General features: G+C 39.9%; 440 protein-coding genes, 1 tRNA gene, 1 pseudogene, 2 riboswitches and 6 other annotated features (2 of these 450 only partly in view). Of the genes and pseudogenes, 375 read left to right on the top strand and 67 right to left on the bottom strand.

Annotated features, from left to right (window positions below):
* The 4 genes from ACYH0O_RS09730 to coaD all read left to right on the top strand — a co-directional run.
* On the top strand, positions 1-269 hold the 3' portion of the coding sequence (locus ACYH0O_RS09730) for a hypothetical protein (RefSeq protein WP_482632087.1). 46 nt of this gene lie to the left of the window's left edge; 269 of the gene's 315 nt are visible here — the last part of the coding sequence; the start codon falls outside the window, past its left edge; it ends in the stop codon at positions 267-269.
* 87 nt (positions 270-356) lie between these two features.
* The gene (locus ACYH0O_RS09735) at positions 357-1,766 is read left to right on the top strand and encodes a hypothetical protein (protein WP_482632088.1); all 1,410 of its coding nucleotides are present in this window, start codon (positions 357-359) and stop codon (positions 1,764-1,766) included.
* Positions 1,767-2,029: 263 nt separating this feature from the next.
* Complete coding sequence (rsmD, locus tag ACYH0O_RS09740; RefSeq protein ID WP_482632089.1) at positions 2,030-2,617, top strand: 16S rRNA (guanine(966)-N(2))-methyltransferase RsmD; 588 nt, start codon at positions 2,030-2,032, stop codon at positions 2,615-2,617.
* Positions 2,617-3,114: a pantetheine-phosphate adenylyltransferase gene (gene coaD, locus ACYH0O_RS09745; protein ID WP_482632090.1), complete on the top strand. Its 498-nt coding sequence runs from the start codon at positions 2,617-2,619 to the stop codon at positions 3,112-3,114. The genes rsmD and coaD overlap by 1 nt, the downstream gene beginning before the upstream one ends.
* Before the next feature lie 95 nt (positions 3,115-3,209).
* Here coaD and ylbJ read toward each other — a convergent pair whose 3' ends face one another.
* Positions 3,210-4,424: a sporulation integral membrane protein YlbJ gene (gene ylbJ, locus ACYH0O_RS09750; RefSeq protein ID WP_482632091.1), complete on the bottom strand. Its 1,215-nt coding sequence runs from the start codon at positions 4,422-4,424 to the stop codon at positions 3,210-3,212.
* 177 nt (positions 4,425-4,601) lie between these two features.
* Between ylbJ and ACYH0O_RS09755 the strand changes: the two genes are divergently transcribed.
* Entirely contained in the window at positions 4,602-5,381 is a 780-nt protein-coding gene (locus ACYH0O_RS09755; protein ID WP_149155419.1) for a patatin-like phospholipase family protein, read from the top strand.
* A gap of 5 nt (positions 5,382-5,386) precedes the next feature.
* Positions 5,387-6,430, top strand: coding sequence for a SepM family pheromone-processing serine protease (locus ACYH0O_RS09760; RefSeq protein WP_482632092.1), 1,044 nt, complete (start codon positions 5,387-5,389; stop codon positions 6,428-6,430).
* Between the two features lie 36 nt (positions 6,431-6,466).
* Here the strand turns inward: ACYH0O_RS09760 and ACYH0O_RS09765 are convergent, their stop codons facing one another.
* Positions 6,467-7,678 carry a nucleotidyltransferase gene (locus tag ACYH0O_RS09765; protein WP_482632093.1) on the bottom strand — a complete coding sequence of 404 codons (1,212 nt, stop codon included), beginning with the start codon at positions 7,676-7,678 and terminating at the stop codon, positions 6,467-6,469.
* Between the two features lie 240 nt (positions 7,679-7,918).
* On the opposite strand from ACYH0O_RS09765, the gene ACYH0O_RS09770 reads away from it, so the two are divergent.
* The 4 genes from ACYH0O_RS09770 (at position 7,919) to ACYH0O_RS09785 (ending at position 10,349) form a co-directional block, all read left to right on the top strand.
* The gene (locus tag ACYH0O_RS09770) at positions 7,919-8,461 is read left to right on the top strand and encodes a YceD family protein (protein WP_482632094.1); all 543 of its coding nucleotides are present in this window, start codon (positions 7,919-7,921) and stop codon (positions 8,459-8,461) included.
* A 64-nt stretch (positions 8,462-8,525) separates the two neighbouring features.
* A complete protein-coding gene (rpmF, locus tag ACYH0O_RS09775; protein ID WP_044337494.1) occupies positions 8,526-8,699 on the top strand; it encodes a 50S ribosomal protein L32 in 174 nt (57 codons plus the stop codon).
* A 133-nt stretch (positions 8,700-8,832) separates the two neighbouring features.
* Positions 8,833-9,591, top strand: coding sequence for an enoyl-CoA hydratase/isomerase family protein (locus ACYH0O_RS09780; protein ID WP_482632095.1), 759 nt, complete (start codon positions 8,833-8,835; stop codon positions 9,589-9,591).
* A 134-nt stretch (positions 9,592-9,725) separates the two neighbouring features.
* Entirely contained in the window at positions 9,726-10,349 is a 624-nt protein-coding gene (locus ACYH0O_RS09785) for an RsfA family transcriptional regulator (RefSeq protein WP_482632096.1), read from the top strand.
* A gap of 235 nt (positions 10,350-10,584) precedes the next feature.
* Here the strand turns inward: ACYH0O_RS09785 and ACYH0O_RS09790 are convergent, their stop codons facing one another.
* Positions 10,585-11,061, bottom strand: coding sequence for an N-acetyltransferase (locus tag ACYH0O_RS09790; RefSeq protein ID WP_149155424.1), 477 nt, complete (start codon positions 11,059-11,061; stop codon positions 10,585-10,587).
* Positions 11,062-11,292: 231 nt separating this feature from the next.
* On the opposite strand from ACYH0O_RS09790, the gene ACYH0O_RS09795 reads away from it, so the two are divergent.
* The 46 genes from ACYH0O_RS09795 to pyrE all read left to right on the top strand — a co-directional run bounded on the left by ACYH0O_RS09795 (position 11,293) and on the right by pyrE (position 60,283).
* Complete coding sequence (locus ACYH0O_RS09795; protein ID WP_482632097.1) at positions 11,293-12,642, top strand: acetyl-CoA carboxylase biotin carboxylase subunit; 1,350 nt, start codon at positions 11,293-11,295, stop codon at positions 12,640-12,642.
* 76 nt (positions 12,643-12,718) lie between these two features.
* Complete coding sequence (locus ACYH0O_RS09800; RefSeq protein WP_113968315.1) at positions 12,719-12,934, top strand: biotin/lipoyl-binding carrier protein; 216 nt, start codon at positions 12,719-12,721, stop codon at positions 12,932-12,934.
* Positions 12,935-13,019: 85 nt separating this feature from the next.
* The gene (locus tag ACYH0O_RS09805) at positions 13,020-14,561 is read left to right on the top strand and encodes an acyl-CoA carboxylase subunit beta (RefSeq protein ID WP_149155426.1); all 1,542 of its coding nucleotides are present in this window, start codon (positions 13,020-13,022) and stop codon (positions 14,559-14,561) included.
* Positions 14,562-14,698: 137 nt separating this feature from the next.
* Positions 14,699-15,595 carry a 2-dehydropantoate 2-reductase gene (locus ACYH0O_RS09810; protein WP_482632098.1) on the top strand — a complete coding sequence of 299 codons (897 nt, stop codon included), beginning with the start codon at positions 14,699-14,701 and terminating at the stop codon, positions 15,593-15,595.
* Position 15,596: 1 nt separating this feature from the next.
* Positions 15,597-15,983, top strand: coding sequence for a DUF3397 domain-containing protein (locus tag ACYH0O_RS09815; RefSeq protein WP_482632099.1), 387 nt, complete (start codon positions 15,597-15,599; stop codon positions 15,981-15,983).
* 89 nt (positions 15,984-16,072) lie between these two features.
* Positions 16,073-17,692 (top strand): bacillithiol biosynthesis cysteine-adding enzyme BshC, encoded by a 1,620-nt coding sequence (bshC, locus tag ACYH0O_RS09820; RefSeq protein WP_482632100.1) that lies wholly within the window; start codon positions 16,073-16,075, stop codon positions 17,690-17,692.
* A 250-nt stretch (positions 17,693-17,942) separates the two neighbouring features.
* Complete coding sequence (gene mraZ / locus ACYH0O_RS09825; RefSeq protein WP_482632101.1) at positions 17,943-18,374, top strand: division/cell wall cluster transcriptional repressor MraZ; 432 nt, start codon at positions 17,943-17,945, stop codon at positions 18,372-18,374.
* Positions 18,375-18,411: 37 nt separating this feature from the next.
* Positions 18,412-19,347: a 16S rRNA (cytosine(1402)-N(4))-methyltransferase RsmH gene (rsmH, locus tag ACYH0O_RS09830; RefSeq protein WP_482632102.1), complete on the top strand. Its 936-nt coding sequence runs from the start codon at positions 18,412-18,414 to the stop codon at positions 19,345-19,347.
* A 25-nt stretch (positions 19,348-19,372) separates the two neighbouring features.
* Positions 19,373-19,741, top strand: coding sequence for a cell division protein FtsL (ftsL, locus tag ACYH0O_RS09835; RefSeq protein ID WP_149155430.1), 369 nt, complete (start codon positions 19,373-19,375; stop codon positions 19,739-19,741).
* Positions 19,741-21,942, top strand: a complete 2,202-nt coding sequence (locus tag ACYH0O_RS09840; protein WP_482632103.1) for a penicillin-binding protein — start codon at positions 19,741-19,743, stop codon at positions 21,940-21,942. Before ftsL ends, ACYH0O_RS09840 begins: the two co-directional genes overlap by 1 nt.
* Positions 21,943-22,173: 231 nt before the next feature.
* The gene (locus tag ACYH0O_RS09845) at positions 22,174-24,090 is read left to right on the top strand and encodes a stage V sporulation protein D (RefSeq protein ID WP_482632104.1); all 1,917 of its coding nucleotides are present in this window, start codon (positions 22,174-22,176) and stop codon (positions 24,088-24,090) included.
* A gap of 223 nt (positions 24,091-24,313) precedes the next feature.
* Complete coding sequence (locus ACYH0O_RS09850; protein ID WP_482632105.1) at positions 24,314-25,774, top strand: UDP-N-acetylmuramoyl-L-alanyl-D-glutamate--2,6-diaminopimelate ligase; 1,461 nt, start codon at positions 24,314-24,316, stop codon at positions 25,772-25,774.
* A gap of 2 nt (positions 25,775-25,776) precedes the next feature.
* On the top strand, positions 25,777-26,187 hold the full coding sequence (locus ACYH0O_RS09855) for a hypothetical protein (protein WP_482632106.1): 411 nt from the start codon (positions 25,777-25,779) through the stop codon (positions 26,185-26,187).
* Between the two features lie 2 nt (positions 26,188-26,189).
* Positions 26,190-27,164 (top strand): phospho-N-acetylmuramoyl-pentapeptide-transferase, encoded by a 975-nt coding sequence (gene mraY, locus ACYH0O_RS09860; RefSeq protein WP_482632107.1) that lies wholly within the window; start codon positions 26,190-26,192, stop codon positions 27,162-27,164.
* Positions 27,165-28,517, top strand: a complete 1,353-nt coding sequence (gene murD, locus ACYH0O_RS09865) for a UDP-N-acetylmuramoyl-L-alanine--D-glutamate ligase (protein ID WP_482632108.1) — start codon at positions 27,165-27,167, stop codon at positions 28,515-28,517.
* Positions 28,518-28,627: 110 nt separating this feature from the next.
* Complete coding sequence (spoVE, locus tag ACYH0O_RS09870) at positions 28,628-29,728, top strand: stage V sporulation protein E (RefSeq protein WP_149155437.1); 1,101 nt, start codon at positions 28,628-28,630, stop codon at positions 29,726-29,728.
* 667 nt (positions 29,729-30,395) lie between these two features.
* Positions 30,396-31,181 (top strand): cell division protein FtsQ/DivIB, encoded by a 786-nt coding sequence (locus ACYH0O_RS09875; protein ID WP_482632109.1) that lies wholly within the window; start codon positions 30,396-30,398, stop codon positions 31,179-31,181.
* Positions 31,165-31,866: a DUF881 domain-containing protein gene (locus ACYH0O_RS09880; protein ID WP_262481677.1), complete on the top strand. Its 702-nt coding sequence runs from the start codon at positions 31,165-31,167 to the stop codon at positions 31,864-31,866. The genes ACYH0O_RS09875 and ACYH0O_RS09880 overlap by 17 nt, the downstream gene beginning before the upstream one ends.
* Before the next feature lie 71 nt (positions 31,867-31,937).
* On the top strand, positions 31,938-32,666 hold the full coding sequence (locus tag ACYH0O_RS09885; protein ID WP_149155440.1) for a DUF881 domain-containing protein: 729 nt from the start codon (positions 31,938-31,940) through the stop codon (positions 32,664-32,666).
* 1 nt (position 32,667) lies between these two features.
* On the top strand, positions 32,668-33,030 hold the full coding sequence (locus ACYH0O_RS09890; protein ID WP_113968298.1) for a small basic family protein: 363 nt from the start codon (positions 32,668-32,670) through the stop codon (positions 33,028-33,030).
* A 116-nt stretch (positions 33,031-33,146) separates the two neighbouring features.
* Positions 33,147-34,445: a cell division protein FtsA gene (gene ftsA, locus ACYH0O_RS09895; protein WP_148968668.1), complete on the top strand. Its 1,299-nt coding sequence runs from the start codon at positions 33,147-33,149 to the stop codon at positions 34,443-34,445.
* 41 nt (positions 34,446-34,486) lie between these two features.
* On the top strand, positions 34,487-35,659 hold the full coding sequence (gene ftsZ, locus ACYH0O_RS09900; protein ID WP_482632110.1) for a cell division protein FtsZ: 1,173 nt from the start codon (positions 34,487-34,489) through the stop codon (positions 35,657-35,659).
* A gap of 449 nt (positions 35,660-36,108) precedes the next feature.
* Positions 36,109-37,035: a sigma-E processing peptidase SpoIIGA gene (gene spoIIGA / locus ACYH0O_RS09905; protein ID WP_482632111.1), complete on the top strand. Its 927-nt coding sequence runs from the start codon at positions 36,109-36,111 to the stop codon at positions 37,033-37,035.
* 53 nt (positions 37,036-37,088) lie between these two features.
* Positions 37,089-37,808 (top strand): RNA polymerase sporulation sigma factor SigE, encoded by a 720-nt coding sequence (sigE, locus tag ACYH0O_RS09910; RefSeq protein ID WP_113968294.1) that lies wholly within the window; start codon positions 37,089-37,091, stop codon positions 37,806-37,808.
* A gap of 198 nt (positions 37,809-38,006) precedes the next feature.
* The gene (sigG, locus tag ACYH0O_RS09915; RefSeq protein WP_113968293.1) at positions 38,007-38,783 is read left to right on the top strand and encodes an RNA polymerase sporulation sigma factor SigG; all 777 of its coding nucleotides are present in this window, start codon (positions 38,007-38,009) and stop codon (positions 38,781-38,783) included.
* A 521-nt stretch (positions 38,784-39,304) separates the two neighbouring features.
* Entirely contained in the window at positions 39,305-39,592 is a 288-nt protein-coding gene (locus ACYH0O_RS09920) for a YlmC/YmxH family sporulation protein (RefSeq protein WP_148968672.1), read from the top strand.
* Between the two features lie 50 nt (positions 39,593-39,642).
* Positions 39,643-40,470, top strand: a complete 828-nt coding sequence (gene pgeF, locus ACYH0O_RS09925; protein ID WP_482632112.1) for a peptidoglycan editing factor PgeF — start codon at positions 39,643-39,645, stop codon at positions 40,468-40,470.
* Positions 40,467-41,141, top strand: a complete 675-nt coding sequence (locus ACYH0O_RS09930) for a YggS family pyridoxal phosphate-dependent enzyme (RefSeq protein WP_149155444.1) — start codon at positions 40,467-40,469, stop codon at positions 41,139-41,141. The genes pgeF and ACYH0O_RS09930 overlap by 4 nt, the downstream gene beginning before the upstream one ends.
* A gap of 16 nt (positions 41,142-41,157) precedes the next feature.
* Complete coding sequence (locus ACYH0O_RS09935) at positions 41,158-41,604, top strand: cell division protein SepF (protein ID WP_149155445.1); 447 nt, start codon at positions 41,158-41,160, stop codon at positions 41,602-41,604.
* Between the two features lie 8 nt (positions 41,605-41,612).
* Positions 41,613-41,876: a YggT family protein gene (locus ACYH0O_RS09940; RefSeq protein WP_149155446.1), complete on the top strand. Its 264-nt coding sequence runs from the start codon at positions 41,613-41,615 to the stop codon at positions 41,874-41,876.
* 96 nt (positions 41,877-41,972) lie between these two features.
* On the top strand, positions 41,973-42,743 hold the full coding sequence (locus ACYH0O_RS09945) for a YlmH family RNA-binding protein (RefSeq protein ID WP_482632113.1): 771 nt from the start codon (positions 41,973-41,975) through the stop codon (positions 42,741-42,743).
* A gap of 89 nt (positions 42,744-42,832) precedes the next feature.
* Complete coding sequence (locus tag ACYH0O_RS09950; protein WP_098350955.1) at positions 42,833-43,348, top strand: DivIVA domain-containing protein; 516 nt, start codon at positions 42,833-42,835, stop codon at positions 43,346-43,348.
* A 50-nt stretch (positions 43,349-43,398) separates the two neighbouring features.
* Positions 43,399-43,636 (top strand) — a binding site (T-box leader).
* A gap of 106 nt (positions 43,637-43,742) precedes the next feature.
* The gene (gene ileS, locus ACYH0O_RS09955; RefSeq protein ID WP_482632114.1) at positions 43,743-46,514 is read left to right on the top strand and encodes an isoleucine--tRNA ligase; all 2,772 of its coding nucleotides are present in this window, start codon (positions 43,743-43,745) and stop codon (positions 46,512-46,514) included.
* 134 nt (positions 46,515-46,648) lie between these two features.
* On the top strand, positions 46,649-46,930 hold the full coding sequence (locus ACYH0O_RS09960) for a hypothetical protein (protein ID WP_149155449.1): 282 nt from the start codon (positions 46,649-46,651) through the stop codon (positions 46,928-46,930).
* Between the two features lie 106 nt (positions 46,931-47,036).
* Positions 47,037-47,555, top strand: a complete 519-nt coding sequence (gene lspA, locus ACYH0O_RS09965) for a signal peptidase II (RefSeq protein ID WP_482632115.1) — start codon at positions 47,037-47,039, stop codon at positions 47,553-47,555.
* Positions 47,503-48,414, top strand: coding sequence for an RluA family pseudouridine synthase (locus ACYH0O_RS09970; protein ID WP_482632116.1), 912 nt, complete (start codon positions 47,503-47,505; stop codon positions 48,412-48,414). Before lspA ends, ACYH0O_RS09970 begins: the two co-directional genes overlap by 53 nt.
* A 196-nt stretch (positions 48,415-48,610) precedes the next feature.
* Positions 48,611-49,156 carry a bifunctional pyr operon transcriptional regulator/uracil phosphoribosyltransferase PyrR gene (gene pyrR, locus ACYH0O_RS09975; RefSeq protein WP_113968281.1) on the top strand — a complete coding sequence of 182 codons (546 nt, stop codon included), beginning with the start codon at positions 48,611-48,613 and terminating at the stop codon, positions 49,154-49,156.
* 147 nt (positions 49,157-49,303) lie between these two features.
* A complete protein-coding gene (locus ACYH0O_RS09980; RefSeq protein ID WP_482632117.1) occupies positions 49,304-50,635 on the top strand; it encodes a uracil-xanthine permease family protein in 1,332 nt (443 codons plus the stop codon).
* 162 nt (positions 50,636-50,797) lie between these two features.
* Positions 50,798-51,676: an aspartate carbamoyltransferase catalytic subunit gene (locus tag ACYH0O_RS09985; RefSeq protein WP_482632538.1), complete on the top strand. Its 879-nt coding sequence runs from the start codon at positions 50,798-50,800 to the stop codon at positions 51,674-51,676.
* 16 nt (positions 51,677-51,692) lie between these two features.
* The gene (locus tag ACYH0O_RS09990; protein WP_482632118.1) at positions 51,693-52,979 is read left to right on the top strand and encodes a dihydroorotase; all 1,287 of its coding nucleotides are present in this window, start codon (positions 51,693-51,695) and stop codon (positions 52,977-52,979) included.
* Positions 52,976-54,067 (top strand): carbamoyl phosphate synthase small subunit, encoded by a 1,092-nt coding sequence (locus tag ACYH0O_RS09995; RefSeq protein ID WP_149155455.1) that lies wholly within the window; start codon positions 52,976-52,978, stop codon positions 54,065-54,067. The genes ACYH0O_RS09990 and ACYH0O_RS09995 overlap by 4 nt, the downstream gene beginning before the upstream one ends.
* Complete coding sequence (gene carB, locus ACYH0O_RS10000) at positions 54,060-57,272, top strand: carbamoyl-phosphate synthase large subunit (RefSeq protein ID WP_482632119.1); 3,213 nt, start codon at positions 54,060-54,062, stop codon at positions 57,270-57,272. The genes ACYH0O_RS09995 and carB overlap by 8 nt, the downstream gene beginning before the upstream one ends.
* The gene (locus ACYH0O_RS10005; protein WP_482632120.1) at positions 57,269-58,042 is read left to right on the top strand and encodes a dihydroorotate dehydrogenase electron transfer subunit; all 774 of its coding nucleotides are present in this window, start codon (positions 57,269-57,271) and stop codon (positions 58,040-58,042) included. Before carB ends, ACYH0O_RS10005 begins: the two co-directional genes overlap by 4 nt.
* Complete coding sequence (locus tag ACYH0O_RS10010; protein ID WP_482632121.1) at positions 58,039-58,980, top strand: dihydroorotate dehydrogenase; 942 nt, start codon at positions 58,039-58,041, stop codon at positions 58,978-58,980. Before ACYH0O_RS10005 ends, ACYH0O_RS10010 begins: the two co-directional genes overlap by 4 nt.
* Complete coding sequence (pyrF, locus tag ACYH0O_RS10015; protein WP_482632122.1) at positions 58,952-59,659, top strand: orotidine-5'-phosphate decarboxylase; 708 nt, start codon at positions 58,952-58,954, stop codon at positions 59,657-59,659. The genes ACYH0O_RS10010 and pyrF overlap by 29 nt, the downstream gene beginning before the upstream one ends.
* Positions 59,660-60,283: an orotate phosphoribosyltransferase gene (gene pyrE, locus ACYH0O_RS10020; RefSeq protein ID WP_482632123.1), complete on the top strand. Its 624-nt coding sequence runs from the start codon at positions 59,660-59,662 to the stop codon at positions 60,281-60,283.
* A gap of 108 nt (positions 60,284-60,391) precedes the next feature.
* On the opposite strand, the gene ACYH0O_RS10025 is transcribed toward pyrE, so the two are convergent.
* Positions 60,392-62,095: an Rqc2 family fibronectin-binding protein gene (locus ACYH0O_RS10025; RefSeq protein ID WP_482632124.1), complete on the bottom strand. Its 1,704-nt coding sequence runs from the start codon at positions 62,093-62,095 to the stop codon at positions 60,392-60,394.
* 212 nt (positions 62,096-62,307) lie between these two features.
* Between ACYH0O_RS10025 and ACYH0O_RS10030 the strand changes: the two genes are divergently transcribed.
* The 138 genes from ACYH0O_RS10030 to ACYH0O_RS10715 all read left to right on the top strand — a co-directional run bounded on the left by ACYH0O_RS10030 (position 62,308) and on the right by ACYH0O_RS10715 (position 204,916).
* Complete coding sequence (locus ACYH0O_RS10030; RefSeq protein ID WP_482632125.1) at positions 62,308-64,989, top strand: cation-translocating P-type ATPase; 2,682 nt, start codon at positions 62,308-62,310, stop codon at positions 64,987-64,989.
* A gap of 124 nt (positions 64,990-65,113) precedes the next feature.
* Entirely contained in the window at positions 65,114-65,989 is an 876-nt protein-coding gene (locus ACYH0O_RS10035) for a YicC/YloC family endoribonuclease (protein ID WP_149156051.1), read from the top strand.
* Positions 65,990-66,045: 56 nt separating this feature from the next.
* On the top strand, positions 66,046-66,318 hold the full coding sequence (gene remA, locus ACYH0O_RS10040) for an extracellular matrix/biofilm regulator RemA (RefSeq protein ID WP_044337446.1): 273 nt from the start codon (positions 66,046-66,048) through the stop codon (positions 66,316-66,318).
* Positions 66,319-66,933 (top strand): guanylate kinase, encoded by a 615-nt coding sequence (gmk, locus tag ACYH0O_RS10045; protein WP_148968692.1) that lies wholly within the window; start codon positions 66,319-66,321, stop codon positions 66,931-66,933. It begins immediately after the preceding gene.
* Positions 66,934-67,155 (top strand): DNA-directed RNA polymerase subunit omega, encoded by a 222-nt coding sequence (gene rpoZ / locus ACYH0O_RS10050; RefSeq protein WP_482632126.1) that lies wholly within the window; start codon positions 66,934-66,936, stop codon positions 67,153-67,155.
* Between the two features lie 137 nt (positions 67,156-67,292).
* Positions 67,293-68,522, top strand: coding sequence for a bifunctional phosphopantothenoylcysteine decarboxylase/phosphopantothenate--cysteine ligase CoaBC (gene coaBC / locus ACYH0O_RS10055; RefSeq protein WP_482632127.1), 1,230 nt, complete (start codon positions 67,293-67,295; stop codon positions 68,520-68,522).
* Complete coding sequence (gene priA / locus ACYH0O_RS10060; protein ID WP_482632128.1) at positions 68,509-70,932, top strand: primosomal protein N'; 2,424 nt, start codon at positions 68,509-68,511, stop codon at positions 70,930-70,932. Before coaBC ends, priA begins: the two co-directional genes overlap by 14 nt.
* Before the next feature lie 32 nt (positions 70,933-70,964).
* Entirely contained in the window at positions 70,965-71,447 is a 483-nt protein-coding gene (gene def, locus ACYH0O_RS10065; RefSeq protein ID WP_149155466.1) for a peptide deformylase, read from the top strand.
* Positions 71,447-72,397: a methionyl-tRNA formyltransferase gene (gene fmt, locus ACYH0O_RS10070; RefSeq protein ID WP_482632129.1), complete on the top strand. Its 951-nt coding sequence runs from the start codon at positions 71,447-71,449 to the stop codon at positions 72,395-72,397. Before def ends, fmt begins: the two co-directional genes overlap by 1 nt.
* Entirely contained in the window at positions 72,390-73,724 is a 1,335-nt protein-coding gene (rsmB, locus tag ACYH0O_RS10075) for a 16S rRNA (cytosine(967)-C(5))-methyltransferase RsmB (RefSeq protein ID WP_482632130.1), read from the top strand. Before fmt ends, rsmB begins: the two co-directional genes overlap by 8 nt.
* Positions 73,725-74,042: 318 nt before the next feature.
* Positions 74,043-74,792 carry a Stp1/IreP family PP2C-type Ser/Thr phosphatase gene (locus ACYH0O_RS10080; protein WP_482632131.1) on the top strand — a complete coding sequence of 250 codons (750 nt, stop codon included), beginning with the start codon at positions 74,043-74,045 and terminating at the stop codon, positions 74,790-74,792.
* Between the two features lie 4 nt (positions 74,793-74,796).
* Entirely contained in the window at positions 74,797-76,821 is a 2,025-nt protein-coding gene (gene pknB, locus ACYH0O_RS10085; RefSeq protein WP_482632132.1) for a Stk1 family PASTA domain-containing Ser/Thr kinase, read from the top strand.
* A gap of 140 nt (positions 76,822-76,961) precedes the next feature.
* Positions 76,962-77,843, top strand: coding sequence for a ribosome small subunit-dependent GTPase A (gene rsgA / locus ACYH0O_RS10090; protein WP_482632133.1), 882 nt, complete (start codon positions 76,962-76,964; stop codon positions 77,841-77,843).
* A gap of 2 nt (positions 77,844-77,845) precedes the next feature.
* Positions 77,846-78,496, top strand: coding sequence for a ribulose-phosphate 3-epimerase (gene rpe / locus ACYH0O_RS10095; protein WP_482632134.1), 651 nt, complete (start codon positions 77,846-77,848; stop codon positions 78,494-78,496).
* A 60-nt stretch (positions 78,497-78,556) separates the two neighbouring features.
* Complete coding sequence (locus ACYH0O_RS10100; RefSeq protein WP_482632135.1) at positions 78,557-79,204, top strand: thiamine diphosphokinase; 648 nt, start codon at positions 78,557-78,559, stop codon at positions 79,202-79,204.
* A gap of 113 nt (positions 79,205-79,317) precedes the next feature.
* Entirely contained in the window at positions 79,318-79,398 is an 81-nt protein-coding gene (gene spoVM, locus ACYH0O_RS10105; RefSeq protein WP_032088878.1) for a stage V sporulation protein SpoVM, read from the top strand.
* Between the two features lie 428 nt (positions 79,399-79,826).
* Positions 79,827-80,015 (top strand): 50S ribosomal protein L28, encoded by a 189-nt coding sequence (gene rpmB, locus ACYH0O_RS10110; protein ID WP_034755741.1) that lies wholly within the window; start codon positions 79,827-79,829, stop codon positions 80,013-80,015.
* 322 nt (positions 80,016-80,337) lie between these two features.
* Positions 80,338-80,700: an Asp23/Gls24 family envelope stress response protein gene (locus ACYH0O_RS10115; protein ID WP_034755738.1), complete on the top strand. Its 363-nt coding sequence runs from the start codon at positions 80,338-80,340 to the stop codon at positions 80,698-80,700.
* Between the two features lie 15 nt (positions 80,701-80,715).
* Positions 80,716-82,380: a DAK2 domain-containing protein gene (locus tag ACYH0O_RS10120; protein ID WP_482632136.1), complete on the top strand. Its 1,665-nt coding sequence runs from the start codon at positions 80,716-80,718 to the stop codon at positions 82,378-82,380.
* A 97-nt stretch (positions 82,381-82,477) separates the two neighbouring features.
* Positions 82,478-83,140 (top strand): L-serine ammonia-lyase, iron-sulfur-dependent subunit beta, encoded by a 663-nt coding sequence (gene sdaAB / locus ACYH0O_RS10125; RefSeq protein WP_149155475.1) that lies wholly within the window; start codon positions 82,478-82,480, stop codon positions 83,138-83,140.
* A gap of 49 nt (positions 83,141-83,189) precedes the next feature.
* The gene (gene sdaAA, locus ACYH0O_RS10130) at positions 83,190-84,083 is read left to right on the top strand and encodes an L-serine ammonia-lyase, iron-sulfur-dependent, subunit alpha (protein WP_149155476.1); all 894 of its coding nucleotides are present in this window, start codon (positions 83,190-83,192) and stop codon (positions 84,081-84,083) included.
* On the top strand, positions 84,070-86,121 hold the full coding sequence (recG, locus tag ACYH0O_RS10135; protein ID WP_482632137.1) for an ATP-dependent DNA helicase RecG: 2,052 nt from the start codon (positions 84,070-84,072) through the stop codon (positions 86,119-86,121). Before sdaAA ends, recG begins: the two co-directional genes overlap by 14 nt.
* Positions 86,122-86,213: 92 nt before the next feature.
* Entirely contained in the window at positions 86,214-86,795 is a 582-nt protein-coding gene (gene fapR / locus ACYH0O_RS10140) for a transcription factor FapR (protein ID WP_149156052.1), read from the top strand.
* A complete protein-coding gene (gene plsX / locus ACYH0O_RS10145) occupies positions 86,796-87,785 on the top strand; it encodes a phosphate acyltransferase PlsX (protein ID WP_482632138.1) in 990 nt (329 codons plus the stop codon).
* Between the two features lies 1 nt (position 87,786).
* Positions 87,787-88,731 carry an ACP S-malonyltransferase gene (gene fabD, locus ACYH0O_RS10150; RefSeq protein ID WP_482632139.1) on the top strand — a complete coding sequence of 315 codons (945 nt, stop codon included), beginning with the start codon at positions 87,787-87,789 and terminating at the stop codon, positions 88,729-88,731.
* Positions 88,732-89,475, top strand: a complete 744-nt coding sequence (gene fabG, locus ACYH0O_RS10155; protein ID WP_149155480.1) for a 3-oxoacyl-[acyl-carrier-protein] reductase — start codon at positions 88,732-88,734, stop codon at positions 89,473-89,475.
* 92 nt (positions 89,476-89,567) lie between these two features.
* Positions 89,568-89,801 (top strand): acyl carrier protein, encoded by a 234-nt coding sequence (gene acpP, locus ACYH0O_RS10160; RefSeq protein ID WP_113968250.1) that lies wholly within the window; start codon positions 89,568-89,570, stop codon positions 89,799-89,801.
* Positions 89,802-89,994: 193 nt separating this feature from the next.
* Entirely contained in the window at positions 89,995-90,741 is a 747-nt protein-coding gene (gene rnc / locus ACYH0O_RS10165) for a ribonuclease III (protein ID WP_482632140.1), read from the top strand.
* 11 nt (positions 90,742-90,752) lie between these two features.
* Entirely contained in the window at positions 90,753-94,319 is a 3,567-nt protein-coding gene (gene smc, locus ACYH0O_RS10170) for a chromosome segregation protein SMC (protein ID WP_482632141.1), read from the top strand.
* 18 nt (positions 94,320-94,337) lie between these two features.
* Positions 94,338-95,327, top strand: a complete 990-nt coding sequence (gene ftsY / locus ACYH0O_RS10175; RefSeq protein ID WP_149155483.1) for a signal recognition particle-docking protein FtsY — start codon at positions 94,338-94,340, stop codon at positions 95,325-95,327.
* 184 nt (positions 95,328-95,511) lie between these two features.
* Complete coding sequence (locus ACYH0O_RS10180; RefSeq protein WP_427597562.1) at positions 95,512-95,844, top strand: putative DNA-binding protein; 333 nt, start codon at positions 95,512-95,514, stop codon at positions 95,842-95,844.
* A gap of 12 nt (positions 95,845-95,856) precedes the next feature.
* Positions 95,857-97,200, top strand: coding sequence for a signal recognition particle protein (gene ffh / locus ACYH0O_RS10185; protein WP_482632142.1), 1,344 nt, complete (start codon positions 95,857-95,859; stop codon positions 97,198-97,200).
* A 118-nt stretch (positions 97,201-97,318) separates the two neighbouring features.
* A complete protein-coding gene (gene rpsP, locus ACYH0O_RS10190; protein ID WP_032088859.1) occupies positions 97,319-97,591 on the top strand; it encodes a 30S ribosomal protein S16 in 273 nt (90 codons plus the stop codon).
* Between the two features lie 12 nt (positions 97,592-97,603).
* Positions 97,604-97,837, top strand: coding sequence for a KH domain-containing protein (locus ACYH0O_RS10195; protein ID WP_149155486.1), 234 nt, complete (start codon positions 97,604-97,606; stop codon positions 97,835-97,837).
* Positions 97,838-98,077: 240 nt separating this feature from the next.
* Positions 98,078-98,464, top strand: a complete 387-nt coding sequence (locus ACYH0O_RS10200; RefSeq protein ID WP_149155487.1) for a YlqD family protein — start codon at positions 98,078-98,080, stop codon at positions 98,462-98,464.
* Positions 98,465-98,481: 17 nt separating this feature from the next.
* Entirely contained in the window at positions 98,482-99,000 is a 519-nt protein-coding gene (gene rimM, locus ACYH0O_RS10205) for a ribosome maturation factor RimM (protein WP_482632143.1), read from the top strand.
* Entirely contained in the window at positions 99,000-99,734 is a 735-nt protein-coding gene (gene trmD / locus ACYH0O_RS10210) for a tRNA (guanosine(37)-N1)-methyltransferase TrmD (RefSeq protein WP_482632539.1), read from the top strand. Before rimM ends, trmD begins: the two co-directional genes overlap by 1 nt.
* 136 nt (positions 99,735-99,870) lie before the next feature.
* Positions 99,871-100,215, top strand: a complete 345-nt coding sequence (rplS, locus tag ACYH0O_RS10215; RefSeq protein ID WP_032088854.1) for a 50S ribosomal protein L19 — start codon at positions 99,871-99,873, stop codon at positions 100,213-100,215.
* Between the two features lie 189 nt (positions 100,216-100,404).
* On the top strand, positions 100,405-100,944 hold the full coding sequence (gene lepB, locus ACYH0O_RS10220; protein ID WP_149155490.1) for a signal peptidase I: 540 nt from the start codon (positions 100,405-100,407) through the stop codon (positions 100,942-100,944).
* Positions 100,945-100,972: 28 nt separating this feature from the next.
* Entirely contained in the window at positions 100,973-101,839 is an 867-nt protein-coding gene (ylqF, locus tag ACYH0O_RS10225; protein WP_149155491.1) for a ribosome biogenesis GTPase YlqF, read from the top strand.
* A 100-nt stretch (positions 101,840-101,939) separates the two neighbouring features.
* Positions 101,940-102,695: a ribonuclease HII gene (locus ACYH0O_RS10230; protein ID WP_482632540.1), complete on the top strand. Its 756-nt coding sequence runs from the start codon at positions 101,940-101,942 to the stop codon at positions 102,693-102,695.
* 68 nt (positions 102,696-102,763) lie between these two features.
* Entirely contained in the window at positions 102,764-104,581 is a 1,818-nt protein-coding gene (locus tag ACYH0O_RS10235) for a hypothetical protein (RefSeq protein ID WP_482632144.1), read from the top strand.
* Positions 104,578-104,859: an EscU/YscU/HrcU family type III secretion system export apparatus switch protein gene (locus ACYH0O_RS10240; RefSeq protein ID WP_482632145.1), complete on the top strand. Its 282-nt coding sequence runs from the start codon at positions 104,578-104,580 to the stop codon at positions 104,857-104,859. Before ACYH0O_RS10235 ends, ACYH0O_RS10240 begins: the two co-directional genes overlap by 4 nt.
* Positions 104,860-105,121: 262 nt before the next feature.
* Entirely contained in the window at positions 105,122-106,282 is a 1,161-nt protein-coding gene (gene sucC, locus ACYH0O_RS10245; RefSeq protein WP_482632146.1) for an ADP-forming succinate--CoA ligase subunit beta, read from the top strand.
* A 16-nt stretch (positions 106,283-106,298) separates the two neighbouring features.
* Positions 106,299-107,201: a succinate--CoA ligase subunit alpha gene (sucD, locus tag ACYH0O_RS10250; protein WP_149155495.1), complete on the top strand. Its 903-nt coding sequence runs from the start codon at positions 106,299-106,301 to the stop codon at positions 107,199-107,201.
* Positions 107,202-107,278: 77 nt separating this feature from the next.
* On the top strand, positions 107,279-108,154 hold the full coding sequence (gene dprA, locus ACYH0O_RS10255; RefSeq protein WP_482632147.1) for a DNA-processing protein DprA: 876 nt from the start codon (positions 107,279-107,281) through the stop codon (positions 108,152-108,154).
* A gap of 301 nt (positions 108,155-108,455) precedes the next feature.
* Positions 108,456-110,531 carry a type I DNA topoisomerase gene (gene topA, locus ACYH0O_RS10260; protein ID WP_482632148.1) on the top strand — a complete coding sequence of 692 codons (2,076 nt, stop codon included), beginning with the start codon at positions 108,456-108,458 and terminating at the stop codon, positions 110,529-110,531.
* 242 nt (positions 110,532-110,773) lie between these two features.
* Positions 110,774-112,072 (top strand): FADH(2)-oxidizing methylenetetrahydrofolate--tRNA-(uracil(54)-C(5))-methyltransferase TrmFO, encoded by a 1,299-nt coding sequence (gene trmFO, locus ACYH0O_RS10265; RefSeq protein ID WP_426891308.1) that lies wholly within the window; start codon positions 110,774-110,776, stop codon positions 112,070-112,072.
* Between the two features lie 61 nt (positions 112,073-112,133).
* Entirely contained in the window at positions 112,134-113,033 is a 900-nt protein-coding gene (xerC, locus tag ACYH0O_RS10270) for a tyrosine recombinase XerC (protein WP_482632149.1), read from the top strand.
* A 19-nt stretch (positions 113,034-113,052) separates the two neighbouring features.
* Positions 113,053-113,595, top strand: coding sequence for an ATP-dependent protease subunit HslV (hslV, locus tag ACYH0O_RS10275; protein ID WP_426891306.1), 543 nt, complete (start codon positions 113,053-113,055; stop codon positions 113,593-113,595).
* 70 nt (positions 113,596-113,665) lie between these two features.
* Positions 113,666-115,078 (top strand): HslU--HslV peptidase ATPase subunit, encoded by a 1,413-nt coding sequence (gene hslU, locus ACYH0O_RS10280; protein ID WP_426891353.1) that lies wholly within the window; start codon positions 113,666-113,668, stop codon positions 115,076-115,078.
* A gap of 96 nt (positions 115,079-115,174) precedes the next feature.
* Positions 115,175-115,954 carry a GTP-sensing pleiotropic transcriptional regulator CodY gene (codY, locus tag ACYH0O_RS10285; RefSeq protein ID WP_149155501.1) on the top strand — a complete coding sequence of 260 codons (780 nt, stop codon included), beginning with the start codon at positions 115,175-115,177 and terminating at the stop codon, positions 115,952-115,954.
* 752 nt (positions 115,955-116,706) lie between these two features.
* On the top strand, positions 116,707-117,096 hold the full coding sequence (flgB, locus tag ACYH0O_RS10290; protein ID WP_482632150.1) for a flagellar basal body rod protein FlgB: 390 nt from the start codon (positions 116,707-116,709) through the stop codon (positions 117,094-117,096).
* Positions 117,097-117,098: 2 nt separating this feature from the next.
* A complete protein-coding gene (gene flgC, locus ACYH0O_RS10295; protein WP_482632151.1) occupies positions 117,099-117,560 on the top strand; it encodes a flagellar basal body rod protein FlgC in 462 nt (153 codons plus the stop codon).
* A gap of 17 nt (positions 117,561-117,577) precedes the next feature.
* A complete protein-coding gene (gene fliE / locus ACYH0O_RS10300) occupies positions 117,578-117,883 on the top strand; it encodes a flagellar hook-basal body complex protein FliE (RefSeq protein WP_482632152.1) in 306 nt (101 codons plus the stop codon).
* Positions 117,884-117,916: 33 nt separating this feature from the next.
* Positions 117,917-119,515 carry a flagellar basal-body MS-ring/collar protein FliF gene (gene fliF, locus ACYH0O_RS10305; protein ID WP_482632153.1) on the top strand — a complete coding sequence of 533 codons (1,599 nt, stop codon included), beginning with the start codon at positions 117,917-117,919 and terminating at the stop codon, positions 119,513-119,515.
* A gap of 11 nt (positions 119,516-119,526) precedes the next feature.
* Complete coding sequence (gene fliG / locus ACYH0O_RS10310; RefSeq protein ID WP_482632154.1) at positions 119,527-120,540, top strand: flagellar motor switch protein FliG; 1,014 nt, start codon at positions 119,527-119,529, stop codon at positions 120,538-120,540.
* Positions 120,533-121,309, top strand: coding sequence for a flagellar assembly protein FliH (gene fliH, locus ACYH0O_RS10315; protein WP_482632155.1), 777 nt, complete (start codon positions 120,533-120,535; stop codon positions 121,307-121,309). Before fliG ends, fliH begins: the two co-directional genes overlap by 8 nt.
* Positions 121,306-122,625, top strand: a complete 1,320-nt coding sequence (gene fliI, locus ACYH0O_RS10320) for a flagellar protein export ATPase FliI (protein ID WP_482632156.1) — start codon at positions 121,306-121,308, stop codon at positions 122,623-122,625. The genes fliH and fliI overlap by 4 nt, the downstream gene beginning before the upstream one ends.
* A gap of 5 nt (positions 122,626-122,630) precedes the next feature.
* Positions 122,631-123,077, top strand: coding sequence for a flagellar export protein FliJ (fliJ, locus tag ACYH0O_RS10325; protein WP_482632157.1), 447 nt, complete (start codon positions 122,631-122,633; stop codon positions 123,075-123,077).
* 4 nt (positions 123,078-123,081) lie between these two features.
* Positions 123,082-123,672, top strand: a complete 591-nt coding sequence (locus tag ACYH0O_RS10330) for a MotE family protein (protein WP_482632158.1) — start codon at positions 123,082-123,084, stop codon at positions 123,670-123,672.
* Between the two features lie 29 nt (positions 123,673-123,701).
* Entirely contained in the window at positions 123,702-124,949 is a 1,248-nt protein-coding gene (locus ACYH0O_RS10335) for a flagellar hook-length control protein FliK (RefSeq protein ID WP_482632159.1), read from the top strand.
* Positions 124,950-124,957: 8 nt separating this feature from the next.
* A complete protein-coding gene (gene flgD, locus ACYH0O_RS10340) occupies positions 124,958-125,590 on the top strand; it encodes a flagellar hook assembly protein FlgD (protein ID WP_482632160.1) in 633 nt (210 codons plus the stop codon).
* A 12-nt stretch (positions 125,591-125,602) separates the two neighbouring features.
* A complete protein-coding gene (locus ACYH0O_RS10345; protein ID WP_482632161.1) occupies positions 125,603-125,989 on the top strand; it encodes a TIGR02530 family flagellar biosynthesis protein in 387 nt (128 codons plus the stop codon).
* A gap of 69 nt (positions 125,990-126,058) precedes the next feature.
* Positions 126,059-127,282: a flagellar hook protein FlgE gene (locus ACYH0O_RS10350; protein WP_482632162.1), complete on the top strand. Its 1,224-nt coding sequence runs from the start codon at positions 126,059-126,061 to the stop codon at positions 127,280-127,282.
* 83 nt (positions 127,283-127,365) lie between these two features.
* Positions 127,366-127,581 (top strand): flagellar FlbD family protein, encoded by a 216-nt coding sequence (locus ACYH0O_RS10355; RefSeq protein ID WP_482632541.1) that lies wholly within the window; start codon positions 127,366-127,368, stop codon positions 127,579-127,581.
* Positions 127,578-128,003: a flagellar basal body-associated protein FliL gene (fliL, locus tag ACYH0O_RS10360; protein ID WP_149155514.1), complete on the top strand. Its 426-nt coding sequence runs from the start codon at positions 127,578-127,580 to the stop codon at positions 128,001-128,003. Before ACYH0O_RS10355 ends, fliL begins: the two co-directional genes overlap by 4 nt.
* 32 nt (positions 128,004-128,035) lie before the next feature.
* Positions 128,036-129,034, top strand: a complete 999-nt coding sequence (fliM, locus tag ACYH0O_RS10365; protein WP_482632163.1) for a flagellar motor switch protein FliM — start codon at positions 128,036-128,038, stop codon at positions 129,032-129,034.
* Positions 129,024-130,196: a flagellar motor switch phosphatase FliY gene (gene fliY, locus ACYH0O_RS10370; protein WP_482632164.1), complete on the top strand. Its 1,173-nt coding sequence runs from the start codon at positions 129,024-129,026 to the stop codon at positions 130,194-130,196. Before fliM ends, fliY begins: the two co-directional genes overlap by 11 nt.
* A gap of 27 nt (positions 130,197-130,223) precedes the next feature.
* On the top strand, positions 130,224-130,586 hold the full coding sequence (locus tag ACYH0O_RS10375; protein ID WP_113968213.1) for a response regulator: 363 nt from the start codon (positions 130,224-130,226) through the stop codon (positions 130,584-130,586).
* A gap of 24 nt (positions 130,587-130,610) precedes the next feature.
* Complete coding sequence (locus ACYH0O_RS10380) at positions 130,611-131,243, top strand: flagellar biosynthetic protein FliO (RefSeq protein ID WP_482632165.1); 633 nt, start codon at positions 130,611-130,613, stop codon at positions 131,241-131,243.
* Positions 131,236-131,901 (top strand): flagellar type III secretion system pore protein FliP, encoded by a 666-nt coding sequence (fliP, locus tag ACYH0O_RS10385; RefSeq protein ID WP_482632166.1) that lies wholly within the window; start codon positions 131,236-131,238, stop codon positions 131,899-131,901. Before ACYH0O_RS10380 ends, fliP begins: the two co-directional genes overlap by 8 nt.
* A 14-nt stretch (positions 131,902-131,915) precedes the next feature.
* Positions 131,916-132,185, top strand: a complete 270-nt coding sequence (gene fliQ / locus ACYH0O_RS10390) for a flagellar biosynthesis protein FliQ (protein WP_044337389.1) — start codon at positions 131,916-131,918, stop codon at positions 132,183-132,185.
* Between the two features lie 4 nt (positions 132,186-132,189).
* A complete protein-coding gene (gene fliR, locus ACYH0O_RS10395; protein ID WP_149155520.1) occupies positions 132,190-132,966 on the top strand; it encodes a flagellar biosynthetic protein FliR in 777 nt (258 codons plus the stop codon).
* 1 nt (position 132,967) lies between these two features.
* Positions 132,968-134,050, top strand: coding sequence for a flagellar biosynthesis protein FlhB (flhB, locus tag ACYH0O_RS10400; protein ID WP_482632167.1), 1,083 nt, complete (start codon positions 132,968-132,970; stop codon positions 134,048-134,050).
* A gap of 18 nt (positions 134,051-134,068) precedes the next feature.
* On the top strand, positions 134,069-136,105 hold the full coding sequence (flhA, locus tag ACYH0O_RS10405) for a flagellar biosynthesis protein FlhA (RefSeq protein ID WP_482632168.1): 2,037 nt from the start codon (positions 134,069-134,071) through the stop codon (positions 136,103-136,105).
* The gene (gene flhF / locus ACYH0O_RS10410) at positions 136,102-137,259 is read left to right on the top strand and encodes a flagellar biosynthesis GTPase FlhF (protein ID WP_482632169.1); all 1,158 of its coding nucleotides are present in this window, start codon (positions 136,102-136,104) and stop codon (positions 137,257-137,259) included. The genes flhA and flhF overlap by 4 nt, the downstream gene beginning before the upstream one ends.
* Positions 137,240-138,100, top strand: coding sequence for a MinD/ParA family protein (locus tag ACYH0O_RS10415; protein WP_482632170.1), 861 nt, complete (start codon positions 137,240-137,242; stop codon positions 138,098-138,100). Before flhF ends, ACYH0O_RS10415 begins: the two co-directional genes overlap by 20 nt.
* 9 nt (positions 138,101-138,109) lie before the next feature.
* Positions 138,110-139,183 (top strand): protein-glutamate methylesterase/protein-glutamine glutaminase, encoded by a 1,074-nt coding sequence (locus ACYH0O_RS10420; RefSeq protein ID WP_482632171.1) that lies wholly within the window; start codon positions 138,110-138,112, stop codon positions 139,181-139,183.
* Between the two features lie 15 nt (positions 139,184-139,198).
* Complete coding sequence (locus ACYH0O_RS10425) at positions 139,199-141,223, top strand: chemotaxis protein CheW (RefSeq protein ID WP_482632172.1); 2,025 nt, start codon at positions 139,199-139,201, stop codon at positions 141,221-141,223.
* A gap of 12 nt (positions 141,224-141,235) precedes the next feature.
* Complete coding sequence (locus tag ACYH0O_RS10430; RefSeq protein ID WP_482632173.1) at positions 141,236-141,682, top strand: chemotaxis protein CheW; 447 nt, start codon at positions 141,236-141,238, stop codon at positions 141,680-141,682.
* 15 nt (positions 141,683-141,697) lie between these two features.
* Positions 141,698-142,333, top strand: a complete 636-nt coding sequence (locus ACYH0O_RS10435; RefSeq protein WP_482632174.1) for a chemotaxis protein CheC — start codon at positions 141,698-141,700, stop codon at positions 142,331-142,333.
* Entirely contained in the window at positions 142,330-142,827 is a 498-nt protein-coding gene (locus ACYH0O_RS10440) for a chemotaxis protein CheD (RefSeq protein WP_482632175.1), read from the top strand. Before ACYH0O_RS10435 ends, ACYH0O_RS10440 begins: the two co-directional genes overlap by 4 nt.
* A gap of 120 nt (positions 142,828-142,947) precedes the next feature.
* Positions 142,948-143,706, top strand: coding sequence for a FliA/WhiG family RNA polymerase sigma factor (locus ACYH0O_RS10445; protein ID WP_482632176.1), 759 nt, complete (start codon positions 142,948-142,950; stop codon positions 143,704-143,706).
* Positions 143,707-143,847: 141 nt separating this feature from the next.
* Positions 143,848-144,372 (top strand): DUF6115 domain-containing protein, encoded by a 525-nt coding sequence (locus ACYH0O_RS10450; RefSeq protein ID WP_482632177.1) that lies wholly within the window; start codon positions 143,848-143,850, stop codon positions 144,370-144,372.
* Positions 144,373-144,530: 158 nt separating this feature from the next.
* A complete protein-coding gene (rpsB, locus tag ACYH0O_RS10455; protein WP_034760179.1) occupies positions 144,531-145,238 on the top strand; it encodes a 30S ribosomal protein S2 in 708 nt (235 codons plus the stop codon).
* Positions 145,239-145,387: 149 nt separating this feature from the next.
* Entirely contained in the window at positions 145,388-146,269 is an 882-nt protein-coding gene (gene tsf / locus ACYH0O_RS10460) for a translation elongation factor Ts (RefSeq protein ID WP_149155532.1), read from the top strand.
* Positions 146,270-146,351: 82 nt separating this feature from the next.
* Positions 146,352-147,077 (top strand): UMP kinase, encoded by a 726-nt coding sequence (gene pyrH, locus ACYH0O_RS10465; RefSeq protein WP_148968763.1) that lies wholly within the window; start codon positions 146,352-146,354, stop codon positions 147,075-147,077.
* Positions 147,077-147,634: a ribosome recycling factor gene (frr, locus tag ACYH0O_RS10470; RefSeq protein WP_149155533.1), complete on the top strand. Its 558-nt coding sequence runs from the start codon at positions 147,077-147,079 to the stop codon at positions 147,632-147,634. The genes pyrH (ACYH0O_RS10465) and frr overlap by 1 nt, the downstream gene beginning before the upstream one ends.
* Positions 147,635-147,909: 275 nt before the next feature.
* A complete protein-coding gene (locus ACYH0O_RS10475; RefSeq protein ID WP_482632178.1) occupies positions 147,910-148,701 on the top strand; it encodes an isoprenyl transferase in 792 nt (263 codons plus the stop codon).
* Complete coding sequence (locus tag ACYH0O_RS10480; protein WP_482632179.1) at positions 148,701-149,486, top strand: phosphatidate cytidylyltransferase; 786 nt, start codon at positions 148,701-148,703, stop codon at positions 149,484-149,486. Before ACYH0O_RS10475 ends, ACYH0O_RS10480 begins: the two co-directional genes overlap by 1 nt.
* A 34-nt stretch (positions 149,487-149,520) precedes the next feature.
* Entirely contained in the window at positions 149,521-150,663 is a 1,143-nt protein-coding gene (dxr, locus tag ACYH0O_RS10485; RefSeq protein WP_482632542.1) for a 1-deoxy-D-xylulose-5-phosphate reductoisomerase, read from the top strand.
* A 117-nt stretch (positions 150,664-150,780) separates the two neighbouring features.
* A complete protein-coding gene (rseP, locus tag ACYH0O_RS10490; RefSeq protein ID WP_149155536.1) occupies positions 150,781-152,037 on the top strand; it encodes an RIP metalloprotease RseP in 1,257 nt (418 codons plus the stop codon).
* A 147-nt stretch (positions 152,038-152,184) separates the two neighbouring features.
* The gene (locus ACYH0O_RS10495) at positions 152,185-153,894 is read left to right on the top strand and encodes a proline--tRNA ligase (protein WP_482632180.1); all 1,710 of its coding nucleotides are present in this window, start codon (positions 152,185-152,187) and stop codon (positions 153,892-153,894) included.
* A 93-nt stretch (positions 153,895-153,987) separates the two neighbouring features.
* Positions 153,988-158,307, top strand: coding sequence for a PolC-type DNA polymerase III (locus ACYH0O_RS10500; protein WP_482632181.1), 4,320 nt, complete (start codon positions 153,988-153,990; stop codon positions 158,305-158,307).
* A 186-nt stretch (positions 158,308-158,493) separates the two neighbouring features.
* Positions 158,494-158,964, top strand: coding sequence for a ribosome maturation factor RimP (gene rimP, locus ACYH0O_RS10505; RefSeq protein ID WP_482632182.1), 471 nt, complete (start codon positions 158,494-158,496; stop codon positions 158,962-158,964).
* A gap of 35 nt (positions 158,965-158,999) precedes the next feature.
* A complete protein-coding gene (nusA, locus tag ACYH0O_RS10510) occupies positions 159,000-160,133 on the top strand; it encodes a transcription termination factor NusA (RefSeq protein ID WP_044337366.1) in 1,134 nt (377 codons plus the stop codon).
* Between the two features lie 12 nt (positions 160,134-160,145).
* Complete coding sequence (gene rnpM / locus ACYH0O_RS10515; protein WP_113968187.1) at positions 160,146-160,415, top strand: RNase P modulator RnpM; 270 nt, start codon at positions 160,146-160,148, stop codon at positions 160,413-160,415.
* 10 nt (positions 160,416-160,425) lie between these two features.
* Positions 160,426-160,743, top strand: coding sequence for a YlxQ family RNA-binding protein (locus ACYH0O_RS10520; protein ID WP_149155540.1), 318 nt, complete (start codon positions 160,426-160,428; stop codon positions 160,741-160,743).
* Between the two features lie 4 nt (positions 160,744-160,747).
* The gene (gene infB, locus ACYH0O_RS10525) at positions 160,748-162,919 is read left to right on the top strand and encodes a translation initiation factor IF-2 (RefSeq protein ID WP_482632183.1); all 2,172 of its coding nucleotides are present in this window, start codon (positions 160,748-160,750) and stop codon (positions 162,917-162,919) included.
* Entirely contained in the window at positions 162,916-163,194 is a 279-nt protein-coding gene (locus ACYH0O_RS10530; protein ID WP_482632184.1) for a DUF503 domain-containing protein, read from the top strand. Before infB ends, ACYH0O_RS10530 begins: the two co-directional genes overlap by 4 nt.
* A gap of 55 nt (positions 163,195-163,249) precedes the next feature.
* A complete protein-coding gene (gene rbfA / locus ACYH0O_RS10535) occupies positions 163,250-163,618 on the top strand; it encodes a 30S ribosome-binding factor RbfA (protein ID WP_148968773.1) in 369 nt (122 codons plus the stop codon).
* 98 nt (positions 163,619-163,716) lie between these two features.
* Positions 163,717-164,625, top strand: a complete 909-nt coding sequence (truB, locus tag ACYH0O_RS10540) for a tRNA pseudouridine(55) synthase TruB (protein WP_482632185.1) — start codon at positions 163,717-163,719, stop codon at positions 164,623-164,625.
* 19 nt (positions 164,626-164,644) lie between these two features.
* Entirely contained in the window at positions 164,645-165,589 is a 945-nt protein-coding gene (gene ribF / locus ACYH0O_RS10545) for a bifunctional riboflavin kinase/FAD synthetase (RefSeq protein WP_482632186.1), read from the top strand.
* 135 nt (positions 165,590-165,724) lie between these two features.
* Positions 165,725-165,994, top strand: coding sequence for a 30S ribosomal protein S15 (gene rpsO / locus ACYH0O_RS10550; RefSeq protein WP_034760125.1), 270 nt, complete (start codon positions 165,725-165,727; stop codon positions 165,992-165,994).
* Between the two features lie 352 nt (positions 165,995-166,346).
* Entirely contained in the window at positions 166,347-168,470 is a 2,124-nt protein-coding gene (gene pnp / locus ACYH0O_RS10555) for a polyribonucleotide nucleotidyltransferase (RefSeq protein WP_482632187.1), read from the top strand.
* 457 nt (positions 168,471-168,927) lie between these two features.
* The gene (locus ACYH0O_RS10560) at positions 168,928-169,932 is read left to right on the top strand and encodes a polysaccharide deacetylase family protein (protein ID WP_482632188.1); all 1,005 of its coding nucleotides are present in this window, start codon (positions 168,928-168,930) and stop codon (positions 169,930-169,932) included.
* 28 nt (positions 169,933-169,960) lie between these two features.
* Positions 169,961-171,202: a M16 family metallopeptidase gene (locus tag ACYH0O_RS10565; RefSeq protein ID WP_482632189.1), complete on the top strand. Its 1,242-nt coding sequence runs from the start codon at positions 169,961-169,963 to the stop codon at positions 171,200-171,202.
* A 138-nt stretch (positions 171,203-171,340) separates the two neighbouring features.
* Positions 171,341-171,574 carry a YlmC/YmxH family sporulation protein gene (locus ACYH0O_RS10570; protein WP_149155547.1) on the top strand — a complete coding sequence of 78 codons (234 nt, stop codon included), beginning with the start codon at positions 171,341-171,343 and terminating at the stop codon, positions 171,572-171,574.
* 316 nt (positions 171,575-171,890) lie between these two features.
* Positions 171,891-172,793 carry a dipicolinic acid synthetase subunit A gene (dpaA, locus tag ACYH0O_RS10575; RefSeq protein ID WP_149155548.1) on the top strand — a complete coding sequence of 301 codons (903 nt, stop codon included), beginning with the start codon at positions 171,891-171,893 and terminating at the stop codon, positions 172,791-172,793.
* Entirely contained in the window at positions 172,790-173,383 is a 594-nt protein-coding gene (locus ACYH0O_RS10580; protein ID WP_113968175.1) for a dipicolinate synthase subunit B, read from the top strand. The genes dpaA and ACYH0O_RS10580 overlap by 4 nt, the downstream gene beginning before the upstream one ends.
* Positions 173,384-173,596: 213 nt before the next feature.
* Entirely contained in the window at positions 173,597-174,643 is a 1,047-nt protein-coding gene (gene asd, locus ACYH0O_RS10585) for an aspartate-semialdehyde dehydrogenase (RefSeq protein WP_482632190.1), read from the top strand.
* A gap of 88 nt (positions 174,644-174,731) precedes the next feature.
* Entirely contained in the window at positions 174,732-175,970 is a 1,239-nt protein-coding gene (gene dapG / locus ACYH0O_RS10590; protein ID WP_149155550.1) for an aspartate kinase, read from the top strand.
* 22 nt (positions 175,971-175,992) lie between these two features.
* A complete protein-coding gene (dapA, locus tag ACYH0O_RS10595) occupies positions 175,993-176,865 on the top strand; it encodes a 4-hydroxy-tetrahydrodipicolinate synthase (protein WP_482632191.1) in 873 nt (290 codons plus the stop codon).
* A gap of 262 nt (positions 176,866-177,127) precedes the next feature.
* On the top strand, positions 177,128-178,792 hold the full coding sequence (locus ACYH0O_RS10600) for a ribonuclease J (RefSeq protein ID WP_482632192.1): 1,665 nt from the start codon (positions 177,128-177,130) through the stop codon (positions 178,790-178,792).
* A gap of 125 nt (positions 178,793-178,917) precedes the next feature.
* A complete protein-coding gene (locus tag ACYH0O_RS10605; protein WP_426891287.1) occupies positions 178,918-179,673 on the top strand; it encodes a ClpP family protease in 756 nt (251 codons plus the stop codon).
* Complete coding sequence (locus tag ACYH0O_RS10610; RefSeq protein WP_482632193.1) at positions 179,670-179,876, top strand: YlzJ-like family protein; 207 nt, start codon at positions 179,670-179,672, stop codon at positions 179,874-179,876. Before ACYH0O_RS10605 ends, ACYH0O_RS10610 begins: the two co-directional genes overlap by 4 nt.
* A 183-nt stretch (positions 179,877-180,059) precedes the next feature.
* Complete coding sequence (locus ACYH0O_RS10615; protein WP_482632194.1) at positions 180,060-182,429, top strand: DNA translocase FtsK; 2,370 nt, start codon at positions 180,060-180,062, stop codon at positions 182,427-182,429.
* 424 nt (positions 182,430-182,853) lie between these two features.
* Positions 182,854-183,579 (top strand): GntR family transcriptional regulator, encoded by a 726-nt coding sequence (locus ACYH0O_RS10620; protein WP_149155554.1) that lies wholly within the window; start codon positions 182,854-182,856, stop codon positions 183,577-183,579.
* A 50-nt stretch (positions 183,580-183,629) separates the two neighbouring features.
* Complete coding sequence (locus tag ACYH0O_RS10625; protein ID WP_149155555.1) at positions 183,630-184,727, top strand: BMP family lipoprotein; 1,098 nt, start codon at positions 183,630-183,632, stop codon at positions 184,725-184,727.
* A 215-nt stretch (positions 184,728-184,942) separates the two neighbouring features.
* Positions 184,943-186,478 (top strand): ABC transporter ATP-binding protein, encoded by a 1,536-nt coding sequence (locus tag ACYH0O_RS10630; RefSeq protein ID WP_482632195.1) that lies wholly within the window; start codon positions 184,943-184,945, stop codon positions 186,476-186,478.
* Positions 186,471-187,520 (top strand): ABC transporter permease, encoded by a 1,050-nt coding sequence (locus ACYH0O_RS10635; RefSeq protein WP_482632196.1) that lies wholly within the window; start codon positions 186,471-186,473, stop codon positions 187,518-187,520. Before ACYH0O_RS10630 ends, ACYH0O_RS10635 begins: the two co-directional genes overlap by 8 nt.
* Positions 187,521-188,480 (top strand): ABC transporter permease, encoded by a 960-nt coding sequence (locus ACYH0O_RS10640; RefSeq protein ID WP_482632197.1) that lies wholly within the window; start codon positions 187,521-187,523, stop codon positions 188,478-188,480.
* 296 nt (positions 188,481-188,776) lie between these two features.
* Positions 188,777-190,051, top strand: coding sequence for an EF-P 5-aminopentanol modification-associated protein YfmF (yfmF, locus tag ACYH0O_RS10645; protein WP_482632198.1), 1,275 nt, complete (start codon positions 188,777-188,779; stop codon positions 190,049-190,051).
* A gap of 2 nt (positions 190,052-190,053) precedes the next feature.
* Positions 190,054-191,343 (top strand): EF-P 5-aminopentanol modification-associated protein YfmH, encoded by a 1,290-nt coding sequence (gene yfmH / locus ACYH0O_RS10650; protein ID WP_482632199.1) that lies wholly within the window; start codon positions 190,054-190,056, stop codon positions 191,341-191,343.
* Positions 191,344-191,401: 58 nt separating this feature from the next.
* Positions 191,402-192,121 (top strand): elongation factor P 5-aminopentanone reductase, encoded by a 720-nt coding sequence (gene ymfI / locus ACYH0O_RS10655; RefSeq protein WP_482632200.1) that lies wholly within the window; start codon positions 191,402-191,404, stop codon positions 192,119-192,121.
* A gap of 89 nt (positions 192,122-192,210) precedes the next feature.
* Positions 192,211-192,468 (top strand): DUF3243 domain-containing protein, encoded by a 258-nt coding sequence (locus ACYH0O_RS10660; RefSeq protein ID WP_149155562.1) that lies wholly within the window; start codon positions 192,211-192,213, stop codon positions 192,466-192,468.
* A 268-nt stretch (positions 192,469-192,736) separates the two neighbouring features.
* A complete protein-coding gene (locus ACYH0O_RS10665) occupies positions 192,737-193,528 on the top strand; it encodes a DUF3388 domain-containing protein (RefSeq protein WP_149155563.1) in 792 nt (263 codons plus the stop codon).
* 19 nt (positions 193,529-193,547) lie between these two features.
* On the top strand, positions 193,548-194,450 hold the full coding sequence (locus ACYH0O_RS10670) for a helix-turn-helix domain-containing protein (RefSeq protein WP_482632201.1): 903 nt from the start codon (positions 193,548-193,550) through the stop codon (positions 194,448-194,450).
* Positions 194,451-194,530: 80 nt separating this feature from the next.
* The gene (gene pgsA / locus ACYH0O_RS10675; RefSeq protein WP_482632202.1) at positions 194,531-195,109 is read left to right on the top strand and encodes a CDP-diacylglycerol--glycerol-3-phosphate 3-phosphatidyltransferase; all 579 of its coding nucleotides are present in this window, start codon (positions 194,531-194,533) and stop codon (positions 195,107-195,109) included.
* A gap of 65 nt (positions 195,110-195,174) precedes the next feature.
* Entirely contained in the window at positions 195,175-196,413 is a 1,239-nt protein-coding gene (locus ACYH0O_RS10680; RefSeq protein ID WP_482632203.1) for a competence/damage-inducible protein A, read from the top strand.
* Positions 196,414-196,625: 212 nt separating this feature from the next.
* Positions 196,626-197,663 carry a recombinase RecA gene (gene recA, locus ACYH0O_RS10685; protein WP_148969298.1) on the top strand — a complete coding sequence of 346 codons (1,038 nt, stop codon included), beginning with the start codon at positions 196,626-196,628 and terminating at the stop codon, positions 197,661-197,663.
* 441 nt (positions 197,664-198,104) lie between these two features.
* Positions 198,105-199,664, top strand: a complete 1,560-nt coding sequence (gene rny, locus ACYH0O_RS10690) for a ribonuclease Y (RefSeq protein WP_113968155.1) — start codon at positions 198,105-198,107, stop codon at positions 199,662-199,664.
* A 167-nt stretch (positions 199,665-199,831) separates the two neighbouring features.
* Positions 199,832-200,635, top strand: a complete 804-nt coding sequence (locus tag ACYH0O_RS10695) for a TIGR00282 family metallophosphoesterase (protein ID WP_482632204.1) — start codon at positions 199,832-199,834, stop codon at positions 200,633-200,635.
* 137 nt (positions 200,636-200,772) lie between these two features.
* Entirely contained in the window at positions 200,773-201,033 is a 261-nt protein-coding gene (spoVS, locus tag ACYH0O_RS10700; protein WP_034760060.1) for a stage V sporulation protein SpoVS, read from the top strand.
* 107 nt (positions 201,034-201,140) lie between these two features.
* Positions 201,141-202,064, top strand: coding sequence for a dipeptidase (locus ACYH0O_RS10705; protein WP_149155569.1), 924 nt, complete (start codon positions 201,141-201,143; stop codon positions 202,062-202,064).
* Positions 202,065-202,303: 239 nt separating this feature from the next.
* Positions 202,304-204,046 (top strand): 2-oxoacid:acceptor oxidoreductase subunit alpha, encoded by a 1,743-nt coding sequence (locus tag ACYH0O_RS10710; RefSeq protein WP_482632205.1) that lies wholly within the window; start codon positions 202,304-202,306, stop codon positions 204,044-204,046.
* 3 nt (positions 204,047-204,049) lie between these two features.
* Positions 204,050-204,916 (top strand): 2-oxoacid:ferredoxin oxidoreductase subunit beta, encoded by an 867-nt coding sequence (locus ACYH0O_RS10715; protein ID WP_149155571.1) that lies wholly within the window; start codon positions 204,050-204,052, stop codon positions 204,914-204,916.
* An 18-nt stretch (positions 204,917-204,934) separates the two neighbouring features.
* Here ACYH0O_RS10715 and ACYH0O_RS10720 read toward each other — a convergent pair whose 3' ends face one another.
* Positions 204,935-206,101: a hypothetical protein gene (locus ACYH0O_RS10720; protein WP_482632206.1), complete on the bottom strand. Its 1,167-nt coding sequence runs from the start codon at positions 206,099-206,101 to the stop codon at positions 204,935-204,937.
* Between the two features lie 509 nt (positions 206,102-206,610).
* On the opposite strand from ACYH0O_RS10720, the gene ACYH0O_RS10725 reads away from it, so the two are divergent.
* From ACYH0O_RS10725 to ACYH0O_RS10740, 4 genes are all read left to right on the top strand, one after another.
* Complete coding sequence (locus tag ACYH0O_RS10725; protein WP_149155573.1) at positions 206,611-207,783, top strand: BMQ_0737 family morphogenetic spore coat protein; 1,173 nt, start codon at positions 206,611-206,613, stop codon at positions 207,781-207,783.
* A 95-nt stretch (positions 207,784-207,878) separates the two neighbouring features.
* Positions 207,879-209,066 (top strand): hypothetical protein, encoded by a 1,188-nt coding sequence (locus tag ACYH0O_RS10730; RefSeq protein ID WP_482632207.1) that lies wholly within the window; start codon positions 207,879-207,881, stop codon positions 209,064-209,066.
* 71 nt (positions 209,067-209,137) lie between these two features.
* Positions 209,138-209,620 (top strand): M67 family metallopeptidase, encoded by a 483-nt coding sequence (locus tag ACYH0O_RS10735; protein ID WP_482632208.1) that lies wholly within the window; start codon positions 209,138-209,140, stop codon positions 209,618-209,620.
* Between the two features lie 112 nt (positions 209,621-209,732).
* The gene (locus ACYH0O_RS10740; protein WP_482632209.1) at positions 209,733-210,431 is read left to right on the top strand and encodes a glycosyltransferase family 2 protein; all 699 of its coding nucleotides are present in this window, start codon (positions 209,733-209,735) and stop codon (positions 210,429-210,431) included.
* Between the two features lie 72 nt (positions 210,432-210,503).
* On the opposite strand, the gene ACYH0O_RS10745 is transcribed toward ACYH0O_RS10740, so the two are convergent.
* Together ACYH0O_RS10745 and ACYH0O_RS10750 are read right to left on the bottom strand one after the other, a co-directional pair.
* The gene (locus ACYH0O_RS10745; protein WP_149155577.1) at positions 210,504-211,415 is read right to left on the bottom strand and encodes an NAD-dependent epimerase/dehydratase family protein; all 912 of its coding nucleotides are present in this window, start codon (positions 211,413-211,415) and stop codon (positions 210,504-210,506) included.
* A gap of 86 nt (positions 211,416-211,501) precedes the next feature.
* Positions 211,502-212,569, bottom strand: a complete 1,068-nt coding sequence (locus tag ACYH0O_RS10750) for a glycosyltransferase family 4 protein (RefSeq protein ID WP_482632210.1) — start codon at positions 212,567-212,569, stop codon at positions 211,502-211,504.
* 261 nt (positions 212,570-212,830) lie between these two features.
* On the opposite strand from ACYH0O_RS10750, the gene ACYH0O_RS10755 reads away from it, so the two are divergent.
* The 6 genes from ACYH0O_RS10755 to ACYH0O_RS10780 all read left to right on the top strand — a co-directional run bounded on the left by ACYH0O_RS10755 (position 212,831) and on the right by ACYH0O_RS10780 (position 219,275).
* Positions 212,831-213,790: a YncE family protein gene (locus ACYH0O_RS10755; RefSeq protein ID WP_482632211.1), complete on the top strand. Its 960-nt coding sequence runs from the start codon at positions 212,831-212,833 to the stop codon at positions 213,788-213,790.
* Positions 213,791-214,027: 237 nt separating this feature from the next.
* Positions 214,028-215,248 (top strand): glycosyltransferase family 4 protein, encoded by a 1,221-nt coding sequence (locus ACYH0O_RS10760; RefSeq protein ID WP_482632212.1) that lies wholly within the window; start codon positions 214,028-214,030, stop codon positions 215,246-215,248.
* 254 nt (positions 215,249-215,502) lie between these two features.
* Positions 215,503-216,597, top strand: coding sequence for a non-hydrolyzing UDP-N-acetylglucosamine 2-epimerase (gene wecB, locus ACYH0O_RS10765; protein WP_482632213.1), 1,095 nt, complete (start codon positions 215,503-215,505; stop codon positions 216,595-216,597).
* Positions 216,587-217,579, top strand: a complete 993-nt coding sequence (locus ACYH0O_RS10770; RefSeq protein ID WP_149155582.1) for an SDR family NAD(P)-dependent oxidoreductase — start codon at positions 216,587-216,589, stop codon at positions 217,577-217,579. The genes wecB and ACYH0O_RS10770 overlap by 11 nt, the downstream gene beginning before the upstream one ends.
* Positions 217,576-218,397, top strand: a complete 822-nt coding sequence (locus ACYH0O_RS10775) for a dTDP-4-dehydrorhamnose reductase family protein (RefSeq protein ID WP_149155583.1) — start codon at positions 217,576-217,578, stop codon at positions 218,395-218,397. Before ACYH0O_RS10770 ends, ACYH0O_RS10775 begins: the two co-directional genes overlap by 4 nt.
* On the top strand, positions 218,394-219,275 hold the full coding sequence (locus ACYH0O_RS10780) for an NAD-dependent epimerase/dehydratase family protein (RefSeq protein WP_482632214.1): 882 nt from the start codon (positions 218,394-218,396) through the stop codon (positions 219,273-219,275). Before ACYH0O_RS10775 ends, ACYH0O_RS10780 begins: the two co-directional genes overlap by 4 nt.
* Before the next feature lie 55 nt (positions 219,276-219,330).
* Here the strand turns inward: ACYH0O_RS10780 and ACYH0O_RS10785 are convergent, their stop codons facing one another.
* The 5 genes from ACYH0O_RS10785 to sat all read right to left on the bottom strand — a co-directional run bounded on the left by ACYH0O_RS10785 (position 219,331) and on the right by sat (position 224,688).
* The gene (locus ACYH0O_RS10785; RefSeq protein ID WP_482632215.1) at positions 219,331-220,212 is read right to left on the bottom strand and encodes a glycosyltransferase family 2 protein; all 882 of its coding nucleotides are present in this window, start codon (positions 220,210-220,212) and stop codon (positions 219,331-219,333) included.
* A gap of 103 nt (positions 220,213-220,315) precedes the next feature.
* Positions 220,316-221,083 (bottom strand): 3'(2'),5'-bisphosphate nucleotidase CysQ, encoded by a 768-nt coding sequence (gene cysQ, locus ACYH0O_RS10790; protein ID WP_482632216.1) that lies wholly within the window; start codon positions 221,081-221,083, stop codon positions 220,316-220,318.
* Between the two features lie 46 nt (positions 221,084-221,129).
* Complete coding sequence (gene cysC / locus ACYH0O_RS10795) at positions 221,130-221,726, bottom strand: adenylyl-sulfate kinase (protein WP_482632217.1); 597 nt, start codon at positions 221,724-221,726, stop codon at positions 221,130-221,132.
* Between the two features lie 26 nt (positions 221,727-221,752).
* Entirely contained in the window at positions 221,753-223,510 is a 1,758-nt protein-coding gene (locus ACYH0O_RS10800) for an SLC13 family permease (protein WP_482632218.1), read from the bottom strand.
* A 29-nt stretch (positions 223,511-223,539) separates the two neighbouring features.
* Positions 223,540-224,688 (bottom strand): sulfate adenylyltransferase, encoded by a 1,149-nt coding sequence (sat, locus tag ACYH0O_RS10805; protein ID WP_482632219.1) that lies wholly within the window; start codon positions 224,686-224,688, stop codon positions 223,540-223,542.
* A gap of 400 nt (positions 224,689-225,088) precedes the next feature.
* Between sat and ACYH0O_RS10810 the strand changes: the two genes are divergently transcribed.
* The gene (locus tag ACYH0O_RS10810; protein WP_482632220.1) at positions 225,089-226,294 is read left to right on the top strand and encodes a hypothetical protein; all 1,206 of its coding nucleotides are present in this window, start codon (positions 225,089-225,091) and stop codon (positions 226,292-226,294) included.
* A gap of 52 nt (positions 226,295-226,346) precedes the next feature.
* Here ACYH0O_RS10810 and ACYH0O_RS10815 read toward each other — a convergent pair whose 3' ends face one another.
* Positions 226,347-227,702 carry a hypothetical protein gene (locus ACYH0O_RS10815; protein WP_482632221.1) on the bottom strand — a complete coding sequence of 452 codons (1,356 nt, stop codon included), beginning with the start codon at positions 227,700-227,702 and terminating at the stop codon, positions 226,347-226,349.
* A 276-nt stretch (positions 227,703-227,978) separates the two neighbouring features.
* Here ACYH0O_RS10815 and miaB point away from each other — a divergent pair, with 276 nt between their 5' ends.
* The 3 genes from miaB (at position 227,979) to ACYH0O_RS10830 (ending at position 230,971) form a co-directional block, all read left to right on the top strand.
* Positions 227,979-229,544 (top strand): tRNA (N6-isopentenyl adenosine(37)-C2)-methylthiotransferase MiaB, encoded by a 1,566-nt coding sequence (gene miaB, locus ACYH0O_RS10820; protein ID WP_482632222.1) that lies wholly within the window; start codon positions 227,979-227,981, stop codon positions 229,542-229,544.
* A gap of 1 nt (position 229,545) precedes the next feature.
* Positions 229,546-229,977, top strand: coding sequence for a YlbF/YmcA family competence regulator (locus ACYH0O_RS10825; protein ID WP_149155593.1), 432 nt, complete (start codon positions 229,546-229,548; stop codon positions 229,975-229,977).
* 457 nt (positions 229,978-230,434) lie between these two features.
* A complete protein-coding gene (locus ACYH0O_RS10830; protein WP_113968133.1) occupies positions 230,435-230,971 on the top strand; it encodes an outer spore coat protein CotE in 537 nt (178 codons plus the stop codon).
* Positions 230,972-231,089: 118 nt separating this feature from the next.
* Here the strand turns inward: ACYH0O_RS10830 and ACYH0O_RS10835 are convergent, their stop codons facing one another.
* Positions 231,090-232,079 (bottom strand): YeiH family protein, encoded by a 990-nt coding sequence (locus ACYH0O_RS10835; protein WP_482632223.1) that lies wholly within the window; start codon positions 232,077-232,079, stop codon positions 231,090-231,092.
* 150 nt (positions 232,080-232,229) lie between these two features.
* Here ACYH0O_RS10835 and ACYH0O_RS10840 point away from each other — a divergent pair, with 150 nt between their 5' ends.
* From ACYH0O_RS10840 to ACYH0O_RS10905, 14 genes are all read left to right on the top strand, one after another.
* Positions 232,230-234,398, top strand: a complete 2,169-nt coding sequence (locus ACYH0O_RS10840; protein ID WP_482632224.1) for a DNA topoisomerase III — start codon at positions 232,230-232,232, stop codon at positions 234,396-234,398.
* Between the two features lie 101 nt (positions 234,399-234,499).
* A complete protein-coding gene (locus ACYH0O_RS10845) occupies positions 234,500-235,018 on the top strand; it encodes an ankyrin repeat domain-containing protein (RefSeq protein WP_482632543.1) in 519 nt (172 codons plus the stop codon).
* Between the two features lie 287 nt (positions 235,019-235,305).
* Positions 235,306-236,754, top strand: coding sequence for a carbon starvation CstA family protein (locus ACYH0O_RS10850; RefSeq protein ID WP_482632225.1), 1,449 nt, complete (start codon positions 235,306-235,308; stop codon positions 236,752-236,754).
* A gap of 432 nt (positions 236,755-237,186) precedes the next feature.
* Positions 237,187-238,077, top strand: coding sequence for a nitrilase-related carbon-nitrogen hydrolase (locus tag ACYH0O_RS10855; RefSeq protein WP_482632226.1), 891 nt, complete (start codon positions 237,187-237,189; stop codon positions 238,075-238,077).
* Positions 238,078-238,169: 92 nt separating this feature from the next.
* Complete coding sequence (locus ACYH0O_RS10860; RefSeq protein ID WP_482632227.1) at positions 238,170-239,525, top strand: NAD(P)-dependent oxidoreductase; 1,356 nt, start codon at positions 238,170-238,172, stop codon at positions 239,523-239,525.
* A gap of 23 nt (positions 239,526-239,548) precedes the next feature.
* Positions 239,549-240,835, top strand: a complete 1,287-nt coding sequence (preA, locus tag ACYH0O_RS10865; RefSeq protein WP_482632228.1) for an NAD-dependent dihydropyrimidine dehydrogenase subunit PreA — start codon at positions 239,549-239,551, stop codon at positions 240,833-240,835.
* A 16-nt stretch (positions 240,836-240,851) separates the two neighbouring features.
* Positions 240,852-242,279, top strand: coding sequence for a dihydropyrimidinase (hydA, locus tag ACYH0O_RS10870; RefSeq protein ID WP_482632229.1), 1,428 nt, complete (start codon positions 240,852-240,854; stop codon positions 242,277-242,279).
* A 131-nt stretch (positions 242,280-242,410) separates the two neighbouring features.
* On the top strand, positions 242,411-243,880 hold the full coding sequence (locus tag ACYH0O_RS10875) for an NCS1 family transporter (protein ID WP_482632230.1): 1,470 nt from the start codon (positions 242,411-242,413) through the stop codon (positions 243,878-243,880).
* A 71-nt stretch (positions 243,881-243,951) separates the two neighbouring features.
* Positions 243,952-244,155: a hypothetical protein gene (locus tag ACYH0O_RS10880; protein WP_113968125.1), complete on the top strand. Its 204-nt coding sequence runs from the start codon at positions 243,952-243,954 to the stop codon at positions 244,153-244,155.
* A gap of 21 nt (positions 244,156-244,176) precedes the next feature.
* A complete protein-coding gene (locus tag ACYH0O_RS10885; protein WP_482632231.1) occupies positions 244,177-244,362 on the top strand; it encodes a hypothetical protein in 186 nt (61 codons plus the stop codon).
* 72 nt (positions 244,363-244,434) lie between these two features.
* Positions 244,435-246,036 (top strand): PucR family transcriptional regulator, encoded by a 1,602-nt coding sequence (locus tag ACYH0O_RS10890; protein ID WP_482632232.1) that lies wholly within the window; start codon positions 244,435-244,437, stop codon positions 246,034-246,036.
* Positions 246,037-246,184: 148 nt separating this feature from the next.
* Entirely contained in the window at positions 246,185-247,651 is a 1,467-nt protein-coding gene (locus ACYH0O_RS10895; RefSeq protein ID WP_482632233.1) for a CoA-acylating methylmalonate-semialdehyde dehydrogenase, read from the top strand.
* A gap of 21 nt (positions 247,652-247,672) precedes the next feature.
* The gene (locus ACYH0O_RS10900; RefSeq protein ID WP_482632234.1) at positions 247,673-249,025 is read left to right on the top strand and encodes an aminotransferase; all 1,353 of its coding nucleotides are present in this window, start codon (positions 247,673-247,675) and stop codon (positions 249,023-249,025) included.
* A 106-nt stretch (positions 249,026-249,131) separates the two neighbouring features.
* A complete protein-coding gene (locus ACYH0O_RS10905; protein WP_482632235.1) occupies positions 249,132-249,500 on the top strand; it encodes a VOC family protein in 369 nt (122 codons plus the stop codon).
* Between the two features lie 49 nt (positions 249,501-249,549).
* On the opposite strand, the gene ACYH0O_RS10910 is transcribed toward ACYH0O_RS10905, so the two are convergent.
* Positions 249,550-250,476, bottom strand: coding sequence for a VanW family protein (locus ACYH0O_RS10910; RefSeq protein WP_482632236.1), 927 nt, complete (start codon positions 250,474-250,476; stop codon positions 249,550-249,552).
* A gap of 129 nt (positions 250,477-250,605) precedes the next feature.
* On the opposite strand from ACYH0O_RS10910, the gene ACYH0O_RS10915 reads away from it, so the two are divergent.
* The 4 genes from ACYH0O_RS10915 (at position 250,606) to mutL (ending at position 256,880) form a co-directional block, all read left to right on the top strand.
* Positions 250,606-251,424: a hypothetical protein gene (locus ACYH0O_RS10915; RefSeq protein ID WP_482632237.1), complete on the top strand. Its 819-nt coding sequence runs from the start codon at positions 250,606-250,608 to the stop codon at positions 251,422-251,424.
* Positions 251,425-251,551: 127 nt separating this feature from the next.
* A complete protein-coding gene (locus ACYH0O_RS10920) occupies positions 251,552-252,172 on the top strand; it encodes a DedA family protein (protein WP_482632238.1) in 621 nt (206 codons plus the stop codon).
* Between the two features lie 183 nt (positions 252,173-252,355).
* On the top strand, positions 252,356-254,977 hold the full coding sequence (gene mutS / locus ACYH0O_RS10925; RefSeq protein ID WP_482632239.1) for a DNA mismatch repair protein MutS: 2,622 nt from the start codon (positions 252,356-252,358) through the stop codon (positions 254,975-254,977).
* A gap of 13 nt (positions 254,978-254,990) precedes the next feature.
* Positions 254,991-256,880, top strand: a complete 1,890-nt coding sequence (gene mutL, locus ACYH0O_RS10930) for a DNA mismatch repair endonuclease MutL (protein WP_482632240.1) — start codon at positions 254,991-254,993, stop codon at positions 256,878-256,880.
* A gap of 466 nt (positions 256,881-257,346) precedes the next feature.
* On the opposite strand, the gene ACYH0O_RS10935 is transcribed toward mutL, so the two are convergent.
* Complete coding sequence (locus ACYH0O_RS10935; protein WP_149155612.1) at positions 257,347-257,784, bottom strand: hypothetical protein; 438 nt, start codon at positions 257,782-257,784, stop codon at positions 257,347-257,349.
* 439 nt (positions 257,785-258,223) lie between these two features.
* Here ACYH0O_RS10935 and ACYH0O_RS10940 point away from each other — a divergent pair, with 439 nt between their 5' ends.
* From ACYH0O_RS10940 to spoVK, 5 genes are all read left to right on the top strand, one after another.
* The gene (locus tag ACYH0O_RS10940) at positions 258,224-259,261 is read left to right on the top strand and encodes a class I SAM-dependent methyltransferase (protein WP_482632241.1); all 1,038 of its coding nucleotides are present in this window, start codon (positions 258,224-258,226) and stop codon (positions 259,259-259,261) included.
* Between the two features lie 176 nt (positions 259,262-259,437).
* Positions 259,438-261,822 carry a penicillin acylase family protein gene (locus ACYH0O_RS10945; RefSeq protein WP_482632242.1) on the top strand — a complete coding sequence of 795 codons (2,385 nt, stop codon included), beginning with the start codon at positions 259,438-259,440 and terminating at the stop codon, positions 261,820-261,822.
* A 287-nt stretch (positions 261,823-262,109) separates the two neighbouring features.
* Positions 262,110-263,069, top strand: a complete 960-nt coding sequence (miaA, locus tag ACYH0O_RS10950) for a tRNA (adenosine(37)-N6)-dimethylallyltransferase MiaA (protein ID WP_482632243.1) — start codon at positions 262,110-262,112, stop codon at positions 263,067-263,069.
* A gap of 27 nt (positions 263,070-263,096) precedes the next feature.
* On the top strand, positions 263,097-263,333 hold the full coding sequence (hfq, locus tag ACYH0O_RS10955; protein ID WP_113968114.1) for an RNA chaperone Hfq: 237 nt from the start codon (positions 263,097-263,099) through the stop codon (positions 263,331-263,333).
* Positions 263,334-263,720: 387 nt separating this feature from the next.
* Positions 263,721-264,674 carry a stage V sporulation protein K gene (spoVK, locus tag ACYH0O_RS10960; protein ID WP_149155615.1) on the top strand — a complete coding sequence of 318 codons (954 nt, stop codon included), beginning with the start codon at positions 263,721-263,723 and terminating at the stop codon, positions 264,672-264,674.
* A 72-nt stretch (positions 264,675-264,746) separates the two neighbouring features.
* Here the strand turns inward: spoVK and ACYH0O_RS10965 are convergent, their stop codons facing one another.
* A complete protein-coding gene (locus ACYH0O_RS10965) occupies positions 264,747-265,355 on the bottom strand; it encodes a trimeric intracellular cation channel family protein (RefSeq protein WP_149155616.1) in 609 nt (202 codons plus the stop codon).
* A gap of 205 nt (positions 265,356-265,560) precedes the next feature.
* Here ACYH0O_RS10965 and hflX point away from each other — a divergent pair, with 205 nt between their 5' ends.
* The 4 genes from hflX to glnA all read left to right on the top strand — a co-directional run bounded on the left by hflX (position 265,561) and on the right by glnA (position 270,039).
* Positions 265,561-266,814 (top strand): GTPase HflX, encoded by a 1,254-nt coding sequence (gene hflX, locus ACYH0O_RS10970; protein ID WP_482632244.1) that lies wholly within the window; start codon positions 265,561-265,563, stop codon positions 266,812-266,814.
* Positions 266,815-266,832: 18 nt separating this feature from the next.
* Positions 266,833-268,110 (top strand): methionine gamma-lyase family protein, encoded by a 1,278-nt coding sequence (locus tag ACYH0O_RS10975; protein ID WP_482632245.1) that lies wholly within the window; start codon positions 266,833-266,835, stop codon positions 268,108-268,110.
* Positions 268,111-268,249: 139 nt separating this feature from the next.
* Positions 268,250-268,666 carry a MerR family transcriptional regulator gene (locus ACYH0O_RS10980; RefSeq protein ID WP_113968110.1) on the top strand — a complete coding sequence of 139 codons (417 nt, stop codon included), beginning with the start codon at positions 268,250-268,252 and terminating at the stop codon, positions 268,664-268,666.
* 38 nt (positions 268,667-268,704) lie between these two features.
* Positions 268,705-270,039: a type I glutamate--ammonia ligase gene (gene glnA, locus ACYH0O_RS10985; protein ID WP_149155619.1), complete on the top strand. Its 1,335-nt coding sequence runs from the start codon at positions 268,705-268,707 to the stop codon at positions 270,037-270,039.
* A 128-nt stretch (positions 270,040-270,167) separates the two neighbouring features.
* On the opposite strand, the gene lexA is transcribed toward glnA, so the two are convergent.
* Positions 270,168-270,788, bottom strand: coding sequence for a transcriptional repressor LexA (lexA, locus tag ACYH0O_RS10990; RefSeq protein ID WP_148969243.1), 621 nt, complete (start codon positions 270,786-270,788; stop codon positions 270,168-270,170).
* 157 nt (positions 270,789-270,945) lie between these two features.
* Here lexA and yneA point away from each other — a divergent pair, with 157 nt between their 5' ends.
* The 9 genes from yneA to ACYH0O_RS11035 all read left to right on the top strand — a co-directional run bounded on the left by yneA (position 270,946) and on the right by ACYH0O_RS11035 (position 280,533).
* Positions 270,946-271,272, top strand: a complete 327-nt coding sequence (gene yneA / locus ACYH0O_RS10995; RefSeq protein WP_149155620.1) for a cell division suppressor protein YneA — start codon at positions 270,946-270,948, stop codon at positions 271,270-271,272.
* Positions 271,273-271,283: 11 nt separating this feature from the next.
* On the top strand, positions 271,284-271,934 hold the full coding sequence (locus ACYH0O_RS11000; protein WP_482632246.1) for a YneB family resolvase-like protein: 651 nt from the start codon (positions 271,284-271,286) through the stop codon (positions 271,932-271,934).
* Positions 271,935-272,039: 105 nt separating this feature from the next.
* The gene (locus ACYH0O_RS11005; protein WP_113968105.1) at positions 272,040-272,273 is read left to right on the top strand and encodes a DUF896 domain-containing protein; all 234 of its coding nucleotides are present in this window, start codon (positions 272,040-272,042) and stop codon (positions 272,271-272,273) included.
* 185 nt (positions 272,274-272,458) lie between these two features.
* Positions 272,459-274,462 carry a transketolase gene (gene tkt, locus ACYH0O_RS11010; RefSeq protein ID WP_482632247.1) on the top strand — a complete coding sequence of 668 codons (2,004 nt, stop codon included), beginning with the start codon at positions 272,459-272,461 and terminating at the stop codon, positions 274,460-274,462.
* Positions 274,463-274,728: 266 nt separating this feature from the next.
* The gene (gene sirA, locus ACYH0O_RS11015; RefSeq protein WP_149155623.1) at positions 274,729-275,166 is read left to right on the top strand and encodes a sporulation inhibitor of replication protein SirA; all 438 of its coding nucleotides are present in this window, start codon (positions 274,729-274,731) and stop codon (positions 275,164-275,166) included.
* Between the two features lie 84 nt (positions 275,167-275,250).
* Entirely contained in the window at positions 275,251-275,472 is a 222-nt protein-coding gene (locus tag ACYH0O_RS11020) for a YneF family protein (RefSeq protein WP_044337285.1), read from the top strand.
* Positions 275,473-275,660: 188 nt separating this feature from the next.
* Positions 275,661-276,782 (top strand): CamS family sex pheromone protein, encoded by a 1,122-nt coding sequence (locus tag ACYH0O_RS11025; RefSeq protein ID WP_149155624.1) that lies wholly within the window; start codon positions 275,661-275,663, stop codon positions 276,780-276,782.
* Between the two features lie 193 nt (positions 276,783-276,975).
* Complete coding sequence (locus ACYH0O_RS11030; RefSeq protein ID WP_482632248.1) at positions 276,976-278,724, top strand: ABC transporter transmembrane domain-containing protein; 1,749 nt, start codon at positions 276,976-276,978, stop codon at positions 278,722-278,724.
* Positions 278,725-278,727: 3 nt separating this feature from the next.
* Entirely contained in the window at positions 278,728-280,533 is a 1,806-nt protein-coding gene (locus tag ACYH0O_RS11035; RefSeq protein ID WP_482632249.1) for an ABC transporter ATP-binding protein, read from the top strand.
* A gap of 90 nt (positions 280,534-280,623) precedes the next feature.
* Here the strand turns inward: ACYH0O_RS11035 and ACYH0O_RS11040 are convergent, their stop codons facing one another.
* Entirely contained in the window at positions 280,624-280,800 is a 177-nt protein-coding gene (locus ACYH0O_RS11040; protein WP_149155627.1) for an aspartyl-phosphate phosphatase Spo0E family protein, read from the bottom strand.
* A gap of 266 nt (positions 280,801-281,066) precedes the next feature.
* On the opposite strand from ACYH0O_RS11040, the gene ACYH0O_RS11045 reads away from it, so the two are divergent.
* From ACYH0O_RS11045 to ACYH0O_RS11060, 4 genes are all read left to right on the top strand, one after another.
* The gene (locus ACYH0O_RS11045) at positions 281,067-281,774 is read left to right on the top strand and encodes a cytochrome c biogenesis protein CcdA (RefSeq protein ID WP_426892155.1); all 708 of its coding nucleotides are present in this window, start codon (positions 281,067-281,069) and stop codon (positions 281,772-281,774) included.
* A 123-nt stretch (positions 281,775-281,897) separates the two neighbouring features.
* Positions 281,898-282,257: a response regulator gene (locus ACYH0O_RS11050; RefSeq protein WP_482632250.1), complete on the top strand. Its 360-nt coding sequence runs from the start codon at positions 281,898-281,900 to the stop codon at positions 282,255-282,257.
* Positions 282,258-282,379: 122 nt separating this feature from the next.
* Positions 282,380-282,859 (top strand): CcdC family protein, encoded by a 480-nt coding sequence (locus ACYH0O_RS11055; protein ID WP_482632251.1) that lies wholly within the window; start codon positions 282,380-282,382, stop codon positions 282,857-282,859.
* Positions 282,860-283,027: 168 nt separating this feature from the next.
* Positions 283,028-283,507 (top strand): site-2 protease family protein, encoded by a 480-nt coding sequence (locus tag ACYH0O_RS11060; RefSeq protein ID WP_482632252.1) that lies wholly within the window; start codon positions 283,028-283,030, stop codon positions 283,505-283,507.
* 144 nt (positions 283,508-283,651) lie between these two features.
* On the opposite strand, the gene ACYH0O_RS11065 is transcribed toward ACYH0O_RS11060, so the two are convergent.
* On the bottom strand, positions 283,652-284,077 hold the full coding sequence (locus ACYH0O_RS11065; RefSeq protein ID WP_149155632.1) for a DUF2621 domain-containing protein: 426 nt from the start codon (positions 284,075-284,077) through the stop codon (positions 283,652-283,654).
* 199 nt (positions 284,078-284,276) lie between these two features.
* On the opposite strand from ACYH0O_RS11065, the gene ACYH0O_RS11070 reads away from it, so the two are divergent.
* Entirely contained in the window at positions 284,277-285,602 is a 1,326-nt protein-coding gene (locus ACYH0O_RS11070) for an ATP-binding protein (RefSeq protein ID WP_482632253.1), read from the top strand.
* A gap of 51 nt (positions 285,603-285,653) precedes the next feature.
* On the opposite strand, the gene ACYH0O_RS11075 is transcribed toward ACYH0O_RS11070, so the two are convergent.
* Positions 285,654-285,750, bottom strand: a tRNA-Sec gene (locus ACYH0O_RS11075).
* A 303-nt stretch (positions 285,751-286,053) separates the two neighbouring features.
* Here ACYH0O_RS11075 and ACYH0O_RS11080 point away from each other — a divergent pair.
* From ACYH0O_RS11080 to metH, 20 genes are all read left to right on the top strand, one after another.
* Positions 286,054-286,581: a hypothetical protein gene (locus tag ACYH0O_RS11080; protein ID WP_482632254.1), complete on the top strand. Its 528-nt coding sequence runs from the start codon at positions 286,054-286,056 to the stop codon at positions 286,579-286,581.
* Between the two features lie 107 nt (positions 286,582-286,688).
* Entirely contained in the window at positions 286,689-286,826 is a 138-nt protein-coding gene (locus tag ACYH0O_RS11085) for a YvrJ family protein (protein ID WP_482632255.1), read from the top strand.
* A gap of 455 nt (positions 286,827-287,281) precedes the next feature.
* Positions 287,282-288,427, top strand: a complete 1,146-nt coding sequence (locus ACYH0O_RS11090) for an exonuclease SbcCD subunit D (RefSeq protein WP_149155635.1) — start codon at positions 287,282-287,284, stop codon at positions 288,425-288,427.
* The gene (locus tag ACYH0O_RS11095; RefSeq protein ID WP_482632256.1) at positions 288,424-291,558 is read left to right on the top strand and encodes an AAA family ATPase; all 3,135 of its coding nucleotides are present in this window, start codon (positions 288,424-288,426) and stop codon (positions 291,556-291,558) included. Before ACYH0O_RS11090 ends, ACYH0O_RS11095 begins: the two co-directional genes overlap by 4 nt.
* 145 nt (positions 291,559-291,703) lie before the next feature.
* Positions 291,704-292,027 carry a Ger(x)C family spore germination C-terminal domain-containing protein gene (locus tag ACYH0O_RS11100; protein WP_482632257.1) on the top strand — a complete coding sequence of 108 codons (324 nt, stop codon included), beginning with the start codon at positions 291,704-291,706 and terminating at the stop codon, positions 292,025-292,027.
* Positions 292,028-292,140: 113 nt separating this feature from the next.
* Positions 292,141-292,437, top strand: coding sequence for a hypothetical protein (locus tag ACYH0O_RS11105; RefSeq protein WP_149155638.1), 297 nt, complete (start codon positions 292,141-292,143; stop codon positions 292,435-292,437).
* On the top strand, positions 292,434-293,264 hold the full coding sequence (coaW, locus tag ACYH0O_RS11110) for a type II pantothenate kinase (RefSeq protein ID WP_482632258.1): 831 nt from the start codon (positions 292,434-292,436) through the stop codon (positions 293,262-293,264). Before ACYH0O_RS11105 ends, coaW begins: the two co-directional genes overlap by 4 nt.
* A gap of 81 nt (positions 293,265-293,345) precedes the next feature.
* Positions 293,346-293,942 (top strand): SCO family protein, encoded by a 597-nt coding sequence (locus tag ACYH0O_RS11115; RefSeq protein ID WP_482632259.1) that lies wholly within the window; start codon positions 293,346-293,348, stop codon positions 293,940-293,942.
* 402 nt (positions 293,943-294,344) lie between these two features.
* Positions 294,345-296,231, top strand: coding sequence for a selenocysteine-specific translation elongation factor (gene selB, locus ACYH0O_RS11120; RefSeq protein ID WP_482632260.1), 1,887 nt, complete (start codon positions 294,345-294,347; stop codon positions 296,229-296,231).
* Positions 296,232-296,238: 7 nt separating this feature from the next.
* Entirely contained in the window at positions 296,239-296,712 is a 474-nt protein-coding gene (locus tag ACYH0O_RS11125; RefSeq protein ID WP_482632261.1) for an NUDIX domain-containing protein, read from the top strand.
* Positions 296,713-296,790: 78 nt separating this feature from the next.
* Positions 296,791-297,348 carry a VanZ family protein gene (locus tag ACYH0O_RS11130; RefSeq protein WP_482632262.1) on the top strand — a complete coding sequence of 186 codons (558 nt, stop codon included), beginning with the start codon at positions 296,791-296,793 and terminating at the stop codon, positions 297,346-297,348.
* 145 nt (positions 297,349-297,493) lie between these two features.
* The gene (locus ACYH0O_RS11135) at positions 297,494-298,708 is read left to right on the top strand and encodes a phospholipase D-like domain-containing protein (protein WP_482632263.1); all 1,215 of its coding nucleotides are present in this window, start codon (positions 297,494-297,496) and stop codon (positions 298,706-298,708) included.
* 520 nt (positions 298,709-299,228) lie between these two features.
* Entirely contained in the window at positions 299,229-299,885 is a 657-nt protein-coding gene (locus tag ACYH0O_RS11140; protein ID WP_482632264.1) for an HAD hydrolase-like protein, read from the top strand.
* Between the two features lie 13 nt (positions 299,886-299,898).
* On the top strand, positions 299,899-300,525 hold the full coding sequence (locus ACYH0O_RS11145; protein WP_482632265.1) for an NUDIX hydrolase: 627 nt from the start codon (positions 299,899-299,901) through the stop codon (positions 300,523-300,525).
* A 96-nt stretch (positions 300,526-300,621) separates the two neighbouring features.
* On the top strand, positions 300,622-301,248 hold the full coding sequence (locus ACYH0O_RS11150; RefSeq protein ID WP_482632266.1) for a metal-dependent hydrolase: 627 nt from the start codon (positions 300,622-300,624) through the stop codon (positions 301,246-301,248).
* A gap of 66 nt (positions 301,249-301,314) precedes the next feature.
* Positions 301,315-301,557: a binding site (T-box leader), on the top strand.
* A 60-nt stretch (positions 301,558-301,617) separates the two neighbouring features.
* The gene (locus ACYH0O_RS11155) at positions 301,618-302,616 is read left to right on the top strand and encodes a tryptophan--tRNA ligase (RefSeq protein WP_482632267.1); all 999 of its coding nucleotides are present in this window, start codon (positions 301,618-301,620) and stop codon (positions 302,614-302,616) included.
* Positions 302,617-302,739: 123 nt separating this feature from the next.
* Positions 302,740-302,849: riboswitch (SAM riboswitch) on the top strand.
* 92 nt (positions 302,850-302,941) lie between these two features.
* Positions 302,942-304,066: a methionine biosynthesis PLP-dependent protein gene (locus ACYH0O_RS11160; RefSeq protein ID WP_482632268.1), complete on the top strand. Its 1,125-nt coding sequence runs from the start codon at positions 302,942-302,944 to the stop codon at positions 304,064-304,066.
* Positions 304,059-305,243, top strand: coding sequence for a cystathionine beta-lyase (metC, locus tag ACYH0O_RS11165; protein WP_482632269.1), 1,185 nt, complete (start codon positions 304,059-304,061; stop codon positions 305,241-305,243). The genes ACYH0O_RS11160 and metC overlap by 8 nt, the downstream gene beginning before the upstream one ends.
* Before the next feature lie 388 nt (positions 305,244-305,631).
* Positions 305,632-307,482: a bifunctional homocysteine S-methyltransferase/methylenetetrahydrofolate reductase gene (locus tag ACYH0O_RS11170; protein WP_482632270.1), complete on the top strand. Its 1,851-nt coding sequence runs from the start codon at positions 305,632-305,634 to the stop codon at positions 307,480-307,482.
* On the top strand, positions 307,463-310,909 hold the full coding sequence (metH, locus tag ACYH0O_RS11175) for a methionine synthase (protein WP_482632271.1): 3,447 nt from the start codon (positions 307,463-307,465) through the stop codon (positions 310,907-310,909). Before ACYH0O_RS11170 ends, metH begins: the two co-directional genes overlap by 20 nt.
* Before the next feature lie 209 nt (positions 310,910-311,118).
* On the opposite strand, the gene ACYH0O_RS11180 is transcribed toward metH, so the two are convergent.
* Positions 311,119-311,316, bottom strand: coding sequence for a hypothetical protein (locus ACYH0O_RS11180; RefSeq protein WP_482632272.1), 198 nt, complete (start codon positions 311,314-311,316; stop codon positions 311,119-311,121).
* A gap of 420 nt (positions 311,317-311,736) precedes the next feature.
* On the opposite strand from ACYH0O_RS11180, the gene ACYH0O_RS11185 reads away from it, so the two are divergent.
* The 4 genes from ACYH0O_RS11185 to ACYH0O_RS11200 all read left to right on the top strand — a co-directional run bounded on the left by ACYH0O_RS11185 (position 311,737) and on the right by ACYH0O_RS11200 (position 314,530).
* Positions 311,737-311,919, top strand: coding sequence for a hypothetical protein (locus ACYH0O_RS11185; protein ID WP_482632273.1), 183 nt, complete (start codon positions 311,737-311,739; stop codon positions 311,917-311,919).
* Positions 311,912-312,757, top strand: a complete 846-nt coding sequence (locus tag ACYH0O_RS11190; RefSeq protein WP_482632274.1) for an STAS domain-containing protein — start codon at positions 311,912-311,914, stop codon at positions 312,755-312,757. The genes ACYH0O_RS11185 and ACYH0O_RS11190 overlap by 8 nt, the downstream gene beginning before the upstream one ends.
* A 172-nt stretch (positions 312,758-312,929) precedes the next feature.
* Complete coding sequence (locus tag ACYH0O_RS11195; RefSeq protein WP_482632275.1) at positions 312,930-313,910, top strand: ring-cleaving dioxygenase; 981 nt, start codon at positions 312,930-312,932, stop codon at positions 313,908-313,910.
* 14 nt (positions 313,911-313,924) lie between these two features.
* Complete coding sequence (locus tag ACYH0O_RS11200) at positions 313,925-314,530, top strand: alpha/beta hydrolase (protein ID WP_482632276.1); 606 nt, start codon at positions 313,925-313,927, stop codon at positions 314,528-314,530.
* A 44-nt stretch (positions 314,531-314,574) separates the two neighbouring features.
* Here the strand turns inward: ACYH0O_RS11200 and ACYH0O_RS11205 are convergent, their stop codons facing one another.
* The gene (locus tag ACYH0O_RS11205) at positions 314,575-315,492 is read right to left on the bottom strand and encodes a hypothetical protein (protein WP_482632277.1); all 918 of its coding nucleotides are present in this window, start codon (positions 315,490-315,492) and stop codon (positions 314,575-314,577) included.
* Between the two features lie 244 nt (positions 315,493-315,736).
* Here ACYH0O_RS11205 and ACYH0O_RS11210 point away from each other — a divergent pair, with 244 nt between their 5' ends.
* The 3 genes from ACYH0O_RS11210 (at position 315,737) to ACYH0O_RS11220 (ending at position 318,388) form a co-directional block, all read left to right on the top strand.
* Positions 315,737-316,810 carry a bifunctional transcriptional activator/DNA repair enzyme AdaA gene (locus ACYH0O_RS11210; protein WP_482632278.1) on the top strand — a complete coding sequence of 358 codons (1,074 nt, stop codon included), beginning with the start codon at positions 315,737-315,739 and terminating at the stop codon, positions 316,808-316,810.
* A 51-nt stretch (positions 316,811-316,861) separates the two neighbouring features.
* Complete coding sequence (locus ACYH0O_RS11215) at positions 316,862-317,569, top strand: DNA alkylation repair protein (RefSeq protein WP_482632279.1); 708 nt, start codon at positions 316,862-316,864, stop codon at positions 317,567-317,569.
* Positions 317,570-317,782: 213 nt separating this feature from the next.
* Positions 317,783-318,388: a YitT family protein gene (locus ACYH0O_RS11220; protein WP_482632280.1), complete on the top strand. Its 606-nt coding sequence runs from the start codon at positions 317,783-317,785 to the stop codon at positions 318,386-318,388.
* A gap of 38 nt (positions 318,389-318,426) precedes the next feature.
* Here ACYH0O_RS11220 and ACYH0O_RS11225 read toward each other — a convergent pair whose 3' ends face one another.
* Complete coding sequence (locus tag ACYH0O_RS11225; RefSeq protein ID WP_482632281.1) at positions 318,427-319,203, bottom strand: MBL fold metallo-hydrolase; 777 nt, start codon at positions 319,201-319,203, stop codon at positions 318,427-318,429.
* Between the two features lie 176 nt (positions 319,204-319,379).
* Between ACYH0O_RS11225 and ACYH0O_RS11230 the strand changes: the two genes are divergently transcribed.
* From ACYH0O_RS11230 to ACYH0O_RS11265, 8 genes are all read left to right on the top strand, one after another.
* Positions 319,380-319,556 carry a hypothetical protein gene (locus ACYH0O_RS11230; protein ID WP_188048463.1) on the top strand — a complete coding sequence of 59 codons (177 nt, stop codon included), beginning with the start codon at positions 319,380-319,382 and terminating at the stop codon, positions 319,554-319,556.
* Between the two features lie 161 nt (positions 319,557-319,717).
* Positions 319,718-320,014 carry a TIGR04104 family putative zinc finger protein gene (locus ACYH0O_RS11235; protein ID WP_188048464.1) on the top strand — a complete coding sequence of 99 codons (297 nt, stop codon included), beginning with the start codon at positions 319,718-319,720 and terminating at the stop codon, positions 320,012-320,014.
* Positions 320,015-320,121: 107 nt separating this feature from the next.
* Positions 320,122-321,123 (top strand): DUF3231 family protein, encoded by a 1,002-nt coding sequence (locus tag ACYH0O_RS11240; protein ID WP_482632282.1) that lies wholly within the window; start codon positions 320,122-320,124, stop codon positions 321,121-321,123.
* Positions 321,124-321,968: 845 nt separating this feature from the next.
* Positions 321,969-322,766 (top strand): alpha/beta fold hydrolase, encoded by a 798-nt coding sequence (locus tag ACYH0O_RS11245; RefSeq protein WP_482632283.1) that lies wholly within the window; start codon positions 321,969-321,971, stop codon positions 322,764-322,766.
* 294 nt (positions 322,767-323,060) lie between these two features.
* Positions 323,061-323,786, top strand: a complete 726-nt coding sequence (locus ACYH0O_RS11250; protein WP_482632544.1) for a YwaF family protein — start codon at positions 323,061-323,063, stop codon at positions 323,784-323,786.
* A 55-nt stretch (positions 323,787-323,841) separates the two neighbouring features.
* A complete protein-coding gene (locus tag ACYH0O_RS11255; RefSeq protein WP_482632284.1) occupies positions 323,842-324,396 on the top strand; it encodes a glycerol-3-phosphate acyltransferase in 555 nt (184 codons plus the stop codon).
* Positions 324,397-324,430: 34 nt separating this feature from the next.
* Positions 324,431-326,041 carry an aminotransferase class V-fold PLP-dependent enzyme gene (locus ACYH0O_RS11260; RefSeq protein WP_482632285.1) on the top strand — a complete coding sequence of 537 codons (1,611 nt, stop codon included), beginning with the start codon at positions 324,431-324,433 and terminating at the stop codon, positions 326,039-326,041.
* Positions 326,038-327,897: an LTA synthase family protein gene (locus ACYH0O_RS11265; RefSeq protein WP_482632286.1), complete on the top strand. Its 1,860-nt coding sequence runs from the start codon at positions 326,038-326,040 to the stop codon at positions 327,895-327,897. The genes ACYH0O_RS11260 and ACYH0O_RS11265 overlap by 4 nt, the downstream gene beginning before the upstream one ends.
* Before the next feature lie 283 nt (positions 327,898-328,180).
* Here the strand turns inward: ACYH0O_RS11265 and ACYH0O_RS11270 are convergent, their stop codons facing one another.
* A complete protein-coding gene (locus ACYH0O_RS11270; protein WP_482632287.1) occupies positions 328,181-329,434 on the bottom strand; it encodes an ATP-binding protein in 1,254 nt (417 codons plus the stop codon).
* A 400-nt stretch (positions 329,435-329,834) separates the two neighbouring features.
* On the opposite strand from ACYH0O_RS11270, the gene ACYH0O_RS11275 reads away from it, so the two are divergent.
* From ACYH0O_RS11275 to ACYH0O_RS11305, 7 genes are all read left to right on the top strand, one after another.
* Complete coding sequence (locus tag ACYH0O_RS11275) at positions 329,835-330,737, top strand: YitT family protein (protein ID WP_482632288.1); 903 nt, start codon at positions 329,835-329,837, stop codon at positions 330,735-330,737.
* A gap of 200 nt (positions 330,738-330,937) precedes the next feature.
* Entirely contained in the window at positions 330,938-331,249 is a 312-nt protein-coding gene (locus ACYH0O_RS11280) for a hypothetical protein (RefSeq protein ID WP_482632289.1), read from the top strand.
* A 45-nt stretch (positions 331,250-331,294) separates the two neighbouring features.
* Positions 331,295-332,116, top strand: a complete 822-nt coding sequence (locus ACYH0O_RS11285) for an undecaprenyl-diphosphate phosphatase (RefSeq protein WP_482632290.1) — start codon at positions 331,295-331,297, stop codon at positions 332,114-332,116.
* Positions 332,117-332,187: 71 nt separating this feature from the next.
* Positions 332,188-332,409, top strand: a binding site (T-box leader).
* 35 nt (positions 332,410-332,444) lie between these two features.
* Positions 332,445-332,668 (top strand) — a binding site (T-box leader).
* A 50-nt stretch (positions 332,669-332,718) separates the two neighbouring features.
* Positions 332,719-333,942, top strand: coding sequence for a threonine--tRNA ligase (thrS, locus tag ACYH0O_RS11290; RefSeq protein WP_482632291.1), 1,224 nt, complete (start codon positions 332,719-332,721; stop codon positions 333,940-333,942).
* A gap of 195 nt (positions 333,943-334,137) precedes the next feature.
* Positions 334,138-334,866 carry a UMP kinase gene (gene pyrH, locus ACYH0O_RS11295; RefSeq protein WP_482632292.1) on the top strand — a complete coding sequence of 243 codons (729 nt, stop codon included), beginning with the start codon at positions 334,138-334,140 and terminating at the stop codon, positions 334,864-334,866.
* Positions 334,867-334,911: 45 nt separating this feature from the next.
* Positions 334,912-335,400, top strand: coding sequence for a GNAT family N-acetyltransferase (locus tag ACYH0O_RS11300; RefSeq protein ID WP_482632293.1), 489 nt, complete (start codon positions 334,912-334,914; stop codon positions 335,398-335,400).
* Positions 335,400-335,819 (top strand): GNAT family N-acetyltransferase, encoded by a 420-nt coding sequence (locus ACYH0O_RS11305; RefSeq protein ID WP_482632294.1) that lies wholly within the window; start codon positions 335,400-335,402, stop codon positions 335,817-335,819. Before ACYH0O_RS11300 ends, ACYH0O_RS11305 begins: the two co-directional genes overlap by 1 nt.
* A gap of 46 nt (positions 335,820-335,865) precedes the next feature.
* On the opposite strand, the gene ACYH0O_RS11310 is transcribed toward ACYH0O_RS11305, so the two are convergent.
* The 4 genes from ACYH0O_RS11310 to ACYH0O_RS11325 all read right to left on the bottom strand — a co-directional run bounded on the left by ACYH0O_RS11310 (position 335,866) and on the right by ACYH0O_RS11325 (position 339,322).
* Positions 335,866-336,159 (bottom strand): 4a-hydroxytetrahydrobiopterin dehydratase, encoded by a 294-nt coding sequence (locus ACYH0O_RS11310; protein ID WP_482632295.1) that lies wholly within the window; start codon positions 336,157-336,159, stop codon positions 335,866-335,868.
* On the bottom strand, positions 336,156-337,883 hold the full coding sequence (locus tag ACYH0O_RS11315; RefSeq protein WP_482632296.1) for an aromatic amino acid hydroxylase: 1,728 nt from the start codon (positions 337,881-337,883) through the stop codon (positions 336,156-336,158). The genes ACYH0O_RS11310 and ACYH0O_RS11315 overlap by 4 nt, the downstream gene beginning before the upstream one ends.
* 93 nt (positions 337,884-337,976) lie before the next feature.
* Positions 337,977-338,186 (bottom strand) — a binding site (T-box leader).
* Positions 338,187-338,394: 208 nt separating this feature from the next.
* Complete coding sequence (locus ACYH0O_RS11320) at positions 338,395-338,619, bottom strand: hypothetical protein (RefSeq protein WP_148969181.1); 225 nt, start codon at positions 338,617-338,619, stop codon at positions 338,395-338,397.
* A gap of 235 nt (positions 338,620-338,854) precedes the next feature.
* Positions 338,855-339,322 carry a DUF2062 domain-containing protein gene (locus ACYH0O_RS11325; RefSeq protein WP_482632297.1) on the bottom strand — a complete coding sequence of 156 codons (468 nt, stop codon included), beginning with the start codon at positions 339,320-339,322 and terminating at the stop codon, positions 338,855-338,857.
* Positions 339,323-339,500: 178 nt separating this feature from the next.
* On the opposite strand from ACYH0O_RS11325, the gene pssA reads away from it, so the two are divergent.
* The gene (gene pssA, locus ACYH0O_RS11330) at positions 339,501-340,175 is read left to right on the top strand and encodes a CDP-diacylglycerol--serine O-phosphatidyltransferase (protein WP_149155681.1); all 675 of its coding nucleotides are present in this window, start codon (positions 339,501-339,503) and stop codon (positions 340,173-340,175) included.
* 102 nt (positions 340,176-340,277) lie between these two features.
* On the opposite strand, the gene ACYH0O_RS11335 is transcribed toward pssA, so the two are convergent.
* From ACYH0O_RS11335 to ACYH0O_RS11345, 3 genes are all read right to left on the bottom strand, one after another.
* Positions 340,278-341,462: a chromate transporter gene (locus ACYH0O_RS11335; RefSeq protein WP_482632298.1), complete on the bottom strand. Its 1,185-nt coding sequence runs from the start codon at positions 341,460-341,462 to the stop codon at positions 340,278-340,280.
* Positions 341,463-341,481: 19 nt separating this feature from the next.
* Complete coding sequence (locus tag ACYH0O_RS11340) at positions 341,482-341,790, bottom strand: PadR family transcriptional regulator (RefSeq protein ID WP_482632299.1); 309 nt, start codon at positions 341,788-341,790, stop codon at positions 341,482-341,484.
* A 199-nt stretch (positions 341,791-341,989) separates the two neighbouring features.
* The gene (locus ACYH0O_RS11345) at positions 341,990-343,768 is read right to left on the bottom strand and encodes a dihydroorotate dehydrogenase (protein ID WP_482632300.1); all 1,779 of its coding nucleotides are present in this window, start codon (positions 343,766-343,768) and stop codon (positions 341,990-341,992) included.
* 239 nt (positions 343,769-344,007) lie between these two features.
* Between ACYH0O_RS11345 and ACYH0O_RS11350 the strand changes: the two genes are divergently transcribed.
* Complete coding sequence (locus tag ACYH0O_RS11350) at positions 344,008-345,489, top strand: esterase/lipase family protein (RefSeq protein WP_482632301.1); 1,482 nt, start codon at positions 344,008-344,010, stop codon at positions 345,487-345,489.
* 357 nt (positions 345,490-345,846) lie between these two features.
* On the opposite strand, the gene ACYH0O_RS11355 is transcribed toward ACYH0O_RS11350, so the two are convergent.
* Complete coding sequence (locus ACYH0O_RS11355; protein ID WP_149155685.1) at positions 345,847-346,263, bottom strand: universal stress protein; 417 nt, start codon at positions 346,261-346,263, stop codon at positions 345,847-345,849.
* A gap of 268 nt (positions 346,264-346,531) precedes the next feature.
* On the opposite strand from ACYH0O_RS11355, the gene ACYH0O_RS11360 reads away from it, so the two are divergent.
* The 7 genes from ACYH0O_RS11360 to ACYH0O_RS11390 all read left to right on the top strand — a co-directional run bounded on the left by ACYH0O_RS11360 (position 346,532) and on the right by ACYH0O_RS11390 (position 352,956).
* Complete coding sequence (locus ACYH0O_RS11360; RefSeq protein ID WP_482632302.1) at positions 346,532-348,013, top strand: SulP family inorganic anion transporter; 1,482 nt, start codon at positions 346,532-346,534, stop codon at positions 348,011-348,013.
* A 237-nt stretch (positions 348,014-348,250) separates the two neighbouring features.
* A complete protein-coding gene (locus ACYH0O_RS11365) occupies positions 348,251-348,595 on the top strand; it encodes an ArsR/SmtB family transcription factor (protein ID WP_482632303.1) in 345 nt (114 codons plus the stop codon).
* Positions 348,596-348,609: 14 nt separating this feature from the next.
* Positions 348,610-349,908: an arsenic transporter gene (locus tag ACYH0O_RS11370; RefSeq protein WP_482632304.1), complete on the top strand. Its 1,299-nt coding sequence runs from the start codon at positions 348,610-348,612 to the stop codon at positions 349,906-349,908.
* A 28-nt stretch (positions 349,909-349,936) separates the two neighbouring features.
* Positions 349,937-350,356: an arsenate reductase (thioredoxin) gene (arsC, locus tag ACYH0O_RS11375; protein WP_482632305.1), complete on the top strand. Its 420-nt coding sequence runs from the start codon at positions 349,937-349,939 to the stop codon at positions 350,354-350,356.
* A 131-nt stretch (positions 350,357-350,487) separates the two neighbouring features.
* Positions 350,488-350,850 carry an arsenite efflux transporter metallochaperone ArsD gene (arsD, locus tag ACYH0O_RS11380; RefSeq protein ID WP_482632306.1) on the top strand — a complete coding sequence of 121 codons (363 nt, stop codon included), beginning with the start codon at positions 350,488-350,490 and terminating at the stop codon, positions 350,848-350,850.
* A gap of 15 nt (positions 350,851-350,865) precedes the next feature.
* The gene (arsA, locus tag ACYH0O_RS11385; RefSeq protein ID WP_482632307.1) at positions 350,866-352,638 is read left to right on the top strand and encodes an arsenical pump-driving ATPase; all 1,773 of its coding nucleotides are present in this window, start codon (positions 350,866-350,868) and stop codon (positions 352,636-352,638) included.
* A 12-nt stretch (positions 352,639-352,650) separates the two neighbouring features.
* Complete coding sequence (locus tag ACYH0O_RS11390) at positions 352,651-352,956, top strand: adhesin (protein ID WP_482632308.1); 306 nt, start codon at positions 352,651-352,653, stop codon at positions 352,954-352,956.
* A gap of 134 nt (positions 352,957-353,090) precedes the next feature.
* Here ACYH0O_RS11390 and ACYH0O_RS11395 read toward each other — a convergent pair whose 3' ends face one another.
* The 3 genes from ACYH0O_RS11395 to ACYH0O_RS11405 all read right to left on the bottom strand — a co-directional run bounded on the left by ACYH0O_RS11395 (position 353,091) and on the right by ACYH0O_RS11405 (position 357,696).
* On the bottom strand, positions 353,091-354,668 hold the full coding sequence (locus ACYH0O_RS11395; RefSeq protein WP_482632545.1) for a M4 family metallopeptidase: 1,578 nt from the start codon (positions 354,666-354,668) through the stop codon (positions 353,091-353,093).
* A gap of 371 nt (positions 354,669-355,039) precedes the next feature.
* On the bottom strand, positions 355,040-356,254 hold the full coding sequence (locus ACYH0O_RS11400; protein WP_149155693.1) for a S8 family serine peptidase: 1,215 nt from the start codon (positions 356,252-356,254) through the stop codon (positions 355,040-355,042).
* A gap of 611 nt (positions 356,255-356,865) precedes the next feature.
* Entirely contained in the window at positions 356,866-357,696 is an 831-nt protein-coding gene (locus ACYH0O_RS11405) for an STAS domain-containing protein (RefSeq protein WP_482632309.1), read from the bottom strand.
* Between the two features lie 138 nt (positions 357,697-357,834).
* On the opposite strand from ACYH0O_RS11405, the gene ACYH0O_RS11410 reads away from it, so the two are divergent.
* Positions 357,835-358,392, top strand: a complete 558-nt coding sequence (locus ACYH0O_RS11410; RefSeq protein ID WP_482632310.1) for a GNAT family N-acetyltransferase — start codon at positions 357,835-357,837, stop codon at positions 358,390-358,392.
* Positions 358,393-358,455: 63 nt separating this feature from the next.
* Here ACYH0O_RS11410 and ACYH0O_RS11415 read toward each other — a convergent pair whose 3' ends face one another.
* Both ACYH0O_RS11415 and ACYH0O_RS11420 read right to left on the bottom strand, forming a co-directional pair.
* The gene (locus ACYH0O_RS11415; RefSeq protein ID WP_482632311.1) at positions 358,456-360,024 is read right to left on the bottom strand and encodes a sodium/solute symporter; all 1,569 of its coding nucleotides are present in this window, start codon (positions 360,022-360,024) and stop codon (positions 358,456-358,458) included.
* The gene (locus tag ACYH0O_RS11420) at positions 360,021-360,389 is read right to left on the bottom strand and encodes a hypothetical protein (RefSeq protein ID WP_482632312.1); all 369 of its coding nucleotides are present in this window, start codon (positions 360,387-360,389) and stop codon (positions 360,021-360,023) included. Before ACYH0O_RS11420 ends, ACYH0O_RS11415 begins: the two co-directional genes overlap by 4 nt.
* A gap of 216 nt (positions 360,390-360,605) precedes the next feature.
* Here ACYH0O_RS11420 and ACYH0O_RS11425 point away from each other — a divergent pair, with 216 nt between their 5' ends.
* A complete protein-coding gene (locus ACYH0O_RS11425) occupies positions 360,606-361,856 on the top strand; it encodes a helix-turn-helix transcriptional regulator (protein ID WP_482632313.1) in 1,251 nt (416 codons plus the stop codon).
* Between the two features lie 138 nt (positions 361,857-361,994).
* On the opposite strand, the gene ACYH0O_RS11430 is transcribed toward ACYH0O_RS11425, so the two are convergent.
* The gene (locus ACYH0O_RS11430; RefSeq protein WP_482632314.1) at positions 361,995-362,540 is read right to left on the bottom strand and encodes a GNAT family N-acetyltransferase; all 546 of its coding nucleotides are present in this window, start codon (positions 362,538-362,540) and stop codon (positions 361,995-361,997) included.
* A gap of 342 nt (positions 362,541-362,882) precedes the next feature.
* Between ACYH0O_RS11430 and ACYH0O_RS11435 the strand changes: the two genes are divergently transcribed.
* The 12 genes from ACYH0O_RS11435 to ACYH0O_RS11490 all read left to right on the top strand — a co-directional run bounded on the left by ACYH0O_RS11435 (position 362,883) and on the right by ACYH0O_RS11490 (position 372,915).
* Positions 362,883-363,149, top strand: coding sequence for a CD3324 family protein (locus ACYH0O_RS11435; RefSeq protein WP_482632315.1), 267 nt, complete (start codon positions 362,883-362,885; stop codon positions 363,147-363,149).
* Positions 363,150-363,329: 180 nt separating this feature from the next.
* Positions 363,330-363,968 carry a FusB/FusC family EF-G-binding protein gene (locus ACYH0O_RS11440; protein ID WP_482632316.1) on the top strand — a complete coding sequence of 213 codons (639 nt, stop codon included), beginning with the start codon at positions 363,330-363,332 and terminating at the stop codon, positions 363,966-363,968.
* A 160-nt stretch (positions 363,969-364,128) separates the two neighbouring features.
* On the top strand, positions 364,129-365,199 hold the full coding sequence (gene rlmN, locus ACYH0O_RS11445; RefSeq protein ID WP_482632317.1) for a dual-specificity RNA methyltransferase RlmN: 1,071 nt from the start codon (positions 364,129-364,131) through the stop codon (positions 365,197-365,199).
* 167 nt (positions 365,200-365,366) lie between these two features.
* Positions 365,367-366,413, top strand: coding sequence for an ArsR/SmtB family transcription factor (locus tag ACYH0O_RS11450; protein ID WP_482632318.1), 1,047 nt, complete (start codon positions 365,367-365,369; stop codon positions 366,411-366,413).
* A gap of 14 nt (positions 366,414-366,427) precedes the next feature.
* Positions 366,428-367,654: an MFS transporter gene (locus ACYH0O_RS11455; protein WP_482632319.1), complete on the top strand. Its 1,227-nt coding sequence runs from the start codon at positions 366,428-366,430 to the stop codon at positions 367,652-367,654.
* Between the two features lie 180 nt (positions 367,655-367,834).
* Positions 367,835-369,184, top strand: a complete 1,350-nt coding sequence (locus ACYH0O_RS11460; protein ID WP_482632320.1) for an NAD(FAD)-utilizing dehydrogenase — start codon at positions 367,835-367,837, stop codon at positions 369,182-369,184.
* Positions 369,185-369,693: 509 nt separating this feature from the next.
* Complete coding sequence (locus ACYH0O_RS11465; protein WP_482632321.1) at positions 369,694-370,119, top strand: hypothetical protein; 426 nt, start codon at positions 369,694-369,696, stop codon at positions 370,117-370,119.
* 59 nt (positions 370,120-370,178) lie between these two features.
* The gene (locus ACYH0O_RS11470) at positions 370,179-370,913 is read left to right on the top strand and encodes a hypothetical protein (protein ID WP_482632322.1); all 735 of its coding nucleotides are present in this window, start codon (positions 370,179-370,181) and stop codon (positions 370,911-370,913) included.
* A 63-nt stretch (positions 370,914-370,976) separates the two neighbouring features.
* On the top strand, positions 370,977-371,168 hold the full coding sequence (locus ACYH0O_RS11475; protein WP_149155709.1) for a hypothetical protein: 192 nt from the start codon (positions 370,977-370,979) through the stop codon (positions 371,166-371,168).
* 302 nt (positions 371,169-371,470) lie between these two features.
* Positions 371,471-371,920: a MarR family winged helix-turn-helix transcriptional regulator gene (locus ACYH0O_RS11480; protein ID WP_482632546.1), complete on the top strand. Its 450-nt coding sequence runs from the start codon at positions 371,471-371,473 to the stop codon at positions 371,918-371,920.
* 38 nt (positions 371,921-371,958) lie between these two features.
* Positions 371,959-372,594, top strand: a complete 636-nt coding sequence (locus ACYH0O_RS11485) for a nitroreductase family protein (protein ID WP_482632323.1) — start codon at positions 371,959-371,961, stop codon at positions 372,592-372,594.
* Between the two features lie 24 nt (positions 372,595-372,618).
* On the top strand, positions 372,619-372,915 hold the full coding sequence (locus ACYH0O_RS11490) for a putative quinol monooxygenase (protein ID WP_149155711.1): 297 nt from the start codon (positions 372,619-372,621) through the stop codon (positions 372,913-372,915).
* 83 nt (positions 372,916-372,998) lie between these two features.
* Here the strand turns inward: ACYH0O_RS11490 and ACYH0O_RS11495 are convergent, their stop codons facing one another.
* A complete protein-coding gene (locus tag ACYH0O_RS11495; protein WP_482632324.1) occupies positions 372,999-374,672 on the bottom strand; it encodes a ribonuclease J in 1,674 nt (557 codons plus the stop codon).
* Between the two features lie 165 nt (positions 374,673-374,837).
* Between ACYH0O_RS11495 and ACYH0O_RS11500 the strand changes: the two genes are divergently transcribed.
* From ACYH0O_RS11500 to ACYH0O_RS11515, 4 genes are all read left to right on the top strand, one after another.
* Positions 374,838-375,497, top strand: a complete 660-nt coding sequence (locus ACYH0O_RS11500) for an O-methyltransferase (protein WP_482632547.1) — start codon at positions 374,838-374,840, stop codon at positions 375,495-375,497.
* A 57-nt stretch (positions 375,498-375,554) separates the two neighbouring features.
* Positions 375,555-375,762, top strand: a binding site (T-box leader).
* A gap of 246 nt (positions 375,763-376,008) precedes the next feature.
* On the top strand, positions 376,009-377,253 hold the full coding sequence (gene tyrS / locus ACYH0O_RS11505) for a tyrosine--tRNA ligase (RefSeq protein WP_482632325.1): 1,245 nt from the start codon (positions 376,009-376,011) through the stop codon (positions 377,251-377,253).
* Positions 377,254-377,406: 153 nt separating this feature from the next.
* Complete coding sequence (locus tag ACYH0O_RS11510; protein WP_482632326.1) at positions 377,407-377,727, top strand: ArsR/SmtB family transcription factor; 321 nt, start codon at positions 377,407-377,409, stop codon at positions 377,725-377,727.
* Between the two features lie 103 nt (positions 377,728-377,830).
* Complete coding sequence (locus ACYH0O_RS11515; RefSeq protein WP_482632327.1) at positions 377,831-378,691, top strand: permease; 861 nt, start codon at positions 377,831-377,833, stop codon at positions 378,689-378,691.
* Between the two features lie 626 nt (positions 378,692-379,317).
* Here the strand turns inward: ACYH0O_RS11515 and ACYH0O_RS11520 are convergent.
* Positions 379,318-379,635 (bottom strand): GAF domain-containing protein, encoded by a 318-nt coding sequence (locus ACYH0O_RS11520; protein WP_482632328.1) that lies wholly within the window; start codon positions 379,633-379,635, stop codon positions 379,318-379,320.
* A 78-nt stretch (positions 379,636-379,713) separates the two neighbouring features.
* On the opposite strand from ACYH0O_RS11520, the gene ACYH0O_RS11525 reads away from it, so the two are divergent.
* The 3 genes from ACYH0O_RS11525 to ACYH0O_RS11535 all read left to right on the top strand — a co-directional run bounded on the left by ACYH0O_RS11525 (position 379,714) and on the right by ACYH0O_RS11535 (position 380,988).
* A complete protein-coding gene (locus tag ACYH0O_RS11525) occupies positions 379,714-380,097 on the top strand; it encodes a pentapeptide repeat-containing protein (protein WP_482632548.1) in 384 nt (127 codons plus the stop codon).
* Positions 380,064-380,369 carry a pentapeptide repeat-containing protein gene (locus ACYH0O_RS11530; RefSeq protein WP_482632329.1) on the top strand — a complete coding sequence of 102 codons (306 nt, stop codon included), beginning with the start codon at positions 380,064-380,066 and terminating at the stop codon, positions 380,367-380,369. The genes ACYH0O_RS11525 and ACYH0O_RS11530 overlap by 34 nt, the downstream gene beginning before the upstream one ends.
* Before the next feature lie 130 nt (positions 380,370-380,499).
* Positions 380,500-380,988, top strand: coding sequence for a GyrI-like domain-containing protein (locus ACYH0O_RS11535; RefSeq protein ID WP_482632330.1), 489 nt, complete (start codon positions 380,500-380,502; stop codon positions 380,986-380,988).
* A gap of 46 nt (positions 380,989-381,034) precedes the next feature.
* Here the strand turns inward: ACYH0O_RS11535 and ACYH0O_RS11540 are convergent, their stop codons facing one another.
* Both ACYH0O_RS11540 and ACYH0O_RS11545 read right to left on the bottom strand, forming a co-directional pair.
* On the bottom strand, positions 381,035-381,652 hold the full coding sequence (locus tag ACYH0O_RS11540; RefSeq protein ID WP_482632331.1) for an acetate uptake transporter: 618 nt from the start codon (positions 381,650-381,652) through the stop codon (positions 381,035-381,037).
* Between the two features lie 196 nt (positions 381,653-381,848).
* Entirely contained in the window at positions 381,849-382,019 is a 171-nt protein-coding gene (locus tag ACYH0O_RS11545) for a hypothetical protein (protein ID WP_482632332.1), read from the bottom strand.
* A gap of 79 nt (positions 382,020-382,098) precedes the next feature.
* Here ACYH0O_RS11545 and ACYH0O_RS11550 point away from each other — a divergent pair, with 79 nt between their 5' ends.
* The 7 genes from ACYH0O_RS11550 to ACYH0O_RS11580 all read left to right on the top strand — a co-directional run bounded on the left by ACYH0O_RS11550 (position 382,099) and on the right by ACYH0O_RS11580 (position 390,868).
* On the top strand, positions 382,099-382,179 hold the full coding sequence (locus ACYH0O_RS11550; RefSeq protein WP_482632549.1) for a putative holin-like toxin: 81 nt from the start codon (positions 382,099-382,101) through the stop codon (positions 382,177-382,179).
* Between the two features lie 239 nt (positions 382,180-382,418).
* A complete protein-coding gene (locus ACYH0O_RS11555) occupies positions 382,419-385,583 on the top strand; it encodes an SNF2 helicase associated domain-containing protein (protein WP_482632333.1) in 3,165 nt (1,054 codons plus the stop codon).
* 489 nt (positions 385,584-386,072) lie between these two features.
* Entirely contained in the window at positions 386,073-387,431 is a 1,359-nt protein-coding gene (gene mgtE, locus ACYH0O_RS11560; protein WP_482632334.1) for a magnesium transporter, read from the top strand.
* A 296-nt stretch (positions 387,432-387,727) separates the two neighbouring features.
* Positions 387,728-388,348, top strand: a complete 621-nt coding sequence (locus ACYH0O_RS11565; RefSeq protein ID WP_482632335.1) for a TetR/AcrR family transcriptional regulator — start codon at positions 387,728-387,730, stop codon at positions 388,346-388,348.
* A gap of 27 nt (positions 388,349-388,375) precedes the next feature.
* Positions 388,376-389,260, top strand: a complete 885-nt coding sequence (locus ACYH0O_RS11570) for an ABC transporter ATP-binding protein (RefSeq protein WP_482632336.1) — start codon at positions 388,376-388,378, stop codon at positions 389,258-389,260.
* A 6-nt stretch (positions 389,261-389,266) separates the two neighbouring features.
* Positions 389,267-390,058, top strand: coding sequence for an ABC transporter permease subunit (locus ACYH0O_RS11575; protein WP_482632337.1), 792 nt, complete (start codon positions 389,267-389,269; stop codon positions 390,056-390,058).
* Between the two features lie 15 nt (positions 390,059-390,073).
* Positions 390,074-390,868 carry an ABC transporter permease subunit gene (locus ACYH0O_RS11580; protein ID WP_482632338.1) on the top strand — a complete coding sequence of 265 codons (795 nt, stop codon included), beginning with the start codon at positions 390,074-390,076 and terminating at the stop codon, positions 390,866-390,868.
* Between the two features lie 364 nt (positions 390,869-391,232).
* Here the strand turns inward: ACYH0O_RS11580 and ACYH0O_RS11585 are convergent, their stop codons facing one another.
* From ACYH0O_RS11585 to ACYH0O_RS11595, 3 genes are all read right to left on the bottom strand, one after another.
* Entirely contained in the window at positions 391,233-391,727 is a 495-nt protein-coding gene (locus ACYH0O_RS11585) for a DinB family protein (protein ID WP_482632339.1), read from the bottom strand.
* Positions 391,728-391,853: 126 nt separating this feature from the next.
* Positions 391,854-393,305 (bottom strand): MDR family MFS transporter, encoded by a 1,452-nt coding sequence (locus ACYH0O_RS11590; protein ID WP_482632340.1) that lies wholly within the window; start codon positions 393,303-393,305, stop codon positions 391,854-391,856.
* A 129-nt stretch (positions 393,306-393,434) separates the two neighbouring features.
* Positions 393,435-396,494: an efflux RND transporter permease subunit gene (locus ACYH0O_RS11595; RefSeq protein WP_482632341.1), complete on the bottom strand. Its 3,060-nt coding sequence runs from the start codon at positions 396,492-396,494 to the stop codon at positions 393,435-393,437.
* Between the two features lie 212 nt (positions 396,495-396,706).
* On the opposite strand from ACYH0O_RS11595, the gene ACYH0O_RS11600 reads away from it, so the two are divergent.
* The 3 genes from ACYH0O_RS11600 to ACYH0O_RS11610 all read left to right on the top strand — a co-directional run bounded on the left by ACYH0O_RS11600 (position 396,707) and on the right by ACYH0O_RS11610 (position 405,437).
* A complete protein-coding gene (locus ACYH0O_RS11600; RefSeq protein WP_482632342.1) occupies positions 396,707-397,588 on the top strand; it encodes a TetR/AcrR family transcriptional regulator in 882 nt (293 codons plus the stop codon).
* Between the two features lie 293 nt (positions 397,589-397,881).
* On the top strand, positions 397,882-400,608 hold the full coding sequence (locus ACYH0O_RS11605) for a carboxypeptidase regulatory-like domain-containing protein (protein WP_482632343.1): 2,727 nt from the start codon (positions 397,882-397,884) through the stop codon (positions 400,606-400,608).
* Between the two features lie 5 nt (positions 400,609-400,613).
* A complete protein-coding gene (locus ACYH0O_RS11610) occupies positions 400,614-405,437 on the top strand; it encodes an MSCRAMM family protein (RefSeq protein ID WP_482632344.1) in 4,824 nt (1,607 codons plus the stop codon).
* A 358-nt stretch (positions 405,438-405,795) separates the two neighbouring features.
* Here the strand turns inward: ACYH0O_RS11610 and ACYH0O_RS11615 are convergent, their stop codons facing one another.
* Positions 405,796-406,221, bottom strand: coding sequence for a VOC family protein (locus ACYH0O_RS11615; protein WP_482632345.1), 426 nt, complete (start codon positions 406,219-406,221; stop codon positions 405,796-405,798).
* Positions 406,222-406,313: 92 nt separating this feature from the next.
* Here ACYH0O_RS11615 and ACYH0O_RS11620 point away from each other — a divergent pair, with 92 nt between their 5' ends.
* From ACYH0O_RS11620 to ACYH0O_RS11675, 12 genes are all read left to right on the top strand, one after another.
* Positions 406,314-406,949 carry an RNA polymerase sigma factor gene (locus ACYH0O_RS11620; RefSeq protein ID WP_482632346.1) on the top strand — a complete coding sequence of 212 codons (636 nt, stop codon included), beginning with the start codon at positions 406,314-406,316 and terminating at the stop codon, positions 406,947-406,949.
* 9 nt (positions 406,950-406,958) lie between these two features.
* Positions 406,959-407,447 carry a GyrI-like domain-containing protein gene (locus ACYH0O_RS11625; RefSeq protein ID WP_482632347.1) on the top strand — a complete coding sequence of 163 codons (489 nt, stop codon included), beginning with the start codon at positions 406,959-406,961 and terminating at the stop codon, positions 407,445-407,447.
* Between the two features lie 218 nt (positions 407,448-407,665).
* Positions 407,666-408,316 carry an ABC transporter permease gene (locus tag ACYH0O_RS11630; protein ID WP_482632348.1) on the top strand — a complete coding sequence of 217 codons (651 nt, stop codon included), beginning with the start codon at positions 407,666-407,668 and terminating at the stop codon, positions 408,314-408,316.
* A gap of 18 nt (positions 408,317-408,334) precedes the next feature.
* Positions 408,335-409,327 (top strand): ABC transporter ATP-binding protein, encoded by a 993-nt coding sequence (locus tag ACYH0O_RS11635; RefSeq protein WP_482632349.1) that lies wholly within the window; start codon positions 408,335-408,337, stop codon positions 409,325-409,327.
* A 4-nt stretch (positions 409,328-409,331) separates the two neighbouring features.
* Positions 409,332-410,069, top strand: a complete 738-nt coding sequence (locus ACYH0O_RS11640) for an ABC transporter permease (RefSeq protein ID WP_482632350.1) — start codon at positions 409,332-409,334, stop codon at positions 410,067-410,069.
* Between the two features lie 23 nt (positions 410,070-410,092).
* Positions 410,093-410,998 carry a glycine betaine ABC transporter substrate-binding protein gene (locus ACYH0O_RS11645; protein ID WP_482632351.1) on the top strand — a complete coding sequence of 302 codons (906 nt, stop codon included), beginning with the start codon at positions 410,093-410,095 and terminating at the stop codon, positions 410,996-410,998.
* Between the two features lie 154 nt (positions 410,999-411,152).
* Positions 411,153-411,890 carry a glycosyltransferase gene (locus ACYH0O_RS11650; protein ID WP_482632352.1) on the top strand — a complete coding sequence of 246 codons (738 nt, stop codon included), beginning with the start codon at positions 411,153-411,155 and terminating at the stop codon, positions 411,888-411,890.
* Positions 411,891-412,128: 238 nt separating this feature from the next.
* The gene (locus ACYH0O_RS11655) at positions 412,129-412,524 is read left to right on the top strand and encodes a VOC family protein (protein ID WP_482632353.1); all 396 of its coding nucleotides are present in this window, start codon (positions 412,129-412,131) and stop codon (positions 412,522-412,524) included.
* A gap of 62 nt (positions 412,525-412,586) precedes the next feature.
* Positions 412,587-413,159: a sugar O-acetyltransferase gene (locus tag ACYH0O_RS11660; RefSeq protein ID WP_482632354.1), complete on the top strand. Its 573-nt coding sequence runs from the start codon at positions 412,587-412,589 to the stop codon at positions 413,157-413,159.
* A 129-nt stretch (positions 413,160-413,288) separates the two neighbouring features.
* The gene (locus tag ACYH0O_RS11665) at positions 413,289-413,786 is read left to right on the top strand and encodes a GNAT family N-acetyltransferase (protein ID WP_482632355.1); all 498 of its coding nucleotides are present in this window, start codon (positions 413,289-413,291) and stop codon (positions 413,784-413,786) included.
* Positions 413,787-414,651: 865 nt separating this feature from the next.
* Complete coding sequence (locus ACYH0O_RS11670; RefSeq protein ID WP_482632356.1) at positions 414,652-416,061, top strand: N-acetylmuramoyl-L-alanine amidase; 1,410 nt, start codon at positions 414,652-414,654, stop codon at positions 416,059-416,061.
* Positions 416,062-416,189: 128 nt separating this feature from the next.
* Positions 416,190-416,504, top strand: coding sequence for a DUF3892 domain-containing protein (locus tag ACYH0O_RS11675; RefSeq protein WP_482632357.1), 315 nt, complete (start codon positions 416,190-416,192; stop codon positions 416,502-416,504).
* A 97-nt stretch (positions 416,505-416,601) separates the two neighbouring features.
* Here ACYH0O_RS11675 and ACYH0O_RS11680 read toward each other — a convergent pair whose 3' ends face one another.
* Both ACYH0O_RS11680 and ACYH0O_RS11685 read right to left on the bottom strand, forming a co-directional pair.
* Complete coding sequence (locus ACYH0O_RS11680) at positions 416,602-417,363, bottom strand: AAA family ATPase (protein WP_482632358.1); 762 nt, start codon at positions 417,361-417,363, stop codon at positions 416,602-416,604.
* Positions 417,364-417,463: 100 nt separating this feature from the next.
* Positions 417,464-417,700, bottom strand: a complete 237-nt coding sequence (locus tag ACYH0O_RS11685) for a hypothetical protein (protein ID WP_149155742.1) — start codon at positions 417,698-417,700, stop codon at positions 417,464-417,466.
* Positions 417,701-417,904: 204 nt separating this feature from the next.
* Between ACYH0O_RS11685 and ACYH0O_RS11690 the strand changes: the two genes are divergently transcribed.
* The 3 genes from ACYH0O_RS11690 (at position 417,905) to spoIIP (ending at position 421,257) form a co-directional block, all read left to right on the top strand.
* The gene (locus ACYH0O_RS11690) at positions 417,905-419,380 is read left to right on the top strand and encodes a flavin monoamine oxidase family protein (protein ID WP_482632359.1); all 1,476 of its coding nucleotides are present in this window, start codon (positions 417,905-417,907) and stop codon (positions 419,378-419,380) included.
* A gap of 140 nt (positions 419,381-419,520) precedes the next feature.
* The gene (locus ACYH0O_RS11695) at positions 419,521-419,994 is read left to right on the top strand and encodes a DUF2975 domain-containing protein (RefSeq protein ID WP_426891444.1); all 474 of its coding nucleotides are present in this window, start codon (positions 419,521-419,523) and stop codon (positions 419,992-419,994) included.
* A gap of 96 nt (positions 419,995-420,090) precedes the next feature.
* Complete coding sequence (spoIIP, locus tag ACYH0O_RS11700) at positions 420,091-421,257, top strand: stage II sporulation protein P (protein WP_482632360.1); 1,167 nt, start codon at positions 420,091-420,093, stop codon at positions 421,255-421,257.
* 160 nt (positions 421,258-421,417) lie between these two features.
* Here spoIIP and ACYH0O_RS11705 read toward each other — a convergent pair whose 3' ends face one another.
* Entirely contained in the window at positions 421,418-421,633 is a 216-nt protein-coding gene (locus ACYH0O_RS11705; protein WP_149155745.1) for a Fur-regulated basic protein FbpA, read from the bottom strand.
* Between the two features lie 108 nt (positions 421,634-421,741).
* Positions 421,742-421,849: riboswitch (SAM riboswitch) on the bottom strand.
* A gap of 236 nt (positions 421,850-422,085) precedes the next feature.
* Here ACYH0O_RS11705 and ACYH0O_RS11710 point away from each other — a divergent pair.
* Positions 422,086-423,483 carry a protoporphyrinogen oxidase gene (locus ACYH0O_RS11710; protein WP_482632361.1) on the top strand — a complete coding sequence of 466 codons (1,398 nt, stop codon included), beginning with the start codon at positions 422,086-422,088 and terminating at the stop codon, positions 423,481-423,483.
* 102 nt (positions 423,484-423,585) lie between these two features.
* Here ACYH0O_RS11710 and ACYH0O_RS11715 read toward each other — a convergent pair whose 3' ends face one another.
* The 7 genes from ACYH0O_RS11715 to ACYH0O_RS11745 all read right to left on the bottom strand — a co-directional run bounded on the left by ACYH0O_RS11715 (position 423,586) and on the right by ACYH0O_RS11745 (position 432,097).
* Positions 423,586-424,512, bottom strand: coding sequence for an NAD-dependent epimerase/dehydratase family protein (locus tag ACYH0O_RS11715; RefSeq protein ID WP_482632362.1), 927 nt, complete (start codon positions 424,510-424,512; stop codon positions 423,586-423,588).
* Between the two features lie 48 nt (positions 424,513-424,560).
* Positions 424,561-425,832, bottom strand: a complete 1,272-nt coding sequence (locus ACYH0O_RS11720; protein ID WP_482632550.1) for a glycosyltransferase family 4 protein — start codon at positions 425,830-425,832, stop codon at positions 424,561-424,563.
* 29 nt (positions 425,833-425,861) lie between these two features.
* On the bottom strand, positions 425,862-426,923 hold the full coding sequence (locus tag ACYH0O_RS11725) for a phosphotransferase (protein WP_482632363.1): 1,062 nt from the start codon (positions 426,921-426,923) through the stop codon (positions 425,862-425,864).
* Between the two features lie 2 nt (positions 426,924-426,925).
* Positions 426,926-428,104 carry a carboxylate--amine ligase gene (locus ACYH0O_RS11730; protein WP_149155749.1) on the bottom strand — a complete coding sequence of 393 codons (1,179 nt, stop codon included), beginning with the start codon at positions 428,102-428,104 and terminating at the stop codon, positions 426,926-426,928.
* The gene (locus tag ACYH0O_RS11735) at positions 428,104-429,438 is read right to left on the bottom strand and encodes a glycosyltransferase family 4 protein (RefSeq protein WP_482632364.1); all 1,335 of its coding nucleotides are present in this window, start codon (positions 429,436-429,438) and stop codon (positions 428,104-428,106) included. Before ACYH0O_RS11735 ends, ACYH0O_RS11730 begins: the two co-directional genes overlap by 1 nt.
* Complete coding sequence (locus ACYH0O_RS11740) at positions 429,435-430,091, bottom strand: PIG-L deacetylase family protein (RefSeq protein WP_149155751.1); 657 nt, start codon at positions 430,089-430,091, stop codon at positions 429,435-429,437. The genes ACYH0O_RS11735 and ACYH0O_RS11740 overlap by 4 nt, the downstream gene beginning before the upstream one ends.
* A 92-nt stretch (positions 430,092-430,183) precedes the next feature.
* Positions 430,184-432,097, bottom strand: coding sequence for a hypothetical protein (locus ACYH0O_RS11745; protein WP_482632365.1), 1,914 nt, complete (start codon positions 432,095-432,097; stop codon positions 430,184-430,186).
* Between the two features lie 162 nt (positions 432,098-432,259).
* On the opposite strand from ACYH0O_RS11745, the gene ACYH0O_RS11750 reads away from it, so the two are divergent.
* From ACYH0O_RS11750 to ACYH0O_RS11760, 3 genes are all read left to right on the top strand, one after another.
* Entirely contained in the window at positions 432,260-433,345 is a 1,086-nt protein-coding gene (locus tag ACYH0O_RS11750; protein ID WP_482632366.1) for a hypothetical protein, read from the top strand.
* Between the two features lie 132 nt (positions 433,346-433,477).
* On the top strand, positions 433,478-433,684 hold the full coding sequence (locus ACYH0O_RS11755; RefSeq protein ID WP_149155754.1) for a hypothetical protein: 207 nt from the start codon (positions 433,478-433,480) through the stop codon (positions 433,682-433,684).
* 156 nt (positions 433,685-433,840) lie between these two features.
* Positions 433,841-434,029, top strand: coding sequence for a hypothetical protein (locus ACYH0O_RS11760; protein ID WP_149155755.1), 189 nt, complete (start codon positions 433,841-433,843; stop codon positions 434,027-434,029).
* Between the two features lie 172 nt (positions 434,030-434,201).
* Here ACYH0O_RS11760 and ACYH0O_RS11765 read toward each other — a convergent pair whose 3' ends face one another.
* Positions 434,202-434,750, bottom strand: coding sequence for a kinase (locus tag ACYH0O_RS11765; RefSeq protein ID WP_482632367.1), 549 nt, complete (start codon positions 434,748-434,750; stop codon positions 434,202-434,204).
* An 857-nt stretch (positions 434,751-435,607) separates the two neighbouring features.
* Between ACYH0O_RS11765 and ACYH0O_RS11770 the strand changes: the two genes are divergently transcribed.
* The 5 genes from ACYH0O_RS11770 to ACYH0O_RS11790 all read left to right on the top strand — a co-directional run bounded on the left by ACYH0O_RS11770 (position 435,608) and on the right by ACYH0O_RS11790 (position 438,433).
* Entirely contained in the window at positions 435,608-436,549 is a 942-nt protein-coding gene (locus ACYH0O_RS11770; RefSeq protein WP_482632368.1) for a hypothetical protein, read from the top strand.
* 62 nt (positions 436,550-436,611) lie between these two features.
* On the top strand, positions 436,612-436,956 hold the full coding sequence (locus ACYH0O_RS11775) for a hypothetical protein (protein ID WP_426891435.1): 345 nt from the start codon (positions 436,612-436,614) through the stop codon (positions 436,954-436,956).
* A 349-nt stretch (positions 436,957-437,305) separates the two neighbouring features.
* Positions 437,306-437,536: a hypothetical protein gene (locus ACYH0O_RS11780; protein WP_482632369.1), complete on the top strand. Its 231-nt coding sequence runs from the start codon at positions 437,306-437,308 to the stop codon at positions 437,534-437,536.
* A gap of 113 nt (positions 437,537-437,649) precedes the next feature.
* On the top strand, positions 437,650-437,814 hold the full coding sequence (locus ACYH0O_RS11785; RefSeq protein ID WP_482632370.1) for a hypothetical protein: 165 nt from the start codon (positions 437,650-437,652) through the stop codon (positions 437,812-437,814).
* A 244-nt stretch (positions 437,815-438,058) separates the two neighbouring features.
* Positions 438,059-438,433, top strand: a complete 375-nt coding sequence (locus ACYH0O_RS11790) for a nucleotide excision repair endonuclease (RefSeq protein ID WP_482632371.1) — start codon at positions 438,059-438,061, stop codon at positions 438,431-438,433.
* A 78-nt stretch (positions 438,434-438,511) separates the two neighbouring features.
* Here ACYH0O_RS11790 and ACYH0O_RS11795 read toward each other — a convergent pair whose 3' ends face one another.
* A complete protein-coding gene (locus tag ACYH0O_RS11795; RefSeq protein ID WP_482632372.1) occupies positions 438,512-438,949 on the bottom strand; it encodes a hypothetical protein in 438 nt (145 codons plus the stop codon).
* A 396-nt stretch (positions 438,950-439,345) separates the two neighbouring features.
* On the opposite strand from ACYH0O_RS11795, the gene ACYH0O_RS11800 reads away from it, so the two are divergent.
* The gene (locus ACYH0O_RS11800) at positions 439,346-439,879 is read left to right on the top strand and encodes a GNAT family N-acetyltransferase (protein WP_482632373.1); all 534 of its coding nucleotides are present in this window, start codon (positions 439,346-439,348) and stop codon (positions 439,877-439,879) included.
* Positions 439,880-440,242: 363 nt separating this feature from the next.
* Here ACYH0O_RS11800 and ACYH0O_RS11805 read toward each other — a convergent pair whose 3' ends face one another.
* A complete protein-coding gene (locus ACYH0O_RS11805; RefSeq protein WP_482632374.1) occupies positions 440,243-441,121 on the bottom strand; it encodes a LysR family transcriptional regulator in 879 nt (292 codons plus the stop codon).
* A 115-nt stretch (positions 441,122-441,236) separates the two neighbouring features.
* Here ACYH0O_RS11805 and ACYH0O_RS11810 point away from each other — a divergent pair, with 115 nt between their 5' ends.
* A complete protein-coding gene (locus tag ACYH0O_RS11810) occupies positions 441,237-442,313 on the top strand; it encodes a citrate synthase/methylcitrate synthase (RefSeq protein WP_482632375.1) in 1,077 nt (358 codons plus the stop codon).
* Positions 442,314-442,529: 216 nt separating this feature from the next.
* Here ACYH0O_RS11810 and ACYH0O_RS11815 read toward each other — a convergent pair whose 3' ends face one another.
* Both ACYH0O_RS11815 and ACYH0O_RS11820 read right to left on the bottom strand, forming a co-directional pair.
* Positions 442,530-443,084 (bottom strand): CBO0543 family protein, encoded by a 555-nt coding sequence (locus tag ACYH0O_RS11815; RefSeq protein WP_482632376.1) that lies wholly within the window; start codon positions 443,082-443,084, stop codon positions 442,530-442,532.
* A gap of 804 nt (positions 443,085-443,888) precedes the next feature.
* Complete coding sequence (locus ACYH0O_RS11820; protein ID WP_482632377.1) at positions 443,889-444,395, bottom strand: GNAT family N-acetyltransferase; 507 nt, start codon at positions 444,393-444,395, stop codon at positions 443,889-443,891.
* 265 nt (positions 444,396-444,660) lie between these two features.
* Between ACYH0O_RS11820 and ACYH0O_RS11825 the strand changes: the two genes are divergently transcribed.
* The 5 genes from ACYH0O_RS11825 (at position 444,661) to ACYH0O_RS11845 (ending at position 448,299) form a co-directional block, all read left to right on the top strand.
* On the top strand, positions 444,661-445,308 hold the full coding sequence (locus ACYH0O_RS11825) for a pentapeptide repeat-containing protein (protein ID WP_482632378.1): 648 nt from the start codon (positions 444,661-444,663) through the stop codon (positions 445,306-445,308).
* A gap of 153 nt (positions 445,309-445,461) precedes the next feature.
* Positions 445,462-445,806 (top strand): DoxX family protein, encoded by a 345-nt coding sequence (locus tag ACYH0O_RS11830; RefSeq protein WP_482632379.1) that lies wholly within the window; start codon positions 445,462-445,464, stop codon positions 445,804-445,806.
* Positions 445,807-445,976: 170 nt separating this feature from the next.
* Positions 445,977-446,888 (top strand): ABC transporter ATP-binding protein, encoded by a 912-nt coding sequence (locus ACYH0O_RS11835; RefSeq protein ID WP_482632380.1) that lies wholly within the window; start codon positions 445,977-445,979, stop codon positions 446,886-446,888.
* 15 nt (positions 446,889-446,903) lie between these two features.
* Positions 446,904-447,647: an ABC transporter permease gene (locus ACYH0O_RS11840; RefSeq protein WP_482632381.1), complete on the top strand. Its 744-nt coding sequence runs from the start codon at positions 446,904-446,906 to the stop codon at positions 447,645-447,647.
* 199 nt (positions 447,648-447,846) lie between these two features.
* Complete coding sequence (locus tag ACYH0O_RS11845) at positions 447,847-448,299, top strand: GNAT family N-acetyltransferase (RefSeq protein WP_482632382.1); 453 nt, start codon at positions 447,847-447,849, stop codon at positions 448,297-448,299.
* Between the two features lie 75 nt (positions 448,300-448,374).
* Here ACYH0O_RS11845 and ACYH0O_RS11850 read toward each other — a convergent pair whose 3' ends face one another.
* The gene (locus tag ACYH0O_RS11850; RefSeq protein ID WP_482632383.1) at positions 448,375-448,863 is read right to left on the bottom strand and encodes a sigma-70 family RNA polymerase sigma factor; all 489 of its coding nucleotides are present in this window, start codon (positions 448,861-448,863) and stop codon (positions 448,375-448,377) included.
* 318 nt (positions 448,864-449,181) lie between these two features.
* Here ACYH0O_RS11850 and ACYH0O_RS11855 point away from each other — a divergent pair, with 318 nt between their 5' ends.
* The 3 genes from ACYH0O_RS11855 to ACYH0O_RS11865 all read left to right on the top strand — a co-directional run bounded on the left by ACYH0O_RS11855 (position 449,182) and on the right by ACYH0O_RS11865 (position 450,300).
* Complete coding sequence (locus ACYH0O_RS11855) at positions 449,182-449,481, top strand: hypothetical protein (RefSeq protein WP_482632384.1); 300 nt, start codon at positions 449,182-449,184, stop codon at positions 449,479-449,481.
* Positions 449,482-449,807: 326 nt separating this feature from the next.
* Positions 449,808-450,131 (top strand): DUF4181 domain-containing protein, encoded by a 324-nt coding sequence (locus ACYH0O_RS11860; protein WP_482632385.1) that lies wholly within the window; start codon positions 449,808-449,810, stop codon positions 450,129-450,131.
* A gap of 13 nt (positions 450,132-450,144) precedes the next feature.
* On the top strand, positions 450,145-450,300 hold the full coding sequence (locus tag ACYH0O_RS11865; RefSeq protein WP_482632386.1) for a hypothetical protein: 156 nt from the start codon (positions 450,145-450,147) through the stop codon (positions 450,298-450,300).
* A gap of 92 nt (positions 450,301-450,392) precedes the next feature.
* Here the strand turns inward: ACYH0O_RS11865 and ACYH0O_RS11870 are convergent, their stop codons facing one another.
* Complete coding sequence (locus ACYH0O_RS11870; RefSeq protein WP_482632387.1) at positions 450,393-451,448, bottom strand: serine hydrolase domain-containing protein; 1,056 nt, start codon at positions 451,446-451,448, stop codon at positions 450,393-450,395.
* Between the two features lie 177 nt (positions 451,449-451,625).
* Here ACYH0O_RS11870 and ACYH0O_RS11875 point away from each other — a divergent pair, with 177 nt between their 5' ends.
* Both ACYH0O_RS11875 and ACYH0O_RS11880 read left to right on the top strand, forming a co-directional pair.
* The gene (locus tag ACYH0O_RS11875; RefSeq protein ID WP_482632388.1) at positions 451,626-451,991 is read left to right on the top strand and encodes a VOC family protein; all 366 of its coding nucleotides are present in this window, start codon (positions 451,626-451,628) and stop codon (positions 451,989-451,991) included.
* A gap of 85 nt (positions 451,992-452,076) precedes the next feature.
* Positions 452,077-452,532: an NUDIX domain-containing protein gene (locus ACYH0O_RS11880; RefSeq protein WP_482632389.1), complete on the top strand. Its 456-nt coding sequence runs from the start codon at positions 452,077-452,079 to the stop codon at positions 452,530-452,532.
* Between the two features lie 40 nt (positions 452,533-452,572).
* On the opposite strand, the gene ACYH0O_RS11885 is transcribed toward ACYH0O_RS11880, so the two are convergent.
* Both ACYH0O_RS11885 and ACYH0O_RS11890 read right to left on the bottom strand, forming a co-directional pair.
* Complete coding sequence (locus tag ACYH0O_RS11885) at positions 452,573-453,100, bottom strand: cysteine hydrolase family protein (protein ID WP_482632390.1); 528 nt, start codon at positions 453,098-453,100, stop codon at positions 452,573-452,575.
* A 12-nt stretch (positions 453,101-453,112) separates the two neighbouring features.
* Positions 453,113-453,299, bottom strand: a pseudogene (locus ACYH0O_RS11890) (DUF1272 domain-containing protein).
* A 108-nt stretch (positions 453,300-453,407) separates the two neighbouring features.
* Here ACYH0O_RS11890 and ACYH0O_RS11895 point away from each other — a divergent pair.
* The 4 genes from ACYH0O_RS11895 to ACYH0O_RS11910 all read left to right on the top strand — a co-directional run bounded on the left by ACYH0O_RS11895 (position 453,408) and on the right by ACYH0O_RS11910 (position 457,437).
* Positions 453,408-454,085, top strand: coding sequence for an HAD family hydrolase (locus tag ACYH0O_RS11895; protein WP_482632391.1), 678 nt, complete (start codon positions 453,408-453,410; stop codon positions 454,083-454,085).
* Between the two features lie 449 nt (positions 454,086-454,534).
* On the top strand, positions 454,535-455,215 hold the full coding sequence (locus ACYH0O_RS11900; RefSeq protein ID WP_482632392.1) for a serine/threonine protein kinase: 681 nt from the start codon (positions 454,535-454,537) through the stop codon (positions 455,213-455,215).
* Positions 455,216-455,493: 278 nt separating this feature from the next.
* Entirely contained in the window at positions 455,494-456,567 is a 1,074-nt protein-coding gene (locus tag ACYH0O_RS11905; protein WP_482632393.1) for an NAD(P)H-dependent flavin oxidoreductase, read from the top strand.
* Positions 456,568-456,747: 180 nt separating this feature from the next.
* Positions 456,748-457,437 carry a hypothetical protein gene (locus ACYH0O_RS11910; RefSeq protein ID WP_482632394.1) on the top strand — a complete coding sequence of 230 codons (690 nt, stop codon included), beginning with the start codon at positions 456,748-456,750 and terminating at the stop codon, positions 457,435-457,437.
* A gap of 35 nt (positions 457,438-457,472) precedes the next feature.
* Here the strand turns inward: ACYH0O_RS11910 and ACYH0O_RS11915 are convergent, their stop codons facing one another.
* Positions 457,473-457,640, bottom strand: a complete 168-nt coding sequence (locus ACYH0O_RS11915) for a hypothetical protein (protein WP_482632395.1) — start codon at positions 457,638-457,640, stop codon at positions 457,473-457,475.
* 652 nt (positions 457,641-458,292) lie between these two features.
* Here ACYH0O_RS11915 and ACYH0O_RS11920 point away from each other — a divergent pair.
* The 4 genes from ACYH0O_RS11920 to ACYH0O_RS11935 all read left to right on the top strand — a co-directional run.
* Entirely contained in the window at positions 458,293-459,471 is a 1,179-nt protein-coding gene (locus ACYH0O_RS11920) for a TraB/GumN family protein (protein WP_482632396.1), read from the top strand.
* 333 nt (positions 459,472-459,804) lie between these two features.
* Positions 459,805-460,116, top strand: a complete 312-nt coding sequence (locus ACYH0O_RS11925) for a hypothetical protein (protein ID WP_482632397.1) — start codon at positions 459,805-459,807, stop codon at positions 460,114-460,116.
* Positions 460,117-460,311: 195 nt separating this feature from the next.
* Positions 460,312-460,491: a hypothetical protein gene (locus tag ACYH0O_RS11930; protein ID WP_044337098.1), complete on the top strand. Its 180-nt coding sequence runs from the start codon at positions 460,312-460,314 to the stop codon at positions 460,489-460,491.
* 478 nt (positions 460,492-460,969) lie between these two features.
* A protein-coding gene (locus ACYH0O_RS11935; RefSeq protein WP_482632398.1) for a M55 family metallopeptidase crosses the window boundary here: on the top strand, positions 460,970-461,373 show its 5' portion. 421 nt of this gene lie beyond the right edge of the window; 404 of the gene's 825 nt are visible here — the first part of the coding sequence; its start codon is at positions 460,970-460,972; the stop codon falls past the right edge of the window.

Here is a 461,373-nt window from a genome sequence, read left to right on the forward strand (position 1 = left end):
ACGTTATTGGCGTGAGATATCAAACGAAAGAAATTGAAATAATGAATAGTGATTCTTTTATCGTTACAGCAATATTGTCTACACTGGCAGCACACGGAATTCTATCTCTGGTTGAGGAGGATGAATTGCAAAACTCTACTCTTCAAGATTTACAAGAAACTCTCATAAGTAATGGCTATGTGGATAAAAGTGAATGGGATCAAATGCTTGTAGATCATTTAAACCAAGCTTCTCATCCCGCAGACAGTAAAGATCTGGATTTTGGATAAATGATTGGAAATAATCTAAATATATTCCACCATCAGCTGCGTGAATCTGCTATTCTTTAAGTAACAGACGGAGTTAAGGAGTATAGTATGAAACGCATCCTATTTACATTTGGTCTACTTATGATTTTGATTAGTTCCAGCATTCTATTCTTTCAATGGATGGGATTTACAACAGAAAGTGCCGAAGAGTCTGGGGCTGCAAAGGTAAATCAATCTTATTCCATCACGCATGAAGAAAACACATTTTTTGTGACACAAACCATTCATTTCCTATCAACAATCCCTAAACAAATAACCATTCAATGGCCAAGTGATGCAAGGGATTTTTCATGTGTGAATGACAGAGGGGATAAGTGTTTAATGAAAGAAAATGGAGAATTCCAATTAAGTAATCTCTATAAAGAACTTAAGGAGATCACCATCACTTATTCATTCGATCAGCCGACTAAAACAGAAGGTATGTTGGTGAAAGATTGGCACCCTGCACTATCTTCTGTTGAAACATTAAATACAGATATTCACATAACAGAAAAGAGTTTGAGGACTGGAAAATGGGTAGCAGGATATAAATCTGCCAGCCATAAGAAAAAGAGTTATATCGATTATTATTCTTTCATTGGTCGGGGTGAGCCTTCCGCATTATATTGGACTGGAGATCCGTTGATGGAGAAAGCTTCATCTACAGTGAGAATGTTGTACGACAGGTCCGTCATAAACGAGGCTGAGACAGTCCAACCAGGCTCCTTTGAAGGGTTTGTGACCGTTATCATCACGGACAAAATAGGGCACTATGTATCTCCATATTTGATTGTGAGGAACACAGCTGAAAAGGAGTTGCTAAATGAACTGAAAGGGAGCTTACTGTATCAACAGTATTTTTCCACTGATGAAGATGCTTGGCTTAAAGAATTTATCGTTAGCATCCTTTTGAAAAAACAACCGAACACTTCAAAATCTGCATGGGCTTATAAAGAAGTGGTGGAAGGACTGAGCCCTTCCCAATTGGATACATTTAAACGGAGGATGGAAGAGGACAAGACCAAATCGGTTGATGCAACAAAATTAGATGTGATGTTAGGAAAAGTTACAGGTTTTGACTCTACATTTTTTACTGAAAGTGTAAAAGGAAAAGAGAATGTCCCTATGATTCTTAAAAGCAATAATCCTGTACTCATCAACAAAATAACACATAACCTTTCTTACATATCGTATAAACAGAAAGAACTTATTCAATTTCCAAAAGCAGTTAAGGCTTTAGGGCTGGACATTAAAGAGATAAAGCCAAATGTATTCTTTACATCGTTAAATGGAAATACATTCAGGTTTTATGTGAATGAAGATTATTTTATTTATAATGAAGAAAATTACGGCTTATTAACGAATCCCATCCAAACGGTTGGGGGTTCCATTTATATGGATGTTCAATGGTTCGAGAAATTGTTCAAGGTAGAAGTGATGAATAAGGAAGTTTCCACTAGAGATAATGAAAGAAAGTAAAAAGCCCTGCAGAACTTTCTGCAGGGTCCTTCTATATCCATTTCTGGAAAGAAGGCAAAGGGAGAGGAGAAACCGGAGGAAGAACTTATGGGGAATCGTAAGCCTTCTCCGCGGTTGGCAACAACATCAGTTAGGATGCTGTTACTTCCATTATCACCTATCAAAATGATTTTATACATGTTTTGAGACAATTTCAGTATGTAGCGATATCTGTCGAGATATGATAGGATAGTGAAGAAAAAATACATATATGGTGGATGATTATGAGAGTAATATCAGGTACGTTAAAAGGTAGAGCGTTGAAAGCTGTTCCTGGCAGCGGGACACGGCCGACAACAGATAAGGTAAAAGAGTCTATATTTAATATGTTAGGTCCCTATTTTGAAGGGGGTACAGGATTGGATTTGTTTGCAGGAAGCGGTGGGCTCGGAATAGAAGCCCTGAGTCGCGGACTTGATTCTGTGATTTTCGTGGACCGTGATGCAAAAGCATTTCAAACCATTAAGGCAAACCTCCTGGATTGTAACCTGGCGGAGCAAAGCGAAGTGTATAGGAACGAAGCAACGAGGGCGTTAAAGGCAATTTTAAAAAGAGAGATAACCTTTGATTATATATTCCTGGATCCTCCTTATAAACAGCAGAAGCTTCAACAACTCCTGGAATTCATCGACGAGCACGATCTTCTAAATGAAAGCGGTTTCGTCATGTGTGAACATGGCTCGGATATTACATTGGCAGACAGAGCCGGGGGCTTGGAGAAAGTAAGGGAAGAAACGTATGGAATCATAAGGATCTCCATTTTCTCAAGGAGATCGAAGGAAGAAACGATAAATAGCGAGGGGGTAATATAATGACAAGCATTGCAGTTTGTCCGGGTAGTTTTGATCCCATTACATATGGACATTTAGATATTATTACACGGGGTGCGAAAGTTTTTGATCAAATTTATGTGGTGGTCTTAAATAACTCTTCTAAAAAACCACTATTCTCTGTAGAGGAAAGAATTAAATTGATTCGCGAGGTTACGGGGGATATTCCAAATGTAGTTGTCGATTCTTTTCAAGGGCTCTTAGTTGATTACGCAAAGAAAGTGAATGCGAAAGCAATCATTAGAGGGTTGCGTGCTGTATCAGACTTCGAATATGAAATGCAGATTACGTCAATGAACAGGGTATTAGAGGATGATATCGAGACGTTCTTCATTATGACGAATAATCAATATTCTTTCTTGAGCTCGAGTATAGTAAAAGAAGTAGCTAAGTATGGAGGCAACATTTCTGAATTAGTGCCGAAACGAGTGGAAGAATCGTTAAAGGAAAAATATAGTGATTTAAATAAGCCTGAATAATTAATACAGGGTTGATCCAAGTGTGCAGACTTTACCATTCTCATGTTGTGAGAAGTATATTGTCGTAGGCAAAGGGATCAACCCATTCTTTATTTTTAAACTTGTCTTCTTGCATATAATACGATATAGAGAATCAAACTGAATATCGTGATCACTGGCCCTGCTGTCTTAAACCAATACAGCATTTCCGTCCAGAATGCATCATTTTTCATGGCGAATACAGGTATGGCATTGGAGAGCTGCTCATCGGAAAATCTCTCGTATATCGGTTTCCAAATGATGATGGTCATGACGGAGGCGGCTATTCCATGAATAAATCGGGCATAGAAAAAGGGCTTGAATCGAATATCGGTTTCTGCTAGTATGCTTGCAACTTGCGCTTGGACACTGAACCCACTGAACCCCAATATAAAACTTGTAATAATGGCTTGCTGAAGCAGAGTAGCTTCATTTACTCCACTTGTCAGCTTTGCGCCTAACGTGATTTCAAACAAGCCTGAAATAAAAGGAATGCTTAATTGCTCTGGTAATTGGAGCAGAATAAATAGAGTTGAAAAGCCTTCTGCAACAAAGGTCGTAATATGCAGATGATAAAGCATTTTATTAATGACCGAAAAAAGGATAATGAAACCACCGATCATCAGTAAGGTTTGAATGGAAGAGGTGACAGCATCTCCCAAGAGTTTCCCTATAGGGCGCTTATCTTGCAGTCTTGTGCGATGAAGAGCAGAAAAGGCTTCCCGAATGATAAAGCCTTTTTTCCCGGAAGACCGATTTCTCAATTCTTCCTTCTCTTTTCCACCATAGAATCTCATGACGACACCTACACAGATGTTTCCAATATAATGAGCGGTAGCTAAAACAATTCCGAGGGTAGCGTTTTGAAAGAACCCAACCGACACAGCTCCAAATATGAATAAAGGATTGGAAGAGTTCGTGAAAGAAACAAGGCGTTCCGCTTCTAATTTCGTGATCTGTTTTTCCTGTCTCAGACGGGCCGTCAGTTTGGCTCCCGATGGAAATCCTGATGCCATTCCCATTGCCCACACAAAACCGCCAACCCCGGGGACCCGGAATAATGGCCGCATCAAGGGTTCCAGCAAGACCCCGATAAATCTGACAACACCAAAACCAATCAACATTTCAGACACGATGAAAAATGGCAATAACGAGGGAAATACGATCTCCCACCACATATCTAATCCCCGTATGGAGGCCTCAAGAGATTCTCCCGGCATTATGATGAGAGATGCCGCAAATAAAGTCACGCTCATCGATAAAGCCAAGGTTTTGATTTTCGATTTGAACAACCGGACTTCCCCCTCTTATGAAATAAGTTCCTTCTATATCAATTCCTTGTGAATTGGGAAAAGAATGATAAAATGGGATTAATTCAACTTGTCCTCATATTATTCAATATACTCATACATAATTGAAATAGACCATATGATGAAATGTACCGATAACTCGGCAAAAGGGGGAAGGGCATGGACAGACCCAAGATTGGATTAGCCCTCGGCTCGGGTGGGGCAAGAGGATTTGCACATTTAGGGGTGTTAAAGGCATTTGATGATGCAAAGATCCCAATAGATATGATTGCAGGTAGCAGTATGGGGGCTCTTGTGGGCTGCTTTTATGGGGTAGGGCATAAGATGGAAGACCTTTACAAGCTTTCCACCACCTTCAGAAGAAAATATTATTTAGACTTTACCGTTCCGAAGATGGGCTTTATTTCGGGTAAAAGGATAAAAGAATTCATTCAGCTTTTTACACATAATAAAAATATCGAAGATTTAAAAATTCCCATAAGTGTCGTTGCCACAGATATTACAAATGGTGAAAAAGTGGTGTTTACGACCGGTCCTATCTCAAGTGCGGTCCGGGCAAGTATTGCGATCCCGGGTATATTTGTACCTGAAAGAATAAACGGCCGCTTACTCGTGGACGGAGGAGTCATTGACCGAGTACCCGTTTCGGTTGTTAAAGAGATGGGTGCTGACATCGTCATCGGAGTCGATGTATCTCATGTGAAAAGGAATGCTGAAATCACAACGATTTATGACGTGATTATGCAAAGCATCGATATCCTTCAATTAGAAATCGTCGCACACCGTGAATTTGCTTCTGACTTTATGATCAGACCCCATGTACAAATGTATAGCACCAGAGCCTTTAAGAATATTGATGAAATCATCGATATGGGGGAGGAAGAGGCAAAGAAGGTTATTCCTTCTATTCAGAAAGCTTTAGATAATTGGAAGGAGTAAAGAGCATGAAAACGAAAACATTAATCAGAACTTTAGTCATCATGACCATTATCATGGTTGCTACATCCTTTTATTATCTACCCTTTTATGTAACGAAGCCAGGGGGAGCCCATGAACTGGATCCGATCGTAGAGGTGAAGAATGGCTATGAGGACGAAGGTGAATTAATGCTTACAACCGTCAGGATGGGAAGAGCAAATATTTATGCCTATCTTATGGCAAGCTTAAAAAAATACGAATATATCTTTCCGGTTGAGGAAATTAGAAGCCCTCATGAAAGTGACGAGGAGTATAATCTTCGTCAACTTCACCTTATGGCTGACTCTCAAAACCATGCCATTGAAGTGGCCTTTAAAAAAGCGGGTAAATCCTATGAATATACCTACAAAGGTATATATGTCTTGAATATTTACCCATCAATGCCGGCAGAAGAAGTCTTAATGCCTGGTGATCGTATTACTGCCGTTGATGGGATTACATTTCAATCCTCAGAGGAATTCATTGAATATGTCAGTAAGAAAACTAGTGGGGATAAGGTGAAGATTACTTACGTTCGGGATAAGGAAGAAATGATGAAAACGATTTCCTTGGAGCCTTTCCCTGATATGCCGGATAAAGTTGGTCTTGGAATTACGCTAAGTGACGATAAAGAAATCAAAACCGACCCAGCGGTGGAACTGGATACTGAAGAGATTGGTGGCCCTTCCGCAGGATTGATGTTTAGCTTGGAGATTTATAATCAACTAACGAAGGATGACATTACGAAGGGTCATTCTATTGCGGGGACAGGGACGATTTCCGAAAATGGGGAAGTTGGACGCATTGGCGGTATAGAGCAGAAGGTCATTGCTGCTGACAAAGCAGGTGCAGAATATTTCCTTGCTCCACATGAAAACATTACAAAAGAAATGAAAGAAAAGTATCCTGAACTTGAATCGAACTATATTGCTGCCAAAAGAACTGCTGAAGACATTGGTACTGATATGAAGGTAATACCTGTGAAAACCTTTGATGAAGCATTAGCATTTTTACAAACATTAGCAAAATAGTCAAAGAGGCTGTCCTAGGTCAGCCTCTTTCTGTTTTTATACCATCACAGGCGGTTGGGACCATTCTTGATGAAGCAATTTTTTTCGGGCTGCCGCATTTTTTAATCCTAATGAAAATATTTCAGCGGCTCTGACATCTAATTCTATATCGCTTTGATTAGCACTTGAAAGCTTACTGATTAAAGGCAAGGGCATTTCTTTTTTCTTAGAATGGAGAAAATCCCTCCCCATTTTGTTCATTCCAAGCAGGCGGATATAGCTTGGAGAGATGTGTCTGCAACGCATTTCTTCCTTGCGAGTATTCGTCAGAATATGAAGGAGCATTCGTTGAAGCCGTGTCCATGTATAACGCTTTGTTTTAAGCTTCGTCATGAATTCTTCAAAGGAAGTCGAGATTTTAACATACTCCATCATCCGATTTTCTATCCCTTCTTCTATTTCATATATATTCTTCAATTCCTCTTTGGACGAAGAAAGAAGCTTATACTGCAAAATCGTCCAATAATTTTCCCAGCGATGGAATCCCCCATACTCGAGTTGGTACTGAGTTAACTGATCTACAGATGTCGACGGGAGATAAGAATCAATCTTATGACCACCCTCGTTGCTGAATATATTTTTCCTTATGCTTGTTGCACTTGCAATTGAAGGAGAAGAGAAGTGTTGATCATGGTACCCGGCAGCTTCCCTAGTAATGGTGTACGCTTTTAGTGACGAGTGAATCTGGTTTCTCGCTTCCATATAATGAAACCCAAGTATATTATTTGGCTTACTTAAATCGATAACGGAGTCTCCGTTCCCTAATGTTTGAAAGGCTTTAGCAAGAGCGGAAGGATAGCTCATGCCATCCCGGATAAAACCACTAATATATGTGTTGTAACGCTCCCGATTTGCTTCAATGAATACGACCGTTTTCTCGAAAGTATCAATATCCCCATCCTCGCTTCCGAAACAAAAACTCTCACAGCCTATGGAATCAAGGAGTGAAATGGCTCCCCTCGAAAAAATTTCAGCATGCTGAGTGGCAAAACAATAGGGAAGTTCAATCACGACGTCAACCCCTGCTTCTAAAGCCATTCTGGTTCGGGACCATTTAGAGACCAGCGCAGGCTCTCCACGCTGCAGGAAATGCCCACTCATAACTGCAACCACTACATCAGCTCCAGATACTATTCTCGTTTCCCTTAAATGATGTAAATGACCATTATGAAAGGGATTATACTCTACTACTACTCCTGTTGCTTTCATGAAATTCTCCACATCCTTTCTAAGTCAAAACTATCTGCTATATAGATTATTATATAAGGAAATGATATAGATTCTCTCCTTTTATGACATAACCATAACTAATATTATAAAATTATTTGAAAGTCCTTATATTTAAACGTTATAATTACAACACTATGGTTGTAAAGAGTGTAAAGAAAAAATATTGACAAACGGTATTATGAAAGCTATAATTACCTTTGTTGCCTTGAGGTGATTACATTGAAATGGTCAATAATACAATTACAAAAATTTAGAGACAAGGGACTTTCCATTGACGAAACGATTAATTTGGATGAATTGAAAGAAATCGATCCCCAAATTATAGAAGTCTCACCTATTCGAGTGTCCGGAAAGGCAGATATCGGTTCAAACCGCGTCACTTTCCATCTCCATATAGAAGGGAAGTTAGTATTACCTTGCTCAAGAACCCTTGTGGATGTTGATTTACCAGTTGACATTCAAACGATTGAAACGTATCTTCTAAATGAAGCTGATTATGATCAGTATGAGGAAGAGGAAGTACATCGTATTCAAGGTGATGTTATTGATTTAATACCTGCTATTAGAGAATTACTATTACTTGAGATTCCGATGCAAGTAATCAGTGATGAAGCGAGAGAACAAGATGAGATGCCTTCCGGTAAGAACTGGGAAGTACTAACGGAAGAACAAGCTTATCAAGTCGAGCAAGAGGAAGAGAAGAAAGTTGATCCTCGTCTCGCTGACTTAGCAAAACTTCTTGATCAAAACAAGAAATCTTAAAAGCGAAGTACCAGTTCGACTGGCTTCATAATGAGTATTAATCTCTTTTAAGGAGGTGGGAAGAATGGCAGTACCTTTTAGAAGAACATCTAAAACAGCAAAAAGACAACGTCGTACACACTTCAAACTACGTGTACCTGGTATGGTAGCATGCCCAAACTGTGGTGAAATGAAACTAGCACACCGTGTTTGTAAAGAGTGCGGAACGTATAAAGGTAAAGAAGTTGTAAACAAATAATATTGTTTACACCCGAAAAAAGCGTGAAAGAGGCCATGGCTCTTCACGCTTTTTTTATTGTCATTATTAAAGAATATCTGTTCATCCCATACAGAAAACCATACACTATAAGTAAGACAGGAGGGGTCTGAAAGTGGGAGAATACATAATACATATGAACAAAGAGGGAATACTCCAGTTTATCATCAACCGCCCGGAGAAACGGAATGCAGTCAGTTATGAAATTATGGATGGGCTTGAAAAAGCTTTGAACGAGTGTATTAATAATGATCACGTGAAAGCGCTCCTAATAACAGGAAGCGGTGATCGTGCTTTTTGTTCCGGAGGGGATTTAACTCAATTTCGTAACCTTAAGTCAGAGAGTGAAAGTTATGAAATGCTCAGTAAAATGGGGGGACTCATTACGAGGCTTGCCTTTCTGCCAAAGCCCACGATCGCCTTTATAAATGGAACGGCAATTGGCGGCGGATGTGAAATCGCAACGGCATGTGACTTTAGAATTGCTAAAAGAACTGCTAAAATAGGGTTCGTCCAAGGGAATCTTGCCATTACCACTGGTTGGGGAGGGGGAACCTTACTTCTTGAGAGGATTTCAGTGTCAAATGCGCTTTCACTCCTGATGACTGCGAGGGTAGAAGAAGCAGAATTCCTTCATGATATAGGGTTCGTAGATGAGTTAGTTGATGACATTATGCCAACCCATGAAATTCCCCTCATTAAAATGATCTCATTGAAATCAGAGGGGGTATTGAAGGCATATAAGCAGCAACTCCTTGAGAGATGGGATAAAAAAAGAGTAGAAGAGAATATCACGAAGGAAATAAGGCAATGTGCTAAGCTCTGGGCAAGTGATGAGCACCACGAAGCAGTGGAAAAATTTTTCGAAAAATAGGCGAAACATAACAAAAAGGAACAGGTGATACTTCCTGTTTCTTTTTGTGTGTTTAAAAAAATAGTGGTGCAGATTCTATCTTCTCTATTAAGAGCATATGTATGGATAAACTGGATCTTACAGGGGGGATGGAAATGTCTTCGAATAGACAGGATGCATGGAGTCAAGATGAAGATGTGTTGTTAGCGGAAGTGGTATTACGTCATATACGAGAGGGCGGTACCCAGCTTCAAGCATTTGAAGAGGTAGGAAGAAAACTATCAAGAACATCAGCAGCTTGTGGCTTTCGCTGGAACTCATTTGTTCGCAAACAATATAAATCTGGAATCGAACTGGCTAAAAAACAGAGAAAGCAGTCTAAGAAATATTCTCCAATTGTTAAGGCAAACGAGGAAAAGAAGGAAGTGCCGAAACAACAAGTTGAGAGTTCCCCGGAGCTTGAAGCTCCGGAAGTGTTTTCAATGGGAAGCATGATAAATTATCTTCAAAAAGCAGAGGAAGCCGTTCGAAATGGGGAAAAAGTAAAGAATGAAAATACTCAGCTGCATGGACAAATCACTCTATTGAAAGAGAAGCTTCAAGATGTTGAAGAGGAGTTGAAAGAATACGAAGCAAAATTTAATCTCCTCGAAGAAGATCATAAGTCATTATTAGCTATTTTTGAAAAAGCAAGGAAAATGGCTCTATTGCAAGGAAATGAAGACAAGGTGAAGTTTCAAATGGATAAAAACGGAAACCTTCAGCGGTTGAATAAATGAAGAGGAAAAAGGCTGACTAAAGAATATCTTTAGCCAGCCTATTTTAGTTTCTTGTGATTAGGGTGTAGTATGCTTGTCGCCTCTGGTCGAGCCGCCTTCGCTTTTGGTTTCATCCAGCTGCGGCGGCTAGAGGCTCGAGGTCATAAGTCAAACCTGCCAAAAAGGCAAAGAACGCCTTTCCAGCAGGTTCGTCTTATGCTTGTCGCCTCTGGTCGAGCCGCCTTCGCTTTTGGTATTAACTTATTTTTTGTTCTTTAACTCCTTCAGGGAACCATACGTATGGATTTTCGCCTAAATCTCTTTCCACTTCATATGTCACGGCTGCGAAGCCCATTTTCTCCCAGAATCCCTGTGATTTAATACGGGAATTTGTTTTAATGGGTAAGCCAAGGCTTTTTGCGAATTCTACCAGCATTTTTCCATAGCTTTTGTTTTGATATTTTGGTAATACTTCAAGCTTCCATAGCTCCAAGTAATTTTGGGGAGGATCGAAATACTGATCAAATCGGGCATTGCGCTGGTACAAACTCATTCTAGCAACCAGCGTGTCGCCAAAATAAATTCCATAAAATGGTGATTCGCTATCGTTTTCAATAATGTTTGCTTGTAAGTCTTCTAACATGGATAATTCCTGTACACCATATTCTTTAAATTTCTTAAACTCTTCGAGAGTTTTATAGTTTACTTTTAATTTCTCCACTTTCACTGCCATTGTATGACCTCCTAAAATGCTGAAAAATATATCTGGAAAACATGATGAATCATGTATCCGTTTGCAGCTGATCGTATGATCAAGCAAGTATTTATTATTATTATATAACAAATAAACAAAAAATTCTGCACTTAATTAAGAAAACGTTTACAATAAAGAAGAAGGAATTCGACGATTTTTGTAGAATTCGTAATATGAACAGGTGTGTTCTATAAAGAAAGGGGAGAGATTGTGCAGAAGATTCTAATTGCAAATAGGGGAGAAATTGCTTCAAGAATTATTAAAACCTGTAAACAATTAAACATTCAAACAGTCGCGGTTTATTCCGATGCAGATCAGGATATGCCCTTTGTTAAAGAAGCGGATATTGCTCACCGCATAGGTGAATCACAAGTGAACCGCTCATACTTGGTAGTGGACAATATACTCGAAGTTGCGAAAAAGGAAAAAGTGGATGGGATCCATCCTGGATATGGTCTCCTATCAGAAAATGCGGACTTTGCCAGAAGAGTTGCAGAAGAAGGCATCTCCTTTATTGGACCTGCTCATGATATCATCGAAAAGATGGGCGACAAGGTAGAGGCTAGAAGAGTGATGCAGGAAGCGTCCGTACCAGTCGTGCCTGGAAGTGATGGAGGAGTGGAATCCCTTGATGCTGCCAAGAGTGTAGCATATGAAATTGGTTATCCTGTTATGTTGAAAGCCAGTGGTGGAGGCGGGGGAATCGGTATGATTCGCTGTGAAAATGAGCAAGCGCTCGTTCAAAGCTTCGATTCTACTAAAAACCGGGCTAAAGCCTATTTCGGGAAAGAGGAAGTCTTTCTTGAGAAATGTATTGAAAATGCGAGACACGTTGAAGTGCAAATCTTTGGAGATCATCATGGGAATTTGGTGCATCTATTTGAGCGTAATTGCTCTGTGCAAAGACGAAACCAAAAAGTGATAGAAGAATCACCTTCTCCAGGCCTTTCTCGAGAAACGAAGGAGAAAATGTTCGCATCTGCTATCCAAGCTGGTAAAGCAGTCGACTATACGAATGCTGGAACAGTTGAGTTCATCGTTGATGATGAGGAAAATTTTTATTTTCTGGAAATGAATACACGACTTCAAGTGGAACATCCGGTCACTGAAACCATCACGGGATTAGATTTAGTGAAGTGGCAGATTTTGGTAGCTTCTGGAGAGCCTCTTCCTCTTTGCAAACAGGAGGAAATCCATATAAACGGTCATGCCATTGAGTTCAGGGTATATGCTGAGGACCCAAAGACTTTTTACCCGTCTCCAGGTCAGCTAACGACCTTACGATGGGGTATTGGGGATGATGTTCGAATAGATAGCGGTTATGAAGAAGGGAATAAAGTCACTCCTTTCTATGATCCGATGATTTCTAAATGCATCATCAAGGGAGATGATCGTGAAGACGCGTTACATAAAGCCAAGGTCTTCTTTAAAGGGGTAACCATTGAAGGAGTTAAAACAAATGTCACTCTATTCAAGGATATCATTGAAGATAGAGGCTTTATTGAAGGAACTTATACAACGAAATGGCTTCAGGACTTTTTAAAGGCCAACCAGATGTAAAAACAATAAATACAGGACAATATGCTAGTGTCTGTAAAGAAATCAACTAAAAGAGAACAAACTGGAGGAATCAATCATGAAGGAAATTACATCATCAATGGCAGGAACGGTTTTAAATGTACTGGTAGAACAAGGTGGAGAAGTGTCTGTTGGAGATACTGTCTTAATGCTTGAATCAATGAAAATGGAAATCCCTGTTGAAGCTGAAACGGGAGGGAAGGTTTCTGAAATTAAAGTGAGTGTAGGGGATTTTGTCAATGAAGGGGATGTATTACTCGTTATTGAAGGTTAACTCGAGTATGCAGACATTAAGTCAGAGATGATGTGTTCATCTCTGACTTGTTTACGCATTTACATAAAACGACGGAGGGGATATTATGTCGACATCTAAAACGATCATCAACACTCTCGAACAAACGAGAGAAAGGATTACTTCGGGTGGTCAGCCGAAATATCATGAGAAATTGAAAGAACAGAAAAAGATGTTTGTTCGTGATCGACTTCAACAATTATTTGATAATGGGGATTATCAAGAAGATGGTATGTTTGCAAACAATAAGGCCGACGATCTGCCTGCGGATGGAGTCGTAACGGCAATTGGAAAGGTTGGAGGCCAAACTGTTTGTGTAATGGCCAATGATTCCACAGTTAAAGCAGGATCATGGGGAGCGAGAACCGTTGAGAAAATCATTCGGATTCAAGAGACCGCTCTGAATTTAAAAGTGCCTATCTTTTATTTAGTAGATTCAGCCGGAGCTCGTATTACCGATCAGTTGGATATGTTCCCTAATCGACGTGGGGCAGGAAAGATCTTTCACAATCAAGTGAAAATGTCAGGAATGGTTCCGCAAATTTGTGTTCTTTTTGGTCCTTCAGCAGCTGGTGGAGCGTATATCCCTGCTTTTTGTGACATAGTGATCATGGTTGATGGGAATGCGTCTATGTACCTTGGTTCTCCTCGAATGGCAGAGAAAGTGATCGGTGAGAAAGTAACGCTTGAAGAAATGGGTGGTGCAAGAATGCACTGCACTGTCAGTGGATGTGGAGATCTTCTTGCAGCATCTGAAGAGGAAGCGATTGAAGAAGCGAAGAGATATATAAGTTATTTCCCAGCGAATTATCAGCACAAGCCTGACGTTAAGGAAGGCCTCGCTCCTAAGCATGAGAAGCTGTTAGAAGACATTATCCCGGAACACCAAAATGCACCTTTTAATATGTACGATTGCATCGATACATTAATTGATGAAGGAAGTTTCTTTGAAATGAAAAAACTTTTCGCTCCTGAATTAATCACAGGCTTCGGGCGCATGGATGGTAAAGTGGTCGGGATCATTGCCAACCAGCCAAAGGTAAAGGGAGGAGTCCTTTTCCATGATTCTGCGGACAAGGGGGCGAAATTCATCCAGCTATGTGATGCCTTCCATATTCCGTTGTTATTCCTGGCTGATGTGCCCGGGTTTATGATAGGAACAAAAGTGGAGAGAGCCGGGATCATTCGCCATGGAGCAAAGTTGATAGCTGCCATGAGCTCTGCAACGGTTACGAAGATATCTGTCATTGTAAGAAAAGCATACGGCGCCGGTTTATATGCAATGGCTGGTCCTGCTTTTGATCCGGATGTTTGTATTGCCCTCCCTACAGCCCAAATTGCTGTAATGGGACCGGAAGCAGCCGTAAATGCGGTTTATTCAAATAAGATACAAGCTATCGAAGATCCAAAAGAGAGAATTCAATATGTCCAAGAAAAGCAGAAGGAATATAAAGAGCATATAGATATTTATAAATTGGCATCGGAATTAATTGTAGATGAAATTACAGCACCGAATGAGTTGCGTTCTGTATTAATTCAACGTTATAAACTTTATGAAACCAAAGATGTTCAATTTAGTGAAAGAAAACATCCCGTATATCCTGTTTAAACAATGTTTGGTATGGCTCGTTCCTTTGGGACGGGTCTTTTCTTTCGAGTAAAGGATGATTCTTTTAGCCTATGGTTTTCTAGTTGCCGAAAATTTGGTAAACTATTCTTAAAAACATGTACGAGTAAGGAGTCATTATGAAAATAGGAATCGTTGGAGGAGGAGCAGTTGGGCTTTTATTTGCAGGGTATTTGAGCCAAAAGTTTGATGTCACACTTATAGTAAGGAGAGAGGCGCAGGTTCAGAGCCTGTTAATGAACGGTATAACTGTACATAAAGGAGGCTCTTCATTCACAACGCGAGTCCACTCAGATCTTATTACAGAAGTTCCCTTGAAGTTTGACTTCGTCATTGTGGCAGTGAAGGAATATGATTTGAAACCCCTGGAACATGTGTTGGAACTTATGGATAAGGATCAGCCACTATTATTTCTTCAGAATGGAATTGGGCATTTGGAATGGGTGAAATCTTTGCCCCACCACAATTTACTAGCGGGTTCCGTAGAGCATGGTGCTCTGAAAGAAAACGACCACGCGCTCCATCATTTAGGAGAAGGAAAGACAAATCTTGCTTTAATTAAAGGAGAATGGGGAGTTGTAGAAGAATTAGTATCACAGAGTATTCCTTCATTTCCATTCATATTAAAACAAGACTTTGAGGAAATGCTCCTAACTAAGTTATTCGTCAATGTACTAATTAACCCCCTCACGGCTTTGGCCCGGGTAAGGAACGGGAAGCTGGTTGAAAACCCACATCTTCATCAATTACAAAGGGACTTATTCCAAGAAATGCTTCTCCTATTTCCTCATATGGAAAGAATTGTTTCTTTTGAAGAGGTGGAGGATATTTGCATAAATACATACCAAAACAGGTCTTCCATGCTAAAAGACATTGAATCACAAAGGAAAACAGAAATAGAGTCTATCATAGGCGTTCTTCTGGAAAAAGCACAAAAAGAACACCATTTTGTACCCATCATGAATGTAATATACAGATTAGTTAAAGGAATTGAAAGAGAAGGTCTGGGGGGATAAAATGGCTTCGATTTTTTCGACCATCATTGCCATATTTGTGTTAATCCCGTTTTTGGGATATTTCATCAGTTTCATTCTAGCGAAAGAGATCATGAAGAACCATCGGAAAGCCGTTCATCTGGCCATCGATGTAACAACCTTTCTATTAATCGTCTCAGTTCACTTCATTGTCATCGCCATTTGGCAAACCTCTTACCTATGGCTGATCTTCCTTATCATTTGCTCCATTGGAGTTCTATTTGCCGTCATGTATTGGAAAACAAAGGGGGAGATTCACTACCCTAAGGTGCTGAGAGGTTTCTGGCGACTGAACTTTCTGTTATTCTTTACTGCTTACATAACACTGATGATCACAGGATTGATCCTTCGTATTCTTGATTTATATTAGAAATTCAACAGGCAAGTTTTTTCCTTTTCTTAATGGAGAATGATATACTCATCGTTAGGATATAAAGAGCTAGAAAAGGAGTCATTCAAATGGAAGTGGAAAGCTTAAACATTCCAGCAATAAATAAGTTCGCCTCTCAATATTTAAAACAAGAAGAGCCAGTCACTTCTTTTTTTCACTATAACGTAAACAGTTCTTCCGTCTTTTCTGATCGGATGAAAGATTTAGCTTCTCGTCAGTTTCAGAGAGAGGATCTTGCAGAATGTATATCTTCTTATATGAAGTTATTGCCGTCATCTGAAAAGGTAGAAGAATCATTGGGGAAATTGAGAAACGATGCCGTAACCGTCATCGCTGGGCAACAGGCCGGTCTAATGACTGGTCCACTCTACACAATACATAAAATCATTTCGGTCATTCAACTAGCCAGGCAACAGGAAGCCAAGTTAAAGCATCCTGTTGTACCTGTTTTTTGGATTGCGGGTGAAGATCATGATTATCAAGAAGTGAATCATATATACGTTGAAAAAGGATCAAAGCTTGAAAAGGTCGGATATCCGGAGAGAGTAGTAGAAAAGAAAATGACCTCTCATATTACGTATAATAAAACAGTAATGAAGAAATGGCTTGATGACATATTAGTGATGCTGGGAGAAACAGAACATACAAATCGGCTGTCATCTGACCTTACTAAGATGATTGAAGAAGAAGAAGATATTGTTCGATTCTTTGCCCATTTTGTGATGAGCTTATTCAAAGATTTCGGATTATTGGTCATCGATTCTGCTTATCCACTATTAAGGAAGCTTGAATCAAGACATTTTCACCATTTGATTGAAAACAGTCAATCCATCACAGATAAGGTGCTTGAGCAACAAGAAGAAATCCGGAAGAATGGGTATGGAACTCAATTGGACATTTCCCCTATAGCCGCCAATCTATTTATCCAACTTCAGGATGAACGTGCTTTGTTAGAGAGAGAAGGGAACAAGTTCTTTGAGAAGAATAGTGGTAAAGCATATTCCGGTCTTGAATTGCTATCCATTCTGGATGAAAGTCCAGAATCATTCAGCAATAATGTTGTCACTAGACCTATGATGCAAGAATGGTTATTTCCAACACTCGCATTTGTGGCCGGCCCTGGCGAAATTGCCTATTGGGGTGAATTGAAAAAAGCCTTTGAATATGTGGGCTTGAAAATGCCTCCGGTTGTCCCGAGGTTAAATATAACAATAGTGGAACGAGAAATAGATAAGAGAATCCAAGATCTTCAATTGACTCTGCATGGAGTGATTACAGAAGGGGTTTCTACAGCTCGTAATGCATTTTGGAAATCCCTCGAGCGCCCGGATTTAGAGTTTGAAATGATGGAAATCCAGGAAGAACTGCAGCGTAAATATAAAAAGATTCGCGAACAGGCAGTTAGTATTGATCAAGGGTTACATCCGATCATTGATAAGAATCTTGAATTCCACTTGAGTCAATTCGAATATCTGCGCAACAAAGTGGACAAAGCCCTGAAGGATAAGAATTCTTTAACCTTCAATCAATTCATGAAGGTGGAAAACAGCATCAGACCAAATGAAGGCCCACAGGAAAGAACGTGTAATGTCCTTTATTTCTTAAACAAATACGGACTTGATTTTGTAAAAGATCTGACACTTCTTGAATTCACATTTGATGGGACTCACAAAGTGGTATATATCTAATTGAAGGCACGTACGGTATTAAAAGTCTCGACAAGTAAAAAAATAAAAGGACCTAATTCGTTTTATATTGCGAATTAGGTCCTTTTTACGTTGTATAAAGACAAATTTCACTTGTGAAAAATTGTCTGGAAAAGAGAGAAAAACACTAATGAAAAATAGAGGGAATATTTTGCAAGTGAAGAATTTAGAAAAGAGTGGAGAAAAGTGGGGGGATGTGGTACATTTGTGTTAGAAAGTGGGGGCAGTGCATATGTTCATGGGCGAATATCAACATAACATTGATAATAAAGGCCGTTTAATCGTACCTGCCAAGTTCCGTGATCACCTCGGAGATTCATTTGTCATTACCCGAGGATTGGATCAATGTTTATTTGGTTATCCCATGGATGAGTGGCGAGCTCTTGAAGACAAGCTCAAAGCCCTACCACTGACAAAAAAAGATGCCCGTGCCTTCACTCGATTCTTCTTCTCGGGAGCAACTGAGAGCGAATTAGATAAGACGGGTAGGGTGAATATTCCTGCTACACTTGTGAAGTATGCACAATTAGATAAAGAATGCATTATTTTAGGAGTTTCCAATCGAATTGAGATTTGGAGTAAATCATTATGGGAAGACTATTTCACACAGTCTGAAGATTCATTTGCTGAGCTTGCAGAGAATATGGTAGGGTTTGATATTTAACCCCCACAAAACGTTCGATTGGAAAGGTGATTTCAACATGTTTAAACATACAACTGTATTATTAAAAGAAACGGTGGATGGCCTGAATATTAAAGAAGACGGAGTTTATGTAGATTGTACTCTTGGTGGAGCAGGGCATAGCGAGTATCTTGTGAACCAGATATCACCGGGGGGGCACCTGTATTGCTTCGACCAGGATGAAACAGCCATCAACCACGCAAAAGAAAAGCTTTCATCCTACCAGGATAGAGTTACATTCGTTCAATCTAATTTCCGTAATCTAAAGGAAGAACTTGAACAACTTGGAGTACATAGTGTGGATGGGATTTTATACGACCTTGGTGTGTCATCGCCTCAATTGGATACTCCGGAAAGAGGGTTCAGTTATCACCATGATGCTCCACTCGACATGAGAATGGACTTGCAAGGTGAAGTAACTGCTTATGATGTGGTTAATCATTGGTCGTTTGAAGATTTGGTTCGGATTTTTTATCGATATGGAGAAGAAAAGTTCTCTAAGCAAATCGCGAGGAAAATTGAAGCGGCCCGTGATTTGAAGGCGATTGAAACAACGGGTGAACTTGTCGAACTCATTAAGGATGGTATCCCTGCACCTGCAAGACGAAAAGGTGGTCATCCTGCTAAGAGAGTCTTTCAAGCCATACGAATTGCAGTGAATGATGAATTGGGAGCATTTGAAGATTCACTTGAACAAGCCATAGAGCTTCTTCATAAGGGAGGAAGGGTGAGCGTAATTACATTCCATTCCCTAGAAGACCGCATTTGCAAAACGATGTTCAAAGAGAAGGCATCAGGACCTGACCTGCCTCCGGGATTACCGATTATTCCTGAAGGTTATGAAGCAGAACTGAAGCTTGTAACGAGAAAACCGATCCTGCCTAGTGATGACGAATTGGAAGAAAATAATCGCGCTAGGTCAGCTAAATTAAGAATCGCAGAAAAAAATATATAAATAGAAGGAAACAGGAGGGAGAATTTTGAGTAACTTAGCCAGAAAGTACGAGCAGCAAAAAGTTGAGAAAACCCATCAATCCGTTCAAGCCAAGCCCAAGCGCCTTAGTGATGAGAGAAGATCCGTCATCACACCTGGGGAAAAAATCCTTGTTGCCATTTTCGCGGCAGTATTTTGCTTCTTAGCGGTTCAGATTGTAACAACACAAGCTGCCATCTATGATGTGAATAAAGAAGTCCAGCACGTTGAATCAACCATCGAAAAACAGGAAAAGGCAAATAATGATCTTAAACTTCAAGTTAGTGAGCTTAGTACTTATGAGCGTATTCTTGAAAAAGCAAAAGAGCTTGGACTTAACTTGAAAGAAAAGAACGTTAAGGTTGTTGAACAGTAATGAAAAAAAGACCAAGTATGAACATAGGGGCAGCCATCCTTTTCGGGATTTTCGGCTTGCTCTTTTTTGTATTAATGGTTCGCTTTGTCACGATTCAGGTCACCGGGGAAGCTGAAGGTAAAGTCCTGGCATCACAAGCGGCAAAAAAATATATAAAAAGTCACATTTTAGAAGCTCACAGGGGAACGATCTTTGACGGGAAAGGTGAAGTTATTGCCGAGGATACTTCAGCCTATACACTCGTGGCCATTTTAGATCCGAGCATCACGAGTGATCCGAAAAAGCCCAAACATGTGACAGATCCGGAGAAAACAGCAAAGGCTCTGGCTCCATATCTTGATATGGAGGAGAGCAAAATATATGACCGCCTTAATCAGGATGGTCCGTATCAGGTGGAATTTGGATCTGCTGGTAGAGACCTGTCTCATCAAATGATGCTCGAGATTAAAGAAGAAAACATACCTGGAATCACATTCAGGAAGGAAGCAAAGCGATTTTATCCTAATGGTTCTTTCGCATCCCATCTAATCGGATTTGCCCAAAAATCCACTTCTGATAATGGTGAATCCGATACTGTCGGGAAAATGGGTGTTGAAGCAAGCTTCAATGACGTGTTAAGCGGCAAGGATGGTTCGGTTGAATATAAGAGTGATGTTTGGGGATATTTACTTCCTAATGCAGATGAGCATGTTACCGCTCCCCAGGATGGAGATGACATCTATTTAACGATTGATAAAAAAATTCAAACGTTTCTAGAAGAAGCAATGAATGAAGTCCAGAAAAAATATAAACCTAAGAAAATGTTTGCCATTGTATCTGACCCAAAAACCGGGAAAATTCTAGCAATGTCTCAGAGGCCAACATTTCATCCGGATTCGAGAGACGGTTTATTGGACAACTGGACTAATATCATCGTAGAGGATACATACGAACCTGGCTCAACGATGAAATCCTTTTCGCTTGCAGCGGCTGTTAATGAAGGAAAGTTCAATCCCAATGAATTGTATGAATCAGGTAAATTTTATGTTGAAAATGTCCCTAATCCTATCCGGGATCATAATGGTGGGGAAGGTTGGGGGACGATTTCCTATTTAGAAGGGGTTCAAAGATCTTCCAATGTAGCATTTGCGAACCTTTTAGATAAAATCGGTTTCAAGAAGTACGAAGATTACTTACATGAGTTTGGGTTCGGAAAAGCAACCGATGTCGGATTACCGAATGAGGCGTCTGGATCTATTCTCTATCATTATCCAATTGAAAAGTACACGACCATCTTTGGACAGGGTACGACGGTTACCCCGCTTCAAATGATTCAGGCAGAATCTGCGATTGCGAATAACGGTGAAATGATGAAACCTTATGTGATCTCTAAAATAGTCGACCCGAATTCAAAGAAAGTAATCAAAGAGACAAAACCCGAAGTTGCTGGGAAACCCATTTCTAAAGAAACAGCTGAAAAGACAAGGGAATATCTTGAAACAACAGTCTCTTCTGAAAATGGTACAGGCACGAGATTTGCCATCGAAGGTTATCGTGTTGGAGGGAAATCGGGCTCTGGCCAGATTCCTGATCCAGAATCGGGTCAGTACATGAGAGGAAAAGAAAACTATCTTTTTTCATTCATGGGCATGGCTCCAATCGAAGATCCTGAGTTAATTGTTTATGTTGGTGTTCAACAGCCTGAGTTAGAGCCGAGTGAAATAGGGTCTGACCCCGTTTCGGCTATTTTTAGGCCGGTTATGCAGAATAGCCTAAAGTACTTAAACATTAAGCCGCAGGAAAAAGTGAGCTTGAAGAAGTTGACGCTTCCCGATACGAAAGAAATGAGTATAGATGAAGCAAAAAAAGCTCTGGAGGCATCAGGTGCTTTACCTGTAGTGGTTGGTAATGGCTCTGAAGTAGTAAAGCAATTGCCTCAAGCAGGCAGCGATATTCTGCAAGGGGAAAGAGTTGTAATCAAAACCGATGGAGACACTACGATTCCGGATATGAAGGGGTGGTCTGTAAGGGATGTCTTTAAAGTGGCAAATCTTGCAGGTCTGAAGATCAATATGGTTGGAAATGGCTATGCCGTCAGTCAAAATATTCAACCGGGGGTTCCTGTGGAAAAAGAAGAGCCTCTAGTGGTTAATTTTAGTACTCCGGAAGAACAAGAACAGCAAGATGAAGATGAGAATACGGGAGAACCACCACTGAACTAAATAAACAGGGCTGACTTATGTATGTGACTCACTCGAGAGCACCTGGATCGATTTCTTTTGAACCGATTTAGGTATGAGTGCCATTCACACCGAAGTCGCCCTTTTCTTATGGAACCAATCGATTAAATTGCCGTGAATGATAAGCCTTCCTCATCCTTTAAAGGATTTCGAACATACCCAAATAAGTCCAAGCATATAATGGAACGAGCCATAGAAGGGGAGGTTCCATTAGTGAAAAGAGTATCCAATGTAACGGTAAGGAAAAGGTTAGCAGTAGCACTTATAGTAGGAGTCCTGATTTTCTCCATTATTGATATAAGGCTGGGGTATGTTCAGTTCTTTAAAGGGGACTGGCTTACTGGTTTAGCAAAGGACTCCTGGAGTCGAAATATCCCATTTCAACCGGAGAGAGGGAAGATTGTGGACCGTAATGGGGTGGAACTAGCTGGAAACCAAAGTGCCCCGACGATATTTGTCGTCCCGAGACAAATCACTGATCCTCAGGGAACAGCGGATAAACTGGCAGCTGTTCTTAATATTTCAGTAGAATCTGCATATAAATATGTTACACAGAGAGACAGTATGGTGTTGATTAAAGAGGCGAGAAAGATTTCCTATGAAAAAGCGAAAGAGGTCAGGGACCTAAATTTAAAAGGGGTTTACTTAGGCGAAGATTCTAAACGTTATTATCCATACGGCAGTTATTTATCCCATGTGCTTGGCTTCGCGGGAATTGATAATCAGGGGCTGATGGGACTTGAATTGTCATATGATGAGGAACTTAGTGGAGATAAAGGGTATGTCAAATTTTTTTCTGATGCTAAAGGGAAACGAATGCCTGATATGGCAGATGACTTTGAAAAACCGGAAAACGGACTTGATTTAAAGCTTACGATAGATACGAAAGTCCAAACTATCGTGGAACGTGAATTGGATATTGCTCAAGCAACTTACAATCCTGATGGAATGATCGCTATTGCCATGAACCCTAAGAGTGGTGAGATATTGGCGATGTCAAGCAGGCCGACTTTTGACCCGGCGAATTTTCAGAATGTCCCACAGGAGATATATAACCGGAATTTACCGATTTGGAGCACCTATGAACCCGGTTCGACGTTTAAAATCATTACTCTTGCCGCAGCGCTGGAGGAAAATAAGGTGGACCTTTATAAAGATAAATTCCATGATCCCGGTCATGTGGAAGTGGCCGGATCCACCCTTCATTGTTGGAAGCGGGGAGGACATGGAACCCAAACATTTTTGGAAGTAGTCCAAAATTCATGTAACCCGGGATTTGTAGAGTTAGGTGAGAGGTTAGGGAAAGAAAAACTATTCAGCTACATTCATGATTTTGGATTTGGACAAAAGACCGGCATTGATCTTCAAGGAGAGGGGAAGGGGATTCTCTTTAATCTTGATCGAGTCGGTCCAGTAGAACAAGCTACGACTGCCTTCGGTCAGGGGGTGGCCGTTACGCCGATTCAACAGGTAGCAGCTGTATCAGCAGCCGTCAATGGAGGAATCCTGTATCAACCGTATATAGCTAAGGAGTTGATTGACCCTTCAACTGGAGAAGTGGTGATGAGAAAGACACCTCAAATGAAGAAGAGGGTCATTTCAGAAGAAACATCAAAACAGATTCGTGAAGCATTGGAAAGTGTTGTAGCGAAAGGGAGCGGTAAGAAAGCTTTTGTAGATGGTTATCGGGTAGGAGGGAAAACGGGAACCGCTCAAAAAGCAAAGGATGGTAAATACTTAGAAAACAATCACATCGTTTCCTTTATGGGAATTGCGCCTGCAGATGACCCTGAAATTGTCGTGTACGTAGCTGTCGATAATCCGAAAGGTACCATTCAATTCGGTGGAGTCGTAGCAGCCCCTATTGGAGGTAGTATCATAGGCGATAGTTTAGAAGCAATGGGAGTACCTAAACGTAAAGGTCAAATTGAGAAAGAGATGACGTGGACCGATATTCCATTGATTGAAACCCCTGACTTAGTTGGATTAACGAAAAAAGAGCTACAGCAGCAGTTAGTAAACCTTGATCTGGATGTAAGTGGAAGTGGAGATAAAGTGGTTAGTCAATCTCCTGATCCGGGAGTGAAGATCAAGCAAGGCTCAAAAGTGAGGGTGTATCTTTCGGAATGATTTAAGGGAAGAAAGTCAACATGATTGATTATTTGTGATATACTTTTTAGTTATGCCGGGGGCTTTATATCCGTAAGGGGGAGCCCCGTTTTTCTTTAATTAGTGAGGCGGACTGTCATTTTTTCATAATGATAATGAACTAAGTTAAAAGGTTTATAGCTTTCATACGCATTTTTTTGTAAAATATAAAAAGGTTGCTTTCTACCTGTGAGGAGTTGAAAAGATGAGATTGCACACTTTGCTGGAAGTACTGCCGTTTTTCTCAGTAGAGGGTGAAGGGAATCCAGCTATTTCAAACATCGCTAACCACCATAAGAAAGTGAAAAAGGGTGATCTATTTATCTGTATTAACGGATTAGAGGTTGATAGCCATTCACTCGCCCCACTTGCAGAGAAGAACGGTGCAGCTGCGATACTCGCTGAGAGGAGCTTAGAAGCAAACGTGCCGGTTATTATCGTTCCGGATACGAAGAAAGCAATGGCCATTCTTGCCGACTACTTTTATAAGCAGCCCTCCCATCAGCTTTTGTTGGTAGGGGTGACTGGCACAAATGGAAAAACCACGACCACCCATCTGATTGACCAGGTGCTTACACACTGTGGAATGAAGACCGGTTTAATCGGTACAATGCACATAAAAGTGGGGGATGAGTTACAAGTAAGTCATAATACGACTCCTGACAGCTTAACGCTCCAACAAACGTTTAAACAATTTTGTGATAAAGGGGTACGAAGTGCAATCATGGAAGTCTCTTCACATGCGTTACATCAGGGCCGGGTTCACGGCTGTGACTATGATATTGCCGTATTTACAAACCTGACTCAGGATCATCTGGATTATCACAAGTCCATGGACGATTACCGAAATGCAAAAGGCTTATTGTTTTCACAATTAGGGAATACTTATTTTAAGAAATCTCCTAAATACGCCATCATTAATAAAGACGATGAAGCAGCTGATTTTTTTATCAGAGCAACGGCCGCACATGTATTTACATATGGTCTGTCTCCTTCTGCTGACTTCTATGCCAGAGATATTGTCCTGAAAGCAACAGAGTCCGCTTTTACACTCGTTTCACCATTTGGAGAAAGAGAGATGGTATTAAAATTAGCGGGGCGATTTAATGTATATAACGCTTTGGCTGCGATTGCAACAGCTAGTGCAGCAGGTATACCCATCGAGGGCAGCGTAAGAAGCCTGGAGAGAGCACATGGAGTCAGGGGCCGGTTTGAAACGATCTCTGAAGGTCAGCCCTACTCGGTTATCGTTGATTACGCACACACTCCTGATGGTCTGAAAAATGTATTAGAAACCATACAATCGATAACTAAGGGAAAAGTTATTGTGGTGGTGGGGTGTGGAGGGGACCGTGATAAGATTAAGCGGCCTATAATGGCAGAGATTGCCTGTGAATATGGGGACTTTGCTATCTTCACCTCTGATAACCCAAGAACAGAGGATCCTGATAGTATACTCGAGGATATGGAATCTGGAGTGGTCGGCAAACAGTATCAATTAATAGTTGATCGGAAAGAAGCAATTAAAAAGGCTTTAAGTCTTGCAAAAGCTGACGATATTGTCCTGATCGCTGGGAAAGGTCATGAAACCTATCAAATTATAGGAAACAACGTATATGATTTCGATGACCGCGAAGTGGCCAGACAAATCATAAAGGGGATGTAAAAATGCTCTTTTATGATGATGTAAAGAAATTATTTCCTGAAACATCAGGAATGCATCTACCAGGCTTTACGTTTCTAGTAGTTTCAAATTCAACTAGTATGGGAATGGAGAAGGGACTATATGTCCCTTTTGGTGATGAAATAAACCTTTTCGAAAGTATTGATTCAGGAGCGATTGCTTCACTTTGGCCAAAGAATAAAGAAGTACCTTCATTTGTTCCAAACCACTTTCCATTATTTATGGTTGAAGATGTTTATAAAGCTTACATTGACTTACTAGAGGATTACAAACAAAATTACAATCAAGAAAAGTGGGAAATTATGACGAAGTTTATTTTTAACAACGAATCTGAACGAAATCAAACAACAGACGTATCATCGAACGAATCCGGTAATGGAAAGGGAGGGGAATAACGATGATGGAACAAGTGATCTTTTTTACAATCATTATGGCATTTCTCATAACAGTATTGCTTGCCCCCGTTTTTATCCCTTTCCTTAGAAGATTGAAGTTTGGGCAGAGTATCCGTGATGAAGGCCCTCAGTCTCACCAAAAAAAGACAGGCACACCTACAATGGGTGGAATTGTGTTCCTGATCTCCATCGTGATTACTACATTTGTAATGACTGGTAAATATTCAGAGCCTGGTCCTGAAACCTATTTAATGATTCTTGTGACGGTCGGTTTTGGGCTATTAGGCTTTCTTGATGACTTTATTAAAGTTGTAATGAAGAGGAACTTAGGACTCACATCAAAGCAAAAGCTTTTAGGTCAGATTGTCATTTCTGTCATTTTTTATCTCATCTTTAAGCAAAATGACTTTCCGACTACAGTTTCGATTCCGTTAACGGATTTTTCATTTGAATTAGGTTGGTTTTATTGTTTATTCATTATCTTTTGGCTTGTAGGATTTTCAAATGCTGTCAATTTAACAGATGGTTTAGATGGATTAGTATCAGGAACGAGCGCCATTGCTTTTGGTGCACTAGCCGTATTAGCCTGGAATCAATCCCAGTATGATGTCGCGATTTTCGGAGTGGCAGTAGTCGGGGCGGTACTCGGATTCTTAGTATTCAATGCCCACCCTGCTAAAGTATTTATGGGAGATACAGGATCTTTAGCATTAGGTGGAGCGATAGCGACGATTGCCATTTTAACCAAATTGGAAATCATCTTAATTCTTATTGGTGGAGTATTTGTCATTGAGACACTATCCGTTATCTTACAGGTCGCGTCATTTAAGACAACAGGAAAGAGAATATTCAAAATGAGCCCACTGCACCACCATTATGAGTTAGTCGGTTGGTCTGAGTGGCGTGTTGTTGTAACGTTTTGGACCGTCGGTTTGCTATTTGCCGTTTTAGGAATCTATATTGAGGTGTGGTTATAATTGAAGAAGATAACGAAGTTCAAACATAAAAAAGTTCTAGTATTAGGTTTAGCAAAAAGCGGGGTAAGTGCTGCCTCTCTTCTACATAAGTTAGAAGCATTTGTAACGGTAAACGATCAAAAGCCCTTGGCTGAAAACCCGGAAGCTCAGGGGCTTCTACAGGAAGGTATTAAAGTGATTTGCGGAAGTCATCCCATCGAACTTCTTGATGAAGGTTTTCAGTATGTGATTAAGAATCCAGGAATACCCTATCACAACCCATTGATTAAGAAAGCAATCGAAAAGAACATACCCGTTCTGACAGAAGTTGAGCTTGCCTATTTAATTTCTGAGGCAGAATTGATTGGAATTACAGGAACAAATGGAAAAACCACGACGACGACACTCCTGTTTGAAATGCTTGAAGAGGCCGATCAAAAGCCTCTTATTGCAGGAAACATCGGAACGGTCGCTTCTGAAGTAGCCCAGGAAGCGAAAGAAAATGAAAAAATGGTAGTTGAGCTTTCCTCTTTTCAACTGATGGGGATCGAAGAATTCGCTCCTCATATTGCCATCATTACGAATTTATATGATGCACATCTGGATTACCATGGAAACCTGGATGAATATTGGAAGGCGAAATCCAATATTACGAAAAATCAAACAGAACATGATTATCTCATCTTTAATGCTGATCAAGAGCATGTTATAGATTCAGTTGCCTTTACAAAAGCGCAATTAATTCCATTTTCAACGAAGAAAGTAGTAGCGGAAGGGGCCTGTATCAAAAACGGGGCAGTCTATTTCAAAGATGAGTTGATTGTCGAAGTTGATTCAATTGTATTACCGGGTGCACATAACCTGGAGAATATCCTTTGTGCGGTTGCCGCGTGTAAAATCTATGGAGTACCCAATGAAAGTATTAAGAAGGTCCTTGGCACCTTTACAGGGGTGAAACACCGAACGCAATTTGTCCGGGAAGTGAAGGGTGTAAAGTTTTATAATGATTCGAAAGCAACGAATAGCCTGGCAACGAAAAGTGCTCTTCATGCGTTCGAGGGTCCTACGATCCTGCTTGCTGGAGGCTTGGACCGTGGAAATGATTTCGATGACCTGATTCCATATTTGAAAAATGTAAAAATGTTAATCACCTTCGGGGAAACGTCTGAGAAGTTCATGAATACAGGAGAAAAGGCAGGGATACAATCCATTATTCCTGTCGATAATGTTGAAAAGGCAGTTCCTGTTGCTTTTGAACATGCCGAAGAGGGAGATGTTGTTTTACTATCCCCTGCATGCGCAAGTTGGGATCAATATCGAACTTTTGAAGAACGTGGTGACATTTTTATTGAAGCGGTGCATAAGCTTAAATAAGGGCTTGTCCATGAAGAGCATCCGTACTTTAACAGCCAGTATACCAATCCAAGATAAGTAGTTTTCTTTGCTCGAACGGCTCAAAATTTGTCTATTCGAGGTGTTTAAGATTGCCTTTAAAAAAATCGACTCCCGATTTTATCCTCATTATGGTTACACTCACTTTACTTGCGATTGGACTGATTATGGTATACAGCGCAAGCGCTGTATGGGCTGACTACAAATTCGATGACTCCTTTTTCTTTGCCAAAAGGCAAGTGCTCTTTGCGGGCGTAGGGTTATTCGCTATGTTTTTCATCATGAATGTAGAGTATTGGACCTGGAGAAATTGGGCGAAAATTATCATCATCATTTGCTTTGTCCTTCTTGTACTGGTATTAATTCCGGGTATCGGGGTTCTAAGGAATGGTTCCAGGAGCTGGATAGGAGTCGGGGCGTTTTCCATTCAGCCTTCAGAATTTATGAAACTTGCCATGATTGCGTTTCTCTCAAAGTATTTATCGGAAAACCAAAAGTATATTACTTCCTTTAGAAAAGGAGTCCTACCGGCGCTTCTGCTGGTGTTCGCTGCTTTTGGAATGATAATGCTACAGCCGGATCTGGGTACGGGCACTGTCATGGTTGGTACTTCAGTAGTGATGATCTTTATTGCAGGAGCGAGGGTCATGCATTTTGTCGGTCTCGGAATGATTGGATTAGTCGGCTTCATTGGACTTGTTATATCTGCACCTTATCGCATTGCACGGATAACGTCATTTTTAGACCCATGGCAGGATCCATTGAATAGCGGATTCCAAATCATTCAGTCACTATATGCAATCGGCCCGGGAGGCTTGTTTGGATTGGGACTGGGACAAAGCAGGCAGAAGTTCTTCTATTTGCCCGAACCTCAAAACGATTTTATTTTTGCAATTTTAGCAGAAGAGCTCGGTTTTATCGGGGGAACTCTAGTCCTGCTTCTGTTTTCTTTGATTTTATGGAGAGGGATCAGAATTGCTCTAGGGGCTCCTGACTTATTCGGAAGCTTTCTGGCGTTAGGGATCGTTTCAATGATTGCAATCCAAGTAATGATCAATGTTGGGGTTGTAACCGGCCTCATGCCGGTCACGGGCATCACACTCCCCTTTCTCAGCTACGGGGGATCCTCATTGACCCTCATGCTAATGGCTGTGGGAGTGCTGCTGAATATTAGCCGTTATACGAGACGGTAATGACTTAACAAAGAGATTGACTGTGAAACAGCTCGGATAAGAAGTGAATGGTAAAAGCCTGATAGTCAGGAACGCATCATTCATATCCTCCCCTGTTTTTATGGTCAGTCTCTTTTTGAATTAAAGAAAAAAACGCTGAAATTCCTCGTTTTTATTGAAATAACAATAGGATATTCATTGGTGAGATGTTACAATTAATTACATATACGTAATGCATTATAATCAGACCTTTTCAAAATAAAGGAGAGTTTATTACTTTTGTTAGCCAAATCTTTTACAATTCAATGACATACCTTCATTATGTGGAAATTGGTGTTTAAAATAGAGTACAAGAGTGTAATAAATAGGATGGCTTCTTTCTGAAAAGGAATGGACGTACATATACGAAAAGTTGTATGGACAATGTATCTTAGGAAATGCTGGATTATTTTGATCAGTGACATGAGAACTAACTCCTGAATATCAATCCTTCAACTCTACCATAATGGATTCCCGTTCAACATTATGTCATATGGCAGAAAATAACGTTCTGTTCCTCTTTTAACATTTGCTGCCTTCATATAGAATGGAAGGTATCCCAATGTAAAGAGTACTTTCATTATAAGACGTGGTGAGAATTTTCTTATTCATGACTTAATGATTACAAAGTGAAATTGAGGAGAACGAAATGAAAAAAGAAAATGTTGTTTCCCTTGAAGATCGTATTCCTAAATTAAAACAACACCGAAAAAAGAAAGCGAATCGCAGACTGTTATTTTTACTTTCTTTGTTCTTACTCATGATTCTATCGGTGGTTTACTTTCAATCACCTTTAAGTCATGTGAAAAAAGTGGTGGTTCATGGGAATGAGCTTGTTTCAAATGAGGCGGTTCTTCAGCAAAGTGGAATTGACAGCGGCATGAATTTGTGGAGTGTAAACAAAGATAAAACCGTGGAACAATTAAAGGAGCTTCCTGAAGTAAAAAATGCAACGGTAAAAATGTCCTTTCCGAATTCCTATGAAATACGCATCCAAGAATATGATAAAAAGGCATATCTATCGAAAGATAATAAATTCTTTGTCATATTAGAGAATGGGAATGTTCTGGATAAAGGTACTGAATCAATACCCGTTGATGCTCCTTTACTCAGAGGTTTCGAGGAAGATAAGGTCTTAGTGAAAATGGTAGAAGAATTAGGGGAGCTTCCGAAAGAAGTTCAGCACCTCATATCTGAGATTAACCTGGCTCCAAAGGAAACAGATCAATATCACTTGACCCTATTCATGAATGATGGATTTGAAGTCAGTGCCACCATCCGGACCTTTTCAGAGAAAATGGTGCATTATCCCTCTATTGTCAGTCAATTGGATCCTTCAGTAAAAGGTGTCATTGATTTAGAGGTAGGTTCTTATTTCAGAGCATATGAAACGGAAGGTGAACAAAGCGATGAAGAGGATGAGGGTGAGAGGTAAGCATGTAATCCTCTCTCTTGTATGTCTGGTGTTAGGTTTCATCCTTGCTTTTTCATTTAGTCTAGCTAACACAGAACAAGCGGAACGTGGGAATCGAACGAATGGTCAGTGGAAACAGGAAGAAGCATTGAGAGATCAAATCCTTGAGTATCAGCAGCAGAATAATAATCTGCAAGAGGAACTCTATGAGAAGCAGGAAAAGGTCGTCAACATGGAGAAGGAATTCTCTAAAGAGAAACAAATATATTTTAACCTGGCAGAAGATGCGGAGAAGTATCGTATGTATCTGGGCAAAACGAAAGTGAAAGGGCCTGGGATAAACGTGACGTTATCAGACGCTGACTACGATTCCAATGAGGAAAACGCCAATAATTATATTGTTCATGAACACCATGTATTTAAGGTGATCAATGAATTATACATTGCGGGGGCTTCTGTCGTTGCGATAAATGGACAAAGGCTAAAGCATGATTCATACATACTGTGTAACGGTCCCGTTATTCAAATTGATGGAATCGAATATCCTGCTCCGTTTGAAATTACCGCTATTGGAGATCCGGAAGTACTATCATCAGCCATGAATATCACGGGCGGGGTTAAAGACCAGCTTGTAAATGATAATATCATTTTTAAACTGGAAAAAAAGAATACGGTAATTTTAGAACCAAGCATTAGTGAATCATAAGAAATGAAATGTCCCAAGGGTTATTCGGACTGTTACCAAGTAAGGTCAGCTGTGAAAGTAAGGTGCAATGAATGGACAACAAGTTAAAAATAAGCTTTACCATTATTACGATAATTATTGGGTTTATGATTGCTATACAATTCCAAACAGTCAAAGAACCTGTTGTCCGGGATACACGAGATATATGGGAACTACGAAATGCATTATTAAAAGAAAAAGAAGTCAATTCCAATCTCTATGCAGAAATGCGTGCGGTTGAAGCAAAGTTGGAACAATATAAGACAGAACAGCAGTCTAGTCCAGAACGTGCTTTGAAACAAACGTTAGAGGAACTGAGAACAGAAGCAGGTTTGACTGAAAAAACAGGACCAGGTGTCATTTTAACGATTGAACCTGCCATGGAAGAAATCCTTCTTGGTGAAAAAGTTCAAACTATATCACCGGAACTGTTGGAAAGACTGGTAAATGAGCTGAATCGATATGATGCAATGGATATTTCCATTGATGGTCATCGCTTAATCAATACCTCGGTCATTCGGGATATTAATGGAGAAACCAAGGTAGATGGATATTCAATTAAAAAAATACCATTTGAAGTGAGAGTATTAACCAAAGACTTGGACTCTGCAAAAGGCTTGTATAACCGAATGCAGGTATCACAGTCTGTTGAGGACTTCTTTATCGATAATCTTCGAGTCTCAATTTCAAAGCCTTTAGAAAAAGTGGTGGTTCCACCATATGAAGATACCATCCGGGTCCGTTTAATGGAACCGGTGAAGGAAAGAGGAGGGAACGGGTAATATGTGGCTTCCCCTTTTAGGGTTGCTGGTAGGGGTCGTATTGGGGCTTCTTACAGATATTAGAATTCCAGATGAGTACTCGAATTATTTATCGATCGCCGTCCTGGCAGCATTGGATACATTATTTGGCGGCATACGTGCCCACCTCCAAAATATTTATGATGATAAGGTCTTTGTTTCTGGGTTCTTTTTTAATATTTTACTGGCAGCAAGTTTAGCTTTTCTAGGCGTACATCTTGGTGTAGACTTATATCTGGCGGCTGTATTTGCTTTTGGAGTAAGATTATTCCAGAACATTGCAGTGATTAGACGAATACTTATTAGCAATTGGTCAAATAATCAAGAAAAAAGAGAAAAAAATTAGAATTTTAAAAGGGAATCGTTTTTGTTACGACGAATATCTTAATTAAGATATACTTAGAATAATGTTTTTCTAGGGTTGTTGTTCCAAATAAACATTCTTTAAGGAGGTGCCATAGAGTGAACAGCAATGAAATTTACGTTAGCCTAGACATCGGTACATCCACAGTAAAAGTAATCATTGGTGAAATGACAAATGATTCCTTAAACATTATCGGTGTAGGAAATGTGAACTCAGAAGGAATCAGAAAAGGTTCCATCGTAGATATAGACGAAACTGTTCATACAATCAAGAAAGCAGTTGAACAAGCCGAAAGGATGGTTGGTTTATCTATAAGCCAGGTCATCGTAGGTATTACCGGCAACCATGTGTCGCTTCAATCGTGTCATGGTGTAGTGGCAGTATCAAGTGATAATCGGGAAATCGGCGATGAAGATGTTCTAAGAGTGATGGATGCAGCCCAGGTTGTTTCTATTCCTCCAGAAAGAGAAATCATCAATGTAATCCCAAGACAATTCATTGTTGATGGATTGGATGAGATTACAGATCCACGCGGTATGATTGGTGTTCGATTGGAAATGGAAGGCACCATCATTACGGGATCTAAGACGATTTTACATAATACTCTCCGTTGTGTAGAAAAGGCCGGCCTTGAAATTGTCGATATCGTTCTTCAACCTCTTGCGGCTGGCTCAGTTGCTTTGTCAAAGGATGAGAAGAACCTCGGTGCTGCGTTAATCGATATTGGCGGTGGCTCTACAACGATAGCGGTTTTCGAACAAGGCCACCTTAAAGCTACAACTGTACTTCCTGTAGGGGGAGAACATATTACTAAAGATTTATCGATTGGATTAAGAACCTCAACGGACGATGCAGAGAAAATCAAAACTAAATATGGACATGCTTATTATGACCATGCATCAGAAGATGAAGTGTTTAGCGTGCCAATTATTGGTAGCGATCAACACCAGCAATTTAATCAATTAGAAATTTCTGATATCATAGAAGCAAGGCTGGAAGAGATCTTAGACCTCATTAGCCATGAGCTGAAACGAATGGGAATCAGAGACCTGCCAGGTGGATATGTGTTAACTGGTGGTGTAGCAAATCTTCCAGGTGTGTTAGAATTAGCACAAATCGTTTTCCAAAATCGTGTACGGGTGGCAATTCCTGATTATATTGGAGTTAGGGAACCTCAGTATACGACTGCAGTAGGTTTGATAAAATACGCTCAAAAGAATGCTAGATTACAAGGAAGATCTGTTAGTGCAGAACCAGTGCCTGTAGAGGCTGCTGAGAAGCGACAATCGAAACCAGCTAATAAAAAGCCAAAGCCTGCGAAGGTAAAAGAAGAAGAGCATGAAGATGAGAAGGCCATGTCAAAAGTGAAAAAGTTCTTTGGATACTTCTTTGAATAAATAAAGGAATCCATAGATTCGACGAGTTAGGAGGATTTGTCATGTTGGAGTTTGATACAAATTTAGATTCTTTAGCGACAATAAAAGTTATCGGTGTCGGTGGTGGAGGTAACAACGCTGTAAACCGCATGATCGAGCATGGTGTACAGGGTGTTGAATTTATCGCTGTAAATACAGATGCACAAGCTTTGAATCTATCAAAAGCTGAAATAAAAATGCAAATCGGTGGTAAATTAACCAGAGGATTAGGAGCAGGTGCCAATCCGGAAGTGGGTAAAAAAGCTGCTGAAGAAAGTAAAGAACAGATCGAAGAAGCTCTAAGAGGAGCAGATATGGTCTTCGTTACGGCTGGAATGGGTGGAGGAACCGGAACTGGTGCAGCTCCGGTAATCGCTCAGATTGCTCGAGAAATCGGAGCATTAACGGTCGGTGTTGTGACACGACCTTTCACCTTTGAAGGCAGAAAGCGTTCAAATCAAGCGAGCGGTGGTATCGCTGCTATGAAAGAAGGAGTAGATACCCTTATCGTTATTCCAAACGATCGTCTGCTTGAGATCGTAGATAAGAGCACGCCAATGCTTGAAGCATTCCGAGAAGCAGATAACGTATTAAGACAAGGTGTTCAAGGTATCTCAGATCTAATCGCAACTCCAGGTCTTATTAACCTTGACTTTGCCGACGTAAAGACAATCATGTCTAACAAAGGTTCAGCACTCATGGGCATCGGTGCAGCTTCTGGTGAAAATCGTGCGACGGAAGCCGCAAAAAAAGCCGTTTCAAGTCCATTACTTGAGACATCCATTGATGGAGCTCAAGGTGTACTGATGAACATTACAGGTGGTACATCTTTAAGTCTATATGAAGTTCAAGAAGCTGCGGACATTGTAGCATCTGCTTCAGATCAAGAAGTGAACATGATTTTCGGTTCCGTGATTAATGAAGATTTAAAAGATGATATCGTCGTAACCGTTATTGCAACCGGGTTTAATGAAGAGGTCATTCAACCTCCTAAGCAAACTCGACCAACATTTGGTGGAATGAAACCAAATCAAAGTCCAAACCCAAGCCCAAACCAATCTATCAAGCGCGAACAACCTAAACGCGAAGAGCCTCAACACCAAGAGCCGGTGAGAACCTCTTCCAATCAAAATCAGGGAGCGGAAGAAACATTGGACATCCCAACCTTCCTTCGCAACCGTAATCGCCGTAGATAAATAGGAAAGCGGAGGGCCTTTGCCCAGAGGCGACAAGCATAAGTTGAGCCACCCGGAAAGGCGTCCTTTGCCTTTTTGGGTGGCTTAGCTTATGAGCTCGAGCCTCTAAGCCCCGTAGCTGGACAATAAAAGCGGGCTGCTTTCTCAGGCCCGACAAGCACAACAAGGAATCCCCAAAGGCATTTAATGCCTTTGGGGATTTTTTTGGACTGATATATTTTCCACGTATCCATCCAATCAAAATCCAATCAACAAAGCTATTTTTTATACCTCGAATCAGGAATAAATTTAGTGACATATTTCGTTCTTATCTCCGAAAAGTTTTCCTCTGAAGCATACAAAAAATGACAACCTTTTAAAGGGTATGTACGATATACTTCTGATAAGTCATTCCTATCTTGAAATTTAAATAGCTGTAACTGGGTGAAGTTTCAAAAGGAGGGTAGAGATTGACCTTATATCTGGATGTCATCTGGTTGTTAAATCTGTTGGTAGACTTTTTCTTATTATGGTTAACTGGAATCATCTTAAAAAGACAATATGCCCTGTGGAGAATTGGACTTGGCAGTTTGATAGGATCGATCATCATTCTCCTTGCCTTTTCACCTTATGCAACTCTTATAGGAAACCCTCTTATGAAATTATTATTTTCAATTATCATGGTGTACTCAGCTTTTGGGTATAGAAGATTGCGCTATTACTTATCTAATCTTCTTATGTTCTATTTTGTTACCTTTTTTACAGGTGGGATATTAATTGGGACTCATTATTTTATTAGTTTCGACCCTGGTACAGAATCCTCCATGTTGCTTGCAAGCATCCGTGGTTTTGGAGATCCGATAAGCTGGGTATTTGTTATGCTTGCCCTGCCTCTTGCCTGGTATTTTTCTAAGGGCAGAGTGGATAGCATTGAGCAAGTGAAAATTCAGTATGATCAGCTCCTGAAGGTAAGCATAAAAATTGAAGATTTTCAATGTACCGTAAACGGTCTTGTTGACAGCGGTAACCAACTTCAAGACCCTATATCCAAAAGTCCGGTCATGATACTCTCCATCGCTGAGATAGAGGGGGGAATTCCAGAAGAAGTGAGGGCACTATGCCACGAAGTTGATGAAATCTTCTCTGGAGAGAAAAACATCGACACACGCTGGTCTGACCGGATGAGAATTGTCCCCGCCCAATCAGTGGGAAGAAAAAGTCAACTTCTAGCCGCTATCAAGCCTGATTCTCTCATTCTAAAGGATCATGAATCAGAATGGACGATCCCGAATGGACTGATTGCCTTCAGAGAGGATCCGCTTTCAGCAGATGGGAATTTTCAAGCGATCGTTCATCCGAAAATGGCTTCGCGAAAGCCGGTACTTAATGTTTCTTAAGTCAATTATTACTACTATACTCACAATTTAAAGAAATAGAAGGGGGAGCAACAATGAAAAAATTCAAATTTAAATTTTTATACTATTGGTACAAACTGTTAATCAAACTTGGACTGAAGACAGATGAAATTTACTACATAGGTGGTAGTGAAGCACTTCCCCCTCCATTGACGAAAGAGGAGGAAGAAGTATTACTCAATAAATTGCCTAAAGGTGATAAAGCTGCCCGCTCTCTGTTGATTGAACGAAACTTAAGGTTAGTCGTATATATCGCCAGGAAGTTTGAAAATACAGGAATAAATATTGAAGACTTGATCAGCATCGGTACGATTGGCTTGATTAAGGCAGTTAACACATTCAATCCAGAAAAAAAAATCAAATTAGCTACATATGCTTCCAGGTGTATTGAAAATGAAATCCTTATGTACTTAAGAAGAAATAATAAAATCCGTTCTGAAGTTTCGTTTGATGAGCCACTCAATATTGATTGGGACGGAAATGAATTACTATTATCAGACGTACTTGGAACAGATGAAGATATTATTACAAAAGATCTTGAAGCGACCGTAGACAAAAAACTGCTCTTTAACGCTCTTCACCAGCTTTCTGATCGTGAAAAACAAATCATGGAGCTCCGGTTTGGTCTAATGGGAGAAGAAGAAAAAACCCAAAAGGATGTAGCGGATATGCTTGGAATCTCCCAGTCCTATATCTCCCGTTTAGAAAAGAGGATTATTAAGCGTCTAAAGAAGGAATTTAATAAAATGGTATAACCTGATAACTGACCTTTTCTATAGAGAAGGTCAGTTTTTTTGTGTTTAAACCCATTAAAATTTTTTTATATGAATTTATCCTGATATCTTAAGGGATTTGGAGAGTATGAACTGTTACTCGTCAGAATGAAATGCATATTTTTCCTCTTCAAGGAAATACTGAATTTTGTACAGCAGCTCCTACAAGGAGGGGAAAGAATGACACGTAATAAAGTCGAGATTTGTGGTGTAGATACTTCCAAATTACCAGTTCTCAAAAACGATGAAATGAGAGTACTATTCAAGCAAATGCAAGCGGGCGACATTACCGCAAGAGAAAAACTTGTAAATGGGAATTTGCGCCTCGTCTTAAGTGTAATTCAACGCTTTAATAACCGTGGTGAGTATGTTGATGATTTATTTCAAGTAGGGTGTATCGGATTAATGAAATCCATCGATAATTTTGATTTAGGTCAAAACGTTCGATTCTCTACATACGCGGTTCCGATGATCATTGGGGAAATCCGTCGATATTTAAGAGACAATAATCCAATAAGAGTGTCCCGTTCACTACGAGATATTGCGTACAAGGCTCTACAAGTAAGAGAGAAATTAATGGGGGAAACATCCAAAGAACCAACTGCAGAAGAAATTGCCAAAGTTCTTGATGTATCCCACGAGGAAATCGTATTTGCATTGGATGCTATACAAGATCCCGTCTCTTTGTTTGAACCCATTTATAATGATGGAGGAGACCCAATATTTGTGATGGATCAACTAAGCGACGAAAAAAATCGCGATTTCCATTGGATTGAAGAAATTGCTCTTCAAGAAGGAATGAGACGATTAAATGATCGTGAAAAATTGATTATCAGCAAACGCTTCTTTCAAGGGAAAACTCAAATGGAAGTGGCTGACGAGATCGGAATCTCACAAGCACAAGTATCAAGACTGGAAAAAGCAGCAATCAAACAAATGAACAAAAATATTCAATAAGTAAAGAAAAGCGTAGGCGGCTCGATCAGCCCCGAAGTAAAATGGGAAACCCCCATAAGGCGCTCTATGCCTTATGGGGGTTTCCCGTTGTGACCTCGAGCTTCTAAGCCCTGTAGCTGGACAAAAGAAAAGCGGAAGGGCTTTGCCCAGAAGCGAAAAGCATAAGGCGAACCATCCGGAAAGGCGTTCTTTGCCTTTTTGGATGGTTTGACTTATGACCTCGAGCTTCTAAGCCTTGTAGCTGGACAAAAGAAAAGCGGAAGGGCTTTGCCCAGAAGCGAAAAGCATAAGGCAAACCATCCGGAAAGGCGTTCTTTGCCTTTTTGGATGGTTTGACTTATGACCTCGAGCTTCTAAGCCTTGTAGCTGGACAAAAGAAAAGAAAGGCGGATCTCCTTCGGGTAGGTCTGCCTTTTTTTTTGTTGCATACACTAGTAATAACTACTTGAATTGGGTGAATGAACAGTCTTTGAACATATAGGTACAGAATGAGAAACAACAAGAAGAGAGGGTGAAAACAGATGGTACGTATATCTGAATTTCAGGTGAAAGATGTCGTGAGTATATCTGACGGAAGGAAATTAGGGAATATAGGGGATATAGAAATTAACCTGGATACTGGAAGAATTGAGGCCATTGTCATCGGAGGTGGAGGAAAGATATTGGGTTTCTTCGGAAAAGATGAAGATATTGTGATTCCTTGGAGCAGTATTGTAAAAATAGGGGAGGATGTTATTCTGGTCAGATATAAAGAAAGTCATTATATTCAAGGTCAACTGCAGGAACCGAAACAAGCCCCCGATACATGACGAATCTTCAGAGAATATGGTACACTTAATAAAAACGAGGGAGATTCAACGTGTCAAAGGATCCTTTTAATAGAGAAACAGAATCTTATTATTCTATAGGTACATGGACGAAAAATAATCCTGGGCTAGTTGCAGGGATCACTACAAGATGGGGTGGTGTCAGTACCGGACCATTTCACTCTTTCAATATGGGATTGCACGTAGGAGACGATGAATCTTCAGTGGTTCATAATCGTCAATTACTTGCTTCCAGTTTAATGATGCCTGTTGAATCGTGGGCAGCTGCTGAACAAACCCACGGAAACAACATTCATCAAGTAGGAGAAGTAGACAAGGGAAAAGGTGCAGAGCTTTATCACACCAGTATTCAGGATACGGATGGTTTTATTACTGGAGATGAGAATATTCTATTAACGATGTGCTATGCGGATTGTGTTCCTCTCTATTTTCTGGACAGAGATTCGGGTACAATCGGATTGGCACATGCCGGATGGAAAGGTACTGTTTTACAAATAGGGCCCAAAATGGTCGATGCATATATGGAGCAAGGGGCCTCCAAGTCTTCCCTGGAGGTTGTGATCGGGCCATCCATATGTAAGAATTGCTATGTAGTTGATGACTATGTGATCGATAAAGTGAAAAAAACACTAGAAGATGAAAACAACTTACCCTATAATTTAAAGGAAGAGGGACAATATTACCTCGATTTAAAGAAGTTGAATGAACAGCTTTTAGTGCAAACTGGTTTAAATGCTGAACAAATCCACACTTCTAGTTATTGTTCATCCTGTCACAATGAGTTTTTCTCATACAGAAGAGATGGTGGTAAAACAGGAAGAATCATGAGCTTCATTGGCTGGAAGGAGAATAAAAGATGAAGGTATCTGAAAAGTTTATAATCATCCAGAAAAATATTGAAAATGCATGTAAGAACAGTGGAAGAAACCCTGAAGACGTACATGTTGTAGCGGTCACTAAATACGTTTCAATCGAGAGAGCCGAAGAAGCGGTTGAAGCCGGCCTTATTCACTTAGGTGAGAACCGTGATGAAGAACTGCTCTCCAAGCAGGAAGTTCTACAAGACAAGCCCCTGTGGCATTTTATTGGATCTCTGCAATCTAGAAAAGTAAAAAACATCATTGATAAAGTATCATACATACATTCTCTGGATCGTCTGTCACTAGCCAAAGAAATTCATAAAAGAGCGGACAAGCCTGTGTCTTGTTTTGTTCAAGTGAATGTTTCTGGAGAAGATTCTAAACATGGGTTATCACCTCAAGAAGTAAAAGGATTTATTGTGAGTCTAAAAGACTTCACAAATATTAATGTCGTAGGATTAATGACAATGGCTCCACATACGGACGATGAACCATTCTTACGGACTTGTTTTAGACAGTTGAAAACAATCCAGGAAGAAATCAACGCATTAAACCTTCCTTATGCCCCTTGTACAGAATTATCAATGGGGATGAGCAATGATTACATGATTGCAATCGAAGAGGGAGCTACGTTTATTCGTATTGGAACTGCATTAGTTGGAAATGACTGAGAGGGGATGAATACAAATGGGTATCAAGTCAAAGTTTAAAACGTTCTTTTTGCTGGATGAAGATGAATATGATTATGAAGAAGAAAAGTTTGAAGAAGAATACGAGGAGAAAAAGCCCATGAAGTCGCAGTCGCTTTCAAATTCGAAACAAAATGTTGTAAGTCTTCAAAGTGTTCAAAAGTCTTCTAAGATGATACTGGTTGAGCCGAGAGTATACGCTGAAGCTCAAGAAATTGCTGATCACTTAAAGAATAGACGCTCTGTCCTTGTAAACTTACAGCGGATTCAACATGATCAAGCAAAACGCATTGTCGACTTCTTAAGTGGAACTGTGTACGCAATTGGCGGCGACATTCAGCGAGTTGGAGATAATATTTTTCTTTGTACGCCTGATAATGTGGAAGTGAGCGGGAATATCTCTGAGTTCCTTAAAGAGGAAGATCTATCAGATTCGAGGTGGTAATGTAAATTATGGTGATGCTTTATGAGATTTTATACAACCTTATTCGCATATACTCCTGGGCTTTAATCATTTATATATTAATGTCCTGGTTTCCAAATGCAAGGGAGACGTCGATTGGACAGTTCCTTGCAAGAATATGCGAACCGTACTTAGAACCATTCAGACGTTTTGTTCCATCGATCGGAATGATTGATATTTCACCAATCGTGGCATTCATTGTGTTGAACTTGGCACAATCTGGTTTATACCAATTATTTAGATGGCTGATTTAATCGGCGAGTATGCGATCAAATATCCTTTAAAGAACTGAAACCGGATGAACAGTTTCAGTTCTTTTATTTTGGGTAAATTACATAGGAGGTGAAGTTGTGTCTTCAATTTATCAACATTTCAGGCCGGATGAGAGAGAGTTTGTGGATGCTGTACTGGAGTGGAAACTGGCAGTGGAAAATCAATATACAGCGAAACGAACGGACTTTTTGGACCCAAGGCAGCAGCATATTGTTGAGTCCGTCATTGGAAATAACGATGATATCATCCTTTCCTTCTATCCGGAAAATACGGAACGGAAAAGAGCGTTATTGTATCCCCCTTATTTTCAGCCTGAAGAAGAAGATTTTGGTATTAAGTTATTTGAAATACAGTACCCGTCCAAGTTTGTTACAATAGAGCATAGACAGGTATTAGGGACTCTCATGTCATTAGGGTTGAAACGGGAAAAATTCGGGGATATTTTAGCTGAGGACGATACCATTCAACTCATGCTCGCAGGTGAGATTTCTGAATACGTCCGGATGGAACTCACTCAAATAGGCAAAGCAAAGATTTCCATGAAGGATATTCCAATGAAGGATCGAATCGAAAGTAAGGAAGAATGGTTGGAAAAAGTGACTACTGTAAGCTCCCTGCGGTTAGATGTCGTTCTCGCAGCAATCTATAATGATTCCCGCCAAAAAGCTCAAACATTGATTAAAAGCAATCATGTAAAAGTCAATTGGAAAACGGTCGAAAATGCCTCGTTTGAAGTAGAAGCCGGGGATGTAATTTCAGCAAGAGGGTATGGAAGAAGTAAGTTATTGTCCATTGAAGGAAGAACGAAACGGGATAAATGGCGAATTTCTGTGGGAATACTGAAATAATTTAAGAAAATTAAAGGGATTCTCCCACATACTGTCGAAATTTTAGTTATAATAAATATGTAATTCACCAAGTACTGGAGGTGGCTCCCATGCCTTTAACGCCATTAGACATACATAATAAAGAATTTAGTCGTGGCTTTCGTGGTTATGATGAGGACGAGGTTAATGAATTTTTAGATCAAATTATTAAGGATTATGAAATTCTTATCCGCGAGAAGAAGGAAACGGAAGAACGTTTAAACTCCTTGAATGAACGTTTAGGTCATTTTACAAACATCGAGGAAACGTTAAACAAGTCAATCGTCATTGCTCAAGAAGCAGGGGAAGAAGTTAAGCGTAATGCAATGAAAGAATCGAAGCTGATAATTAAGGAAGCCGAGAAGAATGCTGATCGCATCGTTAACGAATCATTATCCAAAGCCCGTAAGATTGCCATTGAGATTGAAGAGCTCAAGAAGCAGTCAAAGGTGTTCCGAACTCGTTTCAAAATGTTAATCGAAGCCCAGCTTGATTTACTTGATACCAATGACTGGGATCAATTAATGGAATTCGATCTGGACGCAACAGATTTAAAAACATTAAAAGAAGAAGAGACATTGTCTTGACGAAAAGCGCAATACTTTCATATAATTGAACAACAATCTAAATTGCCATAATGAAGGCTAAGACAGGGACAGTACGTTTCTTATGATATTTCCTTTCTAGCGAGTCGGGGACGGTGTAAGCCCGACAAGGAACAAAGGTACGGAAGATCACCCTCGAGCTCTACTCATGAAATTCACTTCTGGAGAGTAATGAATAGCGTCTTGTTCACGTTACGAATCAATACGAGTGAAGATCGATTTAGATCTTTATGAGGGTGGTACCGCGGGAAAAGCTTTCTCGTCCCTTTCCAGGGACGAGAAAGCTTTTTTTTGTTTCCAAAAGGGATAGCCTGATTAAGAATCGCGGGATTTAGAAAAGATGGCAATTAAGAGAAACGTTTAGGAGGAAGATTTCATGGAGTATAAAGATACATTATTGATGCCGAAGACGGAATTTCCCATGAGAGGAAATTTACCGAAACGCGAACCGGATACACAGACGAAGTGGGAAGAAATGAATATTTACCAAAAAGTGCAGGAGAGAACGAGTGATCGTCCTTTATTTGTTCTTCACGATGGGCCTCCATATGCCAATGGAAATATTCATATGGGTCACGCATTAAATAAAATTCTTAAAGATTTTATCGTCCGCTATAAATCCATGAGCGGATTCCATGCACCATATGTTCCAGGCTGGGACACTCATGGTTTACCAATTGAGCAGGCGTTAACGAATAAAGGCGTAAAGCGTAAGGAAATGACTATCGCAGAGTTCCGTAAATTGTGTGAAGAATATGCTTATAAGCAAGTTGATAACCAACGCACTCAGTTCAAACAATTAGGGGTACGTGGTGATTGGGATAATCCATATATTACCTTAAAGCCTGAGTACGAAGCTCAACAGATTAAAGTATTCGGTGATATGGCGAAGAAAGGCTATATCTATAAAGGTAAAAAGCCAGTGTACTGGTCTCCATCAAGTGAATCTGCTTTAGCAGAAGCAGAGATCGAGTATCAGGATAAGCGTTCTCCTTCCATCTACGTCGGCTTCGCCGTTACAGAAGGTAAGGGTGTTCTTGAAAAAGGGACTCAATTAGTCATCTGGACGACAACTCCTTGGACGATTCCTGCCAACCTGGGAATTGCCGTGCATGAAGATCTAAGCTATGTCGTTGTAAATGTGAATGAAAGCAGCTATGTTGTAGCAGAGGATTTACTGGAAGAAGTTGCGAAGAATCTGGAATGGGAAGATTACTCAGTATCCAAAAAGGTTAAAGGCGCGGAGCTTGAGTATATCGTGGCAAAACATCCATTATATGATCGGGATTCACTTGTTGTACTTGGTGAACATGTTACGACTGATTCAGGTACAGGGTGTGTTCATACCGCACCAGGACACGGGGAAGATGACTTCCTGGTAGGTAGGAAATATGGCTTGGATGTGTTATGTCCGGTAGACGATAAAGGAGTAATGACCTCAGAAGCACCTGGATTTGAAGGCTTATTCTACGATAAAGCCAACAAACCGATTACCGAAAAGCTACAGGAAACAGGAGCATTGTTAAAGCTTAACTTTATCACACACTCCTATCCACATGATTGGCGTACGAAAAAGCCTGTTATCTTTAGAGCGACGGCACAATGGTTTGCGTCAATCGATAAATTCCGTAAAGAACTGCTGGAAGCTGTAAATGAAACGAAATGGGTGCCTGCTTGGGGGGAAACACGCCTGTACAATATGGTCAGAGACCGTGGAGACTGGTGTATTTCAAGACAACGTGCATGGGGAGTGCCAATCCCGGTATTTTATGCTGAGAATGGCCAGGAAATCATTTCAGATGAAACCATTGAGCATGTATCAAAGCTTTTCCGTGAACACGGTTCAAACATCTGGTTTGAAAAAGAAGCGAAGGATCTTCTACCTGAAGGGTTTACCCATAAAGGAAGTCCGAATGGGAAGTTCACGAAAGAACAGGATATCATGGATGTCTGGTTTGACTCAGGTTCTTCACATCAAGCCGTACTTGAAGAAAGAAATGACCTTCAGCGTCCTGCAGACCTTTATTTAGAGGGATCTGACCAATATCGCGGATGGTTTAACTCTTCCTTGACTACAAGTGTAGCAGTGACAGGGAAAGCTCCATATAAAGGCGTGTTAAGTCATGGATTTGCTCTTGATGGTGACGGAAGAAAAATGAGTAAATCATTAGGGAACGTAGTCGTTCCTGAAAAAGTGATGAAGCAGCTTGGAGCCGATATCCTTCGCCTTTGGGTTGCATCGGTTGATTATCAAGCAGATGTTCGAGTATCAGATCCAATCTTGAAGCAAGTGGCTGAAGTGTATCGTAAAATCCGTAATACGTACCGTTTCTTATTAGGAAACCTTTCTGACTTTGACCCAAGTACCAATGCGGTATCCTTCGATCAATTAAGAGAAGTGGATCAATTCATGCTTGTGAAGTTGAATGATCTAGTGAAAAATGTGAGAAATTCATACGACAAATATGAATTTGCAAGCATCTATCACGCTGTAAATAATTTCTGTACGCTTGATTTAAGTTCATTCTATTTAGACTTTGCAAAGGATGTTCTTTATATCGAGTCAGAAAATCATGACGAGCGTCGAGCCATTCAAACTGTGTTATATGAATCCCTGGTTGCTCTAACGAAACTGATGTCTCCAATCCTTTCTCATACAGCTGATGAAGTGTGGGCTCATATCCCTGGAGTAGTGGGAGAAAGTGTTCAACTTACTGATATGCCTGAAGTGCAAGAGTTAAGAAATGCTGATGAGTTGAAGAAGAAATGGAATGCTTTCCTGGAGTTAAGAGATGATGTATTAAAAGGTCTTGAAGAAGCTCGTAATCAGAAGTTGATCGGGAAATCATTAACGGCTAAAGTGACTCTTTACGTGAATGATGAAACGCAAGCTTTACTCGGTTCCATTAAGGAAGACTTAAAACAATTGTTCATCGTCTCCGCCTTTGAAATCGGTGGAGCAGTGAACGCGGCACCAGAACATGCATTAAGTCTTGGTGAAAACAATATTGTCGTCGAAAAAGCCGAGGGTGAAACATGTGACCGCTGTTGGGTTGTTACAACCACAGTAGGCGAGGATCAGGATCATCCTACGCTTTGCACACGCTGTGCATCAGTAGTAAAAGAAAGCTATTCTCACCTGGCATAATAATATCGAAAGGCTGGCCGCATATTATGTGAGTCAGCCTTTTTTATTTGTCCTTTTCTAATTCCAAAATTGCTATATCTTGCAACGCAATTTTCAGGTGTGTTTCCCCCATACTATGAATGGAGGGATCAAAGATGACATATGACCGATACACATCCATTGTTCAAGAGCTTACAACATCCTTGAAAGAGCTAGAGGCAAGTCGATCTCAACATCCTTTAATTCAGCAGTATATTGATGATGAAATTACCGAAGTGAAACAAGCCCTAAATCGTGTTAGAGATAATCAATACGGCTACTGTGAAATGAGCGGAGAAGAAATACCCTTTGATTTCATTAAGATGAACCCTACCTGCACAACGCTTCACGGTGCATTGGAATGGAGACGATTTGGAAAAATCTCATCTTATTCCTGAAGACTTAAGCGGGTTTCATCGTCCACATTTAGTTTAAGTGTCTTTATTTCCCCTTTTATGCTAAAATGCAAAGGTAATCATTTTACGATGTTCGGAGGTTGCCTTTGTGTTTTATTATTTATTGGCTTTGGTTGTGATTGGACTCGATCAATTAACAAAATGGTTGGTTGTGAAACGAATGACAGAAGGAGCAAGTATAAAGATCATAGACAATTTTTTATATCTTACTTCTCATCGAAATCAAGGTGCAGCATGGGGAATACTCCAAGGGCAAATGTGGTTTTTTTACATTATTACAGTAGTAGTGATTGTAGGTATCGTGTATTATATGCAAGTCCATGCAAAAGGACATTCTTTATTCAGTTTAAGTTTAGCCTTTATGCTTGGTGGAGCTATTGGAAACTTTATTGACCGTGTCTTTCGAAAAGAAGTGGTTGATTTCTTAAATACATACATCTTTTCCTATGATTTTCCGATCTTTAATATTGCCGATGCAGCATTAACCATTGGAGTAGCATTGTTACTAATTTACATGTATTTAGACGAACGAAAAGCAAAGAAGGAGAACAAAAATGGAAGTAATTCAGCACAACATACAGCAGGAAAACCAGGGAGAACGAATTGATAAAGTCGTAAGTCAGTTGAACAAGGAATGGTCCCGTTCACAGGTTCAACAATGGATAAAAGAAGGTCATATTAAAGTGAATGGTGAGGCGGTAAAACCTAATTTCAAATGTCCAGCGGATGCATTAATCGAGGTTTCGATCCCGGAACCCGAAGAGTTGGATGTAGAACCGGAAGACCTCAATCTTGACATTGCCTATGAAGATGGGGATGTCATAGTTGTAAACAAGCCAAAGGGAATGGTCGTTCACCCTGCACCCGGGCATTATTCAGGGACAATGGTGAATGGTTTGATGTATCACTGTAAGGATTTATCCGGCATTAATGGAGTTCTAAGACCAGGAATCGTCCACCGTATAGATAAGGACACTTCAGGCTTACTGATGGTGGCGAAAAATGATATGGCTCACGAGCATTTGGTTAATCAGCTGGTAGAAAAATCCGTAACAAGAAAATATACAGCCATAGTTCATGGCCTTATTCCCCATGAATACGGCACCATTGATGCTCCGATCGGAAGAGACCCTAAAGATCGCCAAAGTATGGCTGTAGTGGATAACGGCAAACAAGCGGTGACACATTTCAGAGTGCTGGATCGCTATAAGGATTTCACATTAGTCGAATGTGAATTGGAGACGGGACGAACGCATCAAATCCGTGTGCACATGAAGTATATCGGCTTCCCGCTTGCGGGGGATCCAAAGTATGGACCACGAAAGACATTCAGCATAGAAGGACAGGCCCTTCATGCTGGAGTGTTAGGATTTGTCCATCCAAGAACAGAAGAATATATGGAATTCCACGCGGAGTTACCTCAGGAGTTCACTAAACTTGTGAAGCATCTTGAAAATAATCGTTGACAAATTTCGACTGGACCTTTATGATTTAGTTAATTGAATTAATTGAATAAGTAACCTTTAATACGGTCCCGTGAGGCTGAGAAGGAGCATGTACGACCAAATCATTTTGGCGTGCAATCAGATCATAACGATAAGTGTGCCCTCTCATCCCTACGGTGAGAGGGATTTTTTATTTTTAAGAAACGAGGTGGCGTAAATGACTAAAAAAGCTACGGTTCTGGATCAACCCGCCATTCGAAGGGCGTTGACAAGAATAGCCCATGAAATAATCGAGCGTAACAAAGGAATTGAAGATTGTATTTTGGTTGGTATCAAAACAAGAGGCATTTACATCGCTAATCGATTAGCTGAGCGAATTCATGATATTGAAGGTGAGCAAATTCCCGTAGGGGAAATAGACATCACCCTATACCGGGATGATTTATCTAAGAAAACAGAGGATCATGAACCAGAGGTCAAAGGTTCTGACCTGCCTGTTGATATTACGAACAAGAAAGTCATCCTGGTAGACGATGTATTATTCACAGGAAGAACGGTCCGGGCAGGTTTGGACGCATTAATGGATCTTGGACGACCAAGTCAAATTCAACTTGCAGTACTGGTTGACCGGGGACATAGAGAATTACCGATAAGGGCAGACTTTGTCGGAAAGAATATTCCAACATCAAGCTCAGAAAAAATCATGGTTGCCTTAACAGAGGTCGATCAGGAAGATATCGTTGCAATTCACGAAAAAGAATAACGTAAGTCCTTTTAAGAGTGGTCCCGTGAGGCTGACAAAGGATGGGAATGAAGGTAGATATAGGCCTTCTTGTACCCTCTTTGTGCCCTCTTTAGGACAAAGAGGGTTTTTTTATGGGGAATTTGGGTATTAGAGGAGGAAACATAAATGAATCAAAATCATCCGGTTGTGTTAGACGTTGAAGAAGTACCGAAATTAGGAAAATGGATCACATTGAGTATCCAGCATCTATTCGCCATGTTTGGGGCTACTGTGTTAGTTCCATTCCTGGTAGGGCTAAGCCCTGGGGTTGCCCTTATCTCAAGTGGATTAGGCACACTTGCCTATCTCTTGATCACAAGGGGAAGAATCCCTGCTTACTTAGGATCATCCTTTGCATTCATCGCACCTATCTTAGCTGCAAAGAGCTTTGGAGGTCCTGAGGCGGCCATGATGGGAAGCTTTCTCGCCGGGATAGTTTACGGAATCGTAGCATTGCTCATCTCAAAGCTGGGGCTGAAATGGCTTGTGCGGATTCTTCCACCGATAGTTGTAGGGCCTGTGATTATGGTTATAGGATTAGGACTGGCAGGAACGGCTGTTAATATGGCCATGTATGAAAATCCTGGAGCAGAAGAATTGGTATACAGCAACATACACTTCATGGTGGCTCTTGCCACTTTGGGCATTACCGTGATTTGCTCGATATACTTTAAAGGCTTTCTCGGAATGGTGCCGATTTTAGCCGGAATCGTTGGAGGGTATATCATAGCGGTTTTTGCGGGATTAGTGAACTTTCAACAAGTGTTGGATGCGCCACTCTTACAAATGCCGGACTTCTTTATCCCATTCGTTGACTACACGCCAAGCTTTTCTTGGGAAATCGTGTCCATCATGGTACCTATTGCCCTCGTAACCTTGGCAGAGCATACTGGAGACCAGATGGTTCTAAGTAAAGTAGTAGGACGAAACTTCATTGAAAAGCCAGGTCTTCACCGCTCCATTCTTGGGGATGGGGTAGCAACTGTAATTGCATCCTTCCTCGGTGGACCACCAAATACAACGTACGGTGAAAACATTGGAGTATTAGCCATAACAAGGGTATTCAGCGTTTTCGTCATCGGAGGAGCCGCGGTTCTTGCCATCATGTTCGGGTTTATCGGGAAGATAACAGCCTTGATTGGATCGATTCCATCAGCCGTCATGGGTGGAGTGTCCATCCTTCTGTTCGGAATCATCGCCTCTAGCGGACTGCGAATGCTGATTGATAACAAAGTAGACTTAGGAAACAAGCGAAACCTGGTGATTTCCTCAGTGATCCTGGTGATCGGGGTAGGAGGGGCATTCGTGAAGGTCAACGAGCAGGTATCCTTATCAGGGATGGCACTTGCAGCGATTGTCGGAGTTCTTCTAAACCTTGTCTTACCAGGTAGAGAAGAAAGCGAAGGGGAAAACAACTTATTCGAAGAAGAAAATACAAAGCAGCATGATGTTGCATAGATGCACCTTTTAACATGGTCCAGAGAGTCTAAGAAGGGTGAATTTGAACAAGACAGGCACGTGAGATTTTTCGCACTGTCCCTGTTGGAATGTTCAAAAACACCCTGTCAGAAAATTGACAGGGTGTTTTTTTGAAAGAAGAGAAGAAAGGGTTGTCCCATGATGAAGAACTTGTTGACAATGAATGATTTAACAAAAGAGGGAATCATAAAAATATTAGATGCAGCTGAACGCTTTAAAGAGGGAGAAACATGGAAGGAAGGCTCCAATAAATATGTAGCCAATCTTTTCTTCGAGGCAAGTACCCGGACGAAATGCAGTTTTGAAATGGCGGAAAGGAAGCTTGGACTCGAGGTCATTCCATTTGAAGCACAGACTTCAAGTGTACAAAAGGGAGAAAGCTTGTATGACACGGTAAAAACATTAGAAAGCATCGGTGTAGAAACCGTAGTCATCCGGCACTCACTTGAACGATATTTCGATGAACTTGCACCACTTAACATAAGCGTCATCAACGGAGGAGATGGATGTGGCAATCATCCTACTCAATGCCTACTGGACCTTCTGACCATTCGTCAGGAATTTGGAGGGTTTGAAGGACTTAAGGTATCGATCATTGGAGACATTGCCCATAGCCGAGTGGCAAGATCCAATGCAGAAGCGTTAACAAAGCTGGGAGCAGCAGTAATGTTCTCTGGACCAAAGGAATGGTTCCCATCACAGGATCGAGATCAATATATGCCGATAGATAAATGTATAGCAGATTCGGATGTGGTCATGTTACTGAGAATTCAACATGAGCGACACGATAGTACATCAAGCTTAACGAAAGAGGAATACCATGAAAGCTTTGGCTTGACGGAAAGTCGAAAATCGCGAATGAAACCAACCGGTATCATTCTTCATCCGGCACCGGTCAACCGTGGAGTTGAAATTGCAGATTCATTGGTGGAATGTGATCAATCAAGAATCTTTAAGCAGATGGAAAATGGAGTATACGTCAGAATGGCTGTTTTAAAGAGAGCACTTGAAATCAACTAACTAGGGGGAATTTGAAATGAATTGGTTAATCCGAAATGCACGTACTTTAGCAAAGAATGGTGATCTTGAGATAGTGGATGTGAAGGTGGAGAATCAGAAAATCATCGAGATGGGAACAGACCTCAAACGTACCAATCACCAGGTATTTCAAGCGGATGGATTATTGATTTCCCCAGGATTTGTTGACCTTCATGTCCATTTAAGAGAACCGGGGGGCGAGCACAAAGAAACAATCGAAACGGGAACAAAAGCTGCTGCGAAGGGTGGTTTCACGACCATCGCTGCAATGCCTAATACAAGACCCGTACCTGACTCAGTAGAAAATCTGCAAGCCCTTAACAAGAAAATCTCTGAAACAGCAAGTGTTCGCGTGTTACCTTATGCCGCCATCACAGAGAGACAAATTGGGAAAACGCTTAATGACTTACCTTCCTTAAAGGAAAATGGGGCATTTGCATTCACAGATGACGGGGTAGGGGTGCAATCAGCAGGCATGATGTTTGAAGCCATGAAGAAGGCAGCAGAAATCAATGCATCCATAGTCGCCCACTGTGAAGAGAATACCTTGATTTATGGAGGAGCGGTCCATGATGGAACATTCTCCAAAGAATATAACCTGAAAGGAATACCTTCAATCTGTGAAGCCGTACATATATCCCGGGATGTGCTGCTAGCAGAAGCAGCAGGCGTACATTATCACGTATGTCATATCTCAACGAAAGAGTCAGTAAGAGTGGTCCGCGATGCTAAAAATGCCGGGATCAATGTGACAGCTGAAGTAACACCACACCATCTTCTCCTATGCGAAGAAGATATTCCGGGACTTGATCCGAATTTCAAAATGAACCCGCCTCTTAGAAGCAAAGGAGATCAGCGAGCGTTAATAGAAGGGTTGCTGGATGGCACCATCGACTTTATCGCGACGGATCATGCACCTCATACAGAAGCAGAGAAATCTGAAGGGATGCAGCTCGCTCCTTTCGGAATTGTTGGATTGGAAACAGCCTTTCCGTTACTCTACACACGCTTTGTAGAAGAGGGAATCTTCACGTTAAAGCAGCTAATTGATTGGATGACGATTAAACCAAGCAAAGCCTTTAACCTTCCGTTTGGACTACTAGAAGTAGGAGGAGAAGCTGATTTTACGCTTATTGATTTAAATGAACAAAAAGTGATTGATCCAGCCGGATTTTTATCAAAAGGAAAAAATACTCCGTTTAAAGAATGGGAGTGCAGAGGCTTTCCGAAAGCTACTTTTTATCAGGGATCTCTTGTATGGAATGAAGGAGGAAACAAACAATGAAAAGACAACTCATTTTAGACGATGGAACAGTATTCGTAGGAGAAGGCTTTGGAGCGAACAAAGAAACGATTGGAGAAGTGGTTTTCAACACAAGTATGACAGGATATCAGGAAATTCTTTCAGACCCATCATACTGTGGACAGCTTGTCACTTTGACCTATCCCCTCGTAGGGAACTACGGAATCAATCGTGACGATTTTGAGTCCATCACACCTGCTATCAAAGCGTTCATCGTGAGAGAAGTTGCAGATTTCCCTTCAAATTGGAGAAATGAATCAACTTTGGATGAATTATTTAAAGTAAAAGGTATTCCAGGAATTTCAGATATCGATACAAGAAAGTTAACAAGGATCATCAGACAGCATGGGGCAATGAAAGGCATCATTTGTTCAGCAGAGTTGGATCCAAAAGAAATGCTTGAGAAATTGCATGATACTGCACTAAGATCCGATCAAGTCATGCAGGTTTCAACGAAAACAGCATATGCCAGTCCGGGAAGAGGATATCGTGTCGTGTTAATGGATTTTGGGATGAAGCACGGAATCCTGAGAGAATTAAACAAGCGTGATTGTGACGTGATTGTGGTTCCTTACCATACATCAGCGGAAGAGATTCGTCGTTTGCAGCCTGACGGGATCATGCTCTCAAATGGGCCGGGGGATCCGAAAGATGTACCTGAAGCAATAGAAACGGTTAAAGAGCTCCTGGGAGAAATTCCCCTATTCGGAATTTGTTTAGGGCATCAATTATTTGCTCTCGCGTGTGGAGGCGACTCCTTCAAAATGAAATTTGGTCACAGAGGAGGCAACCATCCAGTAAAAGACTTGAAAACTGGAAAAGTAGCACTGACTTCCCAGAACCACGGTTATGCTGTAGATGAAAAGTCATTGATAGGAACAAGACTTCAAGTTACTCACATGGCCATCAATGATGGAACAGTAGAAGGTTTAAAGCATTTAGATTACCCTGCCTTCACTGTTCAATATCACCCGGAAGCATCTCCAGGACCTGAGGATTCAAATTACTTATTCGATGATTTCTTACAACTTATGAAAGAAGAGAAAAGAAAGGAGATTCAACATGCCTAAACGTACAGAAATCAAAAGCATCTTAGTTATCGGGAGCGGACCCATCATCATAGGACAAGCGGCAGAATTCGATTATGCGGGGACTCAAGCATGTATCGCCTTAAAAGAGGAAGGGTACCGTGTCATCCTCGTAAATTCAAACCCTGCTACGATTATGACCGACGCTGAAATGGCAGATAAAGTGTATATCGAGCCACTGACGCTGGAGTTTGTCAGTAGAATCATTCGTAAAGAACGTCCGGATGCGGTTCTTCCTACATTAGGTGGTCAAACGGGATTAAACCTGGCTGTTGAACTTGCTAAATCAGGAGTTTTAGAAGAATGCGGAGTGGAAATTCTCGGAACGAAGCTTTCGGCAATAGAGAAGGCAGAAGATCGTGACTTATTTAGAAATTTAATGAATGAACTCGGGGAGCCGGTTCCTGAGAGCGAAATCATCCGAACGGTGGATGAAGCGTTTCATTTCGTAGAAAGCGTCGGCTTTCCAGTGATCGTAAGACCTGCCTACACACTGGGTGGGACCGGCGGAGGGATCTGTCACAATGAAGAAGAATTAATCGAAATTGTAACCTCAGGTCTGAAGTACAGCCCGGTAACTCAATGTCTACTGGAAAAAAGTATCGCAGGTTTTAAAGAGATTGAATACGAGGTTATGAGAGATGCAGCCGATAATGCCATCGTGGTGTGTAATATGGAGAACATCGACCCGGTGGGAATCCATACGGGAGATTCGATTGTCGTAGCTCCAAGTCAAACACTAAGTGACCGGGAGTATCAAATGCTCCGTAATACAAGCTTGAAGATCATCCGAGCATTAGGGATTGAAGGGGGCTGTAACGTCCAGCTTGCCCTTGATCCGGACAGCTTCCAGTATTACATCATCGAAGTGAATCCAAGGGTGAGCCGTTCCTCTGCACTAGCATCAAAAGCAACGGGATACCCAATTGCGAAGCTTGCAGCAAAAATTGCAGTAGGACTTACCCTGGATGAAATGATGAATCCTGTAACAGGTAAAACATATGCATCATTCGAACCTGCACTGGACTATGTGGTGACGAAAATTCCAAGATGGCCGTTTGATAAATTTGAAGCTGCCAAGCGTAACCTCGGTACGCAGATGAAAGCAACCGGTGAAGTAATGGCGATTGGCCGAACGTTCGAAGAGTCACTTCTTAAAGCGATTCGTTCCCTCGAAAGCAATACGTATCATATGGAGTTAAGTGATGCTGAACAATTTACAGACGAGTGGATCGAGAAGAGAATCCGCAAAGCAGGAGATGAACGACTCTTCTATATCGGAGAAGCACTTAGAAGAGGAGTGACGATTGAAACCATTCATGATTGGAGCAAAATCGATCTTTTCTTCCTGTATAAAATGAATAGAATCGTAGAATTCGAACAGGAATTAACCTTACATCCCTTCAATCTCGAGCTGGGACAAAAAGCAAAGCGAATGGGCTTTTCAGACATCACCATTGCCAAGCTATGGAATAGTACAGAAGCAGAATTGTATAGCTGGAGAAAAGAAAATGATTTAACACCTGTCTATAAAATGGTAGATACATGTGCGGCTGAGTTTGAATCAGAAACTCCTTACTTCTATGGAACATATGAGGATGAGAATGAATCCAAGGTCACTTCCCGGGAGAGTGTCATCGTTCTTGGGTCAGGACCGATCAGGATCGGTCAGGGAGTAGAATTTGATTACGCAACCGTTCACTCTGTCTGGGCCATTAAAGAAGCGGGGTATGAAGCGATCATCGTAAATAACAATCCAGAAACGGTTTCGACAGACTTCAGCATCTCGGATAAATTATACTTTGAACCTCTCACGGTAGAAGATGTCATGCACATCATCGATCTTGAAAAGCCTAAGGGAGTTGTCGTGCAATTTGGTGGGCAAACCGCGATCAATCTGGCAGATGAGCTGGTGAGAAGAGGAGTCACGATTCTCGGTACATCACTTGAAGATTTAGATCGTGCAGAAAACCGGGATAAATTCGAACACACTCTGAACGAACTTGGCATTCCTCAACCTGAAGGAAAGACAGCGGTATCTGTTGAAGGAGCCCTTAAGATCGCAGAAAACATCGGATACCCTGTGCTGGTCAGACCGTCTTACGTCCTTGGTGGAAGAGCGATGGAAATTGTTTACCGAGAAGAAGAGCTTCTTCAATACATGAAGAACGCAGTAAAGGTGAACCCGCAACATCCGGTTTTAATCGACCGTTACCTGATCGGAAAAGAAATTGAAGTGGATGCCATTTCTGACGGAGTAGACGTAGTAGTCCCTGGAATCATGGAGCATATCGAACGGGCTGGAGTTCATTCCGGAGATTCCATCGCGGTATATCCTCCACAGCAGCTGACAGGGGAACAGAAACAAACCATTGTCGAATACACAACACGACTCGCGAAAGGCCTAAACATTGTGGGGTTACTGAATATCCAATATGTCATCTCGAAAGGCGAAGTATTTGTTCTGGAAGTGAATCCACGCTCCAGTCGTACAGTGCCATTCATCAGTAAAATCACGAATGTACCGATGGCGAATATTGCAACCAAGTCCATTCTAGGAATCTCCCTTAAGGATCAAGGATATGAATCAGGATTAATACCTGAAAAACATGGTGTATATGTGAAGGTTCCTGTATTCTCCTTTGCCAAACTAAGACGGGTGGACATCACTTTAGGTCCTGAAATGAAATCAACAGGTGAAGTAATGGGGAAAGACCTTACTTTGGAAAAAGCCCTTTACAAAGGAATGGTTGCAGCAGGAATGCAAATGAAAGAATATGGATCTGTACTAATGACCGTAGCGGATAAAGACAAAGACGAAGCGGTTCTCCTGGCGCAACGCTTTATCGATATCGGGTATCAAATCCTTGCAACAAAAGGTACGGCCGAGCATCTGACAAAAGCAAATATTACCGTACGTGAAGTGGATAAGATCGGATCCAGTGGACCAACCCTGTTGGATATCATCCAAAGTGGAGAAACACAACTGGTCATCAATACCTTGACAAAAGGAAAACAGCCTGCCCGGGACGGATTTAGAATCCGTAGAGAATCAGTAGAAAACGGCATCCCATGTCTTACGTCATTGGACACAGCAGAAGCCATCCTGCGAGTGATTGAATCCATGACATTCTCTGCTGAGGCTCTTCCGTCACAACCGAAAACGAGAGAGGCGGTTTTTCAATGATCGTAAATGAAAAGATGGTGGTGCTTTCTCATAAAAGAATAGCTGAAAACATCTTTGAATTAGTTCTACAAGGAGAATTGGTGAGAGAGATCAAAGCTCCAGGACAATTTATCCATATTAAAGTGGGAACGGGAATCGACCCTTTACTGAGGAGACCGATTTCCATCGCCTCCCATAATCACGAAGAACTCACCATAACATTGATCTATCGTGCAGAAGGGAAGGGAACTAACCTTCTTTCGCAAGTGATAAGTAATGAAAGGATCGACGTATTAGGACCTTTGGGAAATGGATTCACAGTAGCAGGTAGGAGTATGACTGCTCTATTAGTAGGTGGAGGAATTGGAGTTCCTCCCCTCTACGGTCTTTCTAAAAAGCTAGTTGAAAATGGTTGGAAAGTGAAACACATCCTCGGTTTTCAAACTGAATCCGTGAGTTTTTATGTGAACAAGTTCAGAGAATTGGGTGAAACCTTTGTCGCTACAGTGGACGGAACCCTCGGAACTACCGGGTTTGTAACAGACGTTATTCGAGAAAAAGCACCGGCCTTTGATGTGTTCTATTCGTGTGGTCCGACACCGATGCTGAAAGCACTTCAATCACAATTGGGTGACCGACGCGGCTTCATTTCTTTAGAAGAGCGCATGGGATGCGGGATTGGTGCTTGCTTCGCTTGTGTTTGTCACAAACAGGATGATCCACAAGGGTCAAGCTACGTTAAGGTTTGCAGTGACGGACCTGTATTTCCAGTAGGGGTGGTGCAATTATGAAATCATTACAAATCGAATTACCAGGATTAACATTAAAAAACCCTGTCATGCCGGCTTCAGGCTGCTTTGGCTTTGGACGCGAATACAGTCAGTTCTATGATTTAAGCGAGCTTGGAGCGATTATGATCAAAGCTACTACGGAAGAAGCGCGCTTTGGAAATCCGACTCCCCGGGTTGCTGAGACGAATGCCGGTATGCTAAATGCGATCGGGTTACAAAATCCCGGGCTCACAGGTGTGATGAGAAACGAACTTCCTTGGCTTTCCAAGTACGATGTACCGATCATCGCTAATGTGGCGGGGTCTCAGATGGAGGATTACGTGGAGGTGGCAAGAGTCATCTCAACCGCAGAAAACGTTAAGGCCCTTGAATTGAATATCTCCTGTCCAAATGTAAAAACAGGGGGAATAGCCTTTGGCACCATCCCAGAAGTGGCAAAAGAATTGACCGAGAGAGTAAAAGAAGTCTCGCAGGTCCCACTATATGTAAAGTTATCACCGAATGTCTCCAATATTGTCGACATGGCCAAGGCAGTTGAAGCAGGGGGAGCAGACGGCCTGACAATGATCAATACACTCCTCGGGATGAGACTGGATATGAAGACAGGAAAGCCGATCCTGGCAAATAAAACAGGGGGGTTATCCGGACCAGCCATTAAACCGGTTGCGATTCGTATGATTTATGAAGTAAGTCAACAAGTGGATCTTCCGATTATCGGGATGGGTGGCATACAAACTGCTGAAGATGTGATTGAATACTTTTATGCTGGGGCAAGTGCCATAGCCGTCGGTACAGCAAACTTCGTGGATCCATTCGTGTGTCAGCGTATCATAAAAGATTTACCGCCATTACTTGACGAACTGGGAGTGGAGCATATATCCCAATTGACCGGAAGGAGCTGGGGGAAGCATGAATCAAAAGCCGTTTATTGCTCTTGATTTCCCATCATGGGAGAAAACATCAATCTTCTTAGATCAATTTTCAGAGAGTTTAAATGTAAAAGTCGGTATGGAGCTATACCTTCAAAATGGACCGGTTATCATCGAAAAGATTTTAAATAAAAATCATCGTATTTTCCTGGACTTGAAGCTACATGACATTCCCAATACAGTATATGGCGCCATGAAGGGACTTGCAGGGTTCGACCTTGACCTGATCAATGTGCATGCTGCAGGTGGCGGTATGATGATGGAGAAGGCGTTAGAGGGTTTACATGCCGGCACACCTGCTAATCATTCACGCACAAAATTGATTGCCGTCACTCAATTAACGTCAACAACGGAAGAACAAATGCAGGAAGAGCAACTAATACCTAAAACGATCAATGAATCTGTCTTACATTATGCAACACTCGCAAAAATGGCGGGCCTTGATGGAGTGGTATGTTCTCCTCACGAATCCTCTCTTATAAAAGAACATTGTGGTGTAGATTTTATTCGGGTCACTCCGGGGATCAGGTTGGCAGATGATCAAAAAGGAGACCAAAAAAGAGTCACCACACCACGTATGGCAAAAGAAATGGGTTCTTCCTATATTGTCGTGGGAAGAAGTATTACAGGAACGAGTAATCCGGTTGAAGCATATGAACGAATTGTACATGAATGGGAGGGCCTCTGAATGAAACAAGAAATCGCCAAAAAATTATTAGACATCGAAGCCGTATTTTTAAACCCGTCGGAGCCATTTATATGGTCATCGGGAATAAAGTCGCCAATCTATTGCGATAATCGACTGACCTTATCTTACCCTATAGTGCGGGATGAGATTTCTACGGGTCTTGTTGAGATTATTAAAGAGCAGTTTCCGGATGTGGAAGTCATTGCAGGGACTGCAACAGCTGGAATTCCACATGCTGCATGGGTAAGTGAAAAACTAAACCTGCCGATGTGTTATGTTCGCTCGAAAGCCAAAGCTCACGGAAAAGGAAAGCAGATTGAAGGGAAAGCTGCGCCTGGTCAAAAAGTGGTCGTGGTTGAAGACCTCATCTCGACAGGCGGCAGTTGTATTACAGCTGTGAACGCTTTAAGAGAAGCGGGCTGCGACGTATTAGGGGTGGCTGCTATTTTTACCTACGAGTTAGAAAAAGGGAAAAGGATGCTTGAAGAACACGACATTAAGGCATTTGCACTATCCGATTACTCAAGTTTATTGGCTGTAGCGCTTCAAAACTCGATCATTCGGGAAGAAGAACTGGAACAATTGAAGCTTTGGGGTGAAAATCCGGAGATATGGGGCAGTTAAGGTGGAAAGCAACTCTTTTGTGAGTTGCTTTTAGTTTTTTTGATAAGGGAAAAACAAAAGCACTCCCACCCTATTTCAGACTGAGTGAAAGTGCTTCATTAATAAATATCAATTCTTCAGCGAACGGACCAAATCCAAATCAGGTGTCACATATACCGTTTGCTGTCCTTCATAAATGACAAACCCCGGCTTGGCTCCTTTTGGTTTCTTTACCTGTTTGACTCCAGTGAAATCCACAGGCACCGAGCTTGATTCCCGTGCTTTACTAAAGTAGGCAGCAATTTTAGCTGCTTCCTTAATCGTCTCCTCCGAAGGATTCGAACTCTTGATTACAACGTGAGAGCCTGGAATATCTTTCGTATGAAGCCATACCTCTTCTTTCCCTGCGACTTTGTTGGTTAAATAATCATTTTGTTTATTGTTTTTTCCGACCAAGATTTGTGTGCCGTCGCTTGAAGTGTATGTTTCCAGAACAGGTTTCACGTTGGCCTTTTTCTTTTTAGTTTGTTTACGGACCCTCAGGTAGCCTTCTTCTTCCAGCTCTTCTCTGATTTCTTCAACGTCTTTTGTTGATGCCGATTCTAATTGTTGAAGTAATTGTTCTAAGTAGACAATCTCTTCGTCGGCTTTTTCAATTTGCTCATGAACGATTTTTATCGCATTCTTTGCTTTTTGATAGCGTGAAAAATAATTTTGGGCATTTTCTGATGGAGACTTTTGCGGGTTGAGGGGGATCATGATACTTTCCCCGTTTTCATCATAATAATTTACCACGCTAACCTCAGTCATTCCTCGTTCAACCGCATATAAATTCGAAGTAAGGAGTTCACCGAGCAATTGATATCGATCTGCCTGCTGGGCATCCTCCAACGTTTTCTTTAATTTTTCAATTTTATTTACATTTTTATCCCGTTCGTTTCGGATGAATCGTTCCAAGTCGTTTCCTTGTTGCTTCACCCGGTCTCGTGCAGCCTTCTGATAGAAGAATCGGTCCAATAGTTCACTTAACGAAGGAAAGGTTTGTTTCTCTCCTTGCAGATGTTCAAGATCCATCCAGTAAAACGTTTCTTTCTCTCCACTAATGAGGGTTGGTGTAGAGTCATTGGATTTTGCATACTGAATCAATTCTAAGAATGATTCGGAAATCGTAGACTGGTTACCGATTCCTGCAAGGTGAACAACTTCTTTTGCATAAAGAGGAGAAATGCCTGCAAAAGCTTGGACAATCTGCTTATCCAGTTTGCCGGAGTTAAAGTCCAGTGCTCTCAGAACATCCTCACTGGTAGCATTAAGTGGATTTTTTTTATCTTGTTGTGGTGGTAAAACATACGTATGACCAGGCAAAACAGTACGGTGTGTATTCATGCTTGGTGATATATGCTTGATACTATCCAGAATCATATTTCGTTCTTTATCAACTAGAATGATGTTACTATGGCGCCCCATTACTTCGATGATTAACTGTTTGTAGGAAATATCGCCGATTTCATTTCTGCCTTTCACTTCAATTATGATCATCCGGTCCAGTTCAACCTGTTTGATCCCCTCTACAATGTACCCTTCCAGATGCTTTCGTAGAAGCATACAGAACATGGGAGGGACAGAAGGATTTTCATAGTTTTCTTTTGTTATTTGTACCCTTGAATAACTGGGGTGGGCGGATAATAGAACTTTGTGATTTTTTCCATTCGCCCGGATAATCATGATGATTTCATTTTTATAAGGTTGATGTATTTTGTTGATGCGTCCGTGCAATAAGTTCTCGTTCAATTCTTTGGTCATGCTTCTAGTAAATAATCCATCAAATGACATATATAACATCCTTTGCTTTAAACGATTTCGGTGTATTTTATATCTGCCAAGCTTGATCTTGGTCTCTGTGTATCAAATGTAACCGATTTTACCCCTCTCACAGGTGAAATGCAAAACATACATAAATCATATCATTTTTTAGGACGAGTCTGAATAAGAATGCTATGAGAAGGACAACTTTTCGTATCGTAGGAGGAGAGTGACATGGTTGCATGAAATTTCATGAGATGAGACAAGAGGACATAGAGCAGTCATTAAATACCAATTATCTAGAGGGTCTTTCAACAGATGACGTAGCAAAGAGACGGGAACAGTTTGGGTACAATCAATTGGAGGAAGCTGAGAAGCAGTCGGCTTTGTTATTATTTTTCAGTCAATTTAAGGACTTTATGGTTCTTGTGTTATTGGCAGCCACACTCATTTCAGGATTACTGGGAGAATACATCGATGCGATTGCCATCATAGCCATTGTGTTAATAAACGGTTTTCTAGGTTTTTTTCAAGAGCGTAAAGCAGAAAGGTCCCTGCAGGCTTTAAAGGAACTTTCGGCACCTCAGGTTTCGGTGTTGAGAGATGGTAAGTGGGTGAAAGTTGTTTCTAAAGAGGTCATTATCGGTGATATCATCCGCTTTGGAAGCGGGGATCGGATCGGGGCAGATGTGCGGCTCATTGAAACGAACAATCTGGAAATAGAAGAGTCTGCTTTAACAGGGGAATCTGTACCTGTCACAAAATCGACGAACCCCGTCAATGGTGAAAACATGAGTCTCGGAGACTTAGAGAATATGGCATTTATGGGGACGATGGTAACTAGGGGTAATGGTATTGGTGTTGTGACATCAATCGGAATGAAGACAGCCATGGGACAAATCGCTGATATGATTCAAAAAGCTGAAACGATGATAACCCCACTTCAAAGAAAACTTGAAGAATTAGGGAAAATACTGATTTCCGTTGCTCTCGTGTTAACGGCATTGGTCGTAGGAATCGGTGTGATTCAGGGTCACGATATGTACACTATGTTCTTAGCTGGGGTTTCTTTGGCAGTTGCGGCCATACCAGAAGGACTACCTGCCATTGTAACCGTTGCCCTTTCCCTCGGCGTTCAGCGAATGATCAAGAAGAAAGCAATCGTCCGAAAGCTGCCGGCTGTTGAAACATTAGGCTGTGCATCGGTTATTTGCTCAGATAAAACAGGAACTCTGACTCAAAACAAAATGACGGTAACACATCTCTGGAGTGGAGGCAGAACGTGGACAGTAACGGGAACCGGATATGAACCGGATGGCCAATTTTACAGCGGAGATCAAAGGGTAACTCCTCACAGTGAAAATGCTCTTCAACAATTATTAACCTTTGGTATGCTGTGCAATCATGCGGAACTCGTAACACGTGAAGAAAACTTTGTAGTTGATGGGGATCCTACAGAAGGGGCTCTTCTTGTGGCGGGGTTGAAAGCTGGATTGAGCCGGGAATCTTTGCAGAAGAAATTTACGATTGTAAAAGAATTCCCCTTTGATTCTACAAGAAAAATGATGAGTATCATCGTTGTCGACCAAAACGGGAAACACTTCTCTGTAACGAAAGGTGCTCCCGACGTTTTAGTCGGCAAAAGCGAATCCATCTTGTGGGAAGGAAGACTTCAATATAAATCAGCTGAAATAGCCCAAAAAGTAGAAGTGGCAATCAGTGAAATGTCGTCCAATGCGCTTCGAAACATTGCGATTGCTTATAAACCCCTCAATGAAAGATCCATCGAAGGGATTAAGGAAAATGACATTGAAGAAGGGGTGACCTTCATTGGCTTACAAGGTATGATCGATCCTCCCAGACCTGAAGTGAAGCAGGCAGTGAAAGAGTGTCGGGCAGCCGGCATTAAGACGGTGATGATTACAGGTGATCATATTTTAACGGCTAAAGCGATTGCCAAACAGCTAGGAATCCTAAAAAACAAAGATCGCGTTCTGGATGGAAAAGCCCTGAATCATATGGAAGTACATGAACTGGAAGAAATCGTGGAAGAAGTTTCGGTTTTTGCACGTGTTTCTCCTGAGCATAAATTAAAAATCGTCAAAGCCCTGCAAAACCGGGGACATGTGGTGGCGATGACCGGGGATGGAGTAAATGACGCTCCGGCAATAAAATCTTCGGATATTGGAGTAGCCATGGGAATTACCGGAACAGATGTAGCCAAGGAATCTTCCTCACTTGTCCTGTTGGATGATAACTTTGCAACGATTAAATCGGCAATCCAGGAAGGCAGAAACATCTATGAAAATATCAGAAAGTTTATTCGGTACCTGCTGGCATCAAATGTAGGGGAAATTCTCGTCATGCTGTTTGCCATGATCCTGGCACTTCCACTTCCATTGGTGCCGATCCAGATTCTTTGGGTGAACCTTGTGACAGATGGACTTCCTGCCATGGCACTTGGTCTCGATAAGCCAGAAGATGATGTCATGAAGAGAAAACCAAGGCATCCAAAAGAAGGCGTCTTTGCCAGAGGATTAGGCTGGAAGGTAGTTTCAAGGGGCTTCTTAATCGGTGGTGTCACTCTACTTGCCTTCATGTTGTCGTATAAGACTCACCCCGATCACTTGGCGTATGCCCAAACCGTTGCCTTTGCTACATTGGTTATGGCACAGCTCATTCATGTGTTTGACTGTCGAAGTGATGTTTCTGTATTTTCAAGAAATCCCTTCGGAAACATGTATCTTGTATGGGCCGTGTTATCTTCACTCGTATTGATGCTTCTCGTGATATACATCCCATCCTTGCAGCCGATCTTCCATACAGTACCAATTGTGTTAAAGGACTGGTTCTTGATCATTGGTTTAAGCTCGGTTCCAACGTTTTTACTGGCAGGGTCATTTTTTGCAAGAAAAAAACAGTGAAATGTGGTATAATCCAAAAGGTAATAGAGAATAACCTCTATTACCTTTTTTATATAGTGAGAGTGCAAGCATGAAATCAGTTGATCTACATACGAATATCGTCAAAAGATTGGATGTGATCGTAATGGTTGTCAGTATGACAGGCTTTGGAAGAAGCAAAGTAGACTCTGAACAACATACTGTAACGGTTGAAATGAAATCCGTTAATCACAGGTTTAGTGAATGTTTCATAAGGATGCCCCGACAATTAATGAAACTTGAGGATAAAATTAAAAAACAAGTATCCCAGTCCGTTAAGAGAGGGAAAGTGGATATTTTCATCACCATAACCGGCGATGGCTTAGTACATAAGAATCTACATATTGACTGGAAGCTCATTCAAGATTATTATCAGTTAGTAAATAAAGTGAAAGAAACCTTCTCCCTAAAAGATGAACTGCAATTATCCCATCTCTTAAACAGAGAAGAATTTGTGATGATCGAAGAAATGGAAGAGGAAAACGAAGAGCTTGAGCAGTTGGTGTTAAAAGCTGTAGCACAAGCGGCGAATGACCTTAGACAAATGCGTGAAAAAGAAGGAGAGCTCCTCAAGAAAGATTTTCTCACTCATCTGAATCATTTTGAGACTAAAATTGGTGAACTTGCCGATCATGCTCCTAAACTGGTTGATCAGTATAGAGAACGGTTAAGAAAGAGGATTCTTGAATACAATGAAACTTCCTTCGATGAAAGCCGTTTGCTCACTGAGGTTGCCATTTTTGCTGATAAATCGGATATTACCGAGGAACTGACGAGGTTAGAAAGTCATATTCAGTACTTTCATTCCTCATTGACCGGTGAAGGACCTGTAGGCAGGAAGCTGGATTTCATGATCCAGGAAATGAATCGGGAAGTGAACACGATTGGTTCGAAAGCAAATGATTCCTTCATTGCCACGATTGTTGTGGAACTGAAATCAACACTGGAGAAGCTCAGGGAACAAGTGCAAAATGTAGAATAAGAAGTTTAGTTTACTGTCATTCCGGCGAAACTAAACTATTGATTAGGAGGAGCGTTATGTCGATTAAGCTCATCAATATAGGATTTGGAAATATTGTTTCAGCTAACCGGATCATCTCAATTGTAAGTCCCGAATCAGCACCGATCAAACGCCTGATTCAAGATGCAAGAGACCGGGGAACACTCGTTGATGCTACATACGGAAGAAGAACAAGGGCGGTAATTATTACGGATAGCGATCACGTTATTCTTTCAGCTGTTCAACCCGAAACCGTTGCTCATCGTTTAACTGATAAAGAGGATATAGTAGAAGAAGGGCAGGGTAAATAAATGAAAGAAAAAGGATTGCTGATCGTTCTTTCCGGACCTTCAGGTGTAGGAAAAGGAACCGTTCGTAAAGCGATTTTTTCCCAAGAAGATACAAAGTTTGAATATTCCATCTCCATGACCACTCGTAATCCCCGTGAAGGAGAAGTGGATGGTGTAGATTATTTCTTTAAATCAAGAGAAGAGTTCGAAGTACTTATAGAGCAAGGTAAACTGCTGGAGTATGCAGAATTCGTTGGAAACTATTATGGCACCCCTGTTGATTACGTTCGAGAAACACTTGATGCAGGAAGAGATGTTTTTCTTGAAATTGAAGTACAAGGTGCACAACAGGTCAGGGACAAATTCCCTGAGGGTTTATTTATCTTCCTGGCACCGCCTAGTCTTTCTGAACTTCAGAATCGCCTCGTGACAAGAGGAACCGAAACGGATGATTTAATCCAGGGGAGAATGAATACTGCAAGAAAAGAAATTGAAATGATGAATCTGTATGATTACATTGTTGAAAATGATCAAATTGAACATGCAGTTGGTAAGATTAAATCCATTGTTCAAGCAGAACACTGCAAACGGGAAAGAGTGCAACAACGATACTTAAATATGCTGGAGGTTGAATAAATGTTAAACCCATCCATTGATTCATTAATGAAGAAGATCGATTCTAAATATTCGTTAGTCAGTATTGCTGCTAAGAGAGCAAGAAACCTGCAAGATACCGGGGATTACCGTTTGAACCAATATGAGTCCCATAAGTTTGTAGGAAAAGCCCTTGAAGAAATTCAAGCCGGTCAATTATCTATGAGAGAAAGAGATGCCAAAGCGGTTTATTCTGATGAATAAGCGTCATCATGCTTAATGAAAAACTCTAGGGGGGTTGACTCGAAAGATTTCATGATCTTTCGGGACAACCCTATTTTCTTTTTCTATCAATATCCTTCATAATAATAGAAGGATAAAGTGTAATGGGGGAAAGCAGAATGATCAAGGGGAAAAAAATACTGTTATGTGTATCTGGTGGAATTGCTGTATATAAAGCGGCTGCTTTAACGAGCAAGCTGGTCCAAAGCGGTGCCGATGTGAAGGTCATCATGACAGAATCAGCGCGAAAATTTGTGGCTCCACTTACTTTTCAGGCATTATCCCGTCAAGATGTATACTGGGATACCTTTGATGAAAAGGATTCGTCAAAGATTGCTCATATCGACTTAGCTGACTGGGCAGATCTTGTACTGGTTGCACCAGCCACTGCCAACATCATTGGGAAGCTGGCGAACGGAATTGCAGATGACATGATTACAACAACCATTTTGGCAACGACAGCGAAAGTATGGATTGCCCCAGCCATGAATGTACATATGTATGATCACCCGGCGGTGAAGCGGAATATTGATACCCTTTTTGAGTTTGGATACCAATTTGTCGAACCAAGTGAAGGGTATTTAGCTTGTGGATATGTTGGAAAAGGAAGATTAGAAGAACCTGAGAAAGTAGTGGAACTGGTTGATCGCTATTTTTCTAATCGTGATAGTGAAAGGAAGATATTACAGGGGAAAAAAGTCGTCATAACTGCCGGACCGACAAGAGAAATGGTCGATCCCGTTCGTTTCTTCTCCAATCGCTCAACAGGGAAGATGGGCTACGCCCTTGCAGAGGCGGCCGTGTCTCTTGGGGCAGAGGTTGTCTTGATTTCCGGACCGTCTCAATTACCCGTTCCAAGTGGTATTGAATTTGTCTCCGTAACAAGTGCTGAAGATATGTACAATGCTGTTCATGAAGCGTTTTCAACAGCGGATATCGTTGTGAAGAGCGCTGCAGTCGCTGATTATCGTCCGAAAGAAATCTTCAAGGATAAGCTGAAGAAAAAAGATGGTAATCTTGTGATTGAATTTGAACGGACAAAGGATATATTAATGAGTCTTGGTGAGCGTAAGAAACATCAATATCTAATCGGATTTGCTGCCGAAACAACAAACGTTTACGAGTATGCGAAAGCAAAGCTTGAGAAAAAGCGGGCAAACATGATTGTTGCAAATAATGTAAAAGAAACTGGGGCAGGGTTTGGAACGGACACGAACAAAGTATCGATTGTAACAAGCGAAGGTACCATTCGAGAGCTGCCATTATTATCAAAGGTAGAGGTAGCGAAAGAAATCTATAAAGAAGCGATCCGGCAAATGAAGAAGGGCTCCTCACATGAACGTAGCTAGTGTCATCGTAGATGTTCCTGCCATGCAGACGGATCGAGCCTACGACTATAGTATTCCGGCTGAATGGAGAGGCAGCATCGTTCCCGGCATGAGAGTCATCGTTCCTTTTGGACCAAGAAAAATCCAAGGCTTTGTCATTGAATTAAAAGAAAAAGGCGAAGTCTCTAAACTGAAATCGATAGTTGAGCCGATGGACCTTGTACCGGTCCTGAATAAAGAACTACTAACATTGGGGAACTGGCTTACAGAGAAGACCCTCTGCTTTAAAATCTCAGCATTTCAAGCGATGCTTCCGGCAGCCATGAAAGCGAAATATGAAAAATTCTTCCAACTAGAGGAAAATAAGAGTCCGGGTGTACTTCATCTTTCGCTCCAGCACTTCTTTCAAAATGGAAGAGAAGTGTCCTGGAAAGCGATCGAAGAAAACGGCCTGCTCCCTCTCGTTCATAAAGAGGTAAAACAAGGTTCGGTTGAAGTAATTTACAGAGTGAAAGCGAAGGGGAATAAGAAAACGGTCCGAAAACTGTATCTTAATGTACCTGAAGATGATTTAGAAGAAGTGAAGAACAGTCTGCCTCCTCAAGCAAGTAAGCAGAAACAAATCATAGAATACATGAGTGACTCTGCACCTGGTGGGGACGGAATCCTTGCCACAACACTCCTTGAAGAGATGGCAACTACCTCATCAACTGTTAAATCCTTAGTCAATAAAGGGGTTCTGATTGAGAAAAATGTTGAAATGTATCGTGATCCCTTTGAAAACAGGACGTTCAAGAAGACCTCGCCGCTTTCGTTAACGGCTCAACAGGACCAGGCGATTTGTCCTATACTGAACACCATTGATGAAGAAAAACATCACACATTCCTTCTTTACGGAGTAACAGGAAGTGGTAAAACGGAAATTTATCTTCAATCCATTCAACGGGTCTTGCAAGAAGGGAAGGAAGCGATTGTATTAGTCCCTGAAATTTCGCTTACTCCCCAAATGGTTCACAGGTTCAAGGGCAGGTTCGGAAATGATGTAGCTGTTCTACATAGCGGTTTGTCAGTTGGTGAAAAGTACGATGAATGGAGAAAGATTCAGCGTAAGGAAGTAAAAGTGGTGGTCGGTGCCCGCTCAGCTGTTTTTGCTCCTTTTGAAAATATCGGAATCATCATTATTGATGAAGAGCATGAAACAAGTTACAAGCAAGAAGAAAATCCTCGTTATCATGCCAGGGACGTGGCCATTTATAGAGGGGAATACCATCAATGCCCTGTCATTTTGGGAAGCGCCACACCTTCTTTGGAAACCTTTGCTCGAGCATCAAAAGGTGTGTATGGGCTCCTCACGCTGGATAAACGGATGAATGATGGACCACTTCCTCAAGTAGAAATTGTGGATATGAGAGAGGAACTGAGGAAGGGGAACCGTTCCATGTTCTCAACTGAACTTTTCGAAAAGCTTCAGGACCGAATTGAGAAAGGAGAGCAAACCGTTCTATTCCTAAATAGAAGAGGGCATTCATCATTCATCATGTGCAGAGATTGCGGCTTTGTCCTTCAATGTCCAAACTGCGATATCTCTTTAACCTACCACCGCTTTTCAAACGGCATGAAATGTCATTACTGCGGCTACGAAGAAGGAGTTCCCACTACTTGCCCAGAGTGTACGAGTGAGCATATTCGTTATTTTGGGACAGGAACTCAAAAAGTAGAGGAAGAATTGACGAAACTTATCCCCGAGGCACGAATCATTCGTATGGATGTGGACACAACCTCCCGAAAAGGGTCACATGAAAAACTATTGACGGCCTTTGGAGAGGGAAAAGCAGATATACTTCTTGGTACACAAATGATTGCCAAGGGTCTGGATTTTCCGAATATCACTCTCGTCGGGGTCCTCAGTGCGGATACGATGCTTCATCTTCCAGACTTCAGAGCTGCAGAGAAGACGTTTCAATTACTTACACAAGTAAGCGGACGTGCAGGCAGGCACACTCTGCCGGGAGAAGTAGTGATTCAAACCTATACTCCGGAGCACTATTCAATCGAGTTAGCGTCTAATCATGATTACAACCGTTTTTATCAACAGGAAATGATGATGAGGAAAATGGGCTCTTATCCTCCCTTTTACTACATCACTCTCGTCACATTAAGTCATGAAGATTTAATGAAAGTTGTGGATATTGCAGAGAAGATGACGAAATATATCCGTTCAAAGCTATCTGAAACAACGATCATTCTTGGACCCGTGGCGTCACCGATCCCCAGGATAAAGAATAGATATCGGTATCAATGTTTGATAAAATACAAGCGGGAACCAAATCTTGGTACTACATTGAAAACAGTATTAGATCAGTACCAGCAGCAATATGCGTCTCAAGGGTTAACAATCTCTATAGATGTGAACCCTTATATGATGATGTAACTATATTTTTTACGGGAAAATGGAGGAGACTTATGGCAATACTTCCAATTGTAATGCACCCTGATCCAATCTTAGAAACAGAATGTGAGAAGGTAACGGCATTTGATAAGAAATTAAAAAAATTATTGGCAAATATGTATGACACAATGCTTGAAGCGGATGGTGTTGGCCTTGCAGCTCCTCAAGTAGGAGTCGACCTTCAGGTAGCGGTGGTGGATATCGGGGATGACTCCGGTACCATCGAGCTTATCAATCCGGAAATCGTCGAAGCGGACGGATCTCAAACCGACCTTGAAGGGTGCCTGAGCTTCCCGGGGTTATATGGGGAAGTGACGCGTCCTTATTCCATCAAGGTCCGAACGTTTGACCGAAAAGGAAGAATGATTGAATTTCAAGCCCAGGACTTTTTAGCCAGAGCTATTCAACACGAAATTGATCATCTTCACGGTGTTCTATTTACCTCAAAGGTAGAAAAATATGTGACAGAAGAAGAATTAGAAGGGTATGAAGCTTAATGACGAAAGTAATTTTCATGGGAACGCCTGACTTTTCCGTTCCTGTTCTTCAATCTCTATTAGACGAAAACTATGATGTAATTGCGGTCGTGACACAGCCCGATCGCCCAGTGGGTAGAAAGAGGATCCTTACGCCTCCACCTGTAAAGGTAGCAGCTGAAAAGAACGGGATACCAGTCTATCAACCAGAGAAAATTAAGGATGAAGATGAGTTAAACAAAGTGCTTGCATTAGAACCTGACCTTATCGTAACGGCCGCTTTCGGACAAATTCTTCCCAACGCATTATTGGAAGCCCCTCAGTATGGATGCATCAATGTTCACGCCTCTTTACTTCCTGAACTTAGAGGGGGAGCGCCCATTCATTATTCCATTCTCCAAGGAAAAGAGAAAACGGGCATCACCATCATGTATATGGTCGAAAAGCTTGATGCAGGTGACATTATTAGTCAAGTGGAAGTGGATATTGAAGAACGTGACCATGTCGGAACCCTACACGATAAATTAAGCGTTGCAGGTGCAGCGTTACTCATTGAAACGGTGCCCAAATTATTGGCAGGGGACATAGCCCCGGTCAAGCAGGATGATTCAAAAGCGACGTTTGCACGAAACATCAAACGCGAACAAGAAAAAATTGACTGGACGAAAGGTGGAGAAGAAATCTACAACCATATTAGAGGACTTCACCCTTGGCCAGTTGCGTACACCACATTAGAAAATTCAGTGATCAAAGTTTGGTGGGGAGAAAAAGTCAGCGGAACTTCTGCTGCTCCTGGAGAAATCATGAAGATTGAAGAGGATGGATTCGTTGTTTCTACAGGCACTTCAGTAGGAATAAAAATAACCGATTTACAGCCTTCGGGGAAAAAGAGAATGAGTGCAAAGGATTATCTGCGTGGAGCAGGTTCTCACCTGAAAGCAGGAATGATGTTAGGAGAGACTAATGAGTAAACGAAATAAGACCGTCCGTGAAGCAGCACTTGATGTCATTGAAGCAGTAGAAAAAAATCAATCGTACAGTAATTTATTACTCAATTCTGTGATTGAAAAAAATCAGCTGCCAAGAAAGGATATTGGGTTATTAACGGAGCTGACATATGGAACCATTCAACGGAAAATGACGCTGGATTTCTATTTAGCTCCATTTCTTAAAGGGAAGTTGGATGAGTGGGTTCGTCATCTATTGCGTTTATCCCTCTATCAGCTTGTGTACTTAGATCGAATTCCTGACCGTGCTGTTTTCTATGAAGCTGTAGAAATTGCTAAGAAGAGAGGGCATAAAGGCATTTCAGGGTTGGTGAATGGGGTCTTGCGTTCTGTGCAAAGGAAAGGGCTTCCTTCCCTTGACACTATTAAAGATCCAATCGAGCGTGTGGCCATCGAAACGAGTCATCCTTATTGGCTTGTGAAGAGATGGGGAGAGCAATTTGGCCTGGAGAAAACGAAAGAAATGTGTGAAACCAATTTAATCGCACCTAATCAAACGGCACGGGTGAATACAACCAAAATCACTCGAGAAGAGCTTATCCAACTCTTGACGGATAATGGAAATGAAGTGAAAGAAAGCCCGATTGTTCCGGAAGCGATCCAGTCACTTCGAGGGAATCTGGCAAAAACAGATGAATATCGTAACGGACAATTCACCATCCAAGATGAAAGTTCCATGCTTGTCTCCTATGCTTTAAAGCTTGAACAAGGGATGAAAGTGTTAGATGCATGCGCAGCACCAGGGGGGAAAACGACTCACATAGCCGAAAAACTATCAGGAACCGGAGAAGTCCATGCATTGGACTTACACAAGCATAAGGTCAAATTAATTGACGAAAATGCAACTCGTCTTGGATTAAATAATGTAAAGACTGCAACCCTTGATAGTCGAAAAGCAGGAGAGAAGTTTGAAAAAGGAAGCTTCGATCGCATTCTAGTGGATGCCCCATGTTCTGGACTAGGTGTATTAAGAAGAAAACCGGATATAAAATATGCTAAAAAAGAATCCGATCTTCTATCACTGCAAAAGATTCAGCTGTACATTCTTTCAGCCGTTGCACCATTGTTAAAAAAAGATGGACTGTTAGTTTATAGCACTTGTACTGTGGACCAAAATGAGAATGAAGGTACTGTATCGGCTTTCTTAAGTGATCATCCAGAATTTGTTCCTCAACCATTAGATGAACTTCCGGATTCCATCACACCATTTATTAAAGAAAATCAATTACAAGTATTTCCTCAGGATTTTGGCGGGGATGGATTCTTTATTTCATGCTTTAGAAAAAAATAAGTCGAAATTGCTCAAATGTCGAAAGTAAAGCAGGAAAATTCACCAGAAAAGTCGTAAAAGTACAATAGCCCTTAATGAATCTTTGATTATCCATTACTTTGTAATCATATGTTTATTTCATCAAAAGTGATAAAAGCTGAAAATATTCTCTCTTTTCATTATCAACCTATTCAGCTCCCATTCGGAACGAATGGCAAGCTGAATGTATTTAACGAAGATAATCAAAGTGAATTCATTTTTTTGAACTAAAGTTGCACCCTACTATGAGTATAAGGAGCTACTTTAAACAGGTGCAGAAGAAGAGACGAGGTGACATAAGTGAAAACTGTATATTTTACGGACAAAGGGAAAGTGCGTCAACTAAATGAAGATAGTGCCGGCGTATTCGTGAATCATCATGGCGATCATTTAGCTGTTGTAGCAGATGGAATGGGCGGCCACAGAGCCGGAGACGTTGCCAGCGAGCTTACCATCTCCATCTTAAAGGACTTATGGGAGAAAACAGAGAAGTTTCACACCGCTGATGAAGCCGAAAATTGGTTAAAATCAACTATTAACGAAGTAAACAAAGAAGTATATACTTATTCTCAGTCTAATCCAGAGTGTGAAGGAATGGGGACGACTCTCGTTGGAGCCATTTGCACCTCCTTGTTTGCAACTATTGTCAATATTGGTGACAGCAGAGGATATATACTGAATGAAAATGGTTTTCATCAGTTAACAGAAGACCATACACTTGTAAATGAATTAGTCAGAAGCGGCGAAATTTCAAAAGAAGATGCAGAGCATCATCCAAGAAAAAATGTGATACTTAGAGCGATAGGTACGGAAGCTTCAATTACGATGGATATTAAAACGATAATATTTGAAGAAGAAGACGTTATTTTATTGTGTTCAGACGGTCTTTCTAATAAAGTCTCCCAAAAAGAAATGAAAGAGATATTGGTTCAGGACCACTCCCTTGAGAGTAAAGGAGAGTCGCTTGTTCATTTAGCCAATGAATATGGCGGTGAAGATAATATTACCGTAGTAATTGTAGAGTTTGCCGCTGAAACGGAAAGCGGGTGATAACATGATGGAAGGAAAGCGCATCAGTGGGCGTTACAGAATCATTAAACTAATCGGCGGCGGAGGAATGGCCAACGTTTATTTAGCTCACGATGTGATTTTGGATCGTGAAGTGGCTATTAAAATGCTCCGGATCGATTTTGCCAATGAAGAGGAATTCATTAAACGATTCCAACGGGAAGCTCAATCTGCTACTAGCTTGACTCATCCGAACATTGTGAGTATATATGATGTAGGAGAAGAAGACGATCTATACTATATTGTCATGGAATATGTCCATGGTATGACCTTAAAGCAATACATACAGCAACATTCACCTGTTCATGTAGACAAAGCGCTGGATATTATGAAGCAGTTAACCTTAGCAATGTCTCATGCTCATCAGAATCATATTGTACACCGGGATATTAAACCCCATAATATCCTTCTTGATGAAGAAGGAAATGTGAAGATAACGGATTTCGGGATCGCGATGGCTCTTAGTGCCACTTCGATCACCCAGACCAATTCAGTCCTGGGATCGGTCCACTACCTTTCTCCTGAACAGGCAAGGGGCGGAATGGCTACGAAAAAATCTGATATTTATTCACTGGGAATCGTCATGTTTGAATTGTTAACGGGAAGACTGCCTTTCTCTGGAGAATCAGCGGTCTCGATTGCCTTAAAGCATTTGCAATCGGAAACACCATCATTAAAAAGGTGGAATCCTGATATTCCCCAGAGCGTTGAAAATATCGTATTAAAAGCAACGGCCAAGGATCCATTCAGACGGTACGAGAGCCTGGAGGAGATGGATGAAGATCTGTTTTCAGCGCTTGACCCTGGTCGGATAAATGAGCCTAAATTTGCCGTTCCCCTTGATGACGAAGCAACAAAAGCAATTCCTGTCATTACTGATCAGAAGGCGTATTCGAATCTAGATGATACGATTGTTCATCATCAAGCGGACACAGACAAACTTCAAACGAAGCCGACTCCTCCAGTCCAAGACGGTAAGAAGAAAGGCAAGAAGAAAAACAAGAAGGGTGATCCTAAGAAAAAGGGTAAAAAGAAGTGGCCGATATTCATTATTAGTTTGTTCTTTTTGTTGATTCTTTTAGGAGTTGCTGCTGTTACCTTTGTTCCTGAGCTGCTGGGGCCAAAGGAGGTCCAGGTACCGGACGTGGTTGAAAAAGATCAAACTGAAGCCATTTCCACCATCGTTTCAGAGGGGTTTGTCGTCGGAGAAACAAAAAAACAATCCCATGAATCGATTCCTGAAGGTTTTGTAATCAAGACAAACCCAAAGGCAGGACGGATGGCGAATGAAGGTACGGCTATCGATATCTATGTAAGTACAGGAAAAGAAAAAGTGGAAGTCGAGGACTATGTCGGAAAAGATTTTGAAGAAGTGTCCTCTGAACTTGGAGAAAAAGGTTTCACGATAGAAAAAGAAGAAGAATTCGATGAAGGAGAACCTGCAGGAACCATTCTCAATCAGGATCCGTCACCTGGAGTAGAGGTCGTGGCAGAAGAAACGACAATTACCTTTACAGTGAGTAAGGGAACTGAGAAGTTTGATTTGGAAAGCTTGGAAGGTTTTGATCAAACTGCACTTGATAAATATGAAGCTTCGAATGGAATAAATATCATTGTTCAGAGTGAAGAATTTTCAGATGAGGTTGAGGAAGGTAGGGTGATTTCTCATAAGCCGGTTGCGAGTACTCCGATTAGTAAAGGTGAGGATGTTTACGTTATCATGTCTAAGGGTCCTGAGCCGCCGAAGGAAGTACCGACCAAGGTAGAAACATTAAAGGTAACAGTTCCTTATACAAAAAATGATGGCACCCCTCAACCTGTGGAAATACTAATTAAGGACAAGGATAGTACTTTTGAGGATAGTGAACCGGATCAGATCGATGGTATTACGAAGGATACGGAGTTCACCCTTACCTTTACATTGGAAGAAGGTACAGTAGGGGAATATCGAATATTGAGAGACGGTCAAGAGTATAAAACAGGTACTGTCGAGTATCCTAAAGATGAATAAATGACAATTGACAAAGGGCTGTACCCGGGTTTAAATGAACCTAACGGGACAGTCCTCTTGTTTTCATTTATAATAGTAGTGATACATAACTCAGACGACTTAATTATTTTTTATAATATATTCTGAATAGGAGGTTTCGAATGCCTGAAGGAAAAATTGTTAAAGCATTAAGTGGATTTTACTATGTGCTTTCAGAAGGAAGCGTTACACAATGTCGGGGCAGAGGTAATTTCCGTATAAATAAAATAACACCCCTGGTGGGTGATTATGTTGAATTTCAAGCGGAGAACAAAACGGATGGATACATTCTGAAGGTCTGTGACCGTAAGAATGAGTTAGTACGTCCCCCGATTGCAAATGTCGATCAAGCGATATTGGTCTTCTCTGCAAGCGAACCGGATTTTAGCCCGGCTTTACTTGACCGCTTTCTTGTGTTGGTAGAGAGTAAAGAAATAGAACCGCTTATTTGTGTAACCAAGATGGACTTACTTACATCTGATCAAACAAACAAAATTGAACGATTTGTGAAGGATTACCGCTCATTCGGGTATGAAGTCCTGATGACGTCTTCGAAAACGGAGCATGGTGTAGAGGAATTGACTCCGTATTTACGTGATAAAATTTCTGTGTTTGCAGGGCAATCCGGAGTAGGGAAATCGTCCTTGCTTAATGCCTTAAAACCTGAACTTGAATTAAAGACGGCTATGATCTCATCCCACTTAGGCCGGGGGAAACACACGACTCGTCATGTTGAACTGATTGATATTGAAGATGGGTTAGTAGCGGATACCCCTGGGTTTAGTTCATTGGAGTTTTCAGAGCTTGAAATAGATGAGCTGCCACGATGCTTCCCTGAAATGGTTGAAGTGTCCGAGGACTGTAAATTTAGGGGCTGCCTCCATATCAATGAGCCGAAATGTGCCGTTAAAGCTGCCGTAGAAGCAGGAGAAATCCCTACTTACCGTTATGATCACTATTTAACGTTCCACAAAGAAATAAAAGATAGAAAGCCGAGGTACTAAATATGAAAATCGCACCTTCCATTCTGTCTGCTAATTTTGCAGAGTTAGGGAATGAAATTAAAGATGTTGAAAAAGGGGGAGCCGATTATATCCATGTGGATGTGATGGATGGTCACTTCGTTCCGAACATAACATTGGGTCCAATGATCGTGAAAGCCATTAGACCGTTAACAACGTTACCACTGGATGTTCATCTTATGATTGAAAATCCAGGTCAATATATTGAAGCTTTTGCAGATGCTGGAGCTGATTATCTTACCGTCCATGTAGAAGCAGATCCCCATTTGCATAGAACGATTCAGATGATCAAAAGCAAAGGCGTAAAAGCGGGAGTCGTCCTAAATCCTGCAACACCGGCAGAAATGATCAAGCCGATTTTGCAAGATGTCGATATGGTTCTGCTTATGACTGTGAACCCTGGATTTGGTGGACAATCGTTTATTCCGTCTGTCGTTCCGAAGATCAAACAAATTCGTGAATGGGCGAATGAAGTAAACCCAACACTTGAAATAGAAGTTGATGGAGGCATTAACCCTGAAACGGCAGCCATTTGTGCTGAAGCAGGAGCTGATGTGTTTGTAGCTGGTTCTGCCATCTACAACCGTAGCGATCGAGGGGCGGCAATCGAAGAATTAAAGAGATCTCTTGTATAAGAGACGACAGGGGCTGATCCTTTTGGGTCAGTCCATTTTTGTAGAAAAGGAGTGGAGATAATGATAATCAATATAGTCGCAAGTGGTCCAGGAAGATATATCCCTGAATTGAAGGTGTACGACGGGGAAGTAGTGAAGTGGATAGGGGTCGATCGGGGAGTATATACACTATTGGAACAGTCCATAGAACCATGGGTAGCATTTGGGGATTTTGATTCGGTTTCCGATGAGGAATGGATTCTGATTCAAGAAAAAGTCCAGGAAGTCAATCGCTATAAGCCTGAAAAGGATGAAACGGATCTTGAACTTGCCCTAAACTGGGCCATCGATCAGAACCCAGACAATATTAACATATTTGGTGCGACTGGAGGACGCCTTGATCACTTCATGGGAAATCTTCAATTACTCATGATGCCAAGCCTAGTGGAAAAGGATATTCAGGTGGAAATCATCGATGTACAAAATCGACTTTACCTCGCATCAGCAGGGGAACATTCCGTGGAGAAAAACAAGGATTTACACTATATTTCCTTTGTTCCCGTCACTGATTTTGTTGAGAATATCACCCTCTCAGGCTTTAAATATCCATTAAAAAAACGGAATATTTTCAGAGGTTCCACACTATGTATTAGTAATGAACTTATACAATCATCTGGTACTTTTTCCTTTTCAAATGGCATATTAATGGTGATAAGAAGCAGTGATTAAAGCTTCTAAAAACCAGGTAGAAAAGAAGACGTACTTAACTGAGACTGCTTGAATAGACTAAACTGTTGTCAAGCGAAACATTACGTTCTTTAGATTGTGGGGAGGGACTAAAAATGCGCTTTTATACAATCAAATTACCAAAATTCTTGGGTGGACTTGTGAGGGCGATGTTAGGAACGTTTAAAAAAGAATAAATGGTTTGTTGAAGGTGGCTTTTGCCATCTTCTTTTTTGTTTTTGAAGAAAGAGAAGTGGGTTTGAGATAAATGAGAGTATAATTGCTATATGGTAATAGGGAAATGATGATAAGGGCCTACAATAGTGCCCTGGACATGTTTTTTAGGCTGAGTTGAGTCCTCCAGGGGCTTGAGGCTCGAGGTTAAAAGTCAAACTAACCAAAAAGACAAAAAGCGCCTTTCCGTTTAGTTCGCCTTATGCTTGTCGCCTCAGGGCGAGCCCCTTCCGCTTTTCTTGGTGTAAAGTATTTTTTCTTGAAAGGTTTTAATTGTAGTATTGCATTATAGAAAGTTGTGTGATAAATTATTAAAGTATCTTTATGATAATAAGCGAAATGTGGAACTGAAATTAACTTCAGCTTCTTGTTAGTGAGGAGGGAATATATTATGGCAAAACAATGCGTAGTAACAGGCCGTAAAGCTAGCTCAGGTAACGCTCGCTCTCACGCAATGAATGCGAACAAGCGTACTTGGGGTGCAAACCTGCAAAAAGTTCGAATTCTTGTAGACGGAAAGCCTAAGAAAGTATGGGTTTCTGCAAGAGCGTTGAAATCTGGTAAAGTTGAACGCGTATAATACTTAAAACGAGAAGACGTCTAGTTTCTAGGCGTCTTTTTTCTATCTTCTTGAGGATTAGGGCAAAGTGATCTGCTAGACACAAAGAAAATCAGGGCATTTCTTGATTAAGTATCTGGAACATGACTAATCCTTTCTCTAAAACACGAGTATCAACACTCACTTCACCTGAAGTAAAAATGATTAATCTTTGCATATTAAGGAAAAAATAGTGGGCATGACCCGACAAATCATGTAGAGATAATAGTTTAGCTTTCAAAAACAGCATACTTATAGTAAAATGTTTTTAGCCAAGCATGTAATTAAAGGGGGAAAACATTCCATGTCCATCGAATTGAAAACGCAGTACGGACAAATTGATATTACGAATGATGTCATTGCAATGATTGCTGGAGGTGCAGCGGTGGATTGCTACGGAATTGTTGGAATGGCTTCAAAGAACCAAATTAAAGACGGTTTCACAGATATCTTACGTAAGGAAAATTTCACTCGCGGAGTGATTGTTCGTCAAGATGAAGAGGAAGTACATATTGATATGTATATTATTGTGAGTTATGGTACAAAAATTTCTGAGATTGCTCATAATGTACAATCCAAGGTTAAATATACTCTTGATAAGACCGTCGGCTTGGCGGTAGATTCAGTAAATATTTTTGTGCAGGGGGTTCGTGTCACGAACCCGTAGTGAGGAGGAAGATTCGTGTCGATTACATCTTTGGAAGGAAAACGTTTTGCTGAAATGGTGATACAAGGTGCCACTCAATTATCTGCCCATGCGCAGCTGGTTGACGCGCTGAACGTTTTTCCTGTTCCTGATGGTGATACTGGAACAAATATGAATTTATCCATGACTTCTGGTGCGAAGGAAGTTCAAAATCATATTCAAGGTCATATTGGAAATGTGGCTGCTGCTCTTTCAAAAGGGTTATTGATGGGAGCAAGAGGTAACTCAGGTGTTATCTTATCCCAATTGTTCAGAGGCTTTGGTAAAGCGATTGAAGGGAAAGAATCCTTATCAAGTGCAGAATTTGCCAATGCACTTCAAACAGGTGTAGAAACGGCTTATAAAGCAGTTATGAAACCTGTTGAAGGAACGATTCTAACGGTTGCGAAAGATGCTGCAAGAAAAGGTGTTTCTGTAGCTGAAACAGAAAATGATTTCGTAAAGCTAATGCAGGCAATCGTCGATGAGGCTCAGGCTTCGTTAAATCGTACACCTGATTTACTTCCTGTTCTAAAGGAAGTGGGAGTGGTTGATAGTGGTGGTCAAGGACTACTATTCGTATATGAAGGATTTTTAGCTGAGCTTAAGGGAGAAAAGGTTTCAAATCAAGCCTCATTACCTTCCATGAATGATCTCGTGAGTGCTGAGCATCATAAAACAGCTCAAGATTTCATGAGTACGGAGGATATTGAATTTGGCTATTGCACAGAATTCATGGTCAGATTTGAACAAGGCAAACAATCATTTGATGAAGAAGGTTTCCGTCAGGATTTAAGCGGATACGGTGATTCCCTGCTTGTCATAAGTGACGATGAATTAGCTAAAGTACATATCCATTCTGAACAACCTGGTGATGTATTGACATATGGTCATAAATACGGAAGTCTCATCAATATCAAGATTGAGAACATGAGACAACAGCACAGCAGCATCGTTGGTGAAACGAAGCCAGTGAAAGAACAAGCTCCTGCTGCACCAAAAGAAGTTGACTTTGCCATTGTTACGGTTGCGATGGGTGAAGGGATTTCCGAGTTGTTCAAAAGCATCGGCGCTACCGCTGTGATTGAAGGTGGTCAAACGATGAATCCAAGTACGGAGGATATCGTGAAAGCTGTAGAAGAAGTGAATGCGAAGAAAGTCATTATCATGCCGAATAATAAAAACATTATTATGGCAGCAGATCAAGCGGCAGAAGTTCTTGAAATGGAAGTAGCTGTTGTCCCAACGAAGACAGTACCTCAAGGAATGGCTGCATTACTTGCTTTTAATCCATCAGCCTCTGTTAAAGACAACAAGCAGTTAATGACTGAAGCTTCAAAGCAGGTCAAAACGGGTCAAATCACGTTTGCTGTAAGAGATACGAATATTGATGGTGTTGCCATTGCGAAAGATGACTTTATGGGAATCGCAGAAGGTAAGATTGTTATTTCTGATCATGACCGTCAAAAGTCGGCGCAAAGCTTATTAGAGGAAATGCTGGATGAAGACTCCGAAATTTTAACCATTCTATATGGTGAAGATGTAACAGAAGAGGACGTGCATTCATTAAAAGAGTATGTAGAAGAGCATTATGAAGATGTGGAAGTGGAAGTTCATAATGGTAAACAACCACTTTACTCCTATATATTCTCAGTTGAATAAGGAATAAAGGAAGGGGGGCAGCTCTATGTGGAGTTTGTCCCCTTCAATTATGTTAGAATGGTTGTATAGTTTGGATGTTAAGTGAGGGGGAAAAGTCATGAAATACAAAAGTGTATTTGATATTATCGGTCCTGTTATGATTGGTCCATCAAGCTCACATACGGCTGGTGCTGCCAGAATAGGAAGAGTGGCGAGAAACCTGTTTCGCAGGGAACCGAAATGGGCGAAGATATCCTTTTATGGATCATTTGCAAAAACGTACAAGGGTCATGGAACAGATGTAGCCATTGTAGGTGGAATCCTCGATTATGATACATATGATGAACGAATTATCGAATCAATCAATGTAGCAAAGCAAAAAGGGATAAAGATCAAGTTTCAAGAGGAAGATGCCATTACGGATCATCCGAATACCGCTCGTATCCGGATGGGTGATGACAAAGGAGAAATCGAATTAGTGGGTATCTCCATTGGTGGAGGGAAAGTTGAAATTATCGAACTTAACGGATTTGAACTCAAATTGTCAGGTCATCATCCTGCTATTCTGGTCGTTCATGACGACCGATTTGGGGCGATTGCATCTGTATCCAATATCATTGCCAAACATCAATTGAATATCGGTCATATGGATGTTTCGCGTAAAGAAAAGGGTCAGATGGCATTGATGACAATAGAAGTGGATCAACCGATTGATGAAGCTGTCATCAATGAATTAACGTCACTGCCCAATATTACTCAAGTAACCCGGATTTCCGATTAATCAATTACTATAATGATAGCGTTTACATTCAGGCGAGGAGGTCATTTTAATGTTTCGAAATGTAGCAGAGTTAGTAGAACTTGCTGAAAGTCAAAATAAGAAAATTTCTGATATTATGATTGAACAAGAAATAGAATTTACAGGCAAAACCTTTGATGAAGTATACAGTCAAATGGAGAGGAATCTTGAAGTGATGGAACAGGCTGTAGCCAGAGGGCTGGAAGGTGTGAAATCACATTCAGGTTTAACAGGCGGGGATGCTGTGCTTTTACAAAAATATATTGAAAAAGGCCGCTCTCTTTGCGGAGACACCATCCTGGATGCAGTAAGTAAAGCGGTAGCAACCAATGAAGTGAATGCTGCAATGGGGACGATTTGTGCGACGCCAACTGCAGGGTCTGCAGGAGTTGTTCCAGGAACATTGTTCGCTGTTAAAAATAAGCTGAATCCTACAAAGGATGAAATGATCCGCTTCTTGTTTGCGTCTGGAGCGTTTGGGTTTGTTGTAGCGAATAACGCTTCCATCTCAGGTGCAGCGGGTGGATGTCAGGCTGAGGTTGGATCTGCCAGTGGAATGGCAGCAGCAGCGATCGTTGAAATGGCAGGAGGAACCCCCAGCCAATCCGCTGAGGCCATGGCGATCACCTTAAAGAATATGTTAGGGCTTGTGTGTGACCCGGTTGCGGGACTCGTTGAGGTACCCTGTGTGAAGCGGAATGCAATGGGAGCGGCCAATGCGATGGTTGCTGCTGATATGGCACTTGCAGGCATAACGAGTCGTATTCCATGTGATGAAGTGATTGACGCCATGTACAAAATCGGTCAAACAATGCCTGTGGCTCTCCGTGAAACGGCTCAAGGAGGATTGGCTGCCACCCCTACAGGCAGGGAGCTTGAAGCGAAAATCTTTGGGGTTTCCCTGAATAAACGTGAAGACTCATAATGAAGGACTAACGATCCAGGACATCAAGGGGATTGGTGAAGAAACAGCTGTACAGCTGAATGCAATGGGGATTTTTTCTGTTCTGGATTTGTTAGAATACCTGCCTTACAGGTACGAGGATTTCAGGCTTCGAGACTTGGAAGAAGTGGCCCATGATGAGCGTGTCACAGTGGAAGGGAAGGTCCATTCAGAACCTGCATTAATGTATTATGGGAGAAAAAAATCCCGTTTAACCCTGCGAATATTGGTTGGAAGAAATTTAGTTCAGGCCGTATTTTTTAATCAGCCGTATTTAAAGAAGAAAATAAACCTTCACGATACGGTGACGGTTACAGGGAAATGGGATAAGAACAGGCAAATCATAACAGTTCAATATTTTCAGTCTGGCCCCCATGGGAAACAGGGGGATTTTGAACCTGTTTATTCATTAAAAGGCACAATAAAAAACAACACACTTAGAAAATTCATTAAAAAGGCTTTTCAGGACTACAGTTATTTGTTGACGGAGAACTTGCCTCATCATCTAATGGAGAAATATAAGCTGGCAAGTCGAAATGATGCTCTTTACCATCTGCATTTTCCAGATTCCACCGAAGACATGAAGCAGGCAAGAAGACGATTTGTGTATGAAGAGTTCTTGTTGTTTCAACTGAAAATGCAGGCGCTTAGAAAATTTGAAAGAGAACATTCGTCTGGAGTGCAACAGCATTATGATTTAGATAAGGTCAAAGAGTTTATTGACTCTTTGCCATTTCCTTTAACTGATGCACAAAAGCGCGTGGTAAATGAAATTTCAGCAGATATGAAGTCCCCTTATCGCATGAACCGCCTTTTACAGGGTGACGTTGGATCCGGGAAGACTGTCGTGTCGGCAATTGCATTATACTCCAGTGTAACCGCAGGATATCAAGGGGCTTTAATGGTTCCTACAGAAATTCTGGCTGAACAGCACGCAAACTCTCTGAGTGAATTGTTGGAACCTGTGGGTCTTTCTGTAGCCCTGTTAACAAGTTCGGTAAAAGGAAAAAGAAGAAGGCTTTTATTAGAAAAATTAAAAGACGGAGAAATTGATATTCTTATTGGAACGCATGCACTTATTCAGGAGGATGTTCAATTTAAGCATCTGGGACTGGTTGTAACCGATGAACAACATCGCTTTGGGGTAAATCAAAGACGTGTACTCAGGGAAAAAGGGGAAAGTCCTGATGTATTATTTATGACAGCGACTCCGATTCCACGGACTCTAGCCATAACGGTGTTTGGTGAAATGGATGTAAGTATAATCGACCAAATGCCAGCAGGAAGAAAGGTGATTGAAACTTATTGGGCTAAAGCGGATATGCTACCAAGGGTGCTTTCGTTTATGGACAAGGAGTTGGATCAAGGCAGGCAGGCCTATGTGATATGTCCGCTGATTGAAGAGTCGGACAAACTGGATGTTCAAAATGCGATAGATGTTTACAATCAATTGCTGCACTACTTTGAAGCACGTTACAACGTCGGCTTGATGCATGGAAGGCTTCACCCCGACGAAAAGGATGAAGTGATGAGGGAGTTTAGTACAAACCATCTACAAGTACTAGTATCCACCACGGTTGTCGAAGTTGGTGTGAATGTTCCGAACGCTACTTTCATGCTGATATATGATGCCGAGCGCTTTGGGTTGTCTCAGCTTCATCAGTTAAGGGGAAGGGTTGGACGCGGTGAACATCAATCCTATTGCATTCTTCTTGCCGAACCGAAAACCGAAGTTGGAAAAGAACGAATGAAGATCATGACAGAAACCAATGATGGATTTGTTTTGAGTGAAAAAGATCTTGAACTAAGGGGTCCAGGGGATTTCTTTGGAAGAAAACAGAGTGGGCTCCCTGAGTTTAAAGTGGCTGATATGGTGCATGACTATCGTGCGTTGGAAGTTGCGAGAGATGATGCTGCAGGCTTAATTCATTCCGATCATTTTTGGAAGGATCCCGAATATGAACCGCTCAGGGAGTATTTATCCGCAGCGGGGATATTAGAGGGTGAAAAGCTAGACTAGACAGGCAGATTGTGAGATTATTTCTTGCAATCTGCTTTTTTTGATTATATACTACTATTAGTACCTAGTACTAATACTGGACGGTGTTGATATTGAGACTTTCAAAGAAGGAAAGACAAGGAAACCTTACAGACACGATAAAGGAAAATCCTTTCATAACAGATGAAGAATTAGCTGAACGTTTTCGAGTGAGTGTACAGACAATCAGGTTGGATCGTATGGAACTATCAATCCCTGAACTTCGTGAACGGATTAAATATGTCGCAGAGAAATCATTTGAAGATGAAGTGAAATCATTACCTATTGAAGAGATTATTGGAGAAATTATTGATATAGAGTTAGATCAGAGTGCGATTTCTATTTTTGATGTGAAACACGAGCATGTTTTCGTACGAAATGGGATAGCGAGGGGGCATCATTTATTTGCTCAAGCGAACTCTCTTGCCGTTGCCGTAATTAATGATGATCTAGCGTTAACAGCCAAGTCAACGATCCGATTTACCCGACCTGTAAAGGAAGGTGAGCGTGTTGTTGCGAAAGCGAAAGTGATACATATGAAAGATCAAAAGGATCGAACAACCGTAGAAGTTCAAAGTGTAGTCGGTGGCGAACTGGTTTTCACAGGTGAATTTGAGATGTATCGCTCTAAAAAATCTGCAAAGGATGAAGCATAGATGAAGTTAGCCGTAGATGCAATGGGCGGAGATCATGCTCCTAAAGAAATAGTTCTTGGTGTAAAAAGGGCATTAAGTGAATTCAATGATATAGAAGTGATATTATACGGAGATGAAAATCAAATCAAACAGTACATCACACCAGATGAACGATTGACAATCGTTCATACGGATGAAGTGATCGAGGCAACAGACGAACCCGTAAGAGCCGTCAAACGCAAGAAGAATGCATCGATGGTCCTGATGGCACAAGCGGTCAATAATGGAGAAGCGGATGCTTGTATTTCAGCGGGGAATACAGGTGCCCTTATGACAGCTGGATTGTTCATTGTAGGCAGAATTGATGGAATTGAACGACCTGCCTTGGCACCTACACTTCCAACACTGGATGGTAAGGGATTTCTTATGCTCGATTTAGGTGCAAATGTCGATGCCAAGCCTGAGCATCTGTTGCAATATGCCATCATGGGGAGCATATATGCCGAGAGAGTAAGGGGTATTAACAATCCTCGCGTGGGTTTATTAAACATCGGGACTGAAGATAAAAAAGGGAATGAATTAACCAAGAGGACATTCCAATTATTAAAGGACGCTCCTATCCATTTTATTGGAAATGTAGAGTCCAGGGACTTACTTGAAGGCCCTGCGGATGTAGTCGTAACCGATGGGTTCACCGGGAATATGGTGTTGAAGACGATTGAGGGAACGGCTCTTTCTGTTTTCTCTATGCTTAAAAAGACGTTCACATCGTCAACAAAAAATAAATTGGCTGCAGGATTAGTGAAAAGTGATTTAAAGCAAATGAAAAATATGCTTGATTATACAGAGTATGGAGGCGCGGGCTTATTTGGTCTGAAGGCACCGGTGATTAAAGCCCATGGCTCATCAAATGAGGTTGCCCTATATAATGCCATGAGACAGGCAAGGGAAATGGTGAAACACAATGTCTCCAATACGATTAAAGATACTATCAAGGGGAGTGAAGAATAACATGAGTAAAATTGCGTTCATTTTTCCCGGACAAGGTTCTCAAACTGTAGGGATGGGAAAAGAATTAGCTGACAAATACCCTGAAGTACAAGCGTATTTCACTAAAGCGGATGGAAGATTGGAATCGGAATTAACAAGTGTTATATTTGATGGACCGCATGAAGAGCTTACTCAAACGACAAATGCTCAGCCAGCTTTATTAACAACGAGCATCGCGATTCTGGATCGTTTAAAAACAGAAGGTATTACAGCAGACTATACGGCCGGACATAGCTTAGGTGAATATTCCGCCCTGGTTGCTGCGGGTGCCCTCCGCTTTGAAGATGCGGTGTATGCTGTTCGTAAAAGAGGGGAATTCATGGAAGAAGCGGTTCCAAGTGGAGAAGGCACGATGGCTGCTGTTCTGGGTATGGCAAAAGAGCCACTAAAAGAGATTACCGATCTTGTAACTGAAGAGGGACATCCAGTAGGGCTGGCAAACTTAAATTGTCCTGGTCAAATTGTGATTTCAGGTACGGTGAAAGGAGTGGAACTTGCTTCAGAGAAAGCCAAAGATGCTGGAGCGAAGAGGGTCATTCCACTTCAAGTGAGTGGTCCCTTCCACTCTCAATTAATGAAACCTGCTGCAGATCAGTTTGTTTCAATTTTGGATTCAATTACGATTGAAGATGCAGCTGTACCGGTCATTGCCAATGTGACGGCAGAACCTGTGACCAATCGCGAAGAAATCAAGCGGTTATTAATCGAACAATTATACTCACCAGTGCAATGGGAAGATTCTGTTGAGAAATTGCTTGAATTAAATGTGGATACGTTCATTGAAGTTGGACCTGGTAAAGTACTTTCAGGTTTAGTGAAGAAAGTGAATAGACGGGTGAAAACGTATGCTGTTCAAGATGAAGCATCTTTGGAGCAAACCATCCAAGCGTTAAAGGAGGAAGCATAAATGAATTTAGAAGGTAAAGTTGCCCTTGTAACGGGAGCATCCCGGGGAATCGGAAGGGAGATTGCTCTTGAGCTTGCACGTGAAGGATGTAATGTAGCCGTCAACTATTCTGGTAGTGAAGCGAAGGCTAATGAAGTCGTCGATGAGATTAAAGGTTTAGGCCGCGAAGCTATTGCCGTACAATGTAATGTATCAGATAGTGATGCTGTTCAGGCGATGGTGAAGGAAACGATTGGCCAATTCGGTTCAGTGGATATTCTTGTTAATAATGCTGGAATCACGAAGGATAATTTATTAATGAGAATGAAAGAAGCAGAATGGGATGATGTCATCAACATCAATCTTAAAGGCGTTTTCCTTTGCACCAAGGCTGTTACACGCCAAATGATGAAGCAAAGAAGCGGCCGAATCATCAATATTTCTTCAATTGTCGGTGTAAGTGGAAACCCTGGACAAGCAAACTATGTGGCGGCTAAATCTGGTGTGATCGGATTAACAAAAACAACAGCCAGAGAATTGGCACCCCGAGGTATCACGGTAAATGCAATCGCTCCGGGTTTCATTTCCACGGATATGACGGATCAGCTTCCGGAAGATGTACGTAATGAAATGTTAAAGCAAATCCCTTTAAGCCGCTTTGGAGATCCTCAGGATATTGCGAAGGTGGTAACGTTCGTTGCATCTGAATCTGCTTCTTATATGACAGGGCAAACTCTTCATATCGATGGTGGAATGGTCATGTAACGGCAAAAAATAATAATTTATAAATTGTTTTCGTGGATACTCTTTTCATTAGAGGTCAAAATGTCTATAATACTTGAGGGGAGGTGACAAAAATGGCAGAAGTATTAGATCGTGTAACAAAAATTATCGTAGATCGTCTAGGTGTAGATGAATCTCAAGTAACTCTTGAAGCTTCTTTCAAAGAAGATCTAGGAGCTGACTCCCTTGATGTAGTTGAGCTGGTTATGGAACTTGAAGATGAATTTGACATGGAAATCTCTGACGATGATGCTGAAAAAATCGGCACAGTAGGTGATGCTGTGAACTACATAAAAGCAAAAGCTTAATCGTTAGATTGAATTAAAAGAGAAGCACATGCTGATCTTACATTCAAAACCATTTGAAACTTGGTAGAGGTCTCACCTCTACCAAGTTTATTTGTGTTCTGAGATGCGCAAGAAACTTTTGCGTAATTGCTTTTTTTAGCATAAACTTGATAAGTAGAAAAAAGAGAACATATAGAGCAAGGTGGAGTGCCTTATGCGGAAGCAAAGTAGAAACAAAGGAATATCCAGACATAAAAATGATAGTAAGTTTAAAACGTTTCAAGATGAAATCGGAATTCAATTTAATGATGAAAAACTACTTAAACAAGCTTTTACTCATTCATCCTATGTGAATGAGCATCGTCGTAAACCTTATGAAGACAACGAACGCTTAGAATTTCTTGGTGATGCCGTTTTGGAATTAACAGTTTCTCAATTTTTATTCAAGAAGTATCCAATGATGAGTGAGGGTGAACTTACGAAATTAAGGGCAGCCATAGTATGTGAGCCATCCCTGGTTAAGTTCTCGATTGAAATGAATTTCGGTGAACTCATCTTACTTGGTAAAGGTGAAGAAATGACAGGCGGTCGGGAAAGACCAGCATTACTCGCAGATGTCTTCGAGGCGTTTATCGGAGCGGTATATTTGGATCAAGGGTTAGAAACAGTGATTTCAATCCTTGAAAAAGTCGTCTATCCAAAAATTAACGTCGGTGCTTTTTCTCATGTGATGGATTATAAGAGTCAGTTACAAGAACTGGTCCAACGAGGCAGTGCAGGGATGATTGAATACAGCATCCTTGAAGAAAGCGGGCCTGCCCATAACCGGCAGTTTATTTCCCGGGTCAGTTTAAATGATGAAGAATTAGGCATTGGAAAAGGCCGATCTAAAAAGGAAGCTGAACAACAAGCCGCACAGAAGGCTCTTGGGAAGCTAAAACAAAAGCTAGACGCTAAATAGGGGGAAAGAAGATGTTCCTCAAACAACTAGAAGTAATGGGGTTTAAATCTTTTGCAGAAAGAATATCCGTGGAGTTTGTCCCGGGTGTTACAGCTGTTGTAGGACCAAACGGCAGTGGAAAAAGCAATATTATAGACGCGATTCGCTGGGTACTGGGTGAGCAATCAGCGAAAAGTCTGCGCGGATCAAAAATGGAAGATGTTATATTTGCCGGGAGTGATTCAAGGAAAGCCCTTAACATAGCAGAGGTAACCCTTGTCTTGGATAATGAAGACGGTACCCTTCCAATCGATTACAGTGAAATCAGTGTTACAAGACGTGTCTATCGCTCTGGAGATAGTGAGTATTTACTTAATAAGCAACCTTGTCGATTGAAAGACATCATTGAATTGTTTATGGATTCAGGTTTAGGGAAAGAAGCGTTCTCCATTATCAGTCAGGGGAAAGTAGAGGAAATTCTAAATAGTAAGCCTGAAGAACGTAGAACCATTTTTGAAGAGGCAGCCGGGGTTTTGAAGTATAAAACACGGAAGAAAAAGGCGGAGAATAAGTTATTCGAAACACAGGAAAATCTTAATCGTGTGAATGACATTCTTCATGAGTTAGAAGGGCAGGTAGAACCCCTTAAAATTCAAGCTTCGATGGCACGTGATTATTTGGAGAAAAAAGAAGAGCTGGAGAAGTTCGAGGTCGCATTGACGGTCTATGATATTGAGGATTTACATAAGCAGTGGGAAAAGCTAAGTGAAGAATTTGAACATCATGGAAAAGAAGAACTGGCACTTTCCACGCGTATACAAAAGAAAGAAGCCGTTCTGGCAAAGACCCGTGATAAAATTGCCGCTCTTGATGAGTCGATTTCAAATCTTCAGGAAGTGCTCCTGGCTACAAGTGAAGAATTGGAGAAACTTGAGGGTAGGAAGCAAGTATTAGTAGAACGTAAGAAAAATTCGTCTTCCAACGAAGCTCAATTAAAACAATCGATAGAAGAAGCAGAGGAACAAATTCAACAACTGACATCTGAAAAAGAAAAAGCAGAAATGGAATTCAAGTCTATCGATTCAGACGTTAAGGAACTAAAAGAGCTGCTCATAACGAAACAGAATCAATTTAAGCATTACAATGAAAATATTGAAGATGTAATTGAATCTTTCAAAAGTGATTACATTGAAAAGCTGAATCAGCAGGCGTCAGCCAAAAATGAAATTCAGTACCTTGAGCAGCAGCTGGAGCAGCAATCCAATCGAAGCGGCCGATTAGAAGCAGAAAATGAAAAGTATGTGATTCAACGTGATGAATTGCATCTGAGTCATAAAGAACTTTCGAAAAAGCTGCAGGAGCAAAAAGAGGTAATCGATGAGCACATATTCTTCTATCGTGAGGAACAGCAAAAGCTTGAATCGGTGAAGGCAAAATATGAAAAGCAAGAAAAAACCCTATATCAAGCTTTCCAATTCCTGCAACAGGCGAAATCCCGGAAAGAAATGCTCGAGGAAATGGAAGACGATTATACAGGTTTCTTCCAGGGGGTGAAAGAAGTCCTTAAGGAACGTGACGGAAAGTTAACTGGGGTTCAAGGAGCGGTTGCGGAACTGATAACCGTACCTAAATCATATGAAACGGCTATGGAGACAGCTCTTGCAGCCTCCATGCAGCATATCGTAGTTGATACAGAAGAAGATGGCCGAAAAGCCATTGCTTTCTTAAAGAAAAACCAATACGGCCGTGCTACTTTCTTACCGATGAGCGTGATCAAAGGGAAATCGATACCCGATAGTCAAAAAAATATGCTGAAGGGTCATTCTTCCTTTATAGGAGTTGGAACCGATCTCCTGAATTATGATCATCGCTTCCAAATGGTGATTTCGAACCTGGTTGGAAATGTGATCATCACGAAGGATTTAAAGGGAGCAAATGAAATCGCTAAGCTTATACAATATCGCTACCGTCTAGTTACCCTGGACGGAGATGTGGTGAATCCCGGTGGGTCCATGTCCGGCGGTACCGTGAAGCAGAAGAAAAATTCGCTTCTTTCCAGAAAAGGTGAGCTTGAAGAAATGAAAGAAAAGCTGGCAACGATGGAAAGCCAGACTGAAAAGCTTCAATCTCAAGTGAAATCATTAAAAGAAGAAAGCAGCTTCAGAGAGAAGAAGCTAGAAGAAATGAGAGTGAAAGGAGAGCATTTGCGTCTCAAGGAGCAAGAGCTTCTTTCCCAACTTCGTGAAAATGAATTATCCCAGCAGAATCTGGATGAAAGGCTTTCGCTATATGATTTGGAGAAAAAAGACTTTACGTCGGTTAAAGAGAAGCATGATTCTAGAACGAAAGAATTAAGAGCGTCTCTGGATGAAATAGGAGAAGATATTAGAAGGCTCGATCAAAAGATTAGCGAGCTTACTCTCCAAAAGAATAGTGAACGAACGTCCAAGGATGCTTTATTGAATGAAATCAGTGATATAAAAGCAAACCTGGCCGCACGAAACGAGCAATTGGTTAACGGTCGCAATCAATTAATTCGTCTGCAGGAAACGATTGTTGATACAAACAAGCGAAAGGCGACTTTACAAGATGATTTGGAGTGGCTGCAGACTCAAATGAAGGATAATTTTTCAGGAGAAGAGCAGATTGGGAAGAAGGCTGAAGAGTGTTCGGTTCAAAAATCAGAAACTTCAAATTTGATTTCTATACGACGGGAAGAGCGCTTAAATCTTCAACATGCGGTTGAAGACGAGGAGCTCGAGTTGAAAGAATTAAAGCGTCAGCACAAAGGGTTGGTAGGAGCTTTAAGGGACGAGGAAGTGAAAATCAATCGTCTGGATGTTGAACTGGAAAATCGACTTGATCATTTACGTGATGAGTATATGCTTTCGTTTGAAGCGGCTAAGTCAGACTACCCCTTAACGATTGAGGTCGAAGAAGCGAGAAAGAAAGTGAAACTTGTGAAATTGGCCCTGGAAGAACTGGGAACCGTTAATCTCGGTGCCATCGATGAATATGAAAGAGTGAAGGAAAGATATGAATTTTTAGTAGAGCAGAAGAATGATCTGACGGAAGCTAAGGACACTCTTTACCTGGTCATCAATGAGATGGACACAGAAATGATCAAACGCTTTGACCAAACCTTCACGGCGATCCAAGTTGAATTTGAAGGGGTATTTAGAGCATTGTTTGGAGGGGGAAGAGCGCAGTTGAAACTGACAGACCCATCTGATCTCCTTCATACGGGGGTTGATATAGTAGCTCAGCCTCCAGGGAAGAAGCTGCAGAACCTTGGGCTGATGTCCGGTGGAGAACGAGCCCTAACGGCCATTGCTCTGCTATTTTCAATCCTTAAGATCAGGCCTGTACCATTCTGTATACTGGATGAGGTAGAGGCAGCTCTTGATGAAGCAAATGTACAGAGGTTCAGTCAATATTTAAAGAAATTCAGTGACGAAACACAATTCATCGTCATTACCCATCGTAAAGGAACAATGGAAGAAGCACACGTGCTGTACGGTGTAACGATGCAGGAATCCGGTGTGTCCAAATTAGTATCAGTTAGACTGCAAGAAACAAAGGAATTGTTAGAAACTTAATGAGTGGGGTGTGAAAGGTTGAGTTTTTTTAAGAAGCTTAAAGATAAATTTACACAATCGAGTGACAACGTATCAGAGAAATTTAAAGATGGACTAAGTAAAACGAGAAATAACTTTACATCAAAGGTCAATGATCTGGTTGCGAGATACCGCAAAGTGGATGAAGAATTCTTTGAAGAGCTGGAAGAAATCCTGATCGGAGCGGATGTTGGGTTTGACACGGTCATGGAACTAATAGACGAACTGAAGCTTGAAGTGAAGCGAAAGAATATTCAAGACACTGAAGATGTTCAATCAGTCATTTCAGAGAAGCTTGTTGAAATCTACCAAGGAGATCGTTATGAAGACAGCAGCCTGAACATTCAAGATGATCAGCTGACGGTATTGCTGTTTGTCGGAGTGAATGGTGTAGGAAAGACGACGACCATTGGGAAGATGGCTCATATGTTCAAGGAAGAAGGAAAGAACGTGGTACTTGCAGCAGGTGATACATTCCGTGCAGGCGCAATCGAACAGCTTGAAGTATGGGGGGAGCGTGTAGGAGTTCCAGTCATTAAACAAGCTGCAGGAAGTGACCCGGCAGCGGTTATGTTCGATGCAGTTCAATCAGCGAAAGCAAAAAAAGCGGATATTCTTATTTGTGATACAGCAGGAAGATTACAAAATAAAGTGAATCTGATGAAAGAGCTTGAAAAAGTGAAGCGGGTGATTGAAAGAGAAGTTCCAGGCGCTCCTCATGAAGTTTTACTCGTTCTCGACGCGACCACAGGTCAAAATGCCATGGTGCAAGCGAAAACCTTTAAAGAAGCGACAAATGTCTCAGGAATCGTCCTGACGAAGCTGGATGGTACAGCAAAAGGGGGTATTGTCCTTGCGATCAGAAACGAGCTCGATATCCCTGTGAAATATGTAGGTCTGGGAGAAAAAATGGACGACCTCCAGCCGTTCGATGCTGAAAAGTATGTATACGGCTTATTCTCTAACCTGGTTGATAAAGAAGAAGAATAGATTCAAGAATCGATAGGGTAGCCTGATGGAAGACTTTAAGAAGTCGGCTTGCAGGTTACTCTTCTTTTGTGTGGAAAGTTTGGGATATTCTCTATGAAAAATCCATAAGTATCCTTGACAAACGCCCGTAAACACTGTATTCTTACATATGTAAAGGTTTTTCACTTAACAAGGAGGGATATCCGTGCTGGAGAAAACGACCAGAATGAATTATCTCTACGATTTTTATCAATCTTTGTTAACTCCTAAGCAGAGAAGCTATATGTCCCTTTATTATTTGGATGATTTCTCTTTAGGAGAAATTGCTGAAGAGTATAATGTTAGTCGACAAGCAGTGTATGATAACATTAAACGAACAGAGGCTATGATCGAGGAGTACGAAGAAAAGCTTTTATTATTTAAAAAATTTCAAGAACGCAACGAGATTCTTGATCAACTCAGACAAAAAATAGGAGAATCATCAATCGATTCTTCTCATTGTTTAAAACTCATTGATGATCTTGAAATATTGGATTAGGAGGCGGCATGAATGGCATTTGAAGGATTAGCCGACCGACTGCAAGGAACAATACAAAAAATCCGTGGAAAAGGAAAGATTTCAGAAGCGGATGTAAAAGAGATGATGCGTGAAGTTCGTCTTGCTCTTTTGGAAGCAGACGTTAATTTTAAAGTGGTGAAGCAATTCGTCAAGAAAGTAAGTGAACGGGCTGTCGGACAAGAAGTCATGAAGAGCCTTACACCAGGACAACAGGTCATTAAAGTTGTTCAGGAAGAGCTTACAAATTTGATGGGTGGCGAACAAAGTCAGATTGCTGTCGCTAAACGTCCTCCAACTGTCATTATGATGGTTGGTTTACAGGGTGCAGGTAAAACGACGACCACTGGAAAGCTTGCGAACCTGCTTCGAAAGAAACATAACCGCAAACCACTATTAGTGGCTGCTGATATTTACCGTCCCGCTGCCATCAAGCAGCTGGAAACCATCGGGAAGCAATTAAGCTTACCTGTGTTTTCACTGGGAGATCAGGTGAGTCCGGTTGAAATTGCGAAAAGAGCTAGCGAAAAGGCAAAAGAAGAACATCACGATTATGTTCTGATTGATACAGCAGGTCGACTTCACATTGATGAAAACCTGATGGGAGAGTTGAAAGAAATTAAAGAACTCTCAAACCCAGATGAGATATTCCTCGTAGTGGATGCCATGACAGGTCAAGATGCGGTTAATGTTGCCCAAAGCTTTAATGAAGATCTTGGCATTTCGGGTGTTGTGCTGACAAAACTTGATGGCGATACACGAGGCGGGGCTGCATTATCAATCCGTTCAGTCACTGAAAAACCAATTAAATTTGTTGGGATGGGTGAAAAGATGGATGCGTTAGAAGCATTCCATCCTGAACGTATGGCATCACGAATCCTTGGTATGGGAGATGTTCTTTCCCTTATTGAGAAAGCTCAGGCCAATGTTGATGAAGAGAAGGCAAAAGAACTTGAACAAAAAATGCGTACAATGTCTTTCACTTTTGATGATTTCCTGGAGCAATTAGGTCAAGTTAGGCAGATGGGCCCGCTTGATGAGTTACTCAAAATGATGCCTGGAGCAAACAAAATGAAGGGCTTGGATAAGATTCAAGTCGATGACAAGCAGATCAGTCATGTTGAGGCGATCATTCAATCGATGACGAAGGATGAGAAAATTCATCCGGAAACCATCAATGCTTCACGTCGTAAAAGAATTGCGAAAGGGAGCGGAACATCCATTCAAGAGGTAAACCGACTTCTCAAACAATTCGAGGACATGAAGAAAATGATGAAACAAATGAGCGGCATGCAAGGAAAAGGTAAGAAAAAAGGGATGAAATTCCCATTTATGTAAGCGATTCGTTCGATTTTCCAAAAGAAAAATTGAACTGTTAAGAAAAAACACTTTACAAACAAAATACACATTTGATATTATACTAACTTGTGTGAAACTATTCGGAGGTGCTTTAATTATGGCAGTAAAAATCAGATTAAAACGTATGGGAGCAAAAAAATCTCCTTTCTATCGTATCGTAGTTGCAGATTCTCGTTCACCACGTGATGGACGTCAAATCGAAACAGTTGGAACTTACAACCCGGTTGCAAAACCAGCTGAAGTAAAAATCGATGAAGAGTTGGCTCTTAAATGGTTATCTAATGGTGCTAAACCATCTGACACAGTTCGTAACCTATTCTCAAAACAAGGCATTATGGAAAAATTCCACAATGCTAAAAACAGCAAGTAATCGATTAGATCGATGAAAGATCTTATTCTAACGATTGTGAAACCCTTAGTTGACCATCCGGACTCGGTCCACATTGAAACTGATGAAGGATCGAACGGCATAACCTATAAATTAACTGTGCATCCTGAAGACATGGGGAAGGTCATTGGGAAACAAGGGAGAGTAGCTAAATCGATTCGAACTGTGGTATACGCTGCAGCAGGATCTTCACAACAGAAGAAAATCTTCTTAGAGATAGTGGAGTAAGGAAGCAAGCATTTGGCTCTTTACACGAAAGGGTCCTAAGACCTTGAACACCGACTCTATAGAATCAGGGGACTGACCCACAAAGGTTACTATATAGCCTTAAGACGTCAGTCCCCTTTTTCATAGGCTTATGCTGCTTTTTTATCTAAAGAAAGACATGCAAAATCCAAGACTCCCCAAGAGAACACCCTAAGATGTAGAACCACAGCGTGGGGTGAATAGAAGGAGGAGGAAGAACTTTTGAATGTGATACATACGATTACGATTAAACAGGTGTTAACCGAAAAGAGTAAGGATCTGTTAATGAAACGATATGAAAATCAAAAGTTTCATTTAGCCAAGGAAAGCGATCAGTTACAATTCGAAATGAAAAAGATTGAACGCAGCAAGAAATACCCGTCTCATAAATTAAATCAGCACTTCGAAAGAGAATTGAATGAGCGGGCTGAAAAGATCAAGCTCTTGGATTTCCAAATAGAGCAATTAAATATCCTTCCTATTGGAAGCGAGCTAAAGGAAAAGGAAGTCCAAGGTATGGTTGACATTCAAGTTGGTGACAATTGGGAAGAGGAAGCACTTTCTAAGACAATTATTATTGAAGATGGTATTGTGAAAGAAATTCGTTGATGCAAGAGGTGAAAGCGATGGAAAAGTGGTTTAAAGTAGGTAAGATTGTCAATACTCATGGAGTTAAAGGAGAATTAAAGATCGTTTCTACGACAGATTTTCCTGAGGAGCGATATCAAAAAGGGAACACACTTTATTTGTTTCAAGGTCAAAACCAAGAACCGATCAGTCTCGTGATTAAATCTCATAGAAATCATAAGAGCTTTGATTTATTGACCTTCGAAGGGTATGAAAATATCAATGAGGTTGAGAAGTTTAAAGAAGGTATCTTGAAGGTGCAGGAAGACCAATTGCAGGAACTTGAAGAAGGAGAATACTATTTCCACGAAATCGTAGGCTGTAAGGTCTTAACAACTGCAGGGGAAGAGCTTGGTACCATAGAAGAGATTCTAAGCCCGGGAGCGAACGACGTATGGGTTGTAAAGGGCCAAAGAGGGAAAGAATACCTTATCCCTTACATAGAGGACATCGTGAAGACGATCGACATAGAGGGACAGCTGGTTACGATTGAACCGATGGAAGGCTTGTTGTCATGATGAGAATTGATGTCCTGTCTTTATTCCCATCTATGTTCGAGGGGGTCTTTGGTGAATCGATTCTTAAGAAGGCTTACGAAAAAGAAGCCGTAAGCTACAATGTGATTAACTTCAGGGAATACGCTGATAATAAACATAATCAAGTTGATGATTATCCTTACGGTGGAGGAGCCGGAATGGTATTAAAGCCACAGCCTATCTTTGATGCAGTCGATGCATTAAAGAATGAACAACAATCAAAGCCAAGGGTCATCCTGATGTGTCCGCAAGGGGAACGCTATACACAGCAAAAGGCAGAGGAACTTGCCAAGGAAGAGCATCTCGTATTTATATGCGGTCATTATGAAGGCTACGATGAGCGAATCAGGGAGCATGTTGTAACGGACGAAATATCGATTGGAGACTATGTATTAACGGGTGGAGAACTTGGTGCCATGGTTGTCATCGATAGTGTAGTTCGCCTGCTTCCAGGAGTTCTTGGGAATGAGGATTCACCCATTCAGGATTCGTTCTCATCAGGACTCCTTGAGCATCCCCATTATACCCGGCCGTCGGACTTTAGGGGGATGAAGGTGCCAGATGAGCTGATCTCAGGGAATCATCGTCTGATAGATGAATGGAGAGAGAAAGAGAGTCTCAGAAGAACCTTTGAAAGAAGACCGGATCTATTAGAAAGCTATACACTCACAGATCGACAAAAAGCCTGGATAGAGGATTGGAGAAAGTCTAAATAAGCTATTGCATCCAGGTTGGCTGTGTGATATTATATTCTTTGTGGCTTGAGGGGATTTCCCCTGTTGCCATTGATCCCGATGTTCCGCTGCAATCTATCGCTTTTGTAAGAGCATCTGTTGGAAGGAGTTGAAAAAGATGCACAAATTAATCGAAGATATTACGAAAGAACAACTTCGCTCTGATCTACCATCTTTCCGTCCTGGTGATACAGTACGTGTACACGTTAACATCGTTGAGGGTACTCGTGAACGTATTCAGGTATACGAAGGAGTAGTAATCAAACGCCGCGGTGGCGGTATCAGCGAAACATTTACTGTTCGTAAAATTTCTTACGGTGTAGGTGTTGAACGTACTTTCCCAGTACACACACCAAAAATCGCTAAATTAGAAGTTATTCGTCGCGGTAAAGTCCGTCGTGCGAAACTTTATTACCTGCGTAACCTGCGTGGTAAAGCGGCACGTATTAAAGAAATTCGATAAGAACGTAAGAAAAGGAGCTTGGAGACAAGCTCCTTTTCCTTATTCTACAAGAGTTTTTATTTTATAATAAATGAAACGTCCGCGGAAGACGGCCTGCCTATTTTAATGACGCCACCTTTTTTTAATGAGAAATACAAGAATTTCTAGTAGAATAGAAAAAGATAGAAAAATACATTGGGTGGTGGAGATGTGGTTAAAGAGAAAAATGAGTGGTGGGAGTGGATGAAGGCACTGTTGATCGCAGTAGGTTTAGCTGCAATTATCAGATTCTTTTTATTTGCACCCATTGTTGTCGATGGATTATCAATGATGCCTACTTTACATAATGGAGATCGAATGATTGTAAGTAAATTAGGGGAGCCGGAGCGATTTGATATCGTCGTTTTCCATGCACCTGAACAAAAGGACTATATTAAACGCGTCATCGGGCTCCCGGGGGATGAAGTAGAGTACAAAAATGATACATTATATATTAATGGAAAAGCGTATACTGAACCATACTTACAAGAGTATAAAGATCAATTAAATGAAGGTGTGTTAACAGAAGATTTCACTTTAAATGATATCATTGAAAAAGGCACTGTTCCTGAAGGGGAAATCTTTGTGATGGGTGACAATCGCCGTTTCAGCAAAGATAGCCGTCACATCGGTACAGTTCCAATGGAAGAAGTGATTGGTGATACAAAAGTGATCTATTGGCCTGTTAAAGATATAGGTTTCGTGAAATAATAGAAAAAAGTTGTTTGGAGGTGGTCATATGACAATACAATGGTTTCCAGGGCATATGGCTAAAGCCCGTAGACAAGTTACTGAGAAGTTAAAACTTGTAGACATTGTGATTGAATTAGTAGATGCGAGAATACCGTTATCGTCAAGAAATCCGATGATAGAAGAAATTATTGGACAAAAGCCGCGACTTGTTTTGTTAAATAAAGCAGACATGGCAGATACAAATAGAACAAATCAGTGGATTTCTTATTTTAAAGAGCAAGGAATAACAGCTCTTGCTGTAAATGCACAGGCTGGTAAAGGACTTCAAGTCATAGTGCAAGCAGCTAAAGAAATATTAAAAGAAAAGTTTGACCGCATGAGATCAAGAGGAATGAGACCTCGTGCCATAAGAGCCATGATTGTCGGTATTCCTAACGTAGGAAAATCCACTTTAATCAATCGCCTGGCTAAAAAAAATATAGCGAAAACAGGAAATACTCCTGGAGTGACAAAAGCCCAACAATGGATCAAAGTAGGGAAAGAGCTTGAACTACTCGACACGCCGGGTATATTATGGCCAAAGTTTGAAGATCCGCAAGTTGGATATAAACTAGCATTGACCGGTGCCATTAAAGATACCATCCTGAATTTACAGGATATCGCCGTTTATGGTTTGCGATTTCTTGAAGAGCACTATCCAGAGCGATTAGAAGAGCGCTACGGCCTCGAAGAAATACCTGAAGAAGTAGTGGATAGCTTCGATAAAATTGGAGCTAAAAGAGGCTGTCTGATGGCTGGTGGAGAAGTGAATTATGACAAGACATCTGAAATTATCGTCCGTGACATTCGAAATGTTCAATTAGGACCCATGACGTTTGATATCATTGGTGAGACTGAGCGAGAGAACGATTAAAATAGAGGCTGTAAAAAGAGGGAAACTCTTTTGCGCAGCCTCTTTATTTATGTGAAGTACATCCGATATAGATAGGAGGAGCAATGTGAATAGAGTACATATGACAATTAAAGAAATAAGGGAAATCATCAAGTCTGCATCTGCACATGATCCGATTCTTGAAGAATTGAAGAAGGACGAAAGAATTGGTGTCCAAAAACTATTAAAACAGATTGAACGCGAGCAGTTGAAACGAGAGAAGGAAAGAGAAGAATTTTCCTTCCTTACTAAATATGAAAGTGAACTTCACCAGCAAGGATTCACCCTTATTGCAGGAATCGATGAAGTAGGTAGAGGTCCTTTAGCAGGTCCTGTGGTAGCGGCTGCCGTCATTCTGCCTCATGACTTCTATTTGGCGGGATTAAATGATAGCAAGAAGATAACAGAAGCAAGAAGAGAGGATTTCTATGAATATATCAGGGAACACGCAATATCAATTGGAGTAGGAATGGTACATGCGGATGAAATTGATTCCATAAATATTTATCAGGCTACAATAAAGGCTATGAGTGAAGCGATTGTCAGCCTGCCGGTTCAGCCTGAGTATTTACTGATCGATGCGATGAAAATTCAATCGCCCTTTCCGAGTCAGTCGATCATTAAAGGAGACTCGAAAAGTATATCCATTGCCGCAGCATCCATCATTGCCAAGGTGACACGTGATAGACTGATGAAGGAGTATGCCACCACCTATCCTGGATATGCGTTTGAGAAGAATGCAGGATATGGAACAAAGGATCACTTACGTGGGCTAAAGAAATTAGGAGTGACGCCCATTCATCGAAAGAGCTTTGCACCTGTGAAGGAGCTGCTATAGATTAGCAGCCGGTTGGACTGAATAAACAATGAAACGTGTATGATTCACAATGAACGGGAGACAGGGATATGACCCATATTCATGGTATTAACAGTAATCAGGCCCTCGACCAAAAGCCCTTTTCCATTCAAAGTGGAAAAGTTCTATTTATCAGCGTCCACAAGCTGTTAGGAGAGGGCAATGCAGTGGTGTCAGCAAATGGACAACGGTTTATTGCGAAAATTGAAGCACCAGTGGAAGCTGGAGATCGTTATTGGGTAGAAGTAAAACAATCTGAAAGTAGTGTAAGTCTACATCTAATCCCAAACCGTGGGCAAAATGGAGTAGAAAATGGAAAGCATGCAGCAGCAAATCTATTACAGCATTTTTCCATATCAACAAATAGGAAAGAAATGACTGAATTTGTTATGGAACTAATGAAAAAAAACATTCCCATTCATAAAGAACTGCTTTTATTCGGAGAGAAACATTTGAAAGGGAAAGATTCAGGAAATGTAAAAACCTTGGTTGAAATGGCAAAGAGGAACATGCCGCTTTCTGAAAGGGTCTTTCTCTCAATGAGATCTGGAACATCAACAGACAGCATTTTATCCATGTTAAATGAGCTGGCTTCAAAGTTAAGGGGAACTGAAAGGGACACGGCCACACTTCATTTACTTACTGGGATCCAAAAACCGTTGAATAGGCTGGCCACAGAAAAACTTGTGATAAATGCATTATCTAGTTTAATTGATTCATCCCAAACCTTATCTAATCGATTAGGCAATTTTGATCTATTGAAATCACTGGGAGTCATTCCGAAAGAAATTCCTATGAATCAATGGAGGAAAGGGTTAAAGACAACGGTTTTAGAAGAAATGAAACAGTCTTCACACGGGGAGTTGGAAAGAAAGATAGATCTTCTAAGAACTCAATTGGCAAATTATCCAGGTCCAGCTCCCGTAAAGCTTCGAAATGACCTGAATCAGCTACTATCAACGACTACCGGCAGGGGTCCGGGATTTCCTAAACTATCTGATACTCATATCGATAAATGGTTTAATATTATATTAAGTTCGGAGACTGTACTAAATGGAGAAAGGGACGAACCTTCCTTTGTGGCAGCTAAAGAGCTGATGGGAGTAGTTGGAGAGGGAAAGTGGCGGTCCTTTGAGATGAACTATATGAGGCTCTTGCAATCTTATGGAAGAAGCGCACCTGCATCGAACATGGGACAGCTATTTCAAAAACTACACCTACAGATAGAACAAGAACTCACTCAGACGATTCAGGGAGAAGAATTGGCAAGGGTGTTGAAAAAAGTAATTGGAACGTTTGGGATTAATTTTGAAGCTCAATTACAAAAAAACGGACAAGAACTTCAAAATCATCCTACAATTAAACAGCATCTCATTCGGTTAAGTCAAAATCACCCGCTCTCAGATATTCGAATGCTAGCCGATGATCTTGTTCTCAAGATGAACCACCAAGTGCTTCAATCACAGGAGAGTTCTCCTTTTCTAACAATCGTACAACAATTCCCATTTTCTCTATATGGACAGAGCACCGATATCACCCTTCAATGGACAGGGAAAGAGAAGGAAAAAGGTGTGATTGATGGAGACTACTGCCGGGTTTTATTTTATTTAGAGCTGGATATCATGAAAGAGACATTAATCGATATGCAGGTTCAAAACCGAGTGGTCTCCTTGACCGTTTGGAATGACCACCCAAACGCAGAGAGAATGTCCAGATCATTTATTCCTGGATTAAAAGTAGGTCTGGAAAAGCTGGACTATCAACTATCTATGGTAAAGGTGAAAGCTCCTGATAAACAGGTTGAGCTTTCTGATAAAATCATGGCAGAACGCTTTAAAACGTTTTCGGGAGTTGATTTAAAGATATGAAAAACACTCTTGAAAGAAAAGAAGCGATTGCTTTAGGCTATAATCAAAGTAGTGAATCAGCTCCAAAGGTCCTTGCTAAAGGGAAGGGAATCATTGCTGAAAACATTTTGACTCAAGCAAAAGACCATAAAATACCGGTACAAGAAGACAAGAGCTTACTCTCACTTCTTGGGAACCTGGATATAGGAGAAGCAATACCCGAAGAATTATATGGGGCTCTAGCGGAGGTTTTTGCTTTCATCTATCGATTAGATCGGGATATAGCGGGGAAGGGATAATTTGTTTGACAATCTAGTATACTCCATGTCCCTAAACGGAATGAGAACAAGAATTAGAATACTAAATTATATTTTTTAAGAATAATAATTTCAAGGATAATCCCTTCAAGAACAATGGAACATATGGAGTAATTCTACTGTTTTAAGTTCAGAATTTTAAAATTAATATAATATTTTTAGCATAATGGTAGACAGATATACTGTCATTTTATACAATGAAAGCGCAGTCTATTTTTTGAAGAGTTTGATAGGAGGATGGAAAATGAATATCCATGAATATCAAGGTAAAGAAATCCTCAGAAATTACGGGGTATCCGTACCAAATGGTAAAGTGGCTTTTACAGCTGAAGAAGCAGTTGAAGCGGCGAAGACATTAGATTCCAGCGTATATGTAGTGAAAGCCCAAATCCATGCAGGTGGTCGAGGTAAAGCCGGCGGAGTAAAAATCGCTAAAAGCCTGGACGAAGTGCGTACATATGCAGATGAGTTAATCGGTAAAACTTTAGTAACTCACCAAACAGGTCCTGAAGGTAAGGAAGTAAAGCGCTTACTTATTGAAGAAGGCTGTGATATTAAGAAAGAATATTACGTAGGTCTGGTATTGGACCGCGCGACTTCCCAAGTTGTCCTGATGGCTTCTGAAGAAGGCGGAACAGAAATCGAAGAAGTAGCAGAAAAAACACCAGAAAAAATCTTAAAAGAGTATATTGATCCAGTTGTTGGATTAACAGGTTTCCAAGCGAGACGTATTGCATTCAATATCAATATTCCTCAAAAACTTGTTGGAAAAGCAGCTAAGTTCATGATGGGTCTTTACAACGTGTACGTCCAAAAGGATGCTTCTATTGTCGAAATCAATCCTTTAGTTGTAACAGGTGATGGAGACGTAATGGCATTGGATGCGAAGTTCAACTTCGATTCAAATGCATTATACCGTCAGAAAGATGTGATTGAATTACGCGATCATGAAGAAGAAGATGCAAAAGAAATCGAAGCTTCTAAATATGACTTAAGCTATATTTCCCTGGACGGAAATATCGGTTGCATGGTTAACGGAGCCGGTCTTGCCATGGCAACGATGGACATCGTAAAGCATTACGGCGGAGATCCCGCTAACTTCCTTGATGTTGGGGGCGGTGCGACAGCGGAAAAGGTAACAGAAGCATTTAAAATCATTCTTTCTGATGAAAACGTTAAAGGTATTTTCGTCAATATCTTCGGTGGAATCATGAAATGTGATGTTATTGCAACAGGTGTTGTAGAAGCAGCTAAGCAAATCGGTCTTCAAGTTCCACTAGTGGTTCGTCTTGAAGGTACAAATGTTGACTTAGGGAAAGAAATCCTTAATAAATCAGGACTGAATATCATTGCAGCTGAATCTATGGCGGACGGCGCACAAAAAATCGTTGAGCAAGTAGGCTGAGAAAGGCGGGGGACTAATGAGCGTATTTATTAATAAAGATACCAAGGTTGTTGTACAAGGGATTACAGGATCAACAGCTCTTTTCCATACGAAGCAAATGCTTGAATACGGTACACAAATCGTAGCAGGTGTAACACCTGGAAAAGGCGGAACTGAGGTTGAAGGCGTACCTGTTTTCAATACAGTTGAAGAAGCAAAGAAAGCAACTGGCGTAAATGCATCCGTCATTTATGTTCCTGCTCCGTTTGCAGCAGATGCAATCATGGAAGCGGTAGATGCCGAGCTTGATTTGGCAATCTGTATTACTGAACATATCCCGGTATTGGATATGGTGAAGGTTAAGCGTTATATGGAAGGCAAGAAAACTCGACTTGTAGGACCGAACTGTCCAGGAGTCATCACTCCTGAAGAGTGTAAAATCGGGATCATGCCTGGATACATCCATACAAAAGGTCATGTAGGGGTTGTTTCACGCTCTGGTACTCTTACGTATGAAGCAGTTCACCAACTTTCACAAGCGGGAATCGGTCAGTCAACGGCAGTCGGAATCGGTGGAGACCCTGTGAACGGAACAGACTTTATCGATGTATTGAAAGCATTCAATGAAGATGAAGATACGTATGCTGTCATCATGATTGGAGAAATCGGCGGTACTGCAGAAGAAGAAGCTGCTGAATGGATTAAAGCCAACATGACTAAGCCTGTAGTAGGATTCATTGGAGGACGTACGGCACCTCCAGGCAAACGCATGGGCCATGCAGGTGCGATCATTTCAGGCGGTAAAGGAACAGCTGATGAGAAAATTCGCGTTATGAATGAATGCGGAATTCAAGTTGCTCCTACACCTTCAGATATGGGCGAAACGTTAATAAAGGTTCTTAAAGAAGAAGGAATCTTAGATAAATGTAAAACTCATTAATCAAGTATTGAGACTGATGGCATTTAAGCCATCAGTCTCAGTTTTATATTCTCTATTAAAAATTCAGGAGGTAATTAATGAAAGAACGTCGTCATATTCTATTTCATATTCACCATTGTCGGGGAATTGGATTGAAAGGAACAAAAAGAATACTAGAATCGCTCCAGAAATTACACTCTATCTTTGATTTATCCCCTTCCACGCTTCAACAGATAACCCTGTCTACCACTGTCAATTCAGAACTCTTCTATAGAGATCTTCATTCATTTGATTCAGAACGATACAAAAAGCTTTATTCGGAAAATGATATAGACTGGATCACAATTATGGACGAAGAATACCCTGCTCTGCTGAGAAACGTATATGATCCCCCCTTTCTTCTCTTTTTAAAAGGAAACAGGAATCTCCTTCAAAAGCAAAAGAAATTGGCGATTATCGGTTCAAGAAATGCCACCACTTATACTGATAAAATTCTTCGTGATATTATTCCTCAGCTGGTGAAGAAAGAGGTAGTCATTGTAAGTGGACTAGCGCAGGGTGCCGATACGGTGGCTCATAACCAAACGATTCAATCAGGTGGCCAAACGATAGGTGTCCTTGGTGGAGGTTTCAACCACATTTATCCGAAGCAAAATGAAGGGCTGGCCCATCATATGATGAAACATCAGCTTCTCCTCTCTGAATATCCCCCTTATATTAAACCTGAAAAATGGCAATTTCCTTTTAGAAATAGGATCATCAGCGGTCTTTCCGATGCAGTGCTCGTTACGGAAGCAAGAAAAAAGAGCGGAACATTCATCACGGCTGATTATGCATTAAATGAAGGAAGAGAAGTATTATGTATCCCAGGATCCATATATGAGCCGTTAGCAGAAGGAACCAACAGTTTAATCCAGGAAGGTGCAAGAATGGTCTTATCAATAGAAGATATTTTTTCAGAACTGGGAGTATAAATCAGGAAAATATGATATAGAATCTTTTAATAAAGTAGGGTTTTTTCCATGAATAATTGAATAATTACAAGTTATTTATACAAAATGGTTGCAATTATTGTGAAACTGTTATACATTTTGCAACAGGTATCTAAAACTATATATAAGAGAAATAAATCGTTAAAAGTAGTGATTATCTACACTGATATTAATTCCATACCTATGTGAATGAAAGTGTAAACGTTTTCCGTTTCACTTGGATCATAAACATTCCAAGGTGCTATAAACAGTGATTATTTCCCTCTTTAAGGAGGCTTATTGGATGGCAGATTATTTAGTAATAGTAGAGTCGCCGGCAAAGGCGAAAACAATTGAGCGTTATTTAGGAAAAAAATATAAGGTCAGGGCTTCAATGGGCCACGTCAGAGACTTACCGAAGAGTCAAATGGGTGTAGATGTAGAAAACGAATTTGAACCTAAGTATATAACGATACGTGGTAAAGGCCCTGTATTAAAAGAATTGAAAACCGCAGCAAAAAAGGTCAAAAAAATCTTCCTCGCGGCTGACCCCGACAGAGAAGGAGAAGCAATTGCCTGGCATTTGGCTCACAGCCTTGACATGGACACCACGTCCGACTGTCGTGTGGTATTTAATGAGATCACGAAGGATGCGATTAAAGAGTCTTTTAAGCATCCACGGGCGATCAATATGGATTTAGTCGATGCTCAGCAGGCACGGAGGATTTTAGACCGATTAGTGGGTTACAACATCAGCCCGCTCCTTTGGAAGAAAGTTAAAAAAGGTCTGAGTGCAGGGAGAGTGCAATCTGTCGCACTAAGATTAATTATTGACCGGGAAAATGAAATCAAAAGCTTTACTCCAGAAGAGTACTGGTCAATAGAAGCTGAATTCACAAAAGGGAACGATACATTCCAGGCATCGTTTTACGGAATGGACGGTAAGAAGGTTGAATTGAAGACCGAAGAAGATGTGAAAGAAGTGCTTGGTAAAGTAAAAGGGAAGTCCTTTGAAATTAACAAAGTAACAAAAAAGGAAAGAAAACGGAATCCTGCTCCGCCATTTACAACTTCTTCACTACAGCAGGAAGCAGCGAGAAAATTAAACTTCCGTGCAAAGAAAACCATGATGCTTGCCCAACAATTATATGAAGGAATTGAGATGGGGAAAGAAGGCACGGTTGGTTTTATTACTTATATGAGAACTGACTCGACTCGTATTTCTGAAGTGGCTCAAAAAGAAGCGAACGAATACATCGTTAATAAATATGGAAATGACTTCGTTAAGCAGACTGAGCGCAAAGAGAAAAAACAACAAAAATCTCAAGATGCCCACGAAGCTGTCCGTCCAACTAGTACATTAAGGGATCCTGCTTCAGTGAAAGAATACCTTTCAAGAGATCAATACAGACTTTATAAATTGATTTGGGAACGATTTGTCGCAAGTGAAATGTCCCCGGCAATTATGGATACGATGAGTGTTGATATTGTAAATGGTTCCGTCATGTTTAGAGCAACCGGCTCTAAAGTGAAGTTTCCAGGCTTTATGAAAGTGTATGTTGAAGGATCTGATGATCAGAAAGAAGAAAAAGACAATCTTCTACCAGCCTTGGAAGAAAACGATAAAGTGAAAAGTGAAAGTATTGATCCAAATCAGCATTTCACTCAACCACCACCAAGGTATACAGAAGCAAGGCTCGTCAAGACGTTGGAAGAACTGGGTATTGGACGGCCTTCCACATATGCTCCGACTCTTGATACGATTCAACGAAGAGGCTATGTAACACTGGATAATAAGCGTTTCATTCCGACTGAACTTGGGGAAATCGTCTTAGAACTGGTGAGAGAGTTCTTTCCGGATATCATTGACGTCGAGTTTACGGCAAACATGGAGCGCAGCCTGGATGATATTGAAGACGGCAATGTGAAGTGGGAAAGAATCATCGATCGCTTTTATCAGGATTTTGAAAAGCATTTAGAAAAAGCGGAAAATGAGATGGAAAAAATCGAAATCCGCGATGAACCTGCCGGTGAAGATTGTGAAGAATGCGGACATCCAATGGTATTCAAAATGGGGCGATATGGAAAGTTCATGGCTTGCAGTAATTTTCCTGACTGCAGAAATACTAAGCCGATCGTCAAGGAAATCGGTGTGAAATGTCCAAAATGTGATAAAGGCAATATCATCGAACGAAAAAGCAAGAAAAAGCGTATTTTCTTCGGTTGTGACCAATATCCTGAATGTGATTTCTTGTCATGGGATAAGCCAATCGAACGTAAATGTCCGAAGTGTTCAGAATTACTCGTAGAGAAAAAGCTTAAAAAAGGTAATCAAATTCAATGTACGAATTGTGATTATAAAGAAGAACCTCAGAAATAGTGTGAGCTCCTGTTCAACTGAACTATAAAAAAGATTGATTGTTGAACAATGAACTTATACAATGTAACAAGGGACTGTCCCAACAGGTGATTTCTCTATTACCTGATGGGTCAGCCCTTTTCTGTTTGCATTTAGTCAAAATGTCAAACTCTCAATATGCTTTTGTCTTTTTTATCTTTGTGCATTAGTGTACAATACAATTTGGTTAAGAAGAAGGATCGATTTACAGGAGGTTTATATAGATGCCAGTAAATGTTATCGGAGCAGGGTTAGCGGGAAGTGAAGCCGCTTGGCAGATTGCGAAGAGGGGAATAAAGGTTAACCTTTTTGAAATGAGACCGGTACGTCAAACACCTGCCCACCATACAGATAAATTTGCAGAGCTTGTTTGCAGTAATTCGCTTAGAGCGAATACATTAACCAATGCTGTTGGTGTATTAAAAGAGGAAATGCGGCATTTAGATTCCGTCATCATGTCAGCAGCCGACGCTTGTTCCGTTCCTGCAGGCGGAGCTTTGGCCGTGGATCGTCACGAATTTGCAGCCCATGTCACTGATAAAGTGAAGAATCATCCGAATGTCACGGTATATAATGAAGAGGTCACGGATTTACCTGAAGGGATCACCATTATAGCAACAGGACCACTTACAAGTGAAAGTCTTTCGGAGAAAATCAGAAAAGTAACGGGAGAAGAACATTTATATTTCTACGACGCAGCTGCACCAATCATTGAGAAAGATTCCATTGATATGGACAAAGTGTATTTGAAATCCCGGTATGACAAAGGGGAAGCGGCATACTTAAATTGCCCGATGACAGAAAGTGAGTTCAATCGTTTCTACGAAGCCCTTATTTCAGCTGAAACAGTGCCTTTAAAAGAATTTGAAAAAGAGATATTCTTTGAAGGCTGTATGCCGATAGAAGTGATGGCATCCAGAGGGAAGAAAACCATGTTATTTGGTCCTTTAAAACCGGTGGGATTAGAAGACCCTAAAACAGGTAAACGACCATTTGCTGTTGTTCAGTTAAGACAAGATGATGCAGCAGGAACACTTTACAATATTGTAGGCTTTCAAACACATTTAAAGTGGGGACCGCAAAAAGAAGTGCTTCAATTAATTCCTGGACTTGAGAATGCGGAAATTGTCCGTTTTGGGGTGATGCACAGAAATACCTTCATAAACTCTCCCAATGTCCTAAAGGATACCTATCAACTTAAAGAAAATGAGAACCTGTTTTTTGCCGGACAAATGACCGGAGTGGAAGGTTATGTGGAATCTGCTGCCAGCGGGCTGATCGCGGGGATCAATGCAGCGAAAATGGCTATAGGTGAATCACCAGTGGTGTTCCCTCATGAAACAGCGATTGGAAGTATGGCAAGATATATTACGACGGCCAACAAAAACAACTTCCAACCGATGAATGCTAATTTCGGTCTACTCCCTGATTTGCCCAAAAAAGTCAAAGGCAAAAAAGAGCGTAATGAGCAACATGCCAATCGAGCTTTAGAAACAATTCAGAACTTTGTGAAAAAAGTGTAAAATTCATTGCAAGGGCAGCTACGTTGTGTTACTATTTAGTAGCCCTTGTGAGGTGTTAAAAATGAAAAATCAATTATATGAACAATTACAATCTTTTACTGAATATATACAAATAGAAAAGCATTATTCTGCTCATACTTTTGAACAATATCGTCATGATATTGAAGAGTTCTACGTATTTATGAAAGAACAAGGTTTAAGTTCATTAAAAGATGTCGAGTATTCTGATGCGAGACTTTTTTTAACTAAGCTGCATGATCATGGTTTAATGAGATCTTCCATTTCAAGGAAGGTATCCAGTTTAAGAAGTTTCTATCGTTACTTAAACCGGGAAAAGCAGCTCACCGATAACCCATTTTCCTTTGTGAATCTTCCTAAAAAAGAACAGCGATTACCTAAATTTTTTTATGAGGAAGAAATACAAGCATTGTTAGAAGCGTGCGGAGGAGACAAGCCATTAGATATTCGCAACCGGGCCATCTTTGAACTTCTGTATGCTACGGGTATCCGCGTAAGTGAATGCACAAGCATACGATTGAAGGACGTAGATTTAGTGCTTTCTACAATACTTGTAAAAGGTAAGGGTAACAAAGAGAGATATGTACCATTTGGAAGCTTTGCTCACGATGCTATAGAACAATACATAACAGAGTCCCGGCCTAAGTTAATGAAGAATCAAACTCATTCCCAATTGTTGGTCAATCATCGTGGCGGAGCATTAACCCAAAGAGGGATACGTCTTATCTTAAATAGGATTATCGAGAAAGCTTCCTTGACCGGAAAAATCCATCCCCATATGTTAAGACATACGTTTGCCACGCATTTACTTAATAATGGTGCCGATTTAAGAACGGTTCAGGAACTTCTTGGACACTCACAGTTATCATCAACTCAAGTATATACTCATGTATCGAAGGATCAGTTGAGAAAAACATATTTGGCACATCATCCACGTGCTTAGAAGAGTTGGAGGTCAGGATATGGAACAATTCCACGCAACCACTATTTTTGCCGTACAGCATGAAGGCAAATGTGCGATGTCCGGGGACGGACAGGTGACATTTGGTAATACAGTTGTGATGAAGCATACAGCAAAAAAAGTCCGGAAGCTATTTAATGGCAAAGTATTAGCAGGTTTTGCCGGATCTGTTGCCGACGCATTCACATTATCAGAAAAATTCGAAGGGAAACTTCAGGAATTTAATGGGAATCTCCCGAGAGCAGCTGTTGAATTAGCTAAAGAATGGAGGAGCGACAAAGTCTTAAGAAAGCTTGAAGCCATGTTGATTGTAATGGATGAAAATCACTTATTGCTAATTTCCGGGACTGGTGAAGTCATTGAACCGGACGATGGGATTTTAGCCATTGGATCAGGTGGTAATTATGCATTATCAGCTGGAAGAGCTTTAAAACAATACGCAGGTGACCATTTATCTGCAAGGGAAATCGCTCAGTCTTCCTTACAAATTGCTGCTGATATATGTGTATATACAAATAACCAAATTATTGTTGAAGAGCTGTAAACATTAATCATCAGATTGAAATTTTTATATTCTTTTTACACTATAGGGAAAGTAAGGAGTGTGCCATTTGATGAAGAGTACTGATCACTTAACTCCAAGGCAAATTGTTGAACGTCTCGATCAATATATTGTAGGACAGAAAGATGCAAAGAGAGCGGTCGCTGTTGCATTACGAAATCGATATCGACGTAGCCTTCTTTCTGATATATTAAAGGATGAAGTGATTCCAAAGAACATTTTAATGATGGGACCAACCGGGGTCGGGAAAACAGAGATTGCCAGAAGGATTGCGAAGCTTGTCAGAGCTCCTTTTGTAAAAGTAGAGGCTACTAAGTTTACTGAAGTCGGTTATGTTGGACGCGATGTGGAATCAATGGTGAGAGATTTAGTCGAAACGTCTGTCCGCCTGGTGAAAGAGGAGAAAATGGTAGGGGTGCGTGAAAGAGCAGCTGAAAATGCCAACCGCCGCTTAGTGGAACTCGTTGTACCATCTAAGAAAAAGTCCACTTCTTACAAAAACCCATTTGAAATGATCTTTGGTGGTAATCAGACTCAGGACACTTCGGAAGAAGAGGAAGAAAAGCAAGAAGAGATTTCCCTTCGAGAGCAAAGGCGCAGAGTGGAAACAAGGCTTCAAAATGGTGAACTTGAAGAGGAGTTCATCACGATTGAAGTAGAAGAGCAGCAGCCCTCCATGTTCGATATGCTTCAAGGCTCCGGTATGGAACAAATGGGCATGAATATGCAGGATGCTATGAGCAACTTTATGCCAAAGAAAAAGAAAAAACGTAAATTAAAGGTGAAAGAAGCGAGAGTCGTTCTTACAAATGAGGAAGCTCAAAAGCTTATTGATATGGATGAAGTAACCCAGGAGGCAATTGTGCGTGCAGAACAATCAGGAATCATCTTTATCGATGAGATTGATAAGATAGCAAGCAAGAGCTCTGGCCAATCTTCTGCCGACGTTTCGAGAGAAGGGGTTCAGCGTGACATCCTTCCTGTTGTAGAAGGATCTACGATTGTCACAAAGCATGGTTCTGTAAAAACTGATCATGTGCTTTTCATTGCGGCAGGTGCTTTTCACATGAGTAAACCATCTGATCTTATACCGGAATTACAAGGACGTTTCCCAATCAGAGTGGAACTTCAGAAGCTATCTACAGAAGACTTTGTGCGTATACTCGTTGAACCTGATAACGCAATTATTAAACAATATATTGCGTTAATGGAAACAGAAGGTATACAAATTGAATTTTCTGACGATGCTATTCGTAGACTTGCTGAAATTGCCTATGATGTAAACCAGAACACGGATAATATAGGAGCGAGAAGACTTCATACCATTATGGAAAAACTTCTTGAGGACCTTTCCTTTGAAGCTCCGGATATTACATTGGAAACGATTAATATCACACCTAAGTACGTGGATGATAAGTTAGGCGCCATTGCAAAGAATAAGGATCTGAGTCAGTTTATTCTATAAGTTTTCACCTTCATTCTATTGGGTAAAGATAGATGAATCAATCAGAATACAAAATTTAATAATAGATACACTTAAGTTGTAGTAGGAGGAAATGTAATGAATTTATTAGGTAAAACAAGAACAATTAATGCTATGCTGCAAAAAGCAGCGGGTAAACCAGTAAACTTTAAAGAAATGTCAGAAACACTTAGCAAGGTCATTGAAGCAAATGTATTCGTTGTAAGTCGCCGAGGGAAATTACTTGGCTACGCCATTAATCAGCAAATTGAAAATGAGCGAATGAAACAAATGCTTGCTGATCGTCAATTCCCTGAGGAGTATACTCAAAACCTGTTTAATGTTCAAGAAACTTCTCCAAACCTGGATGTTAACAGTGAATATACTGCTTTCCCTGTTGAAAATAGAGAATTCTTCAAAAATGGGCTGACGACAATCGTTCCTATTATTGGTGGAGGTGAGAGACTGGGTACATTGATTCTTGCCCGTCTTGAAGCAAGCTTCGAAGATGATGATCTCATCCTTGGTGAATATGGTGCAACAGTAGTAGGAATGGAAATTCTTCGTGAAAAAGCGGAAGAAATTGAAGTGGAAGCTAGAAGCAAGGCTGTCGTGCAAATGGCGATCAGTTCTTTATCATACAGTGAGCTTGAAGCGATTGAGCATATCTTTGAAGAGTTAAATGGTAATGAAGGTCTTTTGGTTGCTTCTAAAATTGCCGATAGAGTGGGAATTACCCGTTCAGTAATCGTCAATGCTCTTCGTAAATTAGAAAGTGCGGGAGTAATTGAGTCTCGTTCCCTGGGAATGAAAGGTACTTACATTAAAGTATTAAACAATAAATTCCTAGTTGAGTTAGATAAGCTCCGTACAAATTAATCCAATGAAAAGCTGTTCCCTGTTAAATGGGGAACAGCTTTTTTATTTGGTTACCATAATGCTTGCTTCTGAAGCCGCCCCTCCGCTTTTGTGTCATCCAGCTCCGGGGCTTAGAGGCTCGAGGTCATAACCCAAGCCCACCAAAAAGGCAAAGTGCGCCTTTCCGGTGGGCTTGGGTTATGCTTGTCGCCTCTGGGCAAAGCCCCTCCGCTTTTGTAGTACAAATGGGCGAAAATGTCTGATTGTTTGGGGAAAATAAGTCTTATGGACTATTGGTAATCTTTCATAAGGTATTGTCATATATGGCACGAATAGTACAATAAGGTTACAACAATGTTACGACTATTTTCGACAATTTAATTAATTTAGATGACAGAGTGAGTAATATGATGATATTCACCTCTTGGAAGGTTTTCGTGTGCAAAAGAGTGAAATAAGGTGAAAAAACCATCTTGAACGCAATAACGATGGATTTCATTCATAAGAAAACGAATCGGGCAAATATATGCATGTGTAACATATATGTAATAAAACTAGAAAAATTCACATTAAATTGGTAAAATATCCTTGGTAATTTAAGGGTTAAATATAGATTAAAAGTCACGAATTCTTTGAATTTCGCCCTCATTCTTGAAAATTTACGGAATATTCATAGACACTAATCTTGCTAAACATTACAATAAATACTGTTGCATGCTAAATTTGTAAAAAATAGTAGTATCTTGTCAAAAAAACGGATAGAGGTGCCTAAAGTGAAATTATTTTCCAACACTTTCACAACTCTGGAAAGAGGACTGAATTACGCCTCGTTAAATCAAAAAGTGATCTCTCAAAATATCGCTAATGTCGACACTCCAAATTATAAAGCAAAAGAAGTAGAGTTTAAGACAATGCTAGACCATTCAGTTCAACAACTTGAGGCAAAAAAAACGGATCAACGACATTTCACCTTTCACTCAAGTAGTCAACATCCAGCAGTTAAAACAAAAACAGCTTATCAATATAATCACAATGGAAATGGTGTGGATTTAGATCAGGAAATGTCAGAAATGGCTTCGAATCAAATCTATTTTAATGCCTTAACAGATCGAATAAATGGTAAGTTTAACAGTCTTCAAACGGTTGTAAGGGGTGGTGAATAATCATGGCGATATTTACAAGTATGAACACTACAGCATCTGCCCTTACTGCCCAGCGCTTAAGAATGGATGTCATTTCATCAAACATGGCCAATGCAGACACAACAAGAGGAGAAATGGTTGGAGGAGAATGGCAGCCATATAAAAGAAAATCTGTTGTGATGGCACCTAAGGAAAATCAATTTTCATCATTTTTAAATAAAGCCATGAACACAAGAGACAATCACAATGTTGGAAGCGGAGTAAAGGTTTCCAGAATCGAAGAAGATGACGAAACACCATTTAAAATGGTGTACGATCCAGAACATCCTGATGCGAATGGCGAGGGGTATGTGCAGCTGCCCAATGTTGATCCATTAAGGGAAATGGTTGACCTCATTTCGGCCACTCGCTCATATGAAGCAAACGTAACCGTATTTAATGCGAATAAAGCGATGTTAATGAAATCATTGGAAATCGGTAAATAGAAAGAGGTTATAGATTTATGGCAATACATAATATAGGTTCGATTAATCCTGGAGTTTTTAGTCCGTCAATTGCAAAAAAAAATGTATCTCCTTCAGAAGCTACGGAGAATTTCAGTCAATTACTTAAACAGTCCATTGACGAAGTGAATTCTAAGCAAGTTCAATCAGATCAAATGACCGAGAAGCTAGTACGGGGAGAAAATGTTGATCTTCATCAAGTGATGATCGCTTCACAAAAAGCAAGCATCACATTGCAAACGACCATGGAAGTGCGTAACAAAGTAGTAGAAGCCTACCAAGAAATAATGAGAATGCCAATGTAGTAGACTCATTCAGTCATGTACCGGAGGATTGTAATGAATGAATCGTTTAAGAAATATATAGAACAGATAAAGTCTTATTGGGCAAGCAGAACAAAAAAACAGAAAATAAGTATGGGAGCAGCCTTTCTGATTACAGTCATTCTGATTAGTGCTTTGAGCTTCTTTGCAACAAGAACGACTCTTGTTCCCCTATACAGTAATTTATCACCTTCAGAAACGGGAACTATAAAAGAAAATCTCGATGGTAGAGGAATCCAATCGGAGATATCCGATGGTGGATCAACCATCATGGTTCCTAAAGAACAAGTAGATACATTGAAGGTTGAATTGGCTGCAGAAGGAATTCCTAACTCGGGGAGTATTGATTACTCCTTTTTCAGTCAAAATGCTGGATTTGGTATGACTGATAATGAATTTAATGTATTGAAGCTGGATGCGATGCAAACAGAACTTGCTCAACTCATGAAAGGAATCGAAGGGGTACAGGATGCTAAAGTCATGATCAATCTTCCAGAAAAGCAGGTTTTCTTAAATGATGACATTCAACAAGCATCAGCTTCGATTGTATTAAATACAAATCCTGGTTTCACATTGGATCAAAAGCAGATTAAATCACTTTACCATCTGGTTTCCAAAAGTGTTCCTGATCTCCCTACTGAGAATATCGTCATCATGAATCAATTTTTTGAGTATTTTGACTTGGAATCTCAAAATAATTCCATGGGTGGAGGCAACTTTGCTCAACAAATGGATGTCAAGAAAGAAATTGAACGTGATATACAACGTCAAGTTCAGAATATGTTAGGCACATTGATTGGATTTAAAAAAGTGGTTGTATCGGTTTCAACTGATATTGACTTTACCCAGGAAAACCGTGAAGAAAACCTTGTAACACCAGTGGATGAAGAAAATATGGAAGGAATAGCCGTAAGCGCACAGCGTATTACTGAAACCTTCTCAGGCGAAGGGGCAAACCCTGGTGGGACACCTGGAGCCGGTGATGCTAATGAGCCAACAAATACAGGGGATACTTATGGTTCCGGTTCAGAATCAAATGGTGATTATGAACGAATGGAGGAAACGATTAACAATGAAGTCAATCGTATCCGTAAAGAAGTAGTTGAGAGCCCATATAAAATAAGGGATCTTGGGATTCAGGTTATGGTGGAACCGCCAAATCCTGATGAGGTTAATTCCCTGCCACAAGACAGGGTGGATGATATCCGCCAAGTATTATCGACCATTGTAAGAACTTCCATTGATAAGGAAGCCAACCCTGAATTGACAGACGAAGCAATAGAAGACAAAGTGATCGTCTCGGTTCAACCATTTAATGGGAAAGTCGATATGGCATCTGAAGAGAAATCTGTTCTCCCATGGTGGACCTATGTGGTTGGTGGAATACTTCTTATTGTCATTGTACTGCTGCTATTTTTCCTGATTCGCTCTAGAAAGAAAGAAAAAATAGAAGAAATGACATTCGAAGAAACAAGGGAGCCAGTCCATATACCTGAAATTGAACCTAAAGAAGAAACAGAAGGAACGATTCGCCGGAAACAACTTGAGAAAATGGCCAAAGAAAAGCCTGAAAAATTTGCAAAATTATTACGGACCTGGTTATCAGAGGAATAGGAGGGATGAATATGGTTAGAAGAGAGAAAGGTTTAACGGGAAAACAGAAAGCAGCCATCCTCCTGATCTCACTTGGTCCTGATGTATCCGCATCAGTATACAAGCATTTATCAGAAGAAGAAATCGAGAAGTTAACGTTAGAGATATCCGGAGTCAAAAAGGTGGAGACTGAAGCGAAAGAGGATATCTTAGAAGAATTTCACCAAATCGCCATTGCTCAAGATTATATCTCCCAGGGCGGAATTGGCTATGCCAAAACAGTATTAGAAAAAGCACTCGGATCAGAACAAGCATTGGCGATCATTAACCGATTAACTTCATCTTTACAAGTAAAGCCTTTTGACTTTGCACGGAGAGCCGATGCTGCTCAAATTCTCAACTTTATACAAAACGAACACCCTCAAACGATTGCATTAATTCTATCTTATCTTGAACCACAGCAAGCTGGCCAAATACTTTCTGAACTTCCTCAAGAAGTTCAAGCAGATATTGCCAGGAGAATCGCAATCATGGATGGAACTTCCCCGGAAGTGATAAGTGAAGTGGAAGCCATCCTTGAAAGAAAGCTTTCGGCTACTGTGACCCAGGATTATACGCAGACGGGTGGAGTTGAAGCGGTAGTGGAAGTGCTGAATGGGGTAGATCGTTCTACGGAGAAAACCATTCTGGATGCATTAGAAATACAAGATCCTGAATTAGCTGAGGAAATTAAGAAGAGAATGTTTGTGTTTGAAGACATTGTCACCCTTGATGGGCGTTCCATTCAACGTGTCATTCGCGATTGTGATAACGAAGATCTGCTCCTGTCCCTTAAAGTATCAAGTGATGAGGTGAAAGAAGTGGTATTTAGAAACATGTCTAATCGCATGGTGGAAACCCTTAAAGAGGAAATGGAATTCATGGGGCCGGTTCGATTACGGGATGTAGAAGAAGCACAGTCACGGATTGTAGCGGTGATAAGAAGGTTAGAGGATTCCGGTGAAATCATCATAGCCCGTGGTGGTGGAGACGATATTATTGTCTAGAATCATTAAATCCTCAATTGCGCGAACCATTGATGAAAATAAAAAACTGATATCCCTTAAAAGGGTGAAAAAAATAGAAGAATTCAAGCAACATGAATACAATGACTTAGAAATGAACGGACAGGCCGAGGGAAATCACATTATAGATGAAGCGAATGATAAAGCGGCTCGAATAATCGAAGAAGCGAAAGAGATGACTTTCCATGCTCAAAGACAGATTGAACGTGAGAAAGAAAAGTGGTTGGTCGAACGCGAACAACTCATGCAGGAAGCCTATAATGCCGGATTTCTTCAAGGAGAAGAAGAGGGTAGAAACAAAGGTTATCAAGAATATCATCAGCGACTGACGGAAGCCAATGAGATGACTGAGAGAAATAAACAACAGTATCAAGACTATATTCAAAATGCAGAGAAAGTCATTGTCAGCTTAGGGATTACATGTGCTGAGAAGATCATGAATCGGAAACTCCAGGAAGAACCCGATCATTTCTTTTCGATCGTGGAACGCGGATTAAAGGAGGTAAGGAATCTGCCTCACATTCAAATTCATGTTCATCCGACTAAGCATAAGCTTTTAGTTGAAAATAAAAATGAGCTTGATGTCATGTTCCCCACGGAAGTTCAGTGCTTTATCTATGCAAATGATGATCTTCGACCTGAGGAATGTTATATAGAAACCAACCAGGGTCGTGTCATTGTGAGTGTGGACTCCCAATTAAGAGAGTTAAAGCAGAAGCTTCTTCATTTTCTGGAAGGTGATGTTGAATGAAAGCAGCAGATTTAATTCACCATATCCCCCAGATTCCAACTTTCAAAAGGTTTGGAAAGGTAAAGCGGGTTGTCGGGTTAATGATCGAATCTCAAGGACCTGAAAGTTCAGTAGGTGAAGTCTGTCATATTCATATTTTCTCCCGAGGCAAACAAAAAGTGATTCTAGCAGAAGTGGTAGGGTTTAATGATGATTTAGTGATCCTCATGCCCTATACCAATATGCAGGATATTTCTCCCGGCAGTTTAGTAGAAGGTACCGCAAAGTCTTTAGAAATCAAAATTGGTCCATCTTTAATAGGGAAGGTGATAGATTCCCTGGGACACCCTCTCGATGGAAGTCACTTACCGAATGGTTTAAGTACGACATATACAGAACAAGACCCTCCCAATCCTTTATCAAGACCGCCCATTAACGAAAAAATGGAGGTTGGTGTAAAAGCCATCGACAGCATGCTGACTGTAGGAAAAGGTCAAAGGGTTGGTATATTCGCTGGAAGTGGGGTAGGAAAAAGTACACTGCTTGGAATGATTGCCCGAAACACGAAAGCGGATTTAAATGTAATTGCGTTAATCGGTGAGAGGGGCAGGGAAGTAAGGGAATTTATTGAAAGAGATTTAGGAGAAGAAGGATTAAAGAGAACGATTGTTGTGGCAGCCACATCAGATCAACCTGCACTAATGAGGATTAAAGGAGCCTTTACGGCGACTGCCATTGCGGAATATTTTCGAGATAAAGGAATGAACGTCATGCTCATGATGGATTCCGCGACACGGGTAGCGATGGCTCAGAGGGAAATCGGATTGGCGGTCGGGGAACCACCGACCACTAAAGGTTACACGCCATCTGTATTTGCTATTTTACCGAAACTATTAGAAAGAACAGGTACTAATGTACTCGGGAGCATAACAGCATTTTACACCGTGTTGGTTGATGGTGATGATTTAAATGAGCCTATTTCAGACACTGTTAGGGGGATACTGGATGGTCACATTGTGCTTGACCGTCAAATCGCAAACAGAGGTCAATATCCGGCTATCAATATTTTAAAAAGTGTGAGCAGGTTAATGAATCATCTGGCATCTATGGAACATTTACATGCCGCAACGAGGATAAGAGAGTTATTAAGTACTTATATGAACTCTGAGGATCTTATCCAGATTGGTGCTTATAAAAAGGGTACTTCCCGTGAGGTAGATGAAGCCATCCAATACTATCCAGGTATCATCTCCTTCTTGAAACAGGGAGTATACGAACAGGTTTCTCTCCCTGCAAGTGTTGATGAACTTATTATGCTTTCGGAAAAAGGTGGATGAATCGAGTGAGTTATCAATACAGGTTTCAACGTATTTTAACGTTAAAGGAAAAAGAAAAAGATGAAGTGCAGGAAATGTACAGGGGTTCCATTGAAAAGTTTGAAAAAGTTGCCGAGAAGCTTTATGAGTTTCTGAAAAAGAAAGAAACTCTCGAAATGCATCAAGAAACCAAGTTGCAAAATGGTTTATCTGTACAACATATTCGTCATCATCAACAGTTCCTCACCAATCTTGAAAGAACTATTTCTTATTACCAGGACCTGGTGATGCAAGCAAGGAACCGGATGAACTGGTGTGAAGAAAAACTTGTAGATATGAACGTCGAAGTAAAGAAATACGAAAAGATGAAAGAGAACGATCTCCATCGCTTTTTACAAACTAATCAACAATTGGAAAATAAACAATTAGATGAAGTATCAGTCGTTCAATATATGAAACGGGGAGTTAGGTGATTTCATGGCAAAGGTGATCGAAGAGGAAAACAAAGATCAGTCCAGTCGTTTTCAAAGAGTTGTGTTTATCATCTTCATTCCTCTCTTGTTTACTATAACCTTCTCTCTCGTAATCATGACAGCTGCAGGCATCAATGTATTTGAAAAAGCGCAATCATTCAGCTCGGATATCCCTTTTCTAGCTAATATCCTTCCTTCAAATGAAGCCCGGGAAGCAGACGAATTACATGAGCGAATGGTTTCACTTCAAGCTTCAATCGAAGATCAAGAAGCGAAAATTGCCCAGCTTCAAAATGAAGTAGATAAAAGAGACAGTGATAATGAACAACTGCAAGCGACCATTCAACAGCAAAAAGAAGAGCTTGAAGAATTACGGCAGATTGGTGAAGAAAACAAACGTGCCTTTAAAGAGGTAGTCAATACATTTGAATCCATGTCAGCAAAGGGTGCTGCTCCAGTTCTGATGAACATGGATGATGATGAAGCAATGAAGATTCTATCAAATATCAAACCTGATACTCTAGCAGATATTTTAGAAAAAATGCCCCCGGAAGATGCTGCCAGATACACGGAGCTGCTCTCTACGGTGGAATGATAGGCTAGGTTTTGAGAGGAGGTGAAAAAGTGGAAATCGGAATAGGCACCCAGGCTCCCAACTCTCCCATGGAGATGAGAAAGGAAACAACGCTTTCCAAGAAAGAAATGGATGGGTTTTCGAAACTATTAGGATTTGTATCGAATCATGTTGTTGAAAGGGAAGAAGTAAAACATCCCGAGACACTATCTCTTCTTGTAAGTCTGACAGGCATCTTACGTGCAACAGAGCTTGATGAAGTTGGGCTATCAAGCGGACAATTAGAAGATTTATCCCGATTAAATGAACTTGACTTTGAACAAATCGCTGAAATAGTTGGTGTGGATCAAGAAACGGTCAAAACACTTTTTTCTGAGCTTCAATCCGCTCTTATTGGGACTGAGCAATCCTTGCATTCATCAGATGATATTGCAGAGGATCTTCATGAAATTCTGCTGGTAACGATGCAACTGCTGCAATCCGCATTAAAAAATGAGGTGGGGGTCTTAAGTGGAAAAGGACCAATAGAAGATGTAACCAGACTTGTAAAGGTCATTGAACTTTTGGCAGCTAACCGTGACCTACTTGTGGTGGAAGCATCAAAAACGTCCGAGCTAAAAGACATGATGAAGATGGTTCAAGAGGGTGTAGATGCATCCTTGGCCAGGGAGTTTAATCATAGTAAGGATTGGTCCCAGGTATTAAAAGATGCTTTTCACCGCCAGGCACCTGTGCAAACAATGGAAAAGCAGTCCTCAACAGAAGGGGTCACAGTGGAGAAGAAAAGTATTCAACAGATTCAGGCAAACCATATACACTTTGTTCTTCCGAAAACAGAATCCGTTTCCATGAGTCTCTCATTTGGAAATCGCTCCCTTCAATATGAACAATTTGTGAAAGAATTTCAGAATATCATAAGTAAATCTCAAATGCTGTCACAGCCGAGCATGAGTAAGCTGTTGATCAAGCTATACCCAGAGCAACTGGGCTCATTAAGGATCGAACTTCTACAACAAAACGGAGTGATGACCGCAAAAATATTAGCTTCGACGGCAACTGCGAAAGAAATGCTTGATTCTCAAATTCAAGGATTAAAGCATGCGTTTACATCGCAGAACCTTCAAGTAGAGAAGATAGAAATCTCACAGGCGTTAACAGATGCTGAGCGGCAATCTAAAGGGCAGTCACAACAACAGTCCTCACAACAGCAAAGGCAGAATCAACCCAACCAGGGAGGAAGCCAGGATGAAGAAAGAACTCAATCCTTTAAGGATTATCTCGTAAATACCGAAATATAGGTGATAATATGACGAAAATCGATCCGAGCTTACTATATTCCACCGTCCAAACAAAACAACGTGAAGGCGGTAAGGATATTTTGGGAAAAGATGACTTCCTAAAAATCCTGATGACTCAATTACAGAATCAAGACCCGTTAAATCCGATGCAGGACAAAGATTTCATCGCACAAATGGCTACCTTTTCATCATTAGAGCAGATGACGAACCTGACAAAAACAATGGAGAAATTTGTGGATAACCAAAGTCAATCACAATTGATCTCTTACAATCAGTTTGTTGGTAAACAAGTTACATGGCATAAAATCATAGAATCAGAAGCTGGCGATGCACCCGAAATACAAGAAGGACAGGGGTTCGTAAAAGGAGTCCGCTTTAAAGGTGACTCTGTTGAATTCATCATGGAGGACGGAACAATCCTGACTCCCGGGAATATTTCACAAATGAATACGACGGATACCCCGGAAGCTTCTCTCGTTAATGCATCTTTATTAATAGGAAAGAGCGTAACATGGAATAGTGAAGATGGAGAGATGAGCGGAATTGTTCAATCCGTTTCAAAGAAAGATTCACTCATTTGGTTTCATACAAAAGAAGGGGACAAAATTTCCAGTGATAAGTTAATTAAAATTGAATCTTAGGGAGTGGATTGTATGGAAAAGACATTCTTTCATCGTTCACCACAACCTATTGCACCAAATAATAATACGAAATCTATTTCTAAACCTTCAAGTGCATCATCATTTGCTGCCCAATTAGATAAGGCAATTCAACATGTACCTCACATACAGATTAGCAAACATGCAAAGGTAAGGATGGAGCAACGGGGGATTTCTATTTCTCCCCGAACATGGGAGAAGATAGGTGCGAAAATTAATGAAGCAAAAACCAAGGGTGTCGGGGATTCACTGGTGATTTTGAAAGACGCCGCGTTAATCGTAAGTGCTAAAAACAAAACGGTAATTACTGCTTTAGACCGTGAGGAAGCACATTCAAAGATTTTCACCAACATTAATGGAACGATATTAATAGATTCATAGGCTGGACCTTTTATGGAGGCCTGTAGCTGTGGACTGATTGAAGCAGCTAATAAGAAAGGGGAAAAATTCATGCTACGTTCAATGTATTCGGGTATCAGTGGAATGAAAAACTTTCAAACAAAACTGGATGTAATCGGAAATAATATTGCAAATGTAAATACTTACGGCTATAAAAAAGGGCGTGTCACATTCCAGGATTTAATGAACCAAACCGTTTCAGGTGCAAGTAGAGCAACCGAAAATCGTGGAGGTCAAAATGCAAAGCAAGTGGGACTTGGGGCATCTTTGTCGTCCATTGATACGATTCAAACTCAAGGAAGTCTGCAAACAACAGGCAGATCCTTGGATGTAGCCATCTCGGGTGACGGATTTTTTGTTGTAAGACAAGGAAATAACGAAATGTTCACCCGTGCTGGAAACTTTTATTTAGATTCAAATGGAAACCTTGTAACTGGTCAAGGAAATCTTGTACAGGGGTATCCGGTCAATGGTGACGGTGTAGTTAATCAGGGTGCTGCGACTGATATCAAAATTGATACTAATACCACAATGGCACCTCAGGCTACGAGCGAGGCTACTTACAATGGGAACTTAAAGTCTAGTGCAGTCGATGGTACTGTAGTGGAGCTTGAAGCGAAGGTGAAGGATTCACTGGGTAAAGATATTAGTATTAAGTTAGTGATGGAGAAATCAGGTCAAAATGAATGGGAAGTTACAATATCCAGTCTGACCGATGACGTTACAGTCAGCAATGGTCAAAATGCCGTTTTAAATTTTGACGAAGAAGGTAAATTAACTTCTCAAGTCCCTTTCCCAATAACATTAAATAATCAAACTGGTGCAAATCCTACCCAAATGATTGATATGGATTTCTCTAAGATCACACAGTTCGATAGCTCATCCTCCGCTAATGTAGATACTGTTGACGGAAACTCAGAAGGGTACCTTGAAAGCTTCAACATAGGTTCTTCTGGTGAAGTGAACGGAGTATTTTCCAATGGAGAAGTGAGAGTTTTAAGTCAACTGGCATTAGCTACTTTTTCTAATCCGGGTGGTTTGACGAAAGCTGGAAATAATCTGTTCCAGGCTTCAAATAACTCAGGTCTTCCAAACCAGGGATTGGCTGGAGACGGGAGAGGGGCACTTCAGTCCGGTGCCCTTGAAATGTCCAACGTGGACCTATCCGAAGAATTTACTGAAATGATCACGGCTCAGCGTGGATTCCAGGCAAATACACGTATCATCACAACGTCGGATGAAATCCTACAAGAGCTTGTAAACTTGAAACGTTAATTCGTTAAAAAGGAGGAAGGGACTGACACGTTAGAGGTTTTACATTAGGTTGAATCTGAGGATGAATGTCGGTCCTGAAGTTTATGATCACTTTAACCAGACTGAATGGAAAGCCGTTTACGTTGAATGCTTTATACATAGAAACAGTAGAAGCGTTTCCGGACACTACGATTCTATTAACAAATGGCAGACGATATGTTGTGAAAGAAACGGTGGACGAGGTTGACTCCCTTACCCTTACTTTCTTTCAAAAAACAAATTTACTCAGCCTGCCCCATGAGGGAGGGAGTATTAGTTGAAGAGTAAAGCCCTGACAATCATGATGATTTTGTTAGTTACGATTACACTTGTCGGTGTGATTGCGTTAGTTGTCATTCTGAAGTTTTCAGGAGATGAAGAAACGAAAGAGCCTTCCATTGAAGAAGTAATTGAAAATTCGGTGGACATACCGGAGACGACAACCAATTTAATGAGTAATGATTTCATTCGTATTTCCTTTAAGATTCAAACGGATAGTAAAAAAGCGAAAAGTGAGTTGGAAAAGAGAGATTTTCAAGTGAATAACATCATCATAGAAGAGCTTTCAGAATTGAAAGCAGAAGAACTGCAAGGGAAAAAAGGGAAAGAAATGATCGAAACGAAGGTTAAAGACAAGGTAAACTCCCTTATGCAAGAAGGAATGGTAGAAAAGGTCTATATCACCTCTATGATGATTCAATAAGAAAGCTATTACGAGTGTTTGGAGGTGAAGTGGTGGCGAGTGAAATTTTATCTCAAAGTGAAATCGATGCTCTTTTGTCAGCTCTCAATACAGGAGAGATGAGCGCAGATGATTTCAAAAAAGAAGAAGAAGAGAAAAAAGTGAAAGTGTATGATTTCAAGAGAGCTTTACGGTTTTCTAAAGATCAAATCCGAAGTTTAACGAGAATACATGAAAACTTCGCCCGGATCTTGACTACATATTTCTCTGCTCAATTAAGAACTTATGTTCAAATAAATGTTGCTTCTGCTGACCAAATCCCATACGAAGAATTTATCCGTTCCGTTCCGAAAATGACCATTTTAAACGTTTATGAATTACCTCCATTGGATGGAAGGATCCTAATGGAAATCAACCCGAATATTGCTTATTCGATGATGGATCGGGTGATGGGTGGAAGGGGAGTCAGCGTTAACAAAGTAGAGAATTTAACCGAAATTGAAACGAGAATTATGAGTCAGCTCTTTGAAAAGGCGTTTGAGAATTTAAGGGAAGCCTGGAGCACTGTGGTTGATGTAGATCCGCTTTTTGCGGAATTTGAAGTGAACCCGCAATTTCTTCAGATGGTGTCACCAAATGAAACGGTTGTGGTTATTTCATTAAACACAACGATTGGTGAAACAAGTGGAATGATTAACATCTGCATTCCACACGTTGTTCTGGAGCCGATCCTTCCGAAATTATCAGGAAGCTATTGGATGGAAAGCAAACGTAAAGAGAGTAAGCCGGAAGAAACGGCACATCTTGAAAGAAGAATCAAGAAAGCTCAAGTGCCAATTGTAGCTGAATTAGGACGATCTGATATTTCTATTGAAGAGTTCCTTATGCTGGATATTGGTGATGTAATCGAAATGAACACCCGAATCGATGATCCATTAACGATCAGAGTGGGTGATATTCCTAAATTTACAGCTCAGCCAGGGAAGTCAAACAAGAAACTGGCCGTACAAATTTTAGATTCGTTGAAGGGGGGAGACGACGATGATGAGTGATGATATGTTATCACAAGATGAAATTGATGCGTTGCTCCGTGGGTCTGCAGAGCCTGAAGAGGGAACAGAAGAGCGCAAAGAGATAAATTGTAATGATTACATTAGTTCTATGGAAGAGGATGCTTTAGGTGAAATAGGGAACATCTCCTTTGGGAGTTCTGCAACGGCTTTATCCACTTTGCTCAATCAGAAGGTTGAGATTACGACCCCTAAAGTAACGATTATTGATAAAAATTATTTAGAAGAGGAATTTCCTCATCCGTATGTCGCCATTCAAGTTCAATATACTGAGGGTTTTTCAGGAGTGAACCTGTTGGTGATCAAACAATCAGATGCATCCATCATCGCTGACTTGATGCTTGGAGGAGATGGAAGGAACCCATCGGGTGATTTGGGGGAAATTCAGCTTAGTGCCGTTCAGGAGGCTATGAATCAAATGATGGGGTCTGCTGCAACCTCCATGTCTACGGTATTTAGTAAGAAAGTGGATATTTCACCACCTTCCATCGATTTGATGTACATACCTCAAGGAGAAGGAGAAGAAAACCTTCCTGATCAAGATCTATTAGTAAAAGTATCTTTCTCATTGAAAATCGGAGATCTCATTGATTCGAGCATTATGCAGCTCTTGCCCTTGAATTTTGCCAAGAGTCTGGTGGATGAATTAATGAATGGTGGAGCCACTGAAGAAATTGCAGCAGCGGTTGCACCAAGCGTGGAATCTCCTAGTGCTCCACAACCAGAGCCTGCTTATAGCGGTATGTATGAGGAACCTGTCCGTACTTCCCACCAGCACGCCTCTCCTCAGCATCTCGGGGGACATGGGGTGCATGGAGAGACCGTAAATGTCCAACCGGCTACGTTTAGTAATTTTGAACCGACAACTTTGGGACAACAAGAAGCAAAAAACTTGAATATGCTACTTGATATTCCCTTGCAGGTTACGGTTGAGCTCGGAAGGACGAACCGATCTGTCAGGGACATACTTGAGTTATCGTCTGGTTCCATAATAGAGCTTGATAAATTAGCGGGAGAACCGGTTGATATCCTTGTAAACAGTCAATTGATGGCTAAAGGAGAAGTAGTAGTGATAGATGAGAACTTTGGTGTCAGAATTACGGACATTGTAAGTCAAAGTGATCGTATTAAAAAACTTAAATAACCTAGACGATGATGGAGGATGACGATAATGGCTAATAAAATTCTAATTGTAGATGATGCGGCTTTTATGAGAATGATGATTAAAGATATATTAACAAAAAACGGGTTTGATGTAGTAGGAGAGGCTGCCGATGGAAGTCAAGCTGTTGATAAATACAAGGAACTGAAACCTGACCTTGTCACTATGGATATTACGATGCCGGAAAAAGATGGTATTGCAGCTTTAAAGGAAATCAAAGCAGTAGACGCCGGTGCGAAAATTATTATGTGCTCTGCAATGGGTCAACAAGCAATGGTGATTGATGCCATACAAGCGGGTGCAAAGGATTTTATCGTTAAACCTTTCCAGGCCGATCGTGTAATCGAAGCCATTCAAAAAGCTCTAAGCTAACAGATTAGTAAGAAGGTGCATGTATTGAAGAAGATTCAAATTCTAGTGAGTCTTATTGTTTTTATCATTACTGCAAATGCTGTGAATTTAACAGCATTTGCAGAAGTGAATAATGTCAAGGACTGCATAGAACATCCAGAGAAATGCAATGAGCAGCAAAATAATGAGGCTGACACCTCAGGCGCTGCTACCTCGGTTACTTTTTTGGATTATCTTAAAATGATCGTTGCTCTTATCTTTGTAGTTGCGCTCATATATTTTTTATTGAAATTTATCAATCAAAAAGGAAGATCCTTTCAACAGACGAAATTAATCAATCATTTAGGTGGAACGCCACTCGGGGGCAATCGTTCTGTCCAAATTGTTAAGGTAGGCAAGCAAGTACTTGTATTGGGTGTGGGAGAAGATATTCAGCTTCTGAAAGAGATTCAGGATGAAAAAGAGAAAGAAGAGATACTATCCTATTATCAGGAAGCTCAATTTCCTGATGCCAAAACAGCCGTTTCCAGTTGGTTGACAAGGGTAAAAGGACCTTCTCCTGCGTCTTCTCCAAGTTCATTTCAATCACAGTTGAAATCACAGCTGGAGGAAATGAAAAAGGGAAGAAAGAAGATGTTCAAGGATTTAAAGAATAAGGAGAATCATTCTGATGAATGAATTCATGGAGTTTTTTAATAGTAGTTCTGCAGATAATGTATCGACAAGTGTTAAGCTGCTTTTACTATTTACCGTCCTTTCCCTGGCACCCAGTATTCTGATTTTAATGACATCTTTCACCCGGATCATGATTGTCCTATCCTTTGTCAGGACTTCTCTTGCCACACAGCAAATGCCACCGAATCAGGTATTGATTGGAATTTCTTTATTTCTTACGTTTTTTATCATGGCTCCAACTTTTCAAGAGGTAAACGATGAAGCATTGACTCCTCTTTTTAACGAAGAGATTAATCTTGAGGAGGCTTATGACAAGGCTTCGATCCCGTTTAAAGAATTTATGAGTAAGCACACAAGACAAAAGGATTTAGAGTTGTTTTTACAATATTCCGGGGCTGATCGACCCGAAGCTGTGGAAGACATTCCTCTTACATCCTTAGTGCCGGCATTTGCGTTAAGTGAAATTAAGACGGCTTTTCAAATAGGATTTATGATATTTATTCCTTTCTTAGTCATCGACATGGTGGTAGCGAGTGTCTTGATGTCCATGGGGATGATGATGCTCCCTCCTGTTATGATTTCATTGCCTTTCAAGATTTTACTGTTTGTGTTAGTGGATGGCTGGTATTTAGTAATAAAATCTCTTTTACAAAGTTTTTAAGTAGGTGAGTTTCAATGAATGCTGAATCTGTTATCGCGATAGCGGAGCGTGGAATATATGTAACTCTCATCGTTTCCGGTCCATTACTGCTGTTAGCCCTTGTAGTAGGATTGATCGTCAGTATTTTTCAAGCAACAACTCAAATACAGGAACAAACTCTTGCGTTTATTCCTAAAATCGTGGCGGTCTTGATTGGGATTGTTTTCTTTGGACCTTGGATGTTAACGAAGCTTGTGACGTATACCTCACAAATCTTCTCAGATTTAACAAGGTTCGTAGGGTAATAGAATGGAAGAGCTTGTACCCATTCTATCGGTATACTTACTAGTGTTTGTAAGGGTTTCGGCTTTTTTTGTTACGATGCCCCTGTTTTCATACCGTAACATACCTGCACAACATCGGATCGCGTTCTCGGTGGTACTCTCCTGGGTCATGTACTATACGATTGAATCTAAGGCATTTGAAATCAACGGCCACTATTTTTTGTTGATTATGAAAGAAGCCATGATTGGACTTCTCATCGGTTTTGTTGCCTATATGATTGTTACGGCCATTCAGATAGCCGGTGGGTTTATAGATTTTCAAATGGGGTTTGCCATTGCCAATGTGATCGATCCCCAAACGGGAGCACAAAGCCCCTTGATGGGTCAATATCTATATACATTTGCGCTTCTTTTATTGCTTGCTCTTAATGGTCATCATCTGCTCCTGGATGGAATTTTTTACAGTTATCAGCTGATCCCGATTGATAGTCCATGGATACCTTTTGGAGATGAGAGATTAATTGACTATGTTATGACATCTTTTAACTCCATGTTCATCATTGCTTTTCAAATGTCGATTCCTGTTGTCGCAACGCTGTTCCTTGTAGATGTGGCCTTGGGGATTGTGGCTCGTACTGTACCGCAGTTGAACGTTTTCGTCGTAGGGTTTCCTATCAAGATCGCCGTTGCATTTATCGTGTTGTTCATTGTAATGGGAGTGATGTTTGCTGTCATGCAGGAGCTTTTTGAAATGATGTTCGTGACCATGAGAGATTTAATGAAAATTATTGGAGGCACATAATTTGAAGTGGCTATCATTAGACCTACAGTTTTTCAGTGGGGAGAAAACGGAGAAAGCGACTCCGAAAAAAAGGGATGATGCACGGAAAAAAGGACAAACAGCCAAAAGCCAGGATGTGAATACAGCAATTATTCTCCTTGCCGTCTTTTTGTTCCTTACCTTCAGTGCTTCATATATTGGGAATATTGTGTTCGATCTCTTTAATCAAACCTTTCAGGAATACATGCTGATGGAACTGACAGAGAATACGGTTCAAGTCATAACCATGGACATTATGAAAGAGCTTGCATTACTCCTCGGGCCGATTATGTTAGTGGCCTTACTTGCCGGATTGTTTTCGAATTATATTCAAGTAGGAGTTATGTTTACAACTAAACCGCTGGAGCCGAAGCTTGAAAAAATTGATCCGATTAAAGGGTTCAAGCGCATCTTTTCTTTAAGAGCAATTGTTGAACTATTAAAATCCATTTTAAAAATTTCATTTGTTGGGGCAATCACCTTTGTCATTCTCTGGATGAATATTGATCAAGTGTTGAGCTTATCGTTTAAATCAGTGGGGGATTCATTAGCGACGATGGCGAGCTTAACTGTGCAAATGGGAATCGCTGCTTCACTAGCGTTATTATTCTTATCACTATTCGATTTTCTTTATCAGAAATATGATTTTGAAAAAAATATTCGAATGTCAAAGCAGGATCTAAAAGATGAACATAAAAACATCGAAGGTGATCCTCTGATTAAATCCAAAATTAAGCAGAGACAGCGTGAAATGGCCATGAGACGCATGATGCAGGAAGTTCCGGAAGCAGATGTGGTAATTACAAACCCTACTCACTTTGCCATTGTACTTAAATACGATGAGAATAAAATGGATGCGCCTTATGTAGTGGCGAAAGGCGTTGATTATCTAGCGCAGAAGATTAAATATATTGCCAATGAGAACGATGTGGTTATGGTGGAAAATCGTCCTTTAGCCCGGTCCCTGTATGACTCAGCTGAAATAGGCGATGCCGTTCCGGAAGAATTTTTCAAAGCAGTTGCAGAAATTTTAGCTTATGTTTACCGAATAAAAAATCAAATGTAAGCAGTTAGGAGAGAAACAATGTCAGCAAGAGATTTATCCGTACTAGCCAGTGTCATATTAATCGTTGCCATGCTTATCATCCCGTTCCCATCCTGGTTATTAAGCTTATTGATCATCGTTAATATTTCGCTTGCACTCCTTGTACTCCTAACCTCGATGAACATGAATGAACCATTGCAATTTTCTATATTTCCTTCCCTATTATTATTGTTAACACTTTTTCGATTAGGTCTAAATGTTTCCACAACGAGATCGATCCTTAGTAAAGGTGAAGCAGGGGACGTTGTGGAAACTTTTGGAACATTCGTTGTAGGAGGAAACATTCTCGTCGGTCTGGTAGTATTCATCATCCTCATCGTGATCCAATTTATTGTCATAACAAAAGGATCTGAGCGTGTGTCCGAGGTAGCGGCAAGGTTTACACTTGACGCAATGCCCGGTAAGCAGATGAGTATAGATGCCGATTTGAATGCCGGGATGATTTCAGAGCATGATGCCAGAAATCGTCGGGAAAAAGTAGGTCGGGAAGCAGATTTCTATGGTGCCATGGACGGGGCATCCAAATTTGTTAAGGGAGATGCCATAGCCGGGATTGTCATTGTCATGATCAATTTAATCTTCGGTATTATTATCGGCATGACACAACAAGGGCTGCCTATTGCCGAAGCGGCAACCCGTTATTCCTTACTTACAGTAGGAGACGGAATTGTCAGCCAGATTCCTGCCCTATTGATCTCAACCGCCACGGGCATCGTGGTAACAAGAGCTGCATCTGAAGGAAATCTGGGACAGGATATCATGAATCAGCTACTGGCTTATCCTGCGATGCTGTATGTAGCTGCCTTCACGATCTTCATGCTGGGTGTAGCAACTCCTATTAATGACATCTTAACTATTCCAGTGGCAGCTCTTTTGGGGATAGGGGCCTTCATGCTTTCAAGGTCACCTAAGGAAACTGAATCTGACCTGATGGAAATGGAAGAAGAAGTAGAGCAGGACGAAATGAAAAGTCCGGAGAGCGTCGTGAACTTACTGAATGTGGATCCGATTGAATTTGAGTTCGGCTATGGTCTGATTCCCCTTGCCGATACGAATCAGGGAGGAGATCTCCTTGACCGGATTGTAATGATACGACGTCAATTAGCGATAGAACTGGGCCTGGTCATACCTGTAGTAAGGATCCGGGACAATATACAACTTCAACCGAATGAATATCGCTTGAAAATTAAAGGCAATGAGATGGCCCGTGGAGAGCTTTTGCTTGATCATTATTTAGCCATGAGTCCAGGTGTGGAGGATGATTCCATTGAGGGAATTGATACGATCGAGCCATCATTCGGTCTTCCCGCTAAATGGATTTCAGAAGAAATGAGAGAGCAGGCAGAAATATTCGGATATACGGTTGTGGATCCGCCGTCAGTGGTGTCAACCCACATAACCGAAATGATCAAAACAAATGCTCATGAGCTACTGGGCAGGCAGGAGACGAAACAGCTCATTGATCACCTGCAGGAATCCTACCCAATATTAGTGGAAGAAGTGACGCCGAATCCTTTAACTGTAGGTGAAGTACAAAAAGTATTAGCCAAGTTGTTAAAGGAAAATGTGTCAATCAGAAACTTGCCGATTATTTTTGAAACACTTGCTGACTATGCCAAAATGAGTTCAGATACAGAACTTTTAGCTGAATATGTCAGGCAATCGTTGGCTAGACAAATTACCAGTCAATATGTTCAAGGAGATACTTCCTTAAAAGTTGTGACGATGTCAGGAAAGGTTGAAAAATTGATTGCCGACGCCATTCAACAAACGGAACATGGAAATTATTTATCCATGGATCCAAACGATTCTCAAGGAATCCTGGAGGCAGTCGCATCTCAAGTGGAACAGTTGTCTCTTATGGAGGAGCCACCGATTATTCTGTGTTCCCCTGCTGTGAGAATGTACGTAAGACAATTAACAGAAAGGTATTTTCCTCAAGTACCTATCATTTCATATAACGAATTAGAAGCAAATGTAGAAGTACAAAGTTTAGGGGTGGTGAATGTCGGATGAAAGTAAAGAAATATGCAGCACCTTCCATGCATGAGGCAATGAAGAAGGTCAGATCTGAATTAGGGGATGATGCCGTCATCCTAAACTCTAAAATAGCATATACGGGCGGTTTCATGGGGTTATTCAAAAAGAAAATGATTGAAGTCATTGCAGCCATCGATCCGGAGGTTGAGAGTGAAAAGGTAGAGATGAGTAGAATGAAAGCGACCTCTGCACCAATTACTCCTCCTTCCCCATCCGAAAAAAAATACGAAGTTCCTAATAAATTGGTAGAGTCAGAATTAAAAGAATTAAAACAAATGATTTCTACTATAAAATCAAAAAATCAATTCGAGAAATTTGCTGAAGATGTTCAAGAAATCTTGATATTTCTCAAAAATCATGACATGAGTGATACAACTCTCTTCCGATTGGGTGACTATCTTGAGGAGAGAATCAAGAGTGGATTTCTTCCAGGGAACAATCGAAATGAATGGGCTAAACAGGAAGTCAAACATTTTCTGGAAGGTCTTCTGGAAGGAATCGCTCTTGGTGGTATGAGTTACAAGAAGAAATACATTAACGTGATTGGCCCAACGGGTGTGGGGAAAACAACTACTTTAGCGAAAATGGCGGCTGAAGCAGTCATTGAAAAACGGATGAAAATAGCTTTCATCACGACAGATACGTATCGTATAGCAGCGATCGAGCAATTAAAGACGTATGCAGGTCTGTTGAATGTTCCAGTTGAAGTAGTCTATAAAATAGAAGACTTTAAAAAAGCAATCGACAAATTCCAGGACTACGACCATGTCTTCATTGATACTGCAGGCAGGAATTTTAGAGAAAAGAAATATGTAGAGGATTTGCGGGAAATTATTGATTTCGACCAACAAATGGAGACGTTCCTGGTTCTTTCCCTTACGAGCAAGGAGAGAGATATGAAGGAAATCATTTCACAGTTTTCTTCGATTGACATTGATCGATTTATTTTCACGAAACTAGATGAAACATCCAGTTACGGTTCTATGATCAATATGATGACAGAGGTGAAGATCGGTACATCTTATGTAACGACCGGTCAGGATGTACCGGAGGATATTACCGAGGTGGATGTTGAAGAAATAGGTCATTTACTAATGAAAGGATTTCGATATGAAAGATCAAGCATATAACCTAAGGAGGAAAATGCTCATTGGCGACTCTTCTCCCGCTAAAACGATTGCAGTAGTAAGCGGAAAGGGTGGGGTTGGAAAATCGAATATCTCCACTAACCTTTCCGTTTTGCTTGGTAAAGAAAATAAGAAAGTATTATTAGTTGACCTGGATATCGGCATGGGAAATATTCATATTTTACTAGGAAGTCATCATTCCTACTCAATCATGGATTATATTGAGGAAAAAGAACCGGATATCAGTACAATTATATGTGAAAATGTTCATGGTATCTCTTACATAAGTGGGGGGAATGGTCTGAAAAATATAGTGGAGTGGAAAGAGGAGCAGATAGAACGGTTCTTTGAAGTGATGGAGTATGCAGTTCAAAATTATGATTACATACTTTTTGATATGGGTGCAGGAGCTACGAAAGAGACGTTGGAATTTCTCTTGGCGATGGACGAAATCATTGTTGTCACGACACCTGAACCTACCTCGATTACAGATGCCTACTCGATGATGAAATATATATATTTGAGGGATCAAGAGAAACGGTTCTATATGATATGTAATCGGGCAGAATTCAAGAAGGAAGGTCTTGAAACGATTACGAGATTACAAGAAACGGTGAGGAAATTCCTCCATAAAGAGATAGATTCTTTAGGAGTCTTGCCTGAAGATTCAACAGTAAGGAAGGCGGTCATTCATCAAACACCAATAGTCGTCGGATACCCTGCTTCAGCCATGACTTTAAGTCTGCGTACGATGTTGCATCTTCTTGTCGGGGGAACGAATCGACCAGTGACGAAACAGGCAGGCTTTTTAAAGAGTATGAGAAATTTATTTTTTGGGAGGTAAAATTCCTGAATGAAAAAAGTTCTAGTTGTAGATGATTCAGCATTTATGAGAAAACTTATTGGTGATTTTCTTACAGCCTCCAAACAGCTAGAAGTGATAGGAATTGCAAGAAATGGTGAAGACGCGATCTCAAAAATTAAAAAACTCCGTCCTGACGTCGTGACCCTTGACGTGGAAATGCCAAAGATGAATGGAATAGAAGCCTTAAGGAGAATCATGGGGGAATGTCCGGTACCTGTCGTGATGCTCTCATCTACTACCAAAGAGGGGGCGGAGGAGACTGTCAAAGCAATGGAGCTTGGAGCTGTTGATTTTATCGCGAAACCTTCAGGAACCATTTCATTAGACCTTCATAAAGTTCAAGATGAAATGGTTGAAAAAGTAATATCGGCAAGCAAGGTGAACATGACGAAAATAACCAGCGCATTTCGAAAAAGGACAAAGTCAAGTGAATCTGCTAATAGAGGTGTACCAACAATACCTTCAGAACATAAATGGACCAGAGGTTCACCGAAATTGATCCTTATTGGAACATCAACAGGAGGTCCACGCGCTTTACAGCAGGTGCTCACAGAACTATCTCCTCAACTGGATGCACCAGTGGTCGTCGTGCAGCATATGCCACCCGGATTTACCAACTCACTGGCCAATCGGTTAGATGGTCAATCAGCCATTAAAGTGAAGGAAGCGGAGCATGAAGAAATCCTTCAAAAAGGAACAGCATATATAGCACCAGGTGGTTTTCATACGAAGGTGGTAGACCATGGAGCACATTTAGCCTTTGAACTATCAAAGGAAGAAGCACCACGAAATGGTCACAGACCTTCCGTAGACATATTGTTTGAATCCGCAAGCCTGCTTCGAAATTATGGCAAAATAGCTGTCATTATGACGGGGATGGGCTCCGATGGCTCCGAAGGATTGATCAAGCTTAAAGAAACAGGCGAAGTGAAAGCCATTGCAGAATCAAAAGAGACTTGTATTGTGTTTGGAATGCCGAAATCGGCTATCGCTACAAATTTAGTGGACAGCGTGGAACATATCGAGGATATTTCTCGAACTATTATGAAGTACATGCTGTAGAGAGGTGTGGAGCACATGGAATTGAGTCAATATTTAGAAGTTTTTATAGAAGAGAGTAAGGAAAATCTACAAACTTGTAATGAGCAACTACTGGAATTGGAGAAAAATCCTGAAAACCTGGCGATTGTTAATAAAATTTTTCGTTCAGCTCACACGTTAAAAGGAATGTCTGCAACGATGGGTTACGAAGATTTAGCAAACCTTACCCATAAAATGGAGAATGTTCTGGATGCTATACGTAATGAAAAAATAAAAGTGACACCCAAAATATTGGATGTAGTCTTTAAATCCGTTGACGACCTGGAAGCAATGGTGTTTTCTATCGCGGACGGCGGAGATGGAAAACGGAACGTGACGGAAGTAGTCACCCTTCTACAAGCAATTGAAAAGGGTGAAGATTTACAATCCGCAAGTAATGAAGCTGCCGCAACCATAGCCCCTGAAATATATACATTGTCCATGAAGTACGAAGCATTTGAACAAACCGTTATTCAGCAATCCTTTGAGCAGGGATTCCGTTGCTTTGAAATTACCGTTTCCTTGCGGGATGATTGTTTGTTAAAAGCAGCAAGAGTTTATATGGTTTTCGAAGTGCTGGAAAAACTCGGAGAAGTCATTAAGTCTTTCCCTACTGTAGATCAGCTGGAAGAAGAACAGTTCGACCATTCCTTTGTTATAGCAGTTGTGTCAAAAGAGGATGCAAGTGACATAGAAAAGAGTATACGTAACGTCTCTGAGGTTGAAGAAGTAACCTTAATGGAACTGACTCCACATCATATTCACAACAACGAAGTGAATGGATTGCAGGAACAGTCAGGAGAAGTTGTTGTAAAAGAAAAGGAAGACACGATACCTAAAGAAGCAAATTCAACATTAAGACAATCAAATCCTTCGAGCAAAACAATACGTGTAAACATTGAGCGCCTGGATGTACTGATGAACCTTTTTGAAGAACTTGTCATTGATAGAGGAAGATTGGAACAAATCTCAAATGATTTGAATAATCCGGAATTAAATGAAACGGTTGAAAGAATGACACGAATTTCCGGAGACTTACAAAGCATCATCCTCACTATGCGGATGGTTCCCGTAGAAACAGTATTTAACCGCTTTCCCCGCATGGTAAGACAGCTTGCAAGAGATTTAAATAAGAAAATTGAATTAGAAATCATAGGGGCAGAAACAGAACTTGACCGGACGGTGATTGATGAAATCGGAGATCCACTCGTCCATTTAATTAGAAATGCCCTGGATCACGGAATTGAAATGCCAGAGGTTCGCTCGAAAAATGGTAAGCCTGAGCAAGGGACGGTCAAGCTGAAGGCCTATCATAGCGGAAATCATGTATTTATTGAACTAGAAGATGATGGTGCAGGTATTAATAAGCAGCGAGTGATGGAGAAAGCGATTCAAAAAGGAATTGTATCAGAAGAAGTAGCGCAAACCTTATCCGATAGGCAAATCTATGAACTAATCCTGGCTTCAGGATTTTCAACTGCTGATCAAATCTCAGATATCTCTGGCAGAGGTGTTGGATTGGATGTAGTTAAAGCGACCATTGAGTCATTAGGTGGTGCCATTACAATTGACTCCAGTGCTGGTGAAGGATCATTGTTTTCTATCCAATTGCCATTAACCTTATCGATTATATCTGTCATGCTCGTCGAAATAGAAGATGAGAAATACGCAATCCCGCTTTCTTCCATTATCGAGACGGCCATAGTCAAAAAAGAAGAGATCATGAATGCACATAATCAAAGAGTGATAGATTTCAGAGGCAAGGTAGTTCCGTTGTTATTCCTGGAGGATGTATTCGAAGTTCCTAAAGGTTCAAAAGATGAAGAGTTTTATTCTGTCGTGGTTGTCCGCAAAGGAGAAAAAATGGCAGGGTTAGTAGTGGATTCATTTATTGGTCAACAGGAAATCGTACTAAAATCTTTAGGGAATTATCTTAATGATGTATTCGCCATTTCAGGTGCAACCATATTGGGGGATGGGCAGGTAGCGCTGATTATAGATTGCAATGCATTGATTAAATAGGAGGTAAGGGAAATGAGTATAGTGTCAGAGACGTTAGAAGACCTAAAGCTTATCGTATTTCAATTGGTGGATAAGGAGTATGCCATTCCTGTCGATCAGGTCCGATCAATTGAGAAGCTCGAGCATATTACAAGAGTGCCTAGAACGCCTTCCTATGTTAAAGGTGTAATAAATTTACGTGGTGTCGTAACCCCCATCATAGATTTAAGAAGTCGGTTCGATATATCCTCTTCTGAGCCAACCGAAAGCACCCGTGTGATTATCGTAGGTTTAGAGGATAAAGAGGTAGGATTGATCGTTGATGCGGCAAATGATGTGTTGGATGTAGAGAGAGAAATGATTGAACCTTCACCGGAAGTTGTCGGGGTAGTAGAAGCAGAGTACATTGGTGGGGTAGTAAAGCAAAATAAACGATTATTGATTCTACTTCATTTAGACAAAATACTGCAATCCATCTAAGGAGAACAGATACGAATGGGTTATGAGAAGAAAATATCGTCAATGCACTTAGATATTTTGAAAGAAATCGGAAATATAGGAGCGGGGCATGCGGCAACTGCCCTCTCTACTCTTCTGGATAAGAAAATTGACATGAAGGTACCCAGTGTCCAGGTTGTTACATTCGATGAAATGATGGACATGGCAGGAGGACCGGATAATGTGGTCGTAAGTGTGTTCTTAAGAATTGAAGGGGATGCACCGGGAAGTATGTTTTTTTTATTGCCTCTTGAACAAGCTTCTACTTATATTCGAACAATGATACAGGATCGTTCTTTTTCCTTTAGTGAACCACCGTATTCAGAATTAGGTTTATCAGCCATGCAAGAGTTAGGAAATATTCTCTCAGGTTCATATTTGTCCTCTTTATCCGACTTTACGAGTCTTAAGCTATTACCTTCTGTTCCCGCTTTATCAGTAGATATGGCTGGTGCCATTATCGGTTTCGGCTTACTGGAAATTTCTCAGGTAAGTGATTATGCCATCGTCATAGATACAGCACTAAAAGAAGAAGAGATAGATGAATCAGAAAGTGTGAAAGGTCACTTCTTCCTCTTACCGGATCCCGCTTCATTTGAAATCATCTTCCAATCCCTCGGTGTGAAGATATGATTGTAGTGGACACAGTGGTAAGGGTGGGTATTGCAGATATGAATATCGTTAGTAAGGGAAGTTCAATTCGTACATCGGGCTTAGGTTCTTGCATAGGGGTGGTATTATACGATGAGCTTATCAAACTGGCTGGTATGGTCCACGTCATGCTCCCTCATTCATCGTTAGGGAAAGAGCCTTCCATGAACTTAGCTAAATATGCAGACACTGGAATAGAGGAACTCATTCGACAACTGGGAGAACGGGGTGCGAAAGTTGAGAGTCTTAAGTGCAAAATGGCGGGCGGTGCACAAATGTTTCAATTCAAATCAAAAAGCGATGTGATGAGAATTGGACCAAGGAATGCTGAAGCGGTGAAAGAGGCTCTCCTGAAGCATCGAGTGCCAATTGTAGCAGAGGATTTGGGTGGTAATAAAGGGAGGACCATCGAATTCTTCACGTCGACTGGAATCCTTCATGTTCGCACGGTGAATGAAGGAACAAGAGAATTATGAGTTAATGAAAACTTTCAAGGAGTAAATGTAACAGGAAAGATCCACTCGTTTTCTCATACCATGGAGTTCTATACCTTAAAGCAGGTTTCAGGAAGAAAATAGTAAGCAAGGAGGATTCTTATGTCTCAGCAACCCCCTCGAACAGATGAACAACTATATTGGGAGAAATGGATTAACAGTCGTGATACCCAGGCAGGTGATATGTTAGTTAAGAAATACATGCCCCTTGTGTCGTATCATGTTCAGAGAATTTCCGTTGGGCTGCCAAGAAATGTCTCGAGAGAAGATATAAAGAGTCTTGGGTTGATGGGTTTACTGGATGCACTTCAGAAGTTTGATCCAACAAGAGATCTAAAGTTCGATACATATGCTTCGTTCAGAGTCCGGGGAGCCATTCTCGACGGACTGAGAAAAGAAGACTGGCTACCAAGATCAACAAGAGACAGAGCGAAAAAAATCGAAGCCAAAACAGTAGAGTTGGAACAAATTTTATTACGCCACGTGACCGCCGAGGAAGTAGCCGCCTCATTAGAGATGGCTCCTGAGGAAGTATATCAAACGACCAATGAACATTTCTTTGCCAATGTTCTTTCCATGGATGAGCAACTAACCGATGAAGATCATGAGTCTCAAAGCTATTCTATTAAAGATGATAAGACGATCACCCCTGAGGAAGAAGTGCTTAAAGGTGAAAAGATAACAGAGTTAGAGAAAACGATTTTAACGCTTTCTGCTAAAGAACAGCTTGTGTTAAGCTTATTTTATAAAGAGGAATTAACTTTGACGGAAATCGGGGAAGTCATGAAATTGTCAACGTCACGAATTTCACAAATTCATTCCAAGGCCATTTTTAAACTGCGCAATTTATTAGGCTCTTGAATCAACTCTATTGATTAACAGTGCACACTATAAGCCAAAACCATATATAATGATGGACTGTTCCGGGGAAATACGGTTTAAAGGAGCAGTCCTTTTATATGCTTTGGAGAAACAAAAATCAAACTAAACTAAGGTGATGACATGGTAACATTCCTGCTTTTTATATCTTTTCTACTTAATATTGCTTCCTTGCTTGCGATCGTCATTTTATACTCAAGGCAAAATCGTTTTCTTTACATGGAAAAAGAACAAGAGAAAATGATCATGGAATTGGAAGAAGTCATTTCTACTTATCTGATAGAAATGAAAGAAGAGAATGAAGAGTTTATTAGGAAATTTAATCATCATGCTAATAATGACACACGTATCACTGACATAACAGATGGTGAGAAAGTAAACAGTACCCCGCTTCAAACCAATCCCAATTGGTCAGGAGCAGGATATAAACAAGCTTCAAAGGCCTATCAGCAATCACCAAAACCTCAAATGGAAGCTGACGAAAAAAAGTTGGAAGTGAAACCTATAGTAAAAACTAATGAAGTTCCCCTTATCCAACAGGTTCTCTCACTAAAAAAAGAAGGGAAGGACATCGAGGAAATAGCTCAAACTGTCGGAAAAGGGAAAACGGAAATTGAGCTCATGCTAAAATTCCGTCAAATTATGTAGGAATGTCTTGATTGGTTGGAATAGGTGTGCTATAGTATTCATGGTGTGATTACACACGTTTCTCGATTGAGGTAGATGGTGCTATTCAAACGAATAGTTTCTACTACAAGATGACGGAAACGGAGGAGAAAACAAAAACCATTTAGGAGGAAACACACATGTCAGTAATTTCTATGAAACAATTGCTAGAAGCTGGTGTACATTTCGGACACCAAACTCGCCGTTGGAACCCAAAAATGAAGAGATACATCTTCACTGAGCGTAACGGTATCTACATCATCGACCTTCAAAAAACAGTAAAAAAGGTTGAAGAAGCGTACAACTTCGTGAAAGAATTAGCTGGTAACGGCGGTAAAGTTCTTTTCGTTGGTACGAAAAAACAAGCACAAGAGTCTGTTAAAGAAGAAGCAGAACGTGCAGGTATGTACTACATCAACCAACGTTGGTTAGGTGGAACACTTACGAACTTCGAAACGATCCAAAAACGTATTACACGTCTTAAAAACATCGAGAAGATGGAAGAAGACGGAACGTTTGAAGTACTACCTAAGAAAGAAGTAGTACAACTTAAAAAAGAACATGAGCGCTTAGTGAAATTCTTAGGCGGAATCAAAGATATGAACACGCTACCTGATGCATTATTCATCATCGACCCTCGTAAAGAGCGTATTGCTGTAGCTGAAGCTCGTAAACTTCATATCCCTATCGTGGGTATTGTTGATACTAACTGTGATCCGGATGAAATCGATGTTGTCATTCCTGCCAATGACGATGCAATCCGTGCGGTTAAGCTTCTTACAGGTAAAATGGCGGATGCTATTTTAGAAGCTAAGCAAGGTGAAGAAGCAGCTGTAGCAGCTGAGTAATGAATGGAAGGTGATAAGAGGGCTTACCCTTATCACCTTTTTTTAAAGAGTATTCACATCTACTGTTCTCAATTCGAGATACAGTACATTTTTGACTATCACCCATGAGTGATATAGTCTACATAGTTAAACTAAGGAGGAAACCCACTATGGCAATTACTGCACAAATGGTTAAAGAACTTCGTGAAAAAACTGGCGCTGGAATGATGGACTGTAAAAAAGCGTTAACTGAAACTGATGGAGATATGGACAAAGCAATTGACTTTTTACGTGAAAAAGGAATTGCAAAAGCAGCTAAAAAAGCTGACCGTATTGCAGCTGAAGGTACTACTTTCATCGCAAGCGAAGGGAATACTGCTATCATTTTCGAAGTGAATGCAGAAACTGATTTCGTTGCGAAAAACGAAAATTTCCAAAGTCTTGTTAAAGAATTAGCTGATCACTTATTAGCTAACAAACCGGCTACTGTTGAAGTTGCTTTGGAACAAAAAATGGCGAATGGTTCAACTGTAAGTGAATTCATCAACGCTGCTATCGCTAAAATCGGAGAAAAAATCACTCTACGTCGTTTTGAGATCCGTACTAAAGCTGATAACGCTGCTTTCGGTGAATACCTGCACATGGGTGGCCGTATCGCTGTTCTTACAGTGGTTGAAGGTACTACAGATGCTAATGTTGCGAAAGACGTTGCTATGCACGCTGCAGCATTAAATCCTAAATATGTTTCACGTGATCAAGTTTCTGCTGAAGAAGTAGAGCGTGAGCGTGAAGTACTTAAGCAACAAGCATTGAACGAAGGAAAACCAGAAAACATCGTTGAAAAAATGGTTGAAGGCCGCCTTGGAAAATACTTCGAGGATATCTGTATCCTGGATCAGACATTCGTTAAGAATCCAGATCAAAAGGTACGTCAATACCTTGAAGCGAATAAAGCTACTTTAACTGATTTCATCCGTTACGAAGTAGGGGAAGGTCTTGAAAAACGTCAAGATAACTTCGCTGAAGAGGTAATGAGTCAAGTTAAGAAATAATAAAAGCTAAACAATTCTTAGTAGGGAACACTTAGCGTGTTCCCTATTTTTCAAGAAAAATTCTATTTTTATGGAGGTTCCCATGAGCGTTCCTAAATACAAACGTGTCGTTCTGAAACTTAGTGGAGAAGCATTAGCAGGTGATGATGGCTTCGGAATAAACCCTTCTGTCATTAAAAATGTAGCAGAAGAAGTAAAAGAAATTGCTGAACTTGATGTTGAAGTTGCAGTTGTCGTTGGCGGAGGTAATATTTGGCGTGGTAAGATAGGTAGTGAGATGGGAATGGATCGTGCATCTGCTGACTATATGGGGATGCTGGCTACCGTTATGAATTCTTTGGCTCTTCAAGACAGCCTTGAGCAAATTGGCATCGAAACTAGAGTTCAAACTTCAATTGATATGCGTCAAGTGGCAGAACCTTATATCAGACGCAGAGCCATCCGTCACTTAGAGAAGAAACGTGTTGTGATTTTTGCAGCAGGTACGGGAAATCCATACTTCTCAACCGACACTACTGCGGCACTTCGAGCAGCTGAAATCGAAGCAGAAGTCATCCTGATGGCTAAAAACAACGTAGATGGTGTATATTCAGCAGATCCTAAGAAGGACGAGACGGCTGTTAAATATGAAGAACTTTCCTATTTAGATGTTCTGAAAGAAGGTTTGGCTGTAATGGATTCAACAGCTTCTTCTCTTTGTATGGACAATGATATCCCACTTATTGTATTCTCTATTATGGAGGATGGGAATATTAAGAGAGCCATCACAGGTGAGAATATAGGTACAATCGTTAGGGGGAAAGCATAATGCCAAATACGATCATCACAAACGCAAAAGAAAGAATGACAAAAGCTATTCAAACATTTTCTCGTGAGTTAGCAAGTATCCGTGCAGGAAGAGCAAACGCATCTCTACTTGATAAGATTACAGTTGATTACTATGGTGCACCAACACCTGTTAATCAATTAGCAGGTATTTCAATTCCTGAGGCCCGTATGTTAGTCATCCAGCCTTATGATAAATCAGCTTTAGGTGATATTGAAAAGGCGATATTGAAATCAGACTTGGGAATTACACCTACAAGTGACGGGAACATTATTCGAATCGTTGTTCCCGCATTAACGGAAGAACGACGTAAAGAACTTGTGAAGCTTGTGAAAAAAGAAGCTGAAGATGCAAAAGTGGCGATCCGTAATATTCGTCGTGATGCAAATGATGATCTTAAGAAGAAAGAGAAAAGCGGGGACATTACAGAAGATGACCTTCGTGGATATTCTGATGATGTTCAGAAAGCAACAGATGAAAGCATTGTCAAGATTGATGGCATTGCAAAAGATAAAGAACAAGAAATGTTAGAAGTATAATTAATCATATTCTAATCCTAAGGGGCTGACCTATAAGTGAACTCATATTCCTTATGGGCCGGTCCCTTTGTTTTATGCTTGTTTAGAGTGTCTATGATGATAGCCGGCTTCTCCATTTCTCTGATTGAATGATTTAATTCGTTTTGAGAGAAACATCGTTTAACGTTCAAAATACATATATGAATGTACATAATCTATTTTCTTAAAGATATCTTCCTTATTTTTTGATATGATAGTAAAGGTAAATATTTTTTGGATTGTTGGTGGAGGATTTTATGCTAAACAAGCTTAAGCAATGGAAAAGACAGCAAACTTCCGAAGAAGTGGATGTTCGATTTCAAGAATTAGTAAAACACCCGATTCCGGGTCATATAGCTATTATTATGGATGGTAATGGAAGGTGGGCAAAAAAAAGAGCCCTACCTAGAGTCGCTGGACATCATGAAGGCATGAAATGTGTTAGAAGAATAACGAAATTGGCAAACGAATTAGGTGTAGAAGCTTTAACTCTTTATGCTTTTTCGACCGAGAATTGGAAACGTCCAAAAATGGAAGTTGAGTTTCTTATGAAGTTGCCAGAAGAATTTTTAGGAACCTTTCTACCTGAATTAGTAGAAGAAAACGTTCAGGTGAAAATGATGGGTTCTCCTGATGCATTGCCGAGCCACACTAAGGGAGCCGTCACTAAGGCGATGGAAGCTACGGAGAATAATGACGGTCTGATATTAAACTTTGCTTTAAATTACGGCAGCCGCTCAGAAATTATTGATTCTATGAAGCATGTCTTAAAAGATGTTCAGAATGGAATACTAGATGAGAACCAATTGAATGAAGAAGTGTTTTCAAGTTACTTGATGACGAAAGATTTAAAAGATCCAGACCTGCTTATTCGAACGAGTGGAGAAATCCGCTTAAGTAACTTTATGCTTTGGCAATTAGCTTATACAGAGTTCTTTTTTACAGACGTACTGTGGCCGGATTTTGGCAAGGAACATTTAATTGAAGCAATTGAAGCATATCAAGGTCGTTCAAGAAGATTTGGTGGGTTACAAAGCGAGGAATCCTAATGAAACAAAGAATTATTACAGCAGTGATAGCTGCAGCGATATTTTTGCCAATCATCATCTTTGGTGAAACACCATTTATAATTTTAATGTATCTTATTGCTTCCATCAGTTTATATGAAGCATTAAAAATGAGAGGGCAATGGATTTTTACTGTTCCCGGGTTATTATCTTTGGCCCTGTTGTGGGTATTTTTGATCCCAACCGATGCTATCGGGATTTTAGCAGACTTTGGCTATTCCAAGATCGAAATGGCTTTTCTTGCCGTGCTGCTCTTCTTAACATATACAGTAGCAACTAAGAACCGTTATACATTCGATGATGTGTCTTTTGCTCTGTTAAGCATTTTATATATAGGAATTGGTTTCTATTACTTTATGGAGATCCGTTTGGATGAAGGAGTACAGTTTGTTTTCTACGCTTTATTTATCATATGGGCAACAGACTCAGGTGCTTATTTCATCGGAAGAGCAATGGGGAAAAAGAAGCTATGGCCTCAAATCAGTCCGAATAAAACTATCGAAGGTTTTGTTGGCGGGATTATTTGTGCCATCGTAGTTGGAGTTATCATGACGTTTTTCACTGATCTTGATATGTCCATTCCTAAACTTATTATCGTGACTGCAATTCTATCCGTCTTTGGACAAGTTGGAGACCTGGTCGAATCAGCTTTGAAAAGACATTACAAAGTAAAAGATTCCGGACATTTATTACCGGGACATGGTGGAATGCTGGATCGTTTTGATAGTTTATTATTTGTGTTTCCCCTTCTTCACTTTCTTTTATAAAGGTAGAAGGCTTCTAGTGGGAGGAGTGTAGTTGTTGAAAAAGATTAGCTTATTGGGAGCTACCGGTTCTATAGGGACACAAACCCTTGATGTAATCCGTGAGCACCCTGATGAATTCAAACTGACAGCTATGACTGTTGGCAGAAATATAGAAGAAGCTAGAAAAATGATTGTAGAATTCAATCCTCAAATGATTTCTGTTCAACGAAAAGAGGATGCTGAATTACTAAAGAATGAAATGCCATCTTCAGTAAAGGTTCTATATGGGGAAGAAGGCTTGGTGGAGGTGGCTTGCCATCAGGATGCGGACATACTCGTTAACGCAGTGTTGGGAAGCGTGGGGCTTCACCCCACATTACAAGCCATCGAAGCAGGGAAAATGATTGCGATTGCCAATAAGGAAACGCTTGTAACGGCTGGACATCTGGTGATGGAGGCTGCCCGGAAAAAGAATACTACTTTACTGCCGGTTGATAGTGAGCATTCTGCCATATTCCAAGCGCTGCAGGGGGAACAAGAAAAGAATATTGAAAAACTGATCATTACAGCATCCGGAGGCAGCTTCAGAGACCGGACGAGAAAAGAATTAGTGGGTGTCACAGTAACAGAAGCCTTGAATCACCCGAACTGGTCAATGGGAGCAAAGATTACCATTGACTCTGCTTCAATGATGAACAAAGGGTTAGAGGTCATAGAAGCACATTGGTTATTTGATATTCCATATGACCAAATTGAGGTGGTGCAACATAGAGAGAGCATTATCCACTCCATGATTCAATTCCACGATTCATCTGTGATGGCTCAATTAGGTACGCCTGATATGCGTGTTCCGATTCAATATGCTTTAACCTATCCCGACAGACTTAATAGACCAGGTAAGAGATTGGATTTAGTCGAAATGGGTAAGCTTCATTTTGAAGAGATGGATTTAAATCGTTTCCGCTGTCTTGCTTTTGCCTATGAAGCAGGACGGATCGGCGGCAGTATGACGACGGTACTTAATGCTGCAAATGAAGCGGCAGTTTCCATGTTCCTGGAAAATAAGATATCTTTCCTGGACATTGAAGCGTGTATTGAGAAGGCTATGTCTATTCATCAAGTGATACATAGACCAGATCTTGAAACCATACATGAGATTGATCAACAGACTCGACAACTTGTTTTAAGCTGGTTGTAGAGTACTTGGGCATTTTTACATGTTCTGTAACGTAGAATGATAGTGGACATGTTTCTTACCTATACTTCAAACATTTAGATCTGTTACCAACAGGTTATAAAAAAGGTGGTTTTTTATTTGCAAACGGTGATTGCCTTTGTTGTTATTTTTGGAGCTTTAGTATTTTTTCATGAGCTTGGACATTTAATTTTCGCGAAGCGTGCAGGCATTTTATGCCGTGAATTCGCAATAGGGTTTGGTCCTAAAGTGTTTTCATACAAAAAGGATGAAACAACCTATACGATTCGCTTATTGCCTCTTGGGGGCTTTGTCCGAATGGCCGGGGAAGATCCGGAAATGGTTGAGCTAAAGGCCGGACATCGGGTTGGTCTTGTACTCGATCAGGATGAAAAAATTAAAAAAATTGTCTTAAATAACAAAGATCGCTATCCGAACATTCGTGTCATTGAGGTAGAAGAAGCGGATTTAGAGCACAGACTGCATATTCGTGGATACGAAGAAGACGAGGAGGAACTGAAAACCTTTTTAATCTCCAGGGACGCCGTATTCATTGAAGATGGTGTCGAGACACAAATCGCTCCATGGGATCGACAATTTGCATCTAAGTCACTACCCCAACGGGCGATGGCCATTTTTGCGGGGCCGCTATTTAACTTTATTTTAGCCTTCTTCATTTTCATTCTTGTAGGCTTATTGCAAGGGGTTCCTACGAATGATCCTGTTCTTGGCGAACTCACAGAAGATGGGGCAGCAAAAGAAGCCGGCCTTCAGAAAAATGACGTGATTTTAAGTATAGACGGTAAAGAGATTTCCACATGGGATGATATTGTCACCATCATACAGAAACACCCAGGCGATGAACTGCGGTTTAATGTTGATCGTAACGGCTCAAACACAGAGATTTCAGTTACCCCAAAACCTCAAGAAATAGAAGGGGAAGAAATAGGGATTATTGGTGTTCATAGTCCTGTTGAAAAGTCGCCTCTCAAAGTGGTGACCAATAGTGCACAGCAAACCTATGAATGGACCAAAATGATTTTTGTTCTATTAGGAAAGCTTGTGTCCGGTGAGTTTTCAATCGATGCTTTATCAGGGCCGGTCGGAATCTATCAGTCAACGGATGTTGTTGCTAAATCGGGTATATTCTACTTAATGAGATGGGCTGCCATCCTTAGTATCAACCTGGGAATTATGAACCTTCTGCCAATTCCTGCCCTTGACGGAGGCAGACTCCTGTTCTTCGCAGTTGAAGCGGTAAGAGGGAAACCGGTGGATCGCCAAATGGAAGGAATGGTCCATTTTGTCGGGTTTGCCCTGCTCATGGTTCTCATGCTCGTTGTTACATGGAACGACATTCAAAGGTTTTTCTTATAAAATATGATACATGAAACATGAACAGGCAGTTTCTCCCTCCAGAATCAAAAAATGAGGGTGTCACTGCCTGTTGATTTAAGATAAAATAGTAACAAGGAAATTCCCACACTACATAAATAATATATATGGTAACTGAGGTGCTAATAGATGAAGCAACGTAATACATTCATCCCTACTTTAAGAGAAACACCAGCTGATGCAGAAATTAAGAGTCATCAGCTTCTCTTGAGAGCAGGATTCATAAGACAAAATGCAAGTGGTATTTATAGCTTTTTGCCATTAGGAAATAAAGTATTAAAAAAAGTGGAAGAGATTGTTCGTGAAGAATTAGATGCAGCCGGTGCTGTTGAAATGCTCATGCCTGCCCTGCAGCCTTCCGAGCTCTGGAAAGAATCGGGACGCTGGGGAACGTATGGCCCTGAATTAATGAGAATGCGTGATCGCCATGATCGTGAATTTGCCCTTGGAGCAACACATGAGGAAGTGATTACAAGTTTAGTAAGGGACGAAATTAAATCATATAAACGTCTACCCGTCACGATGTATCAAATTCAAACTAAATTCCGTGATGAAAAGCGTCCACGTTTTGGACTCCTTAGAGGAAGGGAATTCATTATGAAGGATGCCTATTCATTCCATTCTTCTTCTGAAAGCCTGGATCAAACATACGATGCATTATTTCAGGCGTATTCAAAAATATTCAGCCGATGCGGGCTGAATTTCAGAGCAGTTATCGCTGACTCTGGAGCGATGGGCGGTAAGGATACACATGAATTTATGGTGTTATCTGAAGTCGGCGAAGATACGATTGCATACTCCGATAAATCGGATTATGCAGCGAATATCGAAATGGCTGAAGTAGTGGATTCCTATACTCAATCGGATGATGAGATGCTTGAATTGGAAAAGGTATCAACACCAGAGAGTAAATCGATTGAAGAAGTTTCCTCTTTCCTGTCTATTGAGAAAGATCAATGTGTGAAGTCGCTCCTATTTAAGGTAGATGATGATTATGTACTGGTATTATCCCGTGGTGATCATGAAATTAATGATATCAAAGTGAAGAACCTTCTAAATGCAAGTGTAGTTGAATTGGCATCAGCCGAAGAAACGAAAGAGCTCATCGGATGTGAAATCGGATCAATTGGCCCTTGTTCATTAGATAAAGACGTGAAAATTGTTGCTGATCAAGCAGTTAAATACATTCGAAACGGTGTAGCAGGAGCAAACGAAGCAGGATACCATTTCACAAACGTGAACCCTGAACGTGATTTTGAGGTTTCTCAATACGCAGATCTTCGCTTCATTCAGGAAGGTGACCCTTCTCCTGACGGAAATGGTACGATTGTTTTCGCTAAAGGAATCGAAGTGGGACATGTATTTAAACTGGGGACAAGATATTCAGACGCATTAGGCAGCTCATTCTTAGATGAAAATGGCCGATCTCAGTCGATCATCATGGGTTGTTACGGAATAGGTGTCTCTCGTACCCTTGCAGCAGTTGCAGAGCAATTTAATGATGACAATGGTCTGGTTTGGCCTACGAATCTTTCACCATATGACCTTCATTTAATTCCGGTTAATATGAAGGATGAAGCACAGGCTATACTTGCAAACGAACTATATGACACATTTAAAGAAAATCGTTATGATGTATTAATGGATGACCGGGCCGAGCGTCCAGGTGTTAAATTCGCTGACTCTGACCTGATTGGACTTCCAATTCGCATAACGGTCGGGAAGAAGGCAGGAGAAGGCATTGTTGAAGTGAAAGTAAGAAGCACAGGTGAGATGCTGGAAGTGCATAGGGACGAGCTTCTGCCAAAACTGCAAGAACTATACAAGACTCTTTCTTAAAAAGAAAAGGGCTCGACTTTAAAGGAGTCAATCCTTAGCTGTCAGCCCTTTTTCTACTGTAAATAACACGATTAGAAATGGGGGAGAAGGATCATGGAAGAAAAGCCCCTGGGCAAAAGAGAGAGGTTTCAACTGTTACTAAAGCAATTAGGGTTAACAGAGGATGCCTTTGTGAAGTACTTTCAATACGCTGAAATTGAAAAACTAGCGGTGTTTCGCAAGGAGAAGAAATGGCATTTTTACTTTACATTCGAAGAAATCATCCCGTGTAACGTGTGGAATAAATTTTCAATCGCACTGCAAACATCCTTTAAACATATTGCAAACGTGGGATTTACGATAAAAGTGGTGAATACCCAAATATCAGATCAGCACATTTTAGATTATTGGCAGGAATGTGTGAAAGAAATCCAAGGTATTTCACCACCATTATTAAAATTATTAAATACTCAAAAGCCGAAAATCAACGGAAATAAAATTATTGTGTTTGCTTCCAATGATACAGAAGCTACACAGTTAAAGAGAAAATACGGTGAAATGATCACCTCTACTTTCGAGAACTTTGGCTTTCCTAAACTAGTATTGGATGCAGAGGTAAGTCAAGTAGAGGAACAAAGCAATGAGTATGAGAAGTTTTTAGAAGAAAAGCTTAAAGAAGATCAAGAGAGAGCCAAACAAGCTCTCATTGAAATGGAAAAGGCTGAAAAAGAGGAAGCAAGTGATGCACCCAGCGGTCCATTCATGCTTGGTCTTACGATTAAAGACGATGCTGACTTCCGAAAGATTGAAGAGATTTATGACGAAGAACGCCGAATCGCCATTGAAGGGTATGTTTTCCATTGTGAAACACGTGAATTACGTAGCGGTCGTACTTTATTAACATTTAAAGTAACAGACTACTCAAGTTCCATCCTGGTCAAAATGTTTTCGAGGGACAAAGAGGACGCTGCTATCATGAACAATATGAAAAAAGGTATGTGGGTCCGCTGTCGAGGAAGTATTCAAAATGATACATTCGTACGTGACCTGGTGATGATCGCCAACGATGTGAATGAAATCAAACCGGTTCTGAGATTGGATACTGCTCCTGCTGATGAAAAAAGGGTGGAGCTTCACATGCATACCCCAATGAGTCAGATGGATGCCGTTTCTTCAGTGGCAAGTCTTGTTGCCCAAGCAAAAAAATGGGGACATAAAGCGGTTGCGATAACGGATCATGCCGTTGCACAGTCGTTCCCTGAGGCATACAGCGCAAGCAAGAAAAATGATATTAAACTGCTGTATGGGGTTGAGGCGAATCTTGTAGATGATGGAGTGCCAATTGCCTATAACGACCGGGATCTTCCTTTAGAAGATAGTACCTATATTGTCTTTGACGTTGAAACGACTGGACTTTCGGCGGTTTACGACACCATCATTGAACTCGCCGCTGTGAAAATCAAAGATGGTGAGGTCATTGACAAATTTGAATCGTTTGCCAACCCTCATCATCCGTTATCCGCGACAACCATTGAATTAACGGGGATCACTGATGATATGGTGCAAACGGCTCCTGACATAAACGATGTTCTTCACGACTATCATAAATGGGCAGGAGAAGATATATTAGTTGCACATAATGCTTCCTTTGATATGGGTTTCTTGAATGCAGGGTATCAAAAAGCAGGACTGCCTAAAGCGACTAACCCTGTCATCGATACGCTGGAGCTTGCAAGACTCCTGTATCCTCAATTCAAGAATCATCGTTTAAATACGTTAGCAAAGAAATTTGATATTGAACTTACCCAGCATCACCGAGCGATCTATGATGCGGAAACAACTGGATACTTGTTATTGAAAATGCTGAAGGATGCCGTTGAAAAAGGTATCACCAATCATAATCAATTCAATGATTACATGGGGAAAGGTGATGCATACAAGCGGTCAAGACCCTATCACTGTACACTGATTGCCCAAACGGAAGAAGGCTTAAAGAACCTTTATAAACTAGTATCCATATCTCACATGAATTATTTTTACCGTGTTCCGCGAATTCCCCGCTCTCAGCTTCAAAAGTATCGAACGGGAATTCTCGTAGGTTCAGGCTGTGACAAAGGCGAAGTGTTTGAAGGGATGATGCAAAAAGGGAAAGAAGAAGTTGAGGATACTGCTCAATTTTATGATTACCTTGAAGTTCATCCAAGAGAAGTCTATCAACATTTAATCGAGTTGGATTTGGTGCAAAGTCAGAAAAACCTTGAAGATATCATTAAAAACATAGTGGATCTTGGTAAGAAGTTGGATAAGCCGGTAGTGGCTACCGGTAACGTTCATTACTTAAATGAAAACGACAAGATTTACCGGAAAATTCTTGTTGGCTCTCAAGGCGGAGCGAATCCGTTAAACCGACACGAACTTCCTGATGTTCATTTTAGAACAACGAATGAGATGCTGGATGCATTTTCTTTCTTAGGAAAAGAAACAGCGAAAGAAATTGTTGTGGATAACTCCAACAAAATAGCCGACCTTGTAGACGTAATTAAACCAATCAGAGATGATCTTTATACGCCTAAAATTGAAGGCGCTGATGAAGAAATGCGTCGCATGAGCTATGCCATGGCGAAAAGCATTTACGGAGAGAAGCTGCCTGAAATTGTAGAAGCAAGGCTCGAAAAGGAATTAAAGAGTATTATCGGGCATGGATTCGCAGTCATCTATTTAATCTCACATAAGCTCGTGAAAAAGTCATTGGATGATGGGTATCTGGTAGGATCCCGTGGATCAGTAGGTTCTTCTTTTGTTGCAACAATGACAGAAATAACGGAAGTAAATCCTTTACCTCCACACTATGTATGTCCATCTTGCAAGAAATCCGAGTTCTTTGATGACGGATCAGTAGGATCCGGGTTTGATTTGCCCAATAAAGATTGTCCTGATTGTGGAATTCCATACAAGAAGGATGGTCATGATATTCCGTTTGAAACATTCCTTGGATTCAAAGGAGACAAAGTTCCTGATATCGATTTGAACTTCTCGGGTGAGTATCAGCCTAACGCCCATAACTATACGAAGGTTCTGTTCGGTGAAGATAATGTATATCGGGCAGGTACAATCGGTACAGTGGCGGAAAAGACCGCCTACGGGTATGTAAAAGGATACGCCAATGATCATCAGCTGCAAATCCGCGGAGCAGAAATCGATCGATTGGTAAGTGGATGTACCGGAGTGAAAAGAACAACGGGACAGCATCCTGGAGGGATCATCGTAGTACCTGATTATATGGATATCTACGATTTCTCACCAATTCAATTCCCTGCTGATGATTCAAGCTCGGAATGGAAAACAACACACTTTGATTTCCATTCCATTCATGATAATCTTCTGAAGCTTGATATTCTTGGTCATGATGATCCAACCGTTATACGTATGCTTCAGGATTTATCAGGTGTCGATCCAAAGACGATTCCGACAGATGACCCTGAGGTGATGAAAATCTTCAGTGGAACGGAACCGCTCGGAGTGACAGCGGAACAAATCATGTGTAAGACCGGGACACTTGGGATCCCTGAATTCGGCACACGATTTGTTCGTCAAATGCTTGAGGATACAAAACCGACGACATTTTCTGAACTTGTTCAAATATCAGGACTTTCACATGGTACTGATGTATGGCTGGGCAATGCGCAAGAGCTTATTCATAATAATATTTGTAATCTGAGCGAAGTAATCGGATGTCGTGATGATATTATGGTTTATCTCATCTATCAAGGACTCGAGCCTTCACTTGCCTTTAAAATCATGGAGTTTGTACGTAAAGGGAAGGGACTGCAGGATGAATGGGTAGAAGAGATGAAAAAGAATGGGGTACCGGACTGGTATATTGATTCTTGTTTGAAGATCAAATATATGTTCCCGAAAGCCCATGCTGCTGCCTATGTATTAATGGCTGTTCGTATTGCTTACTTTAAAGTGCATCATGCTCTCTTGTACTATGCTGCTTATTTCACAGTTCGTGCAGAGGATTTCGATATTGAAGCCATGGTGAGAGGGTCACAAGCAGTCAGGGCTAAGATAGAAGACATCAACAGCAAAGGACTGGATGCATCTCCAAAAGAAAAGAACACGTTAACAGTACTGGAGTTGGCCCTTGAAATGTGTGAGCGGGGATACAAGTTCCAAAAGGTAGACCTGTATCGTTCACAAGCGGCTGAATTTGTAATAGATGGAGATTCATTGATTCCACCGTTCAACTCGATTCCCGGGCTTGGGACAAATGCGGCCATCAATATTGTGAATGCAAGACAGAATGGGGAGTTTCTCTCTAAAGAAGATCTTCAACAAAGAGGTCGAGTCTCCAAGACAATCATCGAGTACCTGGACAATCACGGCTGCTTGGAAGCCTTGCCGGATAAGAACCAATTATCCCTATTCTAAGCTGATACCATGGGAATTGTTTGCATAAAAATGTTGATTATGGTATATTTTTATTGGAAATACTAAAGATAGCTCTAAAGGTAGAAGAGTGGGGTCGCACCCCACTCTTTCGTTATTACATGGAGATTTTTTGAACTATCATTTCTAGTCTTGGTGCAAGATTTTCATATAGACCAGGAGGTAAGTATGAGCAAAATAACAACACTTGTAGAAGAACTTGTTACACCAATCTTAGACGACATGTCATTAGAACTCATTGACATGGAATATTTGAAAGAGGGATCCAATTGGTTTCTTCGCGTATTTATCGACAAAGATTCAGGTGTTGACATTGAAGAATGCGGAATAGTAAGTGAAAGACTTAGTGAGAAGTTAGATGAAATTGACCCAATTCCTCATAATTACTTTTTAGAAGTTTCTTCACCGGGAGCTGAACGTCCTTTAAAGAAAGAAAAGGACTTTGAGAAAGCCATCGGCAAAAACGTTTATGTGAAAACATATGAGCCAATGAACGGTGAAAAAGCCTTCGAAGGCACACTTCTTTCCTATACTTCAGACCAATTAGCATTAGAAGTAACCATTAAGACTCGAAAAAAGAAGGTTGAAATTCCAACAGATAAGATAGCGATCGCACGATTGGCTGTTACATTTTCATAGGAACTAACCGCACTATAAAGGGGGATGAAACCACCATGAGCACTCAGTTATTAGATGCTCTTACTGTTTTAGAGAAAGAGAAAGGCATTGCAAGAGATGTCATCATTGAAGCAATTGAAGCTGCACTTGTGTCAGCTTACAAACGAAATTTTAACCAAGCACAAAATGTCCGTGTAGACCTTAACCTTGAAACTGGTACGATGAGAGTTTTCGCTCGTAAAGAAGTTGTAGACGAAGTATTTGATTCCCGCCTTGAGATTTCTGTCGAAGACGCCGGGGAAATCAATCCTAGCTACGAGGTTGGAGACGTTGTTGAGTTGGAAGTTACACCAAAGGATTTTGGCCGAATCGCTGCCCAAACGGCTAAACAGGTTGTTACCCAACGAGTAAGAGAAGCTGAAAGAGGAATTATCTATTCCGAATTTGTGGATCGCGAAGAAGATATCATGACAGGTATCGTTCAACGTCAGGACAATCGCTTTATCTATGTGGCACTAGGCAAGATTGAGGCGCTTTTACCAGTGAGCGAGCAGATGCCAAATGAAACATATAAGCCTCATGATCGCATAAAAGTGTTTATTACAAAGGTTGAGAAGACTACAAAAGGTCCTCAAATCTTTGTTTCAAGAACACATCCCGGATTACTGAAGCGGTTATTTGAAATCGAAGTTCCTGAAATCTTTGATGGAACGGTAGAAATCAAATCTGTTGCACGTGAAGCCGGAGATCGCTCTAAAATCTCTGTTCATGCAGAAAATTCCGAGGTAGATCCCGTTGGAGCTTGTGTGGGAACCAAGGGTGCACGTGTACAGGCAATTGTAAACGAATTAAAAGGTGAAAAAATTGACATTGTTCAATGGTCAGAAGATCCTGTAACATTCGTAGCCAATGCATTAAGTCCATCGAAAGTTCTGGATGTACAGGTGAATGAAGATGATAAAGCGACAAGAGTAGTTGTTCCGGATTATCAACTTTCACTTGCAATCGGTAAACGTGGTCAAAATGCCCGTCTTGCAGCCAAATTGACAAATTGGAAGATTGATATCAAGAGTGAAACAGACGCTCGTGAACTGGGATTATATCCTCGCGAAGAGTCATTCCTTCCTCAAGATGAAGAGGAAGAATATGATAACGAGCCTTTAAATATTGATTTCGACAATCAAGATTAAGAGGTGAGTCAGATGAGTGTAAATAAGAAGATCCCATTGCGCAAATGTGTGGCAACGGGTGAAATGAAGCCGAAGAAAGAAATGATACGGATTGTCCGCTCGAAAGAAGGGGAGGTTTCCATCGATCCCACCGGTAAGAAATCAGGGCGTGGAGCTTATCTTTCCAAGGATAAAGACATCATTTTACAAGCTAAAAAGAAAAATACATTAGCCAATCAATTACAAGCGAAAATAGATGAATCTCTTTACGATGAATTGATTAGCCTTGTGGAGAAGGAGTAACGTTTAGCGTATGAATCAAAATCGTTGGATGTCACTTTTAGGATTGGCGAATCGGGCACGTAAGATTATTTCAGGTGAAGAGCTTGTTATTAAAGAAGTTCGTAGTGGACGAGCAAAACTTGTCATTCTTTCCAAAGATGCTTCTGCTAATACCTACAAGAAAATTACGGACAAATGTAAATCCTACAATGTCCCGGTTAGTTTGGTGGATAGCAGAAATGATTTAGGTCAGGCCATTGGAAAAGAAGCCAGGGTAGTGGTAGCTATAATGGAAGCAGGCTTTGCCGGGAAATTATCCGAACTGCTCGATGAATCTCAGTGGGGGTGAACATATGAGCAAGATGCGTGTTTATGAATATGCAAAAAAATACAATGTTTCAAGCAAAGATGTTATCGGAAAATTAAAGCAACTGAATATTGAGGTATCAAACCATATGGCAACTATAGAAGACGACGCAGTAACAAAATTAGACGCGATGTACAAAGGGAATTCAAGCAGTCAGAAACCAAGCCAAAAGGATTCCAAGACAAATGCATCAAAAGCAGAAGAAGCTCCGAACAAGGAAAAAGTAAAATCAGCACCGAAAAGTCGTGAAGGAAAAAAACACGAACAACAGCACCAATCAAAGGAGAAGAAGGTCTTCAATAATAATAATAACAACAACAAAAACAAAAATAACAAACAAAACAGGCAAAATAAAAATTTCAAACAGGCTCCACAGCAACAACAGCCTGCCAAGAAAAAAGAACTTCCTTCAAAAATTACGTTCTCAGAGTCATTGACAGTTTCAGAGCTTGCGAAAAAGCTTCACAAAGAGCCATCTGAAATCATTAAAAAGCTATTCATGCTTGGTGTCATGGCAACAATCAACCAAGAGTTAGATAAAGACTCAATTGAACTGATTGCAGGAGAATATGGAGTCGAAGTAGAGGAAGAGATCAAAGTAGATGCCACTGACCTTGAAGTATACTTCACTGAAGATACACAAGAGCAAGTAGAAGAGCGTCCTTCTGTTGTGACAATCATGGGTCACGTTGACCATGGTAAAACGACACTGCTTGATTCCATCCGTAACACAAAAGTAACGGCAGGAGAAGCAGGAGGAATCACTCAGCATATCGGTGCTTATCAAGTAGAAGTGGATGAAAAGAAGATCACCTTCCTTGATACTCCTGGACATGCTGCCTTCACAACGATGCGTGCCCGCGGTGCTCAAGTAACGGATATCGCGATCATTGTTGTTGCTGCTGATGATGGTGTAATGCCTCAAACAGTTGAAGCGATCAACCATGCGAAAGCGGCTGAAGTTCCAATTATTATTGCCGTTAATAAAATGGACAAAGAAGCTGCGAATCCAGATCGTGTAATGCAAGAACTGACGGAATACGAACTGGTTCCTGAAGCGTGGGGGGGAGACACAATCTTCGTACCACTATCTGCATTATCAGGAGAAGGGATCGATAATCTACTTGAAATGATCGTTCTTGTCAGTGAAGTGGAAGAGCTTAAAGCAAATCCGAATCGCCTTGCTCAAGGTACGGTGATTGAAGCACAATTAGACAAAGGCCGGGGATCTGTAGCGACTTTACTTGTTCAAAACGGGACATTAAAGGTTGGGGACCCTATTGTAGTAGGAAATACATTCGGTCGTGTTCGTGCAATGGTCAATGACCTTGGTCGCCGTGTGAAAGAGGCAGGTCCTTCTGCTCCTGTTGAAATCACAGGTTTAAATGATGTTCCTCAAGCTGGAGATCGTTTCGTTGTATTTGAAGACGAGAAAACGGCTCGTTCTGTTGGTGAAGCTCGTGCTTCTCAAGCTCTGCAAGCACAGAGGGGAGAGAAGTCTAAGGTAAGCCTTGAGAACCTGTTTGAACAAATGAAACAAGGTGAAATGAAGGACCTCAACCTCGTTCTTAAAGCTGACGTTCAAGGTTCAGTGGAAGCTCTTGCCGCTTCATTGCTGAAAATTGAAGTTGAAGGTGTAAATATACGTATCATCCATACTGGTGTCGGAGCGATTAACGAATCAGATATTACACTGGCAGCAGCGTCCAACGCTATTGTTATAGGCTTTAATGTTCGCCCTGATGTAAATGCGAAACGTACGGCTGATACTGAAGGAGTAGAAATTCGATTACACCGTATTATCTATAAGGTAATGGAGGAAATTGAAGCTGCTATGAAAGGGATGCTGGACCCTGAATTCGAAGAAAAAATCATTGGTCAAGCAGAAGTTCGTCAAACATTTAAAGTGTCTAAAGTTGGAACGATTGCGGGAAGCTATGTAACAGAAGGTAAAATTTCTCGCGACAGCGGCGTTCGTTTAATTCGTGATGGAATTGTTATCTTTGAAGGTGAACTGGATGCCCTTAAACGTTTTAAGGATGATGCCAAAGACGTAGCCAAAGGTTACGAATGTGGTATTACGATTAAGAACTTTAACGATGTGAAAGAGGGCGACGTAATCGAAGCCTTCATCATGGAGGAAATTACACGTAAATGATCACATATGTTGAATGTGAGTGCATGATTTATGATTCTCACTCTTTAAAAGAAAAGCGGGCTGTCCTGCAGAGGGTCTTGTCACGCCTCAAACAAAAATTTAATGTATCTGTCTCTGAAATCGGACATCAGGACGTATGGCAGCGAACCAGGATTGCCATCGTCAACGTCGCTTCTTCTAAAGGAGCCAGTGAAAGAGAAATTGAGCATGCATTGAAATTCATTGATTCTTTTCCGGAGTGGGAGAGACTGGAGACCCAAATCGAGTCATTATAGAGAGTTGCTTATGTTCCAACATATAACGATTAACGATATATAAGAGGTGATATTGATGAGCCATCGTGCGAATCGTGTTAGCGAGCAAATGAAGAAAGAGCTCAGCGATATTATCGGACGAAAAATAAAGGACCCACGCATTGGCTTTGTGACAGTTACAGATGTGCAGGTAACTGGTGATTTACAACAGGCAAAAGTGTATATTACCGTTCTGGGTGGAGAAGACCAAAGAGAAAACACGCTTAAAGGTCTGGCGAAGGCAAAAGGATTCATCCGTTCTGAAGTAGGACAGCGAATCCGTCTGCGCAAAACACCTGAAATTATTTTTGAGTTTGATGAATCGATTGATTATGGTAATCATATTGAAACTTTATTAAGAAAAGTTCAAGATGAACCAGAAGAGTCTAAAGACACAGAAGAGTAAGAAGAAAGGGCTGATCCGGAGGGAATTAATTCCAATGGATTAGTCCTTTTGTTTTCTAAATGTTGAATAAAAGAATGAACATTAGTGGAGGTATTAAGATGAATGGAATCCTGCCCCTATGGAAGCCCCGTGGCATGACGTCACATGATTGTGTATTTAAATTGAGGAAGCTCCTTAGAACGAAAAAGGTAGGCCATACAGGCACGCTTGACCCGGAAGTATCTGGTGTACTTCCAATTTGTATTGGAAGAGCTACGAAGATAGCTGAGTACATTACAGCATCGGGAAAAACCTATGAAGGGGAAGTCACTCTCGGTTTCTCGACAACGACAGAAGATGCTTGGGGTGAACCTGTTGTAGAGAAAACGGTGGACCGTACGATTACCAGAGCAGAGGTTGAGGAGATTCTCAGAAGTTTAACCGGCGATATTACGCAAACCCCTCCAATGTATTCAGCGATAAAGGTAAACGGTAAACGGTTATATGAGTATGCAAGACAAGGGATTGAAGTTGATAGACCATCAAGAACCGTTCGTATCCATAAGCTTAGTTTACTCGAGGAGTGGGATGAATTAGACAGCAAGGATCCGGCTTTCTCATTTGAAGTAGCTTGTGGCAAAGGTACTTATGTGAGGACCCTTGCTGTTGAAATTGGAAATAGACTTGGATATCCAGCTCATATGTCAGCCCTTACCCGTACACAATCAGCCAGTTTTAGGAAAGAGGACTGTTTTACTTTAGAAGATGTAAAAGAGTTCGTTGATAATGAAAACCCACAAGGACTTCTTCTCCCACTGGAAATGGGACTTTCTCATTTGCCGAAAATGGCAATTAATGATACATTAGCAGAGAAAGTGAAGAATGGAGCACGCTTGGAAGAGCCTGAGGATTGGCCGGAAACGAGAGAGGTAGTGATGGAGCATCATGGTAAGACTATTGCCATCTATCGCCGTCACCCGGACAAATCAGGTGTTATCAAGCCTGTCAAAGTGCTTTTCAACGACTAGTGAAAAAAGGTGAAATACTGTGAAAGTGATAACTGTACATCATCCACATTCAATTAGTAAGAATGATTTTCCACCCCTTGTTTTGGCTCTAGGGTACTTCGATGGAGTACATAGAGGACATCAGAGGGTGATCAGTGCAGCAGTAGAAAAAGCGAAACAGCTCAAAGCTTGTAGTGCGGTGATGACATTTGATCCTCATCCTTCAGTTGTATTAGGTCATAAGCACAAGAATATACACTACATAACCCCTCTGGAAGATAAGAAAGGAATAATAGAGGAACTGGGAGTGGATTATTTATTTATTGTCCGTTTTACATCAGAATTTGCAAGTCTGATTCCTCAGGACTTCGTTGATCAATACATCATAGGTCTCAATGCACTGCATGTAGTAGCAGGTTTCGATTACTCATATGGACGTTTAGGGAAAGGGACGATGGAAACACTTCCATTCCATTCACGTGATATGTTTACCTCTACTACAATTCCGAAGCTTACAGACGATGACTTGAAAGTAAGTTCAACGTTCATAAGAGAATGCCTTAAAGAAGGCGACGTAAAGAAAGCTCGTCAGCTCCTGGGCAGGCCGTTTAAAATGAAAGGGACAGTCATACATGGGGATAAGAGAGGCAGAAAAATTGGCTTTCCTACTGCCAATATTGAGTTGACCTACGACTATCTTACTCCTAAAGTGGGAGTCTATGCTGTTAGAATGAAAATTCATGATAAATGGTTCGATGGTGTATGTAATATTGGTTATAAGCCTACTTTTAAAAATCCAGATGAATACTCTCTATCAATCGAAGTTCACATTTTTGATTTTCATGCGTCAATATATGGCGAAGAAGTGTATATCGAATGGTATGAAAGAATTAGGGATGAACAGAAGTTTTCAGGGATAGAGGAATTAATCTCGCAAATTCAGAAAGATAAAGACAAAGCAATACACTACTTTTCGGAAATTTGAGGTTTATACTTGATTTTTGTTGAAAAGAGTAGTATTCTAAATAGCGTATGAAATGAACCTTTGCTTGGCATCACGATTCACCAACGGTTGCTCAGTAACAGGGGATTTGAAAGAAATTATTAGGAGGTGAAAAGGATGGCTATCACTAAAGAGCGTAAAAACGAACTTATCAGTGAATACAAAGTACATGAGAACGATACTGGATCTCCAGAAGTTCAAATTGCTGTCCTAACTGAAGAAATTAACAACCTGAACGATCACTTACGCGTTCACAAGAAAGACCACCACTCTCGTCGCGGTCTTCTGAAAATGGTAGGTCACCGTCGTAATCTATTATCTTACCTACGTAAGAAAGATGTACAACGCTACCGTGAGTTAATCAACAAATTAGGTTTACGTCGATAAACAGACAAAGGAAGCGGGATTATGTCCCGCTTTTTCTTTAGTTTTGATAAGTGGGAATCTTTGTATGATTCCCCACATATTTTTAAATATTTTTATCGCGAAAAGTATTCAATTATATAGTTTTTGTCTAAAATACATAATATGTACATAAGAGTTATTCGAGTCCTTAATGCGAGTAAATAGAACTTTCCATTGAGAGAACATACTATATTTACATAGTTCCTTATGTTATTCACCCAAACGAATATAACGGCACGAATGTGCATGATATAGATTAGTTTATTTACAATATTTATCCGGGTTAGGTACAGGCCGAACCTTTTAGTGATATATAAAGAGAGGGGCACACTTTATGGAACAAACTAAACAAACCTTTTCCATTGAATGGGCAGGAAGAGAATTAACGGTCGAAGTAGGCCAATTTGCCAAACAAGCCAATGGAGCGGTGATGGTACGCTACGGAGATACTGCGGTATTAAGTAGTGCAACAGCTTCAAAAGAGCCAAAACCACTGGATTTCTTCCCACTAACTGTGAATTATGAAGAAAGATTATATGCTGTTGGTAAAATTCCAGGAGGATTTATTAAACGTGAAGGACGTCCGAGCGAAAAAGCGATCCTGGCAAGCCGTTTGATTGACCGTCCTATCCGTCCATTGTTCGCAGATGGATTCCGTAATGAAGTACAAGTAATCAGTATAGTGATGAGTGTAGACCAAAACTGTTCATCTGAAATGGCAGCTATGTTCGGATCTTCACTAGCACTATCTGTTTCTGATATCCCATTTGAGGGTCCGATTGCAGGGGTAATTGTTGGTCTGATTGATGGTAAATTTATTATTAACCCTTCAGTGGAGCAGCTGGAGAAAAGTGAGATTCATTTATCTGTAGCCGGTACCAAAGATGCCATCAACATGGTTGAAGCAGGAGCAGATGAAGTACCTGAAGAGACAATGCTTGAGGCAATCATGTTTGGTCATGAAGAAATAAAGCGTTTAGTCGCTTTCCAAGAGGAAATTGTTGCTAAAGTCGGTAAAGAGAAATCAGAAATTCAACTTGTTGAACTAGATCAAGCCGTTGAAGCAGAGGTTCGTTCATTATGTGAAAGTGAACTAATCCCTGCGATTCAAGTTCAAGAAAAACATGCTCGTGAAGAAGCAATTAAAGCAGTAAAGAAAAAAGTGATGGCTGTTTATGAAGAAGAGAAAGAAGCCGATGAAGCTACACTGAAGCAAGTGAAAAAAGTATTAGACAAGCTTGTGAAAAATGAAGTTCGTCGCTTGATTACTGAAGATAAAGTCCGTCCCGATGGTCGTAAAGTCGACGAAATACGTCCACTTTCTTCCGAGGTTGGTTTATTACCAAGAACACACGGTTCAGGACTATTCACACGTGGACAAACCCAAGCACTAAGCATTTGTACATTAGGGGCATTAGGAGATGTTCAAGTTCTTGATGGTCTTGGGATTGAAGAATCAAAACGATTCATGCATCATTATAATTTCCCTCAATTCAGTGTAGGGGAAACGGGCCCGATTAGAGGACCGGGTCGTCGTGAAATCGGACATGGAGCACTAGGGGAAAAAGCCTTGGATCCCATTATTCCAAACGAGAAAGACTTCCCGTATACAATCCGTCTTGTTTCTGAAGTACTTGAATCAAATGGTTCAACTTCACAAGCAAGTATCTGTGCAAGCACCTTAGCGATGATGGATGCAGGTGTTCCAATTAAAGCACCAGTAGCAGGGATCGCCATGGGTCTGATCAAATCTGGTGAAAACTATTCCATCTTAACGGATATTCAAGGGATGGAAGATCACCTGGGTGACATGGACTTTAAAGTAGCTGGGACTTCTAAGGGTGTTACCGCTCTTCAAATGGATATCAAAATTGATGGGCTATCCAGGGAAATTCTTGAAGAAGCACTTCAACAAGCGAAAAAAGGAAGAATCCAGATTCTTGATAGCATGTTAGCAACAATCGGTGAAGCAAGAACCAGCCTTTCTCAATATGCACCTAAAATCTTAACCATGCATATTAACCCTGATAAAATCCGCGATGTTATTGGACCAAGTGGTAAACAAATCAATAAAATCATCGACGAAACAGGCGTTAAGATTGATATTGAGCAGGACGGAACGATCTTCATCTCTTCTACTGATGAAGAGATGAACAAAGTTGCTAAGAAAACAATTGAAGATATAGTAAGAGAAGTTGAAGCTGGACAAATGTACCTGGGGAAAGTAAAACGAATTGAAAAATTCGGTGCATTTGTTGAAATCTTCAGTGGTAAAGATGGACTGGTCCACATATCTGAACTTGCAGAAGAGCGTATTCGCAAAGTAGAAGACGTAGTAGCCTTAGGCGATGAGATCCTTGTTAAGGTTCTTGACATCGATAACCAGGGTAGAGTCAACTTGTCTAGAAAAGCAGTTCTTAAAGAACAGCGTGAAAAAGAAGAACAAAACCAAGCATAATCTTTTGAGATTGGCAGGCTGTCCTGTAAGGAGCAAACTCTCCTCCGGGGCGGCTTTTTTTATCTGTGGAGTTTTCATTCAGGGCTGATGGAGTAGCCATCGCTTTTCGTCTTATGCTTGTCGCCACCCGAGCAAAGCCCCTCCGCTTTTGTATCATCCAGCTCCGGGGCTTAGAGGCTCGAGGCCATAAGTCAAAGATATCCAAAAGGCAAAAAGCGCCTTTCCGATATCTTCGTCTTATGCTTGTCGCCTCTTGAGCAAAGCCCCTCCGCTTTTGTATCATCCAGCTCCGGGGCTTAGAGGCTCGAGGTCATAAGTCAAAGATATCAAAAAGGCAAAAAGCGCCTTTCCGATAACTTCGCCTTATGCTTGTCGCCTCTTGAGCAAAGCCCCTCCGCTTTTGTTCTACCAGGTCCTTTTTCTTCATATGTTTTTAGGAGAAGGAAGGTGGACGGGTATGGAAAGAAAATACTTGATTGGAATTAGTCTAATTGCTATTCTGACTTTAGTTATCGTTGAAAATCCGTTATCAGATCAATATGTGACAGGACTAAAACAAGAATCGTTAGTAGTGAATGGAGTTAGCCAACCCAATGATCTAACTCGAAGAATAAAAGAAGAAGCAAAATTGAGGGAAGTTCCGGCTCAAGACGCTGTAATAGATACAGTTTGGAAAGCTACTCCAGGATATAATGGTTTGAAAGTGGATGTAGAAGCGTCTCTTCAAAATATGAAAAAAGAAAAATCATTCGATGAAGATAAACTGATCTACAAGCAAATCCCTCCTGAAACGCACTTACCTGATTTGCCCGCTTCCCCTGTTTACCGAGGGAATCCGGATAAACCAATGGTCTCTTTTATTATCAATGTAGCATGGGGAAATGAATATATCCCGGATATGCTTGCAACTTTGAAAAAACACCAAGTATATGCTACGTTCTTTTTAGAGGGGAGATGGGTGAAAAATAACCCGGACTTAGCGAAGATGATTGTGGACGCAGGACATGAAGTGGGAAATCATTCATATTCTCACCCTGATATGAAAACATTGGAGTCAGCCAAAGTAAGAGAAGAATTGAAAAAGACGAATGAAATAATTGAAGTGACCACAGGGGAGAAAGCGAAGTGGTTTGCTCCACCAAGCGGTAGCTACCGGGAGGAAGTCATTAATATTGCAGACGAAATGCACATGAGAACGATTATGTGGAGTGTGGATACGATTGATTGGCAAAAACCACAACCAAGCGTGTTAATCGAGCGTGTAATGAGAAAGATGCACAAGGGAGCAATTGTACTTATGCACCCTACAGCTTCAACGGCTAATTCGTTAAACATGTTGATTCTTCAAATAAAAGAAAAAAATTTAAGGCTTGGTACGATCTCAAGCTTGGTTAAAGAAGAGAGAATCGTAGAAGACATCGATAATTCGTCAGAACAGGGAAATAGTAATAAGAAGCAGTAAGTTTGCATCATGAATAGGAGGAAATTTCTTGATAAAGAAATATACATGCCAAAATGGACTAAGAATCGTGCTGGAGGAAATACCTCACGTCCGTTCTGTAGCGATTGGGGTCTGGATTGGAACCGGCTCACGCAATGAATCGGAACAAAATAACGGGATATCCCACTTTTTGGAACATATGTTTTTCAAAGGAACAAAAACGAAAACGGCCCGTGAAATAGCAGAGTCCTTTGACAGCATCGGCGGACAGGTCAATGCATTTACTTCAAAGGAATACACCTGCTATTATGCAAAAGTATTGGACAATCATGCGGATTATGCCTTACATACACTTTCCGATATGTTCTTTAACTCTACCTATGTAGAAGAAGAATTGAATAAAGAAAAAAATGTAGTGTATGAAGAGATTAAAATGTATGAAGATACCCCTGACGATATCGTTCATGACTTACTAAGCAAGGCAATCTATGAAGAGCATCCACTTGGCTATCCGATTCTGGGAACGGAAGAAACACTGAACTCATTCAATCAAGCTAAATTGAAAGAGTACATGCATGACATGTACACCCCGGATCAAGTAGTGGTATCTGTAGCAGGAAATGTTGATGAAACATTCATCAAAGAAGTCGAGAACCTATTCGGATCTTATGAAGGTGGTAAAGGACCTGAGGACCGTGTGAAGCCTGCCTTTCATAACAATAAGCTTGCCCGGAAAAAAGATACAGAACAAGCCCATTTATGCTTAGGATTTGACGGCCTGCAAATTGGGCATCCGGACATCTATAACCTGATCGTATTAAACAACGTATTAGGTGGCAGTATGTCATCCCGTCTTTTTCAGGAGGTTCGCGAACAAAGAGGACTTGCGTATTCCGTTTTTTCTTATCACTCCGCATATGAAGATAGCGGAATGGTAACCATTTATGGAGGGACAGGGACCAATCAATTAGATCAATTATTTGATACGATCGACAGCACCCTGCAAGCCCTAAAAGATGATGGTATAACCTCTAAAGAATTACTAAACAGCAAAGAACAATTAAAGGGTAACCTTATGCTGAGTTTAGAAAGTACGAATAGCCGGATGAGTCGTAACGGGAAAAATGAGCTGCTTCTAAAACACCACCGTACGCTGGATGAGATTGTCGAAGAAATCGACGGCGTTACGATGGACAAGGTAAATCAGTTAGCCCTTGACATCTTTAAAGATGATTATGCAATATCCCTCATCAGTCCGGATGGGAATCTCCCTCAAAATATGAGGAAATAACAGGAAAAAGCAGACTGCTTAAGTCTGCTTTTTTTTGAATGAATCATCACATTGGATTGAAATAACGAAGAATTTCTTCTAAAAAAAGTGGACAGTGTATACATTGTAATACAAAGCTTTTTTAAGGAGGAAACCTTCATGAGATTAAGCGAGTTAAGCGGAAAAGAAATAGTCGATTATAAAAAAGCAGAACGACTTGGAATTCTAGGGCAAACTGATCTTGAATTCAATGATAAGTCAGGAAGTATTAATGCCCTTATCATTCCGACCGGTAAATGGCTGCGAAAACAAGGCGGGGAAATCCGGGTACCTTGGCATCAAATCAGAACAATCGGGTCTGATATGATCATTCTGGAAGTATCGAATGAATAACGAAATAGATAGTCTTTTGAAACGGGGCCAACCCCGTTTTTTTTATTTGGCCAATAATTTAAAAAGTATGCTTTCTCCAAAATGTTGGTAGGAGTCAGTGTAATATGAAGATACATATTGTACTATTTGAATGAAACTTGTCTACGATCATTATCCCCACCTAACCTTTTACAACCGCTCCTTTACAAAAATAATCCCACATTCTAAACGGTCTCTTCCTGCTTTTCTTCTCACCCATTAGATATGTGCAACATACACTGTTGAAGTGAAAAGGGATTTAGAATAGCGATTATGTAAAAAGTAGGTGAAATCAGTGATGCTGACCGGAATGCAGATCGCAGTTCTAGGCGGAGATGCTCGTCAACTTGAGATTATTCGGAAGCTTACTGAGTTGGATGCAAAGATCTCACTCGTAGGTTTTGAACAACTAGATCATGCCTTTACAGGGGCTACGAAAGAAAAGCTCGATGAAGTGGACTTTTCAATTATTGACGCCATAATCTTACCTGTACCAGGCACGAATCTACAAGGAGAAATTGATACGATTTTTTCCAATGAGAAAATTGTTTTAACAGAAGAAGTTGTGTCTCAGACGCCAGAGCACTGTACGATCTATTCAGGAATTAGTAATAAGTATTTGGATGAAATAATGTCTTCAACGAATCGGAAACTTGTTCAGTTGTTTGAGAGAGACGATGTTGCCATTTATAATTCTATTCCTACAGTAGAGGGAACGATTATGATGGCTATTCAACATACAGACTTTACGATTCATGGATCTACGATTGTCATATTGGGTCTGGGTAGGGTAGGTATGAGTGTAGCTAGAACGTTTCATCATTTAGGCGGAAAGGTGAAGGTTGGCGTTCGGAAAAGTGAGCATCTGGCCAGGGTGACTGAAATGGGCTTAGAGCCATTCCACTTAGATAACTTAGAAAAAGAGGTTGAGAATTGTGATATATGTATTAACACAATTCCAGTGCATATAGTGAAGGCTGCTGTAATAGCCAAAATGCCAGCTCATACATTAATCATCGATTTGGCTTCAAAGCCTGGAGGTACAGATTTTCGTTATGCAGAAAAACGGGGAATAAAGGCATTGTTAGCCCCGGGATTGCCTGGGATCGTTGCCCCAAAGACAGCTGGCCAGATACTGGCGAATGTCCTTTGTCAATTGTTAGAGGAAGATTTTGATTTAGGAAAGGAGAGTTCATCATGAGTGTGAAAGGGAAACGAATCGGGTTTGGTCTGACAGGTTCTCATTGTACGTATGATGCCGTATTCCCGGAAATCGAACGATTAGTGAATAACGGTGCAGAAGTGATGCCGATTGTAACGTCAACTGTTATGAATACGGAAACGAGATTCGGTAAAGGAGAAGACTGGATTAAGCGAATTGAGGACGTTACAGGTCATAGGGTAATCGATTCAATTGTAAAGGCAGAACCACTTGGTCCTAAAATTCCATTGGATTGTATGGTGATTGCTCCCCTTACAGGAAATTCAATGAGTAAATTCGCTAATGCAATGACAGATTCTCCAGTGTTAATGGCTGCTAAAGCGACTCTTCGTAATCACCGTCCTGTAGTACTGGGGATTTCGACAAATGATGCTCTTGGTTTAAACGGTGTAAACCTAATGAGATTAATATCAACCAAAGATATTTACTTTATCCCATTTGGGCAGGATGCACCTGAAAGCAAACCGAAATCAATGGTAGCCAGAATGACGCTGATTCAGGAAACCATAGAAGCGGCTATTGAAGGAAGACAGCTTCAGCCTGTCGTAATCGAAAGATATTTAGATTAATAGATTGAGAAGGCTATCAACTTGCACTGTTAAGATGGCCTTCTTTTCATGTATATATATTTAAAGTTATTAGTAAATAAAAATAATCAAGGCATAAAGATAAAATTCCCTATTGTCGAATAATTGTTTATGTTAAAATATTCTTTAATATAGTGATAGACTAAAAGGTATACCTACTATGAGTATACTCAATGGTTGGAAGGAGAGAAGATTTTGAATACAGCAGGATTACATGTAGCGGTTGTCGGTGCCACAGGTGCAGTTGGACAACAAATGCTACAAACATTAGAAAAAAGGGACTTTCCAATAAAACAATTGACATTATTGTCTTCAGCCCGTTCAGCCGGGTCCACCGTTACTTTCAAAGGTAAAGAATGGACGGTTGAAGAAGCTAAGCCTGAGAGTTTTGAAGGGGTAGACATTGCTTTATTTAGTGCAGGGGGTAGTGTATCCAAACTTCTTGCTCCTGAAGCCGTTAAACGTGGAGCTATCGTCGTCGACAATACAAGTGCATACCGAATGGATCCAGATGTTCCTCTTGTTGTTCCAGAGGTGAACGAAGAAGATATCAAACTTCATAATGGAATCATTGCGAATCCTAACTGTTCTACGATCCAGATGGTGGCAGCACTTGAACCGATCCGTAAACAATATGGTTTATCGAAAGTAATCGTCTCAACCTATCAAGCCGTTTCAGGGGCTGGAGCAGTGGCCATCGATGAGCTCCACGCGCAATCACAAGCCATATTGTCCGGTGAATCATTTGAGCCGAGTGTGCTACCTGTAAAAGGGGATAAAAAGCATTATCAGATAGCTTACAACGCGATTCCTCAAATTGATAAATTCCAGGAGAACGGCTTTACATTTGAAGAAATGAAAATGATCAATGAAACAAAAAAAATTATGCATATGCCGTCATTGAAGGTATCTGCAACATGCGTAAGATTACCAGTTGTAACAGGTCACTCAGAAAGTGTATATATTGAAATTGAGGAGGGTTCTGTAACAGTGAATGATATCCACTCACTGTTAAAAGATGCTCCTGGAGTAACTTTAGAAGACGTCCCGGAAGAACAGATTTATCCGATGCCTGCACATGCAGTAGGAAAACCGGATGTATTTGTTGGCAGGGTGCGTAAAGATCTTGATGAAGACAAGGGCTTCCATATGTGGGTTGTGTCTGACAACTTACTTAAGGGAGCGGCTTGGAACTCAGTTCAAATCGCAGAAAGTCTAATGAAACTTGGTATAATTAAATAACGAAGAGGGACCATTTTAGCTATAGATCTATTTATTTCCACTATTCGTTCTCACATACCTCTTGAACATATGACAATGAGGTGTAGTCATGAAACTGATCGTTCAAAAATTTGGTGGAACGTCTGTACGTGATGAGGCAAGTCGCTTAAAGGCACTTGCCCACACGAAGCAAGCGATTGAAAAGGGATATAAAGTGGTGGTAGTCGTTTCAGCTATGGGAAGAAAGGGTGAACCTTACGCTACTGACTCCCTATTATCACTTATCGGTGGCAGGAATACTTCAATAAGTAAGAGAGAGCAAGATTTATTATTATCTTGTGGAGAAATCATTTCCAGCCTGGTCTTCTCTAATATGCTTCTAGAACATGGAATCCGGTCAACCGCTTTGACTGGTGCTCAAGCCGGATTCCGAACAAATAATGATTTTAACAATGCTAAGATTTTGGAAATGAGATGCAGCCGTTTGGTCAAAGAGCTCGAAGATCACGATGCAGTGGTGGTAGCGGGCTTTCAAGGTGCAACGAAAGATGGTGATGTCACCACAATCGGCAGAGGGGGAAGTGATACTTCAGCTTCTGCTTTAGGAGTGGCATTAAAAGCTGAATTCATCGATATTTTCACCGATGTTGAAGGGGTTATGACTGCCGATCCCCGCATTTCATCGAAAGCAAGACCAATTACGGTTGTTTCTTATAATGAAGTATGTAATATGGCATATCAGGGGGCAAAGGTGATTCATCCAAGAGCTGTTGAAATTGCGATGAATTCAAATGTTCCAATCAGGATTCGTTCTACTTATTCAAATGGTGAAGGGACGCTTGTGACAACACTTGAAAATACGAAAGCACACAAAGAATTCCGGAGTCATCCCGTAACAGGAATCGCCCATGTATCCAACCTAACGCAAATAAAAGTATTCGCTAAGGAAGACCAATACAATCTTCAAGCTGAAGTCTTTAAAGCAATGGCTAAAGAAGGAATAAGTGTTGACTTCATTAACATCTCGCCACGGGGAGTTGTTTACACTGTTGCATCATCCCTTGCTGAAGGTGCGATTTCCGTTCTAAATAAAATAGGTCATAAACCTATTGTAGAGTCAGAGTGTGCTAAGATTTCAGTAGTGGGGGCCGGGATGACGGGTGTCCCAGGTGTGACTTCAGCCATCGTATCTTCTCTGTCCAATGAAGGAATTCGAATCCTCCAGTCAGCAGATAGTCATACGACTATTTGGGTCCTGGTGAAAGAGATGGACCTGATTAATGCGATTAATGCACTTCATGATACGTTTCAACTACAAGAGAGAACCGCAACATTCAGGGTAGGATGAACTTAAGAGGAGAGTGACTAGATTGAATTTTGGCCGCGTTTCTACGGCGATGGTTACCCCATTTGACCGTAAAGGAAATATCGATTTCACCAAGACGACCCAATTAATTCAGTATCTGATTGAAAATGGATCAGATTCGTTAGTAGTAGCCGGGACCACTGGTGAGTCTCCGACCTTAACAAAAGAAGAAAAGATTGCTTTATTTCGACATGTAGTAAAAGTAGTAAACGGAAGAGCACCTGTTATTGCCGGGACGGGAAGCAATAACACCCACGCGTCAATCGAACTTACCAAAAAGGCAATAGAGGCAGGTGTAGATGCCATCATGCTGGTGGCTCCATACTATAATAAGCCGAGTCAGGAAGGGTTGTTCCAGCATTTTAAGGCGATTGCTGAATCAACAACCTTACCTGTCATGCTATATAATATTCCTGGACGTTCAAGCGTCAATGTTTCTCCAGAAACAATCATTCGATTATCAGAGATTGAAAACATTGTAGCTGTTAAAGAAGCAAGCGGTGACTTGGATAGCATGACTGAAATCATTTCCCATACATCAAACGACTTTATGCTATACAGTGGAGATGACGGACTTACTCTCCCTGTATTGTCAATAGGTGGAACTGGAATCGTGTCTGTTGCCTCACATATCATCGGAAACGAAATGCAAGAGATGGTTGCTGCATTTACAGGTGGAAACCATTTAAAGGCAGCCGGTCTGCATCAAAAACTTCTTCCAGTCATGAAAGGGTTATTTACCAGCCCGAACCCAACTCCGGTTAAAACAGCCCTGCAAATGAAGGGTCTGGACGTTGGATCCGTCCGCTTACCATTAATTCCACTAACAGAAGTGGAAAGAGCAAAGCTGTCTCAATTATTACAGGTATTATCTTAAGTAAAAGACTGTGAAGGCCATCCTTCACAGTCTTTTATTATAGACAGGAAATGCCCATAAAATCAGTAAGTGATTAATTTATTTTGAAGAAGAAGGATTTAGTCACGCAGTATCGAAATAGTAATGTAGTAAAAATGAATGCAGTCTTTTTCCTAATCTTATTATAGGAAGGATAAAATTGGTTGTACTCCCAAAATATTATCAAGTATAATAAACGTAACTGATTGAAGATCGGGAAAGGCACAGCATAGGAGGACATAATGTGAGTAAGGCAAAGAATGAAAGTATAAAGATCATACCGCTCGGAGGAGTAGGAGAAATTGGTAAGAACATGTACGTGATCGAAGTGGATCATGAAATTTTCGTGGTTGACACAGGGCTGATGTTCCCTGAAAATGAAATGCTCGGAATTGATATCGTAATCCCTGACATTCAATACTTGATCGAAAATAAAGAACGGGTGAAAGGAATCTTTTTGACTCATGGACATGAGGATAGTATTGGAGGAATTTCATACGTACTCAATAAGATTAAAGCTCCTGTTTACGGCACCCGTTTAACGAATGCACTTGTAAAGGCACGATTGAAGGATGAAAATGTCAGGGAAGATGTGAAATTCTTTACGATTCACTCAGATAGCCATCTCTCTTTCGATGGAGTGAATGTAACGTTCTTTAAAACCACACATAGTATTCCGGATTCAGTTGGTGTATGTATACATACATCTGAAGGAGTCATCGTACATACCGGGGAATTCAAATTTGATCAATCTGCTAAACACCTTTATCGACCGGATTTAGGCAAAATGGCTCAAATCGGTGAAAAAGGAGTGCTATGTTTGTTGTCAGACAGCAAAGAAGCGGAGAGACCCGGCTACACAACATCCGAGGCCGTCATTGAACAACATATAACAGACGCCTTACGAATGGCATCCGGCAGAGTTATTGTAGCTTGCTTTGCATCTAATTTAATTCGACTACAGCAAGTTTTTGACGCTGCAGATCAAAATAATCGTAAAGTGATCGTAGTGGGTAAGAGTTTGAAGAGAGTATATGATGTAGCTTTGAAATTAGGCTATCTTCACGTCCGGGATGAGATGATCATCGGAATGGATGAGATTGGTGATTATCCTAAAGATGAAGTCGTCATCATCGCCACCGGAACACAAGGAGAGCCGTTTGAAGCCTTGCAGCGGATGTCAAAACGCTCCCATCGTCTTGTGAATATCGAAGAGGGAGATACTGTCCTAATTACGGCCTCACCTTCGCCTGGCATGGAAGTGATTGCAGGGAAGACAATTGACATGCTTTATAGAGCAGGAGCAAACGTCTTGACCGCTAATAAGGTTCATGTTTCAGGGCATGGGAGTCAGGAAGATCTAAAGTTTATGTTAAATATCATGAAGCCGAAGTACTTCATTCCTATTCAAGGTGAGTATAAAATGCTGGTGGCGCATACACAGATCGCTCACGACATCGGTCTTCCGTATAAGCAAATTTTCATTTTGGATAAAGGAGATGTGCTTCAATACAAGGACGGTAAGATGAGAATGAGCGGCCGGGTGCAGGCTGGGAATGTGTTAATCGATGGAATTGGTATAGGGGACGTGGGGAATATCGTCCTTCGCGACCGTAAACTATTATCAGAAGACGGTGTCTTTACGGTCGTTGTAACGATCAACCGCAGATCCAAATCAATTGTGTCAGGTCCTGAAATTATATCACGCGGCTTCGTTTATGTAAGGGAGTCAGAAGAATTGATTGAAGGAGCTGGGGGCATCGTAACGGATGTAGTACATTCCTATTTACAAAAGGGCTCTTTTGAATGGACAACCATTAAACAAGATATCAGAGATCAGCTCAATTACTATTTATTCAATAAAACACGAAGAAGACCAATGATATTACCGATCATCATGGAAGTTTAACGCGTGAGGCTATTTGTTTCTAACAGATAGCCTCCGTTTTTTATTTGATCCCAAAGTATAAAGTATGAAAACACTCCCTTATTAAAATAATAACAAGAGAATGGAAATGAAAAGGAGATGTTTTCATGGAAGATAATCATGAACGTATGCAGGATCAGCCAAATAAAGGTCAGGATGATAATAAAGATAAACCATCAGGATTAATGGAAAAGATACAGCAATTAGGGCAAACCAATGTCCCGCAACTCTCTCAGGATTCCAATATCCATTGCTTGACGATTGTAGGACAAATAGAAGGGCATATGCAGCTTCCTCCACAAAATAAAACAACGAAGTATGAACATGTTATTCCACAGCTAGTAGCCATTGAGCAAAATCCAAAGATAGAGGGTTTGGTGGTAATATTAAATACGGTAGGTGGAGACGTGGAAGCGGGACTCGCCATTTCTGAAATGATCGCTTCACTTTCTAAACCTACAGTATCTGTTGTGTTGGGTGGAGGACATAGTATTGGTGTACCGATTGCCGTATCATGCGATTTCTCTTATATTGCCAGCACTGCTACAATGACCATCCATCCGGTTCGGTTGACGGGATTGGTGATCGGCGTACCCCAGACATTCGAGTACTTGGATAAAATGCAGGATAGGGTAGTTAGTTTCGTTACGAAGCACAGCAATATATCGGAAGAAGATTTTAAAGACCTGATGTTTGCAAAAGGTAACCTCACACGGGATATCGGCACGAATGTGGTCGGTGACGATGCCGTCGAATACGGCCTGATAGATGGGATCGGGGGCATTGGGACAGCCATTAAAAAGATTAACGAGTTAATTGAGATGAAAAAGCAATCGGATCAACAAGAGGGATTAGTACAATGATCCTTTATACAGTCGTACCCAATGATCTTGTATTTCCGACAGATGCAAGTGAATTCAGTGGTCAAATGATGATGGAATATCAGGGTGTTCCTATCCTTGTTCAGCAGGAGGAGAACCGGTTTCGAATTGTCAGGGTCATGAGTAGCGACCCTGCCCATTATCTTGATAATCAGATTTGCCCGGGTGAATTTATCAACAATTAAGCGAGAAAGAGGATTTTCCCGAAATAGTGGTTATGCTATAATATTACTGGAAGAGATAATCATAATTAAGTTAACGGGAAGGGTCTGACACCTTAGGCACATAGATTGCCCCAAAGGATCAGCCCTTTCTTCATCTTTATGTACATATGAAGAAAGACTTCAATAGAATTTAGGTGAATTGGATTGGCAAAACGAAAAAGAAGAAAAAAACGATCTGCAACGAGTTCAACCTTAAAACAAACCATTAAATATGAAATTACAGGAATGATCCTTGCTGCCCTCAGTTTGATTTCAATCATAGAGCTTGGAGCTGTAGGGAAAGCAGTGGTATATTTCTATCGATTCTTTCTGGGTGAATGGTATATGGTTGCCCTCCTATGGATGATGTATGTGGCTGGATACCTCATGATTAAACGAGAGATTCCTATGTTATTTAGTCGTAGACTTATTGGGATATACATCATCATTGCGAGCTTCTTGCTGTTGAGTCATGTGAAATTATTTGATTTGCTCTCAAATGATGGTTCTTTCGATAATCCAAGTGTCATCATGAATACGTGGGATTTGTATTGGATGGATGTAAGCGGGGAAACGAGTACTTCGGATCTTGGTGGGGGAATGATAGGGAGCGTTTTATTTGCCGTTTCTTATTTTCTATTTGACTCGCAAGGAGCAAGGATTGTTAGTGCAACATTCATATTGATCGGAATCATACTAGTGACAGGTAAATCCATCGGGGATGTGCTTGGAAGAGCAGGAAAGCGATTTGGTGCATTCTTAAGCGGTCAGTGGTCGGCATTCAAACAAGATATGAGTGACTGGAGAGAAGATCAGTCAAAGAAAAAAGAAGTGAAAGAAAAGAAAAAGAAAGAAGTTTCTGTGAAGCAGGAGAAAGTGATTGAAACACCGCTGCCTCAGGAAGAGGAAACGAGAGAACCGATTATCTCTAACTTTGCGGAACGTGCATACGGAGGGGCCCAGACTAAAGAAGAACCATCCGCTACAGGGGCGGGAATAAATGATGAAAAAGATGAAGCTGTAGCTGCAGCTCAGAAAAAATCCGATTCAGAAGGAGAAGCGGATTCTGCACCACCGATTACGTTTACTGAAGTAGAAAATAAGGATTATAAATTACCTTCTATTTCGTTATTAAAGAGTCCTAAAAAAACAGATCAGAGTAATGAATATCAACTGATTCATGCCAATGCAGCCAAACTTGAAAGAACCTTCCAAAGCTTCGGAGTAAAAGCGAAAGTTACACAAGTTCACTTAGGTCCAGCCGTCACCAAGTATGAAGTACACCCGGATGTAGGTGTGAAAGTAAGCCGCATCGTGAACCTTAGTGATGATTTAGCCTTGGCTCTTGCGGCTAAAGATATCCGAATCGAAGCTCCTATTCCAGGGAAATCGGCTATCGGTATTGAAGTTCCTAACTCAGAAGTGGCCATGGTGTCTTTAAGAGAGGTGCTTGAAGCCAAGGAACATAATAAACCTGATGCCAAGCTCCAAATTGGTTTAGGGCGGGATATAACGGGAGAAGCCGTACTTGCAGAATTGAATAAAATGCCTCACTTACTTGTAGCCGGGGCCACAGGAAGCGGAAAGAGTGTCTGTATTAATGGAATCATTACGAGTATTCTAATGAGAGCTAAACCACATGAAGTTAAGCTCATGATGATAGATCCAAAAATGGTTGAATTGAATGTATATAATGGGGTTCCGCACCTATTAGCTCCCGTTGTAACGGATGCGAAGAAAGCTTCACAGGCATTAAAAAAGGTTGTAAGTGAAATGGAGCGGAGATATGAATTGTTCTCTCACACAGGAACAAGGAATATTGAAGGCTACAACGACTACGTTAAGAGACAGAATCTCGAGAACGAAGAAAAGCAGCCGCTGCTTCCATACATTGTGGTGATAGTGGATGAGCTCGCTGATTTAATGATGGTTGCTTCAAACGATGTAGAAGACGCCATCACAAGACTCGCACAGATGGCACGTGCCGCAGGGATCCATTTAATTATTGCGACTCAGCGTCCTTCTGTTGATGTTATTACAGGGGTCATCAAAGCGAATATTCCATCGAGGATTGCGTTTGCCGTATCATCACAAATAGATTCCAGAACCATCCTGGATTCCGGTGGCGCAGAAAAACTATTGGGTAGAGGAGACATGCTCTTTATGCCTGTAGGGGCTTCAAAGCCAACAAGGGTACAAGGCGCCTTTTTATCTGATGAAGAAGTTGAAGAAATCGTTGATTTTGTCATTTCTCAACAAAAGGCACAGTATCAGGAAGAAATGATTCCAGATGAGATACAAGAAGATGAGAAAACGGGCGAAGCAGAAGACGAACTCTATAATGATGCAGTTCAGTTAATTGCTGAAATGCAAACCGCTTCAGTATCCATGCTTCAAAGAAGATTTAGAGTGGGTTATACAAGAGCAGCACGATTGATTGATGAGATGGAAGTAAGAGGAGTCGTTGGGCCTTATGAAGGAAGTAAGCCGCGAACCGTCTTGATCGGTAAACCTTCAGAAGAGCAAAGCTCTTAACAAAAGGTGTGTTACCCTATCCAAAGTAAACGGGGTAACACACCTTTTTAGTAAGATATTCAAGGGAGAAATCTCAAAATGAATCCGTTTCAAATGATGTTATTCTAGTTTATCCACTAATGTGTTATACTATTAAAAGCGTTTACAATTGTAATGGCGTTGTTTTAATTTTGTAAAGATTGATAATCTATAACAACCTTATTGTAAAATATTTGTAAAAAAACTCCATGAAACCCTATTCATCCTTATATATTTACTATTTTTTTACAAATAAGGATTTTAAATTGTCATTCTAATCATTTTTTTCGACAAAATCACACAATGCTATTTATTTATGAAAAGAAAAGTGTTATAGTATTTTCGATTAGTAGGAAAGATATACATCAGAGGTCTGATGTCTTGAGAAAATTTGGTGGTGGTTCCAGTGACAATAAAGACAGACAATCGACATTTATACTTACAAGTGATAGACCGTTTGAAGAAAGATATCGAAGCGGGAGTATACAAAGAAAAAGAAAAACTCCCGTCTGAATTTGATCTCTCCAAACAACTAGGTGTGAGTAGGGCTACTCTCCGTGAAGCTCTCAGAATTCTTGAGGAAGAAAGTGTCATCGTACGACGTCATGGGGTAGGTACATTTGTAAACGCTAAACCGCTCTTTACTTCTGGTATCGAGCAGCTGAACAGTGTAACGAACATGATTAAGCAGGCCGGTATGGAGCCAGGGACCATTTTCTTAAGCTCAACAACTCAAGAAGCTACTGAGGATGATGTGAAGAGGTTTACTTGCAATGAAGAGGACGACGTGATCCTGATTGAACGGGTTCGTACTGCAAACGGGGAACCGGTTGTGTATTGTGTAGACAAAATTCCTGAAAAGATTATGCCTAGGAATTTCACCCATGAGGATAATTCGATTTTCACCGTTTTGGAGAAACGCGAGAATAAGAGAATCACTCATGCTGTTGCACAAATAGAACCTATGGGCTATCACGATAAAATCTCCCCTATTCTAAATTGTGAACCAGAAACGGCACTCCTCGTATTAAAGCAAATGCACTTTGATGAAAACGATGAGCCGATTCTGTACTCAGTAAATTATTTTCGGTCTGACAAATTTAGCTTCCAAGTATTAAGAAAGCGTGTATAACAACAATCCATCTTACTACTAATTTATTACAATATTAGGGGGTACTCTAGGTGAAAAAACGTAAAATTGGTTTAGCGTTGTCATTTGTTCTAGCTGCAGGTACATTATTAGGTGCTTGTGGAACAAGCGAGGACAAAGAAGGTGCATCTAGTGGTGAAGGTAACAAAAAAGAAGATCAATTTACAGTAGCAATGGTTACGGATGTTGGTGGAGTAGATGACAAATCTTTCAACCAATCTGCTTGGGAAGGTTTAAAAGCTTTCGGTGAAGAGCACGACTTAGAAAAAGGTAAGGAAGGTTTTGACTACTTACAATCACAATCTGATGCTGACTACGCTACTAACTTAAACACATTAGCTCGTCAAGACTTTGACTTAGTATATGGTATCGGCTTCCTTATGGAAGGTGCAATCAACGATATTGCACAACAACAAAAAGATTCTCACTTTGCTATCGTTGATGCTGTTGTAGACCAGCCAAACGTTGCAAGTATCACATTCAAAGAGCAAGAAGGTTCATTCCTTGCGGGAGTTGCTGCTGGGCTAGCAACGAAAACGAACAAAATCGGCTTCCTTGGTGGAATGGAAATTCCAGTAATCGAGCGTTTCCATTCCGGCTTCATTGCTGGTGTGAAAGCAGTTAATCCCGAAGCAGAAATCGTTGCAGATTATGCAGGAGCATTCGACAAAGCTGAACTTGGTCAAACAATCGCGTCTAAAATGTACTCTCAAGATGTAGACGTTATCTTCCATGCAGCAGGTGGTACTGGTAATGGATTGTTCAAAGAAGCACGTGACTTAAAAGAAAAAGATCCTTCCCGTGAGCTATGGGCAATCGGAGTTGACTCCGACCAATCAGCAGAGGGTAAAGTTGGGGATCATAATATCATCTTAACTTCTTCTTTAAAACGTGTAGATAACGCTGTTCTGGATCTTGCTAACAAAGCAAAAGAAGGGAATTTCCCTGGTGGAGAAGTTATCTCTTACGGTCTTAACGAAGAGGGTGTTGGATTAGCTGAACTTAACGAAGAGCTTTCTAACAAAGACGAGGTTATGACTAAAGTTGATGAATGGAAAGAAAAGATCAAGAGTGGGGAAATCACTGTTCCTGAATCTTTAGATGCAGCAAATTCATTCTCAGCTAACTAATTGAACGGGGATAAGGGGGCCAAGGATAGCCGGCCTCTTATCCCTTTTCTAAAATGAATATTCATAATAATTAAAAATTTAATTGAAGTATAGAAACTTCTTTCTATCTTTCATTTAGAGTTTTAATCGGGGAAACCCTTTTTTTTCTAGAGTCTTAAGGTCTGACCTCTAACTACTAGATAAATATCCCTAGCCTATGCAAGGAGTGATTAGCAATGGATTATGTAATTGAGATGCTGAATATTCGCAAAGAATTTCCTGGCATCGTAGCAAACGATAATATTACCCTCCAGCTCAAAAAAGGTGAAATTCATGCGCTTCTAGGTGAAAATGGAGCAGGTAAATCTACACTGATGAATGTTTTATTTGGACTTTATCAGCCTGAACAAGGAGAAATTCGTGTTAAGGGGCAGAAAGTAAACATCACCAATCCCAATATTGCCAATGACTTAGGGATCGGAATGGTTCATCAGCACTTTATGCTCGTTGATACCTTTACAGTAACAGAAAATATTATTCTCGGAAGAGAGCCGAAGTCCGGCGCAACAGTGGATATTAAAAAGGCAGAGAAGGATATTCTGGAAATCTCGGAAAGATACGGTTTAAAAGTGGATCCTTCCGCTGAAATTTCTGAAATTTCAGTAGGAATGCAGCAACGTGTTGAAATTTTGAAAACACTTTATCGTGGTGCAGAGATTCTGATCTTCGATGAGCCTACAGCGGTACTGACCCCTCAAGAAATCAAAGAGCTTATTCAAATCATGAAAACTCTTATTCAAGAAGGCAAGTCTATCATTCTTATCACTCATAAGCTAAAAGAGATTATGGAAGTGTGTGATAATGTAACCGTTATCAGAAAAGGAAAAGGGATCGGGACAGTGCAAGTATCAGAAACCGACCCGAACCATCTAGCCAGTCTGATGGTAGGACGTGAAGTAACTTTTAAGACTGAGAAGAAGGAAGCCACCCCTACTGACAATGTGCTCGAAATTCGGGATTTGAACGTAAAAGACCACCGCAATGTTTCCGTTTTAAAGGGGTTAAACCTGGAAGTGAAAGCCGGGGAAATCCTTGGAATTGCGGGAGTTGATGGGAACGGTCAAAGTGAACTGATTGAAGCGATTACAGGGTTATACAAAGTTAATAGTGGCTCGATTAAGCTGAATGGAAAAGAAATAGTCAATATGAAACCGCGCAAGATTTATGAAACAGGTGTAGGTCATATTCCTCAGGATCGTCACAAACATGGTTTAGTTCTAGATTTTCCGATCGGTGAAAATATGGTTCTACAAACCTATTATCAAAAGCCTTATTCAAATAAAGGCGTATTAAGCTATAAGAATATTTACAATCAAGCGAGAAAGCTAATTTCAGAGTTTGATGTAAGGACACCTTCTGAATATACCCTTGCCAGGGCACTATCCGGCGGTAATCAGCAAAAAGCGATCATCGGTAGGGAGGTCGACCGTGATCCGGATCTGTTGATTGCTGCCCAGCCAACCCGTGGTCTCGATGTAGGAGCGATCGAGTTTATTCACAAGCGTCTGATCGAGCAACGGGATAACGGGAAAGCCGTACTATTACTTTCATTTGAGTTGGATGAAATCATGAATGTAAGTGATCGGATTGCCGTCATTTATGAAGGGCAAATTGTAGCAATTGTAAATCCAAAAGAAACAACCGAACAAGAACTTGGACTACTTATGGCTGGTTCGAAGAGGAAGGAAGCGGGGGAGAACGAACATGTCTAATCGATTAACAAATATTTTAATCCCGGTTATTTCGGTCCTTTTAGGAATTATTGTCGGAACTATTATTATGCTTGTGAGTGGATATGATCCAATTGCAGGATACTCTGCACTTTGGCAAGGTATTTTCGGAGAAATCTACTATGTAGGGGAAACTGTTCGTCAAGTGACTCCATACATTCTGGCAGGATTGGCTGTTGCCTTTGCCTTCAGAACCGGATTATTCAATATCGGGGTCGAAGGACAACTGATAGTCGGGTGGCTTGCTGCAGTATGGGTAGGAGTTGCTTTCGATGAGTTACCTAAGATCATCCACTTACCGCTTGCTGTAATCGCAGCGGCAGTAGCCGGAGCATTCTGGGGCTTCATTCCAGGATTACTGAAAGCAAGATACCGTGTACACGAAGTAATTGTTACGATCATGATGAACTATATTGCACTTCATGTAACGAATGCGATTATCCGTGATGTATTGACGGAGCGCAAAGATCGTACGGACTATATCGCAGAGACGGCTTCATTAAAGTCTCCATTCTTTGAGGCCTTAACGGATTACTCAAGGCTGCATTGGGGGATCTTCATTGCCCTCGCCTGCGTATTTATCATGTGGTTCCTTTTAGAAAAAACGACTCGTGGATATGAACTGCGTTCGGTAGGCTTTAACCAGCACGCTTCTCAATACGCAGGAATGAACGTAAATGGAAACATCATTCTTTCTATGGTCATCTCTGGAGCATTTGCCGGACTTGCAGGTGCCATGGAAGGTTTAGGAACATTTGGGTACGCCTCGATAAAAGGAGGATTTACAGGGGTTGGATTTGATGGGATCGCTGTAGCTTTATTAGGAGGAAATGTAGCTATAGGTGTTGTGTTCGCAGCATTATTATTTGGAGGACTCAAAGTGGGGGCGTTAAATATGCCTCTTGAAGCTGGAATACCAAATGAGCTGGTAGATATCATCATTGCCCTAATTATTTTCTTTGTAGCATCTGGTTATATGATTCGTTATCTGATTCAACGATTTAGTAAGAAGGGGGTGAAATAAGTGGGCTTTATCGATATCTTAACAATCCTTATTCCATCAACATTATTGTGGGCATCACCACTTATTTTCACTGCGTTAGGAGGAGCGTTCTCTGAACGTTCTGGTGTGGTTAACATCGGGCTTGAAGGATTAATGGTCATTGGAGCTTTCTCAAGTATCGTTTTCAACTTGGCTTTTGCCGACACATTTGGTGCTGCAACACCTTGGGTAGCTTTGCTTATAGCAATGGTCATGGGGGCGTTACTTGCCGTACTCCATGCGGTTGCTTCTATTACATTCCGGGCCGATCAGGTAGTGTCAGGAGTGGCAATCAATCTGCTCGCCATCGGTTTAACTCTTTTCTTAGTCAAACGTATTTACGGAAAAGGTCAAACAGACATCATTTCTGAAGGCTTTGGAAAAGTAGATATACCATTACTTAACAAAATTCCGATGATTGGAGGTATTTTCTTCTCCAACACTTATTGGCCACCATTTGTAGCCATCCTTGTGTCCGTCATCGTTTGGTTCATTATGTTTAAGACTCCATTCGGTCTGAGATTGCGTTCCGTAGGTGAGCATCCAATGGCTGCCGACACAATGGGAATCAACGTAACGAAAATGCGCTATATCGGAGTCATCATTTCTGGGGCTTTTGCAGGAGTGGGCGGAGGGGTATATGCCCAGTCAATTTCTTCGGACTTTAGTCACGCAACGATAAGCGGACAGGGATTCATGGCCTTAGCCGCTTTGATCTTCGGTAAGTGGCATCCGCTTGGCGCAATGGGTGCGGCATTATTCTTTGGGTTTGCCCAAAGCTTAAGTATCATCGGATCGAGTATTCCGTTATTTGAAAACATTCCGAGTGTATATCTGTTAATCGCACCATATGTATTAACAATCCTTGCACTTACCGGGTTCATCGGCCGTGCAGATGCACCTAAAGCACTTGGTACACCGTATATTAAAGGAAATCGTTAATCATAATATAAGTAGCAATCATTTAAAGGTATCTCGACATCTCGAGGTACCTTTTTTTTGTGTGGTTCTTTCGAAGCTTGTTATTTTTCATATGAAGAAACGAAAGAATGAAACATATTGAATATTTTCCATACATATACTAGTTTACTCTATGGGTATTTTTCCAATAGAGGAAGATGCTTGAAATCAACAACTCACTACATGTATAGTTATACGTAAATACCGCACAATAAAGGTGTTTATAACTTTTTTGATTTCAAAAATGACGGAAGTGTGGAACTAAGGAGGACGGTACGATGACAGCCATAAATGAAGTAGTAAAGAAGAAACAAGGGTACACGCTACATATCGTTCAAACGGATAAGTATAAAACCAACAGTCTGATTTTGAAAATGAAAGCTCCTTTAGATCAAGAAACAGTTACTTTACGCGGATTACTCCCTCATGTGATGCAAAGCAGTACAAAGACCTATCCGAGTACAACGGAATTAAGATCCTACCTGGATGAATTATATGGTGCTAACTTTTTCACGGATTTAGGTAAAAAAGGTGAGTATCACGTGGTCAGCATGTCAGTTGAAATTGCCAACGAAAAGTTTTTAAGGGACTCAGATCCCTTACTTCAAAAAGGAATTGAGTTTTTAGCAGATGTCCTGCAAAATCCTCATATTGAAAATAACGAATTCGATAAGAAAACGGTCGAGAAAGAAAAACGAAATCAGAAGGTAAGAATACAGGCAGTATATGACGATAAAATGCGCTACGCTAATTCCCGTCTTGTAGAAGAAATGTGTAAAGGGGAGCGATTTGCCCTTCATGTTAATGGCATTAGTGAAGAGGTAGAGTCCATAACAGCCAAGAGTTTATATGAATATTATCAAAAAGTCATGAATGAAGATCAATTCGATCTTTATGTCATCGGCGATGTAGATGTTGCGGAAGTTGAAAATCTTTGTGATCAACTCCTCCAATTAAACGATCGTACCCCTCTCGAAGTCGATTCATCGGAAGTGGAACAAAAAGAAAGGGAAAACGTCGTGAAAGAAAAGCAGGATGTGAAGCAAGGTAAGCTTAATATGGGCTACCGGACACATACACAATATGGTGATGATGATTACTTTGCCCTTCAGGTGTTCAATGGCATATTCGGTGGATTTTCACATTCTAAATTGTTCATAAATGTGAGAGAAAAAGCGAGCTTAGCCTACTATGCAGCAAGTAGATTAGAAAGTCACAAAGGACTATTGATGGTTATGTCAGGCATAGAATTTGAGAAATATGATCAAGCAGTCGGAATAATTAATGATCAGCTGCAAGCCATGAAGGATGGAGACTTTACGGATAGTGAGATCGAACAAACAAAAGCGGTCATCCGCAATCAACTGCTTGAAACCATTGATACGTCCCGTGGGTTGGTAGAGGTCCTATATCATAATGCTATCGCCCATGATGAAATTGATTTAAGACATTGGCTTGAAGAAATAGAGAAGACGACGAAAGAAGACATCGTGAAAGCAGCAAATAAAGTTGAGCTTGATACCATCTACTTTTTAACAGGAATGGAGGGATAAAGATGAAGAAGATTTCTTTCGACCAACTACAGGAAAACTTATATTATGAAAAAATGTCTAATGGACTGGATGTTTATATTCTCCCGAAAAAAGGATTTAATAAGACATATGCCACGTTTACGACAAAGTACGGAAGCATTGACAATCATTTTGTCCCTCTGAACGAAGAAGAATTCGTTAAGGTTCCAGATGGAATCGCACACTTCTTGGAGCATAAACTGTTTGAAAAGGAAGACGGGGATGTATTCCAGCAATTCAGCCGCCAGGGAGCGTCGGCTAATGCTTTCACATCCTTTACACGAACGGCCTATCTATTCTCAAGTACTACCAATGTAGAACGAAATTTAGAAACGCTTATTGACTTTGTTCAAGACCCGTATTTTACAGAAAAGACAGTCGAAAAAGAAAAAGGTATCATCGGACAGGAAATCACCATGTATGATGATAACCCTGACTGGCGATTATACTTTGGCGTGATTCAGAATATGTACAAAAATCACCCTGTGAAGATTGATATAGCAGGAACGATTGAGTCTATCACACCAATTACGAAAGATATGTTGTATCAGTGCTATAACACATTCTACCATCCAAGCAATATGCTTCTCTTTGTAGTGGGATCTGTAGACCCGGATCAAATCATGAATCAGATCCGTTCGAATCAGGAAAAGAAGGATTATGAAAAAATGCCTGAGATCAAGCGGAAATTTGATGATGAACCAGGAACGGTTGCTGAGAAGAAGCAAGTACTTAAGATGAATGTGCAAAGTCCTAAGTGCCTGGTAGGTCTTAAAGCGCCTGAACCGCATCAGCAAGGCAAGGAAATGCTTAGACAAGAGCTTTCGATGAACGTTTTCCTGGATATGCTATTTGGTAAAAGTTCAACGTATTATTCTGAACTATACAATGATGGATTGATTGATGAAACATTTCACTATGACTATACACAAGAAAATGGCTTTGGATTCCTAACCGTCGGTGGAGATACGGAAAAGCCGGATGAGCTGGCCGAGAAAGTACAATCGCTGCTACTTAAAGCCAAACAACAATCTCTCTTTACAGAAGAGGGGTTAGAAAGAACGAAGAAAAAGAAAATTGGTGCGTTTTTACGTGCTATTAATTCTCCTGAGTATATTGCAAATCAATTCACACGCTATGCTTTTAACGAAATGGATCTTTTTGAAGTTGTACCTACACTTGAATCATTGAAGTATGATGATATTCAAGCCGTTGCCAGTACCATTATCAGTGAAGAGCGCTTTACGGTGTGTCAGGTAGTACCAAAATCTTAATAATGGAGGGAGCTGCTCTAGGGTAGTTCCTCTCTTTATGTGGACATTGAGGTGGAAATTGATGAAATATGCTTTAATAACAGGCGCTTCAGGGGGAATTGGAAGCAGTACGGCTTTAAGTTTGGCAGAAGAGGGATGGAATTTATATTTACATTATTATACGAATGAAAAAGCTATAACAGAGCTGCTACATAAGATTGAAAAGTATGGGGTGGAAGCAATCCCCATTCGGGCAAACCTTGCCCTTCCAAAAGAAGTGGCGAGTCTCGTGAACAGTATCTTCCAACTTGATGCCATTATTTATAGTAGTGGGAATTCAAGCTGGGGAATGTTTCAAGATCAGACTGAAGAAGAGGTGGACTATTTGATTAACGTTCATGTTAAAAGTCCTTTACTTCTCATTCAAAAGTTATTGCCTAAGCTGATAGAACGTAAGGGGAGTATTGTAATGGTAAGCTCTATTTGGGGACAGATAGGCGGAGCGTGTGAGGTCGTTTATTCAACTGTTAAGGGGGCGCAATTGGCATTTGTGAAATCATTGAGTAAGGAGCTTGCTCTAAGCGGGGTTAGGATCAATGCAATCGCTCCAGGGGCAGTTGATACCTCGATGATGGGGTCGTTTTCTGAAGGTGAACTAGAAGCTCTTAGGGAGGAGATTCCAATGGGGCGTCTTGCTCAGGCAGATGAAATTGCCGACTCGATTCAATTTCTCACTTCTGCCAAATCCTCTTATATTACTGGTCAAACCATCTCCATCAACGGTGGATGGCATACATGAAAAAGTTTTTTAGTCAAATGATTAAAGCGAATAATTTTTCCTCCTGGATACAAACTAAGGTTGTATTTCAATAAAGGAGGTCATGACAAATGTCTGTATTAGATAACTGGTCTGATTGGAAAAATTTCTTAGGTGACCGTCTTCACCAGGCTCAACATGGTGGAATGGAAAATGAAACAGTTTCTGACTTAGCTTACCAAATTGGGGACTACTTAGCGAATCAAGTCGAAGCTAAGAACGATCAAGAAAAAGTGTTAGCGGATTTATGGTCTGTCGCTTCTCCTGAAGAACAACATGCCATTGCAAACATGATGGTTAAACTTGTTAATAACAACAGTACTCGTTAAGGAGAGGGATTTTTTCCTCTCCTTTTTCTTATATATATGCTGCGATAAGAATCACTTGAGAAAGAAGTCATTCATTTCGGGTAAGTCTATACTTCTTTACTATAAACAGCTTATGAGGTTTAAATTGAGAAATTGTACATATTTATGTAGGTTTTGCTTTTCTATTACTGGAAAATCATTTATTATAATACCTAGATGTTTAAATAACTTTTCCGAAATATGTCGATTTTTATCGAATTGGAATGTCACAGTTTTCAGGAGGGAACCAATGGAACGCAAAGAATGGTATTTAGAATATGAAATTCAAAAAAATCGTCCAGGCCTCTTAGGTGATATTTCCTCGTTATTAGGAATGCTTTCTATAAATATAGTGACGATAAATGGTGTAGATGAAGGCAGGAGGGGAATGCTTCTTCTTGCAAACAATGATGAACAGATAATAAGGCTCGAGTCCATCTTACAAACGATGGATACAATTAATGTAACAAAGCTCCGAGAGCCGAAATTACGGGATCGCCTTGCCGTTCGTCACGGTCGTTATATTCAGCGTGATGCCGATGACAAGAAAACGTTTCGGTTTGTTCGTGATGAGCTGGGTTTATTAGTAGACTTTATGGCTGAGCTATTTAAGCAAGAAGGACATAAGCTTGTTGGGATCAGGGGAATGCCCCGAGTAGGGAAGACCGAATCCATCGTGGCATCAAGCGTATGTGCAAATAAGAAATGGCTCTTTGTCTCTTCTACATTATTAAAGCAGACAATAAGAAGCAAGCTGATTGAAGACGAGTATTCATCTGAAAATTTATTTATTATTGACGGTATCGTTTCAACTCGCCGTGCAAGTGAAAAACACTGGCAACTAGTAAGGGAAATCATGAGATTGCCTGCTGTGAAAGTAATCGAACATCCTGACGTATTCGTTCAAAACTCTGAATATTCACTTGAAGATTTTGATTATATCATTGAACTTAGAAACGATCCTGATGAAGAAATTACATATGAATTAGTAGAACAAAATAATCTATTTCAAAATTCCGATTTTGGAGGTTTTGATTTTTAATATTGGAAGGTGTTAAGTGGTGACGGAATTAGGAAATCGTTTAAAGGAAGCCCGTGAAGCTAAAGGTTATAGCCTCGATGATTTACAAAGGATAACAAAGATTCAAAAACGCTATTTGATTGGGATAGAAGAAGGTTCGTATGACGCGATGCCCGGGAAGTTCTATGTACGTGCATTTATTAAACAGTATTGTGAAGCGGTCGGTCTCCCTTCTGAAGTGATTTTTGAGGAACATAAGGATGAAATTCCGACAACCTATGAAGATGAGATACCGGTCTCCCTTTCCAGAGTTCAGTCAAGAAAGTCTGTATCAGAAAGCTCTACCAAGGTATTTGACTTCGTACCCAAACTGCTTATTGCCCTGTTCGTTATAGGTGCCTTGATTGCCGCATGGATATTTTTGCAAGGGAAAGTGGGGGATAAAGCCCCTGAGACACAAACCTCAGAAAATCAGGAGCAAGTCGCTGTAGATGAAAACCAACCGGCTGAAAGTGAAAAGCCTGAAGAAGAACCTAAAGATAAAGAAGAAACAGGGGAAAATAAATCTTCAGAAGATGAAAAAGCCGGGGAAGAAAAAGAACAAAAACCAGAACAAACATTAGAGGCTGTTAATACTACAGGATATAAAACAACCTATGAACTAAAAAATGCAGATGAATTCAAGCTGGAATTATCTGCTGAGGGTGATACTTGGGTCGGTGTATATAACACGAAGGATGAATTGTTATTTGAAGGGTTGCTAAAAGAAGGTAATAAAAAGGGCTTTGACTTTTCCTCCGATAAACTTGCTTATCTTGTAATCGGTAACGCTTCGAATACAAATATTTCAGTAAACGGCAATCAGCTTGAGTACAAGGTGTCTTCTACGGATGTTGTAAGACAGGATATTATCATTAACTATGAACCCAAAGCGACACAATAATCGAGGTGAAAGGAGTTTTAATAACTCCTTTTTCTTACATACTATAGCTAGACGTGTTTTTTAGTATTGGAGGTAGAAAGGTGAACTTACCTAATAAGATTACAGTTTCAAGGATATTTTTAATTCCATTATTTTTAATCATTATGCTTGCACCTTTAAACTGGGGTGATATGATGTTTTTTGGGGCAGAAATGCCGGTCAAGCATTTTGTGGGTGCTTTAATATTCATCATTGCGGCAACAACCGATTGGATTGACGGTTATTATGCTCGAAAGCTTGACCTCGTTACGAACCTGGGGAAATTCCTAGATCCATTAGCGGACAAATTGCTTGTATCCGCTGCCTTGATTGTACTGGTTGAGCTTGGTCTTGCCCCGTCCTGGATTGTCATTATCATCATCAGCCGAGAGTTTGCGGTAACTGGCCTTCGCCTTGTGTTAGCCGGAGAAGGGGAAGTGGTTGCTGCGGGTCAACTTGGGAAGATTAAAACATGGGCACAAATCATCGCTATTTCAGCGCTGCTTCTGCATAATGCCATTTTCGAACTGATCAATCTGCCATTTGCGACCATTGCCCTTTGGGTGGCTATGTTCTTTACTATTTGGTCTGGATGGGACTATTTCAAACATAACAAAAAAGCATTTGTAAATTCGAAATAATTAACAAGGGGATTGATTCTACTGGAATCATCCCCTTCTTTACATCAATGACAGGGGGAATAAGGATGAATGCAGAAATTATAGCGGTAGGATCAGAACTATTATTAGGGCAAATTGTCAATTCCAATGCTCAATTCATTTCAGAGCAACTGGCTGAAATGGGGGTGAATGTCTACTATCATACTAGTGTTGGAGACAACCCGGAACGATTGCATGATGCGATTTCAGTAGGTCAAGGGAGAGCAGACTTGTTGATTTTCACTGGTGGACTTGGACCGACGAAGGATGATTTGACGAAAGAAACCATTGCGAAGTCATTAGGTACATCTTTGAGCATGGACGAAGACGCCTTGGAATCAATAAAAGGCTATTTTAAAAAGGTCAATCGGGAGATGACTCCCAATAATGAGAAGCAGGCTCTCATTTTATCTGGATCACAAGTGTTGAATAATGATTACGGTATGGCTCCCGGCATGCTATTGAAAAAAGATGGTAAAGCATACATGCTTTTACCCGGTCCTCCATCTGAAATGAAACCGATGTTCAGTACTTACGGCAAACAGGCTATCCTTACACTATTAAAGAAGAAAGAAATCATCCATTCACGGGTCCTGCGCTTTTTTGGCATTGGGGAAGCTCAACTGGAAACAGAATTAGAAAATCTGATTGATCAACAAACCAATCCGACCATTGCCCCACTGGCTGGAGACGGAGAAGTAACACTGAGGCTGACGGCCAAACACGAATCGAAAGATGTGGCCATCACCCTTTTGGATGAATTAGAAATTGAGATTATGCATATTGCAGGAGAATACTTCTACGGCTATGATGAGGATTCTCTCGTCGAGGTGGGATTCAAATTATTAAAAGAGAAAGGTTTCACACTATCATGTGCAGAAAGTTTAACAGGGGGTCTCTTTCAAGCTCAATTAGCTTCATTACCAGGTGCATCTTCCATCCTGAATGGAGGGGTAATTTGTTACCAGGATGAGGTTAAGAAGAAGGTACTCTCCGTGAAAGAAAATACACTTAAACAGCATACCTCAGTAAGCGAAAAGTGTGCACAAGAGCTTGCAGAAAACGTCAGAGAACTATTATCATCCGATATCGGGATCAGCTTTACAGGTGCAGCAGGTCCCGGATCACACGGAGGTCAATCTGCAGGAACCGTTTGGATTGGGTTGTCCATGAAAGATCAACCAACTAAAACGTTTCTATTGAATCTTGGAGGCGGACGAAATGCTAACCGAATGAGAACGGCGAAGTATGGTTGGTATTATTTGATTAAAGAATTGAGTAAGTAATTGTACATGGGCTGTCTTCTGATATGGAAGGCAGTTTTTTTGTGTGAAACCGCTCTAAATTCAATCCAAAACACACATAGAAAAAAACCGAATGAATGTTCGATTTTTTTCTTGTTTTCTATTATAAAAACGTTTATAGTATAGATAGGTTGGATTTGAGACAAGCTTATAAGTTGTCTATTTCAAGTTCTATATTCAAAGGAGGAAGATTTGTGAGCGATCGTAAAGCAGCCTTAGATATGGCGTTAAAACAAATAGAAAAGCAATTCGGTAAAGGCTCTATCATGAAGCTGGGGGAGCAAACTGATAGAAAAATAGTAACATGCCCAAGTGGTTCACTGGCATTGGACGCAGCTCTTGGAGTTGGCGGATATCCCCGAGGGAGAATCATCGAGGTATATGGTCCGGAATCATCCGGTAAAACAACAGTAGCACTTCATGCCATTGCAGAAGTCCAGGCTCAAGGCGGACAGGCGGCATTCATTGATGCTGAGCACGCACTTGATCCTGAATATGCTCAAAAGCTTGGAGTAAACATAGATGAATTATTACTTTCTCAACCTGATACAGGTGAGCAGGCACTGGAAATTGCTGAAGCGTTAGTCCGTAGTGGAGCGGTAGACGCCATCGTTATCGACTCGGTTGCAGCACTTGTACCTAAAGCCGAAATCGAGGGAGAGATGGGAGATGCTCACGTAGGTCTTCAAGCCCGCTTAATGTCACAGGCTCTTCGTAAGCTTTCAGGTGCCATCAACAAATCTAAGACCATCGCGATTTTCATTAACCAAATTCGTGAAAAGGTTGGGGTCATGTTTGGAAATCCTGAGACGACTCCTGGTGGACGCGCACTTAAATTCTATTCTTCTGTACGCTTGGAAGTCCGTCGTGCTGAAACACTTAAGCAAGGAAATGAAATGGTAGGGAACAAAACGAAGATTAAAGTCGTAAAGAATAAAGTAGCTCCTCCTTTCCGTGTAGCGGAAGTAGATATCATGTACGGTGAGGGGATTTCTAAAGAAGGTGAAATCGTCGATCTTGGATCGGAGCTTGATATTGTTCAGAAGAGCGGTGCCTGGTACTCTTATAACGAAGAGCGCTTAGGTCAAGGGCGTGAGAACGCGAAGATTTTCCTTAAAGAAAATCCGGAAATCCGCAGCGAAATCATGCTGAAAATCCGTGATCATTACGGATTGGACACAGGTCGAGCTGAAACTGATGATCAAAGTGAGTTAAGCCTTTTAGAAGACTAACCATAATAAAGAGAAGCAGCCATTTTCGGTGTGCTTCTCTTTATTATGTATGATAAGCTATTGATTGGTAGAAAATAGTAATAGTATTTTGCTTATCGCTTATAGTTGAGAAGGTCATATAAAATAATCGTTTTCTGATGTTAACTTCCAATTTCAACAAAAAAATTTCAAATAGATGGATGGTGTCAAAAAATCATCCATAACCTGATAGTGACAGTGTCAATTTATGTCGATTGGAAAAAATCCCTTGAGAAATCTAGTGATAGAGGGCTCTACCCCTTGACAATAAATTTTCAGAGATTTAAAATTAACATGTATATTTTACAAATTTTTCGAATGAATATTTGAAAGCCTAGCGCTGTATATTTTGTTCTTTTGAGCAATGTACAAGCCGACATGTAAAAGACATGATGACAGTTCATAGCAAGAGGAGGTGAAATAATGCAACCTATAACAATCATCTCCATTTTGCTTGGCCTTATCGTCGGTGTAGTTGTTGGATACCTAATTCGTAAGTCCATTGCTGAAGCAAAGATTGCTGGTGCTAAAGGTTCAGCAGAGCATATATTAGAAGATGCTAAGCGCGAGGCAGATGCTCTGAAGAAAGAAGCACTTTTGGAAGCAAAGGATGAAAATCATAAACTTCGCACAGAAATGGAAAATGACCTTCGTGAACGAAGAAATGAATTGCAGAAACAAGAAAATCGTTTGATGCAAAAAGAGGAAAACCTCGATCGAAAGGATGAAACGCTTGATAAGCGTGAAGCCTTACTCGAGAGAAAAGAGGGGACTCTTAACGAGAGACAACAACATATTGAAGAGATGGAAAGCAAAGTGGACGAGATGGTACGATCACAGCAAACAGAGCTAGAGCGTATCTCGAGCTTAACTCGTGATGAAGCGAAAGGAATCATTCTAGACCGCGTTGAAAATGAACTCTCCCATGATATCGCCATTATGGTCAGAGAGCATGAAACACGTGCGAAGGAAGATGCAGATAAGAAGGCGAAAGAAGTCCTTTCACTGGCTATTCAACGTTGTGCTGCAGAACATGTGGCAGAAACAACTGTTAGTGTTGTGAACCTACCGAATGATGAGATGAAAGGTCGAATTATTGGGCGAGAAGGACGTAACATTCGTACGCTGGAAACTTTAACAGGAATTGATTTGATTATTGATGATACTCCTGAAGCAGTTATTCTTTCTGGTTTCGATCCGATTCGTAGAGAAACGGCTCGAATTGCATTAGAGAAGTTAGTTCAGGATGGGCGTATCCACCCTGCGCGAATTGAAGAGATGGTCGATAAATCCCGACGTGAAGTGGATGAATACATCCGAGAAATTGGTGAACAGACAACCTTTGAAGTTGGCGTTCATGGTCTTCACCCGGATTTAATTAAAATTTTGGGACGTTTAAAGTATCGTACAAGTTACGGTCAAAACGTTTTAAAACACTCAATGGAAGTAGCATATCTATCTGGTTTACTAGCAGCAGAGCTTGGTGAGGATGAAAGACTGGCTAAACGTGCTGGATTACTTCATGATATCGGAAAAGCGATCGACCATGAAGTAGAAGGAAGCCACGTAGAAATTGGTGTTGAACTGGCAACGAAGTACAAAGAACACCCTGTAGTCATTAACAGTATTGCTTCTCACCACGGAGATACAGAGCCTACGTCCATCATTGCCGTTCTGGTTGCTGCAGCTGATGCTTTATCTGCTGCGAGACCTGGCGCAAGAAGTGAGACGCTTGAGAACTATATCCGCCGATTAGAGAAGCTGGAAGAAATCTCAGAGTCATATGAAGGCGTTGAGAAATCTTTCGCGATACAGGCAGGACGTGAAGTTCGTATTATGGTTAGACCAGAAGCCATCGACGATTTGGAATCTCACCGATTAGCAAGGGATATCCGTAAACGGATCGAAGATGAACTCGATTACCCTGGCCATATTAAAGTAACGGTCATCCGTGAAACAAGGGCTGTCGAATACGCGAAATAAGAGGTTGACTCGAAAAGGGAAATTCCCCTTTCGAGTCAGCTTTTTTTATCGTTATGTTATCCATCCGGGGGATAAACCTATAATGGATCCTTTTCAGATGAATAGACCGTAAGATATTTGTGATACAATAACTACAAGACTTAATACATATAGAGAAGGGAAATTTCATGAAAATTTTATTTGTTGGAGACGTAGTCGGTTCAATGGGCAGGGAAATGATCACGGAATACCTGCCAAAGTTAAAAAAGAAGCACTCACCGGATTTCACCATCGTTAACGGGGAAAATGCTGCTTCAGGCAGAGGGATCACGGAGAAGATTTATAAACAATTTTTGCAAGATGGTGCCAATATGGTAACCCTCGGTAATCATACTTGGGATAATAAAGACATTTTTAATTTTATTGACTCATCGAAACAAATGGTGAGACCGGCGAATTTCCCGGAAGGAACCCCTGGAAGAGGCCTGGTCTTTGCTGAAGTGTATGGAAAAGAGGTTGCCGTTATCAATGCCCAAGGTAGAACTTTTATGCCTCCCCTTGATGACCCGTTTAAGGCACTGGATGAACTTGTTGAAGAAGCAAAGAAGAGAACGTCCATTATCTTCGTTGACTTTCATGCAGAAGCAACAAGTGAAAAGCAGGCTGTTGGCTGGTTTTTGGATGGCCGGGTATCTGCTGTAATAGGGACCCATACACATGTGCAAACAGCGGATAACCGCATCCTGCCCAATGGGACGGCATTTATGTGTGATGTAGGTATGACAGGCCCATACGATGAGGTATTAGGAATGAGTAAGGATTCTGTTCTGAAGAGATTTCAGACAAGTTTGCCTGTTCGCTTTGAAGTACCAAAGACAGGACGCAAAATTTTGAGTGCCTGCTTAATAGATGTTGATCAAAAAACGGGTAAAGCGAAAAAAATCGAGCGTATATTAATTAACGAAGACCATCCATTTATGGCAGAATATTAAATGTTTTCTTTCCTTTTTTCGGTGAGACCGGAATGATTTGTCCATTTCCTGAATATAGTATCAGTGGAATCATTTATACCAAGTTTGTTCTTTACCACGGACATACGGTATGGGGGAAATGACAAGGAGGAAAAGGAATGGAAATATTAAAAGTTTCAGCAAAATCTAATCCTAATTCTGTAGCTGGTGCACTCGCCGGTGTTCTTCGTGAAAGAGGAGGAGCTGAGATTCAAGCGATTGGTGCAGGGGCTTTAAATCAAGCCGTTAAAGCAGTTGCGATTGCAAGAGGCTTTGTGGCTCCTAGTGGTTTAGATTTGATATGTATCCCGGCATTTACAGATATTCTGATTGATGGGGAAGAGCGTACGGCGATAAAGTTAATCGTGGAACCAAGATAATAAACCATAGGCTGTTCATTAAAGAGAGGATTCTTTAGTGGACAGCCTTTCTATTATTCCATAGTATTAATTATAAGAAAGTCAGGCACTTGAAAGGATGAAAAAACATGTTATTTGATGCACACTGTGATGTATTGATGAAGTTATACTTAGAACCGGGAAAGAAAGCATTTCAAACGAAGCACACTTTACATATTACCTATCCACAACTGATCGAAAGCAGAAGTAAGATACAATTATTTGCTATTTATATCCCATCCAATTTGAAGCCAGGTCAACGATTTCAAGCTGCCTTGGAAATGGTGAACTTATTTCATAATCAAATCTTGAAACCCAACCCTAAACTAAAATTTATCACCTCCAAAAGTGATATAGAGAAATTAGCGCATGATGAAATCGGGGCAATGCTTACACTTGAAGGCATTGAAGCGATAGAAGAGGATCTCACCAAGCTTGAAATTCTTTACCGACTTGGGGTACGTTCTGCTGGATTAACGTGGAATTGGGCCAATGCTGCTGCAGATGGAGCACTGGAGCCAAGGGGTGGAGGATTAACTAATTTTGGCCATGAGGTCGTTTCATTCTTAAACGAGAACAAGTTGTGGACAGATGTTTCCCATTTATGTGAGAAAGCATTTTGGGATACAATCGAGATTGCTGATTATCCCATTGCTTCTCACTCGAATGCCTACTCCATTTGTCCAAATCCCCGAAATTTGAAAAACGAACAAATTGAAGCGTTAATCAAAAAGGACAGTGTCATGGGAATCACGTTTGTACCACCATTTCTAAACAAAAAAGGAACCGCGGTGATTTCAGATATCATCAGGCACATCGAACATGTTTGCAGTTTGGGTGGAGAGGATCATATTGGCTTTGGATCAGATTTCGACGGGATATCAGAAACCGTACAAGGATTATCATCATTTGATCAATATCAGAACTTGATCAATACACTCCAACGATATTATAGCGAGAAACAAGTGAAAAAGTTCTTGTTTGAAAACTTTGTTGGAAGAATACCAGATTGACTACAAAACCTGCCATTAAAGAGATACCTTTAATGGTTTTTTTGTACCAGGAATTAAGTCTGTACATTCATAATCTCTTTAATACAGTAGTGATTTAAATAGAAAAGTGATAAACTGATAGAGTGTATACAAAGATAAGAGTTACAACAATCCTTTGTAGTAATAGGTTGTTTGAACGAAAAGAAGAGTATATGCTTCTCTAATAGATGTTGCAAAAATTGATTGAAGGGGTGTAATAAATGAAGGAACAACTTTCATGGAAAGTTGGCGGCCAGCAAGGTGAAGGGATAGAGAGTACGGGTGAAATCTTTTCTATGGCCCTCAATCGTCTTGGGTACTTCCTATATGGTTACCGCCATTTCTCCTCTCGTATTAAGGGAGGACATACAAATAACAAGATTCGGGTAAGCACCACACAAGTGCGTGCAATTGCTGATGACTTAAATATTTTAGTAGCATTTGACCAGGAAACGATTGATGTGAATTATAAAGAATTACATAGCGATGGTGTGATTATTGCTGATGCGAAGTTCAAGCCTGAAAAGCCTGAAGATACGGATGCTTCTTTATATGTCATTCCTTTCACTCAGTTAGCAACAGAACTGGGAACTTCGTTAATGAAAAATATGGTAGCTGTAGGTGCGACCTGTGCCGTTCTCAACCTGGATCCAGACGTTTTCAAGGAGGTTGTGGAAGAAATTTTTGGCCGTAAAGGTGAGACTGTAGTTGAGAAAAACATGGAAGCCATCAAGCAAGGATTTCAATCGATGAAAGATGAGCTTGGAATCAAGGTTGGTTCATTACAACTGAAGGAAGCCGATGGAAATAAGCGGATGTTCATGATCGGGAACGATGCGATTGCTCTCGGTGCTCTGGCTGGTGGGGTTCGTCTCATGGCAGCATATCCAATCACTCCAGCTTCTGAAATCATGGAATACCTTATTAAGAAGCTTCCGATGGTCGGAGGAACGGTTATCCAGACAGAGGATGAGATTGCAGCTGCAACAATGGCAATCGGGGCGAACTACGGAGGAATCCGTTCATTCACTGCATCAGCTGGACCTGGTCTTTCACTTATGATGGAAGCAATCGGTTTATCCGGTATGACAGAGCAGCCTTTAGTAGTGGTGGATACTCAGCGAGGAGGGCCGTCCACGGGACTTCCAACGAAACAGGAGCAGTCCGATTTAATGGCCATGATTTACGGTACGCATGGAGAGATTCCTAAGATTGTCCTCGCTCCAAGTACTGTACAGGAAGCGTTCTATGATACTGTAGAGGCGTTTAATTTAGCCGAAGAGTATCAATGTCCAGTCATCATTCTTTCTGATCTTCAGCTTTCATTAGGGAAGCAAACAGTTGAACCTCTTGATTACAGCAAAGTGGAAATTCGTAGAGGGAAGCTTGTCGGTAATGAATCGGAATTAAATGAATTAGAGGCAAAGAAATACTTTAAACGTTTTGAAGTGACGGAAGATGGTGTATCACCACGTGTCATTCCTGGAATGAAAAACGGTATTCATCATGTAACAGGAGTCGAACATGATGAAACAGGGAAGCCGTCTGAATCTCCAGTAAACAGGCAGGCACAGATGGATAAACGTATGCGCAAAGTGGAAAGCATCCACTTTAACAATCCAATCCACACTCATGCACCACATGAAGAAGCCGATTTATTATTAGTCGGTTTCAACTCGACACGTGGAGTAATTGAAGAAGCAATGGAACGTCTTGAAGCTGATGGGCTGAAAGTGAATCATGCTCATGTCCGCTTAATCCATCCGTTTCCTGCAGATGAGCTGGAGCCATTGATGCAATCAGCGAAGAAAGTGGTCGTGATTGAAAATAATGCCACTGGACAATTAGCCAATATAATCAAAATGAACGTAGGGTATGGAAATAAAATCACAAAAATGACAAAGTATGATGGAACACCATACTTACCAAATGAAATTCATTCAAGATGTAAGGAGTTGATCTGATCCATGGCTACCTTTAAAGATTTTAGAAATAATGTTAAACCCAACTGGTGTCCTGGGTGTGGAGACTTCTCTGTTCAAGCCGCGATTCAACGGGCATCGGCAAACGTAGGGCTGGACCCTGAACAGTTAGCAGTCGTTTCCGGAATAGGTTGTTCCGGACGTATATCAGGTTACATTAACTCGTACGGTTTTCATGGCATTCACGGACGTTCCCTTCCTATCGCTCAAGGATTAAAAATGGCGAATAAGGATTTAACCGTCATCGCTTCAGGCGGGGATGGAGATGGATTTGCCATTGGCCTTGGCCATACAATCCATGCGATCCGTCGTAATGTAGATGTCACATACATCGTTATGGATAACCAGATATATGGGCTGACTAAAGGACAGACTTCTCCGCGGTCGTCATCAGGTTTTAAGACAAAGTCTACACCTCAAGGAAGCATTGAGCCAGCACTGGCACCGATGGAAATGGCACTGACAGCAGGTGCAACCTTCGTCGCCCAAAGTTTCTCTTCTGACTTGAAAGAGCTGACGGCGATCATTGAAGCAGGTCTAAATCATAAAGGCTTCTCATTGATCAACGTATTTAGCCCTTGCGTAACATATAATAAGATTAATACGTACGATTGGTTTAAAGAGAACCTGACAAAGCTCTCGGATCTTGAAGGCTATGATCCATCAAATCGTGAGCAAGCAATGAATACGCTCATGGAGAAGGATGGACTAGTAACTGGATTGATCTATCAAAACAAAGAACAGCCTTCATACCAGGATCTTGTTACCGGGTATTCTGAAGAGCCATTGAGTACACATGAATTAAAGTTAGATGAAGATAAATTTGATGAATTAGTCAAAGAATTTATGTAATAGAAGAAACCGGGCTCCTTATTTTGGTGCCCGGTTTTTTAATTTATTGATTTCTTCAATTAAGTGAGCATTTGTGAATTGCAGGTGCTGAATTGTGTTTTCATAGCTTTTTATTTTATTTTTCATTTCAGCTGAATCTTCCTCTTTGAAGCTGAATACGTCTTCCTTCATCCGTTTAATGTTCTTTCTTAGGGTATGAAGGGCAGTGGTATAGGCCTCTTTTTCTTCCAACAGTCTTTTCAGTGATGTTTCGATCTTTTGGATATGGGCTGTTTTTTCGATTTGCATTTTCGATGCGTGTTCAAGCTGATTCGCTTTGGTGGTAAGTAAGTCCTCGTAATGGGATGTAGATTCCGAAAAAGTTTGTTGGACTTCATACAATTCTATTTCTCTTAAGTAAAGTTGAGCCTTCAAAGATTCGTTTTGTTCCAAGAGATTGTAGTTATTATGTTCCCCAAAGCTTTTCCCCATAAGCAAATGTTGTACCTGTAATGTCCCCTCAATTTTTAATTCCTCAATTTGCTCCTTCAACTTAAGAAGTTCCATTTCTTTTTCGTAAAGCTCCATATTTAAGGATTCGTTCTGATTCGAGAGGTTATTGTTTTTATGCTTTTCAAAGCTATTCAGTCTGAGTATATGTTGTTTCTCTTCATTCCATTGAATATTCTGTTCCTCGATGAGTTCTTCCATCTCCAGTAATTCTAATTCTTTAATAAATAATTGCTTTTCCATTTGTTGTATATTTATCGTTAATAATTCTTTTTCTTTTATTAGATAACATTGGTCCACTTGTGATGAAATGATTTCCTTTTCAAGGGAAGTATTTGTTGAATAATAATGTTCGACCAATGTTTTTAATTCCGATGAATATAGATGGTTTATTTTACGCAGTTGATCCTTTAATTGATTTATGGTGTAACGAAGCTTTTTTATTTCCTTTTCCTGAGATTTATAGGTGGATTGATATTTTAAGGATAATTGTTCATTTTCTGCATCTTTTTTTTCAATCTGTACTCGAAAATCTTCGTTCGAGTTTTCTAAACGTCGATTTTCTTTTTTTATGGAGTTGTATTGTTGAGCAAGATAGTGCCTTTCCAAGGTTGAACATTTATGTTTGTATTTCTCCAATTCAGATCTATAATGGATGATTTGCTGTTGAAGTTGGATTGGTGAAAGGTATTTCACGTCTGAATACTCCTTTCTGTATGCTTTTACTATTATGTATATGTACCAACCGAGACGAACGCTATTTGTCCATAAAATAAGCCATGTAAACTTCCCAGCGTTTACATGACTTTTATATTTATAATTAATATCATTGCAATGATAAGAAAAGCGTTTACGTTCGTAATATTCATTTTAAAGAGTAAGCGTAACCAATCAGAAGCTTGTTTTTGAAGTATTATATATGAATGTCAGTTTATTGTAGTTTTGATCATTTAACATCACAAGTGGAGCAATTAGTTAAAGGTTATACATTCCCCCTTTCCTTATGTTATATGATATGAAGATCAGAGTTAGAAGTACAGTCAAATGTCTATAGAATTAGCCTATTTTTTAATAGTATTTGAAAAACTATTAATAAGCCTATTAATTTTTTTTGAATAAATAGGTATTTACTCTATACCAAATTCTTTATCGTCCATAGGATATAGTGTGATATAAATATTCATTTAAAGGAAGGAAGGATTTTTTTGAAGAAGCGTAAACAAATTAGGGGTTCCCAGACTCCTACACCATCTCCGTCTCCGATTCCATTGGATCCGAATGATTTAGCACCAGAATGTATTCGTGTAGACAAAGTATATGACTGGGTGTTCTTTGCGAACAAGTATGAGAACAAGAATTTCATTCCTGATGAAGCTTGTCGTGCAGCGGTAAGCGCAGCTCTTGCGGCAGGTCAAAGAGTAGAGGTGCAAACTGCTCCAGTAGACCCATCTGACGTCAGTGTATCAGGTTCTATCATTGAAAATGGTAATCCTGGTAAAGTTCTTATTGTCTGGACAGTACCTGTAGACGTTACGATTTTAATCGATGGGGTTGCAGAGTGTTCATTTACTATTCGCACTCAATTCACCGACGAAATTATGCTTTGCGTCCCGACAGGAATTACAAATGACAACTTAAACATCAGGGCGACTCAAGTAATTGCGACTTCTGGTGGAGTATTAATGGGGCCGGATCCATTTGGACCAATGATCCCATTGAAAGTCGTACTATGTAAAGATGTTCAAGTAGAGTTTCCGGTTAAACTTGAAGTATTGGCTAAATTCTGTTTCCCACGTCCAAATAATATTCCAGTACCTGAAGAAAGACTCAAATGTGACCTGAGCTTACTAGAATTCCCTCGTCAATGTCCAGGATTATTCCCGGTTGATAACTGTGAATGCCAGGCAACTGCTCTTGCAAGAAACGAAGATACTGAAGCAACATTCGGAACTGGAGCAACAGCTGATATAGTAACGGGTCTATCAACTTTAAGAGCTGAAATTTGTCAAGAGTGCTCACTTGCAGACAGTACATGGTCTTACTCTTTCACTGATACAGAAGTAGGTCCTACTCCTGCACCGACAGCAACAGGATTCCAACCTGATTTCACCTTTACTTTCGATCCATCATCTATCGATAGAGTAACCTGTGGTGACGATGCTCTTACTGCAGTTGGAGAAGGAATTCGTTACTTTGACGGTGCACCTGAACAACTATTCTATGAACTTCAAATTTTTGATGCACCTACAGAAGGCTTCCGCTTAATCTTAAGAAATACAGCTAATGTTGTAATCTTCGATAGTGGAGTAGTAGATGCGTTGGTTGAGTTTGGTGAGTGTGAAACATTTGCAGACTTACTTGGAGACTTAGATGACTAATTAAATGAGGGAGAGAGAGAACTCTCTCCTTTTTTTTTAACATGTAAACAAACCATACATAAGATAAAACAAAGGAATTATTGGAGGTGAAAAAGGTGACCGAGGAGGAGTATAAGCTTAACCATGCCACAGACCACCCTGAGTTAATGAATGATATTCATATGATATCTGAAGAAATTGAATCTCTCTATAATCATTATTCGAGAAGAATTAAAAATGTGTCAGAAGAATTGTCCAGAGAAAGATCCAAACATTTGGTGTATCAATTAGAAATTGCGGAAAATCATCATACCATCCTAATGTTGACAGAACAAATTGAATTTCTGCTTCAAAATATTGAAATGGAATTTGAGTTTGATCTACAACTGCAACAGGAATTAATGAAGAAATCCCTTTCCCATGAACATGAGTTGACCAATGACAATTACGCTCAGGTTGCATATAAGGAAGAAAGTATCCATGATAACTCAAAGGATGCCTATCTTGCACCTACACCAATCCCGGAAGTTAAAGTATTTTACGAAAGCGCTCAGAGTCACATGAGATCGCCACTCGAAAAAATTAAAAATGGAGCTATCTCTTTATTAATTGAAACGAATGAGTACTTTCTTTCAGAGAAAAAAAAATCCGCTGAAGTTGAAGTATATAAAAACGCTTTCGTTCCTCTGATTGATTGGTTACGAATGCACCGAAAACAATACATGCGTCCAATTAAAGAAAGGTGGTATACAATAGTGTGGAAATTTTTATGGGGTAAAGAAGAGAAAAACAATCATCCGGAAATACTGAAGAAACTCAATCTGATTGAAGAGCAATTGGTATCGTATTCAATGAAATTCAATGAAGTGGAGGAGACGTTGAAAAAGAACAATGAAAAAGAGGAAACAACCAAGAGTTATTTACAGAAAATAGGTGTATTGAACGATGAATTAAAGAAAGTTGAAGAATATTATGAGGATGAGCTTCATTTATTAAAGAATCAATTGGAAGATTATAAACAAAGAGAAAAAGACCTTGAAAAAGAAGTAAGTTTATTGAATGAAAAATATACAGGTAAGCAAAAGGAAAAAAGTAATCGTGAAGTTGAAATGGAAAAGGAGTTGGATAAACTAAGGAAAGACCTTCAATCTCATTCCAAAAAGAAAAACGAAATTTACAAAAATATGAAGCAGCAGAAAAAGCAAATTCCTCATGTTAATCCTCAATTCGATGAATACGGTAATATTCCTATGGCATCTGAATCAAAACGTACCATGTTTAATCCCAACAAGTATATAAGGTGAATTGAAAGGGGGGATAAAAATGCAATCCAAAGATCTCAACAATATTTATATGCGTAGAAAAAGAGTACCCATTGGAATTAAGAAAGAGGATCGAATCAAAATGGAAGTTAAGAGGACGAAATTTAAATTTAAGGGCTGCGGGTGCAACGCCTAAAGAAATCGTAAGAATGCCTAAGCGAGTGTACAAAAGGATGATGATTGAAGTTAAAAAGGGGCTTCCGAATGAAGCTTGCGGGTTAATTTCAGGTTCCATGAATCTTTGTCAGACGATTTGGCCAATGAGAAATACAGAACCTACACCATATTCTTTTGCCATCGATCCCGATGAACAGGATCACATTATGGGTGAAATGCTTCATAAAAGGGAAGCTTTTATGGGGATATATCATTCCCATCCGTATGGAAGTCCTGTCCCTTCAAAGGACGATGTTACTTTCTCACAATTTCCGGAGGTTTATTATTTTATAGCTGCTATCGGAGGAGGGAAAGAAGAATTAAGATGTTACAAGATCAATAATGGAAAGGTTAAACATATCGACATTATGATTGAATGAAAGAGTGCTGAATGCACTCTTTTTCTATGGACTGGGTAATGATACAAGCACCCTTCTGTTATTTACATAGATTGGTATTATCACTTATTTTGATGAAAGAGGGGAAAACTAAGTGAAGGTATCTATTATTATTCCATTTTACAATTGCGCATATATTGACCAAGCCATTCAGAGCGCTCTTCGTCAGACCTATAATGATATTGAAGTCATCGTTGTAGATGATGGTTCAACTCAATATGTTGAAAAAATTCAACCTTTCAAAAACAGGATAAAGTATATAAGGAAGTCAAATGGTGGAACGGCCTCCGCTTTAAATGAGGGTATAAGGCAAGCAACAGGGAAATATTTTGCCTGGTTGAGCTCAGATGATATGTTTCTAGCAAGCAAAATCGCCAGGCAACTTGCTTATATGAAGTCAATTGGCTCTAAAGTATCTTATACAGCATTTAAAACCATTGATATAAATAATAAAGTGATGAACGAGATCCACTCCAGGAAAATGAATAGAGATGCATTTCAGAACCTCCTATTAAAAGCATGCCCTGTGAATGGATGCACTGTAATGGCGGAAATCGATTTAATAAAGCAGGCAGGGTGGTTTGATGAGAGACTGAAATACACACAGGACTACGAGATGTGGTGCCGCTTGAGCCTTTATACTAAGATGCATTATCTGGATGAAGTGCTTCTGTTATATCGGGTCCATCCCAGAATGGGTTCTGCAAAACACGGGGGGGGGATGGTCAAAGAATCACAGTATATCCAAAGGAAATATCAGAATTTCTTTAATATTTCCCGCAAAAAGTACTAATTTTATCTATCAAAAAATCATCAATCAATTGGGTTTGTAAATTGATTGATGATTTTTTAATGTTCGAGGTATTTAGAAGGAGTAGGACAAATAGGTTTCCCTCATTCCATCTTGAATGGAATAGTAGGGTTTCCAGGATAATATACGTTTTGCAAGAGTGTTATCTAAACAACTATGCTTAATATCTCCCTGTCTATCCACTGTATGGAAGGCGTGAATTTCATTAGTATGATAATTCTTCAATAAGTCGATTAATTGAAGAATCGATGTTCTTTCCCCTGTACTTATTTGCATAATCATCTGATTACCTTTGTCGGTTGCTGCAATATTTGCTTCCACCACATCTTGTACAAAAACATAGTCCCGTGTTTGAAGCCCGTCCCCATTGATTTTTAACTGTTCATGCTTCTTAAGTTTCTCCAGAAATACAGCAATGACCCCTCCTTCTCCTTTAGACGTTTGCCTGGGCCCATAGACGTTTCCATACCGAAGGATGGTGAATGGAATCTGGAAGGTATCGTGGAATAGTTTTATATAGTTTTCAGCGGTAAGCTTTGATAAACCATAGAACGATATTGGGGAAGTCTTGTGTGATTCGTCAATCATTTGACTGGAGACATTCCCATAAACCGCTGATGTAGATGAAAAAACGAAATTCTTCAAAGGATACTGCCTGCACGCATTCAATAAATTGATGGTTCCTGCAACATTTGTGTCCATATCATCTAGTGGGGCAGAGGTGGATCGGGACACATCAGCCTGGGCAGCCATGTGAAAAATATAATCGGGTTTTTCCTTAAGGATGACTTTTTGTGCCGCAGGAGTAGAAATATCCAACTCATGAAAAATGGCTAAAGGATTTATATACTCCTTCTTACCACTGCTTAAATTATCGATAATATGAACACTATAGCCTTTGGAGATAAGTGTATCCACTAAATGGGAGCCTATAAACCCTGCTCCGCCAGTAACGAGTGCTTTCAAATGACATCTCACCTTTTGCTATTTTTAATAGCATATGCTATTGGACGAAGCTTTGATTGAACATGTGCCCTTAAATCAAAAGGAATCTATAAACCTATAGACTTTAGCATTTGTGTGAAATGTTTACAGTACTGTGCATGACTGAACTGAGATTTTAAGTGAAGCAGAGCATTTTCGATGATGTAATTACGGAGTTTGGAATTATGCATGAGTTCTTCCGCTTGTTGAACGGCATGCTGAATGTTTCCGATTTGATAATACTTACCGGATTGGTTATGCAAGATCGAACTCCTCACTCCATCTGAGTCTGTTGTTAGAACGGGACACCTGCAGCTCATAGCTTCTAACAAAGAATAGGGAGCCCCTTCCACTTTTGAGGTTGAGCAAAGAAATCCTCCGGAATCGCCGATTCTCGAGAAGTAACCAGGCATTTGATTATTCGGTACATTTTGTAGTACATGTACATATTTATCTAGGTTCAATCTGTTTTTCAATTGGATAAAATCATTTCGCTCCTTTGGGGTGGACAAGCTTGGGTCCTCAAACATGTATAAATCAATCATTTTATTCGTTTTAATCAATTGTTGACCAATGTGTAAAAATTCACGCCAATTTTTGTTGTCCTCTAATCTACCAATCCAGGCAACAATAGCTCTATCTTTTTTAGGATGCTTTTGGTAGGTGAAGGCTTTATGATCAAAGCAATTATTAAACTCAAAAATAGGAGTGGATTTGAAGAACTCTCTGAAAATCACCCCTATATGGGGAGTCTTGGGATACAGGAGTGCGTGACAATACTTCTGTACATATGGTATTGCATTTTGTAATTGTGCCCGAGCCACATTCTGAGGTCCAAACCCTTGAATCTCAAGAATGATTTTCCCTTTAAATCCTAGGTTTCTGAACCTTTCCATTGCCGCATAATCGGAAGTGATCACCATGGCATCATATTTTCCCTTTTGTAAAATGTTCTTGATCTCCTGATCATCATTCGTAATGAATACATTTGATTTCTCATGATTCAATAATTCTCGCCGTTTACTGTAATATAAAAAATCACACCGGATCCCCGCTTGTTTTAGGGCGATGGATCTTTGCCTGTTTAACGTTTCAACTCCTCCACTAGGTACATAAAAAACGAATAGTATTTTCATTTGATATCCTCCAATCATTTAATACGAGCAAATAAACAATCCTATTATTCTTATATGTAAGTTAACCCTGTTTGTAGAGGGCTAAGTGGCTAATATTTTGGAGAATGCCTTATTTTATTAGATTTTTATGTCAAAAGATACAAGCATTACATAGAATATCGGGAGAAGTTATTCGGAAAGCCTTAAAATATTCGTAGTTGTTAAAATCGGGACCTGCTATCCGATAGGTAGATTAATTTTAATTATAATGAGGTGATAGGGTTGAACGATTTATACCTTGTAGGGGCAGAGCAAAAATCAAAAGTGATGAAGGATTGGGAACAGTTTAAAAAAGCGGTAGTCTTAAAATTGAATGTGGCGACCAAAGAAGCAGAAAGAGTCATCGAATATATTTCTCCGCAGGAGGTCTGTCCTGCACATGAAGCTTCCATTTCATTTACAGCCGCTTCATTAAAAGATAATAGGCTGTTTGTATGTACCCAAACAGAAATCCTAGTCTACAATGCCATTACTCATAAGCTCATAGACTACTATAGTTTACCATTATTCAATGATGTTCATCATGTGACACCAAGGAAGAATGGAAACCTATTGGTCGCTAACACAGGATTGGATATGGTAGCTGAAATAAATCCAGCAGGTGGGATTGTGAATCTCTGGAATGTGATGGGCGAAGGGCCATGGAGCCGATTCGATCCAAATATTGATTATCGGAAAGTTCCTACTACAAAACCGCACTTGTCACATCCCAATTTTGTTTTTGAACTAAATGATGAAATTTGGGTGACCAGGTGCCTTCAAAAGGACGCCATTTGTTTAACCGACAGAATGAAGAGAATAAACATAGGTCGTCAGCTAATACATGATGGGGTCGTCTATAATGGGAAAATCTATTTTACACAAGTTGACGGAAGAATAGTCATCGTAAACGCTAACACACTTAAAATGGAGAGAGTAGTGAACCTTGTAGAAATCAGCAAACATCAAGAGAAAATCGGATGGTGCAGGGGAATTAAGCCTATATCAGAAGATTTGGTGTTGGTGGGATTTTCTAGAATACGTCCGACAAGTAAGAAAAATAAAGACGGCTCAACCGAATATGTTGGTGATTTTGGTGTCATGCCAACAAGGCTATCATGTTTCAATATTAAATCCAACATGCTTGTTTGGGAAAAAAATCTTGAGGAGTATAACTTCAATGTAATCTATTCAATTCATTGAAATGGCAGCTATTCGTTAATCAATCAAGCAGCATGATCGTAATACATCATTTTGTTAAATGGAGTGAAATACATGTTACCAAGAAAAAATTACCTTAGGCATGTGTATGGAAAACGTGGATCAGGCGTTAATAGTAACGGGAATAAAATCCACAATTCTTTTAATCACAAGAAACTCACCATACCAGATACACGATTAAAATCCATCCTAGAACAATTTCCAAAGGATTGATGATTGATGAATATATTAATTGCGACAGTGTTTCCTCTACCAGGGGGAGGTATCTGGTCTTTTGTCTCTAACTTGTCGGCTTATCTTGTCGGGCAAGGTCATAATGTAGATATTTTATGTACAAGGGATAATAACTCAAAAGTAGTTATATTGGGTAGTGAAACAGTGATTGATCTTAGCCAGTATCGTTCCTATGTTGAAAAGAAATTAATGAGGTCTGTTCCCCATTTGCCGAGAAATGCCTGGGTATATCATGCGGAATTAAATCGGTATATATTTGAGCAGGGTGTTTCCAATGTTGACATGACTAAGTACGATATCATTCATGCACAGGATGTCATTTCCGCAGTGGCACTTAGTCGTGTAAAGCCCCTTAGGGTCCCGCTGATTACCAGTGGTCATGGATATTTAACTGGTGCCATATTCCATCAGTATAAATCCTTGAATACTAGTATTGAGGATAAAGCGATATGGAACTCATTCATACTTCAGTATTATGCCCGCCTTGAACAAGTAGGATTTGAATCCAGTGATTTCATCCATACTTCAAGTCAATGGATGAGAGGAATCATCGAAAAAGAATTCAAAATTGATACATTCCATATTCATACTTATAAATATGGAGTAGAGCTTTCTCAATTTAATGGTGATTCCCCTTTCAAGCGCAAGGGTGCGAAGAAGATCATATTAGTCAATAGTCGCCTGGTCTATTTAAAAGGACTGCACAATTTAATAGAAGCTCTCTCATTCTTGAGATCCAGAGATAAGTGGGAATGTTGGATTTTGGGTGAGGGGGAACTTGAAACAACTTTAAAAGAAAGTTGCCGAAATCTAGGGGTCGAGAAGAATGTATTATTCTGGGGAAATACTTCAAAAGTGAAAGAGATATTATACCAATCGGACATGCTTGTTCTTCCGAGCCTGCAGGAAAATCAGCCTTTTGCAGTAATTGAAGCACAGTTACTGGGTGTTCCTACAATTGTTAGCAATGCTGGAGGACTTCCGGAGATGGTTGAAAACAACAAGAATGGTTTTATTATAGAAAAAGGGAATAGCAGGCAGTTGTCGGAGAAGATAGAATACCTTTTGAATAATCCTTCAATACGCGACCAAATGAGTAAATATGCTTCTCAAAAGGGGAAAGAAATGTGGGATGTAAATATATTAGGACGGAAAATGGTCCAGTTATACTCTAAAGCCATTCAATGGAAAAACAGGATCAGGTAATGTCTGAATTATATTTGATAGTAGAGCATTTATAACAGTTTAACTCTTGAGTTATGTAAACTTGTTAAATACTATAAAAATCTGTAAGCCCTTTTGGTTTTTAACACATGATAGCAGAAATATGGGGATACTTTCCTAAATGGTCTATGAAAAAATTTAGGGTATAAGCCTTTTTTGAAATTAGAGAGAGTAGTCTAGGACATGACCCCCTTCTAAACATAGATATATAAGAGAAAGAAAAAGGAGAGGTGATCATGAAAATTGTAACTGTTTTGGGAACGCGGCCAGAAATCATCAGATTGAGTTTAATCATGAAGAAGTTGGATTTGCTGGCGGATGAACATATTATTGTCCATTCAGGGCAGAATTTTACCCACTCCTTAAATGGGGTCTTCTTTAAAGAACTGGGACTACGAGAGCCGGATTATCTGTTGGCAGGTAAACAACAATCACTTGGAGAACAACTTTCATCTTTATTTAAAGAGCTGGAGAAAATCTTATTGAAAGAAAAGCCGGACAAAGTACTGGTGTTGGGTGATACAAATAGCGGATTGAGCGCAATCCTTGCAGAAAGAATGATGATTCCTGTCGTCCATATGGAAGCTGGAAATCGTTGTTTTGACTTGAATGTTCCTGAAGAAAAAAACCGGAAAATTATTGATGCAGTTTCTTCCTATAATCTTGTATACACACCATACAGCAAGACCAATTTACTCAATGAGGGCATGACATCCAGTAAAATCATCATTACAGGAAACCCGATCTTCGAAGTTCTCAGTCAATATGATGTACAGATTGAAGGTAGCTCCATCCTTCATGAGTTAAAATTGGAGAAGAAAGAATACTTCCTGGCGACCATCCACCGTGCCGAAAACGTTGACAACCCGACACATTTATCTACTATCGTGAATGCACTTAACCAACTGGGTGACACTTATAAAAAGAGGATCATCCTCAGTACTCATCCTAGAACTCGATCCAAACTACATTCATCTCCTCATTTACAATTACATCCATTAATCGAGCTTCACGAACCATTCGGTTTTTTTGACTTCATTAAACTTGAGAAAAACGCGTTTTGTGTGTTGACTGACAGCGGGACCGTTCAAGAGGAATGCTGTATATTTCATATTCCGACTGTAACGGTCAGAAAGACTACGGAGCGGCCAGAAACGGTGGATTGCGGCAGCAATTTCATTTCAGGGTTAAAGGAAACGGCCATTTTAAATGGTGTAAAGGTAATGTGCTCGAAACCATCACAATGGATTTGTCCAGCCGAGTATCTTGATACAAATGTTTCTGATAAAGTGATTAATATTCTACTAGGGGGTTCAGACATTGTTTACTAATAAAACAATTCTTGTGACGGGGGGTACTGGATCATGGGGAAATGAACTGGTATCTCAACTGCTCGAAAAAGATCCAAAGGAGATTCGTATATTTTCCAGGAATGAAACGAGTCAGGTATTAATGAAACAAAAATTTGAGAATCATCCAAAGTTGACGTTCATCATTGGGGATGTAAGAGACAAAGAAGCGGTTTCGGAAGCCACTCGACGGGTCGATTACATCTTTCACCTGGCTGCTCTTAAACACGTTCCTGTCTGTGAATTCCAGCCTTTGGAGGCATTGAAAACAAACGTAATGGGCACACAGAATATTATAGATGCAGCAATTGAAAATAATGTTGAAAAGGTCATTAATATCTCTACTGATAAAGCCGCGAATCCTTCCAATTTCTATGGATTTACAAAAGCGATGGGAGAGAAATTGATCATTAATGCAAATGTAATAACGGATAAAACAAAGTTCGTCTGTGTTCGTGGAGGGAATGTATTGGGTACAAATGGAAGTGTCATACATGTATTCAAGCATGGAATCAAGACCAAATCCAAAATCGGTATTACAGATAAAAAAATGACCCGTTTTTTTCTTACGATCAAGGATGCAATTAAACTGCTTTTCAAGGCAACATTTGAAAGTCATGGAGGAGAAATCTTTGTTATGAAGATGCCAACGTGTAAAATCATCGATCTTGCTCAAGTATTAATTGATCAGTACTCTCCTGACAAGGAAGTGATTGTTGAGGAATCAGGAATCCGTCCAGGAGAGAAACTCCACGAGCTTCTCTTAACTGAATTTGAAAGTCATAATACGATAGTGTATGATAGCGAGTATTTTGTCATCCTTCCAACCATACCTATCAAGGGGTTAATGGAATATTACGAGGACTTCCCCCAAGTAGATTTAGATACGTATTCTTCCAGTGACAATATCATACAGTATGAACAGATCAAAACAATGCTGAAAGACGGGGGTTTTCTAGAATGAACATACTTGTTCTGGGGGGCCACGGAATGGCAGGTCACGTCATCGTAGAACATTTGAAACGTTGTGGCCATCACGTTTTATATACGGTTAGAAAAGAAGATAAGAAAGGTATTTTATTAGATGTAAGGGACCTGGAAAATGTAAGAAAGGTTGTGTTGGAGCATAAGGCCGAAATCATCATCAACGCAACAGGTCTTCTTAACGATTACGCCGAAGCTCATGTGAAAGAAGCCATCCAAGTGAACAGTCTTTTACCTCACTCATTGAGGGACATGGTAAATGAATACGGAGGTAAGCTGGTCCACATCAGCACAGACTGTGTTTTTTCTGGAGACAAAGGAAAGTATACTGAAAAGGACCAAAAAGATGGTTGGAACGTTTATTCCCAATCAAAATCACTTGGCGAAATCGAATCTTCCCCTCATCTGACCGTCCGTACATCCATCATAGGCCCGGAATTAAAAAAGGACGGTATAGGTCTCCTCCATTGGTTCCTTCAACAGAGAGGAAGTATAAAAGGATATAAAAATGTCTTCTGGAATGGTGTAACGACCCTTGAATTGGCAAAGGCCATACAAGCATTGATAGTGGAGAATATTTCAGGGCTATATCATTTGAGTGTCGATCAAAAGATATCCAAATTTGAGCTCCTGCTTTTATTCAAGGAAATTTTCGAGCACGATGAAGTAGATATTCTCCCTGTAGAGGAGCCAAGGCATGATAAGACTCTTATTCATACTAGAAGGGATTACAAGTTTCCGGTTAAAAGCTACAGGGAGATGCTGAATGAACTTCGAGATTGGATGAAAGAGAAATGAGTAAAGTCTTTATTACGGGTGCATCTGGTTTTACAGGAAGGCATGCATGTGAGTATTACGTTAATAAAGGGTATGAGGTCTACGGTGCAGTTCGTCACCATCAACATCCCCAGAAAAAGGTTCGGCAGGTGAACTGTGATTTGATGAATGCAGATGCTTTAAGTGATATGCTTAAATCTATTCAACCACGTTTTATTCTTCACCTTGCTGCTCAGAATCATAGTGGTCGCTCGTGGGAAGATCCGATCTCGACCATAAACACAAATGTAATAGGAACGATGAATCTTCTTGAGGCTGTAAAAAAAGCTGTGCCCCAATCGACTATTCTCATCGTTGGCTCTGTTATCGAGTATAATCCTTGTCAATCACAACATCCCAATCATCCATATGGCTTATCTAAATATATGCAAATTCTCATATCATCCAGTTGGTCAACGTTCTATGACCTGGATATACGAATAGCAAAACCTTCCAATTTGATAGGTCCAGGAAATTCAAATGGCATATGCTCTCTACTTGCCCAAAAATGTTTACATTACCGGGAAGATAAATCGAAAACTTTTCACTTTCATAATATCCTCGATCATAGGGATTTTGTAGATGTAAGAGACGCCATTGCAGCCTACGATTTAATCTTGCTTAAAGGGGAAAGGAATCATAGCTATACAGTAGCCAGAGGTGAAACCTTCACCTTTTTAAAGATTGCAAAAATGCTGAAGGAGCTGTCACAAAGCGATCTTCCATTATTTACCGACCACTTTCACCACACATCTGACATTCATTTTGAAAATACCTCTCTACGTCAATTATTCTGGAAACCCACCTTATCACTACAAGAAAGTTTGAAAGATATCCTCGAGTACTTCGAAAACCAATGAGCAGGCATCTCATTGCGACGGAAACCTTTTTGTCGTAATGAGATATTGATGTTCACTAGAAGAAAATGTTGAACTTTTTGAACAAATCTTCGATGTCGATCTTTCTTCTGCCTACATATTGAGCTCTTTTAAGTAGTACACCATCTTTGATCACTTTTTTTTCTATGGCAGCAGGCGAACCATGTATAACAAGTGTTTTCGCTTTTTTTATTCTTTGATTATCAAAATGAAGGTAAGCCATTCTTAATAAGTTATAGTATATTCCTTCATAATTAACGTTGTAAGGATGAATGGTTCTAAATAAGTGAAGAGCTGTTACCTGTGGATCGCAGTGGCAGCGATATCCAAAAAGCCATAGTTTGAGCGATATTTCCACATCTTCATGTCCCCACGTTGAAAAACCTGTTTCGAATCCGCCTATATCGTTAAACACCTTCTGAGACGTAATGATACAAGCACCTGGTAAAACGGCTGTTTCAAACAATGACTTCCGTTTCTGATGCCATTTGATTTTGAGTGAAGGGGTCAAGGATTGGCCATATCCCTTGATGGATGGATCATCAAGGGATCCTATGGCAGGGCATACAGCGTCGCTTGTCCCCTTGACGATATGATAAACCAAACGGTCAATCCAAAAATTTTCGAACGTCATATGAGCATCACAAAATGCTAAATATGGATATTTAGCTCTTGAAGCCCCCAAGTTTCTGGCATTTGCCGGACCTAATGCATTTGCACGGACATACGTCACTTTGTGTCGGTGCAAGTAATTTTCCAGAAAGCTGCAGCATTTATCTGTGGAACCATCATCCACTATGATCGCTTCAATCTCAATATTTGTCTTAACCGTAAATAATGAGTCCAAAGTCATTTTCACATTCTTACCTTCATTACGTACTGGAAAAATGATTGAGACTTTTGGAGGCTCTTTTCCCATAGTATCGCTCCTTTGCTCTGATATAGCTTAAGGTAGTGTATGGGGAAAACGATTTTTTCGTGAATGCAGAAAAAGGCTGCTTCTTTTAGCAGCCGGCAATTTTTTAAGATATGGAACAGAGGAAAGAGGGGTTAGTGAGAATTTCCTTGTTGTAGACAAGAGGATTGCCTGTCTCATATTCTACCACTTGCCCGTTTGCTTCTTCTACAATTATTTGCCCCGCAGCTGTGTCCCATTCCATTGTAGGTGCTAAGCGGGGATAATAATGAGCACTGCCTTCTGCAATCATACAGAACTTCAAGGAACTTCCAATAGAAGCAAACTCAAGCTTCCCTTCCTGTACTTGTAGACGTTCAATATATTCCTGAGTGGCTTTGGATAGATGGGACCTGGATATGAGCACTTTTTTTCTCAAAGAGGATGAGGAAATAATCAATGTTGATTTTCTATCCGCTGAAGTACCCGCATGCAATATCTTGAAAGCGCCTCTGTTTTTTTCAGCGTAATAAAGAATATCAAGAGCGGGGGCGTATATTACCCCCAATACAGGTCGATTACCTTGGATGAGAGCGATATTGACGGTGAATTCATCATTCTTCTTGATAAACTCCTTCGTTCCGTCGAGAGGGTCAATCAACCAAAATGAAGACCAGTTCTTTCTCTCTTTAAAGGGGATTGTGTCACCTTCTTCACTGAGTATGGGGATATTTTTCGAGAGCTTACATAGTTCAGTTTTTATATATTCATGGGACAACTTGTCTGCAAGAGTTATGGGTGATAAATCTGCTTTTTGATGAATGTTATACGTATCGTAATATACTTCCAAAATTCTTTTTCCTGCTTGTATCGCAATTTCTATTATGTCCTTCACTAAATTGTTTTCAACTCCTTATGAAAGAATCCTTTAAATAAGGTTTCTAAATCAAATTCTTGTTCTTTAAATACTGGACGATTTGCTCGACGGATTCTTCAATGGACTGGCATTCTGTGTCAACGATGATCTCAGGTGATTCAGGAATTTCGTAGGGTGAATCAATCCCCGTAAAGTCTTTGATTTCACCCTTTACTACTCTTTCATAAAGACCTTTAGGATCTCTTTGTATGCAGGTCTTAACGCTTGCATGAACATAAATCTCAATGAATTCTTGATGTTGTAAAAGAGATCTCACGAATGCTCTATCCTCTTTAAAGGGGGAAATGAATGCAGCTAATGTTAATACTCCTGCATCGACAAACAGTTTTGACACTTCTCCAACTCTTCTGATGTTTTCTTTACGGTCTTCTATTGAAAATGATAAGTCTTGATTTAATCCATGTCGAATATTATCACCATCAAGTCGGTAAGTGTGAATCCCGTCTTCGTGCAATGATTTTTCAACCTCGACTGAAATGGTTGACTTTCCTGAGCCGGACAATCCAGTAAACCAAAGCAATGCACTATTATGTCCGTGTAGCTGGTGTCGATTTGCTTTCACTACTTTTCCCTCATGCCATTTAATATTCTTTTTCTTCATCTTTTTACCTCCTTCGTTTCCGAAATTCATAGCCAAAAGAAATATATAAGCACTACAGTTGTGAGCATCGTAATGATATTAAGGGGTATCCCCACCTTAAGGAAATCCTTAAACTGATATCCTCCAGGACCATATACAATCAGGTTTGTTTGGTAACCGATTGGCGTTGCAAAACTAGCTGAAGCAGCAATACTCACCGTCACAGCCAATGCAATCGGATCTAAATCCATTGTTCTTGAAACTTCCAGAATAATAGGAAACATCATGACTGCAGCGGCACTGTTCGTCATCATCTCAGTAAATAGATTGGTTAGAAGATAGATTGCCAGAATAATTGCGAAGACTCCCAGAGGTCTTGAAGCCTCCATTAATAAAGTAGCAATATAAGCGGCAACACCTGAGTTTATTAATGCATATCCAATGCCAAACGAACAGGAAACCAGTAACAATACATTCCATTGGATAGCATTTTTCACCTCTTGTGCAGATACAATCTTTAATAAATATAATACTAAGGCGGTACATGCCATTCCTGTCAGCATGGATATAAATCCTAATGTAACCAATAGGATCATTGTTCCTAATAATGCGATAGAGAACCATCCTTGCTTTGATTGTTTGCGGGTGTTGATTTTATTATCAATTGGAGTTGCGTAATAAAAGTCATTTGTATGGACCTTTTTATGAAAATCAGATCCAGTAACGAGCAGCAAAATATCTCCAGGCTTTAAAATAATATCCCCAATTTTGGCTTTTAAGCGCTGATTTTGTCTATGAACAGCGATGACGGCTGCATTGTGTCTACTCCTGAAATTCGTATCTTTGATCTTTTTATATAATAAGGTTGAATGATGTGATACGACAGCCTCCACCAATTGATGAAAGGGGAAATATGAACCGTTATTACTTTGTAATTCAAGACCCTTACTGAACTGAAGCTCCGTGATGGTCGTAATGTCCCCTATGAAAATTAAACGATCATTTTCTTTAAGAATGGTTGTATTGGTGACAGGGGTAATGATTTCGTCATCACGAATGATACTGACAAGAAATAGTCCTCTTAAACTCCTTAATCTGGCCTGTTCAACAGTTTTGTGGATATATGGGAATTCTTTAAGTACTAGGATTTCACCTGTAAACTCCCTTAAGGACTCAAGGTTTGTAATGGGGCTGCTTTGCCGGACTGGCAACAAGTAAGAACTGAAAAATACAAGGTAACATAAACCAACGAGGGTTATTGGAACCCCGATCTTACTAAGTTCGAAAAAAGTGAAGCCACGAAGGTTATGATCAAGAAGCAAACCATGCACGACAAGATTCGTCGATGTTCCAATGAGTGTAATAGTACCGCCAAGAATCGTCGCATAAGAAAGAGGGATCAGGAATTTTGAAGGGGAAAGTCGATGATCTTCACACCACTTCTTAACAAGAGGGGTGAATGCAATGACAATGGGAGTATTGTTAAGAAAAGCTGATAGGAAAGAGATTGGGAAGAGAATCTTGGCAAGAATGTTTTTTCTTGAAGTTGAATGATTCAGCAACATCTGAAAAACGTGATCTACAATCCCGCTATTTTGAATACTACCAGCTATTATAAACAATAAACCTATGGTGAGCATCCCTTCATTTGAAAAGCCCCTTGTAGCTTCTTGAGGCGTAATGACACCTGTTAATACGAATAGGAGAAGAGTTGCGGGTAGAATGATTTCGGGCCGTTCCAATTCAAAGACCAGGCATGAGAGCATAACAATCATTCCAAATATTACAATATAAAATTCAATCATGATGTCGTCTCCTTGTGGTATACCTTGATCTATGAATCAGGTTTCATTTCATTAATAAGTACGTCAATCACTTCTGGTCTTGAAAATTCCTTTGGCGGCATTATCCCATCCTTTAACATTTTCCGTACTTTGGTTCCGCTCAAATGAATGTGAAATTCATCGTCATGAGGGCATGTTTTTGTAGTCGCCATCGTAGCGCACTTAATGCAATAAAATGCATGTTCAAATTTTAAAATCTCTATTCCTATCTCTTCTTTTGTAAATTCGGAGAAGATTTTCTGAGCATCAAATGTTCCATAATAATTCCCAACTCCAGCATGATCTCTTCCCACAATGAAATGCGAACAGCCGAAATTTTTCCGTACTAAACTATGGAATACAGCCTCACGAGGCCCGGCATATCTCATTGCTGCTGGAAAAGTAGATAATAGGACCCGATCTTTAGGATAATATTCATCGAGTAGTTTTTTATAGCTTTTCATTCGAATCTCTGCAGGGATATCGTCTTGCTTTGTGTCTCCGACTAAAGGGTGAATCAATAATCCATCGACATTTTCCAAGGCTGTTTTTTGAAGGTATTCATGGGCCCGGTGTATGGGGTTTCTTGTCTGGAAGGCTACGATGGTGTCCCAACCTAATTCCATATATCGTTTCCTCAATTGTTTTGGTGTTAGAAAATCCCTTCTAAAGCTATCAGGGTATTGGAGAAGCTTAACGGGTCCAGCAACATACACATCCTCTTTTGTGAAAACCTTCTGAACTCCGGGGTGAAGTTTGTCCAATGTTTTAAATACGAAAAGAGCCTCTGCTTCTTTACAGTATTCATACATTTCTTGTATATCCATCATACCGTAGACCTCTCCATCCTCTCCTTTAAGAAAAACGGTATCACCAATTGAAAGACTATCCCTTAATTGTTTAGAAATAGGGAGCGTAATAGGTAAACTCCAAACCAGTCCATTTGCCAATCGCATTTCTTTCAGCACATTCAGATAGTCTTTTTGGTTCATGAATCCCTGTAAGGGGCTGAAGGCACCTGTGGCAATCAGAACTAAATCGGAAAGCCCCCATGAATCTAACGTGATGGATGGAAGGGAAGATATTCGGGTTAATAGCTCATCACGTTCTTTCCCTTTTACTACCTGGTCAATGAGTTTACCGCCATGAGGGGTAATCATAATGAATTCTCCTTTCATAAAACATCAATTTTATTAAATATAGCTGACCAATAACATGAGCATCAACGTCCAAATGATGAAGTGTAGATCGATCACCTGACTCTTACTAGTTTATGTTAAAAATAATGAGAGGAGAGGGCTGTAGTATAAAACAAACATCAGCCTACCCCTTATAACGAAAGCATCTTTATCAGTACTGCTAGGCGTAAAGCGATACTTTTAATATTAGGATGTTGGGCCAATAGTTTCTGATTGACTTCCTCTGAAAAAGGAGCTGGATGAACCATATAATCAAGCGAATCGATATCGGCGTTTGCTACATGCGAAAGAACTAAATCATATTTCATTCTTAATTTTCATAAGATACATAGACAACTTCAATAGGGTGGTGAGCATTTACATGAAATTAAAAATCAATAATCATGATTGGGGATCAATTCCAGCCTATTCTTTATCAGCTATCCAGTTTTTTTGTGCGGAGAATAATTATCATTTCAATTGGAACAAAGAAGAACAAATAGTGGAAGTGAAAAGTTCTTTACACAGAAAAAAAGTATGGCTATCAGTGAACACATCGAATGAAAAAATAAATCATGACATAAATGAAAAAGTGAAAGAGGTATTAACGCATTATGGAGTTGATATTTCAATAGTGGAAAATACTGAATGGCTTAGTGATGGGGACCTCTTTATTGAATTAGTGTCGAGTAAAGCCAAAAGCGATAAACGGTTTGTTTCATTAGGATATAACGAAAAACTGAATTCCATCAATTTGAAAAAAAATCTCTCGAACTATAAAGATGATCTGCATTTCAATGGGTATTATTTATTACCCGAACGCCACTCAATTCCGCACCTTAGATGTTCCTTACAGTGTAAAGATGAGGAATTTTTAATTAATGAAGGCCCTTCAATTTTAACGACTTGTGTGCTGAAAACACTACTTGGGAATCAAAAACCCACATTACTCGATTTGAATGTTCTACACTTTTTAAAAACGACAGATAAGCTAGTTGAGGATACCGGCATAAACAGGGGAGAGGTGAAGAAGCCGAATAGAAATACCGAGATTAATGATAAAGAATACGAAGAAATCAAAAAGCAAAAAGCGGATCGGAAAATTCGTGAAGCCCAGGTAAAAAAGCCATCCGCTGAAATATATTTTGATTATAATTTACTACCTAATCGAAAACTGGAACGATATTCTATTAAAGCTGATTTTTTTATAAAGAATACCGGAAACGTAGACTTATTGAATCCAAAAATCTGCTTTCGAATGAACCCTCCTGATAAAATTGAAATTGGAGGACAGATCATCCCCCCTGAAATGAGTGATATTTTTTCCATTCAAGGCCAAAACGGTGCACAAGGATGGAAATATATAGGGGAAGACTGGTTGGAAAAGGCATTTGCAACTGGAGATTATTGGATTGAATCTATACAGGAATCCGTTATTCCGCCGGGTGAAAAAATTGCGGTGGAGGGATTACAATTTACGTTAGAAAATCTCGAAGAACAGGAATCTTCTACAATTTTAGGGTTTGTGTTATTTGAAGAACAAGAGCTTCAGCTCAGTTCAAACAACAAAATCATGATTACCTTTTAATTATAAAAAGTTGCCGAGGGATTTCCCAGGGCAACTTTCTTTATTTCTCACTTTATTCTCTTGAACTGTCATCGTTTTGTGTGACCATCTTATCTGCTGATGGTTTCTGACGAGGTTTAATAATATGAGTCTGACTTCGTTTTTGGTTTTCAACCATACGTTTCAGCTCAAATAAATTGTGGGTAATACTGGAATTTTGGTTGCGGATGGAATCCACTTCTTCAATAAATTGTATAAATCGCTGCTCGACTTCTTCAAATTTGTCCTTTAGTACATCATTCTGATGAATGAAGTGGAGTTCCTGCTCCTGCTCAACCGCTTCAATCCGTTCGTTCTGATGTTTCGACCGTTGATCAATATCGGCAAATTGGGTGGAAAACCACCACTCATTCTCTTCAAATTGCTTTTGATATTCGCTGATAAATGTTTTAATATATTCCATTTTTTGTTTTTCTGCTTCAACTAACTGATCCTTTGCGAACTGCAAAGAATCAAGAGTATGTTTCCTCTCAGACATTAGCTTTTCTAACTCTTCTGTTTTAGAAATAAGGTTATAGAACATTTCTTTCTTCGTTTCTTCGGAATGAGCTAATGCAGCATTTAAATCCGAAATATGCTGTTGTTGACTATGGACCTTCGTAATTAAAGATTGATTTCGTTGCAGTAATGTTTGATTTTCTTTTAGTAATGTTTCGTTTTCAGTGGATGACTTGTTATGACTTTCTTCCAGCTTGGATAAGGAAAGTGAGAGGCTATTGAGTTCATTTTCGGATTGAAGGTGCTTTTTTTCTAGTTCATTAATGGTTATAGCCTTTTCTTGAAGCAGACTTTCCTTATGGTGAAGCTGTTGACGGAGTGAATCTCTTTCTTCATCTAGCCTGGACATGGAAATGGCCAGGTTTTTCCGTTCCATCTCAGTTTGAACCAGCTTTTGTTCCAACTCTTTTATCGTTTCACCTTTTTCCAAAAGGAATTCTTCCTTGCTGATAAGCTTATCCTGAAGTATTTTCACTTCTTCTTCTAATAAGGATAAAGATACTGATAGATTTTTTCGCTCCATCTCGATTTGAAGCAGCTTTTGCTCAAATTCATGAATCTTTTCAATCTTCTCTATAAGGATATTTTCCTTGATGTGTAGTTGATGAAGAAGATCATTTACTTGATACTCAAGCTTTTCTTTCCATTCTTTAAATCTATTTCGATCCTTCATAAGTTCTTCCTCAGAAACCCGGTTTACTTCTAACTCCTCGTTTAGATGCTCTAATTGGCGAAGTTTGGAATATAAAAGTTCTTTATAATGCTGAACCTCAGCATACAGATAGCTTTCTTGTAATCTTTCAATGGTATGGTTTAGTTCATCTATTTTGGAATGGAAGTATAATTTTTCTTGGTTTTCAATGTTATACATAGGTGTCTTTATTTCATTCTTTGCTATTTGAATCTCCTCCCTGGGTATTTGTCTTACTTTACGTTATGCGCCATTTGCAAGGGGAGTTACATGGATGAAAGCCCATTTATACTGGTAAGCGGGAAGTTTCGAACAAATTTCAACACTTAAGCGCCTCTATTGTATGTAGCCTCGAAAACCTTTATACTATTATAATGTGCAAGAATGTATATCTTCTTAGATTATTTATAATAGAAGATAAGCGGTTTGGTTATAGAGGTAGAAAGGGGATTTTTCATGAACGAAGAGCAAAGAAAACATGGACAACAATCGAATTCTGTTACTCCATCGGACCAAAAATCCGAAAAGGATTACAGTAAATACTTTGAAAGTGTCTATATCCCACCATCGTTAAAAGACGCCAAAAAGCGTGGGAAGGAAGAAATTAAATATCATAATGACTTTACGATTGATGATCAATATAGAGGTTTAGGGGAAGGCAAGAAATTCTATATTCGCACGTACGGTTGTCAAATGAATGAACATGATACAGAAGTGATGGCAGGGATTTTCATGGCATTAGGCTATGAAGCGACGAATTCGACAGATGATGCAGACGTTATCCTTTTAAATACATGTGCGATTCGTGAAAATGCCGAAAATAAGGTGTTTGGAGAATTAGGGCATCTGAAGCATTTGAAACGGGAAAAACCTGAGCTATTAATCGGTGTATGCGGGTGTATGTCCCAGGAAGAATCCGTTGTAAATAAAATCCTGAAAACATATCAGCAGGTTGATATGATTTTTGGAACTCATAATATTCATCGTCTTCCTAAAATCCTTTCCGATGCTTATATGTCCAAAGCAATGGTAGTTGAAGTTTGGTCTAAAGAAGGGGACGTCATCGAGAACCTTCCGAAGGTACGCCGCGGGAACATTAAAGCATGGGTGAACATCATGTACGGGTGTGACAAGTTCTGTACGTACTGTATCGTTCCATACACACGCGGTAAGGAACGGAGCCGCCGTCCTGAAGAAATCATTCAGGAGGTACGACACCTTGCCGCCCAGGGATATCAAGAAATCACTCTTCTTGGTCAGAACGTGAATGCCTATGGTAAAGATATCGAGGATCTTGAATATGGCCTGGGAGATTTAATGGATGACCTTCGAAAAGTGGATATTCCACGTATTCGATTTACGACCAGTCACCCGAGGGATTTCGATGATCATTTAATTGAAGTCCTTGCGAAAAAAGGGAATCTGGTTGAGCATATTCATTTACCGGTTCAATCAGGATCGACAGATGTTCTAAAAATCATGGCCCGTAAGTATACACGTGAGCAATTCCTGGAATTAGTAAGGAAAATTAAAACAGCGATGCCGGACGTTGCTCTTACAACTGACATCATCGTCGGATATCCGAATGAAACCGACGAGCAATTCGAAGAAACACTTTCTTTATATCGGGAAGTTGGATTTGAATCGGCTTTTACGTACATCTATTCTCCTAGGGAAGGTACCCCTGCGGCGAAAATGAATGACAATGTACCGATGGAAGTCAAAAAAGAGCGGCTTCAACGATTAAATGCCGTTGTGAAGGAATACTCTGCTGAAGCGATGAAGAACTATAAAGGACAGATCGTCGAGGTACTGGTGGATGGAGAGAGTAAGAAAAACCCTGACATCCTCGCCGGCTATACCCGACGCAGCAAGCTTGTCAACTTCAAGGCTCCTAAAACAGCCATTGGAAAAATTGTAAAGGTTAAGATCACAGATGCTAAATCGTGGTCACTGGATGGGGAAATGGTCGAAAAAGGCCTGATTGGATCAGAATTTCAAGAACCGGTAGAGGTGAATTAATATGGCAAAGTACACAAAAGACGATATTATGAAGCGGGCAGAAGAGCTTGCAACGATGATAGCTGAAACAGAAGAAGTGGATTTCTTTAAACGCGCTGAAGCTCAGATTCACGAAAATCAAAAAGTGCGTGAAATGATCGCGAGTATTAAGAGCTTACAAAAACAAGCGGTTAACTTCCAGCACTATGGTAAGACAGAAGCGTTAAAAATGGTTGAAGAAAAGATTGAAAACCTGGAAAGGGAAATCGATGCCATTCCAGTCGTACAACAATTTAAAGAGTCTCAAACGGACGTGAATGATTTACTGCAAATTGTTGCTTCCGTTATTTCTAATAATGTGACCGATCATATCATTGAAACCACCGGGGGAGACTTACTCCGTGGTGAAACCGGATCACAAGTGAAAAACTCAACGCCTGGAAGCTGTTCTTAATAGAAGAATAGTGTAAATAGGTGCATAGTGAAAATAAAAAACGATCGCCGCTTAAAGGAATATCCCTTTCATGCGGAGATCGTTTTTTGTGTTTTGTTTGATCTTTTGCTATTGTTTCCTTTTTCGTTTTAGTTGTGCGCTCCATTATCGAAAAGTCTGGTAGGGTACTTCGGAGCTTCGTCACATCCCGGCCCGTATTTCTAAGGATATGATCCCTCTTGCGTCTTGCTTTGCTTTTTGACATGAATACATCCTCCTCTTGAAATTGTCACTTCATTGCTGAATCTTAGTTTACCATTTTTCTATGATGGCGGGTAGTGCATTCCGGAACATTCAATGGGTATTCGCATACAATACATTATCTCGCAACAATCCCATTATGCAATTAAATTTACTCGCACAAACACCTAGATAGTCGCATAAGATGAATTGAAAATGAATGAGGAGGTTCGCTCGAATGGCAGAATATAGAGAGATTATTACTAAAGCGGTCGTAGCGAAGGGACGTAAATTCACACAGTCTCATCATACGATTAGCCCGCCGCATAATCCATCGAGCATTTTAGGCTGCTGGATCATTAATCATCAGTATGAAGCACACAAAGTAGGCAAGAAGGTTGAAATTCACGGTTCATACGATATTAACGTATGGTACTCCCACAGTGACAACACAAAGACATCTGTTGTAACGGAGAGAGTACAGTATACTGACTGCATTAAGCTGAAATACCGTGATCCTGATTGCTTAGATGATATTGAAGTATGTGCTCGCGTACTGCAACAGCCGAATTGCTGCGAAGCGGTTATTTCACCAAATGGTAACAAAATCATTGTTCACGTCGAACGTGAATTCCTAGTGGAAGTTATAGGAGAAACGAAAGTATGTGTCCTTGTAAATCCTGAAGGTTGTGACGATGAAGACTGGGATTGTGACTTAGATGATGAAGAATTTGAAGAGTTAGATCCAGACTTCTTAGAAGGAGACGAAGAATAGCATTTACTAGGAAGACGGCCTCTTCCTAGTTTTTTCTTCTTCAGAGTTTAAAGGAATTTATCGCATAAGGGATGGTAAACAGTACAGGGGGCATCTCTCTAGATGCTCTTTTTTTAGTCTATAGAATAAGGATTAAACTGATGAGTGCACATGTAATAGAAGCAATTAAGCCAGTGAGGAGGGGTTTATATCCTAATTGAGTAATGTCTTTTATTCTCACTTGAAGACCTACTGCTGCCATTACCATGATGATTATAAATTTTGAAGAAATCTTAAGGTAAGATTCGAGCGTTTCAGGAATGAAACCAAATGTATGTAGTACAGAGACGGCCAAAAATAAGAATACAAACCAGGGGAATGCATTCCTGTATCGAGATTTACCTTCATTTCTCTTTCTTAAGAAAAATGGTAAACAAAACATCACAGGAATCAAGAACAATGTACGGGCAAGCTTCACCGTCGTTGCCACCTCTCCTGCTTCATCCCCAAATGCATATCCAACGGCAATTGCTGAAGATGTATCATGTACGGCTGTACCTGCCCAAATGCCAAACGATAGATCAGACATGTGGAGGATATGGCCAATGATTGGATACATAATAAAAGCAATTAAATTAAAGAAAACAATCGTCGATAAAGCATAGGCTGTTTCATTTTCTTTCGCACCAATGATTCCCTTCACAGCTGAAATAGCCGTAGCCCCGCAATTACTGGTGCCGATTCCTATCAACAAGCTTAACCGTTTGTCTATACGAAGCCATTTCCCTACGAAATACGTCGCGGTAATACCGATGGAAACCGACAAAAATATCACCCATAAAGCTTTTTGTCCAATAAGAAGGATATCATACAGGCTCAAACCGACACCAAGAAATACGATGGCCACTTTCAACAGTGTTTTCAAGGTGAATTGTATACCTGGATCGAATGATGAAGGAAGTTTGGTTGTATTCTTAAAAATTGCCCCTATAATAATCGCAAATAACAAACTGCCGATCAAAGGGTAAAGGGCACCCAATCCTTTAGATAATAAAGTGATTAATATAATGATGATCATGCCCCAAGCTTCTTTAGGAAGAAAGGAACCTTTTTGTATGTCATGCTGCAAAGTCCTATAGCTCCTTTGTGAAAAATTAACTATCTCTTAGTATAGTACAACCTCTAATGGACCTGAACTCTAAAACACTATTCATTTTATTGTATGTTAAAATAGAAAAGATATAGAAACAAAACACCTAGTATTGAAAGGATTTTTAATATGAAAAAGATTTTAGTCCTGGCAGAAAAACCTTCTGTCGGTAGAGATATTGCCAAAGTACTTCAGTGTACGGAAAAAGGTAATGGATTCTTAGAAGGAAACGACTATATCGTCACTTGGGCCCTGGGACATTTAGTCACATTAGCAGAGCCTGAAAGCTATGATGACCGCTACAAAGCATGGAAGCTTGAGGATTTACCCATGCTCCCTTCATCCCTTAATCTTGTAGTCATTAAGAAAACAGGGAAACAGTTTAGCTCAGTGAAAGCACAAATGAACCGTCCGGATGTCAAAGAAATCGTCATTGCCACTGATGCCGGCCGGGAAGGGGAGCTTGTTGCCCGCTGGATCATTGAAAAAGCCCGGGTAAATAAACCGTTGAAACGATTATGGATTTCATCTGTCACCGATAAGGCAATAAAAGACGGATTCAATAAACTGAGAGATGCTAAAAAATACGAAAACCTATATGCAGCTGCCCAAGCGAGATCTGAAGCCGATTGGTATGTGGGAATGAATGCAACCAGGGCTTTGACTACCAAGCACAATGCACAGTTATCATGTGGACGTGTCCAAACTCCTACGTTAAGCATCATTGCTCAGAGGGAAGAAGAAATCAGGAACTTTAAACCACAAACTTATTATGGCATACAGGCTACAACGGATTGCGGTACGTTTATTTGGTCAAACCGTAAAAATAAAGATACGAAAACATTTTCGAAAGAAGAAATAACAAGCGTCATGAAATTATTGAAGGACAAAAAGGAAATCACTATTCAGTCAGTAAAAAAATCACAAAAGAAAAATCACGCTCCTTCTTTATATGATTTAACAGAATTGCAAAGAGATGCACATAAAATCTTTGGCTATTCTGCTAAAGAAACACTATCCATTATGCAGAAATTGTACGAGCAGCATAAATTAGTAACTTATCCAAGAACAGATAGTAAACATTTATCCAGCGATATGGTCTCTACATTGAAGGACAGATTGAAAGCAGTGAGCGTACAACCTTATCGTAAAATGGCTCATCTAGCGTTGCAGAGTTCAAAACAACTTTCAAAAGCATATGTTGATGACCAAAAGGTGACGGATCACCATGCCATTATACCGACGGAGGAGACACCTTTCCTCCAAAGGTTACAGGACCGTGAAAGAAAGATCTATGATCTAGTCGTGAAACGCTTCTTAGCTGTGTTCTATCCTCCATATCTGTATGAACAAACGACTGTAGAAGCCTCGATTGGTACTGAAACCTTTCAGACGAAAGGAAAGCGGATTGTAGAAATCGGTTGGAAAGAAGTATATGATTTTGATTCAGAAAAAGATCAATTGCTGTTAAAAATGGAAGAAGGGGGTATGTTTGCTGTTCTGGCAATAAAAGAAACAGAAGGGCAAACCAATCCTCCCGGCCGTTTTAATGAAGGAACACTTCTATCCGCAATGGAAAACCCAAAAAAATTCATGAAAGAAAGCAACAAAGATCTACTTGACACCATACATGAAGCCGGGGGACTGGGTACAGTTGCGACAAGGGCAGATATTATTGAAAAGCTTTTTAACTCAGGAGTGATTGAACCGAAAGGAAAAGAAATTGTTATTACGTCAAAAGGAAAGCAATTATTGGAATTGGCACCTCTTGAATTACAATCCCCGAGCCTTACAGCAGAGTGGGAGCAAAAGCTTGAAAAAATCGCAAATGGATCTCTAAATAAACAAGAATTTTTAAAAGAGATTAAAGATTATACAAATAAGTCGGTTAATGAAATTAAGAACTCTACTAAGAAATTCTCTCATGATAATCTAACTGGAACGAAATGTCCTGACTGTGGAAATCTGATGCTGGAAATAAAGAATAAGCATGGTAAGAAATTGGTCTGTCAAGATCGCGAGTGCGGTCACCGGAAAAATATTAGCAAAAAAACGAATGCGCGATGCCCTAATTGCCATAAACGCTTAGATCTAAGAGGAGAAGGGGAAGGGCAGATGTTCACATGTGTGTGCGGACATAGAGAGAAACTTTCAACCTTTAATGATCGCAGAAAAAAAGAAAAGAATAGCAAAGCAACCAAAAGGGATGTAAATAAGTATTTGAAAACACAGCAGAAAGATGAGCCGGTCAACACTGCATTAGCTGACGCATTGGCTAAATTAAAACTGGATCAGTAATTTTTTTATAGGGATGACTCCCTATTTTAGGAGTCATCCCTATCTTTTTTTGAATATAATTGATAGAATATTTGTAATTATGTAAAAATGAGGTGAGTGTGATGACATCAATAACCATTCAAGAATTTTTTGAAGCAATCGAAAAAGGTGACAAAGACACAGTAGAGCAGTCATTGAGAAATGATACAAATCTTTGCAACGCAGATAATGAACAAGGTTTAATAGCTTTAGGGGTGGCTGCACACTATGGTCATAGGGAGATCGTTGAGCTTCTGCTGAATTTTGGTGCGGATATCAATTCCTTCTCAGATTCGAAAGTTTCTTACATTCCTTCTAATACGGCTTTACATGCTGGAATTGCCGGGAAAGCCTCTATAGAACTGTTGGAGTTTTTACTAAAACAAGGAGCGAATGTAAATCAACCCGATTCATCAGGGCACACACCGTTACATATTGCTGCTTTCGACGGAAGTGAAGAAATTGTAGCCTTGTTACTGGCTCACGGAGATGGACAAGAAATACCAGGAAATGACCGTACTCCATTGGATATCGCAAGGGAAAGGAATAATAAAGAATTTTTAAAAGCTCATGAAGAATTTGTAAAAGGAAAAGTACAGTAGCTTCCAGTATGTTTCATGCACCTCTTTTAAGGGGTGTATTTTATTTTTGCTCTTTCTTTAAAAAAGAGTGTTGATTCAAGCAAAATGATTCACTACATATGTATTATGTTATAAAACTTTTTTCAAATAATGTAATCACTTACATCATTGAAATAACAGACTTAAGTACAAATTTTATTTAGTTATTTATTCGGAATTAATAATATTTTTAGAAAATTCTGTTGTTATTTGTCGTTTGTCGTATTAGAATAAACGATAAATTCATTTACTGAAGGGAGGACATCGTGATGCTAACATTTCTTGCATCCATCTGTATTCTAGTAGTAGGTTATTTCATTTATTCAAAGGTGGTAGAGAAGATTTTCGGTATTGATGATACTAATGTGACTCCTGCATACTCAAAGAAGGACGGCTTAGACTATATGCCCATGAGCTGGTGGAAAGCAAGCCTGGTTCAATTGTTAAACATTGCGGGGTTAGGTCCGATCTTCGGGGCAATTTTAGGTGCTTTGTATGGACCTGTAGCATTCCTATGGATTGTGATTGGCACCCTATTTGCTGGAGCGGTTCATGATTACTTTTCTGGAATGTTATCTCTAAGGCATAATGGAGCTCAGTTTCCTTCAATCGTAGGAAAATATTTAGGTAAACCTGTACAATCCGTTATGAACATTTTATCAATTGTACTGATGATTCTCGTAGCCGCCGCTTTTACGTCAGGCCCTGCACAACTAATGGCAGAGGTGACACCGCTTAATTTTATGACGTCTCTTGTCATTATTTTTACATACTTTCTCATTGCGACTGTCTTACCGATTAATAAGATTATTGGAAAGGTTTATCCGTTCTTTGGAGCCATCCTTATCTTTATGGCAGTGGCGATTGGAATTGGGTTGTTCTTTTTTGAACATCCAGTCCCAAATCTAACATTTGAAAACTTACATCCAAATGATTTACCTTTGTGGCCTTTGTTAATGGTTACCGTTTCATGCGGGGCAATCTCTGGATTCCATTCCACTCAAAGTCCCATCTTAGCCAGAACCTTAAAAAAAGAAAGTGAAGGACGAAAAGTATTCTATGGAGCGATGGTGGCTGAAGGAATCATTGCATTGATCTGGGCTGCAGCAGGTATGGCATTTTTTAATGGAACAGCTGGACTTCAAGGAGCATTGGCAGCTGGCGGACCTGCTGGAGTAGTAAATGAAATCAGCAAAACGACGTTAGGCACGTTAGGTGGAGTTCTAGCCGTCCTGGGTGTAATCATCCTTCCAATCACAACAGGGGATACTGCGTTAAGATCATCAAGAATGATGCTTGCTGATTTAATAAATGATATACGTAAGAAAGATGTTGAAGGGAAATGGCGGCCGGTCTTGTTAGTTATTCCGGTGGCAGTCCCTACGTTTTTACTTACTCAAATTGACTATACCTTCCTGTGGAGATATGTTGGATGGTCCAACCAGGTAGTAGCAACCGTTATGTTGTGGACTGCTGCCATTTATTTATTACAACAGGCAAGATTCCACTGGATTTGCAGTATTCCTGCATTGTTTATGACTGGAGTTGTAAGCTCGTATATTTTTTACGCTCCAGAAGGTTTTGGTCTTCCCTATTCAACAGCCATAATGATTGGTTCCGCCATTTGGTTGGCTGTCTTGATTTGGTTTGTGGGACAAGTAGTAAAATACAGACCTCTCAGGAAACAATTACTAGAGATGAAGTCAGTAAGTTCATAACGATTATCGACAAAAACAGCCTTTTCAGTAGAGAAGGCTGTTTTTTTTAGGATAAGTTCAAATGGTCTTGCACAGACCTTTAAGAATGAGAAGGAATGAATCATGAGGGAGGTCTGTATTATTTGTCGATTGAAAACTGAATTTATTAAAGATTAAAACAAATCATTCTACAAAATTCGTAATGGAAGTATGCTACGTTAAGAGAAACCATTCATTTTATTGAATGTACATAATGACAAATTAGGAACGTAGTTAGTGTTACAGAATGTATAGTGCATTCTGTAAATGTACGAGTTAAAATAAAGTGAAAATACTTAAAATTCAGATTTTTATTCCGGTTAGTGAAATCTAGTAAGTGTGGACCAATGGAGCAAAAAACAATGAAAGCGCTTACTATTTTATAAAATCTATTTTTGTGTAGGGGGTAATGAAATGTCAGACTTGGTTAAAATTGGACTTATTCAAGCTTCTCATGATGTAGATGGAAGTGAAGGGGTAGACGTCCATAAGGAGCAAGCGATCAAGAAACATGTGGAACTGGTAAGAGATGCAGCAAAAAAGGGAGCTCAAATCATTTGTTTACAGGAAATATTCTATGGTCCTTACTTTTGCTCCGAACAAAATCCAAAGTGGTATGACTCTGCTGAAGAAATACCAAATGGCCCTACAACAATACAGTTTCAGGCGTTAGCCAAAGAGCTGAGTGTCGTCATTGTTCTACCAATCTATGAGAGAGAAGGAATAGCTACTTACTATAATACGGCAGCGGTCATAGATGCAGATGGATCCTATCTCGGAAAATATCGAAAGCAGCATATTCCACATGTTGGGGTTGGTCAGGAAGGTTACGGATTCTGGGAGAAATATTACTTTAAACCAGGAAACCTCGGGTACCCGGTATTCGATACTGCTTACGCAAAAGTAGGGGTTTATATCTGTTATGACCGTCACTTCCCGGAAGGTGCCCGATTATTAGGTTTAAAAGGGGCAGAAATTGTGTTCAATCCCTCTGCAACCGTAGCTGGTTTATCTGAATACTTATGGAAGCTTGAGCAGCCAGCCCATGCGGTGGCAAACGGCTACTACTTAGGAGCTATTAATCGTGTTGGTTTTGAGGGTCCTTGGAATATGGGTGAATTTTACGGACAGTCCTATTTAGTCGATCCAAGAGGCAGCTTTGTTTCCATTGGAAGCAGAGATAGTGATGAGGTCATTATCGGTGAAATGAATAAGAAGCTATTACGTGAAGTCCGGGATACATGGCAGTTCTATCGAGATCGCAGGCCTGAAACTTATAACGATATGACGGCTTTACTTCCTTAATAAGTTGAGGCTGACGGTGAACCATCATTGTCGGCCATGGTGTGCTTAAAAGGTAATGGAAAATAAATGGAAATAAAGAGGGGGAAGTCAGTTTGTCTAACACACTTTCGTTACTCAATCTTGAGAATAATTTTCTCGAAGCCAATGAGGGTTTGACCAATAGGGAAGCAGTGGAGGAAGCAAACCGCTGCTTGTATTGTTATGATGCTCCGTGCATAATAGCTTGTCCCACTAGCATTGATATACCTTCATTTATTAAAAAGATTGCATCCGGGAACTTGAAAGGATCGGCAAAAACAATCATGTCTGCAAATCCAGTGGGTGCGAGCTGCTCACGTGTCTGTCCGACAGATGAGCTTTGTGAAGGGGCTTGTGTACTGAATCATTCTACAAAGCCAATCATGATTGGTGATCTGCAGCGATATGCAACAGATTGGGCAAGACATAACGAAACAGTGCTATTTGAAGCAGGGGAGCCAAACGGAATTAATGTAGGGATTATCGGAGGGGGACCAGCCGGCCTATCGGCTGCAAGGGAACTTGCACGCTTAGGATATGAAGTAACAATATATGAGGCGGAAAAGGAAGCTGGAGGCTTAAATACTTATGGAATCGTATCTTTCCGACTACCTCAGAGCATATCTTACTGGGAAGTGGAGCAGGTAAAGAAACTGAATGTCGATATTCGAACCAATGTAAAAGTTGGTCAAGACATATCTGCAGATGAAATCGTAGAGACCCATGATTTTGTCATCCTTGCAGCAGGAATGTCCCATGTCCCGGATTTGAAAATTGAAGGAGAAGACTTAAGAGGTGTTCATGACGCCATTGAATTTGTTAAGGCAACGAAAAGTGGCAGGCTGACGCAAGACTATGTAGGCAAAAAAGTGGTGGTGATTGGGGCGGGCAATACAGCCATCGATGGAGCCACCTGTTCCGTCCGCTTAGGAGCAGACAATGTAAAAATCTTATACCGACGTACTCAGGAAGAAATGACTGCTTATGATTTTGAATACGAGTTTGCAAAACAGGATGGCGTAGAATTCCGCTGGCTAACGGCACCTCAGCGAATTATAGGAAATGATGCGGGAGAAGTAACGGGAATCGAATGCATCAAGATGAAGTTAGGAGAGCCTGGTGAGGATGGAAGAAGACGTCCGATTCCTGTCAAAGATTCACAATTTGTGCTTCCTGTTGACGCTGTCATTAAGGCGATCGGCCAAACTCGTCATCTATCACTTATTGAACAATTTGGACTGGAGCATTCAGACGGTGTTGTACAGGTTAATCGAGACACCTTCCAAACCTCTAATCCAAAGATTTTCGCCTGTGGAGACGTTGTTTTTGGAAAGGGAGTAGGTGAGGCAATGGTCGTTACGGCTGCAGAGCAAGGAAAACTTGCCGCCTATCATTTACACGCACAATTGGCTAATGTCCACTTGAATTAAGATTGTCCTAGGGGGGGAAACTCATGGCAAATTTAAACATTGATTTAGCAGGAATAAAATCACCAAATCCATTTTGGCTGGCGTCCGCACCACCAACGAACTCAGGATACCAGGTACAAAGAGCATTCGAGGCAGGTTGGGGCGGTGCAGTATGGAAAACGTTAGGGGAGCCCATTATAAATGTATCTTCAAGGTTCGCAGCTGTAAGTTTTAATGGACAAAAAGTAGCAGGGTTCAATAATATCGAACTCATTACCGATCGACCATTAGAAGTGAATCTGAAGGAAATCTATGAAACAAAAAAACGGTTTCCGAATCATGCAATCATTGCATCCTTAATGGTAGAGCCTAAACAAGAAAAGTGGCATGAAATCGTAAAGAAGGTTGAAGACGTCGGAGTTGATGGGCTAGAGCTGAATTTTGGATGCCCACACGGAATGGCTGAACGGGGTATGGGATCTGCGTCCGGTCAGGTTCCAGAACTCGTCGAGAAACAAACTTTTTGGGCGAAAGAGGTGGCCAGGACACCTGTAATTGTAAAATTGACACCAAACATTACAGATATTACTGTCACAGCTGAAGCGGCTGTCCGGGGTGGAGCGGATGCAGTAAGTATGATCAATACAATCAACAGTTTAGCAGGTGTTGATCTGGATTCTTGGAATACCATTCCTCATGTAGCCGGAAAAGGTGCTCATGGAGGTTATTGCGGACCTGCAGTGAAGCCAATTTCATTGAACATGGTTGCAGAATGCGCCAGAAATCCACGGATCAACGTTCCGATTTCAGGAATGGGGGGAGTTTCCAATTGGCAGGATGCCGTCGAATTTATGCTTATGGGAGCATCGGGGGTTCAGGTATGCACTGCTGCTATGCATCACGGTTTTAGAATTGTCGAGGATATGCTTGATGGCTTAAATAATTATTTGGATGAAAAAGAGATTGCTTCAGTCCAGGATATCGTCGGGAAATCAGTGCCGAGATTTTCTGATTGGGGAAATCTTGATCTTAATTATAGTGTTGTGGCAAAAATCAACACGGATGTTTGTATTAACTGTAATAAGTGTCATATTGCCTGTGAGGATACTTCTCATCAATGCATTGACATGCTGAAAGACCCTAAAGGAAACAGCTATTTAAAAGTGCGGGAAGAAGATTGTGTCGGGTGTAATTTATGTTCGATTGTATGTCCGGTTGATGGAGCTATTGACATGATAGAGGTTCCAAGTGGCCATATGCCAATGACATGGAATGAACGTCAGGCAGTAGTAGGTAACCTATCCGAAGCTAAAGTAAACGCGGCGAAATAATTCTGGAGGTATGGAAATGAATAAAATTATTCAAAATGGAACCATTGTTACGGCAACAGACACATATAAAGCGGATGTGCTTTTACAAAATGGGAAAATCTCAGCTATAGGTAAAGGGTTTGATACTAGCAATGCGGAAATTATTGACGCGAAAGGAAAGTACATTTTTCCAGGTGGGATCGATCCCCATACTCATCTGGAAATGCCCTTCGGTGGGACGGTATCAAAGGATGATTTCGAGAGTGGAACCATTGCAGCAGCGTTTGGAGGAACGACGACACTCATTGATTTCTGTTTGACCAATAAGGGAGAACCACTTCAAAATGCAATTGATACATGGCATGCGAAGTCTAAGGATAAAGCGGTGATCGATTATAGTTTCCATTTAATGATAGGAGAAATCAATCAAGATGTTCTATCACAGCTTCCTGAGGTAATGGATAAAGAGGGGATTTCATCATTCAAAGTCTTTATGGCATATAAAAATGTATTCCAGGCAGACGATGAAACGCTATTTAGAACCTTAATAGCTGCGAAGGAATTAGGAGCACTCGTAATGGTACATGCAGAGAATGGCGACGTTATTGAGTATTTAACCGAAAAGGCTTTAGAGGAAGGGAAAACGGAACCAATTTATCACGCGCTTACAAGACCTCCTGAACTGGAGGGAGAAGCGACAGGCCGCGCAGCTAAACTAACCGGATTGGCAGATTCCCAATTATATGTTGTGCATGTTTCCTGCTCTGATGCCGTTGAGCAGATTTCAGCAGCAAGGAGTAAAGGATTGAATGTTTGGGGAGAAACATGTCCTCAGTATCTTGTGCTTGATCAAACCTATTTAGAACGTCCGAACTTTGAGGGAGCTAAATACGTTTGGTCTCCTCCCCTTCGTGAGAAGTGGCATCAAGATGTTCTCTGGAATGCCTTGAAAAGTGGTCAGCTGCAAACATTAGGGTCAGATCAATGCTCATTTGATTTCCAAGGGCAAAAAGATCTTGGGAAAGATGATTTCACTAAAATCCCGAATGGCGGACCGATTGTTGAGGACCGTGTTTCCATATTATTCTCAGAAGGAGTTGAAAAAGGGCGGATAAGCTTAAACCAGTTTGTTGATATCATGTCTACGCGTAGTGCAAAGCTGTTTGGTCTTTATCCTCAGAAAGGAACCATTGCTGTAGGTTCTGATGCAGATGTGGTCATTTTCGACCCGAATGCTGAGAGAGTAATCTCTGCTGAAACTCATCATATGGCAGCAGATTATAACCCGTTTGAAGGCATGAAGGTAAAAGGTGAACCTGTTTCTGTATTGTCAAGGGGTGAATATGTCATTAAAGACAAACAGTTCGTCGGTAAGCTGGGAACCGGAAAGTATATTAAGAGAGCAAAATACGGTGAGCTTCTTTCAAGTGAAGAGAGTGAAGCACTTCAACCCTCTAAGTCTTAAAAACTTTAGAAAATAATGCATCTTAACTGTAGAACAACTCCTGCTAAGAGGAGGGGAGACTTCCTTCCTCTGGCCTCTCTTGTCAAAGATTGGTTTTGCCATTCGAAGCAAACAAATAAGGGGTGTTCAATATGAAGAAAAGTTATTTAAAGTCACCGGATTTATTACCGATTAAAGAGAGCGAAAGAAAAATCACCAAGCTTGGCTATTCATTTATGTGGGTAGGAATGGTTGTTGTTCTTGCAACCTTTGCCATTGGGGGAGCCGGCGTCGTATCCCTACCTCTACCCCTTGTTGTGCTGGCCACCATTATTGGGTCTCTTGCGATCGGTCTATTTATTACATTAACCGGGGATATCGGGATTGAGCATGGGGTATCATTTCCAGTATATATGAGAGCACCTTTTGGAACGCTGGGAACCCATATTCCCTCTGTAGTTCGTGGTCTGGCTGCATCAATGTGGTTTGGAATAAACACTTACTTTGGTGCAACAGCGATGAACGGGATATTAAATATTTTATTTGGTTTTGATAACTGGTTTGTTTGTTTCGTGATTTTTGCGGTACTCCAATTAGTGAATACAGCACTTGGGATTAAAGCGGTGGAAAGATTTGCCGACCTTGCCGCACCGGTCATCATTCTTATTTCTGTATGGATGTATTCATCCTTATCTGAATCAGCTGCTTCTCAAGGAAGAGACATTTGGAGCTGGGTTGAAAGTCCGGTAACAGGTGCTGCCACGTTTACGGCATTTCTGGTAGTCATCTTTAGTAATATGGGATTTTGGGCCACACTATCTGCTGATATTCCGTCTATTTCCAGATTCATGAAAGCTCCAAAAAATGAGCGGAATTGGTTTAAGAGAAACAAAAGTTCGTTAATTGGTAACCTTGTAGCTCTCCCTATTACTCAATCATTTATGGTGTTAATTGGTGGGATTTCATATATTGCCGTTTTAAATTATGATCCCGTTGTCGCCCTTCAAGAAGCAGCGAGCGGATTCGTTTTAGGGGTCCTTCTTCTGATGATCGTCCTGGCTCAATGGTCAACAAATATTGCTGCGAATATCGTTCCTGCTGCAACAATATTCTCTAATGTCGGGGGACCAAAATTCCCGTTCTGGGCAGGGGTCATCACCGCTGGTATTGTGGGTACGATCGTACAACCATGGAACCTTTTTGGGGTAATCATTCCAGTTCTACTTTTCGTAGGAGGCATTTTGTCAGCCATCGTAGGAATTTTGATTTCAGACTATTATTTTATCAGGAAACGAAGAGTCAATGTACCTGCATTATATGAAGACAAAGGACAATTCAAGTATATGAATGGAGTGAATCTTGCAGGGTTCATCTCATGGATTATTGGAGGAGTTGCCTCCTATTACGTTCCAAACTTCTCATTTTTAGTCGGCTTCGGGGTAGGAGCTCTTAGCTATTATGTATTGGCTAAATTCTGGTGGTTTAAGAAATACGAGCAGGCAGAACTAATTGATCCGAGTGATGAGAAATATCTTGGATTGTCTGTCGGTCGCGATTGGGAAATTCAAGTCGAAGAAGTCATTGTCTCAGAAGAATCCCCAACAGGCACAAGTTTTTCTTAAATGGAATGGTTTTCAATAAATCATGAAGCAAGGTAGTTCTTATCCGAATATACGTTAGAAAGGGTGTCATCATGTCTGATTATCAAGAGTTTTTAAGTGAACGCGATAAGATTGATTTTCTCATTCAAAAAGGCTTTAAAATTGAGAAAATTACAGAGAACCTAAGTGGGGCATTTGTTCTGTTTAAGCATACTGAAAATAAAAGAAGTGCCACTCTTCATGTGAAAACGGCAAATGCACGAAAATATTTTTCGAATCTATTACTTCAAAACTAATAGTTGAAGGGGGAAACTTGGATGAGTGACGTTATGGGACCGCTTGAAGGAAAGGAACTGACACTTTTTCCGGGAAATATGCAAACGTCTGATGAGTTAATCGATTGGGTGTTAGCCGTCTTATCTTCACAACAGCTATCAGATGAAGAAATAATGAAATGGTGGAGTGAAGAAATCCAGTTTGCAATCCCCTCTATAGAAGAATAAAAGCAAAATGAAGGATTGGTTCTGCCAATCCTTTTTCTCCATTTTCCCAAGGCAGAACATAAGGAGAGAAAAATGAAAAGTAATTACTATTTCTCAGTAGAAGATATTCTAGTAAGAAAATACTTTGAACATGCTAAAGTGATTGCTGGGCATAATGGTCTCAGCCGTCAGGTGAAGTGGGTACATGTAGTCGAAGTAACATCAATAAAAAATCTTCTTAACGGAAATGAACTGATCCTTTCTACAGGAATCGCTTTACAGGAGGAAGAGACCTTTCTTTCACTCCTTCAACAGTTAATCGAGAGTGAAGCAGCAGCCATTTGCATTGAACTTGATACAAATATTTCCACGATTCCGATTTCTGTATTAAAGTGTGCAGATACATTTGATTTTCCTATTATCGTGTTCGAAAGGGAAGTTCCGTTCGTTAGTATTACTCAGGATATTCACTCCGTACTAATCAATCAGCAATACGACATGATAAAAAAACTGGATTCATATGCACAGGAGTTAAATAGAAGGCTGCTCGGCGTTAATCACTTCAGAGAGCTTCTTCAGGTTTTACATAAGGAGCTTACTGTACCTGTACTATTTCAGTTGAAAGAACAAGAGGTGGAAATCTATCCGCTCATGTGCTCACCTGATGAAGAGAGAATACGAAAATGTTATCACGGTCATAAAGATTCCCGTAATCCCCATTTTGCCTCCACTAAAGTTATTCTATTTGACCAGGAATACGCAGAGTTATGCATATACAGAAGCGATCATCCTTTCAGTGAATATGAGCTTCTCATATTGGACAGAACATCAACGGCGTTAGCCCAGTATTTAATGAGAGAATTGTATTTTAACGAGCAAAAACGGTTAGAAGACTCCAAATGGATTACCTGTTGGTTAAAAGGAGAACAGTCCTATGAGAAACTCTCGGCTTTTTTAGCCGGCTTAAAAGTACAGGTCAATGGTGGAGTCGTCTGTATTTGCCAGACGAATAGGCTGAATGAACAAGAGCCGATTGATTTTACCTTTTTTAACCTTGTAACCAGAAGTATTTTTGAACAACAGGGTTTTCGAGTGTTACCCGAAAGAGTAGGGAATGATATCATTTTCATTCTTCTGGACACAAGGAGCACAGGAGATTGGAAATCGAGAGTCACCACTGCCTACGAAAAGATTCTTCAGTCTGATTTCTTTAGAGATTCTTCACAAACAGTATTTGCAACTGGTAAATACCAAATGGAGACGATGGAAATTCACAAGAGCTATGAAACAGCTAAAGATAGTCTCATGTTTCAGTCAAAGGTGGATGCTTCAAGAGCCTACTTTTTCTTTGATGATTTGCATTTATACAGACTGATTTCAATCGTTAACAACAATGTTAATCTGTGGGAAATGATCGAAGAGTACCTCACACCGCTCCTGGACTATGATCGTAAGCATGATGGCAGTCTATTGAAGACGTTGAAGGTTTTCCTTGCATGTCAGGGATCAAAACAGGAAACATCCAAACAACTATTTATTGTAAGACAAACACTCTACCATCGCCTCAAAAAAATTGAAGATTTACTTGGAGATGATTTCATGACCTCTGATAAACGTGTGGCCATCGAGTTTCTCCTTGCTGCCCACGATTACTTGCAACCGCTTACATCTTTGAAAAAGTCGAAGATTAATTAATTGTAAAATGTAAAATTGAGAAGTCAGGTTCTTTTACACAATGTCTAATGAAACCACTAACAATTTCTTTCATAATAAAACTATAAACTATACGACAGGTTCTACACCACACAGAAAAATCAGATGAAAAAATAAGGAGGAACTGAATATGACAATCATTAAAAAAGACGTAGCTGTATTAAAGAATTACATTGGAGGTAAATGGGTTGATTCTCTTAGCTCACAGACGTTACAAGTAGTGAATCCTGCTACAAATGAAGAGATTGCAAGAGTCCCGGTTTCTACTAAAGAAGACGTCGCTAGAGCTGTGAAAGCTGCTAAACAAGCTTCACAAACCTGGAAGAAGACGCCAGTTCCAAAACGTGCCCGAATTCTTTATAAGTACCATTCTTTACTTTCTGACAATCATGAGGAATTGGCCAAACTGGTTGTACAGGAAAATGGTAAATCATTTAAAGAGGCGTATGGTGAAGTGCAGCGGGGGCTTGAGTGTGTGGAATTCGCTTGTGGTGCACCGACTTTAATGATGGGTGAAACGCTGAGTGGTATTGCAGAGGATATTGACTCAGAGATGTTCCGATATCCACTTGGTGTAGTGGGGGGGATAACTCCTTTTAACTTTCCTATGATGGTGCCCCTGTGGATGTTCCCGCTTGCAATTGCATGTGGAAATACTTTCGTGTTGAAGCCATCTGAAAGAACCCCGATTTTAGCCAATAGGCTCGCAGAGTTATTAACAGATGCAGGAATGCCCGATGGTGTATTAAATGTCGTGCATGGTGCACATGATGTCGTAAATGGGTTGCTCGAGCATAAAGATATCGCAGCTATATCCTTCGTCGGGTCTCAGCCGGTGGCTAAATATGTGTACCAACAGGCTGCCTCTCATGGGAAAAGGGTGCAGGCATTATCCGGGGCGAAGAATCATCATGTTGTCATGCCTGATGCAGATATGAATAAAGCGGCTGAGCATATTATCAGTTCAGCGTTTGGCAGTGCCGGCCAGCGGTGTATGGCGTGCAGTGCCGTAGTGGTTGTAGGGGATAATGAACCGTTTGTTAAAGCTTTAAGTAAAAAAGCAGATGAATTATGTATTGGTAACGGAATGGACGAAGAAGTGCTTCTCACTCCCGTCATTCGAAAAGAACATCGAGAGAAGACACTGGGTTATATTGACAAGGGACTGCAGGAAGGTGCATCCCTCATACGAGATGGGCGTAAAGAAATGGATGACTTCAAGGAAGGCAACTTCTTGGGGGCAACCATCTTTGACCATGTTTCACCGGATATGACCATTGCAAAAGAAGAAATGTTTGCCCCTATCCTCAGTTTACTAAGAGCCAAGGATTTGGATGAAGGACTTGATTATATTCGTCAATCAAGATATGGAAATGGTGCTACGATTTACACGAAAGATGCAAAGGCTGTCCGACAGTTCAGAGAAGAAGCAGACGCCGGAATGCTGGGTATTAACGTTGGTGTTCCTGCGACAATGGCGTTCTTCCCATTTTCAGGGTGGAAGGATTCTTTCTATGGGGATATGCATGTAAACGGTAAAGACGGAGTAAATTTCTATACTAGGAAGAAAATGATCACTTCTCGATTTGATTTTTAATCAGAGTTAGGGGGAACTTTCATGGTGAAAGCAGGTCAATCTCAAGATGTATGGTTAAGGAATGATGAAAAGCTCATTTGGCATTCCATGAAACCATACAATCCCGATGGAACAATGGTCGTAACAGAGTCTGGTGGGTCCTGGATTACAGATAAGGATGGGCAAAAATATCTGGATGGCATGGCAGGTCTATGGTGCGTAAACGTAGGATATGGTCGAGAGGAATTAGCAAACGCAGCCTATGAACAGCTTAAAAAAATGGCTTACTTTCCACTAACTCAAAGTCATCAGCCGGCTATTGAGCTTGCAGAGAAATTAAATCAATTACTTGGGGAGGAGTATGTCATTTTCTTTTCCAACAGCGGATCAGAAGCCAATGAAACCGCCTTTAAGATTGCCAGGCAGTATCACCAGCAAAAAGGGGAACACGGACGGTATAAAATTTTCTCCAGATATAGAGGGTATCACGGGAATTCCATGGGGGCCCTGGCCGCAACAGGTCAGGCTCAGCGGAAATATAAGTATGAGCCTTTAGCTCCTGGATTTATCCATATCGCTCCACCTGATAGCTATCGCGATGAAACATCGGGGGAATGTCCACATGATCTTCCTGGAGTAAGGGCAATTGATCAAGCAATGACCTGGGAATTAAGTGAAACAGTGGCTGCGTTGATCATGGAACCGATCATCACAGGAGGTGGGATACTCGTTCCACAAGATGAATATATGAAAGCAGCGAAAGAAGTTTGTGAGAAGCATGGAGCACTTATGATTGTCGATGAAGTGATTTGTGGCTTTGGACGTACAGGCAAGCCATTTGGTTTCATGAATTATGATGTGAAGCCGGATATCATCACAATGGCAAAAGGGATTACAAGTGCGTATCTTCCGCTATCAGCAACAGCAGTGAAGCGTGAGATTTATGAAGAGTTTAAAGGATCTGAGGAATATGATTACTTCCGTCATATTAATACATTCGGTGGAAACCCTGCAGCATGTGCCCTTGCTTTGAAAAACATTGAAATCATGGAGAGTGAGAAGCTTTTTGAACGCTCCGCTGATCTTGGTGAAAAGGCATTGAACACGTTGAAAAATCATTTACAAGATCATCAATATGTTGGAGATGTTCGAGGAAAGGGTCTGTTAATTGGAATTGAAATGGTAAGTGATAGGGAAACAAAAGAACCTTTAAACGTATCGAAGGTCAATGAGGTGATTGGATACTGTAAGCAAAAAGGTGTAATCATTGGGAAAAATGGGGCTACAGTCGCTGGCTATAATAATGTGCTTACCTTATCACCACCATTAAACATAGAAGAGGAAGATCTGGATCTGTTATTATCCACAGTGATGGATGGGATCAAGCAACTTTAATAATAATGACTGGGAAAACACCTGTTTGTTTGTGCAGGTGTTTTCCATTTTCTTATTAAATTGAATTTTATGGTAAAATTATTGAGTAAGATCATAGGGGGAGGGGATGAGCATCATTTTCAAAGGGATTGATCATATTCAGTTTGCTGCTCCAAAAGGCTGCGAAGAGGAAGCTAGAAAGTTCTTTGGTGAAGTTCTTGGTCTGAAGGAAATACCGAAACCTGAAAATCTTCAAAGGAGAGGCGGTTGCTGGTTTCAATATGGACCACAAGAAATTCATGTAGGTGTACAAAATGATTTTGTGCCAGCAACAAAAGCACACCCAGGATTACTTGTTACAGATTTAGAAGCACTTAGAAGTAGCCTAATTGAGAAAGGTATCAGGATAAAAGAAGATACACCGATAAACGGTAGAAATCGCTTCTTCGTCTCAGATCCATTTGGAAATCGAATTGAATTTCTAGAATACCATTAATAAAGAATGCACCTCATGAATTAGGAGGTGCATTTTCATTTTCAGAACACTATTCTTGAATGAATTTATCCACATCTTTCTCCGTAGATGATTTTTGTGAAGCGCTAGGCACCTTTCTCTTTTCCACATTGATTAGATCGGAAGAGTATATCGAAGTGATAACTTGCCCACCAATTACTTTTGCACGGATGAGCAGTGGCTGGTTATATGCGTTTCTAAAAGTGAAGTCGGGTCCATACCAGCTAACTGTAGCATCTCTGCCCATAGGCACGTAAGGAACCCTCTTTGAATGATGATACCGTTCTAATATTTTTACACCTGCCTGGTCAACCGCATTAAATAAAGTAGATGATACCTGACAAATCCCACCCCCTATATCTTCTGAAAGTTCCCCTTTTACAATCACGGGGGCTTTTTTATATCCCTTTTCTTTTGTTCTTCTTCCTACCACACCATTAAAGGAGAACACTTCTCCAGGGAACACAACCGTATTATTGATCTTTTCGGTAGCTAGAACTATATTTTGAGTCCGTTCCTCATTATGCTTATTGAAATATGTGACGTATCTTCCAATAAGCTGTGTTCGGATGTGCGCAAGGATCTCACTATCGACTTTGGGATGTAATGTCATAAGGGGTGCTTCCGTATTGATTGACCCTCTAGAAAAGAAGAAGGAATGAACCAGCTCACGAAATCTCCGTTCATTAAGTTTGTAACCGGCTCTTTCTGAAATAATTTGATTCTTCTCATTGATATAAGCATTCTGAGGAGGAGTATAAACCCGATTCTGCACTTCTGAAACTAATTCCTCATATTGCTTTTCGTCCATTATTGGTTCATCTACCAATGGTGTATTCAATGAATTTCGTTCTATAGAAATTGGTGCATGATTTTGAAATTGAATATGTAATTGATCCTGACCATTCATCACAGGAAACAGTAAAAGACCAATTGTACTAATTTTAATCAAGAGCATGTGAACCCTTCCTTTCATATTTAGTATCGGTGGAAAAGGCTTCTTTCATGTTAAATCCTAATTGCCAAAAATTGATGGTTATGTATTTACAGCTGTGATTAGAAACTAAGGAAAAAAAGAGGTCTTTACATGCTTTATTTATTCAGGTTCATGATGGTTGTGTTTTTACTTTTTGCCTGCAGTGCTAAACCTGCAGGGGCAATGCCTAGTTTTACTGTAGAAATACTTCCGTGGGATCAAGTGGAAGATATCATTCCTAAACAATCGTATTTTACGATCATTGATGTAGAAACCGGCCTTTCTTTCAAGGTACAAAGGAGAGCGGGAAGCAAGCATGCGGATGTACAACCAGTTACAGAAAAAGACACGAAAATCATGAAATCCATCTATGGAGGAAAATGGAGTTGGGACCGTCGTGCAATACTCGTATTGGTTGATGATCAATTAATATCTGCCTCAATGAACGGGATGCCGCACGGAGCAGGTGCTCTCCAAAATAATTTTCCGGGACATTTCTGCGTACATTTTTATGGAAGCACAACCCATAAAACGCCAACGCCTGATTTAGCCCATAAGATCATGATTTTAAAAGCAGGCGGTAAACTGGATGAGTTTCTATACAAATTAGAACCCCATGAGTTGATCAACGTTATGGAGATTGCTGTCAATCAGCATGATGAAAAGCTAATTTCACAAGTGATGTTTGGAAGTAATGGATCCTTGAAGGAAACCCTTAAGAGAGTGAAACATATAGATGTTATTCAAAGATCGAAACTTTCTTTAGAGGATTCGCCTGCACTTGTTGGGATGAAGCTCAAGGTTAGAGTGAAATGGATTCGTTCCAATCAATCTAAGGAAGAAAATAACGTTCATCTCATCATTCGGAAAAATTCGCTTGAAGATCAATGGAAAATAGACGGTCATGCATTTCTTGAGGATATGGAATAAGGGGCAATTCAGATACATTATTATACATTATTTCCCTCCAGTGGATGAATTCTTATTCTTTATGAGCGTTTTTAAAATGCAAAATAGGGAAAAGGGTATATAAATAAATCGTGGAGGGAACACACCGATGTTTGATTTTGTAATAAATTTAATTAAGGAGCTTGGCATATGGGGATTATTCGCTGGAAATGCAATTGAAGCGTCATCCTTGCCATTTCCGGGAGCCCTCGTGACGCTGACATATGGTTACCTTTTAGATCCATCTTGGACGAAGCTGATCATTTTAGCATTCACAAGCAGTTTGGTTTATACATTATGTAGTTATATCCCTTATGGAATAGGAAATAAATTAAAAGATAAAATCAAAGAAAAAACCAGCTCGAAGAAAATGGCTAAAGGTCAGAAATGGTTTCGGAAATGTGGATTGTGGAGTATTGCCATCACGAGACCGCTTGGCATTGGTAACTATATTTCTTATGTTGCAGGTATTAGTAAAGTGAACAAATGGACATTTGGCGGATTAACGTTCATCGGAATCTTTCCAATTACCCTCACGATGTTAATAGTCGGCAAGAATGGAAATCTCAAATATGTACAGTCTTTGATGAGTAACATACAAACCTACATTCTCATTGGAGGGGCTATACTGTTGATTGGTTTCTTATCATATAAATACTTTTTTAAGTTTAAGCAAAAAAACACCAGCTGTTTGGAGGATGAGTCAAGCATAGCAAAACAATCCGAATAAACAAGACATCGATTCGCTCCTCATTCGGGAAGCGGATTTTTTATGAGAAAAGGAGATGTACACACTAATCTTGAGTTGAGCAGATCCGGTTTCCTCAATCTACTACATGCTCTATCCCTTTCACGTGTGATATAATGAATAGTCGAGATTAGTAGATTTACTTGGAAAGGTTTGAATGAAACCATGACACAATATACTCCAATGATAAAACAATACTTACAAGTAAAGGCAGGATACCAAGATGCCTTTTTATTTTTTCGTTTAGGTGATTTTTATGAAATGTTTTTTGACGACGCCATTGCCGCATCGCAGGAACTTGAAATAACGTTAACAAGTCGAGATGGGGGAGGGAAGGAACGTATTCCAATGTGTGGTGTACCCTATCACTCTGCTCCTAACTACATAGAGCAGCTCATCGATAAAGGCTATAAAGTAGCGATTTGTGAACAAACCGAAGATCCGAAACAAGCTAAGGGAGTTGTGCGGAGAGAAGTTGTTCAGCTCATTACACCCGGTACGGTTATGGATGGAAAGGGCCTGAATGACAAAGAGAACAACTATATTGCTGCTGTTACTGATTTTAATGATGAAACATATGGACTTTCTTATAGTGACTTAACAACAGGGGAAACAAAAGTGACTTTGGTCACAGATGGTCTTCAAGCATTGTTGAATGAATTATCTACGATTGGTGCGAAGGAAGTCGTCATCCACCCCGATCTTAATGAAACGGTACAAGGAAAGATTAAAGAGCGAAACGACGTTACCTTGTCATATGAGAAAGGAGCTGACGGCGGAGGGGATTTTGCTCATCTCGTTGCCCCTTTGAAACAAGATAAACTAATAAAAGCTTCCTCCATCCTTTTTCACTACCTCTTCCGTACACAGAAGAGAAGTCTGGATCATTTACAAGTAGTTGAGACATATCAGCTGCATCAATTTATGAAAATGGATTACTATTCAAAGCGAAATCTGGAATTGACGGAAACAATCCGATCAAAAGGAAAGAAAGGTTCGCTTCTTTGGCTATTAGATGAAACGATGACGGCTATGGGAGCCCGGTTACTTAAGCAATGGATCGATCGACCACTTATTCATAAACAGGACATTGAAAGGCGTCAAACAGTTGTTGAAGTGCTATTGGAGCGCTTCTTTGAGAGGCAGGACCTTAGAGAAAGATTAAAGGAAGTGTATGACCTGGAGAGGCTGGCGGGGCGTGTTGCGTTCGGTAATGTGAATGCACGTGATTTGATTCAGCTGAAAAAATCACTTCAGCAAGTACCCGTGTTAAAACACCTGGTGGGATCACTGAAACATGAAGCAACCGATGATCTCGTAAAGAAACTTGATCCATGTGAAGAGCTGACAGAGCTTCTTGACCTAGCTTTAGTTGAAAACCCTCCTCTTACAATTAAAGAGGGAAGTCTGATTCGGGATGGGTATCATGATGAGCTTGATCAATACCGTGATGCAAGTAGAAACGGGAAGTCTTGGATTGCTCAGCTCGAACGTGATGAGAGGGAAAGGACTGGAATCAGGTCCCTTAAAGTTGGATTTAACCGGGTCTTTGGCTATTATATCGAAGTAACGAGAGCAAACCTTCAACACCTGGAAGAAGACCGCTATGAAAGAAAACAAACATTAACAAATGCGGAGCGATTCATCACCCCTGAGTTAAAGGAGAAAGAAGCGCTGATCCTTCAGGCTGATGAAAAAAGTGTGGATCTGGAATATGACCTGTTCCTTGGGATTCGTGAAAGCGTGAAAGAATTTATACCCCGCCTGCAGAAGCTCGCGAAACTCGTAAGTGAACTGGACGTTCTCCAATGCTTTGCAACGGTCAGTGAAAAGCGTCATTATACCCGCCCTGTCTTTAATGAAGAAAGAATAATCCAGTTGAGGGACGGACGTCATCCGGTTGTCGAAAAGGTGATGGGTGCTCAGGAATATGTTCCGAACGACTGCTATATGGATCAAGAAAAAGAAGTCTTTCTTATAACAGGACCGAATATGTCGGGGAAAAGTACCTATATGAGACAGGTGGCTTTAACGAGTATTCTTGCTCAAATTGGGTGTTATGTTCCTGCCAGTGAAGCAAACCTGCCAATCTTTGATCAAGTATTTACGCGAATTGGGGCAGCGGATGATCTGATTTCAGGTCAAAGTACTTTCATGGTGGAGATGTTAGAGGCGAAAAATGCGATCATCAACGCGACTCAGCAAAGTTTAATATTATTTGATGAAATTGGACGTGGTACTTCCACTTATGACGGCATGGCATTGGCCCAAGCGATAATTGAATACATTCATGAACATATAGGGGCAAAAACCTTATTCTCCACTCACTATCATGAGCTGACGGTTCTCGAAGAAGAATTACAAAAGGTGAAAAACGTGCATGTAAGTGCCATGGAACAAAACGGAAAGCTCGTTTTCCTTCATAAAATCAAGGATGGAGCAGCTGATAAAAGTTATGGAATTCATGTTGCCGAGCTTGCAGAGCTACCTGAAGCCCTGATTGAAAGAGCGAACGAAATCCTGCTTGAGCTTGAGCGTAAGGATGAGCCTTCTCACTATAGAGAAGTGGCTGTTACGAGGGAATCAGCTGTTGAGAAACACGAACCAAATGAAGAAGATCTTGCCCAGCTGTCCTTTTTTGCTGCTGAGAAAAAAGGGAAAAAAGAAAATTTTACTTCTAAAGAAAAGAAATGCTTAGATGAGCTTAAAAAGCTCGATATCCTGGAGATGACTCCATTGGATGCAATGAACACCCTCTACGGCATCCAAAAAAAGTTAAAAAATTAAAGGAGGTGAAACTGTGGTGAAAATATTTCAGCTTGATGATTCGCTTTCTAATAAAATTGCCGCAGGTGAAGTTGTGGAAAGACCGGCTTCTGTCGTGAAGGAGCTCCTTGAAAACAGCATAGATGCAGGCGGTTCCGTGATTGAAATTCATATTGAAGAAGCAGGCTTGCATTCGATACGTATCATTGATAATGGGGACGGAATCGAAGAGGATGATGTGATAACAGCTTTCAAACGGCATGCAACCAGTAAAATCAAAAACGAAAATGATCTATTCCGTATCCGGACATTGGGATTTAGGGGAGAAGCCCTGCCCAGTATTGCTTCCGTTTCCCATTTTGTGCTGAAAACGAGTACGGGAGATGGTCCGGGTACGTATATAGAACTTGAAGGTGGAGATATCAACTCATTTGAAAAAACGTCGTCAAGAAAAGGCACAGATATCACAGTTTCACAATTGTTCTTCAATACACCCGCACGATTAAAATACATGAAAACCATTCATACTGAGCTGGGAAACATTACTGATGTGGTGAACCGGATTGCACTGGCTCATCCTAACGTTTCAATCAAGCTTTTGCACAACGGTAAAGCTTTATTACACACCAATGGTAATGGAGATGTCCTGCAGGTACTGGCAGCTATCTATGGGGTCGGAATAGCCAAGAAGATGGTTCCGATTGAAGTGAGCTCACTTGATTTCGAGGTTAAGGGATTTATCTCTCTCCCTGAGGTTACACGCGCTTCCAGAAATTATATTTCAACGATGATCAATGGGCGCTTTATAAAAAACTATGCTTTGGCGAAAGCAATCGGCGAGGGGTATCACACCCTTCTTCCAATTGGTCGTCACCCCATCGTCCTTCTTAGCATAGAAATGGATCCCATCCTGGTAGATGTGAATGTACATCCTTCCAAGATGGAGGTCCGCATAAGTAAAGAAAGTGAATTAAATACATTAGTTACTGAAGGAATCAAAAGGGTGTTTAAAGGAAAAGAATTGATTCCTTCAGGATCCTTGGCACCGAAGATTGTACAGCCGAAATCAGAGCAAACGTTTATGAATCTGGACCATTCGGCTAAAACTCAGGAGAAAGAGGAAAAGGCGGGATTCGTAGATGCGGTTCGTGAACGGTTGCTTCCTAAAGAAGAGTTGGAAAAACTTTATGGGACAGAACCACAAAAAAGCGAATCCCACAAGGCAAAAATTCCCGTTTCAGATGAACCAACAGTTCCGGACTTAACGCACACACTTCAGGAAGAAGGGGAATTCCAGGATACAAATGTGGAAGAAGAATTCGATGAGAAAGGTCACTCTCCTAGAGTTCCTCCACTTTACCCTATTGGCCAAATGCACGGTACTTATATCTTTGCCCAAAATGATCGCGGCCTATATATCATTGATCAACATGCAGCTCAAGAACGAATAAAATATGAGTTCTTTAAAGAAAAAGTGGGAGAGGTTGCGAAAGAGCTCCAAGAACTCCTGGTCCCACTTACCCTTGCATTTTCTACAGACGAGTATATTAAAATTAATGAATACCGGCATCTTCTGGAAGAAGTCGGTGTGTTTCTGGAAGAGTTCGGCTACAATAGCTTTATTGTCCGGGCTCATCCTCAATGGTTTCCAAAAGGGGAAGAACAGCAAACCATCGAAGATATGATCGAACAGGTGTTGAAAATGAACCGGGTTGATATCAAAAAACTCCGGGAAGAAGCGGCTATTATGATGAGTTGCAAAGGTTCAATCAAGGCGAACCATCATTTGCGCAATGAAGACATGCAAGCTTTATTGGACGAACTGAGAAGAACCAGTGACCCATTTACCTGTCCACACGGGCGACCTATTATTATCCACTACTCAACATATGAAATGGAAAAGATGTTTAAACGAATAATGTAAAAAGGAGGCTGGGACAAAACTAAAAAACCACGATAAAAAGACGAACAATAGAAGTGTAGGTTCTTCATACCGCTAATGATTTCCGTGCAAGACTACGCTTTCCGCGGGTAGCCCGTGAGCCTCCTCGGCAAGCCTGCGGGGTCTCACATAAGCTACTCTTCCCGCAGAAGTCTTCGTCTTGCACTCCAATCAACCGCTGGAAACAGCTAAAATCAAATGATTTGAAAATAAATAATAAACCCGAACAAATCTGCACACTAAGAAGCAGGTTTGTTCGGGTTTGACTTAGGATAAAAAACTTTTGTCCCAGCCCCTCTTGTCTTTCATAAATAAATCACAGTACTTCCAATTGTTAGTGAATCATAACAGATAAAACTGAGGAGATAAAGCTGAAAAGATCATTTGTAGTATCATACTAATGCCTCATCCAATAAAGGTGAGGCACAGGTTGTCCGATTAATAATCATCATCCAGCTGTTGCAATAGCACTAAAGCTCTCAGGACCAACTCGGATTGTCCCTAAAACTGAGGCGCTTATAAATGCGCTATATACTAAAGGTCCACTTTCCGGCTTAGGGGCGTTAAAGTTTGCACCAGAAAATGTAACAAGCTGAGGACCCAATACTTCAAGACTCAATTGTTGTTCTGCACTATATACTGTTGTTAATCCTGATTGTTGTGTACCTCTAACCACAGTGATAGTTACACTAGTTGCAAGTGGAACTAACGGTAACTGCACAGCGACAGTTCCATTGAACTCGACTCTTATCTGTCCAACAGTTGCCTTTGTTACGTCCAATCCAACTATACCAAATAAAGAATCGGTACCTACAAGGATTGGCTCAGATATACTGTTAGCCAAACTAGCATTTTGACTTGTTCTCCCATCTAGAAAAATTCCCATCATCTCACCCCCTTTTTTCTTATCTAGTATATGTTATGTAACTCTACTATTTATGACTGTGCTGGTTGATTATAAATGAAAAACTACATCCAATAGTCGTGGGTTTTTAGTATGATTTGAGATCATGCCGATTTGTGACAACGCTAGCAACTTTTTCGCATCTTCATTTCTTAGAAAATAGTATATATTTTAATGGTATGAATAGTGTATTTATGAAAAATTCATTATTTTATTTGGAGAGGGAACAGGGTGCTAATAAGTGTGGTACACCTAATGAAATATAATTGCTAAAGGAAATGAGGGTAGCGATTTGTTTACAACAATAATATTATGGTAACTAATAAAATTTTCTGCTTTTAATGAAGGTGTTTTCAAACTTTTCGTTAATTATATAGTAATAGATTGTAAGCGCTTTATTCGGAAGGAGGAAGAGTGGAAAATGATCGAAATTGAAACGTCTGCAAATAATGAAGTGATTCATGAAGAAACATACCTCCAGCCATCTTATCGTGTAGATAAAAGACAGTTCACAGAAAGAGAATATAATAAATTTGTAAAATTAAGAGGGGTAAGGGATTGGTCGACACTTTCATGGAAAGATGTAGGAAAGCCTTACGAAGTAACGACTTTTGCTAAAGAAAAAAAGGAATGGGAAAAAGAAAACGGTAAAGTTCTTCCCGTTCATACTTCATGGGAAATGTTTAATCGCTCCTTTCATGAGTGGTTTGTGAAGGATGTTCCTGCGGAGTTGAATCAGAGTAGAAAACGATTTATAAGCAATGCCTTAAAATTGAATGTGAAAGAAACGGCGGCTGCATTGGGTGAGCACCTTCGTCTTCATTTATGGAATTATGTTCACCGGATACAGGACGGGGTGTGGGATCCAAGAGGGAAGCGAGCATTATTTGGTGACCTTGACGTAGTGAAGCCTAGAATCTTATTCCTCGGTGCTGCTGAAGGCTATGAAGCGATGCAGCTTGCAGCGATGTATCCGGGGAGTGAAATTGTTCTCGTCGATTATGACCCATTCTGTAAGGACACCCGTTACAAGGAATTTCCTGACACCTATCCTTTCTTGGGATTTAATCCGGCTACGGGGGCGGATAAAATCTACTATAAAAATGACTTTCCAACAACATATATTGTAGATGATATACGACAACTATCCTTTGGAAAAGAGTTTGACATTGTACTCAGTGTTGGGCTACTTGAACATTTCCCTGATGAGTATAAATCAGAAGTAGTCGAGTGGCATCGTAAATATTTGAAGCCAAATGGATACATGGTACTTACTACTCCAAGAGCTCAACTCAAATCCAAAATTTATTATGAAGTAATGTCAGATGTGATGAACCACACTTATAGGGAACTCATGACCATTGAACAAATGGGTCTATATTTATATGAAAATGGAGTGGATATTTTGCAGCATGGTTATATAAAAGTTCATAACGGAATTATTGCAAAAATCCGGTAAGGAAAGAAAGCTTTTGATTGTAATGATATTCAATCAAAGGCTTTTTATTTATGGCTTAAATTTCTATGAAAATATCTAAGATCACTAATTAGTAGAAGGAATTCCTCTCTTAAAAGGCTAATATTAAAGATATGAACATTTTCAGAAAATTCTTTATATAAACAGGGGGAAAAGGAATGAATGGAGGCATAGAGCTACAAAGGGAGAAAAAAAATAAACGACTGAGGATCACTTTGTGGACGGCAGGGTCTCTTCTGTTTATCTTGCTTGGAATTCTGATATTTGTAAACTATTACATTGACAGATCCCTACCCATTACATCGGGCACAATTTCATTAGAGGGGCTATCTGAGGATGTGGAAGTAACAAGAGACAAGGACGGTGTCCCTCATATTCTGGCCCAAAATGAAAAAGATTTATATAGGGCACAAGGATATGTACAAGCGCAAGATCGATTATTCCAAATGGACCTTAGCAGGAGACAGGCCTCAGGACGTTTGAGTGAAGTAGTTGGTGAGAAAGCGGTAGATCGGGACAAATTTTTCCGTACCTTTGGTTTGCAGAGGGCAGCCGAAGTATCTTATGCGGCATATCCTGATGATGCTAAGCAGCTTCTGGAGTGGTATGCAGATGGAGTCAACTCCTTTATAAATGAAGCGCAAGAAAAGGGGAAGTTGCCAATTGAATTTACTATCCTTGGTTATAAACCTGAAAAATGGACACCGATCGATTCATTGACCATCGGAAAATATATGGCATTTGATTTAGGAGGACACTGGCAAGGGCAGGCATTCAGATACTGGGCAATGGAGAATTTGCCAAAGGAAAAAGCGTATGATCTGTTCCCTTCATACCCTCAAGACGCTCCTTCCATTCTGTCGGATATTGGAGGAGTAAAGCTCGATATGGAGCAATCATTTGCGAGTGCAGTCATTCCCCCTGAGTTTAATGGAAGCAATAACTGGGTAGTAAGCGGTGAGAAAACAGCAAGTGGGAAACCTCTCCTAGCTGATGATCCGCATCTATCATTAGGAACTCCTTCCATTTGGTATCAGATGCATTTGGAATCACCACAAGTCAATGTCAGTGGTGTCATCTTTGCCGGCATACCGGGAATCATTCTTGGTCATAATGAACAAATTGCTTGGGGGGTTACGAACACAGGACCTGACGTCCAGGACTTATATGTGGAGAAACGAAATGAAGAAGATCCGACCTTATTTCTTTATGATGGTAAATGGGAAATGGCAACAATCATAGAGGAGCCTATTAAAGTGAAGGATGGTGATACTATCCCTTATGAAGTAACCATTACGAGACATGGTCCGGTGATTTCAGAATTTGCTCATCAAAATGAAAGTGGAAAAGTACTATCAATGAGATGGACAGCCCTTGATCCAAGTCTTGAACTTCTTGCAATCGTTAACATTAACAAGGCAAAGGATTGGGATGAATTTGAAGAAGCCTTAAAGGACTTTCACGTTCCTACGCAAAATTTCGTTTTTGCCTCAGCTGATGGAACGATTGCGTATAAGGCAAACGGGAAAATCCCTATTAGAAAAAAAGGGGACGGACTACTGCCTGTTCCCGGGTGGGATCCGGATTATGAGTGGGAAGGTTTTATACCATTCGAAGAACTTCCTAAGGTCATCAATCCTGAATCCGGTTTCTTGGCAACCGCAAATAATAAAGTAGTTTCAGATGACTATCCATATCACATTAGTCATCACTGGGCTCAGCCATATAGGTTCATGAGAATATCGGAGTATTTAGAAGGGGAAAAGGATCTCACTCTTTCCGATATGAAAGACCTTCAAATGGATCAGATGAATTTACATGCCCGTGAAATGGTTCCTATTCTTATTGAAGATTTGGAGAACGAGTCATTAACAGCTAAAGAAAAAGAAGCTGTTGAGCTGTTGAAGTCCTGGAACTATAAAGATGATAAAAAATTAGCTGCTCCACTCGTTTTTCATCAATGGATGAACGAAATTTCCACTGGCCTATTTAAAAAGGAAATTCCAAAAGGTATGATGAAACTGTTTGAAGGTCGTCAAAGTGTCGTGGATGAACTCGTTCGAAAGGCTCATAACGGAGAGGAGTCTCAGTGGTTTTTGGACAGGGGAGGATACAAGACATTTCTAACAACTTCACTTACCCAAGCATTAGACGAGCTGGAAGAAGCTTATGGCTCTCAAATAGACGTGTGGGAGTGGGGGATGTATCATAGAGTATATTTTGAACACCCACTATCCGGAGCTTCTTCCGTTTTGAAATGGTTCTTAAATGACAGGGATCCCGAGCCGGTTGGAGGAAGTAGAGTGACGGTTGGAGCTGCGAGTTACAATGAGAGTGGAATCGTCAATCATGGTGCTTCATGGAGATTTGTTATTGATACAGAGAACATGAACAATGGCTATCATATTGTAGGCCCTGGACAAGCGGGTCATTATAAAAGCAAATGGTATCAAAATCAAATGGACGCATGGAAAAACGGTGACTATCATCAAACATCCATTTCAAACCGAGAAGGTGATAGGTTAATTTTAAAAGCAGATTAAAGTCTAAAGCAGCTGGTCATCAAAGGTAAAAAAAGAAAGGTTATAAACATCTATAAACAGCCTGAAGACCCTCTCCAGGCTGTTTATAGTATGAGAGTTTAATATCGATGAGGTTTATCCCTTTTAGAAATGGGTACATTCACTTCTAAGAAGAAGGGAGGAAAACAGCTTCTAATATTGAATATTCATAAAAGAATTGGGTATACTGGCAAGATGTGATTTAACAACATCTATCATTATGGTACGATAATATGTAACGAAACATTTACATAGAAAGCAGTGAACGTATGACAAGAATTGAAAAAGAGAAAGTGATCGTTCTTATTGGTCCGACTGCTGTAGGTAAAACCAATACAAGTATAGAACTTGCCAAGAGGTATAATGGCGAAATCATAAGTGGTGACTCCATGCAGATTTATAAAAAAATGGATATCGGTACCGCAAAAATCACACCTGAAGAGATGGAAGGAGTCCCACATCATCTGCTTGATATTAAAGATCCCAGTGAATCCTTTTCTGTAGCAGACTTTCAGCAACTTGTCCGAAAGAAAATTTCAGAGATTCACTCACGTGGAAAAGTCCCTATTATAGTAGGGGGAACAGGGCTTTATATTCAGTCTGTATTATACGATTATCAATTCACTGAAACCCCAGGTGATGAAGACTATCGTGAGGATTTAGAAGCAAGCCTTGAGAAAAATGGTTCCGAGTGGCTTCATGATCGATTAGTATCTGTGGATCCCGTATCAGCAGGGAATATACACCGGAATAATACTCGACGAGTCATTCGTGCGTTGGAGATCTATCATTGTACTGGCAAGACAATGTCTGAGTATCAACAAGAGCAATCCCAGGAGCTGCAGTACGAAGTGGCTTTAATTGGGCTAACTATGGATCGGGAAAAACTTTATGAAAGAATAAATCTTCGTGTTGATCTGATGATGAAACAAGGTTTATTAGAAGAAGTTAAAGAATTATACGATGAAGGAATAAGAAATGTTCAGTCTGTTCAAGCCATTGGGTACAAAGAACTTTACGAATACTTTGATGGCACAGTCAGCTTGGAACGGGCAATAGAAAGCCTAAAGCAAAATTCAAGAAGATATGCAAAGCGCCAACTTACATGGTTCAGAAATAAAATGGATGTTACCTGGTTCGATATGACAAATGAGAGTCAGCGCACCAAAAATATTGAGGATATTTCAGAATTTATTGCAGGAAAGCTACAGTTAAAGTCGAATAAGTAATGTAGAGATAGAAGAGGAGGACTAACCATGAAACAATCCATTAATATCCAAGATCAATTCCTTAATCAATTGAGAAAAGAGAGTTCACTATGTACGGTATTTTTATTGAATGGATTCCAAATCCGTGGACAAGTGAAAGGTTTTGATAACTTTACAGTGCTGTTTGAATGCGAAGGAAAACAGCAGCTTGTATATAAGCATGCCATTTCAACATTCGCTCCACAGCGTAATGTCCAAATAAATTTTGAAGAACAAAGCAATTAATATTAAAAACTGCGAAAGCTGCCTCAATGGGCAGCTTTTTTTGTAGTCATTATCAGTATGATTTATCATACTGATAATGTATCTGATTCATGATTGCAAGAATTAATTAATGAAACGAAAAGTAATTGAATAGGATGATAAGAGAGGCTTTTTTTATGTCCCTCACTTATAATGTCCCAATTTAGTTTTCAATAGTTAATGAATATGCTGAACCGTTATGAAAAGTAAACGAAGCAAAACACTCCGTATTTCTTTTTATTTCTCGGGAAAGCGCAGGAATAGACGGAATTCTTCTAATTTGTCGAAAAAACCAGGTGAAATATAGGCGTTTGTCACCCTAAAATCTTCAGGAGCGTATACTGTCTTAAGAATGGTGAGGTGAATCCATTGGATCAACCAATGAGAATGAAAAATAATGGTCAAATCAGCATTGTATTGAATTCTCAAAAACGGAGTTCAGTAAAAGATACGTTAAGGCATGATTCCGTTCCTCAGTCGCTCCCTCAAGAGCATGTCGCGTTAAAAGAAATAGAAGAAGAACTTGGATCTCTAGTCGGAATGGAAGAAATGAAGAAAATGGTGAAAGAAATCTATGCTTGGATATATGTTAATAAGAAGCGGGAAACAATCGGGTTGAAAGCGGGAAAACAAGCCCTTCATATGATGTTCAAAGGAAATCCCGGTACAGGAAAGACTACTGTCGCAAGGATTATTGGAAAACTATTCTTGAAAATGAATGTACTTTCTAAAGGACATTTAATTGAAGCAGAGAGAGCTGATCTGGTTGGTGAATATATTGGTCACACAGCTCAGAAAACAAGAGACCTTGTCAAAAAGGCCTTAGGAGGAATTTTGTTTATCGATGAAGCGTATTCACTAGGCAGAGGAGGAGAGAAGGATTTCGGGAAAGAAGCAATTGATACACTTGTCAAACATATGGAAGATAAGCAGCATGAATTCATCTTGATCCTGGCTGGATACTCGAGGGAAATGGATCACTTTCTTACCTTGAATCCCGGCCTCCAATCACGATTTCCTCTCGTATTTCACTTTCCTGATTATTCAGTTGATCAGCTGATGGAAATCGGCAGAAGGATGTTAGAAGATAAAGAATATTTATTAAGTCATGATGCAGAAAGAAAAATTCGGGAACATCTTCATTCAGCAAAAAATAATCTATCTCCTATGGCATTTTCAAATGGCAGATATGTACGAAATGTTTTAGAGAAGTCAATTCGTGCTCAGGCCATGCGGCTGCTAATGGAAAATTGTTATGATCGACATGATTTATTAACCATCCGCAGCAATGATTTAGTGTTTAACAAAGGGTCATCTGAATGACTATACTTAGTAAACATCTAGTAATATAAAAATCTATGAAAAAATGCATTCATAAGTGAATGCATTTTTTCATTATACATGTGCTCGTAAACTCCTATTCGGTAACCTCCATTTATATAAATAGGATAGAACACGTAATGTTGTTGTGATCACGAATAAAGAGTAGAGTTCAAATGCTGAATGGACTATCCCGAGCCCGATTGCTGCTCCACAAAGGACTGCCCATACAGCATAAATTTCTGAACGAAGCACTAATGGTTTACGACCGGCAAGGAGATCACGAATGATTCCACCCCCGCTCCCTGTCAGCACAGCTGCTACAATAATAGCGCTTATTGGATGATTCATTTCAGAAGCATACAGTGCTCCTTGGATAGCAAAAGCTGAAAGACCTATGGCATCAAAGAAATTCCCCCATTTTCTCCAGTGTTTAAGGAGATTATTAGGGAAAAGAAAGACAGCTGTTATTGAAAGGAGGGCAATCTGAAACAACATGCCTTGCTCCCATAGAGCGGAAACAGGGACGCCAATCAGTAAATTCCGAATAGCCCCTCCACCGAATGCTGTGACGATTCCTAATATATATACACCGAGGATATCGTATTCCTCTTCCATGGCAATGATAGCTCCTGAAATAGCAAAAGCAATGGTACCTATAATACTCAATACTTCCCACGTCATACACATTCCTCCTAACCCTATTACAATATGCTACATGCCATTATGTAGATTCTTGAATGAGTGTGATTTCGTAAATTCAAACATACTGATTTTAACACGTCTGCACTTAATTGCAACCATTTTTCACTGCTTTTAACATAGAGTTTACGAGACGGATTTGTTATGATGAAGATGAAAATGAAATGTATAGAAAGAAGGATGTTTATTGAAGAGTGAAGTGAAGGAAAAAGTCATTCTGGTTGGGTGTCAACAGGAAGAAGATGACTTGCGTTTTCAATATAGTTTAGCGGAGCTTGAAGAACTGACTCAAACCGCTCATGGTCAAGTCGTGGGTACTCTCACTCAAAAAAGGGACCGAGTTCATCCCGGCACTTATATCGGGAAAGGAAAAGTAGAAGAGCTGGTCCTGTTGGAAGAACAATTTGAACCGGATATCATCATATTTAATGATGAACTATCTCCGAGTCAATTACGAAACTTATCGAAAGATTTACATGCAAGGGTGATCGATCGAACTCAACTGATCCTGGATATTTTCGCTGGGCGCGCACGTTCAAGAGAAGGGAAATTACAAGTAGAGCTTGCACAACTTCAATACTTACTTCCAAGATTAATCGGACAAGGAGCATCTCTCTCCAGATTGGGAGGAGGGATTGGTACAAGAGGACCTGGTGAGACAAAACTCGAAAGTGATCGTCGTCACATTCATCGCAGAATTGATGATATTAAGAAACAATTACAAACCATTGTTGAGCATAGAGAAAGGTATCGTGAACGAAGAAAGCGTAACAAAGCATTTCAAATTGCACTGGTAGGTTATACAAACGCTGGGAAATCGACTTTGTTTAATCGAATTTCATTAGCAGATTCTTATGAAGAGAATCAACTTTTCGCTACATTGGACCCGATGACAAGAAAAATGCCTTTGCCCAGTGGGTACTCAACATTACTTACGGATACTGTCGGATTTATTCAGGATCTCCCTACTACATTAGTAGCGGCATTTCGTTCTACCCTGGAAGAGGTGAAGGAAGCGGACCTGCTTCTACATGTAGTGGATAGTTCAAATCCAGATTACAGTCAGCATGAAAAGACCGTTCAGTCATTATTGGAAGACTTAGATATGAACGGACTTCCTCAGTTAACAGTATACAACAAGCGGGATGTGGTGGACCCTGACTTTGTTCCGGGAAGTGAATGGGATCATATCATGATCAGTGCCTTGAACGAAGAAGATCGAGGTCAGCTTTTATTAAGAATAGAAGAAATCGTGAAAAATTATATGACATCTTATCATGTGTACATCCCAGCAAGTGAAGGGAAGCACCTTTCACAATTAAAAAATGATACGATCTTAAGAAAATTAGAATTTTTAGAAGAAAGCCAGGTTTACGAATTGACGGGCTATCACCTGGAAGATCATCCAATCGCAGGCAGCATCAAGAAATTTCAAAGGTAGAAGGGAAACAAAAACCTCATGTTTGAACAATTAGTGCACGGAAACACTCTAAAGCCATTGGTAACAAAAGTTGAAGCAAGCATTAAAGATATACACAATCAAATTGAAGAACGAGCTGAAAATAACCAGTTCAGTGTGCTTAGATCTTTTCAAAAGCACCGTGTAAGCGATTCTCACTTCATACCTTCAACTGGTTATGGGTATGACGATACAGGAAGAGACACATTAGAAAGTATTTATGCCGATGTATTCGGAGGAGAAGCAGGACTAGTGCGACCTCAGATTATTTCAGGTACTCATGCGATCTCCATCGCCTTATTTGGTGTACTTAGACCTGGGGATGAACTAGTTTACATAACGGGAAAACCTTATGATACACTTGAAGAAATTGTTGGGATTCGCGGGGAAGGAACCGGGTCACTGAAAGACTTTCAAATTGGTTATCAAAGTGTAGATTTACTTGAGTCTGGAAAGGTCGATTTTGAAGGGGTTGCAAAAACGATTTCTTCCAAAACAAAAATGGTGGGGATTCAGCGATCTAAAGGATATGCCAATCGACCTTCTTTTACTATAGAAGAAATCAAAGAAATGATTGATTTTGTTAAAGAGATCAACCCTGAAATGGTCGTCTTCGTAGACAACTGCTACGGAGAATTTGTAGAAGAGAGTGAGCCTTGCCACGTCGGAGCAGACTTAATGGCAGGCTCCCTTATCAAAAATCCTGGTGGGGGCCTTGCTAAAACCGGGGGCTATATTGTAGGAAGGAAAGAACACGTTGACGCATGTTCATATCGAATGACCTCCCCTGGAATAGGGGCAGAGGCGGGTGCATCTCTTTATAGCTTGCAAGAAATGTATCAAGGCTTCTTTTTGGCACCCCATGTGGTGGCACAATCATTAAAGGGGGCCGTCTTCACATCGGCGTTCTTAACGGAACTTGGCATGAATACAAATCCAAGTCCCCATGCAAAGCGAACAGATTTAATCCAGTCTGTACAGTTCGATGACAGAGATAAGATGGTCGCATTTTGTCAGGCAATCCAGTTTGCATCACCTATAAATTCTCATTTTACTCCATATCCGGACTATATGCCCGGCTATGAGGATGATGTCATTATGGCGGCAGGAACATTCATTCAAGGTTCCAGCATTGAATTATCTGCAGACGGTCCGATAAGGCCACCTTATGTGGCATATGTCCAGGGGGGATTAACTTACGCCCACGTGAAAATTGCCGTTTGCTCAGCAGTAGATAATTTGATTGAAAAAGGTTTAATCACTGTGAATAAAGGATAATAAAGTAGTAAAAGGATAGTCTAAATCTGACTATCCTTTTCTTCTGAATTCATATGTAAGAAAATCTAACATTTAATTGACAGAACTCCTTACATTACATATAATAAGGTCAAGAAGGAAAACAAAAGGAGGAATCAAGATGAGTGGAAGTGAAATTCGTCGAACGATGGCATTATTCCCAATTAGTATTGTCATGCAGCTCACGGACCTAACAGCTCGTCAGATTCGATACTATGAAGAGCACCAATTGATCAGCCCTGCACGTACTGAGGGGAATCGTAGGCTCTTTTCCTTGAATGACATTGATAAGTTATTGGAAGTAAAGGATTTGTTAGATCAAGGCATCAACATGGCTGGGATTAAGAAGATTTTTGCGGTATCCAGTCATAATGAAAGTAAAGTAGTATCTGACGTAAGTAATGAAAAGGAAGAAAAAGCACGACAGGATTTATCCGATGACGAGCTGCGAAAATTACTTCGAAATGAATTGATGCATTCCGGTCGATTTACTAAAGCATCTTTGCGTCAAGGTGACATGTCTCGCTTTTTTCATTAAATAAAAACCTTTAATAAACTTGAGGAGGAAACACGTAAATGGCAAAGTATACTAGAGAAGATGTTTTAAGATTAGCGAATGAAGAAGGTGTAAAGTTCATCCGACTGCAATTCACTGACATTCTGGGCACGATTAAGAACGTAGAAATCCCTCTTAGTCAGCTTGAGAAGGCATTAGATAACAAGATGATGTTTGACGGATCTTCAATTGAAGGATTTGTTCGAATTGAAGAATCAGATATGTACCTATTCCCTGATATAGACACTTGGTTAGTATTCCCATGGACAGCTGAAAAAGGAAAAGTAGCCCGACTGATCTGTGATATCTACAATCCAGATGGCACTCCATTCGAAGGAGATCCGCGGAACAATTTAAAGCGCATCCTAAGTCAAATGGAAGAGCTAGGGTTTACTGACTTCAATCTTGGACCTGAGCCAGAATTCTTCCTCTTTAAATTAGACGTAAATGGTGAGCCGACATTAGAATTAAACGATAACGGTGGCTATTTCGATTTAGCTCCTACAGATTTAGGTGAGAACTGCCGTCGTGATATCGCATTAGAACTAGAAGAAATGGGCTTTGAAATCGAAGCATCTCACCACGAAGTTGCCCCTGGTCAACATGAGATCGACTTTAAATATGCAAGTGCATTAAGAGCATGTGATGATATCCAAACATTTAAACTAGTGGTTAAAACGATTGCACGTAAGCATGGATTACACGCAACATTCATGCCTAAGCCTTTATTTGGTGTAAATGGATCAGGAATGCATTGTAACATGTCCCTATTCAAAAATGGGGAAAACTCTTTCTTCGATGAAAAGGGAGATCTGCAATTAAGCGATACTGCTCGTCAATTCCTTGCAGGTATCATTAAACATGCAACTGACTTTACAGCGATCACGAATCCGACTGTAAACTCATACAAGCGTTTAGTACCAGGATATGAAGCACCTTGTTATGTTGCATGGTCTGCTCGTAACCGCAGCCCTTTAATCCGTATCCCTGCTTCTCGTGGATTAAGCACACGTGTTGAAGTCCGTAGTGTTGACCCGGCAGCTAACCCATACCTGGCGATGGCTGTATTACTGGCAGCTGGATTAGATGGAATCAAAAATAACCTTCCAGCTCCTAAGCCAATCGACCGTAACATTTATGTTATGGACAAAAAAGAGCGTGAAGAAGCGGGAATCGTAGATCTTCCAGCAACATTACACGCTGCATTAGAAAACCTTAAAACAAATGAAGTAATCGTTAAATCTCTTGGAGAACACATCTTCGAACATTTCGTAGAAGCGAAAGAGATCGAATGGGATATGTTCCGTACACAAGTTCATCCATGGGAGCGCGAGCAATACATTCAAATGTATTAATCCATGAAAATTGCTATTAATTAAAAGCAGTGGGTGGTAGCGAAAAATGCTACCACCCACTGCTTTTTTTGAGTCTTCAAAAGTATAGATAAAATTAAGCCGCTATTATACATAGCGGCTTAAACATATTAATGTACTTGACGATAAACTCCGACAACTTTTCCTAAAATGGATACATTTCGTAAAATGATCGGAGCCATAGTCGAATTCTCTGGTTGTAATCGAACATAATCCTTTTCTTTAAAGAAGCGTTTTACAGTCGCTTCATCTTCCTCTGTCATCGCTACGACGATGTCTCCATTATTTGCTGTTTGCTGCTGACGCACGATAACAAAATCCCCATCCAAGATCCCGGCTTCTATCATACTGTCACCCATGATTTCCAGCATGAAGACCTGTTCATCTGAAGGTGCCATACGCTCAGGCAGTGGGAAGAATTCCTCGACATTCTCCACAGCCGTAATGGGTTGACCGGCTGTAACCTTACCGATTAAAGGAACGTTCACAACCCGCTGACGCGGAATCGTATCCTCTTCAAGATTTAAGATTTCGATGGCTCTAGGTTTAGTGGGATCTCTGCGAATAAGACCTTTGCTCTCTAACCTGGCCAGATGTCCGTGTACGGTAGAACTAGAAGCAAGACCAACGGCTTCCCCGATTTCCCGTACGGAAGGTGGGTACCCTTTTTCTCTTACTGCAATTTTAATATATTCTAGTATGTCTTGCTGTCTTTTAGACAATTTTGTCATGTTCACGCACCTCTATTATAGATCTTATGTTCCCATTATAGCATGTCTTTCCAGCTGGTACAAACATAAGTTCGAATTCTTGTTGACACCAAACGAATGTTCGTATTACAATAAATATAACAAAAACAGAACAAACATTCGTATGGAGGTATTTTTTATGTTAACTCACATTTGGAATCGTTTCTCTTACATTATAATATTATTTGTTTTAGCGCTTTTATCTGCAGCCTATTTGCTATTATTTATGGCAAACCAGCCGTCATATCAAAGCATCACCGTTCAGGATGGGGACACACTTTGGACTATTGCCAAACAGTACAATGAAGAATATTCTATGACTGTGGAAGAATTTATCGCTTGGGTAGGAGAGGAAAACAATCTCACATCTTTCTCAATCAAACCCGGTGAATCACTTGTGTTACCTATAGAAAATCCAACATTATCCACCCATTCAGACTATGAATTGGTAATGAACGAAGAATAGAGGGATAGAAGATGAAGGCAGTAATTTACTGCAGAGTCAGTACAAAGAAAGATACACAGGAAACATCTTTGGATCGTCAAGAAGAGGAATTAGCAAAATTAGCAAAAGAACACCAATACGAAGTGGTTGCTATCATTAAAGATCAAGCGAGCGGTTTTGAATTAGATCGCCCGGGTGTTCTTGAACTTCTTGATTTGATTAAAGATGAGTCGATTGGGGCTGTTCTCATACAGGACGAAACAAGAATTGGCAGAGGGAATGCCAAAATTGCTCTCATTCATTGTTTATTAAAAGAGGAAGTCAAGATCATCAGTCAAACACATAGTGGGGAGCTTCACTTATCTGAATCAGATTCTATGGTGATTAATATCGTAAGCATGGTTGAGGAGTATCAAAGGAAACTCCATAATTTAAAAATCAGACGAGGGATGAAAAGGGCAGTGGAAAATGGTTTTCAACCTCATAAAAATCTGAAAAATAAAGGGAATGCAGATGGAAGGGAGCGGATTGAAGTACCCGTTGAGGAAATTGTCAGGTTAAGAAAGAACGAACTGACATTTGCTGAAATTGCAGCCACTTTAAGAGGGTTTGGGTATGATGTCTCCAAAGCTACCGTACATAGGCGTTTTAAAGAATATATGTCTTCGTTGGAAAATGCGTAACTCTTGTTTTATCTCCTTTAATCTAGTAACATGACGATAGTATTAAGCTTAACTATTAGTTGTATATTAGATTTTGCTGATTAGGCAATAAAGGAGTTTTTATAGATGCTTTCAAAAACAAAAATGAATCGAATCAATGAACTTGCCAAGAAGTCTAAGAGTAGCGGACTAACCGAACAAGAAGCAAAAGAGCAGTCCAAGTTGAGAAAAGAATACCTGGAAACTTTTCGTCAATCGATGAAAGGGACCATTGAAAATACAAGAATCTTTGATCCGGAAGGTAATGAAGTGACGCCTAAGAAGATTCAGGACATACAAACTAAAAAGAAAATGCATTAATTTAATGAACTGCCCGGTCCATTTTATTTGGACCGGGCAGTTTTTTTCATTTTCCCCCCTTATGTTTTCATAAGGGTTTTTATTTTCAAGGACTATAAAGTCATGTTATCATTCAAGATAGTTGTATAAACTATCAAAGAAGATTAATATTAATAAGGTACATTAAAAGGAAGGATGTCTGACATATGTTTGATAACACAGATCAATTAGCAATTAATACAATCCGTACATTATCCATCGATGCAATTGAAAAAGCAGGTTCTGGACACCCCGGAATGCCTATGGGAGCAGCTCCGATGGCGTATGCACTTTGGACAAGATTCATGAATCATAATCCGAAAAATCCTGAGTGGTTTAACCGGGATCGCTTCGTTTTATCCGCTGGTCATGGATCAATGCTATTATATAGCCTTCTTCATTTATCGGGTTATGACGTTTCAATGGAAGATCTTAAAGAATTCCGTCAATGGGAAAGTAAAACACCGGGTCACCCGGAATACAAACATACCCCAGGTGTTGAAGCCACGACTGGACCGCTTGGCCAAGGAATTGGTATGGCAGTCGGTATGGCATTAGCTGAAAGGCACTTAGCTTCTACATACAATAAGGATCAATACGATATAGTAGACCATTTTACATATTCTATTTGTGGAGATGGAGACTTAATGGAGGGGGTGGCCTCTGAAGCAGCATCATTAGCAGCTCACTTGAAATTAGGTCGACTTGTAGTTCTCTATGATTCAAATGATATTTCACTTGATGGAGAATTAGACAAATCTTTCTCTGAAAGTGTGAAAGGCCGCTTTGAATCCTATGGTTGGCAATATATTCGTGTTGAAGACGGGAATGACCTTGATGAAATTTCCAAAGCAATCGAAGTGGCTCAAGGTGATACTAGCCGTCCAACTATGATCGAAGTTAAGACGGTCATCGGATACGGAGCTCCAAATAAATCAGGGAAATCCGCTGTGCACGGTGCTCCACTTGGTGAAGATGAAATGAAGCTTACTAAAGAAGCTTATCAATGGACTTTTGAGCAGGATTTTCATGTGCCTGAGGAAGTTTACAGCAGATTCGAGGAAAAAATCCAACAAGAAGGTTCTGAAAAAGAAGAAGCTTGGGCTGACTTATTCATAAAATATAAAGAGGAGCATCCAGAGCTTGCTGTCCAATTAGAAGCAGCAATCAAAGGCGGTCTTCCAGAAGGATGGGATCAAGATATCCCGGTATATGAAGAAGGAAATGCACTAGCAAGCAGAGCTTCCTCCGGTGAAGTTTTAAATGCGATTGCAAAGAATCTTCCTTCATTCATTGGTGGATCAGCTGACTTAGCCGGATCTAACAAGACGATGATTAAAGATGAAGCAGACTTTACTCATGAATCGTATGAAGGTCGTAATATCTGGTTCGGTGTTCGTGAGTTCGGTATGGGTGCAGCTATGAATGGTATGGCTCTTCACGGCGGTCTGCACGTATTCGGAGGAACATTCTTCGTATTCAGTGACTATTTAAGACCCGCTATCCGCTTAGCAGCTCTAATGGGCTTACCTGTGACATATGTATTCACTCATGATAGTATCGCTGTCGGAGAAGATGGACCTACACATGAACCTGTAGAACAGCTCGCTTCGCTTCGTGCCATGCCTAACCTTTCTGTCATCCGCCCTGGTGACGGAAATGAAGTTGCTGCAGCCTGGAAATTATCCTTAGAGTCTAAGGATCAGCCTACGATGTTAGTTCTATCGCGTCAGGACCTCCCAACTCTTAAAGGTACTGCAGATAAAGCATATAACGGCGTTAACAGAGGTGCATATGTGGTATCTGCTTCAGGCAAGGAACAGCCTGATGCCTTACTGATTGCAACTGGTTCTGAAGTGCATTTAGCAGTAGACGCTCAAAATGCACTTGAAAAAGAGGGAATCAGCGTATCTGTCGTAAGTATGCCATCTTGGGATCGCTTTGAGAAACAATCAAAAGAATACAAAGAATCTATTCTGCCTAAGAGTGTGAAAAAACGTCTTGCTATCGAAATGGGATCTCCAATGGGTTGGGATCGCTATGTAGGAGACGAAGGCGACATTTTAGCTATTGATGGATATGGTGCATCTGCTCCTGGAGCAAGAGTCATGGAAGAGTACGGCTTTACATCAGACAATGTAGTTTCAAGAATCAAAGCATTGATTCAGTAATAAATTAAAGACATGAAAGGTCGACTCCTTAATACTCTTAAAGGAGTCGACCTTTTTTAAATGTAATTGTCGATGAAAAAGAGTATGTTTGGAAGAGAGTAGGTTAAATGAAGATAAGTCCCTAAATATTACAACTTGAGACAATCACCGATATTTTGAGTTAACTTGCCCTTCGACAAAACTAGTGTAGATTTTCAACAATTTCCGACAATGACTCCTTTCTAGTTGATTTATACTATATGAAAGAAAGGTAGGAGGGTGTAAAGGTGCGAAACTATCAAATCTATTGGATTGAAGAAATGTTTGTTCAGCACTATTATGGTCGGGAAAGAATATTCTATCAGCTGTTTTCCGAATGGGAAGCAAGTTCAGGGGAGCTTCACGATATCATCTCGAAACAAGTAAATTACATTACTAGGCCAATTCCATACCTTCCTACACAAAGACTCCTGCAGCACGAGATCATTAAAATTGAAGGAGCGACTTGGGTTGATTCTGTTGCAACGATTGAAAGGATTGATTCAGGTGCTACACTTGTTCTCAATGAAAAATGGATGACGCTCAATGCTTGGGGGCACGATGAATCTGAATATGTCTTTTTTGAAATCCTGCGCAGAAATATGGGCCAGCTGCTCGCCATTGATATCCAAAATGAACGTTTTGGGTGGTTAAAACCGATAAAACAAAGAAAATTTATATATTAATAAGAAATTATGACAGAAATATTGTATAATGTTTCATGGTTTAGTACACTTTTATAAGGACAACATGAAGGAGGAAGTAAGAGTATGTCAACGACTGGGTTACTTATTCTAGTTGGAGTTCTAGCATTACTTGCTGGAGTTGCACTAGGATTTTTCATTGCTCGTAAATATATGATGAGCTATCTTAAGAAAAATCCACCAATTAACGAGCAAATGTTACGCATGATGATGATGCAAATGGGTCAAAAACCTTCCCAAAAGAAAATCAATCAAATGATGAATGCAATGAATAAGAACATGAAGTAATAGATAGAAGCACTCAGGTGATGAGTGCTTTTTCTATTTGTGACTATACTACTTACGATAATGCGCTTATAACCCGTTCTTTCGTAATTTAGGCTAAAATGATTATTTTAGTCAATTCATAAAAACTTACTGATTATCATTCAGATTAAAATTGAATTTGTGATAGAATATAGTCCGGAGGGAGTTATATGAAAAAATGGATGATTGCTTCACTGTCTCTCATGATTATTGTTGCCGGTTGCAGCAATAAGCCTCAAGAAGTGATGGATGAAGAAACGCTTGAAATTCAAAATAGTGCAGCTGGAGAAGCGCGCGAATATTTAAATTATAAAGTGAACAAAGAGAAGAAGTCAATCAATCGTGGTCTCATAACGATGATGATTAACAACCGCAGTGATATGGATGAAATCGAAACAGGCCTCATGTCTTTATCCACCGAGCATTTTTCACCAGAGGATTTTGTGTACCAGGAAGGTCAATATCTTAAAGATCTAAATTCATGGTTGGGAAGAAAGTCTAAATCAAATAAATTAGGGCTTAATCCTACTCTGGAGATTACGGATGATATGGGCTGGGAAGAACGAATGGAGCTTGAAAAAAAGAATCCCATGTATCTCGCTTATATCCATGAACAGAACTACGTTGACTCAGAAGGGAAAATAAAAGGGATTTCCCTCGGTCTTTCTATGAATACCGTAGATTATATTCGTGTAGAAGATGAAAATAAACTCATGCATTTTGATGAGGTAAAGATCGATGACCAACAGTTAGAAGAATACGGAAAAAAGATAGCTAACACCGTTGTCAGTAGGGTGAAATCCAATAAGGAACTAAAAGATGTACCTATACTGATATCCCTATACAAACTTCAACCATTGAATAGCGTAGTGTCCGGCAACTATATTACTTCCAGTTATGTTGACGAAAATGATAAGACTGTAAAAAAATGGAATGATGTTACGGATAAATATTATTACTTCCCTAGTGATGAAGGGGAAGAGAAAGATCGAGATTTACATAATCGGATACGTGATTTAGAAGATTATGTTTCGAAATATTTTTCACACCAGGATATTGAATTTGTCGGAAAAGCCTTATACCAAAAGGACACCTTGAATAAACTCGTGATTGATGTACATACAGGTATGGTGAAAGAAACAGAACTAATTGGCTTTTCTCAGGCGATTGGCCCCGAGATCGTTGATTACTTCCCTCACACGCCGGTTTACCTATATGTGAAGACACCAAAGGGTTTGAAAGCAACCATTGTAAAAGAAGTGGACCAAGAACCATTTGTTCAAATCCATTAGTAAACTATAAGAACATCTCTTAAGACATTAAGAGGTGTTCTTTTTGTATATTAGGCTTATTAAGGCTCTTGTCGTAAAGCTCTATTAGCAAAGATTGTTGTGTTTATATAGCTTATTTCAAAAAAAGATTTCTCATTTTTTTGAAATTTGGTAAAATAAAGAGTCGATTTATTATAGATACGGGGGAGACAGAATGAAGGTCTTTTTAGATTTAAAGTGGTTTTTTCTACAAGAAAAAAAGTCATATATCACAGGAACCATCCTGCTTTTATTTGTTGCATTTCTTCAATTGATTCCACCAAAGATTGTAGGGATTATTGTGGACAGTATTAAAGCGGACTCATTGACCCGTGAAGACATGTTGAAGTGGATTTTCATACTCATCACCACGGCTCTATCAATGTATGGACTTCGGTTTGTATGGAGGATCATGATTTTTGGTTCGGCGACCAAACTTTCCCGCTTGCTCCGGAATCGTTTGTATCATCATTTTACCAAAATGTCGCCCTCCTTTTATCAAAAGAGAAGAGTCGGTGATTTGATGGCGCATGCCACAAATGATCTTCAAGCAATTCAACAAACCGCAGGAGTTGGAGTATTAACATTTGTAGATTCCATATCTACAGGAGGATTCGTAATTCTGGCCATGGCTTTTACAATCAGTTGGAAGCTTACCCTTATTGCTTTGATCCCAATGCCGTTCATGGCTATGCTGACGAGTTTTTATGGTACTCTTTTACATAAACGCTTTCATAAAGCACAAGAAGCATTCTCATCCTTAAATGATAAAACGCAGGAAAGTGTAACGGGGATCAAGGTTCTTAAGACGTTTGGACAAGAGAAAGAGGATATCGAATCATTTCGAAAGCAATCCGAAGATGTAGTGCAAAAGAATATATCTGTTGCAAAAGTGGATTCCCTTTTCGATCCGACCATTTCAATAATAGTAGGAATTTCTTTCTTTCTATCCATTGTATTTGGGTCAAGATTTGTCGTGAGTGGAGAACTGACAATAGGAGAATTAATCTCTTTTACTACCTACCTGGGACTTCTCATTTGGCCGATGCTCGCATTCGGTTGGTTATTCAATATTGTAGAAAGAGGACGTGCGTCTTACGACCGTGTATCTCTGGTGTTAAATGAAAGGGTAGACATTAAAGATCACGAAAGAGCACTGGATCGAGTTCCTTCTGGAAATATAGAATATAAGATTGAGTCCTTTTCTTATCCAAATGAAGATGCGCATGTTTTAGAGAATATTCACTTTTCCTTAAGGAAAGGTCAAACGTTAGGAATCGTAGGGAAAACGGGAGCAGGTAAAACAACCCTACTAAGATTATTACTAAGGGAATTTGAAGGGTATAACGGAGAAATAACTTTCGGCGGGGAGAAGATCCAGGAATATAAATTAACCCGTTTACGTGAAAGTATAGGATATGTGCCTCAAGATCATTTTCTTTTTTCAGCCACGATTCTTGAGAATATAGCTTTCACTCTTCCACTTACCCCGAAAGAAAAAGTGGAAGAGGCGGCTGCACTTGCACATATCCATGATGATATTATTCATTTCAGTGACGGATACGGTACTGTGGTCGGTGAAAGAGGCGTTTCCTTGTCTGGTGGACAAAAGCAAAGGATCTCGATTGCGAGAGCCCTGTTAATGAATCCAGAGGTACTCATTCTTGACGACTCGTTGTCTGCTGTTGATGCAAAGACAGAGGAATCCATTTTGACATCATTAAAGGAAAATAGAGCCGGAAAAACGACCATGATCACTTCTCATCGATTAAGTGCCATTCAACATGCAGACTTAATCATCGTTCTTGAAGAAGGAAAGGTTATGGAGAGAGGCACTCATAGTGAACTAATGAAGAAAAAAGGATGGTATCGGGAAATGTATCTGCGTCAACAGTTAGAAGAAATAGTGGAGTTTGGGGGATAAGATATGGATACTATACCGACTTTAACGGCGAAAGAGCATCGAAACATTTTTTTTCGCCTAATGAAATATACAAAGCCGCATAAGAAAACGATTTTATTTGCATTTTCGTTATTGTTGTTGACCACGATCGGCGATGTTTTTGGACCAATCATCATCAAGGTCTTTATAGACGATTATTTAACCCCAAGAGAGTTTCCGTACGGTCCACTTGTGGGATTGGGAGCGACCTATTTATTCATACAAATCGGAAATGTATTGATCTCTTACTTTCAATTATTGAAGTTCCAGGAAATAGCCCTGAAAATCATTCAGCAGCTTCGTGTGGATGTTTTTACGAAGGTACAGGGTTTAGGAATGAGGTATTTCGATGAAACCCCGGCAGGAAGTATTGTTTCCAGGGTGACCAATGATACGGAAGCAATTAAAGATATGTTTGTGAGTGTGTTGGTATCCTTCATTCAGGGAGCATTCCTATTAACAGGTATCTTTATCGCCATGTTTGCACTCAATACACGGCTTGCCTTCTTCTGTTTATTTATTTTGCCGCTCATTTTTATGATTATGAATCTTTACCGCAAATTTAGTGCCATCTTCTATCAGGATATGCGTGAGAGATTGAGTCAGCTTAATGCAAAGCTTAATGAGTCTCTTCAGGGAATGTCCATCATTCAAGTTTTCAGGCAGGAAAGAAGACTAAGAGAAGAATTCGGCGATATTAATGAAAAACATTATTTAGCAGGAATGAAAAATATTAAAGTGGATGGATTATTATTAAGACCCGCCATTGATCTGGTGTATGTGGCTGCCTTGATAGTTGTGTTAAGTTATTTTGGCGTGACATCATTCAATCAACCAATTGAGATAGGCGTATTATATGCATTTGTAAATTATCTGGACCGATTCTTTGAGCCTGTCAATCAAATCATGATGAGACTATCCATGTTTCAACAGGCTATCATTGCCTCTTCCCGTGTCTTTAAGCTGCTGGATGAAAATGAACTCTCTCCTGCACAGAATGTAGATATTCATTCGAAAGGCACAATCAGTGAAGGGGAAATAACATTTGACAATGTTTCGTTCTCTTACGATGGGCAGAGAGATGTACTTAAGAATATTTCATTTACTGCAAGCCCGGGAGAAACAGTTGCTCTAGTAGGGCACACAGGAAGTGGTAAGAGCTCAATCATCAATTTACTCATGAGGTTCTATGAATTTGAACGTGGGAATATTCTAATAGACGGTCAAAACATTAAGTCTTATCCAGTAGAAGAGCTCCGTGGGAAAATGGGGCTTGTCCTGCAGGATCCATTTCTCTTCTTCGGAACGATCAGAGATAATATCAAGCTTCATTCCGAAGAGTTGACGGATATAGAAGTGGAGGGAGCTGCCACATTCGTTCAAGCCAATACTTTTATAGAAAAACTACCTGATGCATATAGGCATCCAGTGGTTGAAAGGGGATCAACGTTTTCGAGTGGCCAAAGGCAATTAATCGCTTTTGCGCGAACCATCGCAACCCGACCGAAAATCCTTATCCTGGATGAAGCAACGGCCAACATCGATACGGAAACGGAAGAAGCTATTCAAGAGGCGTTATCAAGGATGAGAAAAGGAAGAACAACGATTGCCATTGCTCACAGGCTTTCTACCATTCAAGATGCTGACCTGATCCTGGTCCTTCATCAAGGAGAAATTGTAGAGAGAGGAAGTCATCAGGAATTACTTGTTCAAAAAGGCATTTATCATAAAATGTATCTTCTACAAAATGGTTTAGCAGATGGCATAGAAGATGCCATATCTGGTTCTTAAACGTATAAAAGGCAGACCATATAGAAGAAGGGTCTGCCTTTTGATCGTTAATATTTATATTAGAATAGTATAATTGTAATCAATAATGCTTTAGCTTATTTGAGGTGAGCATTTTTTTATGTATAGGGAGTTGTAGCTATTTAACAGACGATCAAGTTCCTGACTAAATTGAATAGCTTGAGGTGACGTGAGTCCATTTTCAGCAACAATATCAATTAATTGAGCACGCTTTTTTTCAATTCGTTCGAGAAGCTCTTTTTTAGACACGGCTGTTTCCTTTCTTTTGTATGTCCTTACAAAGGGAATACAAAACTAGTAATAACTGTAACTTTTTATTAGTATAACGAAAATCGAACTGTTTTTCAAAGCAAAATTATTGGTTTTTATAAAAAGAAAAGAGAGTTTAACACATTTGAAAAAGTAAAATGTGAATGTAATATAATGGTCACAAATCTTTCACACAAACATTCCTCATAGAAACCGGTTTTGTTTGATAGAATAGAGATATATACTGAAATGTAGGAGTTGTAAAAATGTCTGATATTAATATTTTCTTAGCATTTGGAGCTGGTTTCCTAAGCTTCATCTCTCCATGCTGCCTTCCATTATATCCCGCTTTTCTTTCTTATATAACAGGAATGAGTGTTAATGAGCTCAAAACGGATAATGCGATGCTTCAAAGAAGAAGTTTATTACATACGTTATTTTTCTTAGTCGGTTTCTCGGCAATCTTTATCGCAATCGGTTTCGGCACTTCCCTTATCGGAAACTTCTTTTTGGATTATAAAGATCTCATTCGTCAGCTTGGGGCTATCTTCATTGTCGTATTTGGATTGGTAGTCGTCGGAGTATTTACCCCTGAAACATTGATGAAGGACCGTCGCATTGAATTCAAGAATAGACCGGCAGGCTTTTTTGGCTCCGTATTAATCGGAATGGCATTCGCGGCCGGTTGGACACCATGTACCGGACCGATTCTTGCTTCCGTTCTGGCCCTTGCCGCCTCTAATCCAGGTTCGGGCGTTATGTATATGACAGCTTACGTATTAGGATTTGCAATTCCGTTTTTCATTCTGTCATTCTTTATCGGAAGAATGCAATGGATCAGAAAAAACAGTGGGAAGATTGTAAAGGTAGGAGGGTATGTGATGATTGTAGTAGGGATCATGCTGTTCTTTGATTGGATGACTGTCATTCTAGCTTACCTTACTTCTGTATTTGGAGGGTTCACTGGGTTTTAAACCAACAATGCAATAGAATTGAATATACAGTTCATTACGTTTTATGGTATAGTTAAAATGGATGAAACAGGAAATAATATTCAACAATAGACACCGGGTAGCGTATACGAGGAGGAAACATCTGTGGCAACGATACTTGTAGTGGATGATGCGAAATTTATGAGAATGACACTTGGAAGCATGCTTTCCTCTGGCGGTCACGAAGTCATAGGAGAAGCAGAGAATGGAATTATAGCCGTAGAACAGTTTCGTGAGCTTCAGCCCGACCTTGTGACAATGGATATCACGATGCCTGAGCTGGATGGAATAGAAGCGGTTAGGAGAATTTTATCCGAGTTCCCCAAAGCTAAAGTAATCATGTGTTCAGCTATGGGACAGCAAAAGGTAGTGGTGGAAGCCATTGAAGCGGGAGCAAAGGACTTTATTGTGAAACCCTTTGACGAAGTACGGGTAGAGGAAGCCATCAAAAGAGTATTAGGATGATAAAATCGAAAGAGAGGTTAAGGCACTATTTAATCTCTCTTTTTTGTGTTTTCGTTTTTCTCTCATTTGGGCTATAATAGGGAAAGGTATGAAAGTAGAAAATAAAAGGTTGATGATGGTTTATGATGATTGCTTCATCCATTGTTGCGATTTGCATGGGTTTTATGGTGATATTTATTAGAATGAAGGCTCAGAAAAAGCCTGTTAGCAGCAAGAAGATTATCTTACCTCCTTTGTTTATGAGTACAGGGGCGTTAATGTTCTTATTTCCTGTTTTTCGAGTCACTTTTGGACAATTTCTAGAATCGATTACCGTAGGAATGATCTTTTCTATATTGTTGATTAAGACTTCCAAATTCGAAATTCGTGATAATGATATTTATTTAAAACGGTCTAAAGCGTTCGCGTTTATTTTGATAGGACTCCTATTAATACGAATTCTCGCCAAGTCCATTCTTAGTGCATCGATTGATTATGGTGAACTTAGTGGAATGTTTTGGATTCTTGCCTTTGGTATGATTGTTCCATGGAGAATCACCATGTATCTTCAATATAGAAAGCTGCACCAGGAGCAACAAGACGTAACAACGAATTCAATTTAATTCCTAAGGAAAAAAAGCAGGGTGATTCCTATCACGCTGCTTTTTTTGTAAATTTCTTCACATAAGATTACGATTTCTTTACAAAGCAAACCAATATGCTTAGGGTTGAATCATTTAGGGCAAAGAGAGAGATGAAGAAAATCACAAGAGATATTGGTGGGATAAGTATTGTTTACGCTGGCAGATATTTGGACGTTCTTCCTTGCATTCTTTTTAACATTGCCATTGGTCACCATCGTCCACGAAGCAGGTCATATCTTCGTCGCTCGCATATTTGGTGCAAAGATAAAATTTTGCATTGGAACCGGAAAGCATTTAATGAGCATTGGTCCATTGGAAGTGAAGAGAATGTATTTTATGGAAGGTTGGTGTCAATATACAGAATTGAAGTATAACAAGGTGTGGGTTCATGTGCTTATTTATATGTCTGGAAGTTTATTTAACCTGTTTGCAATTTTAGCCATTAACTTCCTGATATTTGAAGGGGTCATTCCTGTTCACATCTTTTTCTATCAATTTGTGTATTTCTCCGTTTATTTTATATTCTTTTCATTGTTTCCGTTTCGGAATGGAGAGGGGAAACCAAGTGATGGACAAGCAATACTTGACGTCATTAGATACGGAAAGGCAGAAGATCCCATTGATTAATCATATAAAAAGGTAAACGACTATCGTTTACCTTTTTTTGCTTTCTTCCATTTGTAAAATAGAAATGCCGCACCTATGATAAAAATTAAATATAGCACAATCGGAATAATAAGTATCGATCCCATCCTTTTTCCTTCCTGTCACCTAGAATAAATGTTCGTAAGGGGTTACATCTATTTGCATTTCGTTTAGTTTTTTTCGAAGAAACTTATGATCCCGTTTCGGAGTCGCCAGGATATACCCTCTTATGACTAATTCCTGAGTAATGGAAGAGGCTCTGTCTTTTAAAGCCAATTCTCCAATTTTACCTGCAATTTTTTGCTTCGCTACGTCTCTAAATAATTCGGGTACGGGTGTGACCAACTCATTGAGCATTTTCTTTTCCTCATCACCCCATAAATGGATGGTTTCATTCACATAATGCTCTTCCCAGTCCAAATCGGATTTTCCATCCTCTTTAGGAAATCTCTTTAAGAATTTCCTGAACATAAAGAATCCACCAATAGCAAATGAAGCCACTAAAAATACGACCCAAAACAGTATGAAATATAAGAACCAACCTTCAAGCATGCTTTCACCTCAATTTTTCAAAAAGCGTATGTATCGTATTCATTATAGACAAGGGAAAAGCTTGTGACAAGAATATCGCTGTTTTTACAAAAGAAGTCTATACTGTTCTTAATTAGAAATGATATACTATTAAATAACAAATATCGCGAAAATTCTTTCTATTTCGATTCTCGTGCTGGATGGATAGGGGGCTCACAGGATGATATATAGAGGGAGAATAGTATCAGTGCTCATTGGACTTTTACTAGTCTTGACATGGGATTTTATTTATTACTTTGTTCTGCATTATCCAGTGGATTTGAAAGTGGATTTGGTGTTCACTCTATTAATTCTCTTCATTAGCTACTATATGGGGAAAAATTATGACACAAGCTATAAAACTTTGGCTGCCCTGCGAAAGAGTGAGGAGAGAGTGAAGCTTCTAAATGAAGAAATGCAGCATGTGCTTCAGAGCATCGATGAAGTTGTCTTTCATACCAATTCCAAAGGAGAGTTTCAATTTCTGAATCAATCCTGGGAAGACTTCACGGGATATACGGTTAAAGAAAGTTTACATAAGAATGCACTTCATTTTATATCCCTACATGAACGTCATGAAATCCTTCGAATGATAAGACAAAGTATAAGCATGAAAAAGGAGAAAATGAAAATGGACTTCTCTTATCAGAAGAGGGATGGTCAGTTTCGTTGGGGTGAAGTGAATGTTAAGTTAAACTACAATGAAAACGGTGAACTTCTAGGAACGGTAGGAACCATCTCAGACATTACCGAAAGAGTACATAATGAAGAAGAATTGATTGAAATGAATGAAACGTTAGCCATAGAATCTCAAAAACTATCTGTCGCCGGGCAATTAGCAGCCGGAATTGCACATGAGGTACGTAATCCCCTTACGTCGATCAACGGTTTCTTACAGTTATTAAGAGATGATGCCGATGAGAAGACGAAGGAATACTTAGGAATTGTCTTTTCTGAAATTAAGAGGATTGAACTTGTGCTGAGCGAATTATTGATTCTCGCAAAGCCGCAATCCGTTACATATAGACGAATCAATATTATTGAGACCCTTGATCATGTTGCGAAATTATTAAATACGAATGCCATTTTATATAATATTGAAATCCAAACCGATTTTCATGAAAGGGAGCTCCATATTCGTGGAGATGAAAATCAGCTAAAGCAAGTATTTATTAACTTACTTAAAAACGCCATAGAAGCGATGCCTCATGGAGGAACGATTACGATAAGTGCAGACTTGACCTCTTATAACAAGGTTCAATTAACCTTCAAAGATGAGGGAGTAGGCATGAAAAATGAAACGCTGGATAAACTCGGGGAGCCATTCTTCACAACGAAGACGAAGGGAACGGGCTTAGGCCTCACCATATGTTTGAGAATTCTTCGTGATCATGGAGCGGACATCAGGGTGCAAAGCGAGCAGGGAGAAGGAACTACCTTCCATATCATGTTTGAAGCTGTTCAAGCTTCAGAGAGAAAAAGGAGGGAAACCTTACAAAACCAATAAAATAAGAGCCCTTATGGAACGAACATAAGGGCTCTTTCGTGTGTGAAGATATGGCGGGACTGCCTGGGAATCGAACCCAGCGGAGACGGCACGCGCCTCCCAAGAGGTTTTGAAGACCTAGGCATGCACCAGCTCTACAACCAGCCCCGAAAATAAGTATATATATGTTATACCATGGAAGAAAAACTTGTTCAAATGTTTTTAGAGTCTATAGGTACCATTGGCCTGTGTGTAAAGTGTGGTAATCAGATAGTAAACAAGCTATATATTTGAAATATTTATAAGATTTAAACTTTGGAGAAATTAGAAAATTCTTCTTTACCAGTCGATTCTCTCCGTGATAAGATACTTTTTGCCGGCTTATCATAAATTGAAGTAAGCGATTTCCTATAGGAATTGCTTACCTTCTATACTTGAACATGTTGAATGAGACAGAGAGGGGAAAACAAGTATGAAAAAAGTATGGTTTTTAGGTCTGGGTCTATCTTTAGCACTAGTTGGATGCTCTGATTCAGGTTCTGATGAAGCTAAAAAAGAGGAAACAACAAATGCAACGGAAGAAAACGCAAATGTTGCTGGAGATTTAATGGATTATTATTTAAATTTAACAACAACCGTCAATGGTGTTGATATTGATCTTAATGGATATGAAGAAGCGATTGCAGGAGAAGAGCCTCCTGCAGGAGAAGAGTTGGAAAAAATGAAAGAGGCTGCTGCAGCATCTGCAACTGATTCTGCTAAAGCAATAGAAGGCATGGAGATTCCTGGAAGTCTTGGTGATCATAAAGAAGCGGTGGAATCATTCCAATCGACCTTGACAGAATCATATAATATGAAAGCTGAAGCACTCTCTAAAGAGGGCGAAACAGATTTAACGGCAGCCAATGAAAAATTAAACGAAGCAGAAATCCAAATCAAAGAAATTCTTGATGAAGCTGGGTTAGTAAGCTCAAGCTTAATCAGTGATTTAAACGGGTAATCAAAAAAAGCGAATCCAGAACCTTCTGGATTCGCTTTTTTTCGATAAACAATACGTAACCTTTTTCTTATAAATTTCCTATATTAAAGTCGAGAGGAGGGAAAAGGATGGAGACCATTATCGCTTTTGTGTCTGAGGTGGGGTTTCCGATAGTTGTCACAATGTATCTCCTGTATCGTATTGAGACGAGGCTGGATGCCGTGATTACATCGATCCAAACACTGCCACAGCAGTTAAAAGAATAATAGAAGAGGCTGGGACAAAAGTTTTTTATCCTAAGTCAAACCCGAACAAACCTGCCTCTTAGTGTGCAGATTTGTTCGGGTCTATTATTTATTTTCGAATCATTTGATTTTAGCTGTTTCCAGGGGTTGATTGGAGTGCAAGACGAAGACTCCTGCGGGAGAGTAGCTTATGTGAGACCCCGCAGGCTTGCCGAGGAGGCTCACGGGCTACCCGCGGAAAGCGTAGTCTTGCACGGAAATCATTAGCGGTATAAAGACCCTACACTTCTATTGTCTGTCTTTTTATCGTGGTTTTTTAGTTTTGTCCCAGCCACTTTCTTGTTTTGGGAAATCCATTAAGGTATAGGGTGAAGTGAGAACGAATGTTCCTTGGAAAGACATTTCCTTTCACGTATAACTTCTTAGTTTGATATAATTTATGGAGATACTCATTGACCGGAGAGGAGAAAACAGTGATGAAATTCATTCACACCGCCGATTGGCATTTAGGTAAATTGGTTCATGGCATATATATGACAGAAGAACAGCGATACATATTAGAGGAGTTTATTGAACTTGTGAAAAAGGAAGAACCTGATGCAGTTGTCATTGCAGGTGATCTTTATGACCGATCCGTTCCTCCTACAGAAGCTGTAGAGTTGTTGGACGAAGTTTTATACCGAATTAACGTAGAATTAAAGACACCGATTGTAGCTGTTTCTGGAAATCATGATAGTGCGGAACGACTATCATTCGGTTCATCATGGTACAAGCACAGTCAATTTCACTTAAAAGGAAAACTGACAAATGACTTTACTCCAATCACAATTAAAGGGGTTCATTTCCACTGCGTTCCTTATGCTGAACCTGGTAATGTCAGACAAATACTAGAAGACGATTCTATTAACTCCCATCATGCTGCGATGGAGGCCATTGTGAAGAGAATCGAAGAGAAAATGAAACCAGATGAGCCGCATGTTTTTGTAGGTCATGCGTTTGTGCTGGGAGGGAAAACCACAGATTCAGAGCGAACCCTTTCTGTTGGGGGATCTGGCTGTGTCGGTGCAGATGTGTTTAAGTCCTTCCATTATTCAGCACTGGGTCATCTTCATAGTCCAGATGCTATAAAGCATGAAACAATTCGATATTCAGGGTCTCTATTAAAATACTCATTTTCTGAAGCGAGTCAGCGAAAGTCAGTGAGCATCGTAGAGATGGATGGGGATGGATCCTTCCGTTTGCGGGAAGAAGTGCTAAAGCCGAAGCAAGATATGAGAGAACTCCAGGGACTGATGGAAGAGCTTCTGGACCCTGCATTCTATCAATCCCAGAAAGTCGATGACTATCTAAAGATCACGTTACATGATGAAGGTACGTTAATCGATCCCATAAATCAATTGCGACAAGTCTATCCGAACGTCTTACATCTGGAGAGGAAAATGGATCTCACTGATGCCAAAAAGAAAAATACTTTCAAAGTATTGGAGGATAAGAAAAGGTCGGAACTGGATATGTTTAAAGAATTCTACGGAGATATGACCACAGGTGAATTTACCAATGAAAAGGAAGAAATCCTTAAGAACGTTATTGATAAAGCCAGAAAGGAGGTCGATCAAGTATGAAGCCTCTTCAATTAGTGATGCAAGCCTTTGGACCCTATGCAGGCAGAGAAACGATTGATTTTCGTTCGTTGGGGAACCGCACAATGTTCGTGATATCAGGGAAGACAGGGTCAGGGAAGACGACTATCTTTGATGGAATTTCCTATGCCATTTACGGTAAAGCAAGCGGTGAAGATCGCAGTCCGACTGAACTGAGAAGTCAATTTGCAAGTAATGATGTTATTACGGAGGTAGAGCTTACATTCAGTTTAAGAGGCAGATTGTATCGTATTTGGCGCTCTCCTCAGCAGGACAAAAAGAAAGCAAGAGGAGAAGGCTACACAACCATCAATGCCCGGTCTGAATTATACGTATATGATAAAGATGGGAAAGAACAGCTACTAGCGGCTAACGTCAGAGACGTGGATGAGAAAATCAAAGGGTTAATTCAACTGGATGCCAATCAATTCAGGCAGATTCTTATGATTCCTCAAGGAGAGTTTCGAAAGCTCTTAACTTCAGACAGTAAAGATAAGGAGCTTATCCTGCAACGTCTTTTCCATACAGAGCTTTATAAGACCATCCAGGAAAAACTGAAATCTGAGGCAGACGATTTAAAAAAGTCGGTAGAATCCTCTATGGAAGAACGAATAAGGGAATTACTTAGAATTCATTTTGAAGAAAATGAAGAGCTTCATTCACTATTATTAGAAAATCCATTGAGAGACCACCATATTCTTCAACTTCTCCCTGCTCACGTAGAAAGCATGGAAATAAGGGAGAAAGAAGTGCAGCTTAACTATGAAAGTGTGCAGGAAAAAAGAGATGCCCTCAAAAAGCAGCTTCAAGAGGCAGAAGGATTGGTCAATCAGTACGAACTTCAAGAAAAACTAAGAGCTGAGAAAGAATCCCTTTTAAAATTAAAGCCTGAAATCGAATCAATCGATAGGGGCATTTTATTAGCCCAGCGAGCCTCCCGTTTAGTTCCACAAGATGAGTATTGCCATAAACTTAATCGAAACTTGAAGGAACTGAAGGGTCAATTAGCTCAACTTATAGAAGAAAAGAATGAAATTTCAGATAAGCTTATAGTAGCTAAAGAAACATTCAAGAAAGAAAAAAATAACGAAAATCTCAGAGACGACATTTCAAAGAAAATCACTCAACTTGAAGAAATGGAAAAAGATATAGATTCTCTGGATATGTTGATGAAAGATACCAAAGAAATGAGAGAAAGATATGAGCAACAGCAAGACATCGTCCAAAAACAGACAGAGCAGATTTCATTTTTACAAGAAGGTATAAAATCCAGGGAGAAACGACTTGAAGAAGGCGAAAATGGTCAAGCAGATTTATTTAAATTAGAAAAATCTTTGCAAGAGAATCAATCCTTTTTAGAACAGGTAAATGAAATAGAGAAGTTGGATCAAAAATTTCAAATTGTCTATATTCAAGAGCAAAAAATAAAAGAACAGTATCGTCACCTTCAGAGACAAAGATTGGATGCGTCAGAAACTCTGGCTCATTTGGAAGAAAAGTGGCACTCTGCTCAAGCTGCACACCTAGCAAAAGGGCTGGTTGACCACGCTCCTTGCCCCGTTTGTGGCTCAGAGCATCATCCTCACCCAGCCGCCAGTGTTGATTCGTTACCCTCACAGGAAGATTTGAAAGTGGCGAAGGAAAAGCAGGAGGAACTCAACCAGGAAGAGAAAAGGATGAGCCTTGTGATCGCTCAAGAGGAAACAAAAATGCAGGGTATTCAGGAACAGATAGACGATTTCGTTCGAAAAATTCGTGAAAAGAAAAGCGACTTTAATCGGAACGAAATAGATGATACTCTATCTCAAGTGAAATCAGAGATTGAAGCCTTGAAAAGTACAATGGTTGAAAAGAAAAGTGAAGTCGAACAAGCAAAGGTAATGAGGGAAGAAGTAAGAAAAGGAAGGGAAAAGCTAGAAGAACTGGACGGCTCAAGATTGAAAAACCTAGACAAGCTACAGGAGCTGAACACTCTGTTCCTTACGAAGGATACTACCCTTCAAAAAGTGAAGGAAGATATTCCTTATGAGCTCCGATCAAAAGTTCAATATAACAAAGTGTTAAAAGAGCAGAAGAAAAAAAGAGAAGAATTGAAGACTGCATACGAGCGTGCCCAGAAGCAATACTATGAGCTTGAGAACATGTATAGCGTAAAAGAGTCACAAGTGAGTGACAATGAAACCCATATTGAAAAAGTTAATGCAGAGTTGAAAACAGAACGTGAAGCATTTCTTACGCTTCTTACAGAACAAGGTTTTTCAAACTATAAAGCATTCCAGGAAGCTAAAAAGTCTGAAGCAGAAATCCTGGGTCTTCAAGAAAAAGTGAAGGCGTATGGTGAAGACCTGCGTTCCGTTTCCGATCGTCTACATGACATCGAAATGCATTTACAGGATAAACATAAGCCTGATGTTAAAAGCATTGAAGAAAACATATCTCGTGTTACCGAGGAACTTAAGATTGTAAATGATAAACTTAATAAAATCATGACAAATACGAAAGAGAATAAGCTTATTCTTTCAAGGGTGACATCCATTAATGAAGGAATAAAGCATTTAGAATCCAGATATCAAATGGTCGGGCATCTGGCAGAAGTGGCCCGGGGGCAAAATGCAAATCGCATAACATTTGAAAGATATGTGCTTGCATCATTCCTCGAAGATATTCTTCAAGTGGCAAATGAACGATTAATCAAAATGACGTCCGGGCGATATCAGCTGATTAGAAAAACGGATAGAAGCAAAGGAAACGTCCAGAGTGGTTTAGAGCTTCTCATATTTGATCAGTACACAGGTCAGGAACGACACGTTAAAACGTTATCCGGAGGGGAGAGCTTCAAGGCATCGTTAGCATTGGCCCTCGGACTTGCAGATGTCGTGCAGCAGTATGCAGGTGGCGTCTCACTTGAAACAATGTTTATTGATGAAGGATTTGGAACACTGGACCCGGAATCTCTGGACCATGCAATTGAAGCACTGATGGATATTCAAAGCAGTGGCCGACTAGTAGGGTTGATTTCACACGTTCCAGAGTTAAAAGAGAGAATCGACGCCAGATTAGAGGTCATATCCTCTCAAAGCGGAAGCATGACTGAATTTCAATTTCTTGCTTAGGCTTATAGTTTAATGCATTTCTTAAGGGAATACTATGAACCGATGGGCACAGCATTCATCCCAAATATAAGTTTTGATAAAAAATCCTGGACTACATTTAAACTTTTGACGAAGTAACCTAAAATAAAATATAAGAAAGAAAAAGGTGATTTTCCCATTTTCACTTGAAGTCAGTGTGAAAGCAGAGTTAATTGAAAAATTACAGGAGGCTCCATATAAAGAAGTGAAAAGTACACTGGAAAAGTCTTTGGAAAATGAAATTGAAAAAGTTTATAACATTGGGCTGGACAAACAAGTGGATTTACTGAATGTAGGTGAAAAATGGTATAGGTACCATCCACTAAAGTTTAGGAAGCTTGAAGAACAGCCTTCATTCTATTTAACAGGCAATTCATTAGACAAAGTGAAAGTAAGGGTGGATATCACTCATTTCAACGCATATCGTTACGATCACAAAAGCTTGGAATAAGATTAAGTCGGAAAAACACCAAAATAAATTGGTGTTTTTCCCATTTTCTCTTTCATTTTCCAGATCAATTGAATACCATGGAAATAGTAATAATTTGAATGGAGGCATCATTGATGAAAATAAGTATTTACATATTATTATTGTTAGTATCTGCCGTAGTTGCAATTGGATGGAGCTGGAAGAGACTGTTGGATTTCAATACCTATAAAAAACCATTCTTGGAGGGAGTCGCTCTTCAATTTTTATTTCTTCTTTTTGCATCGGTATGGTGGCTCATTACAGAGGATACTTCAGATGGTGTCATAGGTGTTTTCTATTATTTTCTTGCTTTCCTTACGATAATGGTCGTTCATGGTTTTACCCTGCACTATTTATTTTCAAAGAAAAAAATGCAGGAACGGGAAGAATGAGTGTGATCGGGGTCGATGCTGGTGGAACGTTAACCAAGATCGTGTATGAGGAAAATGGCGAGCTTCATTTTAAAACCTTCTCTAGTGAGCAGCAAGAGAGTGTGCTGCAGTGGCTTACAATCCTGGCCCAAAATCATAAGCTTTATATAACGGGAGGAAAAGCAGAGAAGTGGGGAGAAACCTTTCCACAAGCACGTATTGTTGGAGAATTCGAAGCGGTATGCAGTGGAGCTAAACTTCTCCTTAAAGAGGAAAAAAGAGACCTGAAACAGTTCATCCTCATAAATATAGGAACAGGGACGTCTTTTTTTAAGGTTGATGAAAACGGATGTGAAAGATTACTTGGTAGTGGATTAGGGGGAGGAACCTTTATGGGATTGGGAGGTTTACTAACTGGAGAATCTGACTATCACGAGCTGGTACGATTATCAAAAGAAGGTAAACGAGAACTAGTTGATTTATCAGTGAGAGACATTTATGAGGCAATGAATTCTCCAGTGCCTGAACATTTGACAGCTGCTAATTTTGCTAAAGGGGATTCTTCTTCTAAGAAAACAGACAAACTGCGGGCTCTATCGAATATGATAGCAGAAACCATTATTCTACTTGCATCTCAAGCATCTCAAGCGTCTCAAGCCCATAAGTTAAAGCATTTCGTGTTTATTGGAAGTACGTTGAAATCAAATCCTGCTTTAAAAGAGGACCTTTCACAATTTCAAGATATGTTATCCTACACCCCTATTTTTCCAGAGAAAGGTGCATACGCTGGAAGTCTGGGAGCCTTTAATGTTGGATGGGAAGCAGAGCATTCACAAAATAGACAATGAATATTGCCTCTGCTGATTGTTTTTTAATCCCCTTTTTACTAACATAGAATGGAGATATAGATAAAGTCGGAGGAGATAAAGATGTCAAAAACTAAACCATTCATTGTGGTGATGACCATCATCGGTATTCTCCTTGCAGGTTGCAGTAATAGTAACTTTCAAGCAGAAACAGATTATGAAGTGAAAGAGTTTTCTTATACGAATCAAAATAATCAAGAAGTCGGTTTGAATGATTTGAAAGGACAAGTCTGGATCGCAGATTTCATATTCACGAATTGTGAAACAGTTTGTCCACCAATGACATTTAATTTAACGAAGCTTCAAGAAAAGCTGAAAGAAGAAGGGGTAGAGGATTACAAAATCGTTTCCTTTAGCGTAGATCCTGACAATGATACACCGGACGCATTAAAAGAATATATTTCAAACTTTGAAGCAGATACAAGTAAATGGGAACTACTTACAGGCTATGAATTTGACGAGGTAAAGGACCTTGCGGAACATTCCTTCCGCTCGATTGTAGCCGACGATCCTAATTCCGATCAGATGATTCATGGTACCAGCTTCTACTTGGTGAATCAAAAAGGTACAGTTGTCAAAACGTATAGTGGCAATAGTGACGTCCCATACGATGAAATTGTCGGAGATATGAAAACATTGATTGATGAGGGATCTGAATAGACTTTTTCGAAGGAGAATCACAGCATGAATGGTGATTCTCTTTTTTCTATTGAATTCCCATTCCAAAATCAGGGTTTTAAGGACTATAATGATAGAATAAGAGCCGTTATGTTGTGTATTTTGTATTTCAAAGTTTAGACCTATTGGAATGGTGAAGCAGGATTGTGATAAAGTAAAAGAAACGCAACTAAATTAAAGGGCAGCAGGTGAAGTAACATTCGAAACTCAAAAGGTATGATGATGTTTGATATAGCCATAACGCTATTTATATTTATGTGGGTATTGAAATCTTTTTCAGATGGAGATGTATGGAAGGGAATCTTATTCACCATTTGTTTTGCCATAATGGCCGGCGTCCTATTTTTCCGGTTCAAAAAGAAACGATAGAAAGAAGGTGAGAGGATGGGGAAACAATATTATACGATTGGAATGGCCGGACATATTGATCATGGAAAAACCACTCTCACAAAGGCACTGACTTCTGTCGATACTGATCGATTAAAGGAGGAAAAGGAGCGCAACATCTCGATTGAACCCGGGTTTGCCCCATTATATCAAGATGAAGATATGGAAATTTCTGTAGTAGATGTGCCTGGTCATGAGCGGTTTATTCGCCAGATGATCGCAGGTGTGGCCGGCATCGATCTCGTTGTGTTAGTGGTAGCCGCAGACGAAGGTGTGATGCCGCAAACGAAGGAACACCTTGATATACTGGCGTTACTAGGAATCACTCAAGGCATTGTTGTGCTGACGAAAATATCGAAAGTTGAGGAAGAACTAAGGGATATGGCTCTTGAAGAAGTGATAGATGAGTTGAAGGGAACAGTATTTGAAGGTGCCCATGTCTTGATGGCAGATAGTATATCGGGAGAGGGTGTCCAAGAGCTAAAACAGAAAGTTGTTAATGTATTAAAGAGCATGACTTCAAGAAGTATCAGAGGCGATTTTCGTCTGCCGATTGATCAAGTTTTTACTGTAAAGGGTCAGGGAACAGTCGTAAGAGGGACTGTTTTTGAAGGAACCTTGGAAACTGGAGAGGGAATAACCATATTACCTCAAGGAATACATACGAAAGCGAAACAAATTCAAGCCCATCATAGGAAAGAGAGTAGTGCTTATGCTGGTCAGCGTGCAGCGATAAATCTTTCTGGAGTGGATTACAAAGAATTGAGAAGAGGAAATGTACTCGTCACATCCACACATTTTACCGTGACCAACACGATTGACGTGTGTCTCGAAGTATTACATACAGTAAACCATCCTATAAAACAAAGAATGCCAGTTGTGGTTCATGTAGGAACTTCCGAAGTGATGGGGAAGCTCGTTTTTTTCGATCGAAATAAAGTCGTTTCGGAAACCGACCCTATTCTATGTCAAATCCGGCTTAATGAATCGATTGTTGCCAAAAGAGGAGATCGTTTTATATTAAGAAGACCCTCTCCAATTGAAACTATCGGGGGAGGCTGGATTATTCAGCCGAATGGTGGGAAATACAAGTTCGGAAAGGAAACGATGGCCATTCTTCAGTCTGAACGGCACGGTACACCTCAGGAAAGAGTTCTAAGGCTGGTTGAACAATACAAATGTGTGGATGAAGATTTCATCGTTAGAGAAGCATCCATAACTCATAAAGACCTGCATGATATGCTGCAGGTTGATGATGAATGGATTGTATTTTCACAATCAAAGGTTACGCATATGAAAATAGTGGATGAATGCGTGAATTCGATCGACCAGATTCTTCGAGGATTCCATGAGGAGTTTCCTTTATTACAAGGGATCAATATTGGTGAGTTGAAGCAATCTTTAAAAAGGTACACAGGAGCTTTAGTGGACTATGCGATTGAGCAAAAATATTGGAAGCGAAACAGTGGTTTTCTTTGCTTAGAGGAATTCATTCCTCATTTACCACCTGAATGGGAGAAACGATGCAATCAGCTCATTACCTTATTAGAGGCTGATGGTACACAAGTAAAAGACAAGGAAGAGTATTTTCATCAAGTAGGTATCCCTCTAAAATGGCAGTCTGCTTTTTATCACTTTTTTATCCAGGAAAAGAAAATCGTGCCATTGGATGATAAAAAATCCTATTCTTATCAAGTTTTTATGAAAGCTGTTGAAGAATTAAAAGAAAAAACCGGCGATATATTCGATATAGCAGATGCCAAAGCCGCTCTTGGATTATCCAGAAAATACTTGATCCCCTTTTTAGAAAAGCTGGATAAGGATGGTCTGACTTTAAGGACCCAGGGGATTCGTAAATGGATTGGAAATAGTATAAAGGGATGAAGAATGAATGAAGGTAGAAACAGTGATGTATTCGTTAGTAATGATACAGCGTGGGGACAAAGTGCTGTTATTAAATAGGCCGGCGAAGAAAGAATATCCTGGTTACATTGCACCGGGAGGTAAAATTGACTTCCCCGAAAGTCCTGCAGCAGGTGCAATCCGAGAGGTAAGAGAAGAGACAGGTTTACAGGTAGAAAAATTAAGGTATAAAGGGTTAGATGAATACGTTGTACCAGAAAAGGGATTTCGATATATCGTGTATAATTACCTTGCCTATGAAACCACAGGTGAGCTCCTCGAAAACCCTCCTGAAGGTGAATTGGTTTGGGTCTCAAAGTCAGAAGCCTTAGATTTACCGATGCAGCATTTTTTTAAACGAAATTTCCCTTTGTTTTTCGAGACAGGGACTTTTGAAATCCACACCTCCTGGAATGGAATCGATAAAGAGACTGCTGAGGTGACGATTCGCCAATTGTCATAATGCTTCTCTTTCAAACATATATCATCGTAAATAAACTCAATCATCGTTGTAGCTTAGAGGAAAGTAGGAAAAGGAATCATGAAAGAATTATGGAGCGCATTTGGATGGGTTCTTCCAATTATTATGGTTGTGACGATTTCCCTTATCTTTGCGGTCTCCTTTTGGAAGAAAAGAAAGGGTAAGGGCAGATGGATGAATTTACTGCCTGTTCTGTTTACGTGTATAACGATTGGAGCGATCTGTTTAATCACCTTGACCCCTTTGACGGGTGGAAATGTTTCAGAGGGATCCGTGAATTTTGATCCATTTTCTAATTTGAAGTTGAATTTAATTTACCGGAATCATTTAGATGTGCCCATTCGAAACTTAATGGCCAATATATTATTGTTCATTCCATTAACCTTTTTTGTTGCTTGGTGGATGAGGCGGTCGAAGCAGATTATTCTGATGGTTACATTTATCGGAGCACTTTTCTCCTTTGGAATTGAGTTTGCTCAATACTATCTTCCATTAGGAAGAGCAACCGATATTGATGATTGGATAATGAATACATTTGGTTCATTTATTGGTGGCCTCCTTTTTGTGTTCGCACGCTTAATCTATAATCTATTGAGAATCAATAAGAAGATAAACTGAGAGTATTAACGTTATGTTAATGCTCTTTTTTTCGGTAAATACTATAAAGGCACAAAAGATGCCTGGAACTTAGATATATTTTGGGGGAAATGTATAGTCCTTCTCCTTAAACAAAAGCTAACACATATAAAGGAGGTGAGTTCTCTTGCTGAAAATAGGATTTAAAGCAATCGTGATCTCGGCTGCTTTTATCTCGATTCTGTTCTTCATCATGCACTGGGACGTGAAACAAGGTGTGAAAAACTATTCGAGAACTCACCCCATTACGGAAACCCTCTCTCATGAAGCTGCAATCAATGTCTACAATTCGGGGAAGGATTTATATGAAAAATTGTTTGAGGATATTAAAATAGCAAATGAGCTGGTTTGGATTCATTTTTTCATTATCAGGGACGATCAGATTTCCAACGAGTTTTTTGATTTGCTGATTGAAAAGGCTAAGGATGGGATAGATGTTCGATTGTCTGTTGACTTCCTTGGTTCAGATATTAAGAAGGAAAGTATAAAGAGGATGGAAGAAGGAGGGGTGAAGATTGTCAAAAGCAGGCCTCTATCCCCAAAGAACTTCTTTTATTCCCTTCATCATCGGAACCATCGCAGGCTCATTTCCATTGATCAAAGAATTGCCTATATTGGAGGCTTAAATATGGGTGATGAATATTTAGGGAAAGACCCTAAACTTGGGTACTGGAGGGACTATCATATACGGTTGGAGGGTGAGGCAGGAATTGAGGTGGCCCAGCAGTTTAAAAGGGACTGGATCGAGGATGGGGCAGAAAGTATGGAGAGCGTACACCTTTCTCTTCCTTCAAATGAAAATGAGGGGAGCAGCGTTCAATTCTTGTTCTCAACAGGAGACAGTATTGTAGATAAGACAGTAAACTGGATTAACAGTTCAAAAGAGAGTGTCACAATTACAACGCCATATTTTTTACCAAATGGGAAACTTATTTCAGCTTTAAAGAAAGCAGTGAAGCGTGGGGTGAAAGTGAAGATCCTTATTCCGAACGATACAGATGCATGGTTCACAAAGCCGCCAAGTTACAGAATAGAGAAAACCTTGATCGAGGGCGGAGTGGACTTTTATTTATATGAAAAAGGATTTTTCCACGGTAAAGTGCTTGTCATTGATCATCAATGGGCAGATATAGGTACAGCCAATTGGGATCCACGGAGCTTCTACTTAAATGATGAAAGCAACTGCATCATTAACGATGCAAGAGTTGCCGCCGAACTAGAATCACTCATCCTAAATGACATTAATGATAGTGAAAAATTGACCATTAAGGCTTTTAATGAACTACCTGCCTGGCAAAAAGCGCTCCGTAAAACGCCTGAATGGGTGTATTATTATTTCTAAGAATCAATAATTTTTATTGAATAAGAAAATATGGTAAAGTGATTTCATATCTTATAAAGAATACACCTTACTGAAGAAAGGGATTGTCCATGAGCGAGCTCTTGTTTGTATCTTTGTTTATTCTTTCGTTATTGGCTTTTAAGTTTTTTAACGTGTTAAAGAAGAAACATGTATCAAAGTCTCACAAGTCTGTAGCAGTTAGTATCGTGATCTTTTCTGTTATCGGCATGATGTTGACGGTCCTCTTTTATCTTCCAAATGCATCTTAGAAAGCAACCTCAATAAACTGATTTAAGGAATAATCACACGAGAGAAGCGTTCTCGTGTGTTTTTTTGTTAATAAAAGAATTGGTGCTTACTAAATGGACAGCTATAATCAGTAAGAAGTTGTTCGTCTTTGTAATAAACGTAGCTGCTTTCTTTCGGCCGTGAATTTGATATGATAGGAGAAGGTTTGTTTCATGTAAGTAAGATAGTGACTTAAGCATAAATGTACGAAAGGCAATAAAGGAGAATATAGATGAAAGCTGCAATGATTTTTGACATGGATGGAACGTTATTTCAAACGGATCGTATTCTTGAAGCTTCACTTCATGATACCTTTGAACGACTAAGAGATGAAGGAATGTGGAAAGGTGATACACCTCTTGCTGTATACAGAGAAATAATGGGTGTCCCTCTCTCTGTTGTGTGGAAATCACTTTTACCTCATCATCCCTTACATGTACATGGAAAAGTGAATGATGTATTTCATGAAAAACTGATTGATAATATTCAGAAAGGAAATGGAGCCCTCTATCCACATACGGTGGAACTATTAACTTATTTATCAGGGAGAGGGTTTCCGATCTTTGTGGCAAGCAATGGATATCCTCAGTATTTAAAGACAATCGTGGAGTACTTTCGTTTGGATCAATGGATCTTGGACTGCTACAGCATTCAGGAAATACATTCAGATGACAAAGGGGAGTTGATTCGAAAAATCAAGGAAGATCATAATCTGACACATGGGATTGTGATTGGAGATAGATTGTCTGACTTTAAAGGAGCAGAGGCAAATCACTTTCTTTCGATAGGTTGTGCTTTTGATTTTTCTCAGGAAAAAGAATTAAGTGAAGCGGATATTGTGGTTGAAGATCTCTTGGAGGTTAAAGAATATCTGGAGGAAATGAAATAAAGGAGGGATCCAGGTGGAGGATGAACAACTAGCCGTATATGATGAATACGGTAATAGAATTGGAATAGCCAGTCGTTCCGAGGTGCATATAAAGGGATATTGGCATGAAACCTTTCATTGCTGGCTTGCGCATATTGATGAAAGTAGTGGAGAGACCAATATTTATTTCCAACTGAGAAGTGATAAGAAAAAGGATTTCCCCCGCTTACTTGATATTACGGCCGCTGGACATATCTTGTCACAGGAGAATATTGAAGACGGTGTGAGAGAAGTTCATGAAGAGCTTGGACTTCTTATCACGATAAATGAACTGCAATCATTAGGAATTGTAAAAGGTCAGTTAATTCAACGGGGTATGATCGATCGGGAACTGACTCACGTATTCCTTTATTCCAAGCCAGTTGCATATGACGAGTTTCAACTTCAGTTAGAAGAAGTGTCCGGTATTTTCCATTCAAGTTTACAAGACTTTAAAGCGCTCCTTCAACAAACGAAAGAGGAAATCGACGTAGAAGGATTTCTTGTTAATGGTACAGGGGAAAAGGACTTCATGAAGCAAAGGGTGAGTTACCATCACTTTGTTCCACATGAAAGGTCCTACCTTCTTGAAATTATTGAGCGCATATCGGCTCATCTTTAGAAATTAATTCGTCCTTCCCATAGTCAATGTGGATAATAAAGGCTATTATAGTAATCTAGTACATACATAATGTGAAAAGAGAGTAGGAGGACACACTTGAACGGCACAGCACATATGGCAATTGGAGCAGCAACAGGATTTATTGTGGCCAACTCATTTGGATCTGGTCCTGACATAACGGCCGCACTTGTGGCAATAGGCGGAATATCCGGACTCATGCCTGATATGGATATTGACGGAAAGCTTAGTAACAAGGTTACTTTTTCACCTAAAATGATCAGAGCAGTGGCACCAATCATTGGGTTTCTAATGATGGTATACAGCTATCTGGAAGGAATCGGAAAAGAACGATGGCTTGGTATTGGATATGGTGCAGGAATGATGATTCTCGCAAGTTTCATTACCCAGAGAAGAATGCTGATGATTACGGGCATCGGTGTGACAGCATGCGGTTGGCAGTTGAATGAAACATGGTTATGGTTGTTAGGTATCTATATTTTCATTGCCTCATTCATTTCACATCGAAGTTATACTCACTCTGTACTTGGAATTGTGTATTATGGCATGATTGCTCATTATCTAGAGTCATCTTTAATGATTGATGGGGTATTTGAAGCATGTGTAATTGGATATGCCAGTCATCTGATCGCGGATATGAAATTTCTTCCTTTCAATAAGAGAGGCATAAAGCTTTTCCTTCCCCTTTCATCCAAAGAAATCTAAAATGTGTTTACACCCACTTGACCATTATTTCCCGATACATTAAAATAATGGAAACACATTAAATAGTTAAATGCGATGAGGAAGAAGAGTAGACGAACGAAACATTTCAGAGAGCTGATGGCTGGTGAGAATCAGTATGGTGAAATCGTTGAATGGGCTTTTGAGCATCCAGGCTGAAATTAAGTAGGTTATGGCGGAAGGTCTCACCGATAAAAGAGACGATGTATCGAAGGCGACTTCTGTACAGATGAGTGCGTTTACTAAAGTGTAAGCGAATAAAGGTGGCACCACGGGTTTCCCGTCCTTTTTTAGAGGATGGGAAGCCCTTTTTGTGTTTATATTTATTATTTTTCAGCGGAGGGAATTGTTATGAAAAAACAAGTTCTGACTGGTATTAAACCAACAGGCCGTATTCATTTGGGGAATTATATTGGTGCAATCAAACCGGCATTACAATTGGCAGAGAACCAATCCTACAACACAGCTTATTTTGTAGCGGATTATCATGGTTTAACGAAAATAAATGATCATAATGAAATGAAACAATTATCTTATGGAGTAGCAGCAGCTTGGTTAGCATTAGGCTTGGATCATGAGAGAGCGGTCTTTTACCGTCAATCCGATGTACCTGAAATCTTTGAATTGAGCTGGATCCTGTCTTGTTTTGCACCGAAAGGATTAATGAACAGGGCCCATGCATATAAATCATTGGTCGAAGAAAATGAAAAAAGCGGCAAAGATGTAGATGCTGGGGTCAACATGGGATTATTCACTTATCCAATTTTAATGGCAGCTGATATTTTACTCTTTCAAACCGAGATGGTCCCTGTTGGAAAAGATCAGATACAACATGTTGAAATCGCCCGTGACATAGCTGAAAGCTTTAACAAACAATATGGAGAAATATTTGTCATCCCTGAATATGTCATTCAAGAAGAAACGGCCGTACTCCCGGGACTCGACGGACGTAAGATGAGTAAAAGCTATAACAACACCATTCCATTATTTGAAGAACCAAAAAAGCTTCAAAAATTAATCAATAAAATCAAAACAGATTCTACCCCCCCTGAAGAGCCTAAGGATCCTGACTCCTCCATCATTTTTACGCTATATAATGAATTTGCAACCTCCGATCAAGTTGAAGAAATGAGAAGGAGATTTCAAGAAGGAATAGGGTGGGGAGAAGCGAAAAAAGAGCTATTCCAAGTAATGAATTCTTTTATCGAAGAACCAAGATCGAAATATGAAGAACTGATGGCGAGTCCCCATTTGCTGGATGCAATCTTACAAAATGGAGCAAAAGAAGCACGGGAAAAAACCATTCCATTCATGAAAGAGATTAAAAGGAAAATAGGAATTTATCATTGAAATAGAACAAGGTAGTGAAGCGCAATAGTCATTTTGTTTTTCAGATAATTCATAATTCTCATTGACATTTCTTCTTCTTTGTTATAAGTTATGGGAAAGTTATTTTTCGCAAAATCATATAGTTTCTTATCAAGAGAGGTAGAGGGACTGGCCCGAAGACACCTCAGCAACCAGCCAAAGTTATAGGTATGGTGCTAATTCCAGCAAGTTGATGTCAACTTGGACGATAAGAGGGAGAACGAACGTATAAAACCTTCTTATTTTCATTAAGAAGGTTTTTTTGTTTTTTTCCCTTTTCGTATTCAAGATAGAAAAGGAGAGAAGAATGTTGAAAAAACATATTGATACAATGCTTGTCCAGGCAGGAAATCGGAAAGATCCTGCAACGGGTGCTGTCAGCCTGCCCATCCATTTATCGACTGCCTATGAACATAAGGGGATTGGGCAATCGACAGGCTATGATTACACAAGAACAGGAAATCCAACCCGTGCCACCTTAGAAGACACTCTCACTCAATTGGAGGAAGGGCACAGAGGGTTTGCCTTCAGCTCGGGGATGGCAGCGATTCAGGCAATCCTTAGCTTATATTCCAGCGGGGATGAATTGATTGTTTCGAAAGACCTATACGGCGGGAGCTACCGTTTATTCGTGCAATATGAAGCACAATATAGCATCAAATTTCATTTCGTCGATACCAGTGATGCCGGCTCCATAGAAGAACAAATTTCTAAGAGAACAAAGGCCATTTTTCTTGAAACGCCAACCAATCCATTAATGAATGAAGCAAGTATTTCTGAGGTTGCTGGACTCGCTAAGCGTAACGGATTGCTTTTAATTGTAGATAATACCTTCTACACACCTATTCTGCAGAAGCCACTTACTGAAGGAGCAGACATTGTTATTCACAGCGCTACGAAATACTTAGGGGGACATAATGACGTGCTGGCAGGTGTTGTGATCGTAAACACAGAGGAGTTGGCGGAAAAGATCTACACCATTCAAAATTCAATCGGTGCTGTTCTCGCCCCTTTTGATTGCTGGCTCTTATTAAGAGGGATGAAAACCCTAAGTCTCAGAATGGCTCAGCACGAAAAAAATGCAAGAGAATTAGCGGAGTATCTTGATGTGCATGAATGTGTAACAGATGTTTTATATCCGGGAAAAGGCGGCATGCTTTCCTTTCGTATAGCAAAGGAAGAATGGGTTGCTCCCTTTCTCCAATACTTAAAAATTATTACGTTTGCTGAAAGTTTAGGAGGGGTCGAAAGTTTTATCACCTATCCAGCTACACAAACGCATGCAGACATTCCTGAAGAAGAACGAAATAAGTTGGGTATCTGCAACAGACTCCTGCGGTTTTCTGTAGGAATTGAATTTATTGATGACCTGATTGAAGACCTGGAGAATGTTTTTCAACAATTGGAAAAAGAGGTGCTTACGTATGAGTAAAAAACCATTTTCACTTCAGACGTCACTCATTCATTCTCACGGAGTTGATAAAGAAACAGGAGCGGTCTCTACGCCGATTCATCATGCTACAACCTTTCATCAACAGGATTTTGATCAGTATGGCACATATGACTACAGCCGTTCAGGGAATCCGACGAGGGAAACAGTCGAAGAAACGATTGCTGAATTAGAAGGCGGGGTAAGGGGCTTTGCCTTTTCATCTGGAATGGCGGCAATCTCAACAAGCTTCTTATTATTGTCGAGTGGAGATCATGTTCTCGTTTCAGAAGAAGTGTACGGTGGGACATACAGAATGATCACCGAGGTCCTTACTAAGTTTGGAATTGAATATTCATTTGTGAACATGAAGGATCTACATGAAGTGGCTTGTTCAATCAAGCATAATACGAAAGTGATTTATATGGAGACACCATCCAATCCGCTTCTGAATATCACCGATATTGAAGGAGTCGTAAAGCTTGCCAAGGCAAATGGATGTCTAACGTTTCTTGATAATACATTCATGACTCCCCTGCTGCAAAGACCGATCAGTCTAGGTGTGGATGTTGTTCTACACAGTGCCACAAAGTTTCTTGCCGGACATAGTGATGTCTTGGCAGGTCTTGCCGTAACGGGAAATGAAGAGATTGCCAGGAAACTTGCTTTCTTGCAGAATTCGTTTGGTTCTGTCCTCGGTGTTCAGGATTGCTGGCTGCTTTTAAGAGGACTGAAAACACTGCATGTACGATTGAAGGAATCATCAGAATCAGCGTATAAGATTGCGACCTTCTTAGAAAAGAGAAAGGAAGTAGAAGAAGTGTATTACCCAGGATTGAGCTATCATCCCGGTCGTGAAATTCAAGTTCGACAAGCAGAGGGTCCTGGAGCGGTTCTTTCCTTCCGGTTAAAAGGGGCAGAGGAAGTGAAGCAACTCATACAAAATGTAAACATTCCCGTATTCGCCGTCAGTTTAGGAGCTGTTGAATCAATTCTATCCTATCCATCAAGGATGTCACATGCTTCTATGCCAAAAGCAGAACGGGAAAGAAGAGGTATTACAGATGGTTTATTACGGTTATCAGTAGGACTTGAAAACGTGGATGAATTAATTATCGATCTTCAAAAAGGTTTAGATAGTATACAAAAGATCAATCGAAAAAACGTGATAAATTTATAAAGGCTGTTTGCGTAAACTTTGTTGCTTTTAAGGGAGAGTGGTGCTCGCTTTCCGCGGGGCGTGAGTTTCTGAAAATAGATAAATATAAATACATGCACGTTTTAACTTTAACAGCCTGCTTTTTTCGAAGTGTTGAGCGATTGATATTAGCCATAGCAGATATCCTTTCTGTCGAATGCTTTTGTCACTTTTGAGCACTGTCACGCAAATTTTGTTTAGATGGTGAGGGAACTGCGTAGACTCCTGCGGAAGAACGGCCGTACGCTAGCTGCAAGCGGAGCAGTTCCCCTCACCATCCAGCACACAACGGTTGACAGAGCCTAGGCAGACAAATTGTTCAAAACAACAATCTTTACGAAAAGAGCCTATATAAAAAGGAGGGAATGTCATGAAGCCGTTGCTGGAAGCACTGAAAGAGAGAATCTTAATTGCAGATGGGGCCATTGGAACGTTGTTGTATTCATATGGAGTGGACAGATGCTTTGAAGAACTGAATCTTTCTCACCCAAATGAAGTGTTGAAAGTCCATAAAGAGTATATTGATGCAGGAGCAGATATCATTCAGACCAATACGTATGGAGCCAATTATCAAAAGCTTTCCAGATACGGGTTGGAGGATTCGGTTAAGGAAATAAATACAGCTGCAGTGCGTCTAGCAAGAAAAGCCGCGGGTGAAAACACCTATATTCTTGGCACCATCGGTGGAATCAGGGGCATTAAACAAAATGTGTCGCTGGAAGAAATCAAAAGAAGCTTTCGGGAACAGCTATACTGTTTATTATTAGAGGGTGTAGATGGTATTCTGCTTGAAACCTATTATGATTTCGAAGAATTAACCACTGTATTAAACATCACTAAACGTGAAGCAGACATTCCTGTCATTGCTCAAGTTTCTCTTCATGAAACGGGAGTTCTACAAAATGGAATGGAGATAAAAGATGCTCTTCAAAAATTAGAATTATTGGGGGCCGATGTTGTCGGCATCAATTGCCGCATGGGGCCATTTCATATGGTGAACTCATTAGAGGTAGTTCCATTACCTAAAAGGGCATTTCTATCCGTCTATCCCAATGCCAGTCTGCCAAACTATGAAGAAGGTCGATTCTATTACTCTGCTGAGCCTGATTACTTTGGAGATATAAGCAACGAATTGCGACTGCAAGGTGCAAGAATCATTGGGGGATGCTGTGGAACTACACCTGATCACATCCGTTCTGTAGCAAGCAGGTTAAAAAGCCGGGAGCCTGTGAAAGAAAAAGTGGTGAAAGCAAAGAAGGTAGTTCAGTTATCGTCACCTTCTATCAGGGGAAACTTGCTGCATGAACAAGTAAGGGAAAAGAAAACGATCATTGTTGAACTCGATCCACCTAAGCATCTCGACACGAAGTTGTTCTTCCAAGGGGCTGAGGCATTAAAGGAAGTTGGAATTGACGCACTCACGCTTGCAGACAATCCGTTAGCATCGCCTCGTATTAGTAATGACGCCATTGGCAGCCTGGTCAAGTCCAAATTTGATCTTACGCCTTTAGTTCACATCACTTGTCGGGATCGAAACCTGATTGGACTTCAATCCCATTTAATGGGGTTACACACGTTAGGAATACACAATATATTAGCCATTACGGGAGATCCGGCCAAGATTGGAGATTTTCCTGGGGCAGCATCCGTTTATGATTTATCTTCACTTGAACTCATTGAATTGATTAAACAGAACAATGAGGGGATATCCTTCTCAGGTAAATCACTCCGGGAACGTACTCAATTTTCAGTTGGTTCAGCCTTTAATCCAAATTTCCGTCATTTAGACGCTTCTGTAAAAAGGCTTGAAAAGAAAAAGAAAGCCGGAGCTGACTATTTCATTTCTCAACCGATCTTTGGGAAAGAACAGCTGATTCAAGTACATGAAGCTACGAAGCATTTAGATGTTCCGATCTTTATCGGAATCATGCCATTAATCAGCCCAAGAAATGCAGAGTTTCTCCATCATGAAGTACCGGGAATCAATGTTCCAGAAGAAACAAGACAAAGAATGAAGGAAGCGGGAAGTGATCCCGTAGTTGCAAGAACAGTTGGAATGGAGATAGCAAAAGACTTACTTGACACAGCAATAGATCTTTTTAATGGGATATATCTTATCACGCCTTTTGTCAGGTACGATATGAGCATTGAACTGATTCATCATATACAAGCGAAAACCAACACAGAAAGAGAGGTTCCCTATGGCCATCACTTTGTTTGAAGAACAGCTTAGGAATAAAATACTCGTACTCGATGGAGCAATGGGAACGATGCTTCAACAAGCGAATTTAACCCCGGAGGATTTTGGAGGAGAGGAGCTTGAAGGGTGTAATGAAAATCTGGTTCTAACAGCACCGGAGGTAATCTATAAGATTCATCTGGAATATTTGAAAGCCGGAGCTGATGTGATTGAAACGAATACATTTGGTGCAACCCCCATCGTACTGGACGAGTATGATATAGGTTCTAAAGCATACGAAATCAATAAAGTAGCAGCTGAAATCGCCAAAAAAGCAGTTGAAGATGTTTCAACTCCCGAGTGGCCCAGATTTGTTGCAGGATCTCTAGGTCCCACTACCAAAACCTTATCTGTTACAGGAGGAGTAAGCTTCGATGCGTTAGTAGGAAACTATCGTGTTCAAGCGGAAGGTCTTCTCGATGGAGGAGTTGATGTATTGCTGCTTGAAACGAGCCAGGATGCTTTAAATGTAAAAGCAGCAAATCTCGGAATTCGAACTGCTTTTGAATCCAGAGGAAAAGAGATCCCCATTTTGTTATCTGGAACCATTGAGCCTATGGGCACTACACTCGCCGGGCAAACAATCGAAGCATTTTATTTATCCCTTGAACATTTAAACCCATTGGTAGTTGGTCTAAACTGCGCAACCGGACCTGAATTTATGCGCGATCATATTCGCACCTTATCAAGTCTGGCCACTACCTATGTCAGCTGTTATCCAAATGCAGGACTTCCTGATGAAGAGGGAAATTACAATGAGACCGCTGATTCACTCAGTGTAAAGATGAGAGGTTTTGCTGAGAAAGGATGGCTGAATCTTGTTGGAGGGTGCTGTGGAACGACACCGGAGCATATTCGTGCCCTTTCCGAAGTGGTGAAGGGATTACCTCCTCGTAAACCCAATGAGTCTCACCCTCATGCAGTGTCAGGAATTGAAGCGTTCGTCTATGAGGATACAGACAGTAGACCAATCCTGGTCGGAGAACGGACGAATGTCATCGGTTCGCGTAAATTTAAACGATTGATTGCAGAGAATAAAATAGAAGAAGCGTCAGAGATTGCGAGAGCACAGGTGAAAAATGGAGCTCAGGTAATCGATATCTGCCTTGCAGATCCCGATCGTGAAGAAGTAGATGATATGAATGTCTTTATCCAAGAAGTGGTGAAAAAAGTAAAAGTTCCACTTGTCATTGATTCGACGGATGAGAAAGTGCTTGAGACCGCCTTGAAATATTCTCAAGGGAAAGTGATTATAAACTCGATTAATCTCGAAGACGGAGAAGAGCGGTTTGAGAAGATAACAAAGCTTATGAAGGAATTCGGAGCGGCGGTTGTGGTAGGAACGATTGATGAAAAAGGAATGGGAGTGTCTGTAAAGCGTAAGGTAGACATTGCCATCCGCTCACATAAACTGTTAACAGAGAAATATGGGATAGCTTCAGAAGACATCATCTTTGACCCTCTCGTTTTCCCTGTGGGAACAGGGGATAAGCAATATATAGGATCAGCCAATGCAACCGTTGAAGGGATAAGGCAGATTAAGGAAGCCTTACCTGAATGTCCTCATATCTTAGGGGTTAGTAACGTTTCTTTTGGACTGCCCCCTGTCGGAAGGGAAGTCCTAAATGCGGTATATCTTTACCACTGTACCAAAGCGGGGCTGGATTACGCCATAGTCAATACGGAAAAATTAGAGCGTTTTGCCTCTATTCCTGAAGAAGAAGTTCGAATGGCGGAGAAACTCTTATTTGAGACGACTGATGAAACACTGGCTGAATTTACAGCGTTTTATAGGGGGAAAAAGAAAGAAGTAAAGGTACCAGTCAACACTATGAATCTAGAGGAAAGACTGGCTCATTATGTGGTAGAAGGGACGAAGGAAGGACTGATTGCCGATTTAAATAAAGCCTTGGAAAAATATGACGCTCCCCTTGAAATCATCAATGGCCCCCTTATGGCCGGAATGAGTGAAGTCGGAAGGTTATTTAATGATAACCAGCTGATTGTAGCGGAAGTATTACAAAGTGCCGAAGTCATGAAAGCATCCGTTGCTCATTTGGAACCACATATGGAACAAACGGAAAGTTCATCTTCGAAAGGCAAAGTGATCTTAGCTACGGTTAAGGGGGATGTTCATGATATTGGTAAGAATCTCGTTGATATAATCCTCAGTAATAACGGATATAAAGTAATTGATTTAGGCATTAAAGTAACACCTCAGGAATTGATCGAAGTCATACGGGAAGAGAAGCCCGATATCGTAGGTTTGTCCGGGCTCCTTGTGAAGTCTGCCCAACAAATGGTCATTACTGCTCAAGATTTGAAACAGTCTGATATATCAGTTCCTCTTGTAGTAGGAGGTGCGGCACTCACCCGAAAATTCACTACAAATAAAATTGGCCGGGAATACGATGGGCTGGTTCTTTATGCGAAGGATGCAATGGATGGCCTTGGCATCATGAATGGGATTCAACATGAAGAAACGAGGCTACAGCTGGAAGAAGAGAGTCGTGTAAAGTTAAGTAAGGTAGTTTCGACTGAAGACTCGTCGAATCTAAATACATCTTCTGTTGCGGTGAAAGTACGTTCTACTGTTGCGAAAGATGTAAAAGTTCATGTCCCTTCTGACTTGATTCCGCACACCATTAAAGAATTTTCACTTGATCAAATCCATCCCTACATTAATCAGCAAATGCTGCTTGGACATCATTTAGGGATCAAAGGGAAAATTTCAAGATTACTGGAAGAAGGAGACGAACGAACGGTCGGCCTAAAAGCAGTGACGGATGAATTATTCCAAAAAGCAAAAAGGGAAGGGATGATTCAAGCATCTGCACGATATCAATTTTTTCCTTCTCAATCAGATGGTGATAATGTTGTTATATATCACCCGGAGGATTCTTCCACAGAGATAGAACGATTTCATTTTCCAAGACAAGCAGGAAATCAGCATTTATGTTTAGCAGATTACTTGCGGCCTGTAGAAAGTGGAGAAATGGATTATGTCGGTTTCTTTGCCGTAACGGCCGGTGTGAAAATCAGACATTGGGCAAGAGAGATGAAGGAAGAAGGCAGATTCCTTGAAAGTCACGCCCTACAGGCTCTTGCCTTAGAAACAGCAGAAGGGCTGGCTGAAAGAGTGCATGAAATGATGAGAAGCAGGTGGGGTTTCCCTGATCCCGTTGATTTTACAATGCAGGACCGGTTCCGAACTCATTATCAAGGACAACGTTTTTCATTTGGGTATCCCGCCTGTCCCGAACTTGAAGATCAGAAGAAGCTGTTTAAGCTTATTCAACCTGAAAGAATCGGAATCCAATTAACAGACGGATGTATGATGGAACCGGAAGCATCGGTAACAGCGATGGTCTTCGCTCATCCGGAAGCAAGATATTTTAATGTATTATAAATACCATACTAAAAAGGCAACTTCCCAAAGTGGAGTTGCCTTTTTGCTTTTGTGGCGAAAGTTAGTAGTTTATTCTTATTGATTTTTTGGCAAGACCAACAGAGGTCCACTAATTCAATATAAAAATGAATATTTAGGTAATGAAAGAATTTAATGTTTAGGGGATGAAGGATAATCGGCTTGTAGAGTAATAAAGGGGAAACACAGAGTCAAAAAGAGTGATCTTCTGTTTTAACACTTTGATTACTAAACTTGGTTTCGAGAAATTCCAGTATTCTCTCTTCTGAGAATCCTGTGACCATCGATAGATTGAGTAAACTGGGCTTGATGCCTATTGACACACAGAAATGATAGGCACTTTGGATAGCCAGTGTTTCAATACACCTTCTTGTCAGATTATTTTTCATTCTCTCATCAGCTCCCAACTATTTTGACAAATGACTAAGTAGTAGGATTACGACATCATATTAAGATTTGCGGTTGGTTTCTAGTAGGAGATTCATATTCATCAAAATAGTATATCGAGGCATACCTGCTGTCTCTTTCTCTATTAATACCCTCATTATACACTTTATATTGTGAATTGTAGAGATGATTATACAAAAATATGTAATGTTTTCAGAATATATTTATAATTTTTTCGGATTTATATATATTTTTTATAGAGTGTAATAAATGGTATTACTTAGGGGAAACGTGATGAAATCTATAAGATTTAGCCTGATGTTGGTTTTGTTTCTTGCTGCGTCTGTTGACAGGGGGGACGGACCTGTAATGCTCATAAAGAAGTGTGTCTGAATGGAAATTTTGTATGAATGTGATATATAATGAAGAATGGTAATAGAAAAAGTCGAAAGCTGATTGATCGACTCAACTTTAAAGGCATAATCATTAATAAAGAAGATACTAGAGAAAAGGGTATGATTTCCCAACTACTCTTTGCATCAGACAGAGAAGAAGAAATTGATATAAATTTGTTGGATATCATAGGAGGAATCATACATGCATAGAAATCAGGAACTACATACATTTTTATTAAGTAAGGCTCGTCAATTAACGGAAGATTGGTATAAATCCCTGGATAAAAGTACAACAGGTGGTGTTTATTCTTCCTCAGATCCCAAGGTGATAGAAACTTTAAAAAATCAAAACTTTGAGTTTCACGGCATTCTTTGTAATGTGTTTGCTCAGGAAAAAGAAACGTTTAACAAGAAAATCGATGAATGGGTCTTGACCATTGCAGAGGATAAGGAGCATTTAGAAACCCCAAATCATTATATTCTTAGAGAATTTATGAGGGTTAGACATCAATACCTGGAATTCTTGAAAGAATATGCCGAAACTCATATGGAAGAAAACATCTTCGAACAATTTAGCCGTTGGAATCAAGTTATTATTGAAGCATTTGATCGGGTTATGTTGCGTTTTGTTGAGCTGCAAACAGAAGTGGTGGAGCTGCAGATCCAATCCCAGCAGGACGTGATCAATGAATTAAGTTCACCTGTCATATCCTTGAATGGACATACAGCGCTTTTACCCCTTGTAGGTAATATCGATCCTACACGTGCGGAATTAATATTAGAGAATGCTTTGGAACAATGTGTTCATAAGGAAGTTTCTCAATTGTTCATCGACTTATCAGGAGTTGTATTAATAGATACGATGGTAGCCCATCAAATCTTTCAGCTAATCGATGCACTTCAGTTGATCGGTGTTAAGCCAATTCTATCTGGGTTACGACCTGAGATCGCACAAACAGCTGTTCAGCTGGGATTGAATTTTGACAACCTGACGATTACTTCTACGTTGTCACAAGCCCTGACTATTAAAAATAATGAAATCGAATAATTAATCATATTAAAACATTCGTACATAGTGTACGGATGTTTTTTTGTGGGGATATTGGAGAGTGTAGAAAAGCAAAAAATATTTCGAAATAAAATATCTTGAATTAAAGATACTTTTCGTGTATGATAAAGATAGAAACTAAGAAAGAATAATACTAAGGAGTGAATCCATTATGAACTTAAAATCACTTAAAGGGCAGCATCACGTTTCTGCCATTACAGCAAATGCAAAGAAAAATTATGAATTTTACACAAAAACACTAGGACTTCGACTCGTGAAAAAATCAATTAACCAGGACGATACATCCGTCTACCATCTTTTCTATGCAGATGAAAGAGGAAATCCAGGGACGGACCTTACATTCTTTGAAATTCCACATGCGGGTAATACGTATAAAGGGACGAATAGTATTTCATTAACAGCACTGCGAGTGAACACGGATGAGTCGTTAGCTTATTGGAAAAAACGCTTTGAAGAGATGAGCGTTGAGCATGACGAAATTTCTCACCATAGTGGGCGGGCAACACTAAGCTTCCGTGATTTTGAAGGACAGCGACTCATGCTTGTGTCAGATGAAAAGAACGAAGGAGTTCCTGGTGGGAAGCCTTGGGACAAGAGCCCGGTACCCGCCCAGCATGGGATTGTTGGTCTTGGTCCGATTACGCTGACGGTTGCCCGTGGGGAAGATACGGCATTGGTACTGAAAGACGTATTAGGGTTTAGAGAAATAAGGACTTTTCCTTCAGATGTAGATGGACAACCGGATATCCGTGTGTTCGAAACAGGGGAAGGCGGTACTGGCGGAGAGGTTTATCTTGAAGAAAGAAATGATCTTCCACAAGAAAGACCGGGAAGAGGAAGTGTTCATCATGTAGCCTTCCGTGTGGAAGATGAAGATGAATTACGTAAATGGGTAGATTGGGTCACACAAAACCGCTTGCCGAATTCAGGTTTTGTTGAAAGATACTATTTCCGTTCCCTTTACTTCCGTGAACCAAATGGCATTCTTTTCGAACTGGCTACAGACGGACCAGGCTTTGAGACTGATGAAGATTTTGATAATTTAGGTGAAAATTTGTCACTTCCACCATATTTTGAAGCGCAAAGAGATTCCATAGAAGCGAAATTAAAACCATTAGATACAAAAGAATAAAGGAGGAAGTCAGCTTGAAACATATATTTAAACAAGGAAATATAGACTTACCCACACTTCTGCTTCTTCATGGAACAGGTGGAGATGAGCGTGACCTATTAACGCTTGCTGATATTATTGAGCCAGATGCTTCTGTATTAAGCGTAAAAGGGAATGTGGATGAAAATGGAATGGCCCGCTTTTTTGCACGCTTACGGGAAGGTGTCTTTGATGAAGAAGATTTAGTATTCCGAACGAAGGAATTGAATGAATTCATTGATGAGAGTGCTATAAACTACGGGTTCGATCGTCAAAATATTGTTGCGTTAGGATACTCCAATGGTGCGAATATTGCGGCAAGTTTAATGTATCATTACAAGGATGCATTAAAAGGTGGAATTCTGTTTCATGCTATGGTTCCTAGACGAAATGTCAAGCTTCCAGACTTAAGTGACTCACTTGTATTCATTGGTGCAGGAAAGCGAGATCCGCTCATCCCCATGCAAGAAACAATGGAACTCGTTAAGAATCTTCAAGATGCCCGAACACAGGTCAGAGAGTTCTGGACAGAAGGTGGACATGAGCTTCGTCGTGAAGAAGTAGATGAAGCGAAAAGATGGTTTGAAGAAAACTTTAAATAATTTTCAGAATCCGGAAGGGGAAATACTTCCGGATTTTTTTATATTCATTTATAATTAACGCCTTCATACGCATCGAACACTCTTAGCATTCCAAGGGTCAATATTCCCTTCCATTCTTCTTGGGCAATAGGCCAGGTCTCGTCATATTGACCGAACCAGGACCAATTCGGCTGCCAATAACCTTTCTGGTGTTGAGTTTCAGTTTCGACATTCAATTGCATATATACCTCCTCTTTTAAGGCTTCATAAAAAGGGGAAGCAGGATGACTGGCTATCTGTAATGGTTTCGCTACATATTCATTCCAGCGTGATGGATCGGTACAAACCGTCTTTCGAACGGAAGAAGAAAGAATCTTATAAAGAATGGATTCCGTTTCCCCTTTTACCTCAGAAAGGAGTCGATCATAACAGAGAAAATCATGCATCTCTATTGGGTGTGAAAGTTTGTTTAACTCTGTGGCCGCTCTCTCAGTCCATTCTTTTAATCGAGGGTGTTCTGGACAAAACAAATGGAAATAACCTACTATTTCAGCATTAGGGTTAGCCCAAGTCGTTTGAACGCCGCTATGTCCCTTTTCAGAATCAAAATGCCACCATGGAGCATGGGGAACCATATTAACCTCTTCAGGCACGGCATGCCAGCCGTTGATTTCCTCATCGTATGTGTCTTGTAGGTAGCTCATCGCTTTTTGAACGATAGGGTGTTCGGCTGAAAGCTTTAAATCCTTTGCATGCTGTAAACCAACGGTTGTTGCCAATGGAGATGAACAGTCCAGGCGGAAATCTGGCTCTAAAGAGCGGCCGAATCCTCCGTCACGATTTTGGAAACGAGATAATTCTTTGATTGCTTCCTCTTTACTACCTTCTTCAAAATAAAAGCTAAATAGCTTTTGTTCAATTGGTCTTGCATGGGTTTTGATATAGGTAGCTGCTGTATTCCATTGTTGTGTTGTCAGTTTCATAAGAGATGCTCCTTTATCGTAATTTAGATTTGAATGATAATTATTCGCTACCATATTACATTATCTATTGGGTGAGAGAATACCTGCTTGTTACGATAATTAGTTGGAATACAAAGGTCCGTCCCTCAAAAAGGGAGAAGAATAGAAACTTCTATTATTATAAAAATCGATGCCTGATTTTCGGCGGCATCGTTGTTTTATTGAGGTTATAATAAAGGAAGAATGAAATAGTGGAGGAATGAGGATGATTTCAGTCGAACTACAAAGGGAGTATTATCAAGCGTTAGTGGAAAAAAGATCGGAATACGAAGGTGTTTTTTATGTAGGTGTTAAAACGACTGGTGTGTTTTGTCGCCCGACTTGTCCGGCTAGAAAACCTAAATTTGAGAACTGTGAATTCTTTGAAACAGCTCAACAAGCCCTTCTGGCGTCGTTTCGACCATGTAAAAGATGTAAGCCCTTATCGCACCCCAATAGTATCTCAGATGTTGTAAAGATGCTGGTAGAGGCTGTGGAAGAAAATCCTGTAAAACGTTGGAAGGATAAGGATTTTCAGGAGCTATCCATAGATGCATCTACTGCACGGCGTCAATTTAAGAGGAGGTTCGGTATGACCTTTGTAGAATATGCAAGAGCCCGCAGGATGGGGATTGCCATGAAGTACATCAGAACAGGATCGATGGTGATGGATGCTCAACTTTCAACGGGATATGAATCAAGCAGCGGTTTCAGAGATGCATTTTCAAAAATTATGGGAACGCCACCAGCTTTGTCTCATCAACAGCACATACTAAAAGCAGCTTGGATTGATACGAAACTTGGACCGATGATTGGAATTTCCGACGAAGAGGCTTTATGCCTGCTGGAATTTGTTGACCGACGCGGTCTGGAGAAAGAAGTGGAGAGAATGAGGGAAAAAACAAAGGCGGCGATCGTTCCCGGATCTACCGAGCCACTTCGTTCCATCGAAAAGGAATTGAACGCCTATTTTGAGGGCACTTTATCAGCCTTCCAAACCAAGTTGAAAATCAACGGCACACCTTTTCAACAGAACGTTTGGAGCGAATTGCAAAGAATACCTTTTGGACAAACCAGATCCTACACTGAGATCGCTCAAAATATTTCCTGTCCGTCAGCTGTTCGAGCAGTCGCAAGGGCAAATGGATGTAATCAGCTTGCGATCATCATTCCTTGTCATCGAGTGATAAGAGCGAATGGAGATCTTGCCGGCTATGCAGGTGGTCTTAACAGGAAAAAATGGTTGATTGAACATGAAAGCAAGATGAATAAAGGAATGAAGGGATCATTCACCAACTAACTCCATAGAGAAGAATACAAATGAACAAATATGATGAAAAGGTGGTCAAACATGAAAATTGATGAAGTAATGGCAGCGCTTGAAGAGATGGGAAACGAACAGACCAAAAATACATATTTACGTCACGGCGCACATGAACCATTATTCGGAGTGAAAATTGGGGATATGAAAAAACTGGTGAAATATGTGAAAAAAGATCAAGGTCTTGCACTAAGCCTGTACGAATCGGGAAATTTCGATGCCATGTACCTGGCAGGATTATCTGTAAATCCTAAAAAAATGAATAAAGGAATTTTACAGGATTGGGTCAATAAAGCAGATTGGTATATGCTTGCTGAATACACTGTTGCTAATATAACCGCTGAGAGCGACTACGCTATTGAATTAGCGAATGAGTGGATCAAATCGGAAAATGAAATGACGGCAACGGCTGGCTGGAGTGCCTATGCAGGGTATATTAGTATTACCCCAGACCAAGAAATCAATATTGACGAAATTAAACAGTATCTGACACATATTGAAAAAACGATTCATGAAGAGAGAAATAGAGTACGTTACGTAATGAATGGATTTGTCATTTCTGTTGGAGCACATGTAGCTCCGTTGTTAGATGAGGCAAAACAAGTCGCGAAAAAAATTGGGAAAGTACATGTCGATGTTGGAAATACAGCATGTAAAGTACCTGTAGCCACCAGCTATATAAAGAAGATAGAAGATAAATACAGAGTCGGAGTGAAAAGAAAGACATGCATTTGTTAATTAGGTAAAGTGAGGTTGGAAAAGAGCTCATATTGAATTTATTTGGCCGGGCTTACGGTATTATTACCATATTTTCAATGAATTTATGCTTCTCATAATTGAAGAATTTTAATTACTCCAAAACAAGTCATTTTCATTTCTCTGTTGCAGAAGAGGTGTATAGCTACTAGACTATGAAATAGAGTCCTTTACAGAATCGGGAGCAATGTACAAATGAATGTTGTGAGAAAAGGTACTATTTTAGGTATAGCAGCTAGCATACAAGGATTGGCAATGGCTATGTTTTTGTTTCCCCATTTTATCCCTTCAGGTGGCGCTGCAAGTGTGAGTGTGCTATTAAACTATTTGTTGCATGTTCCATTTGCCATTACGCTATGGGTGTTAAATGCTGCTCTTTTACTAGCTGCGGTTAAATGGTTAGGAAAAGAGAATGCACTTTGGACCATGTATTGTGTGACAATCACGTCGCTTGTAGTTAATTTCTTGAATTCTCATTTAATCGGAACAGTTTCATTTGTTTTCGTCGATCTATTGATTGGCAGCATCCTTTTCGGAATCGGAATAGGGATCCTTTTCAGGATGGGAGCATCCTCTGGAGGGATGGACATTTTAGCACTTATTATTTCAAAGCTAAAAGGGTACACCCCAGGGAAGACTTTATTCGTCATTAATGGCAGTGTGTTACTTCTAACAGGAATCGTAGTAGATTTAAAAATCATTCTTTTTGCCTTAGCCTGCCAATTCATTGGAACAAGAATCCTGGATATTATTTGTCAGGTGGAATACAAACGAAGCCTCAACCGCCTTGAAAATCAGTAAACAGAAGGTCCGTCCCAATTGAGGGACGGACCTTCTGTTTACGAAATTTCTTTGATGATGGATTTGACTGTGTGTTCTGGTGAGTTTTCGAAAAGTGAAATATATTGAAAAAGTTTGTTCTTGGGAAGCAGGTGCTTTCTAATTTCTTTAGCCGTTTTTCCCTCCAGGTGTGCTTTCGTAACGGCTTCTTGAAGGTTTTGAAGATAGGCGAGTTTCTTCTCTAAAAGCTTTCTTCCTTGCTTCAAGTATCCTTGATGCGAACAATACACTTCTTGAAAGGAATACTGGAGGGTTCTGTCAATTGATCGAATGAGCTCAGGTACAGATTCAAATGAAAAATTAGAAGTAGGAGAATGGAATAAGTATAAATCACCTGAAAAGCAAATGCCCTTTTCTTCATCAATAAGAACGATGTGATCATCAGCGTGTCCTGGTGTATGAACAATTTGAAACGAATGCTCGGCCGTTTTAAATACGTCTTCTTTAAGTGGCGACGCGTGAAATGCCTGGCGGTTATGCCAGAACATAGCTCTGTAAAAAGGCAGTTTAGTGCTGTGAGAGCACTTTTGTACCCCTAACGGATGAATCCATTGAGGAATGGAGTAAAACCTTTCGATCCATGAACTGTTACCCGTGTGATCCTCATGATGATGAGTATGAATCACTCGTTGGATAGGTAGCTCTTTTACAATATTCCGCACTTCGCTTTTCATACTGTAAGGTCCTGTATCAATAAGGACATCGTCGACTCGAAAAATGTATACCGGCATTTTTTGACGCATTGTTTGAACGTTTAATTTAAATGATTGTATCAATTCAGTTACCCCTTATGATTTAGTGTTATAGTACATAGTTCGAATGAAAGTTGAGAAATCCTGCAAAAATTCATTTTTTTGAGGGGAATATCCTTAACCAAGATAACTAAATGGATGTACATGGTATAATTTACTATAATTGGTGTATCAAACGATTTTAAAGGGGTTTTTAATGTATGAAAGGGAAACAGAAGTCCTTGCTCTTAATCCTGACCATTATGATGGTGATCACCATTATATTGTTGGATAAAATGGGTTTGAAAAAAGCAATTGAGTCTTGTGAGAACCATGGCACTGTAGCAGAGGTGGAAGAGGGAATCCTGTCATGGAATGTATCATGTGAAGAAAAGTAATAATGATATTGAATTAAATAATGTTTAATTTTGTAAAAGGGGTATGGGTTTGCGGACCCTTCCATGAATACGAGGGACGGACCTCATTAACATCTACTCCTGAAAGAGTTATAATGGTAAACTAGAGAAAAAAGTAGATAATTTACATAGGGGGAAATGCTTTGCAGAAGTGTAATGTATGTAAGAATCAGTTTCAATGGAAAGAGTTATTATTCTCCATTTGGAGGTCTTATAAACCTATTGAATGCAGTCAATGTGGTAAAAAACATACGATTAATTTCACCTCGAAATTTATTGTTACTTTTCTCATCATTGTTCCAGCGGTTGTATTCGGATTATTGGTTGCGCCCGAACAGGGGTTATCAAAGCCGCTCACGTTTGGTTTAATCGTATTATTGGCCATTATTATTTCACTATTTCTTCCGTTATTTGTGAAATATGAATATAGGAACAGATAAGAAAGAGAGCTGCCGGTCACAGGCAGCTCTTTTCGTTTACCATAAATTATCCAGAATAATTTACAAGATTAGGAAAACACTAAGAAAAAAAGAAAAGGAGTCGTAAGATGGAGGACAAAGACATAAGATTGACTACCGCAGAAATCTCCGCTTTGTGGACGACTTATATTAAGTGCTCGGCTTTAAATTGCTTTTACACACATTTCCTTACATACCTGAAAGACGAAGGAATCAAATTCATCATCGAAGAAAGTCTACAGACAAACGTAGAGATAATGAGAAAGATTAAGTCTATTTTTATGTCCGAAGGATTTCCTGTACCAAAGGGCTTCACTGATAGGGACATAGATACAACCGCACCACCCTTATATACTGATTTGTTTGCTCTTAGTTTCGTTTACCGCGGAGGTCAGGTAACGAGCAGTCATTACACTACTATAGTGGGGGCCGTTGCCCGTAATGATGTATATGACCTTTTTGAAGAAGCGCTCACGAAATCATTATCACTATATAAACAATCATTACAATTAATGTTGGAAAAAGGGATTTATGATCGTCCACCAAAAATGAATTATCCCCATTCGATAGAATACATTTCAGAGCAGCCATCTTTATTGGAGAGCTGGTTAGGTGAAACAAGGCCACTTAATGCATTGGAATTGAGCGAATTATTCTTTGTTATTGAGAGAAATTGCATCGGAATCATTCTATTGAAAGGATTTATACAAGTTTCAAAAGATATCGAAGTGAAGAACTATCTCAAAAAAGGAAAAAAATTAAGTGAAAAGCAGATTACCACTTTTAATAATGTCCTGGTAAAAGATGATTCATTTCCCACTTATCCAGTATCCATGGAGGTAACAGATTCAAATGTGGCCCCATTTTCAGAAAAATTGATGCTTTTTTTTATCTCTTCTTCAAACTCAGTTGGACTGTCAACACTTTGTCACGCCATCACGATGTCTACAAGGAAGGATTTAGCCGTTCATTATACACTTTTTGTAACAGAAATCATGAAGTATGGTGCAGATGGTCTTAAACTGTTAGTTGAACGTGGATGGATGGAGCAGCCACCACAGCAGAAGAGTCGTGAGGACTTGAAGGATTGAATTCGATATGATTGGGAGGTATGTTGATATGGTTTCGAAGATTCTATTTATTTTTCTAGTTGGAATGATAACGCTGCTGAAGGTTGATTTAATAAAAAATCGGGTTATAAATGCAGTGCGTTATAAGCTTTCTAGTGCGGTATCGGCATTTTATATGGTGCGGTAGTAAGACATATGAAAGAAAATGTATCCAAATCTTATATTTAGGTTTGGATCTATTATTTTGTTTTAGTAAAATCTTGAGAGTGAAATTATTCAAAGTTACACTGTTAATATGGAAAGCGTGTGTAAAATAAAATCCAACTGAAAACGGGAGAAAAAATGTCCATTACATATAAATATTTTCAAGGTGAAAACGATATAGCTCTTCATTTTGGAGAAAAATAACATCTACACTTCCCTTTGCCTGGAAACGGACAATGTCTCCATTAATATTTAAAGAACAGAGGGAATTTGACCGGAGATCACGCTGCTTTGCTTATGATGGTGATATTCTTATTGGATACCATGATGGTGAAGGAAATTTAGGCTTCTTGTTACCGAGGTAAAAACCATGATAGATAGCAGGGTTACAAATGTAAGGGATCTCTAAAATTGTCAGTAATCTCCCATTCATCACAAAATGTTCGGAAATTCTTCAGCTATTATATGACAAAGCGACTTCAGATAGTATAGAATAAAAGATAATTAAGGTAAGGCTTCAAGAGCATAGAGTGCATCATGCAATTGTTTTGAAAATCGATTTTCACATTAATGATAGTTAATAAAAGTAAAACGGTTCTCAAATAATTGGCCTGATTCATTTCATTCTTTTGGTAGGTTGTGCTGTTTTAAGGAGAGAATTGATGCTAGAATACAACGTTCATCAAGGAGTCGGCAAAGAGTATGTGGTGTTTCTCCATGGAATTGGGGGAAACTCAAGAATTTTCAGCAAGCAGCTGGATATATTCAAGAAATCTTATAATGTAATAACGATTCATTTGCCAGGGCATGGAGAGTCCCCCAGTATTGAATCATATAATGAAAAATTCACAATTGATTTAAATGTGCGTGAAGTTCTTAAGGTACTTGATCATCTGAAAGTGGAACGGGCTCATTTTATCGGCATTTCCCTTGGCTCGGTTCTAATACACGCTTTGCTTCAAACTGCTCCAAATCGCGTAAAAAGTGCAGTTTTAGGAGGAGGGATAACAAGGTTTAATTTACTCTCCAATACACTTCTTAAAATTGGTGATGCAGTAAAAAATATGATTCCATTTATGTGGTTATATATAATTTTTGCCTATATTATGATGCCTAAAAGCAATCACAGAGTTTCACGAAAATTATTCATCCGCGAAGCAAAGAAAATGAACCGTAATGATTTTCTCGGGTGGTATCGGCTTACCCCTTATGTGAAATCAACATACGCTTCTGTACAAGAAAAGGCTTCTCATATTCCCAAGCTTTACATATCCGGGAAAGAAGATCACCTATTTGTACAGTCTCTTGATCAGGATACAAAAGGAGACCCATCTGCTACGAAAGTGTTCATTGAAGATTGCGGACATGTTTGTAATGTTGAGAAGCCAAGGGAATTTAATCGACTGGCACTTGATTTTATTTATAAGAACCAGGGTGTACAATTACGCAAGGTTCAATAAAAACAGATGTTTCCCATTTCCTTATCGAGATGGGACTTTTTTTTGTGAATGCCTGTATTCTCATGGAATGAAAATTAGAGTGTAGAGAAATCTCTGTTAAGTAATCTGATGGTTCTTAGCAGGGATTTTTTTGTCTATGGTTAAGGATTTAGAGAGAGGGAATAGGGAGTGATGGAGGGCAATGATTGGGTGATATTCTTTTGGGAGGTCCGTCCCTTAAAGGAATTGATGAAGCATTAAGAGAATATAGTACTTATGGGTGTGCTAAAGGCGGGTGAGGGTTTCGTGAAAGAGATGTTGAATTTCAGGTATGAGGAGTATCCTTTTGAGTTGTTTTCGGTATCCCATGTGGCAGCAATGATTGTCTCGTTCGGATGTATGATCGGTTTGTATGTGCTTAGAAATCGACTTAGCTGCAGAGGTAAGGGTGTGCTGAAATGGCTCCTCGTGGTGCTGCTGGTTTTGAGTGAAGCATTATTTCAGATTTGGTACTTTATTAATGATCATTGGGATGTAGCCATTAATTTACCGTTTCAATTATGTTCCATCTCATTGTATTTGTGCGCGGTCATGCTTATTACGAAAAACTATAGAATCTTTGAAATCAGTTTTTTTGCCAGTATGATAGGTGCTTTTATTGCCATCGTGACACCTGAGTTGTTTTTTGGATTTCCCCATTTTCGTTATTTTCAATTTTTCTTAGTCCATTTGGCGATTGTATTATCCTGTTTGTACATGGTATGGATCGAAGGCTTTACATTGACGTTCCGGTCTATGGTGAGGGCATTCATTGCTTTAAATCTGATCGCTGTCATCGTGTTCATGGTGAATAGATTGGTAGGAGCAAATTATATGTTTCTTTCTCATAAACCGTATAATGCAAGTCCCATAGACTATTTAGGCGAGTATCCCTTCTACCTCCTGGCTCTTGAAGGTGTCGCCCTTATATTATTCAGCCTTCTTTATTTACCGTTTTATCTCTTTAAAAATAGGAAAAGTGGAAGAAATGTAAATAAATGAAACTTTCCTGGGTTTCAATCCGTCTATTAACATATAAGAAAAGTCAGGTGTAGGAATGATGAGTAATAGTATTATCATAAGTATTATCATTTTGGTTTCTTACGGTTTAGGAATTATAACAGGTGCTTATTATATAGTGAAAATGTTTACCGGTGAAGATATTCGTAAATTGGGAAGCGGAAATGTCGGAGCGACGAATGCGGGTCGAGTTATAGGGAAAAAAGGTTTTCTTCTGACGCTTGTGATAGATGTCGGGAAAGTAATTCTTGCATTAATGATTACGGCACAACTGGCTGAAGGTGAGAGTTACTTTGTTCTCAGTTCTATATTTGTTATGATCGGACATCTGTTTCCAATCCAGCTTGGACTTCACGGTGGAAAGGGAGTAGTTGCTTATTTAGCATCTGCATTATTTCTTAATCCCCTTACCATTGGGGTTTTCGCCATCACTATGGGAATCTCATATATGATTCTGAGAAAATACACTATTTCCGGATTTCTTTCAATGGCAACCATTCCGATTACGGCATATGTGATTGAGGGTTCATTCACCATTTTTATCGGATTATTGTCACTTTTTGTGACCGTTCTGTTGGTCCATAAACGCTGAATGCAGTAATCTGTCGATCATAGGAGGTACGAGAATGGAAAACCTTTCTCTTCAGTATAAAATTGCAAGTGAATCAAATGAGTTTCAACAAATCTATACATTAAATTATCAGACCTTTGTAGAAGAAATACCTCAGCACGAAGGAAATTCAGAACGCAAACTGATTGATAAGTTTCATGATGAAAATACATATGTTATTGCTAAAAATGAAGATGAAGTCGTGGGCATGATCGCAGTTCGTGCCAAGCGTCCCTTCTCTTTGGATTTAAAACTGAAAAATCTTAATGAATATTTGCCGGCTGATGCCGTTCCTTGTGAAATTCGCTTATTATCTGTAAAAGAAGCATATAGAAGTACGAGGGTATTTTATCAATTATGTGAGCGATTAGTATCTTATTGTTTGGAAAAAGGATATACGATGGCTCTCATTTCAGGAACGGTTCGTCAGCTAAAGTTGTATAAACGAATCGGTTTTCAGCCTTTTGCCGATCTCGTGGGGGAGGAAGGGGCAAAATTTCAGCCAATGTATTTAACCCGTTGTAGCTTCGAAAATTCGACGAAAGCCTTTCAGCGACTAATGATTCGCAAAACAGAAAGTTCAGTTCCACTTTCTTTCCTTCCTGGGCCGGTTCCACGTCATGAAAAAGTAGAAAAAGCTTTCAAAGGAGAAGCCGTTTCTCATAGAAGCATCTCGTTTATTGATGAAATGGAAGAAGTAAGAAGATCATTATGCGAGATAACAAACGCAAATTATGCAGAAGTTGCAGTGGGAACGGGCACCCTATCTAATGATATGGTTGCAGCTCAGCTGAAATGTTTGTCTGGCAGTGGCCTAATTCTTTCAAACGGAGAATTTGGGTCCAGGTTGATTGATCATGCAAACAGATTTGGTTTACATTTTCATACGTTCGAAAAGGATTGGGATGAAGCAATTTCTTTAGGCGAAGTGGAAAGCTTACTCCAGGAAAAACAAAATATAAAATGGCTTTGGACGGTTCATTGTGAAACGTCGACAGGCTACCTGTATGACCTGAACGGGCTACTTTCTCTGTGTAAAAGGTATGGAGTGGAGCTATGCGTCGATGCCTGTAGTTCTGTAGGGACCATTCCAGTTGACTTTAAGGAAGTGTACTTTGCCACAACGGTCAGTGGGAAGGGATTAGGCTCTTATCCCGGTCTCGCCATTGTATTTCATCGAGATGAAATACAGCCCAGTCCATCAATTCCTAGGTACCTGGATATCGGAATGTACCGGGTGAATGGAAGCATCCCATATACCCATTCATCTAATCTAGTAAGGGCTCTAAGTAAGGCACTTCATTTTATTGAGTATGAAATTCATGAAAAATTAGCTCTGAGAGTAAGGTGTGTGTTAACTCAAGGAGGATTTCATATACTAGGGGATGAAAACTATTCTCCTGGAGTGATTACAATTGCCCTTGAGAGGGAACAGTGTAGTAGACTGTTTGGGGATGTTTGTAAAGATAGAGGCATTTTATTAAGCTACGAAAGTGACTATTTAGTTAAGAGAAATTGGGTGCAGGTAGCACTTATGGGAAGACAGGATGAACGAAAGGTTTTGGAAGCAATGAAGATACTCAACAAAGAATATCAAAGTAATGTCGATTCAAGGGTTATGAAATGAGTAGGATATCCCGTATTATATCTCGATTTAAGACTTACAAATTAATTGGTTTTGCACTCGTATCCTTATGGTTAAAGACCGTGTTAGTTTCTTTTATTGGGTTTAATTTACGTATCGAATCCTTATTGGACTTATTACTCATCATATTCAATCCTCTTGGCTCGTTAATGCTATTAATTGGATTCAGTTTTTACTTCTCAAAGAAGATAAAACCCGCTGTTGTAGTCCTTGTTATGGGGATTGCAACCGGGCTCTTATACGGCGATCTATTATATTTTCGATTTTACTCAGATTTTATTACCGTTCCGATTTTATTTCAGTTTAAAAATGTGGGGGGGATCGGACCAAGTACCATTGAACTGATGAGTCCCTGGGATCTCCTCTTAATTGTAGATTTCCTTCTTGTCGGGTGGTTATTAAAGAGAAAGTGGACGGCTACTTCTTCCATAAAGGTCTCAAGGAGATGGAAGCTTTCATATATCGGGTTGAGTCTAGTTTTACTGCTCGTAACTGTAGGATTGGGGCTGATGAAATCTCCATATTTATTTGCTGTATCCTATGACAGAGAGCAAATAGTCAAATCAGTGGGACCATACAATTATCACCTATATGATATTGGGGTTGAAGCTACGGTACCTTTCACCAAAATGCTTGCCAGTAAATCAGACACAGAAGCGTCCATTAAATATACACAATCCAAGAAGCACAACAACTCAGATTTGTTCGGTGTTGCTGACGGAAAAAATGTTGTATTGATCAGTATGGAATCTACCCAAAATTTTGTCATCAACCAAAAAGTCGACGGAGAAGAAATCACACCTTTTTTAAATTCTTTAATCAAGGATAGTTTTTATTTCAATCATATTTATGATCAGACTGCTCAAGGGAAAACCTCAGATTCTGAATTCATGATCGATACAGGTTTATACCCTCTAGCAAGCGGTTCAGCATTTGTTCGCAAACCGGATAACCGTTACAAAAGCATGCCCAATATTTTGGAAAAGAAAGAAGATTATTATGCTGCAGTTTTCCATGGCAATGATCGTACTTTTTGGAATCGTGAAATAATGTACGAATCGTTAGGCTACAACCGTTATTTTTCGAAGAAAGACTTCAATGTTACGGAAGAAAACTCTGTTAACTACGGATTAAAGGATATCCCGTTCTTTGAGCAATCTATTTCGTATCTTGAGAAATTACCTCAACCGTTTTACACACGTTTCATTACGCTGACCAATCACTTCCCTTTTTTATTAGAAGAAGAGGATAAACTTATTCCAGAGGCTACAACAAATGAGGATGTTGTGAACCGTTACGTAACAACCGTACGTTATGAGGATGAAGCGATTAAAACATTGTTTAACAGGCTTAAGAAAAACGGAATGTATAAAAATACGATTTTTGTACTATATGGAGACCATTATGGCATCTCCGAAAAATATGAAAATGGAGTGTTCGAGCTTTTAGGGCAGGAAGACACTCCAGTGAATCATGTGAAACTTCAACAAGTTCCACTCATTATCCATGTGCCTGGTGAAAAGGGAAAGACGATCGAAACGATAGGCGGAGAAATCGATATTCGTCCAACTATTCTCCATTTATTAGGGATTAAAACGAAGGATAATCTTTCATTTGGACATAATCTATTCACTCGAAAAGAAGATCATCCTGTTATTTTCAGGGATGGTGATTTTGTAACTGAAGAGTACGTCTATAAAGACAATATTTGCTATGATAAGAGCAGTGAAGCATCGACTTCTGAATCATTATGTGAGCCGTTTAAAGAAACTGTAAGAAAAGAGTTAGGCATGTCTGATGATATTATTTATGGAGATTTGTTGAGGTTCTTAGATTAGACGAAGAAAACCCGGCTCTACTATAGAGTCGGGTTTTGTATTGGATAATTAATCGTCTATAATATTATTATGTAAACTTAAGGTAATTCCTTTTTCGTTTACGATTTTCAAAAAGTCCTATTCGAAGTAGGAATGTCCATCTTTTGCTCATTGTATTTAGCCTCCCAGCAGGTTGCTGAGAACTGGGAAATCTTGATAAATTAAGTGTATCATAGATTAAGAGAGATGAGATTATTCCAATAAAAAAGCTCAGGATTAAAATTCCCTAAGCTTTTGGTGATGATTATTGTTTGGGTGTGAGAGGTAGACGAATTTTCACGACAGTACCCCTATTTAACTCACTTTCGTACTCGATCATTCCACCCATTTCACGAATGATTTTATTCGTCACCATGCTTCCGAGACCGGTGCCCTTTGTTTTCGTAGTGTAAAAAGGTAAACCGATCTTTTTCAACTCATCCCCAGTCATTCCTTTTCCCGTGTCTGAAATATTGATTACCACACTGTCCCTGGAAAAGTCTTCTTTTAAAAAGAGGGTGATTTCCCCATGTTCCTCAATGGATTCAATTCCGTTCTTTATGACGTTCATAATTGCTTGCTTCATATGATGCTCATCACCCTTAATATAATGGGTTTCATTTTGGTTAAATAGTATCGATGTATTCGAATAGGAGGCAAATGGTCTTAGTAAGTCGACACAGTCCTGAAGCACTCTTTCAAGGTTGAGTGTAGAAAGCTGAAATTCACTTGGTCTTGCTACGCTAAGGTAGTCTGTGATGATTTTATTCGTACGATCTAATTCATTCAGAATAAGAGGGGAGTACCTTTTAAACTGTTCATCATCAGAGTCCTCGCTTAGATGCTGTATGAATCCTCTTACAGTTGCAAGGGGATTGCGAATCTCATGGGCAATAGAAGCCGCCATCTGTCCCACCATATTCAATTTGTCGAGATACACCATTTCTTCGATCTGCCTGTTCGTGTGAATCAAATGTTCAATAATGAATACCAGAGCCACAAAAGTAAAATAGAAAACAGTGAAATAAATAAAATAAAACGGCAAATGGAGAATAGGAATATAGCTGTTGATAATCGTGATGTAAAACAATGAATGAAACAGGAAGATAATTGTACTGCCCAGTAATTTATATTGTGTCTTTAATAACATCTTACGAAAGAGAATACCAATTACAAACGCCAGGACGGAGACAGCAATTCCAACCATGACATATGGACCGCCTATTAAATAGCGGAAGATGATCACGCACCCTAAAACGATTGATCCTGATAATAATCCGGCGTATATCGTTGCTATTAAAATGGCGATCATGCGTAAGTCAAAATGAGTTTTTCCAAGGGTTTCAATCGGATAAAGCATACATAATAAAGCCCCAAAGGATGCAATCAGACCATAAGTGATTTTATGTTTAAAATGTGGAACTTGTTTTTCTTTAAATGGAAATAATACGTTAGCATTATACGTAAATGAAAACAAAATTGTAATATTGACCAACAAAGTTTTGATTAATGTAATCAAAGAAAAGCCTCCAAAACCTTATTTACCTGGAAACAGAAAACAGTTCCAGCCTATCCAAAATGTGAATATACAAGTATTAAAAATACTTCATTTTCCCCTTTGAGTCAAATTTAATTGGCTGAGGGACGGACCTTGAAATAATAAATAGAAAATGGCTGGATAACTTGATTAACATGATTAAAACAAGGTATTCGTGATGCCAATGAAAGTTAGATGAAGCTCATATAGAGGTCCGTCCCTCACTATAAGCAGGTATTTTGAAGCTGATAATAGAATATATAAGTTATACAAGCTGGTTTTAGTGCACTTTAGGGTATGTTTGTTACATAGATCATTTTGATTCCAGTGAGATGAGTTCAGTAGTTGTCGCGGGATGTTTATCTTTGGAGGAGGGATGAAGATGATTGAAGGGCAGGTAATAAATCAATTGCAGCAAGTGAAAATAAAGCATAAGAAGATTCCTCTTAAAGAGGTAGTAAAAAGAGCTGTCCTCATTACCATCGGGGCGATGATCATGGCGGTTGGCCTTGAAATATTTCTAGTCCCGAACCAGGTCATTGATGGAGGAATCGTTGGTGTCTCGATTATGCTCTCCCATATTACAGGCGTTAAGCTTGGTCTTTTCATCTTTATCCTTAATATCCCCTTTTTCTTCATCGGATATAAACAAATAGGAAAAACCTTCGCATTCTCTACACTATACGGAATTATTATACTATCGATTTCAACCACATTTCTTCACCCGGTAGCTGCCTTCACCCAAGACATTCTGCTGGCTTCTTTATTCGGCGGGATCGTTCTTGGAATAGGAGTGGGGATGGTCATTCGTTACGGCGGATCTCTTGATGGAACGGAAATCCTTGCTATTTTATCAAGTAAAAAGCTTCCCTTCTCTGTCGGTGAAATCATCATGTTCGTCAATCTGTTCATTTTGGCTTCCGCGGGATTTGTATTCAGCTGGGACAGAGCCATGTATTCACTTCTGGCTTATTACGTAGCTTTTAAAATGATAGATATTACCATTAAAGGACTGGATGAATCCAAATCGGTTTGGATTATTAGTGAAAATTACAAGGAGATCGGTGATGCCCTCTTACACCGACTGGGTAGAGGAGTGACCTATTTAAAGGGAGAAGGCGCATTTTCAGGAGATGATAAGAAAGTGATATTCTGCGTCATCACTCGTCTGGAGGAAGCGAAACTGAAAGACATCGTTGCAGAACATGATCCGTCCGCCTTTCTAGCCATCGCTGATATAGCAGAGGTAAAAGGTGGGAGGTTTAAGAAGAAAGATATTCATTAGACGTAAGAGAAAAGCGCGATAGAGGGAAGCCCTTTATTGTGCTTTTTGTTGATTTGAACCAGGAAATTGATCGATTAGGCTTTTTTAGTGAAAATTCGGATTTATTGGAAGTGCTCTGTTCAGAAGCGTATATTTCCTTATTGTCGTCCCCTGCCGGTTATAGTATGATAATCTAGATTATCACGAAAGGGGGGAAGAGAGTGAAGAAAATTATGTTGCTTGTGCTATTTTGCACTTTTGGATTTTTCCAGCAGATTAACGACATTCAGGCTCATAGGGGGGAAGAAGTCATTCAAGATCAAGCTCAGATTGCCTATCTTGACGATGATTCTTTCTCTTTAACTCCTTTTCTTGTGACGAAGAAAATAGAAGATAAAAGCAGAATTCCTTTTAAAAGAATACTGCCTCTACTTCCTCCCACTCTTTCCAGTGACGGATCATGTTCCCATTATCGTGGGGATTCAACCGGGTTTGGGGTCATCGTGAAATACCACTCCAACTATCTTTCATGACTGTCATATTCACAGTCTGATTAAACGATAGAGGAGAAATGATAAATGGACGTCATCATGTTAATAAAAGCATTCATATTGGGTATGGTCGAAGGGTTAACGGAGTTTGCTCCTGTATCTTCCACTGGCCATATGATTGTAGTAGACGATTTATGGATCCAATCGAAAGAAGTATTGGGTAAATATCCGGCAAATACGTTCAAAGTTGTGATCCAACTAGGCTCAATTTTAGCAGTTGTCATTGTATTTAGAGAGAGATTTAAAGATTTACTCGGATTGAATCAACGGACCGCGAGTAAATCATCCAATTTAAAATTAACCCACATACTGGCTGGATTAATTCCTGCAGTGATTCTAGGCTTGTTATTTGAGGATTATATCGATGAGCATCTTTTTTCGCTTAATACAGTTCTGGCTGGTTTAACGATCGGTGCTTTCCTCATGATTGCAGCAGATTTGTTTCGTCCCAAAAGCGCTACAGTGGAAAACGTGGATCAGATAACACATAAAAAAGCGCTGGTGATCGGTCTTATTCAATGCTTATCATTATGGCCAGGTTTTTCGCGGTCAGGATCCACCATTTCTGGAGGAGTGTTACTTGGATTAAGCTACCGGGCAGCATCAGATTTCACATTCATTATGGCGGTACCCATCATGCTGGGGGCAAGTTCGATTTCTCTTATGAAGAACTGGATGTATTTTACCCCTGAGTTTTTACCGTTTCTTTTGGTTGGGTTCTTAAGTGCATTTCTATTTGCTTATCTGTCGATACGCTTTTTCCTAAAGGTGATTAATAAAATCAAGCTAATTCCTTTTGCGATCTACCGACTTGTTCTAGTCGCGATTATTTTTCTTGTTTTTATCTAATCACTATTGACAGTTAGAAAATACTACCATATAATTTCAATAACAAATTTCTTCTATTTTGAATATACTATACGAAAGCAAAGATGAGGACATGATTCATTCCGTTTTTTCTTGATCAGAGAGCAGGGTCACCGGCTGAGAGCCCTGAAGAGAAAAGAATGATTTACCACCTCGGAGCTATTATGGTGAAATGTCAGTATCCATAATCGGGAAAACCGTTATCTTACTTAAGCGAAGAGTAATATTTTACACTTCTGAATTAGGGTGGAACCACGACCGCACTCGTCCCTTGGTTAGGGATGGGTGCGGTTTTTTTTATTAATTGAATAATAAAGTGTTGAAGAGGACACGAATCATTTGCTGTTTTTCTTACCAGAGAACAGGGTCACCATGGCTGAGAGCCCTGAAGAAAAGGAAATGATTTACCACCTCGGAGCTATTATGGTGAAATGTCAGTATCCATAATCGGGAAAACCGTTATCAACTTTGAGCGGAGAGCTATGTTTAGCACTTCGGAATTAGGGTGGTACCACGACCGCATTCGTCCCTTGTTAGGGATGAATGCGGTTTTTTATATAAAAAAATGATTAGGAGGAAACAAAATGTCAATTCAATCTGAAGTAGAAAAAAGAAATCACAGGAAACTAGGTCAGGAGCTGGAGTTATTTGTATCGATGGAGGAGGCACCCGGGATGCCCTTTTATTTACCGAAAGGGATGCTATTACGGAATGAGTTAGAAGACTTTTGGAAGAGGGAACATCGGAAAGCTGGATATCAGGAGATTAGGACTCCCATTATGATGAAGCAGGAGCTATGGGAAAAGTCAGGCCACTGGAATCATTACCATGAGAATATGTATTTCTCAGAAGTAGATGATCAGAAATATGCAATCAAGCCAATGAGTTGTCCAGGGGCAGTATTGATCTATAAAAACAAGAGAAGAAGTTATCGGGAATTACCCCTTCGTTACGGTGAACTGGGTTTAGTTCATCGACATGAGCTATCGGGTTCATTAAGTGGATTATTGAGAGTCCGTTCCTTCACTCAGGATGATGCTCATCTATTTGTAAGGGAAGATCAGATTCAGTCGGAGCTTCATAAAGTATTGGATCTTATTGATCTTTTCTATAGCAAATTTGGGTTTGACTATAAGGTTGAGCTTTCTACTCGTCCGGAAGATTTTATGGGCTCCGTTGCATTATGGGATAAAGCTGAAGGAGATTTGGAAGGTGTGTTGAAAGAGAGAGGAGTCAACTATCATGTTAATAAAGGAGACGGTGCGTTCTACGGACCAAAAATAGATTTTCATATATTAGACGTTATTGGTCGAAGCTGGCAATGTGGCACGGTTCAACTTGATTTCCAAATGCCTGAAAAATTCGAGTGTGAATATATTGATGAAGACAATGAAGCAGTCAGACCGATTATGATTCATCGAGCGATTTACGGTTCGATCGAACGTTTTATGGCAATCATCATTGAACATTTCGGAGGGGATTTTCCACTTTGGTTAGCTCCCCACCAGGTCAAAATCCTTCCTATCTCCGACGCACATTTCCAATATGCTCAAGGAGTGAAGTCAAAGTTAGAAAGAGAAGGCTTTAGGGTGGAAGTCGATGATCGTGTAGAAAAAGTCGGTCTGAAAATCAGGGAAGCAGAAATGCAAAAAGTTCCTTATATGATGGTAATAGGAGACAAGGAAATCAAGGGTGAAGTCATTTCATTACGTAAGAGAAGGGGAGGAAATGTTGGTATGTTAAGAATAAAAGAAGTTATATTGAAATTACAAGAAGAAGTAAACGGCTTAAATAGTAAGGCAAACTAAATTAAAAAGTCCACTTGACCATTTCCTGTATTTTCTATACAATTAGAGAAGGAAAATTCTGAATAGTGCGAGAGGGGGAGAAGGAATGTTTATTAATCATCAATTATATTTCGGCATTTCTTCTCCTATATAAAGAGCTAAAAGGGTATTTATAACCTTTTTAGTTCTTTTTTTATGTCCGGGGGAGGAATATAAATGAGATACAAGCGTGTGTTAATTAAATTAAGTGGTGGAGCGCTGGCGGATAAGGAAGGGAATAATTTTGGTACTGAAGAGCTTGATCACATTGCGGGCGAAATAATTTCGATCGTCAATATGGGGATTGAAGTTTCCTTAGTTGTGGGTGGCGGCAATATTTTTCGAGGAAGCTTGGCAGATACATGGGGAATAGAGCGGGTAGAAGCTGATAGTATTGGGACTCTCGGAACCATCATCAACAGTTTGATGCTTAGAGGAGTGTTGAAAAGTAAGACCGACAAAGAAGTTCGAGTGATGACTTCTATCCCTGTTTCAACGGTTGCCGAACCATATATTCGCCTTCGAGCCGTTCACCATCTTGCCAAAGGATACATTGTGATTTTCGGTGGAGGAAACGGTCAACCCTTCGTAACGACGGATTACCCCAGCGTTCAGCGAGCCATCGAAACAGATAGTGATGCCATCCTGGTAGCAAAGCAGGGGGTCGATGGTGTTTTCACGAGTGACCCTAAACGGGATAAAAAGGCGAAGATGTACCACAATTTAAATTATGATGACGTTGTAACGAATAATATTAAAGTCATGGATCAATCAGCTCTGCTGTTAGCAAGGGACTATAATATCCCTGTACACATATTTAACTTCGACCAGGTAGGAATCATGGAGAAAATATGCTCCGGTCAGAAGCAGGGAACGCTGATTAATCATGAAGAGACGAGACTTTGATCATGGCCATTTCATTTACAAAAACAAAGATGGGGGGAGCAAAAGATGGATTTTTCTTTTCAAATCATAACTCAGGAGCAAGCTGAGCATATTGCCTATAACTGGAAATATGATAGGGAATATGCATTTTATGATCTTACAGCGGATGAAGAGGATTTGGCGGAATTTTTAGATGGAGACCAACGCGGAAACTCAACCTATGCTGTGCTTCACCAAGGGGAAATGATTGGTTTTTTCACATATACTGAATTAAATGAGTCGACTATTGATATCGGTTTAGGCATGCATCCGAATCTTACAGGAAAGGGAAAAGGAGAGGAGTTCACCTGGGCTGGTGTAGATTTCTCAATCGCAAGGTATGCTCCGGAAACCTTGACTTTGTCAGTAGCTGCCTTCAACAATCGTGCGATCAAGGTGTATAAGAAAGTGGGCTTCGTTCCCATAGGAACATTCATTCAAGAAACAAATGGAAGTCGCTATGAATTTATGAAAATGAGTTATTCCCTTAATAAGCAAAGAATAGGGAGAGCATAATGGATATCAAGATTCATAACAGATTTGATCCGGATAAGCTAGATGAGATATGTGCAGTGTACCAGTCTGCTGGGTGGTTGAAGCATTCAAATGATGTAATCACCAAGGTGTTTCAAAGAAGTGATATCGTAACTTTCGCTATAAGTGAGGGTAGGATTATTGGAGTTGGAAGAGCTCTAACGGATGGAGTGTTCAATACCGCAATATATGATGTGGTCGTTCATCTAGAGTATCAACAAATTGGAATCGGCAGTCTCATCATGAGTGATCTTTTAGAGCAGTTAAAAGATGTTTCATGCGTTCAATTAATCTCCACAACCGGTAAAGAAGAGTTTTATAGAAAACATGGAATGAAGAAACTGAAAACGGGTATGGCTAGATATTTGAACTCAAGTTTGACGGATGAGTATTTGGAATAAGGTCTTATGGACAAAAGAGACAGCCGCTTGGGACTGTCTCTTTTGTTTACACCATTTCCTTATACAGTTTTTCATACTGATTGGCCACATCAAAGTCCAAATCCGTCAGGCCATTTTCACTCCAGGAAGTCAACTCTACAATAACCAATTTGTATTGAACCTTAATAAAAGGATGGTGATTCATTTCCTCGGCTGCCTCTGCCAGTTTGTTGACAAACCGTATTCCCTCAAGGTAATCCTTGAATCGATAGCGCCGTTCAATCCATTTCTCTTCTTTTAAGCGCCATTTCTCAAGAGTTTCAAGATTTTGTGAAATGGCAACATCATTTAACTTCTTCATACCGTAACTCCTTTCCTGCCAAAAATGACATCAAGGCCATTTTGAATGAGACGTGCAAACCGATCCTGCTTCCTTAAAACGAATAAGTCTTTCAGAAGATCTTCCTTTAACTGAGATTCTGGCTCGTGAATCTGTAGAAGTTCAATAATTTCAAGTCTAAGCAGCCACTCTTCAGGGAAATCCTCTTTCAGCCTGCCTACTATACTATGAATAAGATCTCTGGAAAAGGCTACTTCTCTCAGTTCTCTGACCTCACTGAAGAGGCTGTCCAATGGTGTAAGATCACGAGATACGCCATCCTCTTCTTCAATAAGTGGGGTATCCCCGAAGAAAGCATCATAATCTGCCGCATGTGGCCGTGCTGAAACGATTTCACTGCCTACTGCCAAATCGTATGTTCCCCATGAAGGGTGGAATAAAACAAGGTCACCCAGAGTCACCATACATTCATCAATTGATATGAGGACAAGATGCTGGTGGTGAAAGACGAGATTCGTCACATGTCCAGAGACTTCAATCCCACCATCAAATGTGATTTGCATCATTTTATTCATCTCAATGCCAAGCTTCCTTAAATCCGCTTCGGACTGGTTCTCAAGAATGGTACCGTCCTGAAGGATACCTATAGGAGCACCGAAGCCATCAGTATGATGATCTGTCCCGTGATGTTCCAGTTGCTCGTTTTGGATGGAAAGGGAAGTAGGTCCTACGGTTTTGACGTAGATAGCTTCACCTTGCTCATTTTTTATGACTTCTTTGAAGGTGCCAGTGACTTGTAAACCCGAATTGTATTCGATATGAGCAAGCTGATTCGAACGAATCGCTTTATCAATAGCTTCTGTTCCTCCTTTACGGAAAGCCATGGTCTCTCCGAATTTCACTACTTCTTCAATGAGTTGTTCGAAACTTTCACAAACAAATAATTGAGTTTGCATGGAGGTAACATCATAGCTGGTATGGATGGCGTCTTCGATTGAGAACGGCCTTTTGATCACTTCACTTGATAAACAGTGCTTGCTTTCTCCAACTGATGAAAGCAGTCCTGCACCGAAGATCTTCGGTTGATGAAAATCACCGATTAAACCGAATTCCACCGTCCACCAAAAGATTCGTGAAATTTGTTCTGCTTCTGAAAGACCGGAAACGGCCTCTTGCTTTTCAATTAACACCTGCTTTGCTTCTTCAATTTCTTTCTCAGTGGAGCTTGGATCCTCCATCACAATGGATAAATGCCTGGTTGCCTCAAATGCTTCGTGTTCTTCTTCAGTGGCAAAAGCGTTCGCTCCGATATTGCCGATAATCTTTACAAATCGGGAATAGGTTTCATCAAACAGAATGGGAGCGTGTCCGGCTGCTTCATGCAATATATCAGGAGCAGGGGTGTATTCAATATTCGATTTTTGTCGAATATCCGTCGCTATTGGGAGAATACCGTGAGCTTGGAAATCAAAGAACGCTGTACCAGGGATCAAACCGTCTACAATTGCAGCCCCCCAGCCAATTTTCGCTAAGTGTCGGTTCATATCACTTACCATAGGAATTTCGTGTATGTTAATTCCGGAGGCTTTTAATCCTTCAGTGAATGATTCATGCGCAGTATCTTCCAGGAAGTGATGATTCTGTCTCATCACATAACGCCACACGGCATGATCGATAGGGGTGTATGAATGATAGTGCTGTTCAGCTACAAATGGGCGTAAATGACTCGGAATGGTTTGGTTCATATTAAATTCTCCTTATTTTAAGATATCATTTAACACTTAAACGCTTTTATGCGCGAAAGCAGATACATACAAAAAATCCCTGCTGAATAAATCAGCAGGGACGAATAAGATCGCGGTACCACCCTTGTTGTAAGCAAATAGCTTACCACTCAAATTGATAACGGACAATAACCGTCTTGTTCCACTATAGAACAAGAAGCTCAAGAAACGTACTTCATGATTTTCCTATGTACTAGTTCCCAGCACCACTAGCTCTCTATCACAGGGAGGAGATCACTACTTCAAATCCATCACAGCTCTTCACAAATATGTATCAAGATGCTTTATATCTTAAACGCTTTTAAGCGTTAAAGTCAAGGAGATTTTTTACGAGGGATATGATGTTTATTTAAAAATGAATAAAGGTGTTGGTAATTTCACTTAAAGGAATATGTCAGAAATAAAACTGAAGTGAACGTGTATAATAATAACTCCACAGATAAAAAACGCCAGGAAATCCTGGCGCTATTCGTTATAAAATTTGTGTTTTTTCCTGGTGATCCTGAAGTTTCATCTGTTCTAATTCTAGTCTCATTTTCTGGGTTTCGATCACAAAATTTTCGTGTTTCAGTTTTTCCAGTTCGAGTTGGTCTTCTATCATTTTTTGTTTTAGCTTGGATTGTTTTTGGAAATGGTCCGTTATGATTCCGAGGATGGGTATTGAAAAGATCATGATAACAGCAATGGTTCCAGTCATGACAATCCTCCTTTTTCTCCAAATCGTATTCGTTACTTAATAGTTAAATTATAACAAAACACGCGGTGGATTAGTATATTGTGTGGTAATGTTAAGATAGAATCTTCATAGAAGAATATACGAATAAAAACATAAAAGAGTTTCATGTTTTCAAAAAAAGGGGAGTTACAGGATCAAGCATTTTTTTTCGCGGAGAATTCCACGACCTCCGATGTTAAAGACAGAATGGAATAGACTATAAGTTCCACTTCTTATGCACATACATAAGCATCGTCTCCCGATATTTTCTAACAATAGAATTCATGATGAAGTACGTGAGGATGCCGAATAAGGGGATATTGATGAACATCCCAATAAAGAATGCTTTTCCCAATTGCAGCCCTACATCTACTGCTTCACTGGTGTAGTACGTGGACGGATCGATTACATCAATGGGGTAGAAGAGATATCCTACAACAAGATTCAAGTAGAAGAAAAAAGGGAAAGCCCAAATCAAGGAGACGCCTCCTACTAATCCAGCAAAAGAGTTCCCTTTAAACACCTTTGCAATTGCTGTGGAAATGAATGGACCTATGCCAAAAGAGGGGACAAAGTTGATTAATAATCCAACTGTGAATCCTAATGAAATACTGTGGGAGTTATCTTTGAGACGCAATAGTTTTAGAGTAAGACATTTACATTCTCGAAGCTTTTTTCTAATCATGAGATCAACACCAATTATCGTTTAATTTCATACTCAGTAAATAGTATGGTCAAGTTTCAGTATTCTAAATAAAGTAATTTATAAGATTTTATGAAGTTTTTTCACAACATTTCTTTAAGAAAATCTGTAACATGGTATCCTAGTAGTAACAGAATTTTTGGTAGAGTGAGGATAAAAGATGAAACTAACGAAAAAAATACCCAATATGGTTACGTTGGGAAATCTGTATTGCGGTTTCTTATCAATTGGGTTTGCCGCTAGCGGACAATTTAAAAACGCAGCAATTCTAATTATTATTGGCATGATGCTTGATAGCATGGACGGCAGACTGGCAAGGATGCTTCAAGCGGATAGTGTATTAGGAAAGGAATTGGATTCATTAGCAGATATTGTTACGTTTGGGGTCGCACCTTCCTTTCTAGTGTATTATACATACTTCTTTCAATTTGGATTATTAGGGTTTATCGTTGCGGGGTTATTTCCTTTATTCGGAGCTTATCGCCTCGCGAGATTTAATACCAGTCCACCGAAATCATCCCTTCATTATTTCGTTGGCGTCCCGATTACGGCAGCAGGTGGGATCCTTGCGATTCTCACTCTGTTTGGAAACTTTATTCCAAACATCGTGACAACGGTCATCTTCACAGCAATGTGTTTTCTGATGGTGAGCCGTATACGAATCCCTAGCCTCAAGGAAGTGCCTTTACCGAAATATGGAACTATTGTGACGCTCTTCATTGGAGCATTACTATTTGTCATCTACAAAGGGACTTATGAGCAGTTTCCCTATTTGATTTACATTGCTACACCTATGTATATCGCATATCTGGCGTATCGATTTATAAAAAGATAAAATGTAAAAAGATCCAAGCATTCACTGCCTGGATCTTTATTATTTTTCGGCACTATGATTCATGGTTTACTGCCATTTATGATAACGTAAATAACAAATGAATTAAATGAAACCCATAACGAGTCCACCAACTGCTCCGGTGACCACGACGATCCAAGGTGGAAGTTTCCAGAAGACGAGCATGCTAAACAAAACCGCAGCAAAGGCAAAATCCAGTGGAGCAAGGATGGATGAAGTCCATATCGGGTGGTAGAACGCTGCAATCAGAATTCCAACCACAGCGGCATTGACTCCCATCAGCGCACCTTTTATTTTAGGATTCCGACGGAGGGACTCCCAGAATGGAAGCGTCCCGGAAAGGAGTAGAAAGGCTGGGAGGAAAATCGCGAAAGTCGCAAGCAATCCGCCTTGCCACCCATTAATCACAGCACCAATATATGCTGCAAAAGTGAAGAGAGGACCTGGAACCGCCTGAGCTGCACCATATCCTGCTAAAAAGGCTTCTTCTGTTAACCATCCTGTAGGAACAAACTCTCTTTCAAGGAGTGGTAGTACAACATGGCCACCACCAAAAACCAATGAACCAGAACGGTAGAAGCTATCGAATAACGCGACCCACTCGAGAGATGTCAATTCCCTCAAGAACGGAAGAAGAAACAGTAAACTGAAGAAAAGAACTAAACAGATCACTGCAAATCTCCGAGAAATCGGGAAGTCAATTGGGGCTTCATCGTCGGGATTATGGTGTTTAAAGAGCAAGAATCCGATGACAGCTGAAAGAAGAATGACCCCAACTTGTGAAAAGGCCGTTTGCCATAATAGAATGACCACTAAAGCCAACAGTGCAATCGCTTTTCGTGCTAAATCAGGCGTCAGCTTTTTGGCCATCCCTAAGATCGCATGGGCAACCACGGCGACAGCGACAATCTTTAACCCGTGTATCCACCCGGCATCTGCTACATCCAGTCCTTGCAGAATGATGGCGAAAAGTATCAATGCAATGACTGAAGGTAAGGTAAAGCCTATAAATGAGACAATTCCACCTAACACTCCAGCCCGCATTATTCCAATGCCCATTCCGACTTGGCTGCTGGCCGGCCCAGGAAGGAATTGACAAAGAGCTACGAGATCCGCGTAACTTTTCTCATCCATCCATTTTCTTCTCCGAATATATTCTTCATGAAAGTATCCCAAATGGGCAACTGGCCCACCAAACGATGTAAGACCCAGCCTTGTTGAAATAATCAATATTTCAATCAAGTACTTTAAACGGCTTGATGTTTTCATAATAATTTCCCCTTCTTTGTTACTCTTTGATTTCTTTAAATAGCTCATAAGCTTTATCGCGTGCTTCACTCAGAACTACACTACCTTTATCAGTGGTGGTATAATATTTTCTTATTTTGCCGTCTACGTTTATATCCTCTTTTGTCAGGAGACCATCCATCTCCATTGAGTGAAGAATAGGGTACAGTGTACCGGAGCTTATGCTATACCCATGCTCTCTTAATTCTTCTAACATCCACGTACCGTAAATGGGCTCTTCTTTGGCATGGTGCAGAATATGGATTTGAATAAACCCGAGAAAGAGTTTCCGTAATACTTTGTCTTCCAATGTAACCCCTCCTTATCTATAAATTGAAATCCGATATCGGAAGTCGATATCGGTATTTTATACAGAGACTATAACATGAAAAATGTACTGATTCAATGAGCTTATGGTAAATTTACAAACTCTTAACACGAGGGACTTACGGATGGTTTTCCTAGTAGATAAAGTCCCGTCAAAAAAGCCATATCCACTATGGATATAGCTAAATTTCATCATTATCCGTATCAATATGGAAAAAAGAATAGGTTTTGACTATACCAATCAAAAATAAGCCAATGGCAATGTAGGCAGGCAGAAGATGGCTAAACGAGGTGTACCCGATAGCAAAATGAATATATATCCCCGATATAAAGGCGGGAATGCCCCCGATCAATAACGTCCACCAAACCCACTTATTTCCTTGCTGAAAGCCCCAAAGTGAAAGGGTTAAGACTAGTAATCCTACACTTAATAAAGCGCTGCCGAACCCTGCTCGATCATGTGCAATAACGGGAATGAGGTTCTGATTGAACTCATGAAGAATCTCCGGTGGCATACAGAGGTATAGGAGATCCGTCGGAACAAAAACAGAAGTAACCCCAAGGTAAGAAATGACAAGACCTCCAATAACAAAAGAAAATCCAAGTACGACAAACGCAAGCTGACCATACAGGGATTGTAACCATATATTATGATTTCCACGATTTCCAGATGATGGAGTTCCTTTTATCCCCCTTGTATGAATCCAGCCATATACGTAAAAGGGTAGCAAAACGAGCCAAAATATAAGATGAAGCCAGTCAAAATAGCCATACCCAATAAATAAGAAAATTCCCAGAAATCCTGTAATGGCGGCAATGTCTATTGATTGTTTGGCCCATAGGAGACCTCTCCTGACACCATGGAAGGAGAGCTGCATATACACTATTCCACCAGAAATCATTGTACCTGCTAAAGTCATCCGATCATGAGACATAAATTTAACAATCCGGTCGTTAAATCCAGTAATCGATTCCCTTGTCATCCCCAAATAATGTTCATCATAGGGTAGAATCACCGACGTTAAACTAAAAACGAAGGCTAAGAGTCCTCCTATAAAAATAAATAATCCAAAATACCAGTAAGATTGCCATCCCTTTTGAGGGGGTAGCTGATCGTTCAAATCATCCAGTAAGGCTTCGTTAATGCGTTTAGTTAAACCAGGACCCGAAAAGACATACCCATCTGAAAGAAGAAGTAGGTCTGCACCCGCATTAAGTAGAGATAGTGCCTGACTTGGTTCACTAACTCCACCTGAAGTAATGATTGTTAGAGCAGGGATTGCTTTTTTGTATGAACGAACAATTGAAAGGAGAGTGTTGAATTCATCCCCTTCGACAACGATTCCTGAAATATTCTCAACGTTTAATTTATAGAGAAGTTCTAAAGTCGGATTTGAGATGAAAATCGGTTTATCACTATGTAACGTAGGATGTATTTCATCACCTTCGACAATATAACCATCTGCAAATAAATCTAATCTATTCATCATCATAGATAATTCTTGTGGTGTCCCCGACAGGCGTATGATGAAGGGCTGTTTTTTTCTAAACTTCTTTAATTTCCCTAGAGTCCTCTCTAACCCAACAGATTCAAGGGGATCCGGGAACTGTATACGCAGCTCATTGTGATCCGCATTAGGGTAATCGGAGTCTGATGAAGTCTGTAAAGTCACCGGACCAATTTCAATAAAGCCAAAGCCTAAATGAATAAAGGCAGATGTACCGGTTAGTAAGGGATCAATTTTACCAGAGAGACCAACAGGATTGGTAAATTCCATCCCTTTTATTTGTTGATACAGGAGAGGGGAACATTCTTCTCTTCCTAGGAAATGGATGATGTGAGGACCATGGGGGAGAGAAGCGATCGTACTCATTCCTCTATGGATAAACTCTCTCGACATGTAAGCCGGGAGTTTGGATAAAACAGGTTTGAATATTCCGTGATAGGACCAATCAGGCATAGCACATTCCTCGCAATTATTAGTAATACCATCATTTTAACAGGGATTTTATAAGATCGGGTGGTGAATTTTGAGCAGAAGTTAGTATGTGAAAATTTAAAAGGAAGTAAGAAATACAAAAATGGCACATTGTGAACTTTTTATAGTTCATTCCTCTCATATTCTGTTATGCCAGTTATATATCATAAAATAAGTCGATATACTTTACAGGTTTATTTCAACGGAAAAGGAGAGAGTGTATGATTAAAAAGATTTGCATGACCGTTTTTGCACTATTTCTATTACTGCCGTCCTGGAGCCAGGCCGGTTCATTTGGCAAGGATGATCCTTCTGGAGTTCCCGGCCAGTGGTATGTAGGTACAACTCCCTCATATGTAGCCCCTTCCAAGCATCCGATCCTCTTTGTTCATGGATTAAATAGCTCTTCTAATACATGGTGGAATGAAAATAATATGTATGACACAGCCTATCAAAATGGTTATGAAACCGCTTTTATCGATCTTTATCCAACAAAGAATATGTGGGATAACGGTGCCCTTCTGGCCCAGAAAATTCGCGACATACACAATTACTACGGTGAAAAGGTAGTGGTTGTGGCCCATAGTAAAGGTGGCATCGATACTCAATCAGCTCTTGTACACTATGGTGCTTTTCCATATGTGGAAAGGGTGATCACCCTTTCCACTCCTCATTATGGTTCTCAATTGGCAGATCTTGCTTATAGCAGCTGGGCAGGATGGTTGACAGGCATTCTCGGAAGTAAGAATGATGCCACCTATTCATTGCAAACAGGGTATATGAGTTATTTCCGCTCTGAAACGGATCATCATCAGAATGTTAATAGAAATCCAGTCTATACATTTGGCGGCACAACATGGGGAAGCTTTGGAAGCTCTCTTTATTGGGGTGGTTTGTATCTTAGTGCTTATAATAGCAACGATGGAGCCGTTACAGTCAATAGTTCGAGACTTCCCTATGGGACAGAACTGAGAGTGGGGGATTGGAATCATTCGACTATCAAAGAAGGTTCCTCTACCTTTAATTTGTTCGAAAATTATTTGAATGAAGCCACCAATACTTCGGCTTTTAATTCTCATAGTGTGGTCGAGTCAAAAGAAGCAGATCATGCTGCCTCTTTCATTAGAGGAGGAGAATATAGTGGAAAGAAACAAGAAGTGGTCTTAGTGGAACAGGGGGCTCAGTCCGTAACATTTGATTGGATGAGCAATAGCCCCTCGTCACAATTAACCTTAAAAGATCCTGGTCAGAAAGCAAATTCAATATTCAAGGTGGAAAAGGATGAAAGTGAATATTTTAACGGTGCGTATCACCATACGGTCACCGTCAAAGATCCGGCACCAGGGGAGTGGAAAGTTGAAGCATCGTCGCATTCAACAGAACAGTATCTCTTACATGTGTCTTTTGAAAGTGCGATGAATGATGCAATCAAAATTCATTTAGCACAGAATGGAATCAGCTTGAAAACCAACAGCAGTAACCTGAAATTCAAACAGAACATGACAATTGAATTTTACAAGGATGGTAAGTTGAAGAAGAGTAAAGTGAAAACAAAGAACGACTCATTAAAACTTCCAAAGCTTGGAGAAGGAGTCTACAACGTTACGGTTGACATAGAAGGAAGCAAGGACAAAAATGCGTTCAAAAGATCTTTCATTAAATCTGTTTATATTGATGATTCAGGGAAGGTTTATGGGCAGTAGGATAGATTGGAGTACATTGGGTGAGGAGCTAATGTTTTATTAGCTTCTAATTTTGGTAAATAAAAAGAATGAACATTTAAAAGCTACTGTAAAGCCATTACTGATGAGGAGGTAATGTACTTTTAGAATGTTTAGGTAATAATCTTTAAATGCATCATGATCTTTTGCAACTGGCCGGGACTGAACCTTTAACAGTTTGGAGTATACATCGTTTACGCCGATCCAGAGGAATGTAAGATTTGAGCTTCTAGAAGGTGCTGTTCATAATAAATTTGCTTGGAGAGAGAGGGTACTGATGATTTTTAAATACTTGTATAAGGATGAAATGGAGAAAGACTTCCAATTGGGAAGTCTTTCTTATTTCACGATCATCACGGGACATTTAGCCCTCTTTGCGACTTTATGGCTAACACTTCCTAAGACCATTTCTTGAAATGCATTTAATCCCCGGCTTCCAATGACTACTGCATCGAAGTTGTTTTTGTTCGCATGCTCAACAATCGTCGGCCCCGGTTCTCCGTGTAAAAAGATAATCTCATAGTCGATGCCTTCATGCCTGGCTTTTTGTTCTATCATTTGCAGTTTCTGCTTCCGTTTATCTGTTGCATCCAGTCCCCAATGATGCAGAACATCTTCCTTGGATTGCTTCCCATCTACTACATAAACAATATCTATTTTAGAGCCTTCATTGCATCTCGCGAGAGCGATCGCTTTTTCTCCTGCCCTTAGAGAGTGTTCAGATCCATCTGTTGCGAGAAGAATGTGTTTGAACATTGCTTTTCCTCCATCCGATGAAAGCGTTTAGTATTTAGTTCTATATTATTATTCAATATCCTCTAAAGAAATTTAAGATTTTTTTACATGTATTTGAAATGAAGTAGATTAGCAGTGAAATTAAGAGTAAATGAAAGATAATACGTTATGTTTGCGCTTTCATAACTGTTTCACAAATTGAATCATCCATTATATAATGTCCCTTGTGTTAAACGGCCCCGACTTTCATGAGAGTTGAAAGTCATAAATAAACAGGAAGAGGTGCATTATGAGTTTAAGTCAAAAAATTAAATATGAGTGGTTTGGTAATATTCGTGGAGATGTATTAGCCGGTTTAGTCGTGGCTATGGCATTGATCCCGGAAGCGATTGCGTTTTCTATTATCGCAGGTGTCGATCCAATGGTCGGGTTATATGCTTCCTTCTGTATTGCAGTAGTGATTGCATTTGTAGGCGGTCGTCCGGGGATGATTTCTGCCGCAACGGGTGCTACAGCCCTTGTCATGGTGACGTTAGTTGCGGATCATGGTTTACAGTATCTGTTAGCAGCGACCATCTTAACAGGTGTGATTCAAATTATCATGGGAGTCCTTAAACTAGGCCGCTTAATGAAATTTGTCCCACGTTCCGTTATGGTTGGATTTGTGAACGCACTTGCCATCTTGATTTTCACTTCACAGTTACCACACTTTGTTGGTGAATCGTGGATCATGTATGCTATGGTGACTGGTGCATTGGGGATCATATATATTTTACCCCGCTTTACAAAAGCAGTTCCATCACCATTAGTGGCAATTATCGCTGTGACTATTTTCGCGGTGCTGACAGGAAGTGGAGTACGTACAGTTGGAGATATGGGTGAGCTTACTCAAGCATTACCAATCTTCTTGATTCCTGATATTCCATTTAACTTCGAGACATTACAAATCATTTTCCCATATTCTTTATCAATTGCAATTGTAGGGTTAGTTGAGTCTCTATTAACTGCGTCTATTGTTGATGATATGACAGATACCACAAGTGATAAAAATAAAGAAGCAAAAGGGCAAGGGATTGCGAATATCGTATCTGGACTTTTCGGTGGAATGGCTGGTTGTGCGATGATCGGACAATCTGTTATTAATGTTAAGTCAGGTGGACGAGGACGTTTATCAGCTTTTGTGGCTGGTACATTCTTGATGATTTTGATCCTTTTGCTCAATGATTTCTTGGTTCAAATTCCAATGGCTGCCTTGGTTGGAGTTATGATCATGGTATCCGTTGGGACCTTTGATTGGTCTTCAGTGAAGAACTTACACAAAACGCCGATTACAGACTCTCTTGTTATGATAGCAACAGTTGTCACTGTATTGTTTACTCATGATTTATCTAAAGGTGTTCTTGTCGGGATTATCTTAAGCGCTATATTCTTCGCTTCCAAAATATCAAAAGTGAAGATTACCACGATGGCGTCTGAAGAAACTCATAAGAAGGTATACCGTGTGTCAGGTCAATTGTTCTTTGCTTCTGTTACGGAATTTGTTGAAAGCTTTAATTTCAATGAAGATGTAAAGGAAGTAACGCTGGATTTAACTCACACACATTTATGGGATGATTCTGCCGTGGGAGCGATTGATAAAATCGTTATTAAGTACCATCAGAATGGTGTGAAAGTTAATCTGATTGGTCTGAACACTGAAAGTAATAAATTAATTGACAAATTGGCTGTGCATAATAAGCCCGGTGGATTAGATAAAGCCGTTAACCATTAAGTAAGATCTGAAAAGTCCTTGGTCAAGTGATCAAGGACTTTTCTATATATACTTATTTGTACAATTTGCGCCAAAAAAACCAAAGAATTATGAAAAAAGGTTGAAATAAGCATATAAGTGTTTTATTATATAAGCAAGATCTTATATAAGAGCCTTTAGAAAGGTTCTTATTTTTTTTTTTTTTTTATAAGTAAATAATAATATGCTAATAATATAAGTGATTGATGAGGTGTTTACATGCTTAAATCAAATGTTGATATTGAAAGGGCGGCAACGATGTTAAAACTTCTAGGGGATAAAACCCGTCTTACCATGGTGAAACTATTAGAATCCAATGACTGCTGTGTGTGTGAATTTGTCGAAATTTTCAAAATGAGTCAGCCTGCCATCTCACAGCATGTTCGTAAATTGAAAGATGCAGGACTTGTGAGGGAATTAAGAAGGGGTCAATGGGTCTTTTACTCTCTTAACAAAGAAAGTGATGCGTATCCGTTTGTTCAAAGCTTGATGGAACACTTGCCTAATCAGGATGATCGATTAACAGCATTAGAAAAGCAAGGATTACGCATTTCTTGTAATTAGGAGGAGGGTTTCCCGTGTTATCAGTTATTTTAGCTACCATGATTTTTGTGGCCACATTGGTACTTGTGATTTGGCAGCCTAAAGGATTGTCCATTGGCTGGTCTGCTTGTGGAGGAGCGGTTCTTGCCCTAATTGTAGGGGTTGTAGACTTCCAGGATGTTGTGGCAGTGACAGGAATAGTATGGAATGCGACTTTAGCATTCATTGCTATTATCATTATCTCTTTAATCCTGGATGAAATTGGATTCTTTGAATGGTCTGCTCTACATATGGCGAGAGCAGCAAAGGGGAATGGCGTTAAAATGTTCGTTTACGTTTCCCTATTAGGAGCAGTTGTCGCAGCATTTTTTGCGAATGATGGAGCTGCGTTAATATTGACTCCGATTGTACTGGCAATGGTGAGAAACTTGAATTTTGAAGAAAAAATGGTTTTTCCATTTATCATGGCAAGTGGATTCATCGCCGACACGACTTCATTGCCGCTTGTCGTCAGTAACCTTGTAAACATCGTGTCAGCCGATTTCTTTGATATCGGGTTTGTGGAATATGCATCACGCATGATCATCCCAAACTTCTTTTCATTGTTTGCGAGTATCTTGGTACTGTATCTATTCTTTAGAAAAAGCATTCCAAAGAATTATGATGTAAGCCAGCTCAAGAAACCGGTTGTAGCGATTAAAGATCAGCGTATGTTTAAGCTATCCTGGATTGTACTTGGTATCTTACTTGTTGGTTACTTTATAAGTGAATCATTGCACATTCCTGTATCGATCATCGCGGGTATTGTGTCGATTTTCTTCTTATTAATGGCTAGGAGAAGCTCAGCTGTCAACACGAAAACTGTCATTAAGGGTGCTCCATGGGCGATTGTATTCTTCTCGATTGGAATGTACGTGGTAGTGTATGGTTTGCGTAATGTAGGGCTGACGAATGTGTTAACGGATGTTATCCAAGTGGCTGCTGATCAAGGACTGTTCGTCGCTACGATTTCCATGGGGTTCATTGCAGCGATACTTTCATCGGTCATGAACAATATGCCGACCGTTATGATCGATGCGATTGCGATAATGGATACGAACACTACTGGAGTTATTCGGGAGTCCCTTATTTATTCCAATGTCATTGGTTCTGATCTTGGTCCGAAAATCACCCCGATTGGTTCACTGGCAACCCTCTTATGGTTACACGTTTTATCATTAAAAGGCGTGAAGATCTCATGGGGACAATATTTTAAAACGGGAATCATTTTAACCGTACCAACATTACTCATTACCCTTATTGGTTTATATTTCTGGTTAATGATCATATCTTAAAACTTACAGCAAAAGGAGCTCGATTACTATGTCTAAAAAAACACTATACTTCTTATGTACAGGGAACTCATGCCGCAGCCAAATGGCAGAAGGTTGGGCGAAGCATCATCTGGGAGAAGATTGGGATGTGAAAAGTGCAGGTATTGAAGCGCATGGATTAAATCCTAACGCAGTAAAAGCAATGAAAGAAGCGGGAATTGATATTTCAGACCAAACTTCTGACATTATTGATCCTGACATTTTAAATAATGCGGATTTAGTTGTTACGCTTTGTGGGGATGCTGCAGATAAATGTCCAATGACCCCATCCCATGTCAAGCGTGAGCACTGGGGCTTTGATGACCCGGCAAAAGCCGAAGGAACGGATGAAGAGAAATGGGCATTCTTCCAACGTGTACGTGATGAAATCAGCGATCGCATCAAAACATTCGCTGAAACCGGGAAGTAAGTAGAAATAGAGGGACGGACCTCATAGCAATCCTTAAAGTCCTGTCCAAAATGTCCGTCCCTCTTTTATAAAGCCGAGAGAAGCTTCTCGGCTATTTTTTATATAAGTTTATGAATGGGAGTGGAATTTTGATGGCTAAGGTTGAAATTTTTGATCCGGCAATGTGTTGTTCGACGGGGGTTTGTGGTCCCAGTATCGATCCTGAGCTGACTCGCGTCGCGAATGCTGTATATTCACTTGAAAAACGAGGGTTTGATATTACCCGATACAATTTAGCGAATGATCCAGGGGCATTTGCTGACCATGAGGTGATCAACCGTATTTTACACGATGAAGGTCCGGATGCTTTACCTGTCACGCTTGTTGATGGGAAACAAGCCGCTGTTGGAAAATATCCTTCAAATGAAGAGTTTTCACAATGGTTTGAAGTACCAGCTGAGGAATTGAATGAGAAAAGAAAAGTACGACTGACATTGGATATTAATAAAAAATAAGAAAGTTGTGGTACAGTGTTCACATCGTTTCAATTAGATGCTGTCAATCATACACCATTCCTCTTTTTTACTGGAAAAGGCGGAGTGGGGAAAACGTCTACGGCGAGTTCAACAGCCATTGCCCTTGCAGATGAAGGAAAAAAGGTGTTGATCGTCAGTACGGATCCAGCTTCCAATTTACAGGATGTATTGGAAACCGAGCTTACCAATCAACCAAAACAAGTCCCGGGATTACCGACATTATCCGCTTGTAATCTTGACCCGGAAGAAGCAGCAGCTTCATACCGTGAAAAAGTGATTGGACCATATAGGGGGAAGCTTCCAGAAGCTGTAGTAAGTAATATGGAGGAACAGCTGTCTGGTGCTTGTACAGTTGAAATTGCTGCTTTTGATGAGTTTACATGTTTGCTTGCAGACCCTGCCATAGTAGATCAGTTTGATCATATTGTATTTGATACGGCACCGACAGGTCATACGCTCCGTTTGTTACAGCTTCCTACAGCTTGGACGGGGTTCTTGGAAGAGAGTACACATGGAGCGTCTTGTTTAGGACCTCTTTCAGGGCTTGGGGACAAGAAGGATCTGTATTCTTCAACTGTTAACGTTTTATCCAATAAGGAAAAAACGACACTTGTTCTTGTTGCACGACCGGATTCTTCCTCGTTAACGGAAGCCGACCGGGCATCAAAGGAACTCCAGGACATTGGAATAAAAAATCAAATGTTGATTGTAAATGGATTAATGGGTAACCATCAATGGGATGATCCGATTGCATCTGCCTTTTACAGCCGTCAGCAAGAAGCGTTACGTTCAATGCCGATTTCTCTTAAGGAAATTCAAACATACTCACTACCTTATGTAGCGTATTCCTTAACGGGAACGAATGCATTGAGACAATTATTCTCTCGTGTAGAGATTAACCCGAATGCTCAAACTGTAGTAGACGATGAATCCATTGGAATTCCCGGATTAAAAGAAGTGATAGACGACTTCTCCAAGAACAATTCCCGTGTCATTTTTACGATGGGAAAAGGTGGAGTAGGGAAAACGACAGTCGCTTCAGCTATTGCTGTTGGCTTGGTTGAGAGGGGACATAAGGTACATTTAACTACAACTGATCCCGCAGCCCACTTAACTCATATGTTTCAAGAAGAACCTGGGAAGGTCGACTTAAGAATCAGTAGGATCGACCCGAAAGAAACGGTTGAGTCGTATAAAAAGTCCGTTCTTTCTAAAGCTGCAGAGGGTCTCGATGAAGAAGGAATGGCGTACTTGAAGGAAGATTTAAACTCCCCTTGTACGGAAGAAATCGCCATCTTCCAATCTTTTGCGGAGATAGTAGGGAAAGCGGATGAAGAAATAGTCGTGATCGATACTGCTCCAACGGGACACACTCTGCTTTTACTGGATGCGACTGAATCTTATACGAAAGAAGTATCGCGTTCAAAAGGAGAGGTGGAAGACCACGTGAAAAATCTACTGCCACGTCTTCGTAATCCAAACGAAACGAGCGTAGTGATAGTGACATTGCCTGAGGCTACCCCTGTTTTCGAAGCAAAACGACTTCAGGAAGATTTGAATCGAGCGGAAATTCACCCAAAATGGTGGGTCATCAATCAAAGTTTATCGGTAACGAACACAACAGATCCCCTGTTAAGAGGCAGGTCTGTCTCAGAGCGGGAATGGATACAAAAAGTGCATAACGACTATGCAAACAAAACAGCTCTAATTCCATGGATGAGTGAAGAAAAGATAGGCTACAAAAAACTGATGGACTTCTCTAAGTAAAGGTGGATAACTATGAATTATAAGGAATGGGGATTGTATACAATGAATATTACGAATGAAGCAAAAGAAGTACTGTTGAATGCAATGGCAGAGAACAATTCGGAAGGTATCAGATTTTTTCTTAATCAAGGTGGATGCTGTGGACCACAAATTGGAGTTTCTTTAGATTCAGCTCAAGCAACGGATAAAGTGGAAGAAATTAATGGGGTTTCGGTTGCCTTTGATACGAATGTGATATCTATGACTGATGAAATTACACTAGATGTGCAAGATGGGGAATTAGTATTAGTGGGTGTCCCGGATAGCGGCTGCTGTTAAGGTCATTTTAAATAGAAAAAGCCTGTTCTGGGTACTTTCGACCTTAGAAACAGGCTTTTTTTGATGATGAATGAAGAAATTACTACGTAGAAAACCAGCAAAGGACAAAAATCCCTGCTGGTCTGGCAAACTCTTTAGTTAATTCCAACTGCATCAAATGATAGTTTGACAGCATTGACTTCTGCTGAAGTGCTTCCATATAAATCGGTTGCAGACTGTACAGCTGCAGCTCTTGCCTGACTGAAGGTTGAGGAAGCTGTCAGATACACTGTATTCATACGATAATAAATATCCCCAAGCTTTTCACGGCCAATTCCGGGAACGGTTATTCCATAATGACTACCGCCTTCACTTAAAAGGTAAGCCTGCTTGTTGATGATTCCACTGTTTGTATGAACACCTCCGTTATCTTCTGTACCAGTATAACGTTTAGAGAAGTGGTCTGGGTCACCGTATTTAGCAGGGTCGCTCATGGAGCGGAGGGCATCACCTGATGTGTCAGGTGTATATATATCTTCTCCAATCTCGAAATCTGGATTCGCTCCATTCTCATACTCTACTAATGTTCCAAAAATATCTGAAATCGCTTCGTTTAAGGCTCCCGATTCATTCTGATACACAAGATCAGAAGTAAAGTCTGTCACCGCATGAGTTAATTCATGGGCCACAACGTCAATGCCGCCTGAAAGTGGGGCGAAAGTCGTGCCATCTCCATCTCCATACACCATTTGAGATCCGTTCCAGAAGGCGTTATTGTACCCGCTGCTGTAGTGAACAGAAGAAACCAGGCGTGCGCCTTGATTATCATAAGAATTACGGTTGTAGTTATCCTTGTAGAAGTCATACGTGACACCTGCGAAATAATGAGCATCAACTGCAGGAGCATCATATGAAGCATTTAGTACATTATCGCTATCTGACCACAAAGTGCCCGGTAAGAAAAATTGAGGGAAGAAAGTACGATTGTTCATGTTGTATGTAAACACACCATTTCCCCGAGTATTATCCTGCAAATAGTACTTTCCACTTGAAAGGGTTGTGTTCAACGGTTTAGAGTCACCTAATACGCCTTTACCGGTTCCTACTTGATTCGTTCCTGTGACTTCATGCATGTCATTGTATTTATTTAAAATCTTTCCGGTTTTCGCATCAATAAAATAGTTCCAGTTACCAGGAGACGGTTCTAAATAATTCAGGTTTACAAAATATGCATATGAAGCAGAATCACCATCTGTATAGACGACTAATTCCGGTTTAGCCTCTTTTTCTAATTTTGGATCAAGTCCAAGATCTTTCTTAGAGATCTTTAAGGCTTTTTTCGCGTTCACTTTCTTATTTGATGAGGTTATCTTTTGATCCAAGTCAGCTACGACAGTGCCGGAAAATGCTTGAAGGGTGCCATCATCCTTTACAACTGCTGATTGTGTGGAACCCCAAACAGGTACTCCATGGTAGGTTTGCTGAATGCGAACGACTCTATTTCCAAGTTCATCTTTTTCAACAGACAGCACTTTGAACTGCTCATCTGATTTCTTATCAGAAAGCTTGAATTTCGCCTTGTTATTCTCTAAAAAGGAAAGAACGATTGTCTCCGCTTTTTTTCCGGATGGAGCAGATAATAGTCCTGAAACAAATTCCGGTGTTCCTTCTTTTTTATTCATTTGAAAGAGAGCGTTGTTCGATGGTGCAGCTAAACTCCCCGTAGCCATCATTCCAGACAGTAAACCAATGGATAACCCAACGCTAATGATTTTATTCTTTTTCAAAACAATTCCTCCTTTTTTTCTAAAAATTCCGTCAAAAACAGATTATCATAGGAAAGGAGAAGAAGGTATTGAGAAAATGCAGGACTTTTTGAGGGTATAGAGTTGACCATTAATGGTAGTATTCAGGAAAATTTTCATGAAAACGAATCTTTTTATAAGATATAATCTTTTGTTGGAATTTGTTATTTTTTTCTAGTATTTATATAAGCTCAGGTTGGGTTATAAAAGGCGAGTGGTTTTTCAAATTTTGTTGGAGAGATAGATTCAATAATTGTAAAACACCCCTTAACCATTGGTTAAGGGGTGTTTTACAATTATTAGTATCTTACAGCATCGTAAGAGTTAATTCTTCCATGTTGGAAGTAAGAGCCTGTACCGCTGATAGGATCAGCTGTTTGTTCGATCGCTTGACGGATTTGAACATTGTTTCGTCCTTGCCCTGCAAGTAATCCTGCTAAGCCTGCAACGTGAGGGGAAGCCATCGATGTACCTGACATGTATGAGTATCCATTGTTAGGTACGGTAGAAGCAATGTCAACTCCTGGAGCAGTTACATCCACCCATGTTCCATAGTTTGAGAAAGAAGCTTTACGGTCTCTGGAATCAACTGCTCCTACGGCAATCGCGTTAGGATAAGAAGCTGGCTCAAACGTTGTTGATACTCCGTCATTTCCAGCCGCGGCAATGACGACAGATCCTTTGTTCCACGCATAATCGACGGCACTTTTTAACGTTGTTGTATTACAGTCACAACCAAGGGAAAGGTTTAGAACTTCTGCGCCTTGATCTGCTGCGTAGCGTATACCTGCCGCGATATCATCAAGCGATCCACTTCCGTTGGCATCCAGTACACGAACGGCAAGAATCTTTGTATTAGGAGCCATACCTGCAATCCCGGTTCCATTGTTCGTTTCAGCCGCTGCCGTACCCGCAACATGTGTACCATGTCCATTTAAATCCATTGGATAATAATCATTGTCGACGAAATCATATCCACGAATCGTTTTGCCGTCTAAGTCAGGGTGGTTATAATCTACTCCTGTATCAAGAACGGCGATTTCCTGACCGCTGCTCCCACGTGCAAGATCCCATGCACTTGGTGTATACGTGTTCTGGGGTCCATATTGATATCCTTGGTAGTAATAATCATTTGGGGTCCAGGTGGCTGAGAAGGTATAGTTCGGTTCTACGTATTCCACATTCGGGTTTTTGCTTAAAGCTTTTACGGTTGCTTCTACATTTCCTACTTTTAGCACTTCGAAGGGCTTCTTTTTACTAGTTTTTTCTTTTACTGCAGAGGCATTCACTTTTTTGAGGGTGTTTCCTTTATCAGACTCTGCCACACCGTCTTTAAATTTGACTATAACCTCACCTTTTACATAACTGCCTTTTTCGAGGTTTTTACTGACAGTTGTTTTTTTCGGGGCTTTCTCTAGGGGGTTTTGATCTTGTGCAAAGGCACTTCCTCCGAAACTAGGTACGAGAGCAAGTGATGCAGCAAGAGATAAAGCAGCAATTTTTTTAAACTTCATAATAGCATTCCTCCGTTTTTCTTTTTTTGAATGATGTGGTTCAACGACAAATGAATTGAGTGGTAGATCGATTGGCTTGTGGAAATTACCCCCTCTTATGAAAATTCACAAGAATAATTAAGATTGTGTATGAGAAACTATGTATATGATTCTTGCTAACTAGGATTCTAGCAGACCCTTCTAAAAAACTGAATAGGGCAAGCATTTAGAATTTGTAAGTTTTTGGAAGGTGCAGCAAGCCAAATTCAAAAATTAGCGAGAATCAAGAAAACTTTCCTCCAAACGCCCTCAAAACCAAAAATAAACATAGGAAAACAGTCCCGTATTTTCCCAACATCATTTTGAAAATATTTAAGGGACGGACCTCCATTTTTAATGAAATAGAATGGTGATCAAGCTTAAATGCTATAATTTAGCATTATTAGAAGGGTGAATTGTGAGGTCCGTCCCTCTTGGGAAGTGGTGAAAATCATGGAAACATCAACAACCTTAATGATACAGAAAAGATCCCAGAGGATGTGATTTCCACTGGGATCTTAGCATTAGGAAGGTGAGAGAAGGGGCATCATCACTAATAAGAAAAAGGACTTCTGTCAGGGAGGTCTTTTCGGTTATGCTATATCATTTAAATGATTTTCTACTGCTTTATTTAAAGATTGATAGATTTTCATACTTGAAATGTTTATACCCATCTGTACAAATTCGATACTCATTTCAGGGCGCATACCTGATAAAATCGGTTCGATTCCTAATAATTTAAGGCTATCAATCAGTTTCATGATTCCTTGTTGGAACAATGGATTCACTTCATACACACCGGAAAGATCGATGATTAATTTATGAATGGATAGCTTTTTACACTCAAGAAGAACATGCTCAGCCATCATTTCTCCACGTACTTCATCCACTTGTCCAATCAGAGGCAATACAGCCAAGTCGGAGAATATTGGAACGACTGGAGTGGATAAGGACAAATACTTTTCTTCAGATAATTTCAGCTGTTCTCCTGCATGCTCACCATATGCTTCACAGAAAGCGGAAATCATAGTAGTGAATGTGTGATCGATATCGTTTGTGATTTGCAGTAGGATTTCTTTAGAAATGGTTGCTTCATTGTGCAAAACGATATCTTCTAGTATCACTTTTTTATATAAAGAGGATTTACTTATAGACATATGCAAAGTGACTCCTTGGCCTGATGCAAGCCTACCAACTTCTTTTCCCCACTGCCTTGATTTGTCTAAGTTATTTTCTCCTCTTAGCAAGCCTTCACCTATAAGTTCGATAAGCTGCTCAAAATAAGGGAGGCTTTCAATTCTTCGTGCTTCCACGTAAAGTGTTGGATAAGCAGCTAAAAGCGCTGAGAAAATGTTATTGGCGATTTCATGCTTTCTCTCAATCAGTTGGTCCCCAATAGAAGTAGTGATTGTGTGGTGAGTCATTTTTCTCCTCCAGATGTATGATTTTCCTTTATTATAAAGTATTATTAATTTTTAGTATAGGATGGAAAGACTAGAATAATAGTATACCAGGTATATTGACAATAGAGAGTTTTTATTTTAATAAAAGGAGTGTTTTGTATGAACCCTGTATTACTTGAAGTTCCAGCAGTGATAGAAACGGAAAGATTAGTATTAAGAATGCCTCAGCCAGGTGATGGCAGATCAGTGAATGCAGCCATTAAGGCATCTCTATCTGAATTAAAACCGTGGTTAGGATTTGCACAAAATGACCCTTCAGTAGAAGATACGGAAACGAACACCCGTGAAGCTTACGCAAAATTTCTAACAAGGGAAAGTTTGAGGTATCTCATCTTCCTAAAAGATACAAATGAATTCGTCGGTTCAACAGGCTTTCACAACATTGATTGGAGTGTTCCGAAATTTGAAATCGGTTATTGGATTGATACAAGAATGAGTAGGCATGGTTACATGGTGGAAGCTGTTGGGAAATTGACAGATTTTGCCTTAACTGAATTAAAAGGAAAAAGAGTGGAAATCAGGTGTGAATCCACAAATGGGAGGAGCAGGGCGATTCCTGAAAGGCTTGGCTATATATTGGAAGGAATTCTGCGCAATGAGGATCTTTCGGTTGATGGGGAGAGGTTAACGGATACGTGTGTGTATGGGAAAATATAAATAGATGAAGCAGGGTCTTAATAAAACCCTGCTTCATCTATTGTAACCGTCATTTTATTATTTTTAAGCTGCTTCTGATTCTTTCGAATGAACTTTTTTCATGAATTCGTTTACATCACCAGGGACTCTGCGGTCGATCTTTGAAACGATATATACAGAAAGGAATCCAATCGGAACCGTGATTAACCCAGGTACATTAAACTGTAAGAATTCAGGTAGGGTAGATTTAAAGAAAATCATGTACATAGAAGCAATTAGGCCGATAACAAGTCCGGCAATTGCACCTTTCTCTGTCATTCCCCTCCACCATATACCTAGGATGAAGATTGGTGTAAACGTACTCGCTGCAACCGTAAATGCCAGTGCTACCAGATGACCGATGGAAGCTTCTTTTACCATTAGACCAAGAACACCGTATAAAATACCAAGAATGATAATCGAAACCTTTCCTGCTAATACACGTTCTTTTTCTGTAATATTTCTCCGGAAGAATGTTGCATATAAATCATGAGCCAATGCACCGGAGCTTGCAATGAATAAACCGGATAGGTTTGAAAAGACGGCAGCAAATGCGCCCGCAATTACAAGACCAAGCAACCACTCCCCACCAAGGGCCTGTGCAGTAGAAGGAACAACCATATTGTTTCCTCCGGCTATCAGGTCTTTCATAACACCTGGATCTGTGTCCCCGCTTAGAAAAATCGAGCGCCCGACCACTCCAAGATATACGGCGAAGAAAAAGAATACACTTGCAATACCTATTGCCATAAGAGCGGACTTACGAGCTGCTTTAGCACTAGGATTTGTATAGAAACGAAGCAAAATATGCGGAAGTCCAATCGTACCGAGTGAAAGTCCGATTGTCATTGATATGGTTTGCCAGAATGATGGGAAGTAATTGCCGGTACCTGTCCAAGCTGCACCATCAAAAGGTAAATCCTTTCCATCAGTAGAAAAACCAGCAGTTCCTGAAATAACCCCTTTAAATTCATTAATCGAAGCCAGGATTTCCTGGTAATGGAGTCCACCATAGATAGCAGCACCAACCATAAGAAGAAAGGCACCTAGACGAATCCATAGTTCGAGAGCCTGGTTAAGTGTAGTACCCTTCATACCACCGATTCCAACGTAAAAAATCATTACAGAACAAGTGAAAATGATTCCAAATTCATAGCTTGTCCCGAAGAACATACTTAAAATTTGAGCAGCACCAAGTAACTGAGGGGCTGCATAGAAGCCGGAAATGGCTAAAACAACAGCAACAGCTGCGAGGCGTGCACGTTTGCTGTGAAAACGATACGCTAAAAAGTCCGCCACTGTATAGGCTCCGAATCGACGAAGTGGACCTGCTACGAAAATAGCTAAAAGAGTTAGACCTATAGAAAAGCAAAATGCATAATAAGCACCATCATAGCCAAGCTGATAGGTTAAACCGGCAATACCAAGAAAGGTTGCTGCGCTTAAATAGTCTCCTCCTATAGCTGAACCGTTAGTAAACCAGCTAAAGCTTCTACCTCCAACAAAATAATCAGAAGCAGTGGCATTTCTTTTTGATAAATAGGTGATATAAACGATCGTCCCCATTAAGAGGAGCGTTAATAGGAACTTTGGTTCTAGTAAAACACCCATCAATTGATTCTCCTTTCCTCAGAAGATGTACTGGAGTGGGTGGGAATGGGGCGATCATTCTTTAAACGTTTTTCATAAAGAGTAGTATGTACATAGGCAATGATGAAAGCCATCGCCATGGCAACGATACTTGTGAAAAACCAACTATACGTCATACCACCCCACATACGTGAGAACATAAAACCATCTGCATACCAATTCAATATCGGGATTGATAAGATAAAAACATAATAAAATAGCGTAAGTTTAATTCCAGTACTGAATTCACCCTTCATGATCTTTCTTGTTTCCGGATCGAGTGGCTCAAGTTCACTGACATCTATAGTTTCTGCAGCCACATAATCATATTCTGAATACTCTCCAGCCATAAAAGACCCCTCCTTAAGGTTTGAGCTTTTGCTGATTTTTGATTACTGTCCTCCTTTACCAATGCTAAGATAGTATAAAATTGATTTTACGATATATGAAGAAAATATACCTTACAATAAATTATCAGAAATATACAAATATTTAATATAATCTAATTTATATTCTATAATTTAGTTAAGAATTAGACATCATTATGTATATCATAGGAAGGCAGGATGGACGAAAAAGTGTATTCAATGAAGCTAGTCGTAAGAGATCAAATGGAATATGAAAAGCTGGAAGACTGGATTACAGAAGAATTTATGGGAAACATTGCTCTGGTGGAGGAGGAAGTGAAACCGACTTATATACATATAGCAATTTTTGAAGTAAGTACATGGCATGATTGGGTGAAAATTCATCGATTTCATAAACGCAATAAAGAATGCAAAATCATTCCTTTGCTGGAGCCAACATTATTATATACATCACCACTTGCAGTTGAGTTGAAATTAAGCAGTTTAATAGTCAAATCTGTAAAAAAACATAAATTTATTCGAATATTAAAACAGGTTATAGGGGGGATTTCAAGTGAGGGTCGTGTATTGACTAGTGACAATGTCATCGGGCTTCATCAGGAACCAAAGAAAGGAAACCACACGTTTCCTTTTCAAGAAGCATTTTTACGAAGATTACTTTCTGGGGAAATAAATTCTGAAGAGGAATTGATTCAATCCCGATCTCTCTTTCCAGTTGATGGGCTGCCAAGTGTGGTATGTTTTATACAGGGATTTATCAGATGCCCATCCTTTCAAGAAGAGCAAGAGTGGCATGCATCAATGATTATTCAGGATCACTTTAGAAAGCGCTTTCGTGCAGGTTGGGTTTCGTTTCTATCATATCGTAAACACTTACTAATGCTCATTAGGATTCCATCGAAGTATGGATCTTTAAAGCAATGGAAAGAAGGGGAAGAAAGTATTCTTGATGCGATTGAGGGATTAGAAAGGGAATATGGGATCCATCTTTATATTGGTGTAGGAACCATCTATCGAGAACCACTTCTCCTTCATCATTCATACCGGGAAGCATATAAAGCCAGGCGTACGTCACCATATGAGAGGTTATCCCTTCGTTATTACGAAGAAATCACAAAGGACCAGCAGATACAGAAATGTACGGACTATATAGCTCATTGTTGTACAGATAATCTTTCAATAAAACAAGTAGCTGAACAGATTAATTTTAGTGTACCGTATTTCAGTAGATTTTTTAAACAAGAAACGGGACGGAATTTTGTTGAATATGTCACCTTTGTTCGTCTTCAGCGTGCTGTGTGGCTCTTGCGTCATACCAACCATACAATTGAGTACATTGCTGAAGAGCTTGGGTTCAATACACCCAATTATTTTAGTGGTACCTTCAAAAAATATGTTGGCCTCCCTCCAAGAGAATACAGAAGGACGGAAGAAATTATTTTTATTTAATAATCCAGGGGACAAGACTATCTTTTCTGACTATGCAGATGGATTGGGAGTATTTCTGTCCCAACGCAATAGTACACCTTAAATGATCTCAAGAGGAGGCGGTTCTCAATGAGAATCGCCTTTGTAATGAGTGATACCTTATGAAAAAACCCAATCTTTCTTCAACAAACTATACGTTACAAGATCCTCATAATGATCATATAACCATTGACCATCTCTCGTTACGCCTTCCTTTGTAAATCCTAATCGCTCTGGTATGCCAATGCTTTTCGTGTTGTTAACTGCGCATTGAATTTCTACACGATTGAGCCCCATTTGTATAAATAAATAGTTTAATAGAGAAGAGATTGAAAGGCTTATAATTCCTTTACCTTGTGCATCTTGAGAAAGAAAATATCCGATACTAGTGCTTTTGGTTTTCCAGTCTACAAAATGAAGACCAATCATACCAACCAATTTGCCATGATAACGAATGCCTGCATCAAAACCGTTATTATCCGCGTAATTCCGGATCCAGATAGGAATGATCGGTTCAAAATCCTGTGGTGACTGGCGCTTGTCCACCCATAGCAACCATTGCCGAAGATGCTCCCGGTTGGAATCAATTAGTTCATATAGTTCATCTTTGTGGTGTTGCTGCAAGATCTCAATTGAAATATCATCATTAACATTGAAAGAAAACATGTAAACATCTCCTTGTAAATATTTTAGAAAATTATACCATGTTATAAAGTGGTTTGAATTTATTGTTTAGAAAAATGATAATAATATAATTTTTGTTAAATGATGTGAAAGAAAAGTGGAATTATTTTATAATAGAAGAAATTGAGTTTTTTCTTAGAGGAGGTGGTGACATGGTAAATAAAACAATCTTACCAGAGTCCCAAGCGTCTCATGCAAAGCCTGTTATTAGAAAGGCGATACTTTGCATGGGGCGGAATCAAACTTAATCGCCCTTAAAGTTCATTTCTAGTAAGTCGGCTTTGCACCTTATTTATTTAATTAGAAAATAAGGGGCTGACTGAAATGAAATATGTGAAAGCGGAGAGTGTTTTACCACAATCCCTTCTTGTTGAAATCCAGAAATATGTACAGGGGGAAACCCTTTATATACCTAAACCTAAGGTTAAATACCGAAAATGGGGAAGCCGTTCTGGAAGTAGAAAAGTAATTGATGAACGAAATGTTGAAATCAAAGAGGCTTTTTTGAATGGAAAGACAATTCAAGAATTAGCGAATCATCATTACCTATCAACAGAAACAATTAAGAAAATAGTGTATAGAAAGCGCTGATGTTTATGTCAGTGCTTTTTTTATGTATAGATTGATTCTTAACCAAACTCTACATATCTTTCTGACATGTACCGGTATATAGTAAAAATAGGGTTGCACGGAATACCTGTGCTCCTTGACTCATCTTGAAAAGCCCATTTAAGATGATGATAATGACAAATGTTTATAGGAGCGATTAACATGGAACCATTTATTCGGAATGATCAATATAATTTCATAACGTATCAGACTCAAGTGCTGATCAATGGATATTCAACAGTGAATGATCTAGGTGTCCTTCAAGCCTTGAAAGGACTTGTGAAAGATAAGGTCACAAATTTGTTCGATGAACTGTCTCAAGCTCAACAGAACATACTTGATCCAATCGGGAATATCAGGGATTCTGACCAGGCGGAGGATTATTTAATTGGATTAAAACCTTATGTATTTCCATTTCCATCTGTATCTGATGCCTCATTGAAAAAATTATTCCCGAAAGTGAAAAAACTAAAGTCTCCAGATTGGGAAAATGTCGATTTCAGGGATCTCTCCTATTTAGGTTGGAATGATTACGGACAGGAGCGAAAATATATCGTCGCTGAGTATGAGGGGAAATTGAAAGGATTTAAGGGTACTTTCAAAAACAGCAGCAAAAAAGGAATTTGCACGATTTGCAACACCTTTGGAAGCATAGGGTTTTACATGTCTGAATCGAAAACGTCATCTCAAGGAAACTTTGTGAAGAAAGGAAATTACATCTGCCAGGATAGTGATGAGTGTAATGAAAAGCTTAAAGACAAAGAGAAGTTGGATGATTTTATTCAAAGAATCAATCATTAAAGGATGCGCAAAGCAAGGGTTTCGGCGTATTTATATTCTATTTATACTTTATTACGGAATTCCAATTCTTCTCAACACTTATAAATCCCTTGAAACATTACCATACTTTAAGTAGTATAGATAAGTAGAAAATTGTAGAGTTTCGAAATGAGGGTTTTAAATGGAAAAGAAGTCCATATACGGATTAACATTAGATCAACTGACAACATGGCTGGTCGAGCATGGGCAAAAGAAGTTCCGTGCGGCTCAGGTGTGGGATTGGTTATATAAAAAGAGAGTGACAAACTTTGAGGATATGAAGAATCTAAACGCTGATTGTGTACAATTGCTGGACGATCACTTCTATCTTCATACACTCACTCAAGAGGTTAAACAGGAATCGAAGGACGGCACAATCAAATTCTTGTTCAAACTCGAGGATGGTAACCTGATAGAGACAGTTCTTATGCGTTTTAATTACGGTCTGAGTGTGTGTGTGACGACTCAGGTCGGATGCAACATCGGTTGTACATTCTGTGCGAGTGGACTACTCAAAAAGAACCGGGACCTATCGAGCGGTGAAATTGTCGAACAAATCATGAACGTCCAACATCACTTGGATGAAGCAGGAAATGGAGAACGAGTCAGTCATATCGTCGTAATGGGAATTGGTGAACCATTCGATAACTACGATAACATGATGGACTTCTTCCGAGTAGTGAATGACCAAAAAGGTCTTTCCATTGGTGCTCGTCACATCACTGTATCAACAAGTGGTCTGGCAGATAAGATTTACAAATTTGCCGACGAAAACATTCAAATCAACCTGGCTGTTTCCTTGCACGCACCAAACAACGAATTGCGTACGAAGATCATGAAGATCAACCGCGCGTATCCTTTAGAGAAGTTAATGCCCGCCATTGATTACTATTTAGAAAAAACCAATCGACGCATCACCTTTGAGTATATTTTATTGAGCGATGTGAACGATCATAAAGAAGAGGCTATACAGCTAGCCAAATTGTTAAAGAATAAGCGCCATCTTTCTTATGTGAATTTGATTCCTTATAATCCAGTTGACGAGCATAACCAATATCAAAGAAGTACGAAAGAAGCGATTGTTGAATTCTACGGTACATTACTTGAACATGGAATCAACTGTGGAGTCCGTGTGGAACAAGGGACGGACATTGATGCAGCATGCGGTCAATTGAGAAGTAAGCAGATCAAGAAGGATAAGGTTAAATCTTAATACTTTATTGATAGAGCACACGAATTCCTGAGTGGGATTTGTGTGCTTTTTTTGTTTGTAAAAGTTGCTTATACTTTAAAAGATTTTTCGAAAAATATTGAATAAACAATTCTAAAAGTATAGAATTGTTTGCAAGGATCAAGTTTTTGGAAATGAGGTGTCTCTATATGGATGTGCTCCATATGACCAGTCGGAAAAGAGAAACGTATGAGGTAAGAATCGAGGCTTCTCTTCTTTGGGAATGCGCTTTGGGGATTGCTGCAGTCACAAATACAAGGCTTATTGATACGTTAGAAAAACCAAAAGAGTCTTGGGACAGGTTAAAGAAATCTTTATCTGAACCATTGATAGAGGACTTGAAATTTGTTGAAAAGAATAATACGTGGAAATCCCTACTCCTTTTGCTGCATCAAAAAGAGTTTCAGGATTTGTCTGAATTTCTCACGTTTCTGGATGAGTTGGATGATGAAAAGCTCAGATTCAACAGCATTCCATACATAGGGTTTAAATTTGAAGATCTTCGAATGCTTGCTGCAGAAGGGGATCAGTCATCACGGAACAGATTGAAAAAGCAGACAGAATGTAACCGGTTTTTTCCTGATTATATTGAGTTTGTCTGCACAACCCAAGTAAATACCCTTAGGAATCACCTGGAGAGCGTCATGACCCGGTGGTATGAAGAAGTGATTGTTCCACAGAGAGAAACATTATCTCAAATACTGAGAAGAGATAAACAAGCCAAAGAAAAGATGAATGGAAATCTGAAGCCAGAGGCCATGGTAGAATGGGCAACCGGAGGAATTACCTATCTTCCGGAGCCAAGTGTTCATACAGTTCTGTTGATCCCTCAGTCGATTTATCGCCCTTGGAACGTAGAAGGGGATGTTGAAGGAGTAAAGGTGTTTTATTATCCCGTAGCCAATGAAAGCATCTATCCGGATGATAAGGATATGCCAAACTATTTTCTGGTCCAAAAGCATAAAGCCCTTGGGGATGAAGCGCGCCTCCGAATGGTGAAATTACTGAAGGGGTCAAATCGTACTCTCCAGGAAATCACGAATTTGCTGAACATGGGGAAATCGACGGTCCACCACCATTTGAAAATTCTCAGGTCCGCAAGGCTGGTCGAAACGCAGGATGGAAAGTATCGGCTGAAAGAGAATGCACTTCAATCTTTATCGAATGAATTGATGCAGTATTTAACTAAGGATTAAAAGGGGTGACCGGTATGGAAGAGCGTGCGTTCAGTCTAAATCAAGTGGAGGAATTCCCACCTTTAAAGAAAAACTATTCTGTTTTCAGATTTATGGGTGGTAATCTGATTTCATTTTTCGGTGATCAAATTTATTTAATCGCGATTCCACTAATGGTATTAACCATCACTGGATCACCGGTGAGTATGGGGATTGTGGCGGCGCTTGAACGGTTACCGATTCTATTGCAACCCTTCGCAGGTATCATGTCCGACAAATTCAACAGGAAGCACCTGCTCCTTTTATGCGATTTAGGACGATGTTTAATGGTTGGTATGATAGGGGTTCTATTTATCTTGGAGGTACTCGAGATGTGGATCGTATATCCAGTTGTGTTTGGCATCGGATTATTAAGCCAAATATACAATACTTCTCAATTTGCTTCAGTACCAAGCCTGGTGAGAAGAGAAGACCTACAGGCAGTGAATTCACTGAATTCCGGGGTATTTAACTTAGCGGTTTTTTTAGCACCCGGTTTAGGTGGGTTAATCATTTCCTTTTTTAATCCCGGATATGCCCTGATGGTGAACAGCGTCAGCTTCCTGGTCTCTTTTCTTGCCATTGCGAGTCTCCGGATGAAGATGAATGAGAGAGATTCATCAAGGTATTCCATATGGGGAGAGATCAGGGAGGGATTTGAATTCGTTGCAAAGACCAAGCCGATTTTGTATACCAATCTAGCCATGGTATCTTCTGTGTTCGGAACCACATTATTTCTCACATTATTGGTGTTTCACCTTAAGGATTCAATCAATGTAAATACGGTCATGATTGGTTGGTTATTATCGATGGGGGGAGTAGGTGCGATTGCAGGTGCGATTACTTCAAACCTTTTTCGGAAGCGGTTTTCTTATCGGAACATTTTATTTACTGCCTCTGTCATTGGAGGGCTTTCAATCCTGTGTTTTGGCTTGCTAGAAACCTATTTTTGGCTTGTGATCATGAATGCAGTCGGTACCTTCTGTGCTTCGATGATGAGCCCGTGCATCATTACTATCCGGCAAACGTTGACACCCGATCACTTATTAGGAAGGGTCCAGGCCACTAGCCGCCTCATGACATGGGTATTCATGCCCCTGGCCGCATTTCTTGCAGGAATATTGGCTGACTCTATTGGTACAGACCTAACCATCATGCTCGCTGGAGCTATCTCTACACTGGCCTCCATTCCTTATCTCCATCACAGTTTAAAAGATAAATAGAGGGACGGACCTCCCACAACTCTGTTTTATGGTAGGATGGAAATGGAAATCAAATTGGTGAGGAGAATTCAGATATGATCACTGAAAGTCAATTGAAAGAGAAATTAAAAAAGATCGATTTTAACCGTTTTAATATAAAGTGGCATAAGCACCATTACAACTAAGAAAGGGGAGCAGAGGATGCAATCGAATCATTATGACATCACGATCATCGGAGCAGGAGTGAGCAGTGTGTTTCTCGCTTACACCTTGATGAAGCACAATGAACATATCTCCATCCACATGATTGATCTCGGAAAAAAACTGAGTGAACGTACATGTGGTTTAGATGAGGGAGGAGTATGTACTTGTGAAGGCATGTGCAGTAAATACATTGGGTTTGCAGGTCTAGGTAAATCAGAGGGGAAATTTAATTATACGAATGATTTCGGAGGAGGGCTTGGTAGAAAAATTGGAGAACAAACGACAATTGATTTGATGAAGGTAGTAGACGACATTCTCTGCGAGTTTGGCGGTGATATCAGCCACTCCTATAGCACGAAAAATGAGTCACTTTCGAACAGAGCAGGGATGGTTGATTTAAAGGTGCTTTCAACAGAGGTCCGTCATTTAGGAACACGTTTAGCGAGTGATATTTTTCAAAGAATGTTTGATGTGCTGGAAAACCGTGTTACGTTTAGTTTTGAGACTCAAGTTGAAACGATTTCTAAGATTGAAGAGGGCTTTCATCTAAAATCCAATTGCGGTGATTTTACGACAGGAAAACTAGTGATTGGTACAGGAATGAGTGGGAGCACATGGCTGAAAGAACAAGCAGGATCACTTGGACTTTATCCAGGAGAAACCCGTCTGGATTTGGGGATGCGTGTGGAAATGAAAGGAGATCAGCTTCAGTCGATATTAAAAGATACATTTGAAACGAAGCTGAAGATCGAAAGGGAATCATTCAGTGCGACTACCTATTGTATGAATCCAAGAGGGAGGATCATAAGGAAGCACCAGCATGGCTTAGTGATGCCAGACGGACAAAATGCACGTGAAGAGGATACACCAAGTGCGAATCTAAACTTCAGCTTGTTCATTCCACGCTATTTTCTCTCCCATGATGAGGCAATGGAATATGCAATGAACATCATAGGTGGAATCAATCAAGGACGAGAGCGTATCGTCGTTCAGAAGTTGGAAGATTTCAAATTACATAGGAACACAGTAACATTGCAGGGGAATCTGGTAGGTCCGTCCCTCAAAGCGGATTATGGGAATCTTCGGGAAGAGGTTCCGGAATTGTATGTGATGGCGCTCGAGGAGTTTTTCGCTTCTTTGGAAAGGCTCATTGGTGAGACTATACATCCTGATACACTTTTGTACGGTTTGGATGCGAAGTTCTATGAACCTAAATTACCGACGGATCAGAACTTTGAAACAGGCGTGTCAAATTTGTATCTGATTGGTGACTGCTCGGGAGAAACCCATTCATTATCGCAGGCAGCTGCAAGTGGTATTTATTTAGGAAAACATCTGGGAATATAGGATGTACCATTTAATGATAAAAATGGAATATTTTGAAACCTTTCCGTTTGTTTTTTCGTATTAGTAGAAAAGAACAGGCAGAAAGGATTTTTTTATGGGATTAAGAGTAGAAAAAAACGAATTTGAATATGAAACGATTGTAGATTATCATCCAAAAAAGCAGATGAGTATGTACTCCTTCCTTGCCTGTTGGGGATTTTTATTTTCGCAGGGTGGGGATTCATGTTCTTCACTGTCCCGCTAGATCTCAATCATAAATTCGAATTGGTTCAAGTGAAGGGCATTCATGTAGATGTGCAAAAGACGAAAGAATTCTTTCTATGTCTGATCACTGTAGGATTTATATATTTTGGATTGCTATATTTATATTTTGAAAGAATGTGGGGAAGGACGTTTTTATTGATAACTTTATTAAGTCTGGGGGTAATCAATGGCATCTTATTTTTCCTTTCATTTTAATTCTTCTAATCTAAAATGATGGGAATAATCTATGAATGGAGGCACCCGAAATGAATTACTATCTTAATATTTTATTAACCATTGTCATCCTGATTGCAGGGACCGGCCTTGCACTCTTCATTGACCAATTCAGTAAACAATTAGAAAAGTTCATTCCTTCTAGGTACTTATCATCTACGATCATCATGATCCTCTTCACACTAATGACTGGCGCAACGGCAATGACGAGCTCTTTGGGAGGATGGAGCTTAATGGATACGGCTTTCATTTCCAGCCTCTGCTTTTTTGCCATTGGTTGGCTCACTAATATTTCAAAACGAGCTGGCATTAATCAGGCATCAACGGCTGCTACGTTCATCACGAATGATCAATTTAAATATGTATATGTACGGGAAGAATGGTTTGAATGGTGCAGGGAAATTGACCCGGTTGAACTGTTGATTGCTGCAGGGATTACTACTGAAAAGAAGAAATAGACTTAGCTTCCTATAACTTTCACAGTGTACTCATTACATTGAGAAAAGGAGGATTTTCAATGAATAAGCAACAAAAGCAACTCATCGAAAAAGTGAAAATCATTCAAGGTGATAATTATGCGACCATCGAGGATACGAGTGATTTGACCATTGAAGAACTGAAAGAACTCGTCAGATTTTTGGAACAGACCCCAGCCTATCATTCCTTGTCTACCTTGAAGATTCTTGTGAATCAAATATTCTCCCATGAATTAGATGAATATTTAGTGGGAAAAGGATATGAAATGGTTGATGAATTTGTTACTGTGTATAAAAAGCTTGAGAAGTCGGAAATCGAACACTCTTATACATTGAAGAATTTACATGTTATTTCAGAAAATGAGTTTGCTCATATCTGGATGCAATCGATGGAGGGTTCCCTTAATGTCCCATCTTCCTTAACAATGGAAGAACATATGAAAAGTGTCAAGGTTGAACTGGGTGACAGCTATACGGATTCTTGTATTGCGATTTATGAAGGAGATCAGCCTATCGGCGTCATAATGCCACATATAGAACCGGGCACGGTAGATGAGGGAAGGTTGTTTTATTTCGGATTGATTCCTGATGAAAGAAGCAAAGGAAAGAGTAAGATTCTTCATAAATTGGCACTTAATCTGTTAGAAAAAGAGTTTCATGCAAAAAATTATATTGGGGGGACAAGTAAGCATAACGCTCCGATGATCCGAACATTTATTGCAAATGGATGTGAAGTGAAGGATGTGAATAGGGTGTTCTATAAAAAATCCCTTTAGTACTGTGACCAGCAGTGTTATAATTGATGAATTGTTCAAGAAGAAAAGGGGAGTTAACACCTTATGAAATATATGAAATCACAAATGAAACTGTTAATCAGAGATAATAAAGAATTGCAAGCCCGTCTGAAAGTATTGATGGATGAGATGAATTTGGAGCGTACGTTTGCTCTTAAAGCATTGTATCATTCAGAGGTAGCAGAAGGTGGAAAATTTCAGGCTGCCTATCAAGCGTTAGACCAACCAAAGGAGTAAGTCTTTTTTCTGTGAAATCCCGTATACTAAACTCATACAAGTGACGAGCCCTGAGTTTAGTTTGTTTAAGAAATAATAGAGCATATAGAAGGCCAGGTAGGAGAGGACTTTCCTTATTACCTGGTTTTTTCTTTTTCACCCAGCAAAAATCTCCTGTTTTCACGCACTCTTCACTTTCCACATTTGTCAGAAAGATTCGTTTAAATCATTACGGTTTTCTCCCAAGAGCCAAATGTTTGACTTATAAAACGATATGTAATATATTAATTGACAGGTCAATGATTGACCCCTCAATTAATGAAATGGAGGAGGATGCTTTGTCCATCACGGGTCGTGAAGAAGAGAAGATAATCGTTCAACTAAATGATATATATAGGCAAATGAGTCCTAAGTTTGAGCGCTGTACCGGAATTAGTCAGTCTCGTTTGGATCTTTTGAACAAGTTGTTTAAAGTGGAAGAGATCAGTCAAACGGCTCTACAAAGAGAAGTGAATATTGATAGTGCAGCCGTGACGAGGCACTTAAAGCAGCTTGAAGGAAAAGGGATGGTCTTCCGCCGGAAAAATCCTGATGATAACAGGTTTACATTTGTCCGGTTAACAGAAGAAGGCCGTAAAAAAATAGAGGCTTATCATGAAGAGAAAGAGATCTTTATCTCAAAAGTCTTTAGAAGCTTTACAAAAGAAGAACGTTCGGTTTTATCGGAAATGCTAAATCGTATTCAGGATAATGTTTCGGAGATCGAATACTAAATAGTTTAGACTTATCTATATAAAAAGGAGAATGCACCATGAATCAAACAAAAATCAATAACTTTAAACAAATCATAACAGGCCGTCGTTCCATCCGTAATTATGACCCGTCTGTGAAAATCAGTAAAGAAGAAATGACAGAGATACTAACTGAAGCCACTCTTGCACCATCATCTGTAAACTTGCAGCCATGGCGTTTTGTTGTCATCGATAGTCCAGAAGGGAAAGAAAAACTTGCACCTCTTGCGAAATTCAATCAGACGCAAGTCAAAACTTCTTCTGCAGTGATTGCGGTATTTGTAGATATGAACAGCCTTGACTATGCGGATGAGATTTACAATAAAGCTGTAGAAGAAGGATATATGCCTGCAGAAGTAAGAGACAGACAGCTACCATCTATTAAAGGATTACTACAAATGATGACAACTGAACAGTTCAGGGAAATGAACCTCATCGATGCAGGGTTAGTATCCATGCAATTCATGCTTGCTGCACGTGCTCACGGATTTGATACAAATCCCATCGGGGGATATGAAAAGGATCAAATTGCTGAAGCATACGGTATGGAAAAAGACCGTTACTATCCAGTCATGCTGATTTCAATCGGAAAAGCGGCAGATGCAGGCTACAAATCTGTTCGCCTGCCAGTAGAATCCATCACAGAATGGAAATAAAAATAAGATAAGAGGAGAAATTATATGATTATTATACATGCAGAATTTCATATTAATCCAACCAAAGAACAAGCATTTTTAGAAGAGATTCGCCCACTTGTAGGAGCATCCAGAGCTGAAGAGGGAAACATCTCATATGACTTAATGAAAGATACTGAAAGAGAAAGTGTCTATACAATGGTAGAGGTGTGGAGAGATGCTGCTGCCGTTGAAAATCACAATGCGAGTGAGCATTTTGCTTCATTTGTTGGAAGAGCGCCTGAGTATTTAGCGGCTCCTTTAGATGTGAAGATTTATGAAGGAAACAAGGTAGAGAAATAATACATTTAATGGGCACCTGACTTTTGGTTAGGTGCTTTTTTCCATTAAAAAATGCCAGGCGCATAAGCACCCGACATTTCGAATTACACTTCAATAATGATCGGTAAAATCATAGGTTTCCTCTTTAAATGCTTAAATAGGTATTGACCTACGTCTTTTTTGATCGCCTGTTTCATTTCTTTCCAGTCCCTAATATTTTCTGCAGACAATTCATCTACGACTTTTTTAACGAGAAGGTTTACGTCCTTTAATAGGTCTTCTGAATTTCGTACAAAAACGAATCCCCGTGAAATGGTATCAGGTCCAGAAATGATCGAATGCTCCGACTTACTAAGGGTAATAACAATGATAAGCATCCCATCTTCAGAAAGTTGCTTTCGATCACGTAAAACAATTGATCCGATATCTCCGACGCTCAAGCCATCTACAAACGTATCTCCTGCAGGAATGGCACGCGTTTGCCGGGCAACGGAATTCTCAATATCGACGACTTCACCGTTTTTTATTATAAAAGTGTTTCCTGCTTCTACTCCTACCGATTCAGCCAAGATTCGGTGATGATGCAGCATTCGGTATTCACCATGTATAGGAATAAAATAAGTCGGCTTCATTAATGTTAGCATTAGTTTTAAGTCTTCTTGATACCCGTGTCCAGACACATGCATGCCTGTTGTACTTCCACTTCCATAAATCACGTGGGCACCAAGTTGAAATAAATTATCCAGAATTCGTGATACGTCCTTTTCGTTTCCTGGTATAGGTGAAGCAGCCAGAATGACAGTGTCACCTGGATAAACGTATACGTCACGGAAGCTTCCTGTCGAAAGGCGACCTAGTGCAGCCCTGGGTTCCCCTTGACTACCCGTACATAAAATCGCTACCTTTTCGGGAGGTAATGCATCGATTTCACGAGCATCAATCAGCATCCCGTCAGGCACGGTTAAATAACCCCGTTCAATGGCAACTGAAACCACATTGATCATGCTCCTTCCTAATAATGCCAGCCTCCTGTTTGTCTTGATGGAAGCATCGACTACCTGTTGTACCCGGTTGACATTGGAAGCAAAGGTTGAGACAAAGATCTTTCCAGTGGCTTTCAAGAACGCTTCATCCATATGATTCCCCACCATTTGTTCAGAAGGGGTCAAGCCGCCCCGTTCCGCATTCGTGCTTTCAGAAAGTAAGACCAATACCCCTTCATCACCGATCCTGGCCATTTTATGAATGTCTGAGTATTGATGATTGGCAGGGGTTAAGTCGAATTTAAAGTCTCCAGTATGTACGACATTTCCTTCCGGCGTATGAAATACGATACCTAAACAATCCGGAATGCTGTGACTTACCTTGAAGAATGAAACATCGATCGTTCCGAAATTCAGGTTGGAATTTGAGTCGATGGTTACAAGTTTTGTCTCTCTTATAAGCCTGTGCTCTTCTACTTTTAGTTCGATTAATCCTAAAGTGAAATGTGTAGCATAAATGGGCATGTTAATTTTTTTTAGAAGATAGGGAATGCCCCCTATGTGATCCTCGTGGCCATGAGTGACAATTAACCCCCGTATTTTATCCTTGTTTTTTTCCAAAAAAGTAACATCAGGAATGATTAAGTCGATTCCTAAAAGACTTTCATCAGGAAACTTACCTCCACAATCAATGATGACAATATCATCACGATGTTGAATGACATACATATTTTTTCCGATTTCGTTGATTCCGCCAAGTGCGAAAATGGATAATGCCTGTTCATTGGTATGCAAGAATGAACCCTCCAAAAGAAATTGTTTTGGTTATTATGCCCGAATAGGATGATTTCATTAAGTTAGATTTTGTTTTGAGAGATAAAAAGTTACATGAAATAATTATTTATATGGGAAATTATGCTACTATTGTTTATGAATGATACATACTAAGGAGTGATGATGATGACATCAACAAATGCATGGACAGAAGTAGATCAATATTTCACGAGTAAACTTCAAGTATCAGATCCACTTATGGATTCTGTATTGAAAGCAAATAGTGAAGCAGAACTTCCTTCAATCGATGTATCCCCGAATCAGGGGAAGTTTCTCTCATTGCTTGCACAGCTTAAAGGAGCTAAACGTATATTGGAAATCGGGACCCTTGGAGGCTATAGTACGATCTGGCTTGCCCGTGCATTGCCCGAGGACGGCCATCTTGTAACCTTGGAATATAGTGAAAAACATGCAAAAGTAGCCGCAAAAAACATTCAAAATGCTGGAATGGATCAAAAGGTGGAAGTTAAGGTAGGTGCTGCATTGGATACGCTGCCGACTATTGAGGGTAAGTTTGACTTTATTTTCATTGATGCAGACAAACAAAACAATGCAAATTATTTAAAATGGGCACTCGAGCTTTCTCAACCTGGAGCTGTCATCATTACAGATAATGTGGTACGAGGTGGAAGAGTAATCGATGAGACCAGCGGAGATGAAAGCGTTCAAGGTGTTCGCTATTTTATTGATATGTTGTCTAAAGAGCCCCGTATTGATTCAACGGTTGTTCAAACCGTCGGGTCTAAAGGTTACGATGGGTTTGTAATGGGTATTGTGAAGGGATAAAAAATTATTATTGTATTTTACTGGATTCTTATGTAAAATAAATGAAAATTCATAATCCTAAATGTCATGATAGGAACGAGTAGTGACTTATCTCCCTGTTGAAGAGAGCTGATGGCTGGTGGGAATCAGTACAAAGATAAGCGCGAATTACCTCCTTAAACATTCTCTGTGAACCTTAGTAGCAGAGAACGGCCGGTCCGTTAATCGAATGAAGTGGAAGAGAAATCTTCAATGAGGGTGGTACCGCGTTAACCACGTCCCTTTTTTAGGGGCGTGGTTTTTTGGTGTGATTTTTAGTTGAGAGAGTAGATAACGGCTAAATTTTCGTTTTAACGGCGAATTTCGAATTATAACGGCGAAATCACAAATGCTTCGTCCGCAATCAAATTATATCAGCGAAATCCAGAATATATCAGCGGAATTTTAAATATATCAGCGAAATCCAGGATTTATCAGCGAAATTAGATGATTTCAAAGATGACGACCAACCTGACATATCAATCAAGGAGGAATGATCATGTGGGAATCACTTTCACAAGAACAACAGGCAGAAGTGGAAAGGCAGTTAACCGTATACAAAAATGGGGTTCATGAAATCATCCCAGAAGCAGAATTAAGGCAAAAACTCGTCAAGTCAATAGCAACAGGAGCACCATTGAAAATCAAGCTTGGTCTAGACCCGACCGCTCCCGATGTTCACCTGGGTCATACGGTTGTTCTGAACAAATTAAGGCAGTTCCAAGAAAACGGTCATATCATTCAGCTCATTATTGGGGATTACACTGGTAAAATTGGTGATCCGTCTGGTAAGTCTGTGGCAAGGAAGCAGCTGACAGATGAAGAGGTGAAGAGAAATGCCCAAACTTACTTTGAGCAATTTGGGAAAGTCCTCGACAAAGAGAAGGTGGAGCTTCATTACAATTCCAAATGGCTGTCATCGTTGAATCTTGAAGATGTGATTCATTTATCATCGAAGATCACAGTTGCTCGATTAATTGAAAGAAACGATTTTTCTAATCGGTTGTCAACAGGGAAGCCAGTCTCGCTTCATGAGTTTTTCTACCCGTTAATGCAAGGATACGATTCCGTCGCATTAGAAAGTGATGTGGAGCTTGGCGGGACGGATCAGCAGTTCAATGTGTTGATGGGAAGACATCTTCAGGAGCATTACAACCAGGAGAAACAAGTGGTCATATTACTTCCTTTACTTGAAGGCCTTGATGGCGTAGATAAAATGTCAAAATCAAAACAAAATTACATTGGAATTGATGAAGATCCTAACCAAATGTTTGGGAAGACGATGTCGATTCCGGATGAATTGATCATTAAATACTTCAATTTGATAACGGACTTATCTTTAGATGAGAAATCGAAAATAGAGAAGGAATTAATCGAAAGGACTCTCCATCCTAGAGACGCCAAAATACGTTTAGGAAAAACCATCGTGACCATGTACCACGGAGAAGAAGCAGCCGGGCAAGCCGAGAACAATTTTAAGAAAGTATTCCAAAAAGGCGCCATGCCTGATGACATTCCAGAGATACAGTGGACAGGTGAAAGTAGAGTGTCCATTATCGACTTACTTGTTGAGTTAAATATGCAAGCTTCAAAGAGTGAAGCGCGGCGGATGATTCAAAATGGAGGAATCAGAATCAATTCAGAAAAGGTTCTGGATATGCAATTAGAAGTAGAGATTGAAGATGGACTGATTGTGCAGGTAGGGAAGAGGAAGTATAAAAAGCTGAGAATTATGTAACTCCGTAAGAAAGTCGTCTAATCAGCATGAATAGATGGTTTTTTTATTTATTATAATAAATCAAATATTTTTGATTTATCAGTTGACTTAATGGAAAACCTTGCATATAGTAAGGGTATATCAAATAAATTTGATTTAAAAGGAGCAGATAGCATGAATAAACAAATTCCGTTTAAAGATATATCACTGGATTCAACCTTCAGTAAATACGAAAAAAAATTCAAGGCACTTGCAGATCAAAAAAGGTTATTTATCCTGCACCAAATTACTGAAATGGGAGAAGTGTGCGTATGTGACTTATCGGATAAATTAGACTTACCCCAATCTAAACTTTCCTACCATCTGAAAATTTTAATGGACGCTGAGTTGATCTTGAAAGAAATTCGAGGCACGTGGAGTTACTATACATTAAATCACACTGAATTGAATCACTTGTTATCCGAACAACTTTGTTGCATGTTTAGGCGTGAATAATTTGCATAGTGACATCTTATGATTAATTAATCAAAATAATTTGATGTATAATTTTCGATGATTAATCAAGAAAAATTGATTTAACATAAAGGAGGCAGTCAAATTGACTATATTAAAAGATTTTATCAGTATTGCCCTTGAACTAACGGCACTATTTGTTGGAATATCCTTTGTGATTCATTTACTTCAAGGCTTTATTCCTTATAAAAAGATGGAGGAGCTGATGGATAGGAGCCATCCACTATTTAGTGCTCTGGTTGCTGTAGGTTTTGCATTCGTCACACCTTTTTGTTCCTGTTCAACCATCCCTATTGTTGTAAATCTATTGCGAAATAAAGTCCGTTTTCCGATTGTGATGGTTTTCCTTTTCGCCTCACCTGTACTGGATTTAACGATTCTTTCCTTAATGACGTACTTACTGGGTTGGAAAGTAGCTATTGCATATACAATTTTAACCACTTCTTTTTCTATTATCATTGGATTTACGTTGAGTGCATTTGGATTTGAAACACAACTAAAGAATGTCATGGTAGAAAATTTCTCACCCCCTGAGAATGGATTCAATATTAAGAGGGCTATAAGAGAAACACACTCTCTCATGAAAAACGTGTATCCTTTTCTTATTATCGGGGCAGGGATTGGTTCGGTTATTCATGGTTCTGTTCCAACAGAATGGATTACAACCTATTTAGGAGGAGAGAATTGGTGGATGGTGCCGATAGCTGCGATTATCGGGATTCCTTTATACATCCGTCTATCTACAATGATCCCGATCTCTCAAATTCTTATTGCTAAAGGAATGGCACTGGCACCAGTAATGGCTCTAATGATTGCATCAGCAGGAGCAAGCCTTCCGGAAGTGACTTTACTGCAAAGCATTTTTAAAAAGAAGCTTGTACTCGCATTTATTGGCTCTGTCCTCATCATGTCTACTATGTCGGGGTTCTTATTTTACTTTATATAAGGAGGTGAAAAAAGTGAATTGGTTAAAAAGTTTGATTGGTCAGAAAGTTCAGGAGGATTGCTGCAAAGTGAAAGTGGTTGAAGTAAAAGATGAAAATGTAAATAAAAATGTTGTTAAAAATGAAAAATGAAGTCCTCGTTATTTTACGTAGGGCTTCATCTTCTTTTGAGGTAAATTTAAGTAAAGAGAGTTTGCGACTATCTTCTTTCAAATCAATGAGTCGGCGTTTCGGATAAATTAAAGCCAATATACTTCAACGCAGATTCTAAATTGCGAACTTTAACAATAGGTAGTTGAGATAATTGTCCGTTTTCCTTTTCGTGATTCGCAATATCAGGTGTAATTCCTGTAAGAATCGACTCAATACCCATGATCTTCAGTGATTTTACTAAGTTGATAAATACCGTTGGGAAAACTCCATCTAAAATGAGCAGACCGGATAGGTCAATAATAAAGTACACCGTATCATGACTGGAGCCATATCCGAGAACTTTATTAATTATTTTTTCTGAACGTATTTAATCGAGGACTCCTTGAATACTAAGACAAGCTATTCCTTCTGTAATCGGGATAATCGGAACACTCTAGTAATTCATATTAATTTTGGTTTGATCCAAATCCACGATCTATGACAGAATATCTGCCATAGATTGAAGGTATTCAATATCCGACTGACAGAAATTCTTCTCTTCTTTATCCATGACACATAATGTTCCAAATACATCCCCTTGTAAATCTCTTAGTGTAACCCCAAGAAAACCTTTCACACCTAATTGAGAAGTAACTTCCAATTCTTTGATGATGGTATCCTCTGCAACGTTTATCTTATGCATCTCATTGTTTTCATTCATTATAATCAACCTACAATATGTATCTCCATATTTAACAGAGTAACCCTCTGGAATGATTTCTTCTTTTTCGTTATAAGAACTTAAAACAGTCATGGCATCATCGCCTCGTCTTGTTACATAAACCGAAGAGTCGACCGTATCTTTGTTGATCCGAATTACCAGGGAAAAGGAATTGGTTCATCTACCATAAGTTTAATAGAAGAGAAGTTTCCAAAGGTGAGATTGTGGGAACTTGAGAAATCTCGCAGGCAGCTGAATAATCATGCCTTTTACGAGAAGATGGGGTACAATAAAATCTTTGAATCAGAAGATGAATTCTGCTATGAGAAAAGGATACAACCTGATACTACAAAAGAGGTTGAGACGAGGGAGATTTCCATTCAAGGTGACACCTTGAGACAAGTTGACCTTTCTCGGCTGCAAGTGGAACAGAGCGAGATGACGGAGACAGATTTCTATGGTATCGCAGGGAGTCACTCCACATTTAGCAACAGCAACCTAATGGGAGCACAATTTAGCAATTGCAATCTAAGGATTCACGCTTTCAAAATATAAATTTCAAAAAATCCCTGATTGCTGATTTGAATCTTTCACATAGTGAATTCGCCCATGTGACTTTCGGTGGCGTGTATGTTCATGACACGACTCTTGGAGAAGAGGATGAACCTGTAAGATTTGAGCGCTGTGACCTTAAAGGGAGCCAGTTTAAAGGTCGCAATCTGAATAATGTTGAATTAGTAGATTGTGAGACTGAGGGAATGAGGATCAATAATATTTTGGTAAAGGATCTTTTAGAGGCGTATAAAGTAGTACGAAGGAATACATAAACTAATGAATATTCTGGGATCAATGATCAAATGCAATCACAAATAATATATTTTGAAAGGGTTCCGGAGACTCAATATCGAATAATACCCACGATAGCCAAAAACATTATTTTTTATAAAGGGGAAAACTATGGAGAAATTTGATTTTGAAATTGTTGAGATACCTTCATACAAAGCCGTCGGATTAAAGTGGGAAGGTTCTTACAACGAGATTCCTGAGCTAAAACGTATCATCCATCATATGAGTCAGCGGGTAAATGAGCTAGAAGGTGCACTTCATCCCAAAATCCAGCTTGGCTTATCCTATCATGTACGACCGGATGGTTTTCTTCATTACTCAGCCTATGAAGTATGTGAAGATCAAGCGATCCCGGAAGATATGGAGGAGATCACGATTCCAGCAATGAGTTATTTGATCACTCACCATAAAAAAGGTGATGATATCGGTCATACTTACCATCGTATTTATCAATGGTTCAAAGAGAGCGAATACCAACCTTATAGAGAACCGAACGTTGAATACTTCGATGATCTTCCCATCAAGCATGAAAGATATCCCAGTGACCGAGATTTTAAGGATCCTCATTTTGACATCTTAATTCCCGTTTTGAAAAAATAATGGAAGAAAAGAGATAGGTGAGCATTTCATCTATCTCTTTCTTCACTTACTTAAATATCCCGAAAGGCTTTCCTACAGGAAGTGTTTCTCTCCCAAAGTGGGTGTTCAAGACACTTGCAGCAGAGCCGTAGAAGCTGAATAATGCAATAAACAACTCAGAAATGGCCGCTAATTTATGCATGGCTTCAGGTGCAATCCCAAGTGTAGACAGGGAAAGGCCGATAAATAAGAAATCAATCAAGACAAAAATAATGAATAATACCTTATGTGTTTCCATGGCACCAAAGGTCATAAAAATACTGAAAATCAGGTAACCGATATACGCAATCCCCAGTTGGTGTGGATCAACTGCAGCAGCCGCTGCTTCTCCAAATACACCGAATGAAATTAACCAGGATGTTCCGACTCCAAGCCAAAATAGGCCGAATGCTCCAAATGCAGTGGATCCGAACGTATTATCATGCTTTGCATCCCCAAAGCATGCAATCAGCTGTGCAATTCCACCAAGGAAAATTGCCCATGGTAATACAAATGAAACGCCATCCGTCCATCCAAGTTTCGCTGAAGAAGCGACAAGGGTAACCATAGCTAATCCAAAAAGTCCAAGAGCAGATGGATCGGCTGTTGCTATTTGAATTCGTTGAGTGTTTAGTGTTTGATTCATGATGATACCTCCTATTAAACATACTTGACTAATTTACATAAAAAAGTCTTCATATGCAATAGAAAATATTATGTAAGCATAACTTTCATAAATATAGGCGGTTTTTAGATGTAGTTGAGTTCTAAAAGTGGGTTTAGCTGATAAAATCAAAATTTCGCTGATATATTTAATATATCGCTGATAAAATTCTCCTACGCTAATCCAGTTCAACATCAAAAGAGTCGATTTCAACAAGATTACCACTCATCAAATGAAAAATTATCCCAAACCTCTTACCAAACAAATAAACTCCCGGATTATCCGCAAAAAGATAATCCAGGAGTCCATCCTTCTGTCCATACATCCAATTCACAACAAAAAAACGCATGAATTGAGTCTATCCTACATACATATCAACAGGGGACAAATATTTTACTCGAGCGATCCTCAAGAAGGGGGTGAGGGTGGTGGAGAACTACTTTATTTTCATGCTGATGTTTCAAGCAGGAAGTTTCATCATTTCGTTGTTGAATCATATTGAAAAGTAGAGGGCTCCTTAAAGGATTTTCCGGACTATGACTGGCCTCATAGTTCGGTTTTTTTTCTGTCGGATCGCTTCCCTTATAGTCTATGTAGATCATCTCGCGAATATACGTTTCTATTAATATAGTAATCGATGCCGTACAGTTTCTAAATTTCCTTATTGTTGTTATCATAGGATTATTGAAGAAATCCAATTAGGCAACTTTCGCTAACATACAAACATTTCCAGGAAGGGACCAGACACTTGAAAGGCATACATCAAAAACTAATAAAAGAACGATGCGGTACCGTTTCTTTCAAAAAGGGAGAGAGCTATTACCGTTCCAATAAAGTGAAAATGGACGAATTCAGTTCAAATTATTGTGAAGCGACCGTTATGGGGGAGGAGGATTTCCACGTAACCGTTACAGGGGGAGTTAATGGTGAACTCCACGCAAAGTGCAGTTGTCCCAAACTAGCATCGTTTGAAAAAGATTGTCAACATATCGCTGCTGTCCTCATCGCCATTCATTATGAGCAGCGTAATGGAAACGGCCAAGGAAGGGAAGTAACAGAAGAATTTTTCACATTGTTTCGGGATGAATCCATACGAACCACTGGTCACCAGAGGCATTTTGAAAACAGACTAGTACTGCCATGTGAAATATTGATTAGGCCTGTAAGCATAAAGACAGGTGGAGTTATGATCGGGATCGAATTAACGATACACTCTATTAAGATCCAACAGGTTAGAGGGTTTCTACAGAGCATCAAAGAAGGAGATCCCTTCCATCTTTCAGAATCATTCATTTTCAATCAACAAATTCATTGCTTTGAAATCGATAGCGATTCTGTAATGCAACAGCTTATAAAAGTGGCCCAGGAAGAGACAATTTACTCTACATCTGAAGTGGACAATAATGAACAATTGCTCATTCCACCCTCTTCATGGGAGCGGCTTTTACCATTACTAATAAAAGCGCCAAGGGTTAAAATAGAGCAAAGCCAGCACACCGTAAAGGGGATCAAGCTATTGAAGACCCCGCTTCCTTTGAAGTTCCGATTTGGTCAAAATGAGAATGGAAGCTATCAATTACACATTACCGGGTTGAAAAATATGGTCGTCCTGGATGAATATCAAGCCGTTCTTCATGAAGGAACATTGACCCAACTGGAAACCAGGGATTGCAAGCGTCTTTCTGAATTAAAGCGACTTCTCACCAAATCAGGAACAGACTCGATTCCCATTCCTCAAACCCAGATAGGCTTCTTTCTAGAGAAAGTAGCGCTGGGTTTAAAGAAATTGGGGAAGGTCACAATCTCGGACGAAATTTCCAAAAGTTTGGGAATGGCGCCGCTTGTTGCAAAGTTGTATCTTGACCGAGTGAAGAATCGTTTGCTTGCAGGTCTTGAATTTCATTACGAAAATGTGGTCATTCACCCATTAGAAAATCGCGAACCACCCTCGGGATCCTTACTAATTAGAGAGGTGGAGAAAGAAGATACCATCCTTGAATTAATGGAAGAGTTCTCTTTTGGAAAAACAGAAGGCGGTTACTTTTTACACAATGAGGATTTAGAATATGATTTTTTAACCTATGGTGTGACGAAGATTCAGAAGCTTGTCCAAATCTATGCAACTACAGCAGTGAGAAACCGTATCTTTAAAGGGAATAATAGTCCAAAAATCCGTGTCAAAGTGAAGAAAGAACGAATGAACTGGCTGGAATTCAAGTTTGAAATGGATGGGATTCCTGACCGACAGATCATGGAGATCCTTGAGGCATTAGAGGAAAAACGTAAATATTACCGGATGCGAAACGGATCACTTCTGTCACTGGAGTCCAATGAATTTCAAGATATTCAGCGATTTCTTCATACGTCACAAGCGGAGAAAAATGATTTAATCAAGGGACTCGAACTCCCATTGCATCAAAGTCTCCAATTCTTTGATTCAGTTGATGCGATCCACACATTTAAATTAGGGGAATCGTATAAAGAGTTCCTACAACATATCATGAACCCCGGCAGTATGGAGATTTCCATACCACCAACCTTGAACACACTGTTGAGAGAGTATCAAAAAGACGGCTATCGATGGATGAAAACTCTGGCCTTTTATGGTCTGGGCGGGATCTTAGCCGACGATATGGGATTAGGGAAAACCATCCAAAGCATTTCTTTTATTGTTTCTGAGTTAGATGAGATTAGGACTCAGAAACTTCCTGCTCTGATTGTTTGTCCTTCGTCCCTCACCTATAACTGGCAAAGTGAATTTACGAAGTTTGCTCCTGAAATACAAGCAGTGATACTGGATGGAAATAAATCAGAACGAATGAAGAAACAGAATGGATTAAAGGATATCGATGTAATCATCATTTCCTATCCGTTACTTCGAAGTGACATCAGGTGGTACGAGCAACAGAAATTTCACACGGTGTTCTATGATGAGGCCCAGGCGTTCAAAAATCCAATAACGCAAACAGCAAGAAGCGTAAAGAAAATCGAAGCCAATCACCGTTTCGCATTAACCGGCACCCCTGTTGAGAACTCACTCGAAGAGCTGTGGTCAATCTTTCATGTAGTATTTCCGGGGTTATTTCGTGGTCTAAAGGATTACAGTCGTCTTACTAAAAAAGATATCGCCAAAAGAATTCGTCCGTTTGTCCTGCGCAGGATGAAGGAAGATGTATTATCAGAACTTCCGGAAAAACGCGAGATCATAGAATCGGCGGAATTGCTGCCGCCTCAAAAGGAATTGTACGCTGCTTATTTATCCAAGCTTCGTCACGATACGCTTAAGCATCTGGATAAAAATACTTTGAGGAAAAACAGAATCAAAATTCTGGCTGGTTTAACCAGACTTCGACAAATATGCTGTCATCCAGGTTTATTTGTAGAGGGCTACCAGGGAACATCAGCAAAATTCATTCAGTTGATGGGAATTTTGGAAGAATCAAGGCTTTCTGGCAGAAGGGTGTTAATTTTTTCACAGTTTACCAAGATGCTTGAGTTGATTGGAAGGGAGCTTTCGGCAGAGGGAAAGTCCTACTTTTACCTTAATGGCTTAACGCCTTCTGAAGAGAGGGTAGGCATGTGCAACAGATTTAATGAAGGTGAACGTGACCTTTTTCTTATTTCATTAAAAGCGGGAGGTACGGGACTCAACCTAACAAGCGCTGATACCGTCATCCTCTATGATACATGGTGGAATCCCGCTGTTGAAGAGCAGGCAGCTGATCGAGCACACCGCATGGGGCAAAAAAATAAAGTACAAGTCATCAAGCTCATTTCACGAGGAACCATTGAAGAAAAAATGAATGAGCTACAAGAAAAAAAGAGACACCTCATTCAAGAGGTGATCGACCCCGAAGATAAAATCGTTTCTTCCATGACGGAAGATGAGCTTAGAGAAATATTATCGTTTTAGTCAATATAAAGGTGGAGCTTCTATATAAATGAAGCTTCAGCTTTTATTTATTCCAAATGGATTTCACAAAGAAGGCTCACCTCGAACGAATAAATAATATATAACTAAGCATGATAAATGGGAAAGATTAGAAAGTTTAAGGCGGTAAAGGTATTGTTATTTTTTCTAAGTGCCAGTGATCAATTAAAAGAAATGAAAGTAACAAATAATGATAAAAATTACTAACGGGTACAGCTCTTCTAGCAATCTCGGATTTTTATGGCTGAAGGGTTACATACTATGTACAAATAGGTCTGAAAGTTGTTCCGATATATGTACATATGCCATTTCAGGTATATATTCCATTATTATTATTTCTATTGGTAGTGAGAAGATAAATTAAACAAGGGAGTCATTCATTGCAATAGGTCAATGTAAGTTAATTTAAGTTAATAACATGAATAAGCCTTAATTTTAGCAGAAATAGACTCTTTAGCAAGGAGTAACCATATGACGATGGCTATGACAGAAAACGAAATCACGCTTGCGATTATACAAAGCCTTAAAGATGGTAAAAAAAATGTGTTTCTTGAAATAATAGAAGAATTGCAGCCTTATGACATATCTCAGCAATACTTAAATGTGCCATCCAAACATCAAAATAAATTCCTATTATATTTACCTTTAGAGCAATTAACTGAATTCATTCAGGAAATTGATAAAGAAATTCAATTAGTAGTGCTACAAAAGCTGGGAATTGAAAAATCAACCAAGGTTTTAGACTTAATGGAAAACGATAATCTGGCTACTTTATTAACCGACCTTAAACCTGAGAAGATTGAAGAACTCTTGTCTGAAATGAATCAAGAGGAATCTCAAGTAGTTATGAATTTAATGAATTACCCTCCAGAGACGGCAGGTAGAATGATGAACAACCGCTATGTATGGATTCCGAAGCATTATACAGTCCGTGAGGCAGTTGATAAATTGAAGGATTTTGCCGAATTGGCTGAATATCTTAACTACCTGTATGTTATCGATGAGGAAAAGAAACTAATTGGCGTTGTTTCTTACAGGGATTTGTTACTAGGGGAACTACAGGATAAAATTGAAACAATTATGTACAGCAGAGTGGTAAAAGTAGATGTGTATACTGATCAGGAAGAAGTAGCTAAATTGATTAGTCGGTATGATTTCATTACAATGCCGGTCATTGAGGAAGATGGGAAATTGGTTGGTGTAATTACCGTTGACGATATTATCGATGTGGTCATTCAGGAAGCAAACGAAGACATCGAAAAGTTGTCAGCTTCCGGAAAATCGATTGACTTTCACACCAAACCATTAATAGCCGCTTATCGTCGATTACCATGGTTGATTTTGCTATTATTCATTGGACTTGTTTCAGGAAGTATCATTAATATGTTTTCTGCTACACTTGAGCAAGTCGTGGCACTCGCTTTCTTTATGCCCATGATTGCTGGAATGACGGGTAATACCGGAACTCAATCACTTGCTGTAGTCGTAAGGGGCCTTGTTTCAAACGAATTAGACTTCGGGCAAGTGTTGAAGCTAATCATACGTGAGCTATCGGTTGGTATCATCATTGGAGTGACATGCGCCGTGATGATTGCTATCATTGCATTTGTTTGGCAAGGAAATATCATACTAGGTCTAGTAGTTGGGAGCTCTTTACTCATCACTCTGATTATTGGGACGTTGGCAGGGACAATTATTCCGCTCATCCTATACAAGTTTAAGGTTGATCCTGCTGTTGCATCTGGTCCTTTAATTACTACAATCAACGATATCTTGTCTCTGATGATCTATTTTGGGATTGCTACCATGTTTATAACGAGATTAATGTGAGGTATTTGAGCATGAATTTTATGCTCGTTTTTTATAATGAGAGGGAATTCATGAAGAAAAATAGTATGGTTTTGTAGTTTGGGAATAGATGAAAAAGCTCAGAAATTATGAGCTTTTTTCTATTTGACGTTACTCGTTAGGAATATCTTCTAATCGAAATAGTGAAAGAGAAACGTATGCAAAAAGGGGTAAACTATTATACAAAAATAACATTGACCACGCTGGTCAAAAAAGACTATAATAAAATTGACCGGTGTGGTCAAACACCTGTCCCCTTAAAGGAGGAAGAAAATATATTGTTTAAAACATTGAATATAGATCCTGAGAAAGAAGAAAGGATCATTAATGCAGCAACTCAAGTTTTTGCAAAGAATGGTTACCGAAATGCCTCAACAAACGCGATCGTGAAGGAAGCAAAAATCTCAAAGGGCATTTTATTTCATTATTTTAATAGCAAAAAGGATTTATATGTTTCACTTTATGAACATCTATCCGACTTATTCACTGAGAAGATTTATGAACGTATTGACTGGAACGAGCGCGATATTTTCGTTACAATCCGTTCAGTAACGTTGATAAAGTTTGAGCTATTTGCCGTTTATCCTAATCTGATAAATTTTCTTACTAGTGCATTTCTCGAAGAAGCACCTGAAGTGAAGGATGATATCGAGCAGATTAAAGCCAAAATGGTGGAGAACAGCTTTGCAAAATTATTCACCGATATGGATACATCAAAATTCAAAGAAGGAGTCGATGTGAAAAAGTCGATTCAAATTATTTATTGGACCTTTGAAGGAATTGCCAATCAACAACAGCAAAAAGCTAAGACACTTTCCGTACAAGAAATTAACCAAGAAGAAGTGCTGGCCGAAATTGATTCCTACATCGAATTATTAAAGGCATCATTTTATCAATAAGAAATAGGAAAAGGGAGGAAGAGATCCATGAATGTGATAGAAATTAATGAATTAACGAAAACGTACGGAAAGTCTAGAGGGGTTATCGACATCAGTTTTCAAGTGAAAGAAGGGGAGATCTTTGGCTTTATCGGGCCTAACGGGGCAGGGAAATCAACGACGATCAGAACCCTCCTTTCGCTGATTCATCCGACGAGCGGCAGTGCTAAGATATTCGGTAAGGATTGTATTGAGTCCGCTCCAGAGATTGCGAAGGAAGTAGGATATCTACCAGCTGAAGTGTTCTATTACGACAATATGAAGGTGATGGATCTTCTTAAGTATTCTGCAAGCTTCTACAAGAAAGACTGCACGAAGAGAATTAAAGAATTAGCCGAAGTGCTGAACTTAGATTTAACGAAGAAGATTGATGATCTCTCACTTGGAAACAAAAAGAAAGTGGGAATCATTCAAGGGTTGCTTCATGAACCGAAGCTCATAATCCTGGATGAACCAACATCAGGTTTGGATCCTTTAATGCAACAAAAATTCTTCGAACTCCTTCAAGCTGAAAATAAGAAGGGAGCTACCATTCTATTTTCTTCTCATATATTAAGTGAAGTTCAGCGACTATGTGATCGAGTAGCGATCATTAAAGAAGGAAAAATCGTTCAAGTCGAAAAAATCAGCACGTTAAAAGAAAACAATCATAAAAAATTCAAACTTGAAATGAAAAGTGATGTAGATCAATCATACTTCGATCTTGAAGGTGTGAGCAATCTTGAAGTGAATCAAAATCATGTCAGCTTCCTGTTCAGGGGTAATATCAACACGCTGTTGAAGAAGATTGCCGACATCCAAATTGCTAATTTTTGGATCGAGGAGCCGGATTTAGAAGAAATCTTCATGCACTATTACGAAAAGGAGGCTTGATCCTCTATGAATATCTTTTTATATGAATTAAAGGCTTATCGAAAGTCAACGTTTATATGGAGCGGTGCACTCGTTGTGTTAGTGATCCTGTTTATGTCGATGTTTCCTTCTATTTCTATAGAAATTAATGAATTTAAGAAGCTCCTGGAAGGGTTTCCAGAGGGAGTAAGAAAAGCGTTAGGTATTCAGATGGACAGTATAGGCTCTCTAAATGGTTATTATTCGTATATATTTTTGTACATCACACTATGCGGTGCGATTCAAGCCATGAATCTGGGAATCTCAATTAGCTCGAAGGAAATTCGTGAAAAGACAGCTGATTTTCTATTGACTAAACCAGTTACCCGTACGAAGATCCTTTCTTCTAAAATACTCGCAGCTTTAACATCCCTGCTTTTTACAAATATCGTGTATGTAATTGCAGCAATCACTGTAGCGAATGTGGTAAAAGTGGAGAATTTCAGTCTATATGTATTCTTGCTGATTTCTCTAACTCTCTTATTCACTCAATTGATTATGTTTGCCGTTGGAGTCATTATTGCTGTTGTATTTCCAAAGGTGAAATCGGTAATCAGCTTATCACTTGGTGTCGTGTTTGGTTTTTTTCTAATAGGTATGGTTGCTGCTGCTGAGGAGGCTACTCGTTATTTATCTCCATTTAAGTACTTTGACTATAGCTATATTATGAATCAAGAGGGATATGAATGGTCATTCCTAATCTTAGGGATGTTCTTGATTGTCCTTTCACTGATCGGAAGCTTCGTTATTTACAACAAAAGAGATATTCATACGGTATAAGGGGAGGGGAACAAGATGAACGTATATATAAGAGAAATGAAGGCTCACCGCAAATCCCTCATCATTTGGTGTATAGGGATGATTGCCTTGATCGGTTCGGGAATGGGAAAGTTTGCAGGATTCTCTTCTTCAGGTCAATCCATGAATGAGCTAATGGCTCAAATGCCAAAATCACTCCAGGCATTTCTAGGGGTTGGTAGCCTCGATATGTCGACGGCCAGTGGATATTATGGAGTGCTCTTTCTGTATATAGTGTTGCTCTCAACGATTCATGCAGCAATGATTGGTGCAACAATCATCTCAAAGGAAGAAAGGGATAAAACCGTTGAGTTTTTGTTCGTAAAGCCCTTGCCCAGGAAGAGAATCATTGGGATTAAATTGTTGGCAGCTCTCACGCAAGTTGGGATTCTGGCGATCATCACATGGTCAATTTCTTTACTTATAGTAGGAAAGTATAGTGATGGAGAATCCTTTATCAGCGATATCGGGGTGATCATGATAGGAATGTTAATTTTACAAGTGTTATTTTTAGTAATCGGAACAGCGATTGCAGCTTGGACCAAAAAGCCTGGAAAAGCCGCTACGTTAGGAACAGTCGTTTTATTGGTCACCTTTATCCTTTCCTTTGCCATCGACCTGAGCGAAAAAATCGAAGGCTTGAAATATCTCACACCATTCAAGTACTTTGAAGCGAAGAATGTGATGGATACTGGATTGGAAATGATATTTGTTGGGATTTCAACTGTTTTGATAGGGGTTCTGGCGGTAGCTACCTTTGTTCTTTATGAAAAGCGGGATTTGAATGTATAGAAGAAAGTAATCTAGTGATAAATAATATAGTTACAAGGATAAAGAGGCTGGGACAAAAGTTTTTTATCCTAATTCAAACCCGAATAAACCTGCTTCTTAGTGTGCAGATTTGTTCGGGTTTATTATTTATTTTTGACTCATTTGATTTTAGTTGATTCCAGCGGTTGATTGGAGTGCAAGTCGAAGACTCCTGCGGGAAAGTAGCTTATGTGAGACCCCGCAGGCTTGCCGAGGAGGCTCACAGGCTACCCGCGGAAAGCGTAGTCTTGCACGGAAATCATTAGTGGTATGAAGAACCTACACTTCTATTGTTCGTCTTTTTATCGTGGTTTTTTAGTTTTGTCCCAGTTTCTAAATTGATAGTTTATAATTTTGCTTTTAGTTCTTCAATCTGCTCTAAATGTCTCTTCTCATGATACCCAATAAACGGTATCCATTCATCTAATCGGATAAGTCCGAATATAGGGTGAGGATACGCTTTTTTCAGTAATTCTTCTTTGCTTGTTGTATGAAGAAAGGTGAGGAGATCTTTACGGGAAGCATTCAGTTTCTCCTTCATTTCTTGAAGTGTAAGACTTTCTTCAGCAGGAACGACAAATGGAGGTGCATCTACTTTCGTCGTTCGGTCTACCGTATAGTGGATCGGCTTCGATGGCACTTCCTGTTCTTCACCTTTAGCTAACGTTGTTTGAATTGCTTTCGTCAACGATCTCTCCATTAGATACAGATGGTCCAGCACTTGTATGATTGTCCATCGGTCTTCTTCAATTCTTTTGTTTAAATCATCATTGGTTAAATCGCTCACACTATTCAATAGGTCAGAACGGATGTCCTCAATTAGTTTGATCTCATTGTCCATATAAGTTCCTCCTCATGGGTGGTTTCAAGCTCCATTTTACTCTTGAGGAAGATGGACGTACAGTAATAACACTTTTGAAAAAAAGCTCAGGTTCCTGAGCTTTTTAAGTAATTTGTATGCGTAAATCTAACTTTCACTTTCTGCCTTTTCTACTTCTCCGTCAAAATCAGGAGCAACAGCTTTCCGGATGAATAATGAAATAAGGAAAGCGACAGCAGCCAAGGCAAGAGCGAACCAATAAGCATGATGTACACCGTAGGTCATAGCTTTGTTTAAGAGTCCTTCTGTTAACTCACCCGATTGCCCTTCAATAAACCCAGCCTGACTTTGTGTCATGATGCTGACAAAGATTGAAACACCTAGAGCTCCTGCGACTGGCTGCAGGGTGTTTGCAATGGCGGTTCCATGTGGATATAAATGCTTTGGCAGTTCATTTAAACCATTCGTTTGTGCAGGCATCATGATTGCTGAAATGGAAAGCATCAGAACCATATAGACAAGAACGAATAACCAGATCGGTGTAGATGGATTAATCGTGCTAAAGAAAATCATTACTCCGACTAATGTTAAGGTTCCTGGAATGATCAGTTTTCTTGGACCGTATTTATCAAATAACGATCCCATCGTTGGAGACATCAGACCATTTAAGAGTGCCCCAGGAAGTAATAATAATCCTGCTGCTTTTGCAGAATATCCGAGAGGTCCTTGTAAGTACATCGGCATGACGATTTCGGATGCAAACATAGCCATGATGACAATGACGAAGATCGATACTCCTCTCGCATAGCTTTTATATCGGAAAACACGAACATCGAGAAGTGGTTCATCAAGCTTTAACTGACGTAAGACGAATAGTATCAAGCTTATAACCGCAATTGAAATAATCACGATAATTTTCACAGACGTAAACCCGGCAGATTCTTCTCCCGCCGAACTAAATCCGTAAACAATTCCTCCAATACCAATTGAAGAAAGGATAATGGACAAGATATCCACACTCGGACGAGTGATTTCGCCGACATTTTGTAAATATTTTAGAGCGAATAGAATTGAGAACACGGCGAAGGGAATGACCGTAATGAATAACCATCTCCACCCTAACAAGTCGACAATCACACCAGAAAGAGTCGGGCCGATCGCTGGTGCAAACATAATGACCAGTCCGAACGTACCCATGATTTTACCACGGACTTCCGGCCGATAAATTAATAATAAGGCATTCATGATGACCGGAATGAGTAAACCGGTCCCCACCGCCTGAATCATCCGACCAGCAAGTAACATAGGGAAATTCATGGCACATGCAGCAATCACCGTGCCAAGAAGAAACACACTCATCACACCGATAAACATTTGACGTGTCGTGAACCATTGGATAAGCAGGGCGGAGATAGGCATCAGCACCCCCATGACGAGCATGAATCCTGTTGCTAACCACTGAACCGTGGGAGCATCGACGTTAAATACAGCCATTAATTCGGTTAGGGCGATATTTAACAACGTTTCATTTAATATGGCAAAAAAAGCACCGATCATAAAAGTAATAAGGATCGCTTTTGTATTGATTTTTGATGACATGTTTTTCCTCCATTAAAGATTAAAATAAAATACTTATCTATAATGCTTGATTTTGAATGATTTCTCAAGGAATTGTTCCTTAAATTACGAAAAAGAGTGGTGTCACATGAACACCCCTCTAGACTATTCTTATGCTTCACGCTTTTTTCTTCTAAAGCGGTGGAAGACAAGATACATCATCGGAACTATGATCAACGTTAATACAGCAGAGAACATGATACCTGAAATAATGGTAACAGCAAGTGGTGTAAAAAGGGCATCTCCGCTGACTGCAACAGGAATAAGTGCCACAATTGATGTGAGAGCTGTCAGTAGAATTGGACGAATGCGGGTACGTCCTGATTCAACAACTGCTTCTTTCACGCCCATACCATCCTTCAATCTTTGTTCAACAAACTCAATTAACACGACAGAGTTCCTCACAACAATACCGGTTAATGACACCATCCCCATGACAGCCAGGAAGCTGATCGGAGTTTGAGTAACGAATAACCCGAGAATTGCACCTGCAATCGCAAGATAAACCGCGACAAGAACTAAAAATGGAAGTGATAATGAATTAAATTGAAGAGCAATGGCTAAATACACAAGGAAAAGGACAATTGTAAATAGTATTGTGATCTCCGCGAAGAAGTCATTCTGAGCTTCATTTTCCCCGCCTAATGTAATGGAATAATTGTTGTCGTCAAGGTTTTCTCGTACATCCTTCACTATATCCTGGACATTTTCTTTATAGTTTTCCTCACTCTCAGGATAAGCACGAATAGTGATTGCACGCTTTCCGTCTTTATGGGGGATGAGTTGAAATTCTTCTTTCTTTTCAGGAGTCACCAGCTCATCAAGGGAAATCAGCTTAGGTGGTCCAGCAGGATTAACTGTTTCAGCGGGAACCTCTAGAGAAGACAGATTCACTTCATCTTCATTTCCTTCTAAACCCAGTGTCATATCACGTTTCGTGACACCATTATCAAAGGCTTTCAACGGAATGCCTTCTGTAGCCAATCGCAGCTGTTGGCTGATCTGATTGATTGTAATACCATTTTCCTCGAGAAGCTCGCGGTTTGGAACATATTCAATCGTGGGCTCCATTTCCCCGACATTATCAACGACTAAATCAGTATCCAGTTTTTCAATTTCAGTTGAAATCGTATCACGAAGTTCAATTAATCGATCCATCTCAGGTCCAGAAACCGTTACTGTGACAGGAGCCCCTGCCGGCGGACCTTGCTGGATCGTTTCCATGAAGATCAACGCATCGGGATATTCTTCTCTCAGTTTGTCAGTCCATTCGTCAATCAGACCTTGAGCCGTTTGGTTTTCACGATCGACTCTCGCGACCAATTGACCTGTATTTTGACCGGAATTTGAAAGAGAGCTGTTGAATAAGTTTGGTAGGCCTGAACCAGTAAAAGCAGAGGTTTCATAGACACCCTCATCCGTTTTTAACAGTTGTTCCATGTCTTCTAAAGTGCTCGCTGTTTCTTCAATCGCCGTACCGATTGGTAACGTTACATCAATCGTTACTTCTTCACGGTCAGCTGACGGGAAGAATTCAAATGGTGTAAGAGCAATCAGACCAAAGATGGCGGTTGTGAAGACAAGGCCGATAGCAGTTATCAAGAAAGGTCGCTTTGAAAACTTCTTAAGAACAGTATCAGCATAAAAGTCAGCCAGCATATTCAATGGTTTTCCTAGTAAACCGGGTGCATCTGGTACTTTTCTCGTTGTTCTACTATAAAGCAGGTATCTCATGATTGGAACAAAGATCAGTGCAACGAGTGTTGATGCGATGATCGTCGTTATTAGAACAGTCGGCAATGCTCTTATGAACGCTCCGTTTCCGCCTGATAAAAATATAAGAGGAAGGAACGTGAATACAATGGCAAGAGAAGAGGTCACAATCGAAACCCAGATCTCTTTGACACCATTTACGGCCCCCATAAGCGCACGATCACCAAGCTTGTAGCGACGTTGAATATTGTCATTCACAACAATCGAGTCATCCACAAGAATACCGAGAGCGATGATGGCACCGATGACGGAGATCTGATTAAGATCCACACCGGAAAATGGCAGTGGAATCAACCCCATCAGGACGGAAATCGGAACGGCTAATGCAACCACGAACGCTCCAGAAACGGTAAGTCCTAATGCCGTTGTCAAAATAACCGCTACAACGGAAATCGCAAGGGACATAAATAATCCATCAAACATGTCTGTTACAATCGAAGCCTGAGAGTAATAAGGTTCAAGATTCACATCAGAAGGGAGAGATTTTGCCAGTTCATCCACTTTGTTGCTTACTTTCTCATCCACAGAAGGGATATCTTCCCCTGACTGAACAAATGCTGTAAAGGAGAGGGATGGCTTGCCTTCAAATGTCACAATATCTTTAACCTCTTTAGGAGCAATTCCAACGTTTGCTATATCTTGTAAAAAGACCGATTCTCCTTGAGGGTTCTTGCCAACAAAAAGCTCATTCATCTCATCAAGAGTTGAGTAATGTTCAACCGTTAATTGAACGACTTCGTTATCAACTTCTTGCTTTCCTAGAGGAGTGGGATAGTATTCATCATTAATCGCATTCATAACAGCGGAAGGATTGAGTACGGACGCAGTTAATTTATCCTGTTCTAATTCGATGACAATTTCTTCTTCGGGTAATCCTTTTACCGTTACACTGGAGACCCCCGAGATTTCCTCGACTTCTTCCTGCCAACGGTTCATTTCTTCACGAAGAGTGAGAAGGGATTCCTTGTTATCACTTGTAAGATGGTAGGAAACGATCGGCATTTTCACCGTGGATTCATTAATTTCCGGATCGAATACCTCGTCAGGAAAAGAGGTGGAAGCATCTGAAACCGCTTGTCGCACATCTCCAAACACTTCTTTTTTGTTTTCTCCATCTTCAACCTCTACAATAATAGTAGAGAAACCGGCTGAAGTGGAGGAGCTGATTTCTTTAATTCCATCAATGGACTGCAGAGAAGATTCGATGGGATTGGTTACCGTCCTCTCAACAGAGTCAACGGTTGCACCAGGATAAACGGTGCTGACCGTTCCAATGTTCACGCTTGTTTCAGGTATTTCTCGCTGTGGCAATTGTAAAAAAGTAAAAATACCGATAATTACAAACAACAAGACAAAAATCAGTGTGATTTTGGAACGGTTTAAAATAGCTTTCAACATGTATGTTATCCTCCTTTGATAACATTTTGACTCATGGGTCAAAAGTTTTTTTATAACTTGGATATTTACTGATACAACAGTCGTCAATCGGTTGACTCACTAGTCATTTTACATGTATTTTTTCTGTAGTCAAGAAATGATGCTCTTCTATTTTTGGGAGAGTATGGTTAAAATGATAGAGTGAATTTTCTCTGGATTTAGAGGTGTAGAAATTGGATAAACGTAAATCAATACTCGAATCAGCCGTAGAGCTCTTTGCAGAACACGGATATAATCAAACGTCCATGCAGCAAATCGCCGAAAGTGTCGGCATTTCAAAGGGCTCCCTATACTCATTATTTCAATCAAAAGAAGATTTAATCATATCGATTTATGAACATTATCAGCAGCTTGTCTTCGAACGTGCTTTTGTAGTCGGACTAGATGGGAATTTACCCACTCTGGAAAGATTCGCAATGCAGTTTCAAGTTCAATTTGAAGGGATACTTGAATATAAGTCCTATATGAAAATGCACATGAGGGGAGAGTCTGCAAAGAATAGTGAGAAATTGGCTGCAATGGAGCACCGTATGAGGGGACGGCTGTTCAGCTGGCTCGAGCATAATCTATTAGAAGTATTTGGAGGGGAAATCAGCCCCTACAAATGGGACCTCATGTGGATGACCCAATCCATTTATTCATCGTATATGATGCTTTTGATTTCTACTGAGGATGCCTTGGATCCTACTATTCTCGGGAAACATTTAGTGCGACAGATTTCTCTTCTTGCTGGAGACTTTCTTGTAGGTAAGAGCAAGCCATTGTTAAATGATGGGATGATGAAATCATTTTCCGTAAGCATGGATCGGGAAGGAGCCTTCATTTCATTTGAAAAGAGGGAGAATGCCTGGAAGGGTTTGTATGAAAAAATAAACGGGTTGAGTGAAGAACATGTCAAGTATTACTTGAATATCGCGAATCGGATTTCAGAGGAATGCCGCCAAGCGGAGCCGGACGAGTTAATAATCAAAGGGTTATTTCGATTGTTGATAGATGAAGAGAATTTGAAAATAGAAGCTGAAGAGTTAGAGACATTGCTCCTTCCTGAAAAATAGGGAAGGGGTTTTTTTATGTTTATAATCAGGAAAAGATAGGCTTAGAAATTAAATATCATCAAAAAGTTTATGCGGAAATGGACCATAGATTTCCTATCGCTATTTTCCCTATCCCGCCTCATGTATTTACATATCGACCATCCGTTATTGGAATTGTCCATCACCTTTCCTATTGAAATTCCATTAAAACCAAAAATGGCAAAACTTTAGTAGTTTTCTAGACGCTTGGTAAGACAAAATCCCTATTTTTCAATATCATAATTAAGACCATATCATTTAAAGGAGGTTTTTTTATGGCATTTCCCAGTAATGCACAATATACTCCGGTACTTGTTGGAGGAACACCCTTATTTGACGTCTTGGGAGATGAGAGTCCCGTATCAACGGATATCGTGGGCAATTCAACTTTCCCAGCAGGTTTCTTTGCGTACGATGGTACCAATGTCTATTTCCGGTTAAGGTTGAATGGGGATCCCCGGAATAATCAGTTTACAGGCTTCAGAAATTTCTCTTGGGGTGTTTTGATAAACACTACTGGAGTGGCGGGAACGTACGATTGGCTCTTTAACGTAGATGGGTTGAATAATCGCGTGAGTTTGATTCAGAATACCGTGAAATTAGTGAATTCATGGAATGATCCAGCAGAAGGGACTGGCGGGGGGAATCCTAATTTCGCCCAGCCGATTACCAATTTCGACTTTGCCAGGGTAACGCCTGCTGATTCCAGCATCGGTGGGGGGCAGAATTTCTTTCTTGATTGGTTTCTACCGGCAAGCACCGTCTTCTCTTTCTTAGGCATAAATGCTTCTTCAGCTATTCGTGCAGTGTATTTTACCTCTGCAAACGCCAACAACTTTAACAAGGATTCCTTAAGAACGAGCGAGGGTTTTTCATTTGCAAATGCATTGACAGATCCCATCACTCCAGAACAAGCTGATATAAGAGCGAAATTGACAACGAATAAGGTATTGAACACCGGTCCACAAACAGTTGCTCTTGGTCAGCAAGCAAATTGGACGGGTACCATTACAGTCACAAATTCCGGGCGTTCTCAAGCAACTTCCGTCTTTCTGGATGACATTATTGGGCCCGATGTCGTTAATTCTTTTGTAGTGAATTCTACTTCACAAGGATTAACAACGTACAATTCAGTGACTAAATTGCTTACCTGGAACGTGGGGAACCTGAATCCGGGTGCCACTGCAACATTAACATTTACATTAAATGGTGCATTCACGACTAGTGGTTCGCGGAATTTAGACAGGATACAAGCTTCAGGGTTTGATACTTCATCAGGAAATGCAATTCAATCAAACACATCCGTCGTCAATATCATAGTTCAGCAGACCGCCACAATCAATGGGACCATTACCGATCAATCAACAGGATTGGCAATCCCGAATACAACAGTTTCCCTTCTTCAAGGAATGAGCACGATTGCTACAACTCAATCAAACGCAAGTGGATTTTATACATTTACGAATGTAGTACCCGGAAACTATACAGTACAGGCTGCTTTAACGAACTATGTAACAGGAACAGCTAACGTAACGGCTGTAGGTGGTTCTTCAACAAGGGCGGATATTGCACTTGTACCTCAGCCGAGTACAATTTCCGGAAATGTATCAAATGGTGGTCCCATTAACAATGCAACCGTCCAACTCCTCAATAATTCAGGAACCGTAATAGATTCCACAACCACTAACGGAGCGGGTAACTATTCTTTCGTAAATGTAACTCCGGGTATTTATAATGTCACTGTTATCACAGCAGGTTTTCAATCTCAAGCTAAATCAGTCATGACCGTGTCCAACCAGGCAGCTGTGGTCAATTTTACACTTGTCGCAAACCCTGGTGCTATTTCAGGTACGATCCGTGATTCCTCCGACAATACAGCCATCCCACTGGCAAATTTAGAGTTGCTTGATTCAAACGGGGTACCCATTGCCTCCACGACGACAGATGGAAGTGGTCAGTATACATTTAATAATTTAGCTCCAGGAAATTATCAAGTGAGGTCTTTCGCTACCAATTATAGTACAACGTCAGTATCTTCAACAGTTACAGCTGGTAATACAACAATTACGAACATTTTTCTTGAACCAAATCCCGGCTCTATTCAAGGAACGGTAGTAGACAGCGTTACCATGACAGCCATTTCAGGAGCCTCAGTACAGGCAGTGAACAGTCAAAATGTCATCGTAGCCTCTACAACAACAAACGGAAGCGGACAATATTCATTTACTAGTCTTCTGCCTGGATCGTATTCTCTAATTTTTACAGCTGACGGGTTTGCGACCAAAAACCTCGGTGCGGTTGTTTCATCAAACACTACTACAACTCTGGATGCGTTTTTATCCAAGCTTGCTGGAGCCCTTCAAGGAACAGTACAGGATCCCAATGCCGCCGGGATACCAGGTGCAACGGTAACCATTCTCCAAAATAATATACAGATTGCTTCTGTATTAACTGACACAAATGGTAACTACATGATTTCCGGACTGCCTCCAGGAAGCTATACGGTTGTGGTTAGTGCACCGGATTACACTACCGAAACTGTTGCAGCGATGATTGTAAACGGTCAAACCACCACGTTAAATGTAACGCTAAACGAAGATCCGGGTATATTGACGGGGTTTGTAAGAGACACGAATAATGACCCTATTTCCGGTGGAAGTGTTAAGGTTCAAATCAGTACCGGGACAGGAATCATTGTTGCTACCACTGTTACGGCACCTGACGGATCCTATACGGTTCATAGCCTTGCTCCTGGGAATTTCACCGTAGTAGCGGCAGCATCTAATTTTCAGGCAGCCAGCCAAGGTGTGACGATTGTTTCAAATATGACCTCTAACGTGAATTTTAACTTGGCAGCTGATCCAGGCTCTATATCTGGAATCGTATCAAATGCCCAAACTGGCACGCCAATCGTTGGTGCTAATGTAGAGGTAAGAATTGTTGATTCAAGTGGCGCAGTCATCGCGACCGTTTTGACAGATGAAAATGGGAATATGTTGTAAATGGATTGGCTCCAAGTATCTACACGGTTCTGGTTTCAGCACCAGATTTTCAAACCAATGCCGCTACTGTACAAGTCACTTCAAATCAAACAGTGGATGGAAGCATCGCACTTGAACCAAATCCCGGTCAGATAACGGGGACAGTCTTAGACAGTGTCGGGAGTAACCCTATCTCTGGAGCAAGCGTCAGCATCGTGAATAGTTCAGGAACATTGATTACAACGGTATTAACGGATCCAAACGGAATATTCATGGTTGAAGGACTCGCGCCTGATAACTATACAGTGAACGTATTTGCAAACGACTTCCAAAACGGGACAGTGGGAGCCCTGGTAAATTCAGGGCAGACAACGCCGGTTTCGGTTTCACTGGAACCAAATCCAGGAGCGATAACGGGTACCATCAACCCGCTTGTACCGAATACAACCATTCAACTTCGGAATGTTAACAACATATTAATCGATTCAGTCGTGCCTAATCAGAATGGAACATTTTCTTTCAATAATTTAACACCGGGAACCTACACCGTTTTAGGCTCAGCTCCTAACTATTCAACAGCCCAGGCTGGAGTTTTCGTCCTGGCGAATCAAACTTCAACTGTGGAATTAACCCTTATCCCAAATCCAGGATCTGTGTCGGGAATCGTTACAGATAATCTGGGGAATACAGTTGGAAACGCCATTGTACAAATCTTTGATCAAAATAATACCTTAATCGGTTCAGGATTCACTGATTCATCTGGACAATATATCGTCGGAAATCTACCAAGCGGATCATTCAATGTGGTTGTCAATTCTCCTGGGTACGGGCAGGTCATTTCAGGGGTCTTCATCGAGGTCGGTCAAGATTTAAGCGATGTAAATATTTCCTTGATACCGAACCCGGGCTCCATCAACGGTCAGATCACAAATCGAACCACAGGAGAACCGATTTCAGGCGTAACTGTAGTCATCATTGATGGAAGTTCTCAAATTCCAATCGCAACAACAACAACTTCAGGATTTGGAAACTATTCAGTAAGTGGTATGTCACCGGGCTCATATATTGTCTCAGCAACTAAAATGAATTTTACCACAGAGCAGATTGGAGCGATTGTTATTAGTGACACAGATACGAGAGCAGATTTGTCACTAGGGGAAAATCCAGGTGCTTTGGATGGAACTGTTGAAGATACCAATGGAAATCCAATAACAGGAAATGGTATTCAAATTTCAGTGTACAATGAAAACAATGTTCTGATAGTTGCATTTCCTGCCAATTCAGACGGCACATACACTGTTCCATCTCTCTCACCGGGTACGTACTTCATTACAGCTACGGCACCGAACTTTTCTTCATCAACCGTTTCAGCAATCGTAGAATCCAATCAAACCACCACTGTAATAAACGTATTAGCTGCAAATCCAGTAATGTTAACCGTTCAAGTCCTGATTGAAAATACTGTGAATCCAATCCAAGGAGCAACGGTTACGGTGAGGCACGCCAATAACATTCCAATTGCAACAGGAATCACAGATGAAAGTGGGGTTGTCACGTTTTTCACTTTACCAACAGGGACATTGAATATCACAGCTGATGCTTCTTCGTTTGGAACGGATACGAAGTCTGTTATCGGAGGCCCTGGAGATATTCTATTTGCATCCCTGAGCCTTACGCAAAACCCCGGTCAACTTCAAGGATTCATTTCAAATCTTTCCAATGGAGATGCCATCCCTAATGCTGTCATTCAACTTTACGATTTCACGAATGTTCTCGTCCAAACCACGTTATCTAATCAAAGTGGAGAATATACCTTCTCGGGAGTCACTCCAGGAGTGTACACGGTCATTGCCAATGCATCTGACTTTGGGCCCGAGACGGCTGGTGCCATCGTAGAATCCAATCAAACCAGTTTCCTAAGCTTTGCATTACGTTCAAATCCAGGTATCGTACAAGGATTTGTCCGGGACTCGATTACGCTTAACCCGATTTCAGGTGCAACCGTCCAAGTCAGGGAGCTTTCCGGATCGGGTCCAATCATTTTTACTACGATAACGGATTTTAATGGGTTTTTCCAGACGACAACGTTATCACCAATTGTGTATGTATTGGTTGGAAGTAGTCCTGATTTTGGCACAAACGCTGTATCGGCAGAAGTGATGAGTGGAGGTGTTACTGAAATAGAGTTTCTCCTTACGCCAAACCCGGGATCCCTTGTCGGAACGGCTAGAGATGCTGCGACATTACAACCGTTGGCAGACACATTAATCAGGGTCATCAACAATCAGGGAACAGTTGTAGCGACTGTTCAAACGTCTGTTGACGGAACGTATCTTATCGAAGGTATTGCTCAAGGAAGCTATTCAGTATCGGCCATTAACCCTGACTATCAATCAGAAATTGTTCAAACAAACATTCAGCCAAATTCTACAACTTTCTTAGACTTTAACCTTCTGGGTAATCCGGCTTCTCTTAGTGGGAACATCTTTGATGCAATTGATCAGTCCCCTTTGACCGGTGTAATTGTTGAGGTTTATTTAAGTGGAACCGACATTCTGGTAAGGCGTGTCCTAACTGACGAAAACGGAAACTATTTAATTGAAGGTCTGCCGCAAGGAACCTTTGACGTGAAAGCTCAGTTTCAAGATTATTCCATTAGTGTGAACACCGTATTTATATCTCCTGGTGATAGTGAAGTGCTTAATATTGCACTTGTTCCATTCCCTGCAACTGTCCAAGGAACGATCAGAGATGCTGTGACACTTGATCCACTTAGCGGTGCACTTGTAAAAGTGGTCATACCAAATACCGACATCGTTGTTGGAAGCATCATTACATCCAGTGATGGTACGTATTCAATCGGTAATTTACCACAGGGAAGCTATAATGTAGTCATTTCAGCAGACGGCTATGCCACAGGGGTTGTACCAGTCATCCTTGTTCCAAATGGGACAGAAACGGTGAGTGCGAATCTTGATCCGAATCCAGCCACCATTTCCGGCACGGTATTAAATGCTCAATCGGCTGCTGGGATACAAGGTGCGTTAGTGAGAGTTTTTAACTCTGACGGCGTGTTTATAACAAGCATTTTAACCGATGAAAATGGTTTCTACACAATTTCCGGCTTGGCAGCAGGTCAATACACTGTTATAGCGAGTGCACTCGGTTTTGGCGATGGGATTAACATCGTTACGCTATCACCAGGTGAAACCGAATCACTGAATTTCAGCTTATCAAACCAAACATCAACTCTTAGAGGAATTGTACGGGATAACGTGAACAATCAACCGCTTCAATCAGCCCTTGTTCAAGTTTTTAGAATAGGTACAGCGATCCCGATTGCCTCTGTCCTTACCAATGGCTCAGGTGAGTATGTGATTGAGGGGTTAGATCCTAGAGAGTATCGAGTTGTCTTCTCAGCTGATGGATACGCAAGTGAAGTGTTCAGGATTTTCCTTACCAATGGTGAAGACCGGACACTTAATGTGAATCTACTGGGTCAGCCAGCCACCATTGAAGGTAAAGTAACCGATGCGACAACTGGACTACCGATTCTAAGTGCCGGCGTTATTACGGTGATCAGTGGAAGTGGAATCGTTATAGCGTCCACCTTGACGGACCAAGATGGAAATTATATCTTAACTGGTCTGGCACCTGGTGATTACAACGTGATCTTCTCAGCTGATGGATACGTCAGGTCGACGTTCATGATCACACTAAGCCCGAATGAAACAGCCGTCCTCAATGCCGCTTTAGAACCAAATCCCTCTACCATTACAGGAAATGTACGTGACGCGAATTCGCTCGGTCCAATTGAGAACGCAATCATCCAAGTATTCACACTCGATGGAATATTACTGGGAGTTACCCTTACAGATATGAATGGTAATTACACCATTTCTGGTTTGCCTGGGGGAACAGTCGTACTGGTCGTGCGTGCACAAGGTTATCAAAGTCAAATGCAAAATGTCACCGTGACGAGAGGTAACACGACGACAGTCAACTTCTTATTAGAGGATAATCCGTCAAGCGTAAGGGGGATCGTCACTGACATTCGAACCGGCGAACCCATTTCCCAAGTTCTAGTTCAAATCTTCCAGATAGGTTCCAATGTTCCGATTCGTTCTACCTTAACTGATCCAAATGGATTCTATATCCTAACTGGATTACCTGCAGGAACATACGTGATTCGATTTACTGCAGCAGGCTACCCGGTCAAAGAGATTTCCATTGTACTTGGAGAAGGCGAGGACCTACAGATAGACGTTCAATTAGGAGAAGAAGCCCCACCTCCGCCACCAGGTAGTATAAGACCTGAATGTATCTCTGTAGAAAAAGTGTATGACTGGGTCATCGCAACCCATAACACTACTCAATCCGTCAGTCTCTCACTTGATTGCAGGGAGTTCGTAGATGAACTCGTGGCAAGAGGAGATGGAATAAATGTAGAATGTCAGCTTAGTCCAAATACCGAGCCGGGATGCTTGCTCATTTCGTCGGAAACAGGAACACCGGGTTATGTAGTGATTCGGGGGCAAGCTCTCCTGCTTGTGACCATCCAATCCTTATTCGATGAAGAAGATTTTTGCACCATGGAAGTACCAATCTTCTTTGATAAAAAAATAGCCGTATGCTTACCAGAAGGAATGGATGCTAGCCATGTGAACTGCTCTATCATGGATATCAAGTGTCGTAAGAAAGAGGGAAGCCTCACACGAGAGCAAGTGAAACTTCAACTCATCGCATGCCTGGAAATAGAAATACTTCATCCAGTAGTACTTGAAGTGTTAGGAACATTTTGTACACCAAGGACCATTGTCAAGCGTGTGGAAGAAGATGATATGTGTTAAGAATAAATAGGAGGCTGGGACAAAACTAAAAAACCACGATAAAAAGACGAACAATAGAAGTGTAGGTTCTTTAAACCGCTAATGATTTCCGTGCAAGACTACGCTTTCCGCGGGTAGCCCGTGAGCCTCCTCGGCAAGCCTGCGGGGTCTCACATAAGCTACTCTTCCCGCAGGAGTCTTCGTCTTGCACTCCAATCAACCGCTGGAAACAGCTAAAATAAAATGATTCGAAAATAAATAATAAACCCAAACAAATCTGCACACTAAGAAGCAGGTTTGTTCGGGATTGACTTAGGATAAAAAACTTTTGTCCCAGACTCTTTTCTGTATGGGAATGATTAAAGATGAATCAGTAACTTTACCTTTCTTTTTTTGTTTCTTGAGCTTTACTAATCTTTTCTCGATGGAAGGGAGAATCTTCTTGTTCATTTACGACGCTAAAGGGATTGTTGTCTAAATCAAAGAAATCAAACCCTTTCATCCCACCAAAGTCTTCAATAGGGGTAGTGACTACATCTGCACTCTTCAATTTCTCATGCACAGCTTCAATATTGTCTACTAAAAAATTAAAGTACACATTTTTCTTTTTCCCACTGATGACAAATTCAGTAGGCTGAGGGGAGTCCACCTGAACCAATCCTAATTGAGTGTCGCTATTTGGAAAATAAAATCCTGCACCACCATCCCAAGTATCGATCTTTCTCACATCTAAATGCTTTTCATACCATTTCATCGATTTTTCCATGTTTGTCACCGGGATAAACACACTACCGACTTTAAACAAAATACTCACTCCTTCTATTTGGAATTCATTGGTATAACGATTATACTAGAATAAAAGTTACATATGTTTTAAATTTTTTTGAAAGGAAGAAAATGTTGTTATTTGAGGAACTGGAAACTACGATTCTAAAACTTTATAAGTATTGTGTGAAGCTATCTGGTACTACACCAGAAGCAGAAGACCTTGTTCAGGAGACTCTTTTGAAAACGTACAGATTGATGAAGTCAGATCCCGAACGAAACTTATCCATGTCCTTTCTCTATACCATCGCCAAAAACATTTTTATCGATGGGAAAAGAAAAAGCAAAGATGTGGTTTATTTTCATGAAGAGTATCATTTCGAATCACATGATTTTACCGAATATGACTCTCTGTTGGAATGTCTATTTACATTGTTACCCCTTAAGCAAGCTATGCTTCTCACATTGAAAGACGTGTTTGGCTACTCATCTAAAGAAATTTCCTCAATGCTTCGAATCACTGATACATCCGTCAAGACCGCTCTTCACCGTGCCAGGAATAGAATAGTGAAGGGTGCTCCATTTGCAACTTCTGATAAACAGCTTCTTTTTGAAATAACAAACTCTATCAAGGAATCAAATGCATTACGATTATTTCAAAATTATCGACTACTGGAAACCAAGAATTACAGAGCCTCGAGAAACGCAGTGAATAACCTTCACTATGTTGTTGATCCGGATGGAAATGTGTTAGAAATCATCAATTAAGGAGGTACAATGATGATTATGCGTGACATGAAGGTGAAGAAAATTGGTGAATTGAAATTAGTAGGTTTTCGAGTCGTATGTCCTGGTGACCAGTACATTATAGAGATCCCCAAAGCTGCTGCTAAGTTGAAAGAAAGGGTCGATGAGATTCAGGATCTTGTAAATAAGCAGGTTCAACTTGGTGCGTTCATAGCAGAGGACACTACTCCCGATCTGGATGGATACTGGGTAGGGATGGAAGTGGAGAAGATAGGAGCTATTCCCCCAGGCATGGTGTCACTAACGATTCTTCCCCAAACCTATGTAAGTGTCTTTTATCAAGGACCGAATCATGGAATTAGAGATGCATATCGTGACATGCATGAATGGGCAGAGATTAACGGATATACAAGACGGAGAGATTTATGGCATGTAGAGAGATTTTTTCGTTTTGATAGTAGTGAACAGGTTGAAGTGGAATTGTTGGATACAATTGAATCGAAGTGTTTGGATGGCTGACTTGATATTAGAGTCGGTTTTTTGATTGGACGATTCAACAAATTTCACGACCCAATAATCTTATTTTCAGTCAAAATGTTTCGACATTCGACATACGGGGTAAAGGAATGTTGGCGCAATTATACGGTTATACTAAATCCGTGGGTCGTCAGGACTAAATTGGATCCTGGACGGCTTTTGTTTTGCCCAAAATACATATATAAAGGAGGGTGTAAACTGTGGAGAAATGGCTGAAATTTCTGGAGGTTAATGCACCACGAATTCTTGACTTGACGATAGAGCATGCAGTGCTCGTCGGACTTGCGATAATCGTAGCCCTTTTAATCGGGATACCTTTAGGGATATATTTAACAACCAATGATTATTTGGCGGAGACCGTGCTGCAGATTGCGTCGGTTATGCTGACCATTCCAAGCATTGCCTTGTTTGGGGTGATGATTCCGATTTTTTCAATCATCAACCAGGGAATAGGATTTGTTCCGGCCTTTGTTGCATTGGTTCTCTATTCGCAGCTTCCTATTATACGGAATACATATACTGCGATTCGCAATGTGAGTCCTGAGATGCGTGATGCGGCGAAGGGAGTCGGGATGAAGACTCATCAACGTCTGTTGCGGGTTGAGATTCCAAATGCATTCCCTGTAATCATGGCGGGGATTAGAACGGCCGTCGTCTTAAACATAGGAATCGGCGTAATTGCAGCTTATATCGGTGCTGGTGGCCTCGGAGTCCTTATTACTCAAGGAATTTCCAGAGGAGATAATTATTTGATTATCAGTGGATCTGTAGCGGTGGCGATATTGGCGATGATAGCAGATGCAATCCTTCTATGGATTCAAAAGCGATACACACCAAAAAACATTGCATAAAGTGGAAGAGGTGAAGAGATGATTACATTTGATCATACAACTAAGACTTACGAAGGCGATGTGACAGCAGTTAAAGGTGTCGACTTTACCGTTCAGAAAGGTCACATAGTAGTATTATTAGGTCCATCCGGGTGCGGAAAGACCACCTTGTTACGAATGGTGAATAGGCTGGAATCGATTACCGACGGGAAAATCATCATCGACGGGCAGGACTCAATGGACTTAAATCAAATTGAATTACGTAGAAAAATCGGGTACGTCATTCAAAGTAACGGACTGTTCCCTAATATGACGATTGAGGAAAACGTTATGATTGTTCCCGACATGTTAGGCTGGGGCAAGAAGAAAAAGAAAGAGCGGTTTAATAAGCTGATGGAAATGATCGGCCTTAGCGGAGATAAATTCGGTAAGAGATATCCACATGAGTTATCCGGAGGTCAGCAGCAAAGAATCGGAGTTATTCGTGCACTGGCAGCGGATCCTCCAGTAATGTTGATGGACGAACCGTTTGGGGCACTTGATCCAATCATTCGTGAAAAAATACAGGATGAATTTCTGCAGATACAGCGTGAAGTGAAGAAAACGATTCTTTTTGTGAGTCATGATATCGATGAAGCGATAAAAATGGCAGATAAGATTGTTCTGTTGCGTGGAGGAGAAATCATGCAGTACGACACTCCTTCAGAGATGCTCGTCCGTCCAAAAAGTGATTTTGTTTATGAGTTCTTTGGTAAAGATCGTGCCATTAAAAGTTTAAGTTTACATACGATTGAAAACTTAAAGAACATCATAGGCTTAGCTGACTTTGATGAATCCATTCCTGATACGAAAACGATCAATATTCGTCATGATCTTCGAAATACCTTGTCAATGCTGTTAAATCAGGAAGCTGACCAGGTCATTGTGACGGATGACGCAGGTATTAAACAAGGGGCCATTACGATTGATCTTGTACAAAAATATCTACACTACGAGATCAAAGGAAAAACGAACCTGGTTCAGAAAGGATGATTCTGTGAATACAAAAAAGGTTGTCAGTAATGTCGTTCGGTATTTCGTATATGCACTGGTCATCCTTTTCTTTGCTTGGGCTATTAAAAATCAATACTTCGATTATATGTTCAGTCAATCGAAAACGTTTCTCCTTTTATTGAAGCAGCATTTGCAGCTTGTATTTGTTTCTTCCATATTAGCACTTATAGTCGCGGTCCCAGCCGGAATTTTGATTACACGAAAGCAGTTTAGACGAGCAGAGTGGATCGTGTCTAATACAGTCAATTTTGGCCAAACGATACCGAGTTTAGCGGTTCTTGCACTTATGATCAGTATATTAGGAATCGGTTTTAAAACAGCCATTTTTGCACTGTTTATTTATTCCCTTTTACCGATTTACAGAAATACTGTTGCTGGAATAGATTCGATTGATGAAAACCTTATTGATGCTGCCAGAGGAATGGGAATGAAGCCGTATCAAATCCTGTTCCGTATTGAATTACCCAATGCAGCATATTCAATCCTGGCCGGAATCCGAACAGCTGTAGTATTGAACATCGGTACAGCTGCCCTGGCTTATGTCGTCGGAGGTGGAGGATTAGGCGTATGGATTTTTACAGGTATTCAATTGTTCGATAATGGATACTTAATCTCAGGTGCCATACCTGTAACGATACTAGCGATACTGGTAGATTTACTACTGCGAATGGTGGAGAGAATCGTCGTTCCAAATGGTACAAAACAAACATTAGAAATGTAATTCATATAGAGGAGGTGACGATCGTGATACGGAATTCAACGTGGATAGGGATTCTTATCCTGACTCTTATGCTATGCGCTTGTTCGAACGTAGGAATGGGAGGCAAACAAATATCTGTTGGGGGAAAGAACTTTACGGAGCAATATCTTCTTTCAGAGATGACAGCTTTTCTATTAAAAGAAGAGGGTTTTAAAGTAAAGCAAATGAACAACCTGGGAAGTACGGTTGTTCGTAAAGCATTGGAGAACGAGCAGGTGGATATGATGTGGGAATACACCGGAACGGCCCTTATCACATATATGGGACAAGAACCGATGTCAGACCCTGAAAAGACCTTTCAAAAAGTGAAAGAGCTTGATGCCAAAAGGAACATTCATTGGATGAATATGTCCAATGTGAATAACACATACGCACTAGCCATGAATAAGGATCAGGCAAAGGAATTGGGTATTGTATCAATCAGTGATCTGGCTGATTATGTCAATAACAATCCTGGAGAATTAACAATGGCGTCTGATGCAGAATTTGCGAATCGTCCGGACGGTCTTCCAGGAGTAGAGGAATTGTACGGCTTCAATTTCGGTTCCGGAAAGGTCAAACAGATGGATCTCGGCCTGACGCAAAGAGCACTGAATAACCGTCAAGTCGAAGTTTCGGTTGCCTTTGAGACAGATGCAACGATTGTGGATTATGACCTGGTGACGTTGAAGGATGATAAGAACTTCTTTCCACCGTACCGGGCTGCTGTCAGCATAAATAAAAACGTTTATGAAAAATACCCGGAAATCAAAGACATTACGGCTAAATTAGCCCATAAACTTAATAGTGACATTATGCGTGAACTGAATTACAAAGTGGATATCGAAGGGAATAGTGTATCCGTTGTCGCGCATGATTGGCTAGTTGAGAATGAGTTGATAAAAGAATAGAACAAACTAAAAAAAAGAACTAAACCGCCTTTGGTTTAGTTCTTTTTTTGAATATAGTACCGACTTTATAGATCATCCGTCTAAACATAAAACAGGGAAGTGAATAAAATATAATAATCACGTCTTGTCCAAGGCAGCACTGGAGGGAATTTTCTTGAAACCTACTGTATCTATTGTTATACCTTTTTATAATTGTTCCTATGTCGATCAGGCGATTCGTAGTGCATTAAATCAATCTTATTCAAACATTGAAGTAGTTGTAATTGATGATGGATCAACGAAAGAAGTTGAGAAGCTAACACCCTTTTTAAATCAAATTACCTACTTCAGAAAAGAAAATGGTGGAACGGCATCCGCTATAAATGAAGGAATAAAGAGAGCAAGAGGAGAATATATCGCTTGGTTGAGTTCAGATGATTATTTCGATCATATGAAGATAGAGAGGCAATTGGATTATATGTTACGAAGGGGGGCGAAGGCAAGCTTCCACAATTATGATGTAATTAATCAGACTAATGAAGTGCTGCTCCCCTTCATTGGAAAGAGATTTACCAATGCAGAAGAAATCTACCATTCCTTTATGACAATCAATCCCGTCAATGGGTGCTCCATCATGGTTCACAAGGATGTGTTCAGGGATATTGGATATTTCAGTACAGATCTTAAATTCACGCAAGATTATGACATGTGGAACAGGATGTTAATCAATGGGTATGTCATATATTATTTGGATGAGGTTTTATTGAAGTATAGATCACACCCTGAGTCAGGAACGAGTAAACATCCTGACAAATTGAAGAAGGAGGTATCGATTATTAAACATCATTATCATCAGAAGCTCCTTCGATATCTGTCGGAAAATGGATCCAGATTGAAGAGCATCAGATTCTAAGAATGGAGTGGTAATGAAGAATTCACTAATCTTCTACTACCCTCTACCAGGTCCAATTAAGAAAATCATTCTCTGCTCAGGCAGAACCCTACCCAAACCAGAAGGGCCACTCTTCTGGTTTATTTATTTTTTTGATCTGTTATCTCTCCCTTGATGGTGACAGTATTTTTTTGAAATAGGAATATCTAGTTTTTCATCGAATTAGTTATCTAGAGGATAAAAAGGAGTGAAAGTTTAAATGAACCAAGATCAAAGCATCACAACATTTTTTATGTTCAACGGAAAAGCAGAAGAGGCGATGAGTTTTTATACATCGATTTTTGATGATTCCGAAATTGATAATGTGATACACCACGAAGATGGCACTGTTTTGCATGCGACATTCACTTTAAAAGGACAAACCTATATGGCAATCGATAATATAAATCGAAACGATCATCCATTTTCACCTGCCATGTCTTTGTTCGTAGCATGTGATTCGGAAGAAGAAATCGAACGTGTTTATGATAAACTATCTTTATTGGGAACTGTGTTGATGCCCTTGGAGGAGTCTTCCTTTAGTGAAAAATTCGCCTGGGTGGAGGACCGCTTCGGTGTCTCATGGCAGTTGAATTTACCGAAGAGTGATGAATAATGTCAGGGCTCGCTACAAAATAGAAAAATAGTAATCTTATTACATATAATGGAGGCATATAAATGAAATCTGAAAAACAGAAAATGCTGGACGGTGAACTTTATGAACCATGGGACTCTCAATTGATGGAAGAGAGAAAACAAGCCCGTTGTTTAACACGAATGCTTAATCTAACCACGGAAGAAGAAGGCGAGGAAAGAGTGGCTGCTATTAAAAGACTATTCGGATCTACCGGGGAAAGCGTTTATTTAGAGCCTAACTTCAGATGTGATTATGGATATAACATTCACGTCGGCAATCATTTCTTCGCTAATTTTGACTGTGTGATATTAGATGTGTGTGAAGTCCGCTTCGGTGAAAATTGTATGCTCGCACCTGGAGTACATATTTACACAGCGACTCATCCAGTGAATCCGGTTGAGCGAAACAAAGGCCCGGAATTTGGGAAGCCTGTCAAAATCGGAGACAACTGCTGGATTGGTGGAGGTGCAATTATTAACCCCGGAGTGAGGATAGGTGATAATGTGGTTATTGCTTCAGGTGCCGTTGTGACGAAAGATGTTCCGTCCAATGTAGTGGTGGGTGGAAATCCTGCCCGTATCATCAAAGAGATTGACTTTGAAGACAAGAAGTAATCTGTTTCAAAAGGATGTTTCTCAAAGGCTGCAGTTTAACGAACTACGTTATTCATTCGACCTAAGATGCATTACTTGCTATTATTCACTATAAAATGGGTCAACTTTCTTCTTGAAAAGGGTGGAACGATGATGAAAATACAAGCCATGCTCCCATCAGTTTGGGAACAAGTTAGTAACATTTATTTAGAAGGTATCAATACAGGAAACGCGACTTTCCAAAAAGAAGTACCTTCTTGGGAAGATTGGAACAAAACACATCTGAATGATTGTCGTATTGTAGCGATACTCGAAGATCAAATAGTTGGCTGGGCAGCCCTGAGTCCCATCTCAAGTAGATGTGTGTATGCAGGTGTCGCTGAAGTCAGCGTATATGTCAGTCAGAAATATAACAGAAGAGGTATAGGGAGTGCTCTCATGAAGACTTTAATTGAACAAAGTGAGGAACATGATATTTGGACCTTACAGTCAGGTGTTTTTCCAGAGAACATTCCGAGTATTCACCTTCATATGAAATATGGTTTTCGTGAGGTAGGTATAAGAGAAAGAATTGGGAGACTAGATGGAGCATGGCGGGATGTGGTGCTGCTTGAAAGAAGAAGTGAGAGAGTTGGTAATGAAGAATAGGAAAAGCTAGGATGGCTCGATTCATCCTAGCTCTGAAACAATTAAAATTTTTCCGGGAACTGCTTCACAATTCCAGCTGATAGGGCATCAGACAGGTGAAGAATAGGGGCTTTCCCTTTATCAAAGCTTGTAATGTTTCCTTTCCAGTCTTTCTTGATTCGGGCGACTGCTTCATCGGTGACGAATTGCAAGTGCATGTATTGAAGGAGTAGATGATCTATTATCTTGGCGGTGAAGAGATGGCAACAATCTTTAGGCTGAATGAGGGTGGAGGTAATTGGTATGGCGGCGAGTTTCTCTCTTTTTTGAGGGATGCCACTAAACTTGAGAAGGGATCCATTTTTTTAAAAAAGGCTGTCCAATTTTCATAAAAACTCGTTGCTTGTCCTCACCTTCCGATCACTTCCGACATAAAGTATTCTATGGAGGTGATGCATTGGCAAGAAAATTACTAGTGTATCTTTTTATCAGTCCACCAGTAACTCATTCCAAATATGACTTGGGGTCTCCTTCCCTCTCAAATATGTACGTTGCACAGTTTGGGGTTACTCTTCGACTCCTTGCTTAGTAAGAGAACAATGGTTATAAGATCAACAGTTCATACTGAAAAAAATGAAGCGAGCACCAGTATGGAACTCCGCCGGACAATTGAGAAATGATGAATAAGAACGAGTTTAAAGAAATAGAATAAAAACACCCATAAGAAAGTTTCCTCCATAAAAATAGAATCGTGCTAAAAAAATGTTCCCTTCACTACCGGGAACATTTTTTCGTATCAAAGAATAATGCAAGTAGGGAGAGTCCAAGCATGCTTGTCCATTTGTGAATATACTACTATATGTCATACTCTTAGGAGGAAATAATATTGAAAACCATTATGATTGATCCCGGTCATGGAGGGGCTGATCCAGGTGCAGTTTACAAGGGATATGAAGAGAAAACATTCAACTTATTGACGGCCCTAATTGTCAGGGACTATTTGTTAGCAAATTACAACGTAAATATTTTGATGACGCGAACTGGAAATCAAACATTATCATTATCTGACAGATCAAACCTAGCTAACCGTTCTAAAGCCGATTTCTTTTTATCCATCCATCATAATGCAGGTGGCGGCACTGGGTTTGAGAGCTATGTGTATAACGGAAAAGTTTCTTCACAGACCCTGAACTACCAGAGAATTATTCACGAGGAAGTAATGGCATCAGTTAAAGCACCTTACAGTGTGATTGATAGAGGAAAAAAGAGAGCCAATTTTCATGTTTTACGTGAAACTACCATGTCTTCACTTCTATTAGAGATTCTGTTTGTAGATAACCCGAAAGATGTTGCGTTACTTAACAATGCTAATTTTAGAAACACTGTAGCGGTTTCTATCGCGAGGGGTGTTGCAAAAGCTTTAGGCTTACCTGCAAAAATAGACGAGAAAGAACTTTTTAAAGTGATTGCTGGATCTTTTACGAAGCGTGATAACGCTGATAATCGAGTAAATGAGCTGAAAAGAAAAGGCATTAATTCGTTCATTGATACTGCGGTCATTTCAGGGAAAACGTATTACAGGGTCCAAACTGGTGCTTTTGCAGAAAGGGTTAACGCAGAAAACCAAGTGAACAGCCTGAAAAAAATGGGTATTGAAGCATTTATCTTAGTAAGAGTTGACGATAACCCTAAGCCCCCTGTACCGTCTCCGACTGATCCGCCAAAACCGACACAGCCTCCTCAGCCACCGGGAATACAGTATTCGATCATGGGTATATCTGTATTACGAGCTGAACAACTAAATGACTTTGCGAGAACGATTAACCGTGATGCTCCACTTTTAGGGAGATTTTATCACTTTTACGGGAATCTTTATGGAATTAGAGGAGACGTTGCTTACGCTCAAGCGATACATGAAACCAACTATTTCAGGTTCACTGGCCAAGTCAAACCAAATCAAAATAACTATGCAGGGATTGGTACTACCGGTCCTGGTAATGACGGAGCATCATTTAAGACTCCAGAGGAAGGGGTTCTTGCTCATATTCAGCATCTGTACGCATATGCATCAACCAATCCAATTCCACAAGGACAATCACTCGTAGATCCCCGTTTTTCATTAGTCACACGAGGGAGCGCCAAAAATTGGACAGACTTGAACGGAAAGTGGGCAGTGCCAGGTACCACCTATGGACAAAGCATCCTATCTGTTTTTAATAGAAACATACAAAATGCGATAAAAAGAATGGATGAACAAAAAATTGTGTTAAATGATACTCTTGGGAAATTGAAATGATGTTAGTTGAGTGCCGTGATGGATGGCACTCTTTTTAGCTTGGAAGAGGACCAGTGAATATTTGTCTCTTTTATCATAATCCTTTGCTCCAGAGCTAATACTAAACGTATGTTCGGGAGGTGAAACAGATGGAAAAGAAGAGCTTTGAACAGATTTATGAAGAATACAAGAAGCAAGGTAAATTTCAAGCTAAAGTAGAAATGGCTCAGGAGCTTACAACTGGTGCGGAACAGATTGTAGCCGTTCGCCGAAATGCCGAAGACGATCTCATCGCTTTTAGAACCGAAAGTGGGAGAGAGCTGGATTATATCACTGCACTTGAAGAAGCAAAGTCAGGAAAACTGGCTCATGTCGATGTGATTCATCGGTATGGAAGAGATGTTCTTCGCAGTGAACCCGACGGCTTAAAAGAGAATAACCTTAGTGAACTTCCTTCTTTTTAACAATAATAAAATCGAGCTTAAAACTGGAATTAGTTTTAAGCTCGATTTTATTAATAAGGGAATGCTTTATTAATCCTGAATTAATCCTATTCCACCTTCAGTCTTCTTCTCTTAATAAATGATAGATCATTCGTTCCCGGTCATCAAAAAATTGCTTCATAATCTTATAATGACTCGTATCTTCCAATGATGAGTCTAGTAAACCTTCTTCTGTTAATTCAATCAGGGAAGAAGAAGGGTATGCCATCAGAATGGGTGAGTGAGTGGCAATAATGAACTGGGAGTCATCATTCACAAGTTCATGTATCCTGGAGAGCATGGATAACTGCCTTAAGGGGGAGAGTGCAGCTTCGGGCTCATCCAGGATGTAAATCCCTTTCCCTCGAAAACGATTCATAAAGGTTGAGAAAAAGGCTTCTCCGTGTGATTGCTCGTGAAGTGATTTCCCTCCAAATGAGTCAATCACTCGTGGCCCTAAAGAGGGCTGCTGATCCATTTCTTCAATATTCGTCGCAACATTGTAAAAGCTTTCTGCTCTCAAGAAAAAACCGTCCTTAGGTCGATCGACACCTCTCACAATTTTCAAGTACTTATTGAGATTCGAATATGAATCATACGTGGAGAATGAAAAGTTCAGCGTACCTCCTTCAGGATTAAAACCAATGGCCATTGCAATGGCCTCAAGAAGAGTTGATTTCCCCATTCCATTTTCCCCCACAATAAATGTAACATTGGGGTGAAGGGAGAGGTCTGTCAGGCTCCGAATACTCGGAATATGAAAAGGATACGAATGAAAGGAAGGAACGTTTTCCCTATGAAGTGACACTTTTCGAATATAAGGCTGAGAAAATAAAGACATTATGTCCCTCCTTTTTATCTATAGGTTAGCATAATTAAACAGAATCCGGGTATAAAAAAATGCCATCACTATTTACGTAATGGCATTCCATTTAATAATCCTATCTTGAAGGTTCGAGAAGAACAACACTTTCTATCGTTGTAGCCAAAAGGCGAATGTCTGTAAACTCTTCAACTTTCATTGAATCCATATATGTGATTTGAAAACAATCCCTGTCCAACTGGTAGGTAACGGTCATAACAGGTGAGTGATCATGACTTGATATCGTATGAACAATCTCACTATCCTTGAATTCCTTAAGAGTCTTGAGCATGGTTACGATATTTTCTAGTGACATATAACATGTCTCCCTTCTACTGCTCGAGGGATTGACTAAATACAGTCTCGTAGACCCAATGAAACTAAATTATAACATATAAACGTATAAATAGAAACGTTTGTTCTGAAAGTGACTGGAAATGAGCTCTTTGTCACAGATATCATACGTATACCCCCTTTCTTGACGTCATATGATGTAAGAAAAAGGGAGGTGGGTGATGAGATGGTAAATCAACTTTCAAGAAGTGACCCCTCCAAATTGAACTATCCAGACGATATGCTGGCCATTATCCGGAATGGATTAAATCCAACTAAGTCTAAAAAAGTGATCATCATTGGAGCAGGAATGAGTGGTTTAGTCGCAGCTTCTCTACTGAAAAATGCCGGGCATGACGTAACGATATTAGAAGGAAATAAACGAATCGGAGGCAGGGTATATACAGTTCGCAAGCCATTCACACCCGGTAATTATTTGGATCTGGGAGCCATGAGGATTCCCGATAACCACAAGTTAGTGTTCGAGTATATCAGAAAATTCAATCTGCCCTATCAAGAATTCATCAATAATTCTCCGAGAGATTTACTATTAGTAAACAATATCCTGACAACAAGAGAACAATACGAAAAAAATCCAGACATTCTACAGTATCCTTTACCAGAAAAAGAAAGGGGAAAAACAGCTTCAGAATTATTCCTTGAAGCAACCAGCCCCTTTATCGAATTATATAGAAACAGTGACTATGAGGAACAGCAAAAATTAATAAAAAAATACTCTGGCTATTCTATGGGACAATTTCTAGCAAATAACCCATACGGTAAATCATTATCCTTTAATGCCATCCGAAAAATCAATGTCATTCTCGGAATAGAAGGATTCCCTGAATTCTCGTTCGTCGACATATTAAAAGACATCATTTTTCCTATATTCAGGAAACAAACAAAATTTTATCAAATAAAGGGAGGAAACGACCACTTACCTTATGGATTTGTCCAAGAGCTTGGGACACATATTCTACTGAATCAAAAAGTGACCCACATTATTCAATCCGATGGCGGTGTAAGCGTTCGGGCAGTAGATTGCGTAGACGGATTGGTTCAGGAATACAATGCCGATTATGTCATAGTAACCATCCCTTTTACTGTCTTCCAGTATATCGATGTCATACCTTATGAATCAATATCCTTCAAAAAGTGGCAGGCGATTCGGGAAGTAACGAATGTTCCATCCGTGAAAATAGGAATCGAATTTCGTCGTCGCTTCTGGGAAGATTTGAATTACGGAAACATCGTGTCAGATCTCCCTACACGCTTTACTTTTATGCCGAGTCACGACAAGGGTAGCAACAAACCGGGGGTCATGTTAGCGAGTTACAGCTGGGGACAGAATGCACTCTTATGGAACAGCAAATCAAAAGAAGAAATCATCAAAGAAGTTTTAGAAGACCTCTTTAAAATATATGGTGAACAGGTGTATACAGAAATGCTGAACTTTGTAGTCTACAACTGGAGTAAAAACCCATTCTCTGCAGGATGTTTTACCCTTTATACCCCTGGTCAGGCAATTGATATCGGGGATTATATCAAGAAACCTGAAGGCAAAATTCATTTTGCCGGAGAGCACACGTCCTCTTTTCATGGTTGGATTGAAGGGGCGATAGAGTCGGCGGTGAGGGCAGCCAATGAAGTGAATAGCAGATAAGGGTTTAATAAGTATGGGTTTGCTCATGCGTTTGTTTGTATAGGAGTTTTTTAATAGAGAATATAAAATCAATAATATTTTATTGGAAAACAATAAATCTCATTATATAATTTAGAAAAACATGGTATCAGAGGTGTGATATGAAACGAGGAACGACGATTTTTCTAAAAGGGGCAGTAATGGCAATAGGAGCGATTGTATTCATACTTTGTGTTGTCTGGTTGCCAACCATGGCAAAGCATTCGGCTGATCTATTTCCGGAATTCGCTTATTTGAAATGGCCGATTCTAATAGGGTTATACTTAACTGTGGTTCCATTTAATTTAGCGCTGTATCAAGCTTTTAAGCTTTTAAAGTTTATTGAAGAGAACGCTTTTTCAGCGAAAGCAATAGTGGCTCTTCACCGAATAAAACTGTATGCCTTACTGATTACTGCCATTTATGTGGCAGGTATGGTGTTTCTACTAATCCAAAATGCTCTTCATCCGGGTATTGCTATGGTTGGGATCATAATCAGCTTTGCGTCTGTCACCATTTCGATTTTCGCAGCAGTCCTTCAAGAATTACTACGAAATGCACTTAAACTAAAATCTGAAAATGACTTCACGGTATGAGGAACTAGGAAATCCGACCGAATCCCGGAAAAAACCTTCTACTCTATCAACCCCCTGCATAAAGTTAACTATTAAATACTTTATATAGGGGTACTGATGATGTCGTATAAGTCTCGAAACAACAATAGCTTAGTCCCACTAGTATTCGTCTCTATGAAGGCCATCATTCGGGTAGTATTGATCGGTATTATCTTCATGTACTTGACCGTATGGTTGATCTCGTCAACAGCCATTAAATTGAGGGTGGATAGTTTACTGTATTCATCGATGTCGGAACTAGTACCGAAGGAAACGTTTCTTATGTTGTTGTCACAGGAAATGACAGGATTGCGAGTTACAAACGAGGCGGAATTAAACAGTGATTTTGATTGGTTGGAAAGCGTCACGAATGTTTCACTTCTTGATCCACGAAGTTTATTTGGACGGGAAATCCCAGGAATCGAAAATTATCATACTCACATAGCCGTTGCGGGGAAAGGGACAGACATTACGAACCTCCCAAATGAATCACCGGCTCCTACAGAAGATCAGTTGAAAGATCAGGAAATCGATCAGAGTCAAATCGATCAGGCAAACAATAACTCGGGAGACGGAGTTCAAGAGATTGATGAAAAATCTGTCTACATCTATCATTCACACAGTTGGGAAGCGTTTAGCCCGCTGATTAAGAATAACGATTCGAAAGATCCAGCGAGTACTAACGAAAAGGTGAACGTCATTGCTGTCGGATCCAAATTAAAACAAGAGCTTGAAGCACGGGGTATTGGAGCGGTTCAGGATAAGACAGATGTAAACAAAGCACTCAAAGACAAGTCATGGACATATTTTGAATCCTATCAGTTATCAAGGGGGCTAGTACAAGAAGCCATCGCCCAAAACGATGACTTAACATACCTGATTGATATCCATCGGGATTCACAGCCACGAAACATCACTACCAAAACCATTAACGGTAAAAACTACGCACGCTTGTTTTTTATCGTAGGGAAAGAAAACAAAAACTTTGAAAAGAACCTTAAGATCGCAAAGGATTTGAATGCTAAACTGGAAGGAAAATATCCTGGCATCAGCCGGGGAGTCTTCATCAAAACAAAAGCTGAAGGTAACGGGGTCTACAATCAGGACCTAACCGAGAGAGCCATGTTGCTTGAGTTTGGTGGAGTGGAAAACAATTTAGTGGAATTGTATAACTCTACAGAAGCTTTTGCAGAGATCTTTGCAGAGTATCACCAGAAGGATGCTGTAGAGGTGAATGCACAATAAGTGACAGAGATAAGACGTATGCCGTGTGGTGGACGTCTTTTTTTTGTTCCCGAGGAGAGAGGTTCCCGTAACGGCCACAATATGAACTAGTTTTCTTCCTCCAACGAAACCCCAAATAAAATAAGGAAGCAGCAATCCACTTCCTTGGATCGCTGCTTTTTTAACTGCTTAATTTCCCACAATTTCTCCAATGAATGGACCCAACATCGCTATGTGGATGGCATTCCTTTTGAAGATATTTGTATTCGTCCTCAAGTTCTTGCAGCGTCAATTCGAATAATTGTTTGTCTCCTTTTTTGAAAATGTTGTGGACAATTAACTTGTTTATTAACTCATTTCTTCGATTATGAATTGCTTCCTGAAGGATTTCCCCCATTTTTGATCACTCCTCTTATTAGTATACGAATAAAGGAAGTGGCTCATTTATTAAAAAGAGCCCTCTTCCTAGTAGTAGATAAGAAGAAGGCTTTATGTATCAAACTTCAACTCATCTTCCAAGCGAAATGCTTGTGGAATTAGCACAGTGTTCTATGATGTAGAATCTGTTGCTGAGGCATCATCGGGCCAGTCCCTATACCTCTCTGGATAAGTGGTTATATAGTTGTCATGGATTTCTTATATTATATATATAAGTATTCATAGTTGTCAACTGGGAATTAAGTGTTCGATAAAGATTATAGGATAGAAGGGGGGATTGAAACCTGGAATATAAATGTGGAACTAACCTTCATTCCTATATTTTTTACCATTTCAGACACAGAATCTTTTTCTTATCAACAAAAAACATGATAATCTGTATACATAAACGCAATTATTGGAGTGAAACGTATGAAGACAGTGGTTGTCGTAGGTGGAGGAATTACGGGATTAACAGCTCTGTACCATCTTCAAAAAATGTCCATGGAACGAGAAATAGATATCGAGTTAATCCTAATCGAGCGAGATCGGCAGCTCGGCGGCAAAATTAGAACCATAAGAGAAGGCGAATTCATTATGGAAGCAGGAGCAGATTCCATCGTAGTTCGAAATGAAGGGGTTCTGTCTTTAGTTGAGGAACTTCAACTTCAAGAGGAACTCGTCTATAATGAAACAGGCACATCATACATATACACAAATGGCGAATTACACAAGATTCCCCAAGACACGATTTTCGGAATTCCCATGTCCGTTGAGTCTCTTAAAAATAGCACTCTGGTGTCAGAGGAAGGGAAGATTGACGCTCTTAAAGACTTTGAAACGGAAAACACGCGATTTACAAAAGAAAGTTCCATCGGTGAATTTCTAGAAGCATTCCTGGGTAAGGAACTTGTTGAGAAGCAGGTAGCTCCAGTACTATCAGGGGTATACTCTGGAAATTTGCATAAGCTCACAATGGCTTCGACACTCCCATACTTACTTGAATATAAAAATGATTACGGCAGTATCATTAAAGGTTTATCTGCAAATAAGCAAAAATTCCAGGGGGCATCCAATAAAAAATTCATCTCGTTTAAAAATGGTTTATCAACCCTCATTGAACGTTTAGAAGAAAAATGTTTCAGTGGGACAATTTTAAAGGGGGTAGAAACAACTAAGCTACACAAGAATGGAGATAAATATGAGCTGACTCTTAATGGCCGTGGTAGAATTCAAGCGGATTATGTGGTATTTGCAACACCTCATGACGTAACCCAGAAGATTCTGACTCATGAAAAACTTGAACCTGATTTTAACAAATTGAAAAACTCATCACTTATTTCGATTTACCTTGGATTTAACATTCCAGATGAGGAACTTCCTGCAGATGGTACAGGCTTTATCGTATCAAATGGCAGAGATGTGAAATGTGATGCATGCACGTGGACGAGTCGGAAGTGGAAGCATACGTCCAATAATCAAAACCTTTTATTGAGACTTTTTTATAAAAGTACAAACCCTCATTACAATGAGTTGAAAGAGTATAGCGAGGCAGAACTTGTGAGGACAGCACTTGAAGATATCAGAAAAAGTGTCGGCATAGACGGAGATCCGGTTTCTGTGGAAGTAACGAACTGGAAAGACCTAATGCCAAACTATCATCTTGAGCACAGTCAGTCCGTGCAATGGTTAAATAAAAATCTTGCAACCGAACTTCCACGTGTGAAGCTGGCAGGTGCTTCATACTTTGGAGTGGGCATTGGCGCGTGTATTCAAAACGGGAAGAAGACCGCAGAATGGATTATAGATGATTTAAAGGAGAAAGTTTGATTACTTTTACTTCATTTTTTAGAAAAGGAGAGATAAAGAATAAAGAAAAAGAGTTTGGAATTTTCCAAGCTCTTTTCCTTTGTGTTTGCACGAGTTATTAAATCATTCGTCATTCTCCATTTTCTTTTTGAAATATTCAATGGTATTCTCTAAACCTGAGTTCAGATCATATTGAGGTTCCCAATTTAGATGGTGTAGAGCTTTCGAATTTGAGAGGTAACTGTGTAAAATGTCTCCTTCCCGTTTCGCTTCGTAGTTTGGCTGTTGCGAAGAGTGGAGTTGGTTTGAAAGTAAGGTGTAGAGTAGGTTGACTGTTGTTTGCGTGTTGGTGCCGATATTGATGACTTGGTCGTCAGCGTTTGTGATGGCAAGAAGGTTTGCCCGGGCTACGTCCTCTACGTAAACAAAGTCCCGAGTCTGGCTTCCATCCCCAAAAATGATTGGTGTTTCATTGTTTAATAGTTGCTCAATAAAAATGCTTATAACTCCGCCTTCACCATCGCATCTTTGCCTCGGTCCGTACACATTGGCGTAGCGCAAAATAGTGTACGGAAGATCATAGAGCTTATTAAATAGTTTGATATAGGTTTCTGATACTAATTTTGAGGTACCGTAGAAGGAAATCGGACTTGTAGAACTCCCTTCATGAATCACCTCATTTGTATAACCATATACTGCACTGGAAGAGGAGAAGATGAATTTTTTTACACCGTATCTGGTGCTGTACTCCAACAACTTTACGGTTCCTAATACATTGACTGCCGCATCTTCTGCAGGATTTTCCAGTGATTTAGCTACGCTCACTTGGGCAGCGAGGTGCATAACGATGTCGGGTTTTTCTTTTTTGAAAATTCTTTCAATTTCATCGGATAATAGATTTTTTCTATATATTTTGACTCCACTTGGCACGTTTTCCTCCCTGCCATTAGAGAAGTTGTCTAGAATAATTGGGGTGTGGCCTTCAGCGAGCAGTAAATCTATGAGTTGTGAGCCGATAAATCCGGCACCGCCTGTAACTAAAATCTTCATGTATAATCGTGGATCAGTTCATTCTCCCTCATGATGAGTCTCCTTTCTTCATAAATATGTTTGATAGATCTGTTCAATTTTTCTAGTCATAACCTGGCTGGTTAAGTGTTGACGAGCATAAGATTCAGCAGCGTTAGCAAACCTATGACGTTCTTCCTTATTTGTTATGAAACGCTTTATCGCATGTGCCAGCTGTTCGACGTTACCAGGTTCACAAAGAATGCCTGTTTCTTCATGTTGAACCATTTCCGGGATACCGCCACATGTGGTGGAGATGACCGCTTGCCTGGAAAACATTGCTTCCATGACGGATAGGGGAAAGTTGTCATTCACAGTTGCTAATACATAGATGTCCGACATCGAAAGAATATGGGGTATATCGTGTCGTTTCCCAAAAAAGATCACGTTATTTAGCTTGAGTTCTTTCGCTTGTTCAATCAGTTTTTCCTTCATGACACCATCTCCGACAATCCATACTTCTACATTAGTCAGGTATTCACGAATCTTGGACAATGCTTCCAAGAGAAATTCATGACCTTTGCGTGGGGACAGTCGGGAGACACACGTCAGGATAATGTTTTCATGATTTTCATGAGGAAGTGATTTGAAATCGATGCCCGTATGAACGGTGACCATCCTTTCATCTTTTGCACCGAAATCCATTAAGTTAGGTCGAAAGGAATCTGAAATCATAACGATTTCAGTACTTGCTTTAATGCCTACTTTCTCAAGTTCAGTAAAGTAAGCTTCTTCGATGGAATCTTTCTGCATTTTATTGAATTTCAAGCGACTTTTCGTAAAGAATCCGTGTGGCGTAAAGAGTAAAGGTTTTTGGTAGGTTCGGTTCAAATGTCCCAAGATGAAGATGGCAAATAGGTCTTGAGCGTGTATGATGTCATATTGCTGGAGATTTTTTCCTTTGAGAAAGAGTTCAAATACATGAAGGAAACTAAGATTTTTGACGATTTTTTCATTAACTTTTCCGTAGCATCTATTCATAAACTTACGGGCTGCAGAGGCAGCTTGGGGAATCCATTCTTCAAGCTGTTCTGAAGTCATGTGGTTAGGCGCTAGTACATCTACACTATGGCCAAGCTCTTCAAATCCGTTTTTTATAGAAGTGATGTAATGAGACAAACCACCTGTATGAGGGTATTGAAAGAATGTAACGTATAAGATTTTCATCGGCTTTGATGAATCACAGCCTTTTGTCTTCTGACCGAATGGTTGGAGAGTGAGAGACTCCTTAAAGTCTCTTTCCACATCATAATACTGATCCATGATGGCAAGAAGAGAGGGGTGAATGTTGAAAGGGGGCATTCGACTCAAGTTTTCTCATCCTTTCGTATCTATTTATAGATTCCCAGTTCACTTCCCCAGGTTGATATTTTTTCTAAATGGTAGGGAAGAAGCTCACCTCCACGGTTGTCAAAGATACGTCTCAGCTGAGTGTGTAATCCTTTTTCGAGGGTTCGTTGAAGGTACGCCATTTTGTATAATTGAATGGGTTTGGTTTTAAACTCGATTCCATATTTCTTCATTTCATTGGTGTATACGTCGACCGCATGAGTACGAATTTCTTCTGCATTGCTTTGCCAATCCTTCCGAAAACCTAGTAAAATTTCTACCAGGACAATCATGTCAAACCATGTTGGGGAATATTTGGCTGATTCCCAATCGATGAATTGAATCGCCCATGGTTCATTTTTGCTGACATCTTTAGAACAGATATTCTGCATATGGAGATCTCCATGAGTAATGGAGGAGCCGCTTGCCAATAGTTCCGGAAAGAAGTCAGGACCTTTACTGTATAAGTTTTTTAGTGATTTATAATGTGGTTTGATGATGTCCTTCAATTGTTTATCCTTCTTGGCATTGTCTAGAAAAGTCATTGTATTTGATATGAATTTTTCCCGGTCGCTTTTCATTTTTACCGAGTTGTAAATGGGAAACCAATTTTGAAAAGTGTTTTTTTCTTTCATGAAATTTTCTTCGTACGTGTTGGCGTGAAGTTTAGCAAGGGTTGGGATAATATAATCAAAATGCTTGGGTGTAAAGGTCAGCTGTCCACGAATTTGCCGAACGAACTCCATGAACACCCATGTATCACTTCCATGTTTCTCGATTAAGTAGATTTCAGGAAGAAATTCTTTTAAAAATGGGTAAGCATGACTGTAGACATTAATCTCGACTTCATTTTTGTATTTGGTAGAATGGTAGATTTTAAAAATGATAGGGAAGGTGTCTGTGTGTGTTTGTAGCTGAAGCTTATAAATGCTGCTTCTTTTTGTTGATTTAAGGTTTTGAATTGATGTAGCCTGGATAGTCACTTTATTCCCAAGGGACGTAGAGAGTTTTTCTTCTATTCGGTGTTTATGAAGCATAGAATTCAGTTCTTGTGGTGTATACATATTCAATCACTCCTTCGTTTTCTTTTCCACGCATTCCGCAGGTGAGATATGGTACTCCTGATAAATGGCATAGGGTCATCAGAGGCAAGAAGAGCGAATACCTTTTTTCCTCTGAGCCCATAAAAGAAGTCTTTTAAGCTCATTTCCCCATTTTTTCTTTTTTCAAGGAAGGTAAGGAAGTAACGTACAAGGTAAATCCATTGAACCCCGTCAATTTGCTGCAGTTTTGGAGATGGGCATTGACCTGTAAGATACAGGTAATATTGAAGGGCGAAATCAACTCCTGAGTGACCGGTTAAACTATGGGTCAGCCAGAACCTGGGATTGATTTCAATGAGCTTATATTGCCCATCCCGTGGATCTTTTTTATATTCGATCATACTTACTCCTTTTAGTCCCAACTCTTTCAATAGCGGAACACCCACATCAACCAGATCAGGTATTCGTTTGCTCACGATATGTGCTCCCGTTCCGAATTCTGCAGGAAATTGGTGGTTTTTTTGGAGAGTGAAAAGGGCAAGTAATTCCATATCCTCATCGAAAAATGTGGCCACTTTATAGAAGCATTGGTTGTCTCCGGGAATGATTTCCTGAATAATAAGCTCACCGAACTTGCGATAAATAGGATAGATTCTCTTTAATTGGATGGCGTCTTGAATATGAATGGCTTTCTTATTTACATGTTTTCTGAATTCATGTCCGAACACAGGCTTTAAAATACATGGGAATTCTAATTGAGTAATCGCTTCATCAAGTTGCTCTAAATTTTCCACAAAAAAGGTTTTGGCTGTTGGGACATTATATTCCAATGCTAATTCATAGGTCTTCTTTTTATCTAATAAATCCATAATTAAAGAGTGATCAGGATATAAAAACAGGTAGTACTCGGATAATTCGTTCCTATATTTTGAGATGAAGACAACATAATCATCTGCACCTGCGTAGAGCACAGGCTTCTTATCAAGATTCATCGCTATTCCTTTTAAAAAAGACAGCAGCTCTGCTTCTTGGTTTAAGGGGCTTGGACATACCCCACATGTTGCAAGTCTTGATTTTCCCTTTGAATAGGGACCTTCTGTATCAAATGCATATACATCAATGCCTTTTCGGGAAAGGGCATGAATGATGCCAACTCCATTAGCGCTTAAATCAAGGACAACAGCTGGATGTGATGACAACATTATTCATCCCCCGAAACTATTAGATTTTGGTAAACCCCTTCAATCTTGTTAACCATGGCTTCCCGAGTGAGATGATTTTTGGCATATTGATACGCATTGCCGCCCAGTTTCTTTCTCAATGCTTCATTTCCGATCAAGTGTTTGAGTTGAGTTGCTAACTGGCTGACATTGCCTGGCTCAACAATGATTCCGGTTTCATTATGATGAACGATTTCCGTAATACCACCGCAATTAGTTGTCAGGATCGCTGCACCGCTATGCATGGCTTCAATAATGGAAATGGGAAGGTTGTCATTGACGGTTGGAAGAACAAATATATCTGTTTTGCTTAGTATGGCAGGGACATCATCGCGCTTACCTAAGAATCGAACGTTTGATAGTCTTAACGATTTGACTTGAGCTTCAAGCGCTTCACGCATTTCCCCATCCCCGACAATTTGCACTTCAACCTGGTTACCGGTTCCATTCATTCGAGAAAGGGCATTAAATAAGTCCGAATGTCCCTTTCTAGGTCCAAGTCTTGCGATGCATGAAATCACAATTTTCCCACTCGTTTTACCGCGATCAATGGTTTTAAAATCAATCCCTGTATTAACGGTTGTTTGATTTACAGATTTCGCTCCAAGTGAACTTAATGGATCACGGAAAGAGTCACTTAAAATGACCATATGAGTCGCGTATTCAATCGCTTTTTTCTCAATCTCTTTATAATACACTTCTTCTACTGACCCTTTTTCAATTCGGTTAAATTTGACCCTGCTAAAGGTGAACATGCCATGTGGGGTGAAAAGAAGAGGTTTACCTAAATCTTCATTGAATCTCCCTAATATATTGGCTGTGAATAAATCCTGAGCATGAAGTATATCGTATTTTTCCAGTTTTACAGATTTCATCATCTGTTCATAGATGTAGAGCAAACGACTACTTTGTATAATTTTGCTTGTGTATGATCCGTATCGTTGCTCAAAGAAAGTCTTTAATTCAGGAACGATCACCTCACGCAGCTTTTCTACATTCACTTGTGAAAACTGATTCGGAGCAATGACATCCACTTTGTGACCTAAAGACCTCAAGCCCTCTCGTAGAGTGGTAATGTAATTGGAAAGACCACCCGTATGAGGATAGTCCCAAAAAGTCGCTATCAGAATGGATAATTTCTTACTGCCAGATTTACTTTTCATCTTTTTAGTCTTTGATTTCTTTTTGCGTTCTTTTTTTCGTTTAGAATCTTTACCCTTATCCTTTATTTTTGCCGTTATGGGTTTTGACTTAACTCCATAATATTTATCGAGTGCAGAAACAAGATAAGGATAAGGAAAAAATAGTTCTTTCATTTCCAGACCCTCCTTATAACTTCAAATGCTTCAGCATAAGGTACCCCAACCGTCATGCCTCGGACACTTGCTAAATGTTTTACTCCCTCATAGGAACGTGGATGTGGAAACTCCCGCATTTCCACTTCGTAATGTTTTAAGGAAGCAATTTTTTGAAAAATCACCGATGAAATGTCTACATAATAATTCGGTTTAAATTGCTTATCGTTTGTCTGAATATTCCATTCGCTTGAGGATACCGTTTCAAATGTAATCAATTCAATCGGATGTCTATTTGGTAGAGGACGAACTGCTGTTAATACGGCTTGAAACGTAATTTGGTGATCGATATTCAAATCGCCGTAATGATGGGTAAAAATCTTAGTAGGCTGATAGATATCAATTAATTTTTCAATTTCCTTAGTAAATAGATGTAGAGGCATCATTTCTAATTCCAGATTCGGATGCTCCAGAAAAATAACTTCTTTAATCCCAATCTCTTTGTTTGCTTTCCGGGCAAGCTGTTGAATGTGATGGGCCTCTTCCTTTCTTCCGTTTGCTGTAATGATCGAGACGACTCTATTCCCTTGATCCACTAACCTCTTTAGCGTACCAGCTGTCCCAAGTAGTTCATCATCTGGATGTGCTGCTATGACCAATACAGTTTCTTTCATTCCCTTCACCCCATTTTAATCTCTATTACATTACTATATGTATCCTTCTATATTGTCGAAACAGACACTAGCACAGGGCTAATGTCTGTTTCTTATTTATTTTTTTTCGTTTGACCAATACTAATTCCACCGCTGATAATTTGTAACCGGACATATCCATCACCATCAATCCATATGAAGAAATCAGGTCCGGCTGTTAAGAATGTTCCTTGCTGATCAAGTAGTTTACTTCCCGCATATACATTGATTTTGTCACCAAGTGTGAAATATTTATTCAAAATCGTGGTATGGAAGTCGTCTTTATCCTTGGTGAGAAGAGAAGGTGAGGCTGGCTTACTAACTTTTTTAATAGTTTTCTGGTGGAATGGTTGTAATTTTGATTCTTTAAATGGGCTGTTGTTGTGTAAGATATCGAAATCCTGCTCTTTAGTACTTTTCACTTCGTCTTTTACGATATTATTATATTTGTAATTACTGTATTTGACCTGTTTATTAGTGCGATTTAGTTTGTATTTCACTTCATTCCCCGGTGACTTGGAGCTTAAGATATCAGATTGAACTTTTTTAATAGATGGAGTAGATTTTGTTTCGTTTTTTTTCACTCTCATAGGAGAAACGTCTGTTGGCTTGACGTCCTTTTTCACTTCTATGACTGATGAAGCAGAGTGTAAGATATCAAAGTGAAATTCTGTAGTAGGAGTAGGGGAATTTGATTCATCTCCTGCCGATTCTATAGCTGAGTGATCTACACGTTTGACTTTATTATTTCCTTCTTTAGCTGGTAGGCTCGAGTTTAAGATGTTGAAATTGATTTCATCAGCATTTTTCTTATTTCCATCAATGATTTTTTTAGTACTTAAATCAGTCCGATTTAGTTTGTATTTCAATTCTTTACCCGGTGGACTCGAGCTAATGATCTCAAAATTGAATTCGGAAGCATACTTCTTATTTTCATTAACGATTTTCTTAGCCCTCACGCAAGAGCGAATTAGTTTGTATTTCACATCTTTCGCTGAAGGAATCGTGCTTGGGATGTTGGATTCAGTAGTAGATTTTAAATTTATATCTTCGTTTATGGATATATTCGATTGGTTATCCAATATATCCATGGTTAATGATGATTGGTTAGAAATATCTTTATCAACTTCATCTTCCTTTAAGCGGGTATAGAGCTGGTCATCTTTTTTATCTTCCAAAGGGTCTTCATGTAAAACTGCTTTCGAATTTTCTTCTTCTTTCAAAATGATGTCACGAATACCATCTTCAATTGACGAGCCGGCTGAGTAAGTTTGTGTTGTAACATCTGATCCTAATAAGTGGGAGGGACGCATAGATTTCATTTCTTGTTGCTTAAGGTCATGTTGTTTCTCCTCATGAGAAGCCTTATCGTTGACTGGTTCATTATCTTGCCTTTTTATATAGGTTTTTTGCTCATTTTGATGATTACCTTTTCTAGTCTCTTTTCTTAGTATTTTCTCCTGCTCATCTTTACTTTCGTCATGGTCACATTGGCTGTTCGATGGATTATTTTTTTGTACATGTTGTATGGTTGGTGCGCTTGTTTGATATTTTGATTGGGGGATACTGTTGTTGGGATCGATATAGTTGAATCTTTCGAATGGTCGCACCTCTCGGGATAGTAAGCGGGGACATTTGCCACGTCTTTTACGGTGTTTTGGTTTAGAAACTCGAGAAAGTACTATGCTTGGTTGATCTTCAGTTGTTAGAGTGATGTCGAAAGAAGGTCGCTCAGTCGATTGATGGTGAGTATTAGTTTCGTTCAAGCTGCTCATCATACTGTGAATGACTTGAGATACATGAGTTTGATCAAGAAAAGGGGCATCTTGCAGCTGTTCTACAGGAGAAGTAACAGATTCTTTTTTTGGTTTTTGGTAGCTCACAAAGATGGATTGATTGTGACAAGGGACCATAAAGTCATCGTAATAACAGGAGGAAAAGATCCTTGGCAATATATATTCATTAATAAAAAGATAACAATTGGGCATGTGCTTCACTCCACGTCTCTGTATCTATTAATAACCTATTCAAAAGCCCGGATAGAGTGAGCGGAATTTGGGATAATACCATAAAAATAGGCTATACATTCCTTTTTCCCATACATATATTGATTATGAATTGTAGACAAAATGTAAAGGAGTGGAAAACCTATGGTAGAAGAGTATGATGATTACACGAGAAGATATTCAGATCATCATGACGATGAAGAGCATTGTGAGGGAGATCCTGATGAGCAAGATGAGTTGTGCTTAGGAGACGCCGGTAAGCAAGAAAAATCAGGCAATCAAGATATTCCCGAAACAGATGTGAACTGTGCACACAATCATGAAAAGGATTGTTCGAATCAGGATTTTGACGACCTCCCCTGTAAATCAGTAGAAGGGGTGTTGAATTCAATGTTCCAGCTTGGAGATCATCTTGAAGTTTTCTTTGAGGATGAAATGATTGACAGCGGAGGAACATTTGTGGCAGCGTTCGACAACATTCTCATTTGGATGGATAATGATGCAAATGTCAATTTCACAGATTTATGCGGTCCGATCAGTGTAAGGAAAATTGGCAGCAAGAGAAAGAAAAACCAGAAACACAAGGACAAAAATAATTCTAAATATAAACGTGATAACCAAAATGATAAGAAGAAAAAAGATAAAGGGGAAAAGAAAGAAAAAAGTTCAAGGAAAAAGGATGTAAAGAATGAACATTCCGACGTTAATGAAAAACTGCTGAACTTCGTAAAGCTTGAAAATGAAGAACATGAGACTGAGGGAAGTTCCCAGGAGAATCTAATTCTTCAACAAGTACACGAGGACAATGAAACAACTGAAAATGAGAGTTTCACTGTAGAAATTCTTGATTCTTCTGGTGGTGAAGGAGTAGACTCCATACCCGGTTCATTTGATGAAAAAGAAAAGGTAATCAATTTGATCGTTGAAGATTCCTCTAACGATTCAGAAGAGGAAGAGGAGTACACTCAGCAATTGGAAACAGATGAAGATCAATCTGAGGAAAAAGAGCCGGACCCAGGCATTGAAGAAATAAGTTTCGAAATCAAAAGTGACTCACATGAGGTGTTAAAGGAAGAACTAGACATCAAAACACCGGAGGAGAGCCTTGCCTCTTCACTAATAGATGATGAAGGCATTGATGTAGTTGAAGAGTCCGAAAACCAGGAGGAAACATTCATTATGGAGGAAAGCTCTCCAGAAGATGACTCGGATCATACACCTATCAACTAACTGCTTGAGATAAGGAATAATTAATCTAGTAAATGACTAAATCGAAATATTTTTATGAAATCTAGTTATCTGCCTTTACGCATTTAACGGTTCAGCATAAAAATAGAGTAAACACCGAAAGGAGGAAACATAATGTCAAATTTGTTCAAAGATGGAAGTATGGCTGATTTTCTTAATAAAATTTTATCTCTAGGTGATAAAATCGAGGTCCTATCTGGTGACGAAGAAATCGAAGAGGGTTCATATGTTTACGCAAGCGATAACTTCGTTGTATGGGCTGATGATGACGGCCATATGAACACGTCTAACTTAAATAATGTTACCGTTCGTAAAGTTTAGTTAACATTATTTAGAAACAAAAAGTGACTGGAGGCAATCCAGTCATTTTTTTATGGAGAAAAAATGAAAATGATAGGTAATAGCCCTATCAAATTTCATATTTTTTAATATAAATATATAGACTGTTGAATCATAAAAGAGAAAGGAGGAGGCATTATGGGATTTTCCGATAAACTTAATAAAGTACTCAAGCTTGGTGACAAAATCGAGGTTATTTCGGGGGCAGAAAAAATAGACTGCGACGGGACATTTATTAAAGCTGAAGATCACTATTTAGTATGGTCTAATGGTGATGGTGACGTTTTATTCACTCACTTGGACAGGGTAACGGTGAAAAAAGTATAATCATTTTTATTAATAAATTCTAGGGATAGTACTTTATATCGGAGTACTATCCTTTTTTTGATTTCAGGGCTTGTCCTAAAACCTTTAATAAAACATTCTTTCCTTATTGATTACAGGAAAGAACGTTCTTGTTTCTATGATATTTTAGTGAGGAACTTCATCATGTATGGAACTACTTATGCTTCTTCCAAGCATCATGGAGCTCAGGATTTAAATTCTTTACATTTTCCAAGAACTCTCCTGTTAAACCGAATTTTTTCATTCCTTTTAACAACTTCGTTGGAACAGGTGAGTCGGATGTAAATGCTCGCTTGTGATCAATCACTTTGAATTCACCATTTTCATCCATTAACATATGGCGAACCTCCGTATCCCACCGAGAAAAGCCTAATCGTTTAAATTCTTCTAAGACGAATAAAATTTTTTTAGTCATTTCTTCGTCAATATGGCCGTATCGTTTCATATGACGGGCAAGGGATATTCCTTGAACAAACTCCATGACAATGTAATTGTCACCAAATTCATAAAGACGAGGCATAATGGACGAAGTCTGCCCTATTTTCATCGCTTCTAGTTCCCGTTGATGTGTTTCTTCCTTAAAGAAGTACTTAACAACTTTGTCCTCTGCTACCTTGTAGATTTCCCCATCTTTCCCATCACCAATCATTTCTAAGGCTTCCAGGTCTTTCTTTGAGATTTTCCCGTTAAAAAAGTTCTCCAATGATCATCACTCCTTTACATGGTAGGCTTTCACTATTTCTATATTGTATGGAAATAGATTCAGTTTTGTAACCGAGCAATATGCTGAAATTTCATAGAACTTGGTTTGAAATAATGCTTTCTTAGCAAAGTGTGTTGTTTTGTAACATTAGATCCAGGGGTTCAGTCAATCAGTGTGCGCTTGAAATGTGAACTGCGTAATTTATGAATTTAAGAAGGAATTATGAGTTGTAACAACAGGGCCAACAGCAAAATGAGTTAAAAGAAGCGGGATGAAAAGGAGGAGAAAAAACGGCAAGAACCAATGACAAAAAGTTCTATCAAGAAATTGGACCAAAGGGCAGCAGCAATTCCGGTAACTCCAATAACTCAAAGAATAACTAACGATAACTAAAAAGTAAGGTGTTGAAATTATGCTATTCACTTTCTCTATTAAAGAACAATAAAGCCGAAGGAATGAACTATACTCTTTGGTATTGATATTTCAAAACCCGGTTTATCATCATATAGCCTGCAGCTTTCTTAACAAAGGCTACCATATAATAGTATTCTTCCAATACTATAGACTATTGTTTAATTATAGAAGCACAGGATGTTTGTCTACACGTACTATTCATATTTTACATAAACTATAGTAATTCTGTTTAGTTATTCATCATTTGATTAATAGGATTAAAATATTGATATATGAAAAGTAGGTGAGTAAATTGGGATCTAAAAGAGGTCATGATAAGAAAGACAAGCATAAGAAATCCAAGAAAGACGAATATGATGACAAGCATAATGAGTGTAAGAAAAAAAGCGAGAAAATCAAAAAACGCGGAAAGCGAGTACCTCAAAAAGAGTTAGAACCCCAAGATGTCCAAGTATTTCAAAGCGAACAAGGGCTTCAAGGGGAACAAGGGCCTCAAGGTGAACAAGGGCCTCAAGGCGAACAAGGGCCTCGAGGCGAACAAGGGCTTCAAGGTGAACAAGGGCCTCAAGGTGAACAAGGGCCTCAAGGAGAACAAGGGCTTCAAGGCGAACAAGGGCTTCAAGGCGAACAAGGGCCTCAAGGCGAACAAGGGCCTCAAGGGGAACAAGGGCCTCGAGGCGAACAAGGGCTTCAAGGTGAACAAGGGCTTCAAGGGGAACAAGGGCCTCAAGGGGAACAAGGGCTTCAAGGGGAACAAGGGCCTCAAGGGGAACAAGGGCTTCAAGGGGAACAAGGGCTTCAAGGGGAACAAGGGCCTCAAGGGGAACAAGGGCTTCAAGGCGAACAAGGGCTTCAAGGTGAACAAGGGCCTCAAGGCGAACAAGGGCTTCAAGGGGTACAAGGGCCTCAAGGCGAACAAGGGCCTCAAGGGGAACAAGGGCCTCAAGGTGAACAAGGGTTTCGAGGCGAACAAGGGCCTCAAGGTGAACAAGGGCCTCAAGGCGAACAAGGGCTTCAAGGGGAACAAGGGCTTCAAGGCGAACAAGGGCTTCAAGGGGTACAAGGACCTCAAGGCGAACAAGGGCCTCAAGGTGAACAAGGGCTTCAAGGGGAACAAGGGCTTCAAGGCGAACAAGGGCCTCAAGGTGAACAAGGGCTTCAAGGTGAACAAGGACCTCGAGGTGAACAAGGGCTTCAAGGCGAACAAGGGCTTCAAGGAGAACAAGGGCCTCAAGGTGAACAAGGGCTTCAAGGTGAACAAGGACCTCGAGGTGAACAAGGGCCTCAAGGTGAACAAGGGCTTCAAGGTGAACAAGGACCTCGAGGGGAATGCACATGCAATAGTAAGTACTGTAATGTGTATAGAATTGGCGGAGATCTCATAATACCTGACCAACCTGTTTCTTTTAACCATACTGGCATCAGTACTGCTGGGGACTTTATTCATTTGGGAACCTCGATAATCGTAGTAAACGAAGGAGACTACAAAATAAACTATAACATTGTATTTACTAGTGGTAAAACAGGATTTAGTAGAGGAGGAGCGTACGCATTATTCTTGAATGGTTCAATTGTAACATCCAGCAGGTATGGTAACCAACTAGGCATCTTTACAAGTGCTCCTGTGACCCTGGATTCCATTTTTCAAGTTAATGGAGAAGCGATTGTTACTATACCAGCAGGAGGAAAAGTAGAACTTAGAAATATTGGGCATACGGCAGATAACCTCATTGGTAATGTGGATAATACTCCAACTAATAGTGCCGGATTAACAATGTTAAAGCTAAATTAATAAAAGGAAATAACTATCTAGAGGGCGCAGACCGGATATGTGGAGGTCTGCGCTTTTTTTATACTGTTCCTATTATTTTCAATTCTTGATTTACCTTACACAATAATGGATTGTTAATATATTGACTGAGTGATGATCTTTCACTGCAATTGATACTTAAAGCATAAATTAGAGATTGATAATAATGAGGACAATGTACAATAAATATTTTAAAGGGGGGAGAGATTCAATAGCAAGAGTACCAAGGGTTGTCCAAACGTTGTAAATAACTACATAATGCATTTAATAAATAGTTGCCAAATACGATAGAAGGCTTGTATTACACGGTTCCATCTAGTTGGATGCGAATGTGAATAATTTCATTGATATTGACTTTATCGCGGTTACCAGCCGCCGAATGACATCTAAAGATACTGAGAGTTTAAATCTATTATATAAAGTATTAGCGTTGACATATCCTAAGTCGGAAATGGATGGAGTCTATATCATTCAAAAAGAGAGAGGAAAACTTAGCAAAAGCGCACAGCCGAATATCGCAAAAATGCTTATTACAATAAATATGAACGGCTCTAACGCATAGTTCACTCCTTGTTGGATAATACTTGAATTAAATATATTAAGCGATTCACAGTTGCAAACCTAAAGCAGCATCTTGACATACTTATTCCATATACAAAATAGGATGAACATACAATGAAATTAGAAAGCAAAACAAAAACTAAACAATTCCATAATGGCAAATTCATTCAGCTATCACTTGACCGTGGGAGCTGCGATATAATGAACAATCTTTATGAAATAAAAATAGTAGAAAATAGAAAACCTGTTATAACAAGAGAAACTCATCCAATCCCATGATTTGGACTTCATTGTTGACGACGACTTCGAAGATATATATAATCACGAACTCACGATTAATTGTATAATAATTTCTTTGTGTTTTAAAAATATGAAACAGACGTTTAATAATCGAATTGGACTCAGATATATGTATAAGAGAGAAGAGACTTTCTTATTTTATTGTAAGTGCTACGTTGTATAGTAATTCAAACTAATATGTGTTACCATTACTTCTTACAGCAAACAAAGGACGTGACCATTCATGATAAAAATTGAAATCCCACATGCGGATATTTCCATAACGGAACGTAAACAACCTAGAGATTCAGAAGAACCGAAGATCAAAAGTATCCAAGGGTTTATCGATCTTCACGAAATCCCAAGAGACAAGGGTGGCATCATCTTGTTTTACAACATCAACGACGAACTTCTCTTCGTTGGGAAAGCACGAAAACTAAGACAAAGAGTCAAGAAACATCTTGAAGATACCGTATCACCACTACGTAACCACAGAGGCGAAATCTACCGAATCGATGTGGCTATTGTAGAAGATGCTATGGATCGTGACATTTACGAAACATATATTATCAATAAGCTCCAAGCGAAATATAACATAGATAAAGTTTTCTATAAATAATATTAAAAAGGAACCATTGTCACAAAATAGACGCTGGTTCCTTTTTGGTTGAAAATGTATATCATCAGGTAGTAGTTATCACCTAATCACAAATTCCGGATTCCATCTAACCAACAACACTTCTCGAACCCCATAATATGTCGTATTAGTGCGATCCGTCACTCCATAAGAAACCGTACATCCATCATCCGACCAAGCGATGTTGATTGTTACTATGACAGATGGTCTCTTCACTCCTGCAATTTCAATATCCACTGACTGATTTAACTCAAAAATCGACCGAAAACTAAGCTCTTCCCGCTGTATCGACGGCGGGGAAGGAGCATCTTCTATATTCACAAACTTCTTATCTTGATCATGGAGGTCATACGTAATAAATGAATTCCCAGGCTTTATCCAGTACGTAATTAATGCCACCCGTCCTGCTTTTAAGGGTGTCCCCTTAAAAGCTTCATGAAAAAGATCTTCATACTTAATGACTTCGTTCAGCTTAATGGGATTGATGGATCCGTTCATAGAAGTACCTCCTTGGTATATGCCTATATATGGTCATAGTTATACATATTGGAGGTTGGGCTTCAATAGAACAGGTAGTTAACTGCAGGTAGTGCTGTAGAATTAGCCTATTAAGGGAAGGCATCAGGGCTAAGGTGTAATTGAGACGAGTATGAGACCAAGTGGGTATTATATCCTTACACAATAATAAGAAGACTATTAAAAACAAATTTTCTAAAATATGATATTGTTATTTCCCGTACACCATTGATAAACCAAACATTCCTGAATGTATCTGATTTATTCAGAATTAAAGTGATACATTCGACTAAAGAGATAGGTTATTGGAATGAGCGATGTTTAAAATGGTATTATTAATTAAGTATTTAAAATATTTGAGAGTAGAAAGGGAAAATAATGACTATTCATTTTTCAGAGGTAATCGAACCAAACCTTATAATTGTTGAAGCTTTAAATCGTTGGGAAAACAATCCAGACTTAATTCCATTAATTCGCCCAAATAAAAATAAGAAGGAGCTGGAACAACGTTGTCAGATGACTTTAGAAGATTTCAAAAACCGATTGGACACCCACCACATTTATCTTATTTATACAGATGACAAGCTTGTGGGAGAAATGAATTACACGGTCGACCCAAGCCATCTTCACAAAAGAGCACCCGGAACAGCTTGGATAGGGATTACAATAGGTGAAGAGAATGGTCGTGGTAAGGGCATAGGTATTAAGGCTATCCAATATTTAGAAGAAGAGATAAAAAGGAAAGGACTTACAAGAATTGAATTGGGTGTGTTTGAGTTTAATACCCGCGCTTATAAGCTTTATCAACAGTTGGGGTATCAAGAAATTGCTAGAATAGCTGACTTTACCTATTGGAATAATAAAATGTGGTCAGATATCAGGATGGAGAAGCATTTAGGAGAAAGAGCATGAGAAGATAAATTCTCTTAAACTTCAAATAGTTGAACAGAAAAAGGCCGAAGTAAGATCAATCTTTCTCATTTCTTGATACATTATTGTAATAGATGTAATGTTTATTCATTCTCATTCACACGCACTCCCCTCACTTATGGGTGGACTAGGTTATACAAAAGAAAGATTAAAGAATGTATTCCGTTCATTAGAACCTGTAGAAATTAGAAAGATGATTGATAAAGTTGATTCTGAAAACATATTTGGCACTTTGGATTTATTGACGGGTCTTTTGCAAAAGAGGTAATCAAAAGAATGGAGCTATTAAAATTAACTAAAAAAGGGATGACATGATCGCTAATTAGTGATCATATCATCCCTTTTTCACACCCTGAATTGAGACAAGAAACGCAAAAATTCCTTTTGTACTTTATGTTGATACTTTGTAATGGCAAAGGTTTTTGCTTCTGGCATGGGAAAAGCTTTCGTTTCAACCTCTAAGAGTCTTCCTTCCAGCAGCTCTCTCCTGACTGTAGACGAGGGAAGATAGGAAACGCCAAGGCCTTCTGCGATGAATCGTTTCGTAATATGTGTTTGTGAAACCCTCATCATCCTGGTTTTTGGATAGAATTGCTTTATTGTATAACAAAGATCATCCCAATAAGCAGGGTGATTGTGGGTCAATAAGTAATTCGATGCTAATAACTCTTCTTCTTCCAAAGGTGGGGCTGATTCGAAATCCCGTCCATCATGAGGAGCCACCAAAATGACTTTATCTGAAAACAACAGAGTATGTTCAAGTTCAGGACTATAGCAAGGAAGGCAGGAAAGTCCAATGTCGACTCTTTCCTCTAAAACAGCCTTCTCAATTTCAGCAGATTCAATAATTTCAACCGAAATCTCAACCTGGGGATGAGTTTCTAAATATTGTTTTAAAACAAAAGGTAATACATTATCAGCAATCAAGGGGGATATAGCCATTTTAAGTGTTGTCGTATATCCCTGACTAAAGGATTGAAGATCAGAGATTCCTTCTTCATAAATCTCGATCAATCTCTTAGCATGCTGTAAATAGGACCTTCCCGCTTCTGTCAGTTTGATTTTCTTCCCAACTCTCTCAAATAGGATAACTCCCAGTTCCTTTTCAAGTTGTTTAATATGTACCGTAACGGTCGGCTGTGATATATATAATCGCTCAGCTGCTTTCCTGAAGTGATTGAATTCAGCTGCTGTAATAAACGTTTTCACCACATTCAAATCCACTTTTCCCACCCTATCCTTATTAATATATGTAATCAATTGAATTAAATATATTTAATTTTCTTAATTATAAATTCATTATACAATAATTGTAATAAAGGAAAAGGGGATGAAACGAATGTTTAGTGAAGGATTGAAAGGAATTATAGCAGCACAAACAACAATCAGTCATATCGATGGAAAGGAGGGTGTGCTCATCTATAGAGGATATGAAATCGGGGAACTTAAGGATCTGTCATTTGAAGAAGCTGCTTTCTTATTATGGTATGGGCATCTTCCAACGAAGGAGGATGCAGTGGTTATCAAAAAGAAACTGAGTACTAATCGATTCCTGACACCTGTAATGAAGGACATCCTTCATTCTCTACCAGAAGGAATGGACATGATGAGTGTATTAAGAACCGTTATCTCCTCTGAGGGAGGACCAGAATACAATTGGAGACCAACAATTGAACAGGCAATGAGGTTAACGGCCGTTATTCCTTCTATTATTGCCTACCGATTCAATATGATATTAGAAAAACCTGCAGTTGATCCGAATTCACAGCTGAACCATGTGGAAAATTATCTCTATATGTTAACCGGAAAGATTCCGTCTAAGGCAGTTGCGGATGCATTGGAATCATATATGGTACTGACACTTGAGCATGGGATGAATGCTTCTGCTTTCTCTGCAAGAGTTACGGCCTCAACGGAATCCGATCTGGTTTCTGCCGTCACTGCAGCCATAGGGACAATGAAAGGTCCACTTCACGGAGGAGCACCATCCGGAGTCATTGATTTACTGAACGAAATAGGTACAGCTGAAAAAGCCGAAAGTATCATCAGAAGAAAATTGCTGAATGGGGATAAGTTGATGGGGTTTGGCCATCGGGTGTATAAGACTCATGACCCCAGAGCCATTACTTTAAGAAATACCCTGTTAGAAAATAAGGGGGGAGATCAGTCTTTGGATCTTGCACTTTATGTGGAGAAGAAGGCGATTGAACTTTTAGCTGAAATTAAGCCGGGGAGATCGCTATACACAAATGTAGAGTTTTATGCAGCTGCCATTATGAAATCGATCAATCTTCAATCAGATCTCTTCACACCGACATTTACAGCCAGTCGAATCGTTGGATGGACGGCACATGTAATGGAGCAGGCTGAAAACAATACAATATACAGACCTCAGTCAGAATATATAGGAAATTGAAATAGCTAATGATCCTACATGTTTACATTTAACGGGTTTGGTTTCGAAGTGCAAAATTACAAATAGTATATTAAATAACACTGGTTTTACCAACCAGATTGGTAAAGTAAAACACATTATAATTAGCATAGAAATACGCTCTGAGTTGAAAAAGCTCAGAGCGTATCTTTTTAATTCATATACAACCTAAGCACCCTTTAAAACAAGAAGGACAATTTAATTTTTTCTAGAGTTTCCATCGATTTTATTTTTGATATATCTATGAAATTTATTATAAAAAATTATATTTAAAATCATTACAGGGAAGTAAAATACTAAGGAATACCACGATTTCCACGTCTTATAAGTAAAGAGATTAAAGAATTCAACTCCTATCCATTCTAATCCATATAATATCCCTGCTCCCAATATAATATAGAGCAAGTTGCTAGGTTTATTTTTCGCATAATAATTCATTAGAATAAGAAGAGTAAACGGATAGACTATATTTTGCAATAATATATCCATTATCTCGCCACTATCGTGGTCTACAGTATCATAAAAATCATAAGGGTCCATTGCTAAGAAGTAACATCCAACGGTTGTATATAAAAGGTTAAATAACAATATTCCTATAATCTCCGTATTTAAAAGAGTCTTAATTCTCTTATGTAGGAAAGAAAAAACTGAAATGACTAAGATAGTAATAAATATGGTAAACCATTCATTTTCATCAAATTTTTTAGGCAATATCGGTTTCAATATCTCAAAAGTTTTATCGAAGAAACCCACTATATTACCCTCTCTCTTTTCAATATACCGAAGAGAAATTCAGTAAAAAAAAGTGTAACCAATATAACAAACATCTCGAAAAACATATCTAATGATGGGTACCAGCTTATACTGTCTGATCGTAAGACTCCAATAAATAAAAATGTTTTTTCGACTATAATTCCAAACAATATCCAAGAGAACGTAGCTAGTAATTTCTTACATAATGTAACTTTAGAACGATATACTGCCATTAACCATAAGAGGCCAACTGCAAACACAACTCCATAATGTAATCGTATAGTCCAAAACGGAAAATGCTCTGTGACAACAGTTATTCTGTCATATGGGGAGGAAAGTGTATAAAACACATTTTGACAAAAATAGGAGGTGAACATAAATAGCATAAAAATTTCTATTTTAGTGAACCACTTTTTTAATAAAGGAAGTGTCAAGATAAGAAATCCTGAAATGACAAGTAATATAAAGAAAGTAGTAGCTAACATTATTTTCAAAAACTCCTAACTTTTTTATTACTCTTTTTAGAATACTCTTAACTTGTCCAAATTATTTTTTCTTTATTAAGCTATTCTGTTCCTTTAGCTTAAAAAGGAACAGCGATTCTCTTTTAAAGTATCGCACCCTATAGGAAGCTATTTATTTTACATGATGAAAATCATAAACATGTTAATAATTATGATAGTTATAATTAAGCCCAGTAAACTTTTTAAAAGTAATACTCCTAGCACCATTTTGAACTCGAAAACCGAACCCGTTAGTTTACATTTTCGAAAAGAGCCTTTCAATATGAATATAGTTCTATACCTAGAAGTTCAGTCCGTACTTTTTCAGTTCTTCTGTATCATTTGGCAATGTCACATACCCTTCTAATTGCATATCAAGTTTTTCCAGCAGTTTAGATGAGGATTCATTGTCCTTCGTCGTAATTGCTACAACACGTTTTATTCCTATGTCCTTTGCAAGATCCAACGTAGCTCGTGCTGCTTCATATGCATACCCTTGAGATTGATGGTCAGAGAGAAACGCAAAGCCGATATCTACATCTTCAAGTCCTTCACGCTTAATCAATCCACATAATCCAATCGGAGCATGATCCTCCTTACGTTCTGTTAAGTACAAACCGAATCCTTCCCGTTCATACATTGCCCTCGGACCGTTCATGATATAGCCCTTTGCATCATCGATTGTACGAATTCCTTTGTCACCTATGTACTGTAGCCATCCAGGTTCATTTAATAATTTCATAATAAATCCTGCGTCAGTTTCCTCAACCAATCTCAATACGAGTCGTGATGTTTCTGTTACCTTCATATGGAACACCTCACTTTAATCATTCCATTATATTTTAACTCGAAACATAAAATAGGTGTATTTATTCTTTGTAATGAGCTGGGAAAAAAATCAAATCGGGGATACGATTATAAGCTATCTGCTATTCTTTCAGCTGAAAAGTGCAGTGTTCCCACCATGTCATCATTGCGAGACACACACCTGAAAAAAATCCAAGACTACTATTCAATTTTCTTCATGTTATAGTTTCTTTATATTAAATGAACATAATTGAGGTGTAATAATCATGGGGAATAAATTTAAAATAGTAGACCCAAAAATCCCTGCTCGTTTAGAGTCGGCAAATTTTCAAGATGTCTATTATGAAGAAGATCCATTCCTATCGAATTGTATTATCGAAAATGCCAGACTGGACCACGAAGAGATCGATCAGCTCGTGATATCTAAAGTGATGCTTAAAAATGTCTCATTCGTCGGTGCATCATTCCCACGGATGGATATGACAGATGTCGTTTTTGAAAACTGCGACCTGTCGAATGTAAAGTTTAACGAGGGAATCATACATCGGGTGACCTTCAAGGAATGCAAATTATTGGGTGTGAATTTCTCGGGGGCTAATTTAGGCAATGTCCGTTTTGAGGAGTGCTTGGCAAACATGAGTGACTTTGTTGAAGCACGATTAAAGCAGGTGATATTTACCCAGACGCTTTTACAAAATGCCAACTACTCTGACTGTGAACTCTTGAAAGTAAACTTTAATCAATGCGATCTTAATGAGATTGACTTCACCCAGACTGACCTTAAAGGAATTGATATTAGTACCTGCAGGTTTACACGTATAAATGTAGCTCTTGAAAATCTTTCTGGTTGTGAAGTTTCACCTGAACAAGCAATCGGGTTTGCAAGCTTATTGGGATTGAAAGTAAAGGAGTAGGCGTAAAGGAAAGCAGAGGTTGTTCAATCTGTTCGCATTTTTAAGTGCATCAGTGTAAAATCCATCAAATCCTAAAAAATGCATGTATTCATTCAAGCTGGCATATTCATGTAACAGGGCCCATTGCTTTCCAATTCGAAGGGGGAAAACAACATGAATATCTTCATCTGGGTTTTACAAGGAATATTGGCCGGAATGTTTTTAATGGCAGCAATCGGAAAATTGACCGGATCGAGCTTGCATCGTGGTGTATTTGATCATTTACGTTTACCTCAATGGTTTCGGGTCGTCACTGGATTAGTGGAATTATCAGGTGCCGTACTATTGGTACTTGGTTATTGGAATGAAACGTACATTGGCCCTGGATCTCTCATTCTTGGCGTCACAGCTATCGGTGGAATGCTTGCCCATATTCGTGTGAAAGATGGATTCAAAGATACTTTTATGATTGTCCTCCTAGGTATCCTTTCATTTATATTACTTTATTTGGTTAGGTAGCGTTGATTTGCAAAATATACACTGATTTCATTCGAAGATATTGAAAATACGAAAGGAGTGGAAAACAAACCCACTCCTTTTTCTTTCGTTTCTTTACAGTAAGTGAAACTTTTACCAATTTCGTTTCGTACATCTTATTATGAGCATTTGAGTTGGAGGAGGGTTATTTAATGATCAAAGTTGAGAACATAAGCAAGCGATATGATTCGATTCAAGCCCTTGACGATATTCATTTAATTATTCCAGAAGGCTCTTGTTTTGGGCTGGTAGGACCCAATGGTGCAGGGAAATCGACACTTATGAAGATCTTATCCGGAGTTTTACAAAGTTTTGAGGGGGATATCATCGTCAACGGGCATTCTGTCATGAAAGAAAGATTAAAGGTAAAAAGGCTCATTGGATACATACCTCAAGATATCTGTCTGGAAGAAACCCTTACTGCCAAGGATAATTTAATGTATTTCGGAAGCCTTTATGGACTGAAAGGCAAAGACCTTCAAGATCGTTGCGAAAAAGTGTTACAACAAATCGGTTTAAAAGAACGCGGGAAAGACAAAGTCATCACCTTTTCAGGAGGAATGAAGCGCCGATTGAATATTGGCTGTGCTTTACTGCATAATCCCTCCATTGTGATCATGGATGAACCTACCGTAGGAATCGATCCACAATCAAGAAACTCGATTTTCTCTATAATTCAGGAGTTAAAGGAGAAGGGAAGTACAATCATCTATTCGAGTCACTACATGGAGGAAGTAGAGCAGCTATGTGACAGCATCGGACTAATCGACAAGGGGACATTAGTCGAATGCGGAACAATGGAAGAACTGCAGCAGAAATATAATAAACCCTCATTGTTTATTTCCGGAGAAGGTTTAGATGAAGTCAGCTTATCCATACATGGGCAGGTCAAAGCCAAAGGAAATGGATTTCTTCTGCAAAGTGAATATCCTTTGACGACGCTGGAAGAACTGATTGTCGAGTTCCGCAATCAAAACATTATCCCAAGAAGGCTGGAGTTGTATCAGCCAAAACTGGAGGATATCTTTTTCGCTTTAACTGGAACACAACTGCGAGATTCATAGAAAGGGAGGATGAGCATGTGGGCTATTGCACTGACGGAATTAAAGAAAAATATTCAGGATAAAGGGTTATGGTTTTGGACGTTTATCTTACCAATCGTATTTATTATCGCTTTTGTCTCCATTTTTTCAGGGGATGATAATACAAGTTATAAGGAAGTAGTTACACAAATCATTCCCGGTTACACGATTATGTTTGCCTTTTATATCATGATCTCCATGGTGATTGCATTTGTTAAGGACAGAGATAAGGGCATGGTGTCCCGTATCGCAAGTACCCCATTACCGATCAGAGACTATTTCATAGGAAAATGGATCCCATTTTTGTTGATTGTGCTGATCCAAGTGGCAGTATTATTTGGTTTCGGTGTGGTTGTTTATGATCTGCCATTAGGAGATCCATTCGCATTGATCATGTTATCTTTGTCATTAGCATTTATTGTAACCGGATGGGGTATGGCACTCGCCGTATTGGTGAAAACGGAAAACATGGGGATTGCGATGACTCAGATCATAGCCCTCGGTGGTGCTATGCTTGGGGGTTTATGGCTTCCAGTAGAACTAATGCCGGACTTCATGCAAACAATCAGCAAGGCATTGCCTCAATACTGGGCTATCGAAGGTTACAAAGAAGTGATCCTTGCGAATGGCACAATAAAGGATGTTTTGTTTAATATCGGCATTTTGCTTATCGCTGGATTAGCGGGTGGCTTCATTGCATTCGCTGCTTATCCACGATTCCTTCGTTTATCAAAGAATTAACGTGATAACAGTTTTTCTAGTGCTTCCGATTGGGGGAGCTTTTTTATTTTACAAATGTCACTAGTTTAAATGGTAAATATGGGGTTCTCATAGAAAATAGTGGTATAATTCAATAGTCTGAAAATTGCATACTATATATCGACAAGGTGTTGAGGACAATTAAGAGGATGGGTTCTGTAATATCGAAAGGGGAAAATAAATGAATTCAAACAGTGTGAAAATAGTAGAAGTAAATAAAGCTAATTGGTACGATTGCTGTCAGCTGGAAATTTCCGATGATCAAAAGGCATTCATCGAGTCAAATGCGGTATCGATAGCTCAATCAAAATTTGAACCTTCACTAAAGCCCTTTGCCATCTATTATGAGGACAAAGTGGTGGGCTTTTTAATGTACAATACTGTGCCAGAAGAACTCGATGCTTTCTGGGTATACCGAATCATGGTGGATAAAAGCTATCAGGGTAAGGGTATTGGAAAAACTGCAACTGCCTTGATGATAGAAGGGATGATTGAAACCCTTGATGTCGAAAGGATTGTAGTGGGGTATCATCCTGAAAATAAAGGGGCACACCATTTATATTCCAGTCTGGGATTTGTTGACCAGGGAGATAGATTCGGCAGGGAAATGGCTGTTGTGAAAAATTTGAAGTGATAAGAAATAATACAGGAAAGGCCAAGTTTAGATAATTGGCCTTTGAGTATCCTGGGCTTGAAAACTAATCAACTATCATATTATGTCCAACATTCCCCGGATCCTTTCTTTCGCTCCCTTACGCCACTTCTTCACTGCGGAAATCGAAACATTCTCTACCTCTGCAATCTCACTTATCGTCAGCATGTGCATACATGTATAATGCACCCATTTTTTCTGATTTTCAGTTAAACCCTCACAGTAACTGTACAGTAACTCTTGTGCCAACCCATCATTCACTTTTTCATCCTCCATGATTTCAAAAAATTCCGCTTCTCTGAAAATACTTTTCTCTTCATTCCGGTTTTCACTTGTTAATTGAGATAGTATTCTGCCACGTACAAATGAATAAGCGTATGCTGGGAAAGCCCCTTTTTCTGGATCAAAATTTTCATGTGCTTCCCAGAGTGCAATGAGACCAGTCTGATAATATTCATGCTTATTTTTGTATATGTGCAAAGAATGAATCACTTTATGAATCATTAAATCATATTGCTTATAAAGCTCTTCAAATTTCTCCAACACAGATTCCTTCTGATTGGCGCGCCTCTCTTTGTATTCCCGGGTAGCTTAACCATACAAAGAAAATGGGAGGGGAACAAAAGGAGTAAGTGTACGTAAACCTGAAGTAAACACAGAGTAATTAATGGAGGTGTATTCCTCTTTTTCTCATTAAAAACGCATTGTTTACCTGAATTATCATCTTTAAATACTGAAATGCGAATCAACATTGTCTCATTATTAAGATTTATTACTTTAAGGACATATTAAGGTAGATTGGTTTACCAAATTACATCATTAGGCAATACTAAGAGTACCAAGTGATGCTAAGGAGGGACTAACATGCCAAGGAAAGATGAATCCTCAACTGAACAAAAAGGTGAACCAGTACAGGAAAAAGAAAAAACCGAAATGCTCGAACGAATGTTAGCAGCTGTTCTGAACTATTTATCCGATGATGAAATAGAAGAGATTGACCTTGAATATCTCCTGACAAATACAAAAGATCTTAGGCAATGGTGGGATCAGTACAGGGAGAAAAACAAAAAGCAGGTTGAGGATGAAATCAAAAAGTCTTTGAGCAAGTTGAGTCTTGAAGAACTAGAGAGCATTAGGGAACAAATAAATGAAAAGAATGGCTAAGTCATTAATGACTTAGCCATTCTATATAGAATTTTTTTAATTTAAAACGATTCCATACTACCTTAGATTAAAGAAGTCCAAAGTTAGCTTTCCATATTTTAAGTTATTCATAATATTATTATGTATATTAAAAGATATTTATTAAGGAATTGATCAAATAGAAGGTGAATGGATAATGAAATGTTTTTTAAGGGGTACAAGGATTGGATTAACTAGCTTATTAGGTGATTTTTGTTAAAATAGAAAGAGATTTATAGGAGGGAGTAATCATTCTTCATTGGTATCTAACCTCAGCTTTTGCATTAATCTTAATGGTATTCAACGCTATGATTGAAAAAAAATTACGAAAATTATTTCATATTTCCAAAGAGGAAAGGAATGAATTAAGACACCCGGTACATAAATGGGGGGATAGAATACTATTAGTGCTCATGGTCCACGGAGTTATCCTAACTCTTTTCAAATATGAAAATATCATTAGCCCCGAATTGTATTTTCTGTCCTTCTTCATTGTTCATCACGGATTCAGAGCTTTCATGGAATGGATGTTTTACCGTAAAACAAAGGAATATATATTAACGATTTCTACTATTGCATCTGCCATCACCATGTTAATCTTCATGGTGATTCTTGAGCCACTTTCAATATAGCAGAGGAGAATTTATGACAATAGCATACGTTCTTTTTATAGGCGGATTATTTATATTTATGCTGGGGATATTCTTATCCATCCAGTGGATTGTTATTGGAACCTTGTTTAGTATCGCTGGTGGTTTAATAATGGGAAGCAGCTCATATTTTTTGGGAAGAAAACTGTAAAAAGACGATAACACTAGTTAGTCATTTGATTGAGTAAGAAAAAACGCTCCGACTGAGCGTTTTTTCTTCATTATAATTGGCAAAGCTTTAATTCAAATCCCTTTAGTAATTTCTCGAAACAACTGATCTGCAATCGCCACAACCCTTACTGGCATTTGATTCACAATAACGGTCAAAAACATTTCACAGTCAGGATAATAAAGTGTCACTGATTCGTACCCATGTATCCCTCCCTGATGACCAATGGCTTGTCTTCCATCATCAAAGGTATATTGATGGAGCCCCAAGCCATAGGAGTGCTTCGGATCATCAGCTTCGAGGAATTGCATCATGTCATTCATTGATTCCTCAGATAATAGCTTGCCTGTAAGAAGGGCTTTCACAAACTTTTGAACTTCGATAGGATTGGAAACAAGAGCACCTGCAGTCCATATAATCGATACGTTGAGATTCGTAATTTCTGATATTTCATCTGAAAGGTCTGTCAGGTCAGGAGTCGCTCTAGAGTATCCTGTCGCAAAAGGTTTTCTCAGATCATTCGTACTGGGAAAGTATGTCCTTTTCAATTGAAGTGGTTGGATGATCCATTGATCGAATAAGTATTCGATCGATTTTCCGGAGAGTTTTTCCGCTATCATTCCAAGCAGAGTATAGCCTGAATTCGAGTAGTTAAATTCAGTTCCCGGTTCAAATTCAAGGCCATGGGTGGCAATAAGTCTGATAAGACTCTGTGGCGGGAATTCGTCATGAAGGCTGGATACTGCGTGCTGGATACATTTTGTTCCTGCAACATCCATCCATATATAGTCCTTCAATCCACTTCTATGTTGAAGCAATTGACGGACGGTTATATGAGTCCCGTCTTTCAAGATGCCGGGTAAGAAGGAATCCACGGTTTGTTCAAGTGACACAATGCCTTCATCCTTCATTTTTAAAATAAGTGTGCTGATGAAGATCTTCGTAATGCTCCCGACCCGTAGATGATCATACGGGTCTAACTTTGTTGCATCTGATGCGATATGACGAACCCCGGCTGCCATTGGATAGTCCTTTCCAGATGAATCTGTCAGGCATAATGAGATGCCAGGAAGTTGATATCTCTCACGAAATGATCGGACGGTATCCTCAACCAATAGTCGATCTATCAAAAAAATCATCCTTTCGAGTTGGAATTAATCAAAGTGTATCAATGGTTCATCTTAAAGTACTCAGTCTGGAAACCGAGATCTCATACTACTAGAGGGAAAATAGAAGATTCTGGCAGGATATGTGATGCCTTATATTGAAAGGTATTCTAGTAGTCTACAAGAAATGGAGGAAGCTATATGATCAAAAGTCCGATCAAAAACAAAGTGAACCTGGTTTTTATTCCTGTAAGTAACATTGAAAAGTCTAAAGAATGGTATTCTAAAATTCTCGGGATCGAAAAAGGAGAAGACCATTTCGATCATCTATTCGTAGCCGACATGGATGGTGCAGGTATGATTCTTGACACAATGCCCATGTGGAAAGACGAAAATGGAAAACTACCCAAGCTGAACTTTCCGGCAATTCAATTTGCCACTGATGATATCTATGATTCCTATCAATTTATGCAAGAAAATGGTGTCGAATTAGTAACTGATATTCAAAATGATCAATACTTTGTTTTTAAAGATCCTGACGGGAATGTGTTGATGGTTTGTAAATAGTCATCATTTAATAGTTGGGAGACTTTTTTTAAGTCTCCCGTTAGTATACATATGAGAAAAGAAAGCAATTAGAAGGAGAGATTCCATGCCCATCCGAAATTCAGCTAAAGCCCTCATTATAAGAGATGATAAAATCCTGCTCACTAAGAATAAAGACGGGAATGGATACTTTTATCTGTTTCCAGGTGGTGGCCAGGAACAAGGTGAGACACTTCATGAAGCTTTAAAAAGAGAATGTATCGAGGAAATCGGAAGGGAAGTGGAAGTAGGAGAACTCATACACATACGAGAGTATATCGGGCGGAACCATGAACATGCTTCCTTTGATTATGACGTACATCAGATGGAGTTTTATTTTAGGTGTTCAATGTTCAATGAAATGGACAAAGATCCTGCTCCTACCAATCTAGATAGTCATCAGGTAGGGGTCGAATGGATGGATTTGAATGAGTTAACGAATTGTAGATTATATCCTAAGAAAATCATTCATTATCTAAATAAAGACCTGGCTCCGGTAGTATATCTTGGAGACATCAACTAATGTAACAAACTCAGGGTACACACTCTGAGCTTGTTTCCATTTAGAGATTATCCTTGATCCATTCCCCAGTCGTTATCGTATCCGCAAACCAGCGAAGCACTTCATTATGATGTGAGATAATTTGATCTGCAGAAATATCACTTTTATTAAAAGTAGAGTGTGCATCTGTTAATAATGTCACCTTATAACCTAAACTAAATCCCCTTCTGCAAGTTGTATCTACACAGGCTTCGGTTTGAATGCCTGAGAGGATCAAGTGCTCAATATGTAAGTTAGTTAATTGCTGATGAAGAATTGTATGATAGAAGCTATCAGGTGTATTCTTATGTACAATGATATCCCCGCATTCAGGAGAAATAGTTTCATGAATGTTCCAGCTCTCTGACTCCTTCTCTAATGGACTGTTTTTCGGACCGTCATGTTGAATATAAATGACTGGTATATCTTGTTTCTTTGCATATCCGATCATTCTTTTAACATTTTTTAAAAGTGTTTCTCCTCGATGAATCGGTGGTTCAATCGAGAACATTCCATTTTGCACATCAATGATCAGCAGTGCTTTCTTCAAACGATTCCCTCCTTAATGCTCAATTCCCGTAGGTGGTTTCGGTCTTCTGACTAACTCTCCACTACAGTTCGGGCAGATAGAGTCATTTTTAGCTGTACAATCCTCACAAAAGGTACATTCATGCACACACACAGATATACGCGTCATTCGTTAAAGTCCTCCGGCACGCCTGACAATCCGTCTTCATTTCTAATCCCATATGTAACTCCCTTTCTATTAATCTCTTTCCATTATATTCTAAAATGCGTTAATATAGTGAATATATGGAATGAATCTTCGCCTAATTAGAAATGGAGGACACCACGTCATGATCCAAGCGGCCATATTCGATCTGGACGGAACCCTGCTGAACAGAGACGCTTCTGTAAATGAATTCATCACTAGCCAATATAAAAGACTGGATAAATGGCTAAGACATATCCCAAAAGAATCGTACATAACCAGATTCATTGAATTAGACCATCGCGGCTACGTCTGGAAAGATGAAGTGTACAAGCAGCTTATCGAGGAATTCACCATTCCTGAAATAACCTGGGAAGAACTGCTGGAGGATTACATCAGTGAATTCAAGCACAGCTGTGTACCTTTTCCACATTTACATAAAATGTTGGATGAATTAAGTGATAAAAATATCAAACTTGGAATGATCACAAATGGCTTCGGCCAGTTTCAAATGGACAACATCCTGGCTCTTGAAATAAAAGCATACTTTGATGAAATTCTAGTTTCAGAATGGGAAGGCTTGAAAAAGCCTGACCCAGAAATCTTTAAGAGAGCATTAGTAAGGTTGAATTTAGAACCTCATGAATGCATCTTTATCGGGGATCACCCTGAGTATGATGTATATGGTGCTCAAAAAGTCGGGATGAAAGGTATTTGGAAGAAAAACCCTCACTTGAGTCATGCGGAACAAGCAGATTGGGTGATTGATGATCTGATGGAATTGCCGAAATATATTGATCATCTTAATAGCAATGGAAAGTGAAATAAATGACCATCAACAAACCAATCGACCCGAATTGGTGGTCGATGGAAACTAAGTATTTTCCCATCAGTTTTTTAAAAATGTATGTATACTTCTCTGTAGATCATTCATCTCGTTCAAAAGTCGCACCTAACTTTCAACCAATCAAACCTGGAAGAACTTCCGATTTAACCTGTATATTGATGTATTAATATCAGAGAAGGAATTGTAAAAGTAGGTTAACTTATTGGAGACGTGATTTTTTGCCTTCTTTTTATAAAAAGTTTTAAAAGAAGACATGATCATCATGATTAAGAATTTCTGCTATTCCACACAGCTGTCTAAAATTTCTAGCAGATTACGAAGGTGCAAAATTGATATCAGGGTTTGGTAGGTGCTATATTATTCTGAATAAGGTATGAATTCCAATCATACCTTTTATAGAGTTCAATCCAAAGAAGGGAGAACTTATGAATAATAAATGGGAAGCAGCACTACCATCTCTATCTCAAGTTACCGTGTTTTCCAATCTCAATAATGAACCTGTCAGGATCCATGGTGGAGATGATAGTCTAAGATGCATTGGTGTAGGGACGGATGCAGCAGTCTTTCAATCCATTTATGCTCCAGAGTTTGCGTTCAAATTGTACGCGGAGGATAAGGGATCAAAAATTAAAATAGAAGAAAAAGTGTACAAAACCATTGGGGACTCACCTTTTTTCTCAACCTGCTATGAAGCTTATGATAAGTTTCTCGTTCTAAGTTACGAAGAGGGACCAACATTATTCGATTGTCTGCTCCAAGGAATTCATATCCCGGAACAAGCAGTCCAAGATGTGGAGGATGCCAGACAATATGTGCGTGATCAAGGGTTGAATCCCCGTGATATTCATTTAAAGAATATATTGCTTCAAAATGGAAGAGCCAAAATTATAGATGTGTCAGAATACGTCCTCCCAGGAAATGATTTTAGATGGGAGCATTTAAAGAAAGCATATGAGGATCATTATAACCTCATAGACGGAAAAGCCGTTCCATATTGGTTACTTGAAACAATTCGAAAATGGTATAATTCATGGAACAAGCATTTCACTTCTTATGAGGAATTTATGAAAATTGTATTAAAGTTTACTTCGTTTAAAAAAGACTAAAAAAGCGTTCAGAGCTATAAAAACTCTGAACGCTTTTTTTCTAAGAAAAGGTACTTCCAGGTATCAATACCACTTGCAAGTACGTACATCTCAATACAGTTAAGGAGTAATTCTTTTATGAGTTCTCATGCTGATACATTCATTCTCAATCATACATTATTTGAAGTCTCTTTCTATAAAAGTAAGAAAGTGAGCAATCAATTGTATTTGACAGATAATTTTGACATAATTTATTTAATCTTCAATTTTAAGTAATTCAAGAAAATGGAGGAGAAAACATGTGGAATCAAAACAACGTTTCTAAGATTCTGGGTACACACTATCCCATCATCCAAGCAGGAATGGCTGGTGGAATCACTACTACAAATCTGGTGTCGTCGGTCTCAAATTCGGGAGGATTGGGAAACTTGGGAGCAGGATATATGTCCGCTGATGATATGAAACAAGCAATCAAAGAAATAAAAGGTCAAACGAATCAGCCTTTTGGGGTGAACCTTTTCATACCTGAAACTCCAATAGTGAATGATGAACAAATAACCCACGCCAAAAGATTATTGGAGCCTTTTAAAAAAGAATTACACCTAACCGACAACGGCTCGTTTTCAGAGCTGCAAAACAATTTTGAACATCAGCTAGAAGTCATCTTCAATGAAAAGATACCCGTTTGCAGCTTTACGTTCGGCGCCCCATCTAAAGGGCTTGTGAAAGAGTTAAAAAAGGAAGGAACCATCGTGATCGGCACCGCGACGACTGTTGAAGAGGCAGTTATCAATGAAGAGTGCGGAGTAGACATCGTTGTCGCCCAAGGAAGTGATGCAGGTGGGCATCGGGGCACGTTTCTAGGATCTTTTAAACACTCAATAATCGGGACCTTTTCTCTAGTGCCACAAGTGGTGGATGCGGTTTGCATTCCTGTGATTGCTGCAGGAGGTATTATGGATGGAAGAGGCGTTATTGCAGCGCTTGCTTTAGGGGCAAAAGGAGTCCAAATGGGAACTGCTTTTCTTACATGTAAAGAGAGTGGGGCTGGGGCTTTTCATAAAAGGGCTGTTCTAGAATCATCAGAAACTCATACGGTCATCACAGCTGCCTTTAGCGGGAAGCCTGCTCGAGGAATCGAAAACAGATTTACTAGGGAAATGCAGGAATTCGAGAGCCTATTACCTCCGTATCCCATACAAAATGCGTTAACGAAAAAACTGAGAAAAGAAGCGGGTATTCAGGGAGTTCCAGAGTTCATGTCTTTGTGGTCTGGACAAAGCCCGAGACTCAGCAGGGATATATATACTAAAGAACTACTTGTATCCATCGTAACTGAAGTGGATGAAACTCTGGGGAGGTTGAATGAATAACTAAGTCACTCCATACAATTCATAGTCCCAATCTCACAAATCCTATTTTCCAAATATTAAACCTTGTAATCATTTCTAGCAAAGGTATAATTTTGATATAAGGAAAGCGTTTTTTTATTTATCGTAAATTTTCTAAATAGTTAAAATCTATTCGTTATGTTGCGTTTTTAGGAGGTACAAATGAGAGAAATATTACCTGGATCTGTACTGTCTCATATTCAGTATGGTTATCAAAAAGTTCCTAAGAAGGTCAAGAGTCAATGTCCAAACTGCTCAAAGACAAGTGAATTTGTTTTGAAGGCCAATTTTTATCAAGTGAACAAAACAGGACTGTTTGCAGAGGCAAATTGTTCAGAGTGTAAGAAACCCGCTATATTTGTTATCATGCTTAATGATGATTCGGTCAATCGGGGTGAGGAAGCTGGCCTTTATATTTATGATCCACTGGCAACGAACGGACCGTTGGATCAGATTCAAGGGAATAAACGGATTCCACAGGACCTCGTCCGATCATTTCGATCCGCATTAAATGTTAGCCAGTCGAAGGATAACTCTGCTACAGCCGTTATGTCTAAGCGCGTGCTCGAGAGTGTTCTGAAGAATTTTAATGGAGACAAAGTAAATGGGCAATCCTTATCGGAACAATTCGACCAATTACCCAAGAATGTCGACCTTACAAAGCCTATCCAGGCCCTGAGCCACCTTGTACATCCAAACTCCCCCTTCTATGAAATGCTTGAATTGGAAAGGGAAATTGACGATGAAACAGCGGGATTACTTATGGAATTACTAGAAGGCCTCATTGAATATTTATTCGTTCTTCCAGAAAAAATCGAAACGTTACAAGAGAAAATTGAAAAGAAATATTAGTAGAAGTAGAGTGCCGTTTCTAGCACTCTACTTTTTTATAGTGGTTTTAACTTAAGGGAATCCAGTGCCTGGTTCACGTCATCGATATCATGGATTTTCTTCTCTAAACAAAACTGAATCACGAGATCGAATCGTTCGCTGTCTGAAAGTGAGAAACCGGCAGCACTCAACATATCACTGGTTTCTTCATCTGACAGTTCCAAAGAAAGGCACAGGGCTACTACTGTACGCTTACTCGGCTTATAATCAGGAATCGATCTGATTTTCGAATAATGCTTTCGGTTTATTCCTGCTTTTTGTAGATGCCATCAACAGGAGCGATACAATTGGGAGTTCATTTTTCTAGGTGCGAATATCGATGCTGCTGAAGAAGCCTTGAATATCGGCATCGATGTCGGGAATGCATATCAATTTGAGGCTTCGTCTGAAGGAGTTGAAAAGATGTATGATGTGGTGAGTGAAGCTGTGTGTCAGAAGAGACGTTGATGCTAATATTGAATTTTGGATCTCATCTATCTGTTAGATGGGATTTTTTCATTATAGAAACGCATGATGTCCTTTATAATGAATTCGCCGTTATATCTTGAATTTCGCCGATAAAACAAGGAATTCGCCGTTATATTTGAAATTTCGCCGATAAAATTGAAATAGCGCCGTTAATTCGGACGAATAACAATCAACACACCAAATTACTTACCTTAAGCCATACAAAACTTATAAGAATAACCGCAACAATCAATAACTTTCACGATTCTGTATAGAATTTATTTAAATTTTGCCAAAACTAGTTTATCATTATAAGGTAGATTCAATTTAAACCAATTGGAAGTCAACGGAGTTAAAGGAAGGGACACTATGTCGACAGAAAACGAAAAGAATATTACCAGAATACATATGGTTGGGAAGGAATACATTCTCATCGGAACTGCTCACGTATCGCGTCAGAGTGCGGTGCAGGTAAAAGAAGTGATCGAAGCAGAACAGCCGGACACGGTTTGTGTCGAACTGGATGAACCAAGGTATCAATCAATCGTCGAGGGAGATAAATGGAAAGATACAGACATCTTTCAAGTAATTAAAGACAAAAAAGCAACTTTACTTCTTATGAATCTAGCCATTGGATCATTCCAGCGACGGATGGCCAAACAATTTGGAATCAAGCCGGGTCAGGAAATGATTCAGGGAATTGAATCGGCGAAAGAAACTGGCGCTGAACTCGTATTGGCTGATCGGAATATCCAAATCACGTTCTCCCGTATTTGGAACAGTGTCGGATTCAGTGGCAAAGCAAAACTCATGACCCAAATCATATACAGCATCTTTAGTACCGATACCATTACAGAAGAAGAACTCGAAAAAATCAAATCACAAGATATGCTGGATTCGATGTTAAATGAATTCACCCAAGTTTTTCCTAAATTGAAAACACCATTAATCGATGAACGAGATCAATACCTTGCCCAGAAAATCAAAGATGCCCCGGGAGAGAAAATTGTTGCGGTGTTAGGTGCAGCTCATGTTCCTGGTATCACTAAAGAAATTTATAAAGAACATAATTTGGACAAACTGAACGAACGTCCTGCTAAATCAAAATGGCCAAAGATTATAGGCTGGGCCATTCCCGTCATGATCCTTGCCGTGATTGCCTACACCTTCATTTCCAATCCTGATGCCGGGATACAACAGGGAATTAGTTGGATACTATGGAACGGAGGATTCTCTGCACTTGGCGTAGCCATCGGATTGGGACATCCATTAGCGATATTGACAGCATTCGTAGCAGCACCATTCACGTCGTTAAATCCACTTCTGGCAGCAGGATGGTTTGCCGGATTCGTACAAGCATATTTCCGCAGACCAAATGTCGGTGACTTTGACTCCCTATCTGAAGACGTCCTTAGTGTAAAAGGATTCTGGAGAAACAAAGTAACGCGAATCCTCCTCATTGTCGTGCTTGCTAACTTAGGAAGTACACTTGGTACTGTAATTGGTGGGGCAGATGTTGTGCGGCTTTTTCTTGAAAATTTAAAGTAAAGTGAAATAAGCTATCCTTTTGGGGGTGGCTTATTTTTTATAAAATGATGTTGGAATATTATGTTGAGAATAGAATAATGATATTTTGGAGGGATCTTTAATATGAGCCACAATATAAGCAGATATGCACACTGGTTACTTCTCCTACTTGTAGGGTCTAGTTTTGTTATGGGATTCACACTTGTCACACATTCTGTTCAGGGAATAATCGCTTGTGTATTTAGGATTATTGGATTTAGTGGTGTGGCTTTTCTTGTTTTTCATGTTGAAGACAGAGGAGGTAGGAGACTAAATAATACATACAATTTGGAATAACTAAGTTCAGGAGGCCTTATGATGTATCAAGAATCACTATCAAACTTGATATCTATTAACAACGATGTTTTGTGGGGAGTCATTTTAGTAATGGGACATTTAATCTCCACTACACTAGCATTAGCCATTTTTTCATCGATTCTGCTTCAAAATAAGAAGAACGGATTATTATTCCTTATTCTCTTAATTGTCATGGGTGTGCTGACACTCTATAGAGTCATGAGTTATTCTATAACATTAGGATTAATTATTGGCTTCATGTATATCATTTTATGTTTTGTTACCTTTATCTCTTTGAGAAGGAAAATGACTAGGGAAAATCAATTGTGATTTGGTTTTAATCTCATATGTAAGATAGAGTGATAGAAAGGTTAAGAAAATTATTTTCTCCTCCAAGGTTGACCATTAGGATGACTGTAATGTAGTTGATTCATTTTTGTAACATAAATAATTTTTTAAGAATATATTGAAATAACAAGCCTATATTTATTATAATAACAGAAAGGATTTATAGAGGAGGATCTAATGGACACCCACAGGAGTAAAAGGATATCCAAGTTATACCGAAAGTTGATTACTTCTGATGCAACACAAGCTTTCCTTATTTATAAAGGCCTAGATGAGACAACGAAAGCAGAATTACTCGATTTAGTGGCAGAGATGGGATCTCAGCACTCAGAAAAACTTTTGAATAAAATAAGCTAACATACATTAACCGAGTGTAAGACCTGGAGAGGTGAATTCTCCAGGTCTTTTCCTTTGAAAAGGGGAAAAGATGGAGAAATTGAAAATAGGGATTCTCGGTTTATTAGCGAAATAGTAAATATATCAGCGAACCGTAATGAACCAGTAATGCATAGTATCATAGGTCATTTGTCCTTCATCCAACGCTCAAACCCAAGGGTATCTAATCTCTACATAAACAAAAGAGTGCGGTGTGATTTCGATTATGAAATCCATCGCATTTTTAGTTTTTCATAAGATTTGAAGATTCTAATTAACCATCTATTGTCTAAAAAGGTGAAAAACCTTTTGAATGAAACTAAACATAGTTCTATTTTCCTTATTTTATGATGATAGGAATAAATTCCTTTTTATTCAAAAAAATGTTGTAATTAGGCGTATTAATATTTATAATATTAAGAAAATTTAATAAATATTTCCTAGGAAAGGAGGGCACTAAATGAATGTATATATGTCGGTGGATATGGAGGGAATTACAGGCTTAGTTGATCATACACATGTAGATTCGAGCAAGCATAATTATGAGCGTGGGAGAATCATCATGACCGAGGAAGCGAATACGGTTATATCTGCTGCCTTTGAGTCAGGTTGCACCGAAGTACTGGTCAATGATAGTCATTCACAGATGAACAATTTATTAATTGAAAAGCTGCATCCAGAAACAAAGTTGATTTCCGGTGGAGTGAAACCATATTCAATGGTTCAAGGACTGGATGAGACGTTTGATGGGGCTTTTTTTGTGGGTTATCACGCACGCGCATCGTCGAAGGGTGTGATGTCCCATTCGATGATCTTCGGCGTTCGCAACATGTATATCAATGATGTTGCCGTGGGTGAGCTGGG

The sequence above is a fragment of the Rossellomorea sp. H136 genome, assembly GCF_056838065.1.

Coding starts and splice junctions, on each gene's coding strand:
- ACYH0O_RS09735 (WP_482632088.1), top strand. CDS start 357: ATGAAACGCATCCTATTTACATTTGGTCTACTTATGATTTTGATTAGT.
- rsmD (WP_482632089.1), top strand. CDS start 2,030: ATGAGAGTAATATCAGGTACGTTAAAAGGTAGAGCGTTGAAAGCTGTT.
- coaD (WP_482632090.1), top strand. CDS start 2,617: ATGACAAGCATTGCAGTTTGTCCGGGTAGTTTTGATCCCATTACATAT.
- ACYH0O_RS09755 (WP_149155419.1), top strand. CDS start 4,602: ATGGACAGACCCAAGATTGGATTAGCCCTCGGCTCGGGTGGGGCAAGA.
- ACYH0O_RS09760 (WP_482632092.1), top strand. CDS start 5,387: ATGAAAACGAAAACATTAATCAGAACTTTAGTCATCATGACCATTATC.
- ACYH0O_RS09765 (WP_482632093.1), bottom strand. CDS start 7,678: ATGAAAGCAACAGGAGTAGTAGTAGAGTATAATCCCTTTCATAATGGT.
- rpmF (WP_044337494.1), top strand. CDS start 8,526: ATGGCAGTACCTTTTAGAAGAACATCTAAAACAGCAAAAAGACAACGT.
- ACYH0O_RS09785 (WP_482632096.1), top strand. CDS start 9,726: ATGTCTTCGAATAGACAGGATGCATGGAGTCAAGATGAAGATGTGTTG.
- ACYH0O_RS09790 (WP_149155424.1), bottom strand. CDS start 11,061: ATGGCAGTGAAAGTGGAGAAATTAAAAGTAAACTATAAAACTCTCGAA.
- ACYH0O_RS09800 (WP_113968315.1), top strand. CDS start 12,719: ATGAAGGAAATTACATCATCAATGGCAGGAACGGTTTTAAATGTACTG.
- ACYH0O_RS09805 (WP_149155426.1), top strand. CDS start 13,020: ATGTCGACATCTAAAACGATCATCAACACTCTCGAACAAACGAGAGAA.
- ACYH0O_RS09810 (WP_482632098.1), top strand. CDS start 14,699: ATGAAAATAGGAATCGTTGGAGGAGGAGCAGTTGGGCTTTTATTTGCA.
- ACYH0O_RS09815 (WP_482632099.1), top strand. CDS start 15,597: ATGGCTTCGATTTTTTCGACCATCATTGCCATATTTGTGTTAATCCCG.
- bshC (WP_482632100.1), top strand. CDS start 16,073: ATGGAAGTGGAAAGCTTAAACATTCCAGCAATAAATAAGTTCGCCTCT.
- mraZ (WP_482632101.1), top strand. CDS start 17,943: ATGTTCATGGGCGAATATCAACATAACATTGATAATAAAGGCCGTTTA.
- rsmH (WP_482632102.1), top strand. CDS start 18,412: ATGTTTAAACATACAACTGTATTATTAAAAGAAACGGTGGATGGCCTG.
- ACYH0O_RS09840 (WP_482632103.1), top strand. CDS start 19,741: ATGAAAAAAAGACCAAGTATGAACATAGGGGCAGCCATCCTTTTCGGG.
- ACYH0O_RS09850 (WP_482632105.1), top strand. CDS start 24,314: ATGAGATTGCACACTTTGCTGGAAGTACTGCCGTTTTTCTCAGTAGAG.
- ACYH0O_RS09855 (WP_482632106.1), top strand. CDS start 25,777: ATGCTCTTTTATGATGATGTAAAGAAATTATTTCCTGAAACATCAGGA.
- mraY (WP_482632107.1), top strand. CDS start 26,190: ATGATGGAACAAGTGATCTTTTTTACAATCATTATGGCATTTCTCATA.
- ACYH0O_RS09875 (WP_482632109.1), top strand. CDS start 30,396: ATGAAAAAAGAAAATGTTGTTTCCCTTGAAGATCGTATTCCTAAATTA.
- ACYH0O_RS09880 (WP_262481677.1), top strand. CDS start 31,165: ATGAGGGTGAGAGGTAAGCATGTAATCCTCTCTCTTGTATGTCTGGTG.
- ACYH0O_RS09885 (WP_149155440.1), top strand. CDS start 31,938: ATGGACAACAAGTTAAAAATAAGCTTTACCATTATTACGATAATTATT.
- ACYH0O_RS09890 (WP_113968298.1), top strand. CDS start 32,668: ATGTGGCTTCCCCTTTTAGGGTTGCTGGTAGGGGTCGTATTGGGGCTT.
- ftsZ (WP_482632110.1), top strand. CDS start 34,487: ATGTTGGAGTTTGATACAAATTTAGATTCTTTAGCGACAATAAAAGTT.
- sigE (WP_113968294.1), top strand. CDS start 37,089: ATGAAAAAATTCAAATTTAAATTTTTATACTATTGGTACAAACTGTTA.
- sigG (WP_113968293.1), top strand. CDS start 38,007: ATGACACGTAATAAAGTCGAGATTTGTGGTGTAGATACTTCCAAATTA.
- ACYH0O_RS09920 (WP_148968672.1), top strand. CDS start 39,305: ATGGTACGTATATCTGAATTTCAGGTGAAAGATGTCGTGAGTATATCT.
- ACYH0O_RS09930 (WP_149155444.1), top strand. CDS start 40,467: ATGAAGGTATCTGAAAAGTTTATAATCATCCAGAAAAATATTGAAAAT.
- ACYH0O_RS09935 (WP_149155445.1), top strand. CDS start 41,158: ATGGGTATCAAGTCAAAGTTTAAAACGTTCTTTTTGCTGGATGAAGAT.
- ACYH0O_RS09940 (WP_149155446.1), top strand. CDS start 41,613: ATGGTGATGCTTTATGAGATTTTATACAACCTTATTCGCATATACTCC.
- ACYH0O_RS09950 (WP_098350955.1), top strand. CDS start 42,833: ATGCCTTTAACGCCATTAGACATACATAATAAAGAATTTAGTCGTGGC.
- ileS (WP_482632114.1), top strand. CDS start 43,743: ATGGAGTATAAAGATACATTATTGATGCCGAAGACGGAATTTCCCATG.
- ACYH0O_RS09960 (WP_149155449.1), top strand. CDS start 46,649: ATGACATATGACCGATACACATCCATTGTTCAAGAGCTTACAACATCC.
- ACYH0O_RS09970 (WP_482632116.1), top strand. CDS start 47,503: ATGGAAGTAATTCAGCACAACATACAGCAGGAAAACCAGGGAGAACGA.
- pyrR (WP_113968281.1), top strand. CDS start 48,611: ATGACTAAAAAAGCTACGGTTCTGGATCAACCCGCCATTCGAAGGGCG.
- ACYH0O_RS09980 (WP_482632117.1), top strand. CDS start 49,304: ATGAATCAAAATCATCCGGTTGTGTTAGACGTTGAAGAAGTACCGAAA.
- ACYH0O_RS09985 (WP_482632538.1), top strand. CDS start 50,798: ATGAAGAACTTGTTGACAATGAATGATTTAACAAAAGAGGGAATCATA.
- ACYH0O_RS09990 (WP_482632118.1), top strand. CDS start 51,693: ATGAATTGGTTAATCCGAAATGCACGTACTTTAGCAAAGAATGGTGAT.
- ACYH0O_RS09995 (WP_149155455.1), top strand. CDS start 52,976: ATGAAAAGACAACTCATTTTAGACGATGGAACAGTATTCGTAGGAGAA.
- carB (WP_482632119.1), top strand. CDS start 54,060: ATGCCTAAACGTACAGAAATCAAAAGCATCTTAGTTATCGGGAGCGGA.
- ACYH0O_RS10005 (WP_482632120.1), top strand. CDS start 57,269: ATGATCGTAAATGAAAAGATGGTGGTGCTTTCTCATAAAAGAATAGCT.
- ACYH0O_RS10010 (WP_482632121.1), top strand. CDS start 58,039: ATGAAATCATTACAAATCGAATTACCAGGATTAACATTAAAAAACCCT.
- pyrF (WP_482632122.1), top strand. CDS start 58,952: ATGAATCAAAAGCCGTTTATTGCTCTTGATTTCCCATCATGGGAGAAA.
- pyrE (WP_482632123.1), top strand. CDS start 59,660: ATGAAACAAGAAATCGCCAAAAAATTATTAGACATCGAAGCCGTATTT.
- ACYH0O_RS10025 (WP_482632124.1), bottom strand. CDS start 62,095: ATGTCATTTGATGGATTATTTACTAGAAGCATGACCAAAGAATTGAAC.
- ACYH0O_RS10030 (WP_482632125.1), top strand. CDS start 62,308: ATGAAATTTCATGAGATGAGACAAGAGGACATAGAGCAGTCATTAAAT.
- ACYH0O_RS10035 (WP_149156051.1), top strand. CDS start 65,114: ATGGTTGTCAGTATGACAGGCTTTGGAAGAAGCAAAGTAGACTCTGAA.
- remA (WP_044337446.1), top strand. CDS start 66,046: ATGTCGATTAAGCTCATCAATATAGGATTTGGAAATATTGTTTCAGCT.
- gmk (WP_148968692.1), top strand. CDS start 66,319: ATGAAAGAAAAAGGATTGCTGATCGTTCTTTCCGGACCTTCAGGTGTA.
- rpoZ (WP_482632126.1), top strand. CDS start 66,934: ATGTTAAACCCATCCATTGATTCATTAATGAAGAAGATCGATTCTAAA.
- coaBC (WP_482632127.1), top strand. CDS start 67,293: ATGATCAAGGGGAAAAAAATACTGTTATGTGTATCTGGTGGAATTGCT.
- priA (WP_482632128.1), top strand. CDS start 68,509: ATGAACGTAGCTAGTGTCATCGTAGATGTTCCTGCCATGCAGACGGAT.
- def (WP_149155466.1), top strand. CDS start 70,965: ATGGCAATACTTCCAATTGTAATGCACCCTGATCCAATCTTAGAAACA.
- fmt (WP_482632129.1), top strand. CDS start 71,447: ATGACGAAAGTAATTTTCATGGGAACGCCTGACTTTTCCGTTCCTGTT.
- rsmB (WP_482632130.1), top strand. CDS start 72,390: ATGAGTAAACGAAATAAGACCGTCCGTGAAGCAGCACTTGATGTCATT.
- pknB (WP_482632132.1), top strand. CDS start 74,797: ATGATGGAAGGAAAGCGCATCAGTGGGCGTTACAGAATCATTAAACTA.
- rsgA (WP_482632133.1), top strand. CDS start 76,962: ATGCCTGAAGGAAAAATTGTTAAAGCATTAAGTGGATTTTACTATGTG.
- rpe (WP_482632134.1), top strand. CDS start 77,846: ATGAAAATCGCACCTTCCATTCTGTCTGCTAATTTTGCAGAGTTAGGG.
- ACYH0O_RS10100 (WP_482632135.1), top strand. CDS start 78,557: ATGATAATCAATATAGTCGCAAGTGGTCCAGGAAGATATATCCCTGAA.
- spoVM (WP_032088878.1), top strand. CDS start 79,318: ATGCGCTTTTATACAATCAAATTACCAAAATTCTTGGGTGGACTTGTG.
- rpmB (WP_034755741.1), top strand. CDS start 79,827: ATGGCAAAACAATGCGTAGTAACAGGCCGTAAAGCTAGCTCAGGTAAC.
- ACYH0O_RS10115 (WP_034755738.1), top strand. CDS start 80,338: ATGTCCATCGAATTGAAAACGCAGTACGGACAAATTGATATTACGAAT.
- sdaAB (WP_149155475.1), top strand. CDS start 82,478: ATGAAATACAAAAGTGTATTTGATATTATCGGTCCTGTTATGATTGGT.
- sdaAA (WP_149155476.1), top strand. CDS start 83,190: ATGTTTCGAAATGTAGCAGAGTTAGTAGAACTTGCTGAAAGTCAAAAT.
- plsX (WP_482632138.1), top strand. CDS start 86,796: ATGAAGTTAGCCGTAGATGCAATGGGCGGAGATCATGCTCCTAAAGAA.
- fabD (WP_482632139.1), top strand. CDS start 87,787: ATGAGTAAAATTGCGTTCATTTTTCCCGGACAAGGTTCTCAAACTGTA.
- fabG (WP_149155480.1), top strand. CDS start 88,732: ATGAATTTAGAAGGTAAAGTTGCCCTTGTAACGGGAGCATCCCGGGGA.
- acpP (WP_113968250.1), top strand. CDS start 89,568: ATGGCAGAAGTATTAGATCGTGTAACAAAAATTATCGTAGATCGTCTA.
- rnc (WP_482632140.1), top strand. CDS start 89,995: ATGCGGAAGCAAAGTAGAAACAAAGGAATATCCAGACATAAAAATGAT.
- smc (WP_482632141.1), top strand. CDS start 90,753: ATGTTCCTCAAACAACTAGAAGTAATGGGGTTTAAATCTTTTGCAGAA.
- ffh (WP_482632142.1), top strand. CDS start 95,857: ATGGCATTTGAAGGATTAGCCGACCGACTGCAAGGAACAATACAAAAA.
- rpsP (WP_032088859.1), top strand. CDS start 97,319: ATGGCAGTAAAAATCAGATTAAAACGTATGGGAGCAAAAAAATCTCCT.
- ACYH0O_RS10195 (WP_149155486.1), top strand. CDS start 97,604: ATGAAAGATCTTATTCTAACGATTGTGAAACCCTTAGTTGACCATCCG.
- rimM (WP_482632143.1), top strand. CDS start 98,482: ATGGAAAAGTGGTTTAAAGTAGGTAAGATTGTCAATACTCATGGAGTT.
- trmD (WP_482632539.1), top strand. CDS start 99,000: ATGAGAATTGATGTCCTGTCTTTATTCCCATCTATGTTCGAGGGGGTC.
- rplS (WP_032088854.1), top strand. CDS start 99,871: ATGCACAAATTAATCGAAGATATTACGAAAGAACAACTTCGCTCTGAT.
- ylqF (WP_149155491.1), top strand. CDS start 100,973: ATGACAATACAATGGTTTCCAGGGCATATGGCTAAAGCCCGTAGACAA.
- ACYH0O_RS10230 (WP_482632540.1), top strand. CDS start 101,940: ATGACAATTAAAGAAATAAGGGAAATCATCAAGTCTGCATCTGCACAT.
- ACYH0O_RS10235 (WP_482632144.1), top strand. CDS start 102,764: ATGACCCATATTCATGGTATTAACAGTAATCAGGCCCTCGACCAAAAG.
- ACYH0O_RS10240 (WP_482632145.1), top strand. CDS start 104,578: ATGAAAAACACTCTTGAAAGAAAAGAAGCGATTGCTTTAGGCTATAAT.
- sucC (WP_482632146.1), top strand. CDS start 105,122: ATGAATATCCATGAATATCAAGGTAAAGAAATCCTCAGAAATTACGGG.
- sucD (WP_149155495.1), top strand. CDS start 106,299: ATGAGCGTATTTATTAATAAAGATACCAAGGTTGTTGTACAAGGGATT.
- dprA (WP_482632147.1), top strand. CDS start 107,279: ATGAAAGAACGTCGTCATATTCTATTTCATATTCACCATTGTCGGGGA.
- topA (WP_482632148.1), top strand. CDS start 108,456: ATGGCAGATTATTTAGTAATAGTAGAGTCGCCGGCAAAGGCGAAAACA.
- trmFO (WP_426891308.1), top strand. CDS start 110,774: ATGCCAGTAAATGTTATCGGAGCAGGGTTAGCGGGAAGTGAAGCCGCT.
- xerC (WP_482632149.1), top strand. CDS start 112,134: ATGAAAAATCAATTATATGAACAATTACAATCTTTTACTGAATATATA.
- hslV (WP_426891306.1), top strand. CDS start 113,053: ATGGAACAATTCCACGCAACCACTATTTTTGCCGTACAGCATGAAGGC.
- hslU (WP_426891353.1), top strand. CDS start 113,666: ATGAAGAGTACTGATCACTTAACTCCAAGGCAAATTGTTGAACGTCTC.
- codY (WP_149155501.1), top strand. CDS start 115,175: ATGAATTTATTAGGTAAAACAAGAACAATTAATGCTATGCTGCAAAAA.
- flgC (WP_482632151.1), top strand. CDS start 117,099: ATGGCGATATTTACAAGTATGAACACTACAGCATCTGCCCTTACTGCC.
- fliE (WP_482632152.1), top strand. CDS start 117,578: ATGGCAATACATAATATAGGTTCGATTAATCCTGGAGTTTTTAGTCCG.
- fliF (WP_482632153.1), top strand. CDS start 117,917: ATGAATGAATCGTTTAAGAAATATATAGAACAGATAAAGTCTTATTGG.
- fliG (WP_482632154.1), top strand. CDS start 119,527: ATGGTTAGAAGAGAGAAAGGTTTAACGGGAAAACAGAAAGCAGCCATC.
- fliI (WP_482632156.1), top strand. CDS start 121,306: ATGAAAGCAGCAGATTTAATTCACCATATCCCCCAGATTCCAACTTTC.
- ACYH0O_RS10330 (WP_482632158.1), top strand. CDS start 123,082: ATGGCAAAGGTGATCGAAGAGGAAAACAAAGATCAGTCCAGTCGTTTT.
- flgD (WP_482632160.1), top strand. CDS start 124,958: ATGACGAAAATCGATCCGAGCTTACTATATTCCACCGTCCAAACAAAA.
- ACYH0O_RS10345 (WP_482632161.1), top strand. CDS start 125,603: ATGGAAAAGACATTCTTTCATCGTTCACCACAACCTATTGCACCAAAT.
- ACYH0O_RS10350 (WP_482632162.1), top strand. CDS start 126,059: ATGCTACGTTCAATGTATTCGGGTATCAGTGGAATGAAAAACTTTCAA.
- ACYH0O_RS10355 (WP_482632541.1), top strand. CDS start 127,366: ATGATCACTTTAACCAGACTGAATGGAAAGCCGTTTACGTTGAATGCT.
- fliY (WP_482632164.1), top strand. CDS start 129,024: ATGATGAGTGATGATATGTTATCACAAGATGAAATTGATGCGTTGCTC.
- ACYH0O_RS10375 (WP_113968213.1), top strand. CDS start 130,224: ATGGCTAATAAAATTCTAATTGTAGATGATGCGGCTTTTATGAGAATG.
- fliP (WP_482632166.1), top strand. CDS start 131,236: ATGAATGAATTCATGGAGTTTTTTAATAGTAGTTCTGCAGATAATGTA.
- fliQ (WP_044337389.1), top strand. CDS start 131,916: ATGAATGCTGAATCTGTTATCGCGATAGCGGAGCGTGGAATATATGTA.
- fliR (WP_149155520.1), top strand. CDS start 132,190: ATGGAAGAGCTTGTACCCATTCTATCGGTATACTTACTAGTGTTTGTA.
- flhA (WP_482632168.1), top strand. CDS start 134,069: ATGTCAGCAAGAGATTTATCCGTACTAGCCAGTGTCATATTAATCGTT.
- flhF (WP_482632169.1), top strand. CDS start 136,102: ATGAAAGTAAAGAAATATGCAGCACCTTCCATGCATGAGGCAATGAAG.
- ACYH0O_RS10415 (WP_482632170.1), top strand. CDS start 137,240: ATGAAAGATCAAGCATATAACCTAAGGAGGAAAATGCTCATTGGCGAC.
- ACYH0O_RS10420 (WP_482632171.1), top strand. CDS start 138,110: ATGAAAAAAGTTCTAGTTGTAGATGATTCAGCATTTATGAGAAAACTT.
- ACYH0O_RS10425 (WP_482632172.1), top strand. CDS start 139,199: ATGGAATTGAGTCAATATTTAGAAGTTTTTATAGAAGAGAGTAAGGAA.
- ACYH0O_RS10430 (WP_482632173.1), top strand. CDS start 141,236: ATGAGTATAGTGTCAGAGACGTTAGAAGACCTAAAGCTTATCGTATTT.
- ACYH0O_RS10435 (WP_482632174.1), top strand. CDS start 141,698: ATGGGTTATGAGAAGAAAATATCGTCAATGCACTTAGATATTTTGAAA.
- ACYH0O_RS10440 (WP_482632175.1), top strand. CDS start 142,330: ATGATTGTAGTGGACACAGTGGTAAGGGTGGGTATTGCAGATATGAAT.
- ACYH0O_RS10445 (WP_482632176.1), top strand. CDS start 142,948: ATGTCTCAGCAACCCCCTCGAACAGATGAACAACTATATTGGGAGAAA.
- ACYH0O_RS10450 (WP_482632177.1), top strand. CDS start 143,848: ATGGTAACATTCCTGCTTTTTATATCTTTTCTACTTAATATTGCTTCC.
- rpsB (WP_034760179.1), top strand. CDS start 144,531: ATGTCAGTAATTTCTATGAAACAATTGCTAGAAGCTGGTGTACATTTC.
- tsf (WP_149155532.1), top strand. CDS start 145,388: ATGGCAATTACTGCACAAATGGTTAAAGAACTTCGTGAAAAAACTGGC.
- pyrH (WP_148968763.1), top strand. CDS start 146,352: ATGAGCGTTCCTAAATACAAACGTGTCGTTCTGAAACTTAGTGGAGAA.
- frr (WP_149155533.1), top strand. CDS start 147,077: ATGCCAAATACGATCATCACAAACGCAAAAGAAAGAATGACAAAAGCT.
- ACYH0O_RS10475 (WP_482632178.1), top strand. CDS start 147,910: ATGCTAAACAAGCTTAAGCAATGGAAAAGACAGCAAACTTCCGAAGAA.
- ACYH0O_RS10480 (WP_482632179.1), top strand. CDS start 148,701: ATGAAACAAAGAATTATTACAGCAGTGATAGCTGCAGCGATATTTTTG.
- ACYH0O_RS10495 (WP_482632180.1), top strand. CDS start 152,185: ATGAAGCAACGTAATACATTCATCCCTACTTTAAGAGAAACACCAGCT.
- ACYH0O_RS10500 (WP_482632181.1), top strand. CDS start 153,988: ATGGAAGAAAAGCCCCTGGGCAAAAGAGAGAGGTTTCAACTGTTACTA.
- rimP (WP_482632182.1), top strand. CDS start 158,494: ATGAGCAAAATAACAACACTTGTAGAAGAACTTGTTACACCAATCTTA.
- nusA (WP_044337366.1), top strand. CDS start 159,000: ATGAGCACTCAGTTATTAGATGCTCTTACTGTTTTAGAGAAAGAGAAA.
- rnpM (WP_113968187.1), top strand. CDS start 160,146: ATGAGTGTAAATAAGAAGATCCCATTGCGCAAATGTGTGGCAACGGGT.
- ACYH0O_RS10520 (WP_149155540.1), top strand. CDS start 160,426: ATGAATCAAAATCGTTGGATGTCACTTTTAGGATTGGCGAATCGGGCA.
- infB (WP_482632183.1), top strand. CDS start 160,748: ATGAGCAAGATGCGTGTTTATGAATATGCAAAAAAATACAATGTTTCA.
- ACYH0O_RS10530 (WP_482632184.1), top strand. CDS start 162,916: ATGATCACATATGTTGAATGTGAGTGCATGATTTATGATTCTCACTCT.
- rbfA (WP_148968773.1), top strand. CDS start 163,250: ATGAGCCATCGTGCGAATCGTGTTAGCGAGCAAATGAAGAAAGAGCTC.
- truB (WP_482632185.1), top strand. CDS start 163,717: ATGAATGGAATCCTGCCCCTATGGAAGCCCCGTGGCATGACGTCACAT.
- rpsO (WP_034760125.1), top strand. CDS start 165,725: ATGGCTATCACTAAAGAGCGTAAAAACGAACTTATCAGTGAATACAAA.
- pnp (WP_482632187.1), top strand. CDS start 166,347: ATGGAACAAACTAAACAAACCTTTTCCATTGAATGGGCAGGAAGAGAA.
- ACYH0O_RS10560 (WP_482632188.1), top strand. CDS start 168,928: ATGGAAAGAAAATACTTGATTGGAATTAGTCTAATTGCTATTCTGACT.
- ACYH0O_RS10570 (WP_149155547.1), top strand. CDS start 171,341: ATGAGATTAAGCGAGTTAAGCGGAAAAGAAATAGTCGATTATAAAAAA.
- dpaA (WP_149155548.1), top strand. CDS start 171,891: ATGCTGACCGGAATGCAGATCGCAGTTCTAGGCGGAGATGCTCGTCAA.
- ACYH0O_RS10580 (WP_113968175.1), top strand. CDS start 172,790: ATGAGTGTGAAAGGGAAACGAATCGGGTTTGGTCTGACAGGTTCTCAT.
- dapG (WP_149155550.1), top strand. CDS start 174,732: ATGAAACTGATCGTTCAAAAATTTGGTGGAACGTCTGTACGTGATGAG.
- ACYH0O_RS10605 (WP_426891287.1), top strand. CDS start 178,918: ATGGAAGATAATCATGAACGTATGCAGGATCAGCCAAATAAAGGTCAG.
- ACYH0O_RS10610 (WP_482632193.1), top strand. CDS start 179,670: ATGATCCTTTATACAGTCGTACCCAATGATCTTGTATTTCCGACAGAT.
- ACYH0O_RS10630 (WP_482632195.1), top strand. CDS start 184,943: ATGGATTATGTAATTGAGATGCTGAATATTCGCAAAGAATTTCCTGGC.
- ACYH0O_RS10635 (WP_482632196.1), top strand. CDS start 186,471: ATGTCTAATCGATTAACAAATATTTTAATCCCGGTTATTTCGGTCCTT.
- yfmF (WP_482632198.1), top strand. CDS start 188,777: ATGACAGCCATAAATGAAGTAGTAAAGAAGAAACAAGGGTACACGCTA.
- yfmH (WP_482632199.1), top strand. CDS start 190,054: ATGAAGAAGATTTCTTTCGACCAACTACAGGAAAACTTATATTATGAA.
- ACYH0O_RS10660 (WP_149155562.1), top strand. CDS start 192,211: ATGTCTGTATTAGATAACTGGTCTGATTGGAAAAATTTCTTAGGTGAC.
- ACYH0O_RS10665 (WP_149155563.1), top strand. CDS start 192,737: ATGGAACGCAAAGAATGGTATTTAGAATATGAAATTCAAAAAAATCGT.
- ACYH0O_RS10680 (WP_482632203.1), top strand. CDS start 195,175: ATGAATGCAGAAATTATAGCGGTAGGATCAGAACTATTATTAGGGCAA.
- rny (WP_113968155.1), top strand. CDS start 198,105: ATGCAACCTATAACAATCATCTCCATTTTGCTTGGCCTTATCGTCGGT.
- ACYH0O_RS10695 (WP_482632204.1), top strand. CDS start 199,832: ATGAAAATTTTATTTGTTGGAGACGTAGTCGGTTCAATGGGCAGGGAA.
- spoVS (WP_034760060.1), top strand. CDS start 200,773: ATGGAAATATTAAAAGTTTCAGCAAAATCTAATCCTAATTCTGTAGCT.
- ACYH0O_RS10705 (WP_149155569.1), top strand. CDS start 201,141: ATGTTATTTGATGCACACTGTGATGTATTGATGAAGTTATACTTAGAA.
- ACYH0O_RS10710 (WP_482632205.1), top strand. CDS start 202,304: ATGAAGGAACAACTTTCATGGAAAGTTGGCGGCCAGCAAGGTGAAGGG.
- ACYH0O_RS10715 (WP_149155571.1), top strand. CDS start 204,050: ATGGCTACCTTTAAAGATTTTAGAAATAATGTTAAACCCAACTGGTGT.
- ACYH0O_RS10750 (WP_482632210.1), bottom strand. CDS start 212,569: ATGAAAATACTATTCGTTTTTTATGTACCTAGTGGAGGAGTTGAAACG.
- ACYH0O_RS10760 (WP_482632212.1), top strand. CDS start 214,028: ATGAATATATTAATTGCGACAGTGTTTCCTCTACCAGGGGGAGGTATC.
- wecB (WP_482632213.1), top strand. CDS start 215,503: ATGAAAATTGTAACTGTTTTGGGAACGCGGCCAGAAATCATCAGATTG.
- ACYH0O_RS10775 (WP_149155583.1), top strand. CDS start 217,576: ATGAACATACTTGTTCTGGGGGGCCACGGAATGGCAGGTCACGTCATC.
- ACYH0O_RS10780 (WP_482632214.1), top strand. CDS start 218,394: ATGAGTAAAGTCTTTATTACGGGTGCATCTGGTTTTACAGGAAGGCAT.
- ACYH0O_RS10785 (WP_482632215.1), bottom strand. CDS start 220,212: ATGGGAAAAGAGCCTCCAAAAGTCTCAATCATTTTTCCAGTACGTAAT.
- cysC (WP_482632217.1), bottom strand. CDS start 221,726: ATGAAGAAAAAGAATATTAAATGGCATGAGGGAAAAGTAGTGAAAGCA.
- ACYH0O_RS10800 (WP_482632218.1), bottom strand. CDS start 223,510: ATGATTGAATTTTATATTGTAATATTTGGAATGATTGTTATGCTCTCA.
- sat (WP_482632219.1), bottom strand. CDS start 224,688: ATGATTACCCCTCATGGCGGTAAACTCATTGACCAGGTAGTAAAAGGG.
- ACYH0O_RS10810 (WP_482632220.1), top strand. CDS start 225,089: ATGAAATTAAAAATCAATAATCATGATTGGGGATCAATTCCAGCCTAT.
- ACYH0O_RS10815 (WP_482632221.1), bottom strand. CDS start 227,702: ATGTATAACATTGAAAACCAAGAAAAATTATACTTCCATTCCAAAATA.
- miaB (WP_482632222.1), top strand. CDS start 227,979: ATGAACGAAGAGCAAAGAAAACATGGACAACAATCGAATTCTGTTACT.
- ACYH0O_RS10825 (WP_149155593.1), top strand. CDS start 229,546: ATGGCAAAGTACACAAAAGACGATATTATGAAGCGGGCAGAAGAGCTT.
- ACYH0O_RS10830 (WP_113968133.1), top strand. CDS start 230,435: ATGGCAGAATATAGAGAGATTATTACTAAAGCGGTCGTAGCGAAGGGA.
- ACYH0O_RS10840 (WP_482632224.1), top strand. CDS start 232,230: ATGAAAAAGATTTTAGTCCTGGCAGAAAAACCTTCTGTCGGTAGAGAT.
- ACYH0O_RS10845 (WP_482632543.1), top strand. CDS start 234,500: ATGACATCAATAACCATTCAAGAATTTTTTGAAGCAATCGAAAAAGGT.
- ACYH0O_RS10850 (WP_482632225.1), top strand. CDS start 235,306: ATGCTAACATTTCTTGCATCCATCTGTATTCTAGTAGTAGGTTATTTC.
- ACYH0O_RS10855 (WP_482632226.1), top strand. CDS start 237,187: ATGTCAGACTTGGTTAAAATTGGACTTATTCAAGCTTCTCATGATGTA.
- preA (WP_482632228.1), top strand. CDS start 239,549: ATGGCAAATTTAAACATTGATTTAGCAGGAATAAAATCACCAAATCCA.
- hydA (WP_482632229.1), top strand. CDS start 240,852: ATGAATAAAATTATTCAAAATGGAACCATTGTTACGGCAACAGACACA.
- ACYH0O_RS10875 (WP_482632230.1), top strand. CDS start 242,411: ATGAAGAAAAGTTATTTAAAGTCACCGGATTTATTACCGATTAAAGAG.
- ACYH0O_RS10880 (WP_113968125.1), top strand. CDS start 243,952: ATGTCTGATTATCAAGAGTTTTTAAGTGAACGCGATAAGATTGATTTT.
- ACYH0O_RS10885 (WP_482632231.1), top strand. CDS start 244,177: ATGAGTGACGTTATGGGACCGCTTGAAGGAAAGGAACTGACACTTTTT.
- ACYH0O_RS10890 (WP_482632232.1), top strand. CDS start 244,435: ATGAAAAGTAATTACTATTTCTCAGTAGAAGATATTCTAGTAAGAAAA.
- ACYH0O_RS10895 (WP_482632233.1), top strand. CDS start 246,185: ATGACAATCATTAAAAAAGACGTAGCTGTATTAAAGAATTACATTGGA.
- ACYH0O_RS10900 (WP_482632234.1), top strand. CDS start 247,673: ATGGTGAAAGCAGGTCAATCTCAAGATGTATGGTTAAGGAATGATGAA.
- ACYH0O_RS10905 (WP_482632235.1), top strand. CDS start 249,132: ATGAGCATCATTTTCAAAGGGATTGATCATATTCAGTTTGCTGCTCCA.
- ACYH0O_RS10910 (WP_482632236.1), bottom strand. CDS start 250,476: ATGCTCTTGATTAAAATTAGTACAATTGGTCTTTTACTGTTTCCTGTG.
- ACYH0O_RS10915 (WP_482632237.1), top strand. CDS start 250,606: ATGCTTTATTTATTCAGGTTCATGATGGTTGTGTTTTTACTTTTTGCC.
- ACYH0O_RS10920 (WP_482632238.1), top strand. CDS start 251,552: ATGTTTGATTTTGTAATAAATTTAATTAAGGAGCTTGGCATATGGGGA.
- mutS (WP_482632239.1), top strand. CDS start 252,356: ATGACACAATATACTCCAATGATAAAACAATACTTACAAGTAAAGGCA.
- ACYH0O_RS10935 (WP_149155612.1), bottom strand. CDS start 257,784: ATGGGAATTTTTCTAGATGGGAGAACAAGTCAAAATGCTAGTTTGGCT.
- ACYH0O_RS10940 (WP_482632241.1), top strand. CDS start 258,224: ATGATCGAAATTGAAACGTCTGCAAATAATGAAGTGATTCATGAAGAA.
- ACYH0O_RS10945 (WP_482632242.1), top strand. CDS start 259,438: ATGAATGGAGGCATAGAGCTACAAAGGGAGAAAAAAAATAAACGACTG.
- miaA (WP_482632243.1), top strand. CDS start 262,110: ATGACAAGAATTGAAAAAGAGAAAGTGATCGTTCTTATTGGTCCGACT.
- hfq (WP_113968114.1), top strand. CDS start 263,097: ATGAAACAATCCATTAATATCCAAGATCAATTCCTTAATCAATTGAGA.
- ACYH0O_RS10965 (WP_149155616.1), bottom strand. CDS start 265,355: ATGACGTGGGAAGTATTGAGTATTATAGGTACCATTGCTTTTGCTATT.
- ACYH0O_RS10975 (WP_482632245.1), top strand. CDS start 266,833: ATGTTTGAACAATTAGTGCACGGAAACACTCTAAAGCCATTGGTAACA.
- ACYH0O_RS10980 (WP_113968110.1), top strand. CDS start 268,250: ATGAGTGGAAGTGAAATTCGTCGAACGATGGCATTATTCCCAATTAGT.
- glnA (WP_149155619.1), top strand. CDS start 268,705: ATGGCAAAGTATACTAGAGAAGATGTTTTAAGATTAGCGAATGAAGAA.
- lexA (WP_148969243.1), bottom strand. CDS start 270,788: ATGACAAAATTGTCTAAAAGACAGCAAGACATACTAGAATATATTAAA.
- yneA (WP_149155620.1), top strand. CDS start 270,946: ATGTTAACTCACATTTGGAATCGTTTCTCTTACATTATAATATTATTT.
- ACYH0O_RS11000 (WP_482632246.1), top strand. CDS start 271,284: ATGAAGGCAGTAATTTACTGCAGAGTCAGTACAAAGAAAGATACACAG.
- ACYH0O_RS11005 (WP_113968105.1), top strand. CDS start 272,040: ATGCTTTCAAAAACAAAAATGAATCGAATCAATGAACTTGCCAAGAAG.
- tkt (WP_482632247.1), top strand. CDS start 272,459: ATGTTTGATAACACAGATCAATTAGCAATTAATACAATCCGTACATTA.
- ACYH0O_RS11020 (WP_044337285.1), top strand. CDS start 275,251: ATGTCAACGACTGGGTTACTTATTCTAGTTGGAGTTCTAGCATTACTT.
- ACYH0O_RS11025 (WP_149155624.1), top strand. CDS start 275,661: ATGAAAAAATGGATGATTGCTTCACTGTCTCTCATGATTATTGTTGCC.
- ACYH0O_RS11030 (WP_482632248.1), top strand. CDS start 276,976: ATGAAGGTCTTTTTAGATTTAAAGTGGTTTTTTCTACAAGAAAAAAAG.
- ACYH0O_RS11035 (WP_482632249.1), top strand. CDS start 278,728: ATGGATACTATACCGACTTTAACGGCGAAAGAGCATCGAAACATTTTT.
- ACYH0O_RS11045 (WP_426892155.1), top strand. CDS start 281,067: ATGTCTGATATTAATATTTTCTTAGCATTTGGAGCTGGTTTCCTAAGC.
- ACYH0O_RS11055 (WP_482632251.1), top strand. CDS start 282,380: ATGATGATTGCTTCATCCATTGTTGCGATTTGCATGGGTTTTATGGTG.
- ACYH0O_RS11065 (WP_149155632.1), bottom strand. CDS start 284,077: ATGCTTGAAGGTTGGTTCTTATATTTCATACTGTTTTGGGTCGTATTT.
- ACYH0O_RS11070 (WP_482632253.1), top strand. CDS start 284,277: ATGATATATAGAGGGAGAATAGTATCAGTGCTCATTGGACTTTTACTA.
- ACYH0O_RS11080 (WP_482632254.1), top strand. CDS start 286,054: ATGAAAAAAGTATGGTTTTTAGGTCTGGGTCTATCTTTAGCACTAGTT.
- ACYH0O_RS11085 (WP_482632255.1), top strand. CDS start 286,689: ATGGAGACCATTATCGCTTTTGTGTCTGAGGTGGGGTTTCCGATAGTT.
- ACYH0O_RS11090 (WP_149155635.1), top strand. CDS start 287,282: ATGAAATTCATTCACACCGCCGATTGGCATTTAGGTAAATTGGTTCAT.
- ACYH0O_RS11095 (WP_482632256.1), top strand. CDS start 288,424: ATGAAGCCTCTTCAATTAGTGATGCAAGCCTTTGGACCCTATGCAGGC.
- ACYH0O_RS11105 (WP_149155638.1), top strand. CDS start 292,141: ATGAAAATAAGTATTTACATATTATTATTGTTAGTATCTGCCGTAGTT.
- coaW (WP_482632258.1), top strand. CDS start 292,434: ATGAGTGTGATCGGGGTCGATGCTGGTGGAACGTTAACCAAGATCGTG.
- ACYH0O_RS11115 (WP_482632259.1), top strand. CDS start 293,346: ATGTCAAAAACTAAACCATTCATTGTGGTGATGACCATCATCGGTATT.
- selB (WP_482632260.1), top strand. CDS start 294,345: ATGGGGAAACAATATTATACGATTGGAATGGCCGGACATATTGATCAT.
- ACYH0O_RS11125 (WP_482632261.1), top strand. CDS start 296,239: ATGAAGGTAGAAACAGTGATGTATTCGTTAGTAATGATACAGCGTGGG.
- ACYH0O_RS11130 (WP_482632262.1), top strand. CDS start 296,791: ATGAAAGAATTATGGAGCGCATTTGGATGGGTTCTTCCAATTATTATG.
- ACYH0O_RS11140 (WP_482632264.1), top strand. CDS start 299,229: ATGAAAGCTGCAATGATTTTTGACATGGATGGAACGTTATTTCAAACG.
- ACYH0O_RS11155 (WP_482632267.1), top strand. CDS start 301,618: ATGAAAAAACAAGTTCTGACTGGTATTAAACCAACAGGCCGTATTCAT.
- ACYH0O_RS11160 (WP_482632268.1), top strand. CDS start 302,942: ATGTTGAAAAAACATATTGATACAATGCTTGTCCAGGCAGGAAATCGG.
- metC (WP_482632269.1), top strand. CDS start 304,059: ATGAGTAAAAAACCATTTTCACTTCAGACGTCACTCATTCATTCTCAC.
- ACYH0O_RS11170 (WP_482632270.1), top strand. CDS start 305,632: ATGAAGCCGTTGCTGGAAGCACTGAAAGAGAGAATCTTAATTGCAGAT.
- metH (WP_482632271.1), top strand. CDS start 307,463: ATGGCCATCACTTTGTTTGAAGAACAGCTTAGGAATAAAATACTCGTA.
- ACYH0O_RS11180 (WP_482632272.1), bottom strand. CDS start 311,316: ATGAAAAATAATCTGACAAGAAGGTGTATTGAAACACTGGCTATCCAA.
- ACYH0O_RS11185 (WP_482632273.1), top strand. CDS start 311,737: ATGAAGAATGGTAATAGAAAAAGTCGAAAGCTGATTGATCGACTCAAC.
- ACYH0O_RS11190 (WP_482632274.1), top strand. CDS start 311,912: ATGCATAGAAATCAGGAACTACATACATTTTTATTAAGTAAGGCTCGT.
- ACYH0O_RS11195 (WP_482632275.1), top strand. CDS start 312,930: ATGAACTTAAAATCACTTAAAGGGCAGCATCACGTTTCTGCCATTACA.
- ACYH0O_RS11205 (WP_482632277.1), bottom strand. CDS start 315,492: ATGAAACTGACAACACAACAATGGAATACAGCAGCTACCTATATCAAA.
- ACYH0O_RS11210 (WP_482632278.1), top strand. CDS start 315,737: ATGATTTCAGTCGAACTACAAAGGGAGTATTATCAAGCGTTAGTGGAA.
- ACYH0O_RS11215 (WP_482632279.1), top strand. CDS start 316,862: ATGAAAATTGATGAAGTAATGGCAGCGCTTGAAGAGATGGGAAACGAA.
- ACYH0O_RS11220 (WP_482632280.1), top strand. CDS start 317,783: ATGAATGTTGTGAGAAAAGGTACTATTTTAGGTATAGCAGCTAGCATA.
- ACYH0O_RS11230 (WP_188048463.1), top strand. CDS start 319,380: ATGAAAGGGAAACAGAAGTCCTTGCTCTTAATCCTGACCATTATGATG.
- ACYH0O_RS11240 (WP_482632282.1), top strand. CDS start 320,122: ATGGAGGACAAAGACATAAGATTGACTACCGCAGAAATCTCCGCTTTG.
- ACYH0O_RS11245 (WP_482632283.1), top strand. CDS start 321,969: ATGCTAGAATACAACGTTCATCAAGGAGTCGGCAAAGAGTATGTGGTG.
- ACYH0O_RS11250 (WP_482632544.1), top strand. CDS start 323,061: ATGTTGAATTTCAGGTATGAGGAGTATCCTTTTGAGTTGTTTTCGGTA.
- ACYH0O_RS11255 (WP_482632284.1), top strand. CDS start 323,842: ATGATGAGTAATAGTATTATCATAAGTATTATCATTTTGGTTTCTTAC.
- ACYH0O_RS11260 (WP_482632285.1), top strand. CDS start 324,431: ATGGAAAACCTTTCTCTTCAGTATAAAATTGCAAGTGAATCAAATGAG.
- ACYH0O_RS11265 (WP_482632286.1), top strand. CDS start 326,038: ATGAGTAGGATATCCCGTATTATATCTCGATTTAAGACTTACAAATTA.
- ACYH0O_RS11275 (WP_482632288.1), top strand. CDS start 329,835: ATGATTGAAGGGCAGGTAATAAATCAATTGCAGCAAGTGAAAATAAAG.
- ACYH0O_RS11285 (WP_482632290.1), top strand. CDS start 331,295: ATGGACGTCATCATGTTAATAAAAGCATTCATATTGGGTATGGTCGAA.
- thrS (WP_482632291.1), top strand. CDS start 332,719: ATGTCAATTCAATCTGAAGTAGAAAAAAGAAATCACAGGAAACTAGGT.
- pyrH (WP_482632292.1), top strand. CDS start 334,138: ATGAGATACAAGCGTGTGTTAATTAAATTAAGTGGTGGAGCGCTGGCG.
- ACYH0O_RS11300 (WP_482632293.1), top strand. CDS start 334,912: ATGGATTTTTCTTTTCAAATCATAACTCAGGAGCAAGCTGAGCATATT.
- ACYH0O_RS11305 (WP_482632294.1), top strand. CDS start 335,400: ATGGATATCAAGATTCATAACAGATTTGATCCGGATAAGCTAGATGAG.
- ACYH0O_RS11310 (WP_482632295.1), bottom strand. CDS start 336,159: ATGAAGAAGTTAAATGATGTTGCCATTTCACAAAATCTTGAAACTCTT.
- ACYH0O_RS11315 (WP_482632296.1), bottom strand. CDS start 337,883: ATGAACCAAACCATTCCGAGTCATTTACGCCCATTTGTAGCTGAACAG.
- ACYH0O_RS11320 (WP_148969181.1), bottom strand. CDS start 338,619: ATGACTGGAACCATTGCTGTTATCATGATCTTTTCAATACCCATCCTC.
- ACYH0O_RS11325 (WP_482632297.1), bottom strand. CDS start 339,322: ATGATTAGAAAAAAGCTTCGAGAATGTAAATGTCTTACTCTAAAACTA.
- pssA (WP_149155681.1), top strand. CDS start 339,501: ATGAAACTAACGAAAAAAATACCCAATATGGTTACGTTGGGAAATCTG.
- ACYH0O_RS11335 (WP_482632298.1), bottom strand. CDS start 341,462: ATGAAAACATCAAGCCGTTTAAAGTACTTGATTGAAATATTGATTATT.
- ACYH0O_RS11345 (WP_482632300.1), bottom strand. CDS start 343,768: ATGCCTGATTGGTCCTATCACGGAATATTCAAACCTGTTTTATCCAAA.
- ACYH0O_RS11350 (WP_482632301.1), top strand. CDS start 344,008: ATGATTAAAAAGATTTGCATGACCGTTTTTGCACTATTTCTATTACTG.
- ACYH0O_RS11355 (WP_149155685.1), bottom strand. CDS start 346,263: ATGTTCAAACACATTCTTCTCGCAACAGATGGATCTGAACACTCTCTA.
- ACYH0O_RS11360 (WP_482632302.1), top strand. CDS start 346,532: ATGAGTTTAAGTCAAAAAATTAAATATGAGTGGTTTGGTAATATTCGT.
- ACYH0O_RS11365 (WP_482632303.1), top strand. CDS start 348,251: ATGCTTAAATCAAATGTTGATATTGAAAGGGCGGCAACGATGTTAAAA.
- arsC (WP_482632305.1), top strand. CDS start 349,937: ATGTCTAAAAAAACACTATACTTCTTATGTACAGGGAACTCATGCCGC.
- arsD (WP_482632306.1), top strand. CDS start 350,488: ATGGCTAAGGTTGAAATTTTTGATCCGGCAATGTGTTGTTCGACGGGG.
- ACYH0O_RS11390 (WP_482632308.1), top strand. CDS start 352,651: ATGAATTATAAGGAATGGGGATTGTATACAATGAATATTACGAATGAA.
- ACYH0O_RS11395 (WP_482632545.1), bottom strand. CDS start 354,668: ATGATGGCTACGGGGAGTTTAGCTGCACCATCGAACAACGCTCTCTTT.
- ACYH0O_RS11400 (WP_149155693.1), bottom strand. CDS start 356,254: ATGAAGTTTAAAAAAATTGCTGCTTTATCTCTTGCTGCATCACTTGCT.
- ACYH0O_RS11405 (WP_482632309.1), bottom strand. CDS start 357,696: ATGACTCACCACACAATCACTACTTCTATTGGGGACCAACTGATTGAG.
- ACYH0O_RS11410 (WP_482632310.1), top strand. CDS start 357,835: ATGAACCCTGTATTACTTGAAGTTCCAGCAGTGATAGAAACGGAAAGA.
- ACYH0O_RS11420 (WP_482632312.1), bottom strand. CDS start 360,389: ATGGCTGGAGAGTATTCAGAATATGATTATGTGGCTGCAGAAACTATA.
- ACYH0O_RS11425 (WP_482632313.1), top strand. CDS start 360,606: ATGGACGAAAAAGTGTATTCAATGAAGCTAGTCGTAAGAGATCAAATG.
- ACYH0O_RS11430 (WP_482632314.1), bottom strand. CDS start 362,540: ATGTTTTCTTTCAATGTTAATGATGATATTTCAATTGAGATCTTGCAG.
- ACYH0O_RS11435 (WP_482632315.1), top strand. CDS start 362,883: ATGAAATATGTGAAAGCGGAGAGTGTTTTACCACAATCCCTTCTTGTT.
- ACYH0O_RS11440 (WP_482632316.1), top strand. CDS start 363,330: ATGGAACCATTTATTCGGAATGATCAATATAATTTCATAACGTATCAG.
- rlmN (WP_482632317.1), top strand. CDS start 364,129: ATGGAAAAGAAGTCCATATACGGATTAACATTAGATCAACTGACAACA.
- ACYH0O_RS11450 (WP_482632318.1), top strand. CDS start 365,367: ATGGATGTGCTCCATATGACCAGTCGGAAAAGAGAAACGTATGAGGTA.
- ACYH0O_RS11455 (WP_482632319.1), top strand. CDS start 366,428: ATGGAAGAGCGTGCGTTCAGTCTAAATCAAGTGGAGGAATTCCCACCT.
- ACYH0O_RS11460 (WP_482632320.1), top strand. CDS start 367,835: ATGCAATCGAATCATTATGACATCACGATCATCGGAGCAGGAGTGAGC.
- ACYH0O_RS11465 (WP_482632321.1), top strand. CDS start 369,694: ATGAATTACTATCTTAATATTTTATTAACCATTGTCATCCTGATTGCA.
- ACYH0O_RS11470 (WP_482632322.1), top strand. CDS start 370,179: ATGAATAAGCAACAAAAGCAACTCATCGAAAAAGTGAAAATCATTCAA.
- ACYH0O_RS11475 (WP_149155709.1), top strand. CDS start 370,977: ATGAAATATATGAAATCACAAATGAAACTGTTAATCAGAGATAATAAA.
- ACYH0O_RS11480 (WP_482632546.1), top strand. CDS start 371,471: ATGGAGGAGGATGCTTTGTCCATCACGGGTCGTGAAGAAGAGAAGATA.
- ACYH0O_RS11485 (WP_482632323.1), top strand. CDS start 371,959: ATGAATCAAACAAAAATCAATAACTTTAAACAAATCATAACAGGCCGT.
- ACYH0O_RS11490 (WP_149155711.1), top strand. CDS start 372,619: ATGATTATTATACATGCAGAATTTCATATTAATCCAACCAAAGAACAA.
- ACYH0O_RS11500 (WP_482632547.1), top strand. CDS start 374,838: ATGACATCAACAAATGCATGGACAGAAGTAGATCAATATTTCACGAGT.
- tyrS (WP_482632325.1), top strand. CDS start 376,009: ATGATCATGTGGGAATCACTTTCACAAGAACAACAGGCAGAAGTGGAA.
- ACYH0O_RS11510 (WP_482632326.1), top strand. CDS start 377,407: ATGAATAAACAAATTCCGTTTAAAGATATATCACTGGATTCAACCTTC.
- ACYH0O_RS11520 (WP_482632328.1), bottom strand. CDS start 379,635: ATGACTGTTTTAAGTTCTTATAACGAAAAAGAAGAAATCATTCCAGAG.
- ACYH0O_RS11535 (WP_482632330.1), top strand. CDS start 380,500: ATGGAGAAATTTGATTTTGAAATTGTTGAGATACCTTCATACAAAGCC.
- ACYH0O_RS11540 (WP_482632331.1), bottom strand. CDS start 381,652: ATGAATCAAACACTAAACACTCAACGAATTCAAATAGCAACAGCCGAT.
- ACYH0O_RS11545 (WP_482632332.1), bottom strand. CDS start 382,019: ATGCGTTTTTTTGTTGTGAATTGGATGTATGGACAGAAGGATGGACTC.
- mgtE (WP_482632334.1), top strand. CDS start 386,073: ATGACGATGGCTATGACAGAAAACGAAATCACGCTTGCGATTATACAA.
- ACYH0O_RS11570 (WP_482632336.1), top strand. CDS start 388,376: ATGAATGTGATAGAAATTAATGAATTAACGAAAACGTACGGAAAGTCT.
- ACYH0O_RS11575 (WP_482632337.1), top strand. CDS start 389,267: ATGAATATCTTTTTATATGAATTAAAGGCTTATCGAAAGTCAACGTTT.
- ACYH0O_RS11580 (WP_482632338.1), top strand. CDS start 390,074: ATGAACGTATATATAAGAGAAATGAAGGCTCACCGCAAATCCCTCATC.
- ACYH0O_RS11585 (WP_482632339.1), bottom strand. CDS start 391,727: ATGGACAATGAGATCAAACTAATTGAGGACATCCGTTCTGACCTATTG.
- ACYH0O_RS11590 (WP_482632340.1), bottom strand. CDS start 393,305: ATGTCATCAAAAATCAATACAAAAGCGATCCTTATTACTTTTATGATC.
- ACYH0O_RS11595 (WP_482632341.1), bottom strand. CDS start 396,494: ATGTTGAAAGCTATTTTAAACCGTTCCAAAATCACACTGATTTTTGTC.
- ACYH0O_RS11605 (WP_482632343.1), top strand. CDS start 397,882: ATGGCATTTCCCAGTAATGCACAATATACTCCGGTACTTGTTGGAGGA.
- ACYH0O_RS11620 (WP_482632346.1), top strand. CDS start 406,314: ATGTTGTTATTTGAGGAACTGGAAACTACGATTCTAAAACTTTATAAG.
- ACYH0O_RS11625 (WP_482632347.1), top strand. CDS start 406,959: ATGATGATTATGCGTGACATGAAGGTGAAGAAAATTGGTGAATTGAAA.
- ACYH0O_RS11635 (WP_482632349.1), top strand. CDS start 408,335: ATGATTACATTTGATCATACAACTAAGACTTACGAAGGCGATGTGACA.
- ACYH0O_RS11655 (WP_482632353.1), top strand. CDS start 412,129: ATGAACCAAGATCAAAGCATCACAACATTTTTTATGTTCAACGGAAAA.
- ACYH0O_RS11660 (WP_482632354.1), top strand. CDS start 412,587: ATGAAATCTGAAAAACAGAAAATGCTGGACGGTGAACTTTATGAACCA.
- ACYH0O_RS11665 (WP_482632355.1), top strand. CDS start 413,289: ATGATGAAAATACAAGCCATGCTCCCATCAGTTTGGGAACAAGTTAGT.
- ACYH0O_RS11675 (WP_482632357.1), top strand. CDS start 416,190: ATGGAAAAGAAGAGCTTTGAACAGATTTATGAAGAATACAAGAAGCAA.
- ACYH0O_RS11680 (WP_482632358.1), bottom strand. CDS start 417,363: ATGTCTTTATTTTCTCAGCCTTATATTCGAAAAGTGTCACTTCATAGG.
- ACYH0O_RS11685 (WP_149155742.1), bottom strand. CDS start 417,700: ATGTCACTAGAAAATATCGTAACCATGCTCAAGACTCTTAAGGAATTC.
- ACYH0O_RS11690 (WP_482632359.1), top strand. CDS start 417,905: ATGGTAAATCAACTTTCAAGAAGTGACCCCTCCAAATTGAACTATCCA.
- ACYH0O_RS11695 (WP_426891444.1), top strand. CDS start 419,521: ATGAAACGAGGAACGACGATTTTTCTAAAAGGGGCAGTAATGGCAATA.
- spoIIP (WP_482632360.1), top strand. CDS start 420,091: ATGATGTCGTATAAGTCTCGAAACAACAATAGCTTAGTCCCACTAGTA.
- ACYH0O_RS11705 (WP_149155745.1), bottom strand. CDS start 421,633: ATGGGGGAAATCCTTCAGGAAGCAATTCATAATCGAAGAAATGAGTTA.
- ACYH0O_RS11710 (WP_482632361.1), top strand. CDS start 422,086: ATGAAGACAGTGGTTGTCGTAGGTGGAGGAATTACGGGATTAACAGCT.
- ACYH0O_RS11715 (WP_482632362.1), bottom strand. CDS start 424,512: ATGAAGATTTTAGTTACAGGCGGTGCCGGATTTATCGGCTCACAACTC.
- ACYH0O_RS11720 (WP_482632550.1), bottom strand. CDS start 425,832: ATGCCCCCTTTCAACATTCACCCCTCTCTTCTTGCCATCATGGATCAG.
- ACYH0O_RS11725 (WP_482632363.1), bottom strand. CDS start 426,923: ATGTATACACCACAAGAACTGAATTCTATGCTTCATAAACACCGAATA.
- ACYH0O_RS11730 (WP_149155749.1), bottom strand. CDS start 428,104: ATGTTGTCATCACATCCAGCTGTTGTCCTTGATTTAAGCGCTAATGGA.
- ACYH0O_RS11735 (WP_482632364.1), bottom strand. CDS start 429,438: ATGAAAGAACTATTTTTTCCTTATCCTTATCTTGTTTCTGCACTCGAT.
- ACYH0O_RS11740 (WP_149155751.1), bottom strand. CDS start 430,091: ATGAAAGAAACTGTATTGGTCATAGCAGCACATCCAGATGATGAACTA.
- ACYH0O_RS11745 (WP_482632365.1), bottom strand. CDS start 432,097: ATGCCCAATTGTTATCTTTTTATTAATGAATATATATTGCCAAGGATC.
- ACYH0O_RS11750 (WP_482632366.1), top strand. CDS start 432,260: ATGGTAGAAGAGTATGATGATTACACGAGAAGATATTCAGATCATCAT.
- ACYH0O_RS11755 (WP_149155754.1), top strand. CDS start 433,478: ATGTCAAATTTGTTCAAAGATGGAAGTATGGCTGATTTTCTTAATAAA.
- ACYH0O_RS11760 (WP_149155755.1), top strand. CDS start 433,841: ATGGGATTTTCCGATAAACTTAATAAAGTACTCAAGCTTGGTGACAAA.
- ACYH0O_RS11770 (WP_482632368.1), top strand. CDS start 435,608: ATGTCCAAGTATTTCAAAGCGAACAAGGGCTTCAAGGGGAACAAGGGC.
- ACYH0O_RS11785 (WP_482632370.1), top strand. CDS start 437,650: ATGAAATTAGAAAGCAAAACAAAAACTAAACAATTCCATAATGGCAAA.
- ACYH0O_RS11790 (WP_482632371.1), top strand. CDS start 438,059: ATGATAAAAATTGAAATCCCACATGCGGATATTTCCATAACGGAACGT.
- ACYH0O_RS11795 (WP_482632372.1), bottom strand. CDS start 438,949: ATGAACGGATCCATCAATCCCATTAAGCTGAACGAAGTCATTAAGTAT.
- ACYH0O_RS11800 (WP_482632373.1), top strand. CDS start 439,346: ATGACTATTCATTTTTCAGAGGTAATCGAACCAAACCTTATAATTGTT.
- ACYH0O_RS11810 (WP_482632375.1), top strand. CDS start 441,237: ATGTTTAGTGAAGGATTGAAAGGAATTATAGCAGCACAAACAACAATC.
- ACYH0O_RS11820 (WP_482632377.1), bottom strand. CDS start 444,395: ATGAAGGTAACAGAAACATCACGACTCGTATTGAGATTGGTTGAGGAA.
- ACYH0O_RS11825 (WP_482632378.1), top strand. CDS start 444,661: ATGGGGAATAAATTTAAAATAGTAGACCCAAAAATCCCTGCTCGTTTA.
- ACYH0O_RS11830 (WP_482632379.1), top strand. CDS start 445,462: ATGAATATCTTCATCTGGGTTTTACAAGGAATATTGGCCGGAATGTTT.
- ACYH0O_RS11835 (WP_482632380.1), top strand. CDS start 445,977: ATGATCAAAGTTGAGAACATAAGCAAGCGATATGATTCGATTCAAGCC.
- ACYH0O_RS11840 (WP_482632381.1), top strand. CDS start 446,904: ATGTGGGCTATTGCACTGACGGAATTAAAGAAAAATATTCAGGATAAA.
- ACYH0O_RS11845 (WP_482632382.1), top strand. CDS start 447,847: ATGAATTCAAACAGTGTGAAAATAGTAGAAGTAAATAAAGCTAATTGG.
- ACYH0O_RS11855 (WP_482632384.1), top strand. CDS start 449,182: ATGCCAAGGAAAGATGAATCCTCAACTGAACAAAAAGGTGAACCAGTA.
- ACYH0O_RS11860 (WP_482632385.1), top strand. CDS start 449,808: ATGATTGAAAAAAAATTACGAAAATTATTTCATATTTCCAAAGAGGAA.
- ACYH0O_RS11865 (WP_482632386.1), top strand. CDS start 450,145: ATGACAATAGCATACGTTCTTTTTATAGGCGGATTATTTATATTTATG.
- ACYH0O_RS11875 (WP_482632388.1), top strand. CDS start 451,626: ATGATCAAAAGTCCGATCAAAAACAAAGTGAACCTGGTTTTTATTCCT.
- ACYH0O_RS11880 (WP_482632389.1), top strand. CDS start 452,077: ATGCCCATCCGAAATTCAGCTAAAGCCCTCATTATAAGAGATGATAAA.
- ACYH0O_RS11895 (WP_482632391.1), top strand. CDS start 453,408: ATGATCCAAGCGGCCATATTCGATCTGGACGGAACCCTGCTGAACAGA.
- ACYH0O_RS11900 (WP_482632392.1), top strand. CDS start 454,535: ATGAATAATAAATGGGAAGCAGCACTACCATCTCTATCTCAAGTTACC.
- ACYH0O_RS11905 (WP_482632393.1), top strand. CDS start 455,494: ATGTGGAATCAAAACAACGTTTCTAAGATTCTGGGTACACACTATCCC.
- ACYH0O_RS11910 (WP_482632394.1), top strand. CDS start 456,748: ATGAGAGAAATATTACCTGGATCTGTACTGTCTCATATTCAGTATGGT.
- ACYH0O_RS11920 (WP_482632396.1), top strand. CDS start 458,293: ATGTCGACAGAAAACGAAAAGAATATTACCAGAATACATATGGTTGGG.
- ACYH0O_RS11925 (WP_482632397.1), top strand. CDS start 459,805: ATGATGTATCAAGAATCACTATCAAACTTGATATCTATTAACAACGAT.
- ACYH0O_RS11930 (WP_044337098.1), top strand. CDS start 460,312: ATGGACACCCACAGGAGTAAAAGGATATCCAAGTTATACCGAAAGTTG.